This window comes from Aquirufa antheringensis (assembly GCF_023921165.1).
Classification (GTDB): domain Bacteria; phylum Bacteroidota; class Bacteroidia; order Cytophagales; family Spirosomataceae; genus Aquirufa; species Aquirufa antheringensis.
This window is the reverse complement of record NZ_CP049835.1, coordinates 1,115,858-1,477,500: the sequence shown is the minus strand read 5'-3', so window position 1 is coordinate 1,477,500 and position 361,643 is coordinate 1,115,858. Positions and strand designations below refer to the sequence as shown.

Below are 361,643 nucleotides of genomic sequence, written 5' to 3'. Positions count from 1 at the left end.
AGGTAGTAACCGCCGCCTTTCCCTTTTTGGGACTGTAAAATTCCGTGATTACGTAACTCCAATAAAATCGCTTCGAGGAATTTCTTCGGTATCTTCTCCGATTCCGCGATATGCGAAATCAACAAGGGGCCTTTCTCATAAGATTGAGCCAATACTTTTAAAGCCTTTAAAGCATATTTTGCCTTCTTCGAAATCATAGTGTTGTTGATTGTGAATCAAAGCTAAACAAAATTCAGGAATACTCCATTAGTCCGCTCGATTAAGTACTAGTTCCAGAGCAAGTTTTCGGGCAAAAAAAAGGCTAACCTTTCGATTAGCCTCTTCATGTAATTCAAATGAATTAGAAACGGAAGTGAGAGAACGCTTTGTTCGCTTCTGCCATTCTGTGTGTATCATCTTTCTTCTTCACTGCTGCTCCCTCCCCTTTCGATGCTGCAATGATTTCGTTCGCTAAGCGATCCATCATTGTTTTATCACCACGCTTACGCGCGTAACCAATTAACCACTTCATTCCCAATGAAACTTTACGTTCAGCTCGCACTTCTGTTGGTACTTGGAAGTTTGCTCCACCTACGCGACGGCTCTTAACCTCCACGGATGGCATCACATTATTCAATGCTTTTTTCCAAGTTTCTAAACCGTTTTCTTTAGTACGCTCCTCTACTTTATCTAACGCATCATAAAAGATGGTAAATGCTGTAGATTTCTTTCCATCGTACATTAAGTTGTTTACAAACTTAGTTACTAATACATCCTTAAACTTAGGATCTGGCAATACGTAGCGCTTTTTTGGTTTCGCCTTTCTCATGTTGTTAGTTTTTTAAAATCGACCCAACCTTCTGCTTTAACGAAGCATACTGGATCTTTCTGTTAATAAATTATTTCTTCTTACCTGTTGGAGCTGCTTGACCTGGTTTAGGACGTTTAGCACCATACTTCGAACGAGACTGTAAACGACCAGAAACACCGGCTGTATCTAAAGCTCCACGAATGATGTGATAACGTACACCTGGTAAGTCTTTTACACGACCACCACGGATCAATACGATCGAGTGCTCTTGTAAGTTGTGACCTTCACCTGGAATGTAGGCATTCACCTCTTTTTGGTTTGTTAAGCGAACACGAGCTACTTTACGCATCGCTGAGTTTGGTTTTTTAGGAGTAGTCGTGTATACACGAGTACAAACCCCTCTTCTTTGTGGACAAGAATCCAAAGCTGGTGACTTAGATTTCCAAGTCATTTGCTCACGTCCCTTGCGCACTAATTGCTGAATAGTTGGCATTTTGGAATAATTACCGTTTAAATTTAAAATTCTTTTAATCCCTGCAAGCGCGTTAAACTCAATAAGATAGAGTTATCCCACACTAATGGGGGTGCAAAGTTAGCAATAAGATATAGAAATCAAAAGGGGAAAATGAAAATTATTTCAAAAATCCGCGGATTCCCATTTCCAAACCACGTAACTCCGCTAAACCGCGTAAACGACCGATGGCCGTGTAGCCTGGATTCGTCTTCTTTCCTTCTTGTAAATCATCCAGCATTCGATGCCCGTGATCTGGGCGGAATGGCAAGCGGAAATCTCGGCGACCAGATGCAATGCGCTTGTCCTGCTCATTCACTAATCCCTTCATTACCCCGAACATATCCACATCCCCATCTAAATGATCTGCTTCGTGGAAATTTCCGTATTGATCGCGGCGCGTAGCCCGTAGGTGAATGAAATTAATGCGATGACCCAGGCGCTCTACCATCCCCACTAAATCGTTGTCTTCTCTAACGCCGTAACTTCCGGTACAGAAACACAATCCATTCACGTTGCTTTCGTAAGCATTCAATAGTTGAACGGCATCGCTTTCCGTACTCACCACGCGAGGTAAGCCCAAAATCGGATACGGAGGATCATCCGGGTGAATCGATAAATTAACCCCTGCCTCCTCGGCTGCTGGCGTAATCTCTCGTATGAAATCGTATAAGTTCTCACGCAATTCCTTCTCCCCTACTTCGGAGTAAGTATCCAAGGCTTCTTGGAAGGATTTCAACGTGAAGCTTTCCTCAGAACCAGGTAAGCCGGCGATGATATTGCGAATTAATTTCTCTTGTTGTGCTTGAGAAGATGCATCAAACCATTTTTGAGCTCTTGCGATTTGCTCGGCTGTGTAATGCTGCTCTGCTCCCGGACGTTTTAATAAGAACAATTCAAAGGCACAGAATTCGGCCGCATCGAAGCGCAACCCCGTACTTCCATCTGGAAAACGAAAATCTAAATCCGTTCTTGTCCAGTCTAATATGGGCATAAAATTATAACAAACCAGATCTAAACCCGCCTCGCCTACATTACGCAAAGACGTTTTGTAGTTTTCGATATACTGCTTGTAGTTACCAGAACGCGTTTTGATATCTTCGTGCACCGGTATACTTTCGATCACAGACCAACTTAAACCTGCCGCTTCGATGATGGCTTTACGCTCTAAAATATCGGGCAACTCCCACACTTTTCCATTTGGAATTTGGTGTAGAGCACTCACAATACCTGTTGCGCCTGCTTGACGCACATCGGATAATTTTACCGGATCATTGGGGCCAAACCAGCGCCACGTTTGTTCTAAAGCCATATCGTTTTTGTTTACTACCTATTTAAAGGCTTTATACCCTCCATTTTACCTATTGTAAGGCCAAATAAAAAACCTTGCCTAGAAACCGGGCAAGGTTTTTGTAATCAAGCATTTATATACTTCCTTTAAAATCTCTTTCTCAGGGGCCACAAAATTAGGGAGTTTTTTACAAACAAAAAAAGTCCTAGCCATTTTGGTGGGCAGGCCTCACTAAATCGGTCACCGTTTTCACCGGATTGAATGTTTCCAAAGGAACTTCCACAAAAAGCGTGTTCCAATCTGACATCGCTCCGTTCCAAAGTCCCGGCAATTCCATCGCTTTTAATTCCTTCCCGTCTTTGGTCTTATCTGTAATAAAACCCGTATTCATCTCCCGAAAGTTCAATAAGTTCAAACCACGCGTAGCGCACACTAAATCCACTGGATTGAAGTGGGAGGCTTGGTGGAATTTGGCCTTTTGATCTTCATTCTTCATATCAATCTGAGCTGACTCTACGAGCTGTAGGGTGAAATTTCCTTTCGCATCTTGGCACCAGAATGGGCCTCCACCTGGTTCTCCTGTATTTTTCACCACCCCACAAACGCGTGTAGGACGGGCTAAAACTTCGCGGATTTTTACCACTTTTTCCGTTTGCGGTAAAGCTGCGAAATCTGCCGCCGGCACAAAACCTAAATAAGTAGCCATCTCTTCTAATGCCTCATTGATCGTAGACTCTGATGGATTCTCTTGCAGCTGTTGGTTGAGGTGTTCTATTCCTTCCAAAATCCACAACAGCAACCCGCCAAGCGCCTTTTTATATTCTATGGTCGGCTGCTTTAAGGCATCAGGCACCACATTATCAATATTTTTAATGAAGATCACATCAGCTTTCAGGTCATTCAAATTCTCCAATAGCGCTCCATGGCCTGCTGGTCTAAAAAGCAAGGATCCATCGGCCTCACGGAACAAGGTATTGTCCGGGTTCACGGCAATGGTATCTGTGGCAGGCTTTTGTTCCGAGAAAGTGATCTCGAATTGGATACCGGTTTTCGCCTCCCACTTGGGAACGAGATTCTTCACTAAATCCTCGAAACCGCTGCGGTGTTCTGGAGAGACGGTGAAATGCAGGCGGGCTTTTTGACCGTTAGATGCATAAGCCGCTGCCTCCACCATGTGTTCCTCTAAAGGGGTTCTAGCTCCATCTGGATAGGAATGGAAAGAAAGCAAGCCTTTGGGTTTTTGGCCATAATTCATTCCTGCAGATCCGAGTAATTTTTTCAAAATCTCTGCTGAATCGTCTTTTTCTTCTATGAGCTCCTGAAGTTCTGGGTAAAAAGCAAAGTGATCCAGCTCATCAAAAAACTTCGTGCATTCTTTGTTTTCCTCGCCGGTTGACAAGAATTCGAATAGTGATTTAAACATTCGAGTAGCCGCTCCGGAGGCTGGTACCATCTTCAAAATAGAAAGCGCTGATTTTTGCTGATCAAAGCGAGCGATGAATTCTTGCAGTTGTTCGGTAGAAAATTGAAAAATTCCATTTCCGATCGAAGCCGATTTCTCCAAATTCATCCAGGGGAATCCGGATTTAAAAAAATCAACTTGTTGATTCATTTCCGCAGGAGTGATTCCGCGTTTCGATAATTGGGCTAAATCCTTGTCTGATAACATATGCGCTTTCTTTTGCTTCTAAAAATAAGCATTTCTTCTCAGGAATTCCCAAAAATCCGTTCGAGGAGTTCATTCTTTTTTGGTAGATTTGTTTAGACGATGGCGGAAATTCAGGACATATTGCAAAAATACTGGGGGCATTCTGCCTTTAGGCCCCTGCAGGAGGAAATTATTCACTCGGTGCTGGATGGCAAGGATACCCTGGCCTTATTGCCCACTGGTGGAGGAAAGTCCATTTGTTTTCAGGTACCGGCCCTCGCTTTGCCGGGGATTTGCATCGTCATTACGCCCCTAATAGCCTTGATGCAAGACCAGGTGGCACAATTAAACCGCCGAGGTATTCCAGCGACCGCCCTTTTTTCCGGCCTCCGCAAACGCCAAATCGACATCTTATTAGACAACTGTATTTACGGCAACACAAAGTTCCTCTACGTTTCGCCCGAACGCTTAAAAACAGATTTGTTCATCCAGCGAGCGAAGCAGATGAACATCAGCTTATTGGTTATCGATGAGGCACACTGTATTTCGCAATGGGGTCACGATTTCAGACCGCCTTATCTCGAAATTGCAGACTTTCGCGCCTTGATTCCGAGTGTTCCCTGCATCGCTTTGACGGCCTCCGCGAACGAGGAAGTAAAACAGGAAATTCAAGAAAAGCTGCAATTCAAGAACGCATCCGTATTCCAAAAAAGTTTCAGCCGCGCTAACCTCTCCTACTCCGTCCTCTATGAGGCGGACAAAGAAAAGAAGCTATGCTCGATGCTGCAACGCGTTCCGGGTTCTTCGATCGTGTATGTACGCAACCGCAGACGGACGCAGGAAATCTCCGATATGCTTTCTAAAGCCGGCATTTCCAGCACTTTTTACCATGCCGGTTTGCCATCAGAAGTCAGAAGTGCGCGCCAAAAAGACTGGATTGAAGGTAAAATCGAGTGCATCGTGGCGACCAATGCTTTCGGGATGGGTATTGATAAACCTGATGTTAGACTCGTGGTTCACCTGGATTTACCCGATACCATCGAGGCCTATTACCAAGAAGCAGGCCGAGCGGGTCGAGACGAGAAAAAAGCTTACGCCGCCATATTATACGAGGAAAAAGATGTGTTGGATTTAATAGCTCAGTGGGAAAAGTCATTTCCGACGGCGGAAACTATCAAACGCACCTACCAAGCCGTTTCCAATTATCTACAGGTTGCCGAGGGAAGTGGCGAATTACAGAGTTACGATTTTGATTGGATGGACTTGTGCAAGCGATTCAACTTGCCTAGCTCCCAGACTTATTTTGCCTTAAAGACATTGGAAGCAGAAGGATTAATTTTGCTAAACGAGGCCTTTCAAAATCCCTCCAAAATCCGCTTCATCGTCAGCTCCACCGAACTATACGACTTTCAAATTCGAAACGAGAAATTCGAATCCTTCCTAAAAGGGCTGCTTCGTATCTATGGAGGTAATTTATATACTCAATTCGTCAGCATCTCTGAGGCGGACTTCGCTCACCAGATAAAGATTCCTCCCGCAGAGGTGGAACGTAATTTAGCTTTATTGGAGAAGTTCGAATTAATCGAATACGACAAACAAAATGGCCTACCTAAATTGGTCTTTTTGACGCCTCGGGCGAACATCGAAAACCTACCCATCATCTGGGCTGAATACTTGAAGAAGAAGGAGCGGTCGAAGAAAAAGATTGATGCGATGATTCACTATGTGAAACATCCGGAGGCATGTAGAACGCTATTGATTACCTCGTATTTTGGGGAGTCTTTAAAGACGTCATGCGGGGTATGCGACCATTGTTTGCAACGAAAAAAAGAGGCCTCCGGGAAAAATATCCCCGAAGGCCTCGAAGCAGAACGTAAATTAATTCTGACGTATTTGAAAAACGGACCCTTATCCGTTCAAGATCTAGTGGAATGCCTCCGCCCATTGGCTTCTACTGAGGCGCTTCGCATCATCCAATTCAGCCTTGAATTAGGCGAAATTCACTATAATGCTGCAGAGGAGCTCGCTATCGGTTCTGCCTGAAAGACAAACTTTACCGGATTCTTCACCTGCTCTTTTAATAGCGCTAAAGCTAATACTTCTTTCGCGTCATCTACATAGTGGAAGCTCAAATCCGAAATATAATGCGCCTCGATTTCCTCCACATCTTTGCGGTTCTTCGAGCACATGATGATCTCTCTTATCCCCGCTCTTTTCGCAGCCAAAATTTTCTCCTTAATTCCACCCACTGGCAAAACTTTGCCACGTAGTGTGATCTCGCCGGTCATCGCTAGTTTCGATTTCACCTTGCGCTGGGTTAAAGCCGAAGCAATCGCCGTTAACATCGTAATACCTGCGGATGGACCATCTTTAGGTACCGCTCCAGCTGGAACGTGGATGTGCAAATTGTATTGGTCGAAAATGCGGTAATCAATACCGTATTCATCTGAATGTGCCTTTAAGAAACTTAATGCCGCCATCGCTGACTCCTTCATCACATCGCCTAATTGGCCCGAAAGTGTCAAGACACCTTTTCCGCGATTCAATAAGGTTTCGATAAATAAGATATCTCCTCCAACTGGTGTCCACGCTAGACCTGTTACGACTCCAGCATATTCGTTGTTCTCGTAGGTATCCTTATCAAAGTGCTCTTGACCCAATAATTTCACGACATCTGTCGCCGTGATTTTGTGTGGATAGTCTTGATCCATCGCAATGGATTTTGTGATCTTGCGCACCACGCGACCGATTTCTTGTTCTAATTTACGAACACCTGATTCGCGGGTATATCCTTCGATGACCTTTTGGATGGCTCCATCATTCATTGCAAATTCCGCTTTCTCTAATCCGTGCTCTTTCTTCTGCTTGGGCAATAAGTGTTTTTTCGCGATTTGGACTTTCTCCTCCATCGTATAGCCACTTACCTCGATGATCTCCATCCGGTCGCGCAAAGCAGGATGAATCGTATCTAAATTATTTGCGGTAGCGATGAACATCACCCGAGATAGATCGTAATCACACTCGAGGTAATTATCCATAAAGCTGCTGTTTTGTTCCGGGTCTAATACCTCTAACAAAGCAGACGACGGATCGCCACGGTGGTCGGAACCTACTTTATCTATTTCATCTAAAATGAATACCGGGTTCGAAGAACCGGCTTTTTTAATGCTTTGAATCACCTTGCCCGGCATCGCGCCCACATAGGTTTTTCTATGACCTCTGATTTCGGCCTCATCACGCAGACCTCCTAAGGCCATACGAACGTATTTACGTCCCAAAGCTTTGGCAATCGAACGACCCAAAGACGTCTTACCCACACCCGGAGGGCCATAAAGGCATAAAATAGGCGCTTTCATGTCTCCTTTCATCTTCAATACCGCTAGGTATTCGATGATACGTTCCTTCACTTTTTCTAAGCCAAAATGATCCGCATCCAACACCTTTTTCGCCTTCACCAGATCGAAATTATCTTTTGTGTATTCACCCCACGGCAAATCCGCAATCAATTCCACATAATTCATCAACATCGGATATTCTCCAGACATCGAATTCGTACGTTGTAATTTCGAAAGTTCTTTTTGGAAGAAATCATTCACTTCTTTCGACCACTTCTTCTTCGCTCCTTTCGCACGCAGGCCGTCCAATTCTTGCTCCGGACTTTCCACGCCTAATTCTTCCTGCAATACTTTAATCTGCTGGCGAATGTAGTAGTCGCGTTGTTGCTGATCGATGTCACTCGAAGCTTTGCTCTGAATCTCGCGTTTCAACTCCAGATGCTGGATGTCTTTCAACATGTGTTCCAACAAATGCGTGGCCTGTTCAATTCCATCCAAGGTCTCTAACAAAGCCTGCTTTTCTTTCAATTCCGCATTGATATTCGAAGAAAGGAAATGGACTAAAAAAGCAGAAGATTCGATGTTATCCAAGGCGATTTGGGCCTCACGAGGAATCTCTGGATTCAGGTTTAATATTTTCAAGGCGCACTCTTTCAGTGTAGAAACGAGTGCCTTATTTTCCTTATTTAATTTTTTAGGGAACGTATCCTCGATATAGGAAACACGCGCTAACAGATTAGGTTCGGTTTTGATGTATTCGCTTACTTCAAAACGCTTGCGGCCTTGGACGATGATCGTTGTGTTTCCTCCTGGAAGAACGAACATCTTCACGATGTGCGCAACCGTTCCGATTTTGTACAAATCGTCTGGGGTAGGCTCGTCTTTAGAATTATTCGCTTGTACTAAAACGCCAATCGTGCGATCCCCCTTGTAGGCTTTCTTCACGAGGCGAACGGATTTTTGGCGGGATACCGTAATAGGAATCACCATACCCGGAAACAAGACAATATTGCGAATGGGAAGGATAGGCAATTGGTCTGACAAAACGCCCATTTTGTCATCATTGTCCATCCCTTCTGACCCGATCGGGATCAATTCTATATTTTCAAAATCAGACATCTCTGAAAGCTGTAAATGCTTAAAAAGGTCATTTGGATTATTCATACCACATTTTTAAATTCTGCTCCTCAGTGAGCGGACGATATTAATCAATTTTTATGCCAAAAGACAAGTTGGCAGTATGATTATCTTGATAATTGTTGTACCTCTTGGCTTTTTCGAAAAAGGTAGGATTTCTTCGTGCCTTGAAAAGACCAGGAAACGAGGTTCGTTTGGTCTTCAAATTCGTCTAAAAATAACGAATTCTCCAAGTAAGATCCGGCTAGGTCTGCGGAAGTGGGAATTTCTAGATAGACCCAAATCGCATCTTGCTGCTGCTCCGTTCCTAACCAGCGATACGGGGTAGAAAATTGCTTGCCAGCGCGAAAGCCGAAATGCTTACGAACATAGGCCTCTAAACCTTTTTCAGATGCCTCATCTCCCGGAATCATCCGAAATTTCTTTCCTGTAGTCGAACTTAACGTTTGTTCCAAGTCATCCTGAAACAGGCGAATGCTGATTTCCCAGCTTTGGTCCTTCTGATTATAAGTCATCTCCGTCACCGAACTATGAAACGGATGCAGATCAGGGAAAAATAGACCCAAAAACAGAACCAGCCCTTTCAACTAGAAAAAGGCTTTGAAAATATCATTCCCAAATGTGTAGGCCATCAAGGCTAGCAAGATCAGCATACCTACCTGCTGCGCTTTTTCCAACACCTTCTCCGATGCCGGCTTTCCCGTAATCATCTCATAAAGTAAGAAAATCGCGTGTCCCCCATCCAAAGCTGGAATAGGCAAGATATTCATAAAGGCCAAAGCCATCGATAACAAACCCGTCAGCATCCAGAAACGATTCCAATCCCATACTCCTCCGAACATTTGGGCGATACCAATAGGTCCGCTCAAGGCTTTCGATGCCGAAACATCACCCGAAGCAATCTTCTTGAATCCTTTGATATTATCCGAAATCACCGAGAAGGCGCGACCCGTTCCGATGCTGGCTGCCTCCGCAAACGAATAATCTTCGTGCGAAACTTGGATCAACATCTCCGGAATAAATCCGATTTGGCCGGAAGCCGTCACCTCCATAGACAAGGTATCCGCCACGCCTCCGCGTAAAATACCTAGGCGAATAGGCTTACCCGCTTCCTTGGTGATTAATTCTTTTACCTCGTGGTAGAAATGAACTGGATTTGCATTCACCGAGGTGATCACATCGCCCTTTTTCAATCCCGCCGCATAGGCTGGCAATAATTCCACTGGCTTAGAAGCCGAGAACTTATCAAAGAAACCTGGCTCTTCCGGAGCGGCCACTTCTGCTACTTTAAATGGAGCAATTGGCTCTATGAATCCCGCTTTCTTATCACTTAATTTTTCGATGAAATTCGAAGGAATTTTAATCTCCAAAGTCTGGTCGCCACGTTGCACCGTATAACTCGAATTCTCGCCCAATAATACATCTGAAGCACGCAAATCAGATAATTGCTTATAATCAGCGCCGTTCACACGAATGATTTTATCACCCGTCCTCAGGCCGATTTGCTTACCTAAATCCAAGGCTACAATACCGTTCTTATTTAATTCTTCTTTCGAAATGAAGTTGTTTCCATTCGAATAAGTCAAGCAAACGAAAATCACTACGCCGGTAATAATGTTGACGATTACGCCACCCAACATCACGATCAGACGCTGCCAAGCGGGTTTTGCGCGGAATTCCCAAGGCTCAGGCTCTTTCGCTAAGGTCGCCGCATCTTGTGTTTCATCAATCATTCCAGCGATGGAAACGTAGCCTCCTAAGGGGAACCAGCCTAAACCGTATTCGGTGTCTCCTACTTTCTTTTTGAACAAAGCGAAGTTTAAAACTGTCGGAATTGGGAACATAAAGTCGAAGAAAAGGTAGAACTTTTCGACGCGCATCTTAAACCATTTGGCGGTAATAAAGTGCCCAAACTCGTGCAATGTTACTAAAATCGACAATCCTAAAATCAATTGCCCTGCCATCACTAAACCTTCCATAATTCGCTATTTTCTATTTTTATCAACCCATTCTTGGGCCATAATTCTACTTAATTTATCGCTTTCGATATAATCCTCTAATGATGGATTCGCGATAAAAGTTCCCTGATTCATACAATATTCGTTCAAATCAGACATCGCTAAAAATCCAATTTGATCTTCCAAAAAGGCTGCTACCGCCACTTCGTTCGCCGCATTCAATAAACACGCCTGATTTCCTCCTTTTTCCAAAGCCTGAAAAGCAAGCCCTAAATTACGGAAAGTCTGTGTATCTGCCTGCTCAAAAGTCAAGGACGGATACTGTCTAAAATCAAAACGAGGGAAACTCGCCTTCTTCCGATTCGGGTACCCTAGGGCAAACTGAATCGGCAATTTCATATCTGGCAAACCGAGTTGCGCCTTGATCGATCCATCCTCGAACTGCACTAAAGAGTGAACGATCGACTGAGGATGCACGACCACTTCAATTTCTGAGGGTTTCACATCAAATAACCAAGCCGCCTCGATCACCTCTAAACCTTTGTTCATCAAACTAGCCGAGTCGATCGTAATCTTTGCGCCCATCGACCAATTCGGGTGTTTCAAGGCTTGTGCCCGCGTTACTTGGGCTAATTGCTCACGGCTAAAACCTCTGAAAGGTCCACCCGAAGCCGTTAAAATCACCTTCTCGATCGGGTTGTGAGACTCGCCCACCAAGCATTGAAAAATCGCCGAATGTTCTGAATCTACTGGTAAAATGGGTACACCCATCTCCCGCGCTAAGGGCATAATCAGGGCTCCAGCCACCACTAACGTTTCTTTATTCGCTAAGGCGATTGGCTTACCTGCCTTTATCGCTTTCACCGTAGGCAATAAACCAGCGTAACCCACTAAAGCTGTTAACACGATGTCGACAGAATCGAGGGTAACCACTTCCTCTAGGGCTTTGGCCCCTGAATGCACTTGAATTTCAGTTCCTGCTAAAGCCGTTTTCACCTCCGCATATTTCGCCTCATTCCCGATCACTACGTGAGCCGGTTTCCAGGCTAAGGCTTGGGTAATGAGCAGATCGGCTTGATTTTGGGCGGTTAAGACCTCAACAGAAAACTCGGACGGATGCTCCGCAATCACCTCCAAGGCCTGTGTCCCAATGGAACCCGTGCTACCTAAAATCGCTATTCTTTTCATCGCAGCATGGCCGTTATTTGTTCCACAAAACTGATCCACACTTGGGGATACAACAAGGTCATGGCCACGATTCCAAACAAGGCTCCGTACAAATGCGCACTATGATTTACGAAATCACGACTGCGTTTATCCATTTCCACGGAATACCAGGTAAACAATCCGGCATAGATAAATCCAGGAATTCCGAAGAAGCCAAACAGGTAAATTTTTTCCGTAGGGAAGAATAAAATTCCTGCAAAAATCACGGCAGAAACAGCTCCTGATGCTCCTAAAGAGTTGTAATTGGGATTATTTTTCTGTTTGAAAAAAGTAGGCAAATCTGCCACCACAATCGCTAACACATAAAAGAGAATGTATAATTCCGACGCGATCGAAGGAAATAATTGATTGAAAATCTGTTCTAATTGAACCCCAAAAAAGAAGAAGGAAAACAAATTGAAAAACAGGTGCGTGAAGTCCGCGTGGATAAATCCCGAGCTAACAAAACGCCAATATTCGTTTCTGTGTTGAATCCGGTACGGGTTCATGAGCATTTTCCCCATCAAGTCTGGCTTTTGCCAAGCCACCAGGGAAATAATAATCGTCACAGCGATAAGTACAATCGAGACCATATAAGAACAAAACTACGTTAAACTTCCCGATCAACCAACCCGCTCATAAACTTTACCAAGGCTGATTTTTGCTCTTCGGAAATGGCCAGAGATTGAATTTCCATAAAGGCCGCATCGAAATAAGAGGCGATGACCGCTTCCGTTTCTGCTTTTAGACCCAGGGAATCATAGATCGCGGTTACCGCTTGTACTTTTTCTGCAGCATCGTAGTGGGTGGCAGCCACCCATTTTTCCAGCGAAGCGAGTGTAGAACCCGACGCTTTTTCGAACGCTTTTATCAGTAAATAGGTTTTTTTATTGGCCAAAATATCTCCGCCCGGCTGCTTCCCAAATTTCTCCGGATCCCCATACACGTCCAATAAATCATCTTTTAATTGAAATCCGAGACCGATCGTTTCGCCGATGCGGTATAAGGAATCAGAAACCTCAGCAGGTGCCGAAGCGAGTAAACCACCCATTTCCATCGAGAATCCGATCAAAACCGACGTTTTCAAGCGAATCATTTCTATGTATTCTTCCACCGACACATCGCCACGGCTTTCGAAATTCATATCGAATTGCTGTCCCTCACACACTTCTGCGGCGATTCGGGAAAGACGCCCCAACAAATGTTGAAAAGCCTCCAGGCTTAATCCTTTGACCTTATTCAAGTATTGGTAAGCATTTACCAGCATCACGTCGCCAGATAAAATAGCAATGTTGTCATTCCATTTTTCGTGGACCGTTTGCTTGCCACGACGTAAGGGCGCTTTGTCCATAATATCGTCGTGCATCAGCGTGAAATTGTGGAAAATTTCGACCGACAAAGCCGCAGGAACTTGTTTTTCCCAGTCGGATTTGAACAAGGAATAGGTTAATAAACAAAGGACAGGACGAATCCGCTTGCCCCCTAAACTCAGGAGGTAATGGATGGGGTCGTAAAGTTCGCTAGGGTTTTGGCCTATATCTAAACGACTGATTTCCTCTTCGAGGGCTGCTAAAAATGCTTTATTCATCTTATCTATCTACTTCGCCCATCACTAAATCCAAGGATCCGATAATGGCTACTAAATCTGCTAAATATGTTCCTTTGGCCAAATAAGGCAACACGGAAAGGTGGTGGAAAGAGCAAGCGCGCACTTTCAAGCGTTGTGGAATATCCGAGCGACCATCCGTGCGAATATAGAAACCGAGTTCTCCTTTCGGATTTTCGGCTCTCACATAGGCATCCATCGCTTTAGGACGGATTTTTTTAGGGACCAAAGCCTGAGGATCAAACTCCCTCGTCCTTTTCTCATCACCTAGCAAGGCCACGATACATTGTTCAATAATCCGTAGCGATTCCTCGCATTCGCGAATTCTGACGTGATTTCGATCCCAGCAATCGCCTACCGCACCCATCGCACCCTCTCCTACCGGAATGTCAAATTCTAATTCCGGATACACCGAATAAGCATCGATGCGGCGTAGGTCAAAAGGCAAGCCAGAACCCCGCAACACAGGACCCGTACATCCATAATTAATTGCCGCATTCAGGGGCAAAACACCCACATTCGCGGTTCTCTTGATGAATATACTATTATCTTCTACTAATTGTTTTACTTCTTTAATGGTGTTCTTGATAACCGGCACTAATTCCTGCACCTTCTCTTCAAAGCCCAAAGGCAAATCGTAGAACAATCCCCCCACCCATACATAATTGTACAACATCCGTGCACCTGAAAGCCACTCTAACATCCGTTGAATTTCTTCGCGATCCCGCATTAACCATAAAAAAGGGGTATATGCACCGATATCCAAACCATAGGTCCCGATCGCCACAAAGTGCGAGGCAATTCGGTTTAATTCAGCCACGAGGACGCGTATGTACTCGATACGTTTGGGCAATTTACCGGTCAAATCCAGCATCTTCTCCACCGCCATCACATAGGCATGCTCCGAGTTCATCGCCGCCATATAGTCCAAACGATCCACGTAGGGGATGATTTGGTTAAAAGGCAAAGCCTCAGCATGCTTCTCAAAACAACGGTGTAAATAACCCAGGTGTGGAACGACTTCCTTGATCCACTCCCCATCCGAAATCACTTCTAAACGAAGGACGCCGTGGGTCGAAGGGTGTTGAGGTCCCAACGAAATAATCATTTCCTCCGATTTCAGATCCTCTACCCGAAATTTATTAGGGTCCGAGTTCTCGAAATTTTCTGGAAGAAATTGGTACTGGATGGGATTCATTAAGCAAAAATGAGAAATCTAATGGGTAAAAATAAATTTTTCTATCTATTTTTAGCAAAGGCTTTGGGAAAAAAAGAAATTCTTCTACCTTTGCATTCCGTTTCGAGCAGAGGCGGATAAAAGATTTATCTATTATGGCAAAGAAAGGAAATCGCATTCAAGTAATCTTAGAATGCACTGAGCACAAAGAAACTGGTTTACCAGGCATGTCTCGTTACATCACTACGAAAAATCGTAAAAACACAACAGCACGTATTGAGTTAAGAAAATACAACCCTGTTTTGAAAAAAGTTACTTTACATAAAGAAATTAAATAGGTTGACCCATGGCTAAGAAAGTAGTTGCAACTCTGAAGAAAGAAGGCGGCGTTAAGTACGCTAAGATCATTAAGGCGGTTAAGAATCCTACCACAGGAGCTTATACCTTCAAAGAAGAAATCATCCTTCAAGATGAAGTTAACGCTGCATTGAAAAACTAATTTTTCAATACCCGTTTACCTATCTTAAAAAAATTGAAGTCCCTTCTTGAAGGGACTTTTTTTATTTTCACTACCTTCGTATCGTATTTTAACACTCCCATGGGATTATTCGATTTTTTAAAAAAGAAACCAGAACCGCAACAGCAAGAAGAAATTCAAGCCTTAGAGCAAGGTTTAGAGAAAACATCCACTGGTTTTTTCTCTAAAATTGGCCGTGCGGTCGTGGGAAAATCGAAGGTAGACGAGGAGGTTTTAGATGAATTAGAGGAAATTTTATTGACTTCGGACGTGGGCGTAGCGACTACGTTGAAGATTATTCAACGCATCGAGCAACGCATCGAACGTGACAAATACGTTTCCACAGAAGAGCTAGACATCGTTCTACGCGAGGAAGTGGCGGCCCTTTTAGAGGAAAACCAATCGTCATCTTTAGAGAATGCTTTCGCTGAACCGAAACAAAAGCCCTACGTCATCATGGTCGTGGGCGTGAATGGCGTAGGTAAAACTACGACTATCGGAAAGTTAGCCTCTCAATTTCATCAAAATGGCTTGAAGGTCGTATTAGGCGCGGCGGATACTTTCCGTGCAGCGGCGGTAGATCAATTGAAGCTATGGGGAGAACGCGTAGGCATTCCGGTGATTGATCACGGAATGAACACGGATCCAGCAGCGGTGGCTTATGATGCCGTAAAACAAGCGGTGGAGATGAATGCAGACATCGTAATTATCGATACCGCAGGACGTTTACATACGAAAGTCAATTTGATGACCGAGCTTGGTAAAATCAAGCGCGTGATTCAAAAGTTCATCCCAGAAGCACCCCACGAGGTGATGTTAGTATTGGATGGATCAACAGGCCAAAATGCCTTCATCCAAGCCCAAGAGTTTACGAAAGTGACAGAGATCACCTCTTTAGCGATTACCAAGCTAGACGGTACGGCCAAAGGTGGGGTAGTGATCGGTATTTCGGATCAATTCAAGATTCCTGTCAAATACATTGGAGTGGGAGAAAAAATCTCCGATCTCCAAGTATTCAACAAGACCACATTCGTGGATTCGCTTTTCGCGAAGAAGTAATTATTTAGCCTTTTCTTTGGCCCAAGTATCCTTCAAGGTAACCGTCCGGTTAAATACGAGCTTATCTGAGGTAGAATCCGGATCTAAACTGTAGTAACCTTTACGTATAAACTGTAGCGCTTGACCTACTTCCGCCGCTTTCAAACCTGGTTCCACATAGACTTTGGGCACAATTTGAAGCGATTCTGGATTGATAAATTTCAAGAAATCATCGCCTAATTCAGACGCATCTTCCACGATCAATAAGCGATCGAAGTTACGCACCTCGGCTGCTACTGCGTGAGCCACAGAAACCCAGTGAATCGTTCCTTTCACAGAAACACCACTCGTATCTTGCCCTGACTTGCTTTCTGGGATATATTCCGCGTGCACTTCCGTCACATTGCCTTCCGCATCCGTTATGAAATCTGTACACGTTACGATGTACGCCCCTTTTAAACGCACTTGTAGTCCTACGCCTAAGCGGAAGAACTTCTTAGGTGGATCGATCATGAAATCATCACGTTCAATATATAACTCGTTAGAGAAAGGAACCGAACGCTTCGTGATTAGCTCCGCTTCTGGATTATTTTCAATTTGTAAATCTTCCGTTTTATCGGCTGGATAGTTCGTGATCACTAATTTAATGGGATCCAAAACTGCCATCACGCGGTCCGCGGACTTATTCAAATCCTCGCGAATACAGAATTCCAACAAGCTTAAATCGATCAAATTATCACGCTTCGCTACCCCGATACGCTCGCAGAAGTTGCGAATCGATGCAGGTGTGAAACCACGTCTACGTAAACCTGAAATCGTAGGCATGCGCGGATCATCCCAGCCATTTACCACTTTTTCATTCACTAATTGCAACAGTTTCCGCTTACTCATCACCGTGTGGGATAAGTTCAAACGAGCAAATTCATATTGATGAGACGGGAAAATCCCTAATTTATCTAAGAACCAATCGTATAAAGGACGGTGAACGTCGAATTCTAAGGTACAGATGGAGTGGGTGATTTCTTCGATGGAATCACTTTGGCCGTGTGCAAAATCATACATCGGGTAGATGCACCATTTATCGCCTGAACGGTGGTGTTTCACATGGCGGATGCGGTACATCAAAGGATCGCGCATGTGCATGTTCGGGTGCGCCATGTCAATTTTTGCTCTTAGCACCTTCTCGCCGTCTGCATATTTTCCCGCGCGCATGTCACGGAATAAGGTCAAATTCTCCTCTACACTGCGGTTTCTGAAAGGGCTGTGCGTACCCGGTGTGGTAGGCGTTCCTTTTTGGGCTGCAATCTCTGCTGCCGTCGAATCGTCTACGTAGGCAAAGGAAAGCGAAATTAACTTCTCTGCAAACAGATATAAATCCTCAAAATAATCGGAAGTATATAATTCATTTGCCCAAGTAAATCCAAGCCACGAAACATCCTTTTTAATCGACTCCACGTACTCTGTCTCCTCCGTCACCGGATTTGTATCATCAAAACGCAGATTCGTCCCTCCGCCAAAACGCTGAGCCAACCCAAAATTCAAGCAAATACTCTTCGCGTGACCGATGTGCAAGTAGCCATTCGGCTCAGGTGGAAAACGTGTCAAAATACCTTGTGGGTATTTTCCAGACGCGATGCCTTCCTGAACGATTTCTTCTAAGAAATTAAGGGATTTGGGTTTCAATTCTTCCATGTATACTTTTTCGTGTCGACGAATAAATTTGAGCTGTAAGGTTCAAAAATAAACATTATTTGCCAAAATCCGTAATTTGCAGACCGATATACCAATGAGAAAACACATCCTACTCTTCGCCCTCCTATTTTTAGGCGCTTTCCAAAGCTTCAGCCAATGGAATTCCCTCTCCCTAGATACCCAAGCCTCGTTCAGAGCGATTCGATCCTTTGGTTCTCACATCTGGATAGGTGGAACGCGCGGAACCGTGATTCACTCGAGCGATGGAGGCGAACACTTTTCCGTTTCGCGGGTTCCGGGAGCAGATTCTTTGGACTTCCGAGATCTAGCGATACTCGGCGAAAAAACCGTTTTACTCATGAGCGCAGGCCCGGCAGAGCAGGGAGCAGCCAAGATTTTCCGCACAGAGAATGGAGGAAAAAGCTGGGAATTAGCCTTCCAAATCAAAGAGAAGGGCTATTTCTTTGATGCCATTCTTTGGGAAGGCAATCAAGGATTGATTTTATCTGACCCTGCGGGCCCATTCTATGGCTTGATTCGCATCAGCGATAAAGGACGTTCCTACGAATTATTGAATCCGATAAATCATCCGGACTTACAAAAAGGAGAAGCCGCATTCGCAGCCAGTGGCTCTAGTTTACAGAAGACAAAAAAGGGCTATTACATCGTGACCGGAGGTGGCGAAAAGGCGCGGGTTTTGCACGGTAAAGATGCGCTACATTGGGAAAGCATTTTTGCCGAAATTCCCGGCGGCGAAGGAACCGGATTTTTTAGTCTAGGCGTTCGCGATGCGAAAAATCTATGGATTGCCGGAGGAAATTATGCCCGTATTAAAGAGGGGCCTGTACCCGTTTTAGAAAGCAAGAATGGCGGAACTACTTGGTCTCCAGTCGCAGGTGCACCGGGGTATTATGTCGAAAAAATGCTGTGGGCAGCGCCGTATTGGATTTTATCCGGGCCGGCGGAGAGCTCAGCTTTTGACCCTAAAACGAAGCGTTGGATTAGCTTAGGCAAAAGTCCCTACCACAACATCTGTCAGTTGGGAGATCGGATTTATGGTGTAGGTGGAAGAGGCCAAATCGGTTTCATCAGCCTCTCCCAAATACAGCAACTATTTCTTTCTAAAGAATAGAGAAATAGGCGTTCCTTCTAAATTAAACGCTTTACGCATCTGATTCTCTAAGTAACGCTCGTAACTTTCCTTGATGTACTGCGGTAAATTGCAGAAGAAAATGAACGTAGGATACGGTGTCGAAACCTGCGTACAGTATTTAATCTTAATGTATTTTCCTTTCCAAGCGGGAGGCGGATAACTCGCAATCACATCTAACATCACATCGTTTAATTTCGAGGTAGAAATCTTCTGTGTACGGTTTTCGTATACCTTTAGCATTAACTCCAAAGCTTGGAAGATACGCTTCTTCTCCATGACCGAAGTAAAGATCACAGGCATGTAATTCAATGGCGCCATACGCTCCTTGATTGCCTTCTCTAATTGAATCGCGGTATTCGTGTCTTTCGCCACTAAATCCCACTTATTAATCATCAAAACAATTCCTTTCTTCGCTTTGTCCGCCATGCTGACAATGTTCATATCCTGCGCCTCTAATCCCGTTAATGGATCGATCGTGGTCGCATCGATGATGATAATCGCCACATCGCATTCCTCTAAAGCCTTCATCGAACGCAAAACCGAGTAGTACTCGATGTTATCGTCGATACGCGCTTTTCGACGAATACCGGCCGTGTCCGTGATGATGAAATCCTTCCCAAACATCGTGTAGTGATTTTGAATCGCATCCCGCGTAGTTCCAGCCTCATCCGTCACAATCGAACGATCTTTACCTAAGATAGCATTCAAGAAAGAGGATTTCCCTACGTTAGGACGACCTAAGATCGCCACGCGCGGGATACCTAATTCTGGATTTTCGATTCCTTCATCTTTAAAATGAGAAACCATCACATCGAGCATATCACCCGTTCCACTTCCACTTTCAGCGGCAATCGCAAAGGGATCACCTAAGCCTAACTCATAAAATTCAGCCGCAGCATATGCCTTCTCGTGTGTATCGGCTTTATTTGCGATCAAAATTACCGGCTTCTTCGAACGACGTAAAACGTTCGCAAAATCCTTATCTAAATCCGTTAAACCCGTAGAACAATCAACTACAAACAATAAAACTGCCGCTTCTTCAATGGCTAATTCTACCTGCTCACGTATTGCTCCCTCAAATTTATCTTCGGATCCATGTACGTATCCTCCCGTATCAATGACGGTAAAGAAACGTCCTGTCCATTGACCGTAACCATAATGGCGGTCGCGCGTCACCCCGGACAAATTGTCCATGATAGCTTTCTTTTGTTCGATCAAGCGATTGAACAAAGTAGATTTCCCTACATTGGGACGCCCCACAATTGCAATAATATTTGACATTCGTTGTTAAATTAATCGAGTGAATACCCGAATGAACGCAGCTTGTCCGTCTTCGCACGCCAATCTGGCTCCACTTTGACAAACTGCTCTAAAAATACTTTTTTACCAAAAAACTTCTCTAAATCCTCTCTCGCCTGAATTCCCACTTTCTTGATATTTTCCCCCTTATGCCCAATGATAATCGCACGCTGCGATACCCTTTCGACATAAATCTCTGTAGCGATACGCAAAATGGTAGGCTCCTCTTTGAAAGAAGTCACCACTACTTCGCAAGAATAGGGGATCTCTTTTTTATAATTCAAGAAAATCTTCTCCCGAACAATCTCGGAGGCAAAGAACTTTTCTGGCTTATCCGTCAGCTCCTCCTTATCAAAAAAGGGCGGATGAACGGGTAAATGCTCCATGAGGTGGCTAAAAATTTGGTCCAAATGAACCGATTCCAACGCCGAAATAGGGATAATCGGCTTGCCAGGAAAAATCCCCTGCCAATACGCGACCTTCTCCTCTAACTTTTCCATAGAGACTAAATCGATCTTGTTTAATAAAACAAGAATAGGCGTGTCTGTGAAATCTTTCCAATTGGTCAAAAAGTCCAAATCTTCAAATTCATCAAACACATCCGTCACATACAACACCACATCCGCATCCTCTAAAGAACTTTTCACAAACTGCATCATGGACTTATGCAGTTCATATTTAGGCAACAAAACCCCAGGTGTGTCTGAGTAAACAATCTGGTATTCAGTACCCTTATGCTCTCCGTTCAGCATCCCCAAAATCCGGTGACGCGTCGTCTGCGCCTTCGAGCTCACAATCGAAAGTCGCTCCCCCACTAATGCATTCATCAGCGTACTCTTACCCACGTTGGGTTTTCCGATAATACTGATAAATCCTGCTTTGTGTTCTGGGGTCATAGAAATGTAACGTAAAATCTGCCTAAAAAAGGATCGGCAAGAATAATTTCTACAAAGATACTTGTTTTTTCTGAAAGAAACGTGCATCTTTGCACTCCCAATTATATCGCGGGGTGGAGCAGTTGGTAGCTCGTTGGGCTCATAACCCAAAGGTCGTCAGTTCGAGTCTGGCCCCCGCTACATCGAAAAGAGGTCTTGCAAAAGACCTCTTTTTTTATGCCCTTAGTTCAAGCACAGGCTGACCGCTAAATAAATACACTAACCGCTAAATAATTCTTTCTCATAGGTTCAGTTCAAATACACTAGGTTTACATTTAGTAAATACGTGCTAATGAGAAAACACCTGAAAATTCCCGGAATAGACCAATGCCCCGTAGACGACATCGTGAGCATTGAAGGCAAAGGGAATTATACCACGATTTTTTTGAAGAACGGTCAAACCATCTTAATGGCGAAGACACTCAAGAAGTTCGAGTCACAATTGCGCCTAGGCACCTTCCTTCGTATCCACAAGTCCTATCTTGTCAACAAGGTGAATGTGCTAAGCCACGATTTAAATGAGACTAAGACGGTCAAAACAATACTCAACCAATCCCTCCCTGTTTCCAGAAGAAAACTAGATCTAGTCCGCGGGCAGTTAGCCTAAAGAATCCCATAAAAAAAGGGCCTCGATTTTCATCGAGGCCCTTTTCATTTAGTATCAACTAGCTTATTTCGCTTGTGGCGTCATTAAGCTGAAGAACTGATCTAATTTAGGCGTTACAATAATCTCCGTACGGCGATTTTGCTTACGTCCCTTAGATGTTTTGTTAGCTGATGCTGGCTCGTACTCGCCACGTCCACCTGCAGTTAAGCGCTCAGGATCCACATCAAATTTAGTTTGCAAGACACGAACCACAGAAGTAGCACGCTTAGCAGATAAATCCCAGTTATCTTGAATACAATCAGTAGAGATAGGCACCGTATCTGTGTGACCTTCTACTAATACATCAAGCTCTTTGTGATCGTTTAACACTTTCGCTACTTTCGCTAACACAGCTACCGCTTTCGCGTTTACTACTGCACTACCTGAAGCAAACATCAAGTTATCAGAGATTGAGATATAAACAACCCCTTTCTTCACTTCTACCGTCACATCTTCATCATTCACATCAGCTAATGAACGCTTCAAGTTCATTACTAATGATAAATTCATTGAATCTTTACGTTGGATAGATGAGTTCAAGTCTTTGATGTATTTTCCTTGTTCGTTCAAGGCATCTAATGACTTGCGGATACTTTCAGCACCTGATTTGTTGATAACCGAAAGATCGGATAAACGATCTAACAAGTTTGTATTTGTCTTTTTGAAGTAATCCAATTGCTCTTGCAAAGCTTTCAATTGACCATTTTTCGCTTCTAAATCCGTATCTCTCTTTTTTAATTCCCCTTGAAGGCTAGCTGTTAGAGATTGGCAATCAGACAAGTCCGCTTTTGATTTAGATAAAGCTGAACTACTAGATGCTTGTAATTGAGTTAATTGTGATTCCAAATCCGCTAATTTCTTCTTTCCTACACAAGAGGTAAATAAGAAGGGCATCATTGCGAATACCAAGAGTAGTTTTTTCATAACGCAGTTTTTGTTTAATTATCGAGCAAAAATAAGGATCTCCTTTAATATCCGTATCCCGAAATACGTTTTTTTCTAGATTGTTTTTAAAATTTCTCCTGCATCCTCCTCCATTACTTGATTAACGGTAGACATCACTTCAAAAAATACGGCTAATTTTTCCGGCTCCACGCGGTCGTAGATTAACTTATTAAAGGCAATCACTCCCTTTCGAGCCTGATCACGTTTCTTTTTCCCAATTTCCGTCAAAAAAATCTTCACCACCCGCTTATCTTCATAATTCGCAGAACGCTGAATCCACTTCTTATCCTCTAGGGTCTTTAACATACGGGTCAAAGACCTCGCCTCTAAGCCCAGAGCCGGTGCAATCTTTGTGGCAGGTGTTCCATCTTTATCAATATGCAACAATACATAGCCGATGGCCATCGTCATATCAAACTGAGCAGAATAGGTGTTGTACATCCGGCTGATGGCGTACCAACCGGTCTTAATATGAAAATCAATTGTTTCTTCTGCTTTCATTGGAACCCTACATTTGTATGCGAAATAAGGTATGCTACCCTACCTTTGGACAAAAATGAGCTAAAAAAAAATAGGATGCAAGCATCCTATTTTCAAATTCCGATAAAAGCAATCGATTATTGAACCCGATTACCCTTCATTCTTTTCGAATTCACTTTCAAGCCATTCAAGGAAGACTTCATGATCATTAGACGAACGCGAGGCGTTTTGGTCACTGACTTCGTCAAACCTTCGTATTTCTCATTGTAGACCAAATACTTGCTACCTTCGAAGTTCAAACGAGAAATAGTAGAATTTCCTGTTTCATCCACTAGCTGATAGAAATACTCTCCGCGTTCCCCTAAAACAGGCGCAAAGATCAAGCTATTCGACTCCTTCGCAGGATTGTCAAAAGAAACATACAATTTATCTCCTTCTTCCTTCAATAAAGCACCCGGAGTTTGTTTCTCTAAACTCACGCGGTTAATCGACTTGCCGTTTTTGAAGACTAAGGCTCCCGCTTTCACGTTCGCGTCCGTTGAACTCATCTCTCTTTCTAAAATCAAGCCATTGTCATTATAGAACTGAATCTTATTCAAAGGAATATTACTTTCCTTTACCGTTGCTAGAATAGATCCTGTTAAAAAGGCCTTCTCTGAACAAGAACTAAATAAGACCGTAGCAAATACTAAAATGGCAAGTTTTTTCATGAGAATGTTAGTTAACGCCTTCGGCTAAAACAAGTACTCGATTATTCAAAACTTCAACAACTCCTCCTTCGATTTGGAAGACCTCTTTATCAGCCGTTAATTCTCCTTTTGCTAAAGTAGAAACGATCGCTGCGTGGTCATTTAAAATTTGGAAGGAACCATTAACGCCAGGCAAAGTCACTACAGATGCTTCTGCAGAGAAAACTTTACGATCCGGTGTAATAATTTCTACAAACATAATTTTCTTTATTTAGCAGCCTCAGCTAATAATTTCTCTCCTTTTACCACTGCATCCTCAATAGTACCTACTAAGTTGAAAGCAGCTTCTGGAAGGTGATCGTATCCACCATCGATGATCGCATTGAAACCTTTGATCGTATCGTTGATGTCTACAAGAACGCCTTTTAAGCCTGTAAATTGTTCAGCCACGAAGAAAGGTTGTGACAAGAAACGTTGTACACGGCGAGCGCGAGAAACGACTAATTTATCTTCTTCAGATAATTCATCTAGACCTAAGATCGCGATGATATCTTGTAATTCTTTGTAACGTTGTAAGATTTCCTTCACACGTTGCGCCGTATTGTAGTGAGAATCACCTAATACTTCCGCAGATAAAATACGTGAAGAAGAATCTAATGGATCCACCGCTGGGTAGATACCTAATTCAGCAATCTTACGAGATAATACCGTAGTCGCATCTAAGTGGGCAAACGTTGTTGCCGGAGCTGGATCCGTTAAGTCATCGGCAGGTACGTAAACCGCTTGTACCGATGTAATTGAACCACGCTTCGTAGATGTGATACGCTCTTGCATCGCACCCATTTCTGTTGCTAAGGTTGGTTGGTAACCTACCGCAGATGGCATACGACCTAACAGGGCAGATACCTCAGAACCCGCTTGTGTAAAACGGAAGATGTTATCGATAAAGAATAGGATATCACGACCTTGACCTTCGCCATCGCCATCACGGAAGTGTTCCGCCACGGTTAATCCTGATAAAGCTACACGTGCACGTGCTCCTGGAGGCTCGTTCATTTGACCGAACACTAAAGTGGCTTGAGATTTCGCTAGTTCTGTTTGATCTACTTTAGATAGATCCCACTCGCCTGCTTCCATCGCGTGCTTAAATTCCTCACCATACTTAATAACGCCTGACTCGATCATCTCACGTAATAAGTCGTTACCCTCACGAGTACGCTCACCTACACCGGCGAATACCGAAAGACCTTCGTATGCTTTGGCAATATTATTAATCAACTCCATGATCAATACAGTTTTACCTACACCGGCACCACCGAATAAACCAATTTTACCACCCTTTACATAAGGTGCTAACAAGTCGATCACCTTAATTCCTGTGAATAAAACCTCAGTTGTTGTCGCTAATTCATCAAATTTAGGCGCAGCACGGTGGATAGGCAATCCTTTGTCAGACTTAGGTTGAGCGATACCATCGATGGCATCCCCTACTACGTTAAACAAACGACCTTTAATTCCCTCACCTGTAGGCATCGTCATAGGCGTACCTTTATCGATTACCTCTTGTCCACGTTGAAGTCCTTCCGTTCCTTCCATCGCAATTGTTCTCACGCGATCTTCTCCTAAGTGCTGTTGCACCTCAAGAACAAGCGTTTGACCATTTGATTTCGTTACTGAAAGAGCATTCAAGATCGCTGGTAAATGTGATCCTTCACCTTCGAAGCTCACATCGACAACGGGTCCAATTACTTGCGCAACCTTTCCTTTGTTAACTGCGTTTGCCATTTGAATTTTAATTTGTTAGCTAAAAAACTACGATTTTGTATTAGTTCACGAATGCTAATACATTCGGACTGCAAAATTAGCCTGATAATTCGAATTTACCAAAACACAAATTAGTATTTTTCAACTATTTTTTGCCAAAATCAGGCAATTTCTTTGAATGAATCGTAGTTTGTGTGAAATTTAGGAATTCAATTTTTGGACCAAAATATGCGCTTGACTCGCCCCTCTTTTTCAAAAAGCCTTTTTTACGCGATTGCCGTGGTGTTCGTAGCGATTGGCGGGCTGTGGATAGCAGGAGGTATGGCGACTTTTACGTGGGTCGAAGTCTCTGAAATGATTCCCTTAAACAAGGTCGTGGACACGCAAGCCGGTCAGGATTTGCATATGAACGTCTATTTCATTCGTCAAAACTTCCAAATACAGGCGGCATCACTTAGCGCAACAGCAGAAATGATTGGATTCGTCCTTGCTTTGCTCGGTTTAGGGGTGGCACTTTTTTCGTTTTTACCCGTCTGGCAAACTATTTTAGGGGCCGCCCTCTGGCTTGGAATCGTAGCCTTTACGTTGTCTGACGCCTCTTTTCCAGCTTTATCGCAGATCATCAGTGGACAAATTTTCAGCTTGAGCCTTGTAGCTCTTGCCGGCCTATCCGTTTTGAGCGCCGCGGCTATTCCCTCCTTTTTGCTGGGGTTATCGCATGGTTCCCATGTGTCCAGTTCGAAGAAGAATCGTACCATTCTGGGTTTAGTTTGGGGGATTAATTTGCTATTGACCTTTAGTAATCAGCGTTTTGACTTAGGAGTACGGACGGCGATTCCAGCATTTACCTGGGTGATTTTAGCTGTAGGTTTGTATGTATACCAAAACAAGGACAACAAAGCTCTATTGGGAATAAGTCTTCTGGGGCTTTCTTCACTGATTCCACTTTTATGGCACGCAAACACGCCAGGCATTCAGGCGATCGAAAGCTGGAGCTTAATTAACCAGGTAGTGATGGGGCTTCTTTTTCCGTTGTTTATTTACCGGAATTTTGGCCCACTTCTGACTAAAAACCTTCCCATTCACAAAGTCATTCACAAAGCCGCTTTACTTCCACTGCACTTGATTCAAATCGGAGTGCTTATTTTAAGTGTGGGCGCCGTATTTGCGTTTAATTCAGGCGCCTACCATCAAGGAATGGCGGCGAAAGAAAATTATGCGGGTGATGTGTCTGTTTTCGTGGGCGACACACAAATGGCTGAAATCCATTACAAGAATGCCACGTTGCATAGCCGACTAAATAGTAAAAGCAACCTCAGTCTAGCCGCCCTCGCGCAGCAAGCTGGCGACACGGAGGCCTTCGCTTATTATGTAGCAGCGAGCCAAAGTATCAATCGCGATCCCGCTCTATCGGTAGCGCTTGCAAATGTATTCGCCACAGAAAACCGTCCTTTTGATGCTTTATTTACTTTGCAAAAAAGTGATCTTGCTAATCCGCGCATTGCTACGCAGCTGGCCTTGCAATACGAAAGACTGGCTCTGCCAGATTCGGCGGTCTATTTTTACGATCGCGCTTTTTTTTTAGAGCCTGAGAATCCTCTTTATAAAGCCAATAAATTATATTCTGACGTCGTATACCGCAAACAAAAACCGGAATTCGATCCAGCTGAGGACCTAGCCATCCAAGCGAACTTACTAGCAGCTGGAGTTCCTACCGCACCGATGAATCCTGCTTTTATTCCAACCGCGGATTTGCGTGATTTGGTCTACTTATATAATGGCCTGGTATTTTGGAAGGGGAAAGCCCCTATGTATGACCTGACAGGCTGGCAACGAACGCTAGGTGAAATGTTCCCAGAACTAGAACTATTGAAGTCTTGGCAGTCCTTTTATCATGCCAAACCTTTAGTCGCCTTAAACCAACTGAATCTTTCCATCGCGGCGGACACAACGCAGGGTTCGGGAATGACGGGCATTTTGGCTTTTTGGAAATATGCGACGGCTTTTCCATCGAAGACGCCTGTGATTTCACGTGCGAATGCACTTGTGATGTTAGAAAAACACCCTTTTCAAATTCCGGTTTTACAACAGGCGCTTCCGCTAGTACCAGCAAAAAAAGGGTATGAGGCAGCGCTGGCCGCCTTACAATGGAATGAACAGAACCCGGCTTTTTATCCTATCTATGCTTTGCAGGCACTCAAAATGGGCGAAATAAGCTATGCGGATGAGGCGAGAGAAAAACTACGGAAATTAAATCCCGCCCTTTACCAAGCCACGCAGGCGAGCTATTTAGCTGAAAAACAAGGTGCTCTAGAAAAAACTAAATTTTAGGGCTTGTATAATTAAGTGACATTCTGTACTTTTGCAGTCCTAATTAATTTAAGTAGCGGAGTAAATGGTTCTTTCGCTGCTTAATCATTTAAAGAACCATCTTATATGAATCAAAAAATTCGCATTAAGCTGAAGTCATTTGACCACTCATTGGTAGACAAATCAGCAGAGAAAATCGTTAAAGCGGTAAAAGCTACAGGAGCAGTTGTTTCTGGACCTATCCCTCTTCCAACAAAAATTGAGAAATTCACTGTTTTACGTTCACCACACGTTAACAAGAAAGCACGTGAGCAATTTCAATTATGTACTTACAAGCGTCTAATCGACATATTCTCTTCTTCTGCTAAAACAGTAGATGCTTTGATGAAATTAGAATTGCCTTCAGGAGTAGACGTAGAAATCAAGGTTTAAGGACCTGTCAGGTGAAGGCCCACAAGCTATGAACCTTGATGAATAAATATTTTGTTTTACCTTTGCAAGCCCCAATCGAAATGATGGGCTGCTTTAACAAATAAAGAAATGAAAAGAACTTTTCAACCCTCTGTACGTAAGAGAAAAAACAAACACGGATTCCGTGAGCGTATGTCTACGGCAAACGGTCGTCGCGTATTGACAAACCGTCGTGCTAAAGGACGTCACAAGTTGACTGTTTCAGACGAAAAAAGAGGCAAATAAGCCATAGATCTTAGAAAAGAAGATTTCTGGTTTGCTATTGTTGTACACTTAGTATTCCTGCTTTGAAATTTACATTTTCTAAATCGGAGCGTCTAACGCACATTAAGATTATTGATTCCTTATTCGAGAAGGATAGTCGAGTCGTTGAAGAACGGTTTGTCTATCCTTTTCGTGTTTTATACATTAGAGAGAATACATTCGAGCCCGGACTCGAGCAACCTCAGATTTTGATTTCGGTTCCCAAGCGTCGATTTAATAAAGCCGTGGATCGAAATACCCTCAAGCGTCGCATCCGCGAGGCATACCGTCTGAATAAACCTCATTTTCAAGTAGAAGGAAAAGCAAAACTTCCAGATGTATTGGCTTTTGTCTATATTGGTTCTACGATTGAACCCTCAGACAAAATTCACAAGAAAATGGCCGCCATTTTAGACAAATTCACCCAAGCGAATGAAGCAGCTAGTTAAAATAAGCCTTTTCGTGTTTTTGGGCATGGGCTTGTGGGCATTTAGCCGGGCGGACCAATTGTTTGACCTTGCCAAAAACCTGGATATCTATGCCAGCGTCATCAAAGAACTCAATCAATTCTACGTGGATCCCATCGACCCTAACAAGGTCGTACAGAACTCCATCGACGGAATGCTGGGTGAATTAGACCCTTACACGGTCTATTATCCAGAAGAAGATTTGGACGAATTCACCACCCTTACCACGGGAAAATACGAAGGTATCGGCATTCGCGCTTCGTGGGTGAACAAAGGCTATTACATTACGTATGTAGACGAAGCTAGCCCTGCCTTGCAAGCGGGATTGCAAATAGGTGATCAACTCCTTTCCATCAATGGAAATCAGATCACTGAAGAATCAGACCCGGGTCTATTAATCAAAGGCCCGAAAGACAGTAAATTAGTCGCAGAAATAAAACGGGGGGACGCGCAGTTGAAATTAACCATCAACCGCTCAACTGTTCAAATCAAGAATGTGGGCTATGCAGGCATCATTCGTCCGGGCATCGGGTACATCGAATTAGAAGAATTTAATCAATCAGCTACCAAAGAAATGAAGGCGGCCCTCTTTCAATTGAAGAAAGAGGGGATGAAGAAGTTGATATTGGATTTACGCAATAATCCAGGTGGTTTATTGACCCAAGCAGTAGATATTTGCAATCTCTTCTTAGACAAAGAAACGCCCATCGTGAGTACTAAGGGCAAATTACAAGAGTGGAATGCAACTTACAAGGCCTTGAATCCGAGCTGGGATACATCGATTCCCGTCGTCGTTTTAATCAATCAAAACTCCGCTTCAGCAGCCGAGATTGTGGCGGGCGTTTTACAGGATTATGATCGGGCGACGATTGTGGGGCAGCGGAGTTTTGGGAAAGGTCTGGTTCAGGTAACGCGCGAGTTACCTTATCGAGCGAAAATCAAAATCACCACCGCGAAATACTACATTCCAAGCGGCCGCTGCATTCAAGCCATCGATTACTCTGAAAAGAAGGACACGACGAAGCGTGAATTTAAAACGCGTAACGGACGGAAAGTCAATGCGGGTGGTGGAATCGAACCCGATGTTTTAGTGGGCAGACCTCAGGCGAACAGCATTACACAGCAATTATTAAAAGAGAAAATCTTCTTCCAATATGCCCGCCTATACAGATTAAAGCACGCTTCTATAGCGGCGGCAGCTAACTTCCATTTAACGGAAGCTGAATTCGAGGAATTCGTGCAATGGGTGAAAGCGAGCCAATTCAAATACGAGAGTCCGTTAGAGAAACAGATGCGCGATGTGCTGAAAGAAACACAAAAAGATCCTTTGTATGCGAACTTGACAGCGACCCTGGAGAAAATCAAGCCGGAATGGGATTCTTCCATCGCGAAAGAGCTACAGGCAAACAAAAAAGTGATTTCGGCGTTATTAGAACAAGAAATAGTGCACCATTATTACCTAAAAAAAGGGATTAATGAATGGTCTTTTGAACACGATCCTAGCCTTTTAAAGGGTGTGGAATTAATTAGCGCTTTGAAATGAGTTTTATCCTAAGTCTAGATACATCAACCCAAAACTGTTCCGTTGCCCTCCACGAAAACGGGCAATTGATCACGCAGGAATTAGTGGATGAGGAGGGCTCTCATTCCAGATCGCTGACCCTTTTGATTGAAAAAGTGATGAAGACTGCGGGTCGCACGCTAGCTGAACTATCCGCCGTGGCCGTTTCAAACGGACCCGGATCTTATACTGGCTTACGCATCGGTTTAGCGACGGCGAAAGGAATTTGCTTCGCTTTGGACAAGCCTTTGATCTGTTTGCCCACTTTACGAGTCTTGGCCTCCGCAGTCGATGCACCCGCCGGATCGCTACTTTTACCCATGTTAGATGCGCGCAGAATGGAAGTCTATGCAGCCGTTTATACAGCAGCACTAGAAGAAGTGTCTCCACAAGAAGCGCATATTCTAAACCAGGAGTCATTTCAAACTTTTGCGCCTGTTGTGGCTTTTGGGAATGGGTCCGCGAAATGGCAAGAAAGCTGTACGCATTCCTCTATCACATTTCTCGATGGGCCTTTATTACCTGAGGCTCAATATATGGGAAACTTAGCCCACGAGGCTTTTTTGAACCAAAAATTCGAAAACCTCGTTACCAAAGAGCCAGACTATTTAAAAGAGTATATGGGCACTAAACCGAAACTTAAATCCTTGTAAGATGGCAGAGGAAATCATTAACCGAGTTAACCAAAGTGGACTGACGCAAATCGACCTAGAAGATCTGCGCGTTCCGGGTGATCGTGTTTTCATCGACATCAAGGAGCAATTATTCCAAGGCATCGCCTTACGCGAGAAAGATTTTAGAGAATTCATCGCTGGCCAAGATTGGTCGACCTATACCGGCAAACACGTGGCGGTAGGTTGTAGTGAAGATGCGATTATCCCCACCTGGGCCTATATGTTATTGGGGGTTCAATTGACTCCTTTTGCAAAAACACTCGTATTCGGGAATCTGGCAGATTTAGAAAAGACTTTGTTTGAGCAGGCTTTGGCGAAGATAAAGCCTGCAAATTTCCAGGATGCCAAAATCGTCATCAAAGGTTGCTCAAAAGAATCTGTTCCTACCGAGGCCTATTTGAAAATCACGCAATTATTGCAACCGGTGGCGAAGAGCCTGTTTTTTGGAGAACCCTGCAGCACGGTTCCGCTTTTTAAAAGAAAATAAGGTAATTTTGTCCTATGTCCACTGAAACGCAAGCACAATACCAGTTTATTGATAAAATTATCCAGCATCATGTAGGGGAAAATACCGAGGTGAAGGACTTAGAATTTTTCTACGGTGGGAATTTTAACTTGGCGGTGCGTGTACAATTGAAAAATGCGGACGAATACTTCATCAAATGGAACCAAGGAGATCACCAAGGTTTGTTTGATGCGGAGGCGAAAAACCTAGATTTAATCGGAAAAACTTCTTCTATTTCAGTGCCCAGCGTTATGGGCACGGGAACGATGGAGGAAAAGGAATACTTGATGATGGAATGTATTCCATCGGGAGAAAAGGCAGCTAATTACTGGGTGGATTTTGGGGAGAAGCTAGCTTTATTGCATAAAAATACGTCTGAAAGCGGGCACGGACTCGATTACACGAACTTCATCGGAGCTGCTCCGCAAATCAATACGTGGAATCAGAATGGGATTGCCTTTTTTATCGAACATCGCTTGCGCAACCAATTAGCGAGAGCGATCTATGATCGTAAAATCGATGCTGAATTAGAGGCTAAATTTGAAACCCTATTCGAAAAATTGCCTTCCCTCCTACCGAACGAAAAATCTGCTTTAATTCACGGGGACCTTTGGTCTGGAAATGCCATGACAAATCCGCAGGGATTAATTACGCTCGTGGATCCTGCCTGCTATTATGGTTTCAGGGAGGCTGAATTAGCCTTTACGACCATGTTTGGAGGGTTTGACGAGTCGTTTTATGAGGCATACAATGCGAATTTTCCGATTGAAAAAGGATTCCATGAACGCATACCTTTGTACAATCTATACCCACTTTTAGTGCACGTCAATCTATTCGGAGAGGGTTATTTGCCTGCCGTTAAGAAGATTGTAGATTCGTATTAACCACTTCGTCTACGTCCTTGGCTCCTGGGAAAAAGGATACGAGTTTACGTAAGATTTCTTCCATCACCGCATCTGGGCAAGAAGCTCCACAGGTCAACAAAATGCGTGTTTTCTCTTTCGTAGGAATGAACGCCTGAGTCGTTTTTTCTTCTTTGGCCACATTATCAAAATGCAATACTTGATCTGCAGAAATCAATTTCTCCGCGTTCTTAATAAAATAGGTCGGTAATTTCTCCACACATAAATCCACCAAGTGCGCTGTATTCGAGGAATTATAACCACCGGCAACAATGGCAAAATCAGCCTCTTCAGCTAATAAGCCATAGGTAGCACTCTGGTTATCATTTGTGGCGTAACAAAGCGTATCACGCGTATCTGCGAAATAATCTTTGATATTTTCAGGGGCTAATTGAAAATGCAGACGAATGATTTGACGTAAATAATCCACGATTTCCTGTGTGTCCGTCGCTAACATCGTCGTTTGATTGACCACACCAATGCGTTTTAAATCATTCACCGGATTAAAACCCTCAGAATATTGTCCATCAAACTCTGCAAAAAACTCCTCTGCTGATTTTTCTTCCTTGATATAGGCCGCTAGAGCAATCGCCTGCTTGATATCCTTGATAATCAAGGTGGGTGTCACAGATTGTGAATGCGAGAAAGTAGCCTTTGTTTCCTCGTGGCTTGGTTTTCCGTGCACAATCACGGTATAGTCTTTTTTACCTATTGCGTCCGCCCGATTCCATACCTTCTCCACAAAAGGGCAAGTCGTATCGTAGGCATAGGGGTCAATTCCGCGGGATTGTAAGATGGCTTGGGTCTCCAAAGTGGTACCAAAAGCAGGCACGATCACCACATCATTCGAGCTCAACTCCGACCACTCTACTAATTGATTCCCATGCGTGTCTTGAATGAAACGCACCCCTCGATCCGCTAAATCTGCATTCACAGCAGGGTTATGAATCATTTCTGACAATAAGAAAATGCGTTTATCCGGATTTTGGTCGATAATCTGATAGGCCGTCTCTACTGCATTCTCCACGCCGTAACAAAAACCAAAATGCCTCGATAATAAAATTTCAACTGGCCCAAAATCCAAGTGGGTCGGGGTAAAGTCTTTTTTTAATTTATCTTGAACGCGACGGGCCTCTTTAATCCGACCAATCAAATTACTCTTGAACAAAGAGGGAATAGAGAAGGATTTCATTTTTTTAAAGGTCCGTTTAAGAGGGGTATGAGTGGAGAATGTACGCTTTTGTGCAATTGAATGCATTTTATAAACTGATTTTTTGGTTATTGGTTTTCAAAATTACGACATCTACGGCAATTAATCATTTTTTGTGGCTAATTTGCATCTCATTAAATTCAACCCCATTATGGAATTCGAGCCGATAGTAGTGAAAGAAGAATGGGAGATGATTCTCGATTTTTTCGAAAACTCGTTTGGCAAACGCCCCACTGAAATGGAACCGATTTTGTTATTGATCGGTGTCCAAGAATTAGGTCAGGGTCACGCGCACTTTACGAAAGAACAAAAGCAAGATCTCCTACACATCGCCACTTGTAAGGTATTGAGCTATAGCGATTTTTACCGTTTGGATGGCTTGGATGAGGAAGGTTGGCCACATTGGGAAAATGTACAAGGAATTCCATCACTGCCTTTGAAAGAGCAAGAAATCCTCTTAAAAGCACACATCATTCATTATTTCAAAACCGAGGTATTCCCGAATGAAGATCATTAGTTATAACGTGAACGGCATTCGTGCCGCAATGACCAAAGGATTTGTTTCTTGGCTTCAAGAGGAAAATCCAGATATCGTCTGCATTCAAGAATTGAAGGCGGAAGTAGAACAAGTTGACTTGAGCGAAATTTTCGCTTTGGGCTATGAGGTTTATTGGCATTCGGCTCAGAAAAAAGGTTATTCTGGTGTAGCCATTTTTAGTAAAATCAGGCCAAATAACGTATCAGTGGGTTGCGGTATCGATAAATACGATGCCGAAGGTCGCGTATTACGTGCTGATTACGACGGATTTTCGGTGATGAGCGTCTACATGCCCTCCGGCTCCAGCGGCGATGAAAGACAAGCCTTCAAAATGGACTGGTTAGGCGATTTTCAAAACTACATTAACGCCCTCAAGATTGAATTTCCGAATTTAGTCATTGCCGGCGATTACAATATTTGCCACAAAGCGATTGACATTCATAACCCGAAAGGCAACGCGAATAGCTCTGGTTTCTTGCCAGAAGAACGCGAATGGATGGACGGATTCGTGAGCCGCGGATTTGTGGACTCCTTTAGAGCGATTAACACAGAACCTCACCACTACAGCTGGTGGTCCTACCGCGCGGGAGCTCGTGGCAAAAACTTGGGCTGGCGAATTGATTATCAGATGGTATCTGAGGCTTTGGCAGAAAAAATCCAACACGCCTCTATCCTACCGGATGTCAAACATTCCGATCATTGCCCCATCGTTTTAATTCTTAATAGCTAATTATATGCACTTCGAAAAACACGTATTTATCTGCGCTAATGACAAAGATGCCCCTAAAAAATGTTGCGGTTCAGGCCACGGAATGGAATTAGTAGACGCTTTCCGCGCGAGCTATGCAGCCCAAGGTGGAACGGCTAAAATCCGCGTCCAGAAATCAGGATGCCTTGATTTCTGTGGCAAAGGACCTACGATGGTCGTGTATCCAGAAGGCGTATTCTACGGCAATGTGCAAGTAGCAGATGTAGCAGAGATCACAAAATCGCATTTAATCGAAGACGAAATTGTGACTCGCCTCCAAATTCAATAAATTGCAGCATGATTTACCGCTTATATCCCACGCTTTTAAATTCCTTTAACCTCTATGTGAGCCAATCCCGGGATGGAAATGGCAAAATCATCGTGGATGAAATCGAGCTAATCGATCGCATCAACCGCGTGCGCAAACCTACGACGAATGCGCAACAAAAAGGGATTGATTTTGAGCGAGCGGTGACTTTGGGTGAAAACGAAGAAGCATTTGCGGAGGGAATCATCGATCAAGCGCGCGAATTATTACCCGCCAAATACAAAACCCAGTTTTACGTAGAATCGCGCTATAAGAACGCGCAAATCTACGGCTACATTGATGGCGTAGGTGATTCGGTGGCTTTTGACTTAAAAAGTACGGCCTATTACGAGCCGAATCGCTTTTTGACTAACCACCAAAACCTGTATTTATTAGGTCTACAGAAATACGGTATTGAGCGCCTAGACTACGTTATTACGGACTTCAAACAGGTGTATGTGGAATCTTACGATGTAAAAAATATCGATTTCAGTTTCCAATACGACCAGATCGAAAAATTCATCTTGTTCTTAGAAGAGAACAAGAAATTCATTCGAGACAAGAAGATTTTTGACCGTAAATCGAGCGATAACCAATTATCGATTTTCGAGTAAGCTCCTCAATTCATCCAAATGCTGGATTTCGTGTGGCAAATCCGTTTCTATCGAAAACGGATTATAATGAATCGCTGGAATTCCCGCGTTCAATGCTCCCCTGACATCAGCCTCCACGTGATCCCCGATCATCAGCGCCTCTCCAGGCTGAATACCTGCGCGTTCTAAAGCATATTCATAAAATAACGGATTCGGTTTCTTCGTGCCAACTTGCTGCGATGTGATAATCTCTTGAAAAAAGGAGCGCATACCGGCGCCTTCAATCTTCACGTATTGAATATCATCGAAACCATTTGTCAGAATGTACAAGGGGAAATGGGCTGCTAAGTCTTGAATAACTTCAAAGGCGCCCGGCATCAAATTCGTCTTCCGAGGTGCTCGCTCGAGGTATTTATCGCCAAATTCTTCCGCAGGACCTTCAACACGCAGTTCTTGAAAAAAGCGCACAAAGCGCGTCTCCCTTAATTCCGCCTGCGATATTTCGCCTGCCGCGTATTGGTCCCAAAGCCCATTATTGATTTTTTCAAAGGTGTTCCAGTAACTCTCTGGCTCAATCGTAAGGCGGTATTCGGTGGCTAAATCAAGTAAAACTTCTTTGGCATTTAAGTCGTGATCCCACAGCGTGTGATCCCAGTCAAAAAAAAGTGCTTTCGGGCTAAAATTCATGTAACAAAGGTAATAATAACTTACCTTTGCTTTAGCCCATTTTAAAATATCCTATGGAACATCAATTACAGCTAAAGAGACCTCTCGCATTTTTCGATTTAGAGACGACGGGGATACAGATTAACCGCGATCGCATTGTGGAAATTTCCATTGCCAAAGCGAATCTAGACGGAACCGTGGAGGTAAAAACGCGTCGCGTGAATCCTGGTATTCCGATTCCTTTAGAAGCTTCTTTAGTACACGGCATCTATGATGAAGATGTGAAAGACGAACCTACTTTTCGAATGGTGGCTCGCTCGCTTTCCACTTTTTTAGACGGCTGTGACCTCGCTGGCTTTAACTCCAATCGTTTCGATGTGCCTATGCTGGTAGAGGAAATGCTACGCGCTGAGGTGGATTTCGATATGAAAAACAGAAAATTAGTGGATGCGCAACGCATTTTCCATTTAATGGAGCCGCGTAATTTAACCGCTGCTTATCAATTTTACTGTGGCAAAGAATTAATCGGAGCACACGGAGCTGAGGCGGATGTGTTAGCGACTTTAGAAGTACTGAACGCGCAGGTGAAACACTATGCGAACAAGTCGATCAAGGATGCAGAAGGAAAAGAAGTATTCCCGATCCAAAACGACATGGACAAGCTACACGAACTAAGTGCCTCGAATTCAATTGACTACGCTAACCGCATGGCCTACAATAAAGAGCGAGTGGCTTGCTTTAATTTTGGCAAACACATCGGTAGACCTGTACTCGATGTATTGAAGTCTGATCCGTCTTATTACGACTGGATGATGAAGGGTGATTTCCCGATGGACACCAAGCGCAAACTGACCGAAATAAAATTGCAAGGTTTTCAGCGTTAAGGCATTTTTGATGTCGAGGCTATCAGATATTTTCGTATTTTTGCCTCGCATAAATGCATTTTTTGGACAGGCTTTTGCCTGAAGCCTTTGTTATTATTTAAGACTATGCAATCAATACCCGAAATTATCCGTACGATTCCATTAACCCATTACATTATGCTGAGCTCAGCTTTGTTTTGCATTGGTATTTTGGGCGTATTAACACGTAGAAATGCGATCATCGTATTTATGGCGATCGAATTAATGTTAAATGCCGTTAACTTGTTGTTAGCGGCCTTTTCTTCCTACTATTCTGACCCAGCCGGTCAAATTTTCGTATTCTTCATTATGGCCGTGGCCGCAGCAGAAGTAGCTGTTGGTTTAGCGATTATCGTGATGATTTACCGAAATATCCAAAGCATCGATATCGGTGTTCTTAACAAATTGAAAAACTAATTAAGCGCCCTATTCCGCCCAATTAATATGTCTTTACTATTCCTCATTCCACTATTACCCTTATTAGGCTTTGCTATTAATGGTTTAGCGTACCCGAAATTACCGAAGCAAATTGCGGGCATCATTGGAACAATTCCTCCCTTGGTTGCCTTCGCCTTATCACTTCAGTTATTCTTGAATTTCGACGGTCAGGCACAAATTCTTCCCATCGCGGATTGGATCAAAGTAGGTTCTTTAGAGATCCCATTTGCCTTCCAAATCGATCAGTTGTCGATCTTAATGCTCCTTGTTATTACGGGAGTGGGCACCTTGATTCACGTGTATTCGATAGGGTATATGTCCCATGATGCGGGTTTTGGCAAGTTTTTTGCCTTCTTGAACCTGTTCGTGTTCTTTATGTTAATCCTCGTTTTAGGCGCAAACTTCACGGTTTTATTCATCGGATGGGAAGGCGTAGGTTTGTGTTCGTACTTGTTAATCGGGTTTTGGAACCAAAAGAATTCTTACGGAGATGCAGCGCGCAAGGCCTTTATTATGAACCGTATTGGTGATTTAGGTTTCTTAGTAGGGATCTTTTTATTGATCCAGGATTTCGGAACAACCGATTACCAAACGATTTTCACTGCCATCCAAAGTGGCGATTATACAACTGATTTAAGCATCATCGCTTTCTGTTTATTCATCGGTGCGATGGGTAAATCAGCACAAATTCCTTTGTTTACTTGGCTTCCAGATGCGATGGCGGGTCCTACGCCGGTTTCGGCTTTGATTCACGCGGCGACGATGGTGACGGCGGGTATTTACATGGTGATTCGTGCGAATGCCTTGTTTGAATTAAGCCCAGAAGTATTGCATTTTGTGGGTTGGATTGGTTTAGCTACAGCCTTGTTAGGCGCTGCGATTGGTCTTTTCCAAAACGATATAAAAAAAGTCCTTGCCTATTCGACTGTATCCCAGTTAGGGTATATGTTTATGGGCTTAGGTGCTTCAGCGTATACGGCGTCGTTCTTCCACGTGATGACACACGCGTTCTTTAAGGCCCTTCTTTTCTTAGGCGCTGGTTCTGTGATTCATGCGATGTCAGACGAACAAGATATTCGCCGTATGGGCGGGTTAAAATCGAAGATGCCTATCACGTTCATTACGTTTATGTTAGGAACGATTGCGATTGCGGGTATTCCTCCTTTCGCGGGTTTCTTCTCGAAAGATGAAATCTTAGCGAGCCTATACCACCACGATCCAGTGATGTGGGGTTTAGCGATTTTGGGATCTGCTTTGACCTCTTTCTATATGTTCCGTGTATTCATTTTGACTTTCTACGGAGAGTTCAGAGGAACGGAAAAACAAGCACATCATTTACATGAATCGCCTATCACGATGACCTTACCGTTGATTATTTTAGCGGTATTCTCTGTGGGTGGCGGTTTAATCAACCTACCTCATTTCGCAGGTGGAAATGAATTCTTAGCGCATTGGTTAGCGCCCTTATTGCCAGAAGCTGGCGAAGCGGGAGAAGTCAACTTCTTGAGTTTAGAAGGTGGTGCACCACTTTTAGCGGCATTCTTGCCAGCCTTCTTAGCCATCTACGTTTTTGGCATGCAGAAATCAGTACCATCTGAAGACGCAGAAATCTCAGGTATCCAAAAAGTGATTTACCACAAATTCTACATCGATGAATTATACGATATGCTGTTTGTGAAGCCTATCGCTTTCTTATCGAACTTCTTCTTCCAAGTGATCGACTTTTTAGTGATCGACTTGTTCGTAGAGGGTTTAGGTCGTTTTGTGAAATATGCTTCGAGCGAGTTCCGCAGAGCCCAAACAGGAAATGTAGGCATCTACCTATTCTGCATGGTCGCGGCCATCGTTGTCATCTTATTTGTTAGTTTAAAAAGTACGATCCTTCCATAATCCGATCGCCACATAGCTATGTATCTACTATTTATACTTTTATTTCCGCTTTTGATTGGGTCAGCTTTGTTGATCTTCAAGCCAAAGAACGCGTTCGCTATTTCTCTAGCGGCCTCCATTATTGAATTAGCGGCCACCGCCTTTGTTCTACAAGAAGCTAGCCTTAACCCTGTTTCCTTTTCTGCTCCTTGGGTAGCGGAAGCGGGTTTATCCTTTTCCCTGTATGTGGATGGAATCAGCGGCGTTTTAATCGGACTTTGTGCCTTGTTAGTTCCGTTCATCGTAGCGACTACGGCAAATACAGATCGCGCAAACAACGCTCAATTCCAGGGTTTGATGTTAGCCATGCAAACGACCTTAATGGGAGCGTTCTTAGCGAAAGATGCGTTCTTGTTTTATTTCTTCTTCGAAGCGTCCTTATTACCGATTTACTTCTTAGCAGCGATTTATGGCGGCGAAAACAAAAATGCAATTACATTTAAGTTTTTTGTATACACCTTGTTTGGGTCTTTATTCTTCTTAATCGCTTTAGTATATGTGTATTTACAAACACCTGGCGAGTTTCACTCAGCGGATATGGAGGTATTGTATCAAACAGCAAAAGGCTTAAGCGCTGACCAACAAGGGTATTTATTTGCGGCCTTCTTTTTGGCATTCGCCATCAAAATGCCGGTTTTCCCATTCCACACCTGGCAACCGGATACCTATACTGTGGCTCCTGCACAAGGAACGATGTTATTATCGGGTATTATGTTGAAGATGGGAACGTACGGCGTGATTCGTCTGGTACTACCAATGTTCCCATTAGGCGTAGCGACATGGGGATTAACGGCATCCATCTTATCAGTAATCGGCGTGATTTACGGTTCGATCATCGCCATCCAACAAAAAGACGCGAAACGCTTATTAGCCTATTCTTCCTTTGCGCACGTGGGCTTGATGTCTGCCGGTATTTTATCGGGAAGCATTGAAGGTATTCAAGGAGCCTTGTACCAAATGTTATCGCACGGTATCAATATTATTGGTTTATTCTTCGTGATTGAAATCATTGAGCGCAGAACGAAGTCAAGAGAAATCGCTCAGTTAGGGGGTATAACCCAATTCTCGTATCCTTTGACGGTCACTTTTGTGATCTTGAGTTTAGGATCAGTGGCGTTACCATTAACGAATGGTTTCGTCGGGGAGTTTATGTTATTGAAAAGTGTATTTGACCAAAACTTGACCCTAGGCATCATCGCCGGCATTACCATCATCTTGGGTGCGGTGTATACGTTGCGTTTGATTCAGAAATCGATGTTCGGAAATGTGTCACGCATCACGGCTGATTTTGCAGACTTAACGTTTGCAGAGAAAGCGGTGTTAATTCCTTTGAGCGCCTTGGTTATTCTAGGCGGAATTTTCCCATCGACAGTTTTAGGTTTTAGTGAGCCAGCGGTTCAGCAATTAATCCAATGGTTCAAATAAAATAGTATTAAAAAGCATTATGACGGCTATCATTGCATTATCACTTCTAGGTATTTTAAATTTATTTTTGGGCTTTTGGCTTTCCAGAAAATCCATCCAAGCTGCGACACTATTATTCTTAGTGGGCAGTATGGCTTTGACGGCTTTGGACTGGAACCATGAACTATTATGGTATGGACACATGTTCCACACCACGAATACGTCGATTAGCTTCAGCTTAATCATTCAATTAGCGGCCTTTATGGTGGTTAGTTTTTCCAAAGGCTTTGGCATCGACGAAGAGCACACGCATCCAGCAGAATACTACGCGATTCTATTGTTCTCGGTTGTAGGAGCCATTTTAATGGTTTCATTCGACCACTTGATTATGTTCTTTGTGGGTTTAGAAATCCTTTCCGTTGCGATGTATGTATTAACAGGTTCAGACAAGCGTAATTTACGTTCGAACGAGGCGGCCTTGAAATACTTCTTGATGGGCTCCTTCGCGACGGGTATTTTGCTTTTCGGGATTACCTTAGTATATGGCGCCACACGTTCTTTCTATCTAGCAAACATTGCGGTAGCCATCGCGAATACACCACCAGAATCAACTCCCGTGTTTTTATCAATCGGGGTATTATTGATTTTAGTCGGTTTCTTATTTAAGATTTCAGCAGCACCATTCCACTTCTGGACTCCAGATGTGTACGAAGGAGCACCTACTATCTTTACGATGTTTATGTCGACGGTAGTAAAAGCAGCTAGTTTTGCGGCCTTGTACCAATTGCTTTCGGGGCCGTTTGGCACCATGTACGGAACGTGGGTATACCCCATATACTACATCAGCATGTTGACGCTTTTAGTCGGAAACATCACAGCGGTGTACCAACAATCAGCGAAACGTATGTTAGCTTATTCGAGTATTTCACACGCGGGTTATATGTTATTAACGGTGAGCGCGAATCAAGCGAGCACGCCATCTACCATCTTGTATTATTCATTATCCTATACCTTAGCGACCATAGTGGCCTTCGGTGTTGTAATGTTAGTCGCGGAATACCAAACAGGACGTACCGAGAAACCAGAGAACTTCAGTTCGTTTGAAGGTTTAGCCAAACAAAATCCAGGTTTAGCCTTCTGCTTTACCATCGCCTTATTGTCTTTAGCGGGGATTCCGTTGACGGCAGGTTTTTGGGGTAAATTCTTCGTCTTCTCTGACATCTTTAATCGCCACGTATACTATCCTGTGATCTTAGCGATTGTGATGTCTGCGGTAGGGGTTTATTATTATTTCAAAGGAATCATTGCGATCTACTTTAAAGAAGGAGATATCGAGCGTATCGAGTTACCTGGTTTAGTGAAGTTTGCGATGTGGGCTTGTACGCTAGGTACCTTGTTATTAGGCGTGTATCCAAGCATCGTTAAAAACCTCTTTTAATTCAGGCCTTTGAGCGACAAGAAAGCCCCCCTCTTTAATCAGAAAGACTTATTCGCCTACTTCGTGGTGGCTGGATTAGGGGCTTGTGTTCAACTGCTTGCAGGAGGATTAATTAAGGATTGGTTCCGCGTTTCCTACGAGGATTCCATTCTTCCTGCTTATTTCATCGCCTTAGTGGTAGGTTTTTTCCTGACGAAATTATTTGCCTTCAATGCGCGCCAAAGTCAGCAAACTAGACGCGAGATGTTCAAGTATGTCTTGGTTGCCAGCTTTTCAGGCATCATTACCTGGCTGTTCAGTACCATTCCTTACGATTTCATTCACGCGCATCACCCGGATATCTTTTTTGCCATTCCTTATTCGGTGAAAAAGTTAAATATCACCCAGATAGCAACGACCCTTCACGGAATGGGCTATAGTTTTGTGTCGAATTACATCTTGCACAAGACCTTTACCTTCAAATCAAGCGGCTTTTACGATCGCTTCAAGGACCTATTAAAATAGGACTTATCTAATTTAGACCTTTTCTAAGGTCGCAATTCTTAAGAATTCCTAAGCCGATTAAAGCTCATAGGGGCCTATTTTGAAAAAAACGAGACCATTCCTTAAAAAAATCTTAAAAATTTATTTGCATTTATTTGTACTTATAAAATAATGCCGTAGATTTGTAGCTCAAACCTTAAACAAAATAAGAAATGAAAAAAGTATTCGCTCTAGCTTTCGTTGCTGCAATGGTAACTTTAGCATCTTGTGGTGAGAAGAAAGCAGAAGCTTCTGCTGACACTGTTGCTGTTGATTCTGCTGCTGCTGCTGCTCCAGCTGATTCTGCTGCTGCTGACACTGCTGCTGCTGACACTGCTGCTGCTAAATAATTTTAGCACAACGATCAGAAAAAAGTCCTTCGCATGCGAAGGACTTTTTTTATGGCTAAAAACCGGATGAAGAATAAAAAGATTGATTCCTTTTTTGATCACTTCCCCCCCAAAGTAGCGGAATACTGCTTTCAACTTTGGCATGATTATTCTTTTGACTTTATCGTCAGCAAATCCCGCGATTCAAAATTAGGTGATTACCGATTTAGCCCAGCAAAAGGGCACCAAGTGACGGTTAATCACAATCTAAATCCCTACGCATTCCTCGTGACCTACATTCACGAAGTTGCTCACTTAACCACTTATCTGGCTCACAAAAACAAAGTTCTTCCACACGGGCAAGAATGGAAGACGGAATTCTATCAATTATTCGAGCCCATTTTAGACGAAGACTTACTCCCCGCTGAGTTAGTCAAGGTCCTGAGAGCCTATCTACAAAATCCAGCGGCTTCCTCTAACGGCTACCAACCTCTCGTCGACATTCTCAAAAGCTTCGATGCTGAACCGCCTGCAGGAACACCCTTAATTGAATTAGAGGAAGGTGCAGCATTCGCGCTAAAAAACCTTCGCTTCATCAAAGGGAAACTTCGCCGAACCCGTTACATTTGCAAAGAAATAAATTCAGGCAGAAACTACCTGGTGGCAAAACATGCGTACGTCTTACCGTTTGAGAATTCTTAGCATTGTAGTAGGCTTACTGACGGTAGCATCAGCGGCACTTGCCCAAAATTCTATCCTATCCAGTGGCCAATGGCTCAAAGTAGGCATCACCCAATCTGGTATCTACCAAATCACCCCATCCTGGCTTTCCTCCCTCGGGTTAAAAGCAAGTTCGATCGGAGTCTACGGACACGAAATAGGTGAATTGCCCCAAGCCAACTCCGCAACTAGACCCATCGATTTACAGCCGATTTCCTTCCTGAAACAAGGAGATAAAATCTTGTTTTATGGAGAGAAATTTACCCACCACTACAGCGATACTACTTTCTATTTCATCCGTTTAGATGATCCGGCGCCTAAAGCCATAACAGACCTTCCGTCAGCTACCGCTAATACAACGGCTTTAGATTATGGCTATAGTCGTTTTCACTATGAGCCAGAAACGTACAATCTATTACAATCAGGTCGAGAATGGCTGGGTGATGGATTTTTTGGCAATGTAAACCGAACGATTCAATATCCTTTAGCAGATTACAAAACGGGAATTCCGAGCCTACTTTCGGGCAGATTGGCCTCCTCCTCTGTCGCACCAGGCACGTTTACATTCAGTATTCCGGGGAACACCATTGCACCCCTTAGCTTTCCGGCGACAACAGGAGGGCGCTATGACCAAAAGGCCTTTTTACAGACCTTCTCCGCTTCTGTAAAACCAGAGATTAAGGACCAAAGCTGGACCTGGAATGTAGCCTATAGTAATACCACCGGCTCCGGTTACATCGATTACATCGACCTTCATTACCCACGAAAATTCAATGCGACGAACGAGAATCCGCATTATTTTTTACCCAACAAAACCGATTCTACTTTCAGTATCAGCATTCAAAACCGCCAAGCCAACCACCTCGTTTGGGTCAAGTTCACAGGCAAGAGCTGGCAAAATGTAAATTCCCTCGTATTTAACAAGGTCACTCCAGGTGCTGAACTGTTGGTTTTTGATCCGGCAAAAGCGTCGGACCCGAAAACGGGAGAAGTCATAGCAAACCAAAACATCCGAGCTGATGCCTCCGCCGATTTATTGATCCTTTCTAGCCCCTCCATCCTACCTGCCGCTAAACTGCTAGCGTCCTATAAAGGTGCGAAGGGAATTGCTGCGAAAGCTTATTCCACGAAAGAAATCTACCACGAATTCTCAGCCGGGAAACAAGATGTGACGGCGATACGCGATTTCATCCGCCTTAAAAAACCTCGCTATGTATTATTTTTAGGCGATGCGACAGTGGATTACAAAGGAATCAACAAGGTGGCTTCGGCCGTCGAAAGACAGAATTATGTCCCGAGTTATGAAAGTCGCGAGTCCTTGCAACCTTTGCAGACCTATGTGTCTGATGATTATTTTGGGCTAATCGCGGATAACCAAGGCGAATGGCTAGAGGGAAATGAGGCGGTGAATGAACCGCTGGCGGTAGGCATCGGACGTATCCCAGCAAAGTCAATCGAAGAGGCAAATACAGTGGTTAATAAACTAATCAGTTACGAGACGCGCACTCAGCAGCAACCCTACCGCTTCGCTTGGTTTGCGGATGACGGCGATGCAAATATCCACGTGCAAGATGCAGAAGATTTCGCACGCTTGATTCCGGAGGCCTATCAAGTCCAAAAAACCTACCTCGACCAATTTCCTCAAGAAGTGGCGAATGGATTTTATACCTCTGCCGCCGCGCAAAAAGCCAGTTTAGCACTATTTAACCGGGAAGCCGATTTTATCCATTTTCTAGGTCACGGATCTGAATCCGCCTGGACGGATGAGAAGGTAATCACGACTAACGAGCTACAAACACTGAAAAACAGTCGAAATTTACCCCTCTTGTTAACGGCGACATGCCAGTTTGGTCGCTTTGACGACCCGAATCAGTTATCTGGAGCAGAAATAAGCCTTTTATCCAACCAGGGCGGTGCCATGGGTCTCATCTCGACGACGCGACCCGTGTTCCAGAGTAGTAATTACCTGTTTGGTCAAGCATTTTATAGACAATTAGCTAATCATCTAATAGATAAAAATTACCGACTTGGTGATTTGTTTAAAGACGCGAAGAATGATAGCCAATCTGGAGTGATTAATCGCAACATCACCCTGCTGGGCGATCCAACCTTAGCGTTACCTTGGAATCAACAGGCTCTTACAATCCGACTAGATACCTTGACTTCTGGAATCATTCAAGGTCAAACGACGCCTAGTATTGATGGGGAGATTCGTTTGTTTTATTTTGGAGAAGATAAGCCCATGCAGACTTTGGGGACAAAAACAGATAAATTCAGCTATGTAAAATCTGGTGATTTAGAGGCTATCAACAGCGCTAAGGTCGAAAAAGGCAAATTCACTATGGCGAACCTCCCAGCAGCGAGATTAAAATGGACCGCGCGAACAACGACGGAAACGTATGGCGGAGGAATGAAGAGCGTGGTGAAATCTACCTCAGAGGAAAAAGAAGTGAACGCCCCTATACTAACAGCGAGCCTATTAAATGAGTCTGACCCGCTAGCTAGCTCCGCTAATCCGATCTTACAAATTAAAATCAGCGACGCGAGTTCTTTACGACTTGTGGGACCTAAGGGCGAAAAAGCCCAAATTTCCATCAACGACACCTTGGAAATTCCCTTCTCTGATGTATTTACCCCCGAGCCAGGAAACAGTAGAAAAGGCAGCATTACCTTCCCTTTTGAATCACTCGCTCCGGGACTCTATAAAATCAAGGCAAATGTGTTCGACGTACATACGAATCAAGGATTTTGTTCGTTTGAATTCCGGGTTTCAGAAAACACAAAAGAGTCAGGTTCGCTCCGAATTTATCCGAATCCAATGACCGAGCGAACCAGCTTTTCGTTTTTACAAGAGAAACGCTGGACGAGCTATCGTTACAAGCTAAAAATTTATAGTAACTTAGGGATACGATTGCTCGAAAGGACGGGAGTGATTCCGGGAAGCGATTCGGTGAATCAAACTTTCTCGATCGATTGGAGTGCAGCAGAGAAAAGCCAATTAGATTTCATCAACTATTACCAATTAGACATAACCTACGACAACGAAACTCCGTTTAGAAGCTTCAGTGGCCGTATTGGACATATTAAATAACCCATGAAAAGAGTCCTAACCCTACTATTAGTGACCATCGGATTCACGTCCTATGCACAAACAACCTTAGTTTCAGGCCAAATCAATGCCGGGCGTATTCCTACCCCTACCCTCTTATTTCTGAACGTTGCGCCAGATGCTCGTTCTGCTGCGATGGGCGATGCGGGTGTAGCGTTATCGGTGGACGCGAACGCGATTCACTGGAATACAGCGAAATTAGCCACCACAGAAAAGAAAATGGGCTTTTCCCTTTCGTATACCCCTTGGTTACGCAACCTGGTGAATGATATGGCGCTTTACAATGTGGCGGGCTATACGGTGACGAAGAAGAACTTGGTTTTCGGGTTCTCTGTTGATTATTTCGATCAAGGCATGTTCCAAGCTACTTTAGATAATGGTACTAGCGCAGGTAATTTTAATTCGAAAGAATTTGCCATTGGCATCTCACACGCTCGAAAATTATCGCCTGCCTTGTCATTAGGCATGAATTTGAAATACATTAACTCGAACTTATTAGGAAGCTACCAGGGGAGCGGGGGATTGAGTAATTCTTTAAAACCTGCCGAAACGGTAGCCGCAGACATCTCTGTTTTTTATGCTAAACCAACGGTGGGTCCTTGGAAATACAGCTATGGCTTGACTCTTTCAAACATTTCGGGTAAAGTGACCTACGGTGGAACGGAGAAAAACTTCATTCCTACGAATTTACGTATCGGAATGGCAGCGACGCATGAAATCGATGACCTGAACAAATTGACCTTTACGGTTGATTTCAATAAACTGATGGTTCCTACGCCTCCTGCTTACGTGAATGGAAAAATGGTAGGAACGGATCCTGCGACGGTTTCGGCGATCGGTGGAATTTTCGGTTCTTTGGGGGATGCCCCAGATGGCATTAGTGAAGAGATCAAAGAGGTGACCACATCTGTGGGCGCGGAATATTTGTTCAACAATGCCTTTGCATTAAGAACGGGTTATTTTCACGAGAGTGAAATGAAGGGAAATCGGAAGTACTTTACCTTTGGTTTAGGCTTTAAGATGGACCAAAAATACGGCTTAGACTTCGCCTACCTCGTTCCGAGTGGACAAGGAAGTCCCTTAGCTAATACCTTACGTTTAACGCTCATCGCGGGCATTAATCAGTCTGAAAGATAATTATGTTAGATCGCCGCGTCGCACCTACCGCCTTTCCGGTGGAAAAAGTTTTATTCCCTACACCTGCCCAATACACTTTAGCTAATGGCATCGAAGTATGGGTCGTTTCAGCAGGAGAACAAGAGGTTTTTAAATTTGAGTTAAGTGCGAAGGCGGGAGCAATCCATAGTCCCGTGGCGGGATTAGCTGGCATGACGGCATCGCTAATGAAGCGTGGTACTGCTGTACGATCAGCTCAAGAAATTCATCAGGCATTTGATTTTTTTGGAGCCTTCTGGGATATCCAAGCCAGTTTAGATCACGGCACCTTTACGGTGTACGGATTAACAAAGCACTTTCATTCGTTGATTCCGCTTGTTGGTGAAATACTACAGGAGGCTACCTTCCCGGCAGAGGAAGTAGAAAAAGAGATCGAGATTGAACGCCAAAAAACGAAACTGAACTGGGAAAAAACGTCCTACGCAGCCAGCCAAAAATTCCGTGCTCAAGTTTTCCCGAACGACCCCTATGGTCGTTTTACAGTGGCAGAGGATTTTGACAAATTAGACCGCGCAGCGCTTGTGCAACAGTATTCGACTACGTGGGCTTCCCAAAAACCAGTCATTTTCCTTTCTGGAAAGATCTCCGAAGAGCAGATTGCTTATTTAGACCAAACACTCGGTCAAATCAAGTATACTAGCTCAGAACTATCTATTCCTCCGGTTTCATTCGCTTCGAATCCGGTGAAAATTCGGGAAGAAAAAGAAGGTTCCGTGCAGTGTTCCATCCGATTTGGATTGCCTGCCATTTCCAGAACGCATCCTGATTATTTTAAATTTAGCCTGATGAATACCGTTTTGGGCGGTTATTTCGGCTCGAGATTACAGAAAAACATTCGAGAAGATAAAGGTTTCACCTATGGCATTTCCTCCAGCTTAGCACCCTATCCACGCGGTGGCTATTGGGTGGTGGGTACGGATGTGAATGGAGAGAATGTGGACGCGACTTTGGCAGAAATTAAGAAGGAAATTACGATCCTTCAAACGGAACTAATCCCTCAAGACGAACTCGAAATCGTCCAAAACTACTTGATGGGCAGCTTCACCGGAGAATTGACGCAGGCTTTTGATATCGCAGAAAAGGTACGCGTGATTCAATTAAACGGATTAGCGCCTGATTTTTACGATCAATTCCAGGACCAAATACTAGAAATCCAGGCCCAGGATATTAGAGACATGGCTGCTAAATACCTGAACCTGGATTTGATGCACGAGGTAATCGTAGGATAACTAGAACGAAGCTAGCTCTCTAAATTCATTCACACGGCCTGCTAAATCAGCTTCCGTGATTTCGAATAAACGCTCTGTACCGAATTTCTCTACACAGAAAGAGGCCATCGCAGATCCGTGAACGATTGCGCGGCGCATGTTTTCAAAAGAGATATCATCCGTCTTCGCTAGGTAACCGATGAATCCTCCTACGAAGGTATCACCCGCACCGGTTGGATCAAAAACGTCTTCTAAAGGAAGTGCTGGGCAATAGAACATGCGATCTCCTTGGAATAGCAAGGCGCCATGCTCCCCTTTCTTAATAATCAAGGTCTTAGGTCCCATCGCCATAATCAGCTTAGCAGCTGTGCGAAGTGAGTATTGATCGGATAATTGACGAGCCTCCTCATCATTAATGCAAAGCACATCCACCATCGTCAACACACGCTTCAAATCGTCCATCGCCACATCCATCCAGAAATTCATGGTGTCCATTACGACTAATTTAGGGCGTTTGTTCAAGCCTTGAATCGCTTCGATTTGTACTTGTGGTGTTAAATTACCTAACATCAAATAATCACAATCTTGGTAAGATGCTGGGATCACCGGCTTGAAATCAGCTAACACGTTCAATTCCGTCACTAAAGTGTCACGTGAATTCATGTTGTTGTGGTATTTACCAGCCCAAAAGAACGATTTCTCCCCTTTCTTGATTTGTAAACCATCCAAATTAATGCCACGAGACTTCAAGGTGTCCATGTATTCTTGTGGAAAATCATCCCCTACTACAGCTACTACGTTTACTTTGGGTAGAAAGAAGCCAGCAGATAAGGCGATGTACGTACAAGATCCACCGATGATTTTATCGGTCTTTCCATAAGGGGTCTCTAAAGCGTCGAAAGCAACGCTTCCAATTGTTAATAAGCTCATAATTAATAATTTAACCTACTTTAGGACAGCGACTAAAGGGTTGGTTTGGATTGAAAAATATACGGTATGTAATAAAAGTTTTATCGTTCGTGGCTCCTAGCTGAGAGACAAAGCGAAGCATTTTAGGATTAAAGTCCCCCACCCAGTTCATGTCCATGGTGGAATACGGATAGAAAGGATTTGTGCGAGCGACTTCGCGGAAACGAAGGGCGATCGCAGATTCGACTCCTTTGCCTTGGTGATCTGGAGTTACCCCAAAAATCACCCCGCAGGTACGAGTCAAGGTTCCTTTTAATTTCAATAAAAGGAATTTAATCATGCCCCACCAGTTCAATTTACCATTCAGGTGTTTCACGATTTGGTTCAAATCGGGGATCACAATGAAGAAAGCAACCGGCGTTCCATCCGTTGTATAGGCAAACCACAGCAATTGCTCATCGATGATGGGCTTCATGGTTTTCACCAGTTTTTGAGCGGACTCACTACTCATCTCCTTAACACCAGGGAATTTCGCCCAAGCGGCATTAAAAATAAAGCGAAAATCTTCTGCATATTTCGAGAGATTACTCTTCTCAATGTGTTGGAAAACGTAATCAGGATTCTCAAAAATGCGTTGTGCTTTTTCTTCGATTCCCTGCGTCACATTCGCGCCTGCAATGGGTGATACGAATACGTATTGTTGGAAATAGTCTTGAAAACCATAGTTTTCGAAGAACGGAATGTAATAGGGCTTTGTCCAAGGCATTTTATAGGTAGGCTCAAACTCCCAACCTTTGACCATCAACCCCCAGAAACTATCACGCTCTCCAAAATTAATCGGGCCATCCATCCCCTCCATTCCTCGCTCCGCTAGCCAATTTTTGCAGGCATCAAACAGCATAAAGGCTGCATTTTCGTCTTCGATACACTCAAAGAAACCCATTCCACCTACGGGAACTTCGCCCTCTTTTGTATTTCGCTCATAGAAAGCGGCCACGCGACCGATGGCTTCCCCTGATTCCGAAAATAAAATCCAACGAATCGCCTCCCCTTGTTTAAAATGGGGGTTCTTGCGCGGATCGAACACCGATGAAATATCGTTATCTAAGGGACGAATCCAATTAGGATCGCTGGCATAGAGCTGAACCGGGAATTCCAAAAAAGTCTTTTTTAGTCGAGCGTCGTCTCCTACTTCTCTCAAAAACATGCGAATAACGTTAGAATGCGAAAAAACATACAAAGGTAATGAATTGCGTTTGGGTTTGGTGAATTAAAAGAATCCAATTAATTTTAATTCCTTATTATCCCCATTCGATCAGAAACGATCCGCTTACCATGCAGCCCTTAAAAATATACAATACCCTGAGTCGTGAAAAAGAACTTTTCACCCCCATACACGAAAATCACGTGGGACTTTATGTCTGCGGACCCACGGTATACAATTATGTTCACCTAGGGAATCTACGTACGTTTACGTCTTTTGACATCTTGAACCGCTATTTACTGCACATCGGTTACAAGGTGCGTTATGTGCGTAACATTACGGACGTAGGACACTTAGTAGGCGACGGCGATGAGGGGGAAGACAAGATTGGGAAGATGGCCAAATTGGAAAAATTAGAGCCCATGGAGATCGTTCATCGCTTTACCCAAGATTTCCACCAAGTATTAGAAAAATTCAATGTCTTACCACCAAGCATCGAGCCTACGGCGACCGGGCATATCGTGGAGCAAATAGAAACAACTAAGTCATTGATTGAAAAAGGCTTAGCGTACGAATCGAATGGCTCGGTGTATTTTGACATCGAGACTTACAATAAAAATGGCGGCAATTATGGACATCTGTCCGGCCGCGTGATTGAAGACTTATTAACTGAAACCCGGGACTTAGACGGGGTGGGCGAGAAGCGGAATCCCTTAGATTTTGCCCTTTGGAAAAAAGCCGCTCCAGAACATATCATGCGCTGGCCATCTCCTTGGGGAGAGGGTTTCCCAGGCTGGCACTTAGAGTGTACCTGCATGAGTCACAAATACTTAGGGGACACTTTTGATATTCACGGCGGTGGAATGGACTTGAAATTCCCGCACCACGAATGTGAAATCGCGCAGGCAAAAGCAGCCTATGACCGCGCTCCAGTCCGTTATTGGATGCACACGAATATGTTAACGGTGAATGGCCAAAAGATGAGTAAATCCCTCGGAAACTCGTTCCTTCCATCCGAATTGTTCGCAGGCAGCCATGCTCTTTTAGAGCAAGCTTACAGCCCCATGACCGTGCGTTTCTTTATGTTACAGTCACAATACCGCAGCACTTTGGACTTTTCGAACGACGCCCTGAAAGCGGCCCAAAAAGGATACAAGAAGATCGCAAACGGTTTACGCATTATAAAGAAACTTGTTTACCCTACGGATACCATCGCAAATCCAGATGCAGCCCAGGAAAAGGAAATCAGTGATGCCATTCAAGGCTGTTATGATGGCATGAACGATGATTTAAACACGGCGGTGGCGATTGCGCACCTGTTTACCTTGTTGAAAAAAATCAATTCACTCTATACGGGTGGATTAGCTTTCGAATCCATTTCTGCTGAAACATTTTCGAATTTACAGCGTTCTTATACTAGCATTTTAGAAGATGTTTTAGGGATCAAAGAAGAGGTCCCTGCTGAAATGAATGGCTTGACGGATGAACTTCTTCAGCTCTACAAGGGTTTCAAGGAAAGTAGACAATACGATAAAGTAGATGAAATCCGTGGCGCCTTCAAATCTGCTGGATTATTGATTAAAGACATGAAAAACGCCATTGACTGGGGTTACGAAGAATAAGATATGCTAAGAAATTTAACACCTACCGTACGGAATTTAATTTTCGTGAATGTCGCTATCTTCTTAGGATCAGCCTTCATTCCGGATGAGTTATTTGCTTTGTACTTTTTCCAATCGAGCAAATTCCATTATTTCCAAATCATCAGCTATATGTTCGTGCACGCGAATTTTATGCACTTGTTGATGAATATGTTTGGCCTTTATATGTTCGGATCCATTTTGGAAAAAATATGGGGCGGACAGCGTTTCTTGTTTTTCTATTTATTCTGTGGCATAGGAGCTGGTTTGCTGCACGAAGCCATTCAGTATTTCCATGACTATGCGAGCATTCGCAAGGCCTTAGAATTAGCCCTTTCTAATCCAAATTCAGACTTTCTGATGGATTATTTTAACCGTTTTGACGGTAGCACCTCGATTAACGAGGGCCGTTTAAATGCCTTAGGTGCCATTGATCATTACAAAGAATACACGACACAAAACCCAGTTGTGGGAGCTTCTGGTGGCGTTTTCGGTATCTTGATGGCCTATGGGTATTTATTCCCGAACTCAGAGATGTTCGTCTTCCCTATTCCCATTCCCGTGAAAGCGAAATACCTCGTGATGGGTTTTGCCTTTTATGAATTATGGGCAGGTAAAGCAGCAGCCGAAGGGGATAACGTGGCACACTTTGCCCATTTAGGCGGGATGCTTTTTGCAGTCATTTTATTGTTGATTTGGAGACAAAAACGCGATAGCTTTTATTAGGATGCGCAGCATTTGGACCGATATAAAAAACATCATTCAACAACCTGGACAGGGATTGCTGAAGATTATTATAGCCAATGGTGCCATTTTTGTGGCTTTAATGCTAGCTCGTGTCACGCTGCTGATCGCTGGAAAATCGGAATTATTCGATGCCTTTTTTACGCAAGTTTCCCTGCCTTCCTCGCTCGATTTACTTATTCAAAGACCCTGGAGCTTAATTAGCTACTTTTTCTTGCACATTGAGGTTTTTCACCTGGTGTTTAATATGCTATTCTTGTACTGGTTTGGCATCATTATTCAGGATTTCATCGGAAATAAGCGGCTCGTTCAACTCTATTTTTATGGTGGCTTGGCGGGTGCGACAGCCTTTCTTTTAGCGATGAACACGGTGAGTTTTTTCATGGCCAAAGGGCCTACTTTCCTCAATGGCGCCTCCGCTGGTGTCTTTGCGGTAGTGGTGGCGGCGGCGACGATTCGACCTAATTACCAGGTGCATCTGCTATTATTAGGTCAAGTTCGAATCAAATACATTTCCGCTTTTTACGTACTTTGGTCCTTCATCGAAACAACTGGGGCGAACGCTGGAGGCAACATCGCCCATTTAGGGGGAGCTATTTTAGGTTTCGTATTTGCTAAAAATTTCTTAGCTGCCTCTCGACCACAAGCGATTTTTGAAATAAAAATTAAAGAGTTTGCACAGGCCGTACATCAAAAAGTGCAACCTCGAAAAGAACTCGAAACCGTACCTGAGGAGGAGCTGAATGCGATTTTAGATAAAATATCCCAATCAGGTTACGACAGTCTAACGGACTTCGAACAAAAAAGATTATTCAAAGCGAGTCAAAAAAATGACTAAGGCTTAAAAACATTTTTACCTTTGTAAGGTTAATCTCTCACTATCCATCATCACAAGCGTCTATGCAATTTGAAGCCGGTCCTTTACTTAGCCAAATCACCACACCGGAGGATTTGCGCAAGTTGCCGAAATCAGACTTACCTCAAGTTTGTGACGAATTGCGTCAATTTATCATTGATAACGTATCGGTGAATGGGGGTCACTTTGGGGCTTCCTTAGGCGTAACCGAGTTAACCGTGGCCTTGCATTATGTGTTTAATACACCTGATGACCAATTAGTCTGGGATGTAGGACACCAAGCATACGGGCATAAAATCCTAACCGGACGTAGAGAAAATTTCCATACAAATCGCTTAATGGGCGGCATTTCGGGCTTTCCGAAACGCTCCGAAAGTCCCTTTGACACGTTTGGCGTAGGGCACTCCTCTACTTCCATCTCAGCAGCGCTGGGGATGGCCGTAGCTTCCGGTTACAAAAAAGAAACACACAGACAACACATCGCTGTGATCGGCGATGGATCGATGACGGCGGGAATGGCTTTCGAAGCCATGAACCACGCAGGTGATATCCCGAATAACATGTTGATTATCCTGAACGATAACTGCATGGCGATCGACCCGAATGTGGGTGCCTTAAAAGAATATTTAACGGACATCACGACATCGCACACCTACAACAAGGTGAAAGACGACGTGTGGAACCTATTAGGCAAGATGTCCAAATTCGGCAAAACGGCTCAAGAAATCGTTTCCAAGATCGAGAATGGGCTGAAAGCGACCTTATTAAACCAAAGCAACCTGTTTGAATCCTTGAATTTGCGGTATTTTGGCCCTATCGACGGTCACGATATTGATAATTTAACAACGGTTCTAAACGACCTAAAAGATATTCCTGGCCCTAAAATTTTGCATTGCATTACGACTAAAGGCAAAGGATACTCACTGGCAGAGAAGGATCAAACCTTGTGGCATGCTCCCGGTAAATTCGATAAGACGACCGGAGAAATCCACAAAAAGACCTACGATGACCCTCAGCCCCCTAAATACCAGGAGGTTTTTGGCCATACCCTTTTAGAATTAGCGGAGAAGAATCCCAAAATCATGGGTATCACCCCAGCGATGCCGTCAGGATCTTCCTTGAATATTATGATGCGGGCGATGCCAGATCGCGCTTTTGACGTAGGAATCGCAGAACAACATGCGGTCACTTTCTCTGCGGGATTAGCGACACAGGGATTAACCGTTTTCTGTAATATCTATAGCTCGTTCATGCAACGCGGTTATGACCAAGTCGTCCACGATGTTTGCTTGCAAAAATTACCCGTTATTTTCTGTTTAGACCGCGCTGGTTTAGCCGGAGCTGATGGACCTACCCACCATGGATTACTAGATTTAGCGTTCATGCGTTGTGTGCCAAACATGATTGTGGCAGCTCCCCGCAACGAGCAAGAACTGCGTAATATCATGTACACAGCGTCTTTAGACTCTTTTAAAAACCACGAAAAAGCCATAACTATTCGCTACCCACGTGGTGAGGGTGTGATGCCGGCGTGGAGAACGAACTTTGAAGAAATCGAAATCGGGAAAGGAGTTCAATTGGTAGAGGGCGAAGAAATCGCGATTTTATCTATTGGACACATCGGTAATGAAGCGATAGCAGCCTGCGAAATGGCGCGTGAACAGGGACTGAAACCAGCCTTATTCGATATGCGTTTTGTGAAGCCATTAGACGAGGAATTATTGCACCGCGTATTTACGCAATTCAAGAAAGTAATCACGGTGGAAGACGCTGCGATTCAAGGTGGATTTGGATCAGCGATCGCGGAATTTATGGTAGATCACCACTATACTTCACAACTTATTCGCCTTGGAATTGCAGATGAAATCGTCGAGCACGGAGAGCAAAAAGAATTGTATGCCCTATGCGGAATCGACGCAAACGGCATTTTAGCAAAAATCCAAGCGAACGTATCATCGCAAACGGCGAAAAATAATCCGAAAGCGCTTGTTTCTTAATGCGTTAATAGTACTTTTCAAAGAAATAATCCCTACCTTTGCACCTTGAATTTCCCAATTAAAGGAATTTCGTTTCATTCAACGAATACATTTTTATGCAAAGCATTCGCAACATTGCCATTATTGCCCACGTTGACCACGGTAAAACGACCCTAGTTGACAAAATCATTCATGCATCCAAGATTTTTAGAGAAAATCAAGAATTTGGAGATTTGATCCTTGACAATAACGACTTAGAGAGAGAAAGAGGAATTACAATTACGTCTAAAAACGTATCTGTTCGTTACAACGGAGTAAAAATCAACATTATCGATACACCTGGTCACGCCGACTTTGGCGGTGAGGTAGAACGCGTTCTACGTATGGCGGATGGCGTTATCTTGTTAGTGGATGCTTTTGAAGGCCCGATGCCTCAAACACGTTTCGTACTTTCAAAAGCGATTGCGTTAGGATTAAAGCCTATCGTTATTGTAAACAAAGTAGATAAAGAGAACTGTCGTCCAGACGAAGTACACGAAAGTGTTTTCGACTTGATGTTTAACTTAGAAGCAACTGAAGATCAATTAGACTTCCCTTGCATCTATGGTTCATCTAAGCAAGGATGGATGAGTACGGATTGGAAACAACCTACGGATAACATCATTCCCTTGTTAGATGCGATCATCGAGCACATTCCAGCTTCTAAAGTACAAGAGGGTACTCCTCAAATGCAGATCACGTCATTAGATTACTCTTCATTCGTAGGTCGTATCGCGATCGGACGTTTAGAGCGTGGTACGTTGACAGAAGGGATGCAAATCTCCCTTTGCAAAGCGGATGGTACAACAAAGAAAATGCGTATCAAAGAACTTCAGGTTTTCGAAGGTCTAGGAAAAGTAAAAGTAGAGAAAGTAGAGTGTGGTGAGATTTGCGCGGTAACAGGTATCGAAGATTTCGAAATCGGTGACACGATTGCAGATGCAGAAAATCCAGAGGCATTAGCGCGTATCGCGATTGATGAGCCTACGATGAATATGTTATTCACGATTAACAACTCCCCATTCTTTGGAAAAGAAGGTAAATTAGTTACGTCTCGTCACTTACGTGATCGTCTTTTCAAAGAGACAGAGAAAAACTTAGCCTTGAAAGTAGTTACAACGGAAAGTGAAGATAAATTCTTAGTATTTGGTCGTGGTATACTTCACTTGTCAGTATTGATCGAAACGATGCGTCGTGAGGGTTATGAGTTACAAGTAGGTCAACCTCAGGTTATCTTCAAAGAAGGAGAAAACGGCGAGCGTTTAGAACCAGTAGAATCATTAGTAGTAGACGTTCCAGCAGAAGTAGCAGGTAAAGTAATCGAATTAGCGACTCAAGGTAAAGGGGAGTTGTTGATTATGGAACCTAAAGGTGACTTACAACACTTAGAATTCAACATTCCATCTCGTGGTTTGATTGGTTTACGTTCTAAAGTATTGACTGCAACTTTCGGAGAGGCAATTATGGCTCACCGTTTCATCGCTTACGAACCATTCAAAGGAGCGATTCCTGGCCGTATCAACGGATCATTGATCTCAATGAACACAGGTCCTGCGATTCCTTACGCGATTGATAAATTACAAGATAGAGGGGTGTTCTTCATCGATCCAGGTGAAGAAGTATACACAGGGATGGTAGTAGGAGAGCACAATCGCCAAAACGACATCGAAGTGAACCTTCAAGCTGCGAAGCAATTAACGAATATGCGTGCGTCAGGTACGGATTCGAATACCAAAATTGCTCCTAAATTAAACTTCTCATTAGAAGAGTGTATGGAATTTATCCAAAAGGATGAATACTTAGAAATCACTCCTAAGTCTTTACGTATGCGTAAAATTTGGTTAGATCCAAGTGAGCGTAAGCGTAACGAAAAGAAGCCAAGCTAATCCTGAAAAGGCTGCCCTCACCGGCAGCCTTTTTTTATGGTCTAATCGCGGGTTGCTCATCTAAAAAATAATACCGCGAAGGCAAGTAAGGCTTCAGCTCACCCATCCAATAGGCCGATGGTCGCTTCAGAAAATACCACGTGGCCTCTTGCCAGCTTTTCAGCCATTCTTTATCGCGGTATTTTACGTCTTTCCCTAAAATCAAATGCTGCTGCCCCCGAGCTACCGTGGGGATGCGCACATAAGCATACGTTTCACTTCGGTATTTCCATTGTAAATTACCCTTCACAGGCCACCTACGCGTCAGCGTATCCTTCACCCCACAATTCGCCCACATGGGACTAAGGTGCGCCTGAATCCAAGCCGGATCCGCACTCGCAGGCAATGAAGCGATTGATTTCTCCCCTTCATTCTCCACCCAAACGGCTTCTCCTTTAAAAGCACTCAAATAGGCCTGAGGTTTTGTTTCTGGACTTTGCCAAAACAATAACAAGAGGCATGCCCCCATTTTCCATCGACGCGGTGCCCAAACCAGTAAGGCAATCGCAAAGAAATAAATAGACATTTCAAGTATCGTAATCTGCAAAAAGGGGATTACCGAGGTGACGCGTTCCACCCAGCTAAACATCAGACCATGCAGCAGTTGAAAGTTTGTATTCAATAAATAAGCCAACGGTTGAAAAGCCCATTCGGGCAAAAAGTAACCAATCGCTAACAGTAAAAAACCTAAAAACAAGGCGATGGAGGAGAATAAAATCAAAAAAGGATTCAATAGAAAGAACGAAAGTGGATGTGGCAATTGATGAAAATAATAGACGATCAAGGGCCAAGTGAGTACTTGAGCTGCTAAGGCGACACAGGTTAATTCCCAAATTTGGGTCAACGGCCAACGAAGCCAACCTCTAAACTGAAAAACAGATGCCCAGCGCTGTTGAAACACAATTAATCCCCAAACGGCCAAATAAGATAACTGAAACCCCGCATCAAATAAGGACGCCGGATGCAGAAACAACAAGACGAAGGCGCTAAAAGCCAAGGTATTCAAGCTCTGCTGACTATGAAGAAAAGTTTTAGCAAACAGTATCACCGAAAACATCCAGGCGGACCTCAGCACCGGCAAAGAAAAACCGCTAATCCCGGCATAGCACCATAGCAAGGCCATCATCAATCCGAAAAAAACATAGGGCCCAGCTGGCCGACGTTTAAGTAAAAAACCCAATATAAGGCTTAATCCCATATACAATAGCCCGACATGAAGACCCGAAACAGACAAAATGTGAATAGCTCCTAAAGCCGAGTAAGCAGATAAAGTTTCGAAATCAATCTTCGTCTTCACTCCTAACAGCATTGCTTCGGCCACATCACGATCTCGCCCCGGCTCGAAAGCCCGTTCAAGTAAGCCCACAAAATGCGCCTGAGCCTTTTCAAAAAAAGTCCGATCTACACCTCCTTTTTCAATGAGCCGAATTCGATCGAGCGAAACAAAGGCAGATCCGCCTATTCCCTTTTGGAAAAAATAGGCACCCCAATTTTTTTCAAAAGGAAAAAGAGGCAATGGGAAGGGCTTGACGGCTTGACGCACGGCAAACACATCGGCAGCCTGGGGTTTGGGCAATGTTTTAGCGAGATAAAGCCTGTATAATCCAGAGGAAGAAGACCATACCTGCGCGGAATCTCGTGAGCCCATACATCGTGCTAAGACAGACCAAGATTTCGGCTTCTCCTCAACGGATCCCTCTACTCGAAACACAAAACCATCGCGCGGCAGCACTGGCAAAACGGGCATCAAGTAAGCAGTCCACGCCATCGCAAAAACGACAATCAAGGAGGATATACCGGCACTTTTACAAACTCTCCCTGGAATCAGAAAGCCCAAACAACCCAACATAGGCCAATAAGCAAATCCCGAAAGCAGAATACCTAGCATCCAAAACAGCAAAATTCGGACAAAAGGAAAACGAGAAAAATAGGAGATCATCGATTAGGCGGAAAGGCCTAAAGGTAGAATTTTTTGGAGGAGATTAAGGCCTCCACTTCATCAGGAACTAGATATTTGATCGACTGACCTTGTTGGATACAGGCCCGAATATAGGTGGCTGAAATGTGCAAAATAGGTGCTTCAATGCGTTGAACGTTCTTATGTGCCCATAAATCCGATACCGGTTCTTCGCCCCGCGGATACACGTAGAGGCCATAATAATCAAGTAGTTGGTTATAGTTTTTCCAACTCTTGAACTGCTCTAAATTATCTCCACCTATGATTAACTTGAACTCCGTTTCCGGATGACGCTCTGCTAAATGCACGAGCGTATCAATCGTATAAGAAGGTCGAGGTAAATTAAACTCGATATCTGATGATTTAAACGAATAATTATCTGCGATAGCCCGATCTACGAGATCCAGGCGATCAAATTCATGCAATAAAGATTTACTTTTCTTGTGGGGATTTTGGGGAGAAACGACGAACCAGATTTGGTCTACCTCCGTTTGATTCAACACCGCCTGCGCAATGATCAAATGACCCTGATGTATCGGGTTAAACGAACCAAAAAACAGGCCTACCTTCATTATTTCGTTAATTTATCAAACAAGGCTTGTGCTTCCGCCACTGCATCTTCGAGCTTATCATTTACTAAAATCACATCAAATTGCTCCTGGAAAGACCATTCAAATTTCATCTTGAAAATACGCTTAGACAAAGCCTCCTCATCTTCCGTACCCCGTGAACGCAAACGCTCCTCGAGAATTTCCAACGTAGGGACTTTGACAAAAACCGCTAGGGCGCGATCCCCATAATACTTCTTCAAGGCCAAACCTCCGCGCACATCCACATCAAAAATCACATGTTTCCCTGAAGCCCAAATCCGCTCAATCTCCGACTTCAAGGTTCCATAATAGGCCCCAGCATACACTTCCTCCCATTCTACGAATTCATCATTTGCGATTCTAGCCCGAAAATCATCTGGCGTTAAAAAGTAATAATCTTTCCCGTGCTCCTCATGGCGGCCTCGCTTATCGCGGGTACAAGCAGAGATCGAGAAGCCCAAATTTGCATTGCGCGCCAATAATTCTTTAACGATGGTGGTTTTACCAGAGCCCGATGGGGCCGAAAATATGATGAGTTTGCCTTCCAAAAATTTCGATGATTAAATGAACCAACAAAATAAGGGAATTAAGAGCAATATAAGGAGTACAATCGACGATATTTTTAAACGAATGCTTTCGAGTAAAGTGGACGGGCAAGTAGAGGTGCATTTCGATTTTAAGGCTTTCCGAAGTGCTACTTCTAGTTCATGTCCCTCCTGACAAGGCAAACATTGGTCTTTATTGGCTAAAAAACGGGCTTCCTCCTCCGCCGTCGCTTCCTTATCTAGGATGCGCTGGATCAAATGCAGGCAATCGGGTTGATGGGAACAATGCGTCTTCATAATTTTTTTAACATCGATGGCAAAAAAAAAGTTCCGGGCTAGGCTGACAACATGTCAGTTTTATAGCCTTTCTTAGCGGCATAAGAAGCCAAGGTTTCTTTCAATAAGGTTCGCGCACGGTGAAGTCGTGAACGCACGGTTCCGATTGGGATGTTCAAAATTTTAGCCATCTCTTCGTAGCTAAACTCCTCTAAATCACATAGAATGATAATCATTCTAAAATCAACCGGCAAAGCTTGAATCGCGGAGGTAATTTCATCCCCCAGCATCTCATTCACCGTTTCCGCCTGCAAATCAGCTTGAAAAGCTGGTTCTGGATCGTCGTCTCCGGCAAAGGATTGCTCCACCCATTCAAATTCAACCTTGGAAGGGCCTCGGGATTTCTTGCGGTAATCGTTGATGAAATTATTCTTGAGAATACGGAACAACCAGGCTTTGGCATAAGTCCCAGGCTCAAATGACCCGATAAAACGAAAGGCGCGCATACAAGTGTCCTGCACTAAATCGTGTGCATCGTCCTCGTCATTCGTCAGTCGAAGGGCAAAATTATACATCGCATCCATATGCGGCACAAACTCCTTTTCGAAGAGTGCTCTAGCTTGCGATTCAGTCAGCGCAACGGCTGAACTCGTTTCTGTACTCATGGCGGTTTATCAATAAGATACCAGCATGCCTACAATTTAAACGCCAAAAAGAAAAGGTGACAAAAAGACTTATTTCCCTTGGTTAAACAATTCTAACAAAGAAAAAACGGCGATCCCTAAAAGGGTGCTAAGAAAGGCTTTCCATAGACTCAGGCCAAAGAGACTCCAATCACTCGCCTCCAGTAAAAATAGCACCAGGTGATGCGTGATGAGCATCAATCCCAAATAAGGGAAAAACCACATCCACTTCATCTCCGCCAGACTGATCGATGAACGCTCATCGTATCCGTTCGCAGGCGTCAAGATATTGAAAAAAGTAGGACGTAGCCAAGCAATTAAAACAGTTGAGAACGCATGCATCCCATGGGTATTATAAAAAGTATCTAATAACCACCCCAGTGCAAAAGCGCCTACAATCAGGTAAACAGGCGGAGTTTCGATGGGCGCTTTAATAATAGCCCACAAATAAATGAAGCAAAATCCGTAATAAAACAGGGCCAAATCACGCAAAAACAAAAGTTGCACGACGATCGTCAAAAAGACTGCAATCCACCATTTGTATTGAAAAGTAGTGTTCATCTTAGTCGATTTTAGGTTTTGCCTGTTCTAATTTAGACTGTTGACCCGCAAATTTATTTTCGATTACATATACATAACGAAGCGTTGAGAAGTGCGTCAATAGCATCACTTTAATGTCGTGAAAGGTTCCATCGTCTTGCAATCCTACCTTTGCTACAATACCAATGGGAACATTAGGCGGATACACCGCATTATAATCAGACGTAACGATGGTATCTCCTTTTACTACTTTTTTGTATTTCGAAACGTCCATCAACTCCGCCACTTCAGGCTGATAACCAGGCCATTTGATGTAACCTAATTCCCCTGATGACTTAATTTTAGCAGAAACCGTATTACTCGTATGCAAAACAGAAACGATTAAGGACAAATTTGCTTGACAAGAGATGACTTTCCCTACCACTCCCGTGGAAGAAATAACGGCCATGCCTGGTTTGATACCATCTAAATAGCCTTTTTCAATCGTTAAATAATTTTGCGAATTCCTCGTACTTTGATCAATCACTTTACACGCGATAGGCTTATAACGATCTAGGGATGCCTTGCTGAAAAATACCGGCAAATCCGCTTTCTGTTGAACCTGCGCCTGCAATTGAAATACTTGCTGATGCAGCTTTTGATTCTCTAACGCTAATTCGCCATTAATCTCCCGTAATTGATGGTAGGATGCCACTTCTTGACGCGTGGACAAAATGGACGCCGCCCAAGCATTCGTGGTGTTAAAATAGAGGGTATGTTGGTAATTATTGTACGTAAACACAGACCAAAGACTGATCAACTGCAGCAGAACAAACAATAACAGGTTTCGCTGACGCAATAAGAACTCAAACAGTTGATTCATCCCCTACTAGGTAATCAATACCGGACGGTATTTCTCTAAGTTTTTCAAGATTTCTCCTGTACCGCGGATTACCGCTTTCAACGGATCGTCCGCCACGTGTACTTTTAACTGAGTCTTCTTCTCAATACGCTTATCTAATCCGTGCAACATCGCACCACCACCAGCTAAGTGAATACCGTTGTGGAAGATATCACCAGATAATTCCGCTGGAGCTCTTTGTAAAGTCTCCATAATCGCCACCTCAATTTTCGTGATTGAGCTATCTAAGGCATAAGCGATTTCTGAATAATTGATCAAGATTTCTTTAGGAATACCGGTCATTTGATCACGACCACGAATCTCAAAATCCGCTGGTGGATTTTCCAATTCCGGCAACGCAGAACCTACTTGAATTTTGATTTGCTCCGCTGAACGCTCACCGATAACCAGCTTGTGCTCACGTAACAAATAATCTTTAATATCACGAGTAAACTCATCCCCTGCAACACGAATCGAGTTTTCAACCACGATTCCGCTCAAGGAAATAATCGCCACCTCCGTGGTACCACCTCCGATATCCACTACTAAGGATCCATTCGGTTGTTCAATATCTATTCCGATACCAATCGCCGCAGCAATCGGTTCGTGTACCATATACACTTCACGTGCTCCAGCGTGTTCTGCGGAGTCTTTTACGGCTCTTTTCTCCACCTCAGTAATACCTGAGGGGATACAAATCACCATGCGTAGGGCGGGAGAAAAGAAGGAATTTCCTTTGTCCATCATTTTGATTAAACCACGCATCATTAATTCAGCCGCGGTAAAGTCAGCAATCACCCCATCTTTTAAGGGACGGATGGTTTTAATATTGTCATTCGTTTTCTCGTGCATCATCATCGCCTGGCGACCCACCGCTAACACCTTATTCGTATTGCGATCTAAAGCGATAATCGAAGGTTCGTCTACTACGACCTGATCTTTGTGAATAATCAAGGTGTTTGCCGTACCTAAGTCCATGGCAATATCCTTCGAAAGAAAATTAAATAAGCCCATCTGATTTTGTGATAGTAAAACACAAATTTACATAAAAAATGCCCTAATGTTTTAAAAAAAATGAATTTTACAATTTCCACGAAATAATTATAAAATAGGCCAAAGCAGGAGCTCAGAATTCCTCAAATCAAAAAATCCCCCTCTTATTAATATATTACAATAAAATCGCTGAAAAAAAATAGACCAAATTGGGCAAATTAATCGACAAAATAATTTGGAATTATTATCTGATTTATTAGTTTTGTCCAAGTTTAGTAGAAAAATCGTATTAAATACTCCGTTTGGTGATAAATTATGGAAGATTATAACAAGATCATCGAGTCCTTAGGTGTTAAATTCATCAAAGCGAGAAACATTAGAATATTACAACCGATTCGTATCAAGAATTTCTACGACGTAGAAAATTCACTCTTGATATTGTACAAAGGGGAGGTTTCTTTTGGCGAGGAGGAGACTCCGGTGGAGGAAGGCGATATGCTTTTCATCCCAGGGGGTAAAATGATCAGCGTAACCTACGGAAACGCAGAAAAACCGAAAGCTGTGAACAATGAAGAGTTCATGACGCATCGGGAATTGTACTTTGACCAAAACACCGACGCTTCTCTCATCGGAACCCAGCCGAACTCGTTCGGCATGGTAGCCTTCGAAGCGAAAGTGTTCGATTCAGTCAACTTCTTCACCTCTTTAGACATTCCTCCGTTCTTAATCAAACGTGATGATAAATTAGCGGCAACCATCCGCGAGATCTTAGAAGAGGACCTTTCTGACGCGATCGGTAAAGGACGTATCATTAAGATCAAAACGGAAGAGATCGTTATCGAAGTCATTCGCTACATCATTGAGAACCGTTTATTCGTAGAACAATTAGCCACTAACTCGACTTACTTTAAAGATCCACGCTTAATCGATATCTTCGCTTATATCAAGGATCATTTGGGTGGTGATTTATCCAATAAAGTTTTGGCAAACGTCGCTAACGTTTCTGAAGACTACGTAGGTCAGTATTTCAAGATGCTAACGGGTATTAACCCACAAGATTATATCGAATACCAACGTATGGAAGCAGCTGTAGGTTTACTTCGCACAACGAAGAAGTCTATCCGCGCGATCGGCTCTGAAGTGGGCTACAAAGACACGGCATATTTCTGCCGTCGTTTCAAGATGATGTTTGGTATTCCAGCTGGAAAGATGAGACGAAGAGAATCGTTGATGAATATCTAGAACAAAAAAGCCTGCTGAAATCAGCAGGCTTTTTTGTTAGTAGTCAGTTGCCAGTAATCAGTAAACAGTGACAGACTACTAGATACTGGGTACTGGCTACTTTTAGTCGCAGCAAAGCTTCGACTAAAGTAAGTACTTCAACTTCACTAGCTCTCTCTCCGTTAAGAATCTCCAGCTTCCGCGTGGAAGGTCTTTCTTCGTTAAGCCAGCAAAAGTCGTACGGTCTAGTTTAGTTACTTCGTATCCAAGGTGTTCGAAGATACGACGAACGATGCGGTTTTTGCCTGAGTGGATTTTCACTCCGATGACGTAACCGTCTGGAGTTACTTTGGCCAAATCATCTACTTTAATTTCGCCATCCTCCAAGGTTAAACCCTCTTTGATTTTCTCGAAATCTTCATCCGTCAATGGCTTGTCTAATTCCGCTTGGTAAATCTTCTCGATTTCGTTTGATGGATGCGTCAATTTATCCGCTAATTCGCCATCATTCGTAATCAACAACAAACCAGTCGTGTTTCTATCCAAACGTCCCACCGGATAAATGCGCGATTCTGTCGCATTCTTCACTAATTCCATCACGGTCTTGCGATCGTTCGGGTCTTCGGTCGTTGTTAAGAAGTCTTTGGGCTTATTTAACAATAAATAAACGGGTTTTTCGCGGTTCAATTTACGGTTACCGTACTTCACGATATCCGTAGGATTTACTTGGTAACCCATTTCTGTCACCACCTTGTTATTTACCTTGATTTCGCCTGCTTCGATCAATTTATCGGCGTCACGACGAGAACAAATTCCCGCGTTAGCGATGTAGCGATTTAGACGAATAACGTCTGAACGGCGATCGGTTTGGGCGATTTTCTTCTGGATCTTCGCCGGAGCGCGCTCCTTGTAACGATCTAATTTGTATTGTGGTTCGTAGGCAGGACCTGCATCAAAACGCGAGCGGCTTTTAAAGGTCTCCCGATCTGAATAACGCGGATTGCGAGCACCTTCTGGACGCTCTTCCCGGTCTGCAAAACGTTCTGTACGCTTCTCGTAGCGACGCTCAATACGCGCTGTTGGATTCTCATCAAGTGGTTTCGTCGATTCTTCCGAACCTTCTACTTTAGGGGCCGCATTGCGATCCCAGCGATTATCTCCTTTATAGGGTGTGCGTGTTGGATTTTCAGTTCTGCCAAATGGTTTGCGTTCACCGCCTTGATAAGGCTTGCGTTCGCCACCACCTTGGTATGGTTTTCTTTCTCCATCAAACGGCTTACGATCCCCGAATGAACGGCGCTCTCCGCCTTCACGGTTATCACGATTGAACGGTTTGCGTTCACCGCCTTGATAAGGCTTGCGCTCGCCACCACCTTGGTATGGTTTTCTTTCGCCATCAAACGGTTTACGATCCCCGAATGAACGACGCTCGCCACCTTCGCGGTTATCGCGATTGAACGGTTTGCGTTCGCCACCTTCTCTATTGAATGGCTTGCGATCTCCTGAAAAACGATTGGATGATTCTGAACGTGGTGCACGTGGGGCACCTGAATCGTTGCGTGGAGCTCCTGAGTCATTGCGTGGGCCTCTGAACTCGCGAAGGCTATCTGATCTGCTTCCAGATCTTCCTGTGGATGCACGACCTTCTGTTGGTCGGCTGTCACGACGGTTATCGTCGTTTGAAATTCTTTTTCTCATAATGGTACAACATCACTGCTGGAATAAAAGAGGACGAACGTTTGTCATCTTGGCTTCGATTGTCGAAATTTAGGCAAAGGTACAGAAAATAATCCGCTTTGTATTTATTTTTACGTTACATTAGTCCCTTATGAAATTCGTAAAGCTATTTAATTCAAGCATTTACCTCTTTTTGATCGTTATTACAGGCGTGTTAAGCGGCTGCAATTATGATGCCCGATTGTTCAAAAAGGCGAAGCAAAATTTCGAAGTGGGGGAATATGAGTGGACGATTCGGGAGGTAAAGCCTTTGGCCCAACGCTACTACAGAGCAAAAGAAACGAACTACTTCGTGGCGGAATCCTACCGCCTTTCGAACCGCATTCAGTATGCAACGCCGTATTATTTGATCGCCAAAGAAAAGGGCTACGACGACAAAAATATCAATCTACACCTCGCCTACGCCGCAAAAGCGAACGGAAAATATGCGGATGCGCGCAAATACCTGAAAGAATTTATCGATTCTAAACCTTCGCGTGAGCTGGTGGTGAAAGCCGAAATCGAATTAGATAATTTACCCGCAGTAGAAGAATACAGTAAAAAGCCGAGTCCGGTGAAGATCCAAGGATTGGTGGGAAACACGAATCAGGCAGAATTTGGTCCAATTAAAATAGGCGACGAGCTGATATTAACGAGTTCGAAGAAACCCTTGATCTATAAAAATAATGGTTTGCCTTTTTTAGGCTTGTACAAGGCGCGCCTAAAGAGTCCGGGAGAGATTGAAAAATTAGAATTATTTAGCGCGAACCTGTTAGATGCGAATGCGAATGAAGGGACGCCAGCCTTTTCTAAGGATGGAAATACGATGGTTTTTGCTCGCGGAAATTCAGGCAAAAGCAAGGATCCTTCGCCGGATGTGGATTTGTATATTTCAACCAAAAGAGACGGCAACTGGTCTACCCCAGAACGTTTAGCGATTTCGGATTCGATAGGTTGGGATGGGAGTCCGGCCTTTTCTAGAGATGGGAAAACGCTTTATTTTAGCTCAAATCGAAGAGGCGGGAAAGGCGGATTGGATTTATACCGGGCGCCCATGGATAATTCGGGGCGTTTTGGAAGACCCATTAATTTAGGCTCCACCATTAATACGCGTGGCAATGAACTATTCCCGTATGTTTCTGAGGACGGAAAATTATACTTCTCTTCGGATGGGCATCCGAGTTTAGGGGGCTTAGACCTTTTTGTGGCGAGTCGCAGTGGAGATGAAATTCAAATCGAACATTTAGGCGTTCCGATTAACTCGGTGGGGGATGATTTTGGGTTGTTTTTAGCAGATTCCACACAGGGTTATTTTAGCTCGAACCGGGTGGGTGGCAAAGGCGATGACGATATCTATTATTTCGAATCCACTGGATCAGAGGATCGCTGGTGGTCCAATGAAATCATGATTTCGGAGAGCGGAGAGGCTGCGAAAGTGGCCTTATACCATTTGAGAACACAGATTGTTAATGCGCGCAATAAGCCAATTGCGAAGGCGAAAGTGGGTATTAAGCGCAATGGAGAAATTCAACCGGTTCAATTTAGTAATACCGAAGGTTACCTTGACATCATCGACTTAAATCCGGCGGACCAAATCAGTTTCAACGCCAGCAAAGAGAAGTACTTGACCAAGCGCAGTGAATTCTTGATGGATGGCCGCGAGATTCCGAAGCAATTATTGAAGAAAGAATTAACGGACACTACTTTTGACCATAAAATTACGCTCGGACTTGCTGAAGTGGGCGAAGAAATCAGCGCCTTATTTGACGTAAATCCGATCTATTATGACCTAGATAAGTCCAATATTCGCCCGGATGCAGCGGCCGAATTAGACAAAATCGTCCAAGTTTTAAAGGATAATCCAGCTATTTCGATCGAATTAGGGTCGCATACGGATGCCCGCGCCAGTGCGGGTTATAACTTAAAATTATCCCAAAGAAGAGCTGAATCAGCTGTAAAATACATCATCGAGCACGGAATCGAGGCGTCACGCATTAAGGCCAAAGGCTATGGCGAAACGCAACTCATCAACGGCTGCTCTGATGGCGTCGATTGTAGCGAGGAAGCGCACCAAGAAAACCGCCGAACTGAATTTAAAATCACTGATCTAAATGACTAATTACGTCTTAAAAAACGCTCAAATTGTTAACGAGGGGCAAATTATTGCTTCTGATTTACGCATCGAAAATGGTAGAATCGCAAAAATAGCGGCAAATATTAACCCTGCTCCTGGAGATGTCGTAGTAGACCTTTCAGGGAAACACGTTTTCCCCGGAATGATCGATGATCAAGTACATTTCAGAGAGCCCGGCTTAACCCACAAAGCGACGATTGCCAGCGAGGCGCGGGCGGCTGTGGCAGGTGGTGTGACGAGTTTTATGGAGATGCCGAACACGGTTCCCAATGCGTTAACCCAGGAATTATTAGCGGATAAATACGCGATAGCGGCGGCTGGATCTTTGGCCAACTACTCCTTCTTTATGGGCGCCGGAAACGACAACTTAGAAGAAGTATTAAAAACGAATCCGCGCGATGTGTGCGGGATCAAAATATTTATGGGGTCGTCCACTGGCAACATGCTTGTGGATAACACCCAAACCTTAGAAAAACTATTCTCCAGCTGCGAAATGCTCATCGCAACGCACTGCGAAGATGAACCGACTGTCCGCGCGCGCACAGAACTTTTCAAAGAAAAATACCCAGAAGACGCCCCTGCCTACATCCACCCTTTAGTACGAAATGAAGAGGCTTGCTATCTTTCTTCGTCCATGGCGGTGGATTTAGCGAAAAAAAACAACACGCGCTTGCACATTTTACATATCTCGACAGAGGAAGAATTAGCCTTGTTCGAGACTGGGAAAGCCGTGAAAGACAAGAAAATTACGGCAGAAGTTTGCGTGCACCACTTGTGGTTCGATGCGGCACAATACGACACGCTGGGAAATCAAATCAAATGCAATCCCGCCATTAAAGATGCCCGCCATAAGACGGCTTTGCGGAAGGCTTTAGTGACTGGAGAATTAGATATTATTGCAACGGATCACGCACCACATACCTGGGAGGAGAAATCGCAAGGTTTTTGGAAGGCTCCATCAGGCTTGCCTTTAGTCCAGCATCCCCTGTTATTGATGATTGATTTAGCCAAAGAAGGTCACATCAGCCTCGAGCTCATTGCTGAAAAAACAGCCCATGCGGTGGCCGATTGTTTTCAAATCGAAGAGCGGGGTTATATCCGCGAAGGGTATTGGGCGGATTTAGCGATCGTGGATTTACACAAACCATATACCGTTTCTAAAGAGAATATCTTATACCAATGCGGCTGGTCACCTCTAGAGGGACACACCCTATCTGCATCAGTAGAACATACCTTTGTTTCTGGACATTTAGCGTATTCACAGGGCTCTTTTGACGAAAGTAGAACAGGGAAACGCTTATTATTTAACCGGTAATATGACTGCGCTCCTCCCCTTTTATGCGCCTTTCGGGCTAGAAGCCGGCTTAGATGAAGCAGGGAGAGGTTGTTTAGCGGGGCCCGTCGTGGCGGCGGCAGTGATTTTACCCCGGGATTTTCACCATCCGTTCCTGACAGATTCGAAACAGATGACGTTGCGACAACGCACTGAATTAAAACGTTTAGTGCGGGAATATGCCATTGACTTTGCCATTGCGGAGGTAGATGCGGCGAAAATTGATGAAATCAACATTTTAAAGGCGAGTATTTTAGCGATGCATCTGGCGGTGGATCAATTAACGCATCGTCCAGAGCACTTATTGGTCGACGGGAATCGCTTTTATAGCTACCCCTTAACACCACATACCTGTATCGTAAAAGGAGATTCGAAATATTTCTCGATTGCGGCGGCTTCTATTTTGGCCAAAACCTATCGGGATGAATTACTCGAAAAAATGGCTCAGGAGCATCCCGGCTATGGTTGGGAGCGAAATGCGGGTTATCCCACCTTGCAACATCGCAAAGCCATTCTCGAAAATGGTCTAACAAATTACCACCGAAAAACGTTTAAAGTAGAGATTAAATAATTGCGTAAATTGAACGCTCTATGAAGGTTAAATATGAAGGGTAAACTAGTACTTCTTTTCTTGTTAAGTTTTTCCACCTGGGCACAAGATGCTTTGCGAAAAGAACGTGCCTTACGTTTCGGAATGCAACAAGATTCCATTTACCGAGGGGCGCAGGCTTTGGCCAAAAAAAGAGGCATTCCACTTCAAGTGGACTTGGGTAAAAATAAGACACTACAATTCCAAGGTTTTTCAGAAATAGGGGAAGCATTGTACTTAAGGACAGAATCGAATACGCAGGCGGCCAAAATGACGAAGACTAACCTCTTGTACCCAGGAGCTTCTTTAAACCTAGGACTGACGGGAAAATCGGATTCGATAAAAGGGAAATTAGGCATGTGGGATGGCGGCGGAGTTCTAGCCAGTCACCAAGAGTTTGGGGGCAGAGCAACGGCTGCACAAACGATTACGAGTACAAACGACCATGCTACGCACGTAGCGGGCATTTTAGTGGCAGCCGGAATCAGCCCGTCCGCAAGAGGAATGGCTTATGAGGCAGATTTGAAATTTTGGGATTATTCAAACGATAATTCCGAAATGAGCACGGCATCCACTTCTCTTTTAATCAGTAATCACTCCTATGGTTACCAAGCGGGCTGGGTCTATGATGAGACGAAGAAAAAATGGCAATGGTGGGGAAATGATGCGGTCAGTACGGAGGAAGACTATAAATTTGGCTTATACGATGCGAATACCCAAACCTGGGATCGCGTCGCCTACAACGCCCCTAACTACCTGATTGTCAAGTCTGCAGGCAATAGCCGAAATCAAAATGGTCCCGCAGCTGGAGAGTACTATTTATTACGCTCCACGAGTGATTCTTCGAACAAAGCAAGAGCAAAAAATGATGGATTTGACATTATTTCGACCTCAGGAACCGCTAAAAATATTTTAACCGTAGGAGCCGCAACGCTCTCTTCCCTGATTCCCACGAAAGGTTCTGAAGTGAGCATTTCAAGCTTTACTAGCTGGGGTCCCACGGACGATGGGCGCGTAAAACCGGACGTGATGGCGGTAGGGACTAGTTTATTTTCCACCACCAACACAAGCGATAAATCCTACGCAACCCAAAGTGGCACATCGATGTCCTCTCCCCAAGCAGCAGGATCACTTTATTTAATTCAGCAGTTATACAATCGTCTAAATAGCAATACCTTTATGCTGGCCTCCACCCTCAAGGCGGTCGCCATACATAGCGCCATGGACATGGACGTGGCAGGGCCTGACTACAAAACAGGTTATGGGCTTATCCAACTGGACAAGGCTGCTGCTCTCGTCAAGAATGAGGGAAATACGCACTTACTAAAAGAGGAAAAATTAAATCAAGGTCAAACGAAAACCTATACCCTTATTAGTTCAGGAAATGGCCCTTTAAAGGCGACCATTGCTTGGACTGACCCAGAAGGCACCACATCCTCTGCCTTAAACGACAGAACCCCGCGCCTAGTGAATGACCTAGATATACGAATCTCGAGTGGTTCCACTACCTATCTACCTTTCATCTTAGACCCAGGTACACCAGACGCGCTGGCTGTCCCCGGTGACAACATTCGAGACAATGTAGAGCAAATTATCGTCAATAATCCCTTGCCTGGCCAAACATTCACCCTAACCGTGAGCCACAAAGGGATCATAAAAAATAGTACTCAAGATTTTGGAATTGCTGTCTCCGGAATAGGAGGAACAGCCTATTGCACCTTAGCCCCAAGCACCATTACCACCGATTTTCAAAAATTCACCTTAGGAACAACAAAGGATTCTACCGGACTTAGCCCTGCTTTCACAGCAGAATTAGGTGCTAGCTTGCCGCTTGCCTTCCAATTTGCAGGATCTGGAACGAGAAATACGAGCCTTTACGCTGACTGGAATCAAGACGGTGATTTTACTGATGCGGGAGAAGAGTTGTATAGCTCGTCGACCGGTGCAACATCCATCCACATTCCTAGCACCTTAAAACAGGACAATTACTACCGCATAAGGTGGGTGGCTTCTAACGGGTCTGGGGCAGCCCTTTCGTGTGGTTCCATCACCTCGGGTGAAACAAAAGATTACGCTTTACAGATTTTACAGGCCTCTAAAGACTTTTCAGCTGTCTCTGTAGCTCAAACAACTGCTGGATTTTGTGCAAGCGCAGGCGCGACTAATTTTGTGGCCAAAGTAAAAAATGCAGGCTCCCTCACCCAAACAAATGTTCCCGTCTTGCTAGAAATCAAATCTGGATCTACCCTAGTGGGAACCGCTTCTGGCACTATTTCTACCTTAGCTTCTGGCAGAGAAATGGATGTGAGCCTGAGCGGGAGCGCCCAGTTAATCGCAGGATTGAGCTATACATTTCTATTGAAAACGGCGTTAACAGGGGATCAAAACAGCCTGAACGACACGTATACCATCAGCGGAACCATCGAAAGCCCTGCAGCGCCAGTAGTCACGGGAACGATTTGCAGTGGTGCGTCTGAGTTGAATTTAGCCGCGACGAATGGCAGTCCTCTTTGGTATAATGGAAACACCCTTTTAGGTGCGGGGGCTTCCCTGAAAACTCCATCAACGGGCACTTTTTATGCAGCATTTGATAATTTAAATACGACAATGGGACCTGCTACGAAGGCGGAATTTGGAGGAGGAAGCTATTACTCCAATTTTGGCCCAGAACCCATCTTCACAGTTACACAGCCTACTATTTTAGAATCCGCGACTGTCTACATAGGGACGTCAGGAACCGTCACTTTCGGCATTTTCGATAAAGAGACAGGGGAATTAATCGCCTCCGTGGCGAAAGACTTAACGGCGACACGGACGTCTGCAAACAACACCACGGTAAACAGTCAATTAATCGACGACAAAAATGATCCTGGCCAAAAAGTGATTTTAAACCTCCCTTTCCCCAAGGCCGGCACCTACATTTTATCCCATGTCTGCTCAAATGGCGCGTCCATATTCCGCAGCAATCGCACGGCCGCAGATACCGTAAATGCCCCTACAAACATCGGCTATCCGTACGCCATACCGGGCGTTTTAAAACTTACAAGTGCACTCTTTAATGGAGGCGAAATCCAATCTGGCTACTATTACTTGTATGGGATGAAATTCAAATCCTACGCTTGCCCAAGCCCTAGAGTACAAGTAAGCGTCACTACTGGCGAGAGTCCAGTCGTTGCTGTGAGCCCCACAGGCGCCACCACCGTATGCGCGGGGGATAAAATCACCTTAACGGGAACACCTGCATCCGGAACACCTACCTACCAATGGTTTAAAAATGGGTCGGCCATCGCCGGGGCAACGACGAATAAACTAGAGGTCAATTCCTCCGGTTCCTACACGTTGAATTCGAGCTTCAATGGGATTTGTCCCGTGACCTCACCTACTTCTACGGTGACAGCCACTAACCCACTAGAACCCTTAGTCACCTTCAATCAAGGAATTTTGACTACGTCTGCAGGAACAGATATTCAATGGTATTTAAATGATATCGCCATCACTGGAGCCACGGCTACGACCTTTAAACCGACGGCGAATGGCATTTATAAAGTAAAATTAAGGGATGTGAATGGTTGTCTAGCCACGGCTAGTTATGGGATTACCATTTTAGCGTCTGCAACAGATAATCCGTTTGCTACGTTCTATGCTTTCCCCAATCCGGCAACCGAAATAGTGCATATTGGCATTCCTAGTGCTTTTCAGGCTCCTAACATCCGCGTTCGCATCAGTAATATGCAGGGAAAAGAGCTGAGAGATAGTAGAGTAGAGAGTAGAGATAATAGAATAAGCCTGGATATCTCTGCTTTGCCGGCTGGCAATTACATCTTACATTTCCCAGACTTAGAAAATCAGGTGAGCCTTAAATTTCAGAAGAATTAATTCGATTTTTTAGCCCAGGTGAAGATCATGCGAGGCGACTCTTTTTCATCGAATGATGAAAGGGCATAATCGCCTTTCAAGTCAACTAAACTTAGTCCTGCCTGAGCAGCATACGAGATGAAATCATTTTTAGCCACTAATTCGACTTTCTCCACGAAAGAAAATGCCTTACCCTGATCGCTAAAATCGATGGATTTGTATAAATAGCCTGCATCAGACCAGCGCTTGATTTGAAAGGAAATACCGGCCCTCTCTATCGTTTCTGCTGGCACTAAATTCGCTAACACAAAGCTAGGGTTAAAGAAATCCAAGACTAACAAACCGTCTTCTTTTAAGCCCCCTGCGAAAGTATTGAATGCTTTTTGATTGTCTTGCTGATCATCAAAATACCCAAAACTCGTAAAAAAATTAAAAATCGCATCGTAGCGATTTGCTAAAGGCAAAGGCTCTCTCAGGTCATGCACAAAAAAGAGCAAATCTTTATTTTCAAAAGCTTGAGCAGCCTCGATGTTAGCAGGGGATAAATCGAACGCGTCCACAGAGAAACCCAGTTGTTGAAGGGTTATGGCGTGACGTCCTTTTCCACAGGCAGCGTCGAGCACACGAGAGCCTGGAACCAAATGAAGCTTCTGTAACAAAGAAGCAATGAAATCTGCCGCTTCCTGCTCGTCTCGTTTAGCGTATAAAATATGGTAATACGGAGAATCAAACCAAGTACTAAACCATTCCTTCTCCTCCATTATTTTCTGATACTGACATTTGTTAAGAAATCTTGGTACGCGAGTGCGATCCCTTCTTTCAATGCTATTTTATGTTTCCAGCCGAGCGAGTGTAACTTCGACACATCCATTAATTTGCGTGGCGTTCCGTCAGGACGTGAAGTATCCCACTGAATACTGCCGGTGAAGCCCACTATTTCTTTCACGGTCTCCGCTAATTCTTTAATGGTTACGTCGATTCCCGTACCGATATTCACGAGTTCTGAGTCGCTGTAGGTCTCCATTAGATAGACACAGGCCTCCGCTAAATCGTCCGCATGCAAGAATTCCCGCATGGGAGACCCGGTACCCCAAAGCGTCATCGACGCATCTCCGCGTTCTTTCGCCTCCTGAAACTTGCGAATCATAGCCGGCAAAACGTGGGAATTTTCTAAATCGTAATTATCGTTCGGGCCATACAGATTCGTAGGCATTACCGAGATGAAATCACAGCCATATTGAGCGCGGTAGGCCTCACACATTTTGATACCCGCAATCTTGGCAATGGCATAAGGCTCATTCGTTTCCTCTAAATAACCACTGAGTAAATAAGACTCTTTCAGAGGCTGAGGGGCTAATTTAGGGTAAATACAGGAGGAGCCTAAGAACATCAACTTCTTCACTTTATGTACGAAAGAAGAGTGAATGATGTTGTTTTGGATGGCCAAATTCTCATACAAGAAATCCGCGCGGTAGGTATTATTTGCTACGATTCCGCCTACTTTAGCCGCAGCTAAAAAGACATAATCAGGCTTTTCTGCAGCGAAAAAATCAGCTACTTTCACTTGATCTCGTAAATCTAATTCCGCCGAGGTTTTCAGCACTAAATTCGTGTATCCTTCCTTCTGTAATTTTCGTACAATAGCAGAACCCACCATTCCGCGGTGCCCGGCTACATATATTTTTGCTTGTTTTTCCAATGAATGAATCAAATAAGGCCTCAAAAAATCCTTGCAAAAATACACAAAGTCCGTCAGGTAATAAGTTTAATTCGTAGTTTTGGGAAATATTTTTAGGTCTGCTCTATGCTTTTGCGCGTCACTCTTATCTGTTTTTTGCTTTGCTTGAACTTAACTGTTCGAGCGCAAAATCGGGCTGTGACTACAAACAAGCCACTCATAGACACCTCGGTTCACGAAAAAGGTTTATTTAGCGGACGCCTCTCAACCGGATTAGAGAACAAGGCGGCAGAAGCGAAGAAGTTTAAAGAAGATAGTAAAGCGTTTATTGAGAGTTTAGGCGTCAAGGATTTAGGTAAAAAAATCGTCAAAAACGCGAAAAAAAAACTCCAACCCCGAGACGAATACGCTGGCATAAAAACCGAACGCAAACTTGGCAATTATGGTAGTGGCGTTCGAATGACAGTGGAAGAAGTGAACGTGGTGAAATATGTGGAAGACGAGGCCCTGAGCCCCTACATCACAGAGGTTTTCATCTTTGACCCCTCCCAATCCCGCGTGGTATCCATCCCTTTAAAGGACACAAAAAACGTGCAAATTTGCCACGGACCCTTCAAGAAATATGTCAATCAAAAACTGATCGAAGAAGGATTCTATTTTATGGGCGCGAAAGACGGGCGCTGGGAAACCTACGGTCCAGAAAATGAATTAGAGAACAAAGTGTACTACGAAAAAGGCTATACTGCCGGATCGCATATCGCGTATTACGATGCGTCGAAAAAGAAAATCAAAGAGGTTATTCCACGACTTTATGGCAAAGTCCGCGGCACCTATTTTTCCTTCTATCCCAGTGGCAGTTTAAAAGAAGATGGTCGCTTGGACGATAGTGTAAAGGTGGGCCGCTGGAGAGAATACCATGAGTTTGGGAGTGGTGGGCGCTTGAAAAAAGAGTGGAGATTCGGGAAGGATAAATTTGACAGCGCCGAACCTTTATTAATCCAAGAAAGAGACCCACAATCGAAGGTAATTTTTCAAACAAAGGAACCTATTTCCCAACACAAGCCTTTACCGAGTGTTCCCATGGACGCAGATGATGAAGATTCAGAAGATGAGGATACGACGGAAGACGCAGCTATTATTCGCCATACCTCTTGGAATGTCCTTGGCTACCGTTTTGAGCTAAAAAACGTACCTGACTTACGAATCGATCTTTCAGCGGGGCACTTCAATATTCCATTAACCCCGCCCGATTTCCCTGTTTAATTTAGACGAATACCTCATTAATTAAACAAACATATGAAACAATCAGCATACCTTCAGTCCTTCATTAAAGGGGACTGGAAATCAGGAATAGCGGTCTTTTTAGTCGCATTACCCCTCTGTTTAGGCATCGCTCTAGCCTCAGGAGCCCCTTTATTAGCCGGCCTTGTGGCTGGTATCGTAGGCGGAACACTCGTTTCCCTCTTATCTGGATCAGAACTATCGGTTAGTGGGCCGGCCGCTGGCTTAACCATTATTGTGGCCACGGCTATTGCCGATTTAGGCTCGTTTCCCGGTTTTTTAGTGGCCGTCATCATTGCCGGCTTAATTCAGGTCGCTTTAGGCCTATTAAAATTAGGGAAGATTGGTGGATTTTTCCCCTCATCTGTCATACGTGGTATGCTGGTGGCGATTGGAATTGTGATAATCTTGAAACAAATTCCTCATGCCATTGGAGATGATTTGGACTTTATTGGAGAGTTTGAATTTGACCAAAAAGATGGCGAAAATACCTTTACCGAAATTTTAAAGTCGCTCGCCTCCATCAAAATAGGGGCCCTTATTATTTCGCTATTGGGGCTTATCATTCTATTTTCTTGGACAAAATTAGGCCAAAAATTCTCCTGGATGAATGCCCTACCCGCTTCTTTATTTGTGGTTTTGGCCGGTGTGGGAATCAATGAAGGATTAGCCATTTGGAATCCAGAATGGTTCTTAGGTGACTCTAAAGACCACATGGTAAACCTTCCCGTGTTCGCTTCCAGTAGTGAAATTTATGCGGGAATCATATCCCCTGATTGGAGTTTCTTAAGCCACCCGAAGGTCTATTCCATTGCTTTGACTTTGGCCATCGTCGCTACCTTAGAATCGCTATTATCGCTCGAGGCAACTGACTCACTTGATCCTCTGAAAAGAATTTCCTCTCCAGACCGTGAACTATTAGCGCAAGGAGCTGGAAACGTCGTAAGTGGACTCCTTGGAGGCTTACCCATTACGTCCGTGATCGTCCGTTCCTCTACGAATATCTATGCGGGAGGAAAAAGCCGCATGTCAGGATTTTTCCATGGCGTCTTATTAATCGTGGCTGTAGTGCTTTTACCCCTTTATTTGAACAAGATTCCGTTAGCGTGTTTAGCGAGTATTTTATTATACACCGGATACAAATTAGCCCACCCGAAAGAGTTTAAAAAAGTATTTGCCGAGGGCTGGAAGCAATGGGTTCCCTTTTTAGTGACGGTAGCCGTGGTGGTGGGAGTCGATTTGCTTTGGGGAATTTTTGTGGGAACTTTAGTGGGATTAATCTTTGTGGTCATCACGAATTATTCCTCCGTATTTACCGTATTCAAAAATGGGAATGAAATTTTAATTAAATTTCAGAAAGATGTAACGTTCTTGCATAAAATGCAATTGAAAGAAGCATTACGAAAAATACCGGAAGGTGCAGAAGTATTTATCGATACCACTAAAGTGCATTTTATGGACCATGACATCCACTTATTGATTCAGGAGTTTGTCAGCACAGCACAGGAACGCGGCATAGAAGTCGACCTTAAAAAGAAATAAACATGAAAGAATATAAAAAATTACTTTTAAGTAATAAGGCTTGGGCTAGCGAAAGGCTAGAATTAGACCCTACGTATTTTGATAATTTATCGAAAGACCAAAATCCCTTATTCCTTTGGATTGGCTGCGCAGATAGCCGAGTTCCAGCGGAAGAAATCACGCATGCAGACCCGGGCGACATTTTCGTTCACCGCAATGTGGCGAATATGGTGGTGCATACGGACATCAATTTATTATCCGTATTGCAGTATGCCGTGGAGGTTCTAGAGGTGAAACACATTATCGTTTGCGGCCACTACAACTGCGGCGGGGTGAAGGCAGCGATGACGAACCACGATTTTGGATTAATCAATAAGTGGCTGCGTAACATCAAAGAGGTATACGAGAAACACTATACGGACTTGCATGAGATTGCGGATGAAACGGAGCGATTTAATCGCTTAGTTGAATTGAATGTGGCGGAGCAGATTCAGAATTTGGCCAAAACAACCATCGTCCAAAAGGCCTGGGAGAAACGCAAATTCCCCCATCTACATGGCTGGGTTTTTGATATCCACCACGGCGAAATCAAGGAAGTCATTAATATCAACGCGGGCGAATGGACAAGTCCCGTTTTTCATTACGATTTTTAAATTTACAAGTTTGCATAAAAAAAGGGGGCCGCTGCGCGGCCCCCTTTTTTTATCCTATCTAATCGACTAAACCGTCGTCTTAATCTTCAATTCATCTAACTGCGCTTGCGCTAGTGGAGATGGTGAATCGATCATCACGTCGCGCCCAGCGTTGTTCTTAGGGAAAGCGATATAATCACGAATCGAATCTGTTCCACCGAATAAAGAGCAAAGACGGTCAAAACCAAAGGCCAAACCACCATGCGGCGGCGCCCCATATTCAAAGGCATCTAATAAGAATCCGAATTGTGCTTGCGCTTCCTCTGGAGTGAATCCAAGGACTTCGAACATTTTTGATTGCAGGTCTTTTTGGAAGATACGAATCGAGCCTCCGCCCACTTCAACGCCATTCACAACTAAATCGTAGGCATTCGCGCGCACTTTACCGAATTCTCCGGCTAACATCAATGGAATATCCTCTGGCTTAGGGCTCGTGAATGGATGGTGCATCGCAAACCAGCGATCTTCTTCCTCGCCGTACTCTAATAGTGGGAAATCCACTACCCAATGAACGGTATAGTTATTCGGATCACGTAATCCCATTCGCGTTCCCATCTCTAAACGAAGTTCGTTCAATTGCTTGCGCACTTTATCTCCGTCTCCTGAAAGCACTAAAATTAAGTCGCCTGGCTCTGCGTTAAACGCCGTAGCCCAAGTCGCTAAATCTGCTTCGGAGTAGAATTTATCTACGGATGATTTCACCACACCGTCCGCTTGAACGCGTGCATAAATTAAGCCTTTCGCACCAATTTGTGGGCGACGAACGAAATCAGTTAATTCATCGATTTGCTTGCGGGTGTATTCCGCTGCGCCTTTTACGCAGATACCTACCACAGTATTCGCTGCATCGAAAACTTGGAAATCTTTGCCAGACGTCAAATCTACGCCCTCACCTTTCAATTCCACGAATTTCATATCGAAACGAATGTCCGGCTTGTCTGAACCGTAGTATTTCATCGCGTCCGCGTAGGTCATGCGAGGCACTTCGCCGATGTCGAGGCCTTTTACATTTTGGAACAAATGACGAATCAATCCCTCAAACATATTCAGGATATCTTCTTGCTCCACGAACGACATTTCGCAGTCGATTTGAGTAAATTCTGGCTGGCGATCCGCACGCAAATCTTCGTCACGGAAACACTTCACAATTTGGTAGTAACGGTCAAAACCGGATACCATCAACAATTGCTTAAAGGTTTGCGGAGATTGCGGTAAGGCATAAAATTCGCCTGGATTCATGCGGGAAGGTACGACGAAATCGCGTGCACCCTCTGGCGTTGATTTAATTAAAACGGGTGTTTCCACCTCGATAAAATCTTGCTTATCTAAGTAATTACGCACTTCGCGGCCCACGTGGTGGCGCAATTGCAAACTCTCGCGAATGGGGTTACGGCGCAAGTCTAAATAACGGTATTTCATGCGAATGTCATCGCCGCCATCGGTCTCGTCTTCGATCAAGAATGGAGGCAATTTCGCCGGATTCAATACGCGCAATTCTGTTACTTTGATTTCGATATCGCCAGTGGGCATTTTGTCGTTTTTGGACAAACGCTCTACCACAACACCTTTCGCTTCTACGACGAATTCACGGCCTAATCCTCTCGCTAATGCCAAAGCCTCCGCAGACGATTTCCCCTCCTCTAACATCAATTGAGTGACTCCGTAACGATCCCGAAGATCCACCCAAATCATTCCCCCTTTATCTCGTGAACGCTGAACCCAGCCACAAAGAGTTACCTCGGTGCCCGCGTGTTCGATGCGCAATTCGCCATTTGTATGTGTACGTAGCATAGAAAATTTTAAAATTCGGGCAAAATTACGGAAAAGCGCAGGGAGAGAAAAACATTTAGGGCTTTATTCTTTTTTACTTAATTTTGAATTATGTCAAAAATAGGAATTGTCGGATCCGGAATGGGTAGTTTGGGCTTTGCCATTCGCAGCGCGGTGGCGGGCCACCAAGTCAGCGTTTTCGAAGCGAATTCCTATCCTGGAGGCAAATTAGCCCAAATCGAAACGAACGGATTTCGTTTTGACGCCGGCCCCTCCCTTTTCACGATGCCGCATTTAGTGGACGAATTGTTCACGCTGGCAGGCAAAAATCCCCGCGATTATTTCAGTTATGAGCGATTGCCGGAGATTTGCCGTTACTTTTGGGAAGATGGCACACGCTTGCAAACGAACGCAGCGCCTGCAGAAACAGCCGCGGCGATTGCTTCGGAACTGGGCGAATCGGAGGAGAACGTAGCCCGTTTTTTACGCGAAATCGGAGAAAACTACCATATTATCAGCGATCTATTTCTCGATAATTCCTTACATTCTTTGTCGACTTGGACAGGGCGGAAAGCCCTGAAAGGCTACCTGAATATTCCGCGCCTAGGTCTTTTTAACACGATGCACCGCTCCCACGCGAAGCGTTTTACTAACCCGAAAACGGTCCAACTTTTTGACCGCTACGCCACCTACAACGGCTCGGATCCTTACCAAACGCCCGCGACTTTATCAATCATTCCGCATTTAGAATATAACATTGGTGCCTTTTTCCCCAAAGGCGGTATCATCAGTATCCCTCGAGCACTCCACCGCCTCGCCGAAGAGCTAGGTGTGGACTTTCACTTCAACGAGAAAGTGTACCGCATATCCACCGAAAATCATACCGCGACTGGATTAGAGACTGAAAAAGGGAATTACACCTTTGATTACATCGCCTGCAACGCAGACATTCGCCCGAGTTACACGAAACTGCTGGCACAGGAACCACAACCGAAAAAGCTCTTAACCCAACCCAAATCCAGCTCCGGCATCATCTTCTATTGGGGAATGGACCGTAGTTTCAATGAATTAGGCGTGCACAACATCTTCTTCTCGGACGATTACCAGGGCGAATTCAAGGCCATCTTCGAGGACCAAACCATCAACGATGACCCGACCATTTACCTACATATCTCTTCGAAAGTAGAAAAATCTGATGCGCCAGCAGGTGGCGAAAACTGGTTTATCTTGATGAATGTACCGGCAAACGAGGGACAGGATTGGGATGCATTGGTAGCAAGAATGAGAAAAAATGTGATCACGAAGCTTTCAAGAAATTTAGGTGTAGATGTCGAGAAACACATCGTGGCAGAGGATTATTTAGACCCGAGACGCATCGAGGCGAGAACTTCTTCCGCTGGTGGAGCCTTGTACGGAAATGCATCGAACAACCGATTCGCGGCGTTTTTACGCCACCCGAATTACCGCAAGGCGATCAAAAATTTGTATTGGGTAGGCGGCAGCGTCCATCCGGGCGGAGGAATTCCGCTTTGTTTATCTTCTGCAAAAGTTGCGGCGAAGCTTTTTGCAGAAAATGCGTAATTTCGCCTATTCATTTCTATAACATTATGATTCAAAGACCACAAACCCTTTTCTTAGCCTTAGCGATTATTGGCAATGCCATCGCGACATCGGGCATTTCTATTTGGCAAAAAATAGGCACTTCAGGCCAAAAAGCAGAGCTTTTCTCCAACCAATGGCAATTATTCCAAAACGGAAAAGAAGTTGCGGCGCATAGCAATATCGCGATTGCCCTTTTAGTGACTTTATCGACGGTTATTACGCTTGTAACGATCTTCTCTTTCAAAAACCGCATGCGTCAAATGATGTTAGGCTTAATCAACTCGCTGGTTTTAGCGGGGGCGATGGGCTATGCTTTTTGGGTGATTTTCAAGGAGGCGATGCCTACGTTTGAACCGGAAATTCAGGGAAAATATGGCTACGGATTCTACGCCTTAGTGGTTTCCCTGCTGGCTAATATGATAGCGAACCGCCTCATCCGCAAGGACGAGATGCTGGTGCAATCGTCGAACCGTATGCGCTAAGTTTTAGACGATACCCTCTTTCAACAGGTCGTGGAGATGCACAAATCCCACGGCCTTTTTATTTGCCGTCACCACCAGTTGTGTGATATTTTTGCTTTGCATGATGGCTAAAGCCTCCGTCGCAAATGCCTCCGCCTCAATCGTCTTCGGTGTGGTATTCATCATGTCTGCTAACACTATCGCAGACCAATCTTTCGAGTTTTCCAAAGTACGGCGAACGTCGCCATCCGTAATGATTCCGGCTAATTCTCCTTGCGCATCCAATACTGCCGTTGCACCTAAGCGCTTCGAGGAAATTTCGTGGATTGCTTCCTGAATGGAGGACGTGTGGGAGATGGCTGGGAATTCGTGAGTGGGATAAATATCGCCCACTTTTAAATAAAGGCGTTTGCCGAGGGCGCCGCCTGGATGGTATTTGGCAAAATCCTGTGCCGTAAATCCTTTGCATTCTAACAAACAAACCGCTAACGCATCGCCTAATGCCAAAGCCACCGTCGTCGATGTCGTAGGTGCCAGATTCAACAAATCCGCCTCCTGCTCCGCCAAAGCGTGCAAAATATAATCCGATTGCTGGCCTAAATACGAGTTCTTGTTCGAAACCATCGCAATCAATTTCACCTGCAAACGCTTGATCAAAGGAACTAACACCTTGATTTCTGGCGTATCGCCTGACTTCGAAATACAAATCACCGCATCGCCGTCCTGAATCATCCCTAAATCGCCGTGAATCGCATCCGCCGCGTGCATAAATAAAGCAGGCGTTCCGGTCGAATTCATCGTTGCCACAATTTTCTGGGCAATAATGGCGGATTTACCGATTCCCGTAAACACAATACGCCCCGGGATACTCAACAAATGTTCTACACAAGCCTCAAAATCCGAATTAATTCCGGCGCTCACTTGCAGAATGGCCTCTGCTTCCTGTGTCAAAACTTTTTTTGCTGTGGATTGGATATTTTTGCTTAATTTCAATGTTAGAAGAATTTGTAGGGCAAAGATAAGTAGAAGCCCGCAGAATCTAATCATCGCCGAAACAACCCATTAATCAAATTATGCCCCATCCAATTACGATCGATAGCTTAAAGGAACAGCTAAAAAAAACCTTTGGATTTAGCCAATTTCGGGGTGAACAAGAAGCCATTATTCTAAATACCGTTCAAGGAAAGAATAGTTTCGTTCTGATGCCTACTGGGGCAGGCAAATCGCTTTGCTATCAATTACCGGCGATTGTAATGGAGGGAACAGCGATTGTCATCTCGCCTTTGATCGCATTGATGAAGAATCAGGTAGATCAAATGTTGGCTTTTGGCATAAATGCCCAATTCTTAAATTCCTCTTTAACCCGCGCGGAAATCAACCGGGTAAAGGCCGAAGTGATCTCTGGAGCCGTGAAATTATTGTACATCGCCCCGGAATCACTGAATAAACAAGAGAACCTGAACTTCTTAAAACAGGCTAAAATCTCCTTCGTCGCGATCGACGAGGCACATTGTATCTCTGAATGGGGGCACGATTTTAGACCAGAATACCGAAAAATACGTACCATCATCGAGACCATCGATGAGAAGATGCCCATCATCGCTTTAACGGCGACGGCAACTCCTAAGGTGCAAATTGATATCCAAAAGACCTTAAATCTGGAAGATGCGACCGTTTTTAAATCCTCTTTCAACCGCAAAAATCTCTACTACGAGATCCGCTCGAAGAAAGATATCGACAAGCAATTAATCCGTTTCATTAAGTCGCATAACGGCAAAGCGGGGATTATTTATTGCCTTTCGAGAAAGCGCGTCGAGGAAATTGCGGAATTATTACACGTGAATAGCGTGAAGGCGCTTCCTTACCACGCTGGTTTAGAGCCGCAGGTACGCATGGCGAACCAAGAAGCTTTCTTGAATGAGGAAGTGGACGTGATGGTGGCGACGATTGCTTTTGGAATGGGAATCGATAAACCAGATGTGCGTTTTGTGATTCACTACGACGCTCCTAAGTCATTAGAGGGATATTACCAAGAAACAGGTCGTGCCGGTCGTGATGGCTTGGATGGAACATGTATCTTGTTCTATACCTACGATGACATATTGAAATTAGATAAGTTTAATAAAGATAAGGCCGTAACAGAGAAGGAGAATGCGAAAATTCTCTTGTCTGAAATGGTGTACTATACGAATTTAGGTGTTTGCCGTCGCAAGCAATTGCTTCACTATTTTGGGGAGCATATGGCTGAAAACTGCGGTTTCTGCGACAATTGTATGCATCCTACCCCTACGTTTAAAGCGGAAGAGGAGGTTAGCCTTGTGTTGAAAGCAGTGCAGCAAACTGGCGAACAATTCGACGCAGAGCATATCGCAGATTTCTTAGAGGGCAAATCGAATTCTTTTATTGCCAGCCACGAACAGGAGAAATTATCTCTGTTTGGTGCAGGAAAAACGGTTTCTTGGATTGCTCCTGAGGTAGACGAAGAGGATGATGAGGACGAGGATGAAGACGGAGACGAGGATACGCCTAAAAAACCGAAGATGCGCAAAACGCCATCAAAGCCGGTGCCTATCGAAGATGAAAAGTCCCCTTGGATCTCCTTTATCAAGCAAATGTCCATTTTTGGTCTGCTAGAAAAAGACATTGAGAATTATGGTGTACTACGTTTAAGTGAGGCTGGACAGGCTTTCTTGAAGGAATCCTTCCCGATTACGTTCTACAAAGACCACGATTACGAAAAAGAAGCGGAGCCCGCTGAAAATGAAGATGAGGGAGCTGCTTTAGGGGCCAAAGCCTATGATGACGCCCTCTTTGACCTACTTAAAACCCTCCGCAAGAAGATCGCGAAGGAGAAAAATTTGCCTCCGTATGTGATTTTCCAAGATCCTTCTTTGGAAGAAATGGCGACCACTTATCCGACTACACAGGATGAAATGGCCCAAATCAACGGCGTGGGAATGGGTAAAGTCGTGAAATTCGGCAAGCCATTCCTGGATGTGATCAATCGCTACGTGGAAGAAAACGAGATCGAGACGGCGAAAGAGGTAGTCGTGAAATCGACCGTCAACAAGTCAAAAATCAAGATTTATATCATCCAACAGGTCGATCGCAAAATCGATTTAGACCTGATCGCTGAGCAAAAAGAAGTGAGCATGGCGGAATTGATCGAAGAGATCGAGACCATCTGCTTCTCAGGTACGAAGCTGAACCTGGATTATTACATCAATCAGGTGATGGAACTAGACAAACAAGAGGAAATATACGAATACTTCATGTCTGCGGACACGGATGACATCGCAGAGGCCTTGGATACGTGTGATATTGAAGATGTAACGGAGGAAGAACTTCGTTTAATGCGCATTAAATTTTTAAGTGAATTAGCCAATTAATAAGTATATGAACGTTTTAATATTAGGTGCTGGAGGCCGTGAACACGCATTTTCTTGGAAGATTAGCCAAAGCCCTATCCTAGGTAATTTATACATTGCACCGGGTAACCCCGGAACCGCTCAATGCGGAACCAATTTAGCCATCGGCGTGACCGATTTTGAAGGGATCGCTACAGCAATCCGCACACATGATATCGGTTTAGTGGTCGTGGGCCCAGAAGAGCCTTTAGTAAAAGGGGTGCGTGATTTCATCGAATCACAAGCTGACCTGCAACACGTAGGAATCGTGGGACCAGGCGCAGAAGGTGCCCAAATCGAAGGAAGCAAAGACTTCTCAAAGAACTTTATGCACAAATACGGCATCCCAACAGCCGCATCGCAAACTTTCACGAAGGACACGATCGCTGATGGATTAGCCTATTTACAGCAACAATCTTTACCGATTGTATTAAAAGCGGACGGCTTAGCGGCTGGAAAAGGGGTGATTATTGCCTTGACTTTAGAGGAAGCTGAGACGGCCTTGAACGAAATGCTATTGGATGCAAAGTTTGGTGATGCCAGTTCTAAAGTGGTGATCGAACAATTCTTACGCGGAATCGAATTATCCGTTTTCGTGTTAACAGATGGAGAAAACTATGTGGTTTTACCGGAGGCGAAAGACTACAAGCGCATCGGAGAAAACGACGAAGGCTTGAACACGGGTGGTATGGGCGCCGTTTCACCCGTTCCCTTTGCGAATGAAAAATTCATGGAATTAGTGAAGCAAAAGGTCATCGAACCGACAGTAAAAGGCTTGAAAGCAGAAAATATAGACTATAAAGGTTTCATCTTCATTGGTTTAATGAACCACGAAGGCGAGCCCTATGTCATCGAGTACAATGCACGAATGGGAGATCCGGAAACGGAGGTGGTTTTACCTAGAATCGAATCAGATTTCCTATCTTTGCTAATTGCAGCCTCCAATGGCACGCTGAGCGAACAAACGATTTCCATTTTGGACCAATACGCCGTAACAACGATGTTAGTGGCGGGCGGATATCCAGAGGAATACCGCAAAGGCGATGTGTTAACAGGGGTTGAAAAAGTGGAAGACGCCATCGTTTTCCACGCAGGTACGACGTCAAAAGACGGCGATATTATCACCAGTGGTGGCCGTGTTATGGCGCTGACTGGAACTTCGAATACCTTGGAAAGAGCGATCCAGAAATCACAAAAGGCCGCTCAAACCATCCAATTCGAAGGTAAAAACTTTAGAAGAGACATCGGATTAGATGTATTAAGATATGGCATGTAAATCGTGTTCCAGTGGGTCATGTGGCTCTACCAGCGCAAGCGGAGAGGTAAAAGGCTGTCAAAGTAATGGCGGTTGTGGCTCAGGTGGTTGCAATAAAATGAACGTTTTTGACTGGTTGTCAGACTTAGACGTCCCTTCTTTTCAGCGCTTTCACATCGTGGAGGTGAAATTCAAAGGAGGCAGAAAAGAGTATTTCCGGAATGTAGATCAACTAGAACTGCATACAGGTGACGCTGTCATGGTCGATTCCAGCAGCGGAACTCAATTAGGAACGGTTTCCTTACAGGGCGAGCTCGTTCGTCTTCAATTGTTGAAGAAGAATATCAAAGACGACGATAAGGTCAAAAATATCTTCCGTTTAGCCACAGAAAAGGACATCGAGAAGCACGAGCAAGCAATGGCTCGTGATTTACCTACGATGTACCGTGGTCGTCAAATCATCAGCGACCTAAAGCTAAACATGAAACTTTCGGATGTGGAATTCCAATCCGATGGGGCCAAAGCGATCTTCTACTATTCGTCTGAAGACCGCGTCGATTTCCGTGAATTAATCAAGCTTCTAGCGACAGAATTCAAGATTCGCGTCGAAATGAAGCAGATTTCTCTTCGTCAAGAAGCGGGTAGATTAGGCGGAATCGGGGTTTGTGGTCGCGAATTATGCTGCTCTACCTGGTTATCTGATTTCAAGAACGTAACTACTTCAGCGGCTAGATACCAAAATCTATCATTGAATCCAGTCAAATTAAGTGGCCAATGTGGACGTTTGAAATGCTGCTTGAATTACGAACTAGAGACCTATATGGATGCCTTAAAGAGCATCCCTACCATTGAAGGCCGCTTAAAAACAAAACGAGGAGAGGCCATCTTGCAAAAGACGGACATTTTCAAGCGCATGATGTGGTTCGGGATTGTGGGCGAAGAGGCTATCTGGATTCCGGTGAGCTGTGATCGCGTGGAGGAAATTGTTGATTTAAATAAGAAAGGGATTATTCCTGAGTCGTTTGAGGATCTGAATCCAGATGCTCCAGCGGTAGAAAAACCTACGGTATCTGAGCTAAACTCTGATTTAGAGCGGATGGACAAGAAATACGGTGGGGTAAAATCCGGCAATCGCAACAACCGAAACAATCGAGGAAATCGCGATGGAGGAAATCGTGGACCACGCCCTGAAGGGCAAGATCGCGGACCTCGTCCTGATCGTGGACCTCGTCCAGAGGGACAGAATCGTGGACCACGTCCGGAAGGGGAAAATCGCCCACCTAGACCTCCAAGACCGGAAGGCGAAAATCGCCCGCCAAGACCACCGCGTCCGGAAGGTGAAAACCGCGGACCTCGTCCAGAGGGACAAAACCGAGGGCCACGTCCGGAAGGGGAAAATCGCCCACCTAGACCTCCAAGACCGGAAGGACAAGTACGTCCGGAGGGAGTAACTCCAGCAGCCGATGGCGGAACAGCTACGCCTAAACCATTCAAGAAGAAAAAGAAGTTTAAACCAAGACCTCCAAGAGATGGTGCAGCGCCTACCCCTGAAGCTTAGCATCGGGATAATCGCCCTCTGCACCCTGATGGTGACGGCTTGTGGTGATCCGAAAATTGTCTTAGATGAGACGGCTAAATTTGAAGCAGTGGGATGGATTCAAAAGCAACCCATCCGCTTTGAGGTCGAGGTTCCGGACTCCACAATGAGCTATGCTGTCTATGTAGTGGTACGACAAAACAATGCCTACCCCTTCTATAACCTCTATTTTAGCCCGAGTGTAGTAGATGCAAAAGGAAAAACCCTTCAAAAAGGTTTAGCCGAAGCCATCTTATATGACCCTACAACGGGGAAGCCGAAAGGCGCCGGTTTTGGCGATATTTACGAGAAAAAATTCCTCGTGTATCCAGCTTTATCATTTCCTAAGCAGGGGAAATACCAAATTCAATTAGAACAAGCTATGCGCGTGGACACCCTAGCAGGAATGGTTTCAATCGGACTCGTGTTAGAAAAAGGAACTCATGGCAAAAATAGATGACATCGATAAAAAAATCCTCGCATTTCTGCACGAAGATGCCTTTCTTTCCAATAAAGAAATGGCCTCACGCCTAGGAATGAGTGCGACGCCTATCCACGAGCGAATCAAGCGAATGGAAAAAGAGGGCGTGATAACGGGCTACCGAGCGATGATCAACCCAGCCAAACTAGGTAAAACCTTAACCGTTTTCTGTGACATCTCCCTGAAAGAACACGCGGCAGACTACTTGAAGCAATTCGAACAGGACGTGATGCAGTTAGTGGAGGTACAAGAATGCTATTGTGTGTCTGGACACAGCGATTTTCTTTTGAAAATTGTGGTGGCAGATATGGATGAATACCGCGAATTTATTTTGCATAAACTCGCCAGCATTAAAAACATTGGCAATGCGCAAAGCCATTTCGTGATGAACGAGGTAGAGAATGAGCACTTTATGCCCTGGATTTCGAATTCTTTAAAAATATAAGCCTATAAGTTAGGGTAAGCCTTTCCTCGGATTTGATTACCTTAGTATGAAAACCTAGTATCTATGAATAAAATTACAAAAACGCTTCTGTCGATTTTAACCATCGCCTTCATTGTAGGCTTGGCTTTTTATCCCAAAATCAAAAAGACTTTTTTCTCCGCTGAAACCAAAGAGAAAGGCAAAGAAAAAAGCGGCCCAGGTGGAAAGGGAGGCAAAACGGCAGTCATTGTGACTGTGGTGAAATCGACGCGTTTGGATGATATGATCAGTTCGACAGGTTCTATTTTGCCTAATGAAGAAGTTGAAATTCGTTCTGAAATCGCGGGGCGTATCATTTTACTCAACATCAAAGAAGGGGATGTGGTGGCCAAAGGCACCGTTTTACTACGCATTAACGACGATGATTTACAAGCGCGTCTTCGCAAACTAGGATTCAATAAGAAATTAGCAGAGGATAACGAGGCTCGCCAGAAAGTTTTACTTCAAAAAGAAGCCATCTCACAACGGGAATATGATATTGCGGTGAACTCGGTCAATACGATTTCGGCGGATATCGAAGACTTAAAAGCGCAGATTTTAAAAACCACTTTGCGCGCGCCGTTTGCTGGAAAAATCGGTTTCCGTTACGTAAGTATGGGAAGTTATATTTCTCCATCTACGCAAATAGCGACTTTAACAAACACGAACCCAGCTAAAATCGAATTCTCGATCCCTGCAAAATATGCCACGCAAGTGAAAAATGGTGGCACCATCGAGTTTGTGACAGAGAATGAAGAGAAAAACTTCATCGGTCGTGTCTATGCCATTGACCCTAAAATCGATCCGCAAACAAGAACCTTGCAGATTCGTGCACAAGCACCTAATCCAGGAAATCAATTAGTTCCTGGTGCCTTCGCGAAGGTAAATTTAATCCTGAAGTCAAAAGGGTCGGCGATTATGATCCCTACAGAATCGGTGATTCCTGAAGCAAAAGGGAACAAAGTATATGTCGTTAAAAATGGCAAATCTGTGTCTACGAAAGTGACTTTAGGAACACGAAGTGACAAAACAGTGGAGATCTTAGACGGCCTAGCGATAGGTGACACTTTGATTACGAACGGGATCATTCAGGTGAAACCAGATGGCGATGTAGAAATTAAAGAAGTCGTAAAATAAGCTAACAATGGCATCTTTCTCAGAGATTAGTATTAAAAGACCGGTACTTTCAATCGTAATGTCCATAACGATTATCGTATTTGGAATCATCGGATACACCTATTTAGGAGTCCGGGAATACCCATCGGTGGATCCGCCGGTGGTCAACGTGCAAACTTCCTATACCGGGGCGAATGCGGACATCATCGAATCCCAGATTACGGAACCTTTAGAGGAGTCGATTAATGGTATCGCCGGTATTCGTACGCTATCTAGTTCGAGTCGCGATGGCCGTTCGAGTATTACGGTGGAATTTGATCTTTCGGTCAATATCGAAGATGCAGCGAACGACGTGCGTGACCGCGTGTCGCGTGCGATGGGGCAATTGCCGAAAGACGTGGATCCGCCCATCGTAGCGAAAGCTGATGCGGATGCAAGTCCTATTTACAACATCAACGTTTTCTCGGCTACTCGAAATTTGTTATCCTTAAACGAATTAGCCACACGTAATATCAAGGAAAAATTCCAAACGATTCCGGGCGTTAGTTCCGTGCAATTGTGGGGAGAGCAGAAATATGCGATGCGCTTGCACATCGATCCGGAACGCTTAGCCTCTTTCCGTTTGACGGCGCCTGATATCGTGAATGCCTTAGCTAAACAAAATATCGAATTACCCTCTGGAAGTATCGAAGGAGCGAACACGGAATTAACTGTGAGAACACAGGGCCGTATGACCACAGAGGACGATTTCAATAATTTGATTATCAAAGAAGAGGGTGATCGTTCGGTAAAATTCTCTGATGTAGGTAGAGCAGAACTATCGCCAGAAAACAACAAAACATTCTTTAAGCGGGATTTGAAGCCGATGATTTCCATCGCGGTGATTCCACAACCCGGTTCGAACCAAATCCAAATCGTAGATGCCATCCACAAGAAAGTGGAGCAAATTCGTTTGACTCTGCCAGCGGATGTGGAGATGAAGGAAGGTTTTGACAACACGAAATATGTGCGTAAATCGATTGAAGAGGTGGAGGAAACCATCTTCACCGCGATTTTATTGGTAACGATTATCATCTTCTTGTTCTTGCGGGATTGGAGATCGACGATCATTCCATTGACGGCCATTCCGGTCAGTTTGATTGGGGTGTTCTTCTTTATGTATTTAGCCGGATTCTCTATCAACGTATTGACGCTATTAGGTATCGTGCTTTCCATCGGACTTGTGGTGGATGATGCGATTGTGGTTTTAGAGAATATTTACACCAAAATCGAAGAGGGACTCAGCCCCTGGGAAGCGGCCGTAGAAGGATCGAAAGAGATCTATTTTGCCGTTATTTCGACGACCGTTACACTCGCAGCCGTGTTTTTACCGGTGATTTTCTTGCAAGGGATTACGGGACGTTTATTCCGGGAGTTCGGAATTGTGGTGGCTGGATCCGTGATTATTTCTGCCTTCGTTTCGTTGACGTTGACACCTATGTTGAGTTCGCGTTTATTGAAAGGAAGTCATACCAAACCTTGGTTTTACACTGTTACGGAGCCCTTTTTTGTTGCTCTAACCAAGGGATATGAAGACTCATTAGCGGCCTTTATTAAGATTCGTTGGATGGCTTGGGTGATCATGTTCTCCTTATTTGGCATAATTTACGCCCTGTTTAAATTCGAAGCTATTCCCTCTGAATTAGCTCCTTTAGAGGATAGAGGGGGATTGCGTGTCAGTGCAACGGCCCCAGAAGGCGCGACTTTTGAGTATATGTTGAACTACACCGATGAAATGGCGAAGTTCTTGATGACGGATATTCCGGCGCACGAACGTTATGCCGTTTACTCGATTACATCCCCTCCTTTTGGGAATGGTGGTTCAAATACGGGAACTATGCGCGTTATTTTAGCAGATCCAGAAGGACGTAGAACGCAGCAACAAATTGCGGATGCCATTCAACCTAAAATCAAGAAATTCACAGGTGCCCGGGCGACCTTGATCCAAGAACCGACCTTGTCTACGGGACAACGCGGTGGGGGTGGTTTACCGGTAGCCTTCGTGATTCAAGCTTCTACTTTCGAGAGTTTGAAGAAGAACATTCCGTTGTTTATGGCCAAAGTGAGGGAGAGTTCGAAGTTCGAGATGGCAGATGTGAACTTGAAGTTTACCAAGCCAGAATTGCGCCTTGAGATCAACCGCGATAAAGCCCAAAACCTAGGCGTTTCCATCCAAGATGTGGCAACAACTTTGCAATTAGGCCTTTCGGGTAGACGTTTTGGTTACTTTGTGATGGACGGGAAACAATACCAAATCATCGGCCAGATCGACCGCCCGATGCGGAATGATGTATCCGATTTGAAGTCCCTGTACGTAAAAAACAACCGGGGGGATTTGATTCAATTGGATAACTTGGTAAAGATTACAGAGCAGAGTACGCCTCCCCAACTATTCCGTTATAACCGCTACGTAGCGGCTACGGTAACGGCGCAGATGGCGAAAGGGGTGACTTTAGGCGAGGCTTTGAACGAGATGGATAAATTAGCGAAAGAGACCTTCGACGTTTCCTTCTCTACCGCTTATGATGGTCAAAGTAAGGAATTCAAAGAGTCCAGCTCTTCCCTACTCTTCGCCTTCGCTCTGGCGATTTTATTGATCTATTTGATCCTTTCAGCTCAATTTGAAAGCTTCGTCGATCCATTTATCATCTTGTTCACAGTGCCTCTAGCGGTAGCGGGAGCGTTATTAACGCTTTGGGATTTCAGCCAAACGTTGAATATCTTCTCCCAAATCGGTATCATCGTCCTCATAGGCCTCGTGACCAAGAACGGTATTTTGATCGTAGAATTTGCCAATCAGCGGAAAGAAACGGGTTTGGAAAAAACACAGGCGGTGCAAGAGGCAGCAGTTGCTCGTTTCCGTCCCATTATTATGACTTCGCTTTGTACGATTTTAGGTATTTTACCGATCGCCTTAGCCTTAGGTTCTGGATCTCAAAGCAGGGTTTCAATGGGTATCGCCGTAGTGGGTGGTATGTTATTCTCTACTACGCTGACCTTGTACATCATCCCAGCGATTTACAGTTATTTATCGAGTAACCGCAAACCAGTTCATGCCGAATAAAGAAATTTGGATGCAACGCGCCTTTGACCTAGCCTTATTAGGCTCAGGGCGCGTTGCCCCTAATCCTTTAGTAGGTTGTGTGATTGTCAAAGATAACCGCATCTTAGGCGAAGGTTATCACCAACAGTATGGTGGTCCTCATGCAGAGGTGAATGCGATACGTTCCTGCTCGGAATCTGTAGAAGGCGCGACGGCCTTTGTGACCTTGGAGCCTTGCTCCCATTTTGGCAAAACACCTCCTTGTGCTGATTTACTGATTCAATCCGGCATCTCCACTGTCTACATGGCAAACCTAGATCCTAATCCACTCGTAGCAGGGAAAGGAGTCGAGAAACTGGAGGCTGCAGGTATCACTTGCCACATCGGTTTATTGGCTGAAACAGGCGAATGGATTAACCGGCACTTCTTTACCTTTCACCGCCTGAAAAGGCCTTATATTACCTTCAAATACGCGGTTAGTGCCGATGGATTCATCGCTGGCGCCGCAGGTGCGCCCGTTCAGCTATCGAACGAATTATCCGCGATTCGCGTGCATCAAATGCGCGCGGAACACCAAGGAATTTTAGTGGGCGTCCAAACCATCATCCATGACGACCCTTCTCTGACCACTCGTTTAGTAGCAGGGGCGAACCCAGTTCGAATCGTGTTAGATCCTTCCGGCAGAATTCCTTCCACCGCTAAAGTCTTAACAGATGGAGGAGAAACAATCGTCTTGCGTTCATCAGCAGAAGTAGCTGCCTTAGCTCTTCAATCCATCCTAGTGGAAGGCGGCGCGAAAACGATGGAAATGTTGTTTGCGGATGGACTGGTGGATGAGGTTCGGAAAATCAGAAGTCCCAAAACACTTGAAGAAGGAATCCATGAACCTAAACTACCTGTAAAATGGCGAGCCATTGACTATATAGGTGACGATACCTGGTTTAAAGGAATCCTAAAACCTGCCCCAGCAAGTACATATTCAAGCCTAAAATAATCGCGGTTATCACCCAAACAATTCCTTGCAAAAGCGATGAATTCGCGAATTTCCCCATCTTCTGTTTATCCCCGGTGAATAAGACTAACGGAATCACGGCAAAGCTTAACTGCATCGAAAGTACCACTTGAGAGAAGACTAACAGCTCTCCTATCTTCGATTCTCCGTAGATCCAAGTAATAAAGAAGGCCGGAATGATAGCAATTAAGCGGGTAATCAAACGTCTTAGCCAAGGGGCAATACGCAGATCGAGGAATCCCTCCATCACGATTTGGCCGGCTAGCGTACCTGTCAACGTAGCATTTTGGCCCGATGCTAACAAGGCCACGGCGAACAAAATACTCGCTAATTGACTGCCCAATACGGGGTCTAATAATTGATACGCATCCCGGATATCCGCGACGTGTTGTAGGTTATTTCCGTGAAAGGCTGCCGCTGCTAAAATCAAAATCCCGGCATTAATAAAAAAGGCTAATCCTAAAGATAGCGTCGAATCCCAAGTGGCGTACTTAATCGCCTTAGCCTTGTCTTCGTCCGTATCCTTGATGGCACGTGTTTGTACAATACTCGAATGCAAGTACAGATTATGTGGCATCACCGTTGCCCCTAGAATACCAATAGCCACGTACAATTGACTAGGATTCATCACCACGGAAGTTTGTGGAACTAAGCCGCCTAGGATTCCTGCGATAGAAGGTTGCGAGATAAATAACTCGTAAGCAAAACAGCAAACAATGACGATTAAGAGGGATAAAACGATGGATTCGATGACTTTAAATCCTTTGTTTTGGAAATATAATATCAAAAATACATCTAAAATCGTAATCACGATCCCGGCCAAAATAGGTATCCCGAAGAGTAATTGAAGCGCCAAAGCTGACCCAATCACCTCCGCTAAATCACAGGCGGCGATGGCAATCTCACAGACAAGCCACAGGAAAATGGCGACCGGCTTCGAAAAGGCATCCCCGCAGGCCTGCGCTAGATCCCGTCCGGAAGCGACGCCCAGCTTTAAAGCTAAATGCTGTAAAATGATCGCAAAAATACTCGAAACGAGGATAACCGATAACAAGGTATATCCGAAAGAGGCTCCTCCCGCTAAATCCGTCGCCCAATTGCCTGGATCCATGTAACCTACCGCCACTAAAAACCCAGGGCCCATAAAAGCGCGTAAATTCTTCCAAAATCCATTTCCTGTGGGTACAGGAATCGTCCCAAACACTTCAGAGAGGGATTTCATTTTAGGACTAGAACGCCAAGGACTCGACATAGGTAAGAATTTTGTACAATTTAAAAATAATTTTTAGATTAACCTAAAAAATAAATTTACTACCTTTACCTCATGGCCATTTCATTCACAGAAGAAAACTACTTAAAGGTTATCCACCGCCTATCAGAGGCAACTTCGGAGGACATTTCAACGAACGCCGTAGCGGAATTGATGCAAACAAAAGCAGCATCGGTGACCGATATGTTACGTAAATTAGCCGAAAAGGGCTGGGTGAATTACCAAAAATACCAAGGCGTTCGTTTAAGTGTAGAGGGAGAGAAAATTGCGTTGTCGATTGTGCGCAAGCACCGACTTTGGGAAGTATTCTTAGTGGATAAAATGGGCTTCAATTGGGACGAGGTGCACGAAATCGCCGAACAGCTCGAGCACATCGAATCGGACCAATTAATCAATAAATTAGACGAATACCTCGGTTTTCCGAAGACCGATCCGCACGGCGACCCTATCCCGAATAAAGAAGGAATTCTCCCTGAATTAGCCTATTCCCATCTTTCTGATATCAAAGCAACGAAAACCTGCAAATTAATGGGGGTGGCACAGGATTCGGCAGTCTTCTTGCAATTGCTAACCAAATTGAATTTGAGTTTAGGGGCAAAACTAGACATCCAGGAGATCAACGAATTCGATCGATCGATCTTCGTTTCCATTAACGACGCTGCGCCCATCTTCATTAGTCATGAAGTGGCGAAAAACATACTGGTAAAAATTCTAGCTTAATAAATCGAGTACTTCATCCTCGCTTAATGCGCGTAGGATGCTTTCGTCAGATGTGACTAACTCGGAGGCTAAATCCTTTTTGCGCTGTTGTAAGGCAAGGATCTTCTCTTCCACCGTTTCTTTCGAGATGAACTTATAGGTGAACACCGTTTTCTTTTGGCCAATACGGTGCGCACGGTCAATCGCCTGAGCCTCTGCCGCTGGATTCCACCACGGATCTAACAAGAATACGTAATCTGCCGCAGTCAGGTTAAGACCTACTCCACCGGCTTTTAGGGAGATAAGGAAAACGGATTGACCGTCCTCTTTTTGGAAACTTTCTACTTGACCCTTGCGATCCACCGTACTTCCATCTAAATACGCATACGGAATTTCACGTTCCTCTAAGGCAGTCTTAATCAAGTTCAAATGCTGAACGAATTGACTAAAGATCAACACTTTGTGATGCTGCTCTAAAACGGTCTCTAATTTTTCTAAAACGGCTTCCATCTTGCCTGAATCTCCTGCATAACCTTCTTCGCAAAGCGATGGGTGGTTCGCGAGCTGACGTAGTTTCGTCAAACCTTGTAATACAGAGAAGCGCGATTTCTGCAAGCCTTCGTCCTTGATTTGCTTCAGTAACACGTCACGGTAGAACGATTTCGTCTTGTCATACAAGCGCTCTTGCTCCTCGGTCATCGAGCAATAGGTCACTGACTCCATTTTTTCTGGTAAATCAGCCGCTACTTGACGCTTCTCGCGGCGCAATAAATAGGGCTTAATTAAGAAATAAAGGCGTTTTTTCTTCTCCATATCTGCCTTCTTTTCGATAGGCAATTGGAAATGGTCTTTGAAATAACGTTGAGAACCTAGCAGTCCAGCGTTCACGAAATTCATTTGGGACCAAAGATCCATCGTTGAATTCTCCAACGGTGTTCCTGTCATCACCAGACGGAATTTCGCATTTAATTTTTGAACGGCTTTGGTAATATTGGCCAAAGGATTCTTAATCGCCTGTGACTCATCTAAAATCACATACGAGAACGCTTGCTTTTCGAACCATTCGATGTCCGAACGCACCATCCCGAAGGAGCACAGAATCAAATCGATCTTTCCGATTTGAGCCTGCAATTTCTCTCTTTGCGGACCGCTGTAGACTAAAACGCGCAACTGCGGGGTAAATTTCTTCGCCTCCATCTCCCAGTTATATAACAAAGAAGTAGGCATCACGAGCAAGGTAGGCAAGGTCTCCCCTTGTTCCTTCAAACTCTGCAATAAACAAAGCGTCTGAACGGTTTTACCCAGACCCATATCATCCGCTAAACAAGCGCCTAAGCCTGCAGCCTGACGTGTACGCATCCAACGGTAGCCTTCTAATTGATACGGACGCAAGGTGCCTTTGAAGTTCTTGGGCACCGGGTATTCCTTCGCCTCCAGCGCTAAATCGTTTATCGTTTTAGCTCTTAATGCGGTTTTGACTAAATCTTGGTTCTCCCATTCCTGCACGAGCTGGTAATGTTGACGACGCAAGAACACGCCTTCTTCGCCGGGACGCGTCTCGGAGAAGTAGAAAAGGTCTTGGTAATCGTGGAACCAGTTGTCTGGAATCATCGCGATGGAACCGTCCGGCAAATGGAATTCTTTCTTCTTTTGTAAGATCAGTTGGCGAATTTTCAAGAAAGGGATTTGGAACTCCCCAAACGAAATCACCGCCTGAATGTCAAACCAATCCAGTTTTTCGCCAATGCGAATCTTAATTTCTGGCTTTCCTAAGAAATAGCGTGGCGCCTGTCCATCGCCTTTGAACTGAACGACAAAACCAGCTTGATCCAGCGCTTCTTTGTTCGCCGTTAACCATTGAACCGCATCCCCGCGTTGCATAAAGGCTCGGCCATCGTTTTCCATCTTTAACCCTAGAGTCTTCAGCTGCTGGAAGGCACGTTTTTCCTTCACGTGGGAGCGCATAATTTTCTGGAAGGCATAACTATCGCCTTTCTTCTCAAATAGCACGTTCGCCTCAGACGATAAACCGTCCCAAGGGAAACGGTTATTGCCGTATTGAAAGGATAACACAAAGTTCCAGCGATCCGCTGCTTCTAAGGCTGCCTTCTTTTTCAGGGTCTCTTCGTCCTCGATTTTAGGCGCCGTAGGGCCATAAGAGAGTAGGAATTGGACCGGTTTTTCTGTATTTGTAATCTCGAATCCTTTCGCGTGTACGGGGTAACGCGCCACCATCGCCTTCACGAATTTTCGGAAGTAATCTTCCTCCATATTCTTCGGAATCGCGACAAACTTCTTGTTCAAGAACGGACGCAATTTCTTGCCTTCTAGTTCTGGATTAAAGTGATATAGCTTTTGATTCATCAGCATCCAAGCCGGATCATCGCATAAAACGACCGCGTCTTTGTACTGAAATTCGAGTTTATTGCCTAGGTATTTTAGGGTAGGGAAATAATGCGTATTCTCGTCGTTGCGCATAAAGTGGAACAAAACATCCACGGCCTCCGCCTCGATTTGAACGGATTGACGCATCGGATTGCCATCATTCCCCATGATGAAAAGTGTCTTTTCTGGACAAATTAGCCCAAACACTTGACCTCTTTTCTTCTCCACCACAGACATCACTGCCTCTTGAATTTCTTTCTCGCCTTTTTCTACGTCCCAAGTCTTCAAAAAGAACTCCTCCATCGTCTTGCGCTTCGAGGTATTGAATTTTTCAAAAACCGCGACCGGCTTCATACTCTCAATCAAACCCACCGCCGTACGATCGCGATCGTCAAGGGCATGCTCAAATTCGTGGAAGTTCCGGGAAGTAAGCGTTTGGTACTCCCAGGTCAATTGACCCTTCTCATTTAATTGCACGACAAAGACGTCGAATAAATATCCGAGGCATTCATGAGACAATAAAGAATAAACAACCTGGAAAGGTTTGTTAGGAGAGATTTTCATTTTTAAAACACCCGATTTCTCGGATTACAAGAGTCAAACCTTTAAAATTAAGATTTTTTTCTCAATTGCAAGCAAGCCCAGTTGTTTTTTGATGCTTGCGCGATAAAATTAAGTTGCTGCTTTTCAGCGGATTCCAGTAAAAGTGGAATGTCTTCCGTGTAGAAACCGCTTAAGAAAAGTAATCCGCCGGACTTGATGCGCGCGGCGTAATCGGCCATTTCGGCTAATAAGATATTGCGATTGATATTCGCTAATAAGACATCGTATTCCCTTTCATCTTCGTCAGTGATGGTACCTAAACCAAAAGGAATCTCCTCGCAGCCATTCAATCCTGCATTCTCGATTGAATTTTCCACTGACCATTCGTCGATATCGAATCCGCGGACAAATCCAGCCCCGCGTTTCTTTGCCACAAATGCTAACAACCCGGTGCCGGTTCCCGCATCTAACACACTTTTACCGTTTAAATCCACATCGAATAACGCTTTCGTCATCAGCGAAGTCGTTTCATGATGGCCAGTGCCGAATGACATTTTGGGATTAATCACCGCCTCCATCTGAAATCCAGACTCAGAGGGGTGAAAACTCGCGCGAATCAAGACTAAATCCTCAATGCGAATGGGGTCATAATTGCTTTCCCACACCTCATTCCAATTTTGCTTCTCGATGCGATTCGTCTCGTAGGTCTCTAGACCATAACGGGACATTATTTCCGTTAACGCCTCCGCAGAGAAATCCACTTCCGGACAATAGGCAATTACCCCAGACTCCGAATCTTCGAAAATATCGAATTGAATTTCGCCTAGCTCAGCGACTAAAATATCAGACAGCTCAGGACTGGCTGTAATTTTCACTTGAATCGTAGACATAGATTAATTAGAAGGAGGAGTGTTTTTCTTTCCGAAAACAGAAATGCCGATATAACGCTTCGGCTGCAATCTAAAATCAAGCAATAGCTTGTCTAGATCGATGAGCGTTTTATTTAAGCCTAGGTACAGGCTATCGTTCTTAATCAATTTACCTGCGGTACCTTCCCCGCGTTCTAAACCTTGTACAATCTTCTTTAACGAAAGCACAGTCGCATCCACCTCTTTCAACGTCTTGCCTATCTTCAAGGCATTCAAGGAATCGGCCACCGTATTAAACTTCGTTAACAACGGACGTAATTGTTTTTCCGTCTCCATCAGGTCGGTAGACAAGGTCTTCATATTCGCAGAAATCTGCGCAATATTCGCCCGGTTATCTGTCACGATACCATTGACAGATCCATTGATGTTAGAAACCGTCTCATTCGATGTTTTCAACAGGGTATTCAAATACGTGCCGGTGTGATCAAATTTGTTCGAAATTTGGCGGAAAGAAACTAAAAGAGAATCCGCATTAGCGATCACGGGAATCGCCCGTTCTTTTAACAAGGCCGTTACTCCTACTTCAGTCTCCCCTTTTAAAAAGGACTCCTCCGCTAGATTCCCCTTTCCTTCTAAACGCAAACGAATGATTTTTCCTCCTAACAAGGCTCCATCAGAAAGGACGGCAACTGTTTTATCTGGGATAACAATATCTTGACTAAACCGAAGTGTAACTAAAATCTTATTGGCCTTAGTAGGCTGAATTTCGACTTTCTTCACTTTACCCACTTCAATTCCATTCACCATTACCTGGTTCGAGACCATGAGGCCATCCACATTTTCATATTCTACATAATAAATGCGGGAAGACGAGAACACATCGTTTCCTTTCAGAAAATTAAACCCAAAATAGAGGATTAAGAAGGCTAACAATGCCAAAAACCCTACTTTTAATTCATTGCTTTGGAACATCGTATCTATTTTTCGATTTCTTCTTTGTACGCTCTAAACGCTGTCGCAATAGCTGTTGCCACCTCGCTTTGTCCTTTTTCGGAAGCTAAATATTGCTCTTCCTCCGGGTTCGTTAAAAATCCCGTCTCTACTAATACACTGGGCATGGCCGTGCGCCAGATCACTAAAAATCCAGCTTGCTTCACCCCAAAACTCTTTCTTTGATACGTTTTCGAAAACTGCTCCTCCACCTTCGAGGCGAATTTGACCGAGCTCGCCATGAAGGCACTTTGGTAATTCGCCATCATAATGTGGGCTAGAGGGGAGTTTGGGTCGAAACCATCGTAGGTCTTTTGGTAATCCTTCTCTTGCAAGATAACGGAGTTCTCACGCTTTGCTACGTTCAAATTACCATCCGTCTTGTGCAAACCCATCGTGTAGGTTTCTGTTCCGTAAGCATTCTTATTCACAGCCGCATTGCAATGTACCGAGATAAATAAATCAGCTTTGTTGCGGTTTGCAATATTAGCCCGTTCATTTAATTCAATAAATGTATCGGTATCGCGGGTATAAATAATTTTTAGGTCTGGATGAGCCGCTTTCAGCTTTCTGCCTACTTCCATGATGATTTTCAAGGTGACAATCCCCTCGTGAGATCCCTTAGGACCAGAGCAACCGGGATCTTTTCCTCCATGACCTGCATCCAGGCAAACGACTTTGATTCGATTCTTAATGTCTCCCTTCTGAAAGCCGCTAGGCGTCCAAGCAGTCAGCAATAAACCCAACGAAAAAAATAAACCGATAGATTTTATCTGATTAAACATTATTTTCTAATTGTTACACGTTGATAACAAGCAAAGATGTAATTTTGTAGGCTTGTATTTAATAAGTACAAATATAATTTTTAAATTCCATTTGGTAAAGAAATCCACATATTACCTTTTTATTACCCTGCTTGTCCTTTTTGCTTCTCTTTCTGAGGCTAAGGCACAGCGGGTAATCTCGACGGATACTTTACAAAAGTCTATTCCGAAGGACACGGCTGCCGATTTGCAGACGACCGTTTTCTATTCTGCCGTAGACTCTACGATTTTAGACGCAGACAAGCAAGTGGTGAATCTGTATGGGGGTGCCAAAGTTAAATACGGAGAAATCTCCCTCGAAGCCAACTACATCCGCCTAGACTGGGCAAAAAACGAGGTCTACGCTATCGGAACTCAAGATACGCTGACGAAGAAAATGATTGGGTTGCCCGTTTTTCTGCAGGGTAGCGATAAATACGATTCAGACGAAATACGCTATAATTTTAAGACCAAACGAGCCATCATTAAAGGCATCGTAACCCAACAAGGCGAGGGCTTTGTGCAGGGGAAAAACGTAAAAAAAGACGAAGAGGAGAACCTGTATATTCGAAATGCCATCTATACCACTTGTAATTTAACCCATCCACACTTTCACATCAAGGCAAGCAAGATCAAAGTCGTGGGTAAAAAAGAGATCATCTCCGGGCCTTTTCACTTTGAATTAAATGACATTCCCTTACCTATTGGCTTGCCTTTTGGGTTTTTCCCTTATTCGCAACCGAAAGAGGCCGGAAAATCAGGGATCATAATGCCCACTTATGGCGAGGAGCCGAATGGACGTGGTTTCTATTTGAGAGAGGGCGGGTATTATTGGGCGGCGAGTGAAAACATTGGGATTCGCTTTACAGGCCAAATTTATTCCAAAGGTGGCTGGGGTTTAGGCGCTAATTCGCAATACAACAAACGCTATCGCTATACGGGTAGCTTTAATTTAGCCTTTAATCGGAATAGTAATGGAGATGAGTTTGCCCCCACAAAACGAACCGATTTCGCTTTGCAATGGTCGCATGCCCCTAGAAGTGTAGGAAACTCGAGCTTTTCTGCCTCGGTAAACGTCGCCTCGAACTCGTATAATCAATACAACTCCTTTAATACCCAGCAATACCTTTCGAATACGATTGGATCGTCTGTTCAGTACTCTCGGAATTTTGGCCAAACCGTCCGCACCAGCATCAATCTGCGTATTAACCAAAACACGAGTACCCGGGTGTTTGATGCGGGAACAGACTTCAACTTTGGCCTTAACCAGATCCAGCCCTTCAAAAAGAAAAATTCGCTGGGGGATCGCTTCATTGATCAGTTCCGGATTGGTTTAGACTTCTCGGGTGGTATTTCGATGACGAATCAAGTGGGTGATCCGTACACGCGATATGAATTCGACGTGTATCCTCGTTCTTCCAATTCCTTGCGGGGAACCATCCAAAAGCCCTTTATTCCGACAGGAGCCGACGATGTTCCGCCAGGGGTCATTCCGGTAGATGCGAGCACCCTGCCTATTTTATGGGAAAAGGCGCAGACAAAATTCAATTACAGTATACCTTTAGCCTTGCCTAATTTGAAGTTAACGAAACACATTAACCTGACGCCTGGGGTTTCTTGGTCGGGGAATATGTACACGCGTTCCTACAAATACACCTACGTGGCGGCGGATTCAACGGTGCGCATCGATACCGTGGGCGGCTTGCCTAAATTCAATTCCCAGATCGCCTTTTCAGCCAGCATGAATACGCGTTTGTTTGGGACCTTGCGTTTCAAAAAAGGGCGTTTAGAGGCCATTAGACATACATTAGTCCCATCGGTTAGTTTGAGCTATACGCCAGATTATTCAGATCCGAGTTTCGGGTATTACCAAGATGTGCGGATTAACAATCGTAAATTCATCAATACGGAGGGAAAAGAACAGATAGGGGATATACGCCGCATTAGCACCTTTGACCCGCGCACGATGAGTTATGGGGGAGCTTCTGGGGCCGTTTCTTTTGGGTTCCAAAATACGCTCGAAGCGAAGTTAAAAACCAAGTCAGACACGGCCAGCGTGCTCACGGAGAAGGTGCGTATCCTGGATAACTTTGGCATTAATGGAAGCTATAATCTACTTGCAAAAGAATATGCGCTATCGAATATCGGCTTTAACCTGGCCTCGCGCGTGAAGGATTTTGACATCAATATGGGCGGCAGTTTTGACCCCTATTTGTATGTGGCCGACCCCTTGTTTTTTGACATCGGACGCAGAACGCCGGACTATATGTTCAGCCAAGGAGCAGGTCTAGCCCGTTTACAAGGTTTCAATTTCTCCATCGGCCGTCGTTTCTCAGCTGGAAAGCCTAAGCCAAAAGAGAACAAAAACGCAAGTGAGGCTCAAATGAATCAAATTAACCGAAACCTAGACGATTATGTCGACTGGAATGTGCCTTGGAATTTCTCCTTCTCCTACCAATACAGCATGAATAGGACAGGTTTAGCCTCGCCTCAAAACATTAGTGGCTTAAGCTTTCAAGGGGATATCAGTCTTTCCGAAAAGTGGAAGTTTTCTGTGACGTCTGGCTTTGACTTTAAGTACAAAGGCCTGACCTACACGAACATGTCCGTGCACCGCGACCTGCATTGTTGGGAAATGAACTTTAACTGGACGCCTATCGCGAGCCCATTCTACGGACGCGCGAGCAACTATTCCTTTGATCTTCGCGTAAAATCTACACTCTTACAGGACTTAAAACTGTCTCGCAGGCGCAGTTTTTACGACAAAGGAGGATTCTAGTTTAATTTAGATTTAAACGCTTTCAGGAACTTATCCATCTTAGGTTTGATGACGATTTGACAATAAGGCTCCGTCCCATTCTCATTGAAATAATTCTGGTGGTAATCCTCCGCCACGTAAAATTCCGATGCCGGCGTGATTTCCGTAACGATCGGATTAGGGAAAACGTGTTGTGCATTCAACTTTTGCTTCCAAGCCTCTGCTTCTTTTTGCTGCTCCGGCGTATGGAAAAACACCGCGCTACGGTATTGCGTGCCTGTATCCGCCCCTTGTCTATTCAAGGTCGTAGGATCATGTGTTTGCCAAAAAATCTCCAACAACGTCGCCACATCTACTTCCTTCGGGTCATACGCTAACTGACACACTTCTGCGTGACCCGTTAGTCCTGAACAAACCTCGCGGTAGGTTGGATTCTTAATCTTACCGCCCATATAGCCCGAAGTCACGGACTTAACCCCTTTCACACGTTGAAACACCGCCTCCACACACCAGAAGCATCCCGCTCCAAACGTTATTTTGTCTAATTTCTGATCCATCTTAGTTGTTTGTTTTTTTAATCCTGCCTCCTTTTTCTCGCCGGCACTTCCGCACGAAAAATGAAAAGCGCTCGTGATGATACTCAACACAATTACCGTAATTTTCGAGATCTTTTTCATCTTATTGTTTTTTAGCACTAATTTCGCATCCTAAATTACCTAATTTTAGTTCAAACTTGAAACAAACCTGGAAAGCCGCCTTTAGTGACCGCACCTTTGCGCTACAGTTCGTCAGTGCCTTAGCCGTGTTCCTTATTTTCCCTTTTAAAGCGGATGATTATTTCCAATGGATTCAATTGCGCGAAGGCATCCAATGGAACGATCCATTACTTAACGCCCTTCCGGCCCTAAATGTTTCCTACCCTATCTTTGGGATCATCTATTTATCCGTCATCTACTTGTTATATCGATTACTGCAAGACCCTAAAAGATTCGTTTGGTTCGCCTGGGCATTTAATTTCGAGACGCTGTTTCGCTTTTTAACGATTTATTTCGTGGCCCTAAATCCACCTGTGGGTTTAGTCGATTTGCATGATCCTCTTGCTGAGTTTTTCATCTATGGCGAAAATATGCCTATCACGAAGGACCTATTCTTTTCAGGACACACAGCGACAATGGTCTTTGTTTGCTTCTTTTTGCCTACCACGCGAGAAAGACGCATCGCCATCGCTCTTAGTCTGCTATTAGTTAGCTTATTATTGATTCAGCATGTGCATTATAGCATAGACGTGGCTGCAGCGCCACTATTTACGCTAGCGGCCATCTGGATCGTCAAGAAGGCAGGAATTAATTAAGACGATTTTTTCTTGTCTAAGGTCTCAAACACCGAATTGTTTGATTTGTACTCTGGAATAATCTCCTTGATTTTAGCCACAATCGAATTATTCGTACCACTCGATAACAAGTGATTCAAATCGTTCGTCGCCACTTCCATGTAAGCGTAAGAAGGCGTATTAACTTCAGCAATTAAGATCTTAGGATGGTGAGTAGGAAGCGTGTTCTCGTCGTTATTCAATAACTCCTCATACAACTTCTCACCTGGACGCAAACCCGTGTAGCGAATCTCAATATCCTTATCGACACGTAGACCACTCAACGTGATCATCTTCTTCGCTAAGTCAATAATCTTCACCGATTCACCCATATCGAAGACAAACACCTCGCCACCTTGTCCCATTGTAGCCGCCTCTAATACGAGTTCGCAGGCTTCTGGAATCGTCATGAAATAGCGGGTAATTTCCGGATGAGTCACCGTCACCGGTCCTCCACGCTCAATTTGTTTTTTGAACAACGGAATCACTGATCCGTTGGACCCTAGTACATTGCCAAAACGTGTCGCAATAAACTTCGTCTTCACGCCTTCCAATTGGTTCATCGACTGCGTATACATCTCGGCTAAACGCTTCGTTGCTCCCATCACATTGGTCGGATTCACGGCCTTATCCGTAGAAACCATGACAAATTTCTCTACTCCTACTTCAGCCGCTAATTCAGATAAGATACGTGTACCGATCACATTCGTCTTAATCGCCTCATAAGGATTATTCTCCATCAAAGGCACGTGCTTGTAGGCCGCCGCATGGAAAATAATGTCAGGACGGTGGTTCTTAAAAATCTTACTAACACGACGCGTATCGGACACATCCGCTACGTTCACAATTAACTGCACATTCGTGGGAACCTTTCCTGCTAATTCGTATTCTAAATCATATAAAGCTGATTCGGCTTGATCCACAAGGACTAATTTAGCTGGGAAATAAGCAATCAATTGACGTACAATTTCGCTACCAATCGACCCAGCGGCACCCGTCACCAGGATTACTTTACCTGAAATCTCCTCCCCTATACGCTTGTTATTCATTTGAATTACTTCGCGCCCTAATAGATCTTCGATCTTTACGTTGTGAATTTGATTCATCGCAAACTCCCCTTCCACCCACTTATCCACTGGAGGGAGCGCTTTAACCACCACACCCCGATCTAAGAAAATATCCGAAATCTTACGCTTCGATTTAGCCGACATATTGTTAATGGCCATAATGACTTCCATTCCGTCATTAGAACCCACAAACTTATCCAACACTTCAGGTAAACTATATACTTTGATTCCCTCGATAGTCTTCCCAATTTTGGACTCGTTGTCATCGATAAAACCCAAGATCTTGTAATTGGTACTCCGGTCTGTTTGGAACACATTCTTTGTCAACATTCCCGTATAACCCGCACCATAAATCAATACCCCAATGGTGGGTTTAAACTGATTCACAAAAGATTCGTAGAAGCTCTTCACGAAAAAGCGAAGAATAACCATCCAGAACAAACAGATGAAAAAGTCAATAATTAGGATGGACGCGGATAAATTAAAGACGTGTTCAAAGCCTAGCGTATTTCGAATCACGGCAGAAACCATGACGGCTCCAAATGACCCTGCAAACACCGCTTTTAAAATTAAAATGGCATCTTCAATGCTGGTGTGCCGAATAATCCCCGCATACGATTGAAAATACAAAAAGGCTAAAAGGCGTAAGCCTAAGACAAAAATCAATTGAGAAGCGAACACAGAGAAATCAATTTCCATTAACTGGAAATTCATTCGCAAAAGTGTCGCAATAGAAAACGAGAAAATGACAATTAACGAGTCAAAGACCAAGACCAGCCATCTGGATAGAAAGCGGTTTGAGTATTTCCGAATGAAGGAAGACTTCGTCATAATTTATCTCTTCTAAACACGGTTAGATTTCAATGACAAAATTACCAATTTTAAAACGATTCCGGTCGTAAATTTATCAAACGGCCGAAAAAGTAGACGAACGGACTATTACTTTCCGAATCCTGGCGCCGTTAAATCTACGATTGCATCCGATTTCATGACCATCACTCTTTCGTTACCGATGTTCGTCATATATCCGATCGCGGTTACGTCAGCGATTTTTTCAACTTTGGGAAAATCCTCCTGAGAAACCGTAAATACTAATTCATAATCCTCCCCACCATTCAAGGCAGCGGTCAAAGGACTCACATTAAACTCCGTCGCTGCTAAGTAGGTCTCATCATCAATCGGAATATTTTTCTCAAAAATACGGGCGCCTAAACCAGAGGCGTTACACAGATGGATAATCTCAGAAGCTAATCCATCTGAACAATCAATCATGGAGGTAGGAACAACACCTACATCTCTGAATTCGTGAATCATATCGAAACGTGCCATCGGTTTCAGCTGACGTAGAACCACATAGCTTTTACCTTCTAACTCTGGCTTCATGTCTGGATTAGCTAAAAACACCTGTTTTTCCCTTTCTAGTGAGTGTAATCCCATTAGCGCCGCACCTAAATCACCTGTTACACACAAGACGTCATTCGGTTTTGCGGTGCCACGTTGCACTAATTTATCGGCTTCCACCACACCTGTCGCAGTCATCGAAATAATTAAACCCTGCGGACTTGAAGTGGTATCACCACCTACTAAATCGACTTTGTATTCCTCACATGCAAGCTGAATTCCCTCATATAAGGCATCCACCGATTCCACAGAAAAGCGATTACTTAAGCCTAAACCGATCGTGATTTGAGCTGGAATGGCATTCATCGCAGCAATGTCCGAGAGAACCACAGATACCACTTTAAAGCCCAAATGCTGTAAAGGTGTATACCCTAAGTCAAAATGAACCCCTTCAATGAATAATTCCGTCGTGGTAACTACCTTATTCCCCTTAGGATCTAACACTGCGGTATCGTCTCCAATACCTAAGTCCGTCCAATCCTGTTTCTGCGTAAACTTCGAGGCAATGTGGTTAATTAAACCAAACTCCCCTACTTCTCCAATTTCCGTTCTCTTTTCCATATAACACAAAAAGCCGCCACAAGGACGGCTTCTATTAAATCAAATCTTCTTAAGGATTAACTAGGACTAATTTAACGATCGCGCTACTTGCTTTCACATAAGCGGCCGTTTGTTGAAGACTTAAGCCTGTGGCCGTAGGTGTAGACAAGATAGTATACGTAATCGTACCGCCAGTTCCTGTAGGTGCACCTTCTGCACTTGTTAAGCCATTTAAAGTCAGGGATAAACCATCCGTCGCTACGGTATAGGTTCCTGTAAATATTTTTCCGTCAAATTCCGTTAAAGTCACCGAACCTGCCGTAGATAAATCGAGTTTGTATTGCGAATACCCCTGCACTACATTAGCTGTACCTGCTTTATCATATTTCGTGACACCATCCCACTGAGCTGTATTGACAGACCATACTTTCTTCACTAATGTAGCCACACTCACGGTAGGAGTAGGTGGTGTAGGTGTGGGTGCTGGATCTCCACCGCCACCACAAGCCAGTACGGATAGAGTCAATAATAGGAGTAGAAACTGTTTCATGTTCGAGCGTTTTGCAATGTAAAATTAAAAATCTTTCTGAAAAAAAGGCGGGTTTGGCCCTTTTTATTTAGCTTCGTGTAAATTATGAAGACATATACGCGCAGCCAATTAGCCCTTCGAAATGGGCAGGACAAGCCTGAGATTTGGGTTGCCTTTCAGGGTCTTATTTATGACATGACGGAGTCCAAACTGTGGAAAAATGGCAAACATTACGAACACTGGGCGGGGCAGGATTTAACGCCTGAACTAGCTGATGCGCCACATTCTGAAAAAGTCTTTGAGAAATTTATCCCCATCGGAATCCTAGCAGTATGATATTAATTGTTGAAAGTGGATCGACTAAAACGGCCTGGAGACTCATCAAAGATCCGGCTTCGGCTTATGAAAGTTTTAGCAGTGCGGGTATCAATCCCTACTACCAAACTACCGAAGAGATTACCACAGCGCAACAATCGGTTTTAAGCGGATTTAAAGAACTTCCTATCCAAGCCATCTATTATTACGGAACGGGGGTTACGGGCGAGGCGCAATGCGAGGTCATTGCGGCGGCCTTTCGGCCTTATTTTCCTAGTAATTGTTCCTTAGAAATACAGAACGACCTCATCGCCGCTGCCCGATCGCTTTGCGGGAAAGAGGCAGGGATTGCCTGTATTTTAGGAACGGGTTCTAATTCGGGATTTTGGGATGGTGGGCGCATTTCGGCGCAAATTCCTCCACTGGGATTTTGGTTAGGTGACGAAGGCAGTGGTGGACATTTAGGAAAATCTTTGCTTTTAAGTTATTTACATGGCCAAATGCCGGTGGAGGTTCGTGCCGTTTTCGAGAAACGATTTGGCGTACTGGATCGCTTAACCGTTTTAGACAAGGCCTATAAACAAGCCTTTCCGAATCGCTGGTTTGCGAGCTTTTCCAAATTCCTGTTTGATCATCGCCGCGATGCCTATTGTTATGGCTTGATTGAACAATCCTTCGAGGCTTTTATCTCGTTGTATTTAAAACGCTATACGGAAGCGCCCGTAGTTCATTTTACCGGTTCAGTAGCTTTTTATTATTCGGATATACTGAAGAAAATTTTAAAGAAGCATGGATTGAATGTGGGGCATATTAGTGAAGGACCGATGGCAGGACTTTGCTTATACCACAAGGGGGAATTTTGGCCATAATTTCGTAAATTGCGACCATCTTCAGAAGCCTAAGACAACAAACACAACACATTGCCTATGACATCGCATATTAAATCCATAGGGACTAAACAAAAAGCACTTCAAATCAATCTAGACCGCAGTATCTACGGTTCCTTCGCGGAAATCGGGGCAGGTCAAGATGTAGCCGCGAATTTCTTCAAAGCAGGCGGAGCCTCAGGCACGATCGCTAAAACGATCTCCGCTTACGATATGGCTTTCTCGGATGCCATTTATGGCGAAGAGGCGTCAGGAAAATATGTGTGCGAGCCGCGTTTAATGAAAATGTTAAACCGGGAGTTTAAATTATTGAATGTGCGTTTAACGGAATCGGCTGCTGAGAAACGCTTCTTTGCCTTCGCTGATACCGTCTCTGCCTTGAATTTTCAAAAGACGAATGACGCCCACGGCTGGATCGGTTTACGCTTCCAATTAACGCCAAGCGGAGGATTTAACGATGTGGTCATCCACGTCAATATGCTCGACAATGACAATATTTTACAACAGCAGGCCTTAGGGGTGATTGGAGTAAACTTGTTGTTTGGGTGCTACCATTATTACGATAATCCAGAAAAATTACTCTTATCTCTTTTAGATGATTTGTCGAAAGACCGGATCGAAATCGACATGATTCGCTTCGAAGGACCGGACTTTAAAGAGGTAGACAATCGCTTGATGTCACTGTATTTAGTGAAGCATGGATATACACAGGCGGCGGTTTTTGGTCCCGATGGCAAGGTGATGCAGCCCTATGATGCTTTGGCCAAAAAACACATCGTAGCCGTGCGTGGTCGCTTCCGTCCCGTGACGAATATCTTCTCGGACATGTTAAAGAAAGGCGTCGCGCAGTTCGAGCAAGAGCCGGATGTAGACGATGACAAAATCTGCGTCCTGTCTGAATTGACGCTGAAAAGCTTAGAGAATGAAACGCACAAGATCGATGAGAAAGACTTCCTGGATCGCGTGGATATCTTATGTTCATTAGGCCAAACGGTATTAATATCTAACTTCCACGAATACTTCAAATTAGTCGACTTTTTGAGTCAGTTCTCTAAGTTAAAAATGGCCCTCGTTATGGGTATGCCAAACTTAGAATACATCTTCGAGGAAAAGCATTATAAGGGGGTCCCCGGCGGAATTATGAGTGCTTTTGGCTGTTTATTTGGCCAAAACATCAAATTATACCTCTACCCCACCGTCGCCGAAAATGGAGACATCGTTCAATTAAAGAATTTCGAACCGGAAGCTCATTTGAAAGGGTTATTCCAGTATTTAGTGGATAACGATAAATTAGCAGAGATCAAAAATTACGACGAAAAACTCATGAATATTCGAACGGATCAGGTACTCGACTTAATTCAAAGCGGCACCGATGAATGGGCACAATATGTACCCAAATCAGTCGCCAAACTCATTAAAGAGCACGCACTCTTTGGCTATCAAGCTTAACAAAAAAGCCCTGATTTTCTCTCAGGGCTTTTTTTTATTTCATTAGATCGATAAACTGATCAAATAAGTAACGTGAATCGTGTGGTCCTGGGCTCGCTTCCGGGTGGTGTTGCACCGAGAAGGCTTTGCGACCTTTCACGCGTAAACCTTCAACCGTTTGGTCGTTCAAGTTAATGTGCGTCAATTCTGCTCGATCAGATGCCTTCAACTCGTCCATTTTAACCGCAAAACCGTGGTTTTGAGAGGTGATTTCCGACAGACCTGTGATCAAGTTTTTCACCGGATGATTTAAACCGCGATGACCATTGTGCATTTTGTAGGTAGTTAATCCTACCACTTGTGCTAGAATTTGGTGACCTAAACAAATTCCGAAAACCGGTTTGTCGCTTTTCAAGAATTCAGAAACAGTGTCAATCGCATAGGACATCACGGCTGGATCTCCTGGACCATTCGAAACGAAATATCCGTCTGGATTCCATGCTGCGATTTCCGCAAAGGGAGTCTTCGCTGGGAACACTTTTAAATAACATCCACGCTCTGCGATGTTTGTCAAAATGCTTTTCTTAACGCCTAAATCAAGCACCGCTACTTTACGCTCTGCTTTCTCATCGCCTAAGAAATACGCTTCTTGCGTACATACTTGGGAAGATAATTCTAAACCTTCCATGGAAGGAATTTTAGCTAGGGCAGCTTTTAAGGCAGCTTCGTCAAAAATTTCAGAAGAAATCAAGCAGTTCATCACCCCTTTCGTCCGAATGTGACGAACTAAAGCGCGTGTATCAATACCCGAAATCCCTACAATACCCGCATCAGCCAAATAATCTTGTAAGGATCCATCAGCCGTCTCACGTGAGTGAACGCTAGCGAATTCATTACAAACCATTCCTGCGATTTGGACCTTGTTCGATTCTGCTTCTGCTTCTTGCATCACACCGTAGTTTCCGATGTGAGCTGTCGTATTAATAATTACCTGACCCGCATAAGAGGGATCCGTGTAGATTTCTTGATAACCCGTCATACCGGTGTTAAAACAGATCTCACCGCCGTGAGTTCCTATTTTTCCTAGTGCTTTCCCGTGGAAGATGGTTCCGTCTTGTAAAATTAAAACCGCTGGTGTGGACTCGGTAAATCTCATAAAATGCTGTTATAAAATAGGGATCAAATGCTCATTGCCTAAAAAAAGGGCTTCAACGGAAAGTTGAAGCCCTTTAAAAAAAATAGAAAGAGAAAGATTAAGCGTCTTCTCCTTTTTCTTCTGTGGACTCCTCAGTTGCTGGTGCTTCTGGTGCTGCTTCTTCAGCTGCAACCTCCGCTGCCGGAGCTTCTTCAACAACCTCTGCAGATGGTGCTTCCTCAGCAGCTACTGGAGCCGCAGCTTCAGTTGCTTTTGCAGCGCCACCACGACGGCTACGACGAGTTTTACCCGCTTTCTCCGCTGATGCAGCTAACATTGTTTCGTTGAAGTCAACTAATTCAATGAAGCAGATTTCTGCGTTATCACCTAAACGATTACCTAACTTGATAATACGTGTATATCCACCTGGACGATTCGCTACTTTCTCAGAAACGATAGAGAACAATTCCTTGATCGCATCCTTATTTTGTAAATAAGAGAATACCACACGACGATTGTTAGTGCTATCTGTCTTTGATTTTGTGATCATAGGCTCTACGTATTTACGTAATTCCTTTGCCTTAGCAACCGTCGTTTGAATACGCTTGTGTAAGATCAAAGATGAAGCCATGTTTGATAACAACGCTGCTCTGTGAGAGGCTGTTCTTCCTAGGTGATTAAATTTTTTACCGTGTCTCATTGTGTTATTTCGTAAGTTAAAAGCCCTTGCGAGCTGCGGTTAGTTTACCTCGCGGCAAACCACCTATTACTTTGTTTAAATTATAAATTAATCTTCGTCTAAACGATATTTAGAAACATCCATTCCAAAGGTCAAGCCTTTTTCCTCGATCAATTGCTCTAATTCAGTTAATGATTTCTTTCCGAAATTACGGAACTTCATCATATCAGAGATTTCTAATTTCGCTAATTCACCTAAAGTGCGAACGTCAGCTGATTTCAAGCAGTTGTAAGCACGTACAGATAAATCTAAGTCAGCTAATGAAGTCTTCAATAACTTGCGCATGTGAAGTAATTCCTCATCTACTACATTATCTTCTTCTGCTTTAGGAGTTTCAAATGTCATTGTTTGATCTGAGAACAACATGAAGTGTTGGATCAAGATATACGCAGCTCCTTTCAAAGCATCTTCTGGGTGGATTGAACCATCCGTCTCGATATCTAAAACTAATTTCTCATAATCCGTTTTTTGCTCTACACGTGTGTTCTCAATGCTGAACTTCACATTTTTGATCGGTGTATAGATCGCATCGATAGCGATGTGTCCGAAGGCTAACTCGTTTGCACGAGGCTCATCAGCGGCAACATAACCACGACCTTTTTCGATTACTAAATCAATTTCAACTTCTTTCGAAGAATCTAAATTGCAAATAACCAATTCAGGGTTTAATATTTGAAAATAAGGAGTGAACTTAGCGATATCACCAGCAGTGATAGCCGTTTGTCCCTTAATTTTCATAGAAACTTTGTTATCCAAAATTTCTTGTGTCTTCTTGAAACGAATTTTTTTCAAGTTCAAGATGATCTCAGATACATCTTCGTGAACGCCTTCAATGGCAGAAAATTCGTGTAACACACCAGAAATCTTAACGCTTGTGATAGCATATCCTTCTAAAGAAGAAAGTAAGATTCTACGAAGTGCGTTACCAATGGTAACACCGTAACCTTTTTCGAGTGGCTTGAACTCAAATAACCCGTGGAAGTCTGTGGCTTTTTCCATCACAACTTTTTCGGGCATTTGGAATGCTAATATTGACATATTTCGTAGCTTAAAATGATACTGAAAAAACGTTATTGGTACTCTTAATAAACTCTAGCAATCTCGTTAGGAGATTACTTAGAGTATAATTCGACAATTGCTTGTTCGTTGAAGTTTTCAGGAATCTGATCTCTTTCTGGCATAGCAACAAATTTACCAACCAATTCAACACCATCCCACTCTAACCAGTTGAAGTTCTTAGGAGAACGAGCTGCTAACGAGTTAGATACTACTTCTAGAGATTTTGATTTGGCACGAACACCTACTAATTGGCCTGGACGTAAAGAGTAAGATGGCACATTTACTACTTCGCCGTCTACAATGATGTGTTTGTGAATAACTAATTGACGCGCTGCACGACGAGTAGGAGCAATTCCTAAACGGTATACGACGTTATCTAAACGTGCTTCACACAATTTGATCAAGTTTTCACCAGTGATCCCTGCCTTAACAGCAGCTTTGTGGAACAAGTTTTCGAATTGGCGCTCTAAAATACCATACGTGTATTTCATTTTTTGCTTTTCCTTCAATTGCACTGCGTATTCAGAAACCTTTGAACGTTTTCCTTTACCGTGCATTCCTGGAGCATAGTTTTTACGAGCTAATGCTTTGCTCGGACCTAGAATTGCTTCACCGAAACGACGTGCAATCTTGGATTTGGGACCTGTATATCTAGCCATTTTTCTTAAAAGTCATTGGACCTCTTATGCCCAATGAAGTAATTAAATTGTGAATAAAAAGCGGGGGAAAATAATTACTAATTACCCCTGCATAAAAATTATTAAACGCGACGACGCTTAGGAGGACGACATCCATTGTGAGGCATTGGTGTAATATCTTTGATGATAGAAACCTCAATACCTGAGTTTTGGATAGTACGGATAGCAGACTCACGTCCAGCTCCTGGTCCTTTTACGAAAACCTCCGCTTTCTTCATTCCTGCTTCAACAGCTACCGCTGCGCAGTTAGATGCTGCCATCTGTGCTGCGTAAGGAGTGTTTTTCTTAGACCCACGGAAACCCATCTTTCCTGCTGAAGCCCAAGAGATCACTTGACCTGCTGAGTTAGTAATGGAGATAATAATGTTGTTAAAGGAAGCTTTGATGTGTACTTGTCCGTTTTGTTCCACGACAACTACTCTCTTCTTCGCTTTATCTTTTCTTTTTGCTTGTGCCATAATTTGAAATGAAATACGAAGAGGTGTTACCCTCTAGTTATTATTTAGTTACTTTTTTCTTGTTAGCAACTGTTTTTCTACGACCCTTACGAGTACGTGAGTTGTTCTTAGTGCGTTGACCACGTAATGGAAGACCTTTACGGTGACGTAATCCACGGTAGCAACCGATGTCCATCAAACGTTTGATGTTCAATTGAACCTCAGATTTCAACTGACCTTCCGTTTTGAATTCAGCAGCGATGATCGCACGGATAGCGCTAGCCTCCGTATCGTTCCACTCACCAGCTTTCTTGTCAAACGAAACCGCAGCTTTCGTTAAAATTTTTTGAGCAGTGCTACGACCAATACCGAAAATATAAGTCAACGCAATTTCTCCTCTTTTTTTGTCGGGAATATCAACCCCTGCAATACGAGCCATATAGGTAATTAATTGTTGTTATTAATCAATTTAAAATTCTGTCGAATTATCCTTGTCTTTGTTTGAACTTAGGATTCTTCTTGTTGATTACGTAAAGCTTTCCGTGACGACGGATTACTTTGCAATCTGCACTACGTTTCTTGATAGATGCTTTAACTTTCATATTAACTGTATTTATATAATCAAACCTTAAATTACTTGTATCTGTAAACAATTCTTGCCTTACTTAAATCATAAGGAGACATCTCTAACTTCACCTTATCTCCAGGTAAAATTTTGATGTAGTGCATCCGCATCTTGCCCGAAATATGTGCAATGACTTGGTGCGTATTTTCCAATTCTACCCGAAACATCGCGTTCGAAAGAGCTTCCAAAATAATTCCGTCTACTTCTATCGAGGACTGTTTGGCCATAATTATTAATTTATATATTCAACAATACTGTTGATGTTTTAATTACTTCTTCAATGGGAGCAAAGGTCGTTAAAATAATGGGACCTTCTTTCCCTACTGCAATCGTGTGTTCAAAGTGAGCACTCGGCTTGCGATCTTGTGTTCGGATAGTCCAACCATCCTTGTCTACTGCAATTTGACGCTTTCCTAAGTTAATCATCGGTTCGATCGCAATGACCATTCCTTCTTTCAACTTAGCTCCTTCCCCGCGACGTCCATAATTAGGAACCTCTGGGCTTTCGTGAAGCTTCTTACCTACCCCGTGACCTACTAGCTCTCTCACAACACCGTATCCAAAAGATTCCGTGTAGCATTGAACGGCGAAACCAATGTCGCCTACTCGTTTGCCTGGTGCGGCTTGATTCAAACCTAAATACAAGGACTCTTTCGTCCGTTGTAGCAATTGAACTACGTCCTCAGCCACATTCCCTATAGCATAGGTATAAGCACTATCGGCATGGTAGCCATTTTTATAAACTCCTCCATCTATCGAAATAATGTCTCCCTCTTTCAGGATCAATTCTCCCGGTAAACCGTGAACTACCACATCATTCACCGAAATACACAAAGAATAGGCATATTTCTGGCTTCCTACTTGATAGTTCAAAAAGGATGGATGCGCTGCATTATCCTTAATGAATTCGTAAGCGATTTTATCTAGGGCCAAAGTACTCACTCCCGGCACTATCGCCTTCGCTACTTCCGCATGACACTTCCCTAGGATTTCCCCATTCTGTTGAATGATGGCTAACTCTGCGGGGGTCTTTAAATAAATCATCTTAACGATTAATCAATTCAGAGCGACCTTTCACTCGTCCTGATTGCATTAAACCTTCGTACTTACGCATCAACAAATAACTTTCAATTTGTTGCAATGTATCTAATACTACACCTACTAGGATTAAAAGTGATGTACCTCCAAAGAAGGAAGCAAAACCTCTCGTCACGCCAAACAAGTTAGCTACCGCCGGAAGAACCGCAATTAACGATAACATCACAGCACCTGGTAACGTAATACGATCTAAAATTGTTGCAATAAAACCTGCTGTTTCTTCACCTGGCTTCACACCTGGAACGAAACCACCTCCACGCTTCATATCATCAGAGATTTGAGTCGGGTTAATCGAGATCGCTGTGTAGAAGAAAGTGAACACAATGATTAAGAATGCAAATAATACGTTGTATTGCCATGTCGTGAAATCACCGAAAGCAGACGCAACCGAAGAAGCAAATTCTGACTTTTCAGCAAACGACTGAGCGACTAATCCTGGGATAAACATTAATGCTTGAGCAAAGATGATGGGCATCACACCTGAAGCGTTTAACTTCAAAGGAATGTATTGACGCTCTCCACCTACTGCAGTTGCTTTGCTACCCACTACTTGCTTCGCATATTGAACTGGTATACGGCGAACTGCTTGAGTTACCATAATCGCTCCCATCACAACGAAGAACAAGGCAATAATTTCAATGATGAACATTAAAGCACCTGACATTCCACGTGAACCTGCTTCTTGTAAAATAGACGCTGGGAAACGAGAAACAATACCAATCATGATCAACATCGAGATACCGTTACCAATGCCTTTATCTGTAATCTTCTCTCCTAACCACATACACAACATGGTACCACCGATTAAGATAGCCACGCCATATAAACGGAAGAACCAAGGATCCACCATAATCGCCTCAGTTGGGATCGTTACTTGTAAATAAGTAAACGCTTGAGCAGCTGTTACGAAAATCGTTAAGATACGCGTGATTTGGTTTAACTTCTTACGACCTGACTCACCGTCTTTCTGCATTTTTTGGAAATACGGAAGGGCAATGGTCAATAACTGAATCGCAATCGAAGCAGAGATGTAAGGCATGATACCTAGAGCAAATACTGAAGCATTACTTAAAGCACCGCCTGAAAAGATATTTAATAAACCGAAAAGACCACCCTCTCCTGCTTGAGTTAACTTAGTCGCATCTACACCTGGCAAAGCAACATAAGAACCTAAACGGAAGAATGCAATGAAAAGAAGCGTATTTATGATACGACTTCTTAACTCCTCGATTGAGAAAATATGCTTGAAAGTTGTTATTAACTTGTTCATTCGATTAGAATAGAGGATTAACCAACAATTGCTTTACCGCCAGCTGCTTCAATCGCAGTTTTAGCAGCACCTGAGAAACCTTTCACGGTAACTTCCAAAGCAGAGGTTACAGATCCACGAGATAAGATTTTCACTAAGTCAGACTTAGATACTAAACCATTCGTATAAAGTGTCTCAAACGTGATCACCTTAGTTCCAATTGAGTCAGCTAATGCTTGCAAAGTATCTAAGTTGATTGCTTTGTATTCAACACGGTTGTGGTTTTTAAAACCAAACTTAGGAACACGACGTTGTAATGGCATCTGACCACCTTCAAAACCTCTCTTACGAGAATAACCTGAACGTGATTGAGCACCTTTGTGACCACGAGCAGAAGTTCCACCTAAACCAGAACCTTGACCACGACCTACTCTTTTTCTAACTTTTACCGAACCATCTGCCGGCTTCAATGATGATAATTTCATTCTATTGGGGGCTTAGCGCTGCTGTTGCCAGCAACTCGCATGTTAATTAAATATTTTCAACGACAATTAAGTGGTTTACGGCACGAATCATACCTGCAATCGCTGGATTCAATTCTACCTCAACACTCTTACGGATTTTACCTAATCCTAAAGCTGTGATCGTACGTTTTTGTACTTCAGGGCGCTTAATTGCACTTTTAACTTGAGTAATTTTAACTTTAGACATTGTATGTTCTATTAGAGAGGCTTGCGCGCTCTGATTATCCATTAAATACTTTAGCAACTGAAATTCCACGTTGGAAAGCTACTGAGTGTGGAGCTCTCATCTTCACTAATGCATCGATGGTTGCCTTCACTACGTTGTGTGGGTTAGATGAACCTTTAGACTTAGCTAAGACATCATGAACACCTACTGATTCTAACACAGCACGCATCGCACCACCGGCGATCAATCCTGTACCTGGAGCAGCTGGCTTAATTAAAACGAAACCACCTGAGAATTTACCTAATTGCTCGTGAGGAACCGTGTTCTTCAACAAAGGAATTTGGAATAAGTTTTTCTTAGCGTCTTCGATACCTTTAGTGATAGCGTCAGTTACCTCGTTTGCTTTTCCTAAACCGTATCCTACGATACCAGCACCGTCACCTACGACAACGATTGCTGAGAAACTAAAACGACGACCACCCTTCACTACTTTTGCAACACGGTTGATGGCTACTACTTTCTCCTTCAACTCACCTTCGTTAACCTTTATTGGTTTTGCTTGTAAATGCGACATATCTATTTCTTAAAATTGTAAGCCACCCTCGCGAGCACCTTCAGCTAATGATTTAATTCTTCCGTGATACAAATAACCGTTACGGTCAAAAACTACTTTCTCGATTCCAGCTGCTTTCGCTTTTGCAGCGATCGCTAAACCTACTGTCTTAGCAGCTTCCATGTTGTTGTTCACTTTATCTTTTGTATAAGATGTAGCTGAGAATAAAGTCTTACCAGCTAAATCATCTACTAATTGTGCATACAATGCAGAATTAGAACGATATACAGTTAAACGCGGACGCTCCGCTGTTCCTGCGATCTTAGCACGAATCGCACGTTTAATGCGGGTTCTGCGTAAATTTTTGGTTGTTGCCATTTGTTAACTTGTTTGTGTGGATTTCCGGCCCACGCTTATAATTTATTTTTTACCGCCCGCTTTACCAGCTTTGCGACGTACTTGCTCTCCTTGGAAACGAACACCTTTACCTTTGTAAGGTTCAACTGGACGTAACGACTTGATCTTCGCAGCTACTTGACCAATTAATTGCTTATCGATCGAATTCAATGTAACCATTGGATTCTTACCTTTCTCCATTGCAGTCACAATAGATACTTCTGTAGGAATCGCCATGAAAATCGCGTGAGAGTAACCCAAGCTTAATTCTAAAATATTTCCTTGATTTGCGGCCTTGTAACCTACCCCGATGATTTCCAACACTTTTTGGTAACCTTCACTCACACCCACGACCATGTTATTGATCAATGAACGATATAAACCGTGCATCGCTTTGTGACGTTTTTGTTCTGTAGGACGTGCCACAGTTAAAACACCCTCTTCGATAGTAATGATCATATCTTGATCAACTTGTTGCGACAAAGTTCCTTTAGGACCTTTTACTGTCACTAAATTACCAGCACTTACGTCTACAGTTACTCCTGCAGGGATGGTGATAATTTTCTTTCCAATTCTTGACATTAGACTTTAATTATAGCTTAAATTTCGAGATCGCTCCCCTTTCAGCGTGAAACAATTATTAATATACGTAACAAAGTACTTCTCCACCTACGTGTAAAGTACGAGCCTCTTTATCTGTGATTACTCCCTTAGAAGTAGACAAGATAGCGATACCTAATCCGTTTAATACGCGTGGTAACTCTTCAGCACCATTGTATTTACGAAGACCTGGCTTAGAGATACGAGTCAAGTTAACGATAGCAGGTTGCTTCGTAACTGAGTTGTATTTCAACGCAATTTTGATGGTTCCCTGTACGGATGAATCATCGAATTTATAGTTTGAAATGTATCCTTTATCAAAAAGTACTTTCGTAATTTCCTTTTTAATGTTGGAAGCAGGAATTTCAACTACCCTATGGCGTGCCTTCAAGGCATTTCTCAATCGGGTTAAATAATCTGCTATTGGATCTGTCATTGTTTTTAAATTTGCCGCAGGTCTTTTAAAATGGGCCTGCAAAATTACAAAAATGAATTTAATTAATCAAATAATATTACCAGCTTGATTTAGTTACACCTGGAATCAAACCATTGGATGCCATTTCACGGAACGTAACACGGCTAATACCGAACTTACGCATATATCCACGAGGACGTCCTGTTAATTTACAACGGTTGTGTAAACGTACAGGAGATGCATTTTTTGGAAGTTTATCCAATCCAACGTAATCTCCAGCTGCTTTTAAAGCTGCGCGCTTCACTGCATATTTTGCAACTGCTGCTTCGCGTTTTCTTTCTCTTGCTTTTACTGACTCTTTAGCCATTTTGTAAAAATTTAAAGGTTTTTATGAAAGCCTAAAGGGCTATTTATTTTTTTTGATTTGCAAAAGGCATTCCAACCGCTGCTAATAAAGCATAAGCTTCTTCATCTGTTCCAGCAGTCGTCACAAACGTGATGTCCATACCAGAGATCTTGCTTACTTTATCGATTGAAATCTCAGGGAAGATAATTTGCTCTTTCACCCCTAAGGTATAGTTTCCACGACCATCAAATCCTTTTTCAGAGATTCCTTTAAAGTCACGAACACGTGCTAAAGAAACTGTAGTTAAACGATCTAAGAATTCGTACATCTTATCTCCACGTAACGTTACTTTCACACCGATAGGCATATCTTCACGTAACTTAAAGTTCGAAATAGCTTTCTTTGAGATCGTAGCTACCGCCTTTTGACCAGCGATTTGTGTGATTTCTTCGATTGCGATATCGATTAATTTTTTGTCCGACACTGCGGCTCCTACACCCTTGTTGATTACGATTTTAGTAATCTTAGGCACTTGCATGATAGACTTGTACTGAAACTTTTCTTTTAAGCTTGGTACAACCTCCTTAACAAAACGTTCTTTTAATCTAGGTACTGCCATTGTAGTATATTTTGTGGATTTCCGACCCACGGTTAAGTTCTAATTATGCGATAAATTTACCAGTCGCTTTAGAATAGCGTTGTAATTTACCTTTCTCGTTCAATTTACGACCTGTACGTACAGGCTTTCCATTTTCTACTACCATTAAGTTAGAGATGTGGATTGAACCTTCACGCTTTTCGATTCCTCCTTGAGGATTAGCTGCAGATGGCTTAACGTGCTTCGTTTGCAAGTTAGCTCCTTCTACGATTGCACGAGATTTTTCAACAATCACTTGTGTGATAACTCCTGTCTTGCCTTTCGCGTTACCTGCGATCACTTGAACAGTATCTCCTTTTTTAACGTGCAATTTTGCTGGTTTACTTGTATTTTTTTCCATTGTATGATTATTAAATTGGGTACACCCAATATCTCATCTAATTATAAAACTTCAGGGGCTAGGGAAACAATTTTCATGAATCCTGCATCACGCAATTCACGCGCAACTGGCCCGAAAATACGAGTTCCTTTCGGCTCATCATTTGCGTTTAATAAAACGGCTGCGTTATCTTCGAAACGAATGTAAGAACCATCTTTACGACGAATTTCTTTCTTCACACGAACAACTACTGCTCTTGAAACGGTTCCTTTCTTCATACTAGAAGAAGAAAGAGCAGACTTCACAGAAACGACAATCTTATCTCCAATAGAAGCGTATCTTTTGCCAGTACCGCCTAATACGCGAATGACTAAAACTTCTTTTGCTCCAGAATTATCCGCTACACCCAATCTTGATTCTTGCTGTAACATTATATTTGATCTTTAAATTTTAAATTTTGAATAACAATCTTAGAATTATTTCGCTTTTGCGATTACTTCTAATAATCTCCAACACTTGTTTTTAGAAAGAGGACGTGTCTCCATTACTTTCACTGTGTCACCGATTCCGCACTCGTTGTTCTCATCGTGTGCCATCAATTTTGTTGTTTTCTGTACGAACTTTCCGTACAATGGGTGCTTAACCTTACGGTCAACGGTGATGGTGATAGACTTATCCATCTTGTTACTCACCACTTTCCCAATTCTTACTTTTCTCAGGTTTCTTTCTTCCATGGTTGTTGGATTACTTGTTAAACAATTGGCCGATAGCGTAGTTGAATCAGCCTATTAAAATTAATACTTATGCTTTTGTTGCCGCGCTTAGAGCAGTTTCTAATTTCGCGATCAATTTGCGGTTTTGACGAATACGCATCGGATTTTCAATCGGTGAAATAGCGTGAGCTAATTTCAAACGAGAGATATTCTCTTGCTCAGCAGCGATCTGCTTCTTTAATTCTTCAACTCCTAATTTTTGTATTTCTGCGTTTTTCATAACAATGTTATTTGGATGTATTAAACTGTGGGTTTAATATCCTATTCTGAATAATCTCTACGAACAACAAACTTCGTACGCATTGGCAACTTTTGTGCTGCTAAACGTAAAGCCTCTTGAGCAACCGCCAAAGGTACACCTGACGATTCAAACAAGATAGTTCCTGGGCGAACATTAGCTACCCAATACTCAGGAGCACCTTTACCCTTACCCATACGAACCTCTGCAGGCTTCTTAGTGATAGGTTTGTCAGGGAAAACACGGATCCAAACTTGTCCTTCACGTTTCATAGCACGGGTTACCGAGATACGAGCTGCTTCAATTTGACGAGCGGTGATACGACCTGGCTCTAAAGATTTAATAGCGAATGATCCAAAATCAATCTCGTGGCCACGGGTTGCAACACCTCTTACGCGACCTTTTTGTTGCTTACGAAATTTCGTTCTTTTTGGTTGTAACATTTTCTTATAAGTCTAATATCTAATTCAAATATATTTTATCGCTTTCCACCACGGCCACGGTTCGCACCGCCAGCACCTGGTTTGTTACGGTCTCCACCTTGATCTGCTCCTTCTGGACGACGGCCACGACCACGGTCATCACCACGTCCACGAGGTCCACGATCACCACCGCGAGAATCCGCTGCAGTTGATTGTAATCCCATGTTTGCATTAGGAGATAAATCAGGCTTACCGAAAACCTCTCCACGGAACACCCATACCTTGATACCGATCTTTCCGTAAACAGTTAAAGCTTCAGAGATAGCGTAATCTACGTCAGCACGAAGTGTGTGAAGAGGAATACGTCCTTCTTTGTATCCTTCAGAACGTGCCATTTCAGCACCACCTAAACGACCTGATAATTTTAATTTAATTCCTTGTGCACCTACACGCATCGCTGACGCGATTGCTTGCTTCATCGCACGACGGAATGAAATACGAGCTTGTAATTGTTGAGCGATTGCTTCACCGATTAATTTCGCATCGATTTCTGGACGCTTAATCTCAAAGATGTTGATCTGAACATCTTTACCAGTGATTTTCTTTAACTCTTCTTTTACTTTATCTACCTCAGCACCTTGCTTACCGATAACCACACCAGCACGAGCTGTGTTGATCGTCAAAGTGATGCGCTTTAAGGTACGCTCAATAATAACTTTTGAGATAGATCCTTTTGGAATACGAGCGGCTACGTACTTTCTGATTTTCTCGTCTTCGACAAGCTTATCAGCGAAAGTTTTACCTCCGTACCAATTAGAATCCCAACCTCTCACGATACCTAATCTTAATCCAATAGGGTTAATTTTTTGTCCCATTTCTTGTTTTATCTAATAGTCTATTATTCTGCTGAACTGGTTACTAAAGCGGGAGCCTCAGAAGAAGCCACTACAATAGTGATGTGATTTGAACGCTTCAAGATGCGGTGACCTCTTCCTTGCGGAGCAGGGCGTAAACGCTTAATCGAAGCACCTCCATCTACGAAGATCGTCTTGATAAACAAGTCAGCTTCCTCAATTTTAGCATCGACATGCTTGTTTTGCCAGTTAGAAACCGCAGAGAGTAATAATTTCTCTATCGATTTAGCACCAACTTTGGGCTCAAATTTTAAGATACCCAACGCTTTGGATACTTTCTGTCCACGTACCATGTCTGCGACAATACGCATTTTCTGCGGCGACGTAGGAACATTTCTTAATTTAGCAATTGCTTCCATTTTCAATATTGATTAAGACCCGAGAGTCTATCTAATTACCTTTTACCTTTGTCTTTTTTCGCCACGTGACCACGGAAGTTACGTGTGGGAGAGAACTCACCTAATTTGTGACCAACCATATTCTCTGTTGCAAATACAGGGATAAATTTATTCCCGTTGTGAACTGCGAATGTGTGACCTACGAAATCTGGAGAGATCATTGAACGTCTAGACCATGTTTTAATCACGGATTTCTTTCCGGATTCGTTCATAGCCTGAACCTTGTTGTCAAGGCGGTAATCAATGTAAGGACCTTTTTTTAGTGAACGTGCCATCTAACTATTTTTTTCTTCTACTGATGATAAGACGATTTGTGTTTTTCTTTGGATTACGAGTTTTCTTACCCTTTGCCAATAAACCGTTACGAGAACGTGGGTGACCTCCTGAAGAGCGACCCTCACCACCACCCATTGGGTGATCGACTGGGTTCATTACAACACCACGAACACGTGGACGACGACCTAACCAACGGTGACGTCCTGCTTTACCTAAGTTCACGTTCATGTGATCCGAGTTAGATACTGTACCGATTGTCGCAAGACAACGAGCAAGTACCATACGCATCTCACCTGAAGGCAATTTCAAGGTTGCATATTTTCCATCACGTGCTAACAATTGAGCGTAAGTTCCAGCAGAACGAGCCATTTCAGCTCCTTTACCAGGTTGTAATTCGATTGCGTGCACTAATGTACCTAATGGGATGTTTGCCAAAGGCAATGTATTTCCCACCTCTGGAGCTACTTTCTCTCCTGAGATAACTGTTTGGCCTACCTGGATACCAGCTGGTGCCAAGATATATGATTTTTGACCGTCTGTATACTCAATAAGAGCGATACGAGAAGTACGGTTTGGATCGTATTCTACTGTTAATACCGTTGCAGGAACGTCCATTTTAGCACGAGTGAAATCAATCACACGGTAACGACGCTTGTGACCACCACCGATATAACGCATCGAGCGACGACCATCTGCATTTCTACCACCCGTTCTTTTGATCGGCTCTAGTAAAGGCTTGTACGGTTTGTCCGTAGTAATCTCCTCGAACGTCGGCGCGATGCGGTGACGTTGTCCTGGAGTTGTTGGTTTAATTTTTTTAATTGCTGCCATTTAATTAGTTCAATTTATCGGGATGAACCCCCTTAGTTTTTTTAATTAGATTCCTTGGTAGAAGTCAATTACTTCACCTGGAGCTACTGTTACAATTGCTTTCTTGATCGTAGAAGTACGTCCAGAAGTGACTTTCGTACGTGTAGACTTGGATTTTACTTTTCCAATCTGACGCATTGTTTTCACATCTTGAACATCAACACCGTACATCTTCTTCACCTCTTTGGCAATCTCAATCTTATTTGCTGTCAACTCAACAACAAACGTGTATTGGCCTTTCTCTTGCATGGCTTGCGACTTTTCAGTCAAGGCCGGACGTTTAATAATGCCCATTTTTATTTTCGTTTATAACAGAAAAACTTCTGTCAATTAGTTACTGAATGATGACTCAATTTTTTCAATCGCTGCAGTCGTGATTAACAACTTACCTGCGTTCACTAAATCGTATGTGTTCACATCTCCTGCGGTTGTTACCTTAGTCTTAGGAACGTTACGACCAGATAATACAACATTCTTGTCTACTTCTGGAGTGATCAATAATGTCTTTGTGTTATCTAATTGAAGCGCCTTTAACATCGCTAAATACGCTTTCGTTTGTGGTGTTGCGAAAGAAACTGAATCCAAGATCGCGATATCTCCACTTTGAGCCTTAGCAGCTAAAGCTGATTGGCGAGCCAATGCTTTCACTTTCTTGTTCAACTTGAAGTGGTAATCACGTGGGCGTGGTCCGAAGATACGTCCACCACCTTTCATCAAAGGAGATTTCATTGAACCTGCACGCGCACCACCCGTACCTTTTTGTTTCTTAATCTTGCGAGTCGAGCGAGAAACTTCTGCACGCTCTTTCGCTTTGTGTGTTCCTTGACGTTGGTTAGCTAAATATTGCTTCACATCTAAGTAAACCACATGCTCGTTAGGAACGATACCAAAGATTTCGTCAGAAAGAGTAATTTTCTTTCCGGTATCTTTTCCTGCTATGTTATATACTGATAATTCCATGTTTCAGAATGTCTATTGTTTAGGCTAGGCCCAATTTTTAATTTTCAATGATTACGTATGAGTTCTTAGCTCCAGGTACTGATCCAGAAACTACTAATAAGTTTTTCTCTGGATAGATTCTCAAAACTTGTAAGTTTTGAACCTTTACACGATTACCACCTGTACGACCCGCCATGCGTAAGCCTTTAAATACACGAGATGGGAATGAACACGCACCAATTGAACCCGGGTGACGACCGCGGTTATGCTGACCGTGAGTTTGACCACCCACACCGGCAAATCCGTGACGCTTAACAACACCCTGGAAACCTTTACCTTTAGAAGTACCCACTACGTCAACGTAAGTGTCTAGCTCTAACATCTCAACAGTTAAAACATCCCCTAATGCAAGAGGTTGCTCAAACGTGCGAAATTCTACCAATTTCTTCTTGGGAGTTGTATTTGCTTTTTTGAAGTGACCCAACAAAGATTTTGTTGTGTGCTTTTCTTTTTTCTCACCGTAGCCGATTTGAACAGCGTTATAGCCTTCTTTCTCTACAGTTTTCACTTGTGTAACCACACAAGGACCGGCTTCAATTAGCGTACATGGAACAGCTTTACCGTCTTCCATGTATAGGCTAGTCATTCCGACTTTTTTACCAATAATTCCTGACATAATATGTTAATATTTAAAATATAAATATGCTTACAAGGCTATCGTGGCTTGTTGTAAGACTTTTATTCAAAATCATCGTTCAACTGAACGTGATATAGGAATCTAAACAATAAAAAAAAGCAGAATTGGTATAAGGCGACAAGATGGGTTCACTGTGGATAACAGTGAAAAAACACCTTGTGTAGCTTAATATTTAATTAATGGGCTGGGCATTCAACGGTCATCAATCAATACCAGTTCTAACACAAAAATCAAGCTTTCCTCGATTTAAGACCTGTTTGACATGCATTTTATGTGTTTTAAATAAATTCGGGAAGTTCTGCCAACCTCTCTCTGAATAAAAAACTGCGTTTGTCGAACGGGAGTGCAAAGGTAGGAAAAAAAATAATACAAACAAGGGGGTGGGTAAAAATATTTTGAGAATCAAGCAATTAGTAGTCAGTATCCAGTAGTCAGTATCCAGTAGTCAGTAATCAGTAGACGACATACTAAAGTGAATCGTGGATGCTTGTTAATTAGGGTAGAGATAAGTGAGTAAAGAGTAGTGATGGTAAATGATGAATTGTAAATGGTTAATGGACCCTCCGGGCTTTCCACTGATTAATGACTACTGGATACTGACTACTGATTACTGACTACTGGATACTGACTACTGCCGCCAGGCCCCAAAATTGGATTTTTCTCATATTCCCCCTCGAAAAATCAATAATTGTTTGTATTTTTGAGCTTTAGTTGCTGAAAATCAGGCAGTTTTTATTTATTTCCCAAGAAAAAAAAGCATTATGTCAAGTTTATCCAATCAAACAGGAGTGTTGCACGGAGATGCGGTTCAAGAGTTATTTGAAATCGCTAAGAAAAATCAATTCGCTTTACCAGCGGTTAACGTAACAGGTACAGATACTGTAAATGCAGTATTAGAAGCAGCGAAAGCGGTGAATTCTCCGGTAATCATCCAATTCTCTAACGGTGGTGGTATTTTCTACGCTGGAAAGACGCTTTCTAACGAGAATCAAGCAGCGGCAATCGCTGGTTCGATTTCTGGCGCTTACCACGTTCACCAAATGGCGAAAGCATACGGTGTTCAAGTAGTTTTACACACAGACCACTGCGCGAAAAAATTATTGCCTTGGATCGACGGTTTATTAGATGCGGGTGAGAAATTCTTCGCTGAGACGGGACAACCTTTGTTCTCTTCTCATATGATTGATTTGTCTGAGGAGCCTTTGGAAGAAAACTTAGAAATCTGCGCTAAATATTTAGAGCGTATGTCTAAAATGGGCATGACCTTAGAAATCGAATTAGGTGTTACTGGTGGTGAAGAAGATGGCGTGGATAACTCTGATGTAGATTCATCTAAATTATATACACAACCGGAAGAGGTGGCTTATGCTTATGAAGTATTGTCCAAAATCTCTCACCGTTTCACGATCGCTGCGGCATTCGGTAACGTACACGGAGTTTACAAGCCGGGTAACGTGAAGTTGCAACCAGTGATTTTGAAGAACTCACAAGAATTCATCAAAGAGAAATATAGCTTAACAGCTGAGAAACCAATCAACTTCGTATTCCACGGTGGTTCTGGTTCATCTCGTGAGGAAATCCGTGAGGCATTATCTTATGGTGCTATCAAAATGAATATCGATACAGATACGCAATGGGCGTTCTGGGAAGGTATCTTAGGATTCTACAAAGCAAATGAGGCTTATTTACAAGGCCAAATCGGTAACCCAACTGGCGAGGATTCTCCGAATAAGAAATACTATGACCCACGTGTTTGGTTACGTAAGGGCGAAGAGACTTTGGTAGCTCGTTTAAAAACAGCTTTCGAAGACTTGAACGCTACGAATGCGAATCAATATCTATAGTCGCGGAGCGACTACTCAGTAGTCAGTATCCAGTAGACAGTAATCAGTAGACAGTAATCAGTAAAAGCCGGAACAATGTTCCGGCTTTTTTGGTTTTAGTAGATTATAGAGTAGAGAGTATAGAGAAAAGATAATAAATCTCGAACTTTGCACCCGTCTACCGACTACCGACTACTGTTTACTGGATACTGACTACTGTTTACTGTCTTATGAAAACCGAACTACACCCCTCTCACACCCGCGGAACCGCCGATCACGGCTGGTTGAAGACCGCTTTTAGTTTTAGCTTTGCTGGTTATTATAATCCGGCGCGCATTCATTTCGGTGCGTTGCGCGTACTGAATGATGATTTTATTGCGGCGGGGATGGGCTTTGGCAAACATCCGCATGATAATATGGAGATCGTAACCATTCCGATGAAAGGCGCGGTGGCGCACGAGGATTCGATGGGAACGAATGGCATTATTAATGCGGGGGATGTGCAGATTATGTCTGCAGGCTCTGGGATTTACCATTCGGAGTTTAATGCGAGTCAAACAGAAGGTTTGGAACTGTTCCAAATCTGGGTCATGCCTAAGCTGAAAAATATCACTCCGCGCTACGATCAGCGCACGTACAATCCAGCCGATTTTAAGGGACAATGGAAGACGGTGGTTTCGCCACTGGGCACGGACATTGATTCATTGCAGGTAAATCAAGATACGTATTTTAACATGACTGAAATTTCGGAAGGTGAGAGCCTGAGTTATGCGTTGCATGGCGCACAGCAAGGGGCATTTGTCTTTGTGATTGAAGGCGGAATTGAAGTGGCTGGCGAGAAACTGGGACGTAGGGATGCCATCGGGATTTCCGAAACAGAAACCATTGAAGTAAAGGCTTCAACAGCGGGCACGAAGGTGTTGTTGATTGAGGTACCAATGGTTTGGTAGATTTAACAATAGAGTAATATTCTCTTAATAGGGAGGTTAAAGTGATGGCCTATTTTTGGTAAACCAAATAGGCAAACATGGGCCATCATTCACAACCCACCTACAAAACGATCGTCATCTCAGACTTGCATTTAGGTAGCAAGGGAGCTAAAGCAGCCGAGGTAAACGAATTCTTACGCGCACATTCGTGCCACCAACTCATTTTAAACGGCGATATTATCGACGGCTGGCAACTGAAAAAAGGAGGCAGCTGGAAGAAGAAGCACACGGCCTTTTTCCGTTGTGTATTAAAGATGATGGACAAGTGGGATACGGAGGTGATTTATTTGCGCGGCAATCATGATGATTTCTTAGAGCAAGTACTTCCGTTGAAAATTGGAAAGCAGTTTTCGATTCGCCAGGACTATATGTTGAAGAGTTTTGGCAAGAAATACTTCATCACTCACGGCGATATTTTCGACAGCATTACCAGCCAAATGAAATGGCTAGCCTATTTAGGCGATATCGGTTACACGTTCTTGTTGTGGCTGAATAAATGGTATAATCAATACCGCACGTGGCAAGGCAAGCCTTATTACTCTTTATCACAGGTGATTAAGCAGAAAGTGAAGGCTGCGGTGAACTTCATCTCGGATTTTGAGGAGAAATTAGCGGAGTTAGCGAAGGCCAAAGGCGCGGATGGCATCATCTGTGGCCATATTCACAAGGCTGAAATCAAAATGATCGACGGAATCGCCTACATGAATTCTGGCGACTGGGTGGAATCATTGACGGCCTTAGTGGAAACACACCAGGGGGAATGGCAAATCATCGAATTCCCGCTGTATAATTTGAAAGCAGAGTTAAACGAAATTTTAGGCGAGGCAATCGCTGTGTAAGATGGGAAAGTTCATATTTACCGTACAAGGCGAGGGTCGCGGGCATTTAACGCAAGCGATCTCCTTCACACAAATTGCACGCGAGGCGGGTCACGAAGTGATCGGTTATGCAGTGGGATCTTTTCAGGGACGTAAAATACCGTCGTTTTTCCTTGACTTTATTGGAGATACGCCGGTGCTACAATACGAGAGTCCGTCCATTATTTTTGGGAATGGAAAATCGGTGCAACTTTTTAAAACAGCGGCGCAGGCTTTCACGAATTTCAAGACTTTTTGGAAAAGCGCTACACAACTAGAGGCGTTTGTGAATGAATTGCAACCAGACGGAATCGTGAACTTCTATGAGTCCATCACGGGATTATATAAATTAAAATCGGGGTCCAAAATCCCCACGATGTCCGTGGGTCATCAATACCTTCTATTGAACAAGCATTTCGAAAGTATTCCAGAGAAGAAGATCGACCGGATGCTTTTAAATATGAATACGATGATCACGTCGATCGGTTCGAAGAAGCTGTTAGGCTTATCTTTCCGCCCGATCGATAACGACGCGAAGATTGAGGTGGTTCCTCCCCTATTGCGCCAGCAAGTAAAAAGCATCGTTCCGCAAGCGGGAGAGCGTTGGTTAGCGTATTTAACGCACTTCCGTTTATCAGAAGATATCATGGCGTGGTCAAACGCGAATCCGGAGGTAAAGTTGGATTGCTTTTGGGATAATCCCGCCCGAAAAGAAACCTACCACTATTCTGATTCCTTGACTTTTCATCCAATTGATGCGAAGAATTATTTGGCGAAAATGACGGAATGTGCTGGCTTAATTTCTACCGCCGGTTTTGAATCCGTTGCTGAAGCGATGTACCTAGGCAAACCAGCGATGATGGTTCCGGTGCCTAATCACATTGAACAAATGATCAATGCGTTTGACGGCGAGATGTCAGGCGCAGGAATTGGTGCCACTTCTTTCGATTTAAGCATTTTCAAGAACTACCTACCTTCTCACGTTTCAGTGAAAGATCAATACCAAGAATGGGTGGACAAATCCCAAAGCTTAATGGCGGGTCATTTAAGTGATTTAATTGCTCAGCCAGTTTATGTGGCAAACTTTGGCCAAAACCAAGGAACGGGTTTATCCGGGATGCTGGGCAGACGAAGATTCCGCTGGTCACAGTAAATTAAAAAGGCCAGCGAAATCGCTGGCCTCTATCTATTAGAAGTTAACCTGAGCTTGCAAGCGGAGCATGTTCCCTGATTGCAAGTTTTCTTGTAGTTTGAAATCCTCTGCTCGTTTTGTCGCCATGGTATACATGGCAACTAGCTCAACGTTTTTGTTTGGTTGCCATTCTATCCCTAGTTCTGTTTCATCCACGCGGTAACTACGTGCATCTAATTCGTGCTTTTTCCCTCCCTCATAATGCTGAACACGTACGAATGGGATTATCACCTGTTTTTTCCAATCTATTTTATAGGATGCGGTCACGTAGCCACCAGATAATTTTTGATTCTCAATAGCATCAGTTGCTTTGTTAAATTCTGGTCCTGTACCCACATTGTATTCAGCTTGAATTCCAAAGGGCTTAGGATATAGCACAAAACTCGCAGCATAACGCTCATCTAAATATGATTTGTCAGCCTTTGCTTTCACCCCTGCACTTAATTGATCAGAGGCCATTACCCACTGACCAGAATAGCCTTGAATACTCGCTTCAATGATTTGATTTTTGATCTGAACCGGATAAGAAAGGCGTGCTGCAATATGAGGCGCGTCGTTTAATTCAGGCTTGTTCGCTGTTTGGCCATTATAAGCACCTAAACCAAAAACGCCATAATCACCTGACCCTTTTAATCCATCCGCTACTAATGAAGAATATAATTTACGAACAGATGCTGGCGCCCAGTAAAAGAATACTCCTAAATCACGTTCGTTAGATACGGCACTATTCAAGGCATCGTTACGGTCTAATGGCAAACGATTTTGAGAGGATTGCATGTTTTCAAAGCCAAAAGGGACCTTACTTTGTCCTACTCTAAAACGAAATTCGTTTTTTGCATCTAAACCTAGATCAAAATAAGCATCCCGAATCTGTCCAAAATGAAGAGAAGTAGAAGAGGCGCTACTCGCAAAATCCGGTTGGATGTAGAAATAGACACGCTCACTTACTTGGCCACTAAATATGATTCGAAGACGACGAACAAAAAACCCTCCATTATCACCAATGCTTTTATCGCCTTGTTCTGATTTTAGATTCGGATTTGTTTCAAAAAGTCGGTTGTAGCGAACTTGTGCATAACCGCGAATGGAGAAAGAATCGTACCATTTTTTAGGGGCTGGAGCAGTTTGTGCCTGGGCAGAAATCAGGCAAAGGCAAGCCAAGACTCCTGTTAGGAGAAGATTTTTTTTCATGATATATTGGTGTTTGTAAAAAAGAGGGGGATCCTATTCGAATCCCCCATGAATGTTTATTATGCGGCTATCCAGCGGAATAAAACAAATAAGGTAGCAGATAAAATAATCGTTACCGGCAAGGTTAAAACCCAAGCTAAAACAATGCTCTTAACGGTTCCTCCTTGTAAGTTCTTAATACCTTTTGAAGCTACCATCGTTCCAGCGATACCTGAAGACAAAACGTGTGTCGTAGAAACTGGCCACTTATAAGCTGTTGCTAAACCAATCGTTAAGGAAGCGATTAATTCTGCTGATGCACCTTGCGCATAGGTTAAGTGATTCTTTCCGATTTTCTCGCCTATCGTTACTACGATACGTTTCCAGCCGACCATTGTACCTAAACCTAAGGATAAGGCAACCATCCACATCACCCAAGCTGGTGCGAAATCCGTTACTCCAGCAATTCCAGATGAAGAGGAATTTCCATAACTAAAGAATGGAGCCTTGTCTCCTTGCGTAGCTTTCTTTAATGCTTTCTTATCTCCAGAGGATAAAGCCACTGATTCACTTTCTAGTAATTTCTTTGATTGCTTGTTGATCGTCAAAGCTGCATTACGAATATCAAACTTTTGAGTTGTAGTCAATGTCTTAGGTGTTACTCCTGTAGCGATAATCGCGCTCAAAGCAGTAGAAGACTTGACTAATTTGTGGTAGCTCTCCCGTTCTTTTTCCGACAACGGGATGGTATCAATTTTGGCAGTGATCATTTGCACTGTGGTTAAACTTTCCTTCACTTGAACCAAGTCAAGGTTTGTATTAACAGCAAAATAGCCTGGCAAGAAAGCAATTAAGATAACCATAACCAGACCGATCCCTTTTTGGCCATCATTACGACCATGAAAGAACGAAACTAACGTACAGGTCGTAATTAAGATAGCGCGAATCCACATGGGTGGAGGTGATTTCTTCTTAGGCTCTTTGAAGATCTCTTTGTTTTTAACAGTTTTCTTTAAAATATACATCAAAATGATAGCCGCGGCAAAACCGAATAATGGCGACAAAAGTAGTGCTTGTCCAATTTCAATAGCCTTGTCCCAGTTAATAGACGATATTCCTTTGTTTGAAGCTTCTGGCAACAAGGCATGTCCTACCCCGATACCTATAATTGAACCGATAAGCGTGTGTGAGCTTGAAGCAGGGATACCAAAATACCAAGTTCCCACATTCCATAAAATCGCAGAAAGCAATAACGCTAATGCCATGGCCATGGAATGGTATACATCAGCGTCCATGAGAAGTTCGGTGGGCAATAGCCCAATAATGCTCATGGTCACTCCTACACCTCCCGTCAGAAGACCTAAGAAGTTCATGAAACCAGACCAAACTACAGCTTGCGTAGGTTGCAAAGAATGCGTGTAAATAACAGTGGCTACTGCATTTGCTGTATCGTGGAATCCGTTTACGAATTCAAAGGCACAGGCCGCAAAAAGGCAGAAAAACAGTAGAAATACGAGCGTTGGGTCTAATCCGAACATGTTTAAAGGTTTATATTGGTGCTAATTGCAATGCAAAAATAAGGAACCCCATCTAATATAATGTTAAGGAATTGTTAATTGAATATTACCTAATTATTAATCACACCGAAAAGCCAATATTAAATTTTCTGTATTTGATTAAAACTTACTGCATTAAAGTTTCTTTTCCTGAAATCTTTACATAAGTTTGACGACAACTATAATCCCAATAAAATGAGTGAGGATAATAAAAAATTAACCGACCAACTAGTTCAAGCCATTCTTCCAAAGCTGAAAGGTTTAACTGAAAAAAACGCCAAAAAAGTCCTTAATGAGACGGAAAAGTCTATTACTTCGGTGGTCAAAAAATACAGTAAATTGATCGCAGAACAAGAGAAAGAAAAGGCTAAAGCGAAACACAAAGCGGAGAAAGACGCTAAAAAGAAGGCAGAAAAAGCAGCTAAAAAGAAAGAAAAGGAGGCTAAAAAACTAGCGAAAGCAAAATTACTTGCTGCTCTTATTGCAAAAGAGAGCCCAGCTAAACCAAAGGCACCTGCAACCGCTACAAAGCCTAAGCCTAGAGCGCGTACTCCTAAAGCCAAAAAATAAATAAAACTACATTTAACGTTCAAAGGGCAGGATTTCCTGCCTTTTTTCGTTTCGTCTCATCCCGGAAATTCATAATAATTTGATGAATTTGGCTTAACATCTAGGTAATATGTAAGTACTATTTTTGATAGAAATGATGCACGCTTTTGTCCTCAAAAGAGTGCCTAGAAAGTTCGAAAATGATCAAAAATAGAAAATACGACTTAATCGTGGTAGGCGGAGGAATAATAGGCACTTTTTGTGCCTACCATGCTTTAAAAAAGGGCAAATCCGTTCTCTTATTAGAAAAAGATAGTCAACCACACGAAGCTAGCATACGCAATTTTGGCCAAATTATACCCTCCGGACAATCGCTTGATAAATGGTTTCAATTAGGGAGAAAATCACTAAAAATTTACAAAGAACTACAAGAGGAATCCGCTATTTCATTGACCAAAAATGGCTCTTGGTATATCGCGTCAGATGAGCAAGAAATGGCAGTTTTAGAGGAAATGGCTAGTCAATTTCAATCTCTAGATTACGACTCAATGGTATTCTCTGCTGATGTTACTCTTGAAAAAAATCCAGCCTTAAATAAAGAATATGTGAAAGGCGGATTATTCCTATCTGAAGAGGCATCCATCAACCCCGTGTTATTAGTGCATCAATTGAGAGAGTTTTTAATTAAATACTTGGGACTACACTACCATCCCTCTTGCCCCGTCATATCAGTAGAAAAAAAGCGGGGGATTGCGATGATTAGTACCTCTAAAAAACAAACATTTTGGGGAGACCAGGTGATTTTAGCGAATGGGCACGACACCCAATTTTTACTACCAGAGCATTACCCAGCGACTGATGTAAGAATCTGCAAACTACAGATGATGCGATTAGTCCCACAAAGAATACAATTCAGCGCTAATTTATTGTCAGGCCTTTCCATCAGACGATATGAAAGTTTCAAATCCTGTCCTTCCTATGCTACATTGAAGACCTCTGATGAACAAAAAGTACTTCAATCCAAGGGAATCCACATTTTATTAAAACAAGCAGAAGATGGATCTATTATCCTCGGGGATTCTCACGAATACGTTTCAGCTAGCGATGAGTCACCATTAGGCTTTGAAATTAGTGCTGAAATCAATGAGTTAATATTGAGCGAAGCTAAAAAAATAGTTACACTAGACTCTTGGGAATTAGACTCTAACTGGATCGGCCACTACTTAGAGGCTAAACAGGCAGAGGTTTATACCAAAACGATAGACCAAGTCATACATATTGTAAATGGTATAGGCGGGAAAGGCGTTACCACCTCTCCTGGGTTTACCTATGAGTACATTCAACAGTTATACTCGATTTAATCTATCCCGTAATCCAACGGAAGAATAAGAATAACAAGGCCGAAAGCATAATGGTTACGGGCAAGGTTAAAACCCAAGCTAATACAATACTTTTCACCGTTCCACCTTGAAGATTTTTGATACCTCTTTGTGCAACCATCGTTCCCGCAATACCTGAGCTTAATACGTGAGTCGTACTAACAGGCCACTTATATGCCGTAGCTAAACCAATCGTAAGAGAGGCAATTAATTCTGCCGAAGCCCCTTGTGCATACGTCAAGTGGTCTTTACCAATTTTCTCCCCAATCGTTACGACGATGCGTTTCCAGCCGATCATAGTCCCAAGACCAAGTGACAAAGCTACCATCCACATCACCCAATTAGGGGCAAAATCAGTTACACCTGCCATACCAGTACTGGAGGAAGCTCCTAAGGTGAAAAATGGCGCTTTAGAACCAGCAGTTGCCTTTTTCCAGGCTGATTTATCGTTATCTGAAAGTGCCACTGACTCGCTCTCAATCAACTTTTTTGAATATTTATTGATCGTTAATGCGGCCTTACGAATCGCAAATTTTTGATCTGTCGAAAGCGTAGATGGATTCAAGTTTTGAGCGGTGATGATAGATAAATCTGCTGAAGATTTTTTCAATTGCGCTAATCCATCTCGTTCTTTTGAAGATAAGGGAATCGTATCAATTTTAGCAGAAATAGTTTGTACAGTCGCTAAACTTGACTTCACCATTTGCATATCTAAGGTCGTATTGATGGCAAAATAACCAGGTAAGAACGCAATCAAAATAACCATCACTAAACCGATTCCCTTTTGGCCATCATTACGTCCATGAAAAAAGGAGACCAAGGTACAAGTAGCGATTAGTAAAGAGCGAATCCACATTGGTGGCGGCGACTTTTTCTTAGGCTCTTTGAAAATCTCCTTATTAGTCACCGTTTTCTTTAAGATATACATTAAGATAATGGCCAAAGCAAAGCCAAACAATGGCGATAACAACAAGGCTTGACCTATTTCGATCACTTTATCCCAATTCAATGCGGATATCCCTTTGTTTGAATCTTCTGGTAACAGTGCATGACCTACACCGATACCGATAATCGAACCAATCAAAGTATGCGAACTAGAAGCAGGGATGCCTAAATACCAAGTCCCTAGGTTCCATAAAATAGCTGAAATTAACAAAGAAAGGGCCATAGCCATCGAATGGTAGACATTCGTATCGACAAGTAACTCCGTAGGCAGTAGTCCGATAATACTCATCGTAACTCCCACACCACCGGTTAATAGACCAAGGAAGTTCATAAATCCAGACCAAACAACAGCTTGTGTTGGACGTAAGGAATGGGTGTAAATGACTGTGGCAACGGCATTAGCCGTATCGTGAAAACCATTCACAAATTCAAATGCACAGGCTGCAATTAAGCAAAAGCAAAGCAGAAAAAACAAAGTAGGATCTAATCCGAACATAGCCAATTGATGGTAAAAATATGATTACTCTAAGGTAAGGGACAATTGAAATACACGTGTTAAGGAATTGTTAAATCCCTATTTTACTTCACTCTTAAATGTGACTCCAATAGCTTTTGCGGCCTTATGAATTAAGTCTTTTTGATAGACTTGTTCTTTCAATTTCACTTCGCCTAAAGCAGGAACATTCGCCCCTATCATCGCATACCAAATCTGGTAGCAATCCTTTACACTATCGCCGTGGGATGTCCATTGTGATTTAATCGCATCTCCGCGACCGTGGTCCGTCGTTATTAAAAGGGTTGTCTTCCCTTTATAATCTGGATCAGCATTCACAAAATCCCAAATCTCTCCTACCCACGCATCAAATTGATGAGCCGCATCTAAATAGTGATTGTAAGCCCCTTCGTGCGCAAATTCATCCGTTTCTCCATATGAAATATAGAGTGCTTTCGGCTTATTCTTTTTTAAATAATGCATCGCCTTGAAATGGGTAAATGCATCTAATGATTCTGCCATACCAAAAGGCTTGAACGATTCTTTCAACATCTTCGATAACAACTTCATCTCGGGATCTTTCTCTAATTCTGGATACGAATCAAAGGCATTAACCACCGGAAAACCAGCTCTTTTCTCATTCAAAATACGATCAAAAGCATCCCAAGCTCCGAAAGCGGCCACCTTACCTTTATAGGCTGGTAAGGAGTTCAAGTATTCAAAAAAGTTCGTATTCGGATTAGGCTTATACTCATTTGAATTCACCGCCGTATCTACTTGACCCGTTAAAATCTCACTATATCCGGGATATGAAAACCAATAGGGATTCGCATTGTCTACTTGACTTCCTTCTTTTCTATTTCCATGCAACTGGCCAGAAGCAGCTAAATTCCCCCAGAAAAAAGGCATCAATTTTTTACGTCTTTCTTGTAAAGAGGGAGACCAATACTGGGCGATTAACCGAGCAGAGTCACCGTGATGAAAGCGCTTCATTTTCACAAGGGAAGTATCGATACCGTTGAATAATTCTTGCCAACGAAAGCCATCTGTCGTGATGACGATGACGCGGGCATCAGAATCATTTTTTTGAGCCAAAATACAGAACGGAAGAAAGAAAAATAAGTAAAGTAGCTGTTTCATCGTTTGGTTTAAAAGGTAGGGCTAAGTTAGACAAATAATTAGAATTTCACTCTTGTCCCGTTTAAACAAGAAATGCCGATGAGAATCTCACCGGCATTTTCTGTATTACACCAATATATTATCTTATTGACCTTTTACTGGGAAACGTGTCCAGCCTGTAGTCCAGCTTGGTTTTTCCAATTTCAAGATCTCGGCATCTGTCGATTCGATTTCCGAATTACCATCAGCTAAAGCCTTCGTCTTTACATCAGCAGAAGTAATGACAGCTGACTTACTGATAAAATTCAAAGCTGCATTAGGCGTGTAAGTGCCAATCTTGTTGTTTTTGAAAGTAGAAACTCCATCCTTATAGGCTTGTGCCGTTTCGTTACTTTCTAAACTGAATCCACCTTTCATATATCCAATGAATGTGGAATTGCTTACTTCGAATTGAGTAGCACGTCTCCAACGCATCGCTAAATTATGATTAGAAAGTGCTGCTGCATTATTTGGCCCAATTAAAGTCATATTATCTAGAACTGGACGTGTGAATGGAGTAGCGACAGAACCTGTTCCATCATTATCACATTCGATTCCATTACCCGCATCACCCGTGTCTACAAAAGCTGGGTCGCGTCTTGAAATAGAGAAGGATACTTTACCTGTAAAACCAAAATCAAAATCAAAATCATCATCAGCTGTCGCAAAAGCGTACAAATACTTAGGAGAAACCGTTCCTCCGAAGAATTCAAATGCATCATCATTCGCATAAATCGTCTGTACATTCTCGATGACAGTTTTGCTACCTACCGCTCCGAAAGTCAAGGCATTGATTTCAGAGTTAGGCAATGCCGCGATACCTGCGTATTCAATACGTACATATTTCATCACGCCGCTGTTATCTTCGTTATCCGTTCCACCATAGGCACGACCAATACCGCCCTCGATAGTAGGCTCAGAGGTACGGTTCGTCTTCGCTCTTCCTAAGATGACGATTCCACCCCAATCGCCTGGAGCACGCTCGCCAGCTGGTTTACCAGACGTAAAGACGATAGGCTTTGCAGCTGTTCCCTCTGCTTGAATTTTTGCACCTCTTTCGATACATAAAGCACCTTTTTCTGAGATGTCACTTTTGATAACAGTACCCGGTTGAATAATAAGGGTAGCTCCATCGGTTACATAAACGTAGCCTTTTAATGTCCATTCCTTATCCGCAGTTAAGGTCGTAGTGGCTGTAATGTTTCCACTCAAGGTTGTGGTGGAAGGCACATTAATAGGAGCGATTTCGCCTCCTAAATCTTTTGAACAGCTAAAGGTGGCTGTCGCAGCTAAAATGAAAACAAGTAGTTTTTTCATGTCTATAAATTGAAATTAACGGTGAGTGAAACAGATGTTTCGTTGTTTGTTTTAATTAAATCACGTGAGGGCTTTTGGTAGAAAGTAGTAGGCTGAGCTAAGATGTCGCTCACCGCTAACTTAATTTCTCCTTTTGAAAACTTATGTAAGAAAACGATATCAATAACGTCTCTTGAATTTTCAAAAATATCTGGGTAACCTTGGAAACCTACGGAAGCGATGCGATCGCCTACTCGGTTATAGGTTAAATTCATCGTATTGTTTCCTTTGTGGAAGTTCAAACCTCCATTCAATGCATAATTAGATTGGCCTTGAAGCTGGCGTTTTACCCCTTGAACTTCTACCTCCGATTGAATCAACGCCATGTTAGAGTATAAATCTAACCAAGAGTTAATCGCTTTTCTAAATTCCATTTCCAAGCCATAGACTAAAGCAGATGGTGGATTCGTATACGTTAAAGCTAGATTAGAAGGAACAGAACCATCTGCTACAATTTGCTCAATAGGCTTAATGAATTTCTTACCAAAAACACCCACTGAGAAGATTTCTCCCGCTTTTGGATATAATTCCCATTTGAAATCAATGTTGTAGATATCTGACTTTTCCAAATCCTTATTACCCAATAACTGCGCATTACGTACGAAGTCATAGTAAGCAAAATTCGCAACTTCACGGAACTCTGGTCTCGCTAAGGTTTTGCTAAGCGATGTTCTCCATTTCGTTTTTTCCGTCGCAGAGTAGGTTAAGTTTAAGGATGGCAAAAGATCTAAGTATTCTCTTTCCACATTCACTTTTTGACCACTAAAGTCAGCCGTTGCGATATTAAAGAGGTTATACTCTGTACGAAGACCCGTATTCAACTTGAATAATCCCATCTCTTTTTCATACATCACAAATCCATTCGCTAAGTCGAAATCAGCCGTATAACGATCCGTATTATTCGTTACCTCACCTAACATGTCAATGGTTTCGTAACGGAATACACGGGCTTTGAAGTTTCTGTATTTCTTCAAGTATCCTACCCCTACTTTGAAATCCCCTAAGGATTTATTAATCGCTGCATTTCCCGCATTTTCATCCATCACACTCCAGAAACGGTAAGTGTCTCTCCAAGCAGTCAAATAAGGATTGCCTGAGTTTAAATACGAAGCAGTAGGATTAACTCGGTAATCAGGTTGATCACGAAGCATTAAATTATATCCGATGTTAAAATCCCAAGTCTTGATTTTTGCGTCAAACTGCGTATTAACCACCATTTTACGGATGGCATTAGATGAATTACTGTAGATGTTCTGTACGTTATCGTAATTTTCACCCGTTCTATTCAAGAAATAATCTTCTGTTTGGTAGTTAGCTAGAGTCTTCCAGCTGTAACGGTTTTGGCCCAAATAAACCACATTCAATAAGCCACTTAGGGACTTCGTTTGCGAGAAGTTAATATCCTTGTATTTGTAAGCTAAGTCAGTGGAAGATAAGTAATCAATACGCTCTGTCGTAGAGGAAGAAAACGTGTTTCTCGCTGTAGAGCTAAATAATACGTTCCAGTTATTTCTTTTTACACCAAAAGCCACACTCCCATTGAAGTTAGGAAGGCTAGAAGACTCTGTAATACCAGGAGTCGCAATCAACTTCGTATATGCTCGCTTGTCACCATTTCCACTAATTCTGAAAGCGTTTGTGGAAGGGAAAGTAGAAGGGAATTCAACAGATTCAATTAATTTGAAATCCTTGAAAGTAGAAAGAGAGCCATAGCTTACACCTAAAGAAGCAGAGGCAAAATCGCCTGAAACTTCTTTGGTCGTGATTTGTACTAAACCGCCTGCAAAATCACCAGGAAGGTTTGCTGCAGCGCCTTTGTTAATAATAATGTTATCAATTAAAGCAGTAGGAATAATGTCAAATGAAAAGGCACGACGATCTGGCTCTGTGGAAGGCAATTGTGTCTTATTCAATAAAGCAGAGTTATAACGATCCGCTAAACCACGTACTAATACGAATTTATCATTTTGAATGGTTACACCACTCACACGCTTCAAGGCATCACTCACATTTCTATCGGGTGTCTTCTTAATAGACTCAATGGAAAGACCATCCGCCACGATGAAACTAGATTTTAATGTATTGATCAAGGCAGTAGCCGTTTCTTTTTTAGCCACCGTCTTCACTACGACATCCGCTAATAACTTACTGTCTTCTTCTAACTCAATCGTAACCGAAACCGGTTCATTCGCTACCTTAAATGCAGCATTTGCATACTCTTTAAAACCAACATAACTAGAGCTTAAGGTATAAGTTCCTGGGGCTACATTAGCAAAAGTAAACTTTCCGTCGATGTCAGTAGATGCTCCTTGATTTTTACCTGTTGATGGATTTTTCAACCAAACGGTTACTCCTACTAGGGTTTCTTTAGAAGATTTAACTACTCCGGTCACATTTACCTGAGAAAACGCGATAAATGGAAATAATAGAACTAAAATGAGGCACTTAAATGACTGTTTCATAAAATTGGTGTGATACGAATAATGTTGACATGTTTTAATCATGGCACAAAATTAGATCTCACCCAATCTGAATTGATTAAGCCATTGTTAGGCTATTGTTATCTACTTGTTAAATAGAAGTGACTTTCTTAATAATTCCATAACATAGAGATTTTTCGAATAAAATTTCACTTTTCTACACTGTTTTATGGTACTATTTCAAGTTTTTGCATTTTTTATAGAAGAACTTTCTTAGAAAAGTGAAAATTAACACGGATTTAATTTGCAGGTAATGCGAAAGGACTAGTTTTGAGTCAACAAACGGAAATCATTCCGCCTAAGTTTATTAAAATCAAGCATTATGAAAAAGTACACATTTGCTGCCCTATTTTTCGCAGCCAGCCTGTTTGTCGTTTCTGCCGCTACTGGAGCAGAATTATCGCTTCCCGTGAACATCGAATCTGTAGGTAAATTGAAATATATGGTGTCTGTCAAAGCAGGAGCCACGGTCGTCATCTACGATGGAGAAAATAACGAGATTCACAAGGAAGCTATCACAACGCAAAAATTGTTCAATTTAGCGGGATTATCTGACGGAAGCTACCGTATGGTCGTGTTAGATATGCGTAAAAACGTGATCACTTCTAAGTCGTTTACGATCAAAACGGAAGTGAAGCGCGATATCGTCGCGATGAACTAATTTACCCAACATCAACAAATTATAGTGAAAGATTAAGGGGTAAAAAGGCGGACCAGTGGTTCGCCTTTTTCTTTTTAACTGAGTTCTTTGCTCTTGATTTTATGCAATAAAAACACAGCCACCAAAATAGGAAGCGAGAAAATCAGAAAGCGACCTGCCACGGACATCCCACTATCAGTCAGTAGGCCAAAGACGGTGGGTCCCAAAATTGCTCCAAAACGGCCCGCCCCCATCGCTAATCCCACCCCCGTCGAACGGATTGCCGCTGGGTAAATGCGTGTTGCGGCTGGATAGAAACTATTAAATCCGCCTTGCACTAAAAAGCCGATGAAGAAGACCAGTGTCAGGTTTATCACATAATCCAGCTTCACATTTCCATAAAAATTCATCAACACAAAGGCGATGATGAAGAAAAGAGTCATCGTTTTCTTGATGCCAATTTGACTAATCGCTAAACCCATCACAAAAACGCCTGTAAAGGCCCCAAAATTCAAGGTCATCCCCACGTAGGTGGCGAGTTCGAAGGGCATGCCGGATTGTTTGGCGAGCGTAGGTACCCAGCTGATCAAAGTGTATAAAGTCAAAAAGCCGAAGAAAATGGCGGTCCAAAGTAAGAGTGTGGCGGTTCTGTATTCTGAAGTAAAGAGTTCTTTTATCTTCGTCTTACTATGTTTCGATTCCGGCACGAATCCCGGGGATTCTGGCAGGAAGAAATAGACTAAGAGTAAAAGCGCAAACGAGAATGCACTCGCGATCAAAAAGGTCGCGCGCCAGCCTAAAAGCGGGAACACCCAGGCCACCACAAAACCCGTTAAAATCGCTCCCAAAGGCCAACCTCCTTGCACAATCCCCACATTGAAATCGCGGGTTTTATCGGTGGAAAACTCAGAGGCAACCGTGGCTAGATTAGGGAGGATTCCACCAATGCCTAAACCGGTGATGAATCTGAAAACCAGCAATGCATTTAATGATGGAGCGAAATAGACTAGCAACATGCCCACGCTGATTAGAAACAAAGAACCTAAAAACACCTTACGCCTTCCCCATTGATCCCCCAAAGGGGCAATCAAGAAACAGCCCGCGGTCATCCCCGCTAATCCCGCCGAAAAAACGTAACCTAGCTGCGCATTGTTCAAACCCCATTCTTTCATGATGTGTTCGCCAGCAAAGGAAACAAGCAAAACGTCTATTCCGTCGTTGAAATTGAGCAAAAAGCAGAGGGAGACTACGCCTATTTGGAGCCAAGACATCGAGTTTTTCATACGATTTGAACGACTATTTTTCCCGGATGTCCGTCAGTAGCCGCTTGTAATCCAGCCTGTACTTCCGCTAAAGGAATGTATTTTGAAATGATTTTATGCGGTTGAATTTTTCCGTCTTTGATCAGCTGAATCACGGACTGGAAATCTTCTGGATGATCGTAGATCAAAGATCCTTGGATCGAAATGCCTCGGCGAACTAAATCCAAGGGGGTAAAGCTAGCCTGCTTTTCGGATAAGCCTAAGAGAATCACACTGGCACCGCGCGGAGCATCAGCAATAAGCTGTGTAGTAGCAGCCGCCGAACCCGTACATTCGAAAATCACACGAATGTCTTCCGCTTTCCAATCACCTTTTAGGGCCCCGAATTCATATGCTTTCTCCTGCAAAACGGGATTCAAATCAGTCGCGAAGACGTGTAAACCTTGTTGCACCGCTAGATGTGTAATTAACATTCCGATGGCTCCAAGGCCTAGGACGTAGATGGCATCGCCTTTCGTGAGCGACGCTTTTTTTAATGCATTGTAAGCAACAGCCGTGGGTTCGATGGTCACAGCATCTTTCGAGGTAATAGAGTCTGGCAGTTTGTGAGCGAAATCTGCCGGAATCAGCACGTATTCCGCGAAACAACCGGGGGCGTTTAGACCGATGGTGCGTTTATTCGGGCAAACCGTAGCTTGTCCGCGGGCGCAATAGCTACATTCTCCGCAAGGCGCATTAGGGTCTATGACGACTCTTTCTCCTAGTTCGCGATTCACGCCCTCACCTTGCGCGTCGATGTAGCCCCAGCCCTCGTGGCCGATGATGGTGGGTTCAGGCAACGGACGATGGCCCCCAAAATAATGTATATCCGATCCGCAAATACCCACTTCCTGCAAGCGAATACGCAGCTGGCCGGGACCTGGATTTGGGATAGGGTGATCAACTAGTTCGATTTGCAAAGGTTTTACGAGAACGGCCGCTTTCATTACAGGATCTGATTGAATTCGATGATCTCGCCGTTCGGGCCTTTGACATTAAAGAAGCGCGTGCCGTTTTTCCAAAAAGCTAAAAAAGTGGGCTCTTTCTCGATAATATCAAATCCTGCCTTCTTCAAGGCTTCGAAAGCGTAATCTACATCCTCTACGTCGATCGCGAAATGGTCGATGTGACCGACTTTGCGTTGTTTGATTTCGGCTAATTGCTTTTCCGGCATTTGGTATAACTCCACGATCACCTCCTGATTTTTCATCATCACGCACGTCCCAAAACCACCGTCAAACTCAAAGGGCGATTCCATCACGTTCTCGAAACCGAGGCGTTCGTAGAAGGGAATGGAAATTTCCATGTTATGCACGGGAATCCCGATGTGTTGGATTTTATGGATAAAGTTGATTTTCATAGTTTTTGGAATTTGTTGCAAAATACTAAATTTTGAAAACTTAACACTGTTAATTAACTTTACGGTGTAATTTTGCAAACATGGGAATAGTCGCTAGAAAAGAGAAACAAAAACAAGAGATTCGATCCTTGATCCTAGAGGAATCGATGAAATTGTTCGTGGAAGAGGGCTTCAGCAAAGTGTCCGTCCGGAAGATTGCTGAACGCATACAATATAGCCCCACGACGCTATATCTGTATTTTAAGGATAAAAACGAGATCTTATTTTACTGCTGCGAGTCAGGATTTAAGAAGATGTTGGAGCAAAATATCGCTTTGGCCTTAATCAGCGATCCTATCGAACGCTTGCACCAGATGGGTGTGAATTACTTGAATTTTGGCCTAGAATATCCGGAATATTATGATTTGATGTTCATTCAGGAGGCCCCCATGTCCGCCTTAATCGATATGGGCGCAGGTTGGTCGAGTGGTGATCAAGCATTAGAGGCCTTGAAAATGATCGTGCAAGATGCGATGGACAAAGGATTAGTAGTCCCTGCCAAAGTGGAAACGGTGGCGATGGCGGTTTGGAGTATGGTGCACGGCCTGGTCTCCCTCTCGATTCGCCAGCGATTAGACAAATTAGTAGCGGCGGAAGAAGTCGAAAATACGATGCACGAGTCGCTGGATTGGTTATTGAAAACGATGAAAAAAGCCTAACATGAAATATTTATTACTCCTTTTTGCGCTGCCGTTATTTGGCCAAAAGTCCGTCCTTGACGAATACGTCGCCACGGCCTTTCAACAAAACATCACGCTGCAACAGAAATCCATCCAGGTGGAAAAGGCGATGATCGCCCTGAAAACAGCCCAAAGCCTCTACCAACCCAGCGTCGCCTTCCAAGGTGGCTACCAAAGTGGCGAGGGTGGTCGTAGCATCGCTTTCCCGGTGGGCGATTTATTGAATCCGGTGTATTCGACGCTGAATGCGCTGACGAAAAGTACCGCTTTCCCGCAGATTGCAAACGTGGAAACGAATTTCTTTCCCCGCGACTTTTACGACGTGAAAGTACAAACCACGATGCCGCTTTACAATAAGGACATCAGCTATAACAAGCAAATCCAAGAGCAATCCCTCAGCCTGCAACGCGAAGACGTTTCCCTGTACAAGCGTGAGTTAGTCAAGCAAATCAAGACGGCTTATTATAATTATTTGCTCAGCTTAGGTTTAGTAAAAGTCTACGAAAACAGCCTCAATCTGGCGCTGGAAGGTAAAAAGGTGAACGAAAAGCTGCTAGCAAACGGCAAAGGTTTACCCGCCTATTTACTGCGTTCAGACAGTGAAATCGCCACCATTCAAGCACAAATCGCGGATGCAGTGAAACAAAATCAGGCGGCACAATACTATTTCAATTTCTTATTGAACCGCGAATTGCGCGCTGAAATTCGCATCGATTTCGAAGTCGAGAAAGCAGTGGCCGGAGTTTATTCGGTGGTTCCCGGTGTTCGAGAGGAATTATCCTTGCTTTCTAAATCGATCAATATCCAAGAGACGGTTTTAAAAATGAATGAGTCTTTTTATCTGCCTAAGCTAAATGGTTTCGTGAACTTGGGATCGCAGGCTACGTTAAATAACATCAGCTCGAAGAGTGGCTACTATTTCTTTGGCCTACAAATGGACATTCCCATTTTTTCGGGGAAGCGAAACCTATACAAGGTAAAACAGACGCAATTAGATATCGCCTCCGCGAAAAATGCGTTGGATTTGAGCACAAAGCAATTTAATATGGCTACCGAAATCGCCCAAAAGAACGTACAATCTTCGATCGTTAGCTTTCAGGCCTCCACGAAATCCTACGAGGCGGCCGCCGCTTATTTACGCCTCATCGAAAAGGGCTATAAAGAGGGCGTGAGCACCTATTTAGAAACGGTGGACGCCAGAAATCAATGGATGAACGCCCAAATCAACTACCAATTAAAACAATTCAACGTATTAATCGCCGCTGCCGCCTACGAGCGCGAAGCGGCTAGCTACCCACTCTAATGAAAAAGATCTGCCTACTTATTTCCCTTATCACGGTATTCTCCGCTTGTTCTTCTAAGAAGAAGGAAGCCGCGGCTACCACAGCCAGCGACGTCATCCCGGTTTCCGTGATTTCCCTGCAACAAGAATCCATCACCCGCCCCATCCAGGCTTCTGGCGTCTTCACGACGGAAGATGAGACCTATTTAGGTTTCAAAATAGGTGGCGTGATTCAGCACGTATTCGTAAAAGAAGGCGATGCCGTGAAAGCGGGTCAATTATTGGCCAGCCTAAACCTAACCGAAATCAAGGCGCAGGTGCAGCAAGCGGAAATTATGCTCGAAAAAGCACAACGCGATCACGCAAGAGCGAAGAACTTGTACCGCGATAGCGTGGCGACTTTGGAGCAATTCCAAAATGCAAAAACTGGTTTAGAGATCGCACAGCAGGCCTATAATGCGGGCGCGTTCAACCAAAGCTATGCTGAAATCAGAGCCGTAAAATCAGGTTTTGTTTTGAAGAAATTAGCGAACGACGGCCAGGTCGTAGGACCCGGAACTCCGGTCGTTTTATTGAATGGAGCAAACAAAGGAAATTGGGTGTTAAAAGTGGGTTTGAGCGATCGTGATTGGGCGGCGACGCAGGCAGGAGATCCAGCGGAAATAACGCTAGATGCGGCTGACGGGAAGACTTTTAACGCGTCTGTTTTAGCAAAATCTGAGGGAGTGGATCCGGTGACGGGGACGCTTTGGGTGAGTTTGCGCATCAGTGGTGCGCCGACAGCGCAGCTGGCGGCGGGGCTTTTTGGGAAAGCGAAAATTCGTCCGCGGAAACAGATTAAATCCTGGGTGATTCCATATGATGCGATTTTGGATGGAAACGCGACAGAGGGTTATGTGTTCATCACAAAAGACGGTAAAACGGCGGAGAAAGTGAAGATTCAGATCTCGAGTATTGACCACGGGAAGGTATTTGTTTCTGCAGGTTTGGAAGACGCAAAATCACTCATCACCAGCGGAAATGCCTATTTAGACGCCGGTTCAGCCATTAAAATCGTCCGCTAATTATGAAGATAGCTAACTACGCGGTAAAGAATTACCAATTTACGCTCACGATGTTTTTGATGGTCGTGGTCGTGGGGATTGTCACGATTATGACGATGCCCCGGGCGGAAGATCCGGACATGAATGCCCCTCAATTCCCTATTATCGCTGTTTATCCGGGCACGAGTCCGGACGACATGGAGGAACTAGTGGTGAAGCCGGTCGAGAAAAGATTGTACGAACTGGAGAACGTGCGCAAGATTAACACCACGATTAGTGATGGCCTGGCGGTATTCGCGGTCTATTATAAATACGGCGTGAACGTGGACGAAAAATACTCTGAAATCGTCCGCGAGCTAAACAGCCTGAAAGGGGATTTACCTAAAGAGGTCATCAAACTCGAGGCTCAGAAAGCCACTCCGTCTGGCACGAACGTGTTGCAGATGGCGCTGATTTCGAACAATGCGTCTTTGGACCAACTGAAAATCACGGCTGAACGTCTTCAAGAGGATTTGGAGAAAGTAACCGCCTTGAAGAAAGTGACGATTTCCGGCTTGCCAGAATCGCAGGTGAAGATCGATTTGAACATCGAAAAGATGGCGCAGATGCAGGTCTCGCCAGAACGTGTTTTACAAGCAATCCAAAGTGAAATCGCGAACATTCCCGGCGGAAGTATCGTGGAAAATTCGAAGTCTTTTAATATCCTCACATCAGGGAATTACCAGAACATCGACGAGATTAAAAACACGATCGTGTTCTCCTATCAAGGGAAAAACGTGCTGTTGTCGGATGTGGCCAAAGTCTATTTCGACTACGCCCCAGAAAATCACATCACGCGCTTGAACCAGAACCGCTGTCTATTCGTGACAGCCGCCCAAAAATCCGGCGAAAACATCGCGAAAACCCAGGCCGCTTACGAACCGGTGATCGCCCAATTCAAGAAGACTTTGCCGAAGAACATCGACTTAGTCGTGAATTTCGACCAAGCCGAAAACGTCAATACCCGCCTTAGCGGCCTATTGAAGGACTTTATCATCGCCATTTTATTAGTGGCATTAACTTTATTGCCGCTCGGTTTACGCGCCGCTTCCATCGTGATGATTTCGATCCCGCTATCCTTAGCGATCGGAATTATCTTGTTAAACATCATGGGCTACAGCCTGAACCAGCTGAGTATCGTGGGTTTAGTCGTAGCACTGGGCCTTTTAGTGGATGACAGCATCGTGGTGGTAGAGAATATTGAACGCTGGATGCGCGAAGGACACAGCCGATTAGACGCAACTTTAAAGGCAACGAATCAGATAGGAATGGCGGTTTTGGGTTGCACGGTGACCTTGATTATCGCCTTTTTGCCCTTAGTATTTTTACCAGAAGCGTCCGGCGAATTCATCCGCAGTCTTCCGATGGCGGTGATTTTCTGTATCGTGGCTTCCTTAGTGGTTTCGTTGACGGTGGTACCGTTTTTATCAAGCCGCATTCTGAAATCCCATCAGGGAAATCCAGAAGGAAATTTATTCATGCGGGTGTTGAAAAAGCTGATTTCGGGGTCTTATTCTCGTTTGCTAGATTGGGCAATTATTCGCCCTAAAACGACTTTGCTGATCGCCCTTGTCATCTTTGCGGCTTCGTTGCGACTCTTCCCTGTCGTAGGATTCAGTCTTTTCCCAGCGTCTGAAAAACCGCAGTTTATGGTCAATATTTTCAGCCCCTTGCAGTCGAATATGGCCTATACGGATTCGGTTTCCAAACTAATCGAAAGCGATTTGCGCAAGCTGCCCGAAGTAAAATACGTCTCTGTGAATGTAGGCAAAGGAAATCCTCGAATTTATTATAACGCGATTCCGCTGAATGACAGAACTGATTACGGCAACTTGTTCGTCCAATTGCAGGATGACCTAGGTGATGACGAGAAAATCAACCTGATCGAGAAATTACGCACCAAATACACGAACTATCCTGCTGCGACCATCGAGGTGAAAAACTTCGAGCAAGGCCCGCCGGTGGTAGCTCCGGTGGAGGTGCGTATTTTAGGGGATAACGTAGATACGCTACGCCAAATCGCCAGCCGCGTCGAAACGATGCTGAAGAATACGAAAGGCACGATATACGTGAAGAACCCGTTGAAAAACCTGAAATCGGACATCAAATTCGATATCAACAAGGAAAAAGCCAGCATGCTAGGCATCCCAACGGTCAGCATCGACCGGATGATTCGTTTGGTGGTGGCCGGTTTTGATTTGGGCAAAATGACGGACAAAGAAGGCAAGGAATATGCGATTGTGGTTTCGAAGCCACATCCAAAACACCCGAGTCTGGAAGTATTCTATAACCTATATGTGAATAACGTGCAAGGAACTGCGATTCCTTTGAGCCAGGTGGCTTCGGTCAGATTGCAAACGTCGCCTGTGAGCATTAGTCACTTGAATAAGAATCGTTTGGTGTCAGTGAGTTCATTTGTGGAGAAAGGATTTTTGAACAACGAGGTGATCGCGGAGACTGAGAAAAACCTGGAGAAGATGGCACTTCCAGCCGGATATCATTTCGAGATGGGTGGAGAAGTAGAGAGCGCGAACGAGAGTTTCAGTGGTTTTGGGACGATCATTTTAGTGACTATTTTCTTCTTTATAGCGGTATTAATTCTCGAGTTTGGAACGTTCAAGAGCACCTTAATTGTACTTTCCGTGATTCCATTAGGGATCGTGGGGGCACTTTTAGCACTTTGGTTTACCGGGACGCCGCTATCGTTTGTGGCGACGGTGGGACTGATCGCGCTGGCCGGTATTGAGGTGAAAAATACCATCTTGTTGGTGGATTTCACGAACCAGTTGCGCGCAGAGGGCATGCCGATGGAACAAGCCATCCGCGAGGCCGGTGAAGTTCGCTTTTTACCGATAATTTTGACAACTTTGACAGCGATAGGGGGCCTTATCCCCATCGCGATATCCACAAATCCCCTTATTTCACCGCTTGCGATCGTGATGATCGGTGGACTGATTAGCTCCACCCTCCTATCCCGCATCGTGACCCCGGTAGTTTACAAATTAATCCCTCCAGCGATATGACTTTGAGCACGATTTTACTCCTTCCGCAACTGATTATTGGTTCGTATACGTCCAAAGGCAACCCCGGCATTGAGGTGTTCAATTGGGATGCGAAGACCGGTAAAGCTTCCAAAAGCTATACTTTAAACTCACCTGCGGCATCCTACCAGGCTATTTCAGGCGACTACTTATTCTCCGTTTCGGAAGAGGGCGACGGAAAAGCCAGCATTTCCTCTTTCCAAAGACGCAATGGAAAATACGAGGCCATCAACACCGAATTAAGCCGCGGCGATCACCCCTGCTTCATCTTGTACCGCGAAAAATCTCAAACGATTTATACCGCAAACTATTCGGGCGGAAGTGTGAGCGTTTTCCAAACGGCAAACGGCAGACTGAAGCCCTTAGCCCAATACATCGCCTACACAGGTTCCAGTATAAATAAGGACCGCCAAAACAGTGCCCACGCTCACATGGTCGCCCTTTCTCCTGATCAAAATACGTTAATTGTGACGGATTTAGGATCGGATAAGATCTATGCGCATCGGATTTTAGCAAACGGGCTTTTAGCAGAAAGTCCCCAAGAAATAAACATCACCCCAGGCAACGGCCCACGCCACATTCGTTTCAATGCGAAAGGCGATCGCGCTTATTTATTGAATGAATTGAGTTCGGATGTGGATGTCTTCGCCGTGAAAGGTTCGCAATTGAATAAAATTCAAAGCATCCCAGCTGATACTTCTGCCGCTAAAGTAAAAGGCTCCGCGGACATCCATATTTCGCCGAACGGAAAATGGTTGATGGCCTCTAACCGCATCTCTAGCAATCAAGTCGTGGTATTTAAGATCGAAGCAGATGGAAAATTAACCCGGGTATTCCATCAAAACGTGGCCAAAATCCCCCGCAACTTCACCTTCGATCCTTCGGGCAAATTTGTGTTAGTCGCGAGTCAAGAAGAAGACCGCGTGCAGGTGTTTCACTTCGACGACAAAACTGGATCACTAAAAGACAGCCACCAAGATATTTTGGTCAAATCACCCGTTAGCTTGCTAATTCGCTAACGGCTTAATCAGGACAGAAAATTAGCAAAAAAATCACATTTTGCCCTTGAATAATGAAGAATGTGATTAAATTTGTTTTCCGCCTCATATTAGGCGAATACCTAGAACAATTTAACATAAAACTCATGATGAAAAGAAGAGATGCCATCTCTCAAATCGCCTTGTTGTTAGGAGGTGCTTTCACAGCTCCTACCTTAATGGCCATGGATGTGAGAAAAGGCAATACCTCCATCGTTGCAGCAGATTTTAGCCTAACAGATGCGCAACGTCAAATCGTCTCAGCTGTCGCTGAACATATTATTCCAAGAACGTCTACGCCAGGTGCTATCGATGCAGGTGTTCCCGCTTTCATCGAAATGATGTTAAAAGATTGCTACAAAAAACCAGAACACAACAGCTTCCTAAAAGGGGTGAACGACTTAGCGAAAGCTAATTTCTTAGCACAACCTGCGGCAGGCCAAGTGGCGATGTTGACTTTACTAGAGGCAAACACAAAAGATTTAATGAAGAGCTATTCTCAGAAGAAAATCAAAGTGGGCGATAACGTGGATAAAGAAACACTAGAAGGCGCTAACGGTGTTCCATTCTGGAGATTAATGAAAGAATTAACGCTTTTAGGATACTATACATCTGAAAAAGGCATTGAAGCTTCTTTCGTTTACGAGCCAGTTCCTGGCAAATTTGAGTTGATTACGGATATGAAGCCGACTCAAAAATCTTTCGTGTATTAATCTGAAAAATTAGAAAAAATGAATCTGAATATAGATGCAATTAAAGGCCAAACGTTTGACGCAATCGTCATCGGATCCGGTATCTCCGGAGGTTGGGCTGCAAAAGAATTAACAGAAAAAGGCTTAAAAGTAGCGGTTTTAGAGCGTGGTCGCGAGATCAAGCACATCGAAGGCTACGAAACGGCGAATAAAAACCCGTGGGAATTCGATCACCGTGGTCGTCCTACGAATATGGCTGCTGAAGAGTATTGGGCAGGTATGCGTACAGGCTATACGGCAAACGAAGAGCACCGCTACTTATTCGAAAACGATAAGCAAAACCCTTATTTAGAGAAAAGAGGCGGATTCGACTGGACTCGTGCTTACCACACAGGTGGTAAATCGTTGTTATGGGGTCGCCAAACATACCGTTGGAACCGTGAGGATTTCTTAGCAAATGAAAAAGAAGGTGTAGGTACACCGTGGCCTATCGGCTATGATGATTTAGCGCCTTGGTATTCATATGTAGAGAAATTTGCAGGTATTTCAGGGCAAGCTGAAGGCTTAGACGTATTACCGGATTCTGAATTCATGCCGGCGATGCAGATGACTGCTCCAGAGACTCACTTTAAAAATGCAGTGAATAAGAAATTAGGTCGTGCCGTGACCGTAGGTCGCGTAGCGCACTTAACAAACCCAGGAAAACAACATACCGCTTTAGGACGTTCGTCTTGTAATTACCGTAACAAGTGTATGCGTGGTTGCCCGTATGGCGCGTATTTCTCCTCTTTATCAGCGACTTTACCTGCAGCGATGCGCACAGGTCGTTTAACGATGGTTCACAATGCGATTGCCGCTGAAATCATTTATGACGAATCTACGCAGAAGGCCAAAGGTGTTCGCGTGATCGACCAAAACACGATGGAATCGAAAGAATATTTCGCTAAAATCATCTTCGTGAACGCTGGTGCTATCCAGTCTACTTCGATCTTAATGAACTCGAAATCGAATCGTTACCAAAACGGTTTAGGAAACGACTCAGATCAATTAGGCCGTAACATCATGGACCACCACTTAGGAGTAGGTGCCAGTGCGACTGTGGAAGGTTTTGAGAAAGATTATATGTTCGGAAATCGTCCAAATGGTCTATATATTCCGCGTTTCCAAAACTGGGGCAAAGACAAGCGTGCTTATTCACGTGGTTTCGGATACCAAGGTGGCGCGAGCCGCGAGGGTTGGGGCCGTGGCGTAGGAGCAGATGGCTTTGGTGCAGATTTCAAAGAGAGCTTAACGCACCCAGGACAATGGACGGTTGGTTTTGGTGGTTTTGGAGAAATTCTTCCAAACCCGGAGAACCGTTTCGTTCTTAGTGCACAAAAAGACAAGTGGGGCTTACCAGTATTGGAATTCTCTGCGGACTTTGGCCAAAACGAATTACAAATGCGCGAGGACATGATGAACGAGGCGGCTACTATGTTAGAGGCAGCTGGTTTCAAAAACATCAACGCATACAACAAGCAAGACACACACATCGGTTTAGGTATTCACGAAATGGGTACGGCTCGTATGGGTACGTCCGTGAAGAACTCAATCGTTAACAAGCACAACCAAGTTCACGAGGTGAAAAACGTGTTCATGACGGATGGTGCGGTGATGGCGTCTGCTTCTTGCGTGAATCCTTCGTTAACATACATGGCGATGACGGCTCGTGCAGCTGACTTCGCGGTGAGTGAGTTGAAGAAGAGAAATTTGTAAGCGACGAAGTCGCTGGTCGGCGCGAAGCGCCTTAGTCGCCTGCGGCTTAGTCAAAGAGTCCGGAGGAAATAAAAAGGGTGGCAGATTCTGTCACCCTTTTTATTTTATGTGGTTTGCTGCTCTGTAGGGCATTTTTGAGTGTAAATAAGCGCGAGGCACTCAGGCGGCTTTTCGGGTATTGACAGAAAGTGTCAAGATAGCAGATTAGAGATTATAGAGTAGAGAGAAAAGATAGTAGATTATAGATTATAGAGTAGAGAGAAAAGATATTGGATTTTCTTCCGGACTCATTAACCATTCACCACTTACCATTCACCATTTACCATCTCTACTCTATACTCTCCTATCTATACTCTACAAAATTGCCCGCATCAAAAAATACAACACCGACGGGCACATCAAACAACCCAATCCCGTATAGAAAGTAGCCGTCATGGCTCCATAGGGTACTAATTTAGGATCTGTGGCAGCGAGACCGGCAGCTGTTCCGCTGGTGGTTCCCATGAGTCCACCAAAAATCATCGCCGATTGGGGAGTCTTCAATCCAATGTAAGGGGCGATTAAAGGGGTTCCGATCGTTACCAAAATCGATTTTACCACACCAGCCGCGATACTGATGGCAATGATATCGGAACTTGCACCTAAGGCTGTTCCGGTTACGGGGCCTACGACGAATGTGCAGGCACCAGCACCGATGGTGGTGAGGCTTTCGGCGTCCGTGATTCCCATAGCATAGGCGATGATGACGCCGGCTGCGAAGGAGATGATGACGCCCAAAAATAAGGATAGGACTCCGATGGGGCCGGTCTTTTTGATAATGGCAAAGCTGGCGCCCATCGCGGTAGAGACGATGGCGAAGTCGCGGAACATGGGGCCGCCCATGATTTCGAAGCCGGAGAAGCCGGGGATGTCGGCGATGCCTTTTTTGCCTAGGGTTTCAAGGCCAGCGAAATAGGCAAAAACTAAGCCCATGAAGATGGAGATGGCGGAGCCTGGGATTTTTCCGCGGGTGAGGGTTTTCGAGATTCTCTCCGAAAAAAACATGATAAAGCCCGTGATGAGAAACGCGAAAACTAGGCCGTTTTTGTCGAGGAAGGTGATGATGTATTCCATTAGTCTTTGGGCGCTAGTTTAGATAAAAGGGGCATGAGGGCGAGGCAGGCGATGACGGGAATGATGCCTGCCAAAAGGGCGAGTAGGCCATTAGAGAAGGCGACGCGGACGTTTTGGACGGATGACATGGCCACGATGATGGGGATGTACATTTTGGACCAAAAGTGTACGCCCTCCCCCATTTCGAGGTGGAAGAGGCCGCGTTTTTCGAGCTCGTTTTGGGATAAAATCAAGAAAAGCATCGCAAATCCGACGCCACCTACGTTTGCTTGGATTCCCAAAAGACGACCGAGGGTTTCCCCCAGGATTTGGCCTGAAACGAAACAGGCAGCTAATAAGGCAACTCCGCGTAATAGCATATTAGTTTTTGATTAGGTTAACGACGTCTTTTTTCGTGACTTTGCCCATCGCGTTGCGAGGTAATTCAGGCAAACGGTAGTACGCCCGAGGGGTTTTATACGCGGGCATTTGTTCGCGCATCCAGGCATTTAAGGCTTTCGTGTCGAAATCATCTTGGCAGACAATGGCGGCGCTTACGAGTTCGCCCCATTCGTCATTTTCGACGCCTACGACGCAGCAATCATCGATTCCTGGGTAGGTGCGGAGGACTTCTTCGATTTCCAAAGCGGAAATTTTGTAGCCTCCTGATTTGATGATGTCGACGGAGTTTCGGCCCAAAATCCGGTAGCCTCCCAGCTCGTCCATCGTCGCGATGTCGCCGGTTTTGAAGAAACCATCGGGTGTAAATGACTCCGCGGTGGACTCTGGTTTTTGCCAGTATTCGTTGAAGACGTTTGGCCCTTTGACCTGAATCTCCCCTATCTCTGTACCCGGAATGACGTTATCTTGTTCATCCGCTAATCGCACTTGAACGCCCGGAAGTGGATATCCCACATGCCCCGGCACACGAGGGCCATCGTAGGGATTACTCAAGGCCATCCCGATTTCTGTCATGCCATAACGCTCCAAAAGGCTATGTTCACTAATCGTCTTCCAGCGCTCCATCACCGAAACCGGCAACGCAGCAGATCCAGAGATCATGAGTCTAAATTTGGATAGGATGCGGGTCATCTCTTTTTGGTCCACCTCAGACAACGACTCCCAATGCGTAATCAACTTATAATAAATGGTAGGCACGGCCATGAAGACGTTTAGCTTGCCTTCTTTGAAAATATCGAACAACGCTTCCGCCGAAAAACTAGGCAAAAACTGGCAAGTCGCCCCCGCCCAAAGCGAGCAAGAAACGATATTAATCACCCCGTGAATATGGTGCAGCGGCAAAATACAGATCGAATAATCTTTCTCGCTCCAATGCCAGGCATCAATCAAGGTGGAAATCTGCGCATTCAAATTCGCGTGAGTGGACACCACACCTTTAGGCAAATTCGTCGTACCAGAGGTGTAGAGCATCATGGCACGGCGGGAGGCAGAAACAGTCGGGAGTCGATAGTCGAGAGTCGCTAGTCGAGAGTCACTAGTCGTCATTAAACGTAATCCTAGCTCTTCGCATAATGGTTTGAGTAATTCTTCGAATTCCGGGGAAACGACCACGATGCTCGAGCCAGAATTCTCAATCGTATAGCGCAAAGAGGGCAACGGGTAGGTCAAACAAAGCGGAACGGCTACACCGCCAGCACGCCAAATCCCCCACTGCACCCGCACGTAATCAAAACCAGGATTCACCATGTAGGCAACACGGGCTTCATTTAGGTCTGTATTTTTATCTAATAAGGTCGAAGCGAAGGCTTTCGAGGCGTCTAAAAGCTGTGAATAAGTATAGTGATTACCATCAGAAATTATGGCGGTCTTCTCCAGGTGCTTTTCAGCTTGGGCAAAAATGGATATCATGTGGTTGAATAGGTTTGTTCAAAGATAGGAAATAAGTCGCGACTTTGTCGCTTAGTCGTCCTCCGGACTTGGTCAAAGGGTCGTCACTGCGTGACTAAGCCGCGAAGCGGCGACTAAACGACGCAGTCGTGACTAAATCGCGAAGCGATGACTAAGCCGCAAAGCGGCGACTAAACGACACAGTCGTGACTAAGTCCGCAGGACGACTAAGCCGCAAAGCGGCGACTAAAGTGTGATATAATGAATATTCCCCTTCAAATCTTTCAGCAATTTCTTCGTCCTTTCTGGTCTGGCATCGGTGATGAAGACTTGGCCAAAGTGTTCTTCGGCCATCATTTGGACCAAACGCTGGATGCGGCGGTCGTCGAGTTTGTCGAAGATGTCGTCGAGGAGTAAGAGGGGTTTGCGGGGTTTGGCGGCTACGAGGGAGTCGAATTGCGCTAGTTTTAGTGCGACGACGAAGGATTTTTGCTGCCCTTGGGAGCCAAATTTGCGCAAGGAATAGCCATTTATTTTAAAATCAAATTCATCTCGATGAATTCCGATGGATGTCCGCTGCGCGGACAAATCCAGCGGTTCCGCGGCGCGCAGCGCCGCGTCAAAGCCCCCAGCTTCGAAAGTAGAATCGAGCTGAATATCGACGTCCTCGCGGTCGTCTGAAAGTTTGGAATAATGAAATTTAAAACTAGGCAAAAAGACCTCCAAGAACTCCTTTCTAGCTTTTGCCAGCGATTCCCCCAGTTCTACTAAGGGTGCGTGGTAACTATCTAAATGGAGGCGATCGACCTGGCCGCGTTCTGCAAATTGCTTTAATAATACGTTGCGCTGCTGGACGATACGGTTATAGCGTAGTAATTGATCCAGGAAGTTGCGGTCAAGCTGGGACATCATGCCGTCAAAGAAACGGCGGCGCTCTTCACTTCCCTCGCGCACTAAATCGGTATCATGTGGATCCATTAAAACCACCGGGAAGTGGCCAATGTGGTCCGCTAAACGGGGATAGGGTTTGTCATCTCGGAGGAATTGCTTTTTGGCCCCCTTCTGAAAAACACAAGTAATCTGGGTTTCGCGATCCTGGGTATCAACAAAATCCCCCTGTACTCGAAAAAATTCTTGTGTATGTTTGATGCAAAGCTGATCTGAAATTCCCCGCGCACTTTTGGTCATGGAAAGGAAATGGATGGCGTCCAAGAGATTCGTTTTCCCAATCCCATTCTCCCCCACAATGCAATTAATCTCCGAAATAAAGCTAAATCTAGCCTCCTCATAGGATTTAAACTGATTTACCTGAAGAGATTTGAGATGCATGGAAGTAGGAATGCGATTAAAAGCGTGTAAAAATAAAGATTTTGTACTAATTTTGCAGGGATTAGCGCCGGAATTAACCCGGCATACCGCTTTAAAAATATTCTATCAAGAAGATGGCAAAGAAAAACGCAGACGCGCCCAAGTATTCTAAAGAGACTTACAAGTATTGGTACGAATCCATGCAATTACAACGCAAATTCGAAGAGAAATGCGGTCAGTTGTACGGAATGCAGAAAATTAAAGGCTTTTGTCACTTATATATTGGACAAGAGGCTTGTTCTTCTGGTTCCAAATCTGCCCTAATTGAAGGTGATAAATACATCACAGCGTATCGTGATCACGGTATCCCTTTGGCCTTAGGAACCTCTCCTAACGCAATTATGGCGGAATTATACGGTAAAATCACCGGTGCTTCTAAAGGAAAAGGTGGCTCAATGCACATCTTCGACAAAGAAGTAGGTTTCGTAGGAGGCCACGGTATCGTAGGTGCCCAAATCCCGATGGGAGCTGGACTTGCCTTCGCCGAAAAATACAAGAAAACTGGTAATGTCTCGATCACGTATTTTGGTGACGGTGCGACACGTCAAGGTGCTTTACACGAGGCATTTAACATGGCGATGCTTTGGAAATTACCTGCTATTTTCGTCGTTGAAAACAACGGTTATGCGATGGGTACTTCCGTAGAACGTACCTCTAACGTAACCGAATTATACAAAATCGGTGAGGCATATGATATGCCATCGGAGCCAGTAGACGCGATGAATGTGGAAGCGGTCCATGAGGCAGTTTCACGTGCTGCAGCTCGTGCTCGTGCAGGCGAAGGTCCTACTTTCTTAGAATTCAGAACCTATCGTTACAGAGGTCACTCGATGTCTGATCCGCAGAAATACCGTTCTAAAGAAGAGGTAGAGGCTTACAAGGACCGTGACCCAATCGAGCAGGTGAAGTACACGATCTTAGAGCACAACATCTTAACGCAAGCAGAATTAGACGAGATCGATGCAAAAATCAAGGTTCTAGTTCAAGAATCAGTTGATTTCGCAGAAACATCTCCATTCCCAGATAAATCGGAAGCGTACAAAGATGTGTATGTCGAAGAGAATTATCCTTTTATCGAAGAGTAGTAGTCACTGCGTGACTTAGTCGCTGCTTCGCAGCTTAGTCGACTTCGTCTTAGTCATCGCTTCGCGATTTAGTCAAAAAGTCAAAAGCTCATTCGCCCCGTCGGATGGGCTTTTTTATTGATTATCAGTTAGTTGATAAAATAGATTGGAGGGATTGAAAGAAGGTGAAATTGGAATACCTTTGAAAAAATAACCACTATGAATTTTATCTTAAGTATCGCTGCAGGACTACTCTCGTCCTATTTGTTTTTAGTCTTCTTTCTACTCAACAAGAAACCTAAGATTCTCATTTCGAACCAGATAAGCAGAATCCGTTTTAATGGAGAACAAAATTACTTGTTCAAGTTCGTCAACTTAACAAACTCTGAAATTTTTGACGTACATATAGAACTCACCTTCTATAAGCCGGTGGGAACCTTCAATGGCAGCAACTTACAAGGACGAGACATTAAACTAAAAGATAATTTTATCGCCTACGTTCCGCGAGAGAGAAATTCAGATCAATTTTCATTGCACGCCGTACGCATTCGAACGATTGAGCCGCTTGAAGAAACCTGGTTAGATGAATCGTCCTTTATTCGATTAACTATTATTGCAAAACATGCCTTATCGGGCTTCAACAAGGTTTTTGTACAAGATTACCCTAGTAAAGATCGAATTAGTTCAGGTAAATTTTTATCTGGAAATTCTGTTGAATTAAAATAGGAATTAGCGGAATCAATTGAAAAATTAATGAGTACCTTTAGCAAAGGTTTAATAGTATTAAAAACCCATCTCATGAAAAAAGACATCATCTTAGGCTAGGCCTACCGGAATTTTAAATGAACGAGCTTGTGGAAACACAGGCTTTTTTTATGTCGCTTCGCGACAGTCGTCCTACGGACTAAGTCGCTGCTTTGCAGCTTACTCAGGACTGCGTCAGTCGTGGCTTCGCGCTTAGTCGACTTCATTATAGTCGTCACTATGTGACTTAGTCACGACTTCGTCGTTTAGTCGTCCTTCGGACTTAGTCGCTGCTTCGCAGCTAAGTCAATTTAGTCGATAGCCGCTTTTATCAAGAATTCGAATGAAACCTTTAATCAGTAGAGAAATTTCAACCAGATCTTTTTGCAATTGATTAGCCTGTTCATGTGTTATATAGTTTAACTGGCATGCAATATAAAGCATCGATTTTACCTCACTAGATGACCCTAATGCGATAAATAAAAATCGACGAAAATCCGCATCTGAACCTCTTTCAAAACCCTCCGCTATATTATTAGAAATGGAGATTGCAGCCCGCTGGATTTGGTTTTTAAATCCGTAATCTACATTTAACTGAAGTACTTTATAAATCTCAATTGCGACGATTTGAGACTTTTTCCAAGCCTCAATTTCTTCAAAATGGTATATTCTCATAATTAATCAAGATTACACGATTTTTAATTATTATTGTAACAGCAACTTGATAAACGACTAAATCGCGCAGCGATGACCCTTTGACTAAGCTGCGAAGCAGCGACTAAATATGACTCTAAACTGCGACCTCGGCGAAGGCATTGGAAATGATGCCGCACTCATGCCCTACATCAACGAAGCAAATATTGCCTGCGGATTTCATGCCGGGGATGCGTTTACGATGCGCGAAACGGTAGCATTATGTATTCGCCATGGAGTTAAAATGGGGGCGCATCCGTCCTATTTAGATCGAGAGAATTTTGGGCGAAAAGAAATCGAACTGAGCCCAGAGGAGATCTATTTGCTAGTGAAAAAGCAGATTGAAACGCTGAATCAAATCGTAAAAACTGCAGGTGGAACGCTAAATCACGTGAAGCCACACGGTGCTTTATATAATACTTCGGCTAAAAATCCGGAAGTCGCAATGGCCATTGCGAAAGCTGTAAAGGATGTGAGTGGAGACTTAATCTTATTCGGACTGAAAGGCAGCCAGTCGATCGAGGTCGCACGGGCAATGGGTCTACAAACAGCAGAAGAGGCTTTTGCCGATCGTCGCTATGAAAGTGATGGTTCCTTAACTCCACGCAGTCAACCAGGGGCTTGCTTTACAGAAAAACAAGATGTGCTAGATCAGGTGGAAAAAATAAAGGCCGACACCTGGTGTATCCATGGTGACGGCCCTCATGCGTTGGAGTTCGCGAAAGCACTGAAAGCGAAGCGCTATACAAAGTCTTAAAACTCCACTATAAATCCAATCGTAGGTGTTACCTGTGCCTTGTCATTCAAGAATTGGGTCGGAATAGCGTTGCTACCGTCTTTCGCAATGGGTAAACCATTCGTCGTCGCAAAGGCTGAATTATCCTCTAAACGCTTGAAAGTATACGTGGGAATTCCTGGATTCACCGCGATGTACCAGTTGTTCACGTCTAAGAACAAATCGATGGTCGTTTTCTTCAAATTGTATTTCTTGTCGATACGGACGTCACTCGAATGGAAGTTCGGTAGACGTTGTGTATTGAGACGCGAGTAATCAAAGGTTCCTTGGCCTAAAGTCAGGTAACTTGACTTAGATGTGGTTTCATCATAAGGTGTGTAGGGTGCGCCTCCTTGGTAACGAAAACGAAGACCTAACTCCCAGTTACGCGGGAATTTATAGCCCCAAGTAACACTTAACAAGTGTTGGTTATCCCAGCTGGAGGCGATTAAATTGCCATCAAAACCACTGTACATACTGCGGTAATAGGTGTAAGACAAGATTCCGAACGATTTGTCGGTCAATTTCTTTTGGGCGAATAACTCAAAACCATAGGCACGACCTTTACCCGTAGTCGTGACATCTTCGTTACCTAGAATGTTGAAGTCTCCCCCTAAATTTGCTAAAGATATCCCTTTAGCGTTTGAAATAGGTACATTCGCATATTCCTTCACGAAGGCTTCCGCCGTGAAACGCAAAGATTCATCGTGTAAGTATTCTAATCCAGTTACGTAGTGATCACTTTGCTGGTATTTCGCATCTTGATTCGTCAAAACAGGCGAAACGGCTGCGAAACTGGAGTAGGTCGGATAAGGGAAAGCAGACGATGCATAACCTAAAACCGTATACGGCGCTAATTTGAAGTAGCGACCCACTGAAGCGTTAGCCGTCCATTTTTCAGATAATACATAGCTAGCTGAAACACGAGGAGAGATCGTTTCCAAAGGGTCCATTCCCGTCGTTGTGAAGCTATTCATATCGGTACGAAGGCCAGCGCTTAGACCTAATTTGGAGTCAAAAAAGGTCTTCGAAACTTGTGCAAACGCACCGTATTTCCAGAGCGAATTCAACGGGCTTGTATATGAAATAGTGGTCGTAGGATAAGCTAAACGCACGGCAGGACTCGCGGTCGTATTATTCAAAACTTGGTAGGTACTATTCGCATATTCCACGAATTGCGCAGAAAGTCCATAATTGATCTTCCAGCCATTGGTATTTTTGTTCACGTCTACGCGCAACTTATTTTCAGTCTCGCGAGAGGCGTAATCAAAGTTTAATTGCGACGGATCTTTCTTTAAATTGTCCTCATAACGCAAGAAATTATTGTCAAACACGTTTCTTGAAAGAGCGACATTCACATAGCCATTATCCAATAACTTCTTCAACGACATCCCCAGCGTATAATTCCATTGATTAATTAGCGGATTCGAGTTATAGATATACAGTTTTTCTGGCGTGGCTTTTTTCAGTGTCCCAAAAGAGAAGTCATCAATCGCCCCCAATCCCATCAACGATAAGGTGGTTGTTGAATTAATTTGCTTCGTGATTTTAAACTGTCCGTCCCAGAAATTTGGGCGAATGGGAATGTCTAAAGCTTGAAAAAGGAACTGCAAATACGAGCGGCGAACAGAGGCTAAAAACGTTGTCTTACCTGTTTTAGAAAGTGGCCCCTCTGTCGTTAAAGCGAATTCAGTCGCGCTTAGACGTGCATTGCCTTGGAATTTATTGGGGTTACCCGTGCGTTGTTTGAACTGAAAAACGGAACTTAAAGTGTTGTCATAACGCGCATCAAAGGCCGAAGAACTCAGCTTCACATCTTCGATGAAAGACACGTTTAGCATTCCTTGTGGGCCGCCGCTGCTACCTTGGGTTTGGAAGTGATTCAATACAGGGATTTCGATACCGTCTAGGTAATAGACGTTTTCGTTCGGGCCTCCGCCACGGATGATGATATCATTTCTGAAGCCTCCGCCTTGTGGGCCTCCCCCTACGCCGGGTAGGGTTTGAATTACTTTGCTGACGTCGAAGTTTCCGCCTGGGTTACTTTTGATTTCCTCTGCGGTTAAGCGCTGAACGCTGAGCGGGGATTCGAGGGTAGCGGCTTTGGCGGTACGTCGGTTTTGGGTGACTACGACCTCCGTTAATTGCTGGTTTGATGGGAGTAATTCTATGTTCAAGAAATTTTCATTACCCGCATTGATGATCACGTTGAAGGCCGTGTATTTCTCGTAGCCTACCGCGGAGAAGGAAATATTGTATGTTTTTAGGGCCAAACCTGTTAATCGAAACGTCCCTTTGTCATCTGCCGTTGTGCCCTTTGTAACACCATCAAGCGTTACAGAAACTCCAACAATCGGTTTTTGTGTTAATTGATCAACGATTTTTCCGGAGATGCGGCCGTTGTTTTGGGCCAAAACCGAAAAAGAAAAAAGCAGTAAAAGTAGAGTTTGTTTCATTTTTGCTAAACACCTAAATGGCTAGATTTGTTTCATTTAAGGCAGAATCAACACCTTTTGAGTGGCCGAACCTTTGGCAGACTCATATTTCAATATATAATTTCCTGCCCCTGGCAACGGCGCAGGAATGCGCAAGGTTTCCCCTGCATCGACCGAAATCGCACCGCCTAAAACGCGTCCAGAAATATCAAACCACTGTAAAGTTCCTGCATTTTTCACTCGAATATTAATGAGCGATGTGGAAGGGTTAGGCCACACATACAATTCCTCCGAGGGAACGATGATGTCCGAGGTGTTTTGGAACAATTGAACTCCGCCAGAAGCTAATCCCACAACGATATCCACTTTACCATCGCGATTGAAATCGGCGGTAGTGATTTGGGCATTTTGGCCTACCTGAAAAGGCAAGCGTTGCACTTCCAATCCCAAACCAGATACATATAGATAACCAGAAGCGTCCACGGTGATTCGCTCTGCGTTGCCGTCACCGGTGATGTCCGCATAGGCTATACCGCGGAAAGAGGTTTCTTGACGCTGGTAGGGTTTGGCCAAATCCAACCAATCATACACCCGTGTGCCACCTAAATAATCCAAAACTACGAGTTCCAGCGATCCATCCTGGTTGATGTCATAAAGACGGGGCGTTTCGCGGAGACTCACCAAATTCAAAGCCTTTTCTTCCCCCAGCTGACCCGCTGAATAGGCCCGATAATACACCGACGAACCCTTTACATAATACAGCATCAGGCGACCATTCACTACTTGTAATTGTACCGAGGAAGCTCCGGCAAGCGTTAAAAAATCCCTCGATTTAAACGACAGCACCCCATTCACATTTTCATAAAAAGTGACACTGCCACTTCCAATCAATAAATCCAGGTCGCCATCTCCCTCCACATCAAAGAACACAGGCGAGGCATTATCTCCCACGTCGATCATTTCTTCTTGTAAAAAGGCCTTGGTTTTTAGCACCAAAGCGCCATTTTCAGACCGGTAGTAAGAGGCTGTTTCCAAAGCCGGATTCAAATCTGGCAAATGAGAAGACGCGATTAAATCCAGAAAGCCATCGCTATCCAAATCGATGGGCGATCCGCTGGCAATTGACGGAACCGTATGAGGCGCTCCGGCCGGGAAATTATAGTCTGCAGAACGGAACTTAGGTTTTGCACGAGTCCCCTCGTTTTTCATCCATAGAAAGCTAGAACAGTTCACATGCCCTATGATCAGATCATAAATGCCATTTTTATCCGGATCCCAAAGGGCTAACGTACTTCCGGCATGTTGAACCGCCGCTGTAGACTGAGTACTTAAAACAGATTCCGGAACCAGCCCGAACGTGATATCTTGGCAATCATTCAGATAGAAATTACACCAATTCAAGGATTTGGTGACGTATTTCAAGTCTCCCGTATTCTCATAATACGTGATAAAATGCCCCGAAGATTCAAAGGCTAAAATATCCAAATCTCCATCCCCATCGATATCCGCAATGGCGGGAATATCTGAAGCGCTCACGTAGATATTGATGAGGCCGTTGAGGCCGGTAGATTTGAGGGTGCCTGTTGACTTAGGGAAATTATTACCGACGTTCGGATAGACCTGAATCCCCCCAGGAGTCGAAGTAAAAAGGTCTTTGTCCCCATCCCCATCGTAATCCAACAAATTCATCCAATTCTCGATGAGTGGAAAACGTTTTTGATAGCCGGGGGAATACGTAAAACCTCCGCTGGTATTTCTTAAAAAAGTCTTCAGGTGTTGGGCACTGCGATCGAAAACGACGAGGTCTTCGCGTGCGTCTCCATCGAGATCGAGGAGGAAAAACTGTACCGAATTCATTCCGCCAGCCCACGGATTTTTTAATCCGGAAACGGGGAGATTGGTGATTTGGTCAAAGGAGATTTGTTGCGCTTTCAATGAAAGCGATAACAGGCACAGGAAAATAATAAACCTTTTTCTCATCGCCATAAAGATAGCAACGGACCTAGAACAAATAACTGATATGAAGAGAAAATCTATCGATTGCCTGAAGTTCTCCGTTAGATAGATTTTGTGCTGCCGGTTTTGCAAAATTAAGGCCAAAAACGAAACGTTTCGAATAGGCTTCTAATCCAGCACCTAGCCACTGAATACCTCCTCCTGTATTTTCAATAGAAAGACCTGCACGAGAATCGCGAGCGGCATATTCTAATGTCGTATTCACATAAGGCATCAAGGTGATTTTATGACCTCGCCCATAGGCATAAAATAGCGTCATCGCTACACTACTGCGCGCACCAAAGCGATAAGAATCCGGATTTTCGCCCGGGAACCGGTATTGAGCATCCGCATTAATCCCCCAAGCGGCATACCGTATATTATAGAGGGCATTTAGCATCCAATCGGTACTACCGGTACCCAATTGAAAATTAGCATTGGCCACCTGATTAGGATTGGATTCTTCATACCTGAATTTTCCCAAAGCTGGCTTTAGTCCCGCTCCTACTAATAAGGATTGATTCACCTCATGCAGCGTAGAGTCTAATAAGGTGTTAACGAGACTGTAATGCACAAATAGGGTTGGATCAGCCAATCCTGAAATTTGGATAGATTGTTGTTGTGCGATTTGCTTTTGGGTGTGGATCGCATAAGGCAAAATCGCCATTACCTGTACCTTATTGATGGGAAAAAAACGACCCCAAAGCTCCGTGGTTTGAAAGGATTCTTCCGTTTTTAATACGGTGCTCGTTACATGGGACGTGAAATTTTGGTAGCGATACCGAACCCCCATAAATCCACGGTTAGATGCCGGCATTAAACCTAAAAAGGCATTACTATTGGCACAACCACATAGATCGCAGCCCACAGAAGGGAACGCAAACAATAGAAAAAGGAGTACTTTCTTCATCTTAGTTACCGGCAAATTTGGGGTTAGTTAAAAACTCCCGATCTGTCAAAGTCTTTAAAAAGGCGACGATTTTTGCTTGCTCCTCTGCCGTTAAGGGAATTCCATTTTTTAGTGAAGCATCTACATTAGGTGTTTGCTGGACGCCTGAGGCATAGTGGTGAAGCACTTCCTCTAAGGTATAAAAACGGCCATCATGCATATAGGGCGCTGTCATCTCCACATTTCGTAAACTAGGCACCTTAAACTTGAAACGATCTTCTACCCGTTCTGTAATTCGAAAACGTCCTTCATCTTTTGATCCCTGAATGTTAAGTCCATTGTTGCGGTAACTTTGGTCCGTAAAAAGATCCCCCGCATGGCAGGAACTACATTTTTGCTGAAACAAACTAAGTCCTGCTAATTCCTCTGAATTCAAAATTCCTCCCTCTTTCCGCGCGTATTTATCATAGCGCGAATTCGCAGAAACGAGGGATAACATAAATTGGGATAGTGCCTTTAAGAACTTCTGAGACGTAATTTCAGTAGACCCATACGCCTTATGAAAGAGAGCTGGATACTTTTGAGTTGATCTTAATTTCGTCAAAACATTTCCCAAATTCTCATCCATTTCCAACGGATTTTCGATGGGGGCGACAGAAAACAAGTCCAAATCGCCCACACCGCCATCCCAGAAAAACTCCTTTTGCCAAGCCATATTTTGCACTGCCGGCGCATTTCTTGTCCCCACTCGGTTATCCACCCCATGACTTACATCATGGCCATGGTGCGTGAAGGCATAACTTTGGTTATGGCATTCTGCACACGAGATTGTGTTATCCCGCGATAACATAGGATCATTAAACAAAGCTTTACCTAATTCAAAGCCCTCCTCCGTCACAGGATTAGACGCCAGCGCATAGGCCGGGGCAGGGAAATTAGTAGGCTGCTGGAATAAAGGCTCCTTCACAACAGAATCAAGATCCTGCTCCGGAGACGCGCAAGCCAATAACAAAAAAGGCAAAAGAAGAATTTTCCGCATCTTAATGGATATGATCTACACTAAATACCTTAGCATAATTGTTTGCAATAGGACCTGCTGCCGCTGGTGACATGACTACGGCAGCACTGGCAATTTTTACAGGACTTACTCCCGAAAAGACTTTGGAAATATCCGCAATTAAATGAATCGTAGGCGATTTACTTTTGCGAACAGAAGCTACACTAGGTAGCGAAAGCGTAACCGTGCGCAAATTATTTGCCGTTGCAGCGGTTCTTCCGCCAAAGCCACCCACGTGGTATTGGTATTTCTGTAAACCACCCGCATTCGTAGGTGCTACAGTAGAAATTCCCTCCATTTTAAAGAAAATATAACCTGAATTCCAAGACCAATACATATTATCTGAACCATAAGACGCTACATCCAATACCCCAATTCGCTGATCAACTGCGGAGATACTTTTTACACTGTCCACCCCGATTGTAAATGTCATTTCGGTATAATCAGCTGCTGGAACATCTTTCAAAACCGGCATTAAGGTATTCTTGTCCGCCTGACGCACTAGAAAATAGTGATCCGGCATTTTTACGACCGTCCCGTCGGTCTTTTTAAGAGCAACATTAGAAATGAAATAATTCAAGGTGGTAATCGTGAAATCTTCTCCAGAAGAATTCGTGTATTTGGTGTCATTTAAGACCAAAGTCTGTGCGGCCACCCGATTTTCAAACTCAAGTGTCACATTATTTTTATCATTTGGATTAATAGGTTCCAAATTTTCCGAACTGCATGCCGCCGTGAATAGCAACAAGCCAATAAATAGTTGTTTCATGTGTAATTAATTAAAATGAGAATTGCCCGCGACGTAACGCCGTAGGAATAGAGTCAAGAAAATTAATTAGACTTGTGGAGGGTGAAAAAAGCCTTTAGCGGCTGAATTAGGGAAGAATCCCGTTGATGTGAAATGATTTTCAACAACAACTGTGGGTGTGAAACGAGCTGTAAAGACAGGTTGAATGGCTTGAAAACTCAACACCACTTCTGGCATTTTTTCTAAGCGCTCTGCATTTGATTTCTGCTCTTTTTCTTCTGCGGCCTGTAGTTTTTTCGCTAAATAACATTGACCATTACAGTTCAACATCGGTTTATCGCGGTTCACACAAAGGTTTTCTGCAATGTAGTCGCGATTAATGCGGTAGTAGGCCACAGCACCCCATTGATTCATCAAGGGAACCTGCATAGCAAGGAACAATAAAAGAGCGACGATGCGTTTCACGACGCAAAGGTAAGACTGAGACGGAGAAAAAAGACGAACCTACTTACAAAATGATGAAAATCAGAAAATTTATTTCGCCGTCAATGGCAACATTTCGCCATTCGTGACGGCCACGGGCTTTTGCGTCGTGGTGTAGTATTTCGCCAGGCTGGAGTTATAGAATTGGACTTGGGCTTTTTGGGATGTACTTAAGTCATAGCCCAAATAAACACGCACCGGACTTCCTGGCGCACCAATAATCGAGGAGACTACCGTTCCGAAACGGCTTAAACTGCCTGTAAGCGTACTTTGCTTTTTGCCAAATAGGTTAACAAACGAAGTGGATGTACTAACGAAAGCCCCATACATATTCAAACCCAAATCCGCTACCGACCCATCACCCATCGCAAAAGTCAACATTTTAGTAGCTGACAGCGAACCTAAGTTCGTGAATTTCAACTCATGGGCTGAATTTCCTAAGGTAATTGTAGCATTATTATACACATATAATGTACCTAACGTAGAGCTAAAGCCTCCATCATTTAAATGGCCTCCAGAAAAATTGACTGTACTGTAAGCTGGAATGGCACCTGCTATCCCTATTTGTAAAATTCCTCCATACAGATAAGTGTCCGAAACCTGATTCACTGCGCTGAGCTGGAGTGTTCCTGTACCTGATTTGGAAAGCGTACGGCCTATCATCACACGCGTGATTCCGTCATTGACCCCATTACCCGTCGTCACCACATTATTTCCGGTACTAAAAGTCAAATTACCATATGTTCGCCCTGTTGCCGTTAGCGTGTTATACACACTAATCCCACCAGCACCCGTGATGGAAATCGTCCCTCCGACTCCGGAATAAGACGAAGCGTTCGTTGTACTAACTGCCCCACTGGTATTAATAGCCGCGTTGACAAAAACCGAACCTGCCGTTGAATTCAAATACACACTCCCACCATCCGTCAATGGAATAGTCGAACTTCGAGAAAGTGGAATGTTCGTATTTATTGCTGCGTTCACATAAATATTCCCCGCCGTATTCAAATAAAAACTCAAAACCCCCTTATCTCCATAAGCATCCGTAGCGTAGCGCAAGGCGATAGGGGACAAAATGTTCGCTTCTGTTGCAGCATTAATGGTCAACAACTTGTTAAAAGTGGGTCCATGATCATTCCAGGTTTCGATGGGTGTATTTACGTTAATAATTCCCGATTGGGAACAAGAAACACAGGCCGTATTGATCGTAGCATGGCTATATCGGATGCGCAGAATTAGGTCTATATCCGTTGGATTTATATTCGCGTGATTCGCGGAGGGAGTAAAGGTATACGTCGTATTTGTGGCGCCGCTCGAAAGTGCGGGGGACCACGTTCCATTCACCGTAATCCCGGTCATAAAACGAATATTCGCATTCCCGCTTTGAGCTATGGCGTTCGGGACTAGTTCTCGCGATATCAATTGAATCGCATTAGCCGTACTAAATTTCACCTGCTCTACTTCCGTTAACGAAAGTACAGCGCTATTTTCCACATAAATACGTCCATCCGTCCCAGAAATACCGGCGGTTCCTTGCCAGCCGCTTATGTTCAGGGTTCTAAAATCCCACGTATTTTTAGGGCCAAAACGCAACTCATGAACACCTGCACCTAATTCAATCTCAGAGCCCTCTGATAAAATCGAAATAGGCCCGAAGGTCTCCGAAAAACCTTCCGAACTCAATTTACCTCCATTAAAAAGAATCATGGAAGCATTATTAATCACTTCTGTCGCCCCTAAAGCTAGATTCCCACCACTAATGACCGTCGCGCCCGTATAGGTATTGGCACTATTCAAGGTCAATGATCCCGTGCCATCTTTAATCAAACTCGTGGCCACATTGAGCTGAATAGGACTCGTCCCCCACGTATTCGCCAGACTCCCGCTTCCACCCAAACTTCCATTCAAAAGGATATTTCCAGCTCCTCCTAGCGTTAAGGCCATGGCTCCTGCACCAAGGTTCGTATGTAGGGTTAACTGGCTGTTTAGATCCGCATTGATTCGTGTGTCGCCCGTCAAAGTAATTGTACCGTTCACGGCATTTATTCCTGCGACACTTTGGAGTGCGCCAGTCCCGAGTGGACCTGTGCCTTTCAAACTTAGTGTATTGGATATAGCAATCCCCCCCTGCAACTGCAGGCTTCCACCCAGCGCCACGGTGACTGCGCCTGAACCTAAAGATCCGCTATTTCGAATATGTACAATGCCACTCGAGACGGTCGTTGCTCCGCTGTAAATACCGGCAGAATAAAGGGAAAAAGTGCCCATATTGTTCGTAATGCCACCGGTTCCCAAAGTCAAGGTTCCACTGAGCGTCATCGATCCAGCGCCTGTCGTGACTAGGGAAACATTGTTTCCTGTCATCGTTTGGGTCAAAGAGAGGGTGCCGGCGGTGCTATTCAGAGTGGTGCTTTGGCCTAAGGAGACGGGACCATCCCAGCTATTATTCCCACTTTCGTTCGATAAGGTGACACCGGAGGCATTCAGGGCTAAATCCTCCGCCCCCACCTGGATGTTGTTGTACAAGGCTAATTTCCCCGACCCCCTGACGATCGTCCCTCCACTCGTACTTCCTAAGGAACGACTGTTATAAATCGCAAGGGTCCCCGCGAAAATCGTGGTCAAACCCGTGTAGGTATTCGCTTGGCTGTGGGTGGCATTTCCGAGGGAGAATGATTGTCCGTATTTGGCCAAAGACAAAACCCCCAACCCATCCTCTATCAAACCGGTATACACCGTATTCATATTACTCGAGCCCACCGTTAACGTGATATTCCCCGCCACGCTACTGGTCACTTTTCCATAGCCATTTAAACTAGCAATCGAACCTAACGTTTCCGAAACCCCGTTTAAATCCAAGGTCGTGTTCGCCCCCGTAAATGATAACGTGTTATAGTCTGGCAAAGCCGTGCCCCCCGCTAATTGCAAGGTTCCATCCGCCAGCTCAGAAGAGGTTACGGCATTGTTTGTCGCGCTTAACTTCAGGATTCCAGAACCCAATTTCTTAAAAGCACCCCCCTTTATGAGGCCGCTTATACCATCATTCGCCCCGCCCGTCGTCACACTTGTATTTCCATCTAAAATAGTAATAGCCCCAGCAAAATTCGTCCGACTAGTCGATAATAAAGTACCCGTAATACTTACGCCTGCTGGACCATTTATGGTAATAGCTCCTCCATTCCCTGTATAAAGACCTGAATTGGTTAAATTTTCGGTACCACTGCAATTGATATTCCCAGTGACTTTCACTGCCCCTGCAGTCGAATTGAGCGTCACAGAACCGCCCTCATTTAAAATGGCGGTAGCCCAGGTTTGCACTATATTCGCCATCGAAATATCAGCCGTCACGGTAATGTTTCCAGGGGTGTTAATCACTAAGCTTAAGGAACCTTTATTTGAACTATTCGAAGTGGTACTGCGCATCGCAATGGCGTTAGGTATCGTTACGTCTGAGGCCGCGTTGAAAGTTAGCGTTTTGTTGTAGGTAGGACTATTTTGGTTGTAGGAACTCAGCGTCGTTCTAAAATCGATTTGGCCCAGCTGAGTACAGCCTGCACAAGCCGTATGAATGATGACGTTGCTAATTTTCACCCGCAGCAATTCGTCTAATTCTGCCGTACTGACGGTCGCGTTGTCTGCATTAGGGGTAAAAGTATACGTCGTTTGGGTGGTGGCAGAGGATAATAGCGGCGACCAGGTTCCTCCACTCGTGGCGCCTGAAACGATGGATAAGTTGCTGTTTTGGGCGTATAGTTGCCCCGCAAAAAACACGAATAGAATGAATAGCTTCTTCATCCTAGTACGAATAAACAAATTGAATGCGATCTCCTAGGGCAATCACATAGGAGCCATTGTTTGCGGTTACATAGGCCAAAAAAGGCGTAGGCGATGTAGCCGTTGTCGTAAAGGCACTTGTGGTCTTGTAGCTGTAGGCGTTTTGGCTGATCAAAATACCATTCACATACATCTTCAGTTTAGTCGTTGTGTGCGGTGTTTGCGTCAACGTAAAATTGGTTTGCCCAGCAGTAACTGCTGCTAAATTCCCCGAGGAACCAGTGGCGGTGGTTTCGTCAAAACCGTCTCTCAAGGCACTCGTCCAATTGGCCACACCGGAGGAGGTTAAACTCAGGACTTGACCCGTTGCACCCGGGCTGGATGGAAACGTCGTTCCGCCCAGCGTTAAGGTTCCGGTTAAACTCGAGTTCACAAAAGTCTTGTTTGTGAGCGTTTCCGTGCCAGCTAGCGTGGCCATGGTACCCGAAGTGGGAAGCGTAATGTTCGTGACGCCCGCAATGTTTATCGTCGTGGAATAATTCCCAGAAGTCACGAGGTCGCCCGCTAAACTGATCGTTTTGCTACCATTGTTTATTCCTGTTCCTCCAAAGGCGGGGGAAATAATTCCGGTAATCGCGGCGCTTCCGTCGAAGGGGTAGCCGAAGATGGTTTGTGGGGAGGATAAGGTGGTGGCAGCTGTTGCGGTGCTCGCATTTCCACTTAGGTCTCCTATGAAAGTCGTTGCGCTTAGGGAGCTGAATCCGGACATGCTGGAATAGGTTCCTCCTAAAATAGCGCTCGTAGAACCTAGGGTAATTTGATTATTGGCTAATTGGGCATTTGTGATGCCGGCCGTGGCGGATAGATTCGCCGTTGTTAAGCCGATGGCTTGGATGGTGTTTCCGGTAAGGGAAATACCAGAACCGGCGCTTAAGGGGGTTTGGTAATCTACTCCTGAAATTAAGGGTACCTGATAATTGACTCCCGCCACTAAAGGTACCTGATAATCCGTTCCTGCGATAAGCGGTGCCTGTACATCCACACCAATCCGCAGCCCTAAATTTGTCCTTGCTGAAGCCGCGGTCATAGCCCCCGTTCCTCCCTTTTCCAACGGAATAATTCCCGTTAACACTGCTGCATCCACCGGAATAGAAATATTAGACGACCCATCAAAAGCAACTCCATTAATCGTTCGGGCCGTTTCTAAGGTCGTGGCCTTGGCGGCTAGATTGGCAGAACTCGCCTGATTTGCGACGCTCGAATTCGCCGAACGACTATCTACATACTCTTTCACCGCCTTTACGGATGGATATTTTACCTGAGAAGTAGAATCTAAAAGAATCGAAGTTGATTTGTTTAGGAGGGATTCTTTGTTGTTTAATTGGGCCAAAACCAAGCCAGACACCGGCTTGTCCACATCCGCCGTGTTGTCCACATTACCTAGTCCTAAATTCGCACGCGCTGTCACGGCTGTGGTCGCACCCGTTCCGCCAGAGGTAAGCGGCAACGTGCCACTCAACTTTCCAGCCTCCTCTGCAAAATGCGCATAGGGTAAGTAATTTAGGCCGCGATTGCTGACCTCGGTGTATTTGGCACCCAAATCAAAACTCACCTGCGTCACCAATTTCTTCACCGGACCGCCCCAGTTCAAACTAGCAAAAGTCCCTGCCGCACTCGTATTATCCCCCGCCCCTATCTCCAAATTAATCAGCCCGTACGCATCCGTCTTCGTCTTATGCAACTCCTCAAACCGCAAAGTCGCCCCCGCATAAATCCCAAACTTCACCCAAATATCCTTGTTCAAATACAGCTGCGCCTGCACCCCATTACCGGGTAATTCAATGGCGGCCGGATCAACAATCAAGGCCTGGTAATTAATCGACTTTAAAGGAGTTTGTGCCTGAGCACCATAGAAACAGCACAGCAAGGCTGCAAGTATGAAATAATTTTTCATAAGCAATCTAATAATAGAACAGTACAGATTGCTTATTAGTGGTTAAGAAGCAATACGAATATAAATTAAGGGTATTGTGTTGATAACAAAGGTACTAGGATTTTGCAGAGGGCAAAGGGGGGGGAGGGGATTTTTTAATTTAGAGGTGGGGCAAAAAAAATCCCCCAAATTCCCAGTGGTTAGAAGGGTATTTGGGAGGATTTTTTTTATTTGTTAAATTTATTTGACCAATTCAACTCTAATTAATACTAAATCGTAGCCGTCTCTAGTTGCAAATACCCTATAGGACTGGTTGGGCATCACAGGATTTCCATTTGCTCCCATATCATGTATATAAAATTCAACTGTTTCGAATAATCCTATTGTTACAATTCCTGTGTAATTAGCTCCGTCCCATAATTTCAAAAACGGACTCCATACACTAGACTGAAAAATTTCATCATTTTTATAATTTTGAGTAGATCCAGAGTTAGTAGTTAATTGATCACCATAGGTCTTCTTAGTAGCATAAACTTGGCCATGTAAATTTGACGAGATTGTTTGGATTTCAACAGTTTCACTAGCATTGTTATATCTAAATTTCAAATTTCCAACGGTAACTATATTATTTAAATCAGTTTTTAAACCATTACTAATCGCAGATGTAACATTACTTGAAGCCCAATTCGCAGACCCACTTCCATCTGTCGTTAATACCTGCCCAGCTGATCCATCCGAATTCGGATATGTAACGGCCCCGGCTGTCAATGTTCCACTCGCTTGAATTGAACCCGTAACATCTAATTGCGCTGTAGGATTATCATTATTTACACCTACATAGCCATTGCTTTGCTTTAAAAACAATTGCTTCATGTGACCATTAGGATAGGTCCCTAAAACAAAATCACTTGGCGTACCACTTGTGGCGTCCGTATAAATTCGTGCCACTTGTAAGCTTCCAGAAGGAGAATATCCATCAAATATCAAGCCACTATTATCTCCATTTGTTCTAAATGATGCTCTACCTAAAAGGTCAAATTTAGTATTAAAGTCTAGTCCAGGTGAGGACACGCCTATCCCTACATTTCCCGTATTAAAATAGATATTACTTGAAGCAGTCGTCCACTGACTTCCTATTGCAGCAGCACCCGAAGTGACCTCTTTCGTTGTTGAATTATAATACAACACGTTCGATGTGGCTGTTGTGGAACGAATGGGATCTACATAAAAACCCGCAGTAGTTGGGTTTAAACTTGTTCCGGTTGCGTTCAATGCAATACTATTAGCTACTTGAGCATTGTTTCCGGCAAATGATCCAATGGCTACGGCATTTTGGCCTTGTCCATATTGACCTGCCGCAAAACCTAGCGCAACAGCTTGACTTGCTTGAGCTGATTGAGCTGTGTTACTACCAATGGAAACGCTATTAGCCCCTTGGTTTTGGTCTCCTGAAACATAACCAATAGCGACAGAACCTCCGCCTTGGTTCCCTCTTCCTGCACCACCTCCAATAGCAATCGTGTTCGCATTAACGCCTTGATTAGGCGTTCCCGCTTGAGAGCCGATGGCGACATTATTACTTGAAAGACCTAAGACACCTCTTACGTCTCCTACGGATCTTTGGCCCGTTCCTCCACTTTCTATCGGAACAACACCTGTTATTTTATTTCCGGCTACCGATGCGATTTTAGCATCCGTCACTGCACTGTTCGCAATTTTAGCTGTTGTGATTGAATTATCTGCAACGCCAGATGAGGCTGTTGCGGCTGCTACAGCGGCATCAGCGTAAGCAGTCGTCGCAATTTGTGTTGAATTCGTCCTAGGGCTTGCCGTCACAGCTCTCGCGATGCCCGTAAACGTAGGCGAAGCAATAGGTGCTTTCGTACTTAAAGCTGCTTGCGTAGCACTTGAAATAGGCTTTGACTCATCGGAGGTATTATCCACAGCACCTAATCCCACCATCGACTTCGTGATACCGGAAACGGTACCCGTAAACGTAGGGGAATTAATAGGCGCATAGTCATTTAAATCTGTCAAAGCCGCTTTCGTCGCTAGCATCGACGTATCAGCTGTAATGGCCATATGAGCTTCAAGCGCTGCTACCGTTGCTTTCAATGCCAAAGCTGAATTGACATCCACCGCATTTGCTTTTAAATCTAGCGCTGCTTGCGTAGCTGTTGAAATCGGTTTATCAGCATCTGCCGTATTATCCACATTACCTAAACCTAAATTGGCTCTCGCTTCTATGGCGGTTGTTGCACCAGTTCCGCCGCCTGCAATAGCTAAGGTACTACCTAATTTGCCCGCCGTTTCAGCGAAAAGTGTGTAAGGCGTGTAGCTTAGTTTTTGATCGGAGACTTTCGTGTAAGTTGCTCCATTATCGAAGCTAACAAATACTTGCAAGGACTTTTGATTCGCATCCCAGCTCATCGCATCGAATGCGGCACTTGACACGGACCCGATTGTTAGGTTAACTAAACCATAGGCGTCTGTTTTCGTTTGCTGCACCTCTTCGAATTGAATGGAAGAACCGGAGATAATAACAAACTTAACAAATACATTGCCGTTCACGTAGGGTTGTCCGCTAATGTCTGAACCAGGAACCTCGATATTTTCTGGTGCCAGGATGACGGCTTGGTAGGAGATTCCTTTTTGGGCATTCGCTACGACTGATACGAATAATAGAAGGAAAAGTAAAAGTTTTTTCATGGTAATAGAACAGATAAATGGGGAATTATTTCGTGGCTATTTTAAGGCCAAAACTAAAGGTAGATGGAACAAAATTTAGTGTCGATGAACCGAAGGTGTTTGTATCTAAGTGCTGGAAAGACGTGTAAACAGCCATCTGATCGTTGACTTTTTTAGTGATCGATAAGGTAAAACCTACCGAAAATTTCAGGCCACTAAATTGATCGTCATCCGATAAATCCAGGTAGCGGTTTTGTAGAAACTGAGTGCCATTAATCAGAGTTTGGACGGCTGCTGAAGCTTTGGCAGAAACAGTTAAACCATGTAAACCCGTGTAAGAGGGCCCGATGCCACCAGTCAAGCCCATAAAATCAGCTTGATAAGAAAAAGGGATGTTCTGTACATCGCCCACATTATTGTATTGATTGTAGGCCAAACCCACATCGTATACAAACGCCTTCGATAATTTATTCTCACGCGAGAGCGATAAATGAAGGCCAGAACTCGACTTCAAAAAATCAGGATTATTGCCTGCAGAATTCGTAAAAACGTAGCGGGTGATGTTGTTTCCTGCTTCTAAATTCCAGGTTTGGGCCTGTAGCGAGGATACGAAAAATAAGGTGATGAGGAGGGTAAAAATGAATTTCATAGAACTTGATTTTAAATCTGTAAGAACAATATTAGTTCAATGAAGTACGGAAAAGAATTTTTAGAACACAGGACTTGTCCTAATTCCCCGAATTGAAACAAATCGTATTTTTTGCTCTAGACGCAAAAAATCCTCCGCCAAGGCAGAGGATTTCGCATGATTTGTAGATGAAGAATTATTTTAGTGTAAGTTATTCCAAGAACCAATTAAAGGGGTGTAAGCCATCGAAAACGGAAAACTATACGATGGGATATTCACGATAATTGAATTGTCATTTCGAAGGGCCGTAAAGCTTTGATTTATCCCATCATTAAATTGGCCTAATTGAGGCAAGAAAATATAGGCTGTATTATCCGCCGTTAATTTCCAATAACAATTTCCTTGCGGAACTTCTACCGGGTTAATAAAATTAAACGAAAGCACCCCGCCACTTAAAGTAGAGGTTGCTACTGTTTGGGCTCCTAATAGAATTCCGGTTCCAGGTACTCCACTATAGATGGAAAAGGTCATGTTCCCTGCTACGGCAATACTTTGGACCCCTACAGAGGCACTACTAATTCGCCAATTACTACTAGGGGTGAAAGACAAGCAAATATTATAATCATTGCTGACTCCTAAACCAGAAGGAGATGTTCCTACTTTCGCTAAAGTACCGGGCGTTCCCTCTGCCTCGGCATACACTTGTACTTTACCTGCTGTAGAATTGTAAATCAATAATCCAGCTGCTAAAGGTGCAGCAATGGCATCGCGCTGTGTCGTAGTTAATCTAGGCAACAATAAACCTTGGGTCGTGGATTTCACTTCTAGCGCAGCGGAAGATCCTGTTCCTGATGGGGCTCCTACTACCACATTTCCTGAGAATGATTTAGTCCCCGCCACCGTTTGCGTAGAGGATAAATCCACAAAATTCTTAATTGAAGATCCGGTTCCTCCATTTGCTAAAGGCAATACATTCGTTACTTCAGTGCTAAGATTTGTCGTCGCTACGTCATCCCGCAAGTTAACCCAACCATTAGATGCTGGAACTACCACCGTAATTCTAGAAGCAGGATCGTAGGAATCTAAGGGATTACCAAAACCATAATTACTCACATTCCCTGTCGTCGTATCATCCCCAGAATTTGACCACCTGACACCTAAACATCTATTGGCATCTGTTGATGTGATGAAATACGTTGTATTAGCCACAACAGGTACTGGAGTAGCAAATGTCCACGTATTCCATCCATCTACTGCTGTAAGAGAGTTAGACGTACCCAAAAGAACAGGCGAAGGTGATGCCCCCGAATAGTTTGAATTTACGACAATAGAAGCAACCTCTCCAGCACCAAAAGCATTTAACTCAATTTGCGTGATCGTACCTGAAATAGTGGGGCGAAACCAAAGTTCCCCGCTTCCACGTAGACAGGTGGCTCCATTACTGAGTGTAGTATTTCCAAAAACCGAGGACGTACTCGCGATAGATTCCTTATATACCTGCATCTTTTTAGAGCTGGTATTAAATTGTAGCATAGAAGCAACAGGTGTTGAAATAGCATTAACCTGCGACTGATCCATTTTAGGTAATATGAGGGGTAAAGCGGTCGCAATGTCTACCGAAGATTCTGCATTAGGGGTAGCAGTGCCTAGACCTAATTTACCACTAATAGAAAGATCTGAGCTAAAGGTTTTTGCCCCTGCAAAAGTTTGGGAGCCGGTCGTAACAACACCGCCGTTAGTAGCATTTGCGGGAGATAAATTCAAGACCCCGTCTGTAATACTTAGCCCATTCGGATTCGAAGTGGTTGAAATAGTTCCGGCGGTAATCGATGTGCCTGAAGTCCCTGAAGGTGCCGTTCCCGAAGTGACCTCTTTCGTTGTTGAATTATAATACAAAACATTCGATGTGGCTGTTGTGGAGCGAATGGGATTGACATAAAAACCCGCATTGGTCGGATTTAAACTTGCTCCGGTTGCGTTCAATGCAATACTATTAGCTACTTGAGCATTGTTTCCGGCAAATGATCCAATGGCTACGGCATTTTGGCCTTGTCCATATTGACCTGCCGCAAAACCTAGCGCAACAGCTTGACTTGCTTGAGCTGATTGAGCTGTGTTACTACCAATGGAAACGCTATTAGCCCCTTGGTTTTGGTCTCCTGAAACATAACCAATAGCGACAGAACCTCCGCCTTGGTTCCCTCTTCCTGCACCACCTCCAATAGCAATCGTGTTCGCATTAACGCCTTGATTAGGCGTTCCAGCTTGAGAGCCAATGGCGACATTATTACTTGAAAGACCTAAAACACCTCTTACGTCTCCTACGGATCTTTGGCCCGTTCCTCCACTTTCTATCGGAACAACACCCGTTATTTTATTCCCGGCTACCGATGCAATTTTGGCATCCGTCACTGCACTGTTCGCAATTTTAGCTGTTGTGATTGAATTATCTGCAACGCCAGATGAGGCTGTTGCGGCTGCTACAGCGGCATCAGCATAAGCAGTCGTCGCAATTTGTGTTGAATTCGTCCTAGGACTTGCCGTCGCAGCTCTCGCGATGCCCGTAAACGTAGGCGAAGCAATCGGCGCATAACTGTTTAAGTCCGATAGCGCTGCCTTCGTCGCAAGCATACTAGTATCTACCGTGATGGCCATGTGTGCTGCTAACATCGCTGCACTCGCTTTTAAGTCTAGTGCTGCATTCACATCAGCCACATTTGCTTTCTGGTCCAGTGCAGCCTGAGTAGCTGTTGAAATCGGTTTATCAACATCTGCCGTATTATCCACATTGCCTAAACCTAAATTGGCTCTTGCGCCTACTGCCGTTGTAGCGCCAGTTCCGCCGCCAGTAATCCCTAAGGTCGTACTTAATTTCCCTGCCGTTTCTGCAAATAAAGCATAAGGCGAATAGGTTAATTTTTGGTCAGACACTTTGGTATAAGAGGCTCCGTTATCGAAGCTAACAAATACTTGTAAGGTTTTTTGATTCGCATCCCAAGACAAGGAATTGAAAATGGTACTTGCTACAGATCCAATAGTCAAATTGACTAAGCCGTAGGCATCCGTTTTAGTTTGTTGCACCTCTTCGAATTGGATATTCGTTCCGGAAATGATGACAAATTTTACAGCGACATTTCCATTCACTAGCGGTTGACCTGTAATGTCAGATCCGGGAAGCTCGATGGAGGCTGGGTCTAAAACGACGGCTTGGTAGGAGATTCCTTTTTGGGCATTCGCTACGACTGATACTAATAATAGAAGGAAGAGTAAAAGTTTTTTCATAATAATCGATCAGATGGATGAAAGTAAAATAGCTCTCACAATTTAAGCCATGACAACTGACACAAAGTTGAACTTAAACCCATCAATAAACGATAAATTAAAATTTGAGTTGTTTTGATACCCCGAAAAGAGTCAAATATTTACAAAAGCTTTTTAAGATAAGCCGAAGGCGACTCGCCCGTTTGCGCTTTAAAAGCCTGAATGAAATTAGAGCGAGATTTATAGCCACAGGCCTTCCCTACACTTTCTAACGTATTCGTTTCTGCCTCGCCCGCCTTGAGTAGATTGACCGCCTCTTCAATCCGAAGCTGATTTTTCCACTTTAAAAACGTAATGCCTTTGTAATTATTAAAGTAATAGGTCAATACGTGTTCCGGAATTGAAATAGCAGAAACTAAATCCGACAAGGAATATCCTGGTTGTAAATATTTTTTTTCCAACAGATGAACCTCCATCAGTTTATCCACTTGCTTTAAGCGAGTCTTTGAAATATCTAAACTCTTTGCGACTGACGAAATTTCTTCATTTAATTTAATCACATCACTCATACGAGAGCCACTATTCAATTGAAGACCGTATAAAATCTTGGGAAAAAAATAGATTACGATGGTTTGTGCGGACATAAAGATGGTGGCAACCGTTCTGCCTCTGCCCTGCTCATCCATTATGAGCACAAAATCATTTTGCCACAAGGAATAAAAACTGAACGCTAACAAGGATATATTAAAAATAGCCCCTAAACCTAGACAGGTAATTAACCATCTTTTTAGGACCAGGGATTTTACCAAAAGTCTTTTTTGAATGGCCTGCCACACAAGATATGACGAAACCGCTATATAAATGAGGGAGAAAATCGACCTAGAAACAAAATACACAGGGAAAGAAATGAGTGGAAATGGAACCTCATAAATAGTACGGAAGTCCTGATGTAAGCGGTAAGCAAAATCCAATTTAAATGCCCAAGAATGAAGCGCAAAGGGAAGAATATTGATCAGTACAATGCCAAAAGGCATGAAATGAAAATAATCCAAGCCTTTAATTTGGACTTTATCTGTCAAAACACCTCTGACGTAGAAATACAGAAAAGGGGTATTCAGCAGATAAAGAGGGAAATAATGAACGGAGAAGATCGCACGCAAAATTTCTGAGTCTGAAACAACCGAGGCCCAATGGGCGATGCCAAACAAGGCGTTCAAAAAGAAATGATACGCTAAATAGCGGTTCGCGGGATTGACCTTATCTGCAAACTTCAAAAGAAGAATCGATCCTAAGAATCCGAGAAGACAAATCGCAGGAAGCACGCTTAAATTTTATTAGAACAATTAGTTAGCGGAAAGTTAAGCATATTTTTGAAATTTGTTATCCAGCTTAGTCCGGGCCAGAAAACAAAAAAGCCTTCCCGTTAAGGAAGGCTTTTTCAGACGCTTGAATTGTACTTGGGATGGGAATCGAACCCACACGAGCGTTACGGCTCACGGGATTTTAAGTCCCGCGTGTCTACCAGTTCCACCACCCAAGCGTCCTGGTAAAACTAAAAGCACCGATGGTGCTTTTTCGTTTTGAGCGAAAGACGGGGTTCGAACCCGCGACCTCGACCTTGGCAAGGTCGCGCTCTACCAGCTGAGCTACTTTCGCGTTTTGTGGATGCAAAAATACGGCCTCCTATTGAATTATGCAAGTCGAAATCAAATTTTAGTAAAAATATTCTCTAAATTTATACTTTAGAAAAAAATATGAGCATCAACAAACTCGACCAAACTGATCACAAATTACTGGAAATTCTTCAGCAAAACGCGAAGATCACAAACGCCCAATTATCGAAAGAGATTGGTCTTTCCCCGGCTCCTACTTTGGAACGTGTAAAGAAATTAGAAACTTTAGGGGTTATCCAAAGCTATCACGCTCAGGTGGATAGAGAAAAAGTAGGCTTAGGAGTGAGCACGTTTGTGACGGTAACTTTGACGGGTCACAAGAAGCAAGTGACGGAGTCATTCGTGAAGCAAATCAACCAAATTCCAGAGGTAATCGAGTGCCACCACGTGACGGGTTCTGGCGATTTTATGTTGAAAATTATTTCGAAAGATATTTCAACTTATCAGAAATTAATGCTCGAAAAAATCAATGAAATTGAAGAAGTGGCTGCCACTTCCACCATGGTGATCTTGTCTTCATTCAAAGAAAGTAAGGTATTACCTATTCCGTGATCAAACGTTTCGCGTATTGCGAAACTTTACAACCGATGCATAAATTGCGGGATCATTCGGTTTTTCCAAGCCGTAAAAGTTCCCGCTTGAATTTCCTTGCGTGCCTCGCCCACCATCCACAGATAGAAGCGCAGGTTACACACACTCGCAATCATGGCGCCTAACATTTCCTCACATCTAACCAAGTGTCGTAGGTAAGACTTCGTGTATTGACCGTGTACCTCATTCACGAAATGTGGATCGATGACCGAGAAGTCTGATTCCCATTTCTTATTCTTGATATTGATAATTCCCTGCGTCGTAAAAATCATCCCGTTGCGGGCATTTCTCGTAGGCATTACACAATCGAACATATCAATTCCGAGCGCAATTCCTTCCAAAATATTCGCCGGAGTTCCTACGCCCATTAAGTAGCGCGGTTTGTCTTTGGGCAAAATATCCGTCACCTCATCCGCCATCGCGTACATATCTTCGACTGGCTCGCCCACGGATAAACCACCGATGGCGTTACCGAAAGCCCCTTTGGACGCGATATATTCCGCCGAAACTTTCCGTAAATCGGAGTAAACACTGCCCTGAACAATGGGAAATAAGGTCTGATTGTAACCGTATTTTGGATCTGTTTCGTCAAAACGCTTGATGCAACGATCAAGCCAACGGTGAGTCATGTCCATCGATTTGCGCGCGTATTCGTAGGTACATGGGTACGGCGTGCATTCGTCGAAAGCCATCATAATATCCGCCCCGATCGTGCGCTGAATATCCATCACCCCTTCCGGCGTGAAATAGTGAATACTACCGTCTATATGTGATTTGAATTTGACCCCTTCTTCCTGAATTTTTCGTCCTGTTCCTGCCAAAGAATACACTTGATATCCTCCCGAGTCCGTCAAAATAGGTCCCTGCCAGCCATTGAATTTATGCAATCCCCCTGCCTTTTCGATGACCTCTAAACCGGGACGCAAGTACAGATGGTAGGTATTTCCCAGGATAATTTGGGCCTTAATGGGATCAGTTAATTCTGAAATATGAACGCCTTTAACGGTCCCTGCAGTGCCTACAGGCATAAAAATGGGCGTTTGAATCGTCCCGTGATCTGTCGTTATTTCACCTGCGCGCGCTTTCGAGCTAGGATCCGTGTGGCTTATTGAGAATTTCATGTCACAAAGGTACAAAAGAATTTTCTTGTGAGCAGCTGAAGTCGCTGCTGCGCAGCTTAGTCAACAGGTCGCCACTTCGTGGCTTAGTCGCTGCTGCGCAGCTTTGTCAAAAAACATTTCACGAATCGTTGCGAAGCAACATCCAACTTTGTGCTTTTTGCTTTGCTCTTTGTGCTTTGAAACAGATAAGAGATTATAGAGTAAAGAGCAGAGATATTTAAAAACATCCCGATTTCTAATCTACAATCTCTACTCTCTTATCTCTACTCTCATGAAAGTTAATTAAAGCTTCCGCTTTAATTAACTTTCATAATGCCATTCATAATCCTCCAGTGCCCTGGGAACGTACACAAGAAGGGGTAATTACCTGGAACACTTGGTGCTTTGAAGACCACTTTCACGCGGCCATCTGATTCCACTAATGGAGTGTAGGCTAACACTTCTGGCATGGCTGGGATGTAGTTTTTCGCTGCACCATCAGCAGCTGTGATCATCTTGTCTGCGGCTAAACCGATTTTCTCTTGGCTACCTAAAGCGCCTAAAACCCAGTTATGTTGCATCGCATCGACGTTTTCGAAGATCAACTCTACCGTCGCGCCTGCTGGAACGGTGAATTCCGCTGGGCTGTATTTCATCGCTTCTTTGATCGTCATAATCGTACGTTTCACGACTATTCCTTTCACTTCGGCAGTTGGAATTTCTACTTTCCAAAGACCCGCCAAGCGCTCATATGCCTCCACATCCTGCGGACGCAATTGCTTTCCTAAACCTTTTAGGAAGTCTGAATTTTCAGCTGATAAATCTGCCGCACGTTTTGCATTCCAAGTCGCTGAAGCACCTTTCAAAGCCGCACCCATGGTAGGGCTAGCCACTTGTTTGATCGAGCGCAATAGAGCGACGATATCATTGGCTGAATCATCTGAAGTCATTCCGCGGAACGATTTCTCTACGATATACGACCCTAAATCTGCTGGTAAAGAAACCACGATCGGTTGTCTGAAGATATTATTGTTGCGATTCGACTCGCCTAAAACGGCTTTCGTGTCTAAGGCAATTTCCATCACGTAATTACCTGCTTCGTCTGCCGTCCAGCCTAGGTTTCCTGTCCAAGGACCGTTGTTATTCTTTACGACAGAAACCGTTTCGCCTGGAGCCGCTCCGTCTGTAAACGTGTAGGATTCCAAATCGGTACGACGGCCCATTCCTTCGATTTTGACGGTTAAAGGAAGTGGGGTGCCTTTTGGCAAGGCTTTATCGCCTCTGTTTTTCACGCGGATCACGAAACTAGCGCCTTCACGTAAGCGGAAGTTTCCGCCTTTAATTTGAACTTCCTCCACGACTAGGTCGAGGCCTGATTCTGTGCCAGCTGTCGTTGGGTTTTTCGCTTCCTTCGCTAATTTCTCTGCTACCACCGCGCTTGATTGAGCGCCTTGTTTAGCAATGAACGCCGCACGACGTGCAGAACCACCTGCCATGACATAAGCTGCTAAAGCATCTGGGATCCAGCGATCCGTTGTTTTAGCAGAAACCGCAATTTTACGCGCCATCGCCGCTTCTACCGCAGGAGATGACGGAGATTCGATTAAAGCCAAAATGGAATGTAATACGACTAAGGAGTCTTTGTCGTTCAGCATTTTTTTGTCCAAAATCAATTTCGCCGAAGCCGCCGTGCGTGGCAATACCTGCACCGCTTGCTTGCGCACCGCTGCCGATGAATGCTTCATGGCACGAGCTAAAGCGTCCATGGGTAAAACGCCTAAGCCTTCTAAGGTTCTAAGCGCGTGGATGGCGCCTGGAGCGAGACCGATTTCATCGGTTTTGGCAGAACCTAAAAGCGCTACCAAAGCCGGAACCACGTCTTTATTTCCGCGTTCCACTAATAAACGCTGCGCTTGTAAACGCCAAAACAAGTTCGAATGACTCAAAGCCGCCACACATTCCGCCGGCGTTTTCAAAGAAACTGGCGTGTATTCTGGCGCCTTATTATAGCCCACACGGTAAATACGACCGTGGGTGAAATCACGTAAATCCGTGTCATACGCATTACCACCACCGTTCTTGAATCCTTGCGGAACCGGGTTGTGTTGAATGATGTAAGAATACCAGTCCGCTACCCAAACAGCTCCATCCGGACCCACTTGCGCAAAAACGGGAGATACCCATTCGTCAGCCCCAGCTAAGAAATTGAAGGCTTCTTTGTCATTGAAATCAGAGCCCGTCGGCACTTGGCGATTCTGGTGAATCACGTGACCTGTTGGTTCTGAAACGAAAGCGATTTGGTTCCAATATTCTTTCGGGAACGAACGAGCGGAATAGAAATTATGTCCTGCCGCTGCTGTAAATCCGCCAAAAACATCGACCTGACGCACTTTCTTCGTGATCGTCCGCATGTCCTTGTGCGTATCCGTATTTTTGGAACCATTCAAGGTCATAGGTGCATGCCAAATAGTGCGGTGCGGAATGGCCATATACCAGCCGTGCGCGTTATTTGCCGTCGAACCGAACACATCGCCTGCCTCGTTGAAGTCGAAGCCCCAGGTATTATTCGAAGTCGTTGTCATGTGTTCCATCTTCGAACCATCTGGCTTAAAGCGGAAGAATGCCTGCGCAAATTGAAGCGAATCCGCTCCCACTTTGCCCTTATAACCGGAATAACCTACGCAACCCCAGATCCAGTTATCGAATCCATAATGCAAATTCGACGGTCCCGCATGGGTATCACCTGTTCCAAAACCGGTGAATAAAATCTTCTTCTCATCCGCTACATCATCGCCATTGGTATCTTTCAACAAGATCATGTGCGGCGCTTGGGAAATAATCAAGCCGCCATTCGCGAATACCATCCCCGTAGGAATGCTCAGGCCTTCCGCCCATTTCGTGAATTTATCTGCCTTTCCATCTTTGTTCGTGTCTTCGCACAATAAGATGTAATCGCTTCCACCCGTTTCTTTACGTTCGTTTGGATAGTCTTTCGTGATCAACACGTATAAACGTCCGCGCTCATCCCAAGCCATTGCGATGGGGTGCATCACGTTCGGTTCAGAAGCGAAAACTTGCAAATTAAAGTCCACCGGAACCTGAATAAACTTCACCGATTCCTCTGGACTTAAAGGTAATTGCTGTAATTGAGCGCCTTCGCGTTTCTCGTAGTTAGGCAATTTCGCTTCGCGGTATTTCAAAACCGGGATGTTCAATGCCGTTAATAAGGCTCTTTTCTCTGCTCCTACAGCATGCAAAATTCCTTTTGTCACTAGATCCTGAAATCCTTCCGTTTCCCAAGTACGCTCGTCGTGACCATAAGCTGTGTAAAACACATTTCCTTTTCCGTAGGTACGCGTCCAAGTGTAAGGTTCGGTGGTGGCACCTGGCTTATCTTTGGCCTGCTCAGGTCCTAGAATTCTAGATTGCCAAATCTGGTTATCCGGCTGCAATTGGCTGTGCAAATAGGTCTCATCGACCGTCTTGATCTTCACGTAGGTGTTCGCCTCGTTTTTCACGCGGATCGAATCCATCCCATGACGCCAAAACTGACCACCCACCATCTTCACAAATTCCTTCGAATTCCGGAAGTTGAACGACGCACAATGAATCGCCACTAAACCGTGACCCGAAGCCACATAATTCAAGAGCGCTTTCTCCTGCGGTGCTGCGATCGAATCGTGGTTCGCATAGATCACCAAGGCATCGAATTTATTCAAATAAGCCTCATTCAAATCCTTCAAGGATTCCGTGTAGGTGATATTCATCCCCTTGATTCCCACTGCGGATTGCAATGCAGGATATCTGTCAAAGGGCTTGTGGTGGCCTTTATCGCCTAAAAACAATAATTCGAGGCGTCTGCCAGGAGCAGCCGAAACCGAAAATTGAAACAAGAGTGCCGCAGCAAATAAGAGAAAACGCATGGCTTAGAATTTAGGAATTTCAATGATTTTTCCGCCTTGAAGAGCAGATTCGTGAGCTAATATACCTACCGAAGTCCAGTTAGCGGACTGCGGTGCATTCGGGAATGGATCGCGATCTGCGGCCAAAGCCTGCAAGAATTCGTTCACCAAATGGGGGTGTGAACCACCGTGTCCCCCTCCTTGCGTAAACGAAAGGTGGGTGTTTTCATCTTCGTCGTACACGCCTTTGGTCGTGAAACGTTGAATTTCTTCCGGCAAATAATGGGCGAAATCCGGTGTAGGCACCTTAGAAGGAATCTCTGGCTCCGGTTTTTTCGCCGTGTGCACCACTAATTCTTCGCCTTCAATTAGAGGCCATTCCACCGATTTCTTCGATCCATAGACCTCAAAACTCTCGCGGTATTGACGCGCCACATCGAAAAGTGAACGGTACACCATCGCGCTCAAATCCGAATCACGGAACTTAATGTGCGCTGATTCTACCGCAAATGGAGAGTTATAATGCTGGATTAATTCTTCGCGAATCGTACCCGATCCGAAGCAAGAAACATATTCCGCTTCTAAACGCAACAATCCAGCCACCGGACCTACGCAGTGTGTCGCATAGTGCATAGGAGGCAAGCCTGGCCAATAATCTGGCCACCCGTCCATATCTTGTTGGTGCGACGCTTTCAAGAATTGAATCTTGCCTAGCTCGCCCTTTTCGTATAATTCTTTGATGTATAAAAACTCGCGCGCATAGACCACGGTCTCCATCATCATGTATTTCTTGCCCATGCGCTTGCTCGCCTCCACGATCGCCTTGCACTCCTCCACGGTCGTCGCCATAGGCACCGTACAAGCCACGTGTTTGCCCGCATTCAGCGCTTTAAGCGTCTGTTCTGCGTGCAAATGGATAGGAGAATTGATGTGAACGACATCTACATTCGGGTCTTGGATTAGCTTCTCAAAATCCGTGTAACGTGTCTCGATCCCATAAGCATCCCCGATGGAGTTGAGTTTTTCTTCATTTCTTTGGCAAATCGCATACATATTCGCCAACGGATGCTTCAAATAAATAGGAATAAATTCTGCGCCGAAACCTAGTCCGACAATCGCAACGTTATATTTTTTCATAGTTTAAAAGATTTCAATTCAACCAACATTTACCATTCACCACTTACCATTTACCATGGATAAATTTGAAAGATTTATCCACAAGCTCGCGCTCTGAATTAAACATTTTTCGCCAAATATGGGCCGCCGGTAATTTCTCGCTAAAGGCCTCTACCACGAACCAGCCGGAATAATTTACGTCCTTAATAGACTGCAATACAGACGGCCAATTCACCTGACCTTCTCCCAAAATCCCCCGCGTACTCTCCGACAATTGAATGTGCGGCGTCCGCTTCGCAATCCGTCGAATCGCATCTGCCGTACTCACTTCCTCGATATTCGCGTGGAACGTGTCAAACATAATCTCTACATAGGGGTGATTAATCTGCTCGACTAAGGCATATAATTCATCTGCACACGAGACCAAATAACTCTCGAAACGGTTCAAATATTCTAAACAAAGGGTAATATTCTTCGTGGCCGCGTGATCTGCCACTTCACGGATGCCGGCGATGGACCAGTCGATTTCTTGCTGGGTGGCTTTGGCCCCTGTAAAAACACCGAGCGCTGAATGAAAAGGCCCAGACAAATACGGCGCCCCTAAATAAGCCGCCACATCTACCGCTCCTTTCAAATACGCAATACCCGCCGCTCTAACCGCTGGATCTGGCGAAATCAAATTCTCCGCAGGCCCTGCAATCGCACAGGCAAAAGGTTGTAAGCCCAGTCGATCGACCTCCTTTTTCCAAGCAGACCAATGCGCTAAATCAACATTAAATACCGGAATTTCAACGCCTTGATAACCCACCTCTTGAATAAAGGCAAGCTCTGATAATACAGAATCATTCATATCTGGCCCGTAAACGAGCAGATTCATGGCGATTGGGTTCATAGGTTTAGTCATTAGTCGCTGCTTCGCAGCTTAGTCGCGACTTTGTCGCTTAGTCAAAAAGTCGCCTTCGGCTTAGTCATCGCTGCGCGATTTAGTCATTTCGCGACAATGTCGCGAGGTCATCGCTACGCGATTTAGTCGCTGCTTCGCAGCTTAGTCGTGACTACGTCACTTAGTCAAAACACTTTAACAGCTAAATATAAAAGAAATAATTGAAGAAATCTACCCGGAATGAACAACATAGACTGAGCCGAAGCCGACTAAATCGCGCAGCGATGACCAAGCTGCAAAGCAGCGACTAAGGCGTAGACGACTAAACGACATCGCTGCGCAGCAGTGCCGACTCAGTCCGCAGGACGTCGCGACAAAAAAGGATGCACCATCACCGTCAGCACTAGCAAACTCGTTCCCCAGTAGAAGGCGGGTTGCATGACTTCTTTTTGGCCAAAAATAAAGACCGCCAACAAAATCCCATAGACGGGTTCGAGCGTGATCACGAGATTGATCGAAAAAACGGAGAAAACCTTGTACAAATGGATGGTTTCGGTATAAGCGTAAACGGTGCAAACAACGGCCAAAATCCCAATCCAAAGCCAATCCAGCCCGACCGGAACGAAACCAGGCGAACCGCCAAGAAGACCGCTCAACCAGACGGCACCGGTGATAAATCCAGCCGCCACCATCTCGTAAACAGTGATCAATTTAGGGTCGTGGGTGTGGGTATAATTTCCGTTAATGACAGAAAAAAGTGCGCCGAAAAATCCAGCTCCAATGCCCATCACCAAACCAATCCATTGACCCGGTTCGACCGAAAAAATAATACCTAGGGCAATCACGACTAGGATTCCGAGAAAGACTTCAATCTTCGCAATCGGTTTTTTCTTCGCGATGGGCTCTAAAATAGAGGTCCAAAAGGTCTGGGTAGAAAGACCGGCGAGGCACATGGCGACTGTAGAGACTTTGGCAGCCCCGAAAAACAACAACCAGTGAAGTGCCACAAACGCACCATTCAACAACCAGATCTTTAAAACCGAAGCAGGAACCTGAAAGGACTTTTTCGAAGCCGCTAACATCAGACCTAATCCGGCCGCCGCAATCACGCAACGAAAGAACACAATCGTTAACGCATTCGCCTCTGTCGCGTTCCCCAGAATAGCGGTAAACGCATACAAAATGACAATAAAATGTATCTTAAAATAATCGAGAAGCTGAGGTGCCTGTCTCATCTTTAGCGCGGAATCGTATAATAAAGTCCCACACCCACGGCGGAGAACACGATATTAGGCAGCCAAACCGCTAACAACGGAGGCATTCCCCCTCCTTCCGCGATTCCCTTGCTCATCATAAAGAAGAGGATATAGATGAAGGCCAAACTAAAGCCCAGCGCAATCTGGAATCCAACGCCGCCTCGTGCTTTTCGGGCCGAAACCAAGAAGCCGATGATGGTCAAAATCATGACCGAAAAGGGATTGGCGAAGCGAAGGTATTTCTCGATTTGGAAGACTTCGATCCCATCCGCACCGCGCGATTGCACTAAGTCAATGTGGCGATTTAGCTCTGGAAGGGTAAAGGTTTCGTGTAATAAGTGCTTGTTCTCGAAGTCTTTGGGAAACAAATTAAGCGTCGTATCGATCTTCGTTCCAAACTGTAACGAGGTCGCACCTGTCGTCCGAATGCGGTAATCATGAATCGTCCACTTCTTCGAAGTCGAGTCCCAGGTGATGCGATCCGACATCAATTTCTGTTGAATTTCCGTCCCCACAATACGCTCTAAACTGAAGCGATAGCCCGTATTCGTCGTATTATCGTAGGTTTCTAAATACGCATAGGTCTCCGGACCTATCTTAATATGGACGTCACGTTTGTCGAAATAATAGGTGTTATTGATGTACTTATGCTCGAAAGGAACACGAATCTTGTTCGCGTTTGGCACTACCCAACCGATCATAAAAAAGGTCCCAATCGCTAAGATGCCTGAGCCGATTAAATAAGGACGCATCAAGCGAGTAAAGCTTACACCAGAACTCAGAATGGCAATAATTTCCGTCTTTGCCGCAAGATTTGCGGTAAAGAAAACGGTCGCGATAAAGACCATCAACGGACTAATATACGAGGCCCAATAGGGAATGAAATTCAAATAATAATCCAAAAGAATCTCTCGTAAAGGCGCCTCTTTGCGAATGAAATCATCGATTTTCTCCGTGTAGTCGATCACCATCACGATAAGAACGATGATGAAAACGGCGAAAACGTAGGTCTTCAGAAATTTCTTTAAAATGTAATAATCAAGAATTTTCATGCTTAGAAGCAGCGCTTGGGTCGTATTTTAAACCAGAGAACCAATGTATAAATAATACACGAGCTGTCCTAAAATTTGCCGGCACTAACAGCAGGGAAACGGTCGTGATAGGCACCACGTAGCCCTCTGCCGGAGGATCGTTTAGGAAATTAAAGACCAAAATTCCCCCTACTAACATGATCCCCACTGTAAACGCATAGGAGATGTACATCGCACCATAGAAAAAACCAGGCTCCACTTCATAGCGAACGTCACAGGATGGACAGTGTTCGTGCATTTGGGCGAAATTGAAGACATTCCACCACTTGTATTTGAACAAACGACCTTCGTGGCAGTGAGGACAGCGGGCGTTAATCATCGCCGTTAGTTTACTAGGATTTGACATAGAATCGGGTAAAATATGGCCAAAGGTAAAGAAAATTAGACGATTAAACGTAACAAAGGTCACGTTACGGAGGCTTTTTGTATCTTTGCTAAAATTAAACACACTCTTATGTATTCAACTTTCGTTACCATTCACTCGATCTTGTTTCTAGTGGTTTTAGCCCTAGGAATTTTATCTATTTTCAAAGGCTTGACAGGCAAAACTTTCACAGAAGCTGATCGCAAAGTAGGCTTGTTTTACATGATCTCCTTGCACACGCAATTATTGATCGGATTAGTCCTTTATCTAGCGCTTAGCCCGGTTACGACGGCTGCTTTTGCTGATTTTGGAGCGGCTATGAAAGATTCAGCGACTCGCTTAATCCTAGTAGAACACGTTACGGTTAACATTATCGCGATCGTTTTAGCGACGGTGGTGAATGCCAAAAATAAAAAAGCCATCACTGATGCCGCGAAGTTCAAAAACATGTGGTTGTTGAACGGCCTTGGTCTAGTTTTGATTTTAAGCCGTATCCCTTGGAGCCGCTTGGCTGCTTTATTTGCCTAAATTAGCATTGAATGAATAAGTGTATTTTTTTAGATCGCGATGGCGTTCTAAATGTGGATCGCGTGGATTACGTGTACCATTTAGGCCACTTTGTGATCCCACCCGGCGTGAAGGAAGGCTTACAGGCTTTGAAGGACGCAGGCTATTTGTTGATTATTATTACAAACCAAAGCGGTATCGCAAAAGGCGTTTACAAACGTGAAGACGTGTACTTAATTCACGACGCGATCCAAGAGGGAACGGGTGTGAAATTAGATGACATCTACTTCTGCCCTTACCACGAGAATTTTGACAGTCATTCGCTGACGCGCAAACCTGGATCATTGATGATCGAGAAGGCCGCCGCGAAATACGACATCGATATGGATGCCTCTTGGATGGTGGGCGACCATGAACGCGATATTACCGCTGGAACGCGCGCAGGTTTACGGACCATTCGATTAGCACCCGCGGGAACGGAAACCAAAGCCACCCATTTAGTGAATGATTTATTAGCCGCTTCTAAAATAATTGTAGGATGAAAAAAGTATACTTAAGTGATGCAGGCCCCAAAGTTTCACCAGCCATCTACGGCTTTTGGCGTTGGGAAAAAGAAGACAAAAAAATGGACGAAATCGTACATTTCTGTCTCGACAAAGGAATCAACACCTTTGATCATTCGGATCGGTATGGCGAATACACGGCGGAGAAGACTTTTGGAGAGCTTTTAGCAAAAAAATCCATCCAGCGTTCTGACATCGTTTTGTTCTCCAAATGTGGAGTTAACATTCCATCCCCTGCCAGACCAGACATCCGCGTAGCACACGTGAATACGTCAGCAGCCCACATCACGGCGTCTGTAGAAAACTCGCTTCGCAACTTGCAAACGGACTATTTGGACGTGTTTTTATTAGATCAATTGGATCCATTGTCGGATATTGAAACGACGGCTTTGGCGCTCGAAAAATTAAAAAGCTCCGGAAAAGTGAAAAACATCGGTGTTTCGAACTTCTCGGTTTACCAACACCAATTATTAGTTTCCTTCCTGAACATCCCAGTGGTTTCTAACCACATCGATTTGAACTTGTTGAACACAAGCGCATTAGATAACGGAATCGTGGATTACATCAAGCAAAAATACATGCGCCCGTTAGCGGTTTCGCCATTAGCGGGTGGTCGTATCGAGCACGGCACTGATGAGCAAGCCTTGAAATTGCGCAAGAAATTGAACGAAATGGCCGCGAAATACGATAGCAATATCGAATCGGTTGCCGTGGCTTGGTTAATCAAATTAGGCGCCTTGCCATTAATCGGAACCTTAGAGGAAAAGCGTATTCAAAACATCGTGGACGCATTCGACATTGAGATGGACCACCAGGATTGGTATGAGTTGTATAATACGACTAAACCGACGCAGTCGGTTTTAGATTAGAGATAATAGAGTAGAGAGTATAGATTTAAAGCATAGAGCATAAAGCACAAAGAATAAAGATTGTTATGGAGGCTTCCGAAAGGGGGCCTCTTTTTTAGTGTTTATTCTTTTCAAAATTTATCAGTTTTAAAATTTCACAAAACTTCTCTGACCGATAAATATTAGCTATTTTCATCCAAATTAACCACTATGAATAGTCATACCTCAATAGATTCTCTCCTTTCAGGTAAAATTGTCGAAGGATCCCGTATGGAGTTTAAACGAGGATGGAATGCGACAGCTATCATGCGAACAATTTGTGCATTCGCTAATGATTTCGAAAATGAAGGAAGCGGCTACATCCTTGTTGGTATAGATGAAAAAGAGGGGATTCCGCTTCGACCAATTATAGGATTTGACCCTAGAACTTTAGAAAAGGTAGAAAAAGAATTAGTTGGTTATTGTAACCAAATGCAACCATCCTATTACCCTAAACTTTCTTTAGAAAAAATTGACAATAAATACGTTTTAATAATATAGGTGCCCGCAGGAGCAAATAGGCCATACAAGATCCCTGACGATGTTCTGGCAAATCATAAAACAACAAATTACCGCATTCGTTTTAGTTCGAGTTCTATTATTCCCAATAAGGAGCAAGAGACTGAATTGATACAATTAACTGCACAAATCCCATTTGATGATAGAGTTAATACGTTTGCTTCGATAAACGATTTAAATAAATCGCTGATGTGTGCGCATTTAGAGGAAATTAAAAGTAAACTATATACTGAAAGTGAGACCATATCCCTAGCAGATCTCTCTAACGCAATGAATTTATCTCAAGGTTCTTCAGAGCACCTATTTCCAAAAAATATTGGACTACTGATGTTCTCCAAAAATCCGCAAAAGTATTTTCAGGGGGCAATTATAGAAGTTGTTGAATTTCCCGAAGGCTTAACAAAGCCTTACACAGAAAAAACCTTTACTGGACCGATTCAAAAGCAATTGATTGACGTACTCTCTTACATCAAAACAAATATCATCAAAACTAAAGTTATAAAATACAAAGACAGAGAAAAATCAGATCGCTTTGAAAATTATCCATATGCAGCTATTGAAGAGGCTCTTGCAAATGCAGTCTATCATCGAAACTATGAATTAATTGATCCAATAGAAGTCCGAATTTTACCTACTTCATTGGAAGTTATTAGTTTTAATGGAGTTAATGCATCTATCAAAAAAGTGGAATTTGAATCAGGCCGAGTAAGTGCTAGGCGCTATAGAAATCGCAGAATTGGTGAATTTTTAAAAGAATTGCAATTAACGGAGGGGAGGGGTACAGGTATTCCATCTATATTTAATGCGCTTCATTTAAATGGATCGCCAGCCCCAAAATTTGACACAAATGACCCTGATAGAAGCCACTTTTTAATTGAAATACCAATTCACTCTGCATTTATTAAGACCATTTCAAAGCCCGACGCTTCACTTATTAACCCACTTCAAAAACAATTACTTCTTTTTTGTAAAATACCAAGGTCGAGAAATGAAATTTTTAACTATTTGAAAATTTCGAATCAAACGAAAAATTACAATACTCGCGTACTACCCATGATTCAAAACAACTGGTTAGAGCTAACTATCAAAAACAATGCCAAAGACAAGAATCAAAAGTATGTAATTACTCTTTTCGGAATTACCGTTATTGAGAGAGAGAGTAACTAAGAAAGTAACTAAGAAAGTAACTAAGAACTAATTATAGGCAGAATCTTGAGGTCCCAAAATGGAACTTCAAGATTTTACTGAGTTCATCAAAAAAGGCTTCAGAAATGAAGCCTTTTTTGATTCTAAGTCTACGCCTATTATAAGAGAGAGAGAATTATTTTGTATTCGGTCTATAATTTATTGCAAAGCACAAATTGAGACCGAATACAAAAAAATTATCTCCTCCCAGTACGTCTACCTCGCTCCTTGCCTTTCGGAATCACTCTTCCGCCCCTCGGCGCTTCTCTCTTACGAGAACGGTTATTCGCGAATTTGCCTACTAGGCCAGAGCGCATACCTATTAATTCGAGGTCGATCGTGCGTTTCGCTAAGTTCGTGTCGCGGACTTTCACCTGAACCTTATCTCCAAAGGTGAAGACACGGCCATTCGATTTACCCACGATGCGGTAATTGTTTTTATCTAAATCGTAGAAGTCATCATTCAAGTCGACCATACGCACAAGGCCTTCGCATGAAGTTTCTCCGATCTCTACGAAGATTCCAAACTCGGTTACACCCGTGATGATACCGTCGAAAATTTGTGGTTCGTGCAAGCTCATATATTCCACTTGCTTGTACTTGATGGAAGCGCGTTCCGCATCAGAAGCGAGTTTTTCGCGATCTGAGCTGTGCTTACATTGGATCTCTAATGGGGCGCGCTCCGCTGGAGTGCCGCCGTCTAAATAATGTTGCAACAGGCGATGCGTCATCACGTCTGGGTAACGACGGATCGGGCTGGTGAAGTGTGAATAGAACGGGAACGCAAGGCCGAAGTGACCGACAGGATCGGTGCTATAACGGGCTTTAGACATCGTACGCACCGCTAAACTCTGCAAGACATGCTCCTCGCCCTTGCCCTCGATGTTTTCCATCAAGGCATTGAACGATTTGCTGACGTGCTGTGGATCAGTCGTTACTTGGTAGCCAAATTTCTTCGCGAACGACGAGAATACCTGCAATTTTTCCGGATCGGGTGCTTCGTGGATACGGTACACCATGGTATTGCGAGGTTCGTCTTTTTTCTTGTTGAAGACGAATTCAGCGACTCTTTTGTTAGCCAAAAGCATAAACTCCTCAATCAACTTGTGCGCATCCTTCCGCTCGCGTGGAAAAACGCCGGTAGGCTTGCCATCCGCGTCTAATTCAAAGCGGACTTCGGCTGTTTCGAAGTTCACGGAGCCGTGCTCGAAACGTCTAGCGCGGTAACTTTTCGCAATGCGATTCAAATCCCGAATAACGGGCACATAGCTGTCCTCGGAATCATTTTCGATTAATTCTTGCGCCTGCTCGTAAGCGAAACGGCGGTCTGAGTGAATAACCGTGCGGCCAAACCACTCTTTCACAATCGTGTCGTTCGCGTCTAGTTCGAAAACGGCGGAGAAGGTTAGTTTATCTTCGTTTGGACGAAGGGAACAAAGTCCGTTCGATAGTTTTTCTGGCAACATAGGAACTACACGATCCACTAAGTAAACCGAAGTAGCACGCTTATAGGCCTCGATATCGAGTACACTTCCGGGTTTCACGTAGTGAGAAACGTCCGCGATGTGGACACCGATTTCGGTGTTGCCGTTCTTTAGTTTTTGGTAAGAGATGGCATCGTCAAAATCTTTCGCATCGATCGGGTCGATCGTGAAAGTTAATACGTTGCGCATGTCCTTTCGCTTCTTGATTTCGGTGGCAGGAATCTGCACTAAGATCGAGGCAGCGGCCTTTTCAACTTCTTCTGGGAAGTCGTATGGCAAGCCGTATTCCGCTAAAATCGAGTGCATTTCTGTATCGTTCTCTCCGGCTTTACCGAGCACTTTGATGACACGACCTTCGGCCTTTTTACCGTCTGTTCCCCAGCGAGTTACTTCTACGATCACTTTGTCTAGGTGCTTTGCGTCCTTGATTTCGAACTTAGGCAAATAGACATCTTCGTAAATTTTCTTCGAATCAGGGATTAAAAACGAGTAGTGCGGAGTCACTTGGATGACGCCTACTAACTCAGCGGAACGACGTTCCAATATCTGTACGACCTCTCCTTCCGGGCGGTCATTTTTTCTTTTTTCTGATGGGCGACGCGCTTGGACGATGACTTTATCCCCGTCTTTGGCATTATTTAAATCCGCTGTAGCCACCCAAATATCCTTCGCCCCATCTTCCGGAATCACAAAGGCAAAACGCGCATTCACGTGATCCACGCGTCCTGTCACCTGGAAAGATTCATTGTCAAAACGAATATTTCCCTCCTCATTCTTAATCAAGCGGTTTTCAGCAATCAACTTAGCGACAAGGTCAGAATAAATCTCCTTCGTCTTGCGATCGCGGATGGCAAAAGCCTTGTGTAATTGGTTCAAAGAATACGAACGATAGTCGTTTAATTCAAAAAACTCCAATATTTCAGCTTTTAAGCCGCTCAAAAATTTCAGTTCCTTAGGAGAAGGCATGGTATTTCAATTCAAATTATCCTGCAAGGTACACATTATTGATTTCTTAATTCCTAATTCGGCATTGTATTGCTATCTTTGAGCTTGTTTTTCAGCATTTCTTAGATGAACCGTTCCCGCATTGCCCTCTTTTTACTGCTTGTTTTCGCCCTGACTTGCGCTTACTTTGTTTGGAAGCCAGCTGCGGAGGTGCCAGCTGCGGAAGTTAACATCGTCGAAACGCCTGATTTCAAGGCGGATTCAGCCTATCAATTTATTGCACAACAAGTAGCTTTTGGACCACGCGTTCCGGGTTCTGAGGCGAGCGCAAATACCATGAAGTTTTTGGTTGCCAAATTAAAATCCTACGGCTGGACCGTGACGGAGCAGCCTTTTACGGCTTTCCGCTACGACGGTAAGAAATTACAAGGCACGAACATCATCGCGCAATTCCAGCCAGCCATTGCTAAACGTATTTTGTTATCGTCCCATTGGGATGCGCGCAGCATTGCGGACAAAGATTCAGTGCGTAAAAACGAACCGATCGATGCGGCAAATGATGGTGCGAGTGGTGTGGGGGTCTTGTTAGAAATCGCGCGCACTTTGCACGAGGCTAAGACGAAACCCGCGGTGGGGGTTGATATCGTCCTTTTTGACTTAGAAGATCACGGGGAACCGGAAGATTATACGGGCGAACACAAGCCGAATAGCTGGGCTTTAGGGTCACAGCACTGGGCTGCGAATTTGGTTCCAGCGAACTACCGCCCCTATTATGGTATCTTGTTAGATATGGTGGGCGGAAAAGGCGCGATGTTCCCGCACGAGGGGACTTCGATGCAATATGCGCCGGGAATTGTGCGCTCGGTTTGGGCGACGGCGGCGGATTTAGGATACAGCCATCTGTTTGTTGATCAGGATGCCTTCGGGATTTCGGATGACCATACGGCTGTAAATGAAATTGCCAAAATCCAAATGATTGATTTAATCGATTTACGCGCGTCGAATGGCGGCTTCGAGTTTGGAAGCTTCCACCACACGCATGCAGATAATTTAGCTAACATCGACAAGTCGACCCTGAAAGCGGTCGGCCAAACACTTTTACAGGTTCTATACCGAGAATAATCCATGGAAGAAACAAACTTGCAACAGGTTCATTTAAATGACCTTCACGTATCGCTAGGCGCTAAAATGGTGCCCTTTGCTGGCTTTAATATGCCCGTATTGTACACAAACCTGATCGAAGAGCACCTAGCTGTGCGCAATTCGGTAGGTGTTTTCGACGTGAGTCATATGGGCGAGTTCTTCTTGAAAGGGGATCGCGTTTTGGACTTCCTTCAATACGTGACTTCGAACGACGTTTCTAAATTAGTGGACGGAAAAGTGCAGTACAGTTGTTTGCCAAACAACGAGGGCGGCATCGTCGATGACTTACTAGTCTACCGCGTGAACGCGACAGAGTACATCTTGGTCGTAAACGCTTCGAACATTGAGAAAGATTGGAACTGGATTTCCTCACACAATACCTTCGGGGTGGAGATGGTGAATCGCAGCGACGAATATAGTTTATTAGCGGTGCAGGGGCCGAAGGCGATTTTGGCACTACAAAAATTAACATCTGTTACCTTAGCAGACATGCCCTATTATAGCTTCAAAATAGGTGAAATGGCTGGTTTCTCAGACATCATCATCTCGAACACAGGCTATACCGGCGCGGGAGGATTCGAGATTTACGTGAAAAACGAAAACGCGTTAGCGATGTGGAACGCGATCTTCGAAGCAGGTGCAGAATTCGACATCAAACCGATCGGTTTAGGTGCGCGCGATACCCTTCGTACAGAGAAAGGCTATTGCTTGTACGGACACGACATCGATGACACAACGTCGCCGATCGAAGCTGGTTTAGGCTGGATCACCTCATTCAATAAAGATTTTATCAGGAAAGACCACCACGCCGCCATCAAGGCGAACGGTCCATCGAAAAAATTAGTAGGCTTCGAAATGATTGAGCGCGGCATTCCTCGCCAACATTACCCGATATTGAACGCTGCAGGCGAGACGATTGGTGAAGTAACTTCAGGCACACAATCTCCCTCTCTTTCGAAAGGAATCGGCATGGGTTATGTGAGCACGAAACACACGGGATCTGAGATCTTTATTTCGATCCGTGACAAAGCCATCAAAGCCGAAATCGTTAAATTACCGTTCTTATAAAATGAAGAAAATCGACGTCTGTTTATCGCCGGACTTGATCCATTTATATGATTTATCCTCCGTGGCGGTGGTTGTAGTGGATATTTTCCGCGCGACATCCTGCATGGTAACTGCTTTTGCGAGCGGTGCCACGGAGATTGTTCCGGTGGAAGAGGTTGAATTGTGTCAGCAATATGGCGCTAAAGGGTATTTGACGGCGGCAGAACGCAACGGGGTTACTCCTGCTGGATTTGACTTTGATAATTCTCCTTTTTCGTATCAAGTAGAGAAGGTGAAAGGGGCCAAAATTTGCGTCACCACCACCAACGGCACCGTCGCTATTCGTCGGTCGAGCAGTGCGCCTGCGGTCTATGTGGGGGCTTTCTTGAATATTTCCCGCGTGGCGGACGCTTTGAAAAACTGGAACGGAAACGCCTTAATCGTTTGTGCTGGCTGGAAAGGGAAACCAAATTTAGAAGACACCTTGTTCGCGGGTGCTTTGATTGATGCCTTGACGGGCGAATACGAAGCGGCAGATGATGCGGCTTTGATGGCCTGGAAACAATACAATGTAGCCTCGAATGATCTATTAACGGCGGTGAAGAATTCTTCCCACGTGAACCGATTATTAGGTTTAGGCATCGAAAAAGATATCGCGTTTTGCCTTGAATTTGATCGGTATTCCGTACTTCCTAGATTGGAAGGAGATGCCCTAAGATTAGTATGATATTATATAGCACCGAACACAAAAGCCCTAATGTAAGCCTAGAAGAGGCTATTTTCCGTGGTCTTCCCCCGGACAATGGCTTGTATATGCCTACCGAAATCAAGCCTTTGCCGGCTTCGTTTTTCGAAACGATTCAGGACCGCAGCTTGCCAGAAATGGCGATCGCGGTGTGTGAAAATTTGCTCGGGGATAGCCTATCGTCTGAGGAGATCAAGAAGATCATTGATCAATCGATGACTTTCGAGGCGCCTATCGTCTCCTTAGAGCCGGGCACGGAGGTTTTGGAATTATTCCACGGGCCATCGATGGCGTTTAAGGATTTTGGCGCGCGCTTCATGGCGGCGATTATGTCCCATTATTTGTTGAAATCGAAGCGCGAAATCCGCATTTTAGTGGCCACTTCTGGAGACACGGGTGGTGCGGTAGCGCAGGGTTTTTTCAACACTCCAGGCATCTCGGTGACGATTTTATATCCTACTGGAAAGGTATCCGATATTCAGGAGAAACAACTAACGACGTTGGGCGGAAATGTGACCGCATTAGAAATTAATGGCACGTTTGATGATTGCCAAAGATTAGTCAAGCAAGCCTTCCTCGACGAGGAACTACGCGCGGCTTTCGATTTAGCGTCTGCTAATTCCATCAATATTTCCCGCTTAATTCCACAGTCCTTCTACTACTTCGCGGCTTATGCGCAGGCGAAAAAGAAAGGTTTGAATGCACCGGTGGTATTTAGCGTGCCATCTGGTAACTTTGGCAATCTAAGCGCTGGATTGATGGCCTACCGAATGGGTCTTCCGGTAAAAGCATTCGTGGCTTCTTGTAATGAGAACCACCCGGTAGCCGATTACCTCCGTACCGGCGAATACAATCCAGTTGCCTCTGTTGAAACATTGTCGAATGCGATGGATGTAGGTAGCCCTTCTAACTTCATTCGCATGCGTTTACTAGCAGGTGACGAATGGTCTAAGGTGCGCGAGATCATCAAAGGCTATTATACAAACGACCAGAAAACGCAAGAAATTATGGCTGACGTGTTCGCACGCACAGGTTATGTGATGTGTCCACACACAGCTGTTGCCTACGATGGTTTGCAACAATATGCCGATGAATATCCGGGCGAAATCACGGGAATTCTATTGTCTACCGCCCATTACGCGAAGTTCTTACCTACCGTGGAAGGGACATTAGGCGTTTCCGTTCCGGTGCCTGCTCGCTTAGCGGAGCTTTTGGATAAAACAAAAAAGTCCATCCCCATGGGGACGGACTTCGCTGAATTTAAGGCTTATTTACTACAATAAAGCCTTGAATTTATCTCTTTCTTGGTAAGCGATAATCGCTGATAATACCATTAAGGCCACGCCTACACTGGGTGCATGTGCTAAGCACAATTCGAATAACAAGATATTTACGGTGATTGGGGCTAAAATCGTTAGTCCTAAAGCGCGTTTGCCCGGAACCAAAATCAATACCCCGCCGATTACTTCTAATACTTTGACTACCGTCATCATGCCTGAAGACATCATGATTCCCATGTAAACGCCTGGATCACCAGGGATAGGAGGTTGAGCTACGAAGTTAAAGAAGAAATTCAATCCACCGAACAAGAACAGGGCTCCCACGAGAACTGAAGGCAATAAGTCGAGTACTTTTTTCATACGTATGTTTTTTGGTTATGAGTAAATTTATATTATTTAATTGAATGATGCAAAATCTAGCGCGCGTAATTGCAAGGTTCGATTCCCTAGGTATTCATTTACTTCCAAATGATAGACCAGTTTAATGGGTAACCGCTGCTCATAAGCGGCACATAATCCGTCATAAAAGTCAGCCTTCATTCCAAATCCAACGACCTCTAATCCTCGCTCATCTGGCGTAGAACCCACGTAAATTTTCAGATGCTCTTCCTTCATGACAAAAGGACTTTTCGTTACGAAAACAGGTCCTGAAACAAAGTTAGGGAGCATATTTCCTGGGCCATAAGGAGATAAGCGAACCAATAGTTTATCATAAAAGGACAAGCTCAAAGCCTCTAAAGGAATCTGAATATCGACCGGCAAATCCGCTTTCAGCGAGATATTCGATAAACCTTCCTGCGCAATTCGTTCGAATTTCTCGATGAAGGCCTGCAAATTATCCGGTTTCAAATGCAAACCTGCTGCGTGTGTGTGCCCTCCGAATTGCTCTAATAAATCCGCACATTCCTCTAATGCATGATGCACATCAAAACCACGAACAGAACGCGCAGAACCCACTAATTGACCGTGTGATTCCGTTAAAATAATCGTAGGCCTAAAATACTGGTCTTGAATCTTACTTGCTACAATACCCACCACCCCTTTATGCCAAGCCGGATTAAATAACACCGTACTGCGTGCTGAGAGTAGAAAATCATTCCCTTCAAACATCGCCAAAGCCTGCCCCACAATCTCCTTCTCCACCACACGGCGATCCAGATTCTGTTGAATCACTGCCTCCGCCAGCGCCTCCGCCTCATGATCATCCGCGGCTAACATTAATTTTACTGCTCCGTGAGCGTGGTCCATTCGACCGGCCGCGTTGATGATAGGTGAAATCGAAAAGACGATATCAGAGATTTGAATTGGCGCTTTCTTCTTCGCCTTTTTCAATAGATAGGCGAGTCCTGGACTTGGATTGGAGCCTAATTTAGTCAGGCCAAAAAAGGCCAAAACCCGGTTCTCCCCATTCATCGGCACAATGTCCGCGGCAATACTGCAGGCTAGTAGATCTATTGATTCCCACAAAGGATCCAGTTCTAAGTCATTCGCGATCGCAAAAGCCATCATGAGTTTAAAGCCTACGCCAGCACCGGTTAATTCTTTGAAGGGATAAGGACAATCTTTTCTTTTAGGATCTAATACCGCGACCGCATCGGGGATGGTGGCTTCTGGTAAGTGGTGATCACAGATGATAAAATCAATTCCGTTTTCGTTGCACCAAGCTACGCGTTCGTGGGCTTTGATACCGCAGTCAAGAGAGATGATGAGCGTATAATTGTTGTCTAAAGCATACTGAATACCAGCCTGCGACACGCCATAGCCTTCCGCATAGCGATCCGGAATATAGTAGTCACAATCCGCGCCTAAAATACCTGCTAGATAGCTATAAACCAAGGTAACTGCCGTGGTACCATCCACGTCATAATCCCCATAAATCAGGATTTTCTCACCGGATTCAAGGGCAAGTCCAAGGCGCTCCACCGCTTTGTCCATATCCTTCATCAGGAATGGGTCATGCAATTGATTGACTTCTGGAACCATGAAATCCTTTACTTCTTGGAAAGTCTTGATCCCTCGTGACACGAGTAAGGACAAAAAATACGGGTTCTTTAAGCCCAAAACCTCCCCTAACGCTTCCACCTCCGCTGCCGGCGGTGCAGGCACGTATTTCCAATTCTTTTTTGGCTCCATCTTATAAAATTTCTATTTCTACGCGGCGGTTGATTTGGCGGCCTTCCTCGGTGGCATTATCCGCCTTGGGTTTCGACTTACCATACCCTTTCGTCCGAATTCGGGCTTGATCAATCCCCCCTTTCAGTAGGTTTTCCTTCACCGCATTCGCCCGCTCTAATGACAATTTATTATTGATCTCTTCCGATCCCGTGTTATCCGTGTGCCCACTAATTTCAATGACCAAAGCCATATTCTCCTTCATGACTTGTAAAATCCGCTTCAATTCAGGCTCCGATTCAGGCTTCAAAGTCGCCTTACCCAGGTCAAAGAACAAGTTATTAATCGTCGCCGTATTTCCTTTTACGAGTGGTACCATCGACAGATCGCGGTCATCTAATTCCAAATAACGCCCGCGCATCGTAGTCAAATCGAGATTCGTGGAAGTGGGAATCAGGCCTTTAGCCTTCGCCGTAATTCCATAGTTCTTTCCATAAGGAAGGACCAATTTGTATTTACCCGTGGTCGGATCCGGCTTAGCCTGACCTAATACTTTCCCGTTTGATAAATCTTCATACGTCACCGAAGCATCCTCTGGCACTTTACCTGTTTGCTGATTTAGCACCGTCCCGGATAATAAGACAACTGGGTCTGACTCTTGGGAAGTCACGGAGCGGGTGGACCCATTGACTGGGCCTCCGCCAGGGGGCGACTCTTTGACTAAGTCACGAAGTGACGACCCTTTGACTAAGTCACTGGCGGCACCGCCGACCTGTGACGACTCATTGACTGAGCCTCCGGCAGCTTCGCTGCCCGGAGGCGACTCGACTGAAAGTCGAAATATATCCTTCTTCCCTAGCGACCCCTTCCCAGACATAAAATAGGCATAATCGCCCTTTGCCGCGATGGAATAATAGGCATCGTATTCATCGGTGTTGATGGGGGAACCTAGGTTTTGAGGTTTGCGCCAGTGTTGCCACGTATCATCTAGGCGGCGTGTCAGATATATATCTTGACTTCCTTGGCCTCCCGGACGATCGGATGAAAAATAGAGTGTCTTTCCATCGGCTGATAAAAAGGGCGTTGTCTCAGAGTATTTCGTATTAATTTCTTCGCCTAATTCAAGTGGACGCGTCCAACGGCCCTCCTCGAAAAAGCTGACATATAAATCGTCGTCTTCGCTGTTCTTCTTACGAGCAAAAGCCAGTAAAATCGCCTTCCCATCCATCGTCAAATAACCGTATTCATTCTTCCCTTTGCTCATTTGTTCGTAGCCCGGGATGTCGACTTTGACGGGAACGGTCCAGCCGGCGGTTGTTTTATTTGAGATGGAAAATCCGCGAGTTTCGTAGGCGCCATTGACATAGGCCCCTTTTAGCAGGATTGTTTGGCCATCTGGTGAAATCGATAGAATGGTGTTGTATTGATCGCGATTTAAGACCTCGGAAAGTCGTCTTGCGGTGCTCCAGGTATCCCCTACTTTTTCGGAGAACCAAATATCCTGTGAACCCGAAATAGTTTCAGAGCCTTTTACCCCATAGCGATTAGCGGGATGGTTTTTACGTCCAAAATACAGCGTTCTTCCATCCGGCGAGATCACCGGATTTAGCTCCGAAAATTCTGAATTCACGGCAGAACCTAAGTTCTCCGGGGCTTTTTGGGCCATCAGAAATCCCGACATCAACAAGAAGAACAACAGCTTTCTCATCCCACGTAAATCCACTTCTTCTCCATCTTCTCTGGCTCATACGCCATGATCCAATCCGCTAATTTTTCTGGATCTGATTCCACTTGCAGGGCATCCATATTCGGTTGCTTCAAGAATCCTTCGTCCACCATGTGTTGAATTTGCTTCAACTGGTGGTCAAAATAGCCATTGATATTAAATACCGAAACCGGCATCTCATGTAGGTCTAATTGCTTCCAGGTTAAGATTTCGAACAATTCGTCCAAAGTCCCAAAACCTCCTGGCATCGCAATCACACTATCCGCCATATCGGCCATTAAAGCTTTACGCGTGTGCATCGTATCCGTCACATGCAATTCTGGCAAACCCTTGTGCTTTACTTCCCATGGTTCCATGAATTGAGGAATCACACCAATCGCGTGACCGCCTAAACGCAAGAATTCATCGGCTAAAACACCCATCAATCCCACACTTCCTGCCCCAAAAATCACCTGGCAACCATGTGCGTGTAAAGCCTGCGCTAATTTCACTACCTGCTCCGCATAAACTGGATTATGGCCTTTCGAAGACCCGCAATAAATCAATATTTTTTTAGACATGTACTAGTTCTTTTAATGCTTCCTCGAAGCGGACAAAGGTAAAGGAAAAGGCGGCGTCTTTTTCTATTTTGGCCGAAGACACACGACTACCTCCCAGCACTAAACACGCCATCTCCCCTAACACCAGGCGAAGTAAAAACCCTGGAATAGCAGGTAAGAAAAAGGGTCTGTGCAATGCTTTGGCAATTTGCTTATTCATTTCGCCCGCCCGAATAGGCTCCGGAGCCACGCCATTATAGGTGCCTGAAAGAGACGAATTTATCAATAACTCGTTAAATATTCTCACAAGGTCGTTAATATGAATCCAGGATTGCCATTGCTTCCCCGAACCTAAATTAGCTCCTACGTAATACCTGATTGGCTTCGAAATAACAGGGAAAATCCCTCCAGCGGTACCCATCACTAAGCCGATGCGGACTTTAGCCAGGCGAATACCTAAGGTGGCGATTTGGTCAACCGCCTCTTCCCATTGTTTGGTACAATCCGCTAGAAAATCCAAGCCTGCAGGCGAGGTTTCCACACATTCCTGCTCGCCCGTATCAGCCCCGTAAAAGCCAATGGCAGAAGCAGAAACGACCGTTTTAATCGAATGAGGAATCGTCGATAAAGCCTGGTATAAAACCGCGGTGCTTCGCACGCGGCTGTTAATTAATTCTCTTTTGCGCGCGGCAGACCAGCGTTCGTCCGCGATGCCCGCCCCGGCTAAATGCACGATCGCATCTACGCCTTCGAAAGCCGCTGGGTCGATGTAGCCATAGGAAACATCCCATTGGAAGTCTCCGCCAGATCGCGATAAAATCACCACCTCGTGGCCCTGAGTCAGCAAAAATTGCTTCAGAGCACCACCCACAAAACCTGTACCCCCCGTGATGAGAATGCGCATATTAGTTTCCTTTTTTAATCGCTTGGTAAATCACTTCATTGATTCCTGTGCGAATGTTCATATCCGAAATTTTGGAATTATTCCGCGTCGGATACACTCGATTCGATAAGAAGACGTAGACTAAATCCTGCATAGGATCAATCCAGGTATAAGTTCCTGTAAAACCCGAGTGGCCGAAGCTCTCCGGACTCGCCGAAGCCGCCGCAGAAATACCCGCCTTATTGCGATCCACCTTGTCAAATCCCACCCCACGACGCGCATTTTCAGCCGCACTAAATGGATACGAAGTCCACTGTTTGATGGTCGATTCTTGAATGAATTGCTGGCCACCGTAATACCCTTTTTGGAGGTACATCTGCATTAATTTCGCCAAGTCATTCGCATTCCCAAACAAGCCCGCGTGACCGGAAATTCCATCCAATAAGGCAGCGCCCTCATCGTGCACCTTTCCGTGAATCAAGGTCTTGCGGAATAATGAATCATATTCCGATGGCACAATGCGCGCTAAAGGGAAATGTTTCTCTGCTTGATAAACTAAAGTCGACGCACCTAAAGGTTTGTAAAACGTATCCGCTAAAAAGTCCGTCCAAGGCTTTCCAGTCATGCGCGGCGACTCTGCTGGCAATAAATAATACGATAAATCCGAATACACATATTCCTTCTTCTCGCGCAACGGACTCTCTTTAATCGCCGTCATAATCTGCTCTTTCAAGGTCTTGTGTGCCCATAAAGTAGGCGCCACCTGCGTAGGGTATTCCTCGGATTGCGCATAAGATAAGGTAAATGGCTTCCATCGCGTCACGTCTTTCGTGATGTCCACGAATTCTTTCCACATCGATTTTTGGTCCGTGATATTTTTCTTCAAACGCGCTTCCCCAGAGGCTGGGCTCAAGAAACGTTCGATGTATTTGTACTTCACATCGTCCTGCGTGTATTTAGCTTGGAATTTCTTGCTGTGGAAAATCATATCGGTACTATCGATATAGTCCATCCAGAACGGAATCCAAGCCTTCAAGCGAGCCTGATGCGTTAACACATCTTCGTATAAAAGTCCTGATTTATTCGATTTAGCAAAAGAGGGAACGAGTTGTCCCATCGTCGTTTTCAAGGAGAATTTACCTTCATCCTGCCATTTCATTAAGGCCGGAACGGAAGTTGAAATCTTGGTAATAGAAGCTAAATCGAAGATATCAGAGGTCTTCAGCGGAACTGTCGTTTCGTATATCTGGTTGCCAAAAGCCTTGTGGTAAATAACCTTCCCTTCTTTGGCAATCAACACCACCACACCCGGAGCGCCCTTCACCGCGATCGCTAATTTCGCCATCGAATCCACTTTTGCATTTAAATAAGTAGACGAAATGCCCACCGCTTCTGGAAGTAAATTGTATTGCAAACGCGCTAACGAAGTCGTCGTCAAACCCATCCCCTGCTTGTAAGTCGCATTCAAACTAACCGGTAATTTTCCCGTCGCCGGAATCGCCCCAAAAACAATCTCCGCCGCCGCTTCCTGCTGCGAAATTCCATCCTGATAAGCTGTCAGTAAGGCTCCTGCATTCTTCAAGCTATCGAATTGAGTCAACGTATTCACGTTCGCAAAATGAATCGCCACTGTTTTAGGCGTGGCAAAACGGTTCACCAAAGCCTTGATTGCCGGCTTCAAACTGTAATTATTCGCCGGGCGAATCGAAATGCTGTGAATCCCCATCAATACCACATCGTAGTTTTTCAAGGTATTTTCGATGCGTGCAATCGTCGTATCCGCACTCGTTTCATCTACATAGAAATGAGGCATTTCGACGTAGTTGTTGGCCATTTTTTGGAACTCCGTAGGGAAAGCGGACCCATAAGAAGGCTTCCCGATCGCTAAAGTCGCAATACGTGTTTTGTCCAACGCTTTAATCGGAACTAACTCGCCCGGATTCTTGATTAATGTGATCGACTTCTCTGCTAATTCGCGGTTCAACACTTCACTCTTAATCGGATTCAAATCCTTCAACAAGTTCTCCACGACAATGGGTTCGTAGTGGGCAAGTCCCGCCCAGGCTTTGGCATGTAAAATACGTTTAACCCGCTGATCGATATCCTCTTGCGAGATTTCGCCGTCCGTTAACGCCTTCTTAATGGCATCAAAAGCCGCCGGAACATCCACAAATGTTTCTAAAATATCATTACCGGCAAGGATCGCCTTCACGTTCGCCGTGCCTTCTGGGAACATCTTCGTCGCCCCTTTCATATCCATCGCATCCGTAAACACGAGGCCTTGGAATTTCAATTCATCGCGCAATAAACCGGTCACAATCGGTTTCGAAAGCGTCGAAGCTAACGACTTCGTCGTATCTAACGCCGGTAAATTCAGGTGAGCCACCATCACGCCCTGCAAGCCATTCGAGATCAATTCTCTATACGGGTATAATTCCAAACTATCCAAGCGCGCACGCGAGTGATTCAAGACCGGAATATCAAAATGAGAATCCACGCCTGTATCGCCGTGGCCTGGAAAATGTTTCGCTGAGGTAATGATTCCGGCTTTTTGAAGCCCTCTCATATAGGCCAAAGACTTCGCCGTCACATCCTCCCGATTCTCCCCAAACGAGCGGAAATTAATCACCGGATTCAACGGATTATTGTTCACATCCACCACCGGCGCATAATTAATGTGCACGCCCATCCTTCTACATTGCTCCCCTATTTGGACGCCCATCTTCTCGATCAAGGCCGTATTTCCTTGCATCGCACCTAAAGTCATTTGGTATGGAAAACGAAACGTCGAATCCAAACGCATCGCCAATCCCCACTCTAAATCCATCCCGATAAACAGCGGAACCTTCGTTCTATTTTGTAATTCATTCACTAGAATAGCCTGCTTCACCGGGTGTCCTTTAAACAGCACAAAGCCTCCCACGTGGTAATCCTTCACAATGGAATACAAACGCGTCGTGTCGTAGGTATCCGCCACATTTCCACGGGGCATCAACATTTGACCGATTTTCTCGTCTACACTTAAGGAATTGAAAACGGAATCCACCCATTTTTGCTGGGTATGCGGGAATAAATCCTGTGAAAAGGCCTGGAAACTTAAAAGGAAAAGCAGTAATCCGGTGCTGATTTTTTTCATAGCAAGGTTAACATTCATATAAGGTGTGAAAATACGCTAAATGTGGGAATCTTCTGAAATATCCGCCCTAATTTTTCGTGCTAATTTTCATTCCACGGAAAGCATTCGTAATTTTAGAACTTAAATGATGAACGTATGAGAAAAAAAATTGTTGCAGGTAACTGGAAAATGAACAAAACGGCGCAAGAAGCATTCGTTTTGGCTACTGAAGTAGCAGAATTAGTGAAGTCTAGCGTTTCCGCGGATGTTCAGGTGATTATGTCGACACCGGCTTTGTATTTAACAGGTGTAAATCAAGTCATTGAGGGCATTCCCAATTTAGCCGTTGCAGCCCAAAACTGCCACGAAAAAGCCTCTGGCGCTTACACAGGAGAGATTTCAGCTCCCATGTTAGCTTCTGCTGGCGTACAATATGTCATCTTAGGACACTCAGAGCGTCGTCAATACTTCGCAGAAACCAACGAGCAATTAGCGGCTAAAACAGACGCGGCTTTGGCAAACGGCTTAACGCCTTTATTCTGCTGTGGCGAAAGCTTAGAAACGCGCGAAGGCGCAGATTTCTTAGGCCATGTAGCACAACAATTAACAGAAAGCTTATTCCACCTTTCAGCGGAGGAATTCAGCAAAGTGGTGATCGCTTACGAACCCATCTGGGCAATCGGAACCGGTTTAACCGCTTCTTCAGATCAAGCACAAGAGATGCACGCCTTTTTACGTGCACATATCGCTAAAAAATATGGCCAAAGCGTAGCCGACAGCATCTCTATCCTATACGGTGGAAGCTGCAACGCGAAAAACGCGAAAGAATTATTCGCTTGCCCAGACGTAGACGGTGGTTTAATCGGTGGCGCTTCTTTGGTTGCGGCTGATTTTATTACGATTGCGACTTCTTACTAAATTTCAAAGCGTCTCGCTTTGAAATTTAAAGCACAAAGAATAGAGCATAAAGAATAAAGATGGTTAAAAATGGGGCTTCGGCCCCATTTTTGTGTTTTAGGAAATAGGGTACAAAAACATTTCATATACGCGTCGCTTGCGACGCCTCAAACTTTATTCTTTGTGCTTTATGCTCTATTCTTTATTTTAGCACCATGGAACACGTAATCGCATTCGACGCAGACGACACCCTTTGGGTGAACGAACCCTATTTTAGAGAGACAGAAGACAAGTTCTGTGCGCTCTTAGAAGATTATTTACCCGTCCACACCACCGGTCAAGAGTTGTTTAAAGTCGAGATGAATAACCTCGCACTGTATGGATATGGGGTCAAAGGATTTATGCTTTCCATGGTCGAAACAGCCATTCAAGTTTCTGGCGGAACAATGGGACTAGACGGAATCGAAAAGATTCTGAACCTAGGCAAAGAATTACTCGAAAGAGATATCGAAATCCTACCCGGCGTGGTCGAAGTTCTACAATCCTTACAAGGTAAATACCGATTAGTCGTGGCCACCAAAGGTGACCTATTAGATCAACAACGCAAACTCGCTAAATCCGGCTTAGAGCAATATTTCCACCACATCGAAATCATGTCGGATAAGCAAGAAAGCGATTATTTAAAACTGATCAAACACCTCGATGTCGATCCCGCTCATTTCACGATGATTGGGAATTCATTGAAATCTGATATTCTTCCGGTACTCGCAGTAGGCGGACACGGAATCCATGTTCCTTATCACACGACTTGGGCACATGAGGTGGTTTCCCACAAGGTGGAGCATCAAAATTTTAGAGAGGTGGAGGAGTTACGTTTAGTTTTAAATTTCATTTAAAACTAAAGCATAAAGAATAGAGTTAGCATCGCCTGAGGCGATATAATTCGTGAAATGTTTTAAAGCATTTCATAAAACATAAAAAACGGGGCCTCGGCCCCGTTTTTTATTACAACTTTATTCTTTCAGTTAACAAATAGCTATTAAACTTTATGAAATTTTTATAAATCACAAACCAATTTTCAGCATATTTTGATTCGTCAACTTTCTAACGGTATTTAAAATAAAGACCTTACCAGGATAATCTCGAATCAATTCCCTCAAAGAATATATATTGTTCTCATTATAAAGAATTTGCCAATAAACTTGATTCTCATCTATATTTGAATGAACCTGTCCCAGTACAATTGGCAATACATACCACATTGTGGTGTTTTTATTTTTTTTAAACCATGGAACATCTTTTTTATGAATATTTTTTTCTAAAATTTTCACGAAACTTTCATTTAAAGTACCCGATGATTTGAAAAATTCAATTTTTTTATTTTTGTTAACCTTAATATAGACCCAGGCAAATTGCATTTTTGATGTTGAATCAACGTTTAAATCAGCACTCAAAAAGGTTTCTAATTTTTGAGATTGAATATCTTCATCTAATCTAGGGTCAATTATTCTTGAACGCTGGGCGTTGCAAAATGAAGAGATTAAAAGCAATATAATTGTCAATATTTTTTTCATATTTCTAGATCTTTATTATTTACAATAACTTCCTGCGTTCCTTAACATGACATAATTTTGCAGGTCAAATTTAACTTCAAGCCACCTTGTGCTATATAAGCTTATCATTTTATAACCCGTTGCATCGTTAAGTCCAGCTAATAATAAATTTTCTGCGGTTCTTTCATCTATGTTATATAAACTAGCCATATACTCTCCTGTTGGTTTAACATATTCATTAAACATCTTTGTGTGATCAACTTGCTCTAAATCTCTAATTTTAGCATGAAATATTTCATGAATAATGGTTATTGCTATAAATTCATTAGAAGCGTTTTTTAATTGACTTTCGCTTAGCGCAATCACATTTGTGTTCGGATAAAAACCTGAGTACAACTGCGTTCCATTGGGTTTAGTTACTTCGGGTTGTTGTATAAAAGTTATTTTTGAATTAGGATCGTTTACGAATTTTCTTACTATATCTCCAACAACATTATTTACATTTTTATTTATTAAATCATTCAACACTGCTTTAAAGCAAGGATCTGTCAACTTGTCTACAATTTTAGTAGTATTAAAATCCTCAAAATATAGACTGGAACTTCCTGCTCCACCACTTCCACCTAAATTATTGTCAGAATCATAATATGCTTTAAATTCAAATTGGTACGTGCCCACATAGATATTGTCATCGGTCGGCGGGTACAATCTTGGAGCAGAAAATATGAAATCATCATATATAGTGTTATATATAATTGGTCCTTCTTCAAAATTCATTTCTCACATACTGGATGTTTTCCCTTTTGGAAGCACAATTTTTGACTTATGTAAGACTCCTGATTTAAGAGTTTTTCCTTCAATTGATTGAATCACGATCTCCATATCGGTTTCATTTAGACGCTTGTAGGTTTTAAACCAACCATGCCTTTTCCCTCCTAGCTCAAAGATAATAAACTCCTTGAAACCTGATTCCGTTTTTACTGGAGCAGCATATCCTTTAATACTATCAGGCAGAATAATTGGAATGGAATTATCCCATTCTATCAAATTAGCCTGATTTAACTTATCATTTTTTGTTGCCCACGTTTTTAATTCTGAAATAGTCTCAAAAGAAGAAGGTCTTACCTCATCCAATGTAGCCTCCTTACTACAGGAATTCAACAATAAGAGAAAGAATAATCCGAATAACAGTTTGAAAAAACCTTCGGGGGTTAAATGAATAACTCGAAATTCACTTAAGGTTAATGGTACTTTGTTTTCCATAATAAAAAATGTTTTATCTCGATCTTAGCTAGGCCAAAATAGAGAATGGTGAGATCATCCATCAGTAGGATGATTAAAACAAATTATGATGGGGGAGAACAGGATTATTGAAACAGAAAAAATCCAACAATACAAAGTAAAATAAGTGGTTGGTTATTCTGACTTGAGTTTCACCACTGGATTAAAAGTACCCTTAATAATTGAAGAAACAATTACAATCAAAAGAATGCACGTAGAATATCAGTTATCTGGTATTTTTAAAAAGTGCTAGGTTCAAAGAGCAGAGTTAGCATCGCCTACGACGATAACCTTCATGAAATGGTTTAAAGCGTTTCATAAACCATAAAAAATGGGGCCTCAGCCCCTTTTTTTATTCCAACTTTATTCTTTGTGCTTTGTGCTCTATTCTTTAAAAAAAGAGTAGAGATTAGAGAGAAGAGATAAACAAATCCCAGCACTATCAACTCCTATCTCTACTCTATAATCTATACTCTAAAAATCGCCTTCGCGATTTTTAAACCCCTTCCGCCACCACTTCCTTCACACCCGGAACCATACGCGTCAATAACGCTTCAATGCCTTGTTTTAGGGTCATGGTTGATGATGGGCAGCCAGAGCAAGAACCTTGCAATAAAACCTTTACCTGGCCTGTAGTCTCGTCAAACGAGTGGAAGGTGATCGCACCGCCATCGGATTCTACCGCTGGGCGAACGTATTCGTCTAGGGCTTGCTTGATTTGCTTGATAGCTGGTGTGTCGTTAGACTGATCGTCAGCAATCGTTGCTTCTGGTAGAGAGAAAACGGGTTGTTTCTCCTCGAAATACTTCTTTAAATAGGTCTTGATCCCGAATAACTCATCTTCCCAAGCCACTGACTCGGATTTTGTCAAGGTGATGAAGTTGTTCGTGATGAAAACGCGGGATACGAAATCAAAGCCAAAAAGAGCGACCGCTAAAGGCGAGTTTTTCTCCTTCGTTAATCCGTCAGCTGGTTGGGTGTAATCGAATGACATCCCTTCTGGTAGTAATTCCATATTGAAGACGAACTTCATGGAATGTGGATTAGGGGTCGATTCTGTATAAATATGGATAGATGTAGTCGTGTTCATTCCAAAGTATTTAAAGGGAGGGGTATTTTAAAATCTAGAACAAAGGTACGGCCTATTTGGTTTCCAAAAAACAAAAAAACCCGGCATTTTCATGCCGGGTTTTCTATGTTAAGCGAGTGAAATTACTCAGCCTTAGCTGCTTTCTTCGCTGGTGCTTTTTTCTCTGCTGCTGGAGCTGCTGCTTTTTTCGCAGGAGCTTTCTTAGCTGGAGCCTCCGCTGCTGGAGCTGCTTCTACTGCTGCCTCAGCTTTAGGTGCTGGAGCTGCTTTCTTAGCTGGAGCTTTTGCTGGTGCATCTGCAGGAGCTGCATTAGCTGAAATAGGTAAAACGTGAACGAATGAACGTCCTTTGAAACCTTTTTGGAACTTAACAACACCATCCGTTAAAGCGAATAATGTGTGATCTTTTCCGATTCCTACGTTTAAGCCAGGATTGTGAGCAGTACCACGTTGACGAACGATGATATTTCCTGCAATGATTGCTTGACCTCCAAATAACTTAACGCCTAATCGTTTTGAATGTGATTCGCGACCGTTTTTGGATGATCCGGCGCCTTTCTTATGTGCCATGTTATTATTTATTTATGCGTTCCGAAGAATCGCTTAGTTTAAGACTTATTTTACGTTGATTGATTCAATCAATACTTTCGTCAAATCTTGACGGTGACCATTCATTTTTTGGTAGGTCTTTCTACGCTTTTTCTTGAAAACTAAAACTTTTTCGCCACGAACGTGTGCAACAATTTTAGCTGTAACAGTGGCTCCAGCTACTGTGGGAGCTCCTACGGAAATCTTTCCGTCATTGTCAACAAGTAATACCTTGTCGATAACCAGTGCAGCGCCTTCTGCTCCCGCTAAACGGTGAGTGTATACAGAACGGTCTTTTTCTACTTTAAATTGCTGCCCGGCAATTTCTACGATTGCGTACATTTTTACTGTATTTAAGTGAAACAATCCCACGAGGCTAGTGATTCAAGACAAATGAAAAACTTTTAAAAGCCTTTTAAATGGGGGTGCAAATCTAAAAATTAATTCGCTTAATAGCAAACACTATTCATAAATAAATTCTCCGTATTCGCTGCTGATGGTCAGCTTCTTAGTCGCTGAGGCTTCTACGCGGCCCACGATTTGGGCAGGAATACCAAAGGACTGGGAGATGCGGATGATTTCATCCGCGTGTGCTGGATTCGCATAGACTTCTAAGCGATGGCCCATGTTGAATACTTGGTACATCTCTTTGAAGCTAGTTCCGCTCTCTTTTTGGATCAAATCAAACAGCGGAGGAATCGAGAACAAATTATCCTTAATCACGTGCAAGTTGTTCACAAAGTGCATCACTTTCGTCTGCGCTCCACCGGAACAATGCACCATTCCGTGCAAATGAGGACGCAATTCTGTTAGTAAAGCTTTCACGACTGGCGCGTAAGTACGCGTAGGGGAAAGGATCAATTGACCTACGTTTAAAGGGGTTCCTGGAACCGCTTCCGTTAAGTTGCGAGAGCCGGAATACACTAAATCCGAAGGAACGGAGGGGTCAAAGCTTTCTGGGTATTTGTTCGCCAGGTATTTTCCTAACACGTCGTGACGTGCAGAAGTCAAGCCATTGCTGCCCATTCCGCCGTTATAAGTCGTTTCGTAATTCGCTTGGCCGTCAGAGGCTAAGCCGATGATCACGTCTCCTGCTTGGATATTGCCGTTCGAAATGACGTCTGAGCGCTTCATACGACCGATAACCGTGCTGTCTACGATGATCGTGCGCACTAAATCACCTACGTCTGCGGTTTCGCCCCCAGTGGAGTAAATGCCGATGCCGTTATCGCGTAGCATTTGTAAAACTTCTTCGGTTCCGTTGATGATTTCGGCGATGACCTCTCCTGGAATTAAGTTCTTGTTGCGACCGATGGTGCTGGAAAGCAACATTTGGTCTGTGGCGCCCACGCAGATTAAATCGTCCGTGTTCATCACTACGGCGTCTTGTGCGATGCCACGCCATACCGAGATGTCACCCGTTTCTTTCCAATATAAGTAGGCCAAAGACGACTTTGTCCCCGCCCCATCTGCGTGCATAATGTTGCAATAGTCCGCATCACCGCCCAAGATATCTGGGGAGATTTTGCAGAATGCCTGCGGAAAAAGACCTTTGTCTAAGTTCGCAATGGCTTTGTGAACATCTTCTTTCGAGGCAGAAACACCTCGTTGCATGTAACGGTCTGACGACATCGTATGATCTATTTTAGGATAGTTTTAATTGGGCAAATTCTTTCGCAAAATAGGTCAAAATGACCTGAGCTCCGGCGCGCTTCATCGAAAGCAAGCTTTCTAACATCGCTTTTTCGCCATCGATCCAGCCGTTTGCTGCGGCTGCTTTGACCATCGCATATTCGCCTGAAACGTTATAAGCGGCGATCGGTAAATTCGTATTATCGCGGAGTAGCGATATGATGTCTAAGTAGGCCAAAGCCGGCTTAACCATCAAGAAATCTGCTCCTTCTAATTCATCTAATTCCGCCTCGCGAAGGGCTTCGCGGCTGTTTGCGGGGTTCATTTGGTAGGTCTTTTTATCGCCAAATTTAGGCGCAGACTCTAACGCATCGCGGAAAGGTCCGTAAAAAGCAGACGCATATTTCGCACTGTAGGCCATAATGCCCACATTCGTGAAACCGGCATCGTCTAACGATTCGCGTAAATAACCCACGCGACCATCCATCATATCCGATGGACCAATCAGTTTTGATCCGGCTTGGGCTTGTGCTACGGCCATTTTGGCCAACACCTCTAACGTTTCGTCATTCAAAATCTCGCCGCCGCGAACAATCCCATCGTGTCCATCCGAACTGTAGGGATCCATCGCCACATCCGTTAACATCGAAATCTCTGGAAAACGGCTCGTTACGGCGTGAATGGCCTCTAAATACAGGCTGCCTTGGCGATGCGATTCAGTCGCTAGCGAATCCTTGCGGTCCTCTGCTACTTGGGGAAAAAGGGCGTAAGAAGTGATTCCTAGATTGAGACACTCCTCGATTTCTTTCAATAAAAGGTCCGTCGTGTAGCGGTAAATGCCCGGCATCGACTTGATTTCGGTTTTCGTAGCAGAACCATCCATCACAAAAAGAGGGAAAAGTAAATCCTTCACCGAAAGGCGATTTTCCTCCACCATCGTGCGGATAGCGGCACTGGAACGGTTACGACGCGGTCTATTCAACATAGGAATTGATTTTGAACCTGCAATTTAGGCATAAGCCCTGATTCCGCAATGAAAAAGGGGGATTAAAGGAGGCGATCGTTCAAATTCCGCAATTGCTCTTGCAGGTCGCGAACTAAGCCTACACAAGCATCAAATTCATAGCGAAAAACGGGTTCATTGGAACCACCAGGATCGGCAACGCCGGAGAAATGGGGATAGTCTTTGGGCTTAAAAAGAACCGACAAATCTGCTTCTAAAATTCCTGCGATTTGCTTCATGCGACTCAGGGAAGGGTCCGTCAGGCCGCGTTCGATTTTAGAGTAGGCAGATACCGTAATTCCTAATTCCGAGGATACATAATCTTGGCTGTAGCCTATATCTATCCGGGCTTTTCGAATTAAAGTAGCAAATTCTTTCATTCCGGTAAAATTCCAAAACTCTGAGGATAATTCGTAGCTACTGAAAAGACAAAACTTCTACTTTCAGGAAAAAATGCGCAATTAAATGGCGTGTTTTTCGATTAAGGTCCAACCTTTCGTGATGTCCTGCGCGAATTGCAAGCCGGCACTTTCCAGAATATCCTGTAAATCAGCGGTAATGTCGGTTGTCTTTTCTACGAATTGATGGAAAAAATCCTGTAAAGATTCGCCATACGTTTCCTCGCAAATCCGGATGAAGTCGGCTTTCGTATAGCCTTTTTTCAATGCCCCAAACTCCGCGTTCATTTTATGCATTACTTCTTTTAACGACTTGCCATTTTTTGCCTGTAATTGTAGGTCCAAAGCCAAAGCGACCACCGCTCCCTTGTAATAAATCGATGCGCGTTTGTTAGGTAAACTCGACCCGTAGCCATCCAGCCATAAATCGATCGAACTTTCCTCTAACGACTGCTGCGCATTCGCATCGCGATCAAAATGCAATTTCAAGTTGCCTAATAAACCGGCCAGGTATTCTTGCCGAGTCCAAACGCCAGACTCATACAAAAACCAATCCCCAAGATAGGTCGTAATTCCTTCTACGACCCAGCCGGTTGAAAACGGGACCTCTCTGTCGTAGGCATAAGGGAATAGTTCTTTAGGTCGTATCGTCGCAATATTCCAAACGTGAAACAGTTCGTGCGAGCCTAAACCGATCAAGTCTTCGTAGGCATCGCGATCCGGCGGTCCTATCACCATCATCGTAGATTTTGTGTGCTCCACGCCGTGGTAATAAGGCGTAGGACAAACCCAGAGCATATAGTGGTATTCTTTGACGGGGAAAGTGCCCATCCAGTCGAGCTGGGTTTGGGTGAATTTTTCGTAGGCGTTTGTCAGTTTTTTCGTCAAAGCCTGGCGCGATCCCACCACATCGATGGCGAATTTCACGCCATTGCATTTCCATTTATGTTGAAAGATGGCTGGGGCGGCGATGTAGGGCGAATCCACTAACTCGCGGTATTTGGCCCCGTTTTTAAAGGTGCAAACGCTCTGCCAACCAGCTGGTTTTTCAACCTGGATTTCGCAACGCTCGTTCTCTCGGCCCTTGACATACAGAAGGCAATTGATGAAGTTGATGTAAAGTAAGTCGGGCTCCACAACGGATCCTCCCGCATCGGGTTGATTCGCATAATAGCTGTAGCGGATTTCGACGGTTTCTGATGCTTCTAAGGTCCAAATAGAGGAAGCGATTTTTTCGATGGGTATGGAAACACCCCCACTAAAAGCCTTTAAAACCGGAATGTTTTTCGCAAAGTTTTGAGCCTGGTAGCGGCCTGGGCGCCAAATAGGTAATTGAATCACCTGTTTGCCCGGTTTACGTGGGGTAAACTGAAAGGTGATGTCCAGATAGTTCGGCTTTTCAGCCAGCTGAATGTGATAGCGATTAAGCATTAGGCTAATACTTCTTGTAGGATTTGCAAGGAACGAATCTCTCCGAAATTTTCCATGTGCAATTGATAATAATTAAGCATTCCGGCCAATAATTCTTTGCGTTCCGCCCGGTGCAGCACGATGGGATGCCCGTAATCCGCGTGAATCAAGGCGTCTAATTCCGAGAAATTTGGCACGATGCAGCCGGCGGCTTTCAGTTGCTGGTAGAATTCTGCCGCATTGCCTGCCCCAAAACCTAAAAACGCCGCTAATTGCCACAGAAACTGCAGATGGAAATTTTCGAAATTCGACTCCGCGCGATCCAGATACTGCATGGAATGGCTCAAGAACTCAAATAAAGCGGGATTTGCCTCCTCTTCTTTTAATACTTTGCTTAATACTTCGGAAAGAAATAAGGCTAATGAAGACTTCGCAATGTCGAAGGGGATGGCTTGGTAGGGGAAGAAACATTTGGCCTCTGAAATCCGGTGCAAACCCTTGCCCGGCTTGTGGTAGACTTCTAAGTCTAGCAAGGTGAGCGGTTGGAAGAGGGCCATTTTATGCTTGGCTTTGGCAGAACGCACCCCATTTTCGATGTAAGAACTGATCCCCATTTCCGCGGTGTAGACGTTCACCAAGATCGAGGTTTCCCGATACCGCATATAGGAAATGACGATGCCTTGGGTTTTAGTTAGCATTTGGGTCGGCCATCGGAATACCGGTTTCGTCCGAAATTCGCTGTAAAATTTCTTCGATTGTATCCGATTCTTTGAAGCGAATCGGGTCTTTGAACTCCACGCTCAAAGTCGTGTTACGTTTCTTTAAGAAGAAGCCTTTCTTGTCAAAGGCGCGGCGGAAACCGTTGATTTGGACAGGAACGACGATGGGATTTGCGGCCTTAATGAGGTGCGCAGTTCCTTTTCTGATGGGGGCTAATGGACGCGTAGTTCCTTGTGGGAAACTAACTACCCAGCCAAAATTTAGGCCTTTAATAACCTTCGCTTGGGCTTCTAAATCTACCTCCCGCTTTACATCCTGGCCATGTGCACGCCAGGAGCGATTCACTAAAATAGCCCCAGCTAACGAAAATACTCGGGGTAAAAAACCATCCTCTTTCATCGTCTCTGATGCCGCCACGTAAAAAAGCCGAGAACGCGGAGCCAGTAAATAAAAAGGAAAGCGAATACTGTTATTCACCCGCCATTTCACGGAGAAAAAGATGTGGTAGAGGCAAATCACGTCCATAAAGTAGGTTTGGTGATTCGATAAAAACAGAACGCCATCGCGTGGTAAATCGATAATTTTTTCAGTCCCCTTAATCTCGGTTTTATTGTAAATGCTCAAGCGAGCAAAGGTTAACCAGCCCAGAATAAACACGATGATTCGTTTCATTCCGATCGGGTTCCCAAACGGGTCACGACGCACCAGACCCCAGCGGTCTAAGCAATCAAAAAAATGCTGTAAAAAGGTTATACTCTTAAAATCCACCGCTCTTCTCTTTGCCTTTCTTGGCTGGTTTTGTTTTTGTTGGTTCTATCTTAGCCGGCGCTTTCTTCACCGGAATCAATGGTTTGTAATAGGAAGTGAAGCGCTTGATAAACGCATTTTTTTCTTCTGCTGCCGCCTCTACGACTTTTACTCCGCCTTTTTTCTGTGTCTTCATCGACTCACGCACTGTGGCTAAAAAGGAATTGTCAGAAGAATAAACACCTAACTCCCCCTCAAAATAAGCGAAATAATACCAAAGATCTTCGGATAATTCCCAATAGGCGTAAAACTCTTCCTTGTTTGGCTTCTTCACCACCTCCATAAAACCCTTAATCGTGGCATTCACATCCACCGGTCCCACATTGATCAAAGGCAAATCCCCAATCGAGTAAAAAGCACTCAAATTAGGCGACCAAACCCATTTTACCGAAGAAAAATTAATCATGCTCGCAAATTCAGGATCCACTTTATCCAAGGCCAAATGCTCCCGATCCATTCTGGATTTTGTGGCCTCCGGAATTTTTTTGCCCAAAATCGGTTCCACTCGCTTCAAGTATTCATCTCGATCCGCCGGCTCATCCGCTGCCGCAGTTAGCAAGCCTTCCTCTAGGTTATATTTCACGATGCGATCGCCCATTTTCTGTAGAATGGGAACCGGCACTTGAAACTGTAAACTGAGCCAAGATTCGATGCGCGGAATCAGCGTGTCAATGGACATCGAAATCTTACCAAAAGACCGTACCAGCTTATTTCCCGTGAATAATTGCACCATCCCGTCCGTGTCCACGCGCTTTTTCGGAATCGATAAATGCATCTGCGATTCCGCGTTTTTAATGCTGTACACTTCGGACGCTTCCGTCACTTCGCCGGCCGCTTTGAACAAGACGGGGTCGTCTTCATTCGACATGGGGCCCAGGAAAGAAGGGTATAATTTATTCGCCGCATTCACGAAAATGCCGGCGGTGACCGAGCGACCGAGTTCGTCTTTTAACTCGTCGTTCACCACAATTCCCTTCGAATTCGCGAACGGAATCCAGGCCGTTTTGAATTTTAGCGTGCCTAATAAGGGTCTGATGGATCCTTTGAATTCCAAACTCGGTTTCTCCGATAAGAAATACACATCGCCTTTGAATTCTTGGTGTGCCGTTAATTTTAAAGGCGTTTTCTCGATGTAGCGCGACTCGGCTCGGATTCCCTCCGGCAGAAAATCGAAGTTCTTCATCGGAATCACCAAGCTGTCGCTTCCCTCCACCGGCAACAAGTAATTCGCTGTTCCCGTAAATCGATTCGCGTTAGCGGTAACGGTGTTGATGTTTGCCAAAACATGGCCATTCACCGTCGCCCTCGCTCCTACTAAAGATTTAAATTGGCCACCCTTCGCAATCGCTAATAGACCTTTTGCCGGATAAACCGTCGCTGGCCCAATCTCGATTTCTTTCACGCCTTCTAGCGAAATGACCTCAGAAACTTGATCCAGCACCCCGGATTTCGCGGTGATGGGCCCCGCTTTCGAAGTAGAATCTAAGATGTGTAAAACGGGCTTCTGTAGCTTGATCTTTTGGTTTTTTTGCTCCCAAACCGCTCCTGCGTAAGTCGTGGAATACCCTTGAATAGGTAATAGCGCTTTCGCATCTTCCACCGCTTTAAAGTTCAGATTCACCGCGCCGGGTGCAGCTTCGATAGAAATCCGTTCCGCTTGGAATACCGGTTTCTTCAATCCTATGGTGAGCGATGCATCCTTCGATTTCCACGTCGCGGGTTGGAAATAATACAGTTCTGATTTCAGTTTTCCGTCACCTAAGGTAATGTCGCCCCTCCCAAAAACCTGCTTCTTGTGCATCCAAACCGGACCCTCTAATTGCAATTGATTCGCATAGAGCGCAAAGGAATTCTTCTCCGGATAAATGGCTAGGGAATCCTCGCGTGGCAACCAGGTGAATCGGTGTCCTGGCAGACTCGCAATGGGGCCTTTCTTGTTCGCCATCTCCCCTAGTTTACCTTCGGAGCCGACACTAATTAGCGAATCCGGATACAGGAAGGCCTCTTTTAGCGTGGATTGGAACCCATCCATCGAGAAAGATCCTGCCGTGTGAAGGCCCTTTTTGTCCATTTCCAGCGGGGCGCTCAGGCTGAGGCTGGCCTTGTTTTGATAGATTTTTAGGGGCGTTTTCTGGGTATAGGTAAAGCCAAAACTTTGGTCCGGCTTCAAGATCAATTGCGTGTTTAATGGTGGCACAAGTCCTTTGGAATGGAAAGTACCCACAAATACGGGCGCCTTTTGCGTCAAACTATCTAATGCAATGCTGGGCACCTTAAAATTGTAGGTCGAATCATACACCCCATTCGCGCGCCATGGCTCGTCGAAGTGGGCGGTCATCCCTTTTGGGATAAGTAATTTAGGATATTCCGCTACGCCAAAACGTCCCGACTTATTTCCTGGTGGACTCAAAATCAGAGAACCAGATCCGTAGCGAAAAGCCCCTCCAAATTCTTTGGATTGGCCTTTAGGGATAAAAGTGATCGAATCAATCTGCGCGAATTGCGCGGTAAAGTCGTTGAACTTGAAGGCAAAATCTGGGCCTCGGAAGCGGTAATCGCCAATCTTGATTTCGCCTAGGAAATTGAAATCGCGGCCTTTTTGGAAGGTCAACGCCTCGTCATAGGGAATAAATTCCGCCTTCAAGGAATCCGAAATCATCACCTGCTGAATACCCCGAATGCGCAATTTCTTGTCTACTAAATCGAGGGAAATCGAGGCGGAATCCGCATCGAGGTTTTCGCCCATCGAGGCCGCATAAAAGGTATCAAAATCCTTTTTCTCATACGCCACACGTGCATAATGCCGCCCCAAAGCCGTAAAAGAATACAACCCGTCCACCACTTGCATATAGCCCGCATCCACGTAGGACTGAAAACCGGATTGAATCTGCTCTGGCCGGCGATTTACTAAAACAGCCAGGTCTCCTATCGTGGCCGCCTCTACTTTATTCTCCACTACATAGCGGTACAGAATCCGCATCGGGCTATAATTCAACAAGCCTTGTAATTCCTGAATACGGCCGTCGTTGTAATAATCCTTCGACTCAAGCCAGGCTGGAACTTGGTTTCGTCCGGAAATTTGGTAAAAATCGATGCGCTTTTCCTTGACCCTTAGTACCCCTAAATCCACCGACATCCGCATCTCGTGGAACGTGTCTTCGAACAAGGCGCGGTTCGTGGCCCCGGGTAATTTTTTAAAATGGAAGGTCTGGTTTTTCGGATAATACTGACCGGCCACATCCTTTCTTGTGAGCGAATCGTTTTCGCTTAATGGACTACTCCAACGACCTTGCGGAACGACAATTGACGAGTCTGGCAAGAACCAGATCAGTGGCGCAGCCATCGTTCCCAGCTGTTGGAAATGCAAAGCCCCGTCCCTTAAACCTTTCCGCAGATCCTTGAAAACGGGTTTCCCCTCCGCGGACCACACATCCCCCGTCATTTCGGTGAATTCTGTTCCCTTAAATTCGAAAGAGAAGTATTTGTCTTTTCGCCGTAAGGTGAGCGATCCCTCGCCATTTAACTCGCGTTCGTTTTCTATCCAGTCCGCTGAAATAATACGCAAAGTCCCATTCGCCGGTTGAAATTGCATCGCATCGATTTGTAGACGCGCGTTTTTGTGCCCTAGTTTTTCACCTTGAATTTCTCCGCCTTTGGCCATACCTGTTTTCGACTTTTCGTCCCACGAAAATTCCGTCACTTGAAAAACGAGGCTATCATTCGCGACCCGATAGGTGATTTCCGAGGGCCCCCACTGGTTCTTCTCTTTCTGAGCGCTATTCACGCGCAGCGAATAGGGCCCTACCTGAATCTTTTGCGCAGAAAGGCCAAAACTCAGAGCGAGGGTGAAAAGTAGGATGCGAAAGAATGTGATCGTATTCTGCATAAAGGGATAAAAATACATAAAATATTCAGATATTTGGGTCAAAATAATCCCTATGTCTAACGTACTTTCCTTATTCTCAGCAATTAAAGCCTTTATTTTTGACATCGACGGTGTGATGACGGACGGCAATGTACACGTTCTGGAGACAGGCGAACATTTCCGCACCTTCTACATCCGCGATGGCTATGCGCTAGAAAAGGCGCGAGAGGCTAATTTTCAAATGTGCGTTATCACAGGCGGAAGTCATCCAGGGGTCAAAAAACGTTTAGAAAACCTCAAGTTTCAACACATCTATTTCGGTTTAGGCGGCAAAGATAAATTAGAAACCTACCTCGAATTATTGCCCAAATTAGGGGTCAAAGAAAATGAAATCCTATATATGGGAGACGATATGGCCGATTTAAAAGTCCTGTCTCGCCCGGATATTTTAAGCACCTGCCCGGCAGATGCGATTCCTGAATTGCACCAAGTCGTGAAATACGTTTCGCCTTTTAATGGAGGCCGCGGTGCAGTGAGAGATGTGATTGAAAAAGTATTAAAACTCCAAGGAAAATGGGCTTAATCTTGCCAGTGAAAGGGATATCGCCTGTTTTAGGAGAAGACAATTGGGTCGCGCCTAATGCCACGATTGTGGGAGATGTGCAGACCGGAAAGCAGTGCACGATTTGGTTCAATGCGGTTGTTCGCGGGGATGTGAATTCCATCCGCATTGGCAATTATTCGAACATTCAGGACGGTGCGGTGGTGCATTGTACCTACCAAAAAACCGTCACCAACATAGGCGATTATGTTTCTATCGCACACAACGCGATCGTTCATGGATGCACTATCGAGGACAACGTACTTATCGGAATGGGCGCCATTGTGATGGACAACGCCTACATTGAAACAGGCAGTATCGTTGCAGCAGGTGCCGTGGTGACACAAGGAACTCGGGTGCCGGCAGGCAGTATTTACGCGGGAAATCCAGCCAAATATTTAAAAGATGTCAGCCCAGAGGCTGCCGAAGTTTTCAAGCGCACGGCTTATAATTATGTAGAATACGCGTCTTGGTTTTCAAACCCTACCAAATGAGTAACGACCCACTTCATGGTGTAACTTTAGAGAAAATCTTAACTGATCTAGTCGATTTATTAGGCTGGGAAGAGATGGCTCGCAAAATCCGCATTAACTGCTTTGCAAGCGATCCGAGTATCAAATCTAGCTTGACATTCTTGCGCAAGACGCCTTGGGCGAGGGCGAAGGTGGAGACGCTGTATGTTTGGAACCTTAAAAAACTAGAGAAGCACAAAAAGGCCCGCCATTCCCAGCAGGTAGACGAGTAGGACCACAAAGGAGTCGTAGCCCATCCGCAGAATTTGCTTTTTCGGGTGTATCACCATTCCCACCATGTAAATGCCGGTTAAGAAGATGCCCAAAGCCGTGAGGTAAATATCTGGTTTAGAAATACTCGGCAAAATCGCGTCGCCACCGATCAGTGAGGCGACTAAAAACAAGACCGGCAAGAAGGCATTACCGCCAAAAATATCACTCACCGCCATATTATAATCCCGGATCCGTGCTGACGCAATTCCGGTGGAAATCTCCGGCAAGGCGGTACAAAGTGCCAGTATTGTTCCTCCAAATAGTACGCCATCAATCCCCCAGCGAACAGACAACATTTCTCCAGAAGCTTCTAAGGCCCAGCCAGCGCTTAAGGTGAGCACGGCGCCACCCGCTAAGACGAAAAAGGCTTGACGTAATGTCCCCTTAAAACGGACATTGGGATGACGAAGCTGGTAATTCACATCTTGTTTGCTGCGGTAGTCCGGCTCGGATTTACCTACTTTGGCAATCATAAAAATCGATCCTAACCAGATTAATGCAATCATCCACTCGAATGGGGTCGAACGCAATAGCAGGAAAGAGGACGGGAATGTGGTCCCCATCAGTACCAAAGTCAAGATAAATATAAGCGCCACACCCTCTAAAACGAGTACCTTTGAATGCCCTTTCCAGGTCAAGGGGGCCGATCTCCCCACCCCAAACACATCGATTAACACCAGCACCACCGTCTGAATCGCAATGCCGCCTAAAATATTGCTGACGGCGATATCATAATCTCGGTGATAGGCCGCGACAACCGTAATAGCGATTTCAGGCAGATTAGTCACGATGGCCAAAAAAACCATCCCCCCAAAAGCCTCCCCTAAATCATAGTGGTCTGTAATATGGTCAATGGCCTTAGTCAAGTGGATTCCGGTGATCCAGATCACGGCGGTTGAAACCAGAAAAATTGCTACTAGGATGAAATCAGACATGTTCACCGCGATTTACCAGCCAGCCAAAAATAGCCGCCGTGATGAACATGATGATACTATACACCACCGCCGGAATCGTCATTGTCCAATTCCCAATCACGCTCAAGGCTATAAAGATCGCCAAAGACCCATTGTGAATCCCGATCTCCATCCCTATCGCGATAGCTTGCTTCTTCTCCAAATTCAACAATCGCGGCAGAAAATACCCAATTGAAAGACAGGCCACATTAAATAAAAGACAGGCCAAACCGACCGTTTCAATATCGCGCATCAAGTGATCGCGTTCTTTCCATCCGGCTAAAACGATAATTAAGGCGAGGAAAATCGCGGATAAGATTTTCACGGGAGACTCCAGCTTTTGTGCAAATCCGGGTGCTTTTTTTCGAACCAGCATACCCACCGAAACAGGTAAAATAACAATCAAACATACCTCTAATACTTTCGAAAATTGCAGAGGAACATAGGCGTCCTGCTGCATCAATAATTTCATCGAAAGATTGACGATAAAAGCGATGGAAACCACCGATAAAATGCTGTTGAGGGCGGTGAGGGTGACATTCAGCGCGACGTCACCTTTGGCAATATGCGAATACAAATTCGCCGAAGGACCGCCAGGAGCCGCAGCTAAAAGCATCAAACCGACGGCTAATTCAGGGGGTAAGTTTAGCCCTTTCGCGATGAAAAAGCAGATGATAGGCAGCAGAATCATTTGGGTTCCTAGGCCTACGATGACCGCTTTCGGATATTCATAGACGCGCTTGAAATCCGCCATCGTCAGCGACAAACCTAATCCGGTCATAATTATCGCGAGGGCGATGGGCATTAAAACGACGGAGAGAAAGCTTGCTTGCATGCGAAAATTTTTAAACCTTGCGGTGCTTAAAATTAAAGAAATACTTGATCTTTCTCCTAAAAATCTTTGTTCGATTCGCGCTGCGACTCTTTTGCCCGTCCCTCGTGGTGAAAAATGCGGAGCTGATGAAAACCAAAGGCCCCGTTTTATTAGTCGTTAACCACCCGGATTCGTTTTTAGATGCCGTCATCATAGGCGCTTTGTATCCGCGAAATATCAATTATTTAGCGCGGGGAGACGTGTTTAGAAATCCGGTTTTCGGGTTTTTGCTGAGACAATTAAATATGCTTCCCGTCTTTCGCCAACGAGAAGGGAAAGAGCACCTGCACCTGAATTCAAACACCTTCCGCCAGGCGGTCGAATGCCTACGCAACGACGGAATTGTATTGATTTTCATCGAAGGAATCTGTCTCAATACCCATGAGTTGCAACCGTTTAAAAAGGGCGCGAGCCGCATTTTAGAGAGTGCACACGCGGAGGGAATCTTCCCGATTGTTCAGATTGCGGGGATTGGGTATTCGAGTTTTACGGCTTTTGGGAAGGGAATTCACCTGGCTTTCAAAAATATGTCGTGGACTTCGCCTATCGTGGAAGCAGCGGATCGAGTCAAGTTTAACGCGGCGGTTTTCGAGAAGATGGAACGCTTGATTGAGGTTCCGAAGCACGTAGGATTCCCACGCGGATTGCTTTACTATTTTGCCTTGCCTCTGTATATTCCGGTACGGGCATTTGCGGCGGCGAAAACGAAGGATTCTGTCTTTTATGATTCGGTCTTGTTCGCCCTTTTGCTTTTTACTTTCCCCATTTACGTCGCGCTCGTGGTGACGATTGTTCTAAAGGTCAAATTGATTCTGGGTTGATGCACTTTTGTGGTGGGTGGCAGACGATGCAGCCAGTGGGTTTGGGTTTCGCCTTTCATAACGAGTAAGCTTCCTGCTTCGAGGAAGACGTCTATTTTTTCGCCAGATTGTTTGTGCTTGAAGCAGAATTTTCTTTCTGCGCCAAAACTCAGCGAGCCAATCGCCCCATTTTTCTTCAGGTCTTTTTCGCCATCGCTGTGCCAGGCCATTCCTTCGGTGCCGTTGTGGTACAAGTTCAAAAGACAGGAATTATAGGTTTCGCCGGAGTGTTTTTCCGCGAGGGATTTTAAGGCTTGCAATTCAGGCGTCCAAGGCAAGGCTGTCTTCGTGGTATTGCTGTAGGTGTACGAAAAAGGCTGGTCCCCGTACCAAGCCACTTTGCGTTTCGTGATGATGCGTTTGCCATAAATGACCGCCTCATCGTTGCGCCATTCGATGCGCTCTAATAAGGCCTGCGCCATATCGGCTGCTTCCGTAGAGGACATCAACTTCCCGTAATAATGAACGATTCCGTCGCCTGGAAGCAGGTTTATAGAAGGGTCCGCAGGGAAATCGAATAGCTCCATGTTAGTTCAGACGTCGTAAGCTGATGGCACAGCCGCCACCGCGTTGCAGGCGGAATGTCATTTTTGACTTCGCCGTTACGAGGCGTTTTTCGACTACGTAGGCTTCTGGATTCTTCTCAAAATCCGCATCATCCGCATCGCGGTAGAGCATCGCTTCGTAGGTTTTATCCGGATCTAAAAAGTCTAAATCGAAGGACATATTGCGAGCCGTCGCGTTCGTGATCGAACCGATGAACCAGGTGTCCTTGTTTTTTGCCTTGCGCGCAATCGTTACGAATTCGCCCGGTTCTGCGGTGATGATTTTCGTGTCATCCCAGTCTACTGCCACGTCCTTGATGAATTGGAACGCGTCCAGTTTAGGCTCGTAATTTTCCGGCAAATCTGCCGCCATTTGTAATGGGCTGTAGAGGGTGACGTAGAGGGCTAATTGTTTGGCCAGTGTAGACCGAACCTTCGTCGTCCGCGTCGAATCAAATTGATTCAAGTTCATGTGGAAAAGGCCCGGCGTATAATCCATCGGTCCGCCCATCAAGCGGGTGAATGGTAGAATAGTCGTGTGCTCCGCGTTTATTCCAAGTGTAGGCGCGTTATTGAATTCCGATCCACGAGCGGCTTCTGCGGCCATCCAGTTCGGATACGTGCGATGCAAACCCGTCGGGTGAACGGATTCGTGGGAATCAACCATCAGGTGGTAATTTGCCGCTTTCTCAGCGACGCGGTTGTAGTGGTTGACCATCCATTGGCTGTCGTGGTGCTCGCCACGAGGGATGATTTTGCCCACGTAACCAGTCTTCACGGTGTTGATTCCTTTGTCCACCATAAATTGGTAGGCTGCGTCCATTCGGCGCTCGTAATTCGTCACAGAACTCGAGGTTTCGTGGTGCATAATTAGCTTCAAACCTTTAGAAGCAGCATATTTTGTCAGTGTGTCAATTTGGTAATCCGCGTAGGGCGTCACGAAATCGAATACTTCTTCCTTCCAGTTTCCGAACCAATCTTCCCAGCCCGTGTTCCAGCCTTCCACTAAGACGCCGTCGAATCCGTGTTTGCCCGCGAAGTCGATGTAGCGTTTCACGTTCTCCGTATTTGCGCCGTGTTTTCCACCTGCCAAAGGCCAGTTCGCCTTGCCCACGTGCATTTCCCACCACATGCCCATGAATTTTTGGGGTTTGATCCAGGTGGAATCCTTGATTTTCGAAGGCTCGTTTAGGTTCAAGATTAATTTAGAGGCCAAAATCTGTTCCGCCTTATTCGACATCACGATCGTTCTCCAAGGAGTATTAAATGGCGTCTGCACATAGGCCTTATTTCCTACCGCATCTGGCACTAAAGCCGATGTAAATTCGAGTCCCTCCAGTTTCAAATGCATCGCCGGATAATTCACTAACGCCGCCTCGTGCACATTCACGTATATGCCGTCCGCCGACTTTAACATTAAGGGAGTTTGGACGAAGTTTTTGCCCATTAAAGACGTCACCGCAATGTCTTTTTCCTTGGCTGCAGCGGCTAGGGCATCGATTTCGGAGATTTTGGTTCTTTGGTAGGTATACTCGTTTGTATCGTAATCTCCCGGAATCCAGAAGGCATTGTGGTCGCCCGTCATCGTGAAAGAAGACCACTCGTTATCGACGATAAAATGTTTGAAATTGTCTTGCGAAGGGAAGAAATAGCGGAATCCGATTCCGTCATCAAAAACGCGAAAAATCACGTCCATCAATACCCCCGATTCCTTCAAATGCAGGGTCAATTCCTTGTAGTTATTTCTGATCTCCTTTACCTCGCCCCACACCGGTTTCCAGGTGCCATCTACGATGGTAGAATCCACGCCTAAGATTTGAAATTTACGTAATTCCAAAGCGGGTTTCTTCAGAGTCAAACCTAAATCAGAAGGGGCGATAACCTCTTTGGCTTTATAAAAAACCTGGTATTTAAGGACTCTGTCAGCACCTTGCGATACTTGAATTGAAATTTGATCTGTAGGCGAAGCTATCTTAAACGATTTTTGGGCGAATAAAGAGACGCTCAAAAGTAGGAGAAGAAGGGTTTTGTTCATACCGCAAAATTACTAAAATAATAGATTAAACGGTAAATGATAGGCAAAATTGCCTAGGGCAAAAACTCGATCGCTGGCTTCTTTCCCGTCTTCACAAAAGCGCGCATCGCATCAAATGCTTTAGCGGTCTGTGCGTCTGTGAATTGACAATGCGCCTGACCGTTCGTGTATTTAACGGCAAAATATTGATCGCGTCCTTGCGCGTGAATCATATTTTCGATGTTCGTCACGGCATAGGAAACCGGAATTAATTGGTCGTAAATCGTGTGCATTAACACGACTGGCTTATCAATTTTTCCGGTGCGGTCGTAGCGTGCAAAAAGCTCTGCCTGATCCTTCGTGGCAGGTAAGCGTTCTGCTACTGCGTTTACTTTCAAGTTATCTGGGAAGCCTGTATAGAGTGTTTCTGTATTGTCAAAAGGATTGCCTTTTAGCTTGAGGGCGATGTCGCGTAACACGTTTTGGTTAAAAAATAAGGCGCCAGGAAGGTCATCAAATTTCAAGTCAAAACGCTTCGCAAAAGCCACGGCTAACACGGAATCTTTCTGCAATAAAGCCTTTTTGATCTCCCCCATGCGTTTGCCTGCCGTTGCAAAGGATACGAAACCGACAGAGCTATTGACGTCAAAAATATCTTTCAACGAAGGCACGATTCCCGGGAACAAACCGTTCATCGTGGCGTACATATCGTACTCTTTTCTGCACTGTAAATACGGGCGAGAAGAAAGCGGACATAAGGGTAATCCACCATGATAGTATTGGCCAAAATTCTCCAACGTCGCGAACGTAATTCCACCGCCCATCGAGTGCCCCATCATAAAGGTCGAGTCCGGCTGGCCCATCTTCTTCACGAAAGCTTGGCGCAATTCTTCGGTCGCATCCACTCCCTCGGGTAAAGCAAATCCTTGAATGGGATAATCCGACGCCGCAATGGCAAAACCACGATCCAAAATTACCTGCAAACGCTTATCTAATCCCGCATTGGCACTCGCCGCCGGGGTTCCCATAAATTGGTACCCGTGGGCATACATCACGAGTTTTTTGTTCCATTTAGCAGGCATCAAAACTTGATAGCCGCCCCCTTTCAGGGTACCTAAATCGATTTTTTCTTGGGCGAAAAGGGTGGTGCTAAGTGCGAGGAAGAGGAATAGTTTTTTCATAGTGAAGATTAAGGAGAAGCAAAATAGGGAAAAAATGGTAATTTGCGGCATGGAGAAGCCCTATATCGTCGACCAAAAATTCGAGAAAGAAAGCACACTCGCCATGGGCGAATACGAACATTGCGTTTTCAAGAACTGCCTGTTTGAGTCGGCTGATTTTCAACAATTCCAGTTCATCGACTGTGTTTTTGAATCGTGTAATCTCAGTTTAGTCAAACTCAGCGGAGCAGCGCTCCAAAAAGTGCATTTCAAAGACTGCAAAATGCAGGGCCTTCGCTTCGAAGCCTGCAACCCTTTTTTGTTCGAAGTAAGCTTCGATAGCTGCGTTTTAAACTTGTCTTCCTTCTACCAAATCAAGGGGAAAAAGGCGAAGTTCGTGGGCTGTTCTTTGCACGAAGTGGACTTCACGGAATCTGATTTCTCGGAAGCTATTTTCGATGATTGCGATTTGGCTGGGGCACTTTTTGACCAGACGAATCTAAGCAAAGCGGACTTCCGCAGCGCGTTTAATTTTATCATTCATCCCAGCATAAATCAGATCAAGAAAGCGAAGTTTTCGCAGAATGGTTTGGCAGGATTATTACAGGGCTTTGACATCTCTATCACCTAATATGAAAAAAATCTTATTCCTACTCCTACTGAGCACCACGCTTTTCGCGAAAGGCCGCTATCCTCGTACGATTGTGACAACTGACGGCGAAATCGATGACGTGGACACCTTCATCCGAATGCTATTGTATTCGAATGAATACCAGCTGGAGGGCTTAGTGTATTCGAGTTCGATGTGGCATTATAAGGGCGACGGGAAAGGGACGAAATTCACCTCCGAAATGGAGATGACCCGCCAGATGTACGGCGCGAAAACAGACCTTCGCTGGCCAGGCGTTCAATGGATTCAAGATTTATTGAAAGCGTATGGACAAGTTCATCCGAACCTGATTTTACATGACAAAAAATACCCATCTCCTGCCTATTTAAACTCACTGGTCAAGGTGGGGAATATCGATTTCGAAGGAGAAATGGAGCAGGTGACCGAAGGATCAGAATGGATCAAAGCAAAATTGTTAGACAACGATCCGGAGCCCATCTACTTGCAAGCCTGGGGTGGAACAAATACGATTGCTAGAGCTTTGAAATCGATAGAGGAGCAGTTTACGCGAAAGCCGGGCTGGGATGCATTGAAAAATAAAATCTCTCGAAAAGCCATTATCTACACCGTGATGGATCAGGATGCGACGCTGAAAAATTACATCGCTGGACATTGGCCGCAGATTCGCGTGTTTTACAATGCGCAGCAGTTTGCCAGTTTCGCTTATCCATGGAAGCGTGTGATGCCTAAGGCGACGCAACCCTATTTTGAGGGAACCTATATGGGGCCTAAAATCATCCAGAATCACGGGCCTCTTTTACAGATGTATTATGCCTACGGGGATGGCCAAAAGCAGCCCGGCGACGACGAGCACATACACGGTGATCCGACCAAGCTGAAGGATGCGCAATGGGGATCTTTCCAACCTTTTGATTTTATTTCCGAGGGAGATTCTCCCGCGTTTTTGCACCTGGTGGATGTGGGTTTAAATAACTTGAATAACCCGTCCTACGGTGGTTGGGGTGGTCGATTCGCTCTTGCAGAGGGAAATCCGTATCGCTTCGAAGACAACGATAAAGCGGCGGATTTTAATCCGGAGACCGGTAAATTAGACATTTCTTATTCCCAAACCCGCTGGTTAATCGCCGCACAAGAAGACTTCGCGGCCCGGGCAGATTGGTGTGTAAAATCGTTCAAAGACGCGAATCATGCGCCGCAGATAACGGTCAGTGAAGGCATGCATGTGTACGCAAAACCAGGCGCAAGCCTTGACCTTCATGTGATTACTAGAGACCCCGATGGGCACGCCATTAAGCTGAAGGTTTGGCCTTATCCGGAGGCAGGATCCGGGAAAGCGGAAGTGCAAATAGAAAACGCAACGGTAAAAGTGCAAATACCAGCTACCGCAAAAAAGGGCGACACTTTTCACGTCGTGGTGGAGGGAACGGACAATGGTTCTCCTGCCTTAACCCGTTATAGACGTGTAGTAATCACAATACAATAAAAAAGCCGCCCAGGAATCCCAGGCGACTTAAAAACTAATTAACCATTTTATTAAAGAGAATGACGAAGCGTAATGCCGTACGTTCTAGGGTCACCTAAAACCGCGGCGTACTGACCGGCGTTACCTCCGGCTGGCAATAATTGTTCGAAGTAGTTTTGGTCTAACACATTTCTACCCCAAATCGAGATGCTCACCCCTTTTGCCGCTCTGAAACCAATGCGTGCGTTTAATACAGAGTAGCCTTCAATGTTCAAATATTTCGATGGAGTTGCGCTTGAAGAGAAACCGGAACGAGCGTAGTCATCGACAGCGATGTAGAACTCCCCTGTTTGGCCTAATAACTTAGCTACTGAGGTAAATTCTGCCCCCAAGGATGCGGCCCATTTAGAAACTCCTGGCAATTCTTGGCCTGAAATATCCTTGTAGAATGCTGCTCCTCCTGTTTCCTCTAAAGGTACTGGTGCGTTTTTGAAGGAAGTATAAATCGCTTCTGTATAGGCTAGATTACCATAGAATGAGAAATGTTTCGTTAAACTCAAGGTCCCATCTACTTCAAGACCGCGGACACGCACACCCTCTGCATTCGCTAAATAACCACGGTTAACCGCTGGATCTGGAGTTTGCACTAAGGTTTGGTAATCCGTAATATCTGTATTGTAAGCGGTTAAATTAAACGTCGTATTCACACTAGGTTTTGCTTTAAATCCTAATTCGAAATGCTTCGTTCCTTCCGGTTTAATCGTGGCTAAGTCTAATAAAGGCTGGCCATTTAGCGAAGGTAAACCTCCTAAATTCAACCCTACAGGCTTATATCCGGTTGAAAAAGTCACGAATGAGTTGAAGTTCTTCGATTTTTTGTAGGCCAAAGTAACTTGACCAGAGAAATTGCGATCTGTTACATCCGCGTTGAATGCCTGGTCAGAATACACTAATTTTTTCAAGGCAATCAGAGCCGCATCCGTTGTTTGCAATCCGCCGTAGGTCTTGCGGCTGTAGGTCAAATCTTTCGCGTCGTAGTTATAGCGAATACCCGGCATTAAGCTGATTTTGTTGGATAATGCAATGTCTAATTGACCGAAAACAGCGGCTGAAAGTGTGTTCAAATTCGAACGAGTTTTGATTCCGTAACCTTCGAAAAGACCCGGTGTTTTCCAAAGCGCACTGGTCGTACTTTGGTTAAATCTCCACGTGGCAGATCCGCCTTCTTCGGTTTGATCAGGATTTGATTTTAGGTTTTGGCCAAAAACAAAGGCTCCAAATACCGCGCTCAATTTAGACGAGAACGTTCCCGCCCATCTGATTTCTTGCGACCATTGTTCATGATAAGAAGTAGCGGCAGAAGTTTTTAAAGCTTGCAAGCCCGTGAAATCGCGGTCATTCGATGGATCCCAATCCCAAAAACGCCAAGCAGATGTCGAAGTCAATGTTCCTGGTCCTAGTTGAATATCCGCATTCACAGAAACACCGCCTAATTTCTGGCCAGAACGCCAAGGCGTATCGTGATCGATCAAACGATCGAATGGATTACGGCTAGGCAATTGATAATTTAAATCCTTAATAATGTTTTCAAATTGGCGATACGACGCACGCAAAGTTGGAGCCACACCGGCAATCACTTGTGCATAACCGTTCGGATTTTGTTGTGTGAAGTCCCCGATTAAGGTGAACTTCGCTTTCTCAGATGGCGCAAATAATAGTTGACCGCGAACACCCAAATTATTCAAGTCGTTTACTTTTTGTTGGGTCGCCACATTGTACAATAACCCGTCACGCTGCGTTCCAGAAAAGGAAATACGAGCAGCTAATGTCTTTGAAAGAGGCCCAGTGATACTGGCTTTGGCCTGAATAAATCCGTAATTACCATAGCTCAATTCGAAGTTCGCCCCAGGTGTGAAACTCGCTTTTTTAGTCGTCACATTGAAGTTCCCGGCTGTCGTATTTTTACCAAATAAGGTACCTTGAGGCCCACGCAAAACCTCCACTTGTTCGATGTCCACAAAGTCCATGGTCGTCGCTGCCGGACGCGCATAATACACGCCATCCACATAAAAACCTACACCCGGATCGATACCATCATTCGTCAAACCAAACGTCGTCCCCAAACCACGGATACTCAAAGAGGTATTACGCGGGTTCGAGGAATACAACTGAACAGAAGGGATGAATTCCTTCAAACGATTCACATTAAATGATCCCGTCTCAGCCACTTTCGCACCACCGATGACAGTGATCGGAATAGGCACATCTTGCACCGCTTCTTTCCTACGACGAGAGGTCACGACGATTTCTTCTAATTCCTTTGTCTCTTCCTTTAGGTAGATAGTCACTGGCGTTCCTTGAGCGATGTAATCTTGTTTTTGATAACCCACAAAACTGACGACCAATAAGTAGGGGAATTTTTGACCCGTTTGAAAGTAAAAGTGACCTTCCGCATCGGTGATCACACCGTGCGTGGTTCCCTTGATATAAAGAGAAACACCAGGAATGGGCTCTTTCGTTTTTTCATCCAGCACTTGACCACTTAAGGTCGAGTTGATGGTGGATTTTGCTTGTTGACCAAAGGCAGTAGCCGTCGAAACGGTCAGGATTACTAGTAGGGTAAAAAACTTATTCATACTCAGCGGATTATATTTTGCTTTACACTATAAACTCTACCGATTTAGTAGATTGTGTTGCAAATGTATAAACCGAATAAATAAAATGCAAATGCCCCATTTGAAAAAAATACAAATTTTTCACAAAACAGGGCATTAAACAGTTTAAAAAAAGATTATTAGTCTATAAAATTTATAGATTAATTTTAACTAAGCTAGAATAGTGCTAAAATCGGAAACTAACTAAACAGCACATACGCCACCGCCAATGTCACAAATACGTTGAATAACTGCGCGATTAAAAAAGCGTATAAAGGCTTCTTTCCTTCTTTCGAGAATAGGTCTGAGAATTTGGTTTCTAAACCGATGCTAGTGAAAGCTAGGGCAAACCAAAGTCCTTGTAAAGCCTTGAAACCTCCCTTCACTGAATCGAGTGTTTCCGATGAAATCACGAAGGAGAACAGTAAAGAAGCGGCGATGAAACCCAAAACGAACTTAGGGAAACGCTCCCAAATAATCGCTCCTGTCGGCTTCGCTTCTTGTACTGTAGCAGATTGATTATTGGTCACCGTCCAATAGATAGAGATGGCGAAAGCGGCGAAACCTAACAATACGTTTTGGGAGAATTTAACGATCGTCGAAATCTTCAAAGCTTCCTCGCCCACCATCGTTCCAGATGCGATTACCGCACCAGTTGTGTCAATCGTTCCGCCTAACCAAGCACCAGTCACCGCTTGCGAAAGACCCAAAGCCTGCGCGATAAAAGGTAAAAAGATAATCATCGGAATCGCCGTAATCAAGACGATAGAGATGACATAAGACAGCTTTTTGGAATCCCCTTTAATGGCTCCAGACGTTGCAATCGCCGCTGAAACGCCGCAAATTGATACCGCACTGGAAATCATGATGGCGAATTCTTCGTCGATGCCCATTTTTTTGGAAACCCAAAAAGCAAAGTACCAAACCGAAATCACCACCACCAAGGCTTGAATCAAACCGAGCGAACCAGCCTTCAAAATGTCTCCAAAAATCACACTCGTTCCCAATAAGATCAACCCAATTTTCACGAACAACTCCGTCGAAAGGGATTCGGTTAACCACGCCGGAAGCGTGAAGAAATTACTCAAAACCAACCCGATCGTTAAGCTGAAAATCACCGCTTCTAGGTTCCAATTTTTCAGGAATGCGTTGCCCGCTAACACTAGAGCGAGTGAGGTAAGCACGAAGACAATGGGAAAACCTTTGGCCGTACTTGCTACACTTTTGCCTAAAACACTTGCCGCGAGCAAGGCAATTACAAAAGTGAAAACGAATAGCTGACCCAACTTGATTAAGTTACCGGCTGTGAGCACTTTTTCTGATAAGTCAACGGTCGTCTCCCAGCCAAAAGAAGGAGATGGAATTTTCACCCCTAGAAGGGCCACGCCGATGATGATAAATCCTAAAAGGACAACGGTCCAATCTTCAGTTAAAAGGTTCTTCTTCATTATTTCGCTGGAGTCAACACGATGTTTCTATATTCCACTGGACCATGATCGCCCTGAAACATGATGGGCCCTGGCGCTGCTTCGTCGCTGTCCATCGCGCCGCCTGTGATGCCGGGGATGTTTTGTTCGACGATGACTTTTTGACCATTTAACGTGACTGAAACCTTGCGTCCTACTAAGGTGATGTCATAGGTTTGCCATTCGCCGGATGGTTTTGCGGCTTGGAAAAGCGGATCGATAAAGCCGTAAATACCGCCTAAATAGATGCTGTAGGGCTCTTTGCCAAAGCTATCTTCTACCTGCACCTCGTATCGGCCGCGTAAATACACGCCACTATTACTTCCTGGCGGCAAGCGGAATTCGATGTGCAATTTGAAGTCGTTGAACTTTTGTTCCGTGCATAAATTAGCACCAGAAGCAGGACTTTTCAGCACGCCATTCTCTGCGATCCATTGGTTTTTAGGCCCTAAGGCTTTCCAGCCTATTAAATCTTTACCATTAAATAGAGTGATCGGTTTGTCCCAAACCGGTTCCGCAGATCTCCATAAAGAAGGCGCACGAACTCCGGTAAAAGCCATCGCTTTGCCGTTTGGTTTTGTGATGGTTCCAGACAATTTTCCGTCTTTCAACTCTCCCTCAAAACTCATCTGAACCTCCGTCAATTCCCATTGAGGGGGAATTTTAAAGGAAATGTGTCCATCCTTAAAAAACACTTCTGATATGGGACGAGCAGAACCGCCATCCGCCACAAAACGACCCGTTAATGTTTTTAATCCTGAATGACGCACCTCTAACCAAGACGGCGCCGTCGAAACGCCACCATTGCGGTTTTCCATGGATACGTTTAAATCCCAAGCACCTTCTAAAGGATGGTGTTCTTGTGCATAAGCACTCGTCGCGAAAGCAAATAAAGCAAGGAGTAATTTTTTCATAGTCTTACGATTGAACCGCCTTCATCTGAGGCGAAATGAAATGAATTAATAACCACGCAAACAAATACGCGCAGCCACAAGCCACAAATATAACATTATATCCGGCTGACAAAGCCTGGTCTGCCTTGTAGGAATCTAAAATGACTCCAATAATGTAGGGGAAAATCACGCCTCCTAGTGAACCAGCTAAGCCACCGATACCCACGACGGAAGAAACGGCGTGTTTGGGAAACATATCCGAAACCGTCGTAAAAATGTTCGCAGACCAAGCCTGGTGCGCCGATGCCGCGATGGAAATTAAGAACACCGCCTGCCAAATATCCGTTGCCCAGCGCGCCCCAATAATGGGCACCGCACAGAGCGCAAAGAAGAACATCGAATACTTCCGCGCCTTGTAGACCGGCCAGCCTTTCTTGATGAAATACCCAGAAATGTAGCCTCCGCCAATACTCCCAATGGATGTGCAGGTGAACAAAATCGCTAAATGCAAACTCGGCTTTTTCAGGTCAAGCGCGAAGGTCGTCGAAAAATAAGAGGGCAACCAAAACAAGAAAAACCACCAGATCGGATCCGTGAAGAACTTGCCCACGATGAAGACCCAGGTTTGGCGGTAACCGAAAAGTTTAGACCAAGCGATGGGTGCGATTTCTGATGTTTCTTCCTCAGACTGTATATGCGCTAATTCCTCTGTCGTAACGGAAGTATGCTTCGCGGGAACTTCGTAAAACCACCACCACAAAGCCAACCAAATAAATCCGATGGCACCCGTAATAATGAAGGCTTCTTGCCAGCCATAAGCACCTAAAATCCAGGGCACCATGATGGGCGCGACCATCGCACCAATGTTCGCTCCGGAATTAAATATCCCAGTCGCTAAAGCGCGTTCGCGTTTAGGAAACCACTCCGCGACCGTCTTAATCGCCGCCGGAAAATTCCCCGCTTCGCCGGCTCCTAAAGCGGCGCGTGCCGCGCCGAACCCGAACGAAGTTTTGGCCAAAGCATGCGCCATCGCCGCGAACGACCAGATGACGATGGAGATGGCATAACCCATTTTAGAACCAATCTTATCGATCACCTTCCCAAAAGCCAACAATCCGATCGCATACGACGCCGTAAAACACATCACGATGAAACTGTAATCCGTTTCCGACCAGTTCAATTCCTTCTCCAGCGTGGGCTTCAATAAGCCGATCACCTGGCGATCCAAATAGTTAATCGTGGTCGCAAAAAACAAGAGGGCGACCACCACCCAGCGGTAATTTCCTTTCATTAGAATCCGATTGAATTCCCGCCGTCAACCGGGATTGAGACGCCTGTTACGTAATTTGCTGCATCTGAGGCTAAATAAACTGCCGCCCAACCGATGTCTTCTGGTTTCCCGAAATAGCCCATCGGCGTGCGATCCATCGCCTTGTGTTTGCGATCCGGATCCGAATTCATCGCCGTTCTGCTCATCGCCGTTTCGATAAATCCTGGTGCAATCGCATTCACGCGAACGCCTTTGCCGGACCACTCGGAAGCGAGCACGCGTACTAAACCATAGATACCGGTTTTAGAGGACGCATATGCTGCTACACGATCGATTCCATAGTATGCCGCCATCGAGGAGATCATGATGATGGACCCTTTTCCGCGCGCTAACATATGTTTTCCTACCTCCCGAGTCAGCGAGAAAACGGCATTCAAGTTCACGTTAATGATGTTCGCAAAATCGTCATCCGAAACTTCCACAGCCGGGCGTTTCATGTTGATGCCCGCGTTGTTGACGAGTATGTCGATGCCGCCATGTTTTGCTACTAGCTCAGCAACAAGTTGAGAAGTCAAGCTCAAGTCTGAAACATCATTCACTGCATAATGTGCTCCAGCACCTAGGGTTGCGACCGCCTCTTTCAGCACCTCTTCGCGGCGACCCGTGATCACGACCGTGGCGCCGGACGCTAAAAAGCATTTCGCGATATCGAATCCGATTCCGGTTCCGCCGCCCGTGATGAGCGCCACGCGCCCTTGCAATGAGAATGGTTGTTGCATCTTATTTCAGTTGGTAAATACGTACAATTTCTTTTATTTCTGCCAAAGTCCGCACAGGCGTCCCGTAGCTAATCGGTAATTTCGAATAGGTTTGGAAGTACAATAAATGGGCATCGCGCCATAAAACAGACTCCCGTTGTTGCGACGCTAAACGTCCGCGAACATCCGCAAAAATCTCCGGATCCACCTTGCCTTGCAGCGAATCCCAGTCCTTTTGCAAATCCTTCACTCCCTGCAAACCGGAATTCATGCGGTAGCAGAATTCATCCCAAAGCGTCCGCCCAGAAGTCAATTTCTCTTTCCAGCCCACATGGTGAAACCACAATAGATAATTCAAATCCGTCTTCGCAGGATCAAGCCATTGTTGTGCGACCGCCGGATGGTATAAACTTAAAGTATTGCTTCCCGACGCTTTTCGGTCAAAACCCAGACCCACAGAATCCGCGCGATGGTAATAAATCGACGTCCAGTCGGGGCGCTGACTACGCTCGAGCCAAGGCTCCGGGCCCCAGTGAATTCCCTGGCCCATCACGTGGTGCAAGCCTAGAGGCGTCGTAAATTTCACATAAGTGTCGCGGGATTTCATCAGAATATCCGAAGCCGTTTTCGCCGCTTTTTCGTCGTGGGTCAAGGTCTGCTTCACCCACTCGTCCGCAATTTTTTCGGAGCTCAAGGTGTGATCCCAAGCCAATCGGCCGAACGCATACCAGTTCGCTTGCGACAGTAAATGTCCTGTCCAGTTTCTGTCGGAACCCGTGTTTGCCACGCCCGCCATCATCGTGATTTGGTCGTTGCCCAGGCTGCCGTCGATGACTTTGGCGACGGTGGAACCTTTGCCGTTTTGGTAGGTATCTGAATCCAAACATTCCTTAAAGAGGATGGATTGGTAGAAAACGTTCGTACTGAAACCGGTGTATTCTTGGGTGATTTGGAATTCTAAGGCCAAAGGCGTTTTCGGCATCGCACCGAAAAGCGGGTGGAATGGTTCGCGCGGCTGGAAGTCGATCGGGCCATTCTTCACCTGAACAATCACGTTTTTCGCGAAGGTTCCGTCCAAAGGTTTGAAGTCGTTATAGGCTTCTTTGAATCGATCGCCTTTCGGATTAGGGGCATAAACAAACGCGCGCCAAATGACAATTCCATTAAAGGGTTGCACCGCCTCCGCTAACATGTTCGCGCCGTCCGCGTGGGTGCGACCGAACTCTTGTGGACCCGGTTCGCCCTCGGAATTTGCCTTCACTAAGAAGCCACCAAAATCCGGAATCTGCGCATAGATTTCTTTCGTTTTCGCCGTCCACCAAGCGCGCACTTGGGGGTCTAGCGGATCCGAGGTTTTCAATTTTCCCACCAGTTTAGGCGAGGCAAAATTCACGGATAAAAACAGTTTGATGCCGTATGGGCGGAACACGTCGGCGAGCACTTTTACTTTGGCCAAATACTCCGGCGTCATAAACCGCGCCGAGGCATTTACGTTGTTCACGGAGACCGCGTTGATCCCGATGGACGCGTTTGCCCGGGCGTAATCCGTGTAGCGCGGGTCGACGGTTTCCGGCAATTCGTACCATTTCCACAGCGATTGTCCCGCGTACCCGCGTTCGATAGTGCCCATCACGTTGTCCCAGTGGTTCAACATGCGGAATTTGACTTTGGGCGATGAGCTGAAGTTTGCCAAAGGTTTCTCCTGCTGAATCATCCTTAACAACTCAAAAACCCCGTACAAAATCCCGCGGTCAGAGCTGGCTTTGATTTGAATTTGAGGCCCTGCAACAATGCTGAAAGCTTCTTCTTTTAAGCTCGGGTCTTTCACGAATTGAATACTTCCATTCTTTGCTAGGCTCACCGGCGTCACCCCCGTCAAACCCTTCAAACCATTCGTTAATTCTTTCTTCGCCGTCTCTAAAATGGGCGTCGACGCAAACTCGGATGAGATTGATTTTGCATACGGCGCATAACGAGCCGCGGAAGCCAGTTTGTCAAATTTCAACCACAAGCGATAGCCATCATCCGCCTTTACAGCGAAACTGCAAACCACAAAAAACACCGCTAAAAAGGAACGAATAGCTAATTCTAATCCGCGGATTTCCGCTAAACCGCGCAATCGTCCAATCGCCGAATAGCCTGGATAGGTTTTCTTTTTCAAATCATCTAACATTTGGTGACCGTGATCTGGGCGCATCGGAATCTGTTCCCCCCCTCTTCTTTTTTCTTCTTCTACCACCGCTTTCACTACTTCAAACATATCCACATCACCCGTTAAATGCGGCGCCTCGTGGAAAATCAACGGTTCATTCTGTTCTCTAAAAGTCGTGCGTAAATGCAAGAAGTGAATGCGATCTGTGAAGCGGCGAACCATCCCAGGCAAATCATTATCCGCTCTCACTCCTAACGAACCGGTGCAGAACGTAATTCCATTTGCACGTTCCGGAGAAGCAGCCATCAACGCCGCCAAATCCGCTTCCGTACTCACCACCCGCGGTAAGCCTAATAAAGGAAACGGAGGATCATCCGGATGGATGCATAAATTGATTCCTAATTCCTGTGCCAAAGGCGCGATGGATCGCACAAAGTAGTGCAAGTTCTCGCGCAATTGATCCGCTGAAATAGCCTTGTATTCGTCTAACAGACTTTGGAAATTGGCTAAATGAAAGGCCTCCTCTGAGCCGGGAAGACCTAAAAGTGCTGTATTTTTTAATTCTTTTATTTCGTCAGAAGTCATCTTCGCGAAACGCTGTGAAGCCGCAGCCTGAACCGCCGGCGTATAATCCGCAGCGGCGCCCGGACGCTGTAAAATATGCAAATCAAACACCGCAAAATCCGTCCAAACAAAACGCAAAGCGCGTGCCCCATCGGGCATCTCGAAGTTCAGTTTTGTCCGCGACCAATCGAGCACAGGCATGAAATTATAGCACACGGTTTTGATGCCGCATGCTGCCAGATTTCGTAAAGACGTTTTGTAATTTTCAATGAATTGCGCGCGAGACGGCAAGGCTTTCTTAATCCCCTCGTGAACGGGCAGTGATTCCACGACTGACCAATGTAAGGGCGTCCAATCCTGATTCCCCGCTTCAATAATAGCAATGCGTTCTTGAATGGATTCGATAGGCCAAACTTCCCCCACCGGAATTTGGTGCAATGCAGTAACGACTCCTGTGCATCCGGCTTGACGAATATCCATCAAGGAAACCGGATCGTTCGGACCGAACCAACGCATCGTGTGTATCATTGTATTTTGTTTAGAGGCTTATGCTTATTAAAGTGCAAAATGCACAAAAAATACTGATTAAAAAACCAACTCATACCTCGCCGATCTCCCCGCCCCCACTGGCGTAAACACCTGCATTGAAACTAGCTCTTGAAGATCACGGGAGGCAGTGGCTCGGGAGGCTCCCGTTATTCCCACATATTTGCGGACATTCATTCCGCCTTGGAAAGAGTCGGGGCCGGCTGCTAGCATGCGGTTGATGGCTTTGTTTTGGCGCTCGTTCAGTTGGTGTTCGAAGACGGCGAAGAAGTGCCATTTCGAAATGGTAAACTGGATGAGTTTGTCTGCAAAGGTTTGGGCTTCTAAAAGTGTTTGCACAAACCATTCGATCCAATCTGTGATGTTAAGGCCTTTTTCTGCTTGCTGGAGGGCGTGATAATAGGCCTTTTTGTTTGCCTCTATGGCTTTGGAAATACTAAAAGGCAAAGGACATTGAAGACCCTGCGAAAGCGCTTTCTCCACGATCGCGCGACCGATCCGGCCATTGCCATCCTCGAATGGGTGAATCGATTCGAAATACAAGTGAGCCACCGCCGCCTTAACCGGTGGCGCCATCCAAGCAGCCTCGTTAAACCACTGTAAAAATTGCGCCATTTCGGGTGGAACACGCGAAGACGGTGGAGCCTCGTAATGAATGGTAGGCCGAGCGACAGACCCAGAAACAATCTGCATGGGCGCCTCATCCGTCCGCCATTCGCCCGCATTTATCTGCGGCGTATTGCCCATTAATTTTGTATGCCAAAGCTTCAGCCGCTCCTCCGTCAATGGCTCAGCAAACGAATTCCGTACATCCATTAACATCTCACTGAGACCTATGACATCCTTATTTTTAGGCAAATGCGGACTCGCTAAACCTAAATTTCGGCGAACCGAAGACATAATATCTATCTCACTATAAAATTCACCCTCGATGGCAGAAGTCTTTAAGGCCTCCGCCACCATCAATTGAATCATCATTTCCGTCCGATCCTCCACTGGCAAAGCAGCCAATTTACCGCTCAATTCGCCTGATTTCTGCATAAATGCAAAGATTTGCGGCTCGACACGATTCGTATCGAATTCAAAATGGGGCCAAGAAACGCGTTGCCAGTTGTACATGATGAGGCGATTAGGAAGTGTAATCGACTCAAATATAAGCATTTTTTGAGGCGATTAGCGAAATTAATCGCCTCATTTCTACACCCCCCTACTAAACTGAGGCGCGGCCTCCGCTGTCGCCAGCAGTTTCAGGTCAAAAGCCTTGCAGATATTGCGAATGAAATGCTTGCCTAGATCTGTGACGATGACTCCGTGTTCACCCCAGGTGACGAGGTCATCGATCGCGAGTTCATCGAGTTCGTGAAAGGTGTATTGGCGCAGGACTTCGAGGTCTTCTTGGTGGAAATGGGTCTTGCCTTGGCAGGCGATGTCGAGGATGTATTGGCGCATTTTTTGGTCCATCTGACTTAAAAAATAGCCCTTGAAAACGGCCAGTTCGCCGGCATGGATTTGCTGGTAATATTCCTGAATCGTCTTTTTGTTTTGGGCAAAACCATAGTAAATATCGCTGATGCTCGAGACGCCTAAACCTAAAAGCAAACCCGTCTGCTGCACCGTGTAGCCCATAAAGTTGCGGTGTAAGGTGCCCTCGTTGTGCGCTTTAACCATCAAATCCGATGGGAGCGCGAAGTGATCCATCCCAATGTCCGTGTAACCGGCGGCGCGGAAAAGCTCCTTGCCTTTTTGGTACAACTGCATCTTCTCAGACGCCTCCGGCAAATCGTTTTCGTCAAAAAGTCGCTGCGCCTTGCTCGTCCACGGCACATGCGCATACGAATAAAACGCGATGCGATCCGGCCGCATCGAAATCGCATCTTGAATGGTCTTTTCGATCCGCGGCAAGGTCTGCAAAGGCAGGCCATACACTAAATCCAAGTTCACCGATTCATACCCGATCTCCCTTGCCCATTGCACCACCTGTTTCACATTTTCCAAAGGCTGCACCCGATTAATCACCTCCTGAACCTGGGGATTACTGTCCTGCATCCCAAAACTCACGCGGTTAAATCCGAGCTCAAAAAGCGTTTGCAAATGTTCGCGTGTCGTGTTATTTGGATGACCCTCGAAACCGAATTCGTGGATCTTTGGCACAATAGAATCCCCTAAAATCCCCTGCAACATCCGCTGTAAATTCTGCGGCGAAAAGAACGTAGGCGTCCCGCCTCCGATATGTAATTCTCGAATAACGGGCTTAGAGCTCATCGATTTTCGGTACAATTTCCACTCCTGTAACAGCACTTCGATGTACTCCTCCTCCACGGAATGATTCGTCGTAATGCGCTTATTACAGCCACAAAAAGTGCAGAGTTTCTCGCAAAAAGGCAAGTGAATGTACACGCTAATCCCCTCCTGTTCATTGCTCTCCTCGAAACGACGCACAAACATCCGTTCCCAGTGTTCGCTGTCAATCGTCTCGTCCCAAAACGGTACCGTCGGATAACTCGTGTAGCGCGGAATCGCTACGTTGTACTTGTTCAATAAATCTAGGCTTACCGGTTGCATGAGGGCAAAGGTAAAAGGGAGAGGATTTAGCAAAAATGACTGTCGTCATTTTTGCTAAGAGAAGAGAGTATAGAGTATAGATAATAGATGGTAGATTATAGAGTATAGATAAATGATAACCCATCTATACTCTATAATCTAAAAGTAGGTGTTCACCGCGAACTCAAACTGCCCCATAAAAATCTGCTTGAACGGCTGAATGTTCGTCTGCTCATAAAAAACCAGCATCGCTTTCTTGTATTCGAGTGAATCGATGGTTCTAAACGAGATGGGACAATAGCCATTTTTCAACAGAATCGCATTGCTGATGATCCTGGCGGTGCGTTTATTCCCATCAGAAAAGGGTTGAATATAGGAGATCAAAACCAGCACTAAAAGGGCCTTTTCAAACACATCTTCCTTTGCATTTACCAGCTCACACATCTGCTCCAAAGCCTCTCTGATTTGGTATTCATTATCTAGTGGCGTGTAATTCGTGCCAGAAATCCCCACACGACTGTTCCGGATGTTGCGGGAGATGGGTAATTCTTTGGCCAACATACTATGGATATCCTCAATGCTCGAAACCGTCAACGGGTTAATATAAGTAGGATTTTGAATGATAAAATCGATCGCCTCCTTGTGATTCAGCAACATAATCGCCTCGTCCTTCGTTTTCCCCGCCGCCGTCTCTTTATCCTTTAACAAGCGCTCCGTTTCCAGCAAAGAATACGTATTTCCCTCGATTTGAGACGATTTCCAGCTTAAATCTATCGCTAATCGCTCTAACTCTTTTTGATAAACGTCTTGCGTTAATTTGGCCGTATTCGCTTTGTATTTTTCTTGCCAAACCTGCAACAAAGAAGTCTCCCCCTCCGTAAAAAGCGTCAAATTTTTCAGCGTTTCACTAATTAAGTCCAAATTAAAAGACGCCTGAATCGCGCGCTCATCAATTTCTTGACTAAAATAATCCCCTAAATCGATCACACTTAGTACGGCAAAACCTTCGCTTATTGCATAGCGGCTACCTTTCAACTCGCCTATTCGGCTCAAAAGTCCCTTCGCACACAAATCATGCAGCGATCTTCGTAACGTAATCACACTGATAGGCAATTGCAATCCGTCCAAAATTTCCTGCGAGGAACTTTGGGGATGATCCTTCACGAACTGAATGATCTCTGGGTCTCTATTTACGCGTTTTTTAGGCATCGGCTTTTTTATCGATCACAAAAATACGATATATCAATCATTTTATGCTCTTTTATGATCGATAAACTGATTTTTTATGATCGATAAAACAGGGGGTAGTAGGCAGTGGGCAGTGGACAGCAGTCAGTGGGCAGTGGGCAGTGGAAAATACCCTATCTATACTCTCTACTCTATACTCTATAATCTCTACTCTATTCTCTCTACTCTTTACTCTACCGCCGAAGCTAGCTTAAACGTCCACGCATACTGACACGGACTATTCCCCGGTGTAACAACCGGAGGAGCGATGCTTACAACTCCGTTTTTATACGTCGACTTAACTGGCGTTGAAGACCCTACTAGCGTAACCGAAGTCGGTTTTTTCACACCCGCCACTTGAAGCGCGGCCGTCGGGAATTCTGTCGTAATCAGGTATAAATCGTTGCCCTTTTGAGTGAAGTGTTGTTTGGTGGCGGGCGTAACCTTAGGAGCTTTGGCCCACTTACGCGTACCATAAATCCCCTCGCCATTCACCTTTAACCAAGACCCGATGTCCGTCAAACGCTGCTGCATAATCACCGGAATCCGACCATCCGCAGTGGGCCCAATGTTCAACAACAAATTGCCTCCGCGCGCGACCTTGTTAATCAACATGTGCACGAGCTGCTCAGAACTGGAATAGTCCTCTAGATTTTCGTTTCGGTTATAGCCAAAAGATCCGGCGATGCCTCGGCATTCCTCCCAAGGTCTCGCAAAATCCAAGCCATTCGCGTCCCCATCGTGTACTAAATCGTATTCCGTGGTGTAAAATCCACCGTGCTTACTGCGCGTTTCCTTACCCCAGCGATCGTTCACGACTACACTCGTGCGAACCGGCGAATCGTTGTATAACCAGGACAAAAACTCCGTGCTGCGCAATTTGTCCGATGTATAATCCCACTCGCCATCCGTCCAAACCAAATCCGGATGATACGTATTCACCAAGTCCTTCATCTGCGGGAACATGTGCTGGTCGATATACTCATTCAGCGTCTCCTTTTTATACAAGGGATTGTACCACTCGAGTAGTGAATAATAGTAACCCATTTTGATATTTTTACTTTTGACAGATTTTGTCAAATCCCCTAATAAATCCCGGTGCGGACCCACATCAACTGCGTTCCAATTCCAGGATTGTTTTGATGGCCAAAGCGTAAAACCCTCGTGGTGTTTCGACGTCAACACGACATATTTTGCGCCGGCATTTTCGAACAATTTCGCCCACTCGTCTGGCTGAAAAAGCTCTGCTTTAAATTGATTTGTGAAGTCTTGGTATTTGACATTTGGCCCAAAAGCCTTGTTATGAAAATCCGTAAAGAAATGCTGCGTCTTATTCGGCTCTTGCCAGCGACGCCAGTACCATTCCGCATAGCGATCGTACACGCCCACCTTGTCTCTGGCCGTCGGACTATAAGCCGGCACAGAATATAATCCCCAGTGAATGAATATGCCAAATTTCGCATCTTCAAACCAGCCCGGTACGGGGCGGCTGTCGATGGATTCCCAGTTGTTTTGGTAGGTTTTTTGGGCGAATGCGTTGCCCGCGAAAAGGCAAAGTGCCAGAATTAATAACTTGATTTTCATAAGGTTTAGATTTTATCGAGCCTAATTTAATTAAAATTGTTAATTTCAACCCCATGCAACAATGGATATGTAATGAGCCTGGTATTTTGGTTTCTCAAGAAGCAGAAATGCCTCAGCGCACACCCGGATTTTCCCTCCTTCGCGTACGCAACATCGGCATCTGCGGAACCGACATTCATGCCTTCGCTGGCAACCAACCTTTCTTTTCGTATCCCCGCATTTTAGGCCACGAACTGGCGGTAAAAATCGTTGAATCTGACACATTCGAGACCGGAGAATTAGCCACGATCATTCCTTATTTTAACTGTGCTTCGTGTGGTGCGTGCTCAATGGAACGGTCGAATTGCTGTGAGAATATCCAGGTTTTTGGGGTACATACAGACGGCGGAATGCGGGAATATATCGTGGTGGAAGATCGCTACATATTACCGGGCAAAGGATTATCCGCTGACGAACTTGCCTTAGTAGAACCACTTTCCATCGCAGCCCACGGACTCCGTCGCGCGGAACTAAAAGCAGGTGAAAAAGTCCTCGTGATGGGCGCCGGACCTATTGGTTTATTCACGATTTTACTGGCTAAAATTCAAGAGGCTTTAGTCGAAGTGGCGGAACCTAACTCTTCGCGTTTGCAATTTTGTCTCGACAATTTAGGGGTTGCGGAAGCGATCACGGGGGCATTTAACACAGTCATCGATGCCACCGGAAATCTAAACGCTATTGAATCCGGTTTCGCCAAAATGGCGCACGCCGGAAAATACGTTTTGATCGGATTGCAAAAACAAGCCATCTCCTTTTCACATCCGGAATTTCACAAAAGAGAAGCGACGCTGATGAGTAGCCGAAACGCGACTTTGGAAGACTTCGAATACGTCATGAATTTATTCCGCGAGGGTAAGATTCAGGCAGATAAATTCATCAGCCATCGCTTCACAAAAAATCAAGTTCCTGGTATTTTTGCAAAAATTAACGAGCCCACTCAACAAGTAATCAAGGCGATGATTACTTTAGCGGAATGAAACCACTACTCCTATTCTGCCTACTTTTAGGCGCCTGTAAATCTCAAGAAGTGCTGCCCGAAAACTGCTACAAAGGGCGTCTATCCCTGAAGGGTATTTGCAATAATTACGTGATTGAATTAGTCGAAGGATCGATAGACACATCGAAGCTCGAAGTAAAGTGGAAAAATCCGGATACAGGTAAAAACTATACCAATGCCTTCGCACTTTCAAACCCCTGCGCTTTACCCGTTAGCCTGAAAGAAGGGGACGAATTCTTTTTCAAATTAGATTCCACTCAACTGACTGCTGAGTGCGTTACGTGCAAAGCTTACAGCCCTACTCCTAAAAAGGCCTTACCTATCTCGATTTGCCCTTAATTGATTTTGAAATTCGTCACCTCATAGCCGATTTCTTCGTCTGCTATCATTTCCGAAAAGTCGAAGAATACACTCGTGGGGTAGCCATAAGTGGCATTGAAATTCAGTACTTTCTTCGCTGGATTTTTGTCGACGTTCGCCTTAATGACTTGCAATAATTCCGGGATCGTATACATCACACCGTAGCGTTCCGCGGCATTATAAGGCGCTCCATTCACCGTCGATATTTTGCCATTTTGAACGACAATTTGATGCGGACCCACATATTCCAGGGGACAAAAGCACACCCGCTTAAAGGAAAAAGAATAGTTAACAATCTTCTTTTCATTCCAAAGATTCAGATTTGCCGTCGCATCATCCAGCGGCTCCACGGTTTTGCAACCCAAGAAAGAAAGGCAAAATAAAAAGAGTAATTTCTTCATTACAGCGCTAAGCGAGTGAACAGACCTACGTTATCTTTCTCCATCTTCATCGGTCCATAGTAATCAAAGTTAGCTCCAAGGCCGACAGTGAATTTTCCTTTGGTAATACCCGCACGCAACATCAAAGCACTGCGCGCGTGCGTTCCTTCGCTTAAACTAGCGACATGTAAAATCTGGGCTTTGGAATAAAAAGAAAGATCCTTCGAAATAGCCGGCTTAAATTCGACGATACCAATGGTGGAGATGGCACGCGAAGGCTGTACATTCATATTAGGATTCAATAAAAATAACCACGTCCGATTCGCCTTAAAATACTGCAATCCCACCTGTGGCACTAAGCCTAATTTATAATGCCATTCCGCCCCTGCCGTCGCTCGAATATTCCCAAAAAGGCTATAAGTCAAGTTATTCACAATCACTAACTCCGTCTCAGAGGCGGTGTTCTTATAATCCACCATCCCTGTGCTGAGATTAAAATAACTCAACTTCCCATCCGCTGAAACGGGGCGATTGATAACGCCGATAAACTGAACACGGTTATTGCCAAAAGTCGCCTCCACCGGAAGTGGCGGAAGTGGAGCGTGGTCCTGACCAAACACAACATTTACAAATAGCAAAGAACAAAGCAAAAAGAAAAAATATCCCCGATTCGTGCTCTGAACTTTGAAATTACCTATTTGAACTTTTTGCTTTGAAATTTGAACTTTGAACATCATACAAAATAATAAAATACACAGGCAACGATCCCGCCGATAGCTAACCAAAGCATCCCGTTCGTGCGTTTCTTCTTTAAAAATAATAACAAAATTAACCCAGTTAGGGAGATAACAATCATAAAGATCGCAGAAAAGTCAATGACCCAAGACCAAGACTTACCGGTATCACGACCCTTGTGCAGGTCGTTGATTACGGCGATAATACCCATCTTCGTTTCCGTCAATTCGTATTTCCCATCCGTGCGATTCACGAAGAAATCGGCCGTATAACCAGGTCCTTGAAAGGAGATCGAAATCTCTTCTTCATCGATTCTGAAATCGTTCAATTGTCCCTTGATACTGTGGTTCGCGCGAAGCTGCTCGACGATGTCGAGTTTGGGGATTTTGGCGGTATCAGCTACCGAAACCCAACCAGCTTTCACAGAACCTTTCAGCTCAGAAACAACCGTACTTTCTGGGAACCAATCCACGTGATTCAGGGTCAAACCCGTCACCGAAAAGAACAATACAATGATGAAACTGAACATCGACAAATAGATGTGCAGCCACCTCGACCACGTCGCTAAATCTCTCATTTAATTGCTTTATAGACTAAAGAAGCCGCGGTCATCTCCTCGCCGCCGGGTAATGTTTGGCTAGCTGACTTCCCGTTAAACTTCATTTCTTGCTTAATCAACTGATACGTTCCGTGCTCGCGAGCCGCCTCGATAAACACGGTATATTTCCCCAAAGGTACGTATTCCCCCGCATCATTCTTCCCATCCCAAACCACCGTATATTGTCCCGCCGCACGCGTCGCACCCGTCACCGAAGCCGCATCAAATTCTACCTCTCTTTTCGCCGCAAACCATGAACGCAAATCCGGCAACCAGCGAGGCTTGTTATACCAAACCGCGATACGCCTCACCGGCTTGTGCTTCTCATCTTCAATCCAAACCGCCACAAACGGACGACGCGCGCGTCCTTCGAAACGAGCAAGTTCGAAATTGATATCTAAGCTTTGACCCGCAGTCCATAACTTCTCTTTTATATTCACTAAACTGATCGCGGACTTCTCTACAGACGTCGCTGGCCAGTTCTCACTTCTATATTCTGCCCCCTCTTTGTCCACGATTAAATACGACGCCTCCGGATACTGAGCCGCTAAATCGATCGAAGCCGCCACGCCTAACACGTTAAATGCCGTTGCCAAGGCCCCCGCCGTCACCGCATCCTCGTGCGCCACCGTCGCCGAAATCACTTCCGATGCTGGTTCCGCCGTCCGCGGATCCATAATGTGCGAATAATGAACACCATCGATATCTGAACCTCTTCTATAATCGCCCGATGTCGCCACCGCTTGATTATTCACTTGCATATAGCCTAAAACATCCGCGTTCTCTCCCGCATTTCGCGGATCAGAAACACCTATTTTCTCTGTCCAATCTCCCTTCACCACAAAATCTCCGCCTATATTCACGACCACTCCAGCCACTCCGTCCTCTTTCATCGCCTCTTCGGCTGCTTTCTCCATCACGTAAGACTTCGTGAAGCTGTGCAATTTCAATTCAGTGTCTGTTAATCGCGTTGCTCCATTTTCATCTAGTGACCAATGCGCCTGATTTACTTCATTCACCGCATTTTCACGCGCCACTTCAGAAGGAATTTCCGATGCCCACATGTTGGCAATATGTTCCGACGCCGGATTCAAAGCTCCGTCCGTTTTTACATTCCATTCTTCGAAATGCTGTAACACCTCGCGTAGTTCAGCAGAAATTTCGATAGACTCGCCGTGCGACGAGCGCCATACATTAAACTCCGAAGATTCACGGGAAGAAAGGATATCGTTCAAGCGATTAATCTCCGCTAACACCTTCGATTCTGCGGTGGAAGCAGCGGCTTCAGACGAAGCGATGATCTTAAGATCTAATGAAGTACCTAAAACATTTTCAAAATGTGCGGTTAATAAACCGGTAGATGTAGACGCGCTGGGCGTTAAACTAAGTAGACTTAGGGCGATTGAATGGATCATAGGGTTTGTATTTAGACCACAATATTGAAAATTTATCAGGTTTGTGGAACGATATTTGCGATAAAGCGTTGAGATTTGTAGATATAATCGGGAATAAAATGAAAATAGAAATTTGGAGTGATATCATGTGTCCGTTTTGCTACATAGGCAAAAGGCATTTGGAAAAAGCATTAGAAACGTTTCCTGGAAAGGATGAAGTGGAGATTGAATGGAAGAGCTTCCAATTAGACCCTACGATTCCGATGGATTTGGGTGAGGAGACCAGCGTCTATAATTATTTAGCCGCCAGAAAAGGAATCTCGTTAGAACAAGTGAAACTAATGCACGACCGTGTGTCAGACATGGCAGAAGCGGTAGGCTTGCACTATGATTTTGACCAGGCCAAAGTCGCCAATTCCCTGAAATCCCACCACCTCATCCAATACGCGAAAGACCAAGGCAAAGGCGATGCCATCGAGGAACGCCTGTTTCAGGCCTATTTTATGGAGGGCAAAAACCTAGCACTCGACGAAGCGCTCGTGGAATGTGGAGAAGCTGTAGGATTATCACGCGAGGGAATTCTGAATGCTTTGCAAGACGAGAATTACGCATATCGCGTGAAACAAGATATTCAAGAGGGCGAAAACCTGGGCGTGCGAGGCGTGCCCTTCTTCGTTTTTGACAGAAAATACGGCATTTCTGGGGCAGAACCTATCGAAGTGTTTACGAAAACCTTATTGCAAACAGCTGCAGAATGAAAAAGCTCTTAATTGCCTTTATATTATTATTGGCCTTTGCCGCGAAGTCTCAGGATTCTACTTATGTCTCCGTCGAACTTAAAAATGGAAAAAGTGTATCGGGTCAATTGATCCATAAATCAGAGGCAGAAGTAACCGTCGCTACAAAGGATTTAGGCAAAGTCACGCTAGCTTGGTCAGCTATCAAGTCAATTAACCTGATTTCTAAGGAAGGGAAAGGCCAAAACACGCACCCTACCCGCTATTTCTTCGCTCCTTCAGCGATTCCTTTGAAAAAAGGAGACAAATATTACCAAAACGCCCTTTTCCTAGTCAATTCTTTCCAAGCGGGAATAACGGATCATTTCTCCATAGGAGGCGGATTAGTCGTCCCTTTTGCGCTTTTTATCACGCCTAAAATAGGCTACCAGGTAGCAGATAAAGTACACGTAGGTGGAGGAATTCTATTTGCCACTTCTTTGATTGGAGGTTTGAATTTTGGGGTAGGAACGGTCTACGGATCTGTCACCTATGGGACAAAAGAAAGCAACCTAACCTTAAACACGGGATTAGGGGCGTATAATGAAAACACCGGTTTAGGTAGAGATGATTATAACTGGAAGTTTGCCAGCAATCCGATGTTCACTTTATCGGGTATGACACGCGTTTCGAATAAAGTCATGCTACTCACAGAGAACTGGTTTTTCTCTAACAAGACCGTGAATTATGACACTAATGGGCAATTCCTAAATGAAACTACCGCCTACAATGGGATTCTTTCCGGAGGCGTAAGAATTTTACTAGAACGCTCCGCCTTCGACGTGGGCTTTTTAGTTCCTACCAGCATCGAAAGTGGAGCGATCCCTTATTTGGCTTATAATATCAAATTCTAAAGACTCTTCAAGTACGCAATACTAATAGGTACAAATTGCTCTTCTTGATTGCTTTCGTCCTCGATGAAGCAATGTTCGATGCCGTTCTTCTTCGCTAGCTTGATGATGGCTTTCCAATTTCCTTGACCCGTTCCTACCGGAACATCGTTTTCAGCCGGAGTTCCGCCGGTTAAGTCACCTGCTACTCCTTTGCGCAAATCTTTCACGTGCATTAGCTTGAAGCGCGTTGGGTATTTTTTCAATAATTTCTCTGGCATCGAAGCGCCACCGCCGTGCATCGTCCACAACACATCCATTTCGAAAGAGACGTATTCCGGATTCGTGTTTTGGATGATGTAATCTAAGAGTGTTTCGTCTTTGCCAAAAGGCTGGAACTCATAGCCGTGATCGTGATAGCAAAGGGTCAAGCCATTTTCTTTGAATTGCTTTCCTGCTTTATTGAATAGAGCAACGGCCTTCTCCGCTTCCTCTAAAGTAAAGCCTCCGCGCACTTTGTGCGGAATCCAAGCGCACATCACGAACTTTGCGCCTAATGCTTTTGCGTTTGCAATCGCCTCCGCTGGATTCTCGAGTTGCTCATAACCTACGCCGGACGAGGGAATGCTGATGCCGCGATCCGCGCACATTTGCTTGAATTGTTGTGGGGTTTGGCCCTTTTGAGCACCTCCTTCAATCTCTGTAATACCCATCGATTGAATCAGGTCGAGCGTCTTCGCTACATCTTTAGGAAATTGATTTCTAAAAGTATAGGCTTGAACACCAATGGGATAGGTGTATAATTTCTGCGCATGCACGAATGCTGGCAATGCCAAAAGGCAAACAATTAACAGTTGTTTAATTTTCATATGTATAGGTTTTATGTAAAAATGACTTTTTTTTGTGAATAAATCGAGAAACGTAAAAAAATATTTGCCATGCCTATCACCTATATCGCTCAGCCTAAAATCACGGCTCAAGATTTCATCGACATCCTAGATAAATCGACTTTGGGATTGCGACGTCCACTACAAGACTTAGCGGCGATGCAGATGATGTTCGACCATGGGAATGTGTATGTGGGTGCTTACGATGGCGACAAATTAGTAGGTTTAGCCCGCGTAATGACCGATTTTGTCTTCACTAGCTACCTATCTGATCTCGCCATTGACGAAGCTTATCAGCACAGAGGTATAGGAAAACAATTGATCATTGAGGTGAAAAAATTCCTCCCGCGAGCTAAAATTATCTTACTCGCAGCCCCGGCTGCGGAGGGATATTACCCTAAAATTGGGATGAGAAATCACGGACATTGCTACGTTTTAGATAGCGTTGAAGAAATCAAATAGTTTGGCTTTTTCTTTGATTTTTAAACATTCTGTGCAAATTTTCGGTTTGAAAGCCAAATAAACGTTTGGCATTCAGTATAAAACCCAAATTAATTCTATCATTTTTAACCCAATTTTTGCAAAATTCATCGCTTATGAAAACAAAAATTACTAGCCTTTTGACACTAATCTTAGTGTTCATGATGCAGGTATCGTTCGCCCAGAAAGCAACGAAAACTGTAACAGGTACGGTAGCAGATGAGAACGGCCAACCTTTAGTGGGCGCATCTGTCATCGTAAATGGAACAAAAACGGGAACAAACACAGACAAGTCTGGTAAGTTCTCTATTGCGGCCGCGGATGGCCAAAGCTTAACTTTCAGCTTCGTAGGTTACAACAAATCTACAGTCGCTGTAACAAGTGCCACTTCATCTGTTCAAGTAGCCTTAACATCTGACAATACGTTAGATGAAGTTATCGTAACCTCTTATTCTACGACAACAAGACAATCCTTTACAGGTACGGCGAAAGTCGTAGATGCGAAAAACATCGAGCGTAAAAACTTCTCTAACATCTCTAAGGGATTAGCGGGTGAAGCAGCCGGTGTGACTGTCATCAACTCATCTGGACAACCAGGTACTTCAGCGGCTATTCGTATCCGTGGTATCGGTACCGTTAATGGTAGCCGTGGCCCACTTTACGTGTTAGACGGTGTGCCTTTCGAAGGAAACATTAACTCGATTAACCCAGGTGATATCGAAAACACCACTATCTTAAAAGATGCGGCTGCAACAGCGATCTACGGTTCTCGTGGAGCAAATGGTGTGGTGGTAATCAACACAAAAAGAGGTAGTAAAACAGGGGATGCTGTGATTGAACTTGAATTAAAATCAGGCCAAAACATGAGCTTATTACCTCGTTACAGCACCATCCGTAACCCAGAGCAATACATTGGTTTGACTTGGGAAGGTTGGTATAACAGAGGTGTGGCCTTGGCTAACGCTAACCCTACGGCTTATGCAAACACAAACTTGTTTGCAAACATGCCTAACTACAACATGTGGACTGTTCCAGCGGCTCAATTAATTGATCCTAATACAAGACAAGTCGTTCCAGGAACACCGCGTCGTTATATCCCGGAGAACTGGGCTGATTACGCATTCCAAAACTCGAATCGTAACGAAGCAAACTTGAAAATCTCAGGAGGAAATAGCAAGACTCGTTATTTCGCTTCTTATGGTGCATTAGAAGATGTAGGTTACTCTGTAAACACAGATTACAAGCGTTATTCTACTCGTTTGAACTTGACGCATAACCCTAAGTCTTGGTTAAGCTCGACTACAAACATCGGTTACTCTTACGGTGTGACAAACAACCCAGGTCAATCATCTGACTCAGGATCTGTATTCTGGTTTGTGGATAACTTGCCACCGATCTATCCTTTATTCTTACACGATAACACAACATCTCAATACGTACGTGATCCATATTACAATGGATACCAATACGATTATGGTGTGGGTCGTGGTTTTGGTGCCTTAACGAACTCGATTGCTGATGCTAAATTAGGTATCCGTAACACGAAGTCACATGACATCAATGCAGCGACTTCATTGAATATTCAAATTACGCCTGCTTTGTCATTAGAAAACAAATTAGGTTTACAATATTCAAACGCTTCTTTGGATAACCAAAACAACCCTTTCTACGGTCCTAACGCAGGTCAAGGTGGTTATATCTACAAGCAGAAGACGGAAACCTTAAACTACAACTTGTTAAACTTATTACGTTACAAGAAGTCGTTTGATGTGCATAACTTCGAAGCATTCGTAGCACACGAAAGCTATGCAACAGAAACGAAGTTCATGTGGGCGTCTATGTACAAGTTAGTAATGCCAGACGGAGTTGAATTCAACAACGCGGTAATCTCTAACCCTCCAGGATCTTACACGAATAACTATTCATTAGAATCATACTTTGGACAATTAAACTACGATTACGATGGCAAATACTTCTTATCTGCTACCGTAAGACGTGACGGATCTTCTCGTTTCTTGAAAAACAAATGGGGTGATTTCGGTTCAGTAGGTGCTGCGTGGTTAGTATCTAAGGAGGCATTCATGGACAATGTTCCAGTGATCAAAGATTTGAAATTAAAGGCTTCTTATGGTCTAATTGGAGAGCAAGGTGGTATCGGTCTATACCCTGGATATGACTTATTCCAAGTACAAAACTTGAACTCTAACATCTCTTTATCATTCGTTTCTAAGGGTAACCCAGATTTAACTTGGGAGATTTCAAAGCAAATGCAAGTAGGTGCTGAATTCAAATTAGGCAAATTCGTAGATGTTGCGATTGATTACTACACAAAGACGACAGACAACTTGATCTTCGATCGCCGTGTAGGACCTTCTGTAGGTTATGCGTCTCTTCGTGTGAATGATGGTGCTTTACGTAACACTGGTATCGAATTCGATGTAACAGCTCACTTATTACAATCGAAGAAGAACTACTTAGACTTCACGATTAATGGTGAATTGATTGAGAACCGTATGTTACGTTTACCAATCGACCCAGCAACGGGTAAAGAGAAGATCATCGATATCGATGGTATCTACGGTAGAGCAGTAGGTCACTCAATCTTTGATTTCTACACACGTGAGTTTGCAGGCGTTAATCCTGAGACGGGTGTTTCTGAGTGGAACGTCTATTGGGCAGATGCAAATGGTGACAATGTGCGTCAAGCAACAGAAAACATCAAGTCAATGGCTGATTTCGAAGCTACTGCTACAGCAGAAACATTGAAAACAGTGAAGGTGTCTCGTACGGCTACGTATGCGGATGGAACGACTAAGTTCATTAACAAGTCCCCATTCCCTAAAGTAAGAGGAGCGTTCACATTAAATGGTGGTTTAGGCAACTTTGACATCAGTGCACAATTCTTATATAGCTTAGGTGGTTATGCGTATGATGGCGCTTATGCTAACTTGATGAACTCAGGTGGTGCTGCAGGTGGAAATAACTACCACACAGATATCTTAGCTCGTTGGACGGCAAAAGGACAAGCAACGGATGTACCTCGTTTATCAGCTGGTCAAGATGCAAACGTAAACTCTGCATCGACTCGTTTCATTACGAAATCAGATTTCTTAACGTTAAATAACATTCAGATCGGATATAAAGTCCCTAGCAAATTCTTCACGAATAGCCCTATTACAGGTGTGTACCTTTGGGTATCTGGAGATAACTTGTTCTTAGCTTCAGCTAGAAATGGTTTCAACCCAAGCTCAGCGGAAACAGGAAGCTCTGATCAATACCGTTACTCGCCATTGTCTACTTTGACAGCAGGCTTACGCGTTAAGTTTTAATTTTTTAAACGAAATAGAAAGATGAAAACAGTATATAAATTTTTATTTGCGGCTGTCCTAATGGGAACAGTTAGTTGTAAAGAAGAATTTTTGCAGACGGAACCGACCGAATTTATTTCAGCGAATCAAATCGCAGAAGCCTCTGCTTTAAATCCAAGTTTACAATCTGCGAACGTAGCAGGTATTTATGCAACGATGTATGGCGCGGGAACGGGCGGTACAACGGGTCACGATGACTTTGGTCATAAATCATACGATATGTATGGTGACTTACTTTCTGGTGACATGGCTTTAACTTCGGTTATCTATGGCTGGTTCAGAACGATTACAGAATTCCAAACAACAGTAGATTATACGCAACAAGATAACTACCAAGTATGGCGTTTCTACTACCGCCTTATCTTTGCTGCTAACACAGTCATCGATGGTTTAGGTGGAAGCGATGCAGTTCCAGCAACGGCAGCTGGTCGTTGGTACATGGGTCAAGCTAAGGCAATGCGTGCCTTCTCGTATTTCTACTTAGCGCAGTATTTCCAAAACGAATACAACCCTTCTGAGAAGATTTTACCTTTGTACAAAAATACAACTGATCCTAACTTGCCTAAGAGCACAGCGGCGGATGTATATGCGTTAATGGTGAAAGATTTAACAGATGCGCAGACTTTGTTAGCAGACTTTAATCGCGCTAATAAATCGGAAGTAAACGCTTCAGTAGCGAAAGGTATGTTAGCGTATGTTCACGGTGCGATGGGTAACAACGCAGCGATGAAGTCTGTAACGGCTGATGTAATCGCAACAGGTGGTTTCAAAATCATGACAGCTGCGGAAGCAACAGGTGGTTTTAATAACCTAGCTACTAGCCAGTGGATGTGGGGTGTAGACATCACAGTAGATTCGAAGTTAAACTTGATCTCTTGGTGGGGCCAAATGGACCTTTACACGTACTCATACGCCTGGGCGGGTGATATCAAAGGGATGGACAAAGCTCTTTATGACTTAATCCCAGCGAATGACATCAGAAAAGCGCAATTCGCAACAGCGAGCAAACTAGCTCCTATTGGTAAGTTCTACCACCCGAACAAAGTGATCGGTGGTCAAAGAACAATCGACGCGGATTATATCTACATGCGTGTGGAAGAGATGTACTTGTTAAATGCAGAAGCTTGTGCTAAAACAGGTGATGAAGCAGGCGCAAGAAAATCGTTAAAAGCTATCATGGCGCTACGTGTTCCTGATGCATCTTACATCGATGCATTGACTGGAAAAGCGTTATTAGATGAGATTTACTTACAGACTCGTATTGAGCTTTGGGGTGAAGGAAAGTCGTACTTATCATTGAAGCGTAACAAGGGAACTGTGAATCGTGGTGCTAACCACTTAAAATTTGTAGGAACTCCTATTCCTTCGAACGATACACGTTTAACTTTCAAGATTCCAATCGAAGAAGTTCAAAACAACCCGAACTTGAACAAGTAATCAGGTTTAAAATGAAAAGCCGCTCCTTCTTATGAGGGAGCGGCTTTTTTGTTTATTTAAGTTTAGCCGTATCTACGCGGCTAGGCGTATCTTGTCCAGAGATAATGCTGGTGGCGCTCTTCGCGATAGCCTTAATGATTTCAGTCATATTGTCTAGGTCCAAAGTCTGTATCTCATCACTCGCCTTGTGGTAATTAGGCTCGCTGTCCATCTTAGACGTAGAAATCGTATGGGCTGGAACGCCTAATTCTGCTAGCGTGGCATTGTCAGAGCGGTAAAATAAGTTTTGGTCTAGGTATGGATCTGGATAAAAGGTGAAGGGAGAACCCACTAAATTCTTCTTCAAAATTTCACCCATCGACGACTTCTCGTAACCGGTGATGTAGGCACTGTTTTTCCCCCATTTACTTTCTGTACCGATCATCTCGAGGTTAAACATCGCCATCACTTGATCTGGATTAAATTGCTTCGAGAAATAGACGCTGCCATGTCCCCCACTTTCTTCTGCCGTGAAGGCTGCAAAGATCAAGGTGCGTTGGTTATTCCGCTTTTTAGCGTAGTATTTAGCAAGCATCATCACCGCCGTAGTTCCTGCGGCATCGTCGTTTGCGCCATTGTAGATGGAATCGCCTGCTACGGGTTTTCCAATGCCTAAATGGTCGTAGTGGCCAGAGAAGATCACGTATTCATTCGGGCGGCTTTTGCCGGGAAGGATGCCCACGACGTTAGATAATTGTAGTTTCTCTACTTGCTGCGTCGCGCTCACTTTAAACTTCGTAGGAATGGTATTCGCAACTACGAAAATAACCGTAGCTTGATTTTCTCTGAGTGGACCTCTACCAGAAAGACGCGGGATGTATTTGGCAAAGCTCTCGTGTAAGAACGCGATCGTTGGTTTCTTTGCGCTCATGATGCGGTAGGCATTTTGGCCAAAATTCTCGCCTTCCTTAATGCTCGCCACCTCAAAACCTGAATTTTCATCGATTTGAATGGTCGCTTCTTTGGAAATAATCGCGACTTGTTTTGACTCTAAGGTTTGTTCATCTAGACCACCTGCTACGGAAAGCACCTTCGATTGATACATCGGAAAACTCTGCAAATAAGAACCATTCGTCTTCTGCAATCCCGCTTTCTCGAATTCAGCTGAGATGAATTGCGCCGCCTTTTCAATACCCGGCGTGAACGGTTTTCTGCCCGCCAGCTCGTCAGAAGCTAAATAAGTTTCGATACGCTCGGTTTCTGAGCGCGTAATGATTTTGTCAATTTTCTGCGCTTGAGCCAATAATGGCAGCGCTAAGAGTAAGAAGATTTTTTTCATCGGAAGATTTTATTCCGACAATATTACACAATTATCTACAGAAAAGGATTCCCCCATTTCTTGTTCGTGTAGACATCCTTTCCGGTTAAGGTGCGCAAAAAGGCGACCATGGAATTGATCTCGTCGGGAGTCATTTGGAGGTTTTGACCGATGTTATTCGGCTTCAAACGCGCATCTAAATTCGTGTTTCTGGCAGGTGCGGCAATGGAATTATAATGTGCTAAAACCTGGCGAATCGTGACAGGAACGGCCGTGTGCATGAAGGGCGTGTTTGCGACTCCGGCCGCATTTAAAATGTCTCTTAAGGAAGGAGAACGCGTATTGGTGAGGTCAGTATTGGTACTTCCGATCACACCTATGAAACCATTATTACGTGAGTTTGGATCAATGTCAAATTCCGGAGCTTGGTGGCAACCTTGGCATCCGAAGCCCCCGCCAATGCGTTCGCTCGCCGCATTAAAGATAGGCGGAGCTAGAAAGAGGTTCTTGCCCGCATTTTCTTGAGCGTTGAAATTAGGGAAAGGCGCGCCATCATTGCCCACTTGTGCGCGGCCTATGTCGTATTTAGAATCGAAGGATTGTATGCTGCGAATGAATTGGGCCAAAGCCGTTTGCATCCGCGCCTCCGTGATCGTCGCATCGCCATAAGCGAGTGTAAATAATTCTTTGTAATAGCCGATTCCATTCAGTTTTGTGAGGAGTGAAGTGATGTTGCCGCGCCCTGTTTGGCCACTAAAACCCATCTCTAAATGATCCACAATGGGCATCGTCGTCTGCGCCTCTAGACTCGCCGCACGCTCGTTCCAGAAAAACTTCGCCTCGTTCGCATAGCGCGTATTAATCAAGCGCATCGAATGCCGTTCCGTCCGCCCATTTTCCACGCCTAAACTGGAAATAGCGGTATCCCCAAACGCAAATTCCTGCTTATGGCAACTCGCACAGGCAATCGTATTATTCGTACTCAGATTCTTGTCGTAAAACAAGACACGACCTAGCGTGGCAGCCTTGTCCGTGATTGCATTAGGTCCGGTATTATCCTTGTTCACGTAGGCCGGCTTGCCTTGCGCGGCATAGTTTTCTAGCGCGGAGGGATTGATGGAGAGGGCTTTTTGGATTTCTGTATACGGATCCGAGGTAACGGTATCCAGTGCATCTTTGCAGCTGAATAATAAGATTGATAGAACAAGAGTGTATAAACGCATAGGGTGATTTTTTGTGAAGCTAGGAAAATCTACGTCTATAAGCCGGCTAAGTAGACGTTTCGTAATATCCTGGCGATGAACAGACTAAGGTTGACTAATGTCAAAGTCCAAAGGAAGCAAGTCCGCCATCCCTATCTTCCCCATATCTCCCCGCATCTCGATCGAATAAGGGTTCATAATATCACCCGTATTCGTTACTTGAATCAGGCCTTTCGGAATCAAAATAGTGTAAGGGTATGGGGCATCCATAAAGATGGGTCTTGTCACGCGTTTTTTATTAAACACAATTTCCATGGGAATTCGCCATTCAAGGGTTCGCAAGCCATCTGTAGTAATAGGTCCGGCTAATTCGGCTGCCTTAAAAGCAACGTGCCGTTCATTATTCCGATCAAAAAACAAGCCCCTCCGCAAATTATTCAAGTATTCCGGCTTCAATAAAAACGCATTAAATCCTTCCTCTTCTACCCGATTATCCACTAAAGCCTTCAAAAAATGCTTCATCGATCCCTCATACGCCTCCACACGATTTCGTTGCCATCTCCGCTCCTGCTTCGCGTCCTCTGCCACCATTTTCTCAAAACTCGCCAAACCCTTATACGCCGTCAAGCTATTCGTCTTCTCAAAATTGTCCATAAAATACGTGATCTTATAGCCCAGCGTCTTGTTCACAATTTGCACAGGCTGTGAGGCTTTAGCCGTAAAAACGTCCTCGTCTTCGGAAAAATCAACTACCTCCCTATTCGTGATATAGACCTCTTTTCGATTATAACTTTCCCCTAAAAACCCCTTCTCGAACGCCCTAAATTGCTTTTCCCAAATCTTGTCTTGTGAACCCACCACCCTCACTTCGTCCAAAGTTTTGTTGTCTTCCTCTAAATTGAAATTCAATTCTGAGATTTTTGCGGGGAATTCCAGGGAAACTAGTTTAGGTAGATAACCCACCATCGAAGCGACCAAACGATGTCGACCAGTCGGAATATTTCTCAAAACATAGTGCCCATTTACATCCGCCTGTGTCCCTATCGTCGTTCCTTCGATGAAGACACTCGCGCCCGGAATGGAAATGTTTCCTTTCTCCACCACAGAACCAGTTAACTGATATTTTTGCTGTGCGAAGAGGAAAAAGGGGGCAAGAAGCAGGGTGAATAGCAGGCGCATCATTTATCTTTGACTAAATTTAAGCAAATAAATTCAAGAATGATTAACCGCCTATTTTACGAGCCATTAACGCCTGAAAACAGTATCACGCTGGATCTAAGTGCGAAGAATAAGGAGCTAAAACGCCGTATTTATTCTAAAATCGACGCTTTTTGTGCGTATATGGAAGAAAAATTAGGGGCCAAATACGGTGTGGGCGGCTACCTCGAACACCGCATCATCTACGAGGCACATGAGAATTTTGCGACGAACGCAGACGATTTCAGGAACATTCACTTAGGAGTTGATCTTTGGGCACCAGCGGGAACACCCGTTTTCGCGCCGTTAGCTGGTATCGTTCACAGCTATCAAGTTAATCGCGGCTCCGGGAATTATGGGCCCACCATTATCCTCTACCACCCCGCAGAAAACATCTACAGTTTGTACGGACATCTAGGGATGGAAGATATGGCGGAGATAGATGAGGGAATGACTTTTGACGCAGGAGAACTACTTTGCCACCTAGGCAACTCGGACGAAAATGGCGGCTGGCCTCCACACCTACATTTTCAACTCATTCGCGACCTGCAAGGATTTCACGGCGATTATCCGGGCGTTTGTTCTAAGCGGGATGTAGCGTTTTATGCGGAAAATTGTCCGGATCCAGCTACTTTTTAGCGCTCTTATTCAATTATGTGACATTTTTGAAAACAAGAATTTCGCGAAATCGGTCTTGCCTTTTAGTCCTAGTTTCAAAACTTACTTTGAACTAACTTTAAATTCTTTCTGAGAATTTAAAAAAGCGAAATACAGCATTAGACCACCAATTGGAATAAACAAAACTAGCATTATCGCCATTGTTTTTTTGTAATTGGAAAATGATTTCTCCAAAATAATTTGCCTAAGAACTTTTATCAAAAACAGAAAATAAGCAATGAAAATTCCTGCAACCGTAATTCTGAATATCAGTGAGTTAATGGGAGATAGAAGGTTCATAGCTAATTGTTTGTCGTACATTTAAATGTTGAAATAGTCACACAACCTATAGATTCATAGAAGCAAGATGTACTTGTTCCCAATAATTTACATTGGTAAAATTTAATATCTTCACCAGCTCCTCCTCTTGCTTCTTGCTCATCGTCAATTGATTGCTCTCTTGTAAAGCCCCATCCCATAGTGTATCCATAGTAGGTTCGACCAATTGGTGCTTCATATTCAGACCGCTGATTTGAATTTCTGCCTATATATGGATTAGACGTCCGAATTTCATCATAATAGTTTAATAAAACTAATGCCATCATTCTTTCTTTAGAAGACAAATTTGCCTCTTTATCTAATTTTAAAATTTTATCCTCATAGGCTAATACGAACGTATTTAGAGATTTATCAATATAAAGTTTCGCGTTAATCCCCCACGTATTAAAATGGGTCTCGACCGAATACGCTCTTGCTGTCATTTTCTTAAATACTATTATGGAATGGTGAAGGTTTAAGCTTTCCCCATTTACTACGATATTCTGGCCTTGAACCTCGAAAACCAATTCGTTAAGTTTTGATTGTTCTGTTTTGGTAAACTGATTTACCCCTAGTAAATAGCTAATTTTAGAAATATCTGTTTTAACAGAATCAAATGAAACTTCCTCTAATTTAATTTCAATATCTGAATTAAAGGGTTCTATTGAATTAGTTGAAACGCATCCGACTAATGATAAAAGAGACAAAAAAATGACAGTGTAAATAGAGAATACTACACACGTCAATTTATTTTGGGGGAACTTAAAAGTATCCATATTTCCTATAAAAATTTGCCCCTACTCTTCATTGGTTTTTCAGGTTTCACCAACACTTGATTGTGCGGTGTAAACATAGCGTATTAAAATACACGTATCAATACCGCCATGGTGGTAGTTTAGTAGTAGTTTAGCGGTATAGGGAATTCTGAACAGCTTTTTTTACTATTTGCATTCGTATCTGCGCTCAAGAATATGGCCTGAAATGAATCCAAAATCAACTGGGTATAAACGGTAATAGCCTGGTGAAAATCACCGGCTATTACATAGTATTCTATCATTTTTTAAAACCTTTAGCGCTAGGGCTTTTTAGTAGTAATTTCTACTACACCGTTTGCACCTTTTTCCGCATATTTTGCTGTGGCTTTTTCGCCTTTTAAGACATTCATCGATTGGATGTTGTTCGGATTTAAATCGTTTAGATTTATCTCTGAGGTGATGACGCCATCGATGACGATGAGGGGTTTGACTTTAGGGGAAGTAGAAGCTGACGGACTTAAGATAACATTCGACTTTTTTCCAGAACCTAAGTCGTTATTATTCACTTTTTCAGCACGAAATACGATCTCTTTCCCACCACTTTGTCCTTTGAATTCAACAGTAGTTGAATCGAGATGGATCAATTTGACGTCAGAACCAGAGCCATGTAAAGTGAGAACAGCCGGAGTCGGCGGTGCTGGCGAACCAGCAGGTGGCGGCGGAGGTGGCATATCACGAGTGGCAACAGAAAACACTTTCTTACCTGTTTTAGGGTCAGAAAAAGTGGTGGAATCTGGTCGCATCGTAACCGTGTATTGTGTTGCCAATTCCTTTTTAGGCTTAGGCTTTTGAGCGCTCAATTGAATCGAGAATAAGACCAAAGAAATCGCCACTAGAGGCAATACGGCCACCTTTCTTAGGTAGGCGTATTTAGGGGTATTGGAGGTTGTTAACATAATAATTCTTCGTTTAATAGATGAGTAATAGAATGAGTGACTCGGATTTAAAAAATGATTACCGTAATAGGTTTGTAAGAGCATTTTGGCAAAAGCATCCACCTCTCCGGTGCCCACGGCGTCGCGGTCAGCGATAAATTCGTGAATGTTTTGCAATTCCTTTTGCATGATCCAGTTGAAAGGATTCATCCAAAAAATGGAACAAATTAGTTGAGAAAAAAGGCGATCCCAAGAGTGTTTCTCGCGAATGTGGGCGAGCTCGTGTTGCAGTATTTTGCGGCCACTTTCGTCTTCCATCGAGATCGATTTTTTCCAAAAAAGATTCGAGAAAAACGAGAACGGCGCTTCGTCCAAATCTGTTTCGATGAAGGTAAAATCGCCCATCTGCTTTTTGGCACTAACCGCTTTCAAACGGAAAACCTTCAGAATAGAATAGGCTAAATAACCAACAAATAGAGCGCTTATACCCATTATGACAAGGATTTCCCTAGAAATGCTTTCTGGCTGTACTTGCGCTGCGGGTAGCTGTGTCAAATAGATCAGCACCTGCTTCGCTCCTGCCGCCTGCTCCTCAGAAACGGTAAACGAGGACAGTTTAAAGAAAGGAATGACCAGACTCAGGGCCATCGACGCTAACAGATAGAAGCGATTGTAAGCGTGGTAAATCGTGTTCTTCAAAAACAGCGTGTAGTATCCGAAGAAAATCCCTGATAAAATCATCGACTTCAACAGGTAAATAAATAGTTCCATCTTATTCATCGCCTTTCGATTTTAGGTTTTGCAATAGGAGTTCTAAATCTTCGATCGACATCTGCTTCTTGTCCACTAAATAGGATACCACATTCGTGTAAGATCCATCGAAAAAGGAATCCGTTAAACCGGCCATGCGTTGGCCCGAATAATCACGTTTCGAGACTTTCGCGGAATAGAGATTATTTCGGTTCGGATTAGAGATTTGGACAAAATCCTTCTCCACTAAAATCTTCAACAGCGTCGCCACCGTATTCGAATGTGGCTTCGGCTCTGGCAACAGCTCGATGATGTCCTTCAAGAATCCGCCCTCCGACAAATTCCAAATGACCTGCATGACCTGCTCCTCTGCTTGTGTTAATTTTTTCATTCGTTTTACTTTTCGTTGAGGCAAATGTATAACTAAATTTTTAGTTACAAAATATTTCTAACTATTTTTTTAGTTATTGTTTTGTGTGTAGTCATTTGGAAAGTCAAATAATCTATCGAAATTTAATCCCACTATGATACACGAAATCGCTACCTGCCTCTGGTTTGACAAGAATGCAAAAGAGGCTGCCGACTTTTATCAAAGCACTTTTTCAGGCTTTGAGCCCCTCTCTCAAAACCCCATGGCGGTGAATTACCGTTTATTTGATAGACGCTTTATGCACCTAAATGGCGGACCGGGATACCCGATCAATCCGTCTATTTCATTCTTTTTAAATCTAGAAGACGAGGAGGAGATCAAACGTGTTTGGGCGAAATTAACCGAAAATGGAACCGTGTTAATGGACCTAAATACGTATCCATGGAGTCCTTTGTATGGATGGGCTGCGGATCAGTTTGGAGTGAATTGGCAGATCATGAAGAACCATGAATCACACGCTAAGCTGGCCCCTAATTTGATGTTTAACGGTGTCAATAATGGCAAGGCAAACGAGGCGATTGATTTTTATACGTCCCTTTTCCCTAACTCAGAAATACGGCACAAAGCGCTGTATGAAAAAGGAGAACATGACACAGAGGGGAATGTGAAATATTCTCAATTTACATTGAACGGCAAACCCTTCCACTTAATGGAGAGTTCGATGGAGCATCAGCACAACTTCAATGAGGGAGTATCCATGATGGTGACGGTCGATACCCAAGAAGAAATTGATCACTTGTGGGACAATTTAGTGGCAGGAGGTTCGCCCGGAAGATGCGGTTGGTTGAAAGATAAATATGGAGTTTCTTGGCAGATTGTGCCTTCGGTTTTGGGAAAATTAATGAGCAATCCAGAGACCGCTCCTAAGGCGACTTATGCCTTTTTACAGATGTCTAAATTTGTGATTGCAGAGTTAGAGGCTGCCGTAAAATAGGCGGTAAATAAAAAAGGGAGCAAATCCGTACAATTACTGCATCGATTGAATCCAGGAGCGAACTAATTCAACTCCCTCGTGATGAGTGAGTTGCCTGCCTAATTCTGGCATCATTACACCAGGGTCACGGGAAGCCATGCGGTAGTGTAAAATACTCTGTTCCGGCTTGCCAGGAACAATGTCATAATTCAGATTTCCGGAGCCGCGGCCAGCTGCCACGGGTGATTTTAGGAAACCATAGGCGGTTCGATCTTTGGAATCCCAAGTTAAATAAAGGCCAGAAGAGCGGGCTGGTCCGGTGGGATTATGGCAATGGGCACAGTTGATATCGAGGTAGGCTTTCACGCGATCATCGAGCGAGGCCGCTGTGTTCGAATAATTCACCAGAGCGGGAATGTGGTCTTTTGGCAAGCCTTTTAAGATGCCTGCCGTCTCCCAATGTTGCAATTGTTGGCCATCGTTTAATTGACGAACGGATGGGCCGATAGGCGTCATTTCCCCTGATCTTTCGTGGCAGCCCTTGCATTGGTTCATGTTTGGGACTTGGTATTCGAAAGATTGCTTTTTCCCGGAGGCGTCTGTCCACGCCACCATGTCACTTCCGCCAGCCACTTCCAGCGTCGCATCGGTTTGTTCTTTATTCCAAATGTAGGGTAATGCCACCCAGCCTTTGGCTTCATGCAATAAAACGCGGGTTTCCATCAGGCGACGGCCCTTCTTCGGATTGCGTTCGTCCACTGGATAATAGAAGGTTTTGACGATCGCCGTACCCACGGGGAATTGCAAAACAGAATCCGGATTATAGGAGACCGATTGCCCTTCTGGGAGTTTTATGAAACGTAGTTTTGAAGCGTAGTCGGAGAATAAGGGGGAATTGAGGGCGTAAGGAACGACGCCGTCAGCCGGGATTTGGTCCTTTAAGGTGCCTTTGAAAAAACCGTAATCAGACAGGTTTTCTCTGTAATTCGTTTCTGCCGAAATAAGCCCAATAAACGCTAACAATAAAACGATTAGTATCCGCATTAAAATTTAGTCGATTTCACGTGTTCTAAATCACAATCAAACAAATCTTTACCTTGCTGCAAACCCTTGAAATTGTGCTCTGCATCCAGGTTAGCTGTACTTTGGTTTACATTATCCCGCACACAAATCGAATAATCCAGTGGGTATTTCCCATCTGGACCCACCTTCGCTGGATTCAGAATACCATCGTAAACGACCGCGGGAACGTGGCGACCGAAGCGTAAAACGAAGCGGTACATTTTGCCAAAACGGCTATCCATCGGTACCCTTCTCGGCTTGCGCTCGAAGGTGTTGTGGTGAATCGAAATCGCCGTAGGATAGGGATCGTAATCCTTGTCTTTGATGGCGTTTTCCGTCATATAATACGAGATAATCGCGACGCCGATCGTGGCGTGGTTGATGATTTGGTTCTCAAAAAACTCGACGTTACTCGCTGCCAAGACCATCATCCCCGTTCCTTTAGGCACATTTCCTACGATATTCCCTTTAGGGGCAAAGTTCTTCAGATTATTGTCCTTCACCAGGTTGTGGTGGACACGGACGTGGCCGCCCTTTTTTTGGACTAAATCCGGTAAATCAAAAACCAAAATACCGCCCGTATTCCCAATCGCCTTATTATTATAGACATCCGCATAGAGGGAATTTTCGATCTCGATGCCGGCCACATTTTCGTAGGCCTCCGAGTTCCGAACGATAATGTGTTTAGATTGTCCCACGTAAATGCCCGCATCTGAAGCGCCGATCGCGATGCACGAATCGATCAAAACGTTCTCGCATAACACGGGATACAGCGCGTAAGAGCCATTGGTGGGCTTGGGACCACCTGTCCAGGCAGCTTTTAACCGACGAAAGGTGATTCCTTTTACATTCATCGTCTTGATCAAATCGCCCTTAGAATCCTCCGTGGTCATATCCTCAATCACGATGTTTTCACAGTTAGAAACCTTGATGCCTTCAGCACCTTGGGTTTGGCCCTTAAAACTTAAAATCGTTTTATCGATGCCTTTACCGCGCAAGGTGATGTTCTTTTTGCCCTCTAATGAAAGGCTTTTAGTCAGCTGGAAACGACCCGCCTCGATCTCAATCGTGGAGCCATTTTCGGCTAAAATGAGGCGCTTTTGCAGGCTTTTTTCAAAGTCTGCTTGGCCTAAAGCCGAAAAACACAGGAAAAGGAAGAGGTATTTCATCAGGTCTTACATTAATTGTTCGGTATCAATTTCCATAAAGTCCTCCACTAAAGGAATGAAAAATTCTTGCACGAAGGCGTCATGTTGAGGGTGAATGGAATAGGCTTGGTACAGTTCAGGCGATGAGAATTCCATGGAGAAGCCGTATTTGAACTTATTTTTTGGGCTGGTTTGGCGAGAAACTTCCATTTTTTCTACTCCGTTAATTTCCTCCAAAGCCTTCAGCGCCAAGAAGAATTCGTGCTTCTGTGACTCAGAAACGGTTGCCTTAAAATTAAAAATGCCTGCGTGTCGTAAACTCATGAGTTACCGTATTTATGAATAATGGCTATTTGTCCAGCATGATAAGCCGTGTGGGAGACAATTCTACCCAAGGCTTCCGCTTTTGTTTTTGTCCCAAATTCCTTCGTCGTAATCACCTCCGACCAAACCGAATCGGGCTGTGAAACTAAGGTGTCATGCAATATCGAAAACGACTCTTCCACGTAAGCTAACAAGCTTTCCAAGTCCGTCCACTCCCCCGTATCGTGGCCGGAAATAACCGTTTTAGCGGATACTTGCACCGAAGAATTCCCAAACACATTCTTTGAAAATAACAATTCCACATCCCCGATGTGGCGAATCAAAAACCCAATCGAATTAGGGGAATCACCTAATTTTTTAGCTAAATCTACTGCATGTAACGTTTTCAATTGATTCGAAAATCGCGTGCGGGCCTCAAGCCATTGAGCGACAAAGTGAAGGGTAGTTTCCATACCCCAAGTTAAGGAATTTGCGGTAAAATTTTTGAATAGCGCTGACAACTAGTAAATTGAGGAAAATCTAGACCTATGAAAAAAGTACTTTTACTATCGTTGTTGCTAACTAGCACGCTGGTTTACAGCCAAACTTACTCCCCTACTCCCGCAAATCTAGCGGCGAGAACGGATTTCCAAAACAACAAATACGGTCTTTTCGTACACTGGGGCATCTCTTCGATGCTAGCCGATGGCGAATGGGTAATGAACAACCGGAAGATCGAAAAGAAAGATTACCAACGCCTGTTGAAGGGCTTTTATCCGTCCGAATTCAATGCAGCCGAGTGGGTTTCTGTGGCCAAGAATTCCGGCATGAAATACATTATTTTCATCACGCGCCACCACGATGGTTTCTCGAATTGGGACACACAGCAATCGGATTGGAAGATCACGAATACGCCGTTTAAGCGAGATGTGCTGAAGGAATTAGCGGCGGAATGCAAGAAGCAGGGGATTAAACTGGGTTTATACTATTCCACTTTGGACTGGTACCGCGATGATTATCCTCGGGAAACGGGGCGCACGGGACAAAGCTCCGGCAGAACGGGTAAGAGTGATTACGCGTCTTATTTGAAATTCATGAAGGCGCAGTTAACGGAGTTATTGACGAACTATGGCGAGATTTCGAACATCTGGTTTGATGGCCATTGGGATCAAACGAATCCGGAGGGAAATAAGGATCGTAGCTCGCGGATTGATTGGAAATACGATGAGATTTATGGCTTGATTCACTCGATTCAGCCGGCGTGTATGATCGGGAATAACCACCATTTGGATCCGATTCCAGGAGAAGATTTCCAAATGTTCGAACGGGATTTGCCAGGCGAAAATCTGCATGGTTTGAGCTTTCAGACGGCCTCTGCTTTGCCTTTGGAAACCTGCGAAACCATCAACGGCGCCTGGGGATACAATATGAACGACCACAAGTACAAAACGCCTACCCAAATCCACCAGTTATTAGTGGGGGCGGCAGGTCGCAATGCGAACTTATTATTGAACGTGGGCCCGATGCCTACGGGAAAAATTCAGCCAGAATTCACAGATAGTTTAGCGGTGGTAGGCAAATGGCTTGAGGCGAACGGCCGTTCGGTATATGGCACTCGCGGAGGTCCTTTGAAACCGCAACAATGGGGTGTGACAACGGAGAACGCGAGCAGTGTGTTTGTGCATTTGTTCCACAAACCGAGTGAAGAAAGCATGTCCATTCCAGGCAAATACAAGAAGGCTTCTGTTTTAAATGGCGCCGCTGTAAAAGCTAAAATCGAGAAGGATGGAATGCGTATTCTGGTGACGGATGTGCCGCTCGGGACGCAAGTGATCGAACTTATAAAATAAAAAAGGGGCCGCTTCTTTCTAGAGCGGCCCCTCCTGTTTTATTTCAATGCTCCGTAAATAATATTCTCTATTTTTTCTTGGTAATCGCCGTGGGAGTTTGGCGTGTGTTGTGACATGATTAACACGATCATTTTCTCTTTCGGGTCTGCCCAATAGGTCGTGCCGTAGTAGCCGCCCCAAGCGAAGGATCCTTTGTTGCGCATCTTGCGGTTAGCGGTTTTTTCGCCGGTGATTTGGAACCCTAATCCATAATCATCATTGCCTAAATTGAAGTTCGGGCTCACCATCAATTCTGCGGTACGGCGTCCAATGATCTGCTTCCCGTTGTATTTACCGCCATTCAAGATGCATTGCAAGAAAATCGCATAGTCAAATGCCGTAGACGAAAGGCCAGCGCCACCTGAGAAGAAGGTCTTCTTGAATAAGGGATAGTTCGGGTTAATGCCACGGAAAGTGGGTGACCACGTGATGATTTCGTTCTTTTCGTTTTCCGTGTACACGGTGGGCAGGCGCGATCCCTTATCTGCTGGCAAATTGAAATAGGTATCTTTCATGCCTAAAGGGATAAAGACATTTTTCGTCAAATAAACTTCCAAAGTCTCTCCACTGATCACCTCAATCAAACAGCCTAACACGTCTGTGTTCAAACCGTAGGTGAATTTTTCACCTGGATTGTGGATTAAAGGCAGGGTACCTAATTTTGTGATCGCCTGCAATAAAGTGGTTCCATTGTCGCCTAGTCCAGATGGAACGCCGGCTTTCGCGTAAATCGCCTTCATTTTATCGGATCCGATTCCTGCGTAATCTAAGCCCGAAGAGTGCGTTAACAGATCGCGGAAGGTGATCTCGCGTTTCGCTGGTTCCGAGGTGTAGCTCGTATCAGCGGCATTGAAATCCTTCAATACGCGCGGTGATTTGAAGGACGGAAGGAAGTCTGAAATCGGTTGGTCTAGACGTAATTTTCCTTGTTCGAAAAGCTGTAAGATACCTAAGCTGGTTAAGGCTTTGGTCTGTGACATGATGCGGAAGATCGCGTCAGCCGGCATCGGTTTTTTACTGGCCAAATCCGCGTAGCCATGGCCCTTGTAATGCACGAGTTGATTGTTCTTCACGATCAAGGTAACCGCTCCTACTAAGTGGTTTTTCTCCACATAGGATTTCACTAAGGCGTCAATGGATTCTAATTTTTTCGCATCAAAATCTGCCGTGGGTTGCACCACCGGCGACAACACTTGCGCCGCTAACGAAAGCGGGAGCAAGAAGAGGATTAGGAGTTTTTTCATTCGTCTGTTTTGATATTCTGGTTAAAGGGAAGATTTAATTGGTAGGCAAAAGATTGATCTTTGTCGTTTTCTAACACGTCTAAACCATACGTAATTTTGTCCATCGGTGTGGCGTCAAATGTGCCGAAAAGACGATCCCAAAACGCGAAAATGTTACCGTAGTTCGAGTCCGTTTGTGGGCGCTCGAAGTGGTGGTGTACCTTGTGCATATTGGGTGAGATGATCACATAAGAAAGGGCCGTGTCTAGCCAAAGCGGCAGACGGATATTCGCGTGATTGAACTGGGAAAGTACGACGCTGAGGCTTTGGTACAAAAACACGATCCACATAGGCGCTCCACACACCAAAATCGCTAAAATGGCGAAGACCGCACGAATCACGCTCTCGCCCGGATGGTGGCGATTCGCCGTAGTCGTGTCCACCTGAGTGTCCGCGTGGTGCACCATGTGGAACTTCCACAGCACCTTGATCTTGTGCTCGATCAGGTGAACCAAATAGGCTCCCACTAAGTCCATCAGCAATAATCCCACGATCAAAAAGGCCCAGCTAGGCATCGCAAACCAATGTAAAATGCCAAAGTTCGCTTCAGTCGTCCAGTCGCTCGCCATCACTAACAGCACCGCAAATGGGAAATTAATCGCAATCGTGGTGAAGGTCAAAAAGAGGTTTAGCTTCGCGTGAGCCCACTTATTCCCTTTGAAATTCACTAAAGGAATACCGGTTTCGATCAACCAAAACAACATAATTCCACCAGCTAAAATCAAGCCGCGGTGCGCACTAGGGATGGTAGCAAAATACGATTCAATCATCATTTTTTAATGTTACGTAAGACATATACAAAGTTTTTCACGGTCGGTCTTTTGTCATAAAAGTCCAAAATATAATAGTAGGTTCCGTCTGGAACTGAACCCGTTTTCTCAAACAAAGAAGTACCCTTGGATGTTTCGCCGGCCCAATTGTTTTGGTAATTATCCGTCTCATATACTAAACTCCCCACCCGATCAAAGATTGAAATATGGTTCGGAATCGGCTTCGTCAGCAAGCCTTCAAAGACTAACACATCATTTTTTCCATCCCCATTAGGCGAAATTCCTTGGGGCTCGAAGAACGGACAAGGATCCGGATCCAACCGATTTTCGATCCCATCGCCATCACAATCCGGCTTGTATTTCAAGGGATTTTCCTCGTCCTCATCATAAATTCCATCACCATCCGTATCCAAGGTTCCGGCTGATAAAACCGTCACCGTAAGGGAAGTCGTGCTATTGCAACCCGTGTTATTGGTTCCTTTAATGGAATAGGTCGTCGTCTTGATCGGGTTCGCGATTACTACCGCTTTGTCCACCGCCGAAAGTCCGTAGCGCGGCGACCAGGCATACCGATCCGCACCTGAAGCCGTAATCGTAAGGCTCGACCAGCGAACTACTTCCGCCGGATTAGGCACAAACGTAATGACTGGAATCGGGTTAATCACAACCACTGTTCCGGAACTATAGGCCGTTCCGCAAACGGGTTGCGTGATCACGGCGCGGAAGTATTTCGTGTTAGGCAAGTTCGTGGCCGTATAACTGGAATCCGTATTCGCGATGTCCGCCACCCCCACTAAGAAATCCGGCGTATCTGCCGATTGCCATTTCGCAATCGTCCCGATGTGCCCACTCAGCTTCATTGGTTGGCTATTCTTATCCCCGCAGAAGGTCCCCGTTCCGGTTAATTTTCCGCCCGCTATTTCCTCCGTCCGAATGACAACAGCATTCGTGAATTCCAAACTATCCAGCGATGAACGAGCCCCGCGGCGGTAATAATAGACCGTTTTCGAAAGCGGTGGCGTGTACGTTTTAGCGGTGGCTCCGGGAATCTGCGTGAATGAAATGTTGTCCGCACTTGCTTGCCAAACATACGTAATCGGCCTAGGGACGCCGTAGGCATCTGTTTTAGACGTTAAAGGCGAGGGTTTAGCCGGATAGCAGAGGGATTGATCAGAGGCAATTTCACCAGGCCAAAGATAGGGCAATATGGTCACCGAGTCCTTCTGGACGGCATTCGATCCATTAATCGTGAAGCTGATGATAGCCGTACCCGCCGTGATGCCACCCGTTAAAATGGCGGTATAGGTTCCGTCATTATTATTCACCACAGCTGAAACCGTTCCTAAGGTAGAAGAGATCGTTACTAAGCCTCCATTCCCTTTCAGATTGTTCCCTTTAAAATCTTTTAATTGTACGAAGATCGTGGAATAATCCTTGTTATTCGCCTTAATGATTTTAGGGCTTGCATTGATGGTCGAGGTTGTCGAATCGGAGACATTCGGTACAGCTCCGCAGAGGTCGATGGTGGGTGTTTGGTCGCAGTTAAAGATAGGTTCTTTGGCATCAAACGACGTTCCATCTCCCATAGATCCGTTTATCCGGTGGCCTACATAGCAGAATTTCGAACTGCCTTCCTTCACATATAAAAGCGTATGACCCCCCATTTCCGCAAAGAGTGCTTTATCAGTTCCTTGATTAAATCCACCTGCCAGACCAGGATCATAGGAACCGTTCTCTATGGGCCTACCTAACATATTGCGGGCATTGAAACCCCAGGAGTATAAATCGCCCGCCTTCGTAATGGCCGAAGCGGCCGGAACGGAATTACTGTGCTCCTGAACGGTCACAAAAATGACGTTCGTGAGGAAGTCGTTAGGGGCGGAAGATTTTTGGGCCTGAACCCAATTCAAGTGAACTAAATCCCGCGTAAAGGCGCCGCATTGGTAATTTTTATTGTCCCCCATCGCATAGAGGTTCCCAGAATTACTCAAGACGTAATACGTATTATACGAGCTCCCGCCTGTGATTCCACCGGTGACACCGATCATCTTAATGCCCTTACTTTTCACATCGTCCGGTAGCGTCATCTCTGTGGCATACGAGCGATAAGCGGATCCCGTGCCATCCCCTAAAAAGGTCGAGGCTCCCCAAGTGTACATTTTACCATCGTTCGTTTCCGCCACGAAGGCATTGTAATTCGCCCGGGCAGATTGCCCCCGCACATTTTTCACACCGGTTAAATAGGTCGTCGCGTCTATCTTCACGCGTTGCCAGCTATTCATCCCGGTGGTACCTTGCACGGCACCATTCCCATCCAACGCTCCAGAGAGATAACCTAATACATACACATCGCCAGCCTTGCTCAATAATACCAAGGTTCTGTAAACGGCAAAAAGCATCTTGACATCTTGCGGTTCTAAACCAATAGGCAAACCGATGGGTGAAGAGCCGGTGGGTGGCGTGATTTGGGCAACCCCGGCGGAAGTCGTGAGTGATGGACTGAATAGGGATCCCACTGCGCCCCAGGCAAATAATCCAGTGGAAGTTAACACGGCTGCCTGGTCAATAGAGGCGCCCGTATTTGTGCCGCCGATACCCGCTTTGTAGATGGTTCCTGATATACCAGAATAATTGGTTCCGTTGATTTCCAAAGGGGTCAACTGCCCTATCAAACCCGTGGGCGCCATATTCGCTCCCCAGATGGAGTATTCTCCTGTACTCTTGATCGCCACAGAGGCGTGGTAGCCACTTATAATTTTATCGTAGGGATCATTTACGTTGCATTGCGCAGTGCCGCTGAACACGGAACAAAAAAATAGGATCATCCAGCCCCATACCCTAAAGTAATAGTTTGTGCTAGATGATCCCATATAATAGATTTCAATTTTGATTTTAAAGTCTAAATATAGCCTTTAAAAATTGAAATTTATTATTTGATAATTCTAATTTCAATGCGTCGATTCTGTGCCATTCCCGCCTTCGTTTTATTCGATGCGATAGGCTTGTCTTCTCCGTAGGCATTTACCTTTAATCGTGAAGGAGCAATTCCGCTTTTCACTAGGAATTTCGCCGCCCCTTGCGCTCTAAAGCGAGACGCCTTTAGGTTATTTTTCGAGGTACCAAAAGCATCCGAGTGACCATCAATGCGCACATTAATTTCCGGACGAGCCGTCAAGGCTGAAGCTACGACTTTTAATTTTTCTTGCGATTCCGCTGTCAATTCCCACTGGTTATTCATATACAAGATAGTCGTTTCAGCCATCGCCTCTTGATCCGCTTTCAACTGCGCCGCCGCTTTCACTTCTGCTTCCGCTTTTGCGATGGCCTCCGCTTTTGCTTTCGCTTCTGCGTCTGCTTTTGCCAAAGCCTCTGCCTTTTCTTTCGCGTCAGCTGCTGCTTTTTTAGCTGCCGTCTCGCGTGCAATTCGATCTTGCTCTGCTGCCTCCGCCGCCGCTTTTGCCGCAGCTTCTTCCGCTGCTTTCGCTGCCGCTGCGGCCGCCTCTTCCTCTGCCTTCTTCTTCGCTGCCTTCCAACCGAAATGGTAGACAAGTCCGAAAGAAGTACTGTTATTCGATCCACGTACAGAAGCTACTTTTACTCCCGCATCTGTCGCTTGCGCCATCGGGATGGCTAAATTCGATTGAACGATGATGGAGAAATCTCTCGATAATTTCAGATCTAAACCTAAACCACCCAATGCGCTTAATTCATACGCATTTCCTGGGAAGCCGTAGTCGCGACGCGCAAAGGCTTCTGCGCCTATTTGGAAAAAGGGATTGAATACCGAGGTTTTTTTACGCGGAATTAGGAAATAACGCATGTTCGCTCCAGCGGTGATGAATTTGTTGTTCCAGCTCCCGGGACTGAAGAAATCCCCTTTAAACCCGGCTAAAGACGTATAAACCACATCCATGTTCGCCGATTTGCGCTTCGAGAATTGCAATCCTAAGTTCGTGAAAGCATTAAATTCATCCTTTCCCGTACCCCGGTTATTTGTCCACAAATCGGTGGGACCGCCTATGATGACCAGTGATTTATCGTTTTCTTGTGCTTCGATGGTACCACTCAGGAACAAGAGAAATAGTAAGATTTTCTTCATAATTATTTTTTACAATGCTGCGCAATCGCTGCAGCTGCGTCTGGGTAGCCCTTTGCTTGTGATCTGTTAAAACTAGCACAGGCGTCTGCTTTCTTGCCAGTGGACAGCTGAGACATACCCGCAAAGTACGCCGATTTTCCGGTATTGTTTCCGGGGTGTTGTTCGGATTTGGCAAAATAGAACAAACTTTCTACGAATTTGCGACCCGCATAATAGCAGATTCCCACGTTTTCTAGATGGGAGAAGTTGCCAGGATCCAGTTGTGAAAGTTCCTTATAGATGGCAGCCGCTTGCACGTATTTCCCTTTCACAAATAGCGCATTCCCTTTAGCTGTTAAGCCTCGTAAATCGCGGTTGCCTCCGCGCAACATGTTCTTGGTCGGATTCAGAATCGCGGTGTCCGCTGGGAATTTCTTTAGCGTAGTTTCTAGTTGCGCCAGTAAGTTTTTGTCTGCCCCTTGCTTCACTTCAAACATGCCTAACAAATATTGATTCCACGTTAGTGCGTTGTCGTTATTTACGTCCAAAGAAACCTGCAACGCCCGCTTGATCTCGTTCGTATCCTTGAGTTTAGCCGACGTAAAAATCATATTCTTGTAATAACTAGACGCGCGTGGCCAGGCATCGAAGGCACGTTTGGCATAGAAATGAGCCGAGTCCATTTTGTTCAATGAGGCATATATGGAGGTGCGCAAGAAGTCGTTATAGTGCAAGAAAGGGTTGTCGTTTTCGCTCTCTTTCAATACGCGCAACGCGTCATCAAAACGTTTGTCCCGGATATAATAACGGGAAAGCATCGCCTTCATGGGTAAAGTAGACGAAGACAAGTTCGGAATATCCGGCAGTTTTTCGACCTCGATGGTGGCCATTTTAGGGTCTGCGTTTACTTCGCCCATCACGAATTTTTGGATCTTCAAGGACTCAAACGTTTCGTTCGCGATGTAGATCGCTGGGATTAAAAGAGCGGCTCCAGCAATGAGGTAGACGAAGGGTAGTGCGCGTAGGTTGTAGGAGGTTTTGTCCAAAGGAATCAACACCAACGCCGCCGCCAGCGACAGCATCGTTTGTATCGCCGTGCGCTCTGCCGGGAAGTTTAAAAGCGCATCCACGCCATAGCAGGTAACGGCTAAAAAGGCGATGATAACCATCAGTTCGTCACCCCGTTTTTGGTTTAAAAACTGAACCGTGTAATAGAGCAAAAGCAGGAACAATCCGGCGAAACAAAGTCCTCCTATTAAACCTAAATCCGCAAACATTTCAATGAAATCATTGTGCGCGTGATACGGCACAAATAACTCATTCGCCCTGTCGCGCTCGTACGGAATCGAGGCTAATTTCCAGTTGCCATAACCCGCACCTAAGACGGGATTGTGAAGTGCATAATCCGCCGCAGTTCCCCACAGGTGAATCCGTGAATTTTGTTCACTGGCGATATTGATGTCTCCGATACGCTTCGTTACCGTTCCATAACCGCCCGCATTTTCTTGCCCAGCCACCGCCAATTTCAAACGCATATTCGACGCGAAAATCGCTAAGACCGCTGGCAATAAAACGAAAAGAAGCGCCGGTTTTAAAGCCGCTCTTTTCTTCCAAATAAGTCCACTGAAAAACAACACTATGATCAACGCAAAACCCACATAGGTGGAACGCGTGTTCAACAAAAACAGGCCGAAAGTGCCAAGGAATAAGGCGAAGATGCCGGCGATTTTGCCCAGCCATTTGGCAGACATAATGATATACATCGCAAACGGAATCAATATCAACAGCGTCGCCGCCGTCACGTTCTTGTTTCCATGGTATTTATTCAAACCTAGAATAGCCGCGTCTAAATCCATCGTGCGCAAATTCGCGCTGAAACCCTTGATCACATAGATGGCATCAAAGAACAAAAAGGCCGTAATCGCATACGCGATCCCCGTAAAAAGAAACGCGCGATCTTGATTATAATAGAGAATCGAGAGATTCAAAAAGACGAAATAGGTCGTAATCAATCGGGCCAAAGTCACCAGCGTCTCCGTGGGATTAATCGCATACACATACGACCCAATCGCCCAAAAAACCAACAGCGAAAACACCCATGTAAACTTGTAAAAAAGCACCTGTTTGATCGCCTCTTCGTAGACTTTATAGCGTAGACCAATGAAGGCCACAATCCCTAAACTCAAGCTGCTCGAATACAACCACTGCGCACCCATCACATCCGATCCACCCATGTCTGGGATGAAGTAGACGGCGAGGTAGAGGACGCTGGCTATGATGGCGATGAAGGAGGAGAGGGTGGGTTTCATGGGGTAAATTTAGGGAATAATCATTTTACGCTAATGAAGTAGACATGCTTTTGTAATCTTTTGTGCTGAATTCTGTGGCTAGGCTTGAATCAATAAAAATTATAATGATTGGAATGTGAATGTGACACGCCAGCTGTTGTTCGAACCTACACCATAGTATCCACTGGAATAAGGAATAAGATATCCGATACCGGCAATACCCACATGAATAAGTCTAAATTGAGTACTACTATATGGCACTACATACAATAGTCCACCTTGAGAAAGGTTAGTGATACTACCAGTAGAAGAACTCAACCAAACACTTGGCCAAACCCAAGTACTTGTACCGACATTATCAGAAATGGCGGCTTGCCCAGCTAGAGAAGTGTTAAATTGTAAACCGTTAGGTAAAGTAAATAAATAATCGCCCGAACCATTATTAGCTCCAGTAGTACTTCCGGCTGAAAACGTAAGTTGACATTTCCATGTCTTTGACCCAATCTGTTTATAACTGTAATCATTTACAGCTGTAGTTCCAATAGTTGGAGCTGTTGTCGTCGCATTCCATCCTACACTTTGGATTGTACCAGCACTTGTCCAGTTAGGCTCTCTAAGACTTATCCATGAACTACCATTATAGTAATAAAAATCAGATGGAGCATCTGTCTGATAGATTAATAACCCAGTTGTTGGGCCTGATATAGCTGCTTTTTGAGCTGCAGTCATTCTAGGAATTAAAACACCTTTTGTTGTCGAACTAATATCTAAAATTGCTGAAGCATCAGGCGAAGAGGTACCTATTCCCACTTTTCCTGTTGTATTGGAAGTATTCGTACCAGAAAGTGTCCAAGGATTTATGATCGCTGATGATCCGATTTGTGTAATGTTAGCAGTTCCGGAGATAACAAGCTGTGTACCCCTAGTAGTACCTATTGTTCTTAACTTAACAGTTTGATTTGTTGTTGGAGTATAAATAAAATTTATAACAGGATTCGATCCATATCCTGAAGTAGAAGTAGTTGAAGCAGTTATAGTTTGCGTTCCCTCAATTAATAAAGCATTTGTAGTAGCATCTACAAAACCGTATTCGATATAACTTGCATCAATAGATGGTGTATTTGCTCTTACCTGAGCCTGAAATAAATATGTTTTATTTGCCGACAAGGAAAAAACACCTGTTGAAGTATTATAAGGAATAGTGCCGCCATTATTTGAGGTAAAAATTAAATCTTTGTTAACTCCCACAGCCGTTTGGTAAATAGTACTTACTGAAACGTAATCGACGCTTTGGCCTGTAACTGGCAAATTACCTGCTACTAATTTGTAATAGACGCGGTCGTAATCATTTGCATCTCTTAAACCACTTGGAAAGCTAACATAAGCATTATAATTAGTGTTAGCCAGTAAATTCACCTCTACTTTTCCATTAAACTCTACATGCTGATAGTTATTCGCCGTAATAACAGTATCAGCTCCTATTATTCCGTTACTTGTATTCCTTATTTGAAAATAAACGGAGAAAGGAACATTTGAAGCGAATCCAGTACTAGAAAAATCAAAAATATATCTTCCAGAAATAGGCACTTTAAAGGATTGTCCATTGGGGCTTACAATTCCTGTATTATAATCAACAAACTTTTTAGCATACAATTTGACCATATCCATAGCAGCTACCCCATTCCCCGCCGACGTAGCCGTCGCAATCGTTGCCCAGTTCGCTCCATTCCAAAAATAATAGCCCGCTTGCAATCCTACAGACCCTAGATTATACACCAAAAGTCCCTCCGCCGGAGAGGCAATTGTTGAAGCATCGGTCGTACTCGTTAAGGTGACACGCGGAGGCAAAAATCCTTTATTCGTGGAGTAAACGTCCAGCTTCGCTGAGGCATTGGGCGTGGTGGTGCCTATACCCGTTTGGGCAAAAAGACCGGTTGAAATAAATAGGAAAAGGAAAATTATTCGTATCATTTTAGCTTCAATTCTATGATTTTTAGATGGTTTTCTAAGTCTGCTTGTTTTTGCTGCATTGCCTTATTCAATTTTTCATTTTCAAGTTTTAGGCTATCCATTTGTTTACTTAATTCTTGAATAGCGCCTACACTTAGGGCGGTGATTTGGTCAAAATCGATTGCCCTGAAATCGTTTATTTTCTTTCCATAGATAAACACATTGTCTGTTGCTTCAGTCCATCCTTTAATAGTGAAAGTATGTGAATCGGTAATGGATTCAATCGTCAAAACTACTTCTTTTTTGCCCTGAGCAAAAAACTTGACTACATCCCCTTTGGCAAAATCATGAGGCTTTTCTGTCGAAATTTTCAATACATCCTCCTGAAAAGAAACAGACTTTGCTAAAGCAAATACAGACGGAATAAAGTCAGTAGATTGATTCACAAATTGATCATTTACGGCTTCAACCTCTTGCGCAATAAATCCTGTTTTGGTTTTACTTCCATTCGCTAATTGATCGATGTAGGCATAATTGACGACTTGAAGTTTATTCAATTCGCTTAAGGAATTTCCCGTATTCAATTTCAAAATATCCTTTTTGATTCTGACATCTGAAATGGCATTGAACTCAGGGCAACGGATTCTTTGATCAGCCATGATAGAATAATAGACATTTGTATTGGCCGTATAAGCCCCTTGCGCTTGATTTTGGTTTAAATAACCATAAACACTGACATATTGTGAAACGGAGGTGGCCACATGCAAAGGGGCAGACGGTGAAGTGGTACCAATTCCTACATTACCAGCATGGTAGACATTCCCATCTGATCGAAAGTAGTGATACAAGGTGGGGCTATATTCGCTACATCCACCATATAAACAGGAATTTCCATAGAAGGCAAACCGTTCGTTCCAATCATCGTTCAAATGAAGTTGTAATTCATTTAAATCCCCAATTTTAATTTTTCTTAAACGGTATGGATCAGAATCGTCTCCTCCATCTGTCCCCCTAAATTTAATTTCATTAACACTCATTGCACTTCGCACATCTAATCGATCTACAGGCGTGTTAGTCCCTAAGCCAACGCTGTTGTTCAAAAGAGTGTAACCAGTCCCACTAGGGTTTAAAATAATATTTTGATTAGTTCCACCTGCCGAGAAAGTAAGAGCCCCTGAGCCCGTAATAGAACCGGTCGTGGTTCCTGTTCCTCCATTCGCAACTGCGACCGTTCCAGTCACATTAGCCGCATTATCAGAGGGTATTGTCAAACGAATCCAAGCAGTTCCACTCCAATAATAGAAACCAGGGCTTACCTCTACATTTGAAATGGTATTATACACTAATAATCCTGCAGCAGAAGCTAGTGCGGTAGAACCAGATAATCCTGTTACGGGGGCAAATACACTCGTTGAAGTTAGTGCCACTCGTGGTGGTAAAAAACCTTTATTTGAAGAGGTAATATCTAGTTTTGCTGAAGCATTAGGCGTGGAAGTGCCAATACCTGTCTGAGCAAAAACACTCCCTGAGATCAAGAAGAGAAATAAAATCTTTTTCATATTATAAATTTAACGAACCCAATACCAAATGATACCGGGATTAGGACTTGCAGTTCCTCCAGTTCCAGGATCGCTAATCCAGGGGGAAGGTGAATAAGAGGCACTGCTAGAAACCAAAGTCCCCCACCAATTACCTGTTCCGTTTGATAGCGTTAAAAATCCATTTCCTGATCCAACAGTTGTACTTCTCCAGGGCATTCTTTCTGCCATTCCATTATTATCTGCAACGTAGCTCCAATTACCAAATTCCGTATTTAAGGTAACATTCGTTTGAGCATTGCTAGTACTCAGAAAACTATAATTCCCATTAGCAGTCCATATCCCCCCATGATTTTTTCTACTAGCAGCATCAATCATATATTGAAATCCAGTCGATGACTTTTTTATATAATCTGCCCAACCAACAATAGAATAATTTACAGAGGAAGTGCTAATTACTTCTGCATTGGTTGTGAATGGTATTTCTGTATTTAATGCGACTGAATTAGCATAGTTCCAACCAACATAAGACGAGTTTTTCAAAATCAACGTCCAACCTCCTCCATCGGTCGTCATGTCGGCATATATTTTTATAGGACTGCCACCATTGATATTGGCATTTTTAATCCAATAAAAGCCATCAGTGGAATTTGGATAATCTTGTTTGATCTGATAAGCACTTGTGGAAGCTGTAGTAGGACTTAAACCATCTTTCTCTGCATAGAATCTTGTACTACTCGAATTAAAATTATTGATTATTTCTTGTGGTGTCAGTTCTCTATTATAAATTTTAAAACTCGCGACATTTAAATTCAGTAGCCAATTAAGGTCATTTCTCCATGATGAAATTCTTCCAGCACCTGAATTAAAAGTAGCATTTGCAGTTAAAAAACTATAGCCAGAAATTTGTTGACTCAAAGATTGTAAAGATCCATTTATATAAATTTTATTACTAGCAAAAGATCCAGCTTTCATAACAAAAACCAAATGTCTCCAATTTTCTAAAATCCCTAAATAATCCACCTGACTTGAACTAATACCGTACAAGTCTGAATTACCTGTGTTGTATCCAATATTTCCATTTCTTGTCCAAACATCATATGAATCAAATCCAAAGTACATTCCTCCTCCAGGTGTTCTCAAAGAATTTGTCTTTACCCACATTTCAACAGTAATCACATTTGTACTACCAATATTAGCCGTAAAATCAGCATAACTAGAAGTTCCATTGAAAGCAATAGAGCCACCATTAGCTGAATTAAATGTCGTATTTGTCAATGTTACATGAGATTCATTTCCAGACAAATCGTTCCACGTGGTTCCCGTTCCACTATAGCTAGCAGGATTTCCGGCATCCAGATGTAAGACTAGACTTGAATTTGTTAAACACGTAATGGATACGCTTCCATCTCCAGTGGTATTAGGGATTCCAAAAGAATTATGGCCAGAGGTTGTTTTCGTAGAACCACCTGCTCCACCGCCTGTTGCCGAGCCACCTCCTGCTCCGCCACCACCACCATAAAATCCACCTCCTGCTCCTCCTCCACCATTCCAGGTGCTAACACCACCATCTGTGCCTCCAGTACCTCCACTTATACCAGATCCATTCCCTGGCCTTGTACCTGTCACAACATCAAATGGCTCCCCTCCTAAACCAGGTGCAGAAGTCGTTGCTGCGTAGCCATTTTGATATTTCCCATTCGTTACATAAGCTGAATTAACTGGTTGATTTCCATTGCTTGAAGTCCCATTTATATTATTACCTGCATTCCCTCCAGTATAATCACTACCAGTTGAAATTCCCGCCCCGCCTCCACCTCCTCCGGCAATTACTAAAGCGTTTGCATTTGCAGGACTTGAAGCAGTAAATACCCCAGATAAACCACCTCCAGCTCCACCATAATTAGTGCCGCTTCCACCATTGCCTCCAAAACCATATTTAGCCGTAGCTGATTGCCCAGGGAATCCACCTACAACAATGTATAAAATCTGTCCAGGAGTTACATTTAAGGTAGTAGTGATATTTGCTCCTGCACCACCTACTTGTCCTCTGGCACCTGTACCCCCTTTGGCCCCTATTGCATTCACTTGAATACTGGTGACCCGATTTGGTACTACAAATTGTTGGATTTCCCCTTTGTACGGAAATATATAGGTATTAGGGATCACCGGCTTACGTAGGGCCAGGTTTTTCACCATCAATTGCGCGGGCAAAGTGAAAGAAATGAGTACTAGAAAGGACGCGAAAATCTTTTTCATTAGTTCATGGTATCGCCAAAAACATAGCCAGACGTAGATGTGCTCATCACTAAACCTATGGCACTATTGATGGAACGACTCGTTAAGCCATTCGCAGAATTTAGGGTAAAACCAGAACCGGCTAATGTAATTGTACCTGACCCTGTTTGGATAAATTGGCATGAAAAACCGACGGGTAAGGTATTAGGAATTGTGACCGTAACGGCCGTAGAAGAGCTGATCAAAAACAATTTATTATTGTCCGCCGCAGTAACTGAAAAACTAGTCGTTTTACTCGCATCGATTACTAATCCTCCCGTTAATTGTATCCACGCTGTTCCGTTCCAATAATAATAGCCTGGAACGACATTATTTGGGGCAGTTCCTGCGGTAGCTGTGTTGTATATCAATAAGCCGGCTACAGGAGATGCGATTGTGGAAGCGTCAGCAGCCCCAGTTAAGGCGATGCGAGGAGGCAAAAAGCCTTTGTTTGTAGCATATACCTCTAACTTCGCGGAGGCTGCGGGCGCGGTGGTGCCTATACCGGTTTGGGCATAAACTCCAGATGACATGACTAAAAAAAGGAAGAGTAGTTTTTTCATTTATAAGCCATAATTAGATCTCAAAACCGTAAAATTTGTTTGTATTTCATCTGCATTTAAAGCCCTATTATAAACCCGCATGCTATAATAAGTGCCCGGACTTGCATCCGTAAATGAAGTACCTGCATTGCTATGCCTTGCACCAAAATAAAGGCCCGTGTTGCTTAAACCTCCAGAAGGCGCAGTGAATGTTCCTGTACTTACACTTACTCCGTCCTTATATAATGTATAATTAGTGCCGTTAGCGACAAAATCCCATATATGAATCGTATTTATTCCAGACACAGCAATATTAGCAAGCCCAGATGGACTTCCAAAATTCAAAGATGTGCTTGATGCTAAATAGGCAATAAATCCCTTGCTTGCATTCCATGATTCATTCCCCCAAAGGGTGGCCCAGAAGGTAGATGGATTCAGGGAACAGGCAACACTTACAGTAAATGAATTAGGCAAATTATACGGAATCGAAATGTATGATGTAGACGAAGTCGTATAGCCCCCTCCATTTGCAGAAGTATAAATGGGGGACCCATTTAAAGTTGCATTGTTCCCATTACCTGATGCATCAGTCCATGCGGTTCCAGAACTTGGAGGATTCATTAAGTTAGAAACAAGTCCATCCTGAACAAGACTAAACCTAATTTTAGTTGAATTGTAATTCTGAAAAATTTCAGCATCCGTCAATGCTTTATTGTAGATAGATGTAGTAGCTATTTTACCTTGCCAATAGCTTCCAGTAGGAGAGGTACTTGCTCCAGCTTCAGCTCCTAAAAGTATACTGTTAGACGCATAAGTTATTGTCTTATTAGCACTTCCATAATCTTCAGTATTAGCCAAAGATCCATCGATATACAACTTTGCATACCTCCCATCAAATGTTGTTACAAAATGATGCCAGCCTGAAAAACTACTCACTGATGCGGATGGAACTAAATATTTACCTCCAGCATAAATATAACTGTAAAAATTCCCGCTCCAAATATTATGAGAATACCCTCCCCCCTCAGTACAAGATAAAGAACATTTATAGTTTGTATTGGAAGTGCCTGCATTCCAATTGTCTGCACTTAACCATTGCTCAATTGATATGGCTGTAGTAGGCTTTAAACTAGCTGTATTGACTCTTGATGCATATTGATTCGTTCCATTAAATGTAAAAAAACCATACGGATTATAGATTGGTGTACCCACCAAAGTAAAATCCGACGCATTGGTCGTCATGTCTTTAAAGGTAGTTCCACTTCCCTGATAAGATTTAATATTAGCCGCATCCAAACGAAGCACTAAGCCATCTGAAACAAGGTTATTGGGTCTCACAAGTGCTCCTAAACGCATCGTCATATGATTAGTCCATGTAACTGGTATGACTTTAACAGCTTTAGTAAACAGATTGCTAGGGAAAAGTACACTCGCATCATCAGTAATAGAAGTACTAATAGGCTGATCACTTACGACCCGTGTCCAAGGAGCAGCACCGGTCAAGCTTGTTTCCACATGAACTTTAGTGACATATTGATTACCAGAAGACGCTCTAGGTTGAATCACCACCCCTTTTATATAAGCAGGTTCGTCATAATTCAACGCGATATACTGATTTGCATCCAATGTTTGTGCGGCCCAGCCTAGAGTTGAATTCAACCAGGGAGTGAAATGAGGTGCCGCAAATGCATCTGAAGTTCCTGTACTTCCCGTTGAATTATTCCAAGCACTTGAAACACTCCAGTATGTCGGACTTGTATTCGTTGATGGGCTATGTATGGTGTAATCAAACTCCGATTTTCTAGTTATGTATTCTTGTAAAATATCGTTATCGGTTAAGGGCAATTGATGTAATTTAAATTGGGCTAAATGAAAATTTCCATAGGCAGTCGTTCCCATATAAGTCGCCTCTGTAGCTCCAATCGCATAATTTTGGCTAGCAGACGGGGCTTCTCTTGCATAGGTTTGAGTGCCTTGCAAAGCCCCGTTTAAGTACCCCTTTACAGAGGAGCCATCGTAAACCATGGCGACATGATACCACTGATTTAGCGTAAGTAAACTAGATGTAACATAGGTTGAGCCTGGCCAAACCCTATACTTTACAAACCCATTTACAATTTCAATATTGGATGCGTGCCAGCCAGAACTGGGCGTTTGGGAATCCAACTCACTCAATACAACTCCATTCAAATTTGTAGGATAAATCCAAAAACTTATGGTAAAGCTATTTTGAACACTCGTATTGACCGATTTAAAATAGGTTTTAAGATTCGGTGTAACGACGTATTGATTCGTCCCATTAAGCGATATATATCCTAAAGAGTTAACAAAAATGGGGTTATTCAATAGGGTTGAATTTCCAGTAGCCGTTCCAGCAATGTTTGTTGCAGTAGAACTACCACGTGTATAACTTGCCGATTTGGAAAAATCATAATTCACGACCAAACTATTTTTAGGCAACACAGATTGCTGCACAGGTAGCGCCATTTGTGACCAAGCATTTATGGAGAATACTAATAAAAAGAATACTAGCTTTTTCATCTTAATTACTCATTTCGCCTGAAACGATGATCTTGTCACTACCTAAATGAATGATGCTGACAATGGAATATTGACTGGCAGATTTGGTAAAACTTCCTCTATTAAAGTAGGTTCCGGAAAAGGTCAGCTGGCCCGCCCCCATTTGGACCACTGTACAATTAAATCCAGTGGGCAATCCCGTGGGAATGGTTATCGTAATAGCCGTTGTGCTAGTGGATTGTAAAATTTTACCATTATCAGATGCGGTTAGAGGATAATTGGCTGAAATAGAAGCCACGTTAGCTGCAAATCCAGAAATCGTAGAGGTGCTTGTATTCCCTCCCGTCAACGTTCCTGTTGTTGAGACATTGCCAGTCGTAAAGGCAATGTCATTGCCTGTTTTCGTCCAGTCCGTATTTACTCGTAGCCAAGCAGGTGAGGCTGAAGTTCCTGTATTGACGTAGAATCCTGTGACGCCATCTGTTTGATAGATAAGTAAACCGTTTGCTGGCAGCGAAATAGCTGTTTTTTGAGCTGCCGTCATACGTGGAGCTAATAGACCTTTAGTGGTAGACGAAACATCCAGTTTTGCGGAGGCATCAGGCGTGGTGGTGCCTATGCCCGTTTGGGCGAGGCAGGAGATAGATGTCAATAAGGTAAAAACTAGTATTCTAATAACCATACCTGAGTTTTGTAATATTGAAATTTTGGATAACCTCTTCGTTAGTTAAGGCGCGATTATAAATTTGAACTGAACCCATGTACCCATTATAACCAAGTGATCCACCTGATCGTGCATCTCCCAGCCAAAGGGATGATTGTGTGTTGTTCGTTCTTCCCGCATTTGGTCTAACCGGTCCGTCTAAACTAGAATTCAGATACATTTGCAGGTTACCATTTTTCAATGTAAAACCGACTTGATACCAAGTATCAACACTAAGAGGGATACTTCCAAATACATTAAAACCATCCGTCAAATTTGTAAATAAATGCTGATTGAAACTTGTGCCATTTGGATAAATATCATAATGCAAATCCGAATAACCTCCCGTTCCTGCCGTATCTTGAAACCATTTACTCAAAAATATATTCCATCCATTTCTTAAGCTAGTTGGCTTCAGCCACAGAAAAATACTGATATCATTTACAGGAAAGTTTGCGGGTGCTTTACCAAAATCAATATAATCCTGATCTCCATCAAAATACCATATTCCTCCATTCGTTGAATTAAATGACGTGTTATTATAAATCGTGCCATTAGCATTCCCCTTCAAATCAAAAGAAGTAGATCCACCTCTAGGAAAGGAATAAAAATTACTTGGATCAATGTTCAACACCAGACCTGAAGGAAGAACCTCCTCACTACTTAATTCTTCCATATCCTGATACCAAACGGACCCACCTGTTTCAGAAGGTTTTTGCCAAAAAAGAAACATCACCTCTCCTCCAGCATTCTCCATCATCCTCGCTCGGAATTGGTATTTTTTACCTGCTGTCAAATTGATCGTTCCTGTATGTGTTCCAATGGCATCCGCACCATGTCCTCCGTAGTGACTAGCGACCACATTCCCATTTATATAGACATCGCAAGCGTCATCGCCTTCAATACTAAACTTATAGGTACCCGTTTGCTTTGGAATAAAATAACCAGAAATCACAATAGTGAAATAATCTCCTCCAAAACCTGCATAAGGAGTGGTCTTATTTATTGCTGTTTTTAATTCTTCCTGTCCATTGAAATTTAACACATTTGCACTTTTCTGCGTATTAGAATTTAATGTTCCCCGGGAGGAATTTAACTTAATTTCGCTAGCTGTTTGAAAGGTAGCGTAATTAGAAAAGAAACTATCAAATTCAGAGGCTGAATTAGGGAAAACAGCAGACGTACTCGTGCTGTAAAGTCGATAAAATAGTTTTTGATTTCCTTTTCCGCGATTGGACTCTAACGTTGAATAATAAGGGGACAAGAATTGCCCAAAAATTGGGCAACTCATCAATACAATTATTAAAAATAATACCCCTCTTTTCATTAATTGCTCATTTCGCCAGACACGATATAAACGCCCCCAACATAAAGTATTGTGGCGATAGCATATTGGCCGGCTGTTTTTGAAAAGCCATTTCGATTGTTAAACGTACCAGAAAAGGTAACTTGACTGGTACTTTGTTGCAAGACCATACAGTTAAACCCTTCTGGGATCCCGGAGGCTGGAAGTGTAAGTGTAATTCCTGCACTACATTTTAATATCATTCCATTATCCGAAACCGCGATGGACCTATTAACAGATTCTGTACTTGTGTTTGAAACAAATCCACTCAATTTAGAGCTTGCCGTATTACCTCCTGTTAAACTTCCTGTTACCGATGTAGAACCATTTTTATCTATCCTTACTCTTTCCACACCTGCGGTTTTGATAACAATATTGTTATCCATATCAGCCTGATTCGAAAACCCGGAAATGTCAATGGAAGATTGAGTATTTGCATTTGTACCCCCTCCTGCGGATAACCTTAAGAAACCATCATCTCCACCATCTCTTTGGGTTATTCCAGATTCACTTCCAACTCCTCTTATTTCATAGTTTCCAATGGTAGAAGTGTTAATCGCTGGCCTGGTGGAACTATTACTAAACCCACCATGAATACGAATACCACCACCCATCAGGTTCAGCTTAGCCGTAGGGTTAGTCGTTCCTATTCCCACATTTCCTCCTATTGGATTTAAGGACAAATTGTAGGTCGTCCCATAGGCTGATTTTGATCTGGCCTGTAGCCAAGAAAAAGTGGATGTTGAACTAAGGCCAAAGTCTAACACATGTGTCCCAACACTAGGGCCAATTCTTAAATTTCCATTCGCATTTAACCCTGTCGATGCTGGATCCGCCGTAGTTGTGACTACTTCGAACTTATTTACGGGCGTAGTTGTCCCTATCCCCGTTTGGGCAAAGGAATAAAACGATACCATTAAAAGGAAAACTACTTTTTTCACCCTATTTCTTTTTAGATGGCGCTGCTGCAGGAGCCGCTACCATACTGTCCAAACGTGCTGTGCGCGCCATGTCTTTTTGTAAACTATCGATCGAAGCGATGATGAATTTCACTTGCGAGTGGGGTAAGTTGCTTTGGTCCGCAATCGCCTTAATGGAATTCAAATTATTCCAGTGGTAATTCACCGTCGGTTCCGCGATGCGCATCGAGATGAATTTATCAGCGGCGAAAGAGAATAAGGCCAAAGTTCCGGCGAGTAGTAAGATGTTTTTCATGTTATGTTGTTTGTTTTATGTTAGAACAATCCTCTAAATGCAATCCAGTTTGCTCCATCTGAAATAACTCTTATCCAGTTATTAGAAGGTTCTATTCCAATAGTTGCAGTTGAAGTAGTCGCTGTGGAATTATCTTGAATGATATATTGAGAACTTGTTGTAGCAATGGCAACTGAGTATGCGCTTACATTTTTAATAGTAAACTCTTTCCCAGCACATCCTACCGCAGTAGGTAAGGTGAAAGTTAGGCCGGTTGCGGCTGCGGTTCCCATAATGATATAATTATCATTCAAAGTCAGCGTATAATTCGCTGTTTTAGAGGCTAATGTTGTCACACCCGTCTGCCAAGTAGCATTTCCACTTGCATCCGAAGTCAAGACTTTACCAGCTGCTGCCCCCGTTGTAATAGCGACCGTACTTGTAAAGGTTGCTGCTCCTGCAATCGTAGTTGCTCCACCTAGACGAGTGGTTCCGTTTACGTCCAAGGTGGTAGATGGAGTTGCCGTTCCAATACCCACGTTACCAGCATTAGTGATACGCATTCTTTCATTGAAGAATGGGGTTGAATTTTTACCCGTACTGAAAATGATAGATTTTGTTTGATTTGCATTTGCTATATGCATATCCTGGCCACTACCAATGTAAGTGACGTCATTCGCAGCCCCGATATTGTACAAAGCTGGGAAATTGAACGCACTATTATTAATACCCATCCAAGCAAATCCAGTTGTAGTTGTTCCGTTGTCAGCTGTTGCAGCATAACCGCTTTGTGCTTTTGTCCCTGTATTATTAGTATTTTGAACGTTCACTTGGAAGAAATCATCAATGCTTCCTGTTAAGTTCATCCCCGTTACATTCGTGGTTGTTCCAGCGGCTACATCTAATAAACTTCCAGGAGAAGTGGTCCCAATACCTATTTTACCATCACTTCCAATTCGCAATTTCTCCGTAGGGACGGTAGCACCTGTATTTCGCGTTAAAAATAATATGTTGGAGGTCCAATTTCCTGAATTCGATCCTGTCGAAACTAAATTAGTGCTTCCGTTATTTTGGTGTATAACAAAACCATTTTTATCAGCATAATTTGTATTATCATAAGCGGTAGAGGTTCCTGCTACTAACAAATCACCTCCATTCACCTCTAATTTTGAAACAGGTGTAGTTGTTCCTATTCCAACATTTGCATTATTTAAAATTCTCATTGCCTCCGTTGCTCCATTATTACCCACTTTAAATATATGATCCGCTCCTGCTGCTCCTACACCAGAGGTTGTCTTATATGTTAAAGATTGCGTAGTTCCAGAACCACCAGTTATAGATGGAGAAACTAAACTTGTGACTGTAGTGGCCCCCGCTATTAAAGTAGAAGAAAAAGTCCCTGTGGCCGCACTTAAGTTACCCGTTAAGCTAAGCGACGTTCCTGTCGCTGCTCCTATATTTGGAGTTACTAATGTAGGACTCGTATTCAAAACTAAGCTTCCACTACCTGTCGATGTCGTTACGCCTGTTCCTCCGTGTGCCACATCAATGGTGGTTGCACTCCATATACCCGCAGTAATGGTTCCCACTGAAGTTAAACTAGACCCAGTCACACTAGACTTCAAAGTAGTTCCTGATAAGGTTCCTGCATCCGCTATGATTGCAGCAGATCCTGCGGCGGTTAGACGGCCTTTGGCATCCACCGTAAAGGTAGGAATAGCCGTAGTGGAGCCGAAAGATCCAGCTGTAACACCCGAAGCAGCTAAAGTAGAAGTAAATGTTCCCGTTCCAGTTCCCGTTACATCGCCCGTCAAGGTAATCGTTTGATCACCCGTATTTGATCCACTCAAGGTTGCAATCCCTAACTTAGTCTTAATCGTACTGGCCGTTTCATCCCCCGTATTTATACCAGAAGTATTTGATAAAACTCCAGATTGAGCATCAGTAACATATCTTTTGTCTGAACTAGACGCAATATCAGCCGTTGTTGCATCTGCGCCTGCCGTTACAAGACCAAAAGCATCGTACGTGATTTTCGTTTTAGTAGCAGCAGTGATGGCTGCATTTGGCGCGATGAAACTAGTTCCTGCCGTTAATGGTGCTTGGTAATCTGTACCCGCCACGGCAGCACTTACTACTCCACTTCCGTTCGCTTTTAATAATCCATTTATGGATCCGGCTCCACCCACATTGCTTCCAATCACGGTTGCACTCCAAGTTCCTTGCGTGATTGTTCCAACGGCAGTCAAACTCGAACCAGTCACAGTTGAATTCAAAGTAGTACCTGATAAGGTTCCGGCATCCGCAATGATCGAAGCAGATCCGGCGGCGGTTAGACGGCCTTTACTATCCACCGTAAACGTAGGGATAGCCGTAGTCGAGCCGAAAGATCCAGCGGTAACTGTTGTATTAGTTAATGTAGCGGCGGCAGTTACATCACCAGAACCATTAAACGCTGGACTGGTATAAGTTACATCTCCCGTTAAGGCGATGGTTCTCCCCGTGGTTAATGTAGCCGCGCTTCCCGTTGTATTTTGATTCCAAGTAGGGACCGTTCCTGTTAATAAAGAATACGGAATTGCTCCTGATGTCAAAGTTCCCACACCAGTCAAGCTCGAGGTCACCACATTGCTCGCAAGCGTCGTGCCACTTAATGTATTCGCATCCGCCGCAATCGTAATATTGGCACTGCCATCAAAACTCACCCCATTAATGGTGCGAGAAGTTGCTAATTTCGTTGCCGTGCTCGCATTACCGGTTAAAGCTCCGGTGAAATCTGTGGAACTAACAGAAACTAATCCTGTCACCGAAGTCACCGTTCCTCCTAAAGTCATCGTAGTCGAACCTAAAGTCGTCGTACTTGTCGCCAATTGACCTACAGTTATTCCCGCCGTTGAACTTAAATTCGAAGTAGTTAAGCCTGTTGCAGAAATCGTTCCAGAGGCAATTGAAATTCCAGATCCCGCTGTTAGTGGCGCTTGTACATTTGTACCTATTACCAAGCCTAAATTTGCTCTAGCATCTGCGGCGGTGGTGGCGCCGGTACCTCCTTTGGCAATATCAATTGTAGACGCACTCCAAATACCACTCGTAATCGTTCCCACGCTCGTTAAGCTCGAGTTTACCACATTACTCGCAAGCGTTGTGCCTGATAATTTTCCTGCATTTGCCGTTCCCGATAAAGTACCCGTAAGCGTGTTCGCCTCTAAACTGGTTAAGCCGGTCACCGAAGTTACCGTTCCGCCCAATGTAATGGTTGTCGAACCTAAAATCGTCGTACTGTTCGCTAATTGTCCGTTTGTAATCCCTGCGTTCGCGGCGATATCGCCACTAACAATAGTGGCATCTGCAATTTTTGCGGACGTGATCGAACCATCATTTACCCCAGCCGAAGCCACGCGGGTGTCCACGTAGTCTTTGATTAGTTTAACAGATGGATACTTATCAGTTGAATTCGCGTCAGCAGATAAGTCGGTACTTTTATTAGCGATTGCCTCCGCACCTAGGTTAATTAAGGCACCTGAAGCGGTTGTTGTTCCCGTTCCTCCGTTTGCCACTGAAATGGCCGTGCCACTCCAGGTTCCAGACGTGATTGTACCAGCGCCGTTAATGGTTAAGACGGGGGTGCCGGCGCCGTTTTGGAGAACGACCACATTGTCTGTATCCGCTGCGCTGCCGCGGCGAATGTCGAAGGCGCCGTTTGTGGAATTGGTGATGATTTGCGCACCGTTATTGTAGGATTGCTGGAGATCTGAAGTCACCGTACCGGAGGTGGCACCGATTGTTTCTCCAAACTTCGTCACATTGAAAAACTGGGCTTTCGCCGGATCAGATAAATTGGTTGCATCCTTGCGCACCGTCAAAATTCCAATCAAAATTCCGTAATCCTTGATGCCGGCATAAGTGCTAAACGATTCACTTTGAATCCCCGCGATAGCATTAGCGAAGGTGGTGTAATCCGTTTGGCCATATTGAACTCGAATCTTCCCGTTTTGTAATAAGAAAATGCGTTGGTTCGTGGCATGGGCCCCCGTTCCAGCTACCGTCGTCAACGTTCCCGCGTTATCGTATTTCGTAGGATCAATCAACGTCACATCTGTGTTTGCTCCGCCGATTTGCGTGCGGTATTGAAAAGTTACAGGCGTTTTAGCGGCAATAGCCAGGCTGGAAGGGGAATTAGGATTCGCCCCATATCCGATTCCTAGGCCAAACAGAGTCCCCGCCGTCGTATTGAAATTCAAATTCGCTCCATTCGCAATGGCCGTAAAACCATCGTTGACTAAACGAATAGGCTGCCAAACGTCGCGCAATTGGGATAGGGGACTTTGGAGTACATCCGGTTGAACATAATAACTAATAATATTCGTGTGATCTGGATGCCCTAATTTACCTAATAAGATATTTTGTCTTCTTTGCGTGGGCGTTAATTCCGTTCCACTCATTTGCAATGCCCCTGTAGGATCTAAATAAAGGTAGGTCATCGTATGGGAGGCCAAATAAGGAGTGCTTAAACCCGTAGCCCCCGCAAATTCCAGGTACTTCATCGAAGGATGCTCAATGTCTGTTGTGTTATCCACAATGTAGCCTTCCGCAGAGCCCACATTAAAGGTCGTGGCACCTGTCACCGTTATCCCCGTAAACGTGAAAACGCCCGTGGATAAATTCATTAATTGATTTCCGAGCAATTTATTGAATCCCACACTCACGTTATCCGTCGTAGAAATGACGCCATGGGCAGGCAAAAGATTCGCTAATTCCGTGCCTAAAACACGAGATTTCGTGAAATACTGGTTGTTTGTCAGCTCCGGAACCACATCAGTCGTTAAGGTTTGCCAAGTCTTGTCTCCCCGCCAATATTGCGCAGTAGGCGTTTGCGTACTCGCCGCAATAGCTGTTTCGAAATCCACTCCAGCCACGGCCGCACTAAACGCTCCGGTTCCATTCCCTTTCACTAAGCCGGTTAAACTAGTAGCCCCCGTTCCGCCGTGCGCCACATCAATCGTTGTGGCACTCCAGATTCCGGACGTGATCGTTCCCACCGTCGTTAAATTCGCTAAGGAGGTTAAAGAGGTATTCGTTGTAGCAGAAATGTTATTGGCCAAAGTCGCGGTGGATGCATTACCTGTCACATTACCTGTCACATTACCGGTCACATTACCTGTCAATGGGCCGCTAAATCCTGCCGCCGTAATCGTTCCGCTCGTATTCACCGCGGTCACGTTCGCGTTACCTAACTGAATTTTGTTGCTGGCATCTGCGATGGCTCCATATCCAATAGCGGTAGCGTTTGAAACACCCGCGGAGATATTTGTACTCGCTCCTAAAAGCGTATTTCGCGTTTCATTCGTAAAGGTAGAACCAGCTTCATTTCCGATGGCTACGTTTTCTGAAGCAGAAGTGGCTACTCTCATCGAGTTAACCCCCATGATAATGTTGTTCGCTGCCCCGTTTGCATTTGTTTCTAATGCGTTAGAACCTACCACAATATTGCGCGTTGAGTTTAAAGCGAGGTACATTGTATTTGTACCGATAGCAATGTTATTATCGCCCGTATTTTTCTGCAAAGCCTGGTATCCAATAGCCGTATTTCCACTGCTTGTTGTGTTATCTATTAAAGCAGCAAAACCGAGAGAGGTATTTGAAGAGCCTGAGGTTCCACTCATTTGGCCTTGAAATCCAATGGCAGTATTTCCTTCACCCGTGGTATTACTTCCTAACGCGGTATAACCAACAGCGGTATTTTGGATATTATTACTTGCTCCTTTACCGATTCTTACGCCGTTGAAGTAGCTATCTTCTGAAAAGGTTTTTTGGCCGGCGATAGTTTGAGCCGTCGTTAAATCCACAAAATTCTGAGTAGACGAACCCGTTCCCCCTTTCGTGATAGGAACAATACCTGTCAAAGTCGTCGCATCCGCCGTCACCGTAATATCAGCAGAGCCATCGAATGCCACACCATTGATATTTTTTGTTGCCGCTAGTTTTGTGGCTGCATCTGCCAAAGTTGCGGTCGTCGCATTACCCGTCAAAGCTCCCGTGAAGCCGGTAGCCGTAACAGAACTCAACCCGCTTAACGAAGTGGTCGTTCCACCCAAAGCAATGTTCGTCGTTCCCAAGGTCAGAGAGCTATTCGCTAATTGCGCGTTTGTGATACCTGCATTCGATGCGATGTCTGCACTGACGATAGTTGCATCTGCGATTTTAGCAGAGGTAATCGACCCGTCGCTCACCCCAGCTGCGGCCACGCGTGTATCCACGTAGTCTTTAATTAATTTCACGGAAGGGTATTTCTGAGTCGAATTTGCATCTGCACTAAGATCTGTACTTTTATTCGCCACGGCTTCCGCGCCTAGATTCGTTAAGGCACCAGAAGGCGTCGTTGCACCTGTTCCGCCGTTTGAGACAGCAAGCATTCCTGTTATATTCGCGGCATTACCTGTGATATTTCCAGTCACTTTCGATCCGGAAACGGAGGTGATTTTTGCATCAGTAACCGCCCCGTCTATGATTTTCGCGGTCGTTACTGAATTAGCAGCAATGGCCGGCGCATCTGCCGTTCCTGTTAAATCGCCCGCTAATTTGACTAAACCTTTTGTGGTTGCATCCGCATCTGGCGGGGTTACGCCCACGGGAATCGTGATGTTTGTGGTACCATCAAAAGCGATTCCGTTGATGGTGCGCGGGGTTTCTAGTGCCGTGGCTTTGGCCGCTAAATTAGCGCGATTTGCCTGTTGCGACTGCTGCGCCATGGCGGAGTTTCTGTTATCGATGTATTCCTTAATCGCCTTCACAGACGGGTATTTTACAGAGGAAGCAGAGTCCGCGATGATGTTCGTTGATTTGTTTGCTACAGATTCTTTAACGTCTAAGATGGCCAAAGTCGCCGTAGACACCGGCTTGTCCATATCCGCCGTGTTGTCCACATTGCCTATGCCTAAATTCGTTCGCGCAGCGATGGCATTCGTCGCACCCGTACCGCCCGAAGCGATCGGTAAAACGCCCGCTAATTTCACCGCTGTCTCTGCTAACAAGGAGTAAGGCGTGTAATTTAATTTCTGATTACTTACCTCGGTATAGCGACCCCCTTGGTCAAAACTCACGTTTGTGATGATGTTTTTTGTGACGCCATCCCAGCTCAAAGACGTAAACGTACCCGCTTTACCGGTATTGACACCACCGCCAATAATCAGGTTTACCAGACCGTATTCGTCTGTTTTAGTCTTGTGAAGTTCCTCGTATTGCAAGGTCGTGCCGGCATAGATTCCGAAGCGGATCCAGACTTCCTTACTCACATAGGGCTGCGCTGTCACGTCGGAACCCGGAATTTGAATCGGATTCGGATCAATGATCACGGCTTGATAGGAGATTCCTTTAGTCTGTGAAAAACCGACAAAAGAAATCAAAATGAATGCGATGAGTGTTATAATTTTCTTCATAAAACAAAGGCTATTTCGACTGAATTTTTAGGCCAAAGGAAATGGTGGTGGGCACAAAGTTGAGTGTAGAAGTACCAAACTGAATGGTGTCCAAATGCTGGTATTGCGTATACACATACAAGTTTGAATTCACTTTCTTCTCTAATTCTAAAGAGAATCCCACGAAATACCGAAGCCCTTTGAACTGCTCGTCTTCCGCTAAATCCTCGTAATGGTTTTGTAAGAACTGGTTGCCGTTGATCATTTTTTGGACCGCTCCTCTCGCTTTCAACATCAGCGTAAAATCGTTTCTGAATTCTAGCTTAGGACCAATGCCCCCGGAAAGACCCATGAAATCGGTTTGGTATGCAAATGGAATATTCTGCACATCCCCCACCGCGTTGTATTGTGAATAGGCTAGACCCAGGTCGTATTGGAAACGACGCGACATGGATTTCTCGTAACCTAGCGTCATGTTAAACCCGGAACTAGGTTTTAGGTAAGTAGGATTAATCCCCTGCGAATCCGTGTACACAAAGTTCGTGGTGTTCGCTCCTACGGATAAATTCCAGGTTTGAGCTGATGCTGAGCTCATTACGAACAATAAAAGAAGCGTGATTCTATTCATAATTTTCCTTGTAAAGGGCCGTTTAATGTGGCTTTGGCTATCTTTAACAAGTAAAATTCGTTTTAATAATGCGATTGTTCTTTATAGGATAAAACGGATTTAGTCCAAAATGTGCTTTTTTGGACTAATCCATGAAGGACATTTTCTTGGACAGAAAAAAATACTCTCAGATTTAAGTGCTAAATTGCGTTTCATTCATTGATTTAATGATACTATACGTCTCCCTGTTCTCTATCATCACCTCTGCGATTATCGCCATTTACAATTGGCGTATTAATCCGAACGCGTTACTATTAACAGGGATTTTCGGGATATTCTCCACGTATGGCTTAACCCATTATTTCACGGTTTACCACCACGACGATTTTTGGACAGCCATTTTCTATGGTAATCTCTCTCCATTCTGGTATTTACCAGGCCCGATGTTGTATGTGTATACGCGGAATACCATCACGGATAAAAGCCTATTTTCATCTAAAAAAGACTACCTGCATCTGTTGCCATTTCTCATTCAAGCGATCAACATTGCGCCCTATTTATTCAGCTCTTTCGAACATAAATTAGAAATTGCGCGACTGGTTAATGAAGACATCAATAATGTGAGAACCTTAGGAAGTGGATTTCTTATCCCGCCAAGCGTATCCTTTATAACACGCCCTAGCTTGGTGATTATCTATGCTGTTGCCAGCATTTTCCTTCTACAAAAATACCATCGAAGAGAGCGGAAAAACTTAGACGGGAACAAGCAAAATAAACTCGTCTATAACTGGTTATTTACACTCATTTTAGTCACATTTATCGTGGCGGTGAATTTCCTTGTAATGACGCTAGATCTATATGATGCGCCTGTTAACAGCGTCATTATGGAATCTGCGCCTACCTATAACATTTCTGGAATTGCCTACGCCTTACTTCCCCTCGTTTTAATCGTATTCTTTCCGCAAATATTGTATGGGATGCCTATCGCAACCTCGACTAAAAAGGCGCCTAAAATAACGACTCAGGAGGCTGATTCGGAGGATCCTTTGGCAGAAACCGCTCAACTCATCGTCGATTACATCAACAACGAAAAACCCTATTTATATCCCGATTTTGACATCGAAGATATCTCGGAAAAACTCGACATCCCGAAGCACCATATCATTTATTGCTTCACCATGATCCTGCAGAAAAAATTCACGGCCTACCGCTCCACAGTACGCATCGAACATGCAAAAGAGTTATTAAAAGCTGGTACGGCAGACACCCTGTCCATCGACGGAATAGGCGCCCAGTCTGGCTTCTCCTCGCGCTCTGGTTTCTATGCTACGTTTAAGGCGGAAACAGGCATGACGCCGAGTCAATATTTAGATACCCTTTAAAACAAAAAAGGCCTAGAGAATCCTCCAAGCCTTTCTGTATTTCTGCGTTAGTTTATTTTACTATTTTAATCTCTACTCTTCTATTTAATTTCTTGCCCGCTTGCGTTCTGTTGCTGTGCGCTGGTCGGCTCTCTCCGTAGTACGATGACTCGATTCTGCTCGCTTCGATACCGTTCTTTTGTAAGTATTTACGTACTCTTGCTGCCCGGTTTCTCGATACTTTCACGTTGTTCTTCTTCGTACCATAGTTATCCGTGTGGCCTTTCACAGTAATCTTAGCTGATGGATTTTGCTTTAACGCCTCTACCACCTCATCTGCTTGCGCTTTTGCTGCTGGCAAGATTACGGCTGAGTCATCATTGAAAATCAAGGTGCGGTCTTGAAGCAATTGCTCTTTCGCCTTTTGTTCTTCGGCTGCTTTGGTTTCTGCCGCTTGCTTGGCTTGTGCTTCTGCCTCAGCTTTTGCTTTTGCTTCAGCCTCATAACGCGCAGCTACTACTGCTTCGGCTTTTACCATCGCCTCTTTTTCTAACTTAGCCATCGCAGCCGCTTGTAAGGCGGGATCTATGCAACCATTGTTTGAAGCTGTTCCAAACACGCCCGGACATTGATCCAAACGATCCACCACGCCATCTCCATCCGTATCTACATCCACCGGGGCTGATACGGCTGTTGCTATTGGTTGTTCGCATCCTTTTCCAAAAGCAAACGATACCCCAAACGAGTTCAAGAAGTAGGAGCCTCGTACATCAAAGGCATTCGAGCCTAAGTGGCTTGTTTGGTAGAACGGAGATCCCATAGACACCTGGTACAACAAGCTCACTTGCTTAGTGATCGCTGCCTTTAAGCCTAAGCCTACTGAACCGATCACGTCCACGTTGTGATTGGTTTGTGTCGTGTTTTTTCTCGCTAATGCACTCGCCTCTAGGCTTGCAAAAGGAGTGAAGATTTTTGCCAAAGGCTTCGAAAGCGAATAACGCAATCCAAGGCCCGCACTTAAATACTTCATGTCCACTCCGCTCTTTACTGCATTGTAACTAGGCGAAGTTGTATAGCCTCCAAGGCCCGTTAATACAACTTCAATGTTTGACTTGAGTTGGTGGGTCACTTGCAATCCACCGTGTGAATACGTCGGGCGTATTCCCGCTTCGGTTGCGGTATTGGTTAACCACAGACTAGAGCTTCCACCTAAAACGCTAATGCTATTTTTATACGTTTGTGCTGTCAGGTTTGAAACCATGGCGCACATCACTAAAATTCCTACAACTACTTTTTTCATGTCTTACTTTTTCTTTTAATGCTATTATTTACTCTCTGCTTGCTTGTCTGTTTTTATTTCTCTGTCTTATTAAACACATAAAAACGCAAGGCTAATTCGTGCGTGTTGCTGGCCATCTTGCTCATCGCAGAAGTGGGAACTTCGTACACGTAACCCATGTATAATTTTGGGCTAACTTGAACGCCTAAACGAGCACCATAGCTATCTTGTGAGCGCAGACTAGCCCCTACATCGAACTTGTTTAAAATGTTGGCCGTTAGATTCACATCCCAGCTCGTAGGAGCGTCCGGCGATATTCTAGCCATCGCACTCGGATACAAATTCACCGCCTCATTCAACTTCACCTTAGTCCCGGCCATCACATAGTAATAAGCCACGTCTTTATAAGCTCCATTTTGTGAACCAAAATCATAGTTCAACACCCGCGGTTGCGCAATGCTGAAAAACAATCCATCTTCTGCTTTGCTAAGTTTTACACCCCAGCCCGTGTTCGTCTTCATTCCCGTAGAGCGATCTCCTTGGAACATTGGATCTACCGTACTAATCAATCGAAGCGCTGAGAAATTCACGCTCATACTCGACATCCCTAAACGTACACCACCAGATAAATTCCAGTCTTGGCTTAATTTAATGTGGTAAGCAAAGTCCCCCGCAATGGTAGCCGTTTTCACCGGGCCCGCTTGGTCATTGATCAACACAAAACCCAGCCCTTTATTTGCGCCGTATTTAATGTTTCCTGTCAAAGATACCGTCTGCGGCGATCCCTCCATTCCCATCCATTGCTGGCGGTTAATCAAGATGAATTCCGAGTGCTTTGTACTACCAGCCTGGCTCGGATTAATCACTTGCGGATTAAAACGATACAGCGAATACATGGACTCCAGCTGCGCTTGCGCTTGCTGAATAAATAAAAAACTTATTAAAAATATAGCTATCCTTTTCATATTTATTGTGCTAAACGGCTAATGTAAATAAACGTGTTAACCGTAGGTTTTACTCCAAAGAAGTCCACTACATAATAGTACACTCCATCCGGCAATAAGTCTCCGCTGTTAGTAGTTCCTGCCCAATCGTTTTGGTAATTCGATTGCTCATAAACCACCATGCCGCTTCGGTTGTAAACCGTTAACTTATTGGGCTGAGTTGACATAACACCCGGCACTAACAAGACATCATTTTCGCCATCGCCATTCGGTGAAATACCTTGTGGAGTAAAGGTCACGCAAACATCTTTGTCCAAACGATTTGGAATACCATCGTTATCGCAATCCGGTAATGCCCCTAAGTTCAGGTTGTCCTCATTCACATCTAGAATGCCATCACCGTCACAATCCGTGTCGCGGTAATCTGGAATACCATCACCATCTAGATCAGGAATGTTCGCTCCTTTGATTCGACTATAACCCTCTTCCACATCGGAGATTCCATCGCCATCCGCATCAGCAAAGCTTGACGCGCTGTTAGGGTTCGTTCCTTGGTAAACTTCGATGTAATCAGGCACGCCGTCGCCGTCAGTATCTTTCACCGATTTTGCATCGTTCGGGTTAGTCCCTTCTTTGATCTCTACATAATCTGGAACACCATCACCGTCTGAATCAACTGCAGAAGTCGCATCGTTTGGATCTAGACCCGCAGCAATTTCCACATAATCAGGAATGCCATCACCATCCGTATCCTTACCATCGTAAGCAACAGTCGGATTTGTTCCTTGTTTTACCTCGATGTAATCTGGTACGCCATCACCATCCGAATCCTTCGCATCGTTTGCCGTCGTAGGTGATGTTCCTTGTTGTAGTTCAATGAAATCCGGTACTCCATCACCATCAGAGTCTTTCGCATCTGTGGCTAGCGTAGGAGAAGTTCCTTGTTTCACCTCAATGTAATCAGGTACACCATCACCATCTGAATCCTTCGCATCCGTAGCTGTCGTAGGTGAAGTGCCTTGTTGAACTTCAATGTAATCGGGAACTCCATCACCATCGGTATCTTTCAGTTGATCGCCAGCTTGTGCAGGATTTGTTCCTTGTAACACCTCGATGAAATCAGGTATGCCATCACCATCCGTGTCTTTAGCATCACCGGCTACCGCTGGGTTAGTTCCTTGTTTCACCTCAATGTAATCTGGAATGCCATCACCATCCGTATCCTTCGCATCCGTGGCTGTGGTAGGAGAGGTCCCTTGTTGAACTTCAATGTAATCTGGAACCCCGTCACCATCGGTGTCTTTAACATTATCTCCAGGAGCATTCACATTTGTGCCCTGTTTCATCTCGATATAATCTGGTACGCCATCTCCATCTGTATCCTTTGCGTCATTAGTGGAAATGGGCGAGGTACCTTGCTGGACTTCAATATAATCAGGCACACCATCACCATCCGTGTCTATCACGACGTCGCCAGTTGCATTCGGATTTGTCCCTTGCAATCGCTCGATGTAATCTGATACGCCGTCACCATCCGTATCTTTTGTATCTGCAGCAGTCGTTGGCGAAGTACCTTGTTGTACCTCGATATAATCCGGTACACCATCACCGTCGGTATCTTTAGTATCTGTTGGATTCGTAGGAGAGGTAGCTTGTTTCACCTCGACATAATCTGGGACACCATCCCCATCGGTATCTTTTGCATCTCCATTGAGAGCAGGATTCGTACCATCAATTACTTCCACGACATCAGGCACACCATCACCATCCGTATCCTTAAAACTTGTCGATGAATTAGGATCCGTGCCATCGATCAGCTCTTGCGAATCTGACACACCATCTCCGTCAGTATCACCTACTTCAACAGTCAGAGCTAAATAAGCAGTAGCTGCTTGGTAATTTGCATTAGAAGCGACGCTAGCTGTTATCGTTGCTGTACCCGCACCCACGATAGAAATCGTGTTACCAGAAACAGTAGCCACTGACGTATTGCTAGATGCATACGTAATTGTGCCAGTCCCTGCAGAAAGCGTAGTACTTAAGTCAAAACTCGGATCGCCTACTGTTTTTGTGATCGTAGTAGCTAATCCACTAATTGTCCTAGGGGCTTTGCTTACGGTTAATAGCGTTGAAGTAGTGGCACTACCATAATTAGCATCGGCCGCAATATTCGCATTTATCGTTGCTGTTCCCACACCGTTGATAGTTACAGTTGCTCCATTTACAGTTGCTACAGATGTGTTACTAGAAGAATAAGTAATACTACCTGTACCAGCAGAGCGAGTAACTGTAGGTAACACAAAGGCTGATGAACCATATACTTTATCAATACTAGCGCTGAAACCAGTCAAGGTTCTGCTCGCCTTAGTCACTGTTAAATTGAACGTAACGGAACCCGAACTATAAGCAGCCGTAGCTGTCTGATTCGCTGAAATAACAGCCGTTCCTGCACCTACAATAGTTACCTCATTACCTGTAATCGTAGCAACAGCTGTGTTACTAGAAGTGTACATAAATGCACCCGTACTTGTAGAAGCTGGATCTGTTAAAGTAAATGCCGGAGCACCAAAAACTTTACTAACAGCAGGCATTGCCGTAATCACAGGGTTTGGCTTAACTACAGAAATCAGACCAGAAATGGAACTAGTAACTGGCGAACAACCGCCTGATGCTTCCGCATAAAAATATAGTGAGCTAACCGAACTGGTAGATGGCATATAAGTAGCGGAATTTGCCCCCGATATTGCCGTGCCAGATAAAGCAACATTGGTAGAAACTACAGGATTTTTGAACGCAATACCATAATTACCTGCCCAATATTCTGTTTCACTTACTTGATAGAACACGGCGCGTACTTTTGTGGCGCCTGATGGAATAGCCACGTTAGACAAACTTACATTTTGAAAAGTGAGTGTCCCTGTAAATTGTGGAGATTCTACCGTTTGTCCAACTTGTACATTGCTTGCGTTGTAGAAAATCAATTGAATTTTTCCAACATCTCCAGCCCTATTATTGTTAGGATCTGTCTCTGCATACTGCGTACTAAATGTAACGGTAGTGGCTGTAGGATCAAGCGCAAAATCTCTGTAAACATTCGACCCATCCACATAAGCAAAAGTCAAAACACCACCCGTAATTGCAGGATTACCTCCAGAATACAAAGCAAATGTTTGGAAAGACCCAGTACTCGAAGTAAATCCAGCAGTACTAGTAAATCCATTTAGTAAAGAAGGATTAGAAGGAGTGGAATACCACTGATACGAGGTCGCTCCAGGCGAATTTACCGTTAGTGCAGTGGCAGTGGAACCAATAGTATACGTTTGATCGGCCGAGGAGACATCTGTGGTGAAAATAGATGTATCTATCGTCTGAGAAATAATTGAACTTGTGACAGCAGTACCACATTGTCCCGTAACAACCGCATAATAATAGGTAGTACCAGCCGTAGAGGTAGGGATCGTATAAGTAGTACTTATCGCGCCCGAAATCGCCGTAGAGCCTACCGTCGAATTCGTTGTATTACTGTACCATTGATACCCTAAATTTAGTCCGGATGCAGTAAGACTTGCGATTGAAGCAGTCCCATTTAAACAAACGTTTGATGGGCTTGTTGGTTGAGTGGTGATAGCTGGTGGAGCATAAACCGTTCCTGAGGCTGCAATATTTACTGATGCCGCATTAGTGGAACTCAAAACTATATTTCCAGCTGGACTTCCTGTTGCATCAGCTTTCATCCTAATATAAACTGTAGAACTTACTGTACCACTTGATTGAGCTAAACTTAGACTAGATGAATAAGTCGAACCATCTAACGAATATTCAAAACCTGTTAATGGAGCAATTGAAATATCTGATGTTAATAAAGAGCCGTTTACTGCTATAGATTGTGCATTTGAAACGGCACTAGAACATTTTGTAAAAGGAGATAACGTACCAATGGTTGTTATTGTTATTACGGGAAATGTAAAAGTTATCTCACCATTTAAAGTCGGATTGTTTGAATAAAATCCATAGGTTGAGTTAGTATTTCCTAAATTAAACGTTGAAGGATTTGAAAGGGTCACAAGAGATTGATCAAAATAAGAAGAACCTCGCCCTCCATTCCCACCTAGATTACTAGAGCCATAAGGTGTATCTTTACCTCCGGTACCCCCTCCGGCATAACCTCCTCCTCCTCCTCCAAGCTGCCTGTAGGGGCCATTACCGCCAGTCCCTGTTGTAGCATTTGAACCCGCATATCCAGCTTTTTCTGTACCGATTCCACCTGCCCCACCAGTTGCACCATTCGCATCAAACCCCTGTGTAGACCCATCAGGATCACTATCAGTGCCATTGCCGCCTCCAGCTCCGGCTACTAAAATTAAATTATTGGAAGAATCATAGAACCGAGTTGCTCCTCCTCCCCCTCTAGCCCCATTACTTCCACCCTGCCCTCCATTAGGCCAACCACCTGGTGCATATGGTTGATTGCCTAATGTGTTAGTAAGACCTACTTGGATCGTATAAGCATCTGATGCTACCAATTGAGTAATATTTCCAGTAAATACTGCTCCTTTTAGATAAACAGAACTAGCAGAAGTAGAATAGGAGCCTCCTCCGGCACCTTTAATGGAAAAGGACACGTTTTGCAATCCAGAAGATGGAATAGTCCAAATATGATCAGAACCGATTCCCGTAAATTTTACAATACAACTTCCTCCAGACTGCGTTACAGTTACTCCATTGCTCGTATTTACAGTCTGAGCGCAAGCCCCTGTACCCACTATTACCTGAGCATGGGAATGAATATTAACTAATAATAATAAATGAAATAGGATTGTAAAGACAGATATAAGTCTTGAAGTCATTTTTGAAAGAAATTCTTTTTTCATCATAATACTCTGTTTTAAATTTAATTAGAAAAAGAGGCCTCTTTTCAGAAGCCTCCTCTTTCTATTTTACGATCTGTACTTCCACTCTTCGATTCAGCTTCATGCCATCCACCGTCGTGTTCGGTGCAGCTGGCACTAACTCTGAGAACCAAGCCAATTTCATTCGCTTCTTCTTCACCCCATTTTTCATCAGGTAGTTGCGTGACTCAAGAACACGGTTCTTCGAAAGTTCGACGTTGTATTGTACGGTTTGGCGAGAATCCGTGTGACCCGTCACTTTCAGCTTTAGACTAGGCTGAGCTTTTAACAAGGTCAACGCGATATCTAAGGTGCTTATAGACTCCGCTGTTAGGCTAAATCGATCTGTATTAAAGTAGATCACCAAGTTCTCTGGAACCCCTTGAAGAGCCGCTAAACCGGCCACGTTTGGCATTAGATCATCTGCGTCAATTACACCGTCACCATCCGCATCTTTAGGCGCAGGACAGCCTTTTAAGGAGGCAATTCCGGCTACGGAAGGACACGCATCTTCGCTGTCATAAATTCCATCACCATCCGCATCTGCTGGGCAACCTGCATTTTCGCGGACACCTGCTAGCGTAGGGCAACGATCTTCCGCATCGATGATACCATCACCATCTGCATCCGCTGGGCAACCAGCATTAGCCCGAACACCTGCTACTGCAGGACATTTATCTTCCGCATCTATTATACCGTCACCATCTGAGTCTAACGGACAACCGTTATTTGATTGAACGCCTTTCACTGTAGGACACTTATCTTCCTTGTCTACTATACCATCGCCGTCAGTATCGATAGCAACTGGCTCGGTAATTTTAGCTGGTGCAGGAACCAGTTTATTGCCCCACTCGTACACTAAACCACCGGTATAATGTGCATAAGTTCCACGACCATCTGTAAAATCAACTTTGCCTATCTGGAAAAACGGGAATCCAATATTGGCCATTGCCCTACCATACAAAGACCCAGCAATCTTAAAATCAAAACCGGCTCCAATGGAACCTGTCAAATCCACATCACTATAAGTGGAACGAGTAGAGTTATCTGCTACCACTTCACCACTAAAATTCGCAAAAGGTCTAAACTTTTTGTGTGTCTCACGATCCAATAAATAGTAGCGAAGACCTAGGCCCGCTGATGCTACATCTTTTGGATTTTTAACTCCGTAAAGTAACGTTGCGTATAAATCCACATTCGGCTTAACCTCTATTGCATATTGAATCCCAAAATCGGTATAGTTCTGTAAATAATCTCGTCGAGTCATGTAGTTTTGATACCACATATTAGACGTACCAAAAAGCAAGGCAAAGCTCTGGCGTTTGGGTGATTTTGTTTGAGTACTATCTTGCGCTGCGGCGACATTCCACAGGCACAACATTAATGCTATAACTAGATATTTCTTCATAATATTATTCTTTTTCAGTTTTGGCCTCCTTCTTGAAAATCGTCAAACGAACAGCAATTTCATGCGTCTGACCAGTCACTTTACTCAATGCAGAAATCGGCATTTCATAAATGTATCCTAGGTAGATTTTAGGACTAGCCTGAACACCAAAACGTGCCCCAAAACTATCTTTGTGTCTGTAAGAAATCCCTGCCTCAAAGGCATTACCAATCAAAGTGTTCATATTCACATCCCAGCTTACTGGAACCTCATTTGCCACGCGCGCCATAAAAGACGGTTGCAAGGCGAAAGTATTCGAAAAACGGAAAGTAGTTCCTGCGTTAACATAATGATAGGTTATATCTTTATATCCCCCATTCACATTTCCAAAATCATATCCAATTACTCTAGGTTGTGAAATACTCACAAAAAAGCCTTTCGCGTTACCCAAACGAACGCCCCAACCTGTATTAAATTTAATACCAGTAGAACGATCTCCAGCAAAAACAGGATCTGAAGGATCAACTACCTGAATTCCATCATAATCAAGACTCAATGTAGAGGCTCCTAAACGAACCCCTCCTGAAATTTTCCATGCATCATTTAATTTTACCTGATAAGCAAAGTCTCCTGCAACAGTAGAAATTTTCATAGGTCCAGCAATATCTGACATGGCTAAAAAACTCAGGCCAGTCTTGGCTTTCCATTTAAAATTACCCGTAAATGCCATTGTACGTGGAGCCCCTTGAATACCGATCCATTGCTGGCGATTCATGGCAGTAACTTCCCCTTGCTGAGCCACTTCCCCAGCAAAAGCAGGAGAAGAAATAACAGGGTTTAATCGATACATCGAATACATCGTTTCGATTTGCGCTTGTGTTATATAGGCGCCTAATAGTAAGCCGGCCATAAGTATAAATCTCATCTTTTTCATGTCTATTTAATCGTGCGATCTACTGATAAATAATTACTGATAGTAGGTTTTTTGCCAAAGAAATCAAGCACATAATAATACGTTCCATCTGGCAATACGGTGCCCGTAAAGCTATTATCATAACTCTCCATCTCGAAGACAAGCGTTCCCCAACGGTTGAATATAGAAAGGTGGTTTGGAATCTTCCGCAAGAATAATCCTTTGAAGACTAAGCGATCATTTTTGCCATCACCGTTTGGAGAAATCCCCTGAGGTGCAAAAATCTCACACTCATCCGGATCTAATCGATTCACAATCCCATCCTTATCACAATCAGCGAAGTCCGCATCCTCATTAAATTCTTCATCGAAATCTAGGATACCATCCCCATCTGAGTCCACATCGTATGGATCTAATTTTCCATCGCGATCCGTATCCGGCGGCGTTAAACCTTTATTCGCAGAGGACGGAATTCCTTTCTCGTCGATGTTTCCATCCGCGATACCATCTTGGTTATAATCCGAACCACTCGCTTCGATTACGTCTTTGATTTGGTCTGAATCAGAATCCAAATCTCGGAAGTTAGGGGTACCATCTGCATCCGTATCACACAGAATTCCGGTGCCCGTACACACCTTGTTTTCAACGGAATCGAGGATACCATCGTTATCAGAATCTAAGTCTAAATAATCCGGCTTACCATCTCTATCCGTATCCACTATCGTCTCTAATTTATCCGAGATGCTGTCCCCATCTGAATCCGTATCCAAGCAATTTGGAATTCCATCTCCATCTAAATCCTGCGTTCCTTCTACCTGATTCGTCACGCCATCTGCGTCACAGTCTAATAGTAACCAAGCCGCGCTAGGAGCCATGGTAATACTTCCCGCTTTAAATGAACAAGCATCGGAAGGCGAAGTGCCATCTGCTAATTCCGTTCCATTTAAAACGCCGTCGCCGTCACAATCCAGGGCTTTCCAGTCATCCGATACGTTCGCTTTCACTTGACGCGTAGGTTCGTAAACGCAAGGATCTGTAGGGGCCAAATCCGTTCCATTCGGCTCTCCGTCACCGTCGCAATCGGATAATGGATCCTGTAAGTCACAAGCCAAAATCGTCACAAAAGCTAACGCAGAAACCGGTGGCGATACCGCCTTATTAGTTACCTTGTAACCCATCGTTACTAGGCCGGTCTCAAATGGAGCGCGCTTATACGTCATCTCGCCCGTAAACGGATTAAAGGTGACGGTTCCTTTGGCCGTACCGTCATTTGGAGGCAATTGTCTCGAAATTTCTGTATTTGCACCTGGCAAGAAATCATCATTCGTTAAAATGTTAACCGTTAAAGCACCCGAACTTGGTAAGTTAACCAAATCATTAGAGGCCACTGGCGCATCGATATTTGGATCCGTTGCATTCGAATTTCCATCCGCATCACAGTCTAGCGTTCCCCAAGCCGTGCTAGGCGTTAAGGTTCTGCTCGTGACTACATAAGAACATCCCTCATTCGGATCCGTTCCGTCATCCGTTTCTTTTCCATTGGTCACACCGTCACCATCGCAATCCGCCGCACGCCAGATCGCATTGGTGGTTACTGGAGTTGCGCCTGCTAAATGAACACAAGGATCGTTAGGATCTGTGTCTGTTCCGTTAGGCGTACCGTCTCCGTCGCAATCCGCCGTTGACCATGCAGAAGTAGGCGTCAACGTTTGGCTAGCTACCTGGTAAGAGCAAACGTCGTTAGGATCTGTACCATCGATTGCCTCTTGTGCATCGGTGACTCCATCACCGTCTGTGTCTGGATTATTCGCTCCTGTAATCGTAAAGGCATAAGGAACAGATGTTGCACCACTATAATTAGCGTCAGCAGCAAGTGTGGCGATAACCTCATACGTTCCTGCGCCTGTTGGTTTAGTTGCGCTTGGGCCATAGGTTGTAGATCCTGTCCCAACATAACTATACGTAACCGCACCCGTAGATCCAGTTTTTGTATTCGTTATAGGGCCTTGTGTAGAGCCATTGTACGTGTAAGAAGTAAGGCCCGTTACCGTGATTGTGGAACTTGCCGTATTAATCGTAAAGGCATAAGGAGCAGATGTTGCACCACTATAATTAGCGTCAGCAGCAAGTGTGGCGATAACCTCATACGTTCCTGCGCCTGTTGGTTTAGTTGCGCTTGGGCCATAGGTTGTAGATCCTGTCCCAACATAACTATACGTAACCGCACCCGTAGATCCCGTTTTTGTATTCGTTGCTGGGCCTTGTGTAGAGCCATTGTACGTGTAGGAAGTAAGGCCCGTTACCGAGATTGTGGAACTTGCCGTATTAATCGTAAAGGCATAAGGAGCAGATGTTGCACCACTATAATTAGCGTCAGCAGCAAGTGTGGCGATAACCTCGTACGTTCCTACACCTGTCGGTAAGGTGGCACTTGGACCATACGTAGTTGATCCTGTCCCAGCATAACTATACGTAACCGCACCCGTAGATCCAGTTTTTGTATTCGTTATAGGGCCTTGGCCAGAACCATTATATGTGTAGGTAGTTAGACCTGTTACGGTAATAGTGGAGCTTGCCGTATTAATCGTAAAGGCATAAGGAGCAGATGTTGCACCATTATAATTTGCATCAGCAGCAAGTGTGGCGATAACCTCGTACGTTCCTACACCTGTCGGTAAGGTGGCACTTGGACCATAGGTTGTTGATCCTGTCCCAGCATAACTATACGTAACCGCACCCGTAGATCCAGTTTTTGTATTCGTAGCTGGGCCTTGTGTAGAGCCATTGTACGTGTAAGAAGTAAGGCCCGTTACCGTGATTGTGGAACTTTGACTGTTAATTGTTTGGGTAAAGGGTATAACTGAGGATACACAACCTAAAGAACCATTTTTTACAAGTAAATTAAAATTATAAATCCCTGGACTTGAAGCAGGAATGGATACCGTGATGGGACTTACTGGCAATCCGTAATTTGAGATAGCCACAAAATTTGGCATCGCATTGGGTCCCACAGCTGTTATGCTGTACTCATCAGGAGTCCCCACCGCGTTGCTATAAGTTAAATCAAAACTTGTTGCAGTGGTATACAGATTCGCAAGTTGTCCTAAAGTAATTACAGGTGTTGGACTCACTGTTACTGTTATAACACCACTCGTAGCAGCGCTACAAGTACCACTTGTTACGACTGCTTGATAATAGGTAGTAATAGTTAAATTACCTGTATTTAAAGATGAAGCATTAGCTCCACTGATATTTGTAAAGTTGACACCATCTGTAGATTGCTGCCATTGAATAGATCCTGTATGACCTGCCAAAGTTAAAACGGTACTCGATCCCTCACAAACAGTTGAATTAGCTACAGAAGCTGTTCCCGCCACGCTAACTGGATCAATCGTTATTCTACTAGAGAAAGAAGATGTACATTGGTTGCCATCCGTAATGGTTAAAATAGGATCAAAAGTACCCGCTGTTGTATAGGTATTACTTGCATTGGCGGTGAAAGCGGTCGCACCATCTCCAAAGGTCCACGAATACGTTCCAATCGGAGAGTTCGTCGTAGCATTTGGCGTACTTGCATTTGTGAAAGTCACAACACCATTTGTTAAACACACGGTGTTCGCCGATAGAGTGAAGCTAGCTGTAGGTGCTGGCTGACTACTAATTGTTACACTTAACACCGTACTAAATACAGAACTTCCACAAGCATTATTGGCCAAGACTTTAATTGTACCAGATCCAGCGCTATTAGCAGCAGTAATATTAATCACATTAGTTGTGGAAGGCGTAGCGGTCAAATTACCATCTACCACCCAGGTATAGGATGTAGCACCCGGTACAGCGGCAATACTATACACCTGATTCGAATTCATACAGATAACAGACTGTCCTGAAATAGAACCCGGAGTCGCAGGGATTGATGATACTGTGGTTGTAATAGCGTTTGACGTGGCAGGTGTTCCCGTGACACAAGAAGCTAGACTAGAAGTCATCACCACCGTTATTACGTCATTATTAGCTAATGAAGTCGTTGAATAGGTAGCGCTATTCGCCCCCGATATATTGTTACCATTTAATTTCCATTGGTACGTAGGAGTGCTTCCTCCATTTGTAGGCGTGGCGGTAAATACCACATTCGTGCCTGAACAAACACTGTTATTGGTAGCATTTGAACTAATGGATACGGAAGCAACGACTGTTCTTGTCACTGAAGCATTTCCTGTAGCCATATTTTGAGTCACAGCATCAGTCGATGTGATCGCAATATTTCCTGATTGACCATTGACGGCCGAAGTACTTAAACGCACATAAATTAGTCTTGCACTCACAGATCCTGACGAAGGGGCAATGCTCAACGTAGTCGTGTAGGTACCTGCTGAACTTGTGGCTAATTCATAGCCCACAGGCGCAGTTAATACTAAATTAGCGGTTAAATATTGCGCACTTACGGTAAAGGTCTGGGCGTCAGAAGCCGTTCCTAAACACGTAGTGAATGTATTTAAAGTTCCCGTTTTTGTGATGGTGGGTACAACCACGGTGACTACTTTGGAAACCGTCTTTTCACAAATAGTATAGGTAATAGTGCTTGTTCCAGGATTCACCCCCGTTACCACACCAGTAGTAGCATTAACCGTTGCAATATTCGTTGCTGCAGAAGCCCAAGTTCCACCCGTTAATCCATTCGTATATGTAGTGGTCAAACCTTTGTTTAGGATAGATGCACCTGCAATTTCAGGAATTGTACCCGCAACGAAATTAGACGTTGAACCCGTTTTTGCGAAATTAGTTAACGTACCGTTATAAGGTGTGGCCGTTCTACCATTTAAAGTTGTGATCGAGGTATTTGATCCCCCAGCAATTCCTTGATTGAAATTATAATAGGCGACTAAACCTGTTTCATCACCATTTAGTTCGGTATGCATACTTGACGTAATCTCGGATTGCGTTTTAGTAACGTTCCAAATTTTCACATTGTCTAATAAACCGTTATAATATTGAGGGAAATACGTTCCATAAGAACCTAATTTCAATGAGGTAGATACATTTTTTAAAGAGCTGTACCCTGTTGCCAGCGTACTACCTTGCTGCACTCCATCAATATACAAACTCAAATTCCCACTATTTGAGCCATCATAAACCATTGCGATATGCTGCCATTTATTGATTACTAAATTGTTTGTAGTTATAGCTTGTGCAGTAATTCCATTTCCAATTTCAGCTCTTAAAACTCCTGAATTATATCTTAACGCATAAGCTAAATCAGCTGATTGACCCGTATTTACATCTTGTATTTTCCCAATGATTACTTGAGCACCAGTAGTACTCGCAGGTTTAACCCAGGCCTCTATTGTGAACGCTGTTAATAAGTCTAAAGCAGCATTATCTGGAATATCAACATAATCATTGACTCCATCAAAACTCAAAGCATTATCCGTATTAACCGTAGCAGTCACTGTTTTAGAAGCCGCCCCTGTTGAGGCAACAATAAAGTTACCGCTAGTTGCAGACGCCGCTGAATTAATTAATCTAGCATACACATTTGTCGTAGCTAACGTTCCAGATGTAGGTGCTAAGGTCAAAGTAGCGCTGTAAGTTCCAGCTGATGCATTTGAAACTTCAAATCCAATAGGTGCAGTAACCGTCACACTTGCCCCTAGATTCGTTCCTGCAACGGTAAAGGTTTGAGGAGGAATCGAACATCCAGAGCAAGTCGTGAATGTTTTTAAAGTCCCCGTCGTAATAGTTGGTACTAAGACAGTTACGCTATAAGTAGCCACTTTACCACAAATAGTATAACTGAAGGTTGCATTACCACCAGCTACTCCTGTTATTAATCCCGTAGAGGCATTAATGGTTGCGACATTGTCATTTGAACTTGACCACACACCACCAGTTAAACCGTTGTATAATGCCAAAGTTCCGCCAGCTAAAACGGTTGTTGCATTTCCAGCAGCTGTGATTTCTTGTATGGGTCCAGTAACGAAATTAGCATTGTTCCCCGTTAAAGCTATAGCCGTTAAAGTTCCATTGAATCCAGAAGGTCCTCTATCAGTTAAAGTGGTGATACTTGTATTTGTACCACCAGCAATACCTTGATTAAAATTGTAGTAAGCTAAAAGATTGGATTCATCTCCATTTAACTCTGTAAACATCCCATTTGAAATTTCAGACGCTGATCTTTCTGTATTCCAAACTTTTAAATTATCAATGGCTCCTGTAAATAAACCCTCCATACCTGTACCTACTCGCTTTCCACCAATACTTCTGAAGGCTGCATTATCTCCTGTCACATTCATGGTGTTAGTAGAAGCGTCTAAAACACCGTTGATGTACATTTTTACCACCCCTGTGCTACTTCTAGTAACAGCCACGTGTGTCCATGTATTTAAGGGAACGGAAGTGGTAGAATTTAGCCCAAAAGACCAAGTTGATCCATTACCAAAATTTGCGTGTAGCTTATTACCGTTTGTTATAGCTATCGCTTGTACCACATCTTTAGTAAAGATTTCAGAGAACGCTTCCGTAGAACCTTTCCAATAAACCCACGCTTCCGTTGTGTTAGCTAAATTTGTATTATCTAAAATATCTCCCAAGTTCACATATCCTGCATGATCTAACATCAATGCATTATCCGTATTTACTGTCGCAGCAACAGTTCTAGTAGTAGCACCAGGGGATGTAATCGTGAAATTACCTGCAACTGCAGAGGAAGCGTTGTTAATTAATCTTGCATAAATGGTAGTAGATGCAACAGAACCGGAACTTGGCACTAATGATGTAGTTGAACTGTAAGTTCCGCCAGATGCTGTTGCAATTTCAAATCCTGTAGGTGCTGCTACAAGTAGGTTCGCTCCTAAATTTGTTCCTGAGACAGTGAATGTTTGAGGTGTAATGCTGCAGCCAGAGCAAGAGGTGAACGTTTTTAATGTTCCGCTAGTCGTGATCGTTGGCGTAACAATAGTTAACGCATAACTAACTGTTTTATCACAAATGGTATAGGTAATGTTAACTGAACCATTGGCTACACCAGCGACCAAACCAGTTGAACTATTCACCGTAGCAAATGAAGTATTAGACGAAGCCCAAACTCCTCCCACAAGCCCATTTGAAAGTTGTAAAGTATTTCCAGTAGCAAGTGTGGTTGCATTACCCGCCGCAGAAATTTCAGGAATAAAACCTGCCACAAAATTCGAAGATGTGCCTGTTAGTGCAAAACTTGTTAATGTTCCATTGTATGCATTAGAAGAATTATCATTTACCGTTGTAATAGAATTTGTTCCATTTGCAACGCCTTGATTAAAATCATAATTAGCAACTAACCCCGTTTCATTACCTGACATTTCGACAAACATATTTGCCGCTATATCAGAGCTAGTTCTTGCTGTATTCCAAACCCTTAGTTGATCGATGCCCCCATTGAAATATGACCCGGCAATAGGACCATAAGCAGTGCTAGAGGTCTTGTAGGCTAAAAGTCCAATATTTGATCTATCTAAAGTAGGATTCGAAGTAATATCACCATTTGATGTAACGCTAGCAACTTGGCCATTAACGTACAATACTGCACTTGATCCAGATTTAACCACCGCGACATGCACCCACTTTCCCGTATTAACAGGAGTAGTACATTCTAATCCATAAAATTTAGTGCCATCATTTAAAATAAATTGAAGTTTTCCATAGGAGGTTCTAAATTCAACTACACTACTATTTACTGTTGAACTACCCCATCCAATAATTTCATTGATAGCCTTCGAATCAGATGTTTTAATCCAAGCTTCAATTGTTACAGCAGAATTGTTGTATGCTGATGCAAAAGCAGAAGGCAAACTCGCATAATCGCTTGAACCATCAAAATTCAATGCATTATCTGTATTCGTAGTTACCGTAATTGTTTTTGCTACTGCCCCTGTTGAAGCAACTGAGATCACATCACTTGTAACCGATATTGCATTATTTGTCAATTTTGCGTAAACGGTAGTAGTTGTTACAGTGCCTGAAGATGGAGCAATATTAATACTTGTTGCAAATCCACTAGTTGGACTGGTTGACACTTGGAATCCAATAGGAGCTGTGACTACCAGATTATTAGTCGCTAAATCTACCCCCGAAACGGTAAAACTTTGTGGAGCCACTGTACATCCTGAACAGGATGTGAACGTTTTTAAAGCCCCTGTTGCAGTCAATACTGGATTAGTTACCGCTGTGAAATTGACAGAAGCATTATTGGTACCATTCGTCCCATTTAATGTATAATTCAATGTGGCCGCTTCCACGAATGTTGAACTAGTTAAAATGGCGGTATAAGTCCCATCATTATTATCAGTCACACTACTGATGCTTCCTTTATTTGTAGTAATTAAAACAGTTCCGCCTGTGGAAGTTAAATTAGTTCCGTTCGCTTGTTTTAATTGAACTGTAATTACCGAAGTAGTCGTACCATCAGCAGCAATACTTGTTGGATTTGCTGTGATGGTTGATGTCGTTGTAGAAGCTGCTACTGGGACAGATCCACAAATAGCTAAACTTGGTGTACCTGTACAGTTAAATGTATTGATAAATGAGCTAGCAGAAACACCATCGCCCATACTTCCAGAGGTTTTATGCCCTACATAGCAGAATTGCGCACTTCCTTGTTTTAAATATACTAAAGTATGCCCGCCTAATTCAGCAGACAAAGCGACATCCGTACCAGATGTAAATCCTAAAGGCGTTCCGGGATCATATGTAGTTCCATCTGTTGTACGACCTAAAGCCAAACCTTCATTATCTCCCCAAGTATATAAATCTCCCGATTTTGTAACTGCAGCAATACCAGGAAATGAGGCATCATGTTCTTGAGCGGTAATAAAAGATACATTACTAAAATTCGTAGTTGAATTAATTTTAGCATTTACCCATGAAGTTCTTTCTGTTGTAGTAAAATCTCCTAATTGTTTCTGGGCGTTATAACCCAAACTATATAAAGCTCCGCTGTTACTCAATATATAGTAGGAATTTTTAACGGACGTAGAATTTTTGATACCACCAGTAACCGCAATCATTTTGGGAATATTAGTGATAGAGAACTCTGCAGGCAATGTCATTTTTGTTGCATAACTTCTTGCCGCTGCTGCTGATCCATCACCTAAATACGTACTAGAGCCCCAGGTGTAGACTGTACCATCTGATTTTAAAGCGATGACTGCGTTCAAAGTCCCACTACTTGCTTGAGCTCTTACTGCTGTTACACCAGTTAAATCAGTAGAAGCATTTATTTTAGCTTTCAACCATGTTTTGGGATTTACAGTAGTATTTCCAGTTGCATTAAACCCAGCATTTTGAGCCAATACCCATACTTCCCCAGCATTGGTTAAAATGATTAAATTACCATAAGTAGCGGTCATCATTTTAACATCATACGGATTTACACCAAGTGGCAGACCTGTCGCAGTATTGACATTATTTGCTGTAAAGTTGTTAGTTGCTATTTTGCCAAAAGTTGACGAACCTTTTAAATCCAGATTTATAACATACCCAACACTTCCCCAAACGTATAATCCATCCGTTGTAAGCAAAATGGCTTGATCCTTACCTCCACCACCTTGTCCACCAATCGCTGCTTTTAAAGGAGTGCCTCGTAAATTCGGGAAATTAGTCACATTAATATCTAATGGTCTTAATACACTTCCAGCACCCGAATTATCTAAATCCTCTCCCCAAACAGAAAAACTTGCATCCGTTTTTTGAGCGATAGACTGATGGTAACCACTTACGATTTTATCATAAGGGTTGTTCACATCACAATTAGGTGCTGTCGGGGCATCATTATCTACAATTGAACCTAAACCAATTTTACTACCTACTGATACCAATAAATTTTCGATATTCTCAACCAATAAATCATCTGTAGTATTTACAGTTATGGTAAAACTACTCACACCACCGGGTACCGTGATGGTACCATCTCCGTTATCTACTACGCCATTGGAAAAACTATAAGAAGCAGTATAATCCGCTCCTTTTATAGCAGTTCCAGACGTATTGAAAGTGTAAACTTGAGGACGTCCTGCTGTTGTAGCTGTACTTAATGTTACGGTAAAGACTAAATTTAGACCTTCTATAACATTAGCATTGGTTAATGAAATTGAAGATGGCTGTGGGGTATTTGCTAATTCTGCATTAAAATCTACAATAATTCCTGAAGTGGCTGCATTTCCATTTCTGCTTTCTCCATCAGTAAATGCTAAAGTAGATGCGTAAGATCTAAGACCTATACTCGTACTGGAACCACTAGTGCTTCCTCCAACAATATTGTAGGTTTGATTTGCACCATAAGTTATGGTTGCATTTTGGCCAGCATCTATGATCAGGCCATATACAACCACATTCCCAGTTACGGTCTCTCTCCAGTTTAAAGCTCCACTCAGAGAGATAACTCTGCCAGAAGTCAAATAAAATTTAATTATACCTGCCAAGTCATTGCCTTGGGTTCCTCCAAAGGTACCAGAATATGCCTGTCCAAAACTCACCCTAGCAATTCCAAGAGTAGCAAAGTTTTTGATATTACTTGTACTCTGAACCGCCGAGTTTTGCACTCCAAGATAACCGTTTGAAAAAGTTAAACTTACTTGACCTTGAGATTTAAAAGCGGTCAAAGACAAAACTACCAAGAATAAAAAAAAGGTAACTTTATGAAAAGACTTTAAAAAGCCTGTCCAATTGTTTAAAATAAACATATTTATAAAATTTAGAACACGGAGTTAAACCCCTTGAAGGTATGTTTGAGCTACACGTTATATCAACGATATGACTCAAAAATTCAATTATTAACACTAAGTTACGGCAAAGGGAAATCAATCTTTAGAGATCAATTTGAGTAATTAGTCCAAAAAAAAATTGGACTAACTCGAATCCTTCAAGATTTTGAGCAAATTTTAGAATTAGCCAGTTTTTAAAAAATTTAGCTTAATTTTAAACCACATGAGAGCGCTTTTCATACTTTTTATACTATTCATTTATTTCCCGGGGAAATCCGAGGAAATCAGTTTGGCCTACGAGGGAGAAACCCTGATAAGCTACCAGAAACCCTATATATACATCATCGAAAAGGGACAATATAGGACGATCAAGATTCCCGAAATGACGGCGTCTGCTCCCATCCCTTTCAAGTTTACAGATACGACCTTTGCTAGAAAATTTACCCCCGCGTCTCACAACCTATTTAAGGTGAACAACAAAATTTATTTGGCGGATAATTTAGGCGGGATGGTGTATGAATTAAGGCAAAATGAACTGGTTCGAATCGATCAATCCTTTGAGCATAAAATGCAGATTAATTCGGCTTCGTTTACCTTTGATAATCGCATCTTTAAGTTTGGGGGATATGGCTTTTGGTCAGCGCGTAATTTCTTCACTTATTTTGATTTAAACTCCAAAGAATGGGAGGCCTATTCCCCCGTCCAAGGGGATCAAATTCCGCCTGGATTATTCGATGTAAATCAATAAAAAAATGGGGATGAAATTACGTATTTTAATGGCATGTCAATTGATCCTTTCGATAATTTAAAGTTTGAAAAAAATCAAACCGTTTGGCATTTTAATTTGCGTAGTAAAACCTGGGAAAATAGAGGTAAAACGGCGCTGTTTTTTGGAAATAATCCCCAAAATTTTCAGTACAAAAACTACTATTTTGCCTTCACCGATGAACGTAGAATTATCCGCGTAAACTTCAATGATAATTTCTACGAAATATTCTCTAATGAGGCTGTATCGACCAAAATATCGCCTAAAATGCAACCCTTTGTGGAGAACGAACGAATTTATTTTTTTGCCAATAACCACGCTTCTGAAGGCATCGATTTAGTCTCCATATCCTTAGCGGAATTTTTAGGCAAATCACAGTCAAAAGAGGACTTCATCAAAATTGATTTTTGGTCCACCTACTCTTCCTATTTTAACCTGGTTTTAGGTCTAATTTTGCTGGGTTTAATCGCCTATATTTGGCGTAAATACAGACCCGCACAGCCGACCCTCATTACCGATAAAAACGGAATGCTGTATGTAGGAAATGCGGCCATTAATTTTGACGAAACAGAGCTAAAAGTGCTGCGCTTTTTATTGAAAAATGACGACGTTCCTAACTCCGAATTACTCGAATTAGTCGAGCAAAAAGGCGTCCATTTTTCACACAATATTCGGTTGAAAAATGACCTTTTGAATCAATTAAATCTGAAGCTAAAAGCCATCCTTCAAGTCGATGTCAATTTCATTATTTTCAAAAAATCAGACACCGATTCCCGCCTAAAAGTATACCGTTTGAACAAGCACTATTTTAAAGTAAGCGAGGAATTTTTGAACGACTAATATATGATCCAAATCTTCGTAACCGGTGGGACTTTTGACAAAGAATACAACGAGCTGAATGGCTCCCTGTTTTTCAAAGACACGCATCTGCCAGAGATGCTGGAGAAGGGCCGCAGCAGACTTTCGGTGAATATCGATACGCTTTTAATGAAAGACAGTTTAGAATTTAACGATATCGATCGCCAACTCATCTCGTCTTCCTGCGCTTCTGCCGCTGCTGATCGCATTTTAATTACGCATGGAACCGATACGATGGTGCAAACCGCGCAGTATTTGGCTGCGCAGAATTTGGGAAAAACCATCGTCCTCACCGGCGCCATGATTCCCTACAAGTTTGGTAGCTCGGATGGGATGTTTAACCTAGGAAGTGCTTTGGCATTCCTCCAAATCCTCGACCCCGGCGTCTACATTTCGATGAACGGCAAGATTTTTGCGACGAATAACGTCCGCAAGAACCTAGAAAAGGGTGAATTCGAGACAATAAATTAATACCTTGCATCTACATAAAACCCTGTTAATCATGAAAAACAAAATCATCGTCGGCTTAATCGTCGTATTAATCGCCATCCAATTCGTTCCCACAGAAAAAAATCTCTCGAACGATAACACCTACGCTTTGGAAACAAAATACGAGGTTCCCGCAGACGTTAAGGTCCTGTTAGAAAATGCCTGCAACGATTGCCACTCGAATAAATCTACCTATCCTTGGTACAGTTCGGTTCAGCCGGTGGGATTTTGGTTAGATCATCACGTGAATGATGGTAAAAAACACTTGAATTTCGCGACATTCACAAAGATGCCTATCGCGGTGCAAAACCACAAATTAGAGGAAGTGGTGGAACAAGTAGAAGAGGGCGAGATGCCCATGCCGTCTTATACGTATTTTGGCCTACATAGTAATGCCAAATTATCAGAGGCAGACCGCTCTAAAATCATCAACTGGGCTAAGTCTCAAATGGCGATGTTGAAGGCTAGCTATCCGGCGGATAGTTTAAAGATGAAGCCGAGACCACGCGGCTAAGCGCTGCTGCGCAGCTTAGTCGCGGCGTTGCCGCTTAGTCATCGCTGCGCGATTTAGTCACGACTGCGTCGTTAAGTCATCGCTTCGCGATTTAGTCGGCCCGGCGCTGTGCGCCTCAGTCGCGGCGTTGCCGCTTAGTCATCGCTGCGCGATTTAGTCGCCGCTACGCGGCTTAGTCCGGAGGGCGGAGGGCGAATGTTCGTCTGCAGGCTCTAATGGCACTATCTAGTGAAATAAACCTCGAGGTACTCAGAGGGCTTTTCAGGTATTGACAGGTTTTGTCAATACCTGAAAATCGACTTTTATACTTTACGATTTATTTCAACTAAAAGTGCCTATACGCACTCCAATCGCCACTTAAGACTAAACGGCTTCGCCGTGACTAAATTGCGCAGCGATGACTCGGTCCCCAGGACGACTAAGCGACATAGTCATGACTTCGCTGCTCCGCAGCGATTACAGCGACTTCATATCAATCACAAAGCGGTACTTCACATCAGACTTGATCACGCGCTCGTAAGCCTCGTTCACGTCTTTCATGTTGATCATTTCGACATCAGAAAGGATGTTGTGCTCCGCGCAGTAGTCGAGCATTTCTTGAGTTTCGGCGATACCACCGATCATGGATCCGATGATGGAACGTCTTTTGGAAATCAACGTAGCCGCGTAAACTTGAGCCGCCTCTGGAGGAATTCCCACTAAAAGCATCTTGCCTTCGACCTTTAATAGGCCCAAAAACTTGTTCAAATCATGTGACGCCGCCACCGTGTTCAAGATAAAGTCAAATGAACCTTTCAAAGATTCCATCGTTTCAGGGTCAGTAGACAAAGCAAAGTGATGAGCGCCCAGGGCTTTGGCATCCTGCTCTTTCGATGGTGACGTGCTCAACATGGTTACCTCTGCGCCAAAAGAAGCGGCAAATTTCACCGCCATGTGGCCCAAACCGCCTAAACCTAAAACTGCCACTTTGTGACCCTTTCCCACCCCAGCGTAGCGCAAAGGCGAATAAGTGGTGATGCCGGCGCAAAGAAGGGGAGCGACGCGCTCCAGCTCTTTGGTAAACGGAATATGCAAGGTATACGCTTCGTCGATCACATAGGTAGAAGAATATCCGCCAAAAGTTTGCGTCACCCCATCGCGGTAATAGCCATTGTAGGTAGGCGTCATCTCCTCGTCGCAGTATTGCTCCTGGCCTTTTTGGCAAGAAGGACAAACGCGGCACGAGTCCACAAAAACACCCACACCGGCCAAATCGCCCACTTTAAACTTCGTTACTTCCGATCCCACTTCCGTGATCGTACCCACAATTTCGTGGCCCGGAACAATGGGATACACAGACGGACCCCATTCAGAGCGCACCATGTGAATATCGGAATGACAAACCCCGCAATAGAGGATGTCGATTTTTACGTCTTTGGGACCCACATCGCGTCGTTCAAACTCAATCGGTGCCACCGGCGCCTGCGGATTTACCGCGCCATATCCGTGTACTTTTATCATAGTCTTGTTTATTATTATCAGGTAAATTTAGCAGATAAATAGGTAGATTTATTATATAAATGTTTCTAAAATATTTCAAACCCCTACAAACAATGGCAACTAAGAAATTACCCCATAATGAAGTATTTGAAGCAAAGACCTTGTTGTTAAAAGGCGCGATTAAACTCCCCAAAAACTTCATTTATAAATCTTCTTTGGTAAAAGCGATTACTGATAAATATCGATTGAAGCGTTGAGAGCCACTAATGTTAAAAAAACTTCGAGGCATCCAAGCCGCTTTTGGACTATTGACACTTTCTGTCAATACCTGAAAAGCCCGCTGCGTACCTCGACGTTTATTTCACGCAATAGTGCCTCCAGAGCAACCAGTCAACATATTTGACTAAATCGCGAAGCGATGACTAAGTCCGCAGGACGACTAAGCGGCAACGCCGTGACTAAGCCGCAGGACGACTAAGCGGCAACGCCGTGACTAAGCCGTAGGCGACTAAGCGGCAACGCCGAGAATAAGAAAATCAAGGCATAAAGAATTTATGCAACGATTAATCCTTACATTCGTTGCACATTATGCAACGATTAAGCACCTACATCCACGAACTCGAGTCTTGGTCTAACTTCACTTGGAGATTAGATCAACTCATCTTGCCCCTAAGTGAGGTGCATTTCTTGCAGGGGCGGATTTTGGGGAAGATGGAAGCTCTCGGTTTTTCTTTGCAAAAGGAGGCTTTTTTAGAGACCCTGACCTTGGATGTGCTGAAGACTTCGGAGATCGAGGGCGAGCGCTTGAATGCGGAGCAGGTTCGCTCTTCGATTGCGCGGCAGTTAGGTTTGGAAATTGCCGGTTCGATTCCCTCTGATCGCCACGTGGATGGGGTGGTGGAAATGATGTTAGATGCAACCCAAAACTTCAACGACCCACTCACCTCCGATCGGCTTTTCAACTGGCATTCCGCCCTTTTCCCCACCGGGCGTTCCGGAATGTACCCCATTTCGGTAGGCCAATGGAGGACAGATAAAAAGGGTCCGATGCAGGTAGTTTCGGGAGCTTTTGGCAAGGAAAAAATCCATTTTCAAGCACCAGATTCTTCCAAAATCGAGGGCGAAATGGCCCTCTTTTTAGACTGGTTTAACACCAATAAAACCCTAGACTCCGTCATAAAGGCGGGCGTTGCCCACCTCTGGCTATTGACCATCCACCCTTTTGACGATGGGAATGGTCGAATTACACGCGCAGTGACGGATTTGTTAATGGCCCGCTCAGACACCAGCGCGCAACGATTTTATAGCCTTTCGGCGCAAATACAGCTGGACAGAAATGCCTACTACACTATTTTAGAGAAAACCCAAAAAGGAAACCTCGACCTCACTCTCTGGCTCCACTGGTTTTTAGAAACCCTCATCAAAGCGCTAAAATCAACAGACACACTATTAAAACGCGTATGGTTAAAAGGGGAATTTTGGCAAAAAAACAACCTCATCACCCTCAACGACAGGCAAAAGCGAATGCTCAACAAAATCCTCGACGGTTTCGACGGCCATCTCACCTCCGATAAATGGGCAAAAATCTGTAAATGCTCAAAAGACACGGCCATCAGAGACCTAAACGACCTGCTTTCTAAAAACATTCTGCAAAAAGACGAAGCGGGCGGTCGCAGTACACGCTACCGCCTGAGTTAAAGCAGCGCATCACTATTATCGAAACTTGCAAAATTTACAAGTTTTGATAATAGTGGATTCTTAATGCAATGTTGTTAAAAAAACTAGTTCACTGATGCCATACGGAACGCATTTGCTTTTAAATCACGCTCTAATAAAGGAATTCCAACAGCTTTTGCTTCTTTCTCCCAGCCCTGAACAGCAGTCTTCACATCTACAATAATCTTTTCTGCTTGTTCTGCTTCTATTCTAAAGAATGGCGCGGTCTCTCTGAGTAGATCCCAATCCAACGCATTATCCACATCAGAGATATTTAAATGAAGACCTGTACCTGTTTCAACGGGATTAATATCATAAGCCGGGGATAAAATCCATCCCTCTTTGGACCACAAAAAACCGTGATTTCTAAGGTGGTCATCCACATTAGAAACGGCAATAGAAAAGGCCATTCGTCTCCACAATTGGACTAAATCACTCGAAACATTCGCGCCCTGTTGTATGATAAAATCAGCTAATTCAAGATAACTAGCGCCATCTTGTCCATCGGAATAGCCTAAAAGTGTCATCGCAGAAGCAAAATGTTTTCTTTTGCCAGCACTTGTTCGATCAAAGCGTTTCGTTAAAAAAGTATGGTGCTTTGTCGAATAGATGTTGGCTTTTGCCTCAGCCATTTCAAGACCCGCTTTTAAAGCCAAACGATGCGTTACCAATTCCCAGCCACCTACATCAAACGTATCTTGTCCACTTGGGAATTTGGCGATCCATAAGTGCCCTTTCACATCTGCAACACATGCTTTTGGGCGAGCGCCCCCTAAGGAAGATCCAGGCGCCACTAATAAGCTTAACCACCGCAAATAATCAGGATCCTGAACCGCTTCCTCACTTTCTAAACGCAAACTTATTTGTTCTAATTCTCTAATGGAAGTCCAGGCCGGAACCGCGTACTGTTTGTTATCGTCCAAAAAAGGTCCATCCATTTCCCTTTTAAAGCGCAATCCCCCCATCCGATTTCCATCAAAAACTCCCAACAGAAAATCCAGTTCGGTCAAATTTTGTATGGCCCTTTTTTCCAAGCGCGCCATAGCCGCCTCCCTCCTGCGCAACAAAACTCTTCCCCAGCGATCCGGCGATGAATCTAAAAACAAACCAAAATTCGCCTTATCATCACTCAAATACTGCATTCCCTCACTAAAACCTAAATCGGGATCCAGTATTTGCGCAAAATTACTCGACAACCATTCCTTCGAATAAACAAAAGAAAATACCTCTTTTCCTCGCAATAGTTCCGATTGCAGTTGACCCATGAGCATTTTCTCCTCTGGCAAACCCTCCCAATCAGCATATACAAAAAAACTTCGATAAGCCATCTTTCTTATTTTTTAGGCGCGCGTTGCTTTGTCACTAATTCCAAATCCTGTAATCTCCTTCCCAGCACATCATCTTTCGCTAGAAGCAAAAAGTCAGACGATAAATTTAGCACGTGCAATACCATAAAATACGCCCCCATACTGACAGAATCCACCCCTTTTTCAATCGAAACAAGCGTAGGACGACTGATCCCTGCCCGCATAGCCACTTGCTCTGCGCTCAATTTTCTGCGCAAACGCGCTAGCTTAATATTCTCGCCCATACCACTCAAAATTCGTTGGTATTTAGGCATAAGTGGAAATCCTGAATTCGCCATAACATTAAATATAATTTACAAATATACCCTATTTTGTTAATTTAAATTAACATTATGATTTCGTGTGGGAGTAATTTATAAAATGCTGTATATTTGCCCCCATGAACCGAATCTTTGCCCTTTTTACCCAGGCGCAATTTAAAATCACTGTTTCCCGAACAAAAAACCCCGTTTATTTCCGTGGAACGCTGTTTGATGAGAAGAATTATTTGGCCAAAGATACGGTGCGCGGCACGCTTTTAACATCGAAAACTCCCATTAAAGGCGGTATCTATTACCTACAATTCGCCCCATCCAAAGAGCGCATTTACTTCAATATCGAGAACAACGATCAATTCGCTTTGACCTTTTCAGGACCTGCCTATGTAGCCTCAGCACACTCCTCAGACCCGAAAAACGAAGTCTTTTTAAACTACCAAAGACTCGAGAAATCCTTCTCCGTCATCGACTCCCTGTACCAGGTAGAAATTGCCCGAGGCCGCAAGTTCAAATTCGCGGAGAAAGCCGCATTTTTCCAGTCCAAAACAGCTGCCTTAGTCGCCTTCCGCAAGAAAGCACTTGCTGCGCTTCCGCCCTCTTCTACACTTGCGCTCTATTTCAAATCGCTCAATACGCTAGACGAATCGGTTCCTAGCCGTACGGACTACGCGGCTCGTATGCGCTTTTTCACGAAGATTCCGTTCAGCGATGGCAAGTTATTATTCACCCCCATTTACCGTTCTTTGCTTGTAGAATACCTCTCCTATTATCCTTTGCAGGCTGATTCGATCCGTGTAGGTGTAGAAAAGGCGATGTCCAAAATCGACTGCGGCGCCAAATCCTATCCCTTCGTTTTCGACTATTTCTCCAGCGTGATGAAGAACCGAAACATCGTGGGTAACACAGAGGGCTATGCCTGGTTTTTAACCAAATACGGGGTTGGGAATGCGTGCGGCGCGTTTACCGCCGCGCAGAAAAAAGCCTTTAAAGAAGAAGCCGATAAATTGAGCGCCTTAAAATCGAACGCAGTCGCCGCAAACATCGTGCTAAAAGACACCGGCGGCGCCACCCAGGACCTCCATAAATTCGCATCAGAGAACGATTACACCCTATTAATGTTCTACGCACCCACCTGTGATCATTGCCAAAAAGAGGTCCCCGAAATCGACTCCACCACCTCCGTCATCTCCCGCATCATGAACCTGAAAATAGGCCGCTTCGCGGTCTGCAACGAACCCGGCGTATCCCGCGCGGTTTGGCTCGATTTCATTTCTAAGTACCGCGTAAACACAAACGTCCTCCACGTCGACCTGCCCGCTAATTCCCCTTTGCGCAGCACCTACGACGCCTTCTCAAACCCCACCTTTTATCTCTTAAACCGCAAAGGCGAAATCGTGGCTAAAAAAATCAGCCCCACCACCCTCCGAAAATACTTCGCCGGGCTAAAGTCTGCGCGCCCTAATGTGCCCTAGTTGGCTTTAAAAGCACTATTATGTAATATTATCCTCGAGGTACTCAGAGGGCTTTTCAGATATTGACAATTGCTGTCAATTCCACCGTTGCGATTTATCAATAACCTGATAGGTTTAGGCTGAAAATTATTAGAGGTTTGCAAATATAACCACTAATAATATGGACCTAATAGTAAGTATCACCGCGGGCCTCGCATCATCCTATTTTTTTCTCGTATTCTTCCTCTACCAGAAAAAGCCAATCATTGCGATTTCAGAAAATATAAGCCTCGTAAAATTCAATGGCGAAGACAATTACACGTTCAAATTTGTAAACTTAACCCCTGCTGTAATTTTCGACGTGCGTGTAGAATTAACATTTTATAAACCCGTGGGAGATTTTAAGGGAAACAATTTACAAGGAAGCGACATAAAACTAAAGGATAATTTTATCGCCTATATCCCAAGAAGCAACGATAATGATTCCTTTAATCTACATGCAATGCGGCTTAGAACAACTGATAATTTGCCCGATTTATGGAAAGATAAATCATCTTTTATTCGACTCACAATTATTGGAAAACATGCCCTATCTGGCTTTAATCAAGTATTTGTGAAAGATTTTTTGAGCGTAGATTGCATCACCACTAAGAAATTCCAATCCGGCAATTATTTAACCGTAAAATAAATCATTCACAATCATCATTAATCCATTTTTCCTCCTACCTTTATCACAGTTTTAAACAAACACAAAATGAAAAAAGATGTAATTGTAGGCTAAGCGCCTAATTAATATTCGAATTGAAAAAGCCTGAGTTTCAGGCTTTTTTTATGCCAAAAAAATGGGATGCATATTGACAGAAAGTGTCAATACCTGAAAAGTCCCCTGAGTACCTCGACGTTTATTTCACACATTAATGCCCATACGACCCGTAAACGACATATTTGACTAAATCGCGAAGCGATGACTTAACGACAACGTCGTGACTAAGCGGCTCCGCCGCGACTAAGCCGTAGGCGACTAAACGGCCTCGCCGTGACTAAGGCGCAAAGCGCCGACTAAGCCACGAAGTGGCGAGTCGACTAAGTCCGCAGGACGCCTTCTGCCAGCCCCCGGTCATTCGAGAGGCGGGGAACTTTGTTTTGGCCCCCTAATTTACCCTGTGACTTCATATACGAGATAAAAGCACCTGCGGGAAGCGAGGTAAGCACTAAAGGGCGCAAGATGGACCCCGTAATCAGGTCGCGGTAATAGATATTTTGCGCGCACATGGACGCGTCTAGAGCATCCTGAAAAGTAGCTAAAGAAGAAGGCGGCGACGAAAACTCGATCAGCCACTCATGGTAGGGTAAACCCGAAGAAGGGGAAACCTGCGGTGCGACAGTGAACTCAACTACACGGGCTTCTGGACAAGCAGACAACGCGGCAGCTAATGCTTTCTCGACTTCTTCCGCGATGACGTGTTCGCCAAAAGCCGAAATAAAGTGCTTAATCCGACCCGTCACCACAATGCGGTACGGGTTCAAGGAAACGAACTTGACCGTATCGCCGATGGAATAGGACCAAAGGCCGGCATTCGTCGTTAACAATAGTGCGTAATTAACGTCTAGCGACACCTCTGTGAGGCTTAAACGGACTGGGTTAGCGCCGAAATAGGTATCCGTAGGAACAAACTCAAAGAAAATACCGCCGTCTACGTTCAATAATAGCCCAGGTTCGCCCGAAGAGTCGTCAAACGCAATGAACCCTTCCGAAGCGGGATATGTCTCCACCACGTCAATTTCTCGGCCTATCGAGGCCAGTAATTTCTCTCGGTATGGCTCGAAGTTCACACCGCCGGTCACGAAGACCTGGAAATCGGGGAAGAGGTCGCCTATTTTTTGGCCAGATAACTCCTCTAAACGATCAAAATACATCTGCACCCAAGGCGGAATCCCGGAAATCAATCCCATACGCTTCGAAATCGTTTCTTGCACAATCGCCTCGAGTTTTTGTTCCCAGTCTTCGATGCAATTCGTCTTGTAAGACGGCATCTGATTTCCGCGCAAATAGCCCGGCACATGGTGGTTCACGATACCAGAAAGGCGGCCCGTGGGAACACCATTCGTCTCGGTCATCTCCGGAGAACCGCTTAGAAAAATCAATTTCCGGTCTAAAAACGAGGAATTCCCGCTGTAATACACGTAATGCAACAAGGCATCCCGCGCAGCAGTAATGTGAAAAGGCATCGAATCCGATGAGATGGGGATGTATTTGACGCCGGAGGTGGTGCCGGAAGTTTTGGCAAAATAAGCTGGTTTTCCTGGCCAAAGAATGTCTTCTTTGCCCGCCACCACTTCGTCAATATAGGGCTTGATGTCTTCGTATTCGAAGATGGGTACGTTAGAGCGGTAGTCGAGGTAGTTCTTGACTTTGGAGAAGGAGTGACCTCGCCCGAAAAGGGTTTTCTCCGCCTTCGCCACCATCTGCTTTAACCAAAAGTCTTGGCGCTCAAAGGCCTGCTCCTGGCTTAAGCGGTACTTTTTAACGACACGGGCCGCTAGAGGTTTGGCAAAAAAGGAACGAATACCCATCGCTACGCTATTTAAATATGCCTTTCGGATCAGGCATTTTGGCAGCTAACAGCGAACCAAAATTCAAGTCCAATTGCAAAATATCAGCCATGCGAGCTTCGTGGAAATAGGTCCAAGCTAACTCGTAATTCTCTTTGAAATACGCCACCTGGCAACGCTTCATCCACGCATTCGCGTTCTTCGGATCCTGCGCCAAGGCATGCTTTAATTCTGTTTCAACTTCGTCCAATGTTCCACATTCTTGGCCTTTCTGATAACAATCTAACTTCACGATCGCATAATCCACGCGCATCATCGACTGCGTAGAATCTAACTCTAAACCCTTGTTTAATAGGCGAATAGCGAGATCGTTGTCCCCTCTTTGGAACGAAATAACCCCTAATCCCCAAAACGCATCCACGCTATTCGGGTCCAAGGCACTAATTAAATTAAATCGTTGTGTGGCTGTGTCTAAACGTGCAGTAGCCACATATTCCCAAGCGCGTTCCGCGAAAAAAGCAACGGCTTCAGCTCTCGAGCCAAAAGAGGCATCGCAGCTCGCCACGAACTCATTTAATTCCTTTTGATCGGCTTTCGAAAGTGGTTTCGAACCATACAATACTTCGTATTTCGCTGCGCGAACCGGAGTAGCCGGCGCCTTCGGCGCCGGCGCCGCTTCACTCTTTGCGGGCTTAGTCTGCGAAAACGCGGTGAACCCAGCAAACGAAATCAAACACAATAACAGAACTCTCTTCATAATCACAAAACTAACGTTTCTTTTTACTTGACCCTGCGCCAGGACGGAATTTTGCATTCTTTCCTGGACGGTTATTGCGGACGACAGGCTTGGGGCCTTGAACGGCGCCGCCTTTGGGTCCAGCTTTCGTAACGGCTTTTTTCTGGGGCACTTTCTTGCCTGCCGCTTTGGCCTTAATCACCCATTTCTTATCGTGGAACGCACCCTTAAAGTCCGGATCCTCGCGTTTGCGCTGATCATCGACCGCGCGTAACATATCTTGTTGCTCTAAAAATGGCGTTTCTTCGATCTTAATTCCTTCTGGCAGCTGTTCGATTTCGATCTTCTGCTGAATGATTTCCTCGATCTTCGCCCAGTGGTAGCTTTCTGCTAACGTAATAAAGGTAATCGACTCCCCTATCTCCTCCGCACGACCTGTACGGCCGATTCGGTGGACATAATCCTCGTAAATCAAGGGCACATCGAAGTTGATTACGTGGGAAACTTTGGGGATATCAATCCCGCGAGCCGCCACATCCGTCGTCACTAAAACGCGCACATTTCCCTCTCGGAATTGCGCCATCGCGTTGATACGCGTGTTCTGTCCTTTGTTCGAGTGGATCACGCGAACCTGGTCTTTCGGTAATGATTTCAACAGCCACTTCTCCACTTCATTTGCCGCATCTTTCGAGCGACAGAATACCATAACCCGATGAAAATCAGGGTTTTGCATAAAGTAAGCGAGGGCATGTAATTTCGTTAACAAATTAGGCGCCTCGTAGACCGATTGCGTCACCTGACTCGCAGGCGTAGCCTGCGGGGTGATTTCGATCTTCATCGGAAACTCCAAAAACTCGTGGGACAAGTTCTCCACCTTCTCTGGGAAAGTCGCGGAAAACAATCCGTTCATTCTTTTTTTATAGGGTATTTTTTCCAAAATCTGACGAATCTGCGGCATAAAGCCCATATCCATCATCTTATCTGCTTCGTCTAAAATCAAGAATTTCAATTCTTTCACCACGATCACATCCTTACGGTACAATTCTAAGAATCGACCTGGCGTAGAAACGAGGATGTCGATGCCTTCCTCGAGGGCTTGGATCTGAGGTTTTGGCCCTAATCCACCGTATAAGGCTAAAATACGCAAGTCCGTAAACTGCGCTAAACCGATCATCACGGTGTGAATCTGCATCACCAGCTCGCGGGTAGGCGCTAAAATCAAGGCACGCGGATTCTTTCCCTGCGCATATTTGCAGCGCATCAAAATAGGCAACGCATAAGCAGCCGTCTTTCCGGTCCCCGTTTGCGCAATTCCCAGCAAATCGTGGCCTTGCAATAATAACGGAATGGCCTTCTCCTGGATCGGAGTTGGTTTCGTATAACCCACCGCGGTACACGCGCGTTGCAGCTGTGGATTTAATCCCAAACTTAAAAATTCATCCATTGGATTCGGCATTGTAGTAGATTTGCAAAGGTAGGGAAAATATAATTCTTACCTTTGAAACAAAATTATTGTTGTTTTGGCTCGAATAAAGGGATTAATTAAGGCATTTCTGACGAATCTAGGCCTATTGGTCGCACTCTCCTTCGCCACAGGGAGCTTTTCTTCGCTATTTTTAGCCGGCCTCGACTGGATTCAACACAACGGATCCTACCTCTATGCCTTACCTCTAGTAGGTTTAATTTTCCAAAGTTTCAAAGTCCCAGCCTACCTCATCATTCCCGCCACCTGGCTCAGTCATTTGGCAGGCGCCTCCGTCGGACGTGAAGGAACGGCGGTGACTATGGGTAAAGTGCTGGGAGAAAAATTTTCGGACATTGACCTATTCTCTAAGGCAGGTATGGCCGCCGGCTTCGCCTCCGTTTTTGGGACGCCACTGGCCGGAGCCTTTTTTGCACTCGAAGTAGGAGAGGTAGGCAAAATTAATTTTCGCCACATCCCCGCCTGTCTTTTCGCTGCCTTTTTCGCAAATTATGTAAGTCTCCACGTGTACGGCACAAAACATCTTTCTTACCCTTCGGTTTTTTTACCCGAGTTTTCAGGTGCATTTTATGCGAAATTAGCGCTCCTGGGCCTATTTTTAGCCCTAATTGCCTTTCTCTATAAGCGCTCAGAATCGATTATAATTTCTGCGTTCGACAAATCACCCGTACAAGGTCCTCTAAAAGGGATTCTCGCGGGCTTGATTTTGTTCGGCGTGTTCAACGTCCCGGTGTTTCATGAAACGATCGGACTTGGTTCGGAATTTTTATTACGCCCATTTACGTCGGTCGCACCAGACTTCGCTCTTTGGAAATTACTCGCGACAAACCTCAGTTTAGGTCTCGGATTTAAAGGGGGAGAAGCGACGCCCTTGTTTTTGATCGGCTCACATGCGGCGTCCGGTTTCGCCTCTTGGTTTTCATTGCCTTTGGGATTGTCGGCAGCCATCGGCTTCGTCAGTTTATATGGTGGTCTTGCCAAAACTCCGCTTGCCGCCACCTTCCTAGGCATGGAACTTTTTGGTCCATCAGCCTGGTTCATCTATTTCATCATTACCCTGATTGTCCTATTCGGCTCAGGTAAAAAAGGAATCTTTTCAAATCAAACCTGGGCTGACTATCTGCCTAAACCTATCTACTAAATGTCACTGATGTTTAATAAAGCCTTCGAACTCTACGAAACCTTCCGCGAAAATCGCCTAACGAAACGCCGCTTTTCTGCGGCTCTTTGGCAAGAATTAATCACCGAATGGTCCACTCATTTTGCTGTCCGCGAACTGGGTAAAACCGAAGAGGGCAGACCCATACACGAAGTTCGCTACGGCGAGGGTCCCATACAAGTGATCGCCTGGTCCCAAATGCACGGTGATGAGGCTACGGCGACGATGGCTTTGGCCGATATTTTTCGTTTATTATCCACATCTGGACAACTTGGTGCCGATTTTAAGCAAAAATTACATCAGAATATCACCTTGCGCATCATTCCCCGCCTGAATGCAGACGGTGCGGAGAGATGGCAACGAGAAACGGCATTAGGCATCGACATGAACCGCGATGCAACGAAGCAAAACTCTGTAGAAGCGCGCCTTTTATCGGCGTGGGCTGACGATATCAAGCCCGCATTCGCCTTCAATTTACACGACCAAAACCGCTTGTATTCGGTAGGCAATAGCCCAGAACAAACCCACATCGCCTTCCTAGCCACTACAGGGGACGACGCAGGAACTTGGACTCCATCCCGCTTACGCGCAGGCCAAATCTGCCAGCGAATGCTGCGCCAAATACAGCCCATTATCCCAGGCAAAATCGCAAAATGGACAGACGAATTTGAGTCCCGCGCCTTTGGCGACACCTTCTCGTCTCGCGGGTACGGTTTGGTATTACTAGAATCTGGTGGGGCAGGATGGGACCTAGAAAAAAAATCACTGCGCAAATTAAACGCCTGTCTATTACTCGATGCCTTCTGCGCGATTGCCGATGGAAGCTATGCGGAGGAATCCATTGCGGAATACGAAGCCTTACCTACGAACGAACGAACGATTGTAGATATCAAAATCACCGATGCGCCACTTAGCGCAACTGTCCGCGCAGACGTCTTATTTAACCTCGTAGAAACCCCGATGACCGATGGAAATATTCATTATTCATGGGTAGTCGAGAACATCGGAGATATGTCACCATTCTATGGATTAACGGAAATTGACGGGAAAGACTTACATTTGTCCCCTGATTCAAGTATTTCTTTAGGTGAAAATTACACCGAATTAGTCTTATTAAAAGACGGAAAAACCAGCTTTAAACTATCAGATTACACGCATAAAATACAATCCTAAATGACTTCATTACCTGTAATTATCATTGGCGTAAATCCTTTTGGCCTAGAAGTAGCCCACATCTTTCAAAAGAACGACGTCGTTATCTACGGATTCTTAGACGATGATCCTAAGAAAAAGGACACCAGCATTGGCGAAATTCCCGTTTTAGGAACAGCAGACGATGAGTCTTATTTCAAATTAATTGGTAAAAACTGCGGCGTATTTGTGGCCTTAGAAAACCCAACCGAGCGTAAGAAAATGATCGAATTGATCTTAGAAGAGCGCGAAGTAAAACCCGTAAATGCAATCCATCCATCCGCTAATGTGGCAGACGTGAAAAGCCTTGCGTACGGAGTATTCATCGGAAGTGGAGCACAGATTTTACCTGAAACAAAACTAGGGGATCATGTCATCATCGGCTCCGGAGCCATCATAGAAACGGGTGCACAAATTGCTGATTTTGCTTCCATCGGAGCGGGTTCTGTGATAGGCAAAGAAGCAATCATTGAGAACAATGCCTATGTAGGAATTCACTCAACAATCGTGGGAAGTGTGAAGGTAGGAAAGAGCGCTACGGTAGGAGCGGGTAGTGTGGTAATTGAAAATGTCGCTGCCTCGAAACGCGTATTCGGCAACCCGGCTAAAACCCTATAATTTGACAATATTTTCTGGCGCAACTAGATCTAAAAAGTGAAAACGTAGATAGAGTTGCGCCACTACGATGACATCTTCTAGGCAATACTCATTGATCCTAGTTAATCCATTTTCCTTGTAGAAAACACGGTTCACCTGGTCTCCAGAAAGATCAGCTTTGGCCCCTGAAATACCCATCAATTCCGCTAATAATTCCAGCGAAGTATAGGATCTTCTATCGCCAAACTTCCACATCTCCATTGTATCCTGGTGGATAATTTCCCATGGTTTTTTGCCTTGTAATTGCAACGACTTCGGAATCTCCAAACCGTTAACGAGCATGCGTCTACACAAATACGGGAAGTCAAATTCTTTGCCATTATGTGCCACCAGCGTTAATTCTCTCGACTTATAGGTCTTATTTACGAACGCGATGAACTCTGTGAGAAGCGTTTTTTCGTCTGCGTGGGCAATCGTCTTCACTTTTAAGGCCATCTCGCCCTGTTTGTTAACGAACAAAAAGCCCATTCCCACCACGATAATCTTCCCAAATTCCGCATACAATGGCGCCTTTTCGAAATACATCTCTTCTAGGCTGATATTAGCGGGATTTATCAAATTCTTCGCCTTTCTTAGCCAAAATTCTTTCATCTTATCTGAAAGTAGGGCAAAATCGGATACTCCGGACGAAGTTTCGATATCAATGAAGAGGGTATTCTTGAAGTTCTTTAAGGTATCCATATTTCATGTTCCACGTGGAACGCGTAAATCTTATGCTTTCAATGTTTCACGTGAAACATTCACTAATTCCATTTTAAATAGGTCATTCAAATGCCCTTTGACAATAGCCGAAACAGCTTCAAAATCCATTTCCTTGCCTAATTCCTGCTGCAACGAAGTAACCCCACGGGTCGCAATGCCACAAGGCACAATGTGTGAGAAATAGTTCAAATCCGTATTTACATTCAACGCAAAGCCGTGCATACTTATCCAACGAGACGCCTTCACGCCCATGGCACAAATCTTGCGAGCGCCTTCTTCTGTAGGATCAATCCACACACCCGTCAAGCCCTCAATCCGGCCAGCTACTAACCCAAAACCCTCACAGGTTTTAATAATCGCCTCTTCCAGCATACGCAGATATAAGTGAATGTCTGTATAGAAATTCTCTAAATCCAGAATAGGGTAGCCCACTAATTGGCCGGGTCCGTGGTAGGTAATATCACCACCTCGATTCGTCTTAAAAAAGGTAGCACCTATAGTAGACAAGAACGATTCTTGCAACAACAAATGGGACTCGTCACCGCTCTTACCTAGGGTGTATACGTGGGGGTGTTGGCAAAATAGAAGGTAATTATTCGTGATGACTTTTTGGTCCTCTTCAAGGCCTCTGTTATCTAATTTCACTGTCGCTATGCGATTTAATAAAGTCTCCTGTAGATCCCAAGCTTCCTTGTATTCTATCAGTTTTAAATCAACAAATTGGACTTCTTTATTCTGCTTCATTCTTTATCAAGAGGCTGATAGCGCCAAACTAAACCCCGGGCTATCTTTAGGAAAACAAAGATACAATAATGGCAAAACATATAACACAAGGAAAATTAGGTGAACAAATTAGCGTAGACTATCTATTAAAAAACGCCTATACCATCGAAGCACGAAACTACCGCTACAAACGAGCGGAGATCGACATCGTGGCTAAAAAAGGGGATCTCTTAATCTTCATAGAAGTCAAATCCCTTCGCAGAAATACCCACGGACATCCGGAGCAGAAAATCACCCAAAACAAAATAAGGCTCATCAGCAGGGCTGCTTGTGCCTATCAATACCAGCATAAATGGCGCCAAGAAGTTCGTTTTGACAGCATTTCGGTGAATTTTTATCCACAAGCGTTCAAAATAGAGCATTTCGAGGATGCTTTTTCGTAAATTCGCGCTTTAATAGCGCGCACATGATTCAATTTTGCACAGAAGACATAACATTCTCCCTAAAAGAGAAGTTAAAACACAAAGCCTGGTTAAACGAGGTGGCGAAACAAGAAGGGAAAAAGATCCTAGAACTAAGCTATGTCTTTTGCTCAGATGATTATCTGTTACAGATTAACCAGGAGTATTTGAACCACGATACGCTAACGGATATCGTGACTTTTGATAACTCAGAAGACCCAAAGAAAATCGAGGGAGATATCTTTATCTCGATCGATCGCGTGAAAGAAAATGGGGAAAAGCTCGGTACCTCTGAAACAGAATTAGAGCGCGTCATGGTGCACGGTTTATTGCACTTACTGGGTTATAAAGACAAGAAGAAAGAGGACAAGGCATTAATGACCGAGAAAGAAGATTTTTACATTAAACAATACTAAAATGTTTCACGTGAAACATGCATAGCTATGCTAAATTCATACGATGTAATTGTGGTGGGAGCGGGACACGCCGGATGCGAAGCAGCTTATTCGGCGGCGCAGATGGGCTCACGTGTTTTGTTGGTCACGATGAATATGCAGACGATTGCCCAGATGTCTTGCAACCCAGCAATGGGGGGTGTAGCGAAGGGTCAAATCGTTAGAGAAATCGATGCCCTAGGTGGAATGTCTGGAATCATTTCAGACAAGACCATGATTCAATTTAGAATGTTGAATCGCTCTAAAGGTCCGGCGATGTGGTCACCCCGTTGTCAATCCGATCGGATGCGTTTTGCAGAGGAATGGAGAAATGCATTAGAGGGGAATTTGAATGTTGATTTTTGGCAAGATTCTGTTCAGCAATTAATCGTAGAAAAAGGCGAAGTAAAAGGGGTCATCACCCGCATGGGAATGACTTTCACCGCACGCGCCGTCGTACTAACGAACGGAACCTTTTTAAATGGCTTGATCCACATAGGAGAGAAGAATTTTGGCGGAGGAAGAATGGCAGAACCGATGGCCATCGGACTAACGGAACAACTGGTTAACCTAGGTTTCGAATCCGGGAGAATGAAGACAGGAACGCCACCACGTGTGGATGGTAGAAGCCTAGACTTCGCAGCCATGGAGGAACAAAAGGGCGACGAAAATCCAAGTTCCTTTTCGTACTTAACTGAAACTCCGCTGACCGAGCAACGCTCTTGTTGGATCACGCATACGAACACGAAAGTACACGAGGTCTTGCGTAAAGGCTTCGACCGTTCGCCTATGTTCGCTGGTAGAATCAAAGGTTTAGGCCCGCGCTACTGTCCATCGGTGGAAGATAAAATCAACCGCTTTGCAGACAAAGATTCACACCAAATTTTCGTGGAACCAGAAGGATGGAGTACGGTAGAAATTTACGTCAATGGATTCTCAACTTCCTTGCCAGAGGACATTCAATTCGAAGCGATTCGTTTAATCCCAGGATTTGAAAAAGCGAAGATGTTCCGTCCGGGTTACGCGATCGAATACGATTATTTCCCACCTACTCAATTGACGCCTACGTTAGAGACGAAGCGCGTGAAAGGCTTATTCTTTGCTGGCCAAATCAATGGCACCACAGGTTACGAAGAAGCCGCTTGCCAAGGACTAATGGCGGGTATCAATGCCCACTTAAAAACACACGAATTAGATCCATTTACGTTGTCTCGTTCGGATGCGTACATCGGTGTGTTAATCGATGATTTAATTAACAAAGGAACGGACGAGCCGTACCGCATGTTCACATCCCGTGCCGAGTTTAGAACGCTGCTAAGACAAGACAATGCGGATGAACGCTTGACCGCAAAAGGATACCAATTAGGTTTGGCGACCGAGCAACGCTGGAATAAATTTCAAGAGAAGAAAGCCCAAGTTGCGGCTTTGACAGAGGAAATAAAAAACACGAAAGTAAAACCAACAGAAGTAAACGATTGGCTAGAGAAGGAGGGAAGTGCTACCTTGAAAGAGGGGGCGCCTATCGTGAATTTATTACGTCGTTCCGATTTATCATTCGACCGCATTGCGACACACCCGAGTGTAGAACCGATCGTTAGAAACTACTCACAAGAAGTGCGCGAACAAGTGGAGATCTTAGTGAAGTACGAAAGCTATATAGAGAAAGAACGGTTAATGGTAGACAAAATGCGATCGATGGAAGACCTATCCATTCCGGCGAATTTTGACTACGATAAAATCAAAACACTTTCGACTGAATCACGCATTAAATTGAAATCCATTTTGCCACAGACGATCGGACAAGCTAGTCGCATTTCAGGTGTATCGGCTTCGGATGTTTCAATTCTACTTTTATTCATGGGACGCTAATGGAAAACATACAAAACTGCCCCATTTGCGGATCGCCTGATTCCGCCTTGAAATTCAAGGCGAAAGACTATACCGTATCGAACGAACTGTTTCATATCGTGACCTGTCATTCATGTCAGTTAATCTACACGAATCCACGACCAGCAGCACACGAAGCGGGACCTTATTACCACGCGAGTGCCTATATTTCGCACAGCGATACGAATGAGGGAATTGTCAATAAGTTATATCACGCCGTACGCAAATTCACCTTGCAGTCGAAAACGAAGTGGATTGAGCCAGAGAAAAAAGGAAATAAAGAACTGCTAGATATTGGCTGTGGAAACGGCCACTTCTTAGCGGCCGCGAAAGAAAAGGGTTGGCATATTAATGGCGTTGAATTAGACCCAGAAACGGCCGCTAGAGCTGCGAAATTAACGGGCCTACCCATTGCGCCGTCTTTAAAAGAAATCAGCTCAGACAAAAGCTTTCAGGTGATTACACTTTGGCATGTATTAGAACATGTCTACGAACTAGACGAATATTTTCAATTCTTCAAAAGCCGTTTAGCGCCAGACGGAAAATTGCTTTTAGCCTTGCCTAATCCCGCTTCCTTCGATGCAAACCATTTCGAACAATACTGGGCAGCCTATGATGTTCCACGACACATTTACCACTTCACCCCAGCCACCATCACCGCATTAGCGGCTAAATACGGGTTTAAATTAAAGAAGAGTCGCGGACTGATCTTCGATAGCTTTTACATTTCTTTGTTAAGTAACGAATACAAAACGGGGAACAAGCGCTTACTTCATTCGTTCTGTATTGGTCTACTTTCAAACCTGCGAGCGATGCTAGGCAAGCCGAATTTTTCTAGTAATTTATACTTTTTTGAACATGCGTAATTACCTGAAATTCAGCTTATTGTTTGCATTTTTAGGCCTAGCAATCAGCTTAGTTTTTCTACAAAGCTGCGCCCAAATGGCCTCTCCTCCCGGGGGAAAAAAAGACACCTTAGCACCGGTAGTTCTGAGCTCTATCCCCTTAAACAAAAGCAAGAATTTCAAAGGCAAAAAGATCGAATTAAACTTCAACGAATACGTCACGGTTAAAAACCTAAATCAGGAACTGTTAATTACTCCCTCAATTGGTAATTACGAAACGCGAATTCGGCCTACTGGCTTAACACTCGTTCTGGACAGTGCTCTAAAAGATAATACCACCTATACCTTCAACTTTAGAAATGCCGTAGAAGATATCGCTGAACGGAATAAAGGCAAGAATATAAAACTCGTTTTCAGCACCTCAAATGCGATTGATTCCTTGAAAATTGAGGGTCGCGTAAAGCACCTGTTAACTAACAAGAAAGCCGATAATATTACGGTGGGACTATATCCGTACACGGATAGTTTGTCCATCGACAAAGCGAAGCCTTACTATTTCGTTCGAACGGATACGTCTGGTACTTACGCTTTGGAAAACTTAGCTGCCGGGAAATACTACATGGCAGCCTTCGAGGACGCAAACAATAACCTGATTTATAATTCCGCCAAAGAATCGGTAGACTTCATCACAGAACCCTTCATCGATCTACGCAAAAATGAGACGCGCAACTTTAAAATCGCACTACAGAACCAGGATCCGCTAAAATTAAGCAAAACGACCTCCACCGCAAAGACCATTCTTTATGAGTTTTCGCGCGGAATTAAAGCAGCCGATTTGCGCTTTTCATCGAGCGAGAAACCGCTCTATCAAATTGAAAACGACCGCAACTTACGCATCTATGCCGGCGGATTAAATAAAGCGGACACACTAAAAATTGAAGCCGCATTAGAGGATTCAATAGGCAGAAAATACGAGTTCAAACTAAAGGCAAAGTTCCGAGAGTTGGCGAAGAAAGAGAAAGTAACCTATACAGCACTCGGTTTCGACGTGTTCCCTAAGGTGGGCGCACAAATCGTTCCTACAGACTCCCTACTCCTGATTTTCCCTAAACCCGTATTGCAATGGGTCTCTAAAAAAGTACACATTTTAACGGAGAATGAGGATGACTTAACCTTCCCAGATGAAGCATTCTCTTGGAACAAATTCCAGAATGTGTTGACCATTAAAAGTGCTTTTCTGCCTAAGTCGCCCAAGTTTACGTTAGCCTTAGATAAAATCGCTTTTGTGGGACCTGAAGCAGATTCAACGAACGAATACAAACAGGTGATTAAACGATTAGATCCAGAGGAAACAGGTGTCATCGAGGGAGGTATTCGCCAGCCTGGTCATTATATCTACCAGTTGTTAAAAGGGGATAAACTAGAGAAAGCATACGAGCAAAAAGCCACGGGGCCTTGTTCTTTTGTAAACGTGGAACCTGGCCTCTATACCCTAAGAGCCATCGTGGATACCAACGAAAATGGCCAATGGGACATTGGAAATTACAAGACACGTACTAAATCAGAAGAGGTTCATTATTTTGATACGAAGATCAAATTAAAGGCCAACTTCCAATTAAGTGACTTGTGGATAACCCTACCATAGCAGTGTGGATAAGTGCCTTTTTTATCCACATTCTATCCACATAAACCGTGGATAAGTGTGCATAAGTTTTTACCCACACAGGGCAGTGTGGATAAACTCAGACTTATCCACAAGTTGTTAGCTACTTATCCACACAGGTGTATTGCGTTTCGAATTTGCAAAACTCACTGATATCAAGCACTTACAAACACGATTTTGAGTTATCCACTTATCCACAGAGAACAACAAGAAGAAACAAAAAAGAGATTTAAAAAACTTTTTCTTTTTTTAATTTATATGTGTGGATAAGTTTTAAGCTGAAAAAAAGGTTTTGATGCTTTTTTGATATTATAGGTATATAAAATAGTATAAAGAGATAAAAAAAGAGTAAATCACCTGTTCGAATGTGGATAACTGGTGGATAAGTAAATTAGGTGCAAAAAGAACTATATTTAATACAATTTGGCTAAATTGCCGCTTCTAAACCCTTCAGACAAATGGTTCATCAACAATTCAACCGCGTATTCGACTTATTGACCGCGTACAAAAGTTTTCAAAAAGAAGACCTCTTTAACAAAAAGAGGGATGGCGAATGGAAAAACTATTCATCGGCAAGTACTTTAGAAAATATACAAACCCTAGCCTTAGGCCTTTTAGAACTCCAGGTAAAACCGGGGGATAAAATTGCGATCATCTCGGGTAATCGTCCGGCTTGGAATTTCGTAGATTTTGCTGTTCAAATCATTGGAGGTGTGACAGTACCCATGTATCCCACCATTACGATTGAAGATTATGCGTATATTTTCAAAGATGCAGAGGTAAAATACATCTTCTGTGAAAATGAGGAATTGTATTTAAAAGTAAAGGAAGCTTCTAAAGGGAATAAGCAAATCAAAGGCGTTTATACCTTTGATCCAGTAGCGGATGTGGAGATGTGGACGGCAGTGAAGGAATTAGGAGAAGGAAAAGACGCGGCCGTTTTACAGCCTTTAATGGATGTGGTAAAACCTAGTGATTTATTGACGTTAATTTATACCTCTGGAACCACAGGTCGTCCGAAAGGTGTCATGTTAACACATCACAACATTGTCAGCAATATTAAGGCCTTGATTCGAGGCAAATTCTTTGATTTATATGCCAGTGATCGCGCGTTGAGTTTCTTGCCTTTATGCCATATTTACGAGCGTACAGATGTGTACATGTACATGTATTACGGTGTTGCGGTCTATTATGCGGAGAGTATGGAGACGATTGCAGATAATATTAAGGAGGTAAAACCGGCGATGTTTGCGACCGTTCCACGTTTATTGGAGAAGGTTTACGATAAGATTTTGGCCAAAGGAAATGAGCTCACCGGCATCAAACGGACGCTATTCTTTGGCGCTTTGGAATTCGGTTTACAATACGATCCCATGGAGAAACTAGGTTTACTAGATTCTTTAAAACTGGCCTTTTACAGAAAAGTTATTTTCAGCAAATGGCGTGAAGCCTTGGGCGGAAGCGTTCGATTGATCGCTTCGGGTTCTGCTGCATTGCAACCTCGTTTATCCCGTGTTTTCTGGGCGGCCGGCATTCCGGTTTCGGAAGGCTATGGTTTAACCGAGACTTCGCCCGTTATTTCGGTATCACGTGTGAATCCACCGGATTTTAAGGTAGGCTGTGTGGGTTCTTTAGTGGACTCAATTGAATTAAAAATCGCGGAAGATGGGGAGATTTGTGTGAAAGGGGATTCGGTGATGGTCGGTTATTACAAAAATCCAGAGGCAACGGCTGAGGCGATTGATCCAGAGGGTTGGTTCCACACGGGAGACATCGGAATGATGGTAGACGGAAAATATTTGAAGATTACCGATCGCAAGAAAGAGATTTTCAAAACGTCTGGTGGAAAATACGTAGCGCCACAATTAGTGGAGAATAAGCTAAAAGAATCAGCCTTTATTGAGCAATGTATGGTAGTGGGCGAAGGCCAAAAATTCCCATCAGCACTCATCATCCCAGAATTTAATGCCTTGCAAGTGTGGGCAGATCAACAAGAATTAAGCATAAAAGGCCCAGAGGCCTTGATTAAAAACCCGAAAGTGTTCGCTAAAATAGAGCAAGAAGTTTTGGAAACGATGGCTTCGGTAGCCAAATACGAACAGGTTAAAAAATTCGTTCTCTTGCCGCGTTTGTTCACGGTAGCGGATGGTGAAATCACTCCTACCTTGAAATTAAAGCGCAAGGCGATTTACGCGAAACACGAGAAGGCGATTTTGGGCCTGTATGAATAATTGCGTTAGGCCTCTTTTTTGCGTAATTTTGATTTCTTAATGAATCGTATGTCGACAGGAAAAAAGGTAGCCCTTATTACGGGTGTAACAGGACAAGATGGCGCTTATTTAGCGGAATTTCTTTTAAATAAGGGTTATATCGTGCACGGTATCAAGCGCAGAAGCTCGTTGATTAATACCGATCGCATTGATCATTTGTACCAAGATCCGCACGTGGATTCGGCCTCTTTTATCTTGCATTACGGAGATTTAAGTGATTCTACGAATATCATTCGCATCATTCAAGAAGTTCAGCCGGACGAAATTTACAATCTGGGGGCGATGTCTCACGTGAAAGTATCTTTCGACGAACCCGAATATACAGCGCAGGTAGACGGCATCGGAACCTTGCGTATTCTAGAGGCCATACGTTTGCTAGGTTTGATTAAAAAGACCAAAGTGTACCAAGCGTCCACTTCGGAACTTTACGGCCTGGTACAGGAAGTTCCGCAATCGGAGACGACTCCCTT

Annotated in this window: 310 protein-coding genes, 3 tRNA genes and 1 pseudogene (2 of these 314 running past the window's edge); 123 read left to right on the top strand and 191 right to left on the bottom strand. The window is 44.2% G+C overall.

Going from position 1 to position 361,643, the window contains the following annotated elements:
* The 5 genes from G9X63_RS06755 to G9X63_RS06735 all read right to left on the bottom strand — a co-directional run.
* On the bottom strand, positions 1-197 hold the start of the coding sequence (locus G9X63_RS06755; RefSeq protein ID WP_130895317.1) for an RrF2 family transcriptional regulator. 211 nt of this gene lie to the left of the window's left edge; the window shows 197 of its 408 coding nt (coding positions 1-197); it begins with the start codon at positions 195-197; the stop codon falls past the left edge of the window.
* A 143-nt stretch (positions 198-340) separates the two neighbouring features.
* Entirely contained in the window at positions 341-808 is a 468-nt protein-coding gene (gene rpsG / locus G9X63_RS06750) for a 30S ribosomal protein S7 (RefSeq protein WP_130895318.1), read from the bottom strand.
* Between the two features lie 70 nt (positions 809-878).
* Positions 879-1,283, bottom strand: coding sequence for a 30S ribosomal protein S12 (gene rpsL / locus G9X63_RS06745; protein ID WP_127805424.1), 405 nt, complete (start codon positions 1,281-1,283; stop codon positions 879-881).
* Positions 1,284-1,422: 139 nt separating this feature from the next.
* Complete coding sequence (gene uxuA, locus G9X63_RS06740) at positions 1,423-2,613, bottom strand: mannonate dehydratase (protein ID WP_252622041.1); 1,191 nt, start codon at positions 2,611-2,613, stop codon at positions 1,423-1,425.
* A gap of 184 nt (positions 2,614-2,797) precedes the next feature.
* Entirely contained in the window at positions 2,798-4,261 is a 1,464-nt protein-coding gene (locus G9X63_RS06735) for a DUF4301 family protein (RefSeq protein ID WP_252622039.1), read from the bottom strand.
* A gap of 99 nt (positions 4,262-4,360) precedes the next feature.
* Here G9X63_RS06735 and G9X63_RS06730 point away from each other — a divergent pair, with 99 nt between their 5' ends.
* Positions 4,361-6,283 (top strand): RecQ family ATP-dependent DNA helicase, encoded by a 1,923-nt coding sequence (locus tag G9X63_RS06730; protein WP_252622036.1) that lies wholly within the window; start codon positions 4,361-4,363, stop codon positions 6,281-6,283.
* On the opposite strand, the gene lon is transcribed toward G9X63_RS06730, so the two are convergent.
* From lon to G9X63_RS06695, 7 genes are all read right to left on the bottom strand, one after another.
* Positions 6,244-8,739 (bottom strand): endopeptidase La, encoded by a 2,496-nt coding sequence (gene lon, locus G9X63_RS06725; protein WP_130895322.1) that lies wholly within the window; start codon positions 8,737-8,739, stop codon positions 6,244-6,246. The genes G9X63_RS06730 and lon overlap by 40 nt on opposite strands.
* Before the next feature lie 80 nt (positions 8,740-8,819).
* Positions 8,820-9,299, bottom strand: a complete 480-nt coding sequence (locus G9X63_RS06720) for a DUF6702 family protein (RefSeq protein ID WP_252622034.1) — start codon at positions 9,297-9,299, stop codon at positions 8,820-8,822.
* Entirely contained in the window at positions 9,300-10,691 is a 1,392-nt protein-coding gene (gene rseP / locus G9X63_RS06715) for an RIP metalloprotease RseP (protein WP_252622031.1), read from the bottom strand.
* 6 nt (positions 10,692-10,697) lie between these two features.
* Complete coding sequence (locus G9X63_RS06710; protein WP_252622028.1) at positions 10,698-11,858, bottom strand: 1-deoxy-D-xylulose-5-phosphate reductoisomerase; 1,161 nt, start codon at positions 11,856-11,858, stop codon at positions 10,698-10,700.
* Entirely contained in the window at positions 11,855-12,469 is a 615-nt protein-coding gene (locus G9X63_RS06705) for a rhomboid family intramembrane serine protease (RefSeq protein ID WP_130895326.1), read from the bottom strand. Before G9X63_RS06705 ends, G9X63_RS06710 begins: the two co-directional genes overlap by 4 nt.
* 17 nt (positions 12,470-12,486) lie before the next feature.
* Complete coding sequence (locus G9X63_RS06700; protein WP_252622025.1) at positions 12,487-13,464, bottom strand: polyprenyl synthetase family protein; 978 nt, start codon at positions 13,462-13,464, stop codon at positions 12,487-12,489.
* A 1-nt stretch (position 13,465) separates the two neighbouring features.
* Positions 13,466-14,680 (bottom strand): NADH-quinone oxidoreductase subunit D, encoded by a 1,215-nt coding sequence (locus G9X63_RS06695; protein WP_130922670.1) that lies wholly within the window; start codon positions 14,678-14,680, stop codon positions 13,466-13,468.
* Between the two features lie 134 nt (positions 14,681-14,814).
* Here G9X63_RS06695 and rpmG point away from each other — a divergent pair, with 134 nt between their 5' ends.
* The 3 genes from rpmG (at position 14,815) to ftsY (ending at position 16,235) form a co-directional block, all read left to right on the top strand.
* On the top strand, positions 14,815-14,997 hold the full coding sequence (gene rpmG / locus G9X63_RS06690) for a 50S ribosomal protein L33 (RefSeq protein ID WP_130895329.1): 183 nt from the start codon (positions 14,815-14,817) through the stop codon (positions 14,995-14,997).
* Positions 14,998-15,005: 8 nt separating this feature from the next.
* A complete protein-coding gene (locus tag G9X63_RS06685; RefSeq protein WP_109324168.1) occupies positions 15,006-15,158 on the top strand; it encodes a DUF4295 domain-containing protein in 153 nt (50 codons plus the stop codon).
* Positions 15,159-15,257: 99 nt separating this feature from the next.
* Positions 15,258-16,235 carry a signal recognition particle-docking protein FtsY gene (gene ftsY, locus G9X63_RS06680; protein ID WP_252622023.1) on the top strand — a complete coding sequence of 326 codons (978 nt, stop codon included), beginning with the start codon at positions 15,258-15,260 and terminating at the stop codon, positions 16,233-16,235.
* Here ftsY and G9X63_RS06675 read toward each other — a convergent pair whose 3' ends face one another.
* Positions 16,236-17,906 carry a glutamine--tRNA ligase/YqeY domain fusion protein gene (locus tag G9X63_RS06675; RefSeq protein WP_252622019.1) on the bottom strand — a complete coding sequence of 557 codons (1,671 nt, stop codon included), beginning with the start codon at positions 17,904-17,906 and terminating at the stop codon, positions 16,236-16,238.
* 94 nt (positions 17,907-18,000) lie between these two features.
* Between G9X63_RS06675 and G9X63_RS06670 the strand changes: the two genes are divergently transcribed.
* Entirely contained in the window at positions 18,001-19,038 is a 1,038-nt protein-coding gene (locus G9X63_RS06670) for a WD40/YVTN/BNR-like repeat-containing protein (RefSeq protein ID WP_252622017.1), read from the top strand.
* Here G9X63_RS06670 and der read toward each other — a convergent pair.
* Positions 19,018-20,340: a ribosome biogenesis GTPase Der gene (der, locus tag G9X63_RS06665; RefSeq protein WP_130922666.1), complete on the bottom strand. Its 1,323-nt coding sequence runs from the start codon at positions 20,338-20,340 to the stop codon at positions 19,018-19,020. The two genes, G9X63_RS06670 and der, sit on opposite strands and share 21 nt — an antisense overlap.
* An 11-nt stretch (positions 20,341-20,351) precedes the next feature.
* Complete coding sequence (era, locus tag G9X63_RS06660) at positions 20,352-21,254, bottom strand: GTPase Era (RefSeq protein ID WP_130895334.1); 903 nt, start codon at positions 21,252-21,254, stop codon at positions 20,352-20,354.
* 107 nt (positions 21,255-21,361) lie between these two features.
* Between era and G9X63_RS06655 the strand changes: the two genes are divergently transcribed.
* Together G9X63_RS06655 and G9X63_RS06650 are read left to right on the top strand one after the other, a co-directional pair.
* A tRNA-Met gene (locus G9X63_RS06655) sits at positions 21,362-21,434 on the top strand.
* Between the two features lie 151 nt (positions 21,435-21,585).
* Positions 21,586-21,900, top strand: coding sequence for a LytR/AlgR family response regulator transcription factor (locus G9X63_RS06650; protein ID WP_130895335.1), 315 nt, complete (start codon positions 21,586-21,588; stop codon positions 21,898-21,900).
* 63 nt (positions 21,901-21,963) lie between these two features.
* On the opposite strand, the gene G9X63_RS06645 is transcribed toward G9X63_RS06650, so the two are convergent.
* The 5 genes from G9X63_RS06645 to atpD form a co-directional block, all read right to left on the bottom strand.
* Positions 21,964-22,863 (bottom strand): OmpA family protein, encoded by a 900-nt coding sequence (locus tag G9X63_RS06645; protein ID WP_130895336.1) that lies wholly within the window; start codon positions 22,861-22,863, stop codon positions 21,964-21,966.
* Between the two features lie 75 nt (positions 22,864-22,938).
* A complete protein-coding gene (locus G9X63_RS06640) occupies positions 22,939-23,385 on the bottom strand; it encodes a MarR family winged helix-turn-helix transcriptional regulator (RefSeq protein ID WP_252622014.1) in 447 nt (148 codons plus the stop codon).
* 116 nt (positions 23,386-23,501) lie between these two features.
* A complete protein-coding gene (locus G9X63_RS06635; RefSeq protein WP_130895338.1) occupies positions 23,502-24,074 on the bottom strand; it encodes a hypothetical protein in 573 nt (190 codons plus the stop codon).
* Positions 24,075-24,081: 7 nt separating this feature from the next.
* Complete coding sequence (locus tag G9X63_RS06630) at positions 24,082-24,312, bottom strand: F0F1 ATP synthase subunit delta/epsilon (RefSeq protein ID WP_130895339.1); 231 nt, start codon at positions 24,310-24,312, stop codon at positions 24,082-24,084.
* An 8-nt stretch (positions 24,313-24,320) separates the two neighbouring features.
* The gene (gene atpD, locus G9X63_RS06625) at positions 24,321-25,838 is read right to left on the bottom strand and encodes a F0F1 ATP synthase subunit beta (RefSeq protein ID WP_130922663.1); all 1,518 of its coding nucleotides are present in this window, start codon (positions 25,836-25,838) and stop codon (positions 24,321-24,323) included.
* A gap of 207 nt (positions 25,839-26,045) precedes the next feature.
* Here atpD and G9X63_RS06620 point away from each other — a divergent pair, with 207 nt between their 5' ends.
* The 8 genes from G9X63_RS06620 to G9X63_RS06585 all read left to right on the top strand — a co-directional run bounded on the left by G9X63_RS06620 (position 26,046) and on the right by G9X63_RS06585 (position 32,932).
* Positions 26,046-28,148: a tetratricopeptide repeat protein gene (locus G9X63_RS06620; protein WP_252622012.1), complete on the top strand. Its 2,103-nt coding sequence runs from the start codon at positions 26,046-26,048 to the stop codon at positions 28,146-28,148.
* A gap of 105 nt (positions 28,149-28,253) precedes the next feature.
* On the top strand, positions 28,254-28,559 hold the full coding sequence (gene rpsJ / locus G9X63_RS06615) for a 30S ribosomal protein S10 (RefSeq protein WP_130895342.1): 306 nt from the start codon (positions 28,254-28,256) through the stop codon (positions 28,557-28,559).
* A gap of 108 nt (positions 28,560-28,667) precedes the next feature.
* Positions 28,668-28,823, top strand: coding sequence for a 50S ribosomal protein L34 (rpmH, locus tag G9X63_RS06610; RefSeq protein WP_130895343.1), 156 nt, complete (start codon positions 28,668-28,670; stop codon positions 28,821-28,823).
* Between the two features lie 62 nt (positions 28,824-28,885).
* The gene (locus G9X63_RS06605) at positions 28,886-29,290 is read left to right on the top strand and encodes a ribonuclease P protein component (protein WP_161566410.1); all 405 of its coding nucleotides are present in this window, start codon (positions 28,886-28,888) and stop codon (positions 29,288-29,290) included.
* Positions 29,274-30,851: a S41 family peptidase gene (locus G9X63_RS06600; RefSeq protein ID WP_252622011.1), complete on the top strand. Its 1,578-nt coding sequence runs from the start codon at positions 29,274-29,276 to the stop codon at positions 30,849-30,851. The genes G9X63_RS06605 and G9X63_RS06600 overlap by 17 nt, the downstream gene beginning before the upstream one ends.
* Positions 30,848-31,522, top strand: coding sequence for a tRNA (adenosine(37)-N6)-threonylcarbamoyltransferase complex dimerization subunit type 1 TsaB (tsaB, locus tag G9X63_RS06595; protein ID WP_252622009.1), 675 nt, complete (start codon positions 30,848-30,850; stop codon positions 31,520-31,522). Before G9X63_RS06600 ends, tsaB begins: the two co-directional genes overlap by 4 nt.
* 1 nt (position 31,523) lies before the next feature.
* Positions 31,524-32,030: a DUF2480 family protein gene (locus G9X63_RS06590; protein ID WP_252622007.1), complete on the top strand. Its 507-nt coding sequence runs from the start codon at positions 31,524-31,526 to the stop codon at positions 32,028-32,030.
* Between the two features lie 14 nt (positions 32,031-32,044).
* The gene (locus G9X63_RS06585) at positions 32,045-32,932 is read left to right on the top strand and encodes a fructosamine kinase family protein (RefSeq protein WP_252622004.1); all 888 of its coding nucleotides are present in this window, start codon (positions 32,045-32,047) and stop codon (positions 32,930-32,932) included.
* Here G9X63_RS06585 and G9X63_RS06580 read toward each other — a convergent pair.
* On the bottom strand, positions 32,907-34,208 hold the full coding sequence (locus tag G9X63_RS06580; RefSeq protein WP_276532673.1) for a 4-hydroxy-3-methylbut-2-enyl diphosphate reductase: 1,302 nt from the start codon (positions 34,206-34,208) through the stop codon (positions 32,907-32,909). The two genes, G9X63_RS06585 and G9X63_RS06580, sit on opposite strands and share 26 nt — an antisense overlap.
* Positions 34,209-34,311: 103 nt before the next feature.
* Between G9X63_RS06580 and G9X63_RS06575 the strand changes: the two genes are divergently transcribed.
* The 4 genes from G9X63_RS06575 to G9X63_RS06560 are packed head-to-tail and all read left to right on the top strand — an operon-like array spanning position 34,312 to position 36,367.
* A complete protein-coding gene (locus G9X63_RS06575) occupies positions 34,312-34,677 on the top strand; it encodes a hypothetical protein (RefSeq protein WP_130922655.1) in 366 nt (121 codons plus the stop codon).
* Positions 34,664-35,428: an exodeoxyribonuclease III gene (locus G9X63_RS06570; RefSeq protein WP_130922654.1), complete on the top strand. Its 765-nt coding sequence runs from the start codon at positions 34,664-34,666 to the stop codon at positions 35,426-35,428. Before G9X63_RS06575 ends, G9X63_RS06570 begins: the two co-directional genes overlap by 14 nt.
* A 4-nt stretch (positions 35,429-35,432) precedes the next feature.
* Complete coding sequence (locus tag G9X63_RS06565; protein ID WP_130895352.1) at positions 35,433-35,735, top strand: (2Fe-2S) ferredoxin domain-containing protein; 303 nt, start codon at positions 35,433-35,435, stop codon at positions 35,733-35,735.
* An 8-nt stretch (positions 35,736-35,743) separates the two neighbouring features.
* Positions 35,744-36,367 carry a hypothetical protein gene (locus G9X63_RS06560; protein ID WP_130895353.1) on the top strand — a complete coding sequence of 208 codons (624 nt, stop codon included), beginning with the start codon at positions 35,744-35,746 and terminating at the stop codon, positions 36,365-36,367.
* Here G9X63_RS06560 and G9X63_RS06555 read toward each other — a convergent pair.
* On the bottom strand, positions 36,350-37,033 hold the full coding sequence (locus G9X63_RS06555; RefSeq protein ID WP_252621999.1) for a YjjG family noncanonical pyrimidine nucleotidase: 684 nt from the start codon (positions 37,031-37,033) through the stop codon (positions 36,350-36,352). The two genes, G9X63_RS06560 and G9X63_RS06555, sit on opposite strands and share 18 nt — an antisense overlap.
* 53 nt (positions 37,034-37,086) lie before the next feature.
* On the opposite strand from G9X63_RS06555, the gene G9X63_RS06550 reads away from it, so the two are divergent.
* The 11 genes from G9X63_RS06550 to G9X63_RS06500 all read left to right on the top strand — a co-directional run bounded on the left by G9X63_RS06550 (position 37,087) and on the right by G9X63_RS06500 (position 50,208).
* The gene (locus G9X63_RS06550; protein WP_252621996.1) at positions 37,087-37,896 is read left to right on the top strand and encodes a 3'-5' exonuclease; all 810 of its coding nucleotides are present in this window, start codon (positions 37,087-37,089) and stop codon (positions 37,894-37,896) included.
* 105 nt (positions 37,897-38,001) lie between these two features.
* A complete protein-coding gene (gene nuoK / locus G9X63_RS06545) occupies positions 38,002-38,331 on the top strand; it encodes an NADH-quinone oxidoreductase subunit NuoK (protein ID WP_130895356.1) in 330 nt (109 codons plus the stop codon).
* 27 nt (positions 38,332-38,358) lie between these two features.
* Positions 38,359-40,242: an NADH-quinone oxidoreductase subunit L gene (gene nuoL, locus G9X63_RS06540; RefSeq protein ID WP_420840733.1), complete on the top strand. Its 1,884-nt coding sequence runs from the start codon at positions 38,359-38,361 to the stop codon at positions 40,240-40,242.
* A gap of 18 nt (positions 40,243-40,260) precedes the next feature.
* The gene (locus G9X63_RS06535; RefSeq protein ID WP_252621992.1) at positions 40,261-41,706 is read left to right on the top strand and encodes a complex I subunit 4 family protein; all 1,446 of its coding nucleotides are present in this window, start codon (positions 40,261-40,263) and stop codon (positions 41,704-41,706) included.
* Positions 41,707-41,725: 19 nt separating this feature from the next.
* Positions 41,726-43,123: an NADH-quinone oxidoreductase subunit N gene (locus tag G9X63_RS06530; RefSeq protein WP_252621990.1), complete on the top strand. Its 1,398-nt coding sequence runs from the start codon at positions 41,726-41,728 to the stop codon at positions 43,121-43,123.
* A 9-nt stretch (positions 43,124-43,132) separates the two neighbouring features.
* A complete protein-coding gene (locus G9X63_RS06525) occupies positions 43,133-43,627 on the top strand; it encodes a GtrA family protein (protein WP_130895360.1) in 495 nt (164 codons plus the stop codon).
* A gap of 191 nt (positions 43,628-43,818) precedes the next feature.
* On the top strand, positions 43,819-43,995 hold the full coding sequence (locus G9X63_RS06520; RefSeq protein ID WP_161566409.1) for a hypothetical protein: 177 nt from the start codon (positions 43,819-43,821) through the stop codon (positions 43,993-43,995).
* 66 nt (positions 43,996-44,061) lie between these two features.
* The gene (locus G9X63_RS06515) at positions 44,062-44,676 is read left to right on the top strand and encodes a SprT family zinc-dependent metalloprotease (RefSeq protein ID WP_161566408.1); all 615 of its coding nucleotides are present in this window, start codon (positions 44,062-44,064) and stop codon (positions 44,674-44,676) included.
* Complete coding sequence (porU, locus tag G9X63_RS06510; protein ID WP_252621987.1) at positions 44,645-47,785, top strand: type IX secretion system sortase PorU; 3,141 nt, start codon at positions 44,645-44,647, stop codon at positions 47,783-47,785. Before G9X63_RS06515 ends, porU begins: the two co-directional genes overlap by 32 nt.
* Positions 47,786-47,788: 3 nt before the next feature.
* Entirely contained in the window at positions 47,789-48,940 is a 1,152-nt protein-coding gene (gene porV / locus G9X63_RS06505) for a type IX secretion system outer membrane channel protein PorV (RefSeq protein WP_130922646.1), read from the top strand.
* Positions 48,941-48,942: 2 nt separating this feature from the next.
* Positions 48,943-50,208 (top strand): M16 family metallopeptidase, encoded by a 1,266-nt coding sequence (locus G9X63_RS06500; RefSeq protein WP_252621985.1) that lies wholly within the window; start codon positions 48,943-48,945, stop codon positions 50,206-50,208.
* Here G9X63_RS06500 and G9X63_RS06495 read toward each other — a convergent pair whose 3' ends face one another.
* Together G9X63_RS06495 and G9X63_RS06490 are read right to left on the bottom strand one after the other, a co-directional pair.
* A complete protein-coding gene (locus G9X63_RS06495) occupies positions 50,209-51,117 on the bottom strand; it encodes a PfkB family carbohydrate kinase (protein WP_130895366.1) in 909 nt (302 codons plus the stop codon).
* A gap of 10 nt (positions 51,118-51,127) precedes the next feature.
* On the bottom strand, positions 51,128-52,303 hold the full coding sequence (locus tag G9X63_RS06490) for a hypothetical protein (protein WP_130895367.1): 1,176 nt from the start codon (positions 52,301-52,303) through the stop codon (positions 51,128-51,130).
* Between the two features lie 128 nt (positions 52,304-52,431).
* Between G9X63_RS06490 and cysS the strand changes: the two genes are divergently transcribed.
* From cysS to typA, 5 genes are all read left to right on the top strand, one after another.
* The gene (gene cysS / locus G9X63_RS06485) at positions 52,432-53,922 is read left to right on the top strand and encodes a cysteine--tRNA ligase (RefSeq protein WP_252621983.1); all 1,491 of its coding nucleotides are present in this window, start codon (positions 52,432-52,434) and stop codon (positions 53,920-53,922) included.
* A 3-nt stretch (positions 53,923-53,925) separates the two neighbouring features.
* Positions 53,926-54,666, top strand: coding sequence for a rhomboid family intramembrane serine protease (locus tag G9X63_RS06480; protein ID WP_130922643.1), 741 nt, complete (start codon positions 53,926-53,928; stop codon positions 54,664-54,666).
* A 1-nt stretch (position 54,667) separates the two neighbouring features.
* Positions 54,668-55,522 carry a rhomboid family intramembrane serine protease gene (locus G9X63_RS06475; protein WP_130895370.1) on the top strand — a complete coding sequence of 285 codons (855 nt, stop codon included), beginning with the start codon at positions 54,668-54,670 and terminating at the stop codon, positions 55,520-55,522.
* Positions 55,523-55,584: 62 nt separating this feature from the next.
* Positions 55,585-57,537, top strand: coding sequence for a 1-deoxy-D-xylulose-5-phosphate synthase (gene dxs, locus G9X63_RS06470; protein WP_252621981.1), 1,953 nt, complete (start codon positions 55,585-55,587; stop codon positions 57,535-57,537).
* Between the two features lie 95 nt (positions 57,538-57,632).
* The gene (gene typA, locus G9X63_RS06465; protein ID WP_130895372.1) at positions 57,633-59,441 is read left to right on the top strand and encodes a translational GTPase TypA; all 1,809 of its coding nucleotides are present in this window, start codon (positions 57,633-57,635) and stop codon (positions 59,439-59,441) included.
* Between the two features lie 34 nt (positions 59,442-59,475).
* On the opposite strand, the gene G9X63_RS06460 is transcribed toward typA, so the two are convergent.
* From G9X63_RS06460 to G9X63_RS06425, 8 genes are all read right to left on the bottom strand, one after another.
* A complete protein-coding gene (locus tag G9X63_RS06460) occupies positions 59,476-61,419 on the bottom strand; it encodes a ComEC/Rec2 family competence protein (protein WP_252621978.1) in 1,944 nt (647 codons plus the stop codon).
* A 17-nt stretch (positions 61,420-61,436) separates the two neighbouring features.
* Entirely contained in the window at positions 61,437-62,009 is a 573-nt protein-coding gene (gene nadD / locus G9X63_RS06455) for a nicotinate (nicotinamide) nucleotide adenylyltransferase (protein ID WP_130922638.1), read from the bottom strand.
* Positions 62,009-62,575, bottom strand: a complete 567-nt coding sequence (gmk, locus tag G9X63_RS06450) for a guanylate kinase (RefSeq protein WP_130895375.1) — start codon at positions 62,573-62,575, stop codon at positions 62,009-62,011. The genes nadD and gmk overlap by 1 nt, the downstream gene beginning before the upstream one ends.
* A gap of 12 nt (positions 62,576-62,587) precedes the next feature.
* Positions 62,588-62,869 carry a hypothetical protein gene (locus tag G9X63_RS06445; protein WP_130895376.1) on the bottom strand — a complete coding sequence of 94 codons (282 nt, stop codon included), beginning with the start codon at positions 62,867-62,869 and terminating at the stop codon, positions 62,588-62,590.
* Between the two features lie 38 nt (positions 62,870-62,907).
* Positions 62,908-63,513: a sigma-70 family RNA polymerase sigma factor gene (locus G9X63_RS06440; RefSeq protein ID WP_130922637.1), complete on the bottom strand. Its 606-nt coding sequence runs from the start codon at positions 63,511-63,513 to the stop codon at positions 62,908-62,910.
* 69 nt (positions 63,514-63,582) lie between these two features.
* The gene (locus G9X63_RS06435) at positions 63,583-64,092 is read right to left on the bottom strand and encodes a hypothetical protein (RefSeq protein ID WP_252621976.1); all 510 of its coding nucleotides are present in this window, start codon (positions 64,090-64,092) and stop codon (positions 63,583-63,585) included.
* Between the two features lies 1 nt (position 64,093).
* A complete protein-coding gene (mreC, locus tag G9X63_RS06430; RefSeq protein WP_130895379.1) occupies positions 64,094-64,933 on the bottom strand; it encodes a rod shape-determining protein MreC in 840 nt (279 codons plus the stop codon).
* 6 nt (positions 64,934-64,939) lie between these two features.
* A complete protein-coding gene (locus G9X63_RS06425; RefSeq protein WP_130895380.1) occupies positions 64,940-65,965 on the bottom strand; it encodes a rod shape-determining protein in 1,026 nt (341 codons plus the stop codon).
* 294 nt (positions 65,966-66,259) lie between these two features.
* On the opposite strand from G9X63_RS06425, the gene G9X63_RS06420 reads away from it, so the two are divergent.
* The gene (locus G9X63_RS06420; RefSeq protein ID WP_130922635.1) at positions 66,260-67,186 is read left to right on the top strand and encodes a helix-turn-helix domain-containing protein; all 927 of its coding nucleotides are present in this window, start codon (positions 66,260-66,262) and stop codon (positions 67,184-67,186) included.
* A gap of 123 nt (positions 67,187-67,309) precedes the next feature.
* Here G9X63_RS06420 and G9X63_RS06415 read toward each other — a convergent pair whose 3' ends face one another.
* The gene (locus tag G9X63_RS06415; RefSeq protein WP_252621974.1) at positions 67,310-68,863 is read right to left on the bottom strand and encodes a pseudouridine synthase; all 1,554 of its coding nucleotides are present in this window, start codon (positions 68,861-68,863) and stop codon (positions 67,310-67,312) included.
* Positions 68,864-68,993: 130 nt separating this feature from the next.
* Between G9X63_RS06415 and G9X63_RS06410 the strand changes: the two genes are divergently transcribed.
* From G9X63_RS06410 to G9X63_RS06395, 4 genes are read left to right on the top strand one after another with little or no spacing between them, the layout of a single operon-like run.
* On the top strand, positions 68,994-71,000 hold the full coding sequence (locus tag G9X63_RS06410; RefSeq protein WP_252621972.1) for a CHU_0125 family OmpA-like outer membrane integrity protein: 2,007 nt from the start codon (positions 68,994-68,996) through the stop codon (positions 70,998-71,000).
* Positions 70,993-72,330 carry a dihydroorotase gene (locus G9X63_RS06405; RefSeq protein WP_252621970.1) on the top strand — a complete coding sequence of 446 codons (1,338 nt, stop codon included), beginning with the start codon at positions 70,993-70,995 and terminating at the stop codon, positions 72,328-72,330. The genes G9X63_RS06410 and G9X63_RS06405 overlap by 8 nt, the downstream gene beginning before the upstream one ends.
* Position 72,331: 1 nt before the next feature.
* Positions 72,332-72,919, top strand: a complete 588-nt coding sequence (locus G9X63_RS06400) for a ribonuclease HII (protein ID WP_130922632.1) — start codon at positions 72,332-72,334, stop codon at positions 72,917-72,919.
* A 33-nt stretch (positions 72,920-72,952) separates the two neighbouring features.
* A complete protein-coding gene (locus G9X63_RS06395) occupies positions 72,953-76,813 on the top strand; it encodes a S8 family serine peptidase (protein ID WP_252621968.1) in 3,861 nt (1,286 codons plus the stop codon).
* On the opposite strand, the gene G9X63_RS06390 is transcribed toward G9X63_RS06395, so the two are convergent.
* The gene (locus G9X63_RS06390; protein WP_252621965.1) at positions 76,810-77,553 is read right to left on the bottom strand and encodes a class I SAM-dependent methyltransferase; all 744 of its coding nucleotides are present in this window, start codon (positions 77,551-77,553) and stop codon (positions 76,810-76,812) included. The two genes, G9X63_RS06395 and G9X63_RS06390, sit on opposite strands and share 4 nt — an antisense overlap.
* A complete protein-coding gene (gene fcl / locus G9X63_RS06385) occupies positions 77,553-78,491 on the bottom strand; it encodes a GDP-L-fucose synthase (protein WP_252621962.1) in 939 nt (312 codons plus the stop codon). Before fcl ends, G9X63_RS06390 begins: the two co-directional genes overlap by 1 nt.
* A gap of 177 nt (positions 78,492-78,668) precedes the next feature.
* On the opposite strand from fcl, the gene G9X63_RS06380 reads away from it, so the two are divergent.
* The 3 genes from G9X63_RS06380 to G9X63_RS06370 are packed head-to-tail and all read left to right on the top strand — an operon-like array spanning position 78,669 to position 81,925.
* On the top strand, positions 78,669-79,733 hold the full coding sequence (locus G9X63_RS06380) for a toxin-antitoxin system YwqK family antitoxin (protein ID WP_252621960.1): 1,065 nt from the start codon (positions 78,669-78,671) through the stop codon (positions 79,731-79,733).
* A gap of 33 nt (positions 79,734-79,766) precedes the next feature.
* Positions 79,767-81,293 carry a SulP family inorganic anion transporter gene (locus G9X63_RS06375; protein ID WP_130922627.1) on the top strand — a complete coding sequence of 509 codons (1,527 nt, stop codon included), beginning with the start codon at positions 79,767-79,769 and terminating at the stop codon, positions 81,291-81,293.
* 2 nt (positions 81,294-81,295) lie between these two features.
* The gene (locus tag G9X63_RS06370) at positions 81,296-81,925 is read left to right on the top strand and encodes a carbonic anhydrase (protein ID WP_130895390.1); all 630 of its coding nucleotides are present in this window, start codon (positions 81,296-81,298) and stop codon (positions 81,923-81,925) included.
* 66 nt (positions 81,926-81,991) lie between these two features.
* Here the strand turns inward: G9X63_RS06370 and aspS are convergent, their stop codons facing one another.
* On the bottom strand, positions 81,992-83,755 hold the full coding sequence (gene aspS, locus G9X63_RS06365; protein ID WP_252621957.1) for an aspartate--tRNA ligase: 1,764 nt from the start codon (positions 83,753-83,755) through the stop codon (positions 81,992-81,994).
* Between the two features lie 90 nt (positions 83,756-83,845).
* Here aspS and crtD point away from each other — a divergent pair, with 90 nt between their 5' ends.
* Both crtD and G9X63_RS06355 read left to right on the top strand, forming a co-directional pair.
* The gene (gene crtD, locus G9X63_RS06360) at positions 83,846-85,315 is read left to right on the top strand and encodes a 1-hydroxycarotenoid 3,4-desaturase CrtD (RefSeq protein ID WP_252621955.1); all 1,470 of its coding nucleotides are present in this window, start codon (positions 83,846-83,848) and stop codon (positions 85,313-85,315) included.
* Between the two features lie 26 nt (positions 85,316-85,341).
* Positions 85,342-85,818, top strand: a complete 477-nt coding sequence (locus G9X63_RS06355; RefSeq protein WP_130922624.1) for a DUF4293 domain-containing protein — start codon at positions 85,342-85,344, stop codon at positions 85,816-85,818.
* Between the two features lie 3 nt (positions 85,819-85,821).
* Here G9X63_RS06355 and G9X63_RS06350 read toward each other — a convergent pair whose 3' ends face one another.
* Positions 85,822-86,790 carry a KpsF/GutQ family sugar-phosphate isomerase gene (locus G9X63_RS06350; protein ID WP_130895394.1) on the bottom strand — a complete coding sequence of 323 codons (969 nt, stop codon included), beginning with the start codon at positions 86,788-86,790 and terminating at the stop codon, positions 85,822-85,824.
* Between the two features lie 80 nt (positions 86,791-86,870).
* On the opposite strand from G9X63_RS06350, the gene G9X63_RS06345 reads away from it, so the two are divergent.
* The 8 genes from G9X63_RS06345 (at position 86,871) to ribD (ending at position 98,171) form a co-directional block, all read left to right on the top strand.
* Positions 86,871-89,186: a RecQ family ATP-dependent DNA helicase gene (locus G9X63_RS06345; RefSeq protein ID WP_130922623.1), complete on the top strand. Its 2,316-nt coding sequence runs from the start codon at positions 86,871-86,873 to the stop codon at positions 89,184-89,186.
* 7 nt (positions 89,187-89,193) lie between these two features.
* Positions 89,194-90,480 (top strand): phosphoribosylamine--glycine ligase, encoded by a 1,287-nt coding sequence (gene purD, locus G9X63_RS06340; RefSeq protein ID WP_130895396.1) that lies wholly within the window; start codon positions 89,194-89,196, stop codon positions 90,478-90,480.
* Positions 90,470-92,017, top strand: coding sequence for a PSP1 domain-containing protein (locus G9X63_RS06335; RefSeq protein ID WP_420840732.1), 1,548 nt, complete (start codon positions 90,470-90,472; stop codon positions 92,015-92,017). The genes purD and G9X63_RS06335 overlap by 11 nt, the downstream gene beginning before the upstream one ends.
* Entirely contained in the window at positions 91,989-92,495 is a 507-nt protein-coding gene (gldH, locus tag G9X63_RS06330) for a gliding motility lipoprotein GldH (RefSeq protein ID WP_161566407.1), read from the top strand. Before G9X63_RS06335 ends, gldH begins: the two co-directional genes overlap by 29 nt.
* Positions 92,479-92,961, top strand: a complete 483-nt coding sequence (locus G9X63_RS06325) for an Lrp/AsnC family transcriptional regulator (protein WP_130922620.1) — start codon at positions 92,479-92,481, stop codon at positions 92,959-92,961. Before gldH ends, G9X63_RS06325 begins: the two co-directional genes overlap by 17 nt.
* 63 nt (positions 92,962-93,024) lie before the next feature.
* On the top strand, positions 93,025-94,116 hold the full coding sequence (locus G9X63_RS06320; protein WP_130895400.1) for an efflux RND transporter periplasmic adaptor subunit: 1,092 nt from the start codon (positions 93,025-93,027) through the stop codon (positions 94,114-94,116).
* Positions 94,117-94,123: 7 nt separating this feature from the next.
* Positions 94,124-97,198, top strand: coding sequence for an efflux RND transporter permease subunit (locus G9X63_RS06315; RefSeq protein WP_130922619.1), 3,075 nt, complete (start codon positions 94,124-94,126; stop codon positions 97,196-97,198).
* Complete coding sequence (gene ribD / locus G9X63_RS06310; protein ID WP_252621953.1) at positions 97,188-98,171, top strand: bifunctional diaminohydroxyphosphoribosylaminopyrimidine deaminase/5-amino-6-(5-phosphoribosylamino)uracil reductase RibD; 984 nt, start codon at positions 97,188-97,190, stop codon at positions 98,169-98,171. The genes G9X63_RS06315 and ribD overlap by 11 nt, the downstream gene beginning before the upstream one ends.
* On the opposite strand, the gene G9X63_RS06305 is transcribed toward ribD, so the two are convergent.
* A complete protein-coding gene (locus G9X63_RS06305) occupies positions 98,119-99,441 on the bottom strand; it encodes an Nramp family divalent metal transporter (protein ID WP_130922617.1) in 1,323 nt (440 codons plus the stop codon). The two genes, ribD and G9X63_RS06305, sit on opposite strands and share 53 nt — an antisense overlap.
* A 72-nt stretch (positions 99,442-99,513) precedes the next feature.
* Here G9X63_RS06305 and G9X63_RS06300 point away from each other — a divergent pair, with 72 nt between their 5' ends.
* Entirely contained in the window at positions 99,514-100,179 is a 666-nt protein-coding gene (locus tag G9X63_RS06300; RefSeq protein WP_252621951.1) for a metal-dependent transcriptional regulator, read from the top strand.
* On the opposite strand, the gene G9X63_RS06295 is transcribed toward G9X63_RS06300, so the two are convergent.
* From G9X63_RS06295 to G9X63_RS06280, 4 genes are read right to left on the bottom strand one after another with little or no spacing between them, the layout of a single operon-like run.
* Entirely contained in the window at positions 100,171-103,107 is a 2,937-nt protein-coding gene (locus G9X63_RS06295) for a DEAD/DEAH box helicase (RefSeq protein WP_130922615.1), read from the bottom strand. The two genes, G9X63_RS06300 and G9X63_RS06295, sit on opposite strands and share 9 nt — an antisense overlap.
* A gap of 47 nt (positions 103,108-103,154) precedes the next feature.
* Positions 103,155-103,976: a 50S ribosomal protein L11 methyltransferase gene (gene prmA, locus G9X63_RS06290; protein ID WP_252621949.1), complete on the bottom strand. Its 822-nt coding sequence runs from the start codon at positions 103,974-103,976 to the stop codon at positions 103,155-103,157.
* A 3-nt stretch (positions 103,977-103,979) separates the two neighbouring features.
* Entirely contained in the window at positions 103,980-104,927 is a 948-nt protein-coding gene (locus G9X63_RS06285; protein WP_130922613.1) for an MlaD family protein, read from the bottom strand.
* 5 nt (positions 104,928-104,932) lie between these two features.
* Positions 104,933-105,730 (bottom strand): N-acetylmuramoyl-L-alanine amidase family protein, encoded by a 798-nt coding sequence (locus G9X63_RS06280; RefSeq protein WP_420840731.1) that lies wholly within the window; start codon positions 105,728-105,730, stop codon positions 104,933-104,935.
* Between the two features lie 91 nt (positions 105,731-105,821).
* On the opposite strand from G9X63_RS06280, the gene G9X63_RS06275 reads away from it, so the two are divergent.
* Positions 105,822-108,527, top strand: a complete 2,706-nt coding sequence (locus G9X63_RS06275; RefSeq protein ID WP_252621945.1) for a putative LPS assembly protein LptD — start codon at positions 105,822-105,824, stop codon at positions 108,525-108,527.
* On the opposite strand, the gene msrA is transcribed toward G9X63_RS06275, so the two are convergent.
* Positions 108,524-109,183, bottom strand: a complete 660-nt coding sequence (gene msrA / locus G9X63_RS06270) for a peptide-methionine (S)-S-oxide reductase MsrA (protein ID WP_130895410.1) — start codon at positions 109,181-109,183, stop codon at positions 108,524-108,526. The genes G9X63_RS06275 and msrA overlap by 4 nt on opposite strands.
* Positions 109,184-109,239: 56 nt before the next feature.
* Here msrA and G9X63_RS06265 point away from each other — a divergent pair, with 56 nt between their 5' ends.
* Entirely contained in the window at positions 109,240-109,857 is a 618-nt protein-coding gene (locus G9X63_RS06265; RefSeq protein WP_252621942.1) for a phosphatase PAP2-related protein, read from the top strand.
* On the opposite strand, the gene G9X63_RS06260 is transcribed toward G9X63_RS06265, so the two are convergent.
* The 3 genes from G9X63_RS06260 to G9X63_RS06250 form a co-directional block, all read right to left on the bottom strand.
* Positions 109,854-111,773, bottom strand: a complete 1,920-nt coding sequence (locus G9X63_RS06260; RefSeq protein WP_252621940.1) for a polysaccharide biosynthesis protein — start codon at positions 111,771-111,773, stop codon at positions 109,854-109,856. The two genes, G9X63_RS06265 and G9X63_RS06260, sit on opposite strands and share 4 nt — an antisense overlap.
* A gap of 108 nt (positions 111,774-111,881) precedes the next feature.
* Positions 111,882-112,904 (bottom strand): thiamine-phosphate kinase, encoded by a 1,023-nt coding sequence (thiL, locus tag G9X63_RS06255; RefSeq protein ID WP_252621938.1) that lies wholly within the window; start codon positions 112,902-112,904, stop codon positions 111,882-111,884.
* A 49-nt stretch (positions 112,905-112,953) separates the two neighbouring features.
* A complete protein-coding gene (locus tag G9X63_RS06250; RefSeq protein ID WP_130922606.1) occupies positions 112,954-113,433 on the bottom strand; it encodes a hypothetical protein in 480 nt (159 codons plus the stop codon).
* An 84-nt stretch (positions 113,434-113,517) separates the two neighbouring features.
* Here G9X63_RS06250 and G9X63_RS06245 point away from each other — a divergent pair, with 84 nt between their 5' ends.
* From G9X63_RS06245 to G9X63_RS06235, 3 genes are read left to right on the top strand one after another with little or no spacing between them, the layout of a single operon-like run.
* Complete coding sequence (locus G9X63_RS06245) at positions 113,518-113,748, top strand: cytochrome b5 domain-containing protein (protein ID WP_130895415.1); 231 nt, start codon at positions 113,518-113,520, stop codon at positions 113,746-113,748.
* Positions 113,745-114,596, top strand: coding sequence for an N-acetylglucosamine kinase (locus G9X63_RS06240; protein WP_252621936.1), 852 nt, complete (start codon positions 113,745-113,747; stop codon positions 114,594-114,596). Before G9X63_RS06245 ends, G9X63_RS06240 begins: the two co-directional genes overlap by 4 nt.
* A gap of 57 nt (positions 114,597-114,653) precedes the next feature.
* A complete protein-coding gene (locus G9X63_RS06235; RefSeq protein WP_252621933.1) occupies positions 114,654-116,063 on the top strand; it encodes a TonB-dependent receptor in 1,410 nt (469 codons plus the stop codon).
* Between the two features lie 34 nt (positions 116,064-116,097).
* Here G9X63_RS06235 and carA read toward each other — a convergent pair whose 3' ends face one another.
* The 30 genes from carA to rplC all read right to left on the bottom strand — a co-directional run bounded on the left by carA (position 116,098) and on the right by rplC (position 132,565).
* On the bottom strand, positions 116,098-117,198 hold the full coding sequence (gene carA / locus G9X63_RS06230; RefSeq protein ID WP_252621931.1) for a glutamine-hydrolyzing carbamoyl-phosphate synthase small subunit: 1,101 nt from the start codon (positions 117,196-117,198) through the stop codon (positions 116,098-116,100).
* A gap of 97 nt (positions 117,199-117,295) precedes the next feature.
* On the bottom strand, positions 117,296-117,877 hold the full coding sequence (gene rplQ, locus G9X63_RS06225) for a 50S ribosomal protein L17 (protein ID WP_130895419.1): 582 nt from the start codon (positions 117,875-117,877) through the stop codon (positions 117,296-117,298).
* An 87-nt stretch (positions 117,878-117,964) separates the two neighbouring features.
* Positions 117,965-118,954 (bottom strand): DNA-directed RNA polymerase subunit alpha, encoded by a 990-nt coding sequence (locus G9X63_RS06220; RefSeq protein ID WP_130895420.1) that lies wholly within the window; start codon positions 118,952-118,954, stop codon positions 117,965-117,967.
* Between the two features lie 74 nt (positions 118,955-119,028).
* Entirely contained in the window at positions 119,029-119,634 is a 606-nt protein-coding gene (gene rpsD / locus G9X63_RS06215) for a 30S ribosomal protein S4 (protein WP_130895421.1), read from the bottom strand.
* Between the two features lie 101 nt (positions 119,635-119,735).
* A complete protein-coding gene (gene rpsK / locus G9X63_RS06210; RefSeq protein ID WP_130895422.1) occupies positions 119,736-120,131 on the bottom strand; it encodes a 30S ribosomal protein S11 in 396 nt (131 codons plus the stop codon).
* A gap of 40 nt (positions 120,132-120,171) precedes the next feature.
* Positions 120,172-120,549: a 30S ribosomal protein S13 gene (gene rpsM / locus G9X63_RS06205; RefSeq protein WP_130895423.1), complete on the bottom strand. Its 378-nt coding sequence runs from the start codon at positions 120,547-120,549 to the stop codon at positions 120,172-120,174.
* A gap of 46 nt (positions 120,550-120,595) precedes the next feature.
* On the bottom strand, positions 120,596-120,712 hold the full coding sequence (gene ykgO / locus G9X63_RS06200) for a type B 50S ribosomal protein L36 (RefSeq protein WP_130895424.1): 117 nt from the start codon (positions 120,710-120,712) through the stop codon (positions 120,596-120,598).
* Positions 120,713-120,743: 31 nt separating this feature from the next.
* Positions 120,744-120,962 carry a translation initiation factor IF-1 gene (infA, locus tag G9X63_RS06195; protein WP_127803117.1) on the bottom strand — a complete coding sequence of 73 codons (219 nt, stop codon included), beginning with the start codon at positions 120,960-120,962 and terminating at the stop codon, positions 120,744-120,746.
* A 10-nt stretch (positions 120,963-120,972) separates the two neighbouring features.
* Entirely contained in the window at positions 120,973-121,779 is an 807-nt protein-coding gene (gene map / locus G9X63_RS06190; RefSeq protein WP_252621929.1) for a type I methionyl aminopeptidase, read from the bottom strand.
* A 1-nt stretch (position 121,780) separates the two neighbouring features.
* Positions 121,781-123,103, bottom strand: coding sequence for a preprotein translocase subunit SecY (gene secY / locus G9X63_RS06185; RefSeq protein WP_130895426.1), 1,323 nt, complete (start codon positions 123,101-123,103; stop codon positions 121,781-121,783).
* A 17-nt stretch (positions 123,104-123,120) separates the two neighbouring features.
* A complete protein-coding gene (rplO, locus tag G9X63_RS06180) occupies positions 123,121-123,567 on the bottom strand; it encodes a 50S ribosomal protein L15 (RefSeq protein WP_252621927.1) in 447 nt (148 codons plus the stop codon).
* A gap of 46 nt (positions 123,568-123,613) precedes the next feature.
* Positions 123,614-123,793, bottom strand: a complete 180-nt coding sequence (gene rpmD, locus G9X63_RS06175; RefSeq protein ID WP_236633164.1) for a 50S ribosomal protein L30 — start codon at positions 123,791-123,793, stop codon at positions 123,614-123,616.
* A gap of 34 nt (positions 123,794-123,827) precedes the next feature.
* Positions 123,828-124,346 carry a 30S ribosomal protein S5 gene (gene rpsE / locus G9X63_RS06170; protein WP_130895429.1) on the bottom strand — a complete coding sequence of 173 codons (519 nt, stop codon included), beginning with the start codon at positions 124,344-124,346 and terminating at the stop codon, positions 123,828-123,830.
* 9 nt (positions 124,347-124,355) lie between these two features.
* Positions 124,356-124,703 (bottom strand): 50S ribosomal protein L18, encoded by a 348-nt coding sequence (gene rplR / locus G9X63_RS06165; RefSeq protein ID WP_252621925.1) that lies wholly within the window; start codon positions 124,701-124,703, stop codon positions 124,356-124,358.
* Positions 124,704-124,745: 42 nt separating this feature from the next.
* Positions 124,746-125,303, bottom strand: a complete 558-nt coding sequence (rplF, locus tag G9X63_RS06160) for a 50S ribosomal protein L6 (protein ID WP_130895431.1) — start codon at positions 125,301-125,303, stop codon at positions 124,746-124,748.
* 58 nt (positions 125,304-125,361) lie between these two features.
* Positions 125,362-125,757, bottom strand: a complete 396-nt coding sequence (gene rpsH / locus G9X63_RS06155) for a 30S ribosomal protein S8 (protein ID WP_130895432.1) — start codon at positions 125,755-125,757, stop codon at positions 125,362-125,364.
* A 76-nt stretch (positions 125,758-125,833) separates the two neighbouring features.
* The gene (gene rpsN, locus G9X63_RS06150) at positions 125,834-126,103 is read right to left on the bottom strand and encodes a 30S ribosomal protein S14 (protein WP_130895433.1); all 270 of its coding nucleotides are present in this window, start codon (positions 126,101-126,103) and stop codon (positions 125,834-125,836) included.
* 43 nt (positions 126,104-126,146) lie between these two features.
* The gene (gene rplE / locus G9X63_RS06145) at positions 126,147-126,701 is read right to left on the bottom strand and encodes a 50S ribosomal protein L5 (RefSeq protein WP_130895434.1); all 555 of its coding nucleotides are present in this window, start codon (positions 126,699-126,701) and stop codon (positions 126,147-126,149) included.
* A 43-nt stretch (positions 126,702-126,744) separates the two neighbouring features.
* Positions 126,745-127,080 carry a 50S ribosomal protein L24 gene (gene rplX / locus G9X63_RS06140; protein ID WP_130895435.1) on the bottom strand — a complete coding sequence of 112 codons (336 nt, stop codon included), beginning with the start codon at positions 127,078-127,080 and terminating at the stop codon, positions 126,745-126,747.
* Positions 127,081-127,121: 41 nt separating this feature from the next.
* A complete protein-coding gene (gene rplN, locus G9X63_RS06135; RefSeq protein WP_130895436.1) occupies positions 127,122-127,490 on the bottom strand; it encodes a 50S ribosomal protein L14 in 369 nt (122 codons plus the stop codon).
* A 45-nt stretch (positions 127,491-127,535) separates the two neighbouring features.
* Positions 127,536-127,793, bottom strand: coding sequence for a 30S ribosomal protein S17 (gene rpsQ / locus G9X63_RS06130; protein WP_130895437.1), 258 nt, complete (start codon positions 127,791-127,793; stop codon positions 127,536-127,538).
* Positions 127,794-127,860: 67 nt separating this feature from the next.
* On the bottom strand, positions 127,861-128,052 hold the full coding sequence (gene rpmC, locus G9X63_RS06125; RefSeq protein ID WP_130895438.1) for a 50S ribosomal protein L29: 192 nt from the start codon (positions 128,050-128,052) through the stop codon (positions 127,861-127,863).
* Between the two features lie 41 nt (positions 128,053-128,093).
* Entirely contained in the window at positions 128,094-128,513 is a 420-nt protein-coding gene (gene rplP / locus G9X63_RS06120) for a 50S ribosomal protein L16 (protein WP_130895439.1), read from the bottom strand.
* Positions 128,514-128,548: 35 nt separating this feature from the next.
* Complete coding sequence (gene rpsC, locus G9X63_RS06115; protein WP_130895440.1) at positions 128,549-129,367, bottom strand: 30S ribosomal protein S3; 819 nt, start codon at positions 129,365-129,367, stop codon at positions 128,549-128,551.
* A 23-nt stretch (positions 129,368-129,390) separates the two neighbouring features.
* Positions 129,391-129,765 (bottom strand): 50S ribosomal protein L22, encoded by a 375-nt coding sequence (gene rplV, locus G9X63_RS06110; protein ID WP_130895441.1) that lies wholly within the window; start codon positions 129,763-129,765, stop codon positions 129,391-129,393.
* A gap of 35 nt (positions 129,766-129,800) precedes the next feature.
* The gene (gene rpsS / locus G9X63_RS06105; RefSeq protein WP_130895442.1) at positions 129,801-130,079 is read right to left on the bottom strand and encodes a 30S ribosomal protein S19; all 279 of its coding nucleotides are present in this window, start codon (positions 130,077-130,079) and stop codon (positions 129,801-129,803) included.
* A gap of 4 nt (positions 130,080-130,083) precedes the next feature.
* Positions 130,084-130,911: a 50S ribosomal protein L2 gene (rplB, locus tag G9X63_RS06100; RefSeq protein WP_130895443.1), complete on the bottom strand. Its 828-nt coding sequence runs from the start codon at positions 130,909-130,911 to the stop codon at positions 130,084-130,086.
* A gap of 45 nt (positions 130,912-130,956) precedes the next feature.
* Entirely contained in the window at positions 130,957-131,244 is a 288-nt protein-coding gene (rplW, locus tag G9X63_RS06095) for a 50S ribosomal protein L23 (RefSeq protein WP_130895444.1), read from the bottom strand.
* A 36-nt stretch (positions 131,245-131,280) separates the two neighbouring features.
* Positions 131,281-131,910 (bottom strand): 50S ribosomal protein L4, encoded by a 630-nt coding sequence (gene rplD / locus G9X63_RS06090; protein ID WP_130895445.1) that lies wholly within the window; start codon positions 131,908-131,910, stop codon positions 131,281-131,283.
* Positions 131,911-131,947: 37 nt separating this feature from the next.
* Positions 131,948-132,565, bottom strand: coding sequence for a 50S ribosomal protein L3 (rplC, locus tag G9X63_RS06085; RefSeq protein WP_130895446.1), 618 nt, complete (start codon positions 132,563-132,565; stop codon positions 131,948-131,950).
* Positions 132,566-133,347: 782 nt separating this feature from the next.
* Here rplC and fbaA point away from each other — a divergent pair.
* The 4 genes from fbaA (at position 133,348) to G9X63_RS06065 (ending at position 137,408) form a co-directional block, all read left to right on the top strand.
* A complete protein-coding gene (gene fbaA / locus G9X63_RS06080; protein ID WP_130922598.1) occupies positions 133,348-134,430 on the top strand; it encodes a class II fructose-bisphosphate aldolase in 1,083 nt (360 codons plus the stop codon).
* A 209-nt stretch (positions 134,431-134,639) separates the two neighbouring features.
* A complete protein-coding gene (locus G9X63_RS06075; RefSeq protein ID WP_252621923.1) occupies positions 134,640-135,359 on the top strand; it encodes a pirin family protein in 720 nt (239 codons plus the stop codon).
* 77 nt (positions 135,360-135,436) lie between these two features.
* Positions 135,437-136,237 (top strand): UDP-2,3-diacylglucosamine diphosphatase, encoded by an 801-nt coding sequence (locus G9X63_RS06070; RefSeq protein WP_130922596.1) that lies wholly within the window; start codon positions 135,437-135,439, stop codon positions 136,235-136,237.
* Between the two features lies 1 nt (position 136,238).
* Positions 136,239-137,408, top strand: coding sequence for a glycosyltransferase family protein (locus G9X63_RS06065; RefSeq protein ID WP_252621921.1), 1,170 nt, complete (start codon positions 136,239-136,241; stop codon positions 137,406-137,408).
* Between the two features lie 36 nt (positions 137,409-137,444).
* Here the strand turns inward: G9X63_RS06065 and G9X63_RS06060 are convergent, their stop codons facing one another.
* Together G9X63_RS06060 and G9X63_RS06055 are read right to left on the bottom strand one after the other, a co-directional pair.
* Positions 137,445-138,638, bottom strand: a complete 1,194-nt coding sequence (locus G9X63_RS06060) for a porin (RefSeq protein WP_252621919.1) — start codon at positions 138,636-138,638, stop codon at positions 137,445-137,447.
* Between the two features lie 59 nt (positions 138,639-138,697).
* Positions 138,698-140,155 (bottom strand): inorganic phosphate transporter, encoded by a 1,458-nt coding sequence (locus G9X63_RS06055; RefSeq protein WP_252621917.1) that lies wholly within the window; start codon positions 140,153-140,155, stop codon positions 138,698-138,700.
* Between the two features lie 213 nt (positions 140,156-140,368).
* Between G9X63_RS06055 and G9X63_RS06050 the strand changes: the two genes are divergently transcribed.
* Positions 140,369-140,743: a hypothetical protein gene (locus G9X63_RS06050; RefSeq protein ID WP_252621915.1), complete on the top strand. Its 375-nt coding sequence runs from the start codon at positions 140,369-140,371 to the stop codon at positions 140,741-140,743.
* 179 nt (positions 140,744-140,922) lie between these two features.
* On the top strand, positions 140,923-142,083 hold the full coding sequence (locus G9X63_RS06045) for a TIGR03364 family FAD-dependent oxidoreductase (protein WP_252621913.1): 1,161 nt from the start codon (positions 140,923-140,925) through the stop codon (positions 142,081-142,083).
* Between the two features lies 1 nt (position 142,084).
* Here G9X63_RS06045 and G9X63_RS06040 read toward each other — a convergent pair whose 3' ends face one another.
* The 4 genes from G9X63_RS06040 to G9X63_RS06025 all read right to left on the bottom strand — a co-directional run bounded on the left by G9X63_RS06040 (position 142,085) and on the right by G9X63_RS06025 (position 148,515).
* A complete protein-coding gene (locus tag G9X63_RS06040; RefSeq protein ID WP_252621911.1) occupies positions 142,085-143,542 on the bottom strand; it encodes an inorganic phosphate transporter in 1,458 nt (485 codons plus the stop codon).
* A 78-nt stretch (positions 143,543-143,620) separates the two neighbouring features.
* Entirely contained in the window at positions 143,621-144,679 is a 1,059-nt protein-coding gene (locus G9X63_RS06035) for an alkaline phosphatase family protein (RefSeq protein ID WP_252621909.1), read from the bottom strand.
* Positions 144,680-144,802: 123 nt separating this feature from the next.
* Positions 144,803-146,014, bottom strand: coding sequence for a T9SS C-terminal target domain-containing protein (locus G9X63_RS06030; protein ID WP_252621908.1), 1,212 nt, complete (start codon positions 146,012-146,014; stop codon positions 144,803-144,805).
* Between the two features lie 2 nt (positions 146,015-146,016).
* Entirely contained in the window at positions 146,017-148,515 is a 2,499-nt protein-coding gene (locus G9X63_RS06025) for an outer membrane beta-barrel protein (RefSeq protein ID WP_252621907.1), read from the bottom strand.
* A gap of 340 nt (positions 148,516-148,855) precedes the next feature.
* Between G9X63_RS06025 and G9X63_RS06020 the strand changes: the two genes are divergently transcribed.
* Positions 148,856-149,194 carry a hypothetical protein gene (locus G9X63_RS06020; protein ID WP_130895468.1) on the top strand — a complete coding sequence of 113 codons (339 nt, stop codon included), beginning with the start codon at positions 148,856-148,858 and terminating at the stop codon, positions 149,192-149,194.
* A 74-nt stretch (positions 149,195-149,268) separates the two neighbouring features.
* On the opposite strand, the gene G9X63_RS06015 is transcribed toward G9X63_RS06020, so the two are convergent.
* The 3 genes from G9X63_RS06015 to G9X63_RS06005 are packed head-to-tail and all read right to left on the bottom strand — an operon-like array spanning position 149,269 to position 151,834.
* Positions 149,269-150,456 (bottom strand): MFS transporter, encoded by a 1,188-nt coding sequence (locus G9X63_RS06015; protein ID WP_252621906.1) that lies wholly within the window; start codon positions 150,454-150,456, stop codon positions 149,269-149,271.
* Positions 150,453-151,421, bottom strand: coding sequence for a zinc-dependent alcohol dehydrogenase (locus G9X63_RS06010; RefSeq protein ID WP_252621905.1), 969 nt, complete (start codon positions 151,419-151,421; stop codon positions 150,453-150,455). The genes G9X63_RS06015 and G9X63_RS06010 overlap by 4 nt, the downstream gene beginning before the upstream one ends.
* Positions 151,421-151,834 (bottom strand): VOC family protein, encoded by a 414-nt coding sequence (locus G9X63_RS06005; RefSeq protein ID WP_252621904.1) that lies wholly within the window; start codon positions 151,832-151,834, stop codon positions 151,421-151,423. Before G9X63_RS06005 ends, G9X63_RS06010 begins: the two co-directional genes overlap by 1 nt.
* Before the next feature lie 80 nt (positions 151,835-151,914).
* On the opposite strand from G9X63_RS06005, the gene G9X63_RS06000 reads away from it, so the two are divergent.
* The 7 genes from G9X63_RS06000 (at position 151,915) to G9X63_RS05970 (ending at position 161,442) form a co-directional block, all read left to right on the top strand.
* The gene (locus G9X63_RS06000; protein ID WP_252621903.1) at positions 151,915-152,532 is read left to right on the top strand and encodes a TetR/AcrR family transcriptional regulator; all 618 of its coding nucleotides are present in this window, start codon (positions 151,915-151,917) and stop codon (positions 152,530-152,532) included.
* A gap of 1 nt (position 152,533) precedes the next feature.
* Positions 152,534-153,856: a TolC family protein gene (locus G9X63_RS05995; protein WP_252621902.1), complete on the top strand. Its 1,323-nt coding sequence runs from the start codon at positions 152,534-152,536 to the stop codon at positions 153,854-153,856.
* Positions 153,856-154,899, top strand: coding sequence for an efflux RND transporter periplasmic adaptor subunit (locus tag G9X63_RS05990; RefSeq protein WP_252621901.1), 1,044 nt, complete (start codon positions 153,856-153,858; stop codon positions 154,897-154,899). The genes G9X63_RS05995 and G9X63_RS05990 overlap by 1 nt, the downstream gene beginning before the upstream one ends.
* A gap of 2 nt (positions 154,900-154,901) precedes the next feature.
* Positions 154,902-157,940: an efflux RND transporter permease subunit gene (locus G9X63_RS05985; RefSeq protein ID WP_252621899.1), complete on the top strand. Its 3,039-nt coding sequence runs from the start codon at positions 154,902-154,904 to the stop codon at positions 157,938-157,940.
* Complete coding sequence (locus G9X63_RS05980; RefSeq protein WP_252621897.1) at positions 157,937-158,977, top strand: lactonase family protein; 1,041 nt, start codon at positions 157,937-157,939, stop codon at positions 158,975-158,977. Before G9X63_RS05985 ends, G9X63_RS05980 begins: the two co-directional genes overlap by 4 nt.
* Before the next feature lie 125 nt (positions 158,978-159,102).
* The gene (locus tag G9X63_RS05975; RefSeq protein ID WP_252621894.1) at positions 159,103-159,708 is read left to right on the top strand and encodes a gluconate 2-dehydrogenase subunit 3 family protein; all 606 of its coding nucleotides are present in this window, start codon (positions 159,103-159,105) and stop codon (positions 159,706-159,708) included.
* An 18-nt stretch (positions 159,709-159,726) separates the two neighbouring features.
* Entirely contained in the window at positions 159,727-161,442 is a 1,716-nt protein-coding gene (locus G9X63_RS05970; protein WP_252621892.1) for a GMC oxidoreductase, read from the top strand.
* 354 nt (positions 161,443-161,796) lie between these two features.
* On the opposite strand, the gene madM is transcribed toward G9X63_RS05970, so the two are convergent.
* The 4 genes from madM to recF all read right to left on the bottom strand — a co-directional run bounded on the left by madM (position 161,797) and on the right by recF (position 165,711).
* Entirely contained in the window at positions 161,797-162,555 is a 759-nt protein-coding gene (gene madM, locus G9X63_RS05965) for a malonate transporter subunit MadM (protein WP_252621890.1), read from the bottom strand.
* Positions 162,555-162,914, bottom strand: a complete 360-nt coding sequence (gene madL, locus G9X63_RS05960) for a malonate transporter subunit MadL (RefSeq protein ID WP_130922561.1) — start codon at positions 162,912-162,914, stop codon at positions 162,555-162,557. Before madL ends, madM begins: the two co-directional genes overlap by 1 nt.
* A 1-nt stretch (position 162,915) precedes the next feature.
* Positions 162,916-164,403, bottom strand: coding sequence for an acyl-CoA synthetase (locus G9X63_RS05955; protein ID WP_252621888.1), 1,488 nt, complete (start codon positions 164,401-164,403; stop codon positions 162,916-162,918).
* A gap of 225 nt (positions 164,404-164,628) precedes the next feature.
* The gene (gene recF / locus G9X63_RS05950; RefSeq protein WP_252621886.1) at positions 164,629-165,711 is read right to left on the bottom strand and encodes a DNA replication/repair protein RecF; all 1,083 of its coding nucleotides are present in this window, start codon (positions 165,709-165,711) and stop codon (positions 164,629-164,631) included.
* A 113-nt stretch (positions 165,712-165,824) separates the two neighbouring features.
* On the opposite strand from recF, the gene pdhA reads away from it, so the two are divergent.
* Together pdhA and G9X63_RS05940 are read left to right on the top strand one after the other, a co-directional pair.
* Entirely contained in the window at positions 165,825-166,835 is a 1,011-nt protein-coding gene (pdhA, locus tag G9X63_RS05945) for a pyruvate dehydrogenase (acetyl-transferring) E1 component subunit alpha (protein ID WP_130895484.1), read from the top strand.
* 198 nt (positions 166,836-167,033) lie between these two features.
* A complete protein-coding gene (locus tag G9X63_RS05940; protein ID WP_252621883.1) occupies positions 167,034-167,540 on the top strand; it encodes a hypothetical protein in 507 nt (168 codons plus the stop codon).
* A gap of 324 nt (positions 167,541-167,864) precedes the next feature.
* On the opposite strand, the gene G9X63_RS05935 is transcribed toward G9X63_RS05940, so the two are convergent.
* Positions 167,865-168,233 carry a four helix bundle protein gene (locus G9X63_RS05935; RefSeq protein ID WP_252621880.1) on the bottom strand — a complete coding sequence of 123 codons (369 nt, stop codon included), beginning with the start codon at positions 168,231-168,233 and terminating at the stop codon, positions 167,865-167,867.
* A gap of 109 nt (positions 168,234-168,342) precedes the next feature.
* Between G9X63_RS05935 and G9X63_RS05930 the strand changes: the two genes are divergently transcribed.
* Positions 168,343-169,008 carry a 5-oxoprolinase subunit PxpA gene (locus G9X63_RS05930; RefSeq protein WP_252621878.1) on the top strand — a complete coding sequence of 222 codons (666 nt, stop codon included), beginning with the start codon at positions 168,343-168,345 and terminating at the stop codon, positions 169,006-169,008.
* Here the strand turns inward: G9X63_RS05930 and G9X63_RS05925 are convergent.
* From G9X63_RS05925 to G9X63_RS05860, 14 genes are all read right to left on the bottom strand, one after another.
* On the bottom strand, positions 169,005-171,482 hold the full coding sequence (locus tag G9X63_RS05925; RefSeq protein ID WP_252621875.1) for a TonB-dependent receptor: 2,478 nt from the start codon (positions 171,480-171,482) through the stop codon (positions 169,005-169,007). The genes G9X63_RS05930 and G9X63_RS05925 overlap by 4 nt on opposite strands.
* Positions 171,483-171,518: 36 nt before the next feature.
* The gene (locus tag G9X63_RS05920; RefSeq protein WP_252621873.1) at positions 171,519-173,441 is read right to left on the bottom strand and encodes an FG-GAP-like repeat-containing protein; all 1,923 of its coding nucleotides are present in this window, start codon (positions 173,439-173,441) and stop codon (positions 171,519-171,521) included.
* A 22-nt stretch (positions 173,442-173,463) separates the two neighbouring features.
* Positions 173,464-174,366 carry a hypothetical protein gene (locus G9X63_RS05915; protein WP_252621871.1) on the bottom strand — a complete coding sequence of 301 codons (903 nt, stop codon included), beginning with the start codon at positions 174,364-174,366 and terminating at the stop codon, positions 173,464-173,466.
* A 1-nt stretch (position 174,367) separates the two neighbouring features.
* Complete coding sequence (locus G9X63_RS05910) at positions 174,368-175,384, bottom strand: cytochrome-c peroxidase (protein ID WP_252621869.1); 1,017 nt, start codon at positions 175,382-175,384, stop codon at positions 174,368-174,370.
* A gap of 1 nt (position 175,385) precedes the next feature.
* Positions 175,386-176,171: an MbnP family protein gene (locus G9X63_RS05905; RefSeq protein ID WP_130922552.1), complete on the bottom strand. Its 786-nt coding sequence runs from the start codon at positions 176,169-176,171 to the stop codon at positions 175,386-175,388.
* Positions 176,172-176,237: 66 nt separating this feature from the next.
* On the bottom strand, positions 176,238-176,615 hold the full coding sequence (locus G9X63_RS05900; protein WP_252621867.1) for a hypothetical protein: 378 nt from the start codon (positions 176,613-176,615) through the stop codon (positions 176,238-176,240).
* 69 nt (positions 176,616-176,684) lie between these two features.
* The gene (locus G9X63_RS05895; protein WP_252621865.1) at positions 176,685-180,428 is read right to left on the bottom strand and encodes a beta strand repeat-containing protein; all 3,744 of its coding nucleotides are present in this window, start codon (positions 180,426-180,428) and stop codon (positions 176,685-176,687) included.
* Position 180,429: 1 nt separating this feature from the next.
* Entirely contained in the window at positions 180,430-182,361 is a 1,932-nt protein-coding gene (locus G9X63_RS05890) for a hypothetical protein (protein ID WP_252621863.1), read from the bottom strand.
* Positions 182,362-182,580: 219 nt separating this feature from the next.
* Positions 182,581-185,049 carry a beta strand repeat-containing protein gene (locus G9X63_RS05885; RefSeq protein WP_252621861.1) on the bottom strand — a complete coding sequence of 823 codons (2,469 nt, stop codon included), beginning with the start codon at positions 185,047-185,049 and terminating at the stop codon, positions 182,581-182,583.
* A 25-nt stretch (positions 185,050-185,074) separates the two neighbouring features.
* Positions 185,075-185,677: a hypothetical protein gene (locus G9X63_RS05880; RefSeq protein ID WP_252621859.1), complete on the bottom strand. Its 603-nt coding sequence runs from the start codon at positions 185,675-185,677 to the stop codon at positions 185,075-185,077.
* A 180-nt stretch (positions 185,678-185,857) separates the two neighbouring features.
* On the bottom strand, positions 185,858-188,938 hold the full coding sequence (locus tag G9X63_RS05875; protein WP_252621857.1) for a beta strand repeat-containing protein: 3,081 nt from the start codon (positions 188,936-188,938) through the stop codon (positions 185,858-185,860).
* Between the two features lie 140 nt (positions 188,939-189,078).
* Positions 189,079-190,239 carry a helix-turn-helix domain-containing protein gene (locus G9X63_RS05870; RefSeq protein WP_252621854.1) on the bottom strand — a complete coding sequence of 387 codons (1,161 nt, stop codon included), beginning with the start codon at positions 190,237-190,239 and terminating at the stop codon, positions 189,079-189,081.
* Positions 190,240-190,371: 132 nt separating this feature from the next.
* Positions 190,372-190,457: transfer RNA gene (locus tag G9X63_RS05865), tRNA-Leu, on the bottom strand.
* Between the two features lie 43 nt (positions 190,458-190,500).
* Positions 190,501-190,573, bottom strand: a tRNA-Gly gene (locus tag G9X63_RS05860).
* Positions 190,574-190,671: 98 nt separating this feature from the next.
* Here G9X63_RS05860 and G9X63_RS05855 point away from each other — a divergent pair.
* Complete coding sequence (locus G9X63_RS05855) at positions 190,672-191,142, top strand: Lrp/AsnC family transcriptional regulator (RefSeq protein ID WP_130895497.1); 471 nt, start codon at positions 190,672-190,674, stop codon at positions 191,140-191,142.
* 26 nt (positions 191,143-191,168) lie between these two features.
* Here the strand turns inward: G9X63_RS05855 and tgt are convergent, their stop codons facing one another.
* From tgt to G9X63_RS05820, 7 genes are all read right to left on the bottom strand, one after another.
* The gene (gene tgt / locus G9X63_RS05850) at positions 191,169-192,302 is read right to left on the bottom strand and encodes a tRNA guanosine(34) transglycosylase Tgt (RefSeq protein WP_130895498.1); all 1,134 of its coding nucleotides are present in this window, start codon (positions 192,300-192,302) and stop codon (positions 191,169-191,171) included.
* Positions 192,303-192,598: 296 nt separating this feature from the next.
* Positions 192,599-196,204, bottom strand: coding sequence for a PVC-type heme-binding CxxCH protein (locus tag G9X63_RS05845; protein ID WP_252621852.1), 3,606 nt, complete (start codon positions 196,202-196,204; stop codon positions 192,599-192,601).
* Between the two features lie 3 nt (positions 196,205-196,207).
* Complete coding sequence (locus tag G9X63_RS05840) at positions 196,208-197,320, bottom strand: Gfo/Idh/MocA family protein (protein ID WP_252621850.1); 1,113 nt, start codon at positions 197,318-197,320, stop codon at positions 196,208-196,210.
* A 43-nt stretch (positions 197,321-197,363) separates the two neighbouring features.
* Positions 197,364-198,191, bottom strand: coding sequence for a sugar phosphate isomerase/epimerase family protein (locus tag G9X63_RS05835; RefSeq protein ID WP_252621849.1), 828 nt, complete (start codon positions 198,189-198,191; stop codon positions 197,364-197,366).
* Positions 198,192-198,535: 344 nt separating this feature from the next.
* Positions 198,536-199,417 (bottom strand): DMT family transporter, encoded by an 882-nt coding sequence (locus G9X63_RS05830; RefSeq protein ID WP_252621846.1) that lies wholly within the window; start codon positions 199,415-199,417, stop codon positions 198,536-198,538.
* A gap of 2 nt (positions 199,418-199,419) precedes the next feature.
* On the bottom strand, positions 199,420-200,490 hold the full coding sequence (locus G9X63_RS05825) for an LptF/LptG family permease (protein WP_252621844.1): 1,071 nt from the start codon (positions 200,488-200,490) through the stop codon (positions 199,420-199,422).
* Positions 200,477-200,875 carry a DUF983 domain-containing protein gene (locus tag G9X63_RS05820; protein ID WP_252621842.1) on the bottom strand — a complete coding sequence of 133 codons (399 nt, stop codon included), beginning with the start codon at positions 200,873-200,875 and terminating at the stop codon, positions 200,477-200,479. The genes G9X63_RS05825 and G9X63_RS05820 overlap by 14 nt, the downstream gene beginning before the upstream one ends.
* Positions 200,876-200,983: 108 nt before the next feature.
* Here G9X63_RS05820 and G9X63_RS05815 point away from each other — a divergent pair, with 108 nt between their 5' ends.
* The 5 genes from G9X63_RS05815 to G9X63_RS05795 all read left to right on the top strand — a co-directional run bounded on the left by G9X63_RS05815 (position 200,984) and on the right by G9X63_RS05795 (position 204,536).
* Entirely contained in the window at positions 200,984-201,421 is a 438-nt protein-coding gene (locus G9X63_RS05815; RefSeq protein WP_130922547.1) for a hypothetical protein, read from the top strand.
* An 11-nt stretch (positions 201,422-201,432) separates the two neighbouring features.
* Positions 201,433-201,942 (top strand): D-glycero-alpha-D-manno-heptose-1,7-bisphosphate 7-phosphatase, encoded by a 510-nt coding sequence (locus G9X63_RS05810; protein ID WP_130895504.1) that lies wholly within the window; start codon positions 201,433-201,435, stop codon positions 201,940-201,942.
* The gene (locus tag G9X63_RS05805) at positions 201,939-202,832 is read left to right on the top strand and encodes an aldo/keto reductase (protein ID WP_252621840.1); all 894 of its coding nucleotides are present in this window, start codon (positions 201,939-201,941) and stop codon (positions 202,830-202,832) included. Before G9X63_RS05810 ends, G9X63_RS05805 begins: the two co-directional genes overlap by 4 nt.
* A 189-nt stretch (positions 202,833-203,021) precedes the next feature.
* Positions 203,022-203,351 carry an AlbA family DNA-binding domain-containing protein gene (locus G9X63_RS05800; RefSeq protein WP_252621836.1) on the top strand — a complete coding sequence of 110 codons (330 nt, stop codon included), beginning with the start codon at positions 203,022-203,024 and terminating at the stop codon, positions 203,349-203,351.
* Complete coding sequence (locus tag G9X63_RS05795) at positions 203,352-204,536, top strand: ATP-binding protein (protein ID WP_252621833.1); 1,185 nt, start codon at positions 203,352-203,354, stop codon at positions 204,534-204,536.
* A 215-nt stretch (positions 204,537-204,751) separates the two neighbouring features.
* Here the strand turns inward: G9X63_RS05795 and rnr are convergent, their stop codons facing one another.
* The gene (gene rnr / locus G9X63_RS05790; protein WP_252621831.1) at positions 204,752-207,004 is read right to left on the bottom strand and encodes a ribonuclease R; all 2,253 of its coding nucleotides are present in this window, start codon (positions 207,002-207,004) and stop codon (positions 204,752-204,754) included.
* 105 nt (positions 207,005-207,109) lie between these two features.
* On the opposite strand from rnr, the gene G9X63_RS05785 reads away from it, so the two are divergent.
* Genes G9X63_RS05785 through thrC form a run of 4 tightly spaced genes read left to right on the top strand, consistent with a single transcriptional unit; the run spans position 207,110 to position 211,201 of the window.
* Positions 207,110-208,105: a M28 family peptidase gene (locus tag G9X63_RS05785; protein WP_252621828.1), complete on the top strand. Its 996-nt coding sequence runs from the start codon at positions 207,110-207,112 to the stop codon at positions 208,103-208,105.
* A 3-nt stretch (positions 208,106-208,108) separates the two neighbouring features.
* The gene (gene gcvT, locus G9X63_RS05780) at positions 208,109-209,194 is read left to right on the top strand and encodes a glycine cleavage system aminomethyltransferase GcvT (RefSeq protein WP_252621825.1); all 1,086 of its coding nucleotides are present in this window, start codon (positions 208,109-208,111) and stop codon (positions 209,192-209,194) included.
* Position 209,195: 1 nt separating this feature from the next.
* Entirely contained in the window at positions 209,196-209,900 is a 705-nt protein-coding gene (locus G9X63_RS05775) for a 2-phosphosulfolactate phosphatase (protein ID WP_252621823.1), read from the top strand.
* Positions 209,897-211,201, top strand: coding sequence for a threonine synthase (gene thrC / locus G9X63_RS05770; RefSeq protein WP_252621821.1), 1,305 nt, complete (start codon positions 209,897-209,899; stop codon positions 211,199-211,201). The genes G9X63_RS05775 and thrC overlap by 4 nt, the downstream gene beginning before the upstream one ends.
* Here thrC and G9X63_RS05765 read toward each other — a convergent pair.
* From G9X63_RS05765 to G9X63_RS05740, 6 genes are read right to left on the bottom strand one after another with little or no spacing between them, the layout of a single operon-like run.
* Positions 211,193-211,558, bottom strand: coding sequence for a hypothetical protein (locus G9X63_RS05765; RefSeq protein WP_252621819.1), 366 nt, complete (start codon positions 211,556-211,558; stop codon positions 211,193-211,195). The two genes, thrC and G9X63_RS05765, sit on opposite strands and share 9 nt — an antisense overlap.
* A 36-nt stretch (positions 211,559-211,594) precedes the next feature.
* Positions 211,595-213,331: a single-stranded-DNA-specific exonuclease RecJ gene (gene recJ / locus G9X63_RS05760; protein ID WP_252621817.1), complete on the bottom strand. Its 1,737-nt coding sequence runs from the start codon at positions 213,329-213,331 to the stop codon at positions 211,595-211,597.
* A 1-nt stretch (position 213,332) separates the two neighbouring features.
* Positions 213,333-215,018 (bottom strand): OmpA family protein, encoded by a 1,686-nt coding sequence (locus G9X63_RS05755; protein WP_252621815.1) that lies wholly within the window; start codon positions 215,016-215,018, stop codon positions 213,333-213,335.
* Positions 215,015-215,596 (bottom strand): LOG family protein, encoded by a 582-nt coding sequence (locus G9X63_RS05750; protein ID WP_252621812.1) that lies wholly within the window; start codon positions 215,594-215,596, stop codon positions 215,015-215,017. Before G9X63_RS05750 ends, G9X63_RS05755 begins: the two co-directional genes overlap by 4 nt.
* Positions 215,589-216,479 carry a TIGR01777 family oxidoreductase gene (locus G9X63_RS05745; protein WP_252621809.1) on the bottom strand — a complete coding sequence of 297 codons (891 nt, stop codon included), beginning with the start codon at positions 216,477-216,479 and terminating at the stop codon, positions 215,589-215,591. Before G9X63_RS05745 ends, G9X63_RS05750 begins: the two co-directional genes overlap by 8 nt.
* 1 nt (position 216,480) lies before the next feature.
* Positions 216,481-219,594 carry a serine hydrolase domain-containing protein gene (locus G9X63_RS05740; RefSeq protein WP_252621806.1) on the bottom strand — a complete coding sequence of 1,038 codons (3,114 nt, stop codon included), beginning with the start codon at positions 219,592-219,594 and terminating at the stop codon, positions 216,481-216,483.
* A gap of 135 nt (positions 219,595-219,729) precedes the next feature.
* Here G9X63_RS05740 and tpiA point away from each other — a divergent pair, with 135 nt between their 5' ends.
* Positions 219,730-220,491 carry a triose-phosphate isomerase gene (gene tpiA / locus G9X63_RS05735; protein WP_130895523.1) on the top strand — a complete coding sequence of 254 codons (762 nt, stop codon included), beginning with the start codon at positions 219,730-219,732 and terminating at the stop codon, positions 220,489-220,491.
* 194 nt (positions 220,492-220,685) lie between these two features.
* Positions 220,686-221,366, top strand: a complete 681-nt coding sequence (locus tag G9X63_RS05730; RefSeq protein WP_252621804.1) for an HAD family hydrolase — start codon at positions 220,686-220,688, stop codon at positions 221,364-221,366.
* A 168-nt stretch (positions 221,367-221,534) separates the two neighbouring features.
* Here G9X63_RS05730 and G9X63_RS05725 read toward each other — a convergent pair whose 3' ends face one another.
* The 13 genes and pseudogenes from G9X63_RS05725 to G9X63_RS05665 all read right to left on the bottom strand — a co-directional run bounded on the left by G9X63_RS05725 (position 221,535) and on the right by G9X63_RS05665 (position 234,837).
* Entirely contained in the window at positions 221,535-222,044 is a 510-nt protein-coding gene (locus G9X63_RS05725; RefSeq protein ID WP_252621802.1) for a hypothetical protein, read from the bottom strand.
* Between the two features lie 15 nt (positions 222,045-222,059).
* Entirely contained in the window at positions 222,060-222,800 is a 741-nt protein-coding gene (locus tag G9X63_RS05720) for a SprT-like domain-containing protein (RefSeq protein ID WP_252621800.1), read from the bottom strand.
* Between the two features lie 3 nt (positions 222,801-222,803).
* On the bottom strand, positions 222,804-223,286 hold the full coding sequence (locus G9X63_RS05715; RefSeq protein ID WP_252621798.1) for a hypothetical protein: 483 nt from the start codon (positions 223,284-223,286) through the stop codon (positions 222,804-222,806).
* A gap of 514 nt (positions 223,287-223,800) precedes the next feature.
* Positions 223,801-224,394, bottom strand: coding sequence for a NifU family protein (locus G9X63_RS05710; protein ID WP_252621796.1), 594 nt, complete (start codon positions 224,392-224,394; stop codon positions 223,801-223,803).
* Between the two features lie 311 nt (positions 224,395-224,705).
* Positions 224,706-224,963: pseudogene (gene rpmA / locus G9X63_RS05705) on the bottom strand (50S ribosomal protein L27); the annotation flags it as partial.
* A gap of 45 nt (positions 224,964-225,008) precedes the next feature.
* Complete coding sequence (rplU, locus tag G9X63_RS05700; RefSeq protein ID WP_130922523.1) at positions 225,009-225,323, bottom strand: 50S ribosomal protein L21; 315 nt, start codon at positions 225,321-225,323, stop codon at positions 225,009-225,011.
* A gap of 120 nt (positions 225,324-225,443) precedes the next feature.
* The gene (locus tag G9X63_RS05695; protein ID WP_252621793.1) at positions 225,444-226,613 is read right to left on the bottom strand and encodes an AIR synthase related protein; all 1,170 of its coding nucleotides are present in this window, start codon (positions 226,611-226,613) and stop codon (positions 225,444-225,446) included.
* Positions 226,614-226,626: 13 nt separating this feature from the next.
* Entirely contained in the window at positions 226,627-227,598 is a 972-nt protein-coding gene (hemB, locus tag G9X63_RS05690) for a porphobilinogen synthase (protein ID WP_252621791.1), read from the bottom strand.
* Positions 227,599-227,660: 62 nt separating this feature from the next.
* Entirely contained in the window at positions 227,661-227,996 is a 336-nt protein-coding gene (locus tag G9X63_RS05685) for a helix-turn-helix domain-containing protein (protein ID WP_130922520.1), read from the bottom strand.
* A gap of 81 nt (positions 227,997-228,077) precedes the next feature.
* Complete coding sequence (locus G9X63_RS05680) at positions 228,078-229,445, bottom strand: M61 family metallopeptidase (RefSeq protein WP_252621788.1); 1,368 nt, start codon at positions 229,443-229,445, stop codon at positions 228,078-228,080.
* Positions 229,445-230,122 carry a DNA repair protein RecO gene (recO, locus tag G9X63_RS05675; RefSeq protein WP_252621786.1) on the bottom strand — a complete coding sequence of 226 codons (678 nt, stop codon included), beginning with the start codon at positions 230,120-230,122 and terminating at the stop codon, positions 229,445-229,447. Before recO ends, G9X63_RS05680 begins: the two co-directional genes overlap by 1 nt.
* Positions 230,112-230,816, bottom strand: a complete 705-nt coding sequence (locus G9X63_RS05670; protein ID WP_252621783.1) for a lysophospholipid acyltransferase family protein — start codon at positions 230,814-230,816, stop codon at positions 230,112-230,114. The genes recO and G9X63_RS05670 overlap by 11 nt, the downstream gene beginning before the upstream one ends.
* Before the next feature lie 85 nt (positions 230,817-230,901).
* Positions 230,902-234,837, bottom strand: coding sequence for a hypothetical protein (locus G9X63_RS05665; RefSeq protein WP_252621781.1), 3,936 nt, complete (start codon positions 234,835-234,837; stop codon positions 230,902-230,904).
* A 52-nt stretch (positions 234,838-234,889) separates the two neighbouring features.
* Here G9X63_RS05665 and G9X63_RS05660 point away from each other — a divergent pair, with 52 nt between their 5' ends.
* The 3 genes from G9X63_RS05660 to G9X63_RS05650 are packed head-to-tail and all read left to right on the top strand — an operon-like array spanning position 234,890 to position 236,162.
* Positions 234,890-235,399, top strand: coding sequence for a KdsC family phosphatase (locus tag G9X63_RS05660; protein WP_252621779.1), 510 nt, complete (start codon positions 234,890-234,892; stop codon positions 235,397-235,399).
* A complete protein-coding gene (locus G9X63_RS05655; protein ID WP_252621777.1) occupies positions 235,390-235,911 on the top strand; it encodes a gamma carbonic anhydrase family protein in 522 nt (173 codons plus the stop codon). The genes G9X63_RS05660 and G9X63_RS05655 overlap by 10 nt, the downstream gene beginning before the upstream one ends.
* Positions 235,908-236,162 carry a VF530 family protein gene (locus G9X63_RS05650; RefSeq protein ID WP_252621775.1) on the top strand — a complete coding sequence of 85 codons (255 nt, stop codon included), beginning with the start codon at positions 235,908-235,910 and terminating at the stop codon, positions 236,160-236,162. Before G9X63_RS05655 ends, G9X63_RS05650 begins: the two co-directional genes overlap by 4 nt.
* Here G9X63_RS05650 and G9X63_RS05645 read toward each other — a convergent pair.
* Complete coding sequence (locus G9X63_RS05645; protein ID WP_252621772.1) at positions 236,115-237,137, bottom strand: sodium:calcium antiporter; 1,023 nt, start codon at positions 237,135-237,137, stop codon at positions 236,115-236,117. The genes G9X63_RS05650 and G9X63_RS05645 overlap by 48 nt on opposite strands.
* Positions 237,130-238,023 (bottom strand): bile acid:sodium symporter family protein, encoded by an 894-nt coding sequence (locus G9X63_RS05640; RefSeq protein WP_276532680.1) that lies wholly within the window; start codon positions 238,021-238,023, stop codon positions 237,130-237,132. Before G9X63_RS05640 ends, G9X63_RS05645 begins: the two co-directional genes overlap by 8 nt.
* 71 nt (positions 238,024-238,094) lie before the next feature.
* Between G9X63_RS05640 and G9X63_RS05635 the strand changes: the two genes are divergently transcribed.
* Positions 238,095-238,850 (top strand): 1-acyl-sn-glycerol-3-phosphate acyltransferase, encoded by a 756-nt coding sequence (locus tag G9X63_RS05635; RefSeq protein WP_338079082.1) that lies wholly within the window; start codon positions 238,095-238,097, stop codon positions 238,848-238,850.
* Here G9X63_RS05635 and G9X63_RS05630 read toward each other — a convergent pair.
* Genes G9X63_RS05630 through G9X63_RS05620 form a run of 3 tightly spaced genes read right to left on the bottom strand, consistent with a single transcriptional unit; the run spans position 238,796 to position 242,629 of the window.
* The gene (locus tag G9X63_RS05630) at positions 238,796-239,416 is read right to left on the bottom strand and encodes an alpha-ketoglutarate-dependent dioxygenase AlkB family protein (RefSeq protein WP_252621766.1); all 621 of its coding nucleotides are present in this window, start codon (positions 239,414-239,416) and stop codon (positions 238,796-238,798) included. The two genes, G9X63_RS05635 and G9X63_RS05630, sit on opposite strands and share 55 nt — an antisense overlap.
* Before the next feature lies 1 nt (position 239,417).
* Positions 239,418-241,469 carry a glycoside hydrolase family 97 protein gene (locus G9X63_RS05625; protein WP_252621764.1) on the bottom strand — a complete coding sequence of 684 codons (2,052 nt, stop codon included), beginning with the start codon at positions 241,467-241,469 and terminating at the stop codon, positions 239,418-239,420.
* 53 nt (positions 241,470-241,522) lie between these two features.
* Positions 241,523-242,629: an alpha/beta hydrolase family protein gene (locus tag G9X63_RS05620; protein ID WP_252621762.1), complete on the bottom strand. Its 1,107-nt coding sequence runs from the start codon at positions 242,627-242,629 to the stop codon at positions 241,523-241,525.
* 34 nt (positions 242,630-242,663) lie between these two features.
* On the opposite strand from G9X63_RS05620, the gene G9X63_RS05615 reads away from it, so the two are divergent.
* Both G9X63_RS05615 and G9X63_RS05610 read left to right on the top strand, forming a co-directional pair.
* Complete coding sequence (locus tag G9X63_RS05615; protein WP_252621760.1) at positions 242,664-243,239, top strand: pentapeptide repeat-containing protein; 576 nt, start codon at positions 242,664-242,666, stop codon at positions 243,237-243,239.
* 1 nt (position 243,240) lies between these two features.
* Entirely contained in the window at positions 243,241-244,722 is a 1,482-nt protein-coding gene (locus G9X63_RS05610) for a DUF1593 domain-containing protein (RefSeq protein ID WP_252621758.1), read from the top strand.
* A gap of 50 nt (positions 244,723-244,772) precedes the next feature.
* Here G9X63_RS05610 and G9X63_RS05605 read toward each other — a convergent pair whose 3' ends face one another.
* The 10 genes from G9X63_RS05605 to G9X63_RS05555 all read right to left on the bottom strand — a co-directional run bounded on the left by G9X63_RS05605 (position 244,773) and on the right by G9X63_RS05555 (position 260,356).
* Complete coding sequence (locus G9X63_RS05605) at positions 244,773-247,337, bottom strand: TonB-dependent receptor (RefSeq protein ID WP_252621756.1); 2,565 nt, start codon at positions 247,335-247,337, stop codon at positions 244,773-244,775.
* A 218-nt stretch (positions 247,338-247,555) separates the two neighbouring features.
* Positions 247,556-248,803 carry a YeiH family protein gene (locus tag G9X63_RS05600; RefSeq protein WP_252621754.1) on the bottom strand — a complete coding sequence of 416 codons (1,248 nt, stop codon included), beginning with the start codon at positions 248,801-248,803 and terminating at the stop codon, positions 247,556-247,558.
* Complete coding sequence (locus G9X63_RS05595; protein ID WP_252621752.1) at positions 248,803-249,735, bottom strand: 3-keto-disaccharide hydrolase; 933 nt, start codon at positions 249,733-249,735, stop codon at positions 248,803-248,805. Before G9X63_RS05595 ends, G9X63_RS05600 begins: the two co-directional genes overlap by 1 nt.
* Positions 249,736-249,739: 4 nt before the next feature.
* Positions 249,740-251,005: an MFS transporter gene (locus G9X63_RS05590; protein WP_252624855.1), complete on the bottom strand. Its 1,266-nt coding sequence runs from the start codon at positions 251,003-251,005 to the stop codon at positions 249,740-249,742.
* Positions 251,005-251,763: an SDR family NAD(P)-dependent oxidoreductase gene (locus G9X63_RS05585; RefSeq protein WP_252624854.1), complete on the bottom strand. Its 759-nt coding sequence runs from the start codon at positions 251,761-251,763 to the stop codon at positions 251,005-251,007. The genes G9X63_RS05590 and G9X63_RS05585 overlap by 1 nt, the downstream gene beginning before the upstream one ends.
* A 1-nt stretch (position 251,764) precedes the next feature.
* Complete coding sequence (gene uxuA, locus G9X63_RS11095; protein WP_338079081.1) at positions 251,765-254,986, bottom strand: mannonate dehydratase; 3,222 nt, start codon at positions 254,984-254,986, stop codon at positions 251,765-251,767.
* Between the two features lie 57 nt (positions 254,987-255,043).
* On the bottom strand, positions 255,044-256,165 hold the full coding sequence (locus G9X63_RS05570; protein WP_252624853.1) for a Fic family protein: 1,122 nt from the start codon (positions 256,163-256,165) through the stop codon (positions 255,044-255,046).
* Between the two features lie 36 nt (positions 256,166-256,201).
* Positions 256,202-257,599 (bottom strand): oxygen-independent coproporphyrinogen III oxidase, encoded by a 1,398-nt coding sequence (hemN, locus tag G9X63_RS05565; protein WP_338079080.1) that lies wholly within the window; start codon positions 257,597-257,599, stop codon positions 256,202-256,204.
* A 105-nt stretch (positions 257,600-257,704) separates the two neighbouring features.
* On the bottom strand, positions 257,705-258,754 hold the full coding sequence (locus G9X63_RS05560; protein WP_252624852.1) for a Fic family protein: 1,050 nt from the start codon (positions 258,752-258,754) through the stop codon (positions 257,705-257,707).
* Positions 258,755-258,961: 207 nt separating this feature from the next.
* Positions 258,962-260,356: an alpha-L-fucosidase gene (locus G9X63_RS05555; RefSeq protein WP_252624851.1), complete on the bottom strand. Its 1,395-nt coding sequence runs from the start codon at positions 260,354-260,356 to the stop codon at positions 258,962-258,964.
* A 53-nt stretch (positions 260,357-260,409) separates the two neighbouring features.
* On the opposite strand from G9X63_RS05555, the gene G9X63_RS05550 reads away from it, so the two are divergent.
* Entirely contained in the window at positions 260,410-261,372 is a 963-nt protein-coding gene (locus tag G9X63_RS05550; RefSeq protein WP_252624850.1) for a zinc-binding alcohol dehydrogenase family protein, read from the top strand.
* Positions 261,369-261,731 carry a hypothetical protein gene (locus G9X63_RS05545; protein ID WP_252624849.1) on the top strand — a complete coding sequence of 121 codons (363 nt, stop codon included), beginning with the start codon at positions 261,369-261,371 and terminating at the stop codon, positions 261,729-261,731. The genes G9X63_RS05550 and G9X63_RS05545 overlap by 4 nt, the downstream gene beginning before the upstream one ends.
* Here the strand turns inward: G9X63_RS05545 and G9X63_RS05540 are convergent.
* The 4 genes from G9X63_RS05540 to G9X63_RS05525 form a co-directional block, all read right to left on the bottom strand.
* Positions 261,728-262,153: a DUF6174 domain-containing protein gene (locus tag G9X63_RS05540; RefSeq protein WP_252624848.1), complete on the bottom strand. Its 426-nt coding sequence runs from the start codon at positions 262,151-262,153 to the stop codon at positions 261,728-261,730. The genes G9X63_RS05545 and G9X63_RS05540 overlap by 4 nt on opposite strands.
* Entirely contained in the window at positions 262,153-262,752 is a 600-nt protein-coding gene (locus G9X63_RS05535) for a hypothetical protein (RefSeq protein WP_252624847.1), read from the bottom strand. Before G9X63_RS05535 ends, G9X63_RS05540 begins: the two co-directional genes overlap by 1 nt.
* 113 nt (positions 262,753-262,865) lie before the next feature.
* The gene (locus G9X63_RS05530) at positions 262,866-263,444 is read right to left on the bottom strand and encodes a PepSY-associated TM helix domain-containing protein (protein WP_252624846.1); all 579 of its coding nucleotides are present in this window, start codon (positions 263,442-263,444) and stop codon (positions 262,866-262,868) included.
* The gene (locus tag G9X63_RS05525) at positions 263,441-264,880 is read right to left on the bottom strand and encodes a DUF2271 domain-containing protein (RefSeq protein WP_252624844.1); all 1,440 of its coding nucleotides are present in this window, start codon (positions 264,878-264,880) and stop codon (positions 263,441-263,443) included. The genes G9X63_RS05530 and G9X63_RS05525 overlap by 4 nt, the downstream gene beginning before the upstream one ends.
* A gap of 98 nt (positions 264,881-264,978) precedes the next feature.
* Between G9X63_RS05525 and G9X63_RS05520 the strand changes: the two genes are divergently transcribed.
* Both G9X63_RS05520 and G9X63_RS05515 read left to right on the top strand, forming a co-directional pair.
* Entirely contained in the window at positions 264,979-265,617 is a 639-nt protein-coding gene (locus G9X63_RS05520; RefSeq protein ID WP_252624842.1) for a DsbA family oxidoreductase, read from the top strand.
* Complete coding sequence (locus tag G9X63_RS05515) at positions 265,614-266,489, top strand: LSm family protein (protein WP_252624840.1); 876 nt, start codon at positions 265,614-265,616, stop codon at positions 266,487-266,489. Before G9X63_RS05520 ends, G9X63_RS05515 begins: the two co-directional genes overlap by 4 nt.
* On the opposite strand, the gene G9X63_RS05510 is transcribed toward G9X63_RS05515, so the two are convergent.
* Complete coding sequence (locus G9X63_RS05510) at positions 266,486-267,334, bottom strand: sugar phosphate isomerase/epimerase family protein (protein WP_130895566.1); 849 nt, start codon at positions 267,332-267,334, stop codon at positions 266,486-266,488. The genes G9X63_RS05515 and G9X63_RS05510 overlap by 4 nt on opposite strands.
* A gap of 69 nt (positions 267,335-267,403) precedes the next feature.
* Here G9X63_RS05510 and G9X63_RS05505 point away from each other — a divergent pair, with 69 nt between their 5' ends.
* From G9X63_RS05505 to G9X63_RS05495, 3 genes are all read left to right on the top strand, one after another.
* Positions 267,404-267,814, top strand: coding sequence for a GNAT family N-acetyltransferase (locus tag G9X63_RS05505; RefSeq protein ID WP_130922488.1), 411 nt, complete (start codon positions 267,404-267,406; stop codon positions 267,812-267,814).
* A gap of 134 nt (positions 267,815-267,948) precedes the next feature.
* On the top strand, positions 267,949-271,161 hold the full coding sequence (locus G9X63_RS05500; protein ID WP_252624838.1) for a SusC/RagA family TonB-linked outer membrane protein: 3,213 nt from the start codon (positions 267,949-267,951) through the stop codon (positions 271,159-271,161).
* A 21-nt stretch (positions 271,162-271,182) separates the two neighbouring features.
* On the top strand, positions 271,183-272,637 hold the full coding sequence (locus tag G9X63_RS05495; protein WP_252624836.1) for a RagB/SusD family nutrient uptake outer membrane protein: 1,455 nt from the start codon (positions 271,183-271,185) through the stop codon (positions 272,635-272,637).
* Between the two features lie 52 nt (positions 272,638-272,689).
* Here G9X63_RS05495 and G9X63_RS05490 read toward each other — a convergent pair whose 3' ends face one another.
* The 3 genes from G9X63_RS05490 to G9X63_RS05480 form a co-directional block, all read right to left on the bottom strand.
* The gene (locus G9X63_RS05490; RefSeq protein ID WP_252624834.1) at positions 272,690-273,955 is read right to left on the bottom strand and encodes a M28 family peptidase; all 1,266 of its coding nucleotides are present in this window, start codon (positions 273,953-273,955) and stop codon (positions 272,690-272,692) included.
* A 35-nt stretch (positions 273,956-273,990) separates the two neighbouring features.
* A complete protein-coding gene (locus tag G9X63_RS05485; protein WP_130895571.1) occupies positions 273,991-275,157 on the bottom strand; it encodes a cytochrome-c peroxidase in 1,167 nt (388 codons plus the stop codon).
* A gap of 84 nt (positions 275,158-275,241) precedes the next feature.
* Positions 275,242-276,318 carry a carboxypeptidase-like regulatory domain-containing protein gene (locus G9X63_RS05480; protein ID WP_252624832.1) on the bottom strand — a complete coding sequence of 359 codons (1,077 nt, stop codon included), beginning with the start codon at positions 276,316-276,318 and terminating at the stop codon, positions 275,242-275,244.
* Positions 276,319-276,354: 36 nt separating this feature from the next.
* Here G9X63_RS05480 and G9X63_RS05475 point away from each other — a divergent pair, with 36 nt between their 5' ends.
* The gene (locus G9X63_RS05475; RefSeq protein WP_252624830.1) at positions 276,355-276,972 is read left to right on the top strand and encodes a peptidoglycan DD-metalloendopeptidase family protein; all 618 of its coding nucleotides are present in this window, start codon (positions 276,355-276,357) and stop codon (positions 276,970-276,972) included.
* Between the two features lie 320 nt (positions 276,973-277,292).
* Here G9X63_RS05475 and G9X63_RS05470 read toward each other — a convergent pair whose 3' ends face one another.
* From G9X63_RS05470 to G9X63_RS05460, 3 genes are all read right to left on the bottom strand, one after another.
* Complete coding sequence (locus G9X63_RS05470) at positions 277,293-278,084, bottom strand: hypothetical protein (RefSeq protein ID WP_252624828.1); 792 nt, start codon at positions 278,082-278,084, stop codon at positions 277,293-277,295.
* A gap of 299 nt (positions 278,085-278,383) precedes the next feature.
* Complete coding sequence (locus G9X63_RS05465; RefSeq protein ID WP_252624827.1) at positions 278,384-279,778, bottom strand: M56 family metallopeptidase; 1,395 nt, start codon at positions 279,776-279,778, stop codon at positions 278,384-278,386.
* Positions 279,771-280,139 carry a BlaI/MecI/CopY family transcriptional regulator gene (locus G9X63_RS05460; protein WP_130922480.1) on the bottom strand — a complete coding sequence of 123 codons (369 nt, stop codon included), beginning with the start codon at positions 280,137-280,139 and terminating at the stop codon, positions 279,771-279,773. Before G9X63_RS05460 ends, G9X63_RS05465 begins: the two co-directional genes overlap by 8 nt.
* A 133-nt stretch (positions 280,140-280,272) precedes the next feature.
* On the opposite strand from G9X63_RS05460, the gene G9X63_RS05455 reads away from it, so the two are divergent.
* On the top strand, positions 280,273-281,112 hold the full coding sequence (locus G9X63_RS05455; protein ID WP_252624826.1) for a VOC family protein: 840 nt from the start codon (positions 280,273-280,275) through the stop codon (positions 281,110-281,112).
* A gap of 33 nt (positions 281,113-281,145) precedes the next feature.
* Here the strand turns inward: G9X63_RS05455 and G9X63_RS05450 are convergent, their stop codons facing one another.
* From G9X63_RS05450 to G9X63_RS05435, 4 genes are read right to left on the bottom strand one after another with little or no spacing between them, the layout of a single operon-like run.
* Entirely contained in the window at positions 281,146-282,135 is a 990-nt protein-coding gene (locus G9X63_RS05450) for an SO2930 family diheme c-type cytochrome (protein ID WP_252624825.1), read from the bottom strand.
* On the bottom strand, positions 282,135-283,322 hold the full coding sequence (locus tag G9X63_RS05445) for a parallel beta-helix domain-containing protein (protein ID WP_252624824.1): 1,188 nt from the start codon (positions 283,320-283,322) through the stop codon (positions 282,135-282,137). Before G9X63_RS05445 ends, G9X63_RS05450 begins: the two co-directional genes overlap by 1 nt.
* Positions 283,323-283,328: 6 nt before the next feature.
* A complete protein-coding gene (locus G9X63_RS05440) occupies positions 283,329-283,625 on the bottom strand; it encodes a Dabb family protein (protein WP_252624822.1) in 297 nt (98 codons plus the stop codon).
* A complete protein-coding gene (locus G9X63_RS05435) occupies positions 283,622-284,077 on the bottom strand; it encodes a DinB family protein (protein WP_252624820.1) in 456 nt (151 codons plus the stop codon). The genes G9X63_RS05440 and G9X63_RS05435 overlap by 4 nt, the downstream gene beginning before the upstream one ends.
* Before the next feature lie 75 nt (positions 284,078-284,152).
* Between G9X63_RS05435 and G9X63_RS05430 the strand changes: the two genes are divergently transcribed.
* Positions 284,153-285,454: an alpha-L-fucosidase gene (locus G9X63_RS05430; RefSeq protein ID WP_252624819.1), complete on the top strand. Its 1,302-nt coding sequence runs from the start codon at positions 284,153-284,155 to the stop codon at positions 285,452-285,454.
* A 38-nt stretch (positions 285,455-285,492) separates the two neighbouring features.
* On the opposite strand, the gene G9X63_RS05425 is transcribed toward G9X63_RS05430, so the two are convergent.
* The 16 genes from G9X63_RS05425 to G9X63_RS05350 form a co-directional block, all read right to left on the bottom strand.
* Positions 285,493-286,737 (bottom strand): serine hydrolase domain-containing protein, encoded by a 1,245-nt coding sequence (locus tag G9X63_RS05425; protein ID WP_252624817.1) that lies wholly within the window; start codon positions 286,735-286,737, stop codon positions 285,493-285,495.
* Complete coding sequence (locus G9X63_RS05420) at positions 286,734-287,549, bottom strand: sterol desaturase family protein (protein ID WP_130895583.1); 816 nt, start codon at positions 287,547-287,549, stop codon at positions 286,734-286,736. Before G9X63_RS05420 ends, G9X63_RS05425 begins: the two co-directional genes overlap by 4 nt.
* Entirely contained in the window at positions 287,546-290,416 is a 2,871-nt protein-coding gene (locus G9X63_RS05415) for an invasin domain 3-containing protein (RefSeq protein ID WP_252624814.1), read from the bottom strand. The genes G9X63_RS05420 and G9X63_RS05415 overlap by 4 nt, the downstream gene beginning before the upstream one ends.
* Before the next feature lie 59 nt (positions 290,417-290,475).
* The gene (locus G9X63_RS05410) at positions 290,476-291,645 is read right to left on the bottom strand and encodes an OmpA family protein (protein ID WP_252624813.1); all 1,170 of its coding nucleotides are present in this window, start codon (positions 291,643-291,645) and stop codon (positions 290,476-290,478) included.
* Positions 291,646-291,647: 2 nt separating this feature from the next.
* Positions 291,648-293,933 carry an O-antigen ligase family protein gene (locus G9X63_RS05405; protein WP_252624812.1) on the bottom strand — a complete coding sequence of 762 codons (2,286 nt, stop codon included), beginning with the start codon at positions 293,931-293,933 and terminating at the stop codon, positions 291,648-291,650.
* 99 nt (positions 293,934-294,032) lie between these two features.
* Positions 294,033-295,883 (bottom strand): hypothetical protein, encoded by a 1,851-nt coding sequence (locus G9X63_RS05400; protein WP_252624811.1) that lies wholly within the window; start codon positions 295,881-295,883, stop codon positions 294,033-294,035.
* Positions 295,880-297,421, bottom strand: a complete 1,542-nt coding sequence (locus G9X63_RS05395; RefSeq protein WP_252624810.1) for a tail fiber domain-containing protein — start codon at positions 297,419-297,421, stop codon at positions 295,880-295,882. The genes G9X63_RS05400 and G9X63_RS05395 overlap by 4 nt, the downstream gene beginning before the upstream one ends.
* Before the next feature lie 9 nt (positions 297,422-297,430).
* On the bottom strand, positions 297,431-299,659 hold the full coding sequence (locus G9X63_RS11090; protein ID WP_276532678.1) for a fibrinogen-like YCDxxxxGGGW domain-containing protein: 2,229 nt from the start codon (positions 299,657-299,659) through the stop codon (positions 297,431-297,433).
* The gene (locus G9X63_RS05385) at positions 299,659-300,240 is read right to left on the bottom strand and encodes a hypothetical protein (RefSeq protein WP_252624809.1); all 582 of its coding nucleotides are present in this window, start codon (positions 300,238-300,240) and stop codon (positions 299,659-299,661) included. The genes G9X63_RS11090 and G9X63_RS05385 overlap by 1 nt, the downstream gene beginning before the upstream one ends.
* On the bottom strand, positions 300,241-302,760 hold the full coding sequence (locus tag G9X63_RS05380) for a LamG-like jellyroll fold domain-containing protein (protein ID WP_252624808.1): 2,520 nt from the start codon (positions 302,758-302,760) through the stop codon (positions 300,241-300,243).
* A 1-nt stretch (position 302,761) separates the two neighbouring features.
* Positions 302,762-303,421, bottom strand: coding sequence for a hypothetical protein (locus tag G9X63_RS05375; RefSeq protein WP_252624807.1), 660 nt, complete (start codon positions 303,419-303,421; stop codon positions 302,762-302,764).
* Positions 303,411-304,733, bottom strand: a complete 1,323-nt coding sequence (locus tag G9X63_RS05370) for a LamG-like jellyroll fold domain-containing protein (RefSeq protein WP_252624805.1) — start codon at positions 304,731-304,733, stop codon at positions 303,411-303,413. Before G9X63_RS05370 ends, G9X63_RS05375 begins: the two co-directional genes overlap by 11 nt.
* Before the next feature lie 35 nt (positions 304,734-304,768).
* On the bottom strand, positions 304,769-305,728 hold the full coding sequence (locus tag G9X63_RS05365; RefSeq protein WP_252624803.1) for a hypothetical protein: 960 nt from the start codon (positions 305,726-305,728) through the stop codon (positions 304,769-304,771).
* Between the two features lies 1 nt (position 305,729).
* Positions 305,730-306,002, bottom strand: coding sequence for a hypothetical protein (locus G9X63_RS05360; protein WP_252624801.1), 273 nt, complete (start codon positions 306,000-306,002; stop codon positions 305,730-305,732).
* A 20-nt stretch (positions 306,003-306,022) separates the two neighbouring features.
* Positions 306,023-313,417, bottom strand: coding sequence for a hypothetical protein (locus G9X63_RS05355; protein ID WP_252624799.1), 7,395 nt, complete (start codon positions 313,415-313,417; stop codon positions 306,023-306,025).
* 10 nt (positions 313,418-313,427) lie between these two features.
* A complete protein-coding gene (locus tag G9X63_RS05350; protein WP_252624798.1) occupies positions 313,428-314,024 on the bottom strand; it encodes a hypothetical protein in 597 nt (198 codons plus the stop codon).
* A 206-nt stretch (positions 314,025-314,230) separates the two neighbouring features.
* Between G9X63_RS05350 and G9X63_RS05345 the strand changes: the two genes are divergently transcribed.
* A complete protein-coding gene (locus tag G9X63_RS05345) occupies positions 314,231-315,385 on the top strand; it encodes a helix-turn-helix domain-containing protein (RefSeq protein ID WP_252624795.1) in 1,155 nt (384 codons plus the stop codon).
* A gap of 52 nt (positions 315,386-315,437) precedes the next feature.
* Here G9X63_RS05345 and G9X63_RS05340 read toward each other — a convergent pair whose 3' ends face one another.
* Genes G9X63_RS05340 through G9X63_RS05315 form a run of 6 tightly spaced genes read right to left on the bottom strand, consistent with a single transcriptional unit; the run spans position 315,438 to position 335,206 of the window.
* Entirely contained in the window at positions 315,438-316,664 is a 1,227-nt protein-coding gene (locus tag G9X63_RS05340; protein WP_252624793.1) for an OmpA family protein, read from the bottom strand.
* 53 nt (positions 316,665-316,717) lie between these two features.
* Positions 316,718-317,608 carry a PorP/SprF family type IX secretion system membrane protein gene (locus G9X63_RS05335; RefSeq protein ID WP_252624791.1) on the bottom strand — a complete coding sequence of 297 codons (891 nt, stop codon included), beginning with the start codon at positions 317,606-317,608 and terminating at the stop codon, positions 316,718-316,720.
* Between the two features lie 2 nt (positions 317,609-317,610).
* Positions 317,611-322,461 carry a T9SS type B sorting domain-containing protein gene (locus tag G9X63_RS05330; RefSeq protein ID WP_252624790.1) on the bottom strand — a complete coding sequence of 1,617 codons (4,851 nt, stop codon included), beginning with the start codon at positions 322,459-322,461 and terminating at the stop codon, positions 317,611-317,613.
* Between the two features lie 58 nt (positions 322,462-322,519).
* Positions 322,520-323,884 carry an OmpA family protein gene (locus G9X63_RS05325; RefSeq protein WP_252624788.1) on the bottom strand — a complete coding sequence of 455 codons (1,365 nt, stop codon included), beginning with the start codon at positions 323,882-323,884 and terminating at the stop codon, positions 322,520-322,522.
* A 4-nt stretch (positions 323,885-323,888) separates the two neighbouring features.
* Complete coding sequence (locus tag G9X63_RS05320) at positions 323,889-324,788, bottom strand: PorP/SprF family type IX secretion system membrane protein (protein WP_252624786.1); 900 nt, start codon at positions 324,786-324,788, stop codon at positions 323,889-323,891.
* A gap of 11 nt (positions 324,789-324,799) precedes the next feature.
* Positions 324,800-335,206 carry a LamG-like jellyroll fold domain-containing protein gene (locus tag G9X63_RS05315; RefSeq protein WP_252624784.1) on the bottom strand — a complete coding sequence of 3,469 codons (10,407 nt, stop codon included), beginning with the start codon at positions 335,204-335,206 and terminating at the stop codon, positions 324,800-324,802.
* A 529-nt stretch (positions 335,207-335,735) separates the two neighbouring features.
* Between G9X63_RS05315 and G9X63_RS05310 the strand changes: the two genes are divergently transcribed.
* The 4 genes from G9X63_RS05310 to G9X63_RS05295 are packed head-to-tail and all read left to right on the top strand — an operon-like array spanning position 335,736 to position 338,139.
* The gene (locus G9X63_RS05310) at positions 335,736-336,260 is read left to right on the top strand and encodes a hypothetical protein (protein ID WP_252624782.1); all 525 of its coding nucleotides are present in this window, start codon (positions 335,736-335,738) and stop codon (positions 336,258-336,260) included.
* A 33-nt stretch (positions 336,261-336,293) separates the two neighbouring features.
* A complete protein-coding gene (locus G9X63_RS05305; RefSeq protein ID WP_252624781.1) occupies positions 336,294-337,118 on the top strand; it encodes a hypothetical protein in 825 nt (274 codons plus the stop codon).
* 3 nt (positions 337,119-337,121) lie between these two features.
* Positions 337,122-337,607 carry an asparaginase domain-containing protein gene (locus tag G9X63_RS05300; RefSeq protein WP_130895604.1) on the top strand — a complete coding sequence of 162 codons (486 nt, stop codon included), beginning with the start codon at positions 337,122-337,124 and terminating at the stop codon, positions 337,605-337,607.
* A 31-nt stretch (positions 337,608-337,638) separates the two neighbouring features.
* On the top strand, positions 337,639-338,139 hold the full coding sequence (locus G9X63_RS05295; RefSeq protein WP_252624779.1) for a heme-binding domain-containing protein: 501 nt from the start codon (positions 337,639-337,641) through the stop codon (positions 338,137-338,139).
* Positions 338,140-338,595: 456 nt separating this feature from the next.
* Here G9X63_RS05295 and G9X63_RS05290 read toward each other — a convergent pair whose 3' ends face one another.
* The gene (locus tag G9X63_RS05290) at positions 338,596-339,639 is read right to left on the bottom strand and encodes an NAD(P)-dependent alcohol dehydrogenase (RefSeq protein WP_252624777.1); all 1,044 of its coding nucleotides are present in this window, start codon (positions 339,637-339,639) and stop codon (positions 338,596-338,598) included.
* Positions 339,640-339,731: 92 nt separating this feature from the next.
* Between G9X63_RS05290 and G9X63_RS05285 the strand changes: the two genes are divergently transcribed.
* Both G9X63_RS05285 and G9X63_RS05280 read left to right on the top strand, forming a co-directional pair.
* Positions 339,732-339,875 (top strand): hypothetical protein, encoded by a 144-nt coding sequence (locus tag G9X63_RS05285; RefSeq protein WP_252624775.1) that lies wholly within the window; start codon positions 339,732-339,734, stop codon positions 339,873-339,875.
* 331 nt (positions 339,876-340,206) lie between these two features.
* Entirely contained in the window at positions 340,207-341,316 is a 1,110-nt protein-coding gene (locus G9X63_RS05280) for a Fic family protein (protein WP_252624773.1), read from the top strand.
* An 83-nt stretch (positions 341,317-341,399) separates the two neighbouring features.
* On the opposite strand, the gene G9X63_RS05275 is transcribed toward G9X63_RS05280, so the two are convergent.
* Complete coding sequence (locus G9X63_RS05275; protein ID WP_252624771.1) at positions 341,400-342,662, bottom strand: type II toxin-antitoxin system HipA family toxin; 1,263 nt, start codon at positions 342,660-342,662, stop codon at positions 341,400-341,402.
* 5 nt (positions 342,663-342,667) lie between these two features.
* Positions 342,668-342,979, bottom strand: a complete 312-nt coding sequence (locus tag G9X63_RS05270; RefSeq protein ID WP_130895608.1) for a helix-turn-helix domain-containing protein — start codon at positions 342,977-342,979, stop codon at positions 342,668-342,670.
* Between the two features lie 101 nt (positions 342,980-343,080).
* Between G9X63_RS05270 and G9X63_RS05265 the strand changes: the two genes are divergently transcribed.
* Complete coding sequence (locus G9X63_RS05265; RefSeq protein ID WP_252624769.1) at positions 343,081-344,430, top strand: peroxiredoxin family protein; 1,350 nt, start codon at positions 343,081-343,083, stop codon at positions 344,428-344,430.
* A gap of 340 nt (positions 344,431-344,770) precedes the next feature.
* Entirely contained in the window at positions 344,771-345,097 is a 327-nt protein-coding gene (locus tag G9X63_RS05260) for a hypothetical protein (RefSeq protein WP_252624767.1), read from the top strand.
* A 395-nt stretch (positions 345,098-345,492) separates the two neighbouring features.
* Here the strand turns inward: G9X63_RS05260 and G9X63_RS05255 are convergent, their stop codons facing one another.
* The 3 genes from G9X63_RS05255 to G9X63_RS05245 are packed head-to-tail and all read right to left on the bottom strand — an operon-like array spanning position 345,493 to position 349,154.
* On the bottom strand, positions 345,493-346,983 hold the full coding sequence (locus tag G9X63_RS05255) for a GH3 auxin-responsive promoter family protein (RefSeq protein WP_252624766.1): 1,491 nt from the start codon (positions 346,981-346,983) through the stop codon (positions 345,493-345,495).
* A 7-nt stretch (positions 346,984-346,990) separates the two neighbouring features.
* The gene (locus G9X63_RS05250; protein ID WP_252624764.1) at positions 346,991-347,719 is read right to left on the bottom strand and encodes a tetratricopeptide repeat protein; all 729 of its coding nucleotides are present in this window, start codon (positions 347,717-347,719) and stop codon (positions 346,991-346,993) included.
* Positions 347,720-347,729: 10 nt separating this feature from the next.
* A complete protein-coding gene (locus G9X63_RS05245; RefSeq protein ID WP_413542149.1) occupies positions 347,730-349,154 on the bottom strand; it encodes a DEAD/DEAH box helicase in 1,425 nt (474 codons plus the stop codon).
* Positions 349,155-349,218: 64 nt separating this feature from the next.
* On the opposite strand from G9X63_RS05245, the gene G9X63_RS05240 reads away from it, so the two are divergent.
* Genes G9X63_RS05240 through G9X63_RS05230 form a run of 3 tightly spaced genes read left to right on the top strand, consistent with a single transcriptional unit; the run spans position 349,219 to position 352,149 of the window.
* Entirely contained in the window at positions 349,219-350,322 is a 1,104-nt protein-coding gene (locus tag G9X63_RS05240; RefSeq protein ID WP_252624762.1) for a chloride channel protein, read from the top strand.
* Entirely contained in the window at positions 350,323-351,513 is a 1,191-nt protein-coding gene (locus tag G9X63_RS05235; RefSeq protein WP_252624761.1) for a M14 family zinc carboxypeptidase, read from the top strand.
* On the top strand, positions 351,514-352,149 hold the full coding sequence (locus tag G9X63_RS05230; protein ID WP_130922439.1) for a NeuD/PglB/VioB family sugar acetyltransferase: 636 nt from the start codon (positions 351,514-351,516) through the stop codon (positions 352,147-352,149). It begins immediately after the preceding gene.
* Here G9X63_RS05230 and G9X63_RS05225 read toward each other — a convergent pair.
* A complete protein-coding gene (locus tag G9X63_RS05225; protein WP_252624760.1) occupies positions 352,144-352,869 on the bottom strand; it encodes a 3'-5' exonuclease in 726 nt (241 codons plus the stop codon). The genes G9X63_RS05230 and G9X63_RS05225 overlap by 6 nt on opposite strands.
* A gap of 30 nt (positions 352,870-352,899) precedes the next feature.
* The gene (gene lipB / locus G9X63_RS05220; RefSeq protein WP_130922437.1) at positions 352,900-353,634 is read right to left on the bottom strand and encodes a lipoyl(octanoyl) transferase LipB; all 735 of its coding nucleotides are present in this window, start codon (positions 353,632-353,634) and stop codon (positions 352,900-352,902) included.
* Between the two features lie 68 nt (positions 353,635-353,702).
* On the opposite strand from lipB, the gene G9X63_RS05215 reads away from it, so the two are divergent.
* The 7 genes from G9X63_RS05215 to gmd form a co-directional block, all read left to right on the top strand.
* Positions 353,703-354,056, top strand: a complete 354-nt coding sequence (locus tag G9X63_RS05215; protein ID WP_130895620.1) for a YraN family protein — start codon at positions 353,703-353,705, stop codon at positions 354,054-354,056.
* Between the two features lie 23 nt (positions 354,057-354,079).
* Entirely contained in the window at positions 354,080-354,490 is a 411-nt protein-coding gene (gene ybeY / locus G9X63_RS05210; RefSeq protein ID WP_130895621.1) for an rRNA maturation RNase YbeY, read from the top strand.
* Between the two features lie 27 nt (positions 354,491-354,517).
* Positions 354,518-356,377, top strand: a complete 1,860-nt coding sequence (gene mnmG / locus G9X63_RS05205; protein ID WP_252624759.1) for a tRNA uridine-5-carboxymethylaminomethyl(34) synthesis enzyme MnmG — start codon at positions 354,518-354,520, stop codon at positions 356,375-356,377.
* A complete protein-coding gene (locus G9X63_RS05200; RefSeq protein ID WP_130922435.1) occupies positions 356,377-357,261 on the top strand; it encodes a class I SAM-dependent methyltransferase in 885 nt (294 codons plus the stop codon). Before mnmG ends, G9X63_RS05200 begins: the two co-directional genes overlap by 1 nt.
* A 76-nt stretch (positions 357,262-357,337) precedes the next feature.
* Positions 357,338-358,885: an Ig-like domain-containing domain gene (locus tag G9X63_RS05195; protein WP_252624758.1), complete on the top strand. Its 1,548-nt coding sequence runs from the start codon at positions 357,338-357,340 to the stop codon at positions 358,883-358,885.
* A gap of 476 nt (positions 358,886-359,361) precedes the next feature.
* Complete coding sequence (locus G9X63_RS05190; RefSeq protein ID WP_252624757.1) at positions 359,362-361,134, top strand: AMP-dependent synthetase/ligase; 1,773 nt, start codon at positions 359,362-359,364, stop codon at positions 361,132-361,134.
* Positions 361,135-361,182: 48 nt separating this feature from the next.
* Positions 361,183-361,643: the beginning of a GDP-mannose 4,6-dehydratase gene (gene gmd / locus G9X63_RS05185; RefSeq protein WP_130895875.1), read on the top strand. 619 nt of this gene lie beyond the right edge of the window; only the first 461 of its 1,080 coding nucleotides appear in the window; the start codon lies at positions 361,183-361,185; its stop codon lies off the right edge, out of view.

What these genes read in the sequence shown, in the direction of transcription:
- G9X63_RS06325 (WP_130922620.1), top strand. Translation starts at nt 92,479, where the DNA reads ATGGCAAAAATAGATGACATCGATAAAAAAATCCTCGCATTTCTGCAC.
- G9X63_RS05890 (WP_252621863.1), bottom strand. Translation starts at nt 182,361, where the DNA reads ATGAAAAATTATTTCATACTTGCAGCCTTGCTGTGCTGTTTCTATGGT.
- G9X63_RS06240 (WP_252621936.1), top strand. Translation starts at nt 113,745, where the DNA reads ATGATATTAATTGTTGAAAGTGGATCGACTAAAACGGCCTGGAGACTC.
- G9X63_RS06640 (WP_252622014.1), bottom strand. Translation starts at nt 23,385, where the DNA reads ATGAAAGCAGAAGAAACAATTGATTTTCATATTAAGACCGGTTGGTAC.
- G9X63_RS06630 (WP_130895339.1), bottom strand. Translation starts at nt 24,312, where the DNA reads ATGTTTGTAGAAATTATTACACCGGATCGTAAAGTTTTCTCTGCAGAA.
- msrA (WP_130895410.1), bottom strand. Translation starts at nt 109,183, where the DNA reads ATGAAAAAGATCTCGAAAATTACGGTAATTGTGTTGAGTATCATCACG.
- G9X63_RS06635 (WP_130895338.1), bottom strand. Translation starts at nt 24,074, where the DNA reads ATGAAAAAACTTGCCATTTTAGTATTTGCTACGGTCTTATTTAGTTCT.
- rpsK (WP_130895422.1), bottom strand. Translation starts at nt 120,131, where the DNA reads ATGGCACAAGCAAAAAGAAAAGATAAAGCGAAGAAGAGAGTAGTTGTC.
- G9X63_RS06320 (WP_130895400.1), top strand. Translation starts at nt 93,025, where the DNA reads ATGAATAAAATTACAAAAACGCTTCTGTCGATTTTAACCATCGCCTTC.
- G9X63_RS05925 (WP_252621875.1), bottom strand. Translation starts at nt 171,482, where the DNA reads ATGAAACAAACTCTACTTTTACTGCTTTTTTCTTTTTCGGTTTTGGCC.
- G9X63_RS06410 (WP_252621972.1), top strand. Translation starts at nt 68,994, where the DNA reads ATGAAATTCGTAAAGCTATTTAATTCAAGCATTTACCTCTTTTTGATC.
- G9X63_RS06050 (WP_252621915.1), top strand. Translation starts at nt 140,369, where the DNA reads ATGAGTGAGGATAATAAAAAATTAACCGACCAACTAGTTCAAGCCATT.
- rnr (WP_252621831.1), bottom strand. Translation starts at nt 207,004, where the DNA reads ATGCCTTCTCCTAAGGAACTGAAATTTTTGAGCGGCTTAAAAGCTGAA.
- nadD (WP_130922638.1), bottom strand. Translation starts at nt 62,009, where the DNA reads ATGAAGGTAGGCCTGTTTTTTGGTTCGTTTAACCCGATACATCAGGGT.
- G9X63_RS06400 (WP_130922632.1), top strand. Translation starts at nt 72,332, where the DNA reads ATGACTGCGCTCCTCCCCTTTTATGCGCCTTTCGGGCTAGAAGCCGGC.
- rpsG (WP_130895318.1), bottom strand. Translation starts at nt 808, where the DNA reads ATGAGAAAGGCGAAACCAAAAAAGCGCTACGTATTGCCAGATCCTAAG.
- rpsE (WP_130895429.1), bottom strand. Translation starts at nt 124,346, where the DNA reads ATGTCGCATTTACAAGCAAAACCAATAAAGGTTAACGAAGGTGAGTTG.
- G9X63_RS06480 (WP_130922643.1), top strand. Translation starts at nt 53,926, where the DNA reads ATGCTAAGAAATTTAACACCTACCGTACGGAATTTAATTTTCGTGAAT.
- recF (WP_252621886.1), bottom strand. Translation starts at nt 165,711, where the DNA reads ATGCATCTCAAATCTCTTCAGGTAAATCAGTTTAAATCCTATGAGGAG.
- G9X63_RS05905 (WP_130922552.1), bottom strand. Translation starts at nt 176,171, where the DNA reads ATGAAACAACTATTTATTGGCTTGTTGCTATTCACGGCGGCATGCAGT.
- G9X63_RS05805 (WP_252621840.1), top strand. Translation starts at nt 201,939, where the DNA reads ATGAAAAAAGTATACTTAAGTGATGCAGGCCCCAAAGTTTCACCAGCC.
- uxuA (WP_338079081.1), bottom strand. Translation starts at nt 254,986, where the DNA reads ATGATACACACGATGCGTTGGTTCGGTCCGAACGATCCGGTTTCCTTG.
- G9X63_RS05800 (WP_252621836.1), top strand. Translation starts at nt 203,022, where the DNA reads ATGAATAGTCATACCTCAATAGATTCTCTCCTTTCAGGTAAAATTGTC.
- G9X63_RS06445 (WP_130895376.1), bottom strand. Translation starts at nt 62,869, where the DNA reads ATGAAGACGCATTGTTCCCATCAACCCGATTGCCTGCATTTGATCCAG.
- G9X63_RS06335 (WP_420840732.1), top strand. Translation starts at nt 90,470, where the DNA reads ATGGCATGTAAATCGTGTTCCAGTGGGTCATGTGGCTCTACCAGCGCA.
- G9X63_RS05415 (WP_252624814.1), bottom strand. Translation starts at nt 290,416, where the DNA reads ATGGGATCATCTAGCACAAACTATTACTTTAGGGTATGGGGCTGGATG.
- rplQ (WP_130895419.1), bottom strand. Translation starts at nt 117,877, where the DNA reads ATGAGACACGGTAAAAAATTTAATCACCTAGGAAGAACAGCCTCTCAC.
- G9X63_RS05225 (WP_252624760.1), bottom strand. Translation starts at nt 352,869, where the DNA reads ATGGATACCTTAAAGAACTTCAAGAATACCCTCTTCATTGATATCGAA.
- fbaA (WP_130922598.1), top strand. Translation starts at nt 133,348, where the DNA reads ATGTCAAGTTTATCCAATCAAACAGGAGTGTTGCACGGAGATGCGGTT.
- G9X63_RS05645 (WP_252621772.1), bottom strand. Translation starts at nt 237,137, where the DNA reads ATGTCTGATTTCATCCTAGTAGCAATTTTTCTGGTTTCAACCGCCGTG.
- G9X63_RS05290 (WP_252624777.1), bottom strand. Translation starts at nt 339,639, where the DNA reads ATGATAAAAGTACACGGATATGGCGCGGTAAATCCGCAGGCGCCGGTG.
- rplR (WP_252621925.1), bottom strand. Translation starts at nt 124,703, where the DNA reads ATGGCAACAACCAAAAATTTACGCAGAACCCGCATTAAACGTGCGATT.
- G9X63_RS06005 (WP_252621904.1), bottom strand. Translation starts at nt 151,834, where the DNA reads ATGAAAATCAACTTTATCCATAAAATCCAACACATCGGGATTCCCGTG.
- G9X63_RS06565 (WP_130895352.1), top strand. Translation starts at nt 35,433, where the DNA reads ATGCACTTCGAAAAACACGTATTTATCTGCGCTAATGACAAAGATGCC.
- rseP (WP_252622031.1), bottom strand. Translation starts at nt 10,691, where the DNA reads ATGGAAGGTTTAGTGATGGCAGGGCAATTGATTTTAGGATTGTCGATT.
- rplP (WP_130895439.1), bottom strand. Translation starts at nt 128,513, where the DNA reads ATGTTACAACCAAAAAGAACGAAATTTCGTAAGCAACAAAAAGGTCGC.
- G9X63_RS06520 (WP_161566409.1), top strand. Translation starts at nt 43,819, where the DNA reads ATGAAAAAAGTATTCGCTCTAGCTTTCGTTGCTGCAATGGTAACTTTA.
- G9X63_RS05320 (WP_252624786.1), bottom strand. Translation starts at nt 324,788, where the DNA reads ATGAGATTTATACTTATGGCCGGCTTACTATTAGGCGCCTATATAACA.
- G9X63_RS05355 (WP_252624799.1), bottom strand. Translation starts at nt 313,417, where the DNA reads ATGAAGAAAATTATAACACTCATCGCATTCATTTTGATTTCTTTTGTC.
- G9X63_RS06370 (WP_130895390.1), top strand. Translation starts at nt 81,296, where the DNA reads ATGAAAGAATATAAAAAATTACTTTTAAGTAATAAGGCTTGGGCTAGC.
- G9X63_RS05330 (WP_252624790.1), bottom strand. Translation starts at nt 322,461, where the DNA reads ATGATGAAAAAAGAATTTCTTTCAAAAATGACTTCAAGACTTATATCT.
- G9X63_RS05830 (WP_252621846.1), bottom strand. Translation starts at nt 199,417, where the DNA reads ATGAGACAGGCACCTCAGCTTCTCGATTATTTTAAGATACATTTTATT.
- G9X63_RS06515 (WP_161566408.1), top strand. Translation starts at nt 44,062, where the DNA reads ATGAAGAATAAAAAGATTGATTCCTTTTTTGATCACTTCCCCCCCAAA.
- G9X63_RS06475 (WP_130895370.1), top strand. Translation starts at nt 54,668, where the DNA reads ATGCGCAGCATTTGGACCGATATAAAAAACATCATTCAACAACCTGGA.
- G9X63_RS05775 (WP_252621823.1), top strand. Translation starts at nt 209,196, where the DNA reads ATGAAGAAAATCGACGTCTGTTTATCGCCGGACTTGATCCATTTATAT.
- pdhA (WP_130895484.1), top strand. Translation starts at nt 165,825, where the DNA reads ATGGCAAAGAAAAACGCAGACGCGCCCAAGTATTCTAAAGAGACTTAC.
- map (WP_252621929.1), bottom strand. Translation starts at nt 121,779, where the DNA reads ATGATTTATTTAAAGACCCCCGCAGAGTTAGCCATCATTCAACAGAAT.
- G9X63_RS05915 (WP_252621871.1), bottom strand. Translation starts at nt 174,366, where the DNA reads ATGAAGAAAGTACTCCTTTTTCTATTGTTTGCGTTCCCTTCTGTGGGC.
- G9X63_RS05280 (WP_252624773.1), top strand. Translation starts at nt 340,207, where the DNA reads ATGCAACGATTAAGCACCTACATCCACGAACTCGAGTCTTGGTCTAAC.
- G9X63_RS05310 (WP_252624782.1), top strand. Translation starts at nt 335,736, where the DNA reads ATGAGAGCGCTTTTCATACTTTTTATACTATTCATTTATTTCCCGGGG.
- G9X63_RS06555 (WP_252621999.1), bottom strand. Translation starts at nt 37,033, where the DNA reads ATGAATTTTAGCCCGAAAGCACTTTTTTTTGACTGGGATCACACGCTG.
- G9X63_RS05590 (WP_252624855.1), bottom strand. Translation starts at nt 251,005, where the DNA reads ATGAAAGGAAATTACCGCTGGGTGGTGGTCGCCCTCTTGTTTTTTGCG.
- G9X63_RS05695 (WP_252621793.1), bottom strand. Translation starts at nt 226,613, where the DNA reads ATGTCGTCAGACCGTTACATGCAACGAGGTGTTTCTGCCTCGAAAGAA.
- G9X63_RS05930 (WP_252621878.1), top strand. Translation starts at nt 168,343, where the DNA reads ATGACTCTAAACTGCGACCTCGGCGAAGGCATTGGAAATGATGCCGCA.
- nuoL (WP_420840733.1), top strand. Translation starts at nt 38,359, where the DNA reads ATGTCTTTACTATTCCTCATTCCACTATTACCCTTATTAGGCTTTGCT.
- tsaB (WP_252622009.1), top strand. Translation starts at nt 30,848, where the DNA reads ATGAGTTTTATCCTAAGTCTAGATACATCAACCCAAAACTGTTCCGTT.
- G9X63_RS06040 (WP_252621911.1), bottom strand. Translation starts at nt 143,542, where the DNA reads ATGTTCGGATTAGATCCTACTTTGTTTTTTCTGCTTTGCTTTTGCTTA.
- rplO (WP_252621927.1), bottom strand. Translation starts at nt 123,567, where the DNA reads ATGAAATTATCATCATTGAAGCCGGCAGATGGTTCGGTAAAAGTTAGA.
- G9X63_RS05305 (WP_252624781.1), top strand. Translation starts at nt 336,294, where the DNA reads ATGTCAATTGATCCTTTCGATAATTTAAAGTTTGAAAAAAATCAAACC.
- G9X63_RS06035 (WP_252621909.1), bottom strand. Translation starts at nt 144,679, where the DNA reads ATGAAACAGCTACTTTACTTATTTTTCTTTCTTCCGTTCTGTATTTTG.
- G9X63_RS05335 (WP_252624791.1), bottom strand. Translation starts at nt 317,608, where the DNA reads ATGAAAAGGATAGCTATATTTTTAATAAGTTTTTTATTTATTCAGCAA.
- G9X63_RS05515 (WP_252624840.1), top strand. Translation starts at nt 265,614, where the DNA reads ATGAAAAAGCTCTTAATTGCCTTTATATTATTATTGGCCTTTGCCGCG.
- tgt (WP_130895498.1), bottom strand. Translation starts at nt 192,302, where the DNA reads ATGAAATTCTCAATAAGCCACACGGATCCTAGCTCGAAAGCGCGCGCA.
- G9X63_RS06495 (WP_130895366.1), bottom strand. Translation starts at nt 51,117, where the DNA reads ATGAGCTTATTAACAATTGGAAGCGTTGCTTTCGACGCTTTAGAGACC.
- G9X63_RS05610 (WP_252621758.1), top strand. Translation starts at nt 243,241, where the DNA reads ATGAAAAAAATCTTATTCCTACTCCTACTGAGCACCACGCTTTTCGCG.
- G9X63_RS06300 (WP_252621951.1), top strand. Translation starts at nt 99,514, where the DNA reads ATGGCCATTTCATTCACAGAAGAAAACTACTTAAAGGTTATCCACCGC.
- G9X63_RS06535 (WP_252621992.1), top strand. Translation starts at nt 40,261, where the DNA reads ATGTATCTACTATTTATACTTTTATTTCCGCTTTTGATTGGGTCAGCT.
- era (WP_130895334.1), bottom strand. Translation starts at nt 21,254, where the DNA reads ATGACCCCAGAACACAAAGCAGGATTTATCAGTATTATCGGAAAACCC.
- G9X63_RS05490 (WP_252624834.1), bottom strand. Translation starts at nt 273,955, where the DNA reads ATGAAAAAAATCTTCTTACTCTTAGCGCTGCCATTATTGGCTCAAGCG.
- G9X63_RS05685 (WP_130922520.1), bottom strand. Translation starts at nt 227,996, where the DNA reads ATGAAAGAATTTGCTACTTTAATTCGAAAAGCCCGGATAGATATAGGC.
- madM (WP_252621890.1), bottom strand. Translation starts at nt 162,555, where the DNA reads ATGGAATACATCATCACCTTCCTCGACAAAAACGGCCTAGTTTTCGCG.
- G9X63_RS05345 (WP_252624795.1), top strand. Translation starts at nt 314,231, where the DNA reads ATGATACTATACGTCTCCCTGTTCTCTATCATCACCTCTGCGATTATC.
- G9X63_RS05500 (WP_252624838.1), top strand. Translation starts at nt 267,949, where the DNA reads ATGAAAACAAAAATTACTAGCCTTTTGACACTAATCTTAGTGTTCATG.
- G9X63_RS05480 (WP_252624832.1), bottom strand. Translation starts at nt 276,318, where the DNA reads ATGATGCGCCTGCTATTCACCCTGCTTCTTGCCCCCTTTTTCCTCTTC.
- G9X63_RS06500 (WP_252621985.1), top strand. Translation starts at nt 48,943, where the DNA reads ATGTTAGATCGCCGCGTCGCACCTACCGCCTTTCCGGTGGAAAAAGTT.
- G9X63_RS05885 (WP_252621861.1), bottom strand. Translation starts at nt 185,049, where the DNA reads ATGAAAAAACTTTTACTTTTCCTTCTATTATTCGTATCAGTCGTAGCG.
- typA (WP_130895372.1), top strand. Translation starts at nt 57,633, where the DNA reads ATGCAAAGCATTCGCAACATTGCCATTATTGCCCACGTTGACCACGGT.
- G9X63_RS06395 (WP_252621968.1), top strand. Translation starts at nt 72,953, where the DNA reads ATGAAGGGTAAACTAGTACTTCTTTTCTTGTTAAGTTTTTCCACCTGG.
- G9X63_RS05625 (WP_252621764.1), bottom strand. Translation starts at nt 241,469, where the DNA reads ATGAACAAAACCCTTCTTCTCCTACTTTTGAGCGTCTCTTTATTCGCC.
- G9X63_RS05815 (WP_130922547.1), top strand. Translation starts at nt 200,984, where the DNA reads ATGTATTCAACTTTCGTTACCATTCACTCGATCTTGTTTCTAGTGGTT.
- G9X63_RS05485 (WP_130895571.1), bottom strand. Translation starts at nt 275,157, where the DNA reads ATGCGTTTATACACTCTTGTTCTATCAATCTTATTATTCAGCTGCAAA.
- G9X63_RS06375 (WP_130922627.1), top strand. Translation starts at nt 79,767, where the DNA reads ATGAAACAATCAGCATACCTTCAGTCCTTCATTAAAGGGGACTGGAAA.
- G9X63_RS06735 (WP_252622039.1), bottom strand. Translation starts at nt 4,261, where the DNA reads ATGTTATCAGACAAGGATTTAGCCCAATTATCGAAACGCGGAATCACT.
- G9X63_RS05600 (WP_252621754.1), bottom strand. Translation starts at nt 248,803, where the DNA reads ATGAAGAAGAACCTTTTAACTGAAGATTGGACCGTTGTCCTTTTAGGA.
- G9X63_RS06010 (WP_252621905.1), bottom strand. Translation starts at nt 151,421, where the DNA reads ATGAAAGCGGCCGTTCTCGTAAAACCTTTGCAAATCGAACTAGTTGAT.
- rpsN (WP_130895433.1), bottom strand. Translation starts at nt 126,103, where the DNA reads ATGGCTAAAGAGTCAGTAAAAGCAAGAGAAAGAAAACGCGAAGCAGCA.
- G9X63_RS06280 (WP_420840731.1), bottom strand. Translation starts at nt 105,730, where the DNA reads ATGTTTAATCAGATAAAATCTATCGGTTTATTTTTTTCGTTGGGTTTA.
- G9X63_RS05510 (WP_130895566.1), bottom strand. Translation starts at nt 267,334, where the DNA reads ATGAAAATTAAACAACTGTTAATTGTTTGCCTTTTGGCATTGCCAGCA.
- G9X63_RS05570 (WP_252624853.1), bottom strand. Translation starts at nt 256,165, where the DNA reads ATGCTTATATTTGAGTCGATTACACTTCCTAATCGCCTCATCATGTAC.
- G9X63_RS06670 (WP_252622017.1), top strand. Translation starts at nt 18,001, where the DNA reads ATGAGAAAACACATCCTACTCTTCGCCCTCCTATTTTTAGGCGCTTTC.
- G9X63_RS06405 (WP_252621970.1), top strand. Translation starts at nt 70,993, where the DNA reads ATGACTAATTACGTCTTAAAAAACGCTCAAATTGTTAACGAGGGGCAA.
- rplE (WP_130895434.1), bottom strand. Translation starts at nt 126,701, where the DNA reads ATGGCAGTACCTAGATTAAAAGAACGTTTTGTTAAGGAGGTTGTACCA.
- G9X63_RS06345 (WP_130922623.1), top strand. Translation starts at nt 86,871, where the DNA reads ATGCCCCATCCAATTACGATCGATAGCTTAAAGGAACAGCTAAAAAAA.
- hemB (WP_252621791.1), bottom strand. Translation starts at nt 227,598, where the DNA reads ATGTTGAATAGACCGCGTCGTAACCGTTCCAGTGCCGCTATCCGCACG.
- G9X63_RS05985 (WP_252621899.1), top strand. Translation starts at nt 154,902, where the DNA reads ATGAAGATAGCTAACTACGCGGTAAAGAATTACCAATTTACGCTCACG.
- G9X63_RS05990 (WP_252621901.1), top strand. Translation starts at nt 153,856, where the DNA reads ATGAAAAAGATCTGCCTACTTATTTCCCTTATCACGGTATTCTCCGCT.
- G9X63_RS06425 (WP_130895380.1), bottom strand. Translation starts at nt 65,965, where the DNA reads ATGGGCTTATTTAATTTTCTTTCGAAGGATATTGCCATGGACTTAGGT.
- carA (WP_252621931.1), bottom strand. Translation starts at nt 117,198, where the DNA reads ATGAGATTTACCGAGTCCACACCAGCGGTTTTAATTTTACAAGACGGA.
- cysS (WP_252621983.1), top strand. Translation starts at nt 52,432, where the DNA reads ATGCAGCCCTTAAAAATATACAATACCCTGAGTCGTGAAAAAGAACTT.
- G9X63_RS05955 (WP_252621888.1), bottom strand. Translation starts at nt 164,403, where the DNA reads ATGATATCCATTTTTGCCCAAGCTGAAAAGCACCTGGAGAAGACCGCC.
- rpmH (WP_130895343.1), top strand. Translation starts at nt 28,668, where the DNA reads ATGAAAAGAACTTTTCAACCCTCTGTACGTAAGAGAAAAAACAAACAC.
- G9X63_RS05975 (WP_252621894.1), top strand. Translation starts at nt 159,103, where the DNA reads ATGATGAAAAGAAGAGATGCCATCTCTCAAATCGCCTTGTTGTTAGGA.
- rpsD (WP_130895421.1), bottom strand. Translation starts at nt 119,634, where the DNA reads ATGGCTAGATATACAGGTCCCAAATCCAAGATTGCACGTCGTTTCGGT.
- dxs (WP_252621981.1), top strand. Translation starts at nt 55,585, where the DNA reads ATGCAATTTGAAGCCGGTCCTTTACTTAGCCAAATCACCACACCGGAG.
- G9X63_RS05245 (WP_413542149.1), bottom strand. Translation starts at nt 349,154, where the DNA reads ATGCCGAATCCAATGGATGAATTTTTAAGTTTGGGATTAAATCCACAG.
- G9X63_RS05785 (WP_252621828.1), top strand. Translation starts at nt 207,110, where the DNA reads ATGAACCGTTCCCGCATTGCCCTCTTTTTACTGCTTGTTTTCGCCCTG.
- G9X63_RS05255 (WP_252624766.1), bottom strand. Translation starts at nt 346,983, where the DNA reads ATGGGTATTCGTTCCTTTTTTGCCAAACCTCTAGCGGCCCGTGTCGTT.
- G9X63_RS05295 (WP_252624779.1), top strand. Translation starts at nt 337,639, where the DNA reads ATGAAAAACAAAATCATCGTCGGCTTAATCGTCGTATTAATCGCCATC.
- G9X63_RS05325 (WP_252624788.1), bottom strand. Translation starts at nt 323,884, where the DNA reads ATGAAGAAATATCTAGTTATAGCATTAATGTTGTGCCTGTGGAATGTC.
- G9X63_RS06305 (WP_130922617.1), bottom strand. Translation starts at nt 99,441, where the DNA reads ATGTCGAGTCCTTGGCGTTCTAGTCCTAAAATGAAATCCCTCTCTGAA.
- G9X63_RS05740 (WP_252621806.1), bottom strand. Translation starts at nt 219,594, where the DNA reads ATGAAAAAAATCAGCACCGGATTACTGCTTTTCCTTTTAAGTTTCCAG.
- G9X63_RS05765 (WP_252621819.1), bottom strand. Translation starts at nt 211,558, where the DNA reads ATGAAAAAAGTACTCGACTTATTGCCTTCAGTTCTCGTGGGAGCCCTG.
- G9X63_RS05275 (WP_252624771.1), bottom strand. Translation starts at nt 342,662, where the DNA reads ATGGCTTATCGAAGTTTTTTTGTATATGCTGATTGGGAGGGTTTGCCA.
- G9X63_RS05595 (WP_252621752.1), bottom strand. Translation starts at nt 249,735, where the DNA reads ATGAAAAAATTACTCCTTGCTTTATTTGCTTTCGCGACGAGTGCTTAT.
- G9X63_RS06585 (WP_252622004.1), top strand. Translation starts at nt 32,045, where the DNA reads ATGTCCACTGAAACGCAAGCACAATACCAGTTTATTGATAAAATTATC.
- G9X63_RS06650 (WP_130895335.1), top strand. Translation starts at nt 21,586, where the DNA reads ATGAGAAAACACCTGAAAATTCCCGGAATAGACCAATGCCCCGTAGAC.
- nuoK (WP_130895356.1), top strand. Translation starts at nt 38,002, where the DNA reads ATGCAATCAATACCCGAAATTATCCGTACGATTCCATTAACCCATTAC.
- G9X63_RS05680 (WP_252621788.1), bottom strand. Translation starts at nt 229,445, where the DNA reads ATGCTTAATCGCTATCACATTCAGCTGGCTGAAAAGCCGAACTATCTG.
- G9X63_RS05755 (WP_252621815.1), bottom strand. Translation starts at nt 215,018, where the DNA reads ATGAGAAAGCTGTTGTTCTTCTTGTTGATGTCGGGATTTCTGATGGCC.
- infA (WP_127803117.1), bottom strand. Translation starts at nt 120,962, where the DNA reads ATGGCCAAACAGTCCTCGATAGAAGTAGACGGAATTATTTTGGAAGCT.
- rpsM (WP_130895423.1), bottom strand. Translation starts at nt 120,549, where the DNA reads ATGGCTCGTATTGCAGGGGTTGATATTCCCGACAAAAAAAGAGGAGAA.
- G9X63_RS06710 (WP_252622028.1), bottom strand. Translation starts at nt 11,858, where the DNA reads ATGAAAAGAATAGCGATTTTAGGTAGCACGGGTTCCATTGGGACACAG.
- G9X63_RS06285 (WP_130922613.1), bottom strand. Translation starts at nt 104,927, where the DNA reads ATGTTCCAAAGCAATGAATTAAAAGTAGGGTTTTTGGCATTGTTAGCC.
- G9X63_RS06490 (WP_130895367.1), bottom strand. Translation starts at nt 52,303, where the DNA reads ATGTTTTTGAGAGAAGTAGGAGACGACGCTCGACTAAAAAAGACTTTT.
- G9X63_RS05995 (WP_252621902.1), top strand. Translation starts at nt 152,534, where the DNA reads ATGAAATATTTATTACTCCTTTTTGCGCTGCCGTTATTTGGCCAAAAG.
- G9X63_RS06315 (WP_130922619.1), top strand. Translation starts at nt 94,124, where the DNA reads ATGGCATCTTTCTCAGAGATTAGTATTAAAAGACCGGTACTTTCAATC.
- G9X63_RS06020 (WP_130895468.1), top strand. Translation starts at nt 148,856, where the DNA reads ATGAAAAAGTACACATTTGCTGCCCTATTTTTCGCAGCCAGCCTGTTT.
- G9X63_RS06030 (WP_252621908.1), bottom strand. Translation starts at nt 146,014, where the DNA reads ATGAAAAAACTACTTGTTTTCATTTTAGCTGCGACAGCCACCTTTAGC.
- G9X63_RS06620 (WP_252622012.1), top strand. Translation starts at nt 26,046, where the DNA reads ATGCGCTTGACTCGCCCCTCTTTTTCAAAAAGCCTTTTTTACGCGATT.
- G9X63_RS06070 (WP_130922596.1), top strand. Translation starts at nt 135,437, where the DNA reads ATGGGCCATCATTCACAACCCACCTACAAAACGATCGTCATCTCAGAC.
- G9X63_RS05750 (WP_252621812.1), bottom strand. Translation starts at nt 215,596, where the DNA reads ATGTCTAAAAAAATATTGATTTATTGCGGGTCTTCGAAAGGCCATAAT.
- atpD (WP_130922663.1), bottom strand. Translation starts at nt 25,838, where the DNA reads ATGGCAAACGCAGTTAACAAAGGAAAGGTTGCGCAAGTAATTGGACCC.
- G9X63_RS05630 (WP_252621766.1), bottom strand. Translation starts at nt 239,416, where the DNA reads ATGGAGCTATTCGATTTCCCTGCGGACCCTTCTATAAACCTGCTTCCA.
- G9X63_RS05845 (WP_252621852.1), bottom strand. Translation starts at nt 196,204, where the DNA reads ATGCGTTTTCTCTTATTTGCTGCGGCACTCTTGTTTCAATTTTCGGTT.
- rplU (WP_130922523.1), bottom strand. Translation starts at nt 225,323, where the DNA reads ATGTACGCAATCGTAGAAATTGCCGGGCAGCAATTTAAAGTAGAAAAA.
- crtD (WP_252621955.1), top strand. Translation starts at nt 83,846, where the DNA reads ATGTCAAAAATAGGAATTGTCGGATCCGGAATGGGTAGTTTGGGCTTT.
- G9X63_RS05585 (WP_252624854.1), bottom strand. Translation starts at nt 251,763, where the DNA reads ATGCAACAACCATTCTCATTGCAAGGGCGCGTGGCGCTCATCACGGGC.
- G9X63_RS05395 (WP_252624810.1), bottom strand. Translation starts at nt 297,421, where the DNA reads ATGAAAAAGATTTTATTTCTCTTCTTGATCTCAGGGAGTGTTTTTGCT.
- rpsH (WP_130895432.1), bottom strand. Translation starts at nt 125,757, where the DNA reads ATGACAGATCCAATAGCAGATTATTTAACCCGATTGAGAAATGCCTTG.
- G9X63_RS05505 (WP_130922488.1), top strand. Translation starts at nt 267,404, where the DNA reads ATGCCTATCACCTATATCGCTCAGCCTAAAATCACGGCTCAAGATTTC.
- G9X63_RS05720 (WP_252621800.1), bottom strand. Translation starts at nt 222,800, where the DNA reads ATGAATTTTGAAGAAGGACCAATTATATATAACACTATATATGATGAT.
- G9X63_RS06730 (WP_252622036.1), top strand. Translation starts at nt 4,361, where the DNA reads ATGGCGGAAATTCAGGACATATTGCAAAAATACTGGGGGCATTCTGCC.
- G9X63_RS05470 (WP_252624828.1), bottom strand. Translation starts at nt 278,084, where the DNA reads ATGGATACTTTTAAGTTCCCCCAAAATAAATTGACGTGTGTAGTATTC.
- G9X63_RS06295 (WP_130922615.1), bottom strand. Translation starts at nt 103,107, where the DNA reads ATGAAAATCTCTCCTAACAAACCTTTCCAGGTTGTTTATTCTTTATTG.
- G9X63_RS05725 (WP_252621802.1), bottom strand. Translation starts at nt 222,044, where the DNA reads ATGAAAAAAATATTGACAATTATATTGCTTTTAATCTCTTCATTTTGC.
- rplW (WP_130895444.1), bottom strand. Translation starts at nt 131,244, where the DNA reads ATGGGCATTATTAAACGTCCGGCCTTGACTGAAAAGTCGCAAGCCATG.
- G9X63_RS05880 (WP_252621859.1), bottom strand. Translation starts at nt 185,677, where the DNA reads ATGAAATTCATTTTTACCCTCCTCATCACCTTATTTTTCGTATCCTCG.
- G9X63_RS05340 (WP_252624793.1), bottom strand. Translation starts at nt 316,664, where the DNA reads ATGAAAAAAGTAGTTGTAGGAATTTTAGTGATGTGCGCCATGGTTTCA.
- purD (WP_130895396.1), top strand. Translation starts at nt 89,194, where the DNA reads ATGAACGTTTTAATATTAGGTGCTGGAGGCCGTGAACACGCATTTTCT.
- rpsJ (WP_130895342.1), top strand. Translation starts at nt 28,254, where the DNA reads ATGAATCAAAAAATTCGCATTAAGCTGAAGTCATTTGACCACTCATTG.
- G9X63_RS06235 (WP_252621933.1), top strand. Translation starts at nt 114,654, where the DNA reads ATGACATCGCATATTAAATCCATAGGGACTAAACAAAAAGCACTTCAA.
- G9X63_RS05495 (WP_252624836.1), top strand. Translation starts at nt 271,183, where the DNA reads ATGAAAACAGTATATAAATTTTTATTTGCGGCTGTCCTAATGGGAACA.
- G9X63_RS05520 (WP_252624842.1), top strand. Translation starts at nt 264,979, where the DNA reads ATGAAAATAGAAATTTGGAGTGATATCATGTGTCCGTTTTGCTACATA.
- G9X63_RS05840 (WP_252621850.1), bottom strand. Translation starts at nt 197,320, where the DNA reads ATGAAAAAATATAACGTTGCGATTGTCGGACTAGGTTTCGGCGCAGAA.
- rplX (WP_130895435.1), bottom strand. Translation starts at nt 127,080, where the DNA reads ATGGAAAAAAATACAAGTAAACCAGCAAAATTGCACGTTAAAAAAGGA.
- G9X63_RS05450 (WP_252624825.1), bottom strand. Translation starts at nt 282,135, where the DNA reads ATGCGGATACTAATCGTTTTATTGTTAGCGTTTATTGGGCTTATTTCG.
- G9X63_RS05940 (WP_252621883.1), top strand. Translation starts at nt 167,034, where the DNA reads ATGAATTTTATCTTAAGTATCGCTGCAGGACTACTCTCGTCCTATTTG.
- G9X63_RS06250 (WP_130922606.1), bottom strand. Translation starts at nt 113,433, where the DNA reads ATGAAACAGTTTCTACTCCTATTATTGACTCTATCCGTACTGGCTTGT.
- G9X63_RS05540 (WP_252624848.1), bottom strand. Translation starts at nt 262,153, where the DNA reads ATGAAGAAATTACTCTTTTTATTTTGCCTTTCTTTCTTGGGTTGCAAA.
- rplN (WP_130895436.1), bottom strand. Translation starts at nt 127,490, where the DNA reads ATGTTACAGCAAGAATCAAGATTGGGTGTAGCGGATAATTCTGGAGCA.
- rpmD (WP_236633164.1), bottom strand. Translation starts at nt 123,793, where the DNA reads ATGTCTAAAGTTAAAATTACTCAAGTTAAAAGTGCAATTAAGCGCCCT.
- rpmC (WP_130895438.1), bottom strand. Translation starts at nt 128,052, where the DNA reads ATGAAAAACGCAGAAATACAAAAATTAGGAGTTGAAGAATTAAAGAAG.
- G9X63_RS06460 (WP_252621978.1), bottom strand. Translation starts at nt 61,419, where the DNA reads ATGATCTCCTATTTTTCTCGTTTTCCTTTTGTCCGAATTTTGCTGTTT.
- ybeY (WP_130895621.1), top strand. Translation starts at nt 354,080, where the DNA reads ATGATTCAATTTTGCACAGAAGACATAACATTCTCCCTAAAAGAGAAG.
- G9X63_RS05445 (WP_252624824.1), bottom strand. Translation starts at nt 283,322, where the DNA reads ATGAAATACCTCTTCCTTTTCCTGTGTTTTTCGGCTTTAGGCCAAGCA.
- G9X63_RS05555 (WP_252624851.1), bottom strand. Translation starts at nt 260,356, where the DNA reads ATGAAAATCAAGTTATTAATTCTGGCACTTTGCCTTTTCGCGGGCAAC.
- G9X63_RS05875 (WP_252621857.1), bottom strand. Translation starts at nt 188,938, where the DNA reads ATGAAAAAACTTTTACTCTTCCTTCTATTATTAGTATCAGTCGTAGCG.
- G9X63_RS05550 (WP_252624850.1), top strand. Translation starts at nt 260,410, where the DNA reads ATGCAACAATGGATATGTAATGAGCCTGGTATTTTGGTTTCTCAAGAA.
- G9X63_RS06530 (WP_252621990.1), top strand. Translation starts at nt 41,726, where the DNA reads ATGACGGCTATCATTGCATTATCACTTCTAGGTATTTTAAATTTATTT.
- rpsS (WP_130895442.1), bottom strand. Translation starts at nt 130,079, where the DNA reads ATGGCACGTTCACTAAAAAAAGGTCCTTACATTGATTACCGCCTTGAC.
- secY (WP_130895426.1), bottom strand. Translation starts at nt 123,103, where the DNA reads ATGAACAAGTTAATAACAACTTTCAAGCATATTTTCTCAATCGAGGAG.
- G9X63_RS06695 (WP_130922670.1), bottom strand. Translation starts at nt 14,680, where the DNA reads ATGAATCCCATCCAGTACCAATTTCTTCCAGAAAATTTCGAGAACTCG.
- recO (WP_252621786.1), bottom strand. Translation starts at nt 230,122, where the DNA reads ATGCTAACTAAAACCCAAGGCATCGTCATTTCCTATATGCGGTATCGG.
- G9X63_RS05285 (WP_252624775.1), top strand. Translation starts at nt 339,732, where the DNA reads ATGGCAACTAAGAAATTACCCCATAATGAAGTATTTGAAGCAAAGACC.
- G9X63_RS05670 (WP_252621783.1), bottom strand. Translation starts at nt 230,816, where the DNA reads ATGAAACGAATCATCGTGTTTATTCTGGGCTGGTTAACCTTTGCTCGC.
- rplD (WP_130895445.1), bottom strand. Translation starts at nt 131,910, where the DNA reads ATGGAATTATCAGTATATAACATAGCAGGAAAAGATACCGGAAAGAAA.
- G9X63_RS05440 (WP_252624822.1), bottom strand. Translation starts at nt 283,625, where the DNA reads ATGAGTTTACGACACGCAGGCATTTTTAATTTTAAGGCAACCGTTTCT.
- G9X63_RS05660 (WP_252621779.1), top strand. Translation starts at nt 234,890, where the DNA reads ATGTCTAACGTACTTTCCTTATTCTCAGCAATTAAAGCCTTTATTTTT.
- G9X63_RS05655 (WP_252621777.1), top strand. Translation starts at nt 235,390, where the DNA reads ATGGGCTTAATCTTGCCAGTGAAAGGGATATCGCCTGTTTTAGGAGAA.
- G9X63_RS05410 (WP_252624813.1), bottom strand. Translation starts at nt 291,645, where the DNA reads ATGAAGAAAATCTTACTATTTCTCTTGTTCCTGAGTGGTACCATCGAA.
- G9X63_RS05525 (WP_252624844.1), bottom strand. Translation starts at nt 264,880, where the DNA reads ATGATCCATTCAATCGCCCTAAGTCTACTTAGTTTAACGCCCAGCGCG.
- G9X63_RS06700 (WP_252622025.1), bottom strand. Translation starts at nt 13,464, where the DNA reads ATGAATAAAGCATTTTTAGCAGCCCTCGAAGAGGAAATCAGTCGTTTA.
- G9X63_RS05745 (WP_252621809.1), bottom strand. Translation starts at nt 216,479, where the DNA reads ATGCGCATTCTCATCACGGGGGGTACAGGTTTTGTGGGTGGTGCTCTG.
- G9X63_RS05855 (WP_130895497.1), top strand. Translation starts at nt 190,672, where the DNA reads ATGAGCATCAACAAACTCGACCAAACTGATCACAAATTACTGGAAATT.
- G9X63_RS05895 (WP_252621865.1), bottom strand. Translation starts at nt 180,428, where the DNA reads ATGAAGAAGCTATTCATTCTATTCGTGTTTTTTGCGGGGCAACTATAC.
- G9X63_RS06645 (WP_130895336.1), bottom strand. Translation starts at nt 22,863, where the DNA reads ATGAAAAAACTACTCTTGGTATTCGCAATGATGCCCTTCTTATTTACC.
- mnmG (WP_252624759.1), top strand. Translation starts at nt 354,518, where the DNA reads ATGCTAAATTCATACGATGTAATTGTGGTGGGAGCGGGACACGCCGGA.
- G9X63_RS06590 (WP_252622007.1), top strand. Translation starts at nt 31,524, where the DNA reads ATGGCAGAGGAAATCATTAACCGAGTTAACCAAAGTGGACTGACGCAA.
- G9X63_RS05360 (WP_252624801.1), bottom strand. Translation starts at nt 306,002, where the DNA reads ATGAAAAACATCTTACTACTCGCCGGAACTTTGGCCTTATTCTCTTTC.
- G9X63_RS06415 (WP_252621974.1), bottom strand. Translation starts at nt 68,863, where the DNA reads ATGAGAAAAAGAATTTCAAACGACGATAACCGTCGTGACAGCCGACCA.
- rpsC (WP_130895440.1), bottom strand. Translation starts at nt 129,367, where the DNA reads ATGGGACAAAAAATTAACCCTATTGGATTAAGATTAGGTATCGTGAGA.
- G9X63_RS05380 (WP_252624808.1), bottom strand. Translation starts at nt 302,760, where the DNA reads ATGAAAAAGCTAGTATTCTTTTTATTAGTATTCTCCATAAATGCTTGG.
- G9X63_RS06000 (WP_252621903.1), top strand. Translation starts at nt 151,915, where the DNA reads ATGGGAATAGTCGCTAGAAAAGAGAAACAAAAACAAGAGATTCGATCC.
- G9X63_RS06675 (WP_252622019.1), bottom strand. Translation starts at nt 17,906, where the DNA reads ATGGAAGAATTGAAACCCAAATCCCTTAATTTCTTAGAAGAAATCGTT.
- G9X63_RS06575 (WP_130922655.1), top strand. Translation starts at nt 34,312, where the DNA reads ATGGAATTCGAGCCGATAGTAGTGAAAGAAGAATGGGAGATGATTCTC.
- G9X63_RS06420 (WP_130922635.1), top strand. Translation starts at nt 66,260, where the DNA reads ATGGAAGATTATAACAAGATCATCGAGTCCTTAGGTGTTAAATTCATC.
- G9X63_RS05545 (WP_252624849.1), top strand. Translation starts at nt 261,369, where the DNA reads ATGAAACCACTACTCCTATTCTGCCTACTTTTAGGCGCCTGTAAATCT.
- madL (WP_130922561.1), bottom strand. Translation starts at nt 162,914, where the DNA reads ATGCTATTACGCGGAGTTGCCTTATTAGCTGCCTGTTTCGTTTCAGGC.
- G9X63_RS05425 (WP_252624817.1), bottom strand. Translation starts at nt 286,737, where the DNA reads ATGAAAAAACTCCTAATCCTCTTCTTGCTCCCGCTTTCGTTAGCGGCG.
- lipB (WP_130922437.1), bottom strand. Translation starts at nt 353,634, where the DNA reads ATGAAGCAGAATAAAGAAGTCCAATTTGTTGATTTAAAACTGATAGAA.
- G9X63_RS05375 (WP_252624807.1), bottom strand. Translation starts at nt 303,421, where the DNA reads ATGGTTATTAGAATACTAGTTTTTACCTTATTGACATCTATCTCCTGC.
- G9X63_RS05430 (WP_252624819.1), top strand. Translation starts at nt 284,153, where the DNA reads ATGAAAAAAGTACTTTTACTATCGTTGTTGCTAACTAGCACGCTGGTT.
- G9X63_RS06260 (WP_252621940.1), bottom strand. Translation starts at nt 111,773, where the DNA reads ATGACGAAGTCTTCCTTCATTCGGAAATACTCAAACCGCTTTCTATCC.
- gcvT (WP_252621825.1), top strand. Translation starts at nt 208,109, where the DNA reads ATGGAAGAAACAAACTTGCAACAGGTTCATTTAAATGACCTTCACGTA.
- G9X63_RS05970 (WP_252621892.1), top strand. Translation starts at nt 159,727, where the DNA reads ATGAATCTGAATATAGATGCAATTAAAGGCCAAACGTTTGACGCAATC.
- prmA (WP_252621949.1), bottom strand. Translation starts at nt 103,976, where the DNA reads ATGTCTACGATTCAAGTGAAAATTACAGCCAGTCCTGAGCTGTCTGAT.
- G9X63_RS05235 (WP_252624761.1), top strand. Translation starts at nt 350,323, where the DNA reads ATGTCACTGATGTTTAATAAAGCCTTCGAACTCTACGAAACCTTCCGC.
- G9X63_RS06025 (WP_252621907.1), bottom strand. Translation starts at nt 148,515, where the DNA reads ATGAAACAGTCATTTAAGTGCCTCATTTTAGTTCTATTATTTCCATTT.
- G9X63_RS06390 (WP_252621965.1), bottom strand. Translation starts at nt 77,553, where the DNA reads ATGGAGGAGAAGGAATGGTTTAGTACTTGGTTTGATTCTCCGTATTAC.
- thiL (WP_252621938.1), bottom strand. Translation starts at nt 112,904, where the DNA reads ATGGAAAAGAGAACGGAAATTGGAGAAGTAGGGGAGTTTGGTTTAATT.
- mreC (WP_130895379.1), bottom strand. Translation starts at nt 64,933, where the DNA reads ATGAATCAACTGTTTGAGTTCTTATTGCGTCAGCGAAACCTGTTATTG.
- G9X63_RS05455 (WP_252624826.1), top strand. Translation starts at nt 280,273, where the DNA reads ATGATACACGAAATCGCTACCTGCCTCTGGTTTGACAAGAATGCAAAA.
- G9X63_RS05435 (WP_252624820.1), bottom strand. Translation starts at nt 284,077, where the DNA reads ATGGAAACTACCCTTCACTTTGTCGCTCAATGGCTTGAGGCCCGCACG.
- G9X63_RS06245 (WP_130895415.1), top strand. Translation starts at nt 113,518, where the DNA reads ATGAAGACATATACGCGCAGCCAATTAGCCCTTCGAAATGGGCAGGAC.
- G9X63_RS05460 (WP_130922480.1), bottom strand. Translation starts at nt 280,139, where the DNA reads ATGAAAAAATTAACACAAGCAGAGGAGCAGGTCATGCAGGTCATTTGG.
- G9X63_RS06055 (WP_252621917.1), bottom strand. Translation starts at nt 140,155, where the DNA reads ATGTTCGGATTAGACCCAACGCTCGTATTTCTACTGTTTTTCTGCCTT.
- gldH (WP_161566407.1), top strand. Translation starts at nt 91,989, where the DNA reads ATGGTGCAGCGCCTACCCCTGAAGCTTAGCATCGGGATAATCGCCCTC.
- G9X63_RS06075 (WP_252621923.1), top strand. Translation starts at nt 134,640, where the DNA reads ATGAAAACCGAACTACACCCCTCTCACACCCGCGGAACCGCCGATCAC.
- G9X63_RS05270 (WP_130895608.1), bottom strand. Translation starts at nt 342,979, where the DNA reads ATGGCGAATTCAGGATTTCCACTTATGCCTAAATACCAACGAATTTTG.
- aspS (WP_252621957.1), bottom strand. Translation starts at nt 83,755, where the DNA reads ATGCTACGTACACATACAAATGGCGAATTGCGCATCGAACACGCGGGC.
- G9X63_RS05935 (WP_252621880.1), bottom strand. Translation starts at nt 168,233, where the DNA reads ATGAGAATATACCATTTTGAAGAAATTGAGGCTTGGAAAAAGTCTCAA.
- G9X63_RS05615 (WP_252621760.1), top strand. Translation starts at nt 242,664, where the DNA reads ATGGTAATTTGCGGCATGGAGAAGCCCTATATCGTCGACCAAAAATTC.
- lon (WP_130895322.1), bottom strand. Translation starts at nt 8,739, where the DNA reads ATGAATAATCCAAATGACCTTTTTAAGCATTTACAGCTTTCAGAGATG.
- rplF (WP_130895431.1), bottom strand. Translation starts at nt 125,303, where the DNA reads ATGTCAAGAATTGGAAAGAAAATTATCACCATCCCTGCAGGAGTAACT.
- G9X63_RS05200 (WP_130922435.1), top strand. Translation starts at nt 356,377, where the DNA reads ATGGAAAACATACAAAACTGCCCCATTTGCGGATCGCCTGATTCCGCC.
- G9X63_RS05825 (WP_252621844.1), bottom strand. Translation starts at nt 200,490, where the DNA reads ATGAAAATTCTTGATTATTACATTTTAAAGAAATTTCTGAAGACCTAC.
- rpsQ (WP_130895437.1), bottom strand. Translation starts at nt 127,793, where the DNA reads ATGGAAGAAAGAAACCTGAGAAAAGTAAGAATTGGGAAAGTGGTGAGT.
- G9X63_RS06065 (WP_252621921.1), top strand. Translation starts at nt 136,239, where the DNA reads ATGGGAAAGTTCATATTTACCGTACAAGGCGAGGGTCGCGGGCATTTA.
- G9X63_RS06435 (WP_252621976.1), bottom strand. Translation starts at nt 64,092, where the DNA reads ATGAACACTACTTTTCAATACAAATGGTGGATTGCAGTCTTTTTGACG.
- G9X63_RS06015 (WP_252621906.1), bottom strand. Translation starts at nt 150,456, where the DNA reads ATGAAAAACTCGATGTCTTGGCTCCAAATAGGCGTAGTCTCCCTCTGC.
- G9X63_RS05465 (WP_252624827.1), bottom strand. Translation starts at nt 279,778, where the DNA reads ATGAATAAGATGGAACTATTTATTTACCTGTTGAAGTCGATGATTTTA.
- G9X63_RS06560 (WP_130895353.1), top strand. Translation starts at nt 35,744, where the DNA reads ATGATTTACCGCTTATATCCCACGCTTTTAAATTCCTTTAACCTCTAT.
- G9X63_RS05400 (WP_252624811.1), bottom strand. Translation starts at nt 295,883, where the DNA reads ATGATACGAATAATTTTCCTTTTCCTATTTATTTCAACCGGTCTTTTT.
- G9X63_RS05810 (WP_130895504.1), top strand. Translation starts at nt 201,433, where the DNA reads ATGAATAAGTGTATTTTTTTAGATCGCGATGGCGTTCTAAATGTGGAT.
- G9X63_RS05605 (WP_252621756.1), bottom strand. Translation starts at nt 247,337, where the DNA reads ATGAATAAGTTTTTTACCCTACTAGTAATCCTGACCGTTTCGACGGCT.
- rplC (WP_130895446.1), bottom strand. Translation starts at nt 132,565, where the DNA reads ATGTCAGGAATTATTGGTAAAAAAGTCGGAATGACTAGCCTATACATG.
- G9X63_RS06580 (WP_276532673.1), bottom strand. Translation starts at nt 34,208, where the DNA reads ATGCATTCAATTGCACAAAAGCGTACATTCTCCACTCATACCCCTCTT.
- porU (WP_252621987.1), top strand. Translation starts at nt 44,645, where the DNA reads ATGCGTACGTCTTACCGTTTGAGAATTCTTAGCATTGTAGTAGGCTTA.
- G9X63_RS06600 (WP_252622011.1), top strand. Translation starts at nt 29,274, where the DNA reads ATGAAGCAGCTAGTTAAAATAAGCCTTTTCGTGTTTTTGGGCATGGGC.
- G9X63_RS05475 (WP_252624830.1), top strand. Translation starts at nt 276,355, where the DNA reads ATGATTAACCGCCTATTTTACGAGCCATTAACGCCTGAAAACAGTATC.
- G9X63_RS05530 (WP_252624846.1), bottom strand. Translation starts at nt 263,444, where the DNA reads ATGAGAGATTTAGCGACGTGGTCGAGGTGGCTGCACATCTATTTGTCG.
- rpmG (WP_130895329.1), top strand. Translation starts at nt 14,815, where the DNA reads ATGGCAAAGAAAGGAAATCGCATTCAAGTAATCTTAGAATGCACTGAG.
- ykgO (WP_130895424.1), bottom strand. Translation starts at nt 120,712, where the DNA reads ATGAAAGTTAAAGCATCTATCAAGAAACGTAGTGCAGATTGCAAAGTA.
- G9X63_RS05560 (WP_252624852.1), bottom strand. Translation starts at nt 258,754, where the DNA reads ATGCCTAAAAAACGCGTAAATAGAGACCCAGAGATCATTCAGTTCGTG.
- recJ (WP_252621817.1), bottom strand. Translation starts at nt 213,331, where the DNA reads ATGGAGCCAAAAAAGAATTGGAAATACGTGCCTGCACCGCCGGCAGCG.
- tpiA (WP_130895523.1), top strand. Translation starts at nt 219,730, where the DNA reads ATGAGAAAAAAAATTGTTGCAGGTAACTGGAAAATGAACAAAACGGCG.
- G9X63_RS05230 (WP_130922439.1), top strand. Translation starts at nt 351,514, where the DNA reads ATGACTTCATTACCTGTAATTATCATTGGCGTAAATCCTTTTGGCCTA.
- ribD (WP_252621953.1), top strand. Translation starts at nt 97,188, where the DNA reads ATGCCGAATAAAGAAATTTGGATGCAACGCGCCTTTGACCTAGCCTTA.
- G9X63_RS06220 (WP_130895420.1), bottom strand. Translation starts at nt 118,954, where the DNA reads ATGTCAATATTAGCATTCCAAATGCCCGAAAAAGTTGTGATGGAAAAA.
- rplV (WP_130895441.1), bottom strand. Translation starts at nt 129,765, where the DNA reads ATGGAAGCAATTGCTAAATTAAGAAATGTTCCTACGTCGCCGCAGAAA.
- G9X63_RS05710 (WP_252621796.1), bottom strand. Translation starts at nt 224,394, where the DNA reads ATGAACACGACTACATCTATCCATATTTATACAGAATCGACCCCTAAT.
- G9X63_RS06440 (WP_130922637.1), bottom strand. Translation starts at nt 63,513, where the DNA reads ATGAGTACAGAAACGAGTTCAGCCGTTGCGCTGACTGAATCGCAAGCT.
- G9X63_RS05265 (WP_252624769.1), top strand. Translation starts at nt 343,081, where the DNA reads ATGAACCGAATCTTTGCCCTTTTTACCCAGGCGCAATTTAAAATCACT.
- G9X63_RS05215 (WP_130895620.1), top strand. Translation starts at nt 353,703, where the DNA reads ATGGCAAAACATATAACACAAGGAAAATTAGGTGAACAAATTAGCGTA.
- porV (WP_130922646.1), top strand. Translation starts at nt 47,789, where the DNA reads ATGAAAAGAGTCCTAACCCTACTATTAGTGACCATCGGATTCACGTCC.
- rplB (WP_130895443.1), bottom strand. Translation starts at nt 130,911, where the DNA reads ATGGCAGCAATTAAAAAAATTAAACCAACAACTCCAGGACAACGTCAC.
- G9X63_RS05910 (WP_252621869.1), bottom strand. Translation starts at nt 175,384, where the DNA reads ATGCGGAAAATTCTTCTTTTGCCTTTTTTGTTATTGGCTTGCGCGTCT.
- G9X63_RS06060 (WP_252621919.1), bottom strand. Translation starts at nt 138,638, where the DNA reads ATGAAAAAAAATCTTCTCCTAACAGGAGTCTTGGCTTGCCTTTGCCTG.
- G9X63_RS06685 (WP_109324168.1), top strand. Translation starts at nt 15,006, where the DNA reads ATGGCTAAGAAAGTAGTTGCAACTCTGAAGAAAGAAGGCGGCGTTAAG.
- uxuA (WP_252622041.1), bottom strand. Translation starts at nt 2,613, where the DNA reads ATGGCTTTAGAACAAACGTGGCGCTGGTTTGGCCCCAATGATCCGGTA.
- G9X63_RS06705 (WP_130895326.1), bottom strand. Translation starts at nt 12,469, where the DNA reads ATGGTCTCGATTGTACTTATCGCTGTGACGATTATTATTTCCCTGGTG.
- G9X63_RS05715 (WP_252621798.1), bottom strand. Translation starts at nt 223,286, where the DNA reads ATGGAAAACAAAGTACCATTAACCTTAAGTGAATTTCGAGTTATTCAT.
- G9X63_RS05350 (WP_252624798.1), bottom strand. Translation starts at nt 314,024, where the DNA reads ATGAATAGAATCACGCTTCTTTTATTGTTCGTAATGAGCTCAGCATCA.
- G9X63_RS05820 (WP_252621842.1), bottom strand. Translation starts at nt 200,875, where the DNA reads ATGTCAAATCCTAGTAAACTAACGGCGATGATTAACGCCCGCTGTCCT.
- G9X63_RS05385 (WP_252624809.1), bottom strand. Translation starts at nt 300,240, where the DNA reads ATGAAAAAACTACTCTTCCTTTTTTTAGTCATGTCATCTGGAGTTTAT.
- thrC (WP_252621821.1), top strand. Translation starts at nt 209,897, where the DNA reads ATGATATTATATAGCACCGAACACAAAAGCCCTAATGTAAGCCTAGAA.
- G9X63_RS06355 (WP_130922624.1), top strand. Translation starts at nt 85,342, where the DNA reads ATGATTCAAAGACCACAAACCCTTTTCTTAGCCTTAGCGATTATTGGC.
- ftsY (WP_252622023.1), top strand. Translation starts at nt 15,258, where the DNA reads ATGGGATTATTCGATTTTTTAAAAAAGAAACCAGAACCGCAACAGCAA.
- G9X63_RS05195 (WP_252624758.1), top strand. Translation starts at nt 357,338, where the DNA reads ATGGCCTCTCCTCCCGGGGGAAAAAAAGACACCTTAGCACCGGTAGTT.
- G9X63_RS05835 (WP_252621849.1), bottom strand. Translation starts at nt 198,191, where the DNA reads ATGAACCCAATCGCCATGAATCTGCTCGTTTACGGGCCAGATATGAAT.
- G9X63_RS11090 (WP_276532678.1), bottom strand. Translation starts at nt 299,659, where the DNA reads ATGAAAAAGATTTTCGCGTCCTTTCTAGTACTCATTTCTTTCACTTTG.
- G9X63_RS05370 (WP_252624805.1), bottom strand. Translation starts at nt 304,733, where the DNA reads ATGAGTTGCCCAATTTTTGGGCAATTCTTGTCCCCTTATTATTCAACG.
- rpsL (WP_127805424.1), bottom strand. Translation starts at nt 1,283, where the DNA reads ATGCCAACTATTCAGCAATTAGTGCGCAAGGGACGTGAGCAAATGACT.
- G9X63_RS06045 (WP_252621913.1), top strand. Translation starts at nt 140,923, where the DNA reads ATGATCAAAAATAGAAAATACGACTTAATCGTGGTAGGCGGAGGAATA.
- der (WP_130922666.1), bottom strand. Translation starts at nt 20,340, where the DNA reads ATGTCAAATATTATTGCAATTGTGGGGCGTCCCAATGTAGGGAAATCT.
- G9X63_RS06550 (WP_252621996.1), top strand. Translation starts at nt 37,087, where the DNA reads ATGGAACATCAATTACAGCTAAAGAGACCTCTCGCATTTTTCGATTTA.
- G9X63_RS05620 (WP_252621762.1), bottom strand. Translation starts at nt 242,629, where the DNA reads ATGAAAAAACTATTCCTCTTCCTCGCACTTAGCACCACCCTTTTCGCC.
- G9X63_RS06570 (WP_130922654.1), top strand. Translation starts at nt 34,664, where the DNA reads ATGAAGATCATTAGTTATAACGTGAACGGCATTCGTGCCGCAATGACC.
- G9X63_RS05665 (WP_252621781.1), bottom strand. Translation starts at nt 234,837, where the DNA reads ATGCAGAATACGATCACATTCTTTCGCATCCTACTTTTCACCCTCGCT.
- G9X63_RS05190 (WP_252624757.1), top strand. Translation starts at nt 359,362, where the DNA reads ATGGTTCATCAACAATTCAACCGCGTATTCGACTTATTGACCGCGTAC.
- G9X63_RS05420 (WP_130895583.1), bottom strand. Translation starts at nt 287,549, where the DNA reads ATGATGATTGAATCGTATTTTGCTACCATCCCTAGTGCGCACCGCGGC.
- G9X63_RS05730 (WP_252621804.1), top strand. Translation starts at nt 220,686, where the DNA reads ATGGAACACGTAATCGCATTCGACGCAGACGACACCCTTTGGGTGAAC.
- G9X63_RS05300 (WP_130895604.1), top strand. Translation starts at nt 337,122, where the DNA reads ATGATCCAAATCTTCGTAACCGGTGGGACTTTTGACAAAGAATACAAC.
- G9X63_RS05250 (WP_252624764.1), bottom strand. Translation starts at nt 347,719, where the DNA reads ATGAAGAGAGTTCTGTTATTGTGTTTGATTTCGTTTGCTGGGTTCACC.
- G9X63_RS05920 (WP_252621873.1), bottom strand. Translation starts at nt 173,441, where the DNA reads ATGAGAAAAAGGTTTATTATTTTCCTGTGCCTGTTATCGCTTTCATTG.
- G9X63_RS05980 (WP_252621897.1), top strand. Translation starts at nt 157,937, where the DNA reads ATGACTTTGAGCACGATTTTACTCCTTCCGCAACTGATTATTGGTTCG.
- G9X63_RS05650 (WP_252621775.1), top strand. Translation starts at nt 235,908, where the DNA reads ATGAGTAACGACCCACTTCATGGTGTAACTTTAGAGAAAATCTTAACT.
- G9X63_RS05405 (WP_252624812.1), bottom strand. Translation starts at nt 293,933, where the DNA reads ATGAAACCCACCCTCTCCTCCTTCATCGCCATCATAGCCAGCGTCCTC.